The 461,373-nt window shown below is 59.3% G+C and carries 406 protein-coding genes, 2 tRNA genes, 11 pseudogenes and 2 riboswitches (1 of these 421 only partly in view); of the genes and pseudogenes, 224 read left to right on the forward strand and 195 right to left on the reverse strand.

Going from position 1 to position 461,373, the window contains the following annotated elements; translation table 11 throughout:
• Positions 1-2,802: DUF5801 repeats-in-toxin domain-containing protein (locus AC1DQM_RS04470; RefSeq protein ID WP_477745885.1), on the forward strand; the 2,802-nt coding region annotated here is incomplete at its 5' end.
• 284 nt (positions 2,803-3,086) lie between these two features.
• Complete coding sequence (locus AC1DQM_RS04475; RefSeq protein ID WP_230139030.1) at positions 3,087-9,152, forward strand: DUF5801 repeats-in-toxin domain-containing protein; 6,066 nt, start codon at positions 3,087-3,089, stop codon at positions 9,150-9,152.
• 119 nt (positions 9,153-9,271) lie between these two features.
• On the opposite strand, the gene AC1DQM_RS04480 is transcribed toward AC1DQM_RS04475, so the two are convergent.
• From AC1DQM_RS04480 to AC1DQM_RS04495, 4 genes are all read right to left on the reverse strand, one after another.
• Positions 9,272-9,988: a response regulator transcription factor gene (locus AC1DQM_RS04480; RefSeq protein ID WP_230139029.1), complete on the reverse strand. Its 717-nt coding sequence runs from the start codon at positions 9,986-9,988 to the stop codon at positions 9,272-9,274.
• Between the two features lie 623 nt (positions 9,989-10,611).
• A complete protein-coding gene (locus AC1DQM_RS04485; RefSeq protein ID WP_018927964.1) occupies positions 10,612-11,991 on the reverse strand; it encodes a TolC family outer membrane protein in 1,380 nt (459 codons plus the stop codon).
• A gap of 2 nt (positions 11,992-11,993) precedes the next feature.
• On the reverse strand, positions 11,994-13,307 hold the full coding sequence (locus AC1DQM_RS04490; RefSeq protein WP_018927963.1) for an HlyD family type I secretion periplasmic adaptor subunit: 1,314 nt from the start codon (positions 13,305-13,307) through the stop codon (positions 11,994-11,996).
• On the reverse strand, positions 13,285-15,063 hold the full coding sequence (locus tag AC1DQM_RS04495; protein WP_230139028.1) for a type I secretion system permease/ATPase: 1,779 nt from the start codon (positions 15,061-15,063) through the stop codon (positions 13,285-13,287). The genes AC1DQM_RS04490 and AC1DQM_RS04495 overlap by 23 nt, the downstream gene beginning before the upstream one ends.
• Before the next feature lie 209 nt (positions 15,064-15,272).
• On the opposite strand from AC1DQM_RS04495, the gene AC1DQM_RS04500 reads away from it, so the two are divergent.
• From AC1DQM_RS04500 to AC1DQM_RS04510, 3 genes are all read left to right on the forward strand, one after another.
• Positions 15,273-15,986 (forward strand): class I SAM-dependent methyltransferase, encoded by a 714-nt coding sequence (locus AC1DQM_RS04500; RefSeq protein ID WP_230139027.1) that lies wholly within the window; start codon positions 15,273-15,275, stop codon positions 15,984-15,986.
• 32 nt (positions 15,987-16,018) lie between these two features.
• Positions 16,019-17,407 carry an FAD-binding oxidoreductase gene (locus AC1DQM_RS04505; RefSeq protein WP_230139026.1) on the forward strand — a complete coding sequence of 463 codons (1,389 nt, stop codon included), beginning with the start codon at positions 16,019-16,021 and terminating at the stop codon, positions 17,405-17,407.
• A gap of 314 nt (positions 17,408-17,721) precedes the next feature.
• Positions 17,722-18,762: an ABC transporter substrate-binding protein gene (locus tag AC1DQM_RS04510; protein ID WP_064617450.1), complete on the forward strand. Its 1,041-nt coding sequence runs from the start codon at positions 17,722-17,724 to the stop codon at positions 18,760-18,762.
• Between the two features lie 182 nt (positions 18,763-18,944).
• Here the strand turns inward: AC1DQM_RS04510 and AC1DQM_RS04515 are convergent, their stop codons facing one another.
• Entirely contained in the window at positions 18,945-19,817 is an 873-nt protein-coding gene (locus tag AC1DQM_RS04515) for a DNA/RNA non-specific endonuclease (RefSeq protein WP_230139025.1), read from the reverse strand.
• 254 nt (positions 19,818-20,071) lie between these two features.
• Entirely contained in the window at positions 20,072-21,145 is a 1,074-nt protein-coding gene (locus tag AC1DQM_RS04520) for a GlxA family transcriptional regulator (RefSeq protein WP_230139024.1), read from the reverse strand.
• A gap of 75 nt (positions 21,146-21,220) precedes the next feature.
• Here AC1DQM_RS04520 and AC1DQM_RS04525 point away from each other — a divergent pair, with 75 nt between their 5' ends.
• From AC1DQM_RS04525 to AC1DQM_RS04535, 3 genes are all read left to right on the forward strand, one after another.
• Positions 21,221-21,862, forward strand: a complete 642-nt coding sequence (locus AC1DQM_RS04525; protein ID WP_230139023.1) for an HD domain-containing protein — start codon at positions 21,221-21,223, stop codon at positions 21,860-21,862.
• Positions 21,863-21,959: 97 nt separating this feature from the next.
• On the forward strand, positions 21,960-22,841 hold the full coding sequence (locus AC1DQM_RS04530) for an NmrA family NAD(P)-binding protein (protein WP_230139022.1): 882 nt from the start codon (positions 21,960-21,962) through the stop codon (positions 22,839-22,841).
• 97 nt (positions 22,842-22,938) lie between these two features.
• Positions 22,939-23,559: a glutathione S-transferase family protein gene (locus AC1DQM_RS04535; RefSeq protein WP_230139021.1), complete on the forward strand. Its 621-nt coding sequence runs from the start codon at positions 22,939-22,941 to the stop codon at positions 23,557-23,559.
• A 117-nt stretch (positions 23,560-23,676) separates the two neighbouring features.
• On the opposite strand, the gene AC1DQM_RS04540 is transcribed toward AC1DQM_RS04535, so the two are convergent.
• Entirely contained in the window at positions 23,677-24,273 is a 597-nt protein-coding gene (locus tag AC1DQM_RS04540; protein WP_230139020.1) for a TetR/AcrR family transcriptional regulator, read from the reverse strand.
• A gap of 532 nt (positions 24,274-24,805) precedes the next feature.
• On the opposite strand from AC1DQM_RS04540, the gene AC1DQM_RS04545 reads away from it, so the two are divergent.
• The 8 genes from AC1DQM_RS04545 to AC1DQM_RS04580 all read left to right on the forward strand — a co-directional run bounded on the left by AC1DQM_RS04545 (position 24,806) and on the right by AC1DQM_RS04580 (position 35,805).
• The gene (locus AC1DQM_RS04545; RefSeq protein ID WP_111454949.1) at positions 24,806-25,819 is read left to right on the forward strand and encodes an SDR family oxidoreductase; all 1,014 of its coding nucleotides are present in this window, start codon (positions 24,806-24,808) and stop codon (positions 25,817-25,819) included.
• An 80-nt stretch (positions 25,820-25,899) separates the two neighbouring features.
• Positions 25,900-27,420 carry a class I adenylate-forming enzyme family protein gene (locus AC1DQM_RS04550; protein WP_064617441.1) on the forward strand — a complete coding sequence of 507 codons (1,521 nt, stop codon included), beginning with the start codon at positions 25,900-25,902 and terminating at the stop codon, positions 27,418-27,420.
• The gene (locus AC1DQM_RS04555) at positions 27,410-28,021 is read left to right on the forward strand and encodes an HAD-IB family hydrolase (RefSeq protein WP_018927948.1); all 612 of its coding nucleotides are present in this window, start codon (positions 27,410-27,412) and stop codon (positions 28,019-28,021) included. The genes AC1DQM_RS04550 and AC1DQM_RS04555 overlap by 11 nt, the downstream gene beginning before the upstream one ends.
• 3 nt (positions 28,022-28,024) lie before the next feature.
• Positions 28,025-29,788, forward strand: a complete 1,764-nt coding sequence (locus tag AC1DQM_RS04560) for an FAD-dependent monooxygenase (protein WP_111454948.1) — start codon at positions 28,025-28,027, stop codon at positions 29,786-29,788.
• 118 nt (positions 29,789-29,906) lie between these two features.
• Positions 29,907-30,992 carry an acyl carrier protein gene (locus AC1DQM_RS04565; protein WP_018927946.1) on the forward strand — a complete coding sequence of 362 codons (1,086 nt, stop codon included), beginning with the start codon at positions 29,907-29,909 and terminating at the stop codon, positions 30,990-30,992.
• Positions 30,993-31,075: 83 nt separating this feature from the next.
• Positions 31,076-34,486 carry a polyketide synthase family protein gene (locus AC1DQM_RS04570; RefSeq protein ID WP_111454947.1) on the forward strand — a complete coding sequence of 1,137 codons (3,411 nt, stop codon included), beginning with the start codon at positions 31,076-31,078 and terminating at the stop codon, positions 34,484-34,486.
• Positions 34,487-34,545: 59 nt separating this feature from the next.
• On the forward strand, positions 34,546-35,022 hold the full coding sequence (locus AC1DQM_RS04575) for an SRPBCC family protein (protein WP_019578642.1): 477 nt from the start codon (positions 34,546-34,548) through the stop codon (positions 35,020-35,022).
• 84 nt (positions 35,023-35,106) lie between these two features.
• Entirely contained in the window at positions 35,107-35,805 is a 699-nt protein-coding gene (locus AC1DQM_RS04580; protein WP_111454946.1) for an outer membrane protein, read from the forward strand.
• A 197-nt stretch (positions 35,806-36,002) separates the two neighbouring features.
• Here AC1DQM_RS04580 and AC1DQM_RS04585 read toward each other — a convergent pair whose 3' ends face one another.
• On the reverse strand, positions 36,003-36,779 hold the full coding sequence (locus tag AC1DQM_RS04585) for an alpha/beta fold hydrolase (RefSeq protein WP_138867391.1): 777 nt from the start codon (positions 36,777-36,779) through the stop codon (positions 36,003-36,005).
• Between the two features lie 611 nt (positions 36,780-37,390).
• Here AC1DQM_RS04585 and bcsQ point away from each other — a divergent pair.
• The 10 genes from bcsQ to AC1DQM_RS04635 all read left to right on the forward strand — a co-directional run bounded on the left by bcsQ (position 37,391) and on the right by AC1DQM_RS04635 (position 54,696).
• Positions 37,391-38,476, forward strand: a complete 1,086-nt coding sequence (gene bcsQ / locus AC1DQM_RS04590; RefSeq protein WP_138867390.1) for a cellulose biosynthesis protein BcsQ — start codon at positions 37,391-37,393, stop codon at positions 38,474-38,476.
• Positions 38,473-40,704, forward strand: a complete 2,232-nt coding sequence (gene bcsA / locus AC1DQM_RS04595) for a UDP-forming cellulose synthase catalytic subunit (RefSeq protein ID WP_138867389.1) — start codon at positions 38,473-38,475, stop codon at positions 40,702-40,704. The genes bcsQ and bcsA overlap by 4 nt, the downstream gene beginning before the upstream one ends.
• Entirely contained in the window at positions 40,701-43,004 is a 2,304-nt protein-coding gene (bcsB, locus tag AC1DQM_RS04600; RefSeq protein ID WP_225602733.1) for a cellulose biosynthesis cyclic di-GMP-binding regulatory protein BcsB, read from the forward strand. Before bcsA ends, bcsB begins: the two co-directional genes overlap by 4 nt.
• A 7-nt stretch (positions 43,005-43,011) precedes the next feature.
• Positions 43,012-44,253 (forward strand): cellulose synthase complex periplasmic endoglucanase BcsZ, encoded by a 1,242-nt coding sequence (gene bcsZ, locus AC1DQM_RS04605; RefSeq protein ID WP_138867387.1) that lies wholly within the window; start codon positions 43,012-43,014, stop codon positions 44,251-44,253.
• A complete protein-coding gene (locus AC1DQM_RS04610; RefSeq protein ID WP_138867386.1) occupies positions 44,229-48,089 on the forward strand; it encodes a cellulose biosynthesis protein BcsC in 3,861 nt (1,286 codons plus the stop codon). The genes bcsZ and AC1DQM_RS04610 overlap by 25 nt, the downstream gene beginning before the upstream one ends.
• A 17-nt stretch (positions 48,090-48,106) precedes the next feature.
• Positions 48,107-48,775 carry an SGNH/GDSL hydrolase family protein gene (locus AC1DQM_RS04615; protein ID WP_138867385.1) on the forward strand — a complete coding sequence of 223 codons (669 nt, stop codon included), beginning with the start codon at positions 48,107-48,109 and terminating at the stop codon, positions 48,773-48,775.
• Positions 48,772-49,446, forward strand: a complete 675-nt coding sequence (locus tag AC1DQM_RS04620; RefSeq protein WP_018927935.1) for an alginate O-acetyltransferase AlgF — start codon at positions 48,772-48,774, stop codon at positions 49,444-49,446. Before AC1DQM_RS04615 ends, AC1DQM_RS04620 begins: the two co-directional genes overlap by 4 nt.
• An 18-nt stretch (positions 49,447-49,464) precedes the next feature.
• Positions 49,465-50,874, forward strand: a complete 1,410-nt coding sequence (locus tag AC1DQM_RS04625) for an MBOAT family O-acyltransferase (RefSeq protein WP_028940804.1) — start codon at positions 49,465-49,467, stop codon at positions 50,872-50,874.
• Positions 50,874-52,028 (forward strand): alginate O-acetyltransferase AlgX-related protein, encoded by a 1,155-nt coding sequence (locus AC1DQM_RS04630; RefSeq protein WP_168206164.1) that lies wholly within the window; start codon positions 50,874-50,876, stop codon positions 52,026-52,028. The genes AC1DQM_RS04625 and AC1DQM_RS04630 overlap by 1 nt, the downstream gene beginning before the upstream one ends.
• A 244-nt stretch (positions 52,029-52,272) precedes the next feature.
• Positions 52,273-54,696, forward strand: a complete 2,424-nt coding sequence (locus AC1DQM_RS04635; RefSeq protein WP_138867383.1) for a glucose/quinate/shikimate family membrane-bound PQQ-dependent dehydrogenase — start codon at positions 52,273-52,275, stop codon at positions 54,694-54,696.
• A 104-nt stretch (positions 54,697-54,800) separates the two neighbouring features.
• On the opposite strand, the gene pcaG is transcribed toward AC1DQM_RS04635, so the two are convergent.
• The 4 genes from pcaG to hpaR (AC1DQM_RS04655) form a co-directional block, all read right to left on the reverse strand.
• Positions 54,801-55,406: a protocatechuate 3,4-dioxygenase subunit alpha gene (gene pcaG, locus AC1DQM_RS04640; protein ID WP_018927931.1), complete on the reverse strand. Its 606-nt coding sequence runs from the start codon at positions 55,404-55,406 to the stop codon at positions 54,801-54,803.
• 11 nt (positions 55,407-55,417) lie between these two features.
• On the reverse strand, positions 55,418-56,137 hold the full coding sequence (gene pcaH, locus AC1DQM_RS04645) for a protocatechuate 3,4-dioxygenase subunit beta (RefSeq protein ID WP_138867382.1): 720 nt from the start codon (positions 56,135-56,137) through the stop codon (positions 55,418-55,420).
• A gap of 103 nt (positions 56,138-56,240) precedes the next feature.
• A complete protein-coding gene (gene pcaQ / locus AC1DQM_RS04650) occupies positions 56,241-57,170 on the reverse strand; it encodes a pca operon transcription factor PcaQ (RefSeq protein ID WP_018927929.1) in 930 nt (309 codons plus the stop codon).
• Positions 57,171-57,315: 145 nt separating this feature from the next.
• Positions 57,316-57,738 carry a homoprotocatechuate degradation operon regulator HpaR gene (hpaR, locus tag AC1DQM_RS04655; protein ID WP_026286558.1) on the reverse strand — a complete coding sequence of 141 codons (423 nt, stop codon included), beginning with the start codon at positions 57,736-57,738 and terminating at the stop codon, positions 57,316-57,318.
• A 254-nt stretch (positions 57,739-57,992) separates the two neighbouring features.
• On the opposite strand from hpaR (AC1DQM_RS04655), the gene AC1DQM_RS04660 reads away from it, so the two are divergent.
• Positions 57,993-59,249 carry an OprD family porin gene (locus AC1DQM_RS04660; RefSeq protein WP_018927926.1) on the forward strand — a complete coding sequence of 419 codons (1,257 nt, stop codon included), beginning with the start codon at positions 57,993-57,995 and terminating at the stop codon, positions 59,247-59,249.
• A gap of 115 nt (positions 59,250-59,364) precedes the next feature.
• Here AC1DQM_RS04660 and hpaA read toward each other — a convergent pair whose 3' ends face one another.
• Entirely contained in the window at positions 59,365-60,267 is a 903-nt protein-coding gene (hpaA, locus tag AC1DQM_RS04665) for a 4-hydroxyphenylacetate catabolism regulatory protein HpaA (RefSeq protein WP_138867381.1), read from the reverse strand.
• Between the two features lie 189 nt (positions 60,268-60,456).
• Between hpaA and AC1DQM_RS04670 the strand changes: the two genes are divergently transcribed.
• From AC1DQM_RS04670 to AC1DQM_RS04710, 9 genes are all read left to right on the forward strand, one after another.
• Positions 60,457-61,113 (forward strand): fumarylacetoacetate hydrolase family protein, encoded by a 657-nt coding sequence (locus AC1DQM_RS04670; protein ID WP_028940811.1) that lies wholly within the window; start codon positions 60,457-60,459, stop codon positions 61,111-61,113.
• 11 nt (positions 61,114-61,124) lie between these two features.
• Positions 61,125-61,895: a fumarylacetoacetate hydrolase family protein gene (locus tag AC1DQM_RS04675; RefSeq protein WP_018927923.1), complete on the forward strand. Its 771-nt coding sequence runs from the start codon at positions 61,125-61,127 to the stop codon at positions 61,893-61,895.
• A 5-nt stretch (positions 61,896-61,900) separates the two neighbouring features.
• Positions 61,901-63,361 (forward strand): 5-carboxymethyl-2-hydroxymuconate semialdehyde dehydrogenase, encoded by a 1,461-nt coding sequence (gene hpaE / locus AC1DQM_RS04680; RefSeq protein WP_064617391.1) that lies wholly within the window; start codon positions 61,901-61,903, stop codon positions 63,359-63,361.
• Positions 63,362-63,469: 108 nt separating this feature from the next.
• The gene (hpaD, locus tag AC1DQM_RS04685; protein WP_138867380.1) at positions 63,470-64,327 is read left to right on the forward strand and encodes a 3,4-dihydroxyphenylacetate 2,3-dioxygenase; all 858 of its coding nucleotides are present in this window, start codon (positions 63,470-63,472) and stop codon (positions 64,325-64,327) included.
• Between the two features lie 201 nt (positions 64,328-64,528).
• On the forward strand, positions 64,529-64,921 hold the full coding sequence (locus AC1DQM_RS04690) for a tautomerase family protein (RefSeq protein WP_018927920.1): 393 nt from the start codon (positions 64,529-64,531) through the stop codon (positions 64,919-64,921).
• Between the two features lie 49 nt (positions 64,922-64,970).
• Positions 64,971-66,275: an MFS transporter gene (locus tag AC1DQM_RS04695; RefSeq protein ID WP_018927919.1), complete on the forward strand. Its 1,305-nt coding sequence runs from the start codon at positions 64,971-64,973 to the stop codon at positions 66,273-66,275.
• A gap of 12 nt (positions 66,276-66,287) precedes the next feature.
• On the forward strand, positions 66,288-67,091 hold the full coding sequence (hpaH, locus tag AC1DQM_RS04700) for a 2-oxo-hept-4-ene-1,7-dioate hydratase (protein WP_028940813.1): 804 nt from the start codon (positions 66,288-66,290) through the stop codon (positions 67,089-67,091).
• Positions 67,092-67,109: 18 nt separating this feature from the next.
• Complete coding sequence (hpaI, locus tag AC1DQM_RS04705; RefSeq protein ID WP_018927917.1) at positions 67,110-67,910, forward strand: 4-hydroxy-2-oxoheptanedioate aldolase; 801 nt, start codon at positions 67,110-67,112, stop codon at positions 67,908-67,910.
• A 16-nt stretch (positions 67,911-67,926) separates the two neighbouring features.
• Positions 67,927-69,381 (forward strand): NAD-dependent succinate-semialdehyde dehydrogenase, encoded by a 1,455-nt coding sequence (locus AC1DQM_RS04710; RefSeq protein WP_138867379.1) that lies wholly within the window; start codon positions 67,927-67,929, stop codon positions 69,379-69,381.
• A gap of 63 nt (positions 69,382-69,444) precedes the next feature.
• Here the strand turns inward: AC1DQM_RS04710 and hpaR (AC1DQM_RS04715) are convergent, their stop codons facing one another.
• On the reverse strand, positions 69,445-69,867 hold the full coding sequence (hpaR, locus tag AC1DQM_RS04715) for a homoprotocatechuate degradation operon regulator HpaR (RefSeq protein ID WP_064621252.1): 423 nt from the start codon (positions 69,865-69,867) through the stop codon (positions 69,445-69,447).
• A gap of 232 nt (positions 69,868-70,099) precedes the next feature.
• On the opposite strand from hpaR (AC1DQM_RS04715), the gene AC1DQM_RS04720 reads away from it, so the two are divergent.
• The 6 genes from AC1DQM_RS04720 (at position 70,100) to AC1DQM_RS04745 (ending at position 75,003) form a co-directional block, all read left to right on the forward strand.
• Positions 70,100-71,398 carry an NAD(P)/FAD-dependent oxidoreductase gene (locus AC1DQM_RS04720; protein WP_018927914.1) on the forward strand — a complete coding sequence of 433 codons (1,299 nt, stop codon included), beginning with the start codon at positions 70,100-70,102 and terminating at the stop codon, positions 71,396-71,398.
• 53 nt (positions 71,399-71,451) lie between these two features.
• Positions 71,452-71,817 carry a cupin domain-containing protein gene (locus AC1DQM_RS04725; protein WP_018927913.1) on the forward strand — a complete coding sequence of 122 codons (366 nt, stop codon included), beginning with the start codon at positions 71,452-71,454 and terminating at the stop codon, positions 71,815-71,817.
• A 52-nt stretch (positions 71,818-71,869) separates the two neighbouring features.
• Positions 71,870-72,535 carry a helix-turn-helix transcriptional regulator gene (locus AC1DQM_RS04730; RefSeq protein ID WP_018927912.1) on the forward strand — a complete coding sequence of 222 codons (666 nt, stop codon included), beginning with the start codon at positions 71,870-71,872 and terminating at the stop codon, positions 72,533-72,535.
• Positions 72,536-72,628: 93 nt separating this feature from the next.
• Positions 72,629-73,450 carry a molybdenum cofactor biosynthesis F family protein gene (locus tag AC1DQM_RS04735; protein ID WP_138867378.1) on the forward strand — a complete coding sequence of 274 codons (822 nt, stop codon included), beginning with the start codon at positions 72,629-72,631 and terminating at the stop codon, positions 73,448-73,450.
• Positions 73,443-74,243 (forward strand): SDR family NAD(P)-dependent oxidoreductase, encoded by an 801-nt coding sequence (locus AC1DQM_RS04740; RefSeq protein ID WP_138867377.1) that lies wholly within the window; start codon positions 73,443-73,445, stop codon positions 74,241-74,243. Before AC1DQM_RS04735 ends, AC1DQM_RS04740 begins: the two co-directional genes overlap by 8 nt.
• Positions 74,236-75,003, forward strand: coding sequence for an SDR family oxidoreductase (locus AC1DQM_RS04745; RefSeq protein WP_111454930.1), 768 nt, complete (start codon positions 74,236-74,238; stop codon positions 75,001-75,003). Before AC1DQM_RS04740 ends, AC1DQM_RS04745 begins: the two co-directional genes overlap by 8 nt.
• A gap of 59 nt (positions 75,004-75,062) precedes the next feature.
• Here the strand turns inward: AC1DQM_RS04745 and feaR are convergent, their stop codons facing one another.
• The 3 genes from feaR to AC1DQM_RS04760 form a co-directional block, all read right to left on the reverse strand.
• Positions 75,063-76,025 carry a transcriptional regulator FeaR gene (gene feaR / locus AC1DQM_RS04750; protein ID WP_086945690.1) on the reverse strand — a complete coding sequence of 321 codons (963 nt, stop codon included), beginning with the start codon at positions 76,023-76,025 and terminating at the stop codon, positions 75,063-75,065.
• Positions 76,026-76,143: 118 nt separating this feature from the next.
• Positions 76,144-76,728 carry a DUF3156 family protein gene (locus AC1DQM_RS04755; protein ID WP_028940818.1) on the reverse strand — a complete coding sequence of 195 codons (585 nt, stop codon included), beginning with the start codon at positions 76,726-76,728 and terminating at the stop codon, positions 76,144-76,146.
• Positions 76,709-78,208, reverse strand: coding sequence for an APC family permease (locus AC1DQM_RS04760; RefSeq protein ID WP_064617366.1), 1,500 nt, complete (start codon positions 78,206-78,208; stop codon positions 76,709-76,711). The genes AC1DQM_RS04755 and AC1DQM_RS04760 overlap by 20 nt, the downstream gene beginning before the upstream one ends.
• A 305-nt stretch (positions 78,209-78,513) precedes the next feature.
• Between AC1DQM_RS04760 and AC1DQM_RS04765 the strand changes: the two genes are divergently transcribed.
• Positions 78,514-79,842: an alginate export family protein gene (locus AC1DQM_RS04765; RefSeq protein ID WP_086945692.1), complete on the forward strand. Its 1,329-nt coding sequence runs from the start codon at positions 78,514-78,516 to the stop codon at positions 79,840-79,842.
• 39 nt (positions 79,843-79,881) lie between these two features.
• Here AC1DQM_RS04765 and AC1DQM_RS04770 read toward each other — a convergent pair whose 3' ends face one another.
• Entirely contained in the window at positions 79,882-80,787 is a 906-nt protein-coding gene (locus AC1DQM_RS04770) for a methyl-accepting chemotaxis protein (RefSeq protein WP_138867376.1), read from the reverse strand.
• 266 nt (positions 80,788-81,053) lie between these two features.
• Here AC1DQM_RS04770 and AC1DQM_RS04775 point away from each other — a divergent pair, with 266 nt between their 5' ends.
• The 4 genes from AC1DQM_RS04775 to AC1DQM_RS04790 all read left to right on the forward strand — a co-directional run bounded on the left by AC1DQM_RS04775 (position 81,054) and on the right by AC1DQM_RS04790 (position 85,369).
• Positions 81,054-82,031: a helix-turn-helix transcriptional regulator gene (locus AC1DQM_RS04775; protein ID WP_018927903.1), complete on the forward strand. Its 978-nt coding sequence runs from the start codon at positions 81,054-81,056 to the stop codon at positions 82,029-82,031.
• Positions 82,032-82,159: 128 nt separating this feature from the next.
• Positions 82,160-83,041: a transporter gene (locus tag AC1DQM_RS04780; protein WP_178114252.1), complete on the forward strand. Its 882-nt coding sequence runs from the start codon at positions 82,160-82,162 to the stop codon at positions 83,039-83,041.
• A gap of 22 nt (positions 83,042-83,063) precedes the next feature.
• Positions 83,064-84,227 carry an MFS transporter gene (locus tag AC1DQM_RS04785; RefSeq protein ID WP_138867375.1) on the forward strand — a complete coding sequence of 388 codons (1,164 nt, stop codon included), beginning with the start codon at positions 83,064-83,066 and terminating at the stop codon, positions 84,225-84,227.
• A 35-nt stretch (positions 84,228-84,262) separates the two neighbouring features.
• Positions 84,263-85,369 carry a class II histone deacetylase gene (locus AC1DQM_RS04790; protein ID WP_018927900.1) on the forward strand — a complete coding sequence of 369 codons (1,107 nt, stop codon included), beginning with the start codon at positions 84,263-84,265 and terminating at the stop codon, positions 85,367-85,369.
• A 108-nt stretch (positions 85,370-85,477) separates the two neighbouring features.
• Here AC1DQM_RS04790 and AC1DQM_RS04795 read toward each other — a convergent pair whose 3' ends face one another.
• Together AC1DQM_RS04795 and AC1DQM_RS04800 are read right to left on the reverse strand one after the other, a co-directional pair.
• Positions 85,478-86,434, reverse strand: a complete 957-nt coding sequence (locus AC1DQM_RS04795; protein ID WP_018927899.1) for a p-hydroxyphenylacetate 3-hydroxylase reductase component — start codon at positions 86,432-86,434, stop codon at positions 85,478-85,480.
• A gap of 68 nt (positions 86,435-86,502) precedes the next feature.
• A complete protein-coding gene (locus AC1DQM_RS04800; RefSeq protein ID WP_138867374.1) occupies positions 86,503-87,672 on the reverse strand; it encodes a p-hydroxyphenylacetate 3-hydroxylase oxygenase component in 1,170 nt (389 codons plus the stop codon).
• Between the two features lie 274 nt (positions 87,673-87,946).
• Between AC1DQM_RS04800 and AC1DQM_RS04805 the strand changes: the two genes are divergently transcribed.
• From AC1DQM_RS04805 to AC1DQM_RS04815, 3 genes are all read left to right on the forward strand, one after another.
• Positions 87,947-89,434, forward strand: a complete 1,488-nt coding sequence (locus AC1DQM_RS04805; RefSeq protein WP_018927897.1) for an aldehyde dehydrogenase family protein — start codon at positions 87,947-87,949, stop codon at positions 89,432-89,434.
• Between the two features lie 128 nt (positions 89,435-89,562).
• Complete coding sequence (locus tag AC1DQM_RS04810) at positions 89,563-90,609, forward strand: aromatic ring-hydroxylating oxygenase subunit alpha (protein ID WP_138867373.1); 1,047 nt, start codon at positions 89,563-89,565, stop codon at positions 90,607-90,609.
• The gene (locus AC1DQM_RS04815) at positions 90,606-91,556 is read left to right on the forward strand and encodes a PDR/VanB family oxidoreductase (protein WP_138867372.1); all 951 of its coding nucleotides are present in this window, start codon (positions 90,606-90,608) and stop codon (positions 91,554-91,556) included. Before AC1DQM_RS04810 ends, AC1DQM_RS04815 begins: the two co-directional genes overlap by 4 nt.
• 10 nt (positions 91,557-91,566) lie before the next feature.
• Here AC1DQM_RS04815 and AC1DQM_RS04820 read toward each other — a convergent pair whose 3' ends face one another.
• From AC1DQM_RS04820 to AC1DQM_RS04840, 5 genes are all read right to left on the reverse strand, one after another.
• Complete coding sequence (locus tag AC1DQM_RS04820) at positions 91,567-92,280, reverse strand: GntR family transcriptional regulator (protein WP_018927894.1); 714 nt, start codon at positions 92,278-92,280, stop codon at positions 91,567-91,569.
• 77 nt (positions 92,281-92,357) lie between these two features.
• Positions 92,358-93,599, reverse strand: a complete 1,242-nt coding sequence (locus tag AC1DQM_RS04825) for a thiolase family protein (protein WP_138867371.1) — start codon at positions 93,597-93,599, stop codon at positions 92,358-92,360.
• Complete coding sequence (locus tag AC1DQM_RS04830) at positions 93,596-95,479, reverse strand: feruloyl-CoA synthase (protein ID WP_138867370.1); 1,884 nt, start codon at positions 95,477-95,479, stop codon at positions 93,596-93,598. The genes AC1DQM_RS04825 and AC1DQM_RS04830 overlap by 4 nt, the downstream gene beginning before the upstream one ends.
• 143 nt (positions 95,480-95,622) lie before the next feature.
• Complete coding sequence (locus AC1DQM_RS04835; RefSeq protein WP_138867369.1) at positions 95,623-97,071, reverse strand: aldehyde dehydrogenase; 1,449 nt, start codon at positions 97,069-97,071, stop codon at positions 95,623-95,625.
• Positions 97,072-97,198: 127 nt separating this feature from the next.
• Positions 97,199-98,029 (reverse strand): p-hydroxycinnamoyl CoA hydratase/lyase, encoded by an 831-nt coding sequence (locus AC1DQM_RS04840; protein ID WP_007895816.1) that lies wholly within the window; start codon positions 98,027-98,029, stop codon positions 97,199-97,201.
• 212 nt (positions 98,030-98,241) lie between these two features.
• On the opposite strand from AC1DQM_RS04840, the gene AC1DQM_RS04845 reads away from it, so the two are divergent.
• Complete coding sequence (locus AC1DQM_RS04845) at positions 98,242-98,730, forward strand: MarR family winged helix-turn-helix transcriptional regulator (protein WP_018927890.1); 489 nt, start codon at positions 98,242-98,244, stop codon at positions 98,728-98,730.
• A gap of 6 nt (positions 98,731-98,736) precedes the next feature.
• Here the strand turns inward: AC1DQM_RS04845 and AC1DQM_RS04850 are convergent, their stop codons facing one another.
• Complete coding sequence (locus AC1DQM_RS04850; RefSeq protein ID WP_019649001.1) at positions 98,737-100,047, reverse strand: OprD family porin; 1,311 nt, start codon at positions 100,045-100,047, stop codon at positions 98,737-98,739.
• Positions 100,048-100,379: 332 nt separating this feature from the next.
• On the opposite strand from AC1DQM_RS04850, the gene mhpT reads away from it, so the two are divergent.
• Positions 100,380-101,606 carry a 3-(3-hydroxy-phenyl)propionate transporter MhpT gene (gene mhpT, locus AC1DQM_RS04855; RefSeq protein ID WP_138867368.1) on the forward strand — a complete coding sequence of 409 codons (1,227 nt, stop codon included), beginning with the start codon at positions 100,380-100,382 and terminating at the stop codon, positions 101,604-101,606.
• Between the two features lie 58 nt (positions 101,607-101,664).
• Here the strand turns inward: mhpT and AC1DQM_RS04860 are convergent, their stop codons facing one another.
• From AC1DQM_RS04860 to AC1DQM_RS04905, 10 genes are all read right to left on the reverse strand, one after another.
• Positions 101,665-103,125 (reverse strand): amidase, encoded by a 1,461-nt coding sequence (locus tag AC1DQM_RS04860; RefSeq protein ID WP_138867367.1) that lies wholly within the window; start codon positions 103,123-103,125, stop codon positions 101,665-101,667.
• 16 nt (positions 103,126-103,141) lie between these two features.
• Positions 103,142-104,389 (reverse strand): MFS transporter, encoded by a 1,248-nt coding sequence (locus tag AC1DQM_RS04865; RefSeq protein WP_138867366.1) that lies wholly within the window; start codon positions 104,387-104,389, stop codon positions 103,142-103,144.
• 10 nt (positions 104,390-104,399) lie between these two features.
• Positions 104,400-105,335: a SphA family protein gene (locus AC1DQM_RS04870; protein ID WP_138867365.1), complete on the reverse strand. Its 936-nt coding sequence runs from the start codon at positions 105,333-105,335 to the stop codon at positions 104,400-104,402.
• A 78-nt stretch (positions 105,336-105,413) separates the two neighbouring features.
• On the reverse strand, positions 105,414-106,397 hold the full coding sequence (locus tag AC1DQM_RS04875) for a helix-turn-helix domain-containing protein (protein WP_138867364.1): 984 nt from the start codon (positions 106,395-106,397) through the stop codon (positions 105,414-105,416).
• A gap of 144 nt (positions 106,398-106,541) precedes the next feature.
• Entirely contained in the window at positions 106,542-108,965 is a 2,424-nt protein-coding gene (locus tag AC1DQM_RS04880; RefSeq protein WP_138867363.1) for an efflux RND transporter permease subunit, read from the reverse strand.
• A 52-nt stretch (positions 108,966-109,017) separates the two neighbouring features.
• Complete coding sequence (locus tag AC1DQM_RS04885; RefSeq protein WP_138867362.1) at positions 109,018-110,118, reverse strand: WD40/YVTN/BNR-like repeat-containing protein; 1,101 nt, start codon at positions 110,116-110,118, stop codon at positions 109,018-109,020.
• Positions 110,119-110,188: 70 nt separating this feature from the next.
• Positions 110,189-111,550 carry a DUF1329 domain-containing protein gene (locus tag AC1DQM_RS04890; RefSeq protein WP_018927881.1) on the reverse strand — a complete coding sequence of 454 codons (1,362 nt, stop codon included), beginning with the start codon at positions 111,548-111,550 and terminating at the stop codon, positions 110,189-110,191.
• 15 nt (positions 111,551-111,565) lie between these two features.
• A complete protein-coding gene (locus AC1DQM_RS04895; RefSeq protein ID WP_138867361.1) occupies positions 111,566-113,215 on the reverse strand; it encodes a DUF1302 domain-containing protein in 1,650 nt (549 codons plus the stop codon).
• A 79-nt stretch (positions 113,216-113,294) separates the two neighbouring features.
• On the reverse strand, positions 113,295-114,062 hold the full coding sequence (locus AC1DQM_RS04900; RefSeq protein ID WP_138867360.1) for a coniferyl-alcohol dehydrogenase: 768 nt from the start codon (positions 114,060-114,062) through the stop codon (positions 113,295-113,297).
• 71 nt (positions 114,063-114,133) lie between these two features.
• On the reverse strand, positions 114,134-115,609 hold the full coding sequence (locus AC1DQM_RS04905) for a benzaldehyde dehydrogenase (protein WP_111454916.1): 1,476 nt from the start codon (positions 115,607-115,609) through the stop codon (positions 114,134-114,136).
• A 293-nt stretch (positions 115,610-115,902) separates the two neighbouring features.
• Here AC1DQM_RS04905 and AC1DQM_RS04910 point away from each other — a divergent pair, with 293 nt between their 5' ends.
• Both AC1DQM_RS04910 and AC1DQM_RS04915 read left to right on the forward strand, forming a co-directional pair.
• Positions 115,903-117,678: a sigma-54-dependent Fis family transcriptional regulator gene (locus tag AC1DQM_RS04910; protein ID WP_138867359.1), complete on the forward strand. Its 1,776-nt coding sequence runs from the start codon at positions 115,903-115,905 to the stop codon at positions 117,676-117,678.
• Between the two features lie 217 nt (positions 117,679-117,895).
• Positions 117,896-118,507 (forward strand): TetR/AcrR family transcriptional regulator, encoded by a 612-nt coding sequence (locus tag AC1DQM_RS04915; protein ID WP_018927876.1) that lies wholly within the window; start codon positions 117,896-117,898, stop codon positions 118,505-118,507.
• A gap of 78 nt (positions 118,508-118,585) precedes the next feature.
• Here the strand turns inward: AC1DQM_RS04915 and AC1DQM_RS04920 are convergent, their stop codons facing one another.
• From AC1DQM_RS04920 to AC1DQM_RS04930, 3 genes are all read right to left on the reverse strand, one after another.
• Positions 118,586-119,689 carry a polyamine ABC transporter substrate-binding protein gene (locus AC1DQM_RS04920; protein WP_064617327.1) on the reverse strand — a complete coding sequence of 368 codons (1,104 nt, stop codon included), beginning with the start codon at positions 119,687-119,689 and terminating at the stop codon, positions 118,586-118,588.
• A 39-nt stretch (positions 119,690-119,728) separates the two neighbouring features.
• Entirely contained in the window at positions 119,729-121,066 is a 1,338-nt protein-coding gene (locus AC1DQM_RS04925; protein WP_111454914.1) for an alginate export family protein, read from the reverse strand.
• Positions 121,067-121,183: 117 nt separating this feature from the next.
• The gene (locus AC1DQM_RS04930) at positions 121,184-122,446 is read right to left on the reverse strand and encodes a serine hydrolase domain-containing protein (protein ID WP_138867358.1); all 1,263 of its coding nucleotides are present in this window, start codon (positions 122,444-122,446) and stop codon (positions 121,184-121,186) included.
• A gap of 389 nt (positions 122,447-122,835) precedes the next feature.
• Here AC1DQM_RS04930 and fdhA point away from each other — a divergent pair, with 389 nt between their 5' ends.
• Positions 122,836-124,035, forward strand: coding sequence for a formaldehyde dehydrogenase, glutathione-independent (fdhA, locus tag AC1DQM_RS04935; protein ID WP_019578605.1), 1,200 nt, complete (start codon positions 122,836-122,838; stop codon positions 124,033-124,035).
• A 50-nt stretch (positions 124,036-124,085) separates the two neighbouring features.
• Here fdhA and AC1DQM_RS04940 read toward each other — a convergent pair whose 3' ends face one another.
• From AC1DQM_RS04940 to AC1DQM_RS04955, 4 genes are all read right to left on the reverse strand, one after another.
• Positions 124,086-126,455, reverse strand: coding sequence for a hypothetical protein (locus AC1DQM_RS04940; protein ID WP_138867357.1), 2,370 nt, complete (start codon positions 126,453-126,455; stop codon positions 124,086-124,088).
• Between the two features lie 61 nt (positions 126,456-126,516).
• Entirely contained in the window at positions 126,517-127,266 is a 750-nt protein-coding gene (locus tag AC1DQM_RS04945; RefSeq protein WP_138867356.1) for an ABC transporter permease, read from the reverse strand.
• A 7-nt stretch (positions 127,267-127,273) separates the two neighbouring features.
• Positions 127,274-128,275 carry an ABC transporter substrate-binding protein gene (locus AC1DQM_RS04950; RefSeq protein WP_138867355.1) on the reverse strand — a complete coding sequence of 334 codons (1,002 nt, stop codon included), beginning with the start codon at positions 128,273-128,275 and terminating at the stop codon, positions 127,274-127,276.
• Entirely contained in the window at positions 128,272-129,111 is an 840-nt protein-coding gene (locus AC1DQM_RS04955) for an ABC transporter ATP-binding protein (RefSeq protein WP_138867354.1), read from the reverse strand. Before AC1DQM_RS04955 ends, AC1DQM_RS04950 begins: the two co-directional genes overlap by 4 nt.
• Before the next feature lie 135 nt (positions 129,112-129,246).
• Between AC1DQM_RS04955 and AC1DQM_RS04960 the strand changes: the two genes are divergently transcribed.
• A complete protein-coding gene (locus AC1DQM_RS04960) occupies positions 129,247-129,990 on the forward strand; it encodes a GntR family transcriptional regulator (protein WP_019578600.1) in 744 nt (247 codons plus the stop codon).
• Here the strand turns inward: AC1DQM_RS04960 and AC1DQM_RS04965 are convergent.
• The 5 genes and pseudogenes from AC1DQM_RS04965 to AC1DQM_RS04985 all read right to left on the reverse strand — a co-directional run.
• Positions 129,978-130,085, reverse strand: a pseudogene (locus AC1DQM_RS04965) (aldehyde dehydrogenase family protein); the annotation flags it as partial. The gene AC1DQM_RS04960 and the pseudogene AC1DQM_RS04965 overlap by 13 nt on opposite strands.
• A gap of 10 nt (positions 130,086-130,095) precedes the next feature.
• Positions 130,096-130,944 (reverse strand): alpha/beta fold hydrolase, encoded by an 849-nt coding sequence (locus AC1DQM_RS04970; protein ID WP_138867353.1) that lies wholly within the window; start codon positions 130,942-130,944, stop codon positions 130,096-130,098.
• Between the two features lie 34 nt (positions 130,945-130,978).
• On the reverse strand, positions 130,979-132,271 hold the full coding sequence (locus AC1DQM_RS04975) for an NAD(P)/FAD-dependent oxidoreductase (protein WP_138867352.1): 1,293 nt from the start codon (positions 132,269-132,271) through the stop codon (positions 130,979-130,981).
• A gap of 57 nt (positions 132,272-132,328) precedes the next feature.
• On the reverse strand, positions 132,329-132,751 hold the full coding sequence (locus tag AC1DQM_RS04980) for a RidA family protein (protein ID WP_033062030.1): 423 nt from the start codon (positions 132,749-132,751) through the stop codon (positions 132,329-132,331).
• 34 nt (positions 132,752-132,785) lie between these two features.
• Positions 132,786-133,925, reverse strand: a complete 1,140-nt coding sequence (locus tag AC1DQM_RS04985; protein WP_018927864.1) for an ornithine cyclodeaminase family protein — start codon at positions 133,923-133,925, stop codon at positions 132,786-132,788.
• A 185-nt stretch (positions 133,926-134,110) separates the two neighbouring features.
• On the opposite strand from AC1DQM_RS04985, the gene AC1DQM_RS04990 reads away from it, so the two are divergent.
• On the forward strand, positions 134,111-134,938 hold the full coding sequence (locus tag AC1DQM_RS04990) for an AraC family transcriptional regulator (RefSeq protein WP_019649022.1): 828 nt from the start codon (positions 134,111-134,113) through the stop codon (positions 134,936-134,938).
• Positions 134,939-135,130: 192 nt separating this feature from the next.
• On the opposite strand, the gene AC1DQM_RS04995 is transcribed toward AC1DQM_RS04990, so the two are convergent.
• The 9 genes from AC1DQM_RS04995 to AC1DQM_RS05035 form a co-directional block, all read right to left on the reverse strand.
• Positions 135,131-136,072 carry a helix-turn-helix domain-containing protein gene (locus AC1DQM_RS04995; RefSeq protein WP_019649023.1) on the reverse strand — a complete coding sequence of 314 codons (942 nt, stop codon included), beginning with the start codon at positions 136,070-136,072 and terminating at the stop codon, positions 135,131-135,133.
• A 75-nt stretch (positions 136,073-136,147) separates the two neighbouring features.
• A complete protein-coding gene (locus tag AC1DQM_RS05000) occupies positions 136,148-136,927 on the reverse strand; it encodes a 2-keto-4-pentenoate hydratase (RefSeq protein ID WP_138867351.1) in 780 nt (259 codons plus the stop codon).
• The gene (locus AC1DQM_RS05005; RefSeq protein WP_018927860.1) at positions 136,924-138,531 is read right to left on the reverse strand and encodes a bifunctional 3-(3-hydroxy-phenyl)propionate/3-hydroxycinnamic acid hydroxylase; all 1,608 of its coding nucleotides are present in this window, start codon (positions 138,529-138,531) and stop codon (positions 136,924-136,926) included. The genes AC1DQM_RS05000 and AC1DQM_RS05005 overlap by 4 nt, the downstream gene beginning before the upstream one ends.
• 62 nt (positions 138,532-138,593) lie before the next feature.
• Positions 138,594-139,196, reverse strand: coding sequence for an amino acid synthesis family protein (locus AC1DQM_RS05010; protein ID WP_018927859.1), 603 nt, complete (start codon positions 139,194-139,196; stop codon positions 138,594-138,596).
• A gap of 10 nt (positions 139,197-139,206) precedes the next feature.
• Positions 139,207-139,674 (reverse strand): VOC family protein, encoded by a 468-nt coding sequence (locus tag AC1DQM_RS05015; RefSeq protein ID WP_064617305.1) that lies wholly within the window; start codon positions 139,672-139,674, stop codon positions 139,207-139,209.
• Positions 139,675-139,685: 11 nt separating this feature from the next.
• Positions 139,686-140,726: a VPS10 domain-containing protein gene (locus AC1DQM_RS05020; RefSeq protein WP_111454535.1), complete on the reverse strand. Its 1,041-nt coding sequence runs from the start codon at positions 140,724-140,726 to the stop codon at positions 139,686-139,688.
• Between the two features lie 12 nt (positions 140,727-140,738).
• A complete protein-coding gene (locus tag AC1DQM_RS05025) occupies positions 140,739-141,533 on the reverse strand; it encodes an SDR family NAD(P)-dependent oxidoreductase (RefSeq protein ID WP_019578593.1) in 795 nt (264 codons plus the stop codon).
• Between the two features lie 26 nt (positions 141,534-141,559).
• Positions 141,560-143,050, reverse strand: coding sequence for an aldehyde dehydrogenase family protein (locus AC1DQM_RS05030; RefSeq protein WP_192379042.1), 1,491 nt, complete (start codon positions 143,048-143,050; stop codon positions 141,560-141,562).
• An 11-nt stretch (positions 143,051-143,061) separates the two neighbouring features.
• Positions 143,062-144,603, reverse strand: a complete 1,542-nt coding sequence (locus AC1DQM_RS05035) for an acetolactate synthase large subunit (protein ID WP_111454537.1) — start codon at positions 144,601-144,603, stop codon at positions 143,062-143,064.
• Positions 144,604-144,851: 248 nt separating this feature from the next.
• Between AC1DQM_RS05035 and AC1DQM_RS05040 the strand changes: the two genes are divergently transcribed.
• On the forward strand, positions 144,852-145,610 hold the full coding sequence (locus AC1DQM_RS05040; RefSeq protein ID WP_018927853.1) for an IclR family transcriptional regulator: 759 nt from the start codon (positions 144,852-144,854) through the stop codon (positions 145,608-145,610).
• A gap of 49 nt (positions 145,611-145,659) precedes the next feature.
• Here the strand turns inward: AC1DQM_RS05040 and AC1DQM_RS05045 are convergent, their stop codons facing one another.
• The 3 genes from AC1DQM_RS05045 to AC1DQM_RS05055 form a co-directional block, all read right to left on the reverse strand.
• Positions 145,660-146,985: an alginate export family protein gene (locus AC1DQM_RS05045; protein WP_177431119.1), complete on the reverse strand. Its 1,326-nt coding sequence runs from the start codon at positions 146,983-146,985 to the stop codon at positions 145,660-145,662.
• Positions 146,986-146,988: 3 nt separating this feature from the next.
• Positions 146,989-148,422, reverse strand: coding sequence for an aldehyde dehydrogenase family protein (locus AC1DQM_RS05050; RefSeq protein WP_138867349.1), 1,434 nt, complete (start codon positions 148,420-148,422; stop codon positions 146,989-146,991).
• A gap of 89 nt (positions 148,423-148,511) precedes the next feature.
• Complete coding sequence (locus tag AC1DQM_RS05055; RefSeq protein ID WP_138867348.1) at positions 148,512-149,960, reverse strand: APC family permease; 1,449 nt, start codon at positions 149,958-149,960, stop codon at positions 148,512-148,514.
• A gap of 343 nt (positions 149,961-150,303) precedes the next feature.
• Here AC1DQM_RS05055 and AC1DQM_RS05060 point away from each other — a divergent pair.
• The 3 genes and pseudogenes from AC1DQM_RS05060 to AC1DQM_RS05070 all read left to right on the forward strand — a co-directional run.
• Positions 150,304-151,497, forward strand: a pseudogene (locus AC1DQM_RS05060) (PDC sensor domain-containing protein); the annotation flags it as partial.
• A 318-nt stretch (positions 151,498-151,815) separates the two neighbouring features.
• A pseudogene (locus AC1DQM_RS05065) lies at positions 151,816-152,355 on the forward strand (methyl-accepting chemotaxis protein); the annotation flags it as partial.
• A gap of 86 nt (positions 152,356-152,441) precedes the next feature.
• A complete protein-coding gene (locus AC1DQM_RS05070) occupies positions 152,442-153,950 on the forward strand; it encodes an MFS transporter (RefSeq protein WP_138867346.1) in 1,509 nt (502 codons plus the stop codon).
• A gap of 39 nt (positions 153,951-153,989) precedes the next feature.
• Here the strand turns inward: AC1DQM_RS05070 and AC1DQM_RS05075 are convergent, their stop codons facing one another.
• The 3 genes from AC1DQM_RS05075 to AC1DQM_RS05085 all read right to left on the reverse strand — a co-directional run bounded on the left by AC1DQM_RS05075 (position 153,990) and on the right by AC1DQM_RS05085 (position 157,403).
• Entirely contained in the window at positions 153,990-155,438 is a 1,449-nt protein-coding gene (locus AC1DQM_RS05075; protein ID WP_018927847.1) for an APC family permease, read from the reverse strand.
• A 189-nt stretch (positions 155,439-155,627) separates the two neighbouring features.
• Complete coding sequence (locus AC1DQM_RS05080; RefSeq protein ID WP_018927846.1) at positions 155,628-156,368, reverse strand: IclR family transcriptional regulator; 741 nt, start codon at positions 156,366-156,368, stop codon at positions 155,628-155,630.
• Between the two features lie 60 nt (positions 156,369-156,428).
• Positions 156,429-157,403, reverse strand: coding sequence for a helix-turn-helix domain-containing protein (locus tag AC1DQM_RS05085; RefSeq protein ID WP_064617295.1), 975 nt, complete (start codon positions 157,401-157,403; stop codon positions 156,429-156,431).
• 214 nt (positions 157,404-157,617) lie between these two features.
• Here AC1DQM_RS05085 and AC1DQM_RS05090 point away from each other — a divergent pair, with 214 nt between their 5' ends.
• The 5 genes from AC1DQM_RS05090 to AC1DQM_RS05110 all read left to right on the forward strand — a co-directional run bounded on the left by AC1DQM_RS05090 (position 157,618) and on the right by AC1DQM_RS05110 (position 162,023).
• On the forward strand, positions 157,618-158,994 hold the full coding sequence (locus tag AC1DQM_RS05090) for an aspartate aminotransferase family protein (RefSeq protein ID WP_018927844.1): 1,377 nt from the start codon (positions 157,618-157,620) through the stop codon (positions 158,992-158,994).
• Positions 158,995-159,027: 33 nt separating this feature from the next.
• Positions 159,028-160,482: an aldehyde dehydrogenase family protein gene (locus AC1DQM_RS05095; RefSeq protein WP_138867345.1), complete on the forward strand. Its 1,455-nt coding sequence runs from the start codon at positions 159,028-159,030 to the stop codon at positions 160,480-160,482.
• Positions 160,483-160,587: 105 nt separating this feature from the next.
• On the forward strand, positions 160,588-161,151 hold the full coding sequence (locus AC1DQM_RS05100; protein ID WP_018927842.1) for a cytochrome b: 564 nt from the start codon (positions 160,588-160,590) through the stop codon (positions 161,149-161,151).
• A gap of 154 nt (positions 161,152-161,305) precedes the next feature.
• The gene (crcB, locus tag AC1DQM_RS05105; RefSeq protein ID WP_064617293.1) at positions 161,306-161,689 is read left to right on the forward strand and encodes a fluoride efflux transporter CrcB; all 384 of its coding nucleotides are present in this window, start codon (positions 161,306-161,308) and stop codon (positions 161,687-161,689) included.
• A gap of 10 nt (positions 161,690-161,699) precedes the next feature.
• Positions 161,700-162,023 (forward strand): DUF190 domain-containing protein, encoded by a 324-nt coding sequence (locus tag AC1DQM_RS05110; protein WP_019578582.1) that lies wholly within the window; start codon positions 161,700-161,702, stop codon positions 162,021-162,023.
• Positions 162,024-162,144: 121 nt separating this feature from the next.
• Here the strand turns inward: AC1DQM_RS05110 and AC1DQM_RS05115 are convergent, their stop codons facing one another.
• Positions 162,145-163,482: an alginate export family protein gene (locus AC1DQM_RS05115; protein WP_064617291.1), complete on the reverse strand. Its 1,338-nt coding sequence runs from the start codon at positions 163,480-163,482 to the stop codon at positions 162,145-162,147.
• 237 nt (positions 163,483-163,719) lie between these two features.
• Here AC1DQM_RS05115 and AC1DQM_RS05120 point away from each other — a divergent pair, with 237 nt between their 5' ends.
• The 15 genes from AC1DQM_RS05120 to antC all read left to right on the forward strand — a co-directional run bounded on the left by AC1DQM_RS05120 (position 163,720) and on the right by antC (position 176,088).
• Complete coding sequence (locus AC1DQM_RS05120; protein WP_019578580.1) at positions 163,720-164,112, forward strand: DUF6152 family protein; 393 nt, start codon at positions 163,720-163,722, stop codon at positions 164,110-164,112.
• Positions 164,113-164,179: 67 nt separating this feature from the next.
• Entirely contained in the window at positions 164,180-164,962 is a 783-nt protein-coding gene (locus tag AC1DQM_RS05125) for a hypothetical protein (RefSeq protein ID WP_018927837.1), read from the forward strand.
• Between the two features lie 32 nt (positions 164,963-164,994).
• Positions 164,995-166,503 (forward strand): alpha/beta hydrolase domain-containing protein, encoded by a 1,509-nt coding sequence (locus AC1DQM_RS05130; protein WP_138867344.1) that lies wholly within the window; start codon positions 164,995-164,997, stop codon positions 166,501-166,503.
• 20 nt (positions 166,504-166,523) lie between these two features.
• Positions 166,524-167,012 carry a DUF6644 family protein gene (locus AC1DQM_RS05135; protein WP_105341342.1) on the forward strand — a complete coding sequence of 163 codons (489 nt, stop codon included), beginning with the start codon at positions 166,524-166,526 and terminating at the stop codon, positions 167,010-167,012.
• A 32-nt stretch (positions 167,013-167,044) separates the two neighbouring features.
• Positions 167,045-167,533, forward strand: a complete 489-nt coding sequence (locus AC1DQM_RS05140) for a DUF6644 family protein (RefSeq protein WP_138867343.1) — start codon at positions 167,045-167,047, stop codon at positions 167,531-167,533.
• Positions 167,534-167,571: 38 nt separating this feature from the next.
• Positions 167,572-168,294 carry a DUF6162 family protein gene (locus tag AC1DQM_RS05145; RefSeq protein ID WP_018927833.1) on the forward strand — a complete coding sequence of 241 codons (723 nt, stop codon included), beginning with the start codon at positions 167,572-167,574 and terminating at the stop codon, positions 168,292-168,294.
• Positions 168,291-169,223 (forward strand): metal ABC transporter solute-binding protein, Zn/Mn family, encoded by a 933-nt coding sequence (locus AC1DQM_RS05150; RefSeq protein WP_018927832.1) that lies wholly within the window; start codon positions 168,291-168,293, stop codon positions 169,221-169,223. The genes AC1DQM_RS05145 and AC1DQM_RS05150 overlap by 4 nt, the downstream gene beginning before the upstream one ends.
• Positions 169,220-169,927 (forward strand): metal ABC transporter ATP-binding protein, encoded by a 708-nt coding sequence (locus tag AC1DQM_RS05155; RefSeq protein ID WP_064617283.1) that lies wholly within the window; start codon positions 169,220-169,222, stop codon positions 169,925-169,927. Before AC1DQM_RS05150 ends, AC1DQM_RS05155 begins: the two co-directional genes overlap by 4 nt.
• Positions 169,924-170,829, forward strand: coding sequence for a metal ABC transporter permease (locus AC1DQM_RS05160; RefSeq protein ID WP_018927830.1), 906 nt, complete (start codon positions 169,924-169,926; stop codon positions 170,827-170,829). Before AC1DQM_RS05155 ends, AC1DQM_RS05160 begins: the two co-directional genes overlap by 4 nt.
• 35 nt (positions 170,830-170,864) lie before the next feature.
• Positions 170,865-171,821, forward strand: coding sequence for a metal ABC transporter solute-binding protein, Zn/Mn family (locus AC1DQM_RS05165; protein WP_138867342.1), 957 nt, complete (start codon positions 170,865-170,867; stop codon positions 171,819-171,821).
• A gap of 30 nt (positions 171,822-171,851) precedes the next feature.
• Positions 171,852-172,175 (forward strand): hypothetical protein, encoded by a 324-nt coding sequence (locus tag AC1DQM_RS05170; RefSeq protein ID WP_178114251.1) that lies wholly within the window; start codon positions 171,852-171,854, stop codon positions 172,173-172,175.
• A gap of 8 nt (positions 172,176-172,183) precedes the next feature.
• Complete coding sequence (locus tag AC1DQM_RS05175) at positions 172,184-173,008, forward strand: DUF4198 domain-containing protein (protein ID WP_028940857.1); 825 nt, start codon at positions 172,184-172,186, stop codon at positions 173,006-173,008.
• A gap of 154 nt (positions 173,009-173,162) precedes the next feature.
• Entirely contained in the window at positions 173,163-174,548 is a 1,386-nt protein-coding gene (antA, locus tag AC1DQM_RS05180; RefSeq protein WP_086945715.1) for an anthranilate 1,2-dioxygenase large subunit, read from the forward strand.
• Between the two features lies 1 nt (position 174,549).
• Complete coding sequence (gene antB, locus AC1DQM_RS05185) at positions 174,550-175,038, forward strand: anthranilate 1,2-dioxygenase small subunit (protein ID WP_018927825.1); 489 nt, start codon at positions 174,550-174,552, stop codon at positions 175,036-175,038.
• An 18-nt stretch (positions 175,039-175,056) separates the two neighbouring features.
• Positions 175,057-176,088, forward strand: coding sequence for an anthranilate 1,2-dioxygenase electron transfer component AntC (gene antC / locus AC1DQM_RS05190; protein WP_138867340.1), 1,032 nt, complete (start codon positions 175,057-175,059; stop codon positions 176,086-176,088).
• A gap of 111 nt (positions 176,089-176,199) precedes the next feature.
• Here antC and AC1DQM_RS05195 read toward each other — a convergent pair whose 3' ends face one another.
• Positions 176,200-176,412, reverse strand: coding sequence for a DUF3079 domain-containing protein (locus AC1DQM_RS05195; RefSeq protein WP_018927823.1), 213 nt, complete (start codon positions 176,410-176,412; stop codon positions 176,200-176,202).
• A gap of 224 nt (positions 176,413-176,636) precedes the next feature.
• Between AC1DQM_RS05195 and AC1DQM_RS05200 the strand changes: the two genes are divergently transcribed.
• From AC1DQM_RS05200 to AC1DQM_RS05215, 4 genes are read left to right on the forward strand one after another with little or no spacing between them, the layout of a single operon-like run.
• The gene (locus AC1DQM_RS05200; protein ID WP_138867339.1) at positions 176,637-177,161 is read left to right on the forward strand and encodes an iron transporter; all 525 of its coding nucleotides are present in this window, start codon (positions 176,637-176,639) and stop codon (positions 177,159-177,161) included.
• Positions 177,162-177,494, forward strand: a complete 333-nt coding sequence (locus AC1DQM_RS05205) for a cupredoxin domain-containing protein (RefSeq protein ID WP_477745886.1) — start codon at positions 177,162-177,164, stop codon at positions 177,492-177,494. It begins immediately after the preceding gene.
• Positions 177,495-177,516: 22 nt separating this feature from the next.
• Positions 177,517-178,371, forward strand: a complete 855-nt coding sequence (locus AC1DQM_RS05210) for an FTR1 family iron permease (protein WP_192379037.1) — start codon at positions 177,517-177,519, stop codon at positions 178,369-178,371.
• Complete coding sequence (locus tag AC1DQM_RS05215; protein WP_138867337.1) at positions 178,359-179,738, forward strand: 4Fe-4S binding protein; 1,380 nt, start codon at positions 178,359-178,361, stop codon at positions 179,736-179,738. The genes AC1DQM_RS05210 and AC1DQM_RS05215 overlap by 13 nt, the downstream gene beginning before the upstream one ends.
• A gap of 16 nt (positions 179,739-179,754) precedes the next feature.
• Here the strand turns inward: AC1DQM_RS05215 and AC1DQM_RS05220 are convergent, their stop codons facing one another.
• The 11 genes from AC1DQM_RS05220 to AC1DQM_RS05270 form a co-directional block, all read right to left on the reverse strand.
• Positions 179,755-180,450, reverse strand: a complete 696-nt coding sequence (locus AC1DQM_RS05220) for an anaerobic ribonucleoside-triphosphate reductase activating protein (RefSeq protein ID WP_178114250.1) — start codon at positions 180,448-180,450, stop codon at positions 179,755-179,757.
• Positions 180,447-180,614 carry an anaerobic ribonucleoside-triphosphate reductase gene (gene nrdD / locus AC1DQM_RS05225; protein ID WP_018927817.1) on the reverse strand — a complete coding sequence of 56 codons (168 nt, stop codon included), beginning with the start codon at positions 180,612-180,614 and terminating at the stop codon, positions 180,447-180,449. The genes AC1DQM_RS05220 and nrdD overlap by 4 nt, the downstream gene beginning before the upstream one ends.
• 32 nt (positions 180,615-180,646) lie before the next feature.
• Positions 180,647-182,662, reverse strand: a complete 2,016-nt coding sequence (locus AC1DQM_RS05230) for a ribonucleoside triphosphate reductase (RefSeq protein ID WP_138867336.1) — start codon at positions 182,660-182,662, stop codon at positions 180,647-180,649.
• A gap of 327 nt (positions 182,663-182,989) precedes the next feature.
• Positions 182,990-183,982, reverse strand: a complete 993-nt coding sequence (gene moaA / locus AC1DQM_RS05235; protein ID WP_138867335.1) for a GTP 3',8-cyclase MoaA — start codon at positions 183,980-183,982, stop codon at positions 182,990-182,992.
• A gap of 25 nt (positions 183,983-184,007) precedes the next feature.
• Positions 184,008-184,964: a peptidylprolyl isomerase gene (locus AC1DQM_RS05240; protein WP_138867334.1), complete on the reverse strand. Its 957-nt coding sequence runs from the start codon at positions 184,962-184,964 to the stop codon at positions 184,008-184,010.
• Between the two features lie 10 nt (positions 184,965-184,974).
• Positions 184,975-185,655, reverse strand: coding sequence for a respiratory nitrate reductase subunit gamma (gene narI, locus AC1DQM_RS05245; RefSeq protein WP_018927813.1), 681 nt, complete (start codon positions 185,653-185,655; stop codon positions 184,975-184,977).
• Positions 185,648-186,403, reverse strand: coding sequence for a nitrate reductase molybdenum cofactor assembly chaperone (gene narJ / locus AC1DQM_RS05250; protein WP_138867333.1), 756 nt, complete (start codon positions 186,401-186,403; stop codon positions 185,648-185,650). The genes narI and narJ overlap by 8 nt, the downstream gene beginning before the upstream one ends.
• A gap of 2 nt (positions 186,404-186,405) precedes the next feature.
• Positions 186,406-187,944: a nitrate reductase subunit beta gene (gene narH, locus AC1DQM_RS05255; protein ID WP_018927811.1), complete on the reverse strand. Its 1,539-nt coding sequence runs from the start codon at positions 187,942-187,944 to the stop codon at positions 186,406-186,408.
• A 1-nt stretch (position 187,945) separates the two neighbouring features.
• Positions 187,946-191,719 carry a nitrate reductase subunit alpha gene (locus AC1DQM_RS05260; protein WP_138867332.1) on the reverse strand — a complete coding sequence of 1,258 codons (3,774 nt, stop codon included), beginning with the start codon at positions 191,717-191,719 and terminating at the stop codon, positions 187,946-187,948.
• 68 nt (positions 191,720-191,787) lie between these two features.
• Entirely contained in the window at positions 191,788-193,185 is a 1,398-nt protein-coding gene (locus AC1DQM_RS05265; RefSeq protein ID WP_111454555.1) for a NarK family nitrate/nitrite MFS transporter, read from the reverse strand.
• Positions 193,163-194,467, reverse strand: coding sequence for an MFS transporter (locus AC1DQM_RS05270; protein ID WP_111454556.1), 1,305 nt, complete (start codon positions 194,465-194,467; stop codon positions 193,163-193,165). The genes AC1DQM_RS05265 and AC1DQM_RS05270 overlap by 23 nt, the downstream gene beginning before the upstream one ends.
• A 303-nt stretch (positions 194,468-194,770) precedes the next feature.
• Here AC1DQM_RS05270 and AC1DQM_RS05275 point away from each other — a divergent pair, with 303 nt between their 5' ends.
• The 4 genes from AC1DQM_RS05275 to AC1DQM_RS05290 all read left to right on the forward strand — a co-directional run bounded on the left by AC1DQM_RS05275 (position 194,771) and on the right by AC1DQM_RS05290 (position 198,439).
• A complete protein-coding gene (locus AC1DQM_RS05275; RefSeq protein WP_086945724.1) occupies positions 194,771-196,573 on the forward strand; it encodes a HAMP domain-containing protein in 1,803 nt (600 codons plus the stop codon).
• Positions 196,570-197,217 (forward strand): two-component system response regulator NarL, encoded by a 648-nt coding sequence (gene narL / locus AC1DQM_RS05280; protein ID WP_028940874.1) that lies wholly within the window; start codon positions 196,570-196,572, stop codon positions 197,215-197,217. The genes AC1DQM_RS05275 and narL overlap by 4 nt, the downstream gene beginning before the upstream one ends.
• An 86-nt stretch (positions 197,218-197,303) precedes the next feature.
• Positions 197,304-197,978, forward strand: a complete 675-nt coding sequence (locus AC1DQM_RS05285; RefSeq protein WP_019649064.1) for a Crp/Fnr family transcriptional regulator — start codon at positions 197,304-197,306, stop codon at positions 197,976-197,978.
• A 74-nt stretch (positions 197,979-198,052) separates the two neighbouring features.
• The gene (locus tag AC1DQM_RS05290) at positions 198,053-198,439 is read left to right on the forward strand and encodes a putative zinc-binding protein (protein ID WP_064617227.1); all 387 of its coding nucleotides are present in this window, start codon (positions 198,053-198,055) and stop codon (positions 198,437-198,439) included.
• 313 nt (positions 198,440-198,752) lie between these two features.
• On the opposite strand, the gene ubiT is transcribed toward AC1DQM_RS05290, so the two are convergent.
• The 7 genes from ubiT to norR form a co-directional block, all read right to left on the reverse strand.
• The gene (ubiT, locus tag AC1DQM_RS05295) at positions 198,753-199,223 is read right to left on the reverse strand and encodes a ubiquinone anaerobic biosynthesis accessory factor UbiT (protein WP_019649068.1); all 471 of its coding nucleotides are present in this window, start codon (positions 199,221-199,223) and stop codon (positions 198,753-198,755) included.
• Positions 199,217-200,107, reverse strand: a complete 891-nt coding sequence (locus AC1DQM_RS05300; RefSeq protein WP_018927802.1) for a U32 family peptidase — start codon at positions 200,105-200,107, stop codon at positions 199,217-199,219. The genes ubiT and AC1DQM_RS05300 overlap by 7 nt, the downstream gene beginning before the upstream one ends.
• Before the next feature lie 10 nt (positions 200,108-200,117).
• Complete coding sequence (gene ubiU, locus AC1DQM_RS05305; protein ID WP_064617223.1) at positions 200,118-201,113, reverse strand: ubiquinone anaerobic biosynthesis protein UbiU; 996 nt, start codon at positions 201,111-201,113, stop codon at positions 200,118-200,120.
• A 122-nt stretch (positions 201,114-201,235) separates the two neighbouring features.
• A complete protein-coding gene (locus tag AC1DQM_RS05310) occupies positions 201,236-202,471 on the reverse strand; it encodes a molybdopterin molybdotransferase MoeA (protein ID WP_138867331.1) in 1,236 nt (411 codons plus the stop codon).
• Complete coding sequence (moaB, locus tag AC1DQM_RS05315) at positions 202,468-203,022, reverse strand: molybdenum cofactor biosynthesis protein B (RefSeq protein WP_018927799.1); 555 nt, start codon at positions 203,020-203,022, stop codon at positions 202,468-202,470. The genes AC1DQM_RS05310 and moaB overlap by 4 nt, the downstream gene beginning before the upstream one ends.
• Positions 203,023-203,184: 162 nt before the next feature.
• Positions 203,185-203,832 carry a pyridoxamine 5'-phosphate oxidase gene (gene pdxH / locus AC1DQM_RS05320; protein ID WP_138867330.1) on the reverse strand — a complete coding sequence of 216 codons (648 nt, stop codon included), beginning with the start codon at positions 203,830-203,832 and terminating at the stop codon, positions 203,185-203,187.
• Between the two features lie 99 nt (positions 203,833-203,931).
• On the reverse strand, positions 203,932-205,461 hold the full coding sequence (gene norR, locus AC1DQM_RS05325) for a nitric oxide reductase transcriptional regulator NorR (protein ID WP_138867329.1): 1,530 nt from the start codon (positions 205,459-205,461) through the stop codon (positions 203,932-203,934).
• Positions 205,462-205,615: 154 nt separating this feature from the next.
• Here norR and ytfE point away from each other — a divergent pair, with 154 nt between their 5' ends.
• Complete coding sequence (ytfE, locus tag AC1DQM_RS05330; RefSeq protein ID WP_138867328.1) at positions 205,616-206,290, forward strand: iron-sulfur cluster repair protein YtfE; 675 nt, start codon at positions 205,616-205,618, stop codon at positions 206,288-206,290.
• A gap of 75 nt (positions 206,291-206,365) precedes the next feature.
• Here ytfE and AC1DQM_RS05335 read toward each other — a convergent pair whose 3' ends face one another.
• Entirely contained in the window at positions 206,366-206,803 is a 438-nt protein-coding gene (locus tag AC1DQM_RS05335) for a membrane protein (protein ID WP_018927795.1), read from the reverse strand.
• 28 nt (positions 206,804-206,831) lie between these two features.
• Positions 206,832-208,022: an NnrS family protein gene (locus tag AC1DQM_RS05340; protein ID WP_111454561.1), complete on the reverse strand. Its 1,191-nt coding sequence runs from the start codon at positions 208,020-208,022 to the stop codon at positions 206,832-206,834.
• Between the two features lie 583 nt (positions 208,023-208,605).
• On the opposite strand from AC1DQM_RS05340, the gene AC1DQM_RS05345 reads away from it, so the two are divergent.
• Entirely contained in the window at positions 208,606-209,289 is a 684-nt protein-coding gene (locus AC1DQM_RS05345) for a Crp/Fnr family transcriptional regulator (protein ID WP_018927791.1), read from the forward strand.
• Positions 209,286-209,480 carry a protein DnrP gene (locus AC1DQM_RS05350; RefSeq protein ID WP_178114249.1) on the forward strand — a complete coding sequence of 65 codons (195 nt, stop codon included), beginning with the start codon at positions 209,286-209,288 and terminating at the stop codon, positions 209,478-209,480. Before AC1DQM_RS05345 ends, AC1DQM_RS05350 begins: the two co-directional genes overlap by 4 nt.
• Positions 209,481-209,651: 171 nt before the next feature.
• Here AC1DQM_RS05350 and AC1DQM_RS05355 read toward each other — a convergent pair whose 3' ends face one another.
• The 6 genes from AC1DQM_RS05355 to AC1DQM_RS05380 all read right to left on the reverse strand — a co-directional run bounded on the left by AC1DQM_RS05355 (position 209,652) and on the right by AC1DQM_RS05380 (position 215,328).
• On the reverse strand, positions 209,652-211,493 hold the full coding sequence (locus AC1DQM_RS05355) for a nitric oxide reductase activation protein NorD (RefSeq protein ID WP_138867327.1): 1,842 nt from the start codon (positions 211,491-211,493) through the stop codon (positions 209,652-209,654).
• A 77-nt stretch (positions 211,494-211,570) separates the two neighbouring features.
• Complete coding sequence (locus AC1DQM_RS05360; RefSeq protein WP_018927788.1) at positions 211,571-212,998, reverse strand: cbb3-type cytochrome c oxidase subunit I; 1,428 nt, start codon at positions 212,996-212,998, stop codon at positions 211,571-211,573.
• Positions 212,999-213,001: 3 nt separating this feature from the next.
• Positions 213,002-213,442 carry a c-type cytochrome gene (locus tag AC1DQM_RS05365; RefSeq protein ID WP_018927787.1) on the reverse strand — a complete coding sequence of 147 codons (441 nt, stop codon included), beginning with the start codon at positions 213,440-213,442 and terminating at the stop codon, positions 213,002-213,004.
• A 263-nt stretch (positions 213,443-213,705) separates the two neighbouring features.
• Positions 213,706-213,963 (reverse strand): cytochrome C oxidase subunit IV family protein, encoded by a 258-nt coding sequence (locus AC1DQM_RS05370; protein ID WP_138867326.1) that lies wholly within the window; start codon positions 213,961-213,963, stop codon positions 213,706-213,708.
• 11 nt (positions 213,964-213,974) lie between these two features.
• Positions 213,975-214,562 carry a cytochrome c oxidase subunit 3 gene (locus tag AC1DQM_RS05375; protein ID WP_018927785.1) on the reverse strand — a complete coding sequence of 196 codons (588 nt, stop codon included), beginning with the start codon at positions 214,560-214,562 and terminating at the stop codon, positions 213,975-213,977.
• Positions 214,546-215,328, reverse strand: coding sequence for a CbbQ/NirQ/NorQ/GpvN family protein (locus AC1DQM_RS05380; RefSeq protein ID WP_372240862.1), 783 nt, complete (start codon positions 215,326-215,328; stop codon positions 214,546-214,548). The genes AC1DQM_RS05375 and AC1DQM_RS05380 overlap by 17 nt, the downstream gene beginning before the upstream one ends.
• 208 nt (positions 215,329-215,536) lie before the next feature.
• Between AC1DQM_RS05380 and AC1DQM_RS05385 the strand changes: the two genes are divergently transcribed.
• The 11 genes from AC1DQM_RS05385 to AC1DQM_RS05435 all read left to right on the forward strand — a co-directional run bounded on the left by AC1DQM_RS05385 (position 215,537) and on the right by AC1DQM_RS05435 (position 224,575).
• Positions 215,537-217,228: a nitrite reductase gene (locus tag AC1DQM_RS05385; RefSeq protein ID WP_138867324.1), complete on the forward strand. Its 1,692-nt coding sequence runs from the start codon at positions 215,537-215,539 to the stop codon at positions 217,226-217,228.
• 24 nt (positions 217,229-217,252) lie between these two features.
• Entirely contained in the window at positions 217,253-217,567 is a 315-nt protein-coding gene (locus AC1DQM_RS05390; protein WP_019649087.1) for a c-type cytochrome, read from the forward strand.
• 15 nt (positions 217,568-217,582) lie between these two features.
• On the forward strand, positions 217,583-217,909 hold the full coding sequence (locus tag AC1DQM_RS05395) for a c-type cytochrome (protein ID WP_018927781.1): 327 nt from the start codon (positions 217,583-217,585) through the stop codon (positions 217,907-217,909).
• The gene (locus AC1DQM_RS05400; RefSeq protein WP_442115180.1) at positions 217,906-219,084 is read left to right on the forward strand and encodes a cytochrome D1 domain-containing protein; all 1,179 of its coding nucleotides are present in this window, start codon (positions 217,906-217,908) and stop codon (positions 219,082-219,084) included. Before AC1DQM_RS05395 ends, AC1DQM_RS05400 begins: the two co-directional genes overlap by 4 nt.
• Before the next feature lies 1 nt (position 219,085).
• Positions 219,086-219,544 carry an Lrp/AsnC family transcriptional regulator gene (locus tag AC1DQM_RS05405; RefSeq protein WP_064617206.1) on the forward strand — a complete coding sequence of 153 codons (459 nt, stop codon included), beginning with the start codon at positions 219,086-219,088 and terminating at the stop codon, positions 219,542-219,544.
• Complete coding sequence (gene ahbB, locus AC1DQM_RS05410; RefSeq protein ID WP_138867322.1) at positions 219,541-220,056, forward strand: siroheme decarboxylase subunit beta; 516 nt, start codon at positions 219,541-219,543, stop codon at positions 220,054-220,056. Before AC1DQM_RS05405 ends, ahbB (AC1DQM_RS05410) begins: the two co-directional genes overlap by 4 nt.
• Positions 220,049-220,492 carry an Lrp/AsnC family transcriptional regulator gene (locus tag AC1DQM_RS05415; protein WP_086945734.1) on the forward strand — a complete coding sequence of 148 codons (444 nt, stop codon included), beginning with the start codon at positions 220,049-220,051 and terminating at the stop codon, positions 220,490-220,492. The genes ahbB (AC1DQM_RS05410) and AC1DQM_RS05415 overlap by 8 nt, the downstream gene beginning before the upstream one ends.
• Complete coding sequence (gene ahbB, locus AC1DQM_RS05420) at positions 220,467-220,970, forward strand: siroheme decarboxylase subunit beta (RefSeq protein WP_138867321.1); 504 nt, start codon at positions 220,467-220,469, stop codon at positions 220,968-220,970. The genes AC1DQM_RS05415 and ahbB (AC1DQM_RS05420) overlap by 26 nt, the downstream gene beginning before the upstream one ends.
• A 26-nt stretch (positions 220,971-220,996) precedes the next feature.
• On the forward strand, positions 220,997-222,175 hold the full coding sequence (gene nirJ / locus AC1DQM_RS05425; protein ID WP_138867320.1) for a heme d1 biosynthesis radical SAM protein NirJ: 1,179 nt from the start codon (positions 220,997-220,999) through the stop codon (positions 222,173-222,175).
• A gap of 70 nt (positions 222,176-222,245) precedes the next feature.
• The gene (gene cobA, locus AC1DQM_RS05430) at positions 222,246-223,085 is read left to right on the forward strand and encodes a uroporphyrinogen-III C-methyltransferase (RefSeq protein WP_138867319.1); all 840 of its coding nucleotides are present in this window, start codon (positions 222,246-222,248) and stop codon (positions 223,083-223,085) included.
• Positions 223,082-224,575: a nitrite reductase gene (locus AC1DQM_RS05435; protein ID WP_138867318.1), complete on the forward strand. Its 1,494-nt coding sequence runs from the start codon at positions 223,082-223,084 to the stop codon at positions 224,573-224,575. The genes cobA and AC1DQM_RS05435 overlap by 4 nt, the downstream gene beginning before the upstream one ends.
• A 186-nt stretch (positions 224,576-224,761) precedes the next feature.
• On the opposite strand, the gene AC1DQM_RS05440 is transcribed toward AC1DQM_RS05435, so the two are convergent.
• From AC1DQM_RS05440 to moaC, 7 genes are all read right to left on the reverse strand, one after another.
• Positions 224,762-225,505: an SDR family NAD(P)-dependent oxidoreductase gene (locus AC1DQM_RS05440; protein WP_018927772.1), complete on the reverse strand. Its 744-nt coding sequence runs from the start codon at positions 225,503-225,505 to the stop codon at positions 224,762-224,764.
• Between the two features lie 39 nt (positions 225,506-225,544).
• The gene (gene hemN / locus AC1DQM_RS05445) at positions 225,545-226,933 is read right to left on the reverse strand and encodes an oxygen-independent coproporphyrinogen III oxidase (RefSeq protein WP_138867317.1); all 1,389 of its coding nucleotides are present in this window, start codon (positions 226,931-226,933) and stop codon (positions 225,545-225,547) included.
• Complete coding sequence (locus AC1DQM_RS05450) at positions 226,917-228,302, reverse strand: oxygen-independent coproporphyrinogen III oxidase (protein WP_026286546.1); 1,386 nt, start codon at positions 228,300-228,302, stop codon at positions 226,917-226,919. Before AC1DQM_RS05450 ends, hemN begins: the two co-directional genes overlap by 17 nt.
• Before the next feature lie 119 nt (positions 228,303-228,421).
• Positions 228,422-228,865: a CopD family copper resistance protein gene (locus tag AC1DQM_RS05455; protein WP_018927767.1), complete on the reverse strand. Its 444-nt coding sequence runs from the start codon at positions 228,863-228,865 to the stop codon at positions 228,422-228,424.
• 54 nt (positions 228,866-228,919) lie between these two features.
• Entirely contained in the window at positions 228,920-229,366 is a 447-nt protein-coding gene (gene moaE, locus AC1DQM_RS05460; RefSeq protein WP_018927766.1) for a molybdopterin synthase catalytic subunit MoaE, read from the reverse strand.
• A 4-nt stretch (positions 229,367-229,370) separates the two neighbouring features.
• Complete coding sequence (locus AC1DQM_RS05465; protein WP_018927765.1) at positions 229,371-229,616, reverse strand: MoaD/ThiS family protein; 246 nt, start codon at positions 229,614-229,616, stop codon at positions 229,371-229,373.
• A complete protein-coding gene (moaC, locus tag AC1DQM_RS05470; RefSeq protein ID WP_138867683.1) occupies positions 229,613-230,086 on the reverse strand; it encodes a cyclic pyranopterin monophosphate synthase MoaC in 474 nt (157 codons plus the stop codon). The genes AC1DQM_RS05465 and moaC overlap by 4 nt, the downstream gene beginning before the upstream one ends.
• Positions 230,087-230,382: 296 nt before the next feature.
• Between moaC and AC1DQM_RS05475 the strand changes: the two are divergent.
• Together AC1DQM_RS05475 and AC1DQM_RS05480 are read left to right on the forward strand one after the other, a co-directional pair.
• Positions 230,383-230,655: pseudogene (locus AC1DQM_RS05475) on the forward strand (PAS domain-containing protein); the annotation flags it as partial.
• Between the two features lie 219 nt (positions 230,656-230,874).
• Complete coding sequence (locus tag AC1DQM_RS05480; protein WP_412548363.1) at positions 230,875-231,948, forward strand: methyl-accepting chemotaxis protein; 1,074 nt, start codon at positions 230,875-230,877, stop codon at positions 231,946-231,948.
• A 67-nt stretch (positions 231,949-232,015) separates the two neighbouring features.
• Here AC1DQM_RS05480 and AC1DQM_RS05485 read toward each other — a convergent pair whose 3' ends face one another.
• Genes AC1DQM_RS05485 through AC1DQM_RS05495 form a run of 3 tightly spaced genes read right to left on the reverse strand, consistent with a single transcriptional unit; the run spans position 232,016 to position 236,340 of the window.
• Positions 232,016-232,285: a hypothetical protein gene (locus AC1DQM_RS05485; RefSeq protein WP_168206163.1), complete on the reverse strand. Its 270-nt coding sequence runs from the start codon at positions 232,283-232,285 to the stop codon at positions 232,016-232,018.
• A gap of 27 nt (positions 232,286-232,312) precedes the next feature.
• On the reverse strand, positions 232,313-235,333 hold the full coding sequence (locus tag AC1DQM_RS05490) for an EAL domain-containing protein (RefSeq protein ID WP_138867315.1): 3,021 nt from the start codon (positions 235,331-235,333) through the stop codon (positions 232,313-232,315).
• On the reverse strand, positions 235,321-236,340 hold the full coding sequence (locus AC1DQM_RS05495; RefSeq protein WP_018927759.1) for a substrate-binding domain-containing protein: 1,020 nt from the start codon (positions 236,338-236,340) through the stop codon (positions 235,321-235,323). Before AC1DQM_RS05495 ends, AC1DQM_RS05490 begins: the two co-directional genes overlap by 13 nt.
• Positions 236,341-236,996: 656 nt before the next feature.
• Here AC1DQM_RS05495 and AC1DQM_RS05500 point away from each other — a divergent pair.
• The 10 genes and pseudogenes from AC1DQM_RS05500 to AC1DQM_RS05545 all read left to right on the forward strand — a co-directional run bounded on the left by AC1DQM_RS05500 (position 236,997) and on the right by AC1DQM_RS05545 (position 246,623).
• Complete coding sequence (locus AC1DQM_RS05500; protein WP_138867314.1) at positions 236,997-239,198, forward strand: type VI secretion system Vgr family protein; 2,202 nt, start codon at positions 236,997-236,999, stop codon at positions 239,196-239,198.
• A gap of 11 nt (positions 239,199-239,209) precedes the next feature.
• On the forward strand, positions 239,210-239,656 hold the full coding sequence (locus AC1DQM_RS05505; RefSeq protein ID WP_028940907.1) for a DUF6484 domain-containing protein: 447 nt from the start codon (positions 239,210-239,212) through the stop codon (positions 239,654-239,656).
• Between the two features lie 15 nt (positions 239,657-239,671).
• Entirely contained in the window at positions 239,672-240,784 is a 1,113-nt protein-coding gene (locus AC1DQM_RS05510; protein ID WP_138867313.1) for a DUF2169 family type VI secretion system accessory protein, read from the forward strand.
• Positions 240,784-241,821, forward strand: a complete 1,038-nt coding sequence (locus tag AC1DQM_RS05515; protein ID WP_138867312.1) for a hypothetical protein — start codon at positions 240,784-240,786, stop codon at positions 241,819-241,821. Before AC1DQM_RS05510 ends, AC1DQM_RS05515 begins: the two co-directional genes overlap by 1 nt.
• Positions 241,821-242,975 (forward strand): PAAR-like domain-containing protein, encoded by a 1,155-nt coding sequence (locus tag AC1DQM_RS05520; protein WP_138867311.1) that lies wholly within the window; start codon positions 241,821-241,823, stop codon positions 242,973-242,975. The genes AC1DQM_RS05515 and AC1DQM_RS05520 overlap by 1 nt, the downstream gene beginning before the upstream one ends.
• Positions 242,976-242,993: 18 nt before the next feature.
• Positions 242,994-243,923 (forward strand): beta propeller repeat protein, encoded by a 930-nt coding sequence (locus AC1DQM_RS05525; protein ID WP_064617155.1) that lies wholly within the window; start codon positions 242,994-242,996, stop codon positions 243,921-243,923.
• Positions 243,924-244,160: 237 nt separating this feature from the next.
• Positions 244,161-244,307: pseudogene (locus AC1DQM_RS05530) on the forward strand (IS5/IS1182 family transposase); the annotation flags it as partial.
• Positions 244,308-244,386: 79 nt separating this feature from the next.
• Complete coding sequence (locus AC1DQM_RS05535) at positions 244,387-245,649, forward strand: TIGR02270 family protein (protein WP_138867310.1); 1,263 nt, start codon at positions 244,387-244,389, stop codon at positions 245,647-245,649.
• Between the two features lie 61 nt (positions 245,650-245,710).
• Positions 245,711-245,961, forward strand: a pseudogene (locus tag AC1DQM_RS05540) (LysE family translocator); the annotation flags it as partial.
• A 161-nt stretch (positions 245,962-246,122) separates the two neighbouring features.
• A complete protein-coding gene (locus AC1DQM_RS05545; protein ID WP_018927751.1) occupies positions 246,123-246,623 on the forward strand; it encodes a helix-turn-helix transcriptional regulator in 501 nt (166 codons plus the stop codon).
• A gap of 57 nt (positions 246,624-246,680) precedes the next feature.
• Here AC1DQM_RS05545 and AC1DQM_RS05550 read toward each other — a convergent pair whose 3' ends face one another.
• Positions 246,681-251,735: a trifunctional serine/threonine-protein kinase/ATP-binding protein/sensor histidine kinase gene (locus AC1DQM_RS05550; RefSeq protein ID WP_138867682.1), complete on the reverse strand. Its 5,055-nt coding sequence runs from the start codon at positions 251,733-251,735 to the stop codon at positions 246,681-246,683.
• Positions 251,736-252,088: 353 nt separating this feature from the next.
• Between AC1DQM_RS05550 and AC1DQM_RS05555 the strand changes: the two genes are divergently transcribed.
• Complete coding sequence (locus AC1DQM_RS05555) at positions 252,089-253,081, forward strand: response regulator (RefSeq protein ID WP_018927749.1); 993 nt, start codon at positions 252,089-252,091, stop codon at positions 253,079-253,081.
• Between the two features lie 41 nt (positions 253,082-253,122).
• Positions 253,123-253,488: a response regulator transcription factor gene (locus AC1DQM_RS05560; RefSeq protein ID WP_019578533.1), complete on the forward strand. Its 366-nt coding sequence runs from the start codon at positions 253,123-253,125 to the stop codon at positions 253,486-253,488.
• A 4-nt stretch (positions 253,489-253,492) separates the two neighbouring features.
• Here the strand turns inward: AC1DQM_RS05560 and AC1DQM_RS05565 are convergent, their stop codons facing one another.
• The gene (locus tag AC1DQM_RS05565; RefSeq protein WP_026286543.1) at positions 253,493-254,425 is read right to left on the reverse strand and encodes a helix-turn-helix transcriptional regulator; all 933 of its coding nucleotides are present in this window, start codon (positions 254,423-254,425) and stop codon (positions 253,493-253,495) included.
• 584 nt (positions 254,426-255,009) lie between these two features.
• On the opposite strand from AC1DQM_RS05565, the gene AC1DQM_RS05570 reads away from it, so the two are divergent.
• The 4 genes from AC1DQM_RS05570 (at position 255,010) to AC1DQM_RS05585 (ending at position 258,942) form a co-directional block, all read left to right on the forward strand.
• Positions 255,010-256,359, forward strand: a complete 1,350-nt coding sequence (locus AC1DQM_RS05570; RefSeq protein ID WP_019649133.1) for an MFS transporter — start codon at positions 255,010-255,012, stop codon at positions 256,357-256,359.
• A 98-nt stretch (positions 256,360-256,457) separates the two neighbouring features.
• Positions 256,458-257,150: a fumarylacetoacetate hydrolase family protein gene (locus AC1DQM_RS05575; protein WP_138867309.1), complete on the forward strand. Its 693-nt coding sequence runs from the start codon at positions 256,458-256,460 to the stop codon at positions 257,148-257,150.
• A 43-nt stretch (positions 257,151-257,193) separates the two neighbouring features.
• Positions 257,194-257,952, forward strand: coding sequence for an SDR family oxidoreductase (locus AC1DQM_RS05580; RefSeq protein ID WP_138867308.1), 759 nt, complete (start codon positions 257,194-257,196; stop codon positions 257,950-257,952).
• A gap of 33 nt (positions 257,953-257,985) precedes the next feature.
• The gene (locus tag AC1DQM_RS05585; protein WP_138867307.1) at positions 257,986-258,942 is read left to right on the forward strand and encodes a 2-hydroxyacid dehydrogenase; all 957 of its coding nucleotides are present in this window, start codon (positions 257,986-257,988) and stop codon (positions 258,940-258,942) included.
• A gap of 98 nt (positions 258,943-259,040) precedes the next feature.
• Here AC1DQM_RS05585 and AC1DQM_RS05590 read toward each other — a convergent pair whose 3' ends face one another.
• A complete protein-coding gene (locus tag AC1DQM_RS05590) occupies positions 259,041-262,190 on the reverse strand; it encodes an efflux RND transporter permease subunit (protein ID WP_138867306.1) in 3,150 nt (1,049 codons plus the stop codon).
• The gene (locus AC1DQM_RS05595; protein ID WP_138867305.1) at positions 262,187-263,296 is read right to left on the reverse strand and encodes an efflux RND transporter periplasmic adaptor subunit; all 1,110 of its coding nucleotides are present in this window, start codon (positions 263,294-263,296) and stop codon (positions 262,187-262,189) included. The genes AC1DQM_RS05590 and AC1DQM_RS05595 overlap by 4 nt, the downstream gene beginning before the upstream one ends.
• A gap of 220 nt (positions 263,297-263,516) precedes the next feature.
• Between AC1DQM_RS05595 and AC1DQM_RS05600 the strand changes: the two genes are divergently transcribed.
• Both AC1DQM_RS05600 and AC1DQM_RS05605 read left to right on the forward strand, forming a co-directional pair.
• Entirely contained in the window at positions 263,517-264,977 is a 1,461-nt protein-coding gene (locus tag AC1DQM_RS05600) for an efflux transporter outer membrane subunit (RefSeq protein WP_138867304.1), read from the forward strand.
• Between the two features lie 138 nt (positions 264,978-265,115).
• Positions 265,116-265,901, forward strand: a complete 786-nt coding sequence (locus AC1DQM_RS05605; RefSeq protein ID WP_138867303.1) for an SDR family NAD(P)-dependent oxidoreductase — start codon at positions 265,116-265,118, stop codon at positions 265,899-265,901.
• A 111-nt stretch (positions 265,902-266,012) separates the two neighbouring features.
• Here AC1DQM_RS05605 and AC1DQM_RS05610 read toward each other — a convergent pair whose 3' ends face one another.
• The 3 genes from AC1DQM_RS05610 to AC1DQM_RS05620 all read right to left on the reverse strand — a co-directional run bounded on the left by AC1DQM_RS05610 (position 266,013) and on the right by AC1DQM_RS05620 (position 269,476).
• Positions 266,013-267,284, reverse strand: coding sequence for an OmpP1/FadL family transporter (locus tag AC1DQM_RS05610; protein WP_018927738.1), 1,272 nt, complete (start codon positions 267,282-267,284; stop codon positions 266,013-266,015).
• 198 nt (positions 267,285-267,482) lie between these two features.
• Positions 267,483-268,109 (reverse strand): TetR/AcrR family transcriptional regulator, encoded by a 627-nt coding sequence (locus AC1DQM_RS05615; RefSeq protein ID WP_138867302.1) that lies wholly within the window; start codon positions 268,107-268,109, stop codon positions 267,483-267,485.
• A gap of 440 nt (positions 268,110-268,549) precedes the next feature.
• Positions 268,550-269,476 (reverse strand): AraC family transcriptional regulator, encoded by a 927-nt coding sequence (locus AC1DQM_RS05620; RefSeq protein WP_138867301.1) that lies wholly within the window; start codon positions 269,474-269,476, stop codon positions 268,550-268,552.
• A gap of 165 nt (positions 269,477-269,641) precedes the next feature.
• Between AC1DQM_RS05620 and AC1DQM_RS05625 the strand changes: the two genes are divergently transcribed.
• The 3 genes from AC1DQM_RS05625 to AC1DQM_RS05635 all read left to right on the forward strand — a co-directional run bounded on the left by AC1DQM_RS05625 (position 269,642) and on the right by AC1DQM_RS05635 (position 273,056).
• Positions 269,642-270,691, forward strand: coding sequence for an NAD(P)-dependent alcohol dehydrogenase (locus tag AC1DQM_RS05625; protein WP_018927735.1), 1,050 nt, complete (start codon positions 269,642-269,644; stop codon positions 270,689-270,691).
• Between the two features lie 44 nt (positions 270,692-270,735).
• Positions 270,736-271,758, forward strand: a complete 1,023-nt coding sequence (locus AC1DQM_RS05630; protein ID WP_086945756.1) for an alpha/beta hydrolase — start codon at positions 270,736-270,738, stop codon at positions 271,756-271,758.
• Between the two features lie 89 nt (positions 271,759-271,847).
• Entirely contained in the window at positions 271,848-273,056 is a 1,209-nt protein-coding gene (locus tag AC1DQM_RS05635) for an MFS transporter (protein WP_168206162.1), read from the forward strand.
• A gap of 72 nt (positions 273,057-273,128) precedes the next feature.
• Here AC1DQM_RS05635 and AC1DQM_RS05640 read toward each other — a convergent pair whose 3' ends face one another.
• Together AC1DQM_RS05640 and AC1DQM_RS05645 are read right to left on the reverse strand one after the other, a co-directional pair.
• Positions 273,129-273,317 carry a short-chain dehydrogenase/reductase gene (locus AC1DQM_RS05640; protein WP_081791079.1) on the reverse strand — a complete coding sequence of 63 codons (189 nt, stop codon included), beginning with the start codon at positions 273,315-273,317 and terminating at the stop codon, positions 273,129-273,131.
• Between the two features lie 139 nt (positions 273,318-273,456).
• On the reverse strand, positions 273,457-273,888 hold the full coding sequence (locus AC1DQM_RS05645) for an Lrp/AsnC family transcriptional regulator (RefSeq protein ID WP_019578517.1): 432 nt from the start codon (positions 273,886-273,888) through the stop codon (positions 273,457-273,459).
• 200 nt (positions 273,889-274,088) lie between these two features.
• Between AC1DQM_RS05645 and AC1DQM_RS05650 the strand changes: the two genes are divergently transcribed.
• The 4 genes from AC1DQM_RS05650 to AC1DQM_RS05665 all read left to right on the forward strand — a co-directional run bounded on the left by AC1DQM_RS05650 (position 274,089) and on the right by AC1DQM_RS05665 (position 278,853).
• Entirely contained in the window at positions 274,089-274,808 is a 720-nt protein-coding gene (locus tag AC1DQM_RS05650; protein WP_018927730.1) for a YczE/YyaS/YitT family protein, read from the forward strand.
• 100 nt (positions 274,809-274,908) lie between these two features.
• Entirely contained in the window at positions 274,909-276,393 is a 1,485-nt protein-coding gene (gene amrS, locus AC1DQM_RS05655) for an AmmeMemoRadiSam system radical SAM enzyme (protein WP_018927729.1), read from the forward strand.
• On the forward strand, positions 276,390-277,535 hold the full coding sequence (locus AC1DQM_RS05660; RefSeq protein WP_018927728.1) for a trans-sulfuration enzyme family protein: 1,146 nt from the start codon (positions 276,390-276,392) through the stop codon (positions 277,533-277,535). The genes amrS and AC1DQM_RS05660 overlap by 4 nt, the downstream gene beginning before the upstream one ends.
• Before the next feature lie 61 nt (positions 277,536-277,596).
• Entirely contained in the window at positions 277,597-278,853 is a 1,257-nt protein-coding gene (locus AC1DQM_RS05665) for an aminotransferase-like domain-containing protein (RefSeq protein WP_138867300.1), read from the forward strand.
• An 84-nt stretch (positions 278,854-278,937) separates the two neighbouring features.
• Here the strand turns inward: AC1DQM_RS05665 and AC1DQM_RS05670 are convergent, their stop codons facing one another.
• Complete coding sequence (locus AC1DQM_RS05670; protein WP_018927726.1) at positions 278,938-279,570, reverse strand: LysE family translocator; 633 nt, start codon at positions 279,568-279,570, stop codon at positions 278,938-278,940.
• 370 nt (positions 279,571-279,940) lie between these two features.
• Here AC1DQM_RS05670 and AC1DQM_RS05675 point away from each other — a divergent pair, with 370 nt between their 5' ends.
• The 9 genes and pseudogenes from AC1DQM_RS05675 to AC1DQM_RS05715 all read left to right on the forward strand — a co-directional run bounded on the left by AC1DQM_RS05675 (position 279,941) and on the right by AC1DQM_RS05715 (position 285,945).
• The gene (locus tag AC1DQM_RS05675; protein WP_256663703.1) at positions 279,941-281,077 is read left to right on the forward strand and encodes an RHS repeat domain-containing protein; all 1,137 of its coding nucleotides are present in this window, start codon (positions 279,941-279,943) and stop codon (positions 281,075-281,077) included.
• Between the two features lie 70 nt (positions 281,078-281,147).
• The gene (locus AC1DQM_RS05680; protein ID WP_138867298.1) at positions 281,148-281,486 is read left to right on the forward strand and encodes a hypothetical protein; all 339 of its coding nucleotides are present in this window, start codon (positions 281,148-281,150) and stop codon (positions 281,484-281,486) included.
• A gap of 328 nt (positions 281,487-281,814) precedes the next feature.
• Complete coding sequence (locus AC1DQM_RS05685; protein WP_138867297.1) at positions 281,815-282,303, forward strand: hypothetical protein; 489 nt, start codon at positions 281,815-281,817, stop codon at positions 282,301-282,303.
• A 335-nt stretch (positions 282,304-282,638) separates the two neighbouring features.
• Complete coding sequence (locus AC1DQM_RS05690; protein ID WP_138867296.1) at positions 282,639-283,259, forward strand: RHS repeat-associated core domain-containing protein; 621 nt, start codon at positions 282,639-282,641, stop codon at positions 283,257-283,259.
• A gap of 1 nt (position 283,260) precedes the next feature.
• A complete protein-coding gene (locus tag AC1DQM_RS05695; RefSeq protein ID WP_138867295.1) occupies positions 283,261-283,833 on the forward strand; it encodes a hypothetical protein in 573 nt (190 codons plus the stop codon).
• A 280-nt stretch (positions 283,834-284,113) separates the two neighbouring features.
• Positions 284,114-284,167 (forward strand): annotated as a pseudogene (locus AC1DQM_RS05700) (hypothetical protein); the annotation flags it as partial.
• 6 nt (positions 284,168-284,173) lie between these two features.
• The gene (locus AC1DQM_RS05705) at positions 284,174-284,425 is read left to right on the forward strand and encodes an NlpC/P60 family protein (RefSeq protein WP_429556072.1); all 252 of its coding nucleotides are present in this window, start codon (positions 284,174-284,176) and stop codon (positions 284,423-284,425) included.
• Positions 284,426-284,528: 103 nt separating this feature from the next.
• Positions 284,529-284,945 (forward strand): hypothetical protein, encoded by a 417-nt coding sequence (locus AC1DQM_RS05710; protein WP_018927722.1) that lies wholly within the window; start codon positions 284,529-284,531, stop codon positions 284,943-284,945.
• A gap of 394 nt (positions 284,946-285,339) precedes the next feature.
• Complete coding sequence (locus AC1DQM_RS05715; RefSeq protein ID WP_111454590.1) at positions 285,340-285,945, forward strand: hypothetical protein; 606 nt, start codon at positions 285,340-285,342, stop codon at positions 285,943-285,945.
• A gap of 599 nt (positions 285,946-286,544) precedes the next feature.
• Here AC1DQM_RS05715 and AC1DQM_RS05720 read toward each other — a convergent pair.
• Complete coding sequence (locus AC1DQM_RS05720) at positions 286,545-287,006, reverse strand: hypothetical protein (protein ID WP_370694448.1); 462 nt, start codon at positions 287,004-287,006, stop codon at positions 286,545-286,547.
• 366 nt (positions 287,007-287,372) lie between these two features.
• On the opposite strand from AC1DQM_RS05720, the gene AC1DQM_RS05725 reads away from it, so the two are divergent.
• The 8 genes from AC1DQM_RS05725 (at position 287,373) to AC1DQM_RS05760 (ending at position 294,143) form a co-directional block, all read left to right on the forward strand.
• On the forward strand, positions 287,373-287,963 hold the full coding sequence (locus AC1DQM_RS05725; RefSeq protein ID WP_018927718.1) for an amino acid synthesis family protein: 591 nt from the start codon (positions 287,373-287,375) through the stop codon (positions 287,961-287,963).
• Positions 287,964-288,006: 43 nt separating this feature from the next.
• Complete coding sequence (locus AC1DQM_RS05730; RefSeq protein WP_064617118.1) at positions 288,007-288,840, forward strand: alpha/beta fold hydrolase; 834 nt, start codon at positions 288,007-288,009, stop codon at positions 288,838-288,840.
• Positions 288,837-290,318 carry an aldehyde dehydrogenase gene (locus AC1DQM_RS05735; RefSeq protein ID WP_138867294.1) on the forward strand — a complete coding sequence of 494 codons (1,482 nt, stop codon included), beginning with the start codon at positions 288,837-288,839 and terminating at the stop codon, positions 290,316-290,318. Before AC1DQM_RS05730 ends, AC1DQM_RS05735 begins: the two co-directional genes overlap by 4 nt.
• 12 nt (positions 290,319-290,330) lie before the next feature.
• Positions 290,331-290,816, forward strand: a complete 486-nt coding sequence (locus AC1DQM_RS05740; RefSeq protein WP_064617116.1) for a flavin reductase family protein — start codon at positions 290,331-290,333, stop codon at positions 290,814-290,816.
• Between the two features lie 60 nt (positions 290,817-290,876).
• Entirely contained in the window at positions 290,877-292,352 is a 1,476-nt protein-coding gene (locus tag AC1DQM_RS05745) for an NAD-dependent succinate-semialdehyde dehydrogenase (protein WP_138867293.1), read from the forward strand.
• On the forward strand, positions 292,349-292,738 hold the full coding sequence (locus tag AC1DQM_RS05750; protein ID WP_008059553.1) for a carboxymuconolactone decarboxylase family protein: 390 nt from the start codon (positions 292,349-292,351) through the stop codon (positions 292,736-292,738). Before AC1DQM_RS05745 ends, AC1DQM_RS05750 begins: the two co-directional genes overlap by 4 nt.
• Before the next feature lie 86 nt (positions 292,739-292,824).
• A complete protein-coding gene (locus tag AC1DQM_RS05755) occupies positions 292,825-293,577 on the forward strand; it encodes a GntR family transcriptional regulator (RefSeq protein WP_018927713.1) in 753 nt (250 codons plus the stop codon).
• 2 nt (positions 293,578-293,579) lie between these two features.
• Positions 293,580-294,143 carry an NUDIX hydrolase gene (locus tag AC1DQM_RS05760; protein ID WP_018927712.1) on the forward strand — a complete coding sequence of 188 codons (564 nt, stop codon included), beginning with the start codon at positions 293,580-293,582 and terminating at the stop codon, positions 294,141-294,143.
• Positions 294,144-294,149: 6 nt separating this feature from the next.
• On the opposite strand, the gene AC1DQM_RS05765 is transcribed toward AC1DQM_RS05760, so the two are convergent.
• Entirely contained in the window at positions 294,150-294,443 is a 294-nt protein-coding gene (locus AC1DQM_RS05765) for a DUF1330 domain-containing protein (RefSeq protein ID WP_138867292.1), read from the reverse strand.
• Between the two features lie 71 nt (positions 294,444-294,514).
• Here AC1DQM_RS05765 and ribBA point away from each other — a divergent pair, with 71 nt between their 5' ends.
• The 6 genes from ribBA (at position 294,515) to AC1DQM_RS05795 (ending at position 301,052) form a co-directional block, all read left to right on the forward strand.
• Entirely contained in the window at positions 294,515-295,624 is a 1,110-nt protein-coding gene (ribBA, locus tag AC1DQM_RS05770; RefSeq protein ID WP_018927710.1) for a bifunctional 3,4-dihydroxy-2-butanone-4-phosphate synthase/GTP cyclohydrolase II, read from the forward strand.
• A gap of 280 nt (positions 295,625-295,904) precedes the next feature.
• A complete protein-coding gene (locus AC1DQM_RS05775; RefSeq protein ID WP_018927709.1) occupies positions 295,905-296,930 on the forward strand; it encodes an ABC transporter substrate-binding protein in 1,026 nt (341 codons plus the stop codon).
• Positions 296,927-297,871, forward strand: a complete 945-nt coding sequence (locus AC1DQM_RS05780; protein ID WP_032833935.1) for an ABC transporter permease — start codon at positions 296,927-296,929, stop codon at positions 297,869-297,871. Before AC1DQM_RS05775 ends, AC1DQM_RS05780 begins: the two co-directional genes overlap by 4 nt.
• Positions 297,872-297,877: 6 nt before the next feature.
• Positions 297,878-298,687, forward strand: coding sequence for an ABC transporter permease (locus tag AC1DQM_RS05785; protein ID WP_026286542.1), 810 nt, complete (start codon positions 297,878-297,880; stop codon positions 298,685-298,687).
• 17 nt (positions 298,688-298,704) lie between these two features.
• Positions 298,705-299,859: an ABC transporter ATP-binding protein gene (locus tag AC1DQM_RS05790; protein ID WP_018927706.1), complete on the forward strand. Its 1,155-nt coding sequence runs from the start codon at positions 298,705-298,707 to the stop codon at positions 299,857-299,859.
• A gap of 221 nt (positions 299,860-300,080) precedes the next feature.
• On the forward strand, positions 300,081-301,052 hold the full coding sequence (locus AC1DQM_RS05795) for a TerC family protein (protein ID WP_111454597.1): 972 nt from the start codon (positions 300,081-300,083) through the stop codon (positions 301,050-301,052).
• A 49-nt stretch (positions 301,053-301,101) separates the two neighbouring features.
• On the opposite strand, the gene AC1DQM_RS05800 is transcribed toward AC1DQM_RS05795, so the two are convergent.
• On the reverse strand, positions 301,102-302,508 hold the full coding sequence (locus tag AC1DQM_RS05800) for a purine-cytosine permease family protein (protein ID WP_111454598.1): 1,407 nt from the start codon (positions 302,506-302,508) through the stop codon (positions 301,102-301,104).
• A gap of 324 nt (positions 302,509-302,832) precedes the next feature.
• Between AC1DQM_RS05800 and AC1DQM_RS05805 the strand changes: the two genes are divergently transcribed.
• Both AC1DQM_RS05805 and AC1DQM_RS05810 read left to right on the forward strand, forming a co-directional pair.
• Entirely contained in the window at positions 302,833-303,318 is a 486-nt protein-coding gene (locus tag AC1DQM_RS05805; protein WP_018927703.1) for a flavin reductase family protein, read from the forward strand.
• 35 nt (positions 303,319-303,353) lie between these two features.
• Complete coding sequence (locus AC1DQM_RS05810; protein ID WP_018927702.1) at positions 303,354-304,397, forward strand: LLM class flavin-dependent oxidoreductase; 1,044 nt, start codon at positions 303,354-303,356, stop codon at positions 304,395-304,397.
• An 81-nt stretch (positions 304,398-304,478) separates the two neighbouring features.
• Here the strand turns inward: AC1DQM_RS05810 and AC1DQM_RS05815 are convergent.
• From AC1DQM_RS05815 to glnT, 5 genes and pseudogenes are all read right to left on the reverse strand, one after another.
• Positions 304,479-305,803: pseudogene (locus AC1DQM_RS05815) on the reverse strand (ammonium transporter).
• 267 nt (positions 305,804-306,070) lie between these two features.
• Positions 306,071-307,411 (reverse strand): FMN-binding glutamate synthase family protein, encoded by a 1,341-nt coding sequence (locus tag AC1DQM_RS05820; protein WP_018927700.1) that lies wholly within the window; start codon positions 307,409-307,411, stop codon positions 306,071-306,073.
• A 20-nt stretch (positions 307,412-307,431) separates the two neighbouring features.
• Positions 307,432-308,115: a GltB/FmdC/FwdC-like GXGXG domain-containing protein gene (locus AC1DQM_RS05825; RefSeq protein ID WP_064617109.1), complete on the reverse strand. Its 684-nt coding sequence runs from the start codon at positions 308,113-308,115 to the stop codon at positions 307,432-307,434.
• Between the two features lie 11 nt (positions 308,116-308,126).
• Positions 308,127-309,032 carry a class II glutamine amidotransferase gene (locus AC1DQM_RS05830; protein WP_018927698.1) on the reverse strand — a complete coding sequence of 302 codons (906 nt, stop codon included), beginning with the start codon at positions 309,030-309,032 and terminating at the stop codon, positions 308,127-308,129.
• A gap of 72 nt (positions 309,033-309,104) precedes the next feature.
• Positions 309,105-310,439: a type III glutamate--ammonia ligase gene (glnT, locus tag AC1DQM_RS05835; RefSeq protein ID WP_018927697.1), complete on the reverse strand. Its 1,335-nt coding sequence runs from the start codon at positions 310,437-310,439 to the stop codon at positions 309,105-309,107.
• Positions 310,440-310,715: 276 nt separating this feature from the next.
• On the opposite strand from glnT, the gene AC1DQM_RS05840 reads away from it, so the two are divergent.
• The 7 genes from AC1DQM_RS05840 to AC1DQM_RS05870 all read left to right on the forward strand — a co-directional run bounded on the left by AC1DQM_RS05840 (position 310,716) and on the right by AC1DQM_RS05870 (position 318,364).
• Positions 310,716-311,321, forward strand: coding sequence for a helix-turn-helix domain-containing protein (locus tag AC1DQM_RS05840; RefSeq protein ID WP_105341121.1), 606 nt, complete (start codon positions 310,716-310,718; stop codon positions 311,319-311,321).
• 241 nt (positions 311,322-311,562) lie between these two features.
• Positions 311,563-312,429 (forward strand): formyltetrahydrofolate deformylase, encoded by an 867-nt coding sequence (purU, locus tag AC1DQM_RS05845; protein WP_111454602.1) that lies wholly within the window; start codon positions 311,563-311,565, stop codon positions 312,427-312,429.
• Entirely contained in the window at positions 312,426-313,331 is a 906-nt protein-coding gene (folD, locus tag AC1DQM_RS05850) for a bifunctional methylenetetrahydrofolate dehydrogenase/methenyltetrahydrofolate cyclohydrolase FolD (protein ID WP_138867291.1), read from the forward strand. The genes purU and folD overlap by 4 nt, the downstream gene beginning before the upstream one ends.
• Positions 313,313-314,554, forward strand: coding sequence for an FAD-dependent oxidoreductase (locus AC1DQM_RS05855; RefSeq protein WP_105341124.1), 1,242 nt, complete (start codon positions 313,313-313,315; stop codon positions 314,552-314,554). The genes folD and AC1DQM_RS05855 overlap by 19 nt, the downstream gene beginning before the upstream one ends.
• A 13-nt stretch (positions 314,555-314,567) precedes the next feature.
• Positions 314,568-314,870, forward strand: a complete 303-nt coding sequence (locus AC1DQM_RS05860) for a sarcosine oxidase subunit delta (RefSeq protein WP_138867290.1) — start codon at positions 314,568-314,570, stop codon at positions 314,868-314,870.
• A complete protein-coding gene (locus AC1DQM_RS05865; protein WP_138867289.1) occupies positions 314,867-317,764 on the forward strand; it encodes a 2Fe-2S iron-sulfur cluster-binding protein in 2,898 nt (965 codons plus the stop codon). The genes AC1DQM_RS05860 and AC1DQM_RS05865 overlap by 4 nt, the downstream gene beginning before the upstream one ends.
• Positions 317,765-317,767: 3 nt before the next feature.
• On the forward strand, positions 317,768-318,364 hold the full coding sequence (locus AC1DQM_RS05870; protein WP_111454605.1) for a sarcosine oxidase subunit gamma: 597 nt from the start codon (positions 317,768-317,770) through the stop codon (positions 318,362-318,364).
• A 367-nt stretch (positions 318,365-318,731) separates the two neighbouring features.
• Here AC1DQM_RS05870 and AC1DQM_RS05875 read toward each other — a convergent pair.
• The 6 genes from AC1DQM_RS05875 to AC1DQM_RS05900 form a co-directional block, all read right to left on the reverse strand.
• Positions 318,732-318,807, reverse strand: a tRNA-Gly gene (locus AC1DQM_RS05875).
• 63 nt (positions 318,808-318,870) lie between these two features.
• A complete protein-coding gene (pgsA, locus tag AC1DQM_RS05880; protein ID WP_007933765.1) occupies positions 318,871-319,431 on the reverse strand; it encodes a CDP-diacylglycerol--glycerol-3-phosphate 3-phosphatidyltransferase in 561 nt (186 codons plus the stop codon).
• A 33-nt stretch (positions 319,432-319,464) separates the two neighbouring features.
• A complete protein-coding gene (gene uvrC / locus AC1DQM_RS05885) occupies positions 319,465-321,288 on the reverse strand; it encodes an excinuclease ABC subunit UvrC (protein WP_007933764.1) in 1,824 nt (607 codons plus the stop codon).
• 2 nt (positions 321,289-321,290) lie between these two features.
• A complete protein-coding gene (gacA, locus tag AC1DQM_RS05890; protein ID WP_008015884.1) occupies positions 321,291-321,932 on the reverse strand; it encodes a response regulator transcription factor GacA in 642 nt (213 codons plus the stop codon).
• Between the two features lie 127 nt (positions 321,933-322,059).
• Positions 322,060-322,503 carry a GNAT family N-acetyltransferase gene (locus AC1DQM_RS05895; protein ID WP_138867287.1) on the reverse strand — a complete coding sequence of 148 codons (444 nt, stop codon included), beginning with the start codon at positions 322,501-322,503 and terminating at the stop codon, positions 322,060-322,062.
• Positions 322,504-323,262, reverse strand: coding sequence for a carbon-nitrogen hydrolase family protein (locus tag AC1DQM_RS05900; RefSeq protein ID WP_111454607.1), 759 nt, complete (start codon positions 323,260-323,262; stop codon positions 322,504-322,506).
• A gap of 645 nt (positions 323,263-323,907) precedes the next feature.
• Here AC1DQM_RS05900 and AC1DQM_RS05905 point away from each other — a divergent pair.
• The 11 genes from AC1DQM_RS05905 to AC1DQM_RS05955 all read left to right on the forward strand — a co-directional run bounded on the left by AC1DQM_RS05905 (position 323,908) and on the right by AC1DQM_RS05955 (position 338,256).
• Complete coding sequence (locus AC1DQM_RS05905; RefSeq protein ID WP_138867286.1) at positions 323,908-324,996, forward strand: 3-deoxy-7-phosphoheptulonate synthase; 1,089 nt, start codon at positions 323,908-323,910, stop codon at positions 324,994-324,996.
• A gap of 276 nt (positions 324,997-325,272) precedes the next feature.
• Entirely contained in the window at positions 325,273-326,154 is an 882-nt protein-coding gene (locus tag AC1DQM_RS05910; RefSeq protein ID WP_019649160.1) for an esterase/lipase family protein, read from the forward strand.
• Between the two features lie 95 nt (positions 326,155-326,249).
• Positions 326,250-326,531 carry a peptidylprolyl isomerase gene (locus AC1DQM_RS05915; RefSeq protein WP_007933754.1) on the forward strand — a complete coding sequence of 94 codons (282 nt, stop codon included), beginning with the start codon at positions 326,250-326,252 and terminating at the stop codon, positions 326,529-326,531.
• Positions 326,532-326,666: 135 nt separating this feature from the next.
• The gene (locus AC1DQM_RS05920) at positions 326,667-328,535 is read left to right on the forward strand and encodes an extracellular solute-binding protein (protein WP_138867285.1); all 1,869 of its coding nucleotides are present in this window, start codon (positions 326,667-326,669) and stop codon (positions 328,533-328,535) included.
• Positions 328,535-329,596: a microcin C ABC transporter permease YejB gene (locus AC1DQM_RS05925; protein ID WP_064617099.1), complete on the forward strand. Its 1,062-nt coding sequence runs from the start codon at positions 328,535-328,537 to the stop codon at positions 329,594-329,596. The genes AC1DQM_RS05920 and AC1DQM_RS05925 overlap by 1 nt, the downstream gene beginning before the upstream one ends.
• On the forward strand, positions 329,596-330,618 hold the full coding sequence (locus tag AC1DQM_RS05930) for an ABC transporter permease (protein ID WP_018927669.1): 1,023 nt from the start codon (positions 329,596-329,598) through the stop codon (positions 330,616-330,618). Before AC1DQM_RS05925 ends, AC1DQM_RS05930 begins: the two co-directional genes overlap by 1 nt.
• A 14-nt stretch (positions 330,619-330,632) precedes the next feature.
• Complete coding sequence (locus AC1DQM_RS05935; RefSeq protein WP_064617098.1) at positions 330,633-332,213, forward strand: ABC transporter ATP-binding protein; 1,581 nt, start codon at positions 330,633-330,635, stop codon at positions 332,211-332,213.
• A 44-nt stretch (positions 332,214-332,257) separates the two neighbouring features.
• Positions 332,258-333,673 carry a sigma-54 interaction domain-containing protein gene (locus AC1DQM_RS05940; RefSeq protein ID WP_064617097.1) on the forward strand — a complete coding sequence of 472 codons (1,416 nt, stop codon included), beginning with the start codon at positions 332,258-332,260 and terminating at the stop codon, positions 333,671-333,673.
• Between the two features lie 287 nt (positions 333,674-333,960).
• On the forward strand, positions 333,961-335,352 hold the full coding sequence (locus AC1DQM_RS05945) for a GntP family permease (RefSeq protein ID WP_138867283.1): 1,392 nt from the start codon (positions 333,961-333,963) through the stop codon (positions 335,350-335,352).
• Positions 335,353-335,359: 7 nt separating this feature from the next.
• The gene (gene hbdH, locus AC1DQM_RS05950) at positions 335,360-336,133 is read left to right on the forward strand and encodes a 3-hydroxybutyrate dehydrogenase (protein WP_138867282.1); all 774 of its coding nucleotides are present in this window, start codon (positions 335,360-335,362) and stop codon (positions 336,131-336,133) included.
• A 167-nt stretch (positions 336,134-336,300) separates the two neighbouring features.
• A complete protein-coding gene (locus tag AC1DQM_RS05955) occupies positions 336,301-338,256 on the forward strand; it encodes an acetoacetate--CoA ligase (RefSeq protein WP_138867281.1) in 1,956 nt (651 codons plus the stop codon).
• A 60-nt stretch (positions 338,257-338,316) separates the two neighbouring features.
• Here AC1DQM_RS05955 and AC1DQM_RS05960 read toward each other — a convergent pair whose 3' ends face one another.
• Entirely contained in the window at positions 338,317-339,426 is a 1,110-nt protein-coding gene (locus AC1DQM_RS05960; protein WP_111454631.1) for a PilT/PilU family type 4a pilus ATPase, read from the reverse strand.
• A 119-nt stretch (positions 339,427-339,545) separates the two neighbouring features.
• Here AC1DQM_RS05960 and AC1DQM_RS05965 point away from each other — a divergent pair, with 119 nt between their 5' ends.
• Positions 339,546-342,083: a PAS domain-containing hybrid sensor histidine kinase/response regulator gene (locus AC1DQM_RS05965; protein ID WP_138867280.1), complete on the forward strand. Its 2,538-nt coding sequence runs from the start codon at positions 339,546-339,548 to the stop codon at positions 342,081-342,083.
• A gap of 66 nt (positions 342,084-342,149) precedes the next feature.
• Positions 342,150-342,425 carry a peptidylprolyl isomerase gene (locus AC1DQM_RS05970; protein ID WP_007933743.1) on the forward strand — a complete coding sequence of 92 codons (276 nt, stop codon included), beginning with the start codon at positions 342,150-342,152 and terminating at the stop codon, positions 342,423-342,425.
• 65 nt (positions 342,426-342,490) lie between these two features.
• Here the strand turns inward: AC1DQM_RS05970 and AC1DQM_RS05975 are convergent, their stop codons facing one another.
• The 8 genes from AC1DQM_RS05975 to AC1DQM_RS06010 form a co-directional block, all read right to left on the reverse strand.
• Positions 342,491-343,426: a sugar kinase gene (locus tag AC1DQM_RS05975; RefSeq protein ID WP_138867279.1), complete on the reverse strand. Its 936-nt coding sequence runs from the start codon at positions 343,424-343,426 to the stop codon at positions 342,491-342,493.
• A 13-nt stretch (positions 343,427-343,439) separates the two neighbouring features.
• The gene (locus tag AC1DQM_RS05980) at positions 343,440-344,657 is read right to left on the reverse strand and encodes an amino acid deaminase (protein WP_138867278.1); all 1,218 of its coding nucleotides are present in this window, start codon (positions 344,655-344,657) and stop codon (positions 343,440-343,442) included.
• Between the two features lie 37 nt (positions 344,658-344,694).
• Complete coding sequence (locus AC1DQM_RS05985) at positions 344,695-345,459, reverse strand: IclR family transcriptional regulator (protein ID WP_138867277.1); 765 nt, start codon at positions 345,457-345,459, stop codon at positions 344,695-344,697.
• 124 nt (positions 345,460-345,583) lie between these two features.
• Positions 345,584-345,973 carry a RidA family protein gene (locus AC1DQM_RS05990; RefSeq protein ID WP_138867276.1) on the reverse strand — a complete coding sequence of 130 codons (390 nt, stop codon included), beginning with the start codon at positions 345,971-345,973 and terminating at the stop codon, positions 345,584-345,586.
• A 30-nt stretch (positions 345,974-346,003) separates the two neighbouring features.
• Positions 346,004-346,795, reverse strand: a complete 792-nt coding sequence (locus AC1DQM_RS05995) for an amino acid ABC transporter ATP-binding protein (RefSeq protein ID WP_018927657.1) — start codon at positions 346,793-346,795, stop codon at positions 346,004-346,006.
• A complete protein-coding gene (locus AC1DQM_RS06000) occupies positions 346,792-347,454 on the reverse strand; it encodes an amino acid ABC transporter permease (RefSeq protein ID WP_018927656.1) in 663 nt (220 codons plus the stop codon). The genes AC1DQM_RS05995 and AC1DQM_RS06000 overlap by 4 nt, the downstream gene beginning before the upstream one ends.
• Positions 347,455-347,462: 8 nt before the next feature.
• A complete protein-coding gene (locus tag AC1DQM_RS06005) occupies positions 347,463-348,125 on the reverse strand; it encodes an amino acid ABC transporter permease (protein ID WP_018927655.1) in 663 nt (220 codons plus the stop codon).
• Positions 348,126-348,177: 52 nt separating this feature from the next.
• On the reverse strand, positions 348,178-349,026 hold the full coding sequence (locus AC1DQM_RS06010) for a transporter substrate-binding domain-containing protein (protein WP_018927654.1): 849 nt from the start codon (positions 349,024-349,026) through the stop codon (positions 348,178-348,180).
• Positions 349,027-349,366: 340 nt separating this feature from the next.
• On the opposite strand from AC1DQM_RS06010, the gene AC1DQM_RS06015 reads away from it, so the two are divergent.
• The gene (locus AC1DQM_RS06015) at positions 349,367-349,822 is read left to right on the forward strand and encodes a thioredoxin family protein (RefSeq protein WP_086946285.1); all 456 of its coding nucleotides are present in this window, start codon (positions 349,367-349,369) and stop codon (positions 349,820-349,822) included.
• 63 nt (positions 349,823-349,885) lie between these two features.
• On the opposite strand, the gene AC1DQM_RS06020 is transcribed toward AC1DQM_RS06015, so the two are convergent.
• The 5 genes from AC1DQM_RS06020 to cobW all read right to left on the reverse strand — a co-directional run bounded on the left by AC1DQM_RS06020 (position 349,886) and on the right by cobW (position 358,310).
• Entirely contained in the window at positions 349,886-351,532 is a 1,647-nt protein-coding gene (locus AC1DQM_RS06020; RefSeq protein WP_138867275.1) for a phospholipase D-like domain-containing protein, read from the reverse strand.
• A 76-nt stretch (positions 351,533-351,608) separates the two neighbouring features.
• Entirely contained in the window at positions 351,609-352,154 is a 546-nt protein-coding gene (locus AC1DQM_RS06025; protein ID WP_138867274.1) for a vWA domain-containing protein, read from the reverse strand.
• A gap of 119 nt (positions 352,155-352,273) precedes the next feature.
• Positions 352,274-353,281 carry a magnesium chelatase ATPase subunit I gene (locus AC1DQM_RS06030; RefSeq protein WP_138867273.1) on the reverse strand — a complete coding sequence of 336 codons (1,008 nt, stop codon included), beginning with the start codon at positions 353,279-353,281 and terminating at the stop codon, positions 352,274-352,276.
• A 184-nt stretch (positions 353,282-353,465) separates the two neighbouring features.
• Positions 353,466-357,239: a cobaltochelatase subunit CobN gene (gene cobN, locus AC1DQM_RS06035; RefSeq protein WP_477745887.1), complete on the reverse strand. Its 3,774-nt coding sequence runs from the start codon at positions 357,237-357,239 to the stop codon at positions 353,466-353,468.
• A gap of 3 nt (positions 357,240-357,242) precedes the next feature.
• Positions 357,243-358,310 carry a cobalamin biosynthesis protein CobW gene (cobW, locus tag AC1DQM_RS06040; RefSeq protein ID WP_026286539.1) on the reverse strand — a complete coding sequence of 356 codons (1,068 nt, stop codon included), beginning with the start codon at positions 358,308-358,310 and terminating at the stop codon, positions 357,243-357,245.
• Between the two features lie 102 nt (positions 358,311-358,412).
• Positions 358,413-358,625: riboswitch (cobalamin riboswitch) on the reverse strand.
• A gap of 256 nt (positions 358,626-358,881) precedes the next feature.
• A riboswitch (cobalamin riboswitch) is annotated at positions 358,882-359,109 on the forward strand.
• 122 nt (positions 359,110-359,231) lie between these two features.
• Between cobW and AC1DQM_RS06045 the strand changes: the two genes are divergently transcribed.
• The 4 genes from AC1DQM_RS06045 (at position 359,232) to cobM (ending at position 361,390) form a co-directional block, all read left to right on the forward strand.
• Positions 359,232-359,435, forward strand: coding sequence for a CbtB domain-containing protein (locus AC1DQM_RS06045; protein WP_018927647.1), 204 nt, complete (start codon positions 359,232-359,234; stop codon positions 359,433-359,435).
• Between the two features lie 11 nt (positions 359,436-359,446).
• Entirely contained in the window at positions 359,447-360,151 is a 705-nt protein-coding gene (locus AC1DQM_RS06050) for a CbtA family protein (RefSeq protein ID WP_111454625.1), read from the forward strand.
• Positions 360,148-360,561, forward strand: a complete 414-nt coding sequence (locus AC1DQM_RS06055; protein ID WP_064617086.1) for a cobalamin biosynthesis protein — start codon at positions 360,148-360,150, stop codon at positions 360,559-360,561. The genes AC1DQM_RS06050 and AC1DQM_RS06055 overlap by 4 nt, the downstream gene beginning before the upstream one ends.
• Positions 360,562-360,643: 82 nt before the next feature.
• Positions 360,644-361,390, forward strand: coding sequence for a precorrin-4 C(11)-methyltransferase (gene cobM, locus AC1DQM_RS06060; protein WP_064617085.1), 747 nt, complete (start codon positions 360,644-360,646; stop codon positions 361,388-361,390).
• 204 nt (positions 361,391-361,594) lie between these two features.
• Here cobM and nfuA read toward each other — a convergent pair whose 3' ends face one another.
• Positions 361,595-362,179 (reverse strand): Fe-S biogenesis protein NfuA, encoded by a 585-nt coding sequence (gene nfuA / locus AC1DQM_RS06065; RefSeq protein ID WP_007946504.1) that lies wholly within the window; start codon positions 362,177-362,179, stop codon positions 361,595-361,597.
• A gap of 84 nt (positions 362,180-362,263) precedes the next feature.
• The gene (locus AC1DQM_RS06070; protein ID WP_138867270.1) at positions 362,264-364,549 is read right to left on the reverse strand and encodes a fatty acid cis/trans isomerase; all 2,286 of its coding nucleotides are present in this window, start codon (positions 364,547-364,549) and stop codon (positions 362,264-362,266) included.
• Positions 364,550-364,704: 155 nt separating this feature from the next.
• Between AC1DQM_RS06070 and metH the strand changes: the two genes are divergently transcribed.
• Entirely contained in the window at positions 364,705-368,415 is a 3,711-nt protein-coding gene (gene metH, locus AC1DQM_RS06075; RefSeq protein ID WP_018927643.1) for a methionine synthase, read from the forward strand.
• Between the two features lie 185 nt (positions 368,416-368,600).
• On the forward strand, positions 368,601-368,831 hold the full coding sequence (locus AC1DQM_RS06080; RefSeq protein ID WP_018927642.1) for a DUF2970 domain-containing protein: 231 nt from the start codon (positions 368,601-368,603) through the stop codon (positions 368,829-368,831).
• Positions 368,832-368,837: 6 nt separating this feature from the next.
• Here AC1DQM_RS06080 and AC1DQM_RS06085 read toward each other — a convergent pair whose 3' ends face one another.
• Positions 368,838-369,923 (reverse strand): ABC transporter substrate-binding protein, encoded by a 1,086-nt coding sequence (locus tag AC1DQM_RS06085; RefSeq protein ID WP_018927641.1) that lies wholly within the window; start codon positions 369,921-369,923, stop codon positions 368,838-368,840.
• A 522-nt stretch (positions 369,924-370,445) separates the two neighbouring features.
• On the opposite strand from AC1DQM_RS06085, the gene AC1DQM_RS06090 reads away from it, so the two are divergent.
• Entirely contained in the window at positions 370,446-372,104 is a 1,659-nt protein-coding gene (locus tag AC1DQM_RS06090; protein ID WP_138867269.1) for a nitrite/sulfite reductase, read from the forward strand.
• Positions 372,088-372,582 (forward strand): DUF934 domain-containing protein, encoded by a 495-nt coding sequence (locus AC1DQM_RS06095; RefSeq protein ID WP_018927639.1) that lies wholly within the window; start codon positions 372,088-372,090, stop codon positions 372,580-372,582. Before AC1DQM_RS06090 ends, AC1DQM_RS06095 begins: the two co-directional genes overlap by 17 nt.
• A gap of 42 nt (positions 372,583-372,624) precedes the next feature.
• Here the strand turns inward: AC1DQM_RS06095 and AC1DQM_RS06100 are convergent, their stop codons facing one another.
• Together AC1DQM_RS06100 and sohB are read right to left on the reverse strand one after the other, a co-directional pair.
• On the reverse strand, positions 372,625-376,455 hold the full coding sequence (locus AC1DQM_RS06100) for a leucine-rich repeat domain-containing protein (protein WP_477745888.1): 3,831 nt from the start codon (positions 376,453-376,455) through the stop codon (positions 372,625-372,627).
• Between the two features lie 189 nt (positions 376,456-376,644).
• Positions 376,645-377,667 carry a protease SohB gene (gene sohB / locus AC1DQM_RS06105; protein ID WP_018927637.1) on the reverse strand — a complete coding sequence of 341 codons (1,023 nt, stop codon included), beginning with the start codon at positions 377,665-377,667 and terminating at the stop codon, positions 376,645-376,647.
• A 330-nt stretch (positions 377,668-377,997) separates the two neighbouring features.
• On the opposite strand from sohB, the gene AC1DQM_RS06110 reads away from it, so the two are divergent.
• From AC1DQM_RS06110 to AC1DQM_RS06140, 7 genes are all read left to right on the forward strand, one after another.
• Positions 377,998-378,708: a histidine phosphatase family protein gene (locus AC1DQM_RS06110; RefSeq protein ID WP_138867267.1), complete on the forward strand. Its 711-nt coding sequence runs from the start codon at positions 377,998-378,000 to the stop codon at positions 378,706-378,708.
• A gap of 64 nt (positions 378,709-378,772) precedes the next feature.
• Positions 378,773-379,087: an SCP2 sterol-binding domain-containing protein gene (locus AC1DQM_RS06115; protein ID WP_007941766.1), complete on the forward strand. Its 315-nt coding sequence runs from the start codon at positions 378,773-378,775 to the stop codon at positions 379,085-379,087.
• 305 nt (positions 379,088-379,392) lie between these two features.
• Positions 379,393-381,240, forward strand: coding sequence for an amidohydrolase (locus tag AC1DQM_RS06120; protein WP_064621239.1), 1,848 nt, complete (start codon positions 379,393-379,395; stop codon positions 381,238-381,240).
• A gap of 198 nt (positions 381,241-381,438) precedes the next feature.
• Positions 381,439-383,157 (forward strand): hydrogenase maturation protein, encoded by a 1,719-nt coding sequence (locus AC1DQM_RS06125; RefSeq protein ID WP_138867266.1) that lies wholly within the window; start codon positions 381,439-381,441, stop codon positions 383,155-383,157.
• 157 nt (positions 383,158-383,314) lie between these two features.
• On the forward strand, positions 383,315-384,178 hold the full coding sequence (locus tag AC1DQM_RS06130) for a LysR family transcriptional regulator (protein WP_007941771.1): 864 nt from the start codon (positions 383,315-383,317) through the stop codon (positions 384,176-384,178).
• Between the two features lie 114 nt (positions 384,179-384,292).
• Entirely contained in the window at positions 384,293-385,438 is a 1,146-nt protein-coding gene (locus tag AC1DQM_RS06135) for an SRPBCC family protein (protein WP_138867265.1), read from the forward strand.
• Positions 385,435-386,523, forward strand: a complete 1,089-nt coding sequence (locus AC1DQM_RS06140) for an SMP-30/gluconolactonase/LRE family protein (RefSeq protein ID WP_018927631.1) — start codon at positions 385,435-385,437, stop codon at positions 386,521-386,523. Before AC1DQM_RS06135 ends, AC1DQM_RS06140 begins: the two co-directional genes overlap by 4 nt.
• Positions 386,524-386,659: 136 nt before the next feature.
• Here the strand turns inward: AC1DQM_RS06140 and AC1DQM_RS06145 are convergent, their stop codons facing one another.
• The 7 genes from AC1DQM_RS06145 to AC1DQM_RS06175 form a co-directional block, all read right to left on the reverse strand.
• Positions 386,660-386,902, reverse strand: a complete 243-nt coding sequence (locus AC1DQM_RS06145; protein ID WP_138867264.1) for a DUF465 domain-containing protein — start codon at positions 386,900-386,902, stop codon at positions 386,660-386,662.
• Positions 386,903-387,077: 175 nt separating this feature from the next.
• On the reverse strand, positions 387,078-389,189 hold the full coding sequence (locus tag AC1DQM_RS06150; RefSeq protein ID WP_138867263.1) for a hybrid sensor histidine kinase/response regulator: 2,112 nt from the start codon (positions 389,187-389,189) through the stop codon (positions 387,078-387,080).
• 180 nt (positions 389,190-389,369) lie between these two features.
• Entirely contained in the window at positions 389,370-392,468 is a 3,099-nt protein-coding gene (locus AC1DQM_RS06155; RefSeq protein WP_218573883.1) for an error-prone DNA polymerase, read from the reverse strand.
• Complete coding sequence (locus AC1DQM_RS06160; protein WP_018927626.1) at positions 392,444-393,859, reverse strand: Y-family DNA polymerase; 1,416 nt, start codon at positions 393,857-393,859, stop codon at positions 392,444-392,446. The genes AC1DQM_RS06155 and AC1DQM_RS06160 overlap by 25 nt, the downstream gene beginning before the upstream one ends.
• 7 nt (positions 393,860-393,866) lie before the next feature.
• On the reverse strand, positions 393,867-394,484 hold the full coding sequence (gene imuA, locus AC1DQM_RS06165) for a translesion DNA synthesis-associated protein ImuA (RefSeq protein WP_019578465.1): 618 nt from the start codon (positions 394,482-394,484) through the stop codon (positions 393,867-393,869).
• On the reverse strand, positions 394,484-395,101 hold the full coding sequence (gene lexA, locus AC1DQM_RS06170) for a transcriptional repressor LexA (protein WP_138867261.1): 618 nt from the start codon (positions 395,099-395,101) through the stop codon (positions 394,484-394,486). Before lexA ends, imuA begins: the two co-directional genes overlap by 1 nt.
• 38 nt (positions 395,102-395,139) lie before the next feature.
• Complete coding sequence (locus AC1DQM_RS06175) at positions 395,140-396,057, reverse strand: LysR family transcriptional regulator (RefSeq protein ID WP_138867260.1); 918 nt, start codon at positions 396,055-396,057, stop codon at positions 395,140-395,142.
• Positions 396,058-396,160: 103 nt separating this feature from the next.
• On the opposite strand from AC1DQM_RS06175, the gene AC1DQM_RS06180 reads away from it, so the two are divergent.
• Both AC1DQM_RS06180 and AC1DQM_RS06185 read left to right on the forward strand, forming a co-directional pair.
• Positions 396,161-397,903: an amidohydrolase gene (locus AC1DQM_RS06180; RefSeq protein ID WP_138867259.1), complete on the forward strand. Its 1,743-nt coding sequence runs from the start codon at positions 396,161-396,163 to the stop codon at positions 397,901-397,903.
• Positions 397,904-398,007: 104 nt separating this feature from the next.
• Entirely contained in the window at positions 398,008-398,745 is a 738-nt protein-coding gene (locus tag AC1DQM_RS06185; protein WP_138867258.1) for a TorF family putative porin, read from the forward strand.
• Between the two features lie 100 nt (positions 398,746-398,845).
• On the opposite strand, the gene AC1DQM_RS06190 is transcribed toward AC1DQM_RS06185, so the two are convergent.
• Entirely contained in the window at positions 398,846-399,733 is an 888-nt protein-coding gene (locus tag AC1DQM_RS06190; protein WP_064617076.1) for a Dyp-type peroxidase, read from the reverse strand.
• Positions 399,734-399,949: 216 nt separating this feature from the next.
• On the opposite strand from AC1DQM_RS06190, the gene AC1DQM_RS06195 reads away from it, so the two are divergent.
• Positions 399,950-401,575, forward strand: coding sequence for an NADP-dependent glyceraldehyde-3-phosphate dehydrogenase (locus AC1DQM_RS06195; protein WP_086946267.1), 1,626 nt, complete (start codon positions 399,950-399,952; stop codon positions 401,573-401,575).
• An 87-nt stretch (positions 401,576-401,662) separates the two neighbouring features.
• Positions 401,663-402,682, forward strand: coding sequence for an FUSC family protein (locus tag AC1DQM_RS06200; RefSeq protein ID WP_138867679.1), 1,020 nt, complete (start codon positions 401,663-401,665; stop codon positions 402,680-402,682).
• Positions 402,683-402,690: 8 nt separating this feature from the next.
• On the opposite strand, the gene AC1DQM_RS06205 is transcribed toward AC1DQM_RS06200, so the two are convergent.
• Positions 402,691-403,584 carry a DMT family transporter gene (locus tag AC1DQM_RS06205; protein WP_019649207.1) on the reverse strand — a complete coding sequence of 298 codons (894 nt, stop codon included), beginning with the start codon at positions 403,582-403,584 and terminating at the stop codon, positions 402,691-402,693.
• A 135-nt stretch (positions 403,585-403,719) separates the two neighbouring features.
• Here AC1DQM_RS06205 and AC1DQM_RS06210 point away from each other — a divergent pair, with 135 nt between their 5' ends.
• Entirely contained in the window at positions 403,720-404,157 is a 438-nt protein-coding gene (locus AC1DQM_RS06210) for an Lrp/AsnC family transcriptional regulator (RefSeq protein ID WP_007941786.1), read from the forward strand.
• A gap of 88 nt (positions 404,158-404,245) precedes the next feature.
• On the opposite strand, the gene AC1DQM_RS06215 is transcribed toward AC1DQM_RS06210, so the two are convergent.
• On the reverse strand, positions 404,246-404,917 hold the full coding sequence (locus AC1DQM_RS06215; RefSeq protein ID WP_018927616.1) for a Bax inhibitor-1/YccA family protein: 672 nt from the start codon (positions 404,915-404,917) through the stop codon (positions 404,246-404,248).
• Between the two features lie 123 nt (positions 404,918-405,040).
• On the opposite strand from AC1DQM_RS06215, the gene AC1DQM_RS06220 reads away from it, so the two are divergent.
• The 4 genes and pseudogenes from AC1DQM_RS06220 to AC1DQM_RS06235 all read left to right on the forward strand — a co-directional run.
• Positions 405,041-405,128: transfer RNA gene (locus AC1DQM_RS06220), tRNA-Ser, on the forward strand.
• Between the two features lie 205 nt (positions 405,129-405,333).
• Positions 405,334-405,542, forward strand: a pseudogene (locus AC1DQM_RS06225) (hypothetical protein).
• Between the two features lie 419 nt (positions 405,543-405,961).
• Positions 405,962-406,357 carry a winged helix-turn-helix domain-containing protein gene (locus AC1DQM_RS06230; protein WP_225602748.1) on the forward strand — a complete coding sequence of 132 codons (396 nt, stop codon included), beginning with the start codon at positions 405,962-405,964 and terminating at the stop codon, positions 406,355-406,357.
• Between the two features lie 22 nt (positions 406,358-406,379).
• Positions 406,380-406,568 (forward strand): annotated as a pseudogene (locus AC1DQM_RS06235) (integrase); the annotation flags it as partial.
• 1,098 nt (positions 406,569-407,666) lie between these two features.
• Here AC1DQM_RS06235 and AC1DQM_RS06240 read toward each other — a convergent pair.
• The 3 genes from AC1DQM_RS06240 to AC1DQM_RS06250 form a co-directional block, all read right to left on the reverse strand.
• On the reverse strand, positions 407,667-408,137 hold the full coding sequence (locus AC1DQM_RS06240) for a hypothetical protein (protein ID WP_138867256.1): 471 nt from the start codon (positions 408,135-408,137) through the stop codon (positions 407,667-407,669).
• Positions 408,138-408,398: 261 nt separating this feature from the next.
• The gene (locus AC1DQM_RS06245) at positions 408,399-408,935 is read right to left on the reverse strand and encodes a dihydrofolate reductase family protein (RefSeq protein ID WP_018927610.1); all 537 of its coding nucleotides are present in this window, start codon (positions 408,933-408,935) and stop codon (positions 408,399-408,401) included.
• A gap of 168 nt (positions 408,936-409,103) precedes the next feature.
• Entirely contained in the window at positions 409,104-409,703 is a 600-nt protein-coding gene (locus AC1DQM_RS06250) for a TetR/AcrR family transcriptional regulator (RefSeq protein ID WP_026331592.1), read from the reverse strand.
• A gap of 149 nt (positions 409,704-409,852) precedes the next feature.
• On the opposite strand from AC1DQM_RS06250, the gene AC1DQM_RS06255 reads away from it, so the two are divergent.
• From AC1DQM_RS06255 to AC1DQM_RS06275, 5 genes are all read left to right on the forward strand, one after another.
• The gene (locus tag AC1DQM_RS06255) at positions 409,853-410,953 is read left to right on the forward strand and encodes an alkene reductase (RefSeq protein ID WP_138867255.1); all 1,101 of its coding nucleotides are present in this window, start codon (positions 409,853-409,855) and stop codon (positions 410,951-410,953) included.
• Between the two features lie 52 nt (positions 410,954-411,005).
• The gene (locus tag AC1DQM_RS06260) at positions 411,006-411,794 is read left to right on the forward strand and encodes an SDR family NAD(P)-dependent oxidoreductase (protein ID WP_138867254.1); all 789 of its coding nucleotides are present in this window, start codon (positions 411,006-411,008) and stop codon (positions 411,792-411,794) included.
• An 81-nt stretch (positions 411,795-411,875) separates the two neighbouring features.
• On the forward strand, positions 411,876-412,745 hold the full coding sequence (locus tag AC1DQM_RS06265; protein WP_138867253.1) for an alpha/beta fold hydrolase: 870 nt from the start codon (positions 411,876-411,878) through the stop codon (positions 412,743-412,745).
• 67 nt (positions 412,746-412,812) lie between these two features.
• Positions 412,813-413,811: an NADP-dependent oxidoreductase gene (locus AC1DQM_RS06270; protein WP_138867252.1), complete on the forward strand. Its 999-nt coding sequence runs from the start codon at positions 412,813-412,815 to the stop codon at positions 413,809-413,811.
• A gap of 349 nt (positions 413,812-414,160) precedes the next feature.
• Complete coding sequence (locus tag AC1DQM_RS06275) at positions 414,161-414,322, forward strand: hypothetical protein (protein WP_018927603.1); 162 nt, start codon at positions 414,161-414,163, stop codon at positions 414,320-414,322.
• 270 nt (positions 414,323-414,592) lie between these two features.
• Here the strand turns inward: AC1DQM_RS06275 and AC1DQM_RS06280 are convergent, their stop codons facing one another.
• From AC1DQM_RS06280 to AC1DQM_RS06290, 3 genes are all read right to left on the reverse strand, one after another.
• Positions 414,593-415,162, reverse strand: a complete 570-nt coding sequence (locus tag AC1DQM_RS06280) for a DJ-1/PfpI family protein (protein ID WP_111453858.1) — start codon at positions 415,160-415,162, stop codon at positions 414,593-414,595.
• 153 nt (positions 415,163-415,315) lie between these two features.
• Positions 415,316-415,972: an HAD hydrolase-like protein gene (locus AC1DQM_RS06285; RefSeq protein ID WP_018930324.1), complete on the reverse strand. Its 657-nt coding sequence runs from the start codon at positions 415,970-415,972 to the stop codon at positions 415,316-415,318.
• A gap of 130 nt (positions 415,973-416,102) precedes the next feature.
• Positions 416,103-416,258 (reverse strand): hypothetical protein, encoded by a 156-nt coding sequence (locus AC1DQM_RS06290; RefSeq protein WP_155944828.1) that lies wholly within the window; start codon positions 416,256-416,258, stop codon positions 416,103-416,105.
• Positions 416,259-416,337: 79 nt separating this feature from the next.
• Here AC1DQM_RS06290 and AC1DQM_RS06295 point away from each other — a divergent pair.
• Positions 416,338-416,499: pseudogene (locus tag AC1DQM_RS06295) on the forward strand (DMT family transporter); the annotation flags it as partial.
• A 259-nt stretch (positions 416,500-416,758) separates the two neighbouring features.
• Here AC1DQM_RS06295 and AC1DQM_RS06300 read toward each other — a convergent pair.
• The 6 genes from AC1DQM_RS06300 to AC1DQM_RS06325 all read right to left on the reverse strand — a co-directional run bounded on the left by AC1DQM_RS06300 (position 416,759) and on the right by AC1DQM_RS06325 (position 423,810).
• Positions 416,759-418,369 carry a gamma-glutamyltransferase family protein gene (locus tag AC1DQM_RS06300; protein ID WP_138867250.1) on the reverse strand — a complete coding sequence of 537 codons (1,611 nt, stop codon included), beginning with the start codon at positions 418,367-418,369 and terminating at the stop codon, positions 416,759-416,761.
• 81 nt (positions 418,370-418,450) lie between these two features.
• Positions 418,451-419,230: an amino acid ABC transporter ATP-binding protein gene (locus tag AC1DQM_RS06305; RefSeq protein ID WP_018930320.1), complete on the reverse strand. Its 780-nt coding sequence runs from the start codon at positions 419,228-419,230 to the stop codon at positions 418,451-418,453.
• A 2-nt stretch (positions 419,231-419,232) separates the two neighbouring features.
• Positions 419,233-420,006, reverse strand: coding sequence for an amino acid ABC transporter permease (locus AC1DQM_RS06310; protein ID WP_086946256.1), 774 nt, complete (start codon positions 420,004-420,006; stop codon positions 419,233-419,235).
• Between the two features lie 12 nt (positions 420,007-420,018).
• The gene (locus AC1DQM_RS06315) at positions 420,019-420,825 is read right to left on the reverse strand and encodes an ABC transporter substrate-binding protein (RefSeq protein WP_007941906.1); all 807 of its coding nucleotides are present in this window, start codon (positions 420,823-420,825) and stop codon (positions 420,019-420,021) included.
• A gap of 72 nt (positions 420,826-420,897) precedes the next feature.
• Positions 420,898-421,566, reverse strand: a complete 669-nt coding sequence (locus tag AC1DQM_RS06320) for a GntR family transcriptional regulator (protein ID WP_018930317.1) — start codon at positions 421,564-421,566, stop codon at positions 420,898-420,900.
• Positions 421,567-423,354: 1,788 nt separating this feature from the next.
• Positions 423,355-423,810: a tautomerase family protein gene (locus AC1DQM_RS06325; RefSeq protein WP_138867248.1), complete on the reverse strand. Its 456-nt coding sequence runs from the start codon at positions 423,808-423,810 to the stop codon at positions 423,355-423,357.
• A 96-nt stretch (positions 423,811-423,906) separates the two neighbouring features.
• Between AC1DQM_RS06325 and AC1DQM_RS06330 the strand changes: the two genes are divergently transcribed.
• Positions 423,907-424,866, forward strand: coding sequence for a GlxA family transcriptional regulator (locus AC1DQM_RS06330; protein WP_064617065.1), 960 nt, complete (start codon positions 423,907-423,909; stop codon positions 424,864-424,866).
• Positions 424,867-425,022: 156 nt separating this feature from the next.
• Here AC1DQM_RS06330 and AC1DQM_RS06335 read toward each other — a convergent pair whose 3' ends face one another.
• Positions 425,023-425,199, reverse strand: a complete 177-nt coding sequence (locus AC1DQM_RS06335; protein ID WP_173861154.1) for a hypothetical protein — start codon at positions 425,197-425,199, stop codon at positions 425,023-425,025.
• Between the two features lie 425 nt (positions 425,200-425,624).
• Positions 425,625-426,998, reverse strand: a complete 1,374-nt coding sequence (locus AC1DQM_RS06340; protein ID WP_138867247.1) for a transposase — start codon at positions 426,996-426,998, stop codon at positions 425,625-425,627.
• Between the two features lie 379 nt (positions 426,999-427,377).
• On the opposite strand from AC1DQM_RS06340, the gene AC1DQM_RS06345 reads away from it, so the two are divergent.
• On the forward strand, positions 427,378-430,230 hold the full coding sequence (locus AC1DQM_RS06345) for an AAA family ATPase (protein ID WP_018930311.1): 2,853 nt from the start codon (positions 427,378-427,380) through the stop codon (positions 430,228-430,230).
• A gap of 113 nt (positions 430,231-430,343) precedes the next feature.
• Here the strand turns inward: AC1DQM_RS06345 and AC1DQM_RS06350 are convergent, their stop codons facing one another.
• The 4 genes from AC1DQM_RS06350 to AC1DQM_RS06365 all read right to left on the reverse strand — a co-directional run bounded on the left by AC1DQM_RS06350 (position 430,344) and on the right by AC1DQM_RS06365 (position 432,749).
• Positions 430,344-430,964 carry a tyrosine-type recombinase/integrase gene (locus AC1DQM_RS06350; protein ID WP_018930310.1) on the reverse strand — a complete coding sequence of 207 codons (621 nt, stop codon included), beginning with the start codon at positions 430,962-430,964 and terminating at the stop codon, positions 430,344-430,346.
• 152 nt (positions 430,965-431,116) lie between these two features.
• Positions 431,117-431,545, reverse strand: coding sequence for an SPOR domain-containing protein (locus AC1DQM_RS06355; RefSeq protein ID WP_111453447.1), 429 nt, complete (start codon positions 431,543-431,545; stop codon positions 431,117-431,119).
• A gap of 249 nt (positions 431,546-431,794) precedes the next feature.
• A complete protein-coding gene (locus AC1DQM_RS06360) occupies positions 431,795-432,196 on the reverse strand; it encodes a hypothetical protein (RefSeq protein ID WP_225602808.1) in 402 nt (133 codons plus the stop codon).
• A gap of 97 nt (positions 432,197-432,293) precedes the next feature.
• Positions 432,294-432,749 (reverse strand): hypothetical protein, encoded by a 456-nt coding sequence (locus AC1DQM_RS06365; RefSeq protein WP_111453445.1) that lies wholly within the window; start codon positions 432,747-432,749, stop codon positions 432,294-432,296.
• A gap of 243 nt (positions 432,750-432,992) precedes the next feature.
• Here AC1DQM_RS06365 and AC1DQM_RS06370 point away from each other — a divergent pair, with 243 nt between their 5' ends.
• Both AC1DQM_RS06370 and AC1DQM_RS06375 read left to right on the forward strand, forming a co-directional pair.
• Positions 432,993-433,289, forward strand: coding sequence for a DUF3144 domain-containing protein (locus tag AC1DQM_RS06370; RefSeq protein ID WP_111453444.1), 297 nt, complete (start codon positions 432,993-432,995; stop codon positions 433,287-433,289).
• Between the two features lie 119 nt (positions 433,290-433,408).
• Complete coding sequence (locus AC1DQM_RS06375; RefSeq protein WP_138867245.1) at positions 433,409-433,726, forward strand: hypothetical protein; 318 nt, start codon at positions 433,409-433,411, stop codon at positions 433,724-433,726.
• Between the two features lie 203 nt (positions 433,727-433,929).
• Here AC1DQM_RS06375 and AC1DQM_RS06380 read toward each other — a convergent pair whose 3' ends face one another.
• On the reverse strand, positions 433,930-434,307 hold the full coding sequence (locus tag AC1DQM_RS06380) for a c-type cytochrome (protein WP_081626537.1): 378 nt from the start codon (positions 434,305-434,307) through the stop codon (positions 433,930-433,932).
• 348 nt (positions 434,308-434,655) lie between these two features.
• Between AC1DQM_RS06380 and AC1DQM_RS06385 the strand changes: the two genes are divergently transcribed.
• The 3 genes from AC1DQM_RS06385 (at position 434,656) to AC1DQM_RS06395 (ending at position 437,067) form a co-directional block, all read left to right on the forward strand.
• A complete protein-coding gene (locus AC1DQM_RS06385; protein WP_032834034.1) occupies positions 434,656-435,189 on the forward strand; it encodes an HD domain-containing protein in 534 nt (177 codons plus the stop codon).
• Positions 435,190-435,373: 184 nt separating this feature from the next.
• Complete coding sequence (locus AC1DQM_RS06390) at positions 435,374-436,102, forward strand: XRE family transcriptional regulator (protein ID WP_064617062.1); 729 nt, start codon at positions 435,374-435,376, stop codon at positions 436,100-436,102.
• Between the two features lie 326 nt (positions 436,103-436,428).
• Positions 436,429-437,067: a polysaccharide lyase family 7 protein gene (locus AC1DQM_RS06395; RefSeq protein ID WP_442115185.1), complete on the forward strand. Its 639-nt coding sequence runs from the start codon at positions 436,429-436,431 to the stop codon at positions 437,065-437,067.
• 357 nt (positions 437,068-437,424) lie between these two features.
• On the opposite strand, the gene AC1DQM_RS06400 is transcribed toward AC1DQM_RS06395, so the two are convergent.
• The gene (locus AC1DQM_RS06400) at positions 437,425-438,441 is read right to left on the reverse strand and encodes an AraC family transcriptional regulator (RefSeq protein ID WP_018927971.1); all 1,017 of its coding nucleotides are present in this window, start codon (positions 438,439-438,441) and stop codon (positions 437,425-437,427) included.
• 132 nt (positions 438,442-438,573) lie between these two features.
• Between AC1DQM_RS06400 and AC1DQM_RS06405 the strand changes: the two genes are divergently transcribed.
• Genes AC1DQM_RS06405 through AC1DQM_RS06415 form a run of 3 tightly spaced genes read left to right on the forward strand, consistent with a single transcriptional unit; the run spans position 438,574 to position 441,257 of the window.
• Positions 438,574-439,758 carry an acetyl-CoA C-acyltransferase family protein gene (locus AC1DQM_RS06405; RefSeq protein ID WP_138867243.1) on the forward strand — a complete coding sequence of 395 codons (1,185 nt, stop codon included), beginning with the start codon at positions 438,574-438,576 and terminating at the stop codon, positions 439,756-439,758.
• 16 nt (positions 439,759-439,774) lie between these two features.
• Positions 439,775-440,626, forward strand: a complete 852-nt coding sequence (locus AC1DQM_RS06410) for a 3-hydroxybutyryl-CoA dehydrogenase (protein ID WP_028940995.1) — start codon at positions 439,775-439,777, stop codon at positions 440,624-440,626.
• A complete protein-coding gene (locus AC1DQM_RS06415; RefSeq protein WP_138867242.1) occupies positions 440,613-441,257 on the forward strand; it encodes a TetR/AcrR family transcriptional regulator in 645 nt (214 codons plus the stop codon). Before AC1DQM_RS06410 ends, AC1DQM_RS06415 begins: the two co-directional genes overlap by 14 nt.
• A gap of 154 nt (positions 441,258-441,411) precedes the next feature.
• On the opposite strand, the gene AC1DQM_RS06420 is transcribed toward AC1DQM_RS06415, so the two are convergent.
• On the reverse strand, positions 441,412-441,720 hold the full coding sequence (locus AC1DQM_RS06420) for a cupredoxin domain-containing protein (protein WP_007941931.1): 309 nt from the start codon (positions 441,718-441,720) through the stop codon (positions 441,412-441,414).
• Between the two features lie 14 nt (positions 441,721-441,734).
• Entirely contained in the window at positions 441,735-442,703 is a 969-nt protein-coding gene (locus AC1DQM_RS06425) for a metallophosphoesterase family protein (protein ID WP_018927975.1), read from the reverse strand.
• A 153-nt stretch (positions 442,704-442,856) separates the two neighbouring features.
• Here AC1DQM_RS06425 and AC1DQM_RS06430 point away from each other — a divergent pair, with 153 nt between their 5' ends.
• Together AC1DQM_RS06430 and AC1DQM_RS06435 are read left to right on the forward strand one after the other, a co-directional pair.
• Entirely contained in the window at positions 442,857-443,369 is a 513-nt protein-coding gene (locus AC1DQM_RS06430; RefSeq protein WP_007941935.1) for a sigma-70 family RNA polymerase sigma factor, read from the forward strand.
• Positions 443,362-444,105: an anti-sigma factor family protein gene (locus AC1DQM_RS06435; RefSeq protein ID WP_138867241.1), complete on the forward strand. Its 744-nt coding sequence runs from the start codon at positions 443,362-443,364 to the stop codon at positions 444,103-444,105. Before AC1DQM_RS06430 ends, AC1DQM_RS06435 begins: the two co-directional genes overlap by 8 nt.
• Before the next feature lie 317 nt (positions 444,106-444,422).
• Here the strand turns inward: AC1DQM_RS06435 and AC1DQM_RS06440 are convergent, their stop codons facing one another.
• The gene (locus AC1DQM_RS06440) at positions 444,423-444,896 is read right to left on the reverse strand and encodes a hypothetical protein (protein WP_230139449.1); all 474 of its coding nucleotides are present in this window, start codon (positions 444,894-444,896) and stop codon (positions 444,423-444,425) included.
• Between the two features lie 425 nt (positions 444,897-445,321).
• Between AC1DQM_RS06440 and AC1DQM_RS06445 the strand changes: the two genes are divergently transcribed.
• Entirely contained in the window at positions 445,322-445,735 is a 414-nt protein-coding gene (locus tag AC1DQM_RS06445) for a CBS domain-containing protein (protein ID WP_018927979.1), read from the forward strand.
• A 187-nt stretch (positions 445,736-445,922) separates the two neighbouring features.
• Here AC1DQM_RS06445 and AC1DQM_RS06450 read toward each other — a convergent pair whose 3' ends face one another.
• From AC1DQM_RS06450 to AC1DQM_RS06460, 3 genes are all read right to left on the reverse strand, one after another.
• Positions 445,923-446,177: a hypothetical protein gene (locus tag AC1DQM_RS06450; RefSeq protein ID WP_018927980.1), complete on the reverse strand. Its 255-nt coding sequence runs from the start codon at positions 446,175-446,177 to the stop codon at positions 445,923-445,925.
• Between the two features lie 265 nt (positions 446,178-446,442).
• Complete coding sequence (locus AC1DQM_RS06455; RefSeq protein ID WP_169342478.1) at positions 446,443-446,628, reverse strand: hypothetical protein; 186 nt, start codon at positions 446,626-446,628, stop codon at positions 446,443-446,445.
• 289 nt (positions 446,629-446,917) lie between these two features.
• Positions 446,918-447,112: a hypothetical protein gene (locus AC1DQM_RS06460; RefSeq protein ID WP_018927982.1), complete on the reverse strand. Its 195-nt coding sequence runs from the start codon at positions 447,110-447,112 to the stop codon at positions 446,918-446,920.
• A 178-nt stretch (positions 447,113-447,290) separates the two neighbouring features.
• Between AC1DQM_RS06460 and AC1DQM_RS06465 the strand changes: the two genes are divergently transcribed.
• Positions 447,291-447,485 carry a hypothetical protein gene (locus AC1DQM_RS06465; RefSeq protein ID WP_081625797.1) on the forward strand — a complete coding sequence of 65 codons (195 nt, stop codon included), beginning with the start codon at positions 447,291-447,293 and terminating at the stop codon, positions 447,483-447,485.
• A gap of 282 nt (positions 447,486-447,767) precedes the next feature.
• Here AC1DQM_RS06465 and AC1DQM_RS06470 read toward each other — a convergent pair whose 3' ends face one another.
• The 3 genes from AC1DQM_RS06470 to AC1DQM_RS06480 all read right to left on the reverse strand — a co-directional run bounded on the left by AC1DQM_RS06470 (position 447,768) and on the right by AC1DQM_RS06480 (position 449,772).
• Positions 447,768-448,103 (reverse strand): hypothetical protein, encoded by a 336-nt coding sequence (locus AC1DQM_RS06470; RefSeq protein WP_064617054.1) that lies wholly within the window; start codon positions 448,101-448,103, stop codon positions 447,768-447,770.
• A 106-nt stretch (positions 448,104-448,209) separates the two neighbouring features.
• Positions 448,210-448,446: a hypothetical protein gene (locus tag AC1DQM_RS06475; protein ID WP_111453845.1), complete on the reverse strand. Its 237-nt coding sequence runs from the start codon at positions 448,444-448,446 to the stop codon at positions 448,210-448,212.
• Between the two features lie 99 nt (positions 448,447-448,545).
• On the reverse strand, positions 448,546-449,772 hold the full coding sequence (locus AC1DQM_RS06480; protein ID WP_138867240.1) for an RtcB family protein: 1,227 nt from the start codon (positions 449,770-449,772) through the stop codon (positions 448,546-448,548).
• Positions 449,773-449,863: 91 nt separating this feature from the next.
• Between AC1DQM_RS06480 and AC1DQM_RS06485 the strand changes: the two genes are divergently transcribed.
• Together AC1DQM_RS06485 and osmE are read left to right on the forward strand one after the other, a co-directional pair.
• Entirely contained in the window at positions 449,864-450,103 is a 240-nt protein-coding gene (locus tag AC1DQM_RS06485; protein ID WP_018927986.1) for a hypothetical protein, read from the forward strand.
• Between the two features lie 11 nt (positions 450,104-450,114).
• On the forward strand, positions 450,115-450,474 hold the full coding sequence (gene osmE / locus AC1DQM_RS06490; protein WP_018927987.1) for an osmotically-inducible lipoprotein OsmE: 360 nt from the start codon (positions 450,115-450,117) through the stop codon (positions 450,472-450,474).
• A gap of 51 nt (positions 450,475-450,525) precedes the next feature.
• Here osmE and AC1DQM_RS06495 read toward each other — a convergent pair whose 3' ends face one another.
• Positions 450,526-450,729: a hypothetical protein gene (locus tag AC1DQM_RS06495; RefSeq protein WP_007941550.1), complete on the reverse strand. Its 204-nt coding sequence runs from the start codon at positions 450,727-450,729 to the stop codon at positions 450,526-450,528.
• Positions 450,730-450,951: 222 nt separating this feature from the next.
• Between AC1DQM_RS06495 and AC1DQM_RS06500 the strand changes: the two genes are divergently transcribed.
• Complete coding sequence (locus AC1DQM_RS06500) at positions 450,952-451,314, forward strand: NUDIX hydrolase (protein WP_138867239.1); 363 nt, start codon at positions 450,952-450,954, stop codon at positions 451,312-451,314.
• 28 nt (positions 451,315-451,342) lie between these two features.
• On the opposite strand, the gene AC1DQM_RS06505 is transcribed toward AC1DQM_RS06500, so the two are convergent.
• The 8 genes from AC1DQM_RS06505 to AC1DQM_RS06540 all read right to left on the reverse strand — a co-directional run bounded on the left by AC1DQM_RS06505 (position 451,343) and on the right by AC1DQM_RS06540 (position 458,669).
• On the reverse strand, positions 451,343-452,116 hold the full coding sequence (locus AC1DQM_RS06505; protein ID WP_064617053.1) for a 1,6-dihydroxycyclohexa-2,4-diene-1-carboxylate dehydrogenase: 774 nt from the start codon (positions 452,114-452,116) through the stop codon (positions 451,343-451,345).
• Positions 452,117-452,140: 24 nt separating this feature from the next.
• On the reverse strand, positions 452,141-453,154 hold the full coding sequence (gene benC, locus AC1DQM_RS06510; RefSeq protein ID WP_138867238.1) for a benzoate 1,2-dioxygenase electron transfer component BenC: 1,014 nt from the start codon (positions 453,152-453,154) through the stop codon (positions 452,141-452,143).
• Between the two features lie 10 nt (positions 453,155-453,164).
• On the reverse strand, positions 453,165-453,653 hold the full coding sequence (gene benB, locus AC1DQM_RS06515; protein WP_018927991.1) for a benzoate 1,2-dioxygenase small subunit: 489 nt from the start codon (positions 453,651-453,653) through the stop codon (positions 453,165-453,167).
• The gene (gene benA, locus AC1DQM_RS06520) at positions 453,650-455,014 is read right to left on the reverse strand and encodes a benzoate 1,2-dioxygenase large subunit (RefSeq protein WP_019649241.1); all 1,365 of its coding nucleotides are present in this window, start codon (positions 455,012-455,014) and stop codon (positions 453,650-453,652) included. The genes benB and benA overlap by 4 nt, the downstream gene beginning before the upstream one ends.
• A gap of 144 nt (positions 455,015-455,158) precedes the next feature.
• A complete protein-coding gene (locus tag AC1DQM_RS06525; protein ID WP_064617050.1) occupies positions 455,159-456,118 on the reverse strand; it encodes an AraC family transcriptional regulator in 960 nt (319 codons plus the stop codon).
• Positions 456,119-456,238: 120 nt separating this feature from the next.
• Positions 456,239-457,168 (reverse strand): catechol 1,2-dioxygenase, encoded by a 930-nt coding sequence (catA, locus tag AC1DQM_RS06530; protein ID WP_018927994.1) that lies wholly within the window; start codon positions 457,166-457,168, stop codon positions 456,239-456,241.
• A gap of 51 nt (positions 457,169-457,219) precedes the next feature.
• A complete protein-coding gene (gene catC, locus AC1DQM_RS06535) occupies positions 457,220-457,510 on the reverse strand; it encodes a muconolactone Delta-isomerase (RefSeq protein WP_007936026.1) in 291 nt (96 codons plus the stop codon).
• 10 nt (positions 457,511-457,520) lie between these two features.
• Complete coding sequence (locus AC1DQM_RS06540; RefSeq protein ID WP_111453842.1) at positions 457,521-458,669, reverse strand: muconate cycloisomerase family protein; 1,149 nt, start codon at positions 458,667-458,669, stop codon at positions 457,521-457,523.
• A gap of 129 nt (positions 458,670-458,798) precedes the next feature.
• On the opposite strand from AC1DQM_RS06540, the gene AC1DQM_RS06545 reads away from it, so the two are divergent.
• Complete coding sequence (locus AC1DQM_RS06545; RefSeq protein ID WP_111453841.1) at positions 458,799-459,686, forward strand: LysR family transcriptional regulator; 888 nt, start codon at positions 458,799-458,801, stop codon at positions 459,684-459,686.
• 158 nt (positions 459,687-459,844) lie between these two features.
• Here AC1DQM_RS06545 and AC1DQM_RS06550 read toward each other — a convergent pair whose 3' ends face one another.
• The 3 genes from AC1DQM_RS06550 to AC1DQM_RS06560 form a co-directional block, all read right to left on the reverse strand.
• A complete protein-coding gene (locus AC1DQM_RS06550; protein WP_018927997.1) occupies positions 459,845-460,096 on the reverse strand; it encodes a DUF1652 domain-containing protein in 252 nt (83 codons plus the stop codon).
• A 77-nt stretch (positions 460,097-460,173) separates the two neighbouring features.
• Positions 460,174-461,073 carry a polysaccharide deacetylase family protein gene (locus AC1DQM_RS06555; RefSeq protein WP_018927998.1) on the reverse strand — a complete coding sequence of 300 codons (900 nt, stop codon included), beginning with the start codon at positions 461,071-461,073 and terminating at the stop codon, positions 460,174-460,176.
• Between the two features lie 219 nt (positions 461,074-461,292).
• Positions 461,293-461,373, reverse strand: partial view of a hypothetical protein gene (locus AC1DQM_RS06560; RefSeq protein ID WP_018927999.1) — the 3' portion only. The gene runs 78 nt beyond the window's last position; 81 of the gene's 159 nt are visible here — the last part of the coding sequence; its start codon lies off the right edge, out of view — the gene reads right to left on this strand; it ends in the stop codon at positions 461,293-461,295.

The following is a 461,373-nucleotide window of genomic DNA, read 5'->3' on the forward strand; positions in this document are numbered from 1 at the left end:
GGCGACAGCGCCCATGCCACGCTGAATATTGGACAGAACCTGGTGTTCAAGGATGACGGACCGAGCATCAGCACCACCGGCACGGAGCCAGTCCTGACGGTCGATGAAACGGTGCTGGCCACCAACGACACCCAGAGCTTTACCGCCAACTTCAGCTCGGCGTTTGGCGCTGACGGTGCGGGTACGTTGACCTATGCACTGGGCGTGGTCGCGGGCGGTTCCGGGCTGACCGATACCGCTACCGGCCAAGCGGTGAATTTGTCGCTTAACGGTACAGTCGTGGAAGGCCGCACGGCGATTAGCAACGATCTGGTATTCACCGTCAGCGTCGCCGCCAATGGTGACGTTACCCTCGATCAGATCCGCGCCGTGGTACATCCCGACCCAACCAATCCGGATGATTCGAAGACGTTGACCTCGGACAATCTGGTAACCCTGACCGCCACCATCACCGACAAGGACGGCGACAGCGCCCATGCCACSCTSAATATYGGRCARAACCTGGTGTTCAAGGATGACGGACCGAGCATCAGCACCACCGGCACGGAGCCAGTCCTGACGGTCGATGAAACGGTGCTGGCCACCAACGACACCCAGAGCTTTACCGCCAACTTCAGCTCGGCATTTGGCGCCGATGGGGCCGGCACGCTGACCTATGCACTGGGCGTGGTCGCGGGCGGCTCCGGACTGACCGATACGGCCACCGGTGAAGCCGTCAACCTGTCGCTCAACGGCACCGTGGTCGAAGGCCGCACCGCCATCACCAACCTGCTGGTGTTCACCGTCAGTGTCGCCGCCAACGGTGACGTCACTCTCGACCAGCAACGGGCCATAGTGCATCCAGACCCAACCAATCCGAATGATTCGAAGACGCTGACCTCGGACAATCTGGTGACCCTGACCGCCACCATCACCGACAAAGATGGCGACAGTGCCCATGCCACGCTGAACATCGGCCAAAACCTGGTGTTCAAGGACGATGGGCCAAGCATCAGCACCACCGGCACGGAACCGACGCTGACGGTGGACGAAACGGTACTGGCAACCAACGACACCCAGAACTTCGCGGCGAACTTCGCCTCGGCGTTTGGCGCCGACGGTGCCGGTACGCTGACCTATGCGCTGGGCGTGGTAGCGGGCGGCTCCGGACTGACCGATACGGCCACCGGTGAGGCGGTCAACCTGTCGCTCAACGGCAGCGTGGTCGAAGGCCGCACGGCCATCACCAACCTGCTGGTGTTCACCGTCAGTGTCGCCGCCAACGGTGACGTCACTCTAGACCAGCAACGGGCCATAGTGCATCCAGACCCAACCAATCCGGATGATTCGAAGACGCTGACCTCGGACAATCTGGTGACCCTGACCGCCACCATCACTGACAAAGATGGCGACAGTGCCCATGCCTCGCTGAACATCGGCCAGAACCTGGTGTTCAAGGACGACGGTCCATCACTCGCGTTTGGCAACCTGATCGGGACCGGTAGCATCCTCCCACAACAGGGATACTGGGATCATTCAACCGGAGCCGACGGACTGGGGGCAACAGGTCTGGATATTTCGTTGGTGAATAACCAATTCACCCTCGTCAGGCCAGACAACACGACCACCACCGGGACCGGCACGCTCACCGAGCAATCGCCCTCGCCGGATGTCAATGGCGCGTTCCACTTCGCAGGGACGTTGACCGGTGATTTCGACAACAACGCCGCCACCGCGAATACCAGCGTTGACTACACGCTGACCGCCTTTGCCAATGGCACCTATGCACTGGACCTGGTGCAAGGTTTCAGTTCCGAGATCGTGCTCAGCAGCGCCGACGGTTCGCTCAGTGCCGGCGGCCCGGATCCGGTGCGCACATTGCTGATCCCGCCGCAGAATCCGCCGACTATTCCTTCGCCATCTGAGGAGATTGTGTTCTTTTCCGCGAAAGCAACGGCCTCGACTGCGGACATCCTGACCGGTATCGGGCTTGGAGCCCCCGACCCCACCGAAGCCCAGCTACAGACCACCCCCCTGCCGTCGTACATCGACCCTGCGGCCATGAACGTCAGCACGTCCGGCATCGGCATCGCCAATAACCTGTTCCAGGGAGACAACCTGGCGGCCATCAGCAATGCCGATGAAAGCTTCGTGATCAACCCGGAAAGCCTGCTGACGAGCATGAAGGTCTTCATCGACAACTCCGTGGGGGGTTACGACACGGCGACCGAGGACCTGTACTACAGGGCCTTCTACGAGGATGGCACGTTCTCGAACCTGATCGAGGTGAACACCGTGACACCGGAGGCCGGTGGACAGGTGTCCTTCCTCATTCAGCAGCAGGGCACGAAGTTGATCGACGCGGTTCAGCTCACGATGGGCCGAGGCGAGATCAAGATCCCGACGATCGAGTTCACTCATGAGACCGAGAGCCTGGCCAGCGATGTCAAGCTGGCGTTCAACGCGACGCTGACGGACAAGGATGGGGACTCGGCGACGAGTACGTTCGACGCCAACCTGTTCGCCAACGACTTGGGCACCACCTTTGACTTCACGCTGGTGGGCACAAGCGGTGCGCGGGATGCCTTCAACATCGACTTGTCACTTCCCCAAAACAAGTACCAGATCACCGGCTTCGATGCGAACGCAGGGCTGAGAGACACGCTGGTACTCAACGGCGACCAGAACGCCGTGGTGCAGTCGATCGACAACAGCGGCGCCAACAGCGTCGTGACAGTTGCCGAAACGGGCGGACAAATCACGACCATCACCTTGGTCGGGGTCGATCTGCTGAATACCGACATAGTCCATGGCAGCGCCTGAGGCGGCGCATGCGTGAAAGGATGCGAGGGTGGTGGAAACCACCCTCGCATTTTTTTGCAGTGCCAATATCAGATCCGCACGGATCGCATTCGTTGTGAGCGCTCTAGCACCACAAGCCTTGAACACTGGCCCCCTGCGGCCAGGCCTGCGACGAGGACGACTAGTCTGAAACTCCCAGCCCGCGTGGGAGTTTCGGCTGATGCGCAATCCCCGGCGCTTCTCCATAGTTGCGACCAAAGGTCAACGGTCAGGCCTCGATGACCGCAATTGCTCTGGAGAAAATCATGGCTGCTATTGGCGAGCAAAATTCATCGCTAACGAGCGATCCTGCCCTCCTGTACATTCCGACCCTCGACTCAGTAGTGACAACATCGGTTACCACCAATGCCATGAGCGTCGTGGCCAGCGGCGCGAGCGTCACGCTGGACGAAACGGCCGGGTTGCAGAACGGCACTGCCACGCCAAGCCCCGCGGGAGACGCTGATGACAACGACATTCTGCTGGCCTCCCTACCCTCGACTTTCTCTACCCGTTTGACCGCACTGGGGGCAGGTACCGCAACGGGTGCGGCCTTGAGTGGCTATACCGGTGCCGCAGGCAATACCGGCAGCAATGCGTTCAGCGTCAGCGCTGACCCCGGAGCAACCATTACCAATATCAGCTTCGTCGACAGCACTGGCGCACTGCTCAATGGCGTGGACAGCGGACTGGATACCCTCAATGGCACCAGCATCCTTCTCTATACGGATACGAGCAACGACAACATCCTGGTGGGCCGAGCCGGAAGCGCAAGCGGCGCGATCGTGTTCGCGGCCTATATCGAAGAAACCGGGTCGCCGCTGTCGGGCGGCAAGATCTGGACCGTGGAGTACCAACCGCTCAAGCATCCAGATGCGACGAACCCCGACGATGCAGTCAATCTGCTGAACAAGGTGTTCATCGGCGCCGGTCAGGACGCGGAATTCAGTCTGGCCAATGCGCCGTCGGGCCAGCAGTTGTTCCTGATGTTCACAACCATGGGCGCGACGGCCGATGCGAACGGTCGGATTCCCGGCGTCTCGATCGTCGTCACCGGCAGGGATCCGCTGGATCAGTCGGCAAGCAGTGCTGCCATCACCAGCGCCGATACGGTCAACAGCAGCCAGGGCGGCGGCAGCACAACCCTGGGCACCAACAACCAGGCGATCACCGAACAGGAAGGCCTGCGCTTCAGCTTCGTCAGCGGTGCCAAGGCAGACTTCACAATCCCCAACCTGAGCCCGGGCGAAGCGGGTGTCGAACAGAACATCGACTTCACCCAGTACTTCGGCGCCCGTTCCGCGACCTTCAAGATCGTGCAGGAGACGGGCGGCACGACTGCGAAGCTCTTGCTCACCGCCGTCAAGAACGCCGACAACGTCAGCGGGTCGCAGAGCGGCGTCAACTTCGTCAACAGCTACGCCAACGACAGCACCGAAAAGGTCGCGATCATCAACGGCAGTGTCACCGTCAAGACGTTCGCGGGCGCCACCGTCAGCACCGCCGTCATCACCTACAACGCCGACGGCACGGTGCTGATCACCGGCGTTCCGACCGATTCGCAGATCACCTACAGCACGGCGACCGACCACAACCGCGTGATGATCGAGAACGCCGGGTTGCTGACCGACAAGAGCGGCGACAAGACGCACGCTGACTTCGACATTGGCGGCTTCAAGGTGCTGCAGTCCAGCACCTCAACCGCCGAAATCGGCTCCAAGATGATCTTCGAGGATGATGGGCCGAGCATCAGCACCACCGGCACCGAATCGACGCTGACAGTCGATGAAACGGTACTGGCGACCAACGATACCAAGAGCTTTGCCGCCAACTTCACGTCGGCGTTTGGCGCTGACGGTGCGGGCACGCTGACCTATGCCCTGGGCGTGGTCGCGGGTGGCTCCGGGCTGACCGACACGGCCACCGGTGAGGCAGTCAACCTGTCGCTCAACGGCACCGTGGTCGAAGGCCGCACCGCCACCAGCAACCTGCTGGTGTTCACCGTCAGCGTCGCCGCCAATGGCGACGTCACCCTCGACCAGATCCGCGCCGTGGTGCATCCCGACGCGACCAATTCCGATGATTCGAAGACCCTGACCTCGGACAGCCTGGTGACGTTGACGGCAACCAAGACCGATGGGGACGGCGACAGTGTCCATGCCACCCTCAACATCGGCCAGAACCTGGTGTTCAAGGACGACGGACCGAGCATCAGCACCACCGGCACGGAACCGACCCTGACGGTCGACGAAACGGTGCTGGCGACCAACGACACCCAGAACTTTGCCGCGAACTTCACCTCGGCGTATGGCGCTGACGGGGCCGGCACCCTGACCTATGCGCTGGGCGTGGTGGTGGGAGCCTCAGGGCTGGTGGACACAGCCACGGGCGAGGCGGTGAACCTGTCGCTCAATGGCGGCGTGGTGGAAGGCCACACGGCCACCACCAACCTGCTGGTATTCACGGTCAGCGTCGCCGCCAACGGTGACGTCACCCTCGACCAGATCCGGGCCGTGGTGCATCCCGACACGACCAATCCCGATGATTCGAAAACGCTGACCGCGGACAATCTGGTGACCCTGACGGCAACCAAAACCGACAAGGACGGCGACAGCGCCCAGGCCACCCTCAACATCGGCCAGAACCTGGTGTTCAAGGACGACGGGCCGAGCATCAGCACCACCGGCACCGAGCCGATACTGACGGTCGATGAGACGGTGCTGGCGATCAACGATACCAAGAGCTTTGCCGCCAACTTCACCTCGGCGTTTGGCGCTGACGGTGCGGGTACGCTGACCTATGCCCTGGGCGTGGTGGCGGGAGGCTCCGGGCTGACCGACACCGCCACCGGCCAAGTGGTGAATTTGTCGCTTAACGGCGGCGTGGTGGAAGGCCGTACGGCCGCGAGCAACGACCTGGTGTTCACGGTCAGCGTCGCCGCCAATGGTGACGTCACCCTCGACCAACTCCGCGCCGTGGTGCATCCCAACACGACCAATCCCGATGATTCGAAAACGCTGACGTCGGACAGCCTGGTAACCCTGACGGCGACCAAGACCGACAAGGACGGCGACAGCGCCCAGGCTACCCTGAACATCGGGCAGAACCTGGTGTTCAAGGACGACGGGCCAAGTATCAGCACCACCGGTACGGAACCGACGCTGACGGTCGACGAAACGGTGTTGGCGACCAACGATACCAAGAGCTTTGCCGCCAACTTCACCTCGGCGTTTGGCGCCGATGGTGCGGGCACCCTGACCTATGCGCTGGGCGTGGTCGCGGGCGGCTCCGGGCTGACGGATACGGCCACGGGCCAGGCCGTCAACCTGTCGCTCAACGGCGGCGTGGTGGAAGGCCACACGGCGATTAGCAACGACCTGGTGTTCACGGTCAGCGTCGCCGCCAATGGTGATGTCACCCTCGACCAACTCCGGGCCGTGGTGCATCCCAACACGACCAATCCCGATGACTCGAAGACCCTGACGGCGGACAACCTGGTAACCCTGACGGCAACCAAAACCGACAAGGACGGCGACAGCGCCCAGGCCACCCTCAACATCGGGCAGAACCTGGTGTTCAAGGATGACGGGCCAAGCATCAGCACCACCGGCACCGAGCCAACGCTGACAGTCGACGAAACGGTACTGGCGACCAACGATACCAAGAGCTTTGCCGCCAACTTCAGCTCGGCGTTTGGCGCYGACGGTGCGGGCACGCTGACCTATGCCCTGGGCGTGGTCGCGGGTGGCTCAGGGCTGACCGACACGGCCACCGGTGAGGCAGTCAACCTGTCGCTCAACGGCACCGTGGTCGAAGGTCGCACGGCCACCAGCAACCTGCTGGTGTTCACGGTCAGCGTCGCCGCCAATGGCGACGTCACCCTCGACCAGATCCGCGCCGTGGTGCATCCCGACGCGACCAATCCGGATGATTCGAAGACGCTGACCTCGGACAGCCTGGTGACGCTGACGGCGACCAAGACCGATGGGGACGGCGACAACGCCCAGGCAACGCTCAATATCGGCCAGAACCTGGTGTTCAAGGATGACGCCCCCAGCATCAGCACCACCGGCACCGAGCCAACGCTGACAGTCGACGAAACGGTACTGGCGACCAACGATACCAAGAGCTTCGCGGCTAACTTCACCTCGGCGTTTGGCGCTGACGGTGCCGGTACCCTGACCTATACGCTGGGCGTGGTCGCGGGCGGCTCCGGGCTGGTGGACACGGCCACGGGCCAGGCGGTCAACTTGTCGCTCAACGGTGGCGTGGTCGAAGGCCACACGGCGATTAGCAACGATCTGGTATTCACGGTCAGCGTGGCCGCCAACGGCGACGTCACCCTCGACCAACTCCGGGCCGTGGTGCATCCCGTCACGACCAATCCCGATGATTCGAAGACCCTGACCGCGGACAACCTGGTAACCCTGACGGCGACCAAGACCGATAAGGACGGCGACAGCGCCCAGGCGAGCCTGAACATCGGACAAAACCTGGTGTTCAAGGACGACGGACCGAGCATCAGCACCACCGGCACGGAGCCGACACTGACGGTCGACGAGACGGTGCTGGCGACCAACGATACCAAGAGTTTTGCGTCTAACTTCAGTTCGGCGTTTGGCGCCGACGGTGCGGGCACGYTGACCTATGCMCTGGGCGTGGTGGTGGGGGCCTCCGGGCTGACCGACACGGCCAGCGGCCAGGCGGTGAACCTGTCGCTCAACGGCGGCGTGGTCGAAGGCCGCACGGCCACCAGCAACTTGCTGGTGTTCACGGCCAGCGTCGCCGCCAATGGTGAGGTCACCCTCGACCAACTCCGCGCGGTGGTGCATCCCAACGCCAGCAATCCCGATGATTCGACGACGCTGTCGGCGGACAACCTGGTGACGCTGATAGCGACCAAGACCGATGGAGACGGCGACAGCGCCCAGGCGACCCTGAACATAGGGCAGAACCTGGTGTTCAAGGATGACGGCCCTACACTTGCCTTCGGCAACCTGATCGGGACCGGTAGTATCCTTCCACAAACAGGGTACTGGGATCACTCGAACGGAGCCGACGGACTGGGGGCGACCGGGCTGGATATTTCGTTGGTGAATAACCAATTCACCCTCGTCCGGCCAGACAACACGACTACCACCGGCACCGGCACGCTCACCGAGCAGTCACCCTCACCGGATGCCAATGGCGCCTACCACTTCGCAGGCACGTTGACCGGCGATTTCGACAACAACGCCTCCACGGCAAATACCAGCGTCGACTACACGCTGACCGCCTACACCAATGGCAGCTACACACTGGACCTGGTGCAAGGTTTCAGTTCGACGATCGTGCTCAGCAGTGCCGACGGCTCGCTCAGTGCCGGCGGCCCGGATCCGGTGCGCACGTTGCTGATCCCGGCGCAGAATCCGCCGACTATTCCTTCACCCTCCGAGGAGATTGTGTTCTTTTCCGCCAAGGCAACGGCGTCGCCTTCGGACATCCTTCCCGGTATCGGGGTCGGTAAACCCGACCCCACCGAAGCCCAGCTACAGACCACCCCGCTGCCGTCGTACATCGATCCGGCGGCCATGAACGTCAGCACGTCCGGCATCGGCGTCGGCAATAACATTCTCCAGGGAGACAGCCTGGCGGCCATCAGCGCCGCCGATGAAAGTTTCGTGATCAATCCGGAAAGCCTGCTGACGGGGATGAAGATTTTCATCGACAACTCCGTGGGGGGGTACAACACGGCGACCGAGGACCTGTACTACCGGATCTACTACGAGAATGGCACGTTTTCGGCCCTCACCGAGGTGAACACTCTGACGCCAGAAGCCGGCGGACAAGTGTCCTTCCTCGTTCAAAAGGAAGGCTCGCTGCTGATTGACGCGGTTCAGCTCACGATGGGCCGAGGCGATGTCAAGATCCCGGTGATCCAGTTCATTCAGCAGACCGAGAACATGGCCAGTGATATCAAGCTGGCGTTCAACGCGACGCTGACGGACAAGGATGGGGACTCGGCGACGAGTGGTTTCAACGCCAACCTGTTCGCCAACGACTTGGGCACCACCTTCGACTTCACGCTGGCTGGCACGGCCGGTGTGCGGGATGCCTTCAACGTCGATTTGTCATTCACCCAAAACAAGTACCAAGTCACCGGCTTCGATGCGAGCGCAGGGCTGCGAGACACGCTGGTGCTCAACGGCGACCAGGGCGCCGTTGTCCAGTCGATCGACAACAGCGGCGCCAACAGCATCGTGACGATTGCCGAAACGGGCGGACAAATCACGACCATCACCTTGGTCGGAGTTGATGTTCTGAATACCGACATTGTCCATGGCAGCGCCTGAGGCAGCGCGCGCGTAAAAGAATGCGAGGGTGGTGGAGAAACCACCCTCGCATGCCTTACAGGTCTGATATGGGATTCACGGACGGCGACACAGTAACGGCCTGGGCACCCCAAAGAAATTCAATGCAGCTCCACCCAAGTGGATTCGGGCGGTTCTTCGTTGCTAGTGAGCCCGTGCTTCTGTGCATATATCAGCAAGTCGATACGGTTAACGAGATTAAGCTTTTGATAAATGTTACTGAGGTGATTGTGCACGGTGTGCTCGCTGATACCCAGGCGCCCGGCGATGCACATGTATTTGGCAGACGGATCCCCCACGATGGCGCGAATCAGTTCCTTTTCACGCAGCGTCAGCCGCGCCTGTTTCGCCTGCTCCGAATTGCATTTCAAAGGTATATGCCCGGTCGCGGCATAGTCGGAAAGCCCACCGACCCAGGCTCTATCCAGCCCGATGTCGCGATGGTGGACCTGGATGATGGCTCGGATGATCGATTCTGTCGGGTCTTCCGCCAGCACGACGCCGCGTGCGCCCGCCTCTATCGCCTGGGCAACAGGGACAGTTTCGTACAGGCTCTTGAGCACCAGTACTTTCATTTCGGCGCTACGGGCGAGCCCCGCGACGACCGCCAATGGGTTCAGGGCATCCGGAAAGAAACTGAAAAAAATGACATCGGGACGCAACTGATCGGCAAGATCCAGCGCTTTGGTATAGGTGGTGGCCTGGCCGCTCACCTCCATCTGAGGTTTGCGGGCGTTGATCAAGTCTTGAAGGCCCATAAGAACAAGAGGACGACAGTCGATCAGCATCACGCTTATTGGTTTTATTTGGGTCGTCATTACCGTCCTGACTCCCTTGAAAAATGAACGATGGCCTCCACCCGCTGGCCTTCCTGGATCAGCAGCTCATTCACCTGTCCCTCACGATTGATGGACATATACGAGCGCCGTCAGGCCTTGACAGTGCCCGCCCGGGTATTAGCCCTGAGGGACACTTCCACCCGTTGCACCGGCAGGGATTGCGGACGTTCCCAGAAGCCGGGCAAAAGCCATCGAAACAACAAAAATAGGAATAATCATCAATAGTTTGCGCTTGATGATGTGCTCCCGCGAACCGCTCAACTGAGTCTAGGCCAGCCCGGCGCGCTGCCGGCCCAGCCATCCGCCAGTCGTCGACTCAGCCTCATGCGGATAGCCCGGCTGATGTTCCCAGCGGTGCCATCCCCCCTAAAAAATCAAGGTCTTAGGCTCGCCACCGGCGACCTGCGGCTGAAGTCTGCCCCGATCAAAATCGTCAATTAACCGACGAGTGGCGTGCAGCAAAGTATGACAATAAAACCAGCGTCAATTTGTCGGCAAAACCCACCGCATCGAGCCACCCACAAGCCGGCCCCAGGCCCGCGGGCAGGCACTGAAAAAACAGCCTGGCTGGAGGGTCTACAACGGCGGTATTGCTGGCAGGTTCAGGGGGATGTGAGTTTTTGGCTGGAGCTGCGGGGGCTCAACCAGGCATTGACGTTTTCGACACTCTCGACAGGCGGCTTGCCCGCCCAGCGATTGAGCGTGAAGACATTGGTGACGAAGTCGTATTGCGTCTTGAGCAGATCACGACGAGCCCGGAATTCGTTGCGTACGCTGGTCAGTACATCGACGGCATTGACCATTCCGTAACTGAGTCCTTTTTCTGCCGCCACTCTGGACAGCTGTGCCGAGGCCAGGGCATGCCGGCTCGCACTGATCTTCTCTGCACTCGAGTTGGCGGTCAGGTAAGCAGTGGTGATCTCCTTGACCACCTGGCGCTGGACTGCTTCCAGTTGCTGCTCCGCCACAATCTGATCCTGGTAGAGCCCCCGCACCCGCGCCGAGGTTGAACCACCGCTGTATATCGGCACTTGCACGCCAATACCGGCGACATAACTGTCGGTACGCGGCGCCAGGGAGTTGTTGTAGCCCTCGTTGGTCTGTTGCGCGCTCAGAGACAGGCTCACGGTCGGATAGTGCCCGCCCTTGCCGCCGCGCAACGCAGCGCCTGCGGCCTCGACACCACTTTCGTTGGCCTTGAGCGCCGGGTTTTGCGCTATACCCTCGCGGACCCACGTTTCAAGACTCTGCGTCGACACCTGTAGTTGTACGTCATCGCGAATCCGGTTGAGCTTCTCCTTGACCGGCCGACCGACGATTTCCGCCAATGCCTCGCGGGTGATACTGGCCTGGTTCTGGGCATCCAGCTCCTGCGCCGCCAGCAAATCGACCCGGGCCTTGAGGTCGAGTTGATCGGTAATCATTGCCAGCTGCTTTTCGTACAACGCATTGACCCTGTCCAGGCTCTTTTGCGTGGTTTGACGCTCCGCCTTTACCAACTCCAGTTCATCCTCGGCCGCCAATGCGGCGAAGTAACGCTGGGCTAAATCCACTGTGGCCTCGGCCTGGGCCTCCTGCGCTTCTGATTCGGTTTGCTTGGCCAGGCTTTTGAATCTTTGGTAGTTCTCCCACGCGGCCTTGTTGTAAAGGTATTGACGCAGCACCAGGCTGTAGATTTCGCTATCGTAACTGCGCTGCACCAGGTCGCTCTCCTGATGAATCCGGTTCTGCCCGGCGTTGAGCGATACCTGTGGTAACAGCGAGCCCAGGGCCTCGCGTTGATGTTCCTCGCCCGCCTTCGCTCGCGCATACGAGGCCAACACTCGCGGATCTTCCAGCCGGGCCTCGCGATACAACTGCATGAGGTCAGTGGAGTACGTCGAGGCACTGACCCCGGTCGGCTTTGCTTCAGTGGTTTGCGCCAGAACGGCACCCGCGGCAAACATGAACGCCCCGCCCAGCAGAACTGTCGACGCTCGCATGATCACTCCTCGATCAACGCTTGAGAGATGACATTGCGGGCCGGCTGCAGAAGGTATTGCAACAGCGTGCGTTGCCCCGTGATGATCAACACGTCCGCAGGCATCCCCGGCAGTAATTTGCGATCACCCAAGGCGCGCACGCCGGCTTCGGTGACCCGGACCCGCGCCAGGTAATAGGGAGTCCCGGTCTTTTCGTTGACCAGCCGGTCCGCCGAGACACTGATGACCTCGCCCTGGATCACCGGCGTGGTCGCACTGTTGAACGCGCCGAAACGGATATCGGCACGCTTGCCGATGGCGATGCGATCGATATCGACCGGCGCCACCTGGGCCTCTATGACCAGTTCAGAAACCGAGGGAACGATGTCCAGCAAAGGCGTCGCCGAGCGCACGACGCCGCCAATCGTATGCACAGTCATGCCTATCACCATGCCCGATTCGGGTGCGCGGATGATGATATGGCTGAGCCGGTCTTCCAGGGCGGAAGCCTTCTCTTGCAGGTCGTAGATTTTGGTCTGGACATCGGCCAATTGTTTGGCGACATCGGCATTGAAGTCTTTATCGACTTGTAGAATCTGCAGCTGTGTTTCATTGATCTGCAGGCGCGTCCTGGTGATGGTCGAACGATGGTCGGCCAATTCGGACTTGACCATTTCAAGCTTGCGCTGCTGCTCAAGCAGGCGTTGTTTGTCGACGAACCCTTGTGACAACATGTCTGTCAATTCAACGATTTCACCGCTGTAGGATTTATTCAGTTGGCTCTTGACCCCGATCATCGCCTCCAGCCCCTTGATCTGTTGATTCAACTGACCAATGCGCTCTTGCAGCACCGATATCTGGCCCAACCGTGAGCCCCGTCGTGCGTTGAATACCTGGGTCTCGCCCTGGCGCGCCTCGGCACCTCGCAGACTGTCGGCATCGGTCATGACGTCAAAGCCAATGACTGGCAGATTGTCCCGCTCAGCCTTGAGTCTTGCCTCCATGGCTCTGGCGGCAATGAGCTGGCTTCGGGTCATCTCGTATTCGGATCGCAGCTGGGCATCATCGAGAATAATCAGCGGGTCATCCTGCTTGACGATGTCACCGTCATGGGCCAACACCTCTTTGACGATGCCACCTTCGAGGTGTTGTACCGTTTTCCGATAAGCCTGCACGGTGACCACACCAGGCGCGTAAGCCGCGCCATCGATCGGTGCGACCGCCGCCCAGGTGCCGAACACCCCGAAGGTCATCAATAAAATGCCAAAACCCAGGCGACGGATCTTTCGATCAGATACCGCCAGGTCGGCGAAGTTATCTGTTTGACGACTGAGCATCGTACTGTTCATCGGCATCACCCTTGCGAGTAGCCACCGAAGCCACGCTTGCGCCTGCTTGCGAGGCGTGCTTTTGTGCCCGCTGCGCGAGTTCGGCCAGCACTTGTTCGCGTGGTCCATAGAGACTGATGGCGCCATCACTCATCACCATCAGCCGGTCAAGTTGGGACACAATGTTGGTTCGGTGGGTAATCACAAAAACGGTTGCGCCTGTCAGCTTGAGCTGCTGGATGGCCACCGCCAGGGCACGATCACCGACTTCGTCGAGATTGGAATTGGGCTCGTCAAGGATAATCAGCCGCGGGTTGCCATACAGGGCACGGGCCAGGCCTATGCGTTGGCGCTGCCCTCCCGACAGCATGACGCCATCGCTGCCAATGACGGTGTCATAGCCATCGGGCAACAGCAGAATCATTTCGTGAACGCCGGCAGACTTGGCCGCCAGAACGACTTTCTCGGAGTCGACCTCGGCGAAGCGGGCAATGTTCTCGCTGACGCTGCCTTCGAATAACTCAATGTCCTGGGGCAAGTAACCTATGTACGGCCCGAGTTCATGTTTGTCCCACGCGCTGATGTCCGCGCCATCGAGCCGGACCACCCCATGCTGCGGCGCCCATACCCCCATCAGTGCCCTGGCCAGGGTGGACTTGCCCGCGGCACTTGGACCGATGATTCCGACAATGCAGCCGGCAGGTACGCTGAAACTTATGTTTTTGATGATCGGGGTTTTCGAGCCAGGTGCCGCGACGATCAGATTCTCCACCTGCACATGACCCTGAGGCGCAGGCAATGACATACGCTCGGGCTGAGCCTGTTGTTTGTCGAGGATGTCGTTGAGACGGCGGTACTGCGAACGGGCCGCAATAAAGCCCTTCCAGCTGCCGATAATCAGATCGATGGGGGCCAAGGCGCGCCCTAGCAGCACGGACCCGGCAAACACCATGCCTGGCCCCACCTGGTGATCCACGGTCAGGTACGCCCCCAGCCCCAGGATCAGCGATTGCACCAGGATCCGGAAGGACCTGGAAAGCGTGCTGATGATGCCACCTCTATCGCTCGCCCCGGACTGCAGCATCAGGACATGCCTTTGGCGACGCCCCCAACGGTCCATCAGGGTTTCAAGCATGCCCATGGACTCGATGACTTCAGCGTTGCGCAGATTTTTCGTGGTATGGAGCGTCGCGCTGATATGTTCCTTGTTAGCCTGGGCAAGTGCCGGCCCCGTCAACCTCTCATTGAGAAACGCGAGAAATAACAACAACAACGCACTGCCCACCGCTACCCAGCCATACCAGGGATGGAACATGAACATCACAGCGACATAGATAGGCAACCAGGGCGCATCAAAAAAGGCGAACAATCCATTACCGGAGAGAAACTGTCTCAAGCCCGTCAAGTCGTTGAGTGACTGGGCCGAGGCATCCATGCCGCCACTTTCCAGCGCCCGTTTGAAACTGGCCTTATAGACCTGGCGACTCAGCAACACATCCAGCCGGGTACTGACCCGAACCATGATGCGTGAACGCACCCATTCCAGAGAACCGAGTGTTACCACCAACCCGGTCATGATCAGCGTCAGCATCGCCAGGGTCGTCAGACTTCCGCTGGTGACCACTCGTCCATACACCTGAAGCATATAGAAGGTAGGAACGAGCATCAGCGCGTTGATGAAAAAGCTGAAAAAGCCAACAGAAACAAAGCTGTCTCTACAGGCTTTCAACGCTATTTTCAGACTGTTTTCAGGTGTGTTTCGCATGGAAACCCCTGCTCGAAAAGCCATACCTTGAGGAGCTTAGATCATGCCGAACGACTGTGCGCAGCCGTTGGCCAGATCGCCCCGGGCAACGGGTTTTACCCCGGGCTGGCGGTCTTTTCGACTGGATGCAAGTAAAGCGTCACCGACAAGATCCGTTCCGCCAGTACTTGTCCTATCCTTCCCTCCAACCCATCACTGCGGACATCGAAATGCCCAGCCCCGAATCTACCCTCCTCCAGAGCTGGCACCACAACGCCAAGCCCTGGATCGAGGCTATCCGCACCGGCACCATCGAAAGCCGACTCAAGGTCACCGACCAGGCAATCCTGCTGGCGATACTGGGCCGCCAACCCGAGCGCGTGCTCGACCTGGGCTGCGGCGAGGGCTGGCTGTTGCGTGCGCTGGCTGAACGGGCCATCGAGGCGGTCGGTGTGGATGGCGATGCGACACTGGTCGAAGCAGCACGGGCGGCGGGCTCTTCGCGGGTGCATTTGGCGAGCTATGAAGAGTTGGTAGAGGCCAAGGTGGACATCGGCAGCGACTACGACCTGATCTGCGCCAACTTCGCCCTGTTGCACCAGGACATCATCCCCCTGCTCGCCGCCATGAACGCCCTGCTCGCCCCCGGTGGCGCGCTGGTGATCCAGACGCTGCATCCGTGGACCGCGGCGGCGGGCGACTATCAGGACGGTTGGCGGGAAGAGACCTTCGCCGGGTTCAAGGGGCAGTGGCAACCCATGCCGTGGTACTCGCGCACCTTGTCCAGTTGGCTCAACGCCCTGGACATGGCCGGTTTTCGGCTGGCCACCCTGCAGGAGCCGCAGCACCCGCAAAGCCCGGTGCCGCAATCGTTGTTGTTGGTGGCTGAGCGATGGGATGTCTCGGGAATAGAGCAGCCTCAGGCGAGGCGTGGGGCACAGTGAAGTTCACACGGCGCAAACTACTCGAGGCTGGCATGACCTGCATAGCAGTCAATGCACTGTCGCCTTGGCGGTTATGGGCTGCGTCTTCAGGCGTCCTGGTTAACGACGTCACGCTTCTCAACCCGATTTGGGTTAACCGTCTCCTCACCCCGCATACGACAGATGATATTCGGCAGGCGCTCGCCGCAGGGTCTGGCCCGGTCTGCATTGGTGGTGGCCGCTATAGCATGGGCGGACAGATTGCCACCGAGGACAGCCTGCACATCGACATGCGTCAGTTCAATCACGTGATCCATTACTCGCCCGAGAGCAGGGTCATACGCGTGCAAGCGGGATTGCGGTGGCGTGACCTGCAGTCGGTTATCGACCCACACGATCTATCGGTAAAAATCATGCAGAGTTATGCCAACTTTACCGTCGGCGGGGCGCTGTCGGTCAATGCGCATGGGCGTTATGTCGGCGCCGGCCCGGTGATCAACTCGGTGCGTGCCCTCCAGTTGGTGCTCGCCGACGGTTCGGTAGTAGAAGCATCCCGCAGCGCAAATGCCGACTTGTTCCACGCAGCCATCGGTGGCTATGGCGCGCTGGGGGTCATCACTGAGGTCGAATTGGACCTTGCGTCCAATGTCACGATGGAACGTCAGGTACACCGACTGTCAGTTGCCGATTACCCGACATTTTTCAACGAACAGATCCGCGGGAACGAACAGGCAATCCTGCACAACGCCGATTTGGCTCCCCCCTACTTTGACCAGGCTACTTGCGTCACCTGGCGCACCACGGACAAAGAGCTGACAGTCGCAGACAGGCTGATCGCACCGGGGCAATCGTACAAATTCGACCAGATCGCCATGTGGAGTGTGGCCAAACTTCCCGGCGGCCCGTTGATTCGCAAGGATGTGATCGATCCACTGCGCTATCTCAGCCACCCGGTTGTACGGCGCAACTATGAGGCCAGTGCGGACGTCGCCTCGCTCGGGCCTATCGCAACCCGAAACAGCACCTACGCGTTGCAGGAGTATTTTGTACCGGTCGCCCGGTTCTACGCGTTCGTACAGCAATTGACCACCATCCTGCAGGCGCACCAGGTTGAAGCGGTCAACGTCTCTATCCGGCACTCGCCGGGCGCCCCCGACTCGTGTCTGTCTTGGGCACGCGAAGAAGTGTTTTCATTCGTACTCTATTACTGGCAGCACGTCAGCGTGGCTGACCGTGAGGAAGTCGGCGCGTGGACACGCGAACTTATCGACGCCGCGTTGTCGCTTGGGGGGACTTATTATCTGCCCTACCAGCTGCATGCAACTCGAGAACAGTTCACACGCGCCTACCCCAACGCGCGACGCCTGTTCGCACTCAAGGCGCAATACGATCCGGGCAAGCGATTCCGCAACAAGCTCTGGGACAAGTACTACATGGGGTAGCGCGAGGCCCGAGGCTTGCTAGTACGTCCACATGCCAGTGTTCGGGCCAGGCCGACGCTCCGCTGTACGAATCAGCAGTGCCCACTGCTGAAGAGCTTTTTTATAGCTCCCAAGCATATTTTTAATAATTTTCCTCTTCCGATTGATGCCGCACTATCAAACCGCACTGAGCACCTCTGGTCCGGCTTTCCCGGATGAAAGCTTTTTTCATAACGATGCCGGCCCCAAGAGCCCGGCACGGTGGAACCTTATCGGCCTCTGGCCAGCACTGCCCGGCTTTACACCATTCTAAAAACCAGCTGTGGGAGCGTTCCATGTCTTTATCCTTACGTACCTGTGTTCCTTTTTCCCTGGCCCTGTTGTGCACCGGCGTGCTCGCCGAGCCCCAGGCCCTGACTGTCATTTCGTTCGGTGGCGCCACCAAGCAGGCCCAGGACAAGGCCTATTTCCAACCCTTCAATGCAAGCGGTGCAGGACGCATCGTCGCCGGCGAATACAATGGCGAACTGTCGAAGATCAAGGCCATGGTCGATGTGGGCCATGCCACCTGGGATGTGGTCGAGGTGGAGAGTCCGGAACTGTTGCGTGGCTGTGATGCCGGCTTGTTCGAGCGACTGGACAAGGCCAGTTTTGGCGACCAGGCCCAGTTCGTACCGGGGACCTTGACCGAGTGTGGTGTGGCCACCTACGTCTGGTCGATGGTCATGGCCTTCAACAAGGACAAGCTGGCCAAGACCCCGACTTCCTGGGCGGACTTCTGGAACGTAACCGACTTTCCGGGCAAGCGCGGCCTGCGCAAAGGCGCCAAGTACACCCTGGAAATCGCTCTGCTGGCCGATGGCGTCAAGCCTGACCAGCTCTACAAAGTGCTGGGCACCCCCGAGGGCGTGAACCGAGCCTTCGCCAAGCTCGACAAGATCAAGTCGAGCATCCAGTGGTGGGAGGCCGGAGCCCAACCAGCGCAGTGGTTGATCGCCGGTGACGTGGTGATGAGTGCCGCCTACAACGGTCGTATCGCCTCGGCGCAAAAAGAAGGTATGAACCTGAGCATCGTCTGGCCCCAGAGCCTGTACGACCCGGAATACTGGGCCGTGGTCAAAGGGTCGCCGAACAAGGCGCTGGCCGAGCGTTTCATCGCGTTTGCCAGCCAGCCGCAGGCCCAAAAGGTTTTCTCGGAAAACATCCCTTACGGCCCCGTCCACCGCCAGGCCCTGGCACTGCTGCCGGAGCCAGTACGCCAGCAATTGCCGACGGCCGAAGCCAACTTGGCCAAGGCTCAGTCGGTAGATGCGGAGTTCTGGGTGGACCACGGCGAGGAGTTGGAAGAACACTTCAATGCCTGGGCGGCGCGTTAGCCGCGACACACTCTCTGTAGCAGCTGCCGAACCTGCGAGGCTGCGTTCGGCTGCGAAGCAGTCGTGAATCCGGCTGACGCGGTCTGCCTGATGCACCGTAAGTTCTGGTTTTACGACTGCTGCGCAGCCGAACGCAGCCTCGCCCCGGCTCGACAGCTGCTACGGATTAATCAATCAAGCCATCAAGAGCGCCCCACGGAACCTGTGACCGGTAGATTTCCCAGCAAGTTGAGCCCGGTACTCTTCACGAAAGCGTCATAGTCCATCGGTTTCTCGATGCGGGTTTCAGCGTTGGGCAGTACGTAAGCCCAGGCACGCTTGGACGATGCGTCGTAAACCAGTTTGAACAGGCGGGTCGGCACCCAGACCTTGTTGTCGCCGACGGTGCCGTGGCCTGAATCAAAGAGCGGGCCGGTAAAGACAAAGACATTGCCATCGGCTCGTTTGGCAAACTTTCTGACATCGGACTCGACCTTACTCCAGATCTTCCGGTTGTTGGTTGGGTCTTGCGGCACCATGTTCGACAGCGCAAAGGATTGGGCCATTGCATTGGGGTTCGGTGCATCGGCTGCCGGGGATTGATGGCCACGGTCTACGGCCGGATGTTGGCTACGGTAGTCGCTCAACTCTGCCCGCCCACTCTTGGGAATGCGTGGGTCCGGATAGAACTGGTTGGTACGCTCCTCCCCTTTGGCATCCTGCAGCTGGGCGGCATTAAGGCGTTCGACCACTACCAGCGGCGTCTTGCTGGTTTGTGAGTACAGCACCGCGAAGTTATCGGAACACAGGGCCAAGGGTTTCATTGTGGCAGGCACAGTGGCCATGTTGATCGGTTTCGCGGCCGGGAACAGATCCGCGCAGCCGTCAAACGATGCCTGCTTCTGTTTGTTTGAATAGAGTTCCAGCGCCGCGCTCTGGCTGATCGAGCCCGAGTGGGACGCCTGTTCCTGATGGTGGCTGGGGGGCTTGATGAGATCCAGCAGACTGCGGGCTTGTGCCCCGGTCGAGAGCAAAACAAGGGCCGACAGCCCAACTGCAATTTTGCGTAGGTGCATGCTTTAAATCTTCGAATTGGATTGAGGGGTAAACGTACGAGGAGTCCCGATTTACGAAACCAGGTAGAAGCGGTTGCGGATTATATTGCGGTGAGCATGCTTTCACTGTCCTTGATCAAATTGCCGATGCGGTCCGGTCGGCGCCAGGCAGTACGACCGCTGACGGTCGCGCGGGGTGTATTGACCATCACAAGTCACATTAGTGCTGAGCAGCGTACACATTCTACTTGGCCATGCTCGCCAAATGGGCATACCTAAACGGACTCGTTAACTGGCGCGAAACGTTGTGCGTACTCCTTTGGACTCACGCCCATACGTCGCACGAAGGCTTTTCTGAGCACGTCGACGCTGTGGTAACCGCATCGGCGCGCAACCTCTTCCATCGAGCGCCTTCCCAGCTCTATTTGCCGACAAGCCGCTTCGACCCGGACGTCCTCGACGTACTTCGCAGGCGTTGTCTTGAATTCCCGCTGAAACATGCGAATCAAGGTCCTCACACTGGTGGCGAGCCTGTCTGCCAGTATCTCGACCGTCAGCTCAGAATGCAGATGCTCACTGATCCACACGCATAACTCATCGAGGTTCGAACCAGTCGCATGCTGCGACTGGAGTGCGACGCTGAACTGTGCCTGACCGCCTGGACGTCGCAGAAACAGAACCAGATTTTTCGCGACCTCCAAAGCGACGTCGTCACCCAGGTCTTCGCTGACCAGTGCGAGCGCAAGATCGATTCCCGCCGATATGCCCGCCGAGGTGTAAACGTTGCCGTCCTTGACCCAAATCGGGTTGGGGTCAACCTGCACACTGGGATAGCGATCGGCCAGGCTGCGTGCCATCCGCCAGTGGGTTGTTGCCTTTCGGCCATCCAGAACCCCTGTTTCGGCCAAAGCGAAGGCCCCGACACAGATCGAGCACACACGCCTGACATCTTTGCCTCGCGTGCGGATCCACTCGATGGCCGTCTGATCCAGATGATCCATGGCTTTCCAGCCCGACGTCACGATCAAGGTGTCGATGGGCTTGTTATCAAGACGCTCCTGTTCAAGCGTCTTGTGCGCCATAAGCGCGATGCCGGTGCTGCTCTCCAAGTGTTCATTGGCACCCGCACAAACGAGTTCGAGTGCGTAGGGAGCAGTGTCACCGCGGTGCAGATTGTTCGCATAGGCAAACACCTCTGCCGGGCCGATCACATCAAGCGAATCCACGGGAGGCAACCCCAGAATCACCACTCGCTTTTGCGCCACGCCAACAAAGGAATGGATCGACTTCTTTGTTTTTCTCACAGCGATCTCCCGCATTGAGTTGCTACGCATATTGGCACAAATCATCTGTAAATAGTCAATTTTGCCAATAGCGACTACTTAGAATGAACTGCGAGCCAACCTAATCCCCTGGGAGCAATCATGGGTACACCTATCATCATCGGCGGCTTCAGCGCTCCAGACTCTGAACTCGCTCGCAAGGCCTCCTTCCTCGTCGAGCGTGTTCACTCGACAGTGCTCCTGCACCATGTGCATCGCACCTGGTGGTTCGCTGAATTCCTCGGCCAGCAGCGAGGTCTGAAATACGACCGCGAGGCGGTCTATCTCGCCGCACTGCTGCACGACCTTGGGCTGACGTACGAATTTGCGGCCGACCAACGTTTTGAGGTCGACGGCGCCGACGCTGCCAGCCGCTTCCTGTTGGAAAACGGTTACCCGGAATCGAAAGCCGAGCTGGTTTGGGATGCGATCGCCCTTCACTCCAGCGCCGGCATCGCCGACCGCAAACAGCCAGAGATCGCCTTGATCTACATGGGCGCTCATGTCGACGTGATGGGATTACGGCTGGAGGAAATCACGCCGTCGCTGGTCGACGATACGCTGGCCCTCTACCCCCGCATTGGCATGAAAGCCGCGTTTACCCAGGCGGTCGCTGAAGTGGCCAGAAAGAAACCTCACACCGCGATTGGCACCGGGCTCGCTGACGTCGGACGTCGTCACGTGCACGGGTTCGATTGCCCGAATGTGTGCGACCTGATTGATCACGCTCCTTTCGATAGCTGACGGCGGTGCGCTACTGCGAAACCTTCTGGAATTGGTAACGCCTGATACGTGATATCGGCGCGAGCAATGTGTGTTCCTTTACTTTGGAGTATTCACCATGCAGCAACGTAAATACCTCGTCACCGGCGCTACGGGAAAAACGGGCGTCTACACCATTCGCCACCTTCTCAACGGAGGTCATGCAGTTCGGGCTTTTGTGCATCAGGAGGACGAACGCAGCGCAGCGCTCCAGAGCGAGGGCGCCGAAATATTCGTTGGCGACCTCCTTGAACATGACGACATCATTCGTGCGATGGAGGGGGTCACAGGCGCCTACCTGTGCTATCCCGTGCGCCCTGGCTACATTCAAGCGACCGCCTACTTCGCGGATGCCGCCCGGCGAGCCGGTGTCGAAGTCGTGGTGGAAATGTCACAGATTTCCGCTCGGGAAGATTCATTGAGTCACGCCGCGCGCGACCACTGGATCGCGGAGCGCGTACTCGACTGGTCTGGAGTGCCCACAGTCCATATCCGCCCGACGTTCTTTTCCGAGTGGCTGATCTTTCCGTGGGTGCTTGATCAGATCGTGAAGGAGAACAAGATCACGCTGCCATACGGCACCGGCCGACATGCCCCCATCGCCGCTGAAGACCAGGCGCGACTGATCGCCACCGTTCTCACGCAACCGTCTGGCCATATCGGGAAAACCTACCCGTTGTACGGTCCTGTCGAGTTGAACCATCAAGAGATCGCCGACGTAATCAGCGGCATCGTAGGTCGCACCATCACCTACAGCCCTTCGACCCTGGAAGAGTATCGCCAGCATCTGGAGACCTACGATTTGCCGGAGTTTGTGATCCAGCACTTCCTTGCAGTCGCGGTCGATTACCAGAATGGGATCTTTAGCGGTGAGGACGGGGTTATCAGCGAAATCACCGGACAAGCGCCTCAAACGGTGGGTGACTTCGTGCGCGCAAACCGGCAAGCGTTCGAGGGGTGATCATGATGGGCGTATGCGCCTGGTCTTGTAGACAGGCGCGTATGCCGCTTTTCACTTAGCATCCAATAATCATCCATTCATTTTCAGGGAGTGTCTGATGAGCCCGAAAATAGAGCTGTATGGCGCGCCTACCGGCAACAGTCTGAGGGCTGCAATAGCCTTGGAGGAAGCAGGTATCCCCTACACCGCACGAAGACTGAACTTGCAGGCGAATGAGCAACGCGACTTGTCGTACCTGGCGCTTAATCCGGCAGGAAAAGTCCCAACCCTGGTCGACCATTCATCGACACCCCCGCTGGTCATTAACCAATCGAACGCAATCATTCAGTTCGCTGATGCAAAAGCTCCGGGTCGGCTCGCACCAGCGCATCGTGGACCAAAACGCGACCGGGTGTTTGATCGTTATTTTTTTTTCGTAACGGACGTCATCGGGCCCAGTCATGCTGCATTTTCCCTGCGCCAGGCAGGATTTAATGATGCGGCCACAGTTATCGATCAACGCGTCATTGAACAACTCGTCTACGCAGAACGGTTTCTTACCGACGACTTTATGGCCGGAGATCAGTTCTCCATGGCGGACATCTCCGCTTTCACCATTGCGGCATCATTTCGTGATCGGCTGGATTGGGCAGTGCTTTCACGCTTATCACGCTGGTTCGACGCAATCGAAGCCAGGCCCGCCGTACAGCGAGGATTGAAAGTGTTCCAGAATCACTGAGCGCTACTGCGCAGACCTTATTGTGTGCGCTAAAGATGGGCATGGCTGCTCGCATCCTGCCCGAGGTCTGAGCCCCGGACATGCGAATATCGTATGTATCACAAGAATGGCAGCGTTCTATAAGGGCTCTGCTGTCTGGATAAGCGAGTTCAACACCAGTTTTATTTCAGAGGCTGGATCTTTATGCCCTTGCAGTATCAAACCTTCCGACAAAGCGGTGAAGGTCCTTGCAAGAGCGGCATTCGCCAAAGGAGGCTTCTTGCCTGCATGATTAAATATGATGGTAATCAACTTACCCAAGGCTTCACTATTTTCCTGATGCAGATCGTAGTAATGCGTTGAGAACTCTTCATCACGCAAGGCGATCAGTTGCAACTCGGCATCAAGAATTGCGCAACTGGTATTATTTTTAAGCGTGTCAATATAGGCATTCAATCCATGGGTCAGCTCTTCCGATGAATACCCTGAAGTCAGGGTAACACTCAATCGATCGATTTCAACTCTCTTGAATCTCTGAGCCAACTGCAGAAGCAAGTCCGACTTACTTGTGAAGTTTGAAAAGAAAGCCCCCTTCGAAAAACCGGCTTCCTCGGAAATAGCGTTGACACTGGTGGCGTGAAAACCTTTTCTCACCATAAGGTCAGTGGCGGTATCGAATAACTTATCCCTTGTTATTTGCTGACTTTCTTCTCGACCTAATCTCTTTTTAATCACGCCTTCGGCTCCTTTGGCCAAACAAATCTATTTGTAACTGGATGCAACGGATCTGCCACTCACTGCGCAAACCTGTTTTAACTATCATATCTTATACTAAGCCCTCTTAATCACTTTGCATTTAAACTTTTAAGGAGTGCCATGTAAATGCCATGTATTGGGCCCCGCACGTTCAGGCGCCTTGGTATCCAGCCTGACGCGCGCGCCCTGATGAATCGAGTCAGCGAGGGTGTCTTTTGACTCCCCCCAGAAGGCAGGCGACGGACGGCAAAAATGTCTAGCGATGACCTCAATCCGCCCGATCCCGGTGAATGCCTGCTGTCGACAACGCTCTAAACCACAGGATTTTCGTGTTTCAGGTCGGGTTCAAGGACGTCGACCTTGTGGCGACTGTTAAATACCGCTTGATTTCCAGATACCGAATGGTTTTTACTTGCCGCCGTTGACGCCCCCTGCCTGGTCAAAGCATCGAGCGCGGTGACATCAATCTCAATGCAGTAGCAGGTTACCACCCCACAGGAGCTGGATTTTAATGGAATATGCCTTTGTTACAGGCGCTACAGGCCTGCTCGGCAATAATGTGGTTCATGCGCTTTTAAAGCGAAACATCAAAGTAAAAGCACTGGTCCGCTCCGTCGAAAAAGCCAAGAAGCAGTTCGGCAATCTGCCTGTCGAATTTATCGAAGGCGACATGCTCAATGTCGACGCCTTCAGTCATGCCTTGCAAGGCTGTGATGCCTTGTTTCATACGGCCGCCTATTTCCGCGATAGTTACAAAGGTGGAAAGCACTGGCAGAAACTGTATGACACTAACGTGACCGGTACCGAGCGCCTGTTGCAGGCCGCTTATGCCGCAGGCATTCGTCGTGCAGTCCATACCTCCTCCATTGCCGTCTTGAAGGGCGATAAAGATCAGGTGATCGATGAAACAATGTCTCGCAGTGAATCGGAGGCTGACGATTACTACCTGAGTAAAATATTGTCTGAACAGAAAGTTCAGGAATTCCTGGCGCGGCATCCGGACATGTTCGTCGCCATGGTATTGCCTGGCTGGATGTTTGGCCCTGGGGACATCGGCCCGACCTCATCAGGACAGTTCCTGCTCGACTTTGTCGGACAGAAATTGCCCGGCGTACTGCCTGGAAGTTTTTCCGTTGTCGATGCCAGGGATGTAGCAGAGCATCAACTCGCGGCGATCACACGCGGCCGATCCGGAGAACGCTACCTGGCAGCCGGCAATCACATGGACATGAAAAGCATTTTCCAGGCGCTCTCCAGTGTCAGCGGCGTAAAAGCGCCGGAGCGCAAAGTGCCACTGTTCATGCTGCGTATAATTGCCTTGATCTATGAAGGTTATTACCGAATCACGAAAAAACCGGTGCTCATCAGCACTTCCACTGTCAAACTCATGGAACAAGAGCAAGGGCGCACCCATTTCAGCCACAACAAAAGCCTGAAAGAATTGCAGTGCAAGTTCCGCCCCGTGACGGAAACATTGACCGATACCCTGGATTGGTATCGGAAAAATAACTACATTGATGCTTAATTGAAACAATTTATATATAGCCTGCCTCTGTAGTACTTTTTTGTCTGACCATAAATTCAAGGATTGAGAGAGGTTGGTAAATGAAAAGCCTTTCATCTAAAGAAGGTTTTCTGCATCGGTTCGTCGGTTTTTCAGAGTCGTTCCCCGAGCACATTGCTATCAGGAACCTGGACGCGGAAGAAGATACCGTCACTTACCGTGAGTTGCGTATAAAGGCTGAAGAGTGCAATGGCGCACTCTCAGCATTAAATGTATTGCCTGGCGACAAAGTAGCGCTCGTTCTACCCAATGGGGTGGAGTTCATCGCTTACTATTTGGCGATCATCGGTCGCGGTGCGGTTCCGGTCATTCTCAACTACAAACTGACGCCATTCGAAATGAACAGCGTCATCAGCATCGCCAGACCGACGCTGGTAGTGACCACCGAAACGCTGTTCGAGCAGCATAGCGAGACATTTCAGCCTGACTACGGCGTTAAGCACTCCTTGGTGTTGAACGCCGCAAGCGAGCCGTCATCGCCCCTGCCCGACAACGCAACAGCGGACTCTCGGCTTCCCCGACAGACCGAGCCCTTGTTACTGCCCGAAGGCAATCCGATTGTCTCGGTACAGTTCACCTACCGGGGCATCGGTAAACCGCTGGCCGTTTCTCACCGCTACCTTGATTTGACGCAATCGAGTGATGGCCTGCATGAGCAGTTTCATCTTCAAGGTGTCGGCTCCGTTCATCTGGTGACGCTGCCGCTGTATGCCATCTTCGGCCTGTCGGTGATGATGGTTTTCCCCTTGAGCGTGGGCGCCACACTGTTAATGACTAACACCCTGCTCAACAGGGATCTGGCAGAAGTCTTGTCCCAGCATAAGGTCACCTTTGCCTGCCTGGTGCCCGACGTCATTCGCTACTTCAATACACGACTGGCCAAACGCAAGGGCGCGTTGTTGCCGTTGCACCCTCACCTGATGATTTATTCGGGTGGCAGTCATTTACCCGCAGACGAAGCCGAGAAGCTGGGAAGGCTGCTGGGGTGCAATCCGGTGCTGCAAGGCTATGGATTGACCGAGAGCATGCCGGTGATTGTCCAGAGCTCGATTGGCAAGGTCCATCGCGGCGCCATGGGACAACCGATCAGAGGCGTAGAACTACGGGTCGTCGATGCCGAAGGGCGGGATGTCGCACCTGGACGCATTGGCGAACTGCTGATTCGCGGTTCGATGGTGATTGACGGCTATAACGATGCAGAGGACGCCAATGCCCGGTTCTTCCGTGATGGTTGGCTACACACGGGTGATCTGGTCTGGCGGGACGACGACGGGCATGTGTTCTTCTATTGCCAACGCCTGCGAATCTCGAAGATCAAAGCGCAAATGGTCGACCTGACTGAAATCGAATCCATTGCCCTGAAGCACCCGGATGTGGTGCGCGCGAAAGCTTACATCGTCCCGGACAACAAGGAGGTCAACGTACTGCACCTGTGCGTTGAAGGGAGCGGCGACCTGACCCAGAGCGCTGTCTCTACCCTGCTCTCGCGCTACCTCTCGGGCTTCAAGTTGCCCAAAACCATCGAGATCATCTCTCTCAAGGAAGAGATTCATGCAAGCTAATGGCACACAACCGGTACTGGCCGTGTTTGACTTTGACGGCACATTGACCGACAGACATACGTTCTGGCGCTACATGCGTTATATCGTGGGAACCCGATCGTTCTGGCTCAGGATCATTCCCCTGCTACCCAAAATGCTCAGTGTAATCGTTGGCATCACGCCATTGATGCAAGCCCGACTGGCATTCATTGCCTGTTATCTGGGCGGTCTGTCCGTTGAGCAAGAGCGCGAGCATGCCAAGTATTTCATCAGCGAGCTGCTACCGCTCTGGCTCAGGCCCGAGGCCCTGCGCCGGCTGCAATGGCATCAGTCCATGGGGCATGTCACTGCGCTGGTCAGCAACTCGCCGGAAAACTACCTGATTCCCTGGGGTCAGGCAGCGGGTTTTGACTATGTCTGCGGCACTCGCCTGGCGACGGCGAAGAACAAACTGACCGGAGGAATATCAGGTACCAACTGTGTTGAGAGAGAGAAAGTCACACGGCTCAAGGGCTGCCTGAGCAACCTTGATGACTTTTACATTTATGCCTACGGGGATTCATCCGGTGACGATGCCCTGCTCGGCATTGCCAACTCTCCCTTCTACAGAAACTGGTACTAACCGATGAACACTCTGAGCACTTTGGCCCCCAAGCACTTCAGCCAACCCGGTCATACCCCGACAGTCATGATCGTAGGCGCCGGCCCGATTGGCCTGTCCCTGGCAATCATGCTGAAGAAGTGGGGCGTCTCTTTTCGCATCATTGAAAAGAATGCCGGTCCCTCGACCGCAACCAAAGCGATGGCCATCCATTCCAGAACCCTGGAAATTTTCCGAGATCTGGGAGTTGCCGATCAGGCCATCAGCGACGGATTCACTATCAACCAGTTTTCGGTGCAATCGAACGCCAAACGGGTGCTGAACTACAACTTCTCCTACCTGGACGCCACCTACCCCCTGCTCCTCAGCCTGCCACAACCGCAGACAGAGAAGATTCTGCTTGAGCGACTGAACAAGTTGGGAGCAGATGTTGAATGGAATACCGAGCTGGTCGATATAGAAAACCAGCCGGGCTCGGTGCAGATGACGCTTCAGCATGCGGACGGCAGCGCCGAGTCCTTTTCCAGCCGCTGGGTGGTCGCGTGCGACGGTGCTCGCAGCAACATCAGAAAACGTCTTGATATGACCTTCGAAGGATCGTCCTACGACCGCTTCTTCATGCTCGCCGATGCCGATATCGAGTGGTCTGGAAGCAAGGACGAAGGCGCTTTCTTCCTGGGTGCACAGGACGGTTATGTCGCGGTCGCGCCGATCAGCGCTCAATCCCGTTATCGACTTTTCATCGAGATGCCCTACAACCTGCCACCAGAAGGTGAGCGCCCTTCCTTGAGCCTGGAGAACTTTCAGCGGTTGTGCGAAGGACGCGGGCAAAAGATGACGTTGTCCAATATTTCATCGACCACCATCGCCTCTTTCCAACATCGCCGCGTGCAGTCGTTGCAGCAAGGCTCTGTGTTTCTGGTAGGCGACTCGGCTCATATCGGCAGCCCGATCGGTGGCCAATGGATGAACCTGGGGGTTTCCGAGGCCTATAACCTGGCGTGGAAAATGGCCTATGTCGATCAGGGCCTGGCTGATCCATCGTTGCTGGAAAGCTACAACGAAGAGCGTTACCCGGTGGCCCTGGAAGTCGAGAACACGGCACATCGACTGACCGGACTGATTACCGTCAAGCATCGCGCCCTCGTTTGGCTGCGCGACAATGTTCTGCCACTGATAAGCAACAGGCGCAAGGTTCAGCGCAAACTGCCGTCGATGATTTCCGGTCATCAGTACCACTACGGCAAGAGTGATTACATCCAGGAATCGCTGACGAAAAAGCAGCGCATGAATTGGGATAAAAAAGGCAAGAAACCTGAATTCCAGACGTCGGTGCCTCGCGCCGGGCAACTGGCACCCGATGTCGAGTTGTGGCAACTGCAAGGTATGCCGCCAAAGCGCTTGATCGACTTGTTCCACGGAACGTTCACGCTGTTGATTTTCAGCGCAGCCGATCAGTTTTCCCCGTTGTTGCCGGGCTATTACTCGCTGGCCGAGTCGGTGGAGAAGGACTACCCGGGCATCAAGGCTTATTGCGTTATTGATGCCCTGAGCAGCGCCGAACTGCCTTCCTGGCACTCGACGTTGCTGGACCCCGATTGGCGGCTGCACAAGCGTTACCATGCCAAAGCGGGCACGTTGATGTTGATTCGTCCTGACGGCTACATCGCTTTCCAGGGAGCCGATGCAATAACGCTCTTCACTTATCTGAACGTAAGATCCGGGCTGCTCAAAGGAGCCAGAAAAACAACATCTTCCGAGATCGACGCAGTGGAACTCCAACTTTAAGTCGCTATATGGCTACTGCCAACCTGGTTCATTGATTCACACAAGGCCCACCCCTGGGCCAAGACTTTTTATTTCTTGTTTGTAGAAAACATATACCGACTTTGGTTAGGAGAACCTCATGCGCTTCCAACTCAACGATGTTGTGCAGGAATTCATCGTGTCCAATGGAAAAATAGCCAACAGCTATTTTTCTCTTTCAGAAAAAATCATTGATTCACTGTGCGAGTCCAATATTGCAAAAGAATCAATATTGATGCGTTTGCTGGAGCAGGCCGAATCCGTCACTGCGCATTACTTCAATGCTCACCAACAAGTCCTCGAGGGTGTTTATGCCAATGGGATTGAAGCCCCCGTCAATAAAAACCTTGCGGTGCTGGAGCCCGTACACTCGAACCCGGTAATACTGGAATCGACACCTGTTGCGGAACAAACACCCGCACTCAACTACGGGCAATGGCTGCGCGCCGAAATAAGTACAGTCACAGGATTCAAAAAAGAACAAATCGACTTCGATCAAAGTTTCGAAAGCCTGGGTATCGACTCTCTCGGCATGGTCGATATTTTCGAATCCCTGGCCCAGCACTTCCCGGAAAAGAAAGAGCTCACCTCGCAGCTCTTTGATGCCCCCACTCCTACCGCTTTGCTGGCGCGGCTTGAAGCCGATCCGCAGGCACCTGCCGTGGATGTCGAAGCATGGGTACTGGAACAACTGGCGAATATCACCGGTTTTACGGTTGACCAGATCGACCAAAAACAAAGCTATGAAAGCCTGGGCCTGGACTCCCTCGTGCAGCTGGACTTCCTGGAGTCGGTCGTCGCATTGTGGCCGCAACTCAAGGCCAACAGCACTGAGCTGGCCAACGCCAAGTATCCGCAGGCAACAATCGCCCTGATTAAAGCCGCCCTGGCCGCCCCCGAGTCGACATCAACACCCGCTACCGAAGTGCAAGCACCTGCCACAACGGACGACCAAGGGCAGGCAAGCAACCTGCTTTTCAACTCCCTGTCACCCCTGATCCCGGACGCGCCACAGTCGATCGACATTGAGACGCCCTTTGCACAGTTAGGGCTCAACGGTTTTGCCCGAGAAGCACTCTGCCAATCAATGGCGCAACAGTGCTCTGCCAGCGAGTTTGCCGGTGAAGCACTGATGTCGCGTCGTACGCCGCAGGACGCCTTGTCGCTTCTGGCACGACTGAGCTGAAGCACTGAGCCGCTGTAAAAAATGGCATGGAATCCGGGTGATCGGACAGATCACCCAGCATTTTGGCAATCAGGAGACAGGGTATGAATGGCGCGGTAACAACAGAGGGCGACTTTTGCTTCAGCGCGATGGCCGGCGAGTTTCCCGGGGCACCGTCAACGGATGCGCTTTGGCATTTGCTGACGCAAGGACAGATAGCACCTATCAATTCGATGCTGACACGCTGGGAACTGGATAAGGCGTCAATCTATTCAGCAAAGGCAGGTGAAAAGGATCGCGTTTACCTGGACAGCGCTTTTTGCCTGACCGATGACGCATCAACCCCTTCACGGCATGAAGGACGGCAAGTCGCCATCGGTAAGAAAGTACTGCAGACACTCCTCGCCCAGCTTGCCGGACAAGGCTCGACTCTGATCAAAGAACGCACCGCATTGGTGGTCGCAACATCCTGGAGTGACGAGAGTTATTTCGTCACCGGCATGTCCGGAAAAACCGAAGCACCACAGGGCTACACGCCGGGTGAACAAGTGGCTGAACTGGCGGCGGCTTTTGCCTTCGGTGGCCCGGCGTTATCGGTCGACACCGCCTGTAGTTCGTTCCCCTATGCAATCGACATGGCTCAGGCCCTGGTCAATAGCGGACAGGCGGATAACGCGATTGTCATGGCACTGAACACCGTGCTGCCACCGGCGCTGTTTCTGGGCTTCTCGCAGTTGACCGCCTTTTCCGCCCGGGCCCAAATGCAGGCGTTCGGCCAGGACGCTGACGGCATTGTGCCGGGCGAATGTGCAGTCGCCTTTTTGGTCGAACCTGTATCGCAGGCCCTGATTGCGCAGCGCCGTCCCCTGGGTGTTTTACGGGCATTGGGAATGTCCGCCGATGGCGCCGAAGGTTCAGTGTTTGCACCTGGCAAACAGGCCCAGTACACGGCTTACCAGCGTGCCTATATCGGTCTTGATCCCAATGACGTGGACTACATCGAAACCCATGGCACCGGTACTCCGCTGGGTGATGCGACAGAGCTGGACTCGCTGAACAGCTTCTTCGCCCCCCACTGCACAGACGGCAAAAAAATCACCATCGGTTCAATCAAGTCTGTCATTGGCCACCCACTGGCCGCTGCTGGAGGCGCTTCGCTCGCCAAGGCGCTGATGATCTTGCGCCACAAAGGGATTCCACCTCAGCCCGACTACCGTACCAGCGCAAAAGTCGACGAGACCAGCCTGCGACTGGCCACAAAGCAGATACAGCCCCTCGCGGACCGGCAGTCGGCGATCCGCATAGGCATATCCAGCTTCGGTTTTGGCGGCGCCAATGCGCATCTGGTAGTGGATGAATATATTCCCGACAACCGCCCTGTCGCCCCTCACGCCAACCCCGGCGTGTTAATGCTGGACCTTGCGATTGTCGAGGCTGAAGCAGCGATCGGCAGTCACGGCTCGTTGCAGTCATTCAAGCAACAGCTCGATCGGCCGGCAGCGCCATCAGTCAGTTTCCCTTATGGGCGTTTCGTTGATTACTCCCCTGCCCCAGGTCAGCCGTTACTGGGCCAATTCCTGGCGCAGGATCGCGTCATTGATATCGACGGTTTCGGCATGGGTCCCAAACCTCTGGCCCATGTCGATCCGTTCAAGCTGTTGATCACCGATCGCGTCAATCATTTGCTGCGACGCCTGCCGGGTGTGGCCGGCTCACCCGGCACGGCGATGGTCATGTGCTGCAACATGGGCGGGGAACGCTTCAGCAATGCGTACAGCAGCGCTCACAGCTTCTACTCCCAAGCTCAAGGCACGCCACCGGGCGTGGAGGTAGCGGACGTGGCAACCATGTTGCCGAACATGTTGTCCGGCTACCCGACGCAAATTTTTGACTTCAAGGGTTTCCATCAAACACTGGTCGGCACCCCGGGTCTGTTCTGGCAAACCTTGCTGGCATCGCAGCAATGGTTCAAGAACGGCATAACCACGCTGTTGCTCGGTGCAGGGCGCTTTATCAGCGGTGAAATCGAGATCGAGCGCGCCCGACATTCAGCGACGGTGCAAGGCGAAGGACTGGGGCTGATTGCGCTGCGTCCGTATCAACCAGACGCCAGCGACAAACCTGTACTGGTGATCCGCGCGGCGGTTCTCGCCCATGCCGCGAACTCGCTGGAAGAGGCTTGCCAACTGCTGGGCAAAGAGCGGAGTCAATACCAGAACATTGAAGTCTGCGAGCTGCAACCTGACGCGACTCATGCCAGTGGATCTCTGCAAGAGATTACCGGTTTCCTGGCTGAAGCCAGTGGCATCGAAACCCTGTTGGCGGTGATGTTGAGTGCATCGGCTCACACGGTGATCGAGGTTCGCGAAGCCGGCAAGGCAGTGATGTGGTTGTTTACTGAAAAGCTTCGGGAATGGAGCACGGCGGCCGAACCCGCTCCTGCCATCAAGCATCCCTTTACCCTGCGTTTTGCTCACTCGGCCCACCATGAACTGCAGCCGGTGATCCCGCCTGCCCGTCCTGTCAGCCTTGTCCGCGAACCACAAAACGACGGCGTCGATGTGTTGCAACTCAGCGACATGCTGACCAACACCCTGCTCTCAGGGTTGCGTGTCCGGGTTCGCGCCATGGAGAGTCTTTTCGCCCTGCACCGTGGCACTGAAGCCCAGCGCCCGGCGCACTGGCAACGTTGCCCGGAAAACGTCGTAATCACCAACGTCCAGCGCGGCCCCCAGTCACTGCGTGCCCAGCTCGTGGTGAATGAAGCGCACCCTTATTTCTTCGATCACCCTCTTGATCACATCCCCGGCATTTTATTGCTTGAGGGCGTGTTGCAATTGATTGAACTTGCCATGCCGCCACTGAGTGGACGGGTCGCCTATGTCAAAACCCTGAATATCAAGTTCCAGCAATACGTACAAAAGCAGGGTGTGATCGATCTGCATCTGGAACAGGGTAAAGACCCGCATGTGTTCAATGCCAAGGTGATGCAAGCCGGAAAGCTGATGTGCACCTGCGTCCTTGGGATGGCCTACAGCTCGGCGTTCGAGAAATCGCCCGCCGGCGAGTTCACGGCCACTCGCTGCCGCGACAAGGCCTTGCTGCACAAGGCCAGGGAAGAAAACGTCATCGTCAGTGACATGAGCGGCATCGCTCAGGGCTTGAGCGTGGACACGCTCAAACTGCCGGATGAGCACTTCTTCCAGGAGGGCGACCCCGAGCACCATTCGATGGTGTATTTCCTCGAAGTTGCCCGCCAGTGCTACATGCAGATTGCCCACAGCCATCTGCGGATTCCACTCAACACCCCGATGAACCTGCTGGCCTTGAGTTTCACCCTGGATCGGCCAATCCCCAGGAACAGTCCGCTGTCATTGGCACCGCAAGCCGGTTTTGACGCACAGCAGCCGTTCAAAACCAACCGCATCTATATCGACCTGTTCAACCGGGGCGAAAAAATCGGTCAAGCCAGCATTACAGCTCAAGTGCTGAGTCAATCCGCACCCGCGGCCTGAGGCACTCAATTGATCCCACTCTCCCGCATGACCGTGCCCCCAACAATCAAGGTGTCGCCGTGAACGATGTCAAAGTGCAAGTCATAGTCAAATCGCCGCGTGCTGAAATCTGGAATATCTGGAGCAATTTTTCAGAAGCGCCGCTATGGGATACCGACGTTCGCCAGTGTGAGCTCAATGGCCCGTTTCAACCTGGAACACGAGGCAAATGCGTCCTCAAAAATGGCCTGAATATGCCGCTGAAACTGGAAGCAGTGAAGCTGCATGAAAGCTATCGGAACACGGCAAGACTGCTTTGGATCGACCTTGAGTTCGATCACCAGATGCGCAGACTTTCCCCGAATGAAACCCAGGTCATCCATAGCGCGAAGATCTCTGGCCCCTTGAGTTTTTTATACCGCGGGCTGCTACGCAAAATGCTGACCGCGGCAATGACCACGGCACTGCGCAACCTGTGCACGCTGGCTGAACAACGAGCGAACGCCATCAGTACCCCAGGGCTCGAAAAACCTGGAAAGCATTTGCACCGTGTATGAAATATCCCGGGAGGGAGCGTGTTGAACGCTCGCTCCCTAACACCCCCCGCTTACTTATCGATAACGGCACACTTCGGACCGAGCATGAACCTATTTAAAAAACCTCAGTATCTCGTGATGGGCGTCATTGGCATGGGCCTTATTGCCCCTGAGTCCAGTTCCGCCGACACGCTCGGCCCCTATGTCAGTGTCATGGGTGGTCTGAACTGGGTGGCTCCGCAGGACCTTAACCAGAACAACCTCGACTTTGTCGAAATGGAATTCAACCAACCGTTACACTCCGGCTACGCCACCGGACTGGCACTGGGCTGGCGATTCCCCATCGGGCTCAGACCTGAAGTGGAACTCAGCTACCGCAAAAACACCCTGACCCAATTCAATAACCGGGTCTATGAAGGCGGCGGGAGCATCGACGGTAAAGGCGAAGAGGAAGCCACCAGCGTCATGGCCAACCTCTGGTATGACGTCTTGAACCTGCCAGCACCCTTCAGTCGGTTCACCCCTTACATCGGCGGCGGCCTGGGTTACACCACGCTGTCGGTCAGTGGCCTGGAAGCCGGCGGCGTCCAGTTCGGCGGCACTCATCGCGACACTGTATCGGCCTATCAACTCGGCGCCGGGGTAGGTTACGAACTCACCGAACAATGGTCCATGTCCCTGGATTATCGATACCTCAAGACTCGCGATGCGCACTTCGGTGACATTCAGGGCCTGCCCCAAGGCGATGTGCGTACTGACTACAGCGCCCAGTCATTAATGCTCGGCCTGCATTATTGGTTCTAAGGGGTTAAACAGATCGGCGCCTTGCGAGGCGTCGCTACGGCAAGCCGGTGAAATGCTTCGGCGCAGAGGCTCACCGGCTGATCAACTTACTGACGACCACCCGTTCAAAAATCGATCAAGGCACAAGTGAGTTCCTCACTTGATGCCTTGATTCGATACTTGACCCTCTGCCTACCTACACTTCACAAGCGCAGGAATCACATCGCCGCAGCCGCTTTTTCAATCAGCCGGGCTACCGGCTCCGGGTTTGAAACCATCACGACATGGGAAGCCCCTTTAACGACTTTCACCACCTTGGCCTCGGCTCGCTTGGCCATGAATTCCATGGCCTGCGGTGGAATGTTCTTGTCCTTGTCGCCATAGATGTACCAGGACGGAATGTGCTTCCAGGCGGGTGTACCTGACTGTTCGTTCAGCGCCGCTTCGGTGACCGGGCGCTGAGTCGCCGCCATCAATGCCGCCTGCGCGGCGGGGACGTCAGCGGCGAACTGATCGTGAAACTTGTCCTGTTGGATGTACAAATCCTTGCCGCCATCAGCCAGTGCGACAGGCGCTGCGAGGGTTGGGCCGAGGGTACTCCCCGGGAATTTTCCGGCTAGCCCGGCGACCGTTTCGCCCGCCTCGGGCGCGAAGGCGGCGACGTAAACAAGTGCCTTTACATTGGCATGGTCGTTGGCCGCTTCGCTGATGACGTTGCCACCGTAGGAGTGGCCGACCAGCACAACAGGCGACTTGATGCCATCGAGCAACGCAGAAACAGCAGCGCCATCGCTCTTCACACTGCGCAATGGATTGGCGGCGGCCACAACGGGGTAGCCATCTTTTTCGAGGATCTTCACCACACCATTCCAACTCGAAGCATCGGCAAAGGCGCCGTGTACGAGGACGACAGTAGGCTTTTCAGTTTGCGCCGACGCGTTGGCGCCGATGATCAGGCTAACGGTGCAGGCCAGAGCGGCCATTACTTTTTTCATTGGAAACTCCTTGGGTGGTTGAACTATTGAACGATGTCTCGATGGAGTTCATTTGACGCCGATCAGGTATCCCGGATGTGTCACCAACCGCCCATAAAAGAAACACTCCGTATCGGCATGCGGTCTGGATACACAGAGATACATTTGTGCTAGCAGTGGTGAAACTTGGCAACCATAAAAAAGAGACCGATGTTGCTCTTTTCAATTTTCACAAGCTTCAACGAAAGCCAATAGAACAATAACTTTAGCGAAAAACGCGACTCACACTCGGCCCCATTGAAATCGAAGAGATTTCTTTTATCCCTAAAACAAGAATATTCGGAAATTATTTCTTCCGATAAATGCACTTATTACCTGTTACCGCACCACACCTCACTGGACAGTTATTATTTTGGCGCACTTTAACACTCACACTTTCTACAAATATCACAACACACAAATAATACTTGGACAAACACCAACATGACTCGCTGACTTTTTATAACAATTATTGACACACCTACATGGAAACCCTAAATTAATGGCACTCTGCCAACGCCTAGACGACGCATCAACTTTGTTAAGTTAATGGAATGCTGAGTTTCTAAGTTATTTCATTCCTGGTACAACGCATGAAATATGTAGATGACATTACGAAACTCTTTACACGTTTTGGCGCAAACGCAGAGACTTACCAGGAAATACAACCAAACTATAAAGATTTCAAAGACGACCCGGTCATACCTGCGGTGGCTGAGCCAGAACCGCCGGTCGAACCGGTGAAAAATACTGTCCCCTCGCCACCATCGCCCAAGCCCCCTCCCCTGACCGAACCACTTGCGAGTTCTGCTACGGGTGACCGTCAGCGTTTGAGCGACCTGTTGCGAGAACTCAACCAGGTTCGCCGAGACGGTCTGCCAGAAACGATTCACAAGCGGACGAAGGCGAAGGTCATTGCCATCGTTTCAGCGAATGGTGGGGTGGGTAAAAGTACCGTCGCCGCTGGCCTCGCGAAAACCCTTCGGCACCCTGGCGGGCGAGTCATCGCGATTGATCTGGACCCTCAGAACGCGCTGTCCAGCCACTTGGGTATCACCAGGCCGGCTCCCGGGCTGATCCAGCTCAAAGAGCAGGACGCCGACTGGGGCGTTCATCGCCTGCCGGGCTTTAGTGACAGTGAGTGCCTGCCCTTCGGCACTGGCGAGCTGAACGAACGCCGATTGCTCAGGCAGATGCTGCTTGAAGATGCTGACTGGTTGAGCCAGCACCTGGCGTCAATGAACCTCAGCGAAAACGATACCGTGATCCTGGATACGCCTTCGGGCGCGACCGTCTATTCGCAACAGGCACTCGACGCTGCCGATCTGGTGCTGGTGATGACGGTGGCCGACGCGGCCTCCTACCTGGCACTGGACACCATGACCCAGTGGCTGGAAACCAGCCCGCGACGCGCACAGCGGCAGCGGTATGTGCTCAACCAACGGGATGACTCTCGTGCGTTCAGCAGGGACATGGGCGTGCTGTTTCAGCGACGGCTCGGCGCTGACCTGATCGGGACGATTCGCCTCGATCACCAGTTCAACGAGTCGCTGGCCTATGGTCGGGACCTGTTGCAGTACGCACCTGAGAGCATTGGCTGTCAGGACATTCTGTCGCTATCAGGCGCGGTCCATGCCCTGCTTTTCGCGGATGCTTCCAGCCAGCAGGGCACGCTATGACCGTCCAGCTGAATCAGCTACCTGCAAAGACCTGGTGGTTGCAGAAGCTACTGGATAGCTTCCAGGATCGCTTCAGTCAATGGCCCCTGCGTTGGCGCCTGGGCCTGAAAATTTCAGGCGGGCTGATTGCGGCATTGTTGGTGCTGGGTATCCTCACTGCACCGCAGAATCTGTATTCCCAAGCCGTGTTTGCCTCCGTCTGTTTTGCCGCCAGCCTGATCATCCGCAAGCAAACCGGGCGTCTGGCGATCCTGACCCTGATCACCCTCTCGCTGATCGCTTCGTTGCGTTACATGTACTGGCGCCTGTCCGACACCCTGGACTTCGACAACTGGCAGGATGCCGTATTTGGCTACGGGCTGGTGCTGGCAGAACTGTATGCCTTGCTCGTCCTGGTCTTCGGCTATATACAGACCGCCTGGCCGTTGCAACGTAAGCCGCAGTTTCTGCAACAGCCACCCGCTGAATGGCCGACGGTGGATGTGTTCATTCCCACCTATAACGAAGCATTGGGTATCGTCAAACTGGTGGTACTCGCGGCTCAGGCCATTGATTGGCCCGAGGGCAAACTGCGGGTGCACGTGCTCGATGACGGACGCCGGGAGGAATTCAAGGCTTTCTGTCAGCAGATTGGTGTCAACTACATCACCCGCGACAACAATCAACATGCCAAGGCCGGCAACCTCAACGAGGCACTCAAAGTCACCGATGGCGAGTTCATTGCCGTATTCGACGCCGACCACGTACCCACCCGCTCCTTCCTGCAAATCACCATGGGCTGGTTTTTAAAGGACCCGAACCTGGCGTTGCTGCAAACGCCGCACTTTTTCTACTCACCCGATCCGTTCGAAAAAAACCTCGATACCTTTCGCTCGGTACCCAATGAAGGTGAGCTGTTCTACGGCCTGGTGCAGGACGGCAACGACTTGTGGAACGCGGCATTCTTCTGTGGCTCCTGCGCGGTCATCCGGCGGACTCACTTGCTGGAAGTCGGCGGCATCGCCACCGAGACCGTGACCGAAGATGCGCACACGGCACTCAAGCTCAATCGCCGTGGTTTCAACACCGCTTACCTCGCCATTCCACAAGCGGCGGGACTGGCCACCGAAAGCCTTTCCCGACACATCAGCCAGCGCATACGCTGGGCGCGGGGCATGGTGCAGATTTTTCGGACCGACAATCCCTTGTTTGGCAAAGGACTGAACCTGGGGCAGCGCATCTGCTACCTCAACGCCATGATGCATTTTTTCTACAGCCTGCCCCGTCTGGTGTTCTTGACCGCACCATTGGCCTACCTTTTTTTCGACGCGCAGATTTTCCATGCCTCGGCGTTGATGGTCACGGTCTATGTGCTGCCGCATATTTTCCACTCCAGCCTGACCAACTCCAGCATCCAGGGGCGCTTCCGCCATTCCTTCTGGAACGAAGTGTATGAGTCGGTGTTGGCCTGGCACATCATGCGACCGGTACTGCTGGCCCTGATCAGCCCTTCGCTGGGCAAATTCAACGTAACCGACAAGGGCGGCACCGTCGAAAAGGACTATTTCAACTGGAAGCTCGCGCGGCCTTACATCGTCCTGCTGACCTTGAACATGATCGGTCTGGCGATCGGCGTGGTGAAACTGGTCGGGAGTGATTCGGCCGAGGTCACTACCCTGCTGATCAACCTGGTCTGGACCGTGTACAACATCATCATCGTCAGCACCGCCGTGGCGGTGGCCACTGAGTCCTCTCAAGTGCGCAACGAGCCCAGGGTGCCCGCGGATCTGCCCGTGCGCGTCTATCGCGAAGACGGCACATCGTTCGATTGCATAACCCGGGATTTCTCACAAAACGGCGTGGGTCTGGTACTGCCACCGCAGGTTCAGCTCAGCGCCAAAGAGAAGCTGCGGCTGTGCATTCTGCGCACCCCTCCCTCAAGCCTCTTTCCCGCAACAACGATCTTCAGCAACGACAACGTGGCAGGCGTGAAATTCGAGGGTTTGACCCTGCGCCAGCAAAGTGAGCTGGTGCGACTGACCTTTTCACGGGCCGACACCTGGGCCAACACGTGGGGCAACGGGCGCCTCGACGCGCCAATGTCAGCGTTGCGCGAGGTCAGCAGCATTGGCTTGCGCGCCATCCTGCGCTTGTTCGTTGCCACCCTAAAGGACAGCCAGGCGCTGCTGCGCAAACGCCCGGCCACTCCATCACCCATCGACCCCACCGCGGACACGCAACGATCTTGAAGCCTTCCACTCGCCGGACCTTTCCTCCTCGTCGCTCACTCATGCTGCTCGCCTGCTCACTAGTGGGCTGGAGCGACTGGGCGTTGAGTGCTACCACCCCCATCAGTGCCACAGAGCCGGCGGTGATGCCAGTCGCATCGCTGCCCGGGACCGATGCCCCGAGCAACAGCTATACCCGCACCCTCAAGGAGCTGGGCAAAAGCTATTCGATGAACCTTAAAGGCGTGGAGGCTACCGACAGTGTGAACTTCAATGTGCGCGCGGATGAAGTCGTCACGGCTGCGCAGGTCACGCTGCAGTACAGCTATTCACCGGCGCTGCTGGCCGACCTTTCGCAAATCAACGTGCTGATCAACGATCAAGTGGCCGCCAGCCTGCCCCTCCCGAAGGAAGAGGCCGGTAAATTGCAGACCCGGACCGTGCAGATTCCGCCGCAGACCATCACCGAATTCAACCGGCTCAGCCTGCAGTTCATCGGTCACTACACGATGCAATGTGAAGACCCTCTGCACTCCAGCCTGTGGGCCAAGATCGGCAACGATAGCCAGCTGAGCCTCCAGGTGTCCTCGATTAAACAGCCCAACGACCTGTCCGCTCTGCCTCTGCCCTTGTTCGATCGTCGAGACGCTTCGCCCCTGAAGCTGCCCTTCGTGTTCACTGCGCGCCCGGGCGGCCCTGAGCTTGAGGCCGCCGGTATCCTGTCGTCCTGGTTTGGCGCCCTGGCCAGCTACCGCGGCGCAACCTTCCCCGCCAGCCTCACCAGCCTGCCGGCCAAAGGCAACGCCGTGGTGTTTGTCAGCAGTGGCGAATCGACGGCCTTGAGTGGCTTGCCGATCAAAGCGGCCACGGGGCCGACATTGACACTCGTGAGCAACCCGAATGATGCTCAGGGCAAACTGTTGATCGTCTCCGGGCGCGATGGCGCCGATCTCAAGGTCGCCGCGACCGCGCTGGCCCTCGGTGGCTCGGCCTTTTCCGGGCAGAGCGTGGTGATCGACCGGATCGACTCGCTCAAGCCACGCCGACCGTACGACGCGCCTAACTGGCTGCCCTCCGACCGCCCGGTTCGCCTGGGTGAGCTGGCGAAGCCCGCAGAACTCAATGTGTCGGGTTACAACCCGGGACAAATGACGGTTGCGCTGCGCTTGCCACCCGACCTGTTCAACTGGCGTGAGCCTGGCGCGCAACTTGACCTGAAGTACCGCTATACGCCGCAACCGGTCTCCACCAATTCCTCGTTGCTGGTCCACTTCAACGATACCTTCATCAAGTCGATCGATCTGCCTTCGATCGAGAAACTCGGCAGCAGCGACAGCCTGCTGGCGATGCTCAAAACCGACGACAGCCTGGCCCGCACGTCGCGCATGCTGTTGCCGCTCAATTCCGTAGCGCTGCAATCACGCCTGCAATTTCGCTTTATGTATGACTACATCAAACAGGGCGACTGCCGCGACATCATCATCGACAACATGCGCGGTGTGATCGACCCGGACTCGACCCTGGACCTCAGCCAATACGAACACTTCATGGCCATGCCCAACCTCGGGGTGTTCAAGGACAGCGGCTTCCCGTTCACCCGCATGGCCGACCTTTCTGAAACATCGGTGATCCTGCCCAATGAGCCAGGCCCGGCCGATCTGAGCGCCTATCTGACCGTGCTGGGCCGCTTCGGTGACTCCACCGGTTATCCGGCCACCGGCGTAAAGGTGGTCCACGCCGACCAGGTGGCCGAGCAAAGCGACCGGGATCTGCTGGTGCTCGCCTCGGGCAACAATCAGCCGCTGCTGGAGCAATGGCAAAGCCTGCTGCCGGCCAAGGACGAAGCTGCTGCGCAGTACTTTGAACTGTCTGACCTGCCCTTGCGTCTGCGCAACTGGATCAGCCCGGATACGAAAACCAATCTGCGTGAAGCGCGCAGCAGCTTCAGGTTCAGCGCTGACGACGGCAGTGCTTATCTGACTGGATTCGAATCGCCGCTCAAGAGTGGGCGCAGTGTTGTGTTTATCGCCAGCGCAAGGCCCAACGGCTTGGCCGACGTGACCAACGCCCTGCTCAGCAACGAAGAAAACGCCCACGAGTTGCAGGGCAGTCTGGTGGTGGTCAAGGGCAAGCATGTCAAATCGCTGGTCGCCGAACAGGACTACTACGTCGGGAGCCTGGGGCCATTGCGCTATCTGCAGTGGTACCTCTCGCAAAACATAATGGCGCTCATGCTGTTCACGCTCCTCGGGGTCCTGCTGCTTGCTTCGATGACTTACCTGGCCCTGCGCTTACGGGCCAAACGTCGTCTTGGCCAATGAGCTGCGCATGCCTGTGTCGTCCATGAGCAGCCGGGCGGTTTCACTTCGCCAGTGCCTGCGCGGTAACGTGCGCAGGTTGAGCGTTGTGCTTGCGCTCGCCCTGCCGGTGCCTGCGATAGCCGCCACAACTCCCTGTGAGTTGCCGGCCTGGCCACTGTGGCAAACCTACGCAACGCGCTTCGTCCAGGCCGACGGCCGGGTTCTGGAATCGAGCCTGGAGAACAATCACAGCACTTCTGAAGGGCAATCCTACGGCATGCTCTTCGCACTAATCGGCAACGATCAGGCACGCTTTGACAAACTCTGGCGCTGGACATCAGCCAACCTCGCAGGCTCCACCACCGCCACTCGCCTGCCAGGCTGGTTATGGGGGCAAGGCACGGACGGTCAGTGGCGCCTGCAAGACGCCAACTCGGCTGCCGACGCCGACCTGTGGATCGCCTACGCCCTCCTCGAAGCCGCACGCCTGTGGCATCGGCCGGACTATCGCCAGGATGCCCTGCACCTGATGGCGACGATTGAAGCGCAATTGGTCGTCACGCTGCCCGGGCTGGGTCCGATGGTATTGCCTGGACCACAGGGCTTCGTCCTGCCGGATGCTCTCTGGCGCCTGAACCCCAGCTACCTGCCACTGCCACTGTTACGGCGGCTGGCCAAGGAAGCTCCCAACGGCCCCTGGCAAGCGATTGCCAACAACACCGCGACGATGATTGCCCAATCAAGCCACCACGGTTTTGTCGCTGACTGGGTCGGTTATCAAGGCACTTCAGCGCAATCGGGTGTCTTCGTCAGCGACCCGATCAACGGCGACACGGGCAGCTACGATGCCATTCGCGCGTACCTCTGGCTGGGCATGAGTGACGCCTCCGAACCGCTGGCAGCGCTCCTGCTCAAACGGCTGGACGGCATGGCTCGCAGCACTGTCGCGACGGGCTCCCCCCCGGAAACAGTCCGGACTCTCCACGGCAGTGTTCAGGGTCAGAGCCCGTTCGGATTCTGGGCTGCACTGATTCCCTACCTTGAGGCCAAGGGGCATCCCCGGTTGGCCGATCAACAACGCCAGCGCGTGGAGCTCGCCTTGCAAGAGGCGCTGGCCAGGCCTGATGCCGACGCCAGTCCGCCGCGTTACTACAACTTCATGCTTAGCCTGTTCGCGCTCGGCTGGGCAGATAAACATTACCGATTCCGGGAAGACGGAACGCTGAAACTCTCCTGGGAGACCGCATGCACGCGCACCACCGCACGCTAGCCATCGCCGTCATGAGCGCATGGACGGCTGCTGCACACGCTCAAAGTCCGACGCCACAGACGTTACTCGTCGAGCAAGGGCATTACTGGCAGTCGCACAACAACCCTCAACGCGCTACGGAAGTCTGGCAGAAAGTCCTGCTGCTGGACCCGGTCCAGGTTGACGCACTCTATGGCCTGGGCTTGATCGGCGTGCAACAGGGCAAGCCACAACAGGCGCAGCAATACCTCGCCCGCTTGCAAGCCATCCAGCCAACGCCTCGACAGGCCCTGCAATTGGCGCAGGACATCGGCGTGGCCCAACCGCAGAACCAGCAGCGCCTGGAGGAGGCTCGGCGCCTCGTCGATGCCGGTGAGCGTGACAAGGCGACCGCCGTGTTTCGCTCGCTGTTCGATGGCCGCCCACCTCAAGGTACGATCGGCCGCGAGTATTACAACAACCTTGCCTTCAATCAGGCTGACTGGGCTGAAGCACGCAGCGGATTCCAGCGCCTGCAACGTGAGATGCCCAACGACTCGATCGTCGCGCTGTTTTACGCCAAGCATCTGGTCCGTCGTGAAGACAGCCGTGCCGAGGGCATTCGTGCACTGGCCGCGCTGACCCAGCGTACCGACATTGCCGGTGATGCCGACGAAAGCTGGCGCCTGGCACTGACCTGGATCGGTCCGCCCAATCCGGCACAAGTACCGTTGTTCGAGGCGTACCTCAAGACGCATCCGGATGACGTGGAAATCCGCGCGCAGATGAACAAGGGCAAGCAACAGCCGGCAACGACGACCACCAAGGAATGGCAACCGCCCGCCGAAGTCGCGCGCGGCCTGAAGGCGCTCAAAGCAGGCGACCAGGCCACCGCCGAACAGGCGTTTCAAGCACGCTTGAAAACCCAGCCCGATGACGCTGACGCGCTGGGCGGCCTTGGAGTTATTCGCCAGCAGCAACAGCGACTGGCCGAAGCGGAAAAGCTCCTGGGGCAGGCCACGCGACAACACAACGGCAGCCGCTGGCAAGTGGCGCTGAACGAAGTGCGCTACTGGTCTGCGTTGCAGCAGGCCCGCGATGCCCAGGCCAAAGGCCAGACAGCCCAGGCACAGGCCTTGGTGAACCAGGCGCTGCGGCAGAATCCAAACGGGGCGGATGCTCTCCTCGCCCTGGCGGATATTCAGGCCAGCGCGGGCCAGTTCGATGAGGCTCAGCGCAACTATCGGCAAATTTTGAATCTGCGCCGCGACGACCCTCGAGCACAGGAAGGGTTGGTCAATGTGCTGCTCAAGAGCGGCAAGAACGATGAAGCCCTGCAACTGATCAACAGCCTGCCAGCCACCGGACAGGCAAAGACCGGCCAGTCCGCACGCCTGCAAGCCTTGCGCGCGACACAACTGGCCGCCCTCGCCGAACAACGCAACGACCTGCCCGCTGCGCGCAACGCCTTGCAAGACGCGCTGCGCTACGAACCGGACAACGTCTGGACACGTTTCGCCCTGGCCCGCCTGAACCTGGCGATGGGCGAACCGCAAAAGGCTCGGGACCTGATCAACACCATGCTCCAGGCCCACCCCGACAATGCCGATGCGCTTTACGTCAGCGCCTTGCTGTCGGTCCAGATGGGTGAGTGGAAAGCCGCCCAGGCAACCTTGGGACGCTTGCGCCCCGACCAGCGCACCCCGGACATGGAAGCACTGGCCGCTGATGTCAGCCTCAACCTGCAACTCAGCCAGGCGATCGGGTTGGGCAAGCGCGGACAGCGCCAGGAAGCCCTGACCTTGCTCGATCGTACTCAGCCGATGGCCAACAACAGTCCAGATCGCACGGCGAGCCTGGCCTCGGCCTATGTCGAGATCGGCGAGCCGACCCGAGCGCTGGCCCTCATGCGCGGCCAGTTGCAACACACCGCTGCGCCCTCGGCGGACTTCATCCTGCAATACGCCTCGGTCCTGCTTGAGTCCGGGGAAGACGCCCAGGTCAACGAGATTCTGCGCGACCTTCAGAACAAGCCCTTGAACGCACCGACTCGCAAGCGTTTCGACGACCTGCTCCATCTCTATCGCATCCGCCAGGCTGACCATCTACGCGAACAAGGCAATCTGGCCAGCGCGTATGACACGCTGGCGCCCGCGCTGGCGCAACGTCCCGGTGACAGCGCCGCCGTCGCGGCGCTGGCACGAATGTATTCGGCCAACGGCGACACGGCAAAAGCCCTCGAACTCTACAAGCCGCTGTTACAACGTCAGCCAAACGACCCACAACTGCTGTTGGGTGCCGCCGACGCGGCGGTGTTGGCACATGACACAGGCTTTGCCGAACAGGTACTGCAACAGCTGCTCAAGACCGAATCCGGTAACCCTCAAACGCTGACCGAGGCCGCCCGCCTTTACCAGAACATGGGCAAGACCGGCACGGCGACCGATCTGCTGCGCAAGGCAGTGGCCATCGAACAGAGCGAGAAACGCAGAAGCCAGAGCGGCCAACTGGCCGGTTCGACGGTGGCACCCAACCCTTTTGCGGGGGTGTCGGGGCCACGTAGCGAGGTCAGTCGCGACACCTTGCTGGCAGCGATCCCGCCACCGGCTCAGGAAATGCCGGGCAGCGTGAGGTCTACCTCCCCTTTTGGCATCGACGCCCTGCCAAGGCCCCAGCAGGCGAGCAATCCATTCGAGTCGCAGCTGCCGCGCGCAGCGCTGGTGAGTGAAGACATCAGCCCCGCACAACTGGCGCTGAATAAAATCCTTCAGGAGCGCAGTGCCTACGTCACCCAGGGCGTGAGCATTCGCAGCAACAACAGTGAGTCGGGGTTGAGCAAACTGACCGATATTGAAACGCCGCTGGAAATCAATATCCCGCTGGATGAAAGCCGCGTCGCCCTGCGCGTGACACCGGTCTCGCTGAACGCCGGCAGTGCCAGCGGCGAAGCACTGCAGCGCTTCGGTAGCGGTGCGCAGAGCGAAGGCGCCGGCTCGCAAAAAGCCGAGGGTGTCGGTCTTTCCGTCGCTATCCAACGGCCCGCGGAAGGGCTCAAGGCCGATCTCGGCACCACCCCGCTCGGCTTCAAATACTCCACCGCCACGGGCGGCATCAGCGTTGATCGCCCCATAAGCGACTCCTCTAATGTCCGCTACGGGGTGAGCGTTTCCCGGCGTCCGGTGACTGACAGCGTCACCTCGTTTGCCGGCACCACGGACAAACGCAGCGGGCAGTCCTGGGGCGGTGTGACCGCCAACGGCGGGCGCGGCCAGTTGAGCTATGACGACAGTGAAGTCGGCGCCTATGGCTACGCCTCCTGGCACCAGCTATTGGGCAACCATGTCGAATCCAACAGCCGCAGTGAACTGGGCAGCGGCATCTACTGGTACCTGCAAAATGCAACGGACAGCAAGCTGACCGTCGGCCTGAGCATGACCGGCATCAGCTACGCGAACAATCAGGACTATTTCACCTATGGCCACGGCGGCTATTTCAGTCCGCAGACGTTCTTCGCCCTGGGCGTACCGGTGACCTGGGCACAACGCACCGGGCGCTTGACGTATCAAGTCAAGGGCTCGGTCGGCGTGCAGCATTTCGAGCAAGACAGTGTCGACTATTTCCCGACCGACAAAGCCCTGCAGGCGGCCTCGGGCCTGCGTTACGCCGGGCAAAACAAAACCGGGATCGGCTACAGCGTCGCCGCAGCGGCTGAATACAAGGTCGCTTCGAACTTCCTGCTGGGCGCCAATCTGGGCCTGGACAACGCCCACGACTACCAACAATTCAGCGGCGCCCTGTCTTTGCGTTACCTGTTCGAGGACATCAGCGGCCCCATGAGCTTGCCGGTCAGTCCGTACGCCTCACCTTATTCCAACTGATCATTCTGGAGTTTCCGATGCCCACTTCTGCCCTTGCCGGCCTGACGCTCCTTGTTCTTGGGGAGAGCCATATGAGCCTCGCGGACCATTTGCTGGAGCCGCTGCACGACAACCTGACTCGCCAAGGCGCCCTGGTTCACTCCATCGGTGCCTGTGGCGCCAGCGCCGGCGACTGGCTGATCAGTAAAAAGGTCGACTGCGGTGCCGAGCGCAAAGGCAACGACAAGATGGTGATCAAGGGTCGTGACGCCACCACCACACCGATCCAGGACCTGATCGCCGCCGACAAGCCCGACCTGGTGGTACTGATCATCGGCGACACCATGGCGTCCTACGACAAGCCCGTGTTTCCGAAGGCCTGGGCATGGCAAAGCGTCACCGGCCTGGCCAAGGCCATCGCGGCCACCGGGACCCGTTGCGCCTGGGTGGGCCCGGCCTGGGGCAAAGCCGGTGGCATGTACCAGAAGAATGATGCCCGCACCCAGTTGATGTCGCAGTTTTTAGCCGCGAACGTGGCGCCTTGCACCTACATCGATTCGCTGACGTTCTCCAAACCCGGGCAGTGGATCACCACCGATGGGCAGCACTTTACCGTTGCCGGTTATCAAGCCTGGGGCACTGCGATTGGTGGTGCGTTGGCCAAGTTGCCCGCCGACACCGTCAGCAGCACAGGAGCCGGCAAATGACTCGATCCGCATGTGGCTGGGCGCTGTTCGCGCCCTTGATGCTGAGCCTGCACGCCCAGGCCGCCGACATTGCCCTGTACCCGACGGGCCCGGATCAGGACTCGGCCTTCTTGCGCTTTATCAACGCCGCCGACCGCCCCTTGCAGCTGCTGGCCGAAGGCTCGCGGGCCAGCCTCAGGCTCGAGGGTTCGAATGCCGTGTCCGACTACCTGCCCGTGCCCGCCAACCAACCGATCAAGGGCACCCTGGAACGCAACGGCAAAAGCCAGCCGCTGGACATCCAGGTGGCAGCAGGCGAATTCGCCAGTGTGATCGCTTTGCCAGATAGCGCTCAAGGTATCCGTCAGGTCGTCATCCGTGAGCAACCCGACGATTTCAATAGCCTGAGAGCCTCGCTGGCGTTTATCAGCGCCGATCCAGCGTGCACCCAGGCCGGTTTGCGTGCTGCGGGGAAAAATACCGACCTGTTCAAGGAGGTGGCCGACGGCAGCGTGCAACGCCGAGCGATCAACCCGGTCACCCTATCGGTTCAATTGGTCTGCGCCCAAACCAATGTCGGTGCGCCACTCGACCTCGGCCAGCTCAAGGCCGGCGAGCGCTACAGCGTTGTGCTGCTGCCTGGTGCAAATGGCCCGCACCTGTTGCTCGCGACTGACGTCCTGGCCCACTGATCGGATCGCGCCACCACCATGGTTTTTGCCTCTCTCGAGTTTCTGACGTTGTTCCTGCCGCTGTTCTTGTGCAGCTATGCAGTGTGCCCAGCCGCCTGGCGCAATGTCACGTTACTGATCGGCAGCTGGCTGTTCTATGGCTGGTTGAGCCCTCGGTTCCTCGCAGTGCATGTGGTGCTGACGATCACGGCGTGGGCCGGCGGCTTGCTGATTGACGCCTTGCGGGAAAAAGACAAGGGTCGCGTGCGGCTACTCGTGACATTGATCGTGCTCAACACGGCGGTGCTGTGCTGGTACAAGTACGCCAACATCGTCGCCGGTACGTTGATCGATGCCCTTGCCTGGTCTGGCGCCATGCCGCTGGACTGGCAGCGAGTCATCATGCCGGCCGGGCTATCGTTTATCGTCTTGCAGGCGATTTCCTATCTGGTGGATGTACACCGCCGCACCGTGCCGGCCGAACGCAGCTTCATTAATTACGCCACCTATATTTCGATGTTCGGCCATTCGGTCGCCGGTCCCATCATTCGCTATGACTGGGTTCGGCGTGAGCTGAATCAGCGTCACTTCAACTGGCAGAATTTCTCGCTGGGCGCACGCCGGTTCATGGTCGGGATGAGCATGAAGGTCCTGGTGGCCGACACCCTGTCGCCGGTGGTCGATGTGGCGTTCAATGTGCAGAACCCAAGTTTCTCTGACGCCTGGATCGGCTGCCTTGCCTACTCCTTGCAACTGTTCTTCGACTTCGCCGGCTACAGCGCCATGGCCATTGGTCTTGGATTGATGCTGGGCTTCCACTTTCCCGAGAACTTCAACCGTCCCTATCTGGCCAACAGCATCCAGGACTTCTGGCGCCGCTGGCATTTGTCGCTGTCCAGCTGGCTGCGTGACTATCTGTATATTTCGCTGGGTGGTAATCGCAACGGCACCTGGAAAACCTATCGCAACCTGTTCCTGATCATGGCCATCGCCGGCCTCTGGCACGGTGGCGATAGCTGGAATTATCTGCTGTGGGGCAGCGCCCATGGTATTGCGTTGTGTGTGAATCGTGTCTGGAACAGCTCTACCCTGCCCCCGTTACAGCCAGTGTTTTCCCATGGGCTGACCCTGCTGTTCGTCTGCCTGGCCTGGACACTGTTCCGCGCCCCCGACTTTCATAGCGCGCTGAGCCTGTATGCCGGACAGTTCGGCTTGCAGGGCATTGCCCTCGGTGACGAACTGTCCGCGACCCTACGCCCGGTACACGGCCTTGCGGGTTTGCTGGGGGTGTTCGGTGTCGTTGCACCGTTGTTGCACCCTTACTGTGAGAAACGACTGGGCGGCCTATTGCTCCACACCACCGCCCTTTGGCCCATCGCCGGTTTCATGCTGTCGTTCGCACTGATCGCCAGTCGCGAAACCGTACCCTTCCTGTACTTCCAATTCTGATGACAACCCTAAAGCCTCCCCCGCTCCCTACTCAGCCAGATGATTTGGCGATTCGCAGCAGTCGGTTGGCAGGCGTGGCGCTGCTGATATTCCTGTTCGTCGGACTGCTGTCCTCTGGCCATCTGATCGTTTCAGGGCAGATCTCACTGTTACCCGGTGAAGTGCAGACCTCGCAGATTCTTGACGGCGATATCACTCATCGACTCGCCAAGGAACTGTCGAACGCTCACCTCCCCACGACCTTCGCCAAGCTGGAGCGCGGAGTCAGTTGGCTGCTCCTCAGTGACACCGGGCCGAGGGTTCACTCAGGTTGTCCTGGCTGGTTGTTTTTGGCCGATGAGCTCAAGGTTAATCATCAAGCGCAGCGCAATGCCGATGCCAAAGCCCAGGCCGTGATTGACCTGAAGCAGCAGCTCTCCCAGCGTGGTATCAGCCTGCTGGTGGTCATCGTTCCAGACAAGAGCCGCATCGCTTCCGAGCAGCGTTGCACACTGCACCGCCCAGCTGCTCTCGAAGGACGCATCCAGGCCTGGACCTCAAAGCTGGATGCGGGCGGCGTGTCGAATCTGGACCTCACCGCTGCGCTGACGCCACTGGGGGCCAGTGCCTGGTTGCGCACCGATACGCACTGGAGCGAATCCGGCGCGAAAACGGCGGCCGATGCCATCACACAGCGCCTGAAGACCCTGGGCATCAGCGCCACGCCAAGCAGGTCGTTCAATGAACGTCATGCCCCGCTCGCGGTTCGACCTGGCGATCTGGTCCATCTGGCGGGAATCGACTGGCTGCCGCTCAAATGGCAACCCGCACCCGACATGGTCGCCCAAACCAGCACCCACGAACTTCCCGTTACGTCGGCCGCCAACCCTGACACTGAGGCAGACCTTTTTGGCGATGCCGACCTCCCCAACACCGCGCTCATCGGCACTTCATTCTCACGCAACTCCAACTTCGCAGGGTTTCTGCAGCAGGCACTGGGCGCCCCCGTGGGTAACTTCGCCAAAGACGGTGGAGCGTTCTCTGGCGCTGCAAACAGCTACCTCAACAACCCGGCTTCCAAAGAAACGCCGCCAAAGCAAATCATCTGGGAAATCCCGGAGCGGGACCTGCAATCGGCGTACGTCGACCCCATTGCCTATCGCTCTTTGCGGTAGGCAATCACACCTGGCTGAAGGCAATCTTCGCCAGCTCGCCCCGTGTGTTCAGGGGCATTTCTCTCGATTGTTACCGTATTCGCAACAGTGTTTCTCCTTTCCGGCAAATGACAATTTGTCGCAGGGCTCGCTTTTTTTGATATCTTTGCGCAATTAACCAAATAGTTAACAACTATTTTCAGACTTGCCTTCACTGCTCTTAACCCTCCCCACAAACGTTCATGCGTCAGTAGGATCATGCAACATGACTAAGTCTCGACCTTCGGCATCCGTCAGCCGCTGGCCCATCTGGGTCGTCGCCTTCGGTGTGCTGGTATTTGGATTATTCTTCGCAACCGGTGGTGGCTACCTCGCCACGCTGGGTGGCAGCTGGTACTTCCTGCTCGCCGGTTTCGGTTTGATCGTCTCTGCGGTACTGCTCTTCAAGCAGCGTCTGCAGGGTGCCTGGCTGTTCGCGGCGGTGATGGTGCTGACCGTGATTTGGGCGCTGGCGGATGTCGGACTGAACTTCTGGCCACTGATCTCTCGCTTGTTCGCCCTGGGCGTGCTGAGCCTGTTGGTGGCATTGGTCTACCCCCATCTGCGCAAGGCCAATAGCCTGGCCAGCGGTCGCAGTGGCTACGCTCTGAGCGGTGTGCTGGCAGTCGCCATCGTTGCAGGTGGTGCCGGTATGTTCGTACCCCATGCCCCTGTTTCGCCGACCGGTGACGGCCCTGGCCTGACCACGGTCGACCCTGCCAAGGCCCAGAAAAACTGGGAACACTACGGTAACGACGAAGGCGGCGGCCGCTTCGCCGCTCTGGACCAGATCAACCGTAGCAACGTCTCGAAGCTGGTGCCGGCATGGACCTACAATACCGGGGACATCGCGATCAGCGACGGCAATGGCGCCGAAGATCAGATGACACCGTTGCAGGTTGGCGACAAGGTGTTCATCTGCACCCCGCACAACAACCTCATCGCACTGGATGCCGATACCGGTAAACAGCTGTGGAAGAACGAGATCAACGCCAAGACCCGTGTTTGGCAGCGTTGCCGCGGTATCGCCTACTTCGACGCTACCGCTGCGCTCGCCCAGCCTGCTGACGGCAGCACACCTGTCAAACCCGTGTCGATACCGGCCGGCGCCAACTGCCAGCGCCGTCTGCTGACCAACACCATCGATGCGCGCCTGATTGCAGTGGACGCCGATACAGGGGAGTTCTGCCAGGGCTTCGGTAACAACGGCCAGGTTGATCTGAAAGCAGGTCTTGGCGACGTCCCTGATTCCTATTACCAGCTGTCATCGGCACCGCTGATGGCCGGGACCACCGTGGTTGTCGGCGGCCGTGTCGCCGACAACGTCCAAACCGACATGCCAGGTGGCGTGATCCGTGGTTTCGACGTCGTCACCGGCGAGATGCGCTGGGCATTCGACCCGGGCAACCCCGAAGACAAGCAGGCTCCGGCGGCCGGCAGCACCTACGTGCGCAGCACGCCCAACAGCTGGGCACCGATGTCCTACGACCCGGCAATGAACACCGTGTTCTTGCCGATGGGCAGTTCGTCCACCGACATCTACGGTGTGGAACGTACGGCACTGAACCACAAGTACGGCGCTTCCGTTCTTGCACTGAACGCAACAACCGGCGAAGAAAAGTGGGTCTACCAAACCGTCCACAACGACCTGTGGGATTTCGACCTGCCCATGCAGCCAAGCCTGATCGACTTCACCAAAGCCGACGGCAGCAAGGTGCCCGCCGTAGTGATCGGCACCAAAGCCGGCCAGATCTTCGTGCTTGATCGCGCCACCGGCAAGCCGCTGACCAAGGTTGAAGAGGTTCCGGTCAAAACCTCGAACATCCCGAACGAGCCTTACTCGCTGACTCAGCCGAAATCGGTGGGCATGCCAGCGATCGGCGCGCAAACGCTGACCGAGTCGGACATGTGGGGGGCAACGCCGTTCGATCAACTGCTCTGCCGTATCTCGTTCAAGAAAATGCGTTACGACGGGCTGTACACCGCACCAGGCACCGATATCTCGCTGAGCTTCCCGGGCTCGCTGGGAGGGATGAACTGGGGTGGTATCTCGACTGACCCGGTACACGGTTTTATCTTCGTCAACGACATGCGTCTGGGCCTGTGGATCCAGATGATTGCGGCGCAGAAAGATGCCAAGACCTCTTCCGGTGGTGAAGCACTGAACACCGGCATGGGCGCAGTACCGCTCAAAGGCACCCCGTATGCAGTGAACAAGAACCGCTTCCTGTCGGTTGCCGGCATCCCTTGCCAGGCACCGCCTTTTGGCACACTGACCGCGATCGACATGAAAACCCAGAAAGTCGCGTGGCAAGTGCCGGTCGGCACCGTCCAGGACACTGGCCCATTGGGTATCAAGATGCATCTGCCGTTGCCGATCGGCATGCCGACGCTGGGTGGTACGCTCTCCACCCAGGGCGGCCTGGTGTTCATCGCCGGTACACAGGACTACTACCTGCGCGCCTTCAACTCCGCCAACGGACAAGAGGCCTGGAAAGCCCGGCTACCCGTGGGCAGCCAGGGTGGCCCGATGACGTATGTGTCGCCGAAAACAGGCAAGCAGTACGTTGTCATCACCGCGGGTGGTGCGCGTCAGTCGCCCGATCGCGGCGATTATGTGATCGCTTACGCGCTGCCTGATAGCAAGTAACCTGTAACAACAAAAAGCCGCTGCCGCCCTGTGAGGGTGGCAGCGGCTTTTTGTTGTCTGCACGCTTGGCCCGTTGAACTCGCTGGCTCGGCGCGAAGCGGGTTTTAAAAATCGAAGAACACCGTTTCACCCTCCCCCTGAATACGTATGTCGAAACGATAAGCCGCCTTGCCATCCACCTCGCAACGCTGCGCTATCAGCGTTTCTCGACGCTGCGGTTGCTCGATCAGATTAAGCACCGGGCACGTCGCGTTGGCTTGTGGCTCATCGGCAAAGTACAGCCGGGTTTGCAGGTGAATATTGATCCCGCGGGCAAACAGCGACACATTGATGTGCGGCGCCATCGGCACCCCGGCGGCATTGTTCACCACGCCCGGCTTGATGGTATTGAGTGTCCACTCCCCCGCATCGAAGGTGGTGGCGGTTCGGCCGAAGCTGTTGAAGGTTTTTTCCGAGTCAAAGACCGGGTCGTAAACCCCTTCATGATTGGCCTGCCAAAACTCCAGAAACGAGTCTCGTACCAGGTGACCGTTGCCGTCATAGACATGACCGATCAGCAGAATCTGTTCGCCCTCGGCACCCGGCTTGGCCATCTGATTCCAGATTTCTTCCGGCCGTGTCGGGTTGCCGGCAGCCTCTAGGGCCAGACCGATATGCACATAGGGGCCGGCCGTTTGCGAAGGGGTTTCGGGTAGCAGTTCGATAGGCATGGACGGACTCCTCAGCAGTTTTCGAAGTGGGTCTTGCGCTGGCCGCGCAGCACGATGTCGAAGCGATAGGCCAGGCAATCCATCGGATTGGCATTACCCATGTCGAGCCGGGCGATCAGGCTCTGTACCGCCTCTGGATTGGCGATCGACTTGACGATCGGGCACATCGGGATCAGTGGATCGCCTTCGAAATACAGCTGGGTGATCAGGCGCGTGGCGATCGATGGTCCGCTGATGGAAAAATGGATGTGCGCCGGGCGCCAGTCATTCGGACCGTTGCGCCAAGGATACGGACCGGGTTTCACGGTGCGGAAGCTGTAGTAGCCGTCACGGTCGGTCAGAGCCCGGCCGACACCACCGAAATTTGGGTCCAGTGGTGCCAGGTAGCGATCATTCTTGTGCCGGTAGCGACCACCGGCGTTGGCCTGCCACATCTCCACCAGGGTATGCGGGATGGGCTTGCCATATTGATCACAGACCCGGCCGGAAACGATGATCCTCTCGCCCACCGGCAGCCCACCATTATTGAAGTTGAGTAGCAGGTCGTTATCGAACCGCCCCATCTTCAGGAGAGAGAAATCCGGGCCGCTGGTTTCGCTGGCCGACTGGGGGATGCTCACCAAGGCTTGGCGTGGAGAACGGGCGACAGAGGTTTTGTAATCAGGGGTCAGGGCTTTGGGGTGCCAATTACGGTCACGAATAACGAAACGACTGCTGTCTGCATCAGACATGTCGATCTCCTGTTGTTTGATTTATGGAGCACTACCTGCGCAGTTTCAAACAACAGAAGGCTGGGGAATATTGAAAAGCCACCCTCAACACATAACCAAATGGTTATGGATAAGACCCTTCGCGATACGCCTGCCCTACCTCGCGCAGCACCTCGACGCACCACTGGGCCGCCAGTGACAACGGCAAGCTGGCGTTACTGGAAATCCCCACCGAACCACCCGGTTCGCGCTGCCCCAGGTTGATCTCAAGCAGTTCGCCGCTTGCCAGATCCAGGCGCACGGCATCCAGAGGCGCGATCCAGATCGCCTCGCTGGACAACACATAACGACGGCTCAGGGTCACGGACAAGGTTTCCAGGCGCTGCCGCGACTGGCTGATGCCGCATTGCACGAACAGGCTATCGGCATATTTGCGAATCGTCGTCCCTGCCAGCGGCAGCACCAGCGGGAAATCTTCCAGGGCGCTACGCTCCAGTGGCTCGGCCAGCAAGGGATGATCGGGACGCACCACCAGTGTCATGGACTCACTGTACAGATGCTCGAAGGTCAGCCCCTGAATCTCCGGGCTATCGGTCATACGGCCGACCACCAGGTCCACATCGCCCACTCGCAACTGCGACAACAAATAGGCGCTTGGCCCGGTCACCACACTCACCACCAGCGCCGAATGGCGCTCGTGCAAGCGCCGTACAACCTCAGGCACCAGCAAACTTTCCACTGTCGACAACACGCCGAGTCGAACCGTGCCTGCCGCATATTCGCCACCGCGCAAGGTATTCACCCCATCACGCAGCGCCTGCACCGAGGGCCCGGCATAACGCAAAAAGGCAACCCCGGCTTCGGTCAGGTTCACACCACTTTTACTGCGTATAAACAGACTTGCCGCCAGCAGTTCCTCCAGCTCCTTGAGCGTCTTCGACATCGCTGGCTGACTCACCGCCAACACATCCGCCGCCCGCGCCAGACTGCCCTGACGAGCCATTTCGAGAAAGCACACGAGGTGACGGAATTTGATGCGGGTGTCGATGTTCACTACGGAGCCCCGTGAGGTTGCCTCATTGGTATCGAAACGTTTGCAGGCAATCTTAGCGTGCGCTCAATTTCCTGGTGATCGGATGGTGGCAATGGACTTTTTTGACTTGCTCGGAGGGGATGTCAAATACAGGACATTGCGTCAATCAGGGCTTGATGTTCTTCAATTTATTGAGCAGTTCCAGCAACTGCTCAAGCGACTCCGCGCCGAACTGCTCCTGAATCTTCAAGTAGTTGCTTTCCATCCCCGCACTCATGTCGACGAAACACTGCTGCCCCTGCTCGGTCAGGGCGATGAATACCCGGCGCTGATCTTCGGACGACTTCCTGCGCCGGACGATACCGTCGCGCTCCAGCCGGGACAGCACGCCGGTCATGCTCGGTTTGAGGATGCATGCCAGATTGGCCAGTTGATGGCTTTCCAGTTCGCCGTGCTGACGCAAGATACGGATCACCCGCCATTGCTGTTCAGTCAGATCATGTTCGTTGAGCAACGGCCGGAAAAATGCCATGGCTGCTTCGCGGGCCTGCAACAAGGTGAGCGTAAGGGACGGTCTGGGGGTCGGCATGGTTCACGCGGAAAAAGAGGTCGAAGCGTCAAAGCTTAGAGTCGGCACAGAGTGCATGCAACATCCCCTCTGCAGCACATCATTAACTTATAAACAAATCAATGATCTCAGATAAAAAATAATCGCCACCACCCCTATTTCTTCTGAAAAAACTGAAAAAAACGCTACGCAAATAATAGATAAGATGTTAACTATATGACACCCCTTACCGAATAGGGGGTGATACCTACAAAAACAACAAAAGGACCCCCCTCATGCATTCGTGCCTCCTTCGCACGGCGGCAAGCGTTGCCCTGTGCGCCGCGTTTAGCCCGTTTAGCGCTCACGCTGATTTTGTCCAGGACAGTAAAGCCAGTTTGGACCTGCGCAATTTCTACATGAACCGAGACTTTCGTCAGAGCAACGCACCACAGAACAAGGCCGAAGAGTGGGCCCAGGGTTTTGTATTACGCCTGGAGTCGGGCTACACCGACGGCATGGTCGGTTTCGGGGTCGATGCCTTGGGCGAACTCGGGGTGAAACTTGACTCCAGTCGCGATCGTCGAGGCACCGGCTTGCTGCCCTTTGGCGCCAGCCAGCAACCAGAGGACAGCTACAGCGAATTGGGCCTGACCGCCAAGCTGCGAACATCGAAGACCGTGCTCAAACTCGGCACCCTACAGCCGCAACTGCCCGTGGCCGCCTATAACGACACCCGACTGCTGCCCTCAACCTACAGCGGTGAGCTGGTCACCTCCCAGGAAGTCGACGGCCTGACCCTGAATCTGGGCCGCCTGGAAAAGCAGAACCTACGAGACTCCTCCAGCAATGACGAGATGAGTTACGCCGGTGTGCAAAGCAGCCATCTCGATCTGGCCGGTGGCACCTACGCGATCAATCCACACCTGGCAGCGACCTATTATTACGCCCGGATGCAGGACATCTACAGCCAGCACTTCATCGGTCTGGTGCATGAATTGCCCTTGGCAGAAGGTGTGAATCTGCGCAGCGATTTGCGCTATTTCGATACTCGCGAACAAGGCAACCATGAATTGCGCAGTCCATCCAGGGTCGATGGCGGCAAGATCGACAACCGTTTTTTCAACGGCATGGTAAGCCTGTCGATGGGTGCCCATAAATTCGGCCTGGGGTACCAGAATCTCTCCGGAGACGGCGACTTCGCCTTTCCGGGCCTGGACCCATATTCAGTAAACCTGGTGACCATCAACGTCTTCACCAAGGCCGAGACCGACGCCTGGCAGGCGCGTTACGACTACAACTTCGCGGCCCTGGGCCTGCCTGGGCTGACCTTCATGACTCGCTATGTCGACGGCTCTCATGTGCAAACCTCCACCGTGCGTAACGGTCGGGAATGGGAGCGTGACACCGACCTGGTTTACACGGTGCAGAGTGGTCCGCTGAAGAACGTCAATGTGCGGCTACGCAACGCCACTCTTCGCTCAAGCAACGGCCTGACCAGCGATATAGACGAAAACCGGATCATCATCGGCTACAGCCTGGCCTTGTGGTGAGCCGCCCATGAAAAGTGCAATCGGTTCCCTGTAAAAGCCATTTTTCAGGGCACCGGCTGCGACCATGATTGCTCGACAGACACTCGGCGCCTATCGAGAAGCAAACATGGCTACCTCAGCGCAAACCCGACTGCCGCAGGCGGTACTCCCCAGGGGTCACCAGCGCATAACGCTGGAAAAACCGACTGAAATAGGCCGGGTCCTTGAAGCCCAGCTGGTAGCAGATTTCATTGGCCGAACTGCCAGTGAACAACAACAGACGCTTGGCCTCCTGCATCAGCCGTTCAAGGATCAAACGTTTGGACGGCAGGTCGGCAATGCGCCGGCAGACATCATTGAGCCGTGCCTCGGTAACACCAATGCCATCGGCATAGCGCGACAGCGGCCAGTGCTGCAGGTAATGGTCTTCGATCAATTCGTTGAAGCGGTGGAAGATCCGCAAGTCTTCATGGCGTGCCGGGCGGGCTTCCAGGGAATTGGCGCACAGCCTGAGCAGGCTGATCACGATCAATCGCGTCAGGCTCTCCAAGGCCGCCCCCCGCCCTGGCTTGTCGCCGTTGATCTCGTTGCACAGTTCCTCGAACAGAAACTCCAGTCTCCTGGCCTCGGGCTGGAACTGTGGTGCCAGCCCCGCCAATGCCACGCAAGCCGCTGGCAACTGCGAGCCCGGCGCCAGACTCGGATCGGCATCGATCAACTGCCAGACCAGTTGCTGGCGCACCGTCAACACATGCCCGTCGGCGTCCGCTTCGGTGACGAAGGAATGGGCCACCGTCGGTGGCGTGAGGAAAAACATCGGTCCCGACTCGAGGTATTGCTGGTCATCCAGATAGACCCGCACCGCACCGCTCTTCACGTAATGCACCTGGAAGAACCGGTCGTGTCGGTGCACGGGCATATTGCGGCCGAAGAACTCAGCCAGATTGCCGAGTTTGTCGTAGTGCACTTCGGCATCGCTGTAACGCTGGTCGTAGACCTGACCGATGTTGATATTGGGGATCGTCTGACGATCGATCATCGCTCGGTTCTCTTTCTTGTTTGCGTGTTGGCAGTGCAAGGACTTTCATCCTGCGCCGGTTTGCGGCGGCTAACCACTGCCAGCGCATTTTGCCACGCTTGACGATTGTTAACATATTAATTATAACGTTAACAGGTTAACGAATATTTCGCGAAGCAGTCACTGCTCCGCCACTGCCAGGAGAAAAGCATGAGCCGTGCCCTGCATGATGTTGCGAACGGCACCCTGTTCGGCGTTGCGCTGAACTATCAAGGGTTGCTGAACCAACGTATCGCCGAATTCGGGCAAGCGCCTTACCAGAAACCGCCGGTTAAACCGGTGCTGTTCATCAAGACGCCCAACACCCGCAATGGCCATGACCGCGCGGTGATTCATCCGCAAGGTGAACGCCTGCAACCGGGGCCTGCACTGGGTGTGGTGATCGGTAAAAGCGCCAGCCGGGTCAGCATCGAGAATGCGCTGGAACATGTGGCCGGCTACACCATCGTCAACGAGTTCAGCCTGCCGGAAGACAGCTACTACCGCCCGGCGGTGAAAGCCAAGTGTCGTGACGGCTTCTGCTCGCTGGGCCCGGAATTGGTGGGCCGTGACCAGCTCGCCGATCCGCATCAGTTGAGTCTGAAACTGTTCGTCAACGGTGAACTGCGCCAGGAAAACTCCACGGCCAACTTTGTCCGCAGCATTCCCCAGTTGATCGCCGAAATCAGCGAATTCATGACCCTCCACGAAGGCGATGTGCTGATCACCGGCACCCCTGAAGGCCGTGTCGATGTCCAGCCCGGTGACACCGTCGAAGTCGAAATCAGCGGCCTGGGCCGCCTCGTCAACCACATCGTGGCCGAGTAACAGGAGCTTCCATGAAACACGCCCGTATCCGCTTTGAAGGTGAAGTCCACCTCGTCCATGTCGAAGAGCACAACGCCGTGCGCCTGGCCGACGGCCGCCTGCTGGCCGAAGAACAAGTGCAATGGCTGCCACCGGCCACCGGCAGCATGTTCGCCCTGGGCCTGAACTACGCCGACCACGCCGCCGAGTTGGCCTTCAAGCCGCCCACCGAGCCCCTGGCGTTCATCAAGTCCCCGGGCACCTACACCGGCCATAACCAGGCTACATGGCGCCCGGACAACGTCGCCTATATGCACTACGAGTGCGAACTGGTCGCCGTCATCGGCAAGCCCGCGCGTAACGTCAAGCGTGAAGACGCCCTCCAGTACCTGGCCGGCTACACGGTGTGCAACGACTACGCGATCCGTGACTACCTGGAAAATTACTACCGGCCCAACCTGCGGGTGAAGAACCGCGATGCCACGACGCCGGTCGGTCCGTGGATCGTCGACGTCGCCGACGTGCCGGACCCGAGCAACCTGAAACTGCGCACCTGGATCAACGGTGAGTTACGTCAGGAAGGCTCGACCTCCGACATGATTTTCGACATCCCTTACCTGATCGAATACCTGTCCAGCTTCATGACCTTGCAGCCCGGCGACATGATCGCTACGGGCACGCCGGAAGGTCTGGCCGATGTGGTTCCCGGCGATGAAGTGATTGTGGAAGTGGAAGGCGTGGGTCGCCTGGTTAATCGAATTGTTAGCGAAGCGGAATTTTTCTCCGCCCGTAAAGAGGCTTGAGCAGCATGATCAAACACTGGATCAACGGCCGTGAGGTCGAAAGCAAAGACGTTTTCGTCAACTACAACCCGGCCACCGGCGAAGCCATCGGTGAAATCGCCAGCGGCGGCGCCGAAGAAGTCGCTCAGGCCGTAGCCGCGGCCAAGGAAGCCTTCCCCAAGTGGGCTAATACGCCAGCCAAGGAACGTGCCCGACTGATGCGCAAGCTCGGTGAGCTGATCGAGCAGAATGTCCCGCGTCTGGCCGAACTGGAAACGCTGGACACGGGCCTTCCGATCCATCAGACCAAAAATGTGTTGATCCCCCGCGCTTCGCACAACTTCGATTTCTTCGCCGAAGTCTGCACCCGCATGGACGGTCACTCTTACCCCGTCGACGACCAGATGCTCAACTACACCCTGTATCAGCCGGTGGGTGTTTGCGGTCTGGTGTCACCGTGGAACGTGCCGTTCATGACTGCCACCTGGAAAACCGCGCCGTGCCTGGCACTGGGCAATACTGCGGTGCTGAAGATGTCCGAGCTGTCCCCGCTGACAGCCAACGAACTCGGTCGTCTGGCTGTTGAGGCTGGCATTCCCAATGGCGTGCTCAACGTCATCCAGGGTTACGGCGCCACCGCCGGTGACGCACTGGTTCGGCACCCGGATGTGCGCGCAATTTCGTTCACCGGAGGTACCGCCACCGGCAAGAAAATCATGCAGACCGCCGGCCTCAAAAAATACTCCATGGAACTCGGCGGCAAGTCACCGGTGCTGATCTTTGAAGATGCGGACCTGGAGCGCGCCCTCGACGCCGCACTGTTCACCATCTTCTCGCTGAACGGCGAACGCTGCACCGCTGGTAGCCGGATCTTCATTCAGGAAAGCGTTTACCCTCAGTTCGTCGCCGAGTTTGCTGCCCGCGCCAAACGCTTGATCGTCGGCGATCCACAGGACCCGAAGACTCAGGTCGGCTCGATGATCACTCAGGCCCACTACGACAAGGTCACTGGCTACATCAAGATCGGCATCGAGGAAGGCGCCACCCTCCTCGCCGGTGGTCTGGAACGTCCGGCCAACTTGCCGGCGCACCTGAGTAAAGGCCAGTTCATTCAGCCGACGGTGTTCGCCGACGTGAACAACAAGATGCGTATCGCCCAGGAAGAGATCTTCGGTCCGGTGGTGTGCCTGATTCCGTTCAAGGACGAAGCCGAGGCCCTGCAACTGGCCAACGATACCGAGTATGGCCTGGCGTCTTACATCTGGACCCAGGACATCGGCAAGGCCCATCGCCTGGCCTACGGCATCGAAGCCGGCATGGTGTTCATCAACAGTCAGAACGTGCGGGACTTGCGTCAGCCGTTCGGTGGTGTGAAAGGTTCCGGTACCGGACGCGAAGGCGGCCAGTACAGCTTTGAGGTGTTCGCCGAAATCAAGAACATCTGCATTTCCATGGGCAGTCATCACATCCCGCGTTGGGGTCTCTGAACAGCCGATGGTCGCTGCTGAAGGCAGCGATGGGCCGCGCATCGGCTCATCGCAGCCTTCACTGGCCACCAGATTGAATCGAATAACAACAATTTCAGGAGAATCATCATGGGCGAAGTCGTCCTGGCCGCGAAAATCTGCCATGTACCCTCGATGTACCTGTCGGAACTGCCCGGCAAGCATCACGGTTGTCGCGAGGCGGCAATTGCCGGACACAAGGAAATCGGCCGTCGCGCCCGCGAGCTCGGTGCCGACACCGCCGTGGTGTTCGACGTGCACTGGTTGGTCAACAGCGGCTATCACGTCAACTGCGGCGAGCATTTCAAGGGCATCTACACCAGCAACGAACTGCCGCACTTCATCAAGAACATGGAGTACGAGTACCCGGGTTGCCCAGCGTTGGGCGAGCTGATCGCCACCGAGGCCAATCAGGCCGGAGTGCGCACCATGGCCCATAACATCCCGAGCCTGGAGTTGGAATACGGCACTCTGGTACCTATGCGCTACATGCACATGGGCGTCCCGGACGAGCAGAAGTTTGACGTGATCTCCATCGCCGCCTGGTGCGCCTGGCATCGCCTGGAAGACAGCTTCGCCTTCGGCGCCGCCGTGCGCCGGGCCATCGAGAAGAGCGACCGCAAGGTGCTGGTACTGGCCTCCGGCTCGCTGTCCCACCGTTTCTCCGACGACCGCGAAGCCGAAGCCAACATTCACAACTGGACCCGTGAATTCGACAAGCAGATGGACCTGCACGTGGTCGAGATGTGGAAGCAAGGTCGCTTCAAGGAGTTCTGCGCAATGCTCCCGGACTACGCCGAGCATTGCTTCGGCGAAGGCAAGATGCACGACACCGCGATGCTCCTTGGACTGCTGGGCGGGCCCGAGTACAACAAACCGGTGGAAGTACTGACCGAGCCCTTCGGCAGTTCAGGCACTGGCCAGATCAACGCCATTTTCCCTCTCTGAGGTACCAGACAGGAACTGGCGTAGCAGCTGTCGAGCGGAGCGAGGCGGCGTCCGAGGACGTAGTCCTCGTAAAACCGGTGCTCTCGATTTACCTGAAACACAGAGGTGTATGAGGTTACGACTGCTTCGCAGCCGGACGCTGCCTCGCTCCGCTCGACAGCTGCTACGCGATGCGAAACATCAACGTTACGGGAGACTCACATGCCTCATTTCATTGCTGAATACACCGACAACATCGAACAACAAGCCGACTTGCCCAGCCTGTTCGAAAAAGTCCACGCCTCCCTCGGCGACAGCGGCGTGTTCCCCCTGGGCGGCATCCGCAGTCGTGGAGTGCGCCTGGACACCTGGCGCATGGCGGATGGCAAGCACGATTACGCCTTCGTCCATATGACCCTCAAGGTCGGTCACGGACGAGATCTGCCGACCCGGCAGACAGTCGCACAAACACTGTTCAACGTAATCACCGAGCACTTCGCCGAGCTGCAGTCGCAACGCTTGCTGGCGCTGTCGTTCGAGATGATCGAGCTGCACCCCGAACTGAATTTCAAGCAGAACAACGTGCATGCCTTCTTGAAGAACCAGGCGGGCTGATTCACGCCCTCCTTCCGCCAACGGCCACTCAAACAAAAAGTACAACATCATGAGCACAGCCAATACCGCTGACAGCATCACCCTTGCCGAGCACGATCGAACCCACAGCACCGTTACCTGGCGCCTGATGCCATTGCTGTTGATCTGTTACCTGTTCGCCCATCTGGACCGGATCAACATCGGCTTCGCCAAGATGCAGATGAGTACCGACCTGCACTTCAGCGACACCGTCTACGGCTTCGGAGCCGGACTGTTCTTCATTGCCTACGCGCTGTTCGGGGTACCGAGCAACATGGCCCTTGACCGGGTCGGACCACGGCGTTGGATCGCCAGCCTGATGGTGGTCTGGGGCGTACTTTCTGCCAGCATGTTGTGGGTCGAAAGCTCCAGCGGTTTCTATGTCCTGCGCTTTTTGCTGGGCGTAGCCGAAGCCGGCTTCTTTCCCGGGATCCTGGTGTTCCTCAATCGCTGGTACCCGGCCCGGCGCCGGGCTCAAGTCACCGCGCTGTTTGCCATTGCCGTGCCGATGGCCGGAGTCATCGGCGGACCGCTGTCCGGGGCGATTCTGGAAAACCTCCATGACTTCGGTGGACTGCGCGGCTGGCAGTGGATGTTCCTGATCGAAGGGGCGCCGGTGGTCTTGCTGGGCCTGGTGGTGCTCAAGTGTTTGCCGGATAACTTCGAAGTCGTGAAGTGGCTGAACCCGGCGCAGAAACAGCAACTGCGCGCGCAACTGAGCAGCGAAGAACAGCGTAAATCCATCACCTCCTTCGGTGGGATTGTGCGCGACCCGCAGGTCTGGCTGCTGGTGGCGATCTATTTTGCGGTGATGCTGGCGGTCAACACCCTGGCCTTCTGGATGCCAACACTGATCCACGGCGCGGGAATTGGCAGCGACGGCAAGGTAGGCCTGCTCAGTGCAGTGCCCTATCTGGCCGGGTGTTTCTTCATGATCGGCTGCGGACGCTCGTCGGACCGTAACCGCGAACGCCGCTGGCACCTGTGTGTGCCGCTACTGATGGCCGCCGCCGGTATCGCAGTGGCGGGCCTGGCGCCGGGCAACCCGCTGTTGGTGATGGGCGGCTTGACCGTCGCAGGCATGGGTGCCAGCGCCGCGTTGCCGATGTTCTGGCAACTGCCTCCGGCCTTTCTCTCCAACTGCACACAAGCCGCCGGCATTGCCCTGATCAGCTCGTTCGGCAGCATCGCCTCGTTCCTCGCGCCTTACCTGATCGGCTGGATGCGCGACACCACTCAGAGCGCCAGCCTGGCCCTGTATGTCCTGGCGCTGTTAATCGCTCTCGGCGGCTTCCTGGTGCTGCGCACCAATGCGGCCATCGTCAATCCACAATAAGAGATCTTCGTCATGCTCGATCAACAGCAAATCCTTCACGCCGCCGCACAACTGGATCGGGCTGAACGCTCCAGGGAGCAGGTCCGGCAATTTTCCCTCGATCACCCGGCTATCACCATCGAAGACGCGTATGCCATCCAGCGCGCCTGGGTCGCCCAGAAAATCAAGGACGGGCGCAAACTGGTCGGGCACAAGATCGGTCTGACCTCGCGGGCCATGCAAGTGTCCTCGAACATCACCGAGCCGGACTTTGGTGCCTTGCTCGATGACATGTTCTTCGACGAGGGCACGGACATTCCGTTCGAGCGCTTCATCGTGCCGCGGGTGGAAGTGGAGCTGGCGTTCATCCTTGGCAAGCCGCTCAAAGGTCCGAACTGCACGATCTTCGACGTGCTCGACGCCACTGAATGGGTGATCCCGGCGCTGGAAATCATCGATGCGCGAATTCAGCAAATCGACCCGCAGACCAAGGCGACACGCAAGGTGTTCGACACCATTTCCGACAACGCCGCCAACGCTGGCGTGGTCATGGGCGGTCGTGCCGTGCGGCCGACCGAGATCGACCTGCGCAAGGTGCCTGCGGTGCTCTACCGCAACGGCGTGATCGAGGAGTCCGGGGTGTCGGCCGCCGTGCTCAATCATCCGGCCAAAGGCGTGGCCTGGCTGGCGAACAAACTGGCCGCCTACGACGTCACCCTGGAAGCGGGCCAAATCATTCTCGGCGGCTCCTTCACCCGCCCGGTGGCGGCCGACCCCGGTGATACCTTCCATGTCGATTACGACATGCTGGGTTCCATCTCCTGCCGCTTTGTTTGATCCCTGGAGGACTGTTCCATGGACATGCCCATCAACCGTTTCAAACAACGCCTCAAAAGCGGCGAAGCTCAGATAGGCCTCTGGCTCGGTCTGGCCGACGCCTACTGTGCCGAGCTGGCAGCCAATGCCGGTTTCGATTGGCTGCTGATCGACGGCGAACATGCACCCAATGATCTTCGCGGGTTGCTCGGCCAGCTTCAGGCAGTGGCGCCCTACCCCAGTCATCCGGTGATACGCCCGGTGATCGGCGATATCGCGCTGATCAAGCAGGTGTTGGATATCGGCGCCCAGACCCTGCTGGTGCCGATGGTTGAAAGTGCCGAACAGGCACGGGAACTGGTGCGTGCGATTCACTATCCGCCCCAGGGCATACGCGGTGTCGGCAGTGCGCTGGCCCGTGCGTCACGCTGGAACAGCATTCCCGGTTACCTCGACAAAGCGGATGAACAAATGTGCCTGCTGGTACAGATCGAGAACCGCGAAGGCCTGGTCAACCTGGATGCCATTGCGGCGGTCGAGGGCGTGGACGGGGTGTTTATCGGCCCGGCGGATTTGAGCGCGTCCATGGGCCATCGCGGCAATCCGGGGCATCCCGAGGTGCAGGCGGCCATCGAGGACGCCATCGTGCGGATTCAGAAGGCCGGCAAGGCCGCAGGCATTCTCAGCGCCGACGAGACACTCGCCCGGCGCTATATCGAGTTGGGCGCGGCATTCGTTGCCGTGGGTGTCGACACCACCGTGCTGATGCGTGGCCTGCAAACCCTCGCCGGCAAATTCAAAGATGCTCCGGTGCCCACCAGCTCCGGCGGCGTGTACTGATTTTTCGAGAAGCCCGATGAAACTTAACGATTTGAAACTGCTGCGCGAGCAGGCTTACATCAATGGCCAATGGGTCGACGCCGATGACGGTTCACGCTTCGCGGTGACCAACCCGGCGGATGGCGAAGTCATCGCCCAAATCAGCTCCCTCGGCCAAGCCGAAACCGCCCGCGCCATCGCCGCGGCCCAGGCCGCCCTGCCCGCCTGGCGCGGCAAAACCGCCAAGGATCGCAGCAAGGTATTGCGCACATGGTTCGAGCTGATCATGGCCCATCAGGAAGACCTGGCCCGCCTGCTCAGTTGGGAACAAGGCAAACCGCTGGCCGAGAGTCGTGGCGAAGTTGCCTATGGCGCGAGCTTTATCGAGTGGTTCGCCGAAGAGGCCAAGCGGGTCTACGGCGATGTGATTCCTCATGACAAGCAAGGTCGGCGGCTGGTGGTGATCAAGCAAGCCATCGGGGTGGTGGCGGCCATCACACCGTGGAATTTTCCCAATGCAATGATCACCCGCAAGGTTGGTCCAGCGCTGGCCGCCGGTTGCACCGTGGTGCTTAAACCGGCTTCAGAAACCCCATTGTCGGCTTTGGCCCTGGCTGAACTCGGCGAACGCGCCGGCATTCCGGCGGGTGTGCTGAACGTCGTCACCGGCACCCGCTCCCGGGAAATCGGTGCAGAGCTGACGGGTAACCCGGCAGTGCAAAAACTCTCGTTCACCGGCTCCACCGGCATCGGCAAATTGCTGATGGCCCAGTGTGCGCAAACCATCAAGAAAGTCAGCCTGGAACTGGGCGGTAACGCGCCGTTTATCATCTTCGAAGACGCCGACCTGGATGCCGCCGTGGAAGGTGCGATCGGCTCGAAATTCCGCAACAGCGGCCAGACCTGTGTCTGTACCAACCGCTTGCTGGTACAAAACAGTGTCTATGACGAGTTCGCCCGCCGCCTGGTGCTGGCGGTCAACACCCTCAAGGTCGCCCGGGCCGAAACCGAAGGCGCGCAACAAGGGCCGCTGATCAACGCCAAGGCGGTGGCCAAGGTCGAGGAACACATCAACGACGCACTGGCCCAGGGCGCGACGCTGCTGGCCGGCGGCAAACCCCACGCACTGGGTGGCAACTTCTTCGAGCCCACGGTCCTCGGCGACGTCACCCCGGCCATGCTGGTGGCCCGGGATGAGACCTTCGGCCCGCTGGCACCGCTGTTCCGTTTCGACACCGAAGCCGAGGCAATCGCCATGGCCAACGATACCGAGTTCGGTCTGGCGTCCTATGTCTACACCCGCGACCTGGGCCGGGCCTGGCGCGTCAGCGAGGCGCTGGAGTACGGCATGGTCGGAGTCAACGAAGGACTGATCTCCACCGAAGTGGCGCCGTTCGGCGGGATAAAGCAGTCAGGGTTGGGCCGCGAAGGTTCCAAGTATGGGATCGATGATTACATCGAGCAGAAGTACATGTGCCTGAGCATCAAATAATCTCTGTACAACGCGTCATTCGATTTCGCGAGCAAGCTCGCTCGCGAAATCGCTCCGATATTGTCAGCGCTTGATGGTCTTCAACTCGTTGAGCAGCCCGAGCAACGTCTGCAACTTCTCCTCTCCCAACTGTGCCTGCAACCGTTGGTAGTTCTCTTCCATGCACTGGCTCATGGACTCAAAGCACGCCTCGCCCTTTTCGGCCAGGGTCACCAGCACCCGTCGCTGGTCCTGCTCGGCCTTGCGCCGATGGACCATGCCGGCCGCCTCCATGCGCACCAGCACACCGGTCATGCTCGGTTTGAGGATGCACGCCAGTTCCGCCAGCCGGTAGATTTCCAGCTCCCCGTGCTGACTGAGAATGCGGATAACCCGCCACTGTTGTTCAGTCAACCCGTGCTGGTTGAGCGAGGGACGAAAAAAACTCATGGCTGCTTCACGTGCTTGCAGCAGGGTCAAGGTCAGGGATTGCCGGGGTTTGAGCATCGGAGTCAGGATCACGGTTGATTTAGTTAATAATTTAACGAAACTCTATCATCCTGTCCTCCCGAACGCGCCATAACTTCTTATCGCAAAGGCCTTCTGGCGCGCTGAATCAAAAATCCCGGCATAGAGAATCAAGACATCCACCGAGCCAAGGCTCTTAATAGGAGTCATCCGGTACAGAGCTAATCAAAGGCCCTGCGTTGAGTTTTTCTTCACTTTTTCAGGCTGCGCCATGATCAATATCGAAACGCCCACCTATTACACGGCCACCAAAAAATACAATCTCAGCTTCCCGACCCTGGAACAGGATGTGGAAGCCGACGTTGTGGTCATTGGCGGTGGTTTCTCCGGCATCAATACCGCGCTTGAGCTCGCCGAAAAAGGCATCACCAACATCGTTGTGCTGGAGGCGCGTTACCTGGGTTTCGGTGGCACCGGGCGCAATGGAGGGCAGATCATGGCCGGCATCGGTCACGACCTGGAGAAGATCAAGAAGGACGTGGGTGAGGACGGTCTGCGCCAGGTCTTCGAGATCAGCGACCTGGGCGCGGACATCATCAAGGACCGCATCGCCAAGTACAACATCGATGCCGACTTCTGCCACGGCTACGGCTACATGGGCTTCAACGCTCGCCAGGAAAAGACCCTGCGCGCCTGGGAAAAAGACTTCAAATCGATCAACAGCAAACACGAGATTCGCTTTCTCGGTGGTTCGGACGTCAAGCAAATCATCGGCTCCGATGCCTACAGCAGCGCATTGCTGCACATGGGCGGCGGTCACGTCCATTCGTTGAACCTGCTACTCGGTGAAGCCAAGGCACTGGTTGGGCACGGCGTGCGGATTTTCGAGAACAGTCCAGCGCTGGAAGTCAGCTATGGCGAGCGCATCACCGTGCGCACCGGCCGTGGTTCAGTAAAGGCCAGCAAGCTTCTGTGGGCCTGCGACAGTTTCCTCAACAAGCTGGAACCTGAGCTGCACCGCTCGACCATAAACACTTACGCTTTCCAGATGATGACCGAGCCACTGTCGGACGAGTTGATCAACCGCATCAGCCCGATTCGCGGCGCCTACAGCGACATTCGTCCGGTGATCGACTACTACCGCGTCACCAACGAAAACCGTCTGTTGTTCGGTGCGGCCACACCGCTGGTCGAGCACATTCCCCTGGACCTGAAAGCCTGGAACCGCAACCTGATGCTGAAGATTTTCCCGTACCTCAAGGACGTGAAAATCGATCTGGCCTGGGGCGGTCCGATGGCCTGCAGCCCGAATCTGTTCCCGCAGATCGGCACCCTGCCCGGTCGCAGCAACGCCTTCTTCGTTCAGGGCTATTCGGGCTTCGGCGTCACCCCCAGCCACATCATCTGCAAGGTGCTGGCCGAAGGCATGAGTGAAGGCTCGGCGCGCTATGACCTGGTCAGCTCGATCCACCGCCCTACCATCCTTGGCAAAGATGCGTTTCGCCCACTGTTGCTGACCGCCGGCAAGTCCTGGCACCAGCTGTCAGGTTATTGGAACGGGCGTCGGTAACTGCCAAGGCGCTCTTCCCTTTTCTGTTTTTTTACTCATCAGGAGCAACTGCCATGACCCTTACCACCCTCAAGAAAGACATCCAGCTGTCCGAACTGGACGCCTGGGGCTCCGTTGCCGACCTCGGCTCGGAAATCCTCGAAGGCGAAGTCAAAGCCTTCGGCAAAATGACTTTCGGCGCACCGACCGACCCGGTCAGCAGTGCCTATTTCGGCACCACCCAGGGCAAGTTCCGCATGGTCTATCCGTTCGCCGAACAAGCTACGGTGGTTACCGGCGAAGTGGTCCTGACCAACGAATCCACCGGCCAGAGTGCTCGCTACAAGGCCGGCGACAGCTGGTTCGTGACCAAAGGCACTCCCGTGCTGTGGGAAGTGGTCAGCGAAAGTTTCGTCAAACACTACTTCGCTGTCGCTTGACCGATTCGGGTTGCCGGCGAACAGCCGGTAGCCCCTTGGCGAGGTACCGAACATGAATGCCCTCCCCACCCAGGAAATCGCCGGCCATTGCCTGCAAGCTTTCACTCAACTCGTACCTGCCAGTCAGGCGGCGTTCTACTGTGTCGACCGGCAACTGCAAGCCCGTGACTTCCGGCTGCATTGCATGAGCGATGAGATGCATCGCGACTATCTGGACAACTACCGTCGGTTCGACCCTTTGCAACCGCGAAATTGCCTGTCCAGCGGGCGAGCCGTGGTGCCTCTGGGTTTTGCCATGGCCCGACAGCCGACACGGGACAGTCGGCGCTATCGGGACTTTCTGCAGCGCTATGGCATTGTCGATGTGGTGGAAATCCTCGCCCATCGCGCCGGCCAGCCTCAGGCCGCGATCTCGATGTTACGCACCGCCGAACAAGGCGCCTTCACCACCGACCAACTGGCCCAGCTCAATGCCTTGCAGTCCCTGCTGCAACTCGCCGTCGCGAACATACAGCCCTGCGAAGATCCGCTGACCGGCCTGACGCCCAAGGAGCGGCAGATCGCGTTGTTACTGCGCCAGGGCGCCAGCAACAAGCAACTGGCCCTGGAACTGAAAGTCGGTCTGCCGACCATCAAGACCCACCTGATCAACCTGTTTCGCAAGACCGGCGTCAGCAGCCGCACCGAGCTGGTCGGAACCCTGTTTCTCCAGCTCTGATTTTTTAGCCCGGCTCAACCATCCGGTTGATAGGCGAGCTTGTTTGCGAACCGCATGCTCCAGATTGTTATTTCACTCAACTGGAGCATTGCAATGACAACATCATCCGACTGGATCACCGTTGGCGCCCTGGCCGACGGCTTCGCCCCTGAAGCCTTCATCCTGCCGAACCTGGCCGACCTGAACGGCAAGGCCTTCACGCTGAACTTCGCCAATGGCTGGCAGATCGAACATCGTTTCGACACCGAAGCCCTATCCTGGACCGCTGCCGATGGGCACTCCACAGGCACTGCAAACTATCGAGCCACCTCAGTGCGTCCAGGTCTGTACCTGGTGGACTTCATCAAGCACGAAGGTGGTCAAGCCTGGTCGATCAGCCTGGTGCTCGACACCGTTAGCGCTGCATTCACCGCCGTGATCGGCCGCATGCCGACCCAGGAGCAAACCCGTGAAGGCCTCTACAGCCGTGCGCTGGCGGGCAAGCACCTGACCTCGGTCGAAGTCGAGTTTTTGCATGGCAGCCTTGATCGTCCGTGGCAGGAAGGCCAATGCCCTCACGCACCGACCAGCGAACTGAGCGGCCTGCGCAACCTGTATCGCTACAGCCCAAGTGAAGTCTACGAACACATCTACCTCAACGATCAGTTCTATTCCTGGCAGTGCCTCAAGGGCGTCGAGCAAGGCCTGTGCGACACCGACCGTTGTCACTACTACAAGATCGCCGATCAGCTGTACCTGTTCGTCTGGCGCGAAAAGATCATCCCGACCCTCGGCCTGGTGCTGATCGATCTGCAACAGCACCGCAGCGACGGCAAGATCTTCGGTTATGCCGGGTCGTCCTTCGATGAACTGTCGAACTTTCCGGTCAGCTCTTACTGCCAGGTTCTCAACCGGACGGAGTATCCCAATGCCTGAGCCACGTACCGTTGCAATCACCGGTGCCGGGACGGGCATCGGTGCTGCCTGTGCCCGGCTGTACGCAGCCGAAGGCGTCAATCTGGTGTTGATCGGCCGCCGCCGCGAGCCCCTGGAGCAAATTGCCCGGGAAACCGGCGGGCTGGTTTTGGTCGGCGATGCCGCCTGCCCGGACACCTGGGAAGGATTCGTGGCACAGATTCGTCAGCGCTACGGGCGCCTTGATGTACTGCTGGCCTGTGCCGGCGGCCTTGGCCTGGGCAGCGCCACCGACACCAGCCCGCAGACTTGGGAAGCAGCGTTGCGCAGCAACCTGGACAGCGCCTTCTACAGTGCCCGGGCCTGCCTGCCTCTGCTGCTGGAGAGTACCGGCAGCATCGTGCTGATCGGTTCCATCGCCTCGCTAGCGGCGGGGCCCGAAGTCTGCGGCTACACCACGGCCAAGCACGCGCTGCTCGGCCTCAACCGCTCGCTGGCCAGGGATTACGGCCCGCGCGGTGTACGAGTGAACGCCGTCTGCCCGGGCTGGGTGCGCACGCCCATGGCCGATCAGGAGATGCAGCCGCTGATGGACTTTTATGGCGAAACGCTGCAGCAAGCCTATGACCGGGTCTGCGCCGACGTGCCGTTGCGACGACCGGCCAGCGCCGAGGAAATTGCCAGGGTTTGCCGCTTCCTGGCCTCTAGCGAAGCGTCGATTATCACGGGCGCAACCGTGGTGGCCGACGGCGGCTCGAGCATCGTCGATGTGCCGACCCTGGCCTACACCCACATGGAGCCGTCTCATGCCTGATGACCTGGATTTCAGCGGTAAAACCGTACTGGTGACCGGCGGCGCCCAAGGCATTGGCCGGGCGATCGTCGAAGCCTTCGCCTGGCGCGGTGCGCGAGTGGTAATCGCCGACCTGCAACTGTCACAGGCTCAGGCACTGGCCAGCGAATTGTCCGGGCAGACGTGTCAGGTCGAAGCTGTGGGCGTCGATCTGGCCGATGCCACGGCAGTGTTCGACATGGTCCGGGCACTGGAGCAACGCTGGGGTCGGCTCGATATTCTGGTGCACAACGCCGGGTATTTTCCGCTGACACCGTTTGCCGACATCACGCCATCCATTCTCGAGCGCACCCTGGCGGTCAATCTCTCGGCATTGTTCTGGCTGACCCAGGCGGCCTTGCCGATGTTTCACCGTCAGGGCGGTGGTTGTGTGCTGGTCACTTCGTCAGTTACCGGCCCAAAAGTGGCTTATCCGGGGCTGAGTCATTACGCGGCATCAAAAGCCGGGGTCAACGGTTTCATCCGCAACGCGGCACTGGAACTGGCCGGACACAACGTGCGGGTCAATGGCGTCGAGCCGGGCATGATCGCGACGCCAGCCATGGGCAATCTGGGGGACGACCAACTGAACGAAAATATCGCCAGTCGAGTGCCCCTGGGACGGCTTGGCAAGGCGGCGGATATTGCCGGAGCCATGCTGTTTCTAGCATCGGATCTGGCAACTTACATCACCGGACAGACGCTGGTGGTCGATGGCGGCTCGACCTTGCCAGAGGTTTGATGTAGCGTTTTTTCATGCTGGAAGGGGGCTTTGAAAAGCCCCCTTTTTCATTCAGAGAGTCAAGCCGTCCCCACCGCCTGCTGCAAATGACTGGAACGAAAATCCTTGGGTGACAGCTCGAACTGCTTCTTGAACGAGCGGCTGAAATGCGCCGAGTCGGTGAAGCCCCACTTGTAAGCGATGGAGGTGATCGATTCGCTACGCAAGAACGGATTGGTCAGGTCATCGGCGCTGCGCTTGAGCCGCGCCCGTTGAATGTAGCGGCAGACGCTATCGTCCTGCTCTTCAAATAACCGATACAAGTGCCGCACTGAAATGTTCAATCGATTGGCCAGCCCGACGGGACTCAAGCCCGGCTGGGTCAGGGACTCGTCGATGACTTTCTGCACATAACTGCGCAGGTTGTTGCCCTGCAACGAAGTAACGTCATCCCCCGACACCTGATCCTGATCGAATGCCGAACCCAGCAACGATACAAAAGCCGATTGCAACGCCTCACCCTCACCGACTGCGCCCTCGCCCACCCACGCGTCCTTGCACAGCTGATCCACCAGCACATGCAGCATCCGCCCACAGGCCTTGCTCGAGGAAATCTTGCCGAACGTCCGGGACTGGCTGCCAAGCTGTTTGCACACTTCGTTGCGGGACAAGGAGACCGAGACATGCTCGATCAGCCCGAATGGGCTGATTTCAATGGAACCTGCCGAGTCCATCAGCAGCAGGTCCCCGGGTGCCAACTGGATGCTCTGTCCGTACTGGGTGATCTGGCAGTAACCGCTGCGCTGGCTGACCAGGAAACAATCCTGTTCGTTGTCGTGATCGGCGTTGGGCTTGTCGCGCTTGATAAGCCCTGCGTTGGTACGCAAGTTCGCCAAGGACAGACCGCCCCGGGAACACTCGGAAACCTCACCAATGAACAGCGAACGGTTGTAGGCCAATTCTGTGTCGAAATGACCACAGGCTGCTCGCAGATCCCGGGTCCAGGTTTCCAACCCGTCTTGCACAGACTGATGGATGCTCATGGGGCTCTCCACAATGGCTTTTTGTTTTTGTTGCGCAATAGTTAACATGTTATCTATATACGCGCAACAAGTACGTGTCTGCCAAAGTGGGTAGCACTAATGATGCCAAAATCGCGAATCAGAACGTGCGCAACAGGCGCTGCAATCCAGTCAACGTGTCAAGCAGCCAAGTGCGTTGATCACGGCTCAAAGCGATGTAGCGACGAAAGGCCGGCATGCGGTTGACCACCTCGCTGCCACCCATATGCTCCAGCCGTACGCACCACTGATGCCCTTGCAGATCAATGCGCAAGCGTTTGAAGTCCAACGGCATCAAGGCCTGGTGCAGCGCACTGTCCTCCTGCAACCTGGCCTGCAACCTGGCTAATAGCGCGGCGTCTCCAGCACGCTGCCGACAGCGGATCCCGGTCCGTCGAACAGCCCCGCTATGGTGCAGTTCGAAGCTCGCCGCGCCCTCAGTCGAGGCAGGCACCCGGATCACGAACTCGGTCATGACCAGGTGCATCAACAGCTGCGACTCGGTGCGCTCGACGATCTCCAATTGCAGGCTGCCATCGTCCAGCGAAGCCCGGGCCGCTGTCGGCTCTGTCTGCTCGAAACTGGCCAGACCGAGGTTGCGCCGCAGGTGCTCGAGCGTCACCCCAGGTCGATAACCGGCTGGGGCGCGTCTGGCGCTGAACAGCTCAGACAGTTTTTGCAGCATGGTCGATATACCCGTTGTCAGGGTGCCCCGGTTCATTGGAGAACTCCTTGGCCAGCACTTCTTCCACCGAAGCAGGCTTGAATGGATTGACCTTCTGCACGACTAACGTCCAGAACAGCGCGTACACCGCGGTGCCACCAAGCATCACCGCGAACGGGACATAGATATCCGCGGGGTTCATGCCGGGCGGCGTGATAAACCACATGCCCAGCAGGATGCCGACGCTGGAAAGGATCTGTGGCAACGGGAAGAAGGGCGAGCGATAGGCCCGTGGCAGATCGGGACGACGGATGCGCAGCATTACCACCGACAGCGTCACCAGCAGATAGGCAAAACTCCAGGCACAAACGGCGGCCAACACCAGATGCATGATGTTGTCAGTGTTACCGCCCAGATACAGCGCATGCAGGCAAGGAATCAGCATCGCCACCAGAATGCACAGCAGCGGCGTCTTGAAGCGTGGGTGCAAGTAGGTGAAGACCTTGGGCAACGCGCCGTCGACTGCCATGCCGTAAAGAATCCTCGGCACACCCGCCATCAGTGTATTGATGGTCGCCGCCCCGGCAAACAGAAAGCCGATCCCCAGCCACATCGGACCGATATTGCCCATCACCTGCTCGGCGAACTTTGGAATGGCCATCGGTGTATCGAGCAGATGCACGCCACCGGCGGCATCAAGCAACACGTTCTCCACTTGACGCTTCATTGCCGCGCCATAGATGAACATGCACGACGCAACGCTCAACAACCCCAGAATCATCGCCTTGGGCATGACCTTGGCCGATTGGCGCAAGTCCGGCGCCAGAGGGGTGACGAACTCACAACCGACGAACATGAACATGGCCATGCCCACCAGCGACAGGATGGTGATCAGGTCAGTACCCACAAGGGATACACCGAACCAGCCATCCAGTTGCACCGCTGGCGCCGCGATCAACCCCAACACGCCAAACACCATCAACGTGGTCCACATGCCGAAGGTCAGAATGATCTCTGCCCTGCCGAAGGCGCTGACGCCGAAGGCATTGAGAATCCCGAACACCACGACGAACCCAACCCCAAGCAACCAGGAACCACCGGCAGATTCTGCCAAGGTATTGAGGTGCTCGAAGTTCACCAGGGCCATGACCCCGGAAAGAATGGTCTCGGCAGTGCCTGCGAACACATGCACGATCAGGTAGGCCGACAACGTGCCAGTGATAGCAAAGAAGCGGCCCATGCCGCAATTGATGTAGTCGTAGACCGAACCGGTAGTCGGCAGGATCGATGCCGCTTCAGCGAAGGTGGTCGCCTGGGCCAACATCATCACCACGGCAATCAGCATGGCCACCGCGAAGGCGCTGCCGCCGATGCCAAAGCCCATGGTCGCGGTGAGAATCACCGGGCTGGCCATGATCAGACCAATGGTACTGGCGAGCGCAGTGGGAAAACCGACCGTGCCCCGGTTCAAATGCTCGGTGAGTCTGTCATTGATCGACATAGTGCAGATCCTCAAAAGCGGATTTTTATAGTGGATGTAACGAGCCGTTCAAGGAGCTGGCGACAAAGCCCTCCCCAGCCAGTCCCTGAGCGAAACGGCGCCGTGTGCAGAGTGACTGTGCTCCTCTGCCACCCAGATCGTCTTGCCCATGTCTGCCGCCGGTCTTGTTGCTCCCTGCCATGCTTCACCGCGTGGCTGACAGGATCAAATGCCTGGCACGCAGGTGAAAGACTTCCCCCACCTCCAGTCGCCCTAATGCGCACTCGACCTATCGAACTGTCCAACAAAAGCTGGGGAAAACAACAATGGAGCAAACACTGAAAGCACGAGCGCTGCCCAAGGCCGTTGGTCTGGGTATCGCGCTCTTGATCGCCGACTCGTCGGCCCAGGCGTACGAGCTGTATGCTGATAACGACACCAAGGTCACGGGCAACTTCCTCGCGGTCTATGGGATGTTCAACAGTCGCAAGAACTATGACGGCACCACAGGCGGGTCTAGTTGGCGCGAAGGATTTATCAAGTATGGCTTGAGTGTCGAGCAAACGCTCGGCGGCCTGGGCAGCGCCTACGGCACGGCCAATATGGTCAGTTCCGGCACCTGGGGCGATGGCGATGCCGCGGGCATCACCGACGGTACCGAACGAACCACAAAGTTTGATGAAGCCTTCGCCGGCTGGCGTTCCGGCGACCTGTTCCCGGTACTTGGCAAGGATGGCGTGGATGTGTCGTTTGGGCGCCAGGTCATTACTCTCGGTGACGGTTTCATCATCAACGACGACGGCCTGAACCTGGGTAAAGGTGTGGCGGATGGTGAGTTCAACCGAGGTGGTGCCTATTATCTCGCGGCGCGCCACGCATTCGACGAAACGGCCGTCCTGCGCCTGGGCGGCAAGGAAGGCGTGCACGGCAGCCTGATGTGGATCAAGTCGGACAACCGCGCCCAGGCCAAGACCGAGATGGCCGCCAGCACCCTGGAATACACCGCCGCGCCAGGTACCCTCGGGCTGACGTATATTCACGGCATTGACGTCGATGATCGTTATGCCAGCGACTTCCAGAAGCAACGTGAAGGCATGAACATCTATAGCCTGCGGGGCGCTGGCAATGCCGGAATAGAGAACGCTCACTTTTCCTTCGAATATGCCTGGCAGGACAAGGACGCCGGCCCGGAAAAAGCCTGGTACACCGAAGCCGGCTACACCTTTGCCGACCTGCCATGGTCGCCGGACCTGACGTACCGTTACAGCCGCTATTCCAAAGATTGGGATTCGATGTTCAACGGTGTCAACCGTGGCTACGGCACCTGGTTCCAGGGCGAAGTGGCCGGTAATTATTCGGGCCCGTTCAACAGCAACACCGCGATCCAGCATGTGGCGCTCAAAGTCAAACCACTGGAGCCAGTGACCGTTGGCGTGCTGTTTTTCGACTACAAGACCCTGCACAAGAACAATGCGCTGGACCTCGATGGTCGTGAACTGGACCTGTATGCCGAATGGGCGGTGAACGAGCACCTGATCGTCACCCCGTTGGTGGGCCTGTATAAGCCGGAAAAGGATGAAAGCAACGGCGGTAATCAGGTTGGTGGCAACGGCACTAATGTCTACAGCCAACTGACCGTGGCCGTGCCTTTCTAATCCATGTCAGGAGCTGCCTGGCGCAGCTCCTGACGCGGTTTACTGTTTGTGCTGATGCAACATCGTCTGAATCTGATGAGTCGCCTGGCGGGTATTTTCCGCCAGTTTGCGCACTTCATCGGCCACCACTGAAAACCCGCGCCCGACCTCCCCCGCCCTGGCCGCTTCGATGGCGGCGTTCAAGGCCAGCAAGTTGGTCTGGTCGGCGATGCCTTTAATGACTCCTACCACCGTCGCGATCTGGCCGTAGGTCGCCTGATTCTGCTCGAGCATTCGTTGATGGGTGGCCTCGGCTGAACGCTCATCGCTAATGTCGCGCACCGCGCCGATCACTCGGGTCAAGCGGCCCTGCTCATCACGGGCTGCGCGACCACGCTCGCGACACCAGATGTAACCTCGGGTCTTGTGGCGCATCCGGTATTCAAAGACGTATTCACCACTGCCGTGGGTTGCGAGGATTTCCCGGTCGAAGATCGACATGATTTTCGGCAGATCGTCAGCATGGGTGATGTTGACTTGAGCATCCCAACCGTCGGGCAGCTCGTGCGGGGCATACCCCATGAGGAGGCGGAACTGACTGGAAAACCGCATGCAACTGGCTGGATCCTGCACATCACCGTTGACCACGGTGATGTCCCAGCAACCCTCGGTCAGCGTTGACTGCAACAATTCCCAGATCTGCTCCTCCTGCCGGTGCTGGTGGGACAACTGCACGTGCAGGCTTAACTCGGCCTCCAGCGCCTGCTCGCGGAGCCGGGTCTGTTCCAGCTGTTGGCGAAGCGTTTCAAGCGCCTGCTCGCTGCGCTCCAATTGGCAGGCCTGGCCCTTGGACAGCTCCTCGGCGACCCGCAGACGTTGCACGATTTGGTTTTTTTCTTGTGTAAACCGTTCCAGTTGCAAGGCCTCGGTGAGCGCCTGCTGCTGTTTATGTTTCTTGAAGAACATCAGCCTGTCCTTTGTTCATCGAGTCGAGACACTGGATCTGATAGCAAACGGGAGATGATTGCTTGTACGTGGCTGCTGAGGCGTTTGCTCCTGTCTGCCACACACAAAAGGCCTTCCTGTAGCAGCCATCGTGCATCTGTAGGATAGCGATACTCTCTCAACCCGCCGATACTCGTCCTCAGGCCCTGCCCACGTCAAAACGACGTTTCGGTCCTTAATGACTTCGTGACGAAAACAATAAAAATGTCGCACAGAGGTACATACGAATGAGCCGTCATGATCATGGTCACGCCAGCCTCCTAGAGGCGTTCAGTGCAATGACACTAGAGCTTCAGCGCCTGGCTCAGGACAAAGACATCGAGCATTTCCACCACGCCGCGCTGGGCTGCATCAACCAGTTGTTACCCTTCGACAGTGCCTGGTGGGGGCGTGCGGCGCTGATTGAAGGGTTGCCTGAAGAACACAACTCCTATCTCTACAAATTGCCCCGCAGCTACCTGTCGGACTGGCAATCGATTCGCCACATCGACGTGACCGTCGGCAGGGTCCACGACATCCCCGGGCAAGCGGTCATCGTCGACATGCGCGACCCTTCCAACGGTTCCGGACTCAACTGGCTCGGCGAATCCTATGGTATTGGCGAATTGCTGTGCATTGTGTACGTCGACCCACAAACCCACCTCAGCGATCACCTCACGGTGTATCGCGCTCCCGAAGCACCGCGCTTTTCCGATCAGGATTGTCGGTTGCTGAACAACCTCATGCTTCATCTGGTTGCTGCGGTATCGGCCAACCAGATCCGCACCCTTGTGGCCATGCGCGAAACCCTCACCCGCCCGCGCAATCTGGCGCTCGCCGTATGCGACCAGCGCGGCACACTGCACTGCGCGGAACGTGGTTTCGTCGACTTGCTGCTGACCGAGTGGACGGACTGGACCGGCCCTTGCCTGCCGGTGGCAATGGACGCTAATGGGTATGAAGGCAAGTATCTGCAGATCGAGGCCTCGACGGTCGGTGATCTGTTCTTGCTGGCAGCCCGCAGCCGCACTGTGCTGATGCAATTGAGTCCACGAGAAAACGATGTGGCTCAAGGCTTCGGCGAAGGCAAGACCTACAAGGAAGTCGCCCGCGATCTGGGCATGTCACCCAATACCGTGCGCCACCACATCCGCGCCATCTACAGCAAACTCGGGGTCAAGGACAAAGCCCGAATTGCCCATCTGCTGCACGCCCCGCCTGACTGATCTACCCCGCTGACTCGCGCTGACTTTTTAGCTGCCTTTTTGACAGCCACGGGACACTTTTGCCCTTTTTTCCCTATGCCACGTAGGGGCGATCCGTTCGCCGCACAACAACTCAAAGAAGAGACGCAATGCCCATGACCAGTACCTTCAACCGCAACACTGCACTGGCTCTTATCAGTGGTCTGTCGAGCCTGCATGCTGGCGCCGCCGACCTCAACGCCCGGGATTTTTTCGGCGCCCCTTCGGGCACCACCCTGGGCGTGCTGTATTTGCCGGCAAGCCGCGCCAATGATTTCCACGGCCCCGCCGACAGCACGGGCAAGGCCGACCTTAAGGTCAACGCCGTGGCTTATCGCCAGGTCTTTTTCACCGACATCTGCGGCACCCTCTGCACCCCACAATTCATCGTGCCCTTCGCCGACATCAGCGCCCACCTGCCAGGTGCCAGTCAGCACACCGGAGAAAGCGGTTTCGGTGACCCTCAGGTCGGCGGCACCCTGTTCTTCATCAACGACCCCACCTCGCGCACCTACAGCGGGTTGCTGACCCTGATTACCCTGCCGGTGGGCGAGTACCACAGCACAAATCCCGATGTGTCACCCGGTGCCAATCGCTGGGGGGCAACCTTCGTTTACAACTACACCCAGGGCATCGGTGAAAAATGGGTGCTGGAAGCCAACCTCGAAGCCCAGCTCTATGGCAAGAACGACGACTACTTCAGCAATGACCTCAAACAGGACCCTCTGTATCGCTTGCAAGCTTTTGCCTCTTATGACTTCACGTCGAGCACCTATGGCGCGTTGCGACTGATCCACGCCGATGGCGGCGAGTTGCGGATCAATGAACAACGCATCGATGACACCCACAAGCGCTACACCCAGGTGGGTTTCGAAGTCGGTCACTGGCTCGATAAACAGAATCAGTTGATGTTCAGCCTCTCGCAGAACGTCGTCACCGACAACGGCTATCACGGTACCGACGCATTGCTGCGTCTGGTCCATGTGTTCTGAATTCATTCATCGGAGCTTGAACATGAACACCCAGACCAAACCGCTGACCAATCACCGCTCGCTCGCATCATCCCAACTGGCATTGCTGGCAGCCATTGTGTTGTTCGCCGCCATCACCCCGACCATCCTCATGACCGCACCGGCTGTGGCGGCGCAACTGGCAACTCAATGGCAGCTGAGCCCGTCACAGATAGGCAATCTGTTCTCCACCGAACTCGGTGCCATGAGCCTGGCCACCCTGCCCGCTCTCTGGTGGCTCAAACGTATCGACTGGCGCCGCGCCGCATTGCTGGCCGGGATACTGTTCATTGCAGCCAACCTGCTCTCGATGCTTGCCCACAATTATTCGCTACTCCTGGCATTGCGCTTTTGCAGCGCCCTGGCCGGCGGTTCACTGATGATCATCTGTCTGTCCAGCGCCGCCTCGACGTCCAACCCCGATCGCGTCTATGGCTTATGGGTGATGGGGCAACTGGTGGTCGGGGCGATTGGCTTGAGCATCCTGCCACGCCTGTTCGAACACTACGGGCTGTCAGCCTGCTACTTGATCCTTGCAGGGCTGATGACGGTCTTTTTGCCAATGGCCCGTTACTTTCCCCAAGGCAGCCCGCCGACTGAGAAAACCGCCGAGCGAGTAGCCCTCGCCTCGAAGTGGAAGGCGGCACTAGGCATTCTTGCCATCCTGAGTTTTTACATCAGCCTGAGCGGCGTCTGGACCTTTATCGGTTCCATCAGCACCCACGCCGGCCTCTCTGCCGAGTCCAGCGGCGAGATTCTTGCCGTTGCTACGGTGACAGGCATTGTCGGTGCGGGTTGTGCCTCGCTGATCGGCAATCGTCTGCCACGCCTGCTGTTGTTGCTGCTGGGTTACGGGCTGATGGCAGGCTCGGTGCTGCTGTTGCTGGGCCAACCTGAAATGCTGCGCTTTGCTATGGCTGCGCTGCTTTTCAAGTTCACCTGGACCTTCATTCTGCCGTTGATTCTGGCCTGCCTGGCCGACCTCGACCGTTCCGGAAAACTGATGAATGCCTCCAACCTTGTGATCGGTGGTGGCCTCGCCATCGGCCCGACAGTGGCTGGCCGGCTGATCGAAGCCAGCGGCGGTTTCCAATCGCTGCTTATCGGAGGGGCCTGCATCACTTTGCTGTCCCTGGTGTTGATTCTGAGCTGCCGCCCTAGCGCGTGAGTGGTCCTTTTACCCTAAAGAAAATGGAAAGAACGATGAGCCGAAAAAGTGCGTTTTTCTTCGACGAACTCAGCCTCTGGCACAGCGCCGGACTGCACGCCTTGACCTTGCCGGTGGGAGGTTGGGTGCAACCGCCTGCCGCTGCCGGCCACGCCGAATCGCCGGAAACCAAGCGCCGTCTGAAGAGCCTGCTGGACGTTTCCGGCCTGACCCGACACTTACAGGTACGAAGCGCCAATGCGGCAGCAGATGAGGATCTGCTACGGGTTCATACGCCTGACTACCTGCAACGCTTCAAGGCCATGAGTGATGCCGGCGGCGGCGAATTGGGGCCGAATGCTCCCATTGGGCCCGGCAGTTATGAAATAGCCAGGCTGTCCGCCGGACTGGCCATGGCAGCGGTCGATGCCGTACTATCCGGCGAGGTCGACAATGCCTACTCTCTGTCACGCCCACCGGGTCACCACTGCCTGGCCGACAGCGCCATGGGTTTCTGCTTCCTGGCCAATATCGCCATCGCCATTGAAGCCGCAAAAGCACACCGTGGCCTGGGCAAAGTCGCGGTGATCGACTGGGATGTGCACCACGGCAACGGTACTCAATCAATCTTTGAGGAACGCGGTGATGTGCTGACCATTTCGCTGCATCAAGACAGCTGTTTCCCCGCCGGTTACAGCGGTGAAGCCGATCGCGGCCGCGGCGCGGGATTGGGAGCGAATATCAATATTCCGTTGCCCCCAGGCTGCGGTCATGAGGCTTATCTCTATGCGATGGAGCGTATCGTGATTCCGGCGCTGGAGCGCTTCGAGCCCGAGTTGATCATCGTTGCCTGCGGTTACGACGCCAACGCCGTCGATCCCCTCGCCCGGATGCTGTTACACAGCGACTCGTACCGGCAGATGACTCGCTGCGTGCGCGAAGCCGCCGAACGGTTGTGTCAAGGCCGTCTCGTTCTGGTGCATGAAGGCGGGTACTCCGAAGCGTATGTGCCGTTTTGCGGGTTAGCGACCATTGAGGAATTGGCTGGCATCAGGACTGAAGTCACCGACCCCATGTTGGAGTTTGTGCAGCTGCAGCAACCGAAGGAAGCGTTTGCGGCATTTCAACGGCACTTGATCGATGAGTTGGCCGTAGCACGCTGAGCCTTGGCGCTGACAATGTTGCAGCGCAGTTCAACGGCCCGAGCGTGACGCAAAAAAAAATCCGATGCCATTACCGGCATCGGATTTTTCTACCCCAAGATCAAACGGTCAGCAGTTGCTGATCAGTCGTTTCAACACGGTTTTGAACGTTTCTATCTGCGTCTCGCTGAATTCGGCAAAGACTTTCTCTTGTTGCGCCTGAGCGATCGCCCAAAGGTCTTCGGTCTGCTCGATACCGGCAGCCGTCAGACGTACACCGTTGTCATCGTCGTTCACCAACCCCTTGCGTTTGAGGTTGGCGACGGCCTCATCGATTTCCCGAACAGGCATCGCCACCTCACGCAACAGATCGTTGGGGTTCAGCCTTGCGTCACTTTCCAGCACCATCAGCATGCGCGCCTCGCTGGTGCGCAGGCCGGTGGACAGTTGCCGTGGCTGGTAGCTGGACTGGTAGGCCCGCACCGCCTGGGTCATCAGGTAATACAGATTATGGCTGAGGCGCCCCTGAAAATGGCTGCTCGGTGGCTGGCTTTCATCGCGTTTAGTCATGCGGGTATGGGGCAAGACCATGGAATAGGCGCCCTGGTGATAGAGCAACGGCGAGCGACCGAAATCATCGAACGCCACCACCTTGCCGATCATGATCCAGTGATCGCCGCCATCCACCTGCTGGTACTTCTCGCAGTGAAAACGCGCCGAGCAATCGGCGAACACCGGTGCCCCGCCCTCGCCCGGTTCGAACTCGATCTCGGCGAAACGATCTTCCTTGGGCCGGGCGAAATTATTGGAAAGGTCAATCTGGTCCGCCGCCAACACGTTGACCGCGAAATGGCTGGCCTGCTCGAACACCTCGTGGCTGTTGGAGCGCTTGTCGATGCTCCACAGCACCAGCGGCGGATCGAGGGATACCGAGTTGAAGCTGTTGGCGGTCACCCCGACTTTGCGCCCGGATGCGCTGGCGGCAGTCACCACCGTCACGCCGGTGGCGAAATTGCCCAGCGCCCGGCGAAAGGCTCGTGGGTCGAAGGTCGTTTCAGTAGCTGCACAAACGCTGTTATCAGACATGCAAGACTCCCGGACTGCTTTCAGGAGCAGTCCTGATTGTTGTTATGGGGACGCGGTGACGATCTGGCTCAGATCATGCTCGGGTCGGGCTCCAGTCCCATCAGCTCGCGGCCGAGGATCTGCGCGCAGACGTCGTAGTCGGTGTAGGCATGGGCCCCGGTCATGTGCGAGTCGCGGAACAGGCGTTGCATCTCGTTATGCTCGAACCAGGCATTGCCGCCGGCGGCCTCGAACAACCGGTCCACTGCCTGAATGCACATCTTGGTGGCGTAGGCCTGGTTGGTGCGCCAGAACGCCAGGGTTTCGCGGCTTGGGTATTCATGTCGTTCGCTGTGCTCGGCATGCTCCTGCCAGGTCTTTTCGAGAAAGGCCCGGGCCGCTGCTACCTGATGGGTCGACTCGGCCAGGCGCATCAACGCCGGGGTCGTGGCACCGACCGCCGCACCGGTGTAGGCACGCACGCGGGTTTTGGTTTTTTCACGGAACACCTCCAGCATGCGCTCGGCGACACCCAGGCTCACCGTGGAGAAACCGCTGGCAAAGTAAGGACGGTATGGCGAGTAGAAGATCTTGCTGTCCGGGTACAGACCGAAACCCGCGGACTTGCCTTCCATCATGTCTTTGGCTTTCTGGATGCGATGTTCCGGTACCAGCACATTGTCGATGATCAAAGTCTTGGTGCCACTGCCTTTCATGCCAGCGGCGAACCAGTCGTCACGGATCTGGTAGTCGCTGCGCGGCAGCACCGCGAAGCAGTAGTCCTGGGTACCCTCGGCATTCTTGCGACGGAAACCGACAATCGCCCACTCGGCATGGTCGCAGCCGCTGCTCCAGCCCATTTCACCGCTGAACAGCACACCGCCTTCGGTCTCTTCGGTACGGCCGAAAGGCGCGATGCTGCTGCTGGCGGTGGCATCCGGGTTGGTGCCCCAGACTTCCTGCTGCAATTTGGCCGGGAACATCGCCAGTTGATGGCTGTGAGTACACAGCAGACTCATGGCCCATGCCGTGCTGGCACAAGCGCCGGCGAGCAAGGCAATGCAGTCGGCAAATTGCGGCAGCGATATTTCCATCCCGCCGAACTGCTTCGGCTGAAAGGCACGGTGCATGCCGATGCTTTTGAGCAGCGCAATGTTCTCGTCGGGGACCTTGCGGTCCTGCTCGGCCTCAAAGGCATTGGCAGCGATGGTCGGCAGAATGGATTTGAGGTCTTCGAGGAGCGGGTTTGGCTTTTTCATGGACGGCCCTGCTTATTATTGGATGTCCGGCCGGCGCCCCGAATCGAGGCACGGCAGCGGATACAGGGCCAGTATGGAACCCGCCATCGCGGTAGAAAATGCACCTTCCAGAGCCAAGATTGTACTTTTCAAAGGCAACGATCCAATCATTCTGCCCACACTTGAAGCCGTTCTGGCACCCACGGGCATGTAGCACGGCAGGCACAGTCAAGCCACGCATGCCCCCACGGATTAACCTCGGGTTTTTCTCTTGTTCGCGATCAGGAAAACCCCCATGAGCGATATTGCGCTGCTGCCTCAAGTTGAAGCCTTCCTCCGTCGAAGCCATGCATTGTTTATCGACGGCGGCTACGTCCAGAGCCGTTCCAGCCAGACACTGGAAGTGATCAACCCTGCCACTGGCAAGGTCATTGCCCAGGTCGCCAATGCCGATCCAGCCGATATCGACGCGGCGGTGGAATCGGCCAAACGTGGCTTCAAACAATGGTCCCAGGCCACACCGGCGACGCGGGGCAATGTGCTGCTGAAACTGGCGGACTTGCTGGAGCGCAACCGCGAAGAACTGGCACAGATCGAAACCTGCCAATCGGGCAAGATCATCCAGATTTCCAGGGCTTTCGAAGTCGATCAGGCCGCTCACTTTCTGCGTTACTACGCTGGCTGGGCGACCAAGATCAGCGGCCAGACCATCACCCCGTCATTGCCCTCCTTCGCCGGCGAACGCTATACCGCCTACACCTTGCGCCAACCCGTCGGGGTGGTGGTCGGCATCGTGCCGTGGAACTTCTCCACCATGATCGCTATCTGGAAACTCGCCTCGGCGCTGGTGACCGGTTGCAGCATCATCATCAAACCCAGTGAGTTCACCCCGCTGACCATCCTGCGGATCGCCGAACTGGCCATTGAAGCCGGTCTCCCGGCCGGCGCACTGAACGTACTGACAGGGGGCGGGCTGGTTGGCAAAGGGCTGATCGAACACCCGGGCACCGACAAGGTGTCGTTCACCGGCTCGGTGCCGACCGGCATTGCCGTCGGTCAGAGCGCCATGGGTGCCGGCCTGACCCGCGCCACCCTGGAACTGGGCGGCAAAAACTCGGCGGGGTTCCTGCGCGACGTCGATCTGGATAAAGCGGTCAACGGCATCATCGAAGCCGGCTTCCTGCATTCCGGGCAAATCTGTGCCGCTGCCGAACGGTTCTTCGCCCATCGCTCACAGATCGAGCCAATCATGGACAAACTGGCCCAACGTTTGAGCACGCTGAACATCGGCTCGCCCCTGGACGAGCGCACCGAATTCGGCCCGGTGACCAACCGCCAGCATCAACTCAAGCTCGGCGCGTTTTTCGACAAGGCCCGTGCTGAAAACAACACCATCATCTGCGGTGGCAACCTGATCGACCGCCCCGGCTGTTATGTCGAACCGACGGTGATCCTCGCCAACACCGTCAACGACTCCCTGCTCAACGAAGAAACCTTCGGCCCGGTCGCCACCTTCTACCCCTACGACACCGAAGACGAGCTGCTCGAACTGATGAACAACACACCGTACGGCCTGAGCGCGAGCCTGTGGACCAACGATTTGTCCAAAGCCATGCGCATGATCCCGAGCATCGAAGCCGGCACCGTCTGGGTGAACATGCACACCCTCCTCGACCCGGCAGTACCGTTCGGCGGCATCAAGTCTTCAGGCATCGGCCGTGAATTCGGCGGCGCGTTTATCGACGACTACACGGAGCTGAAATCCGTGATGATCCGCTATTGATTCGGAGGATTCCAAAGTCACCAGTGGATCCACCAAATCGTTAATAAACAGAATCAGTTTGACAAAACCTCAATAAATCACCATTAATGGATCCACTAAATAACAACAAACAACCTTGGAGAATCTCCATGTACCCCAAGAACACCTGGTACGTCGCCTGCACGCCCGATGAAATCGCTGGCAAGCCATTGGGCCGTCAGATCTGCGGTGAAAAGATGGTTTTTTACCGCGGCCACGAGGGTAAGGTGGCGGCTGTCGAGGACTTCTGCCCTCATCGCGGCGCGCCGCTGTCCTTGGGTTATGTGGAAAACGGCAATCTGGTGTGCGGCTATCACGGCCTGGTGATGGGGTGCGACGGCAGGACTGTGGAAATGCCCGGGCAGCGGGTTCGCGGCTTCCCGTGCAACAAGACCTTTGCCGTGGTCGAGCGCTACGGCTTTATTTGGGTCTGGCCCGGCGATCAGGCGTTGGCCGACCCGGCGCTGATCCATCACCTGGAATGGGCCGTCAGTGACGAGTGGGCCTATGGCGGCGGCCTGTTCCACATCCAGTGCGACTACCGCCTGATGATCGACAACCTGATGGACCTGACTCATGAAACCTACGTTCATGCGTCCAGCATCGGCCAAAAGGAAATCGACGAAGCGCCGCCGGTCACAACGGTCGAAGGCGATGAGGTGGTCACCGCCCGCCACATGGACAACATCATGGCCCCGCCCTTCTGGCGCATGGCCCTGCGCGGCAACAACCTGGCCGACGATGTGCCGGTGGACCGCTGGCAGATCTGCCGCTTCACCCCGCCCAGCCATGTGCTGATCGAAGTCGGCGTGGCCCATGCCGGCCATGGTGGTTATCAGGCTCCCCAGCAGTTCAAGGCGTCGAGCATCGTCGTCGACTTCATCACGCCGGAAACCGAGACCTCGATCTGGTACTTCTGGGGCATGGCGCGCAACTTCAATCCGCAGGATGAAGCCTTGACCGCGAGCATTCGCGAGGGACAGGGCAAGATTTTCAGCGAGGACCTGGAGATGCTCGAACGCCAGCAACAGAACCTGCTCAGCCATCCCGCGCGCAATTTGCTCAAGCTCAACATCGACGCTGGCGGCGTGCAGTCGCGTCGGGTTCTGGAGCGCCTGATCGCCAGGGAGCAAGCCCCGCAGGAGTCAATGGCATGATCGAAGTGCTGGTGGTATCGCGCAACAACGAAGCCCACGACATCTGCAGCTATGAACTGGCCAGTGTCGATGACCGACCGCTGCCGGCCTTCAGCGCCGGTGCGCATATCGATGTGCACCTGCCCGGCGGCTTGATCCGGCAATACTCCCTGTGCAACCACCCCGAAGAACGCCATCGCTACCTGATCGGCGTGCTCAAGGACCCGACCTCCCGCGGTGGTTCACTGGCCATGCACGAGCAGATCCACCCCGGCACCCGCCTGCCGATCAGTGAACCGCGCAACCTGTTCCCGTTGGTCCATGAGGCCAGGCGCAGCCTGCTGTTCGCTGGTGGTATCGGGATCACGCCGATCCTGTGCATGGCCGAACGCCTGGCACACAGTGGCGCGGATTTCGAGCTGCATTACTGTGCCCGATCACGGGACCGTGCAGCCTTTGTCGAACGCCTGCAGCACTCGCCTTTTGCCGACCGGGTGTTCCTGCATTTCGATCAGGAACCCGACACCGCGCTGGACGCGGCCAAGGTTCTGGCCACGCCGCTGAACGACGTTCATTTATATGTGTGTGGCCCCGGCGGCTTCATGCAGCACGTGTTGGACACGGCCAGGAAGCAGGGCTGGCAGGAACAATACCTGCACCGCGAGTACTTCGCCGCCGCGCCCGTCGACACTGGCGCCGATGGCAGTTTCTCGATCAAGCTCGCCAGTAGCGGTCAGGTCTTCGAGGTGCCGGCCGACAAGAGCGTGGTGCAGGTGTTGCAAAACCAAGGCATCGAGATCGCCATTTCCTGTGAACAAGGCATTTGTGGCACTTGCCTGACTCGGGTTCTGGAGGGGGTGCCGGAGCATCGCGACCTGTTCCTCACCGAGGATGAACAGGCCTGCAACGACCAGTTCACCCCTTGCTGCTCGCGCTCGAAAACGCCGCTGCTGGTACTGGATATCTGATAAACCGCGCTTATTCCGAGCGGAGAATGACCTTCATCCGCTCCTCGGCCGTCGCTGAGCCGAAGACCTCGGCGTAGCGCAACGTGGCGTTGGCGTGTTCGCGCATGATCGCTTCGGCACGCGCGCCCTGGCGGTTGACCAAGGCATCGAACACCGAATGGTGTTGCATGTGGGCATAGTTGAAGCGTCGGTATTCCCGGACCATGTCGTTGCGGTCCACGGCCAGGGCGGTCACCGAAGCGAAGGGCAAATGATCGTTGCGCGCCAGGGCATCGGCGATCGCCGGGTTGTGGCTTCCCTCGACGATCACCTGGTGAAAACGCATGTTGAGGTCGTGATAGACCTCCAGGTCTTCTATGGTCACGTACCCTTTATCGAACAGCTGATCACCCTGCATCAGGCACTGTTCGAGGGTCGCCCGGGCTTCGTCTGAGAGCCCGCGCTCGGCGGTCTGACGCGCCGCCAGGCCTTCGAGTACGCCCCGTACTTCGACCGCACCGGCAATGTCATCGGGGCTGACCGAACGCACCTGAAACCCGCGCCCGCCAAAACGCACCAGCAAGCCTTCCTGCTCCAGCGTGCGGAACGCCATGCGCACCGGCATCCGCGAAACACCGAACAGCTGCGCCGTGGGGATTTCCATCAACCGCTCGCCCGCCGCCAGCTCGCCCGAGGCGATCATCTTGCGCAATGCGACCAACACCGTTTGACCGGGCTTACTCATCCAGGCAACTTCCAGAAAGGTGGGCCTGCATAGTAACGCAAGAGAGAGACGCCAGGTTTGAGCAGAGGTCGCGGTGTTCAGCCTTGATAGGCCGGGTTCTCGATCAGCAGCGCCATACCCTGCCCGCCGCCAACACACGCGGCGGCAATGCCATAACGCAGATTGCCCTCGCGCAGTTGCCTGGCCAGGGTCAGCACCAGACGCAACCCGCTGGCGGCCAAGGGATGCCCCAGGGCGATGGAGCCGCCCCGCCGGTTGAGGCGGTCGCCGTCCAGTTCAAGCACCTGCGCCACGGCCAGCACCTGTGCCGCCTGGGCCTCGTTGATTTCCAGCAAGCCGATGTCGTCAATAGCCAGGCCGCTGCGTTGCAGCAGCAACTGGATCGCCGGCGCCGGGCCGATGCCCATGAACTCCGGTGCCACGCCCACCACGGCACTGGCCAGCAAATGGGCCAACACCGGACGCCGCGCCGCAGAAGCTCGCCCCACCAGCGCGGCCGCCGCACCATCGACCACCGCGCAACTGTTGCCGGCCGTTTGCACACCGCCGGCATGCACCGACCGCAACCGGCCCAAAGCGCTCAGGTCGGTAGGTCGCGGGTGGCTATCGTGCGTTACGCGGTCCACGCCCCGTGGCAACTGAATATTGCGTGGCTGATAGCCGGCCAACTCAAAACGCTCATTACCGATCGCTACCAGTTCCGGTTCGAACCAGCCGTCGGCTTGCGCCTGCAATGCCAGTTGATGACTGCACAGAGCGTATCGATCCACTTCGTCGCGGCTCAGGCCATGCCGCCGGGCCAGGTTGTCGGCGGTGGTGATCATGTCTACGCCCGGGGCCGGGTCGTAGAGGGCTTCCCAGAGAAAGTCCTTGAACGCCACCTCGGCGCCGAGCCGGAAACCGCTGCGGTGGGTGTAAGCGGCAATCGGGTTGCGTGACATCGATTCGGCTGCCACACACAGGGCCAGCTGCACGCCGTCATCCAGCTGCCTGGCGGCCTGCCGCAAGAGTTCGAAACCGGTGGCGCAGATGCGCTGCACCCCCAGCGCCGGAGTCTCTTGCGGCACACCACTGTAAAGGCCGATATGTCGAGGCAGCAGGTAAGCATCGAAACTGGCCTGAGCCACGGAGCCGGCGAGCACGCTGTCCACCGAGGAGGGATCGAGAGCGGCGCGGGCCAATACCTCGCGCCCGACCTTGATCCCCAGATCGATCGGCGAGACCTGAGCCAAGGCCCCGCCAAGGTCGACCCAAGGCGTGCGCAGGGCTTCGAAAATCGCCACATCGCTAAAGCTCGAATACTGCCCCGCACCGTTCACGGCAGAGGTCCGGCGCGCAGGATGGAAGGCTCTTCACCGCGATACAGCGCCTCGACCTTGTCGGCACGCCACTGCAACACCGCACGCTGATTGATCGAGCCCTTGTCGGTGATTTCACCACGGTCGATGGAAGCTGGTTCGTCGAGCAACGCGATCCATTCCAGGCGGCTGGCATTACCGGTGGCGTCGCGGTTGAGCCGTTGCAGCCAATCGCTGAACCACTGACGCACCGGCGCGCTGGCCAGAACCTCGGCATCGCTGGCGTGGGCACTCAAACCCGCCAGACGTCGGCATTCATACAACCGGGGAAAGACCAGCGCCCCCAGGCACTCGCGGTCCGGCGCGGCCACCACCAGGTCCTGAACATAGGGCGAACCTTCAAGCACCGCGCGATTGCGCAACGGGCCGACGCTGACAAACACGCCGGAGCTCAGCTTGAAGTCCTCGGCGATGCGTCCGTCGAACATCAGCCCGAGTTGCGGATCACGGGGGTCAGCCAGCTTTAACGCATCGCCAGAACAATAGAAACCCTGCTCGTCGAACACCTCGGCGGTCTGCTGCGGCGCGCGCCAGTAACCGGGCATGATGTGCGGCCCGCGAAAGCGCCCTTCCAGCTTGCCGTCCACCGGCACCAACCGCACTTCGCAACCGGGTGCCGGCAGGCCAATGTAGCCGGCCATGGACAGCGGCCCGGTGGTGAACGTGCAGGACGGCGACGCCTCGGTCATGCCAAGCCCGGCCATCATGCGAATACGTTCGCCACAATGCTGTTCGGCGACCCGGTCCAGGCGATCCCAAACCCGTTGCGACAAACCGGCGGCAGCGAAAAAGAACAGCTTCATGCGCGAGAAGAAACGCTCGCGCAACTCGCCATCCTGCTCCAGAGCGTTGACCAGCTCTTCCCAGCCCTTGGGCACGGTCAGGTAGGCGGTGGGCGATATTTCCTTGAGGTTGCGCAGTGTTTCAGCAAAACCCTGAACGGTCGGCTTGCCGTCGTCCAGGTAAAAAGTGCCGCCGTTGTACAGCACGATGCCGACGTTGTGGCTGCCACCGAAGGTGTGATTCCACGGCAGCCAGTCCACCAGCACCGGAGGTTCTTCGCCGAACACCGGGAAGGTTTGCAACAGCATCTGCTGGTTGGCGCAGAGCATGCGCTGGGTGGTGACCACCGCCTTGGGCAGTTTGGTGGAGCCTGAGGTAAACAGGAATTTGGCGATGCTGTTTGGCCCGGTAGCCGTGAAGGCGCAATCGGCCTCGGCACCGCCGGGCCGTTCCAGCAGGCTGGCAAAACTCGCCTGACGGCGGCCCGGTACTTGGCCATGCACGGTAACCAGCGGCGTATCGGCCGGCAGCACCGCCTCAATCGCCCGCTGATAGGTCGCGGCGTCGCTGACGAACACCAGCCCCGGTTGCAGCAGGTCGCAGACATGCCGCAGCTTGGCGAAATCCTGGGACAACAACGAATAGGCCGGGGAAATCGGACTATAGGGAATGCCGGCGTACATCGCGCCCAGGGCCATCTGCAAATGCTCGATGTCATTACCCGAGAGGATCGCCAGCGGTCGCTCGGCCGACAGACCATAAGTCAGCAGGCTCTGGGCAATGGCGCGGACGCTGGTCAGCATCTCGGCGTAACTCACCCGGCGCCAGTCGCCGCCGTCCTGGCGAGCGGCGACAAAGGTCTGTTGCGGGCGCACCCGGGCCCAATGCACCAGGCGATCGAGCAAGCGTACGGGCAACTCGGCCAAGGGTTCCAGGGAGCGCATATGCAATATGCCCTGCTCTTCGCTGACTTCGACCGCAGGACAGCCAATGGATACCTGGCGATAGCGCGGTGCACTGGCTTCGGCCTGGGGTGGCGATCTGAATTCGGAACTCACGTGCTTGTTCTCCATCAAGGCACGCCACCGGTCCGCTGCGAAGCAGTCAACTGGGGCATGGCAGCCTTGTTATTGTTATTTCTGGCCTGCACGCGGGCGACGAGCGCTCTCAAGCGTACGTCGCCCGACGCTGCGACAGCTGCTCAGATCGGGTAGTGCCGCGGGCCGTTCTGCAAGGTCACCCAGCGCAATTGGGTGAAGTGCTCGATGGACGCCTTGCCGCCAAAACTGCCATAGCCGCTGGACTTGACCCCGCCGAAAGGCATCTGTGCCTCGTCGTGCACGGTCGGGCCGTTGATGTGGCAGATGCCCGACTCGACCCGCTGGGCCAAGGCCAGAGCACGGCCGGTGTCACGACTGAAGATCGCCGCCGACAAGCCGAACTCGGAATCATTGGCCAGACGCAGCAGCTCTTCATCGCCCTCACCGCGCAGCACCACCGCCACCGGGCCAAAGGATTCTTCGCGGTACAGGCGCATGGCATCGGTGACGCTATCGAGCAAAGTCGGCTGCAGAATACTGCCCTCCAACCGGCCACCTGCGACCAGGGTTGCGCCCTTGTCGAGAGCATCGTCGATCATCAGTTTGATCCGTTCGCCGGCGTTGCTGTCCACCAGGGAACCAAGCACCGAACCTTCCGCATTGGGGTTGCCGGCGGGCAAGGTGGCGATCTTCGCCGCCAGTTTGGTGACAAAGGCATCGGCCACCTTGGCATCGACGATCAGGCGCTCGGTGGACATGCAGATCTGCCCCTGATTGAAAAAGGCACCGAAGGCCGCTGCCTCCACCGCCGCATCCAGGTCGGCATCTTCCAGCACCAGGAACGGCGCCTTGCCACCCAGTTCCAGCAACGCCGGCTTGAGATGACGCGCCGACAGCTCACCAACGATGCGCCCGACATGGGTCGAGCCGGTGAAGTTGACCCGACGCACCGCCGGGTTGGCGATCAACCGTTCGACAATCGCCGCGGCATCCTGGGGCGCGTTGCTGATGACGTTGACCACGCCGTCACCGAGGCCGGCGTCTTGCAACACTTGGCCAATCAGCCGGTGCACCGCCGGGCTCAACTCCGACGCTTTGAGCACCACAGTATTGCCGCAGGCCAGCGGCATGGCGATGGCGCGGGTGGCGAGGATGACTGGGGCGTTCCACGGCGCGATGCCGAGCACCACGCCACACGGTTGACGCAGGGCCATGGCGAAGCTGCCGGGCACATCCGAAGGAATGACTTCGCCGGTGATCTGGGTGGTCATCGATGCCGCTTCACGCAGCATGTTCGACGCCAGATGCACATTGAAGCCGTACCAGTTGGCCATGGCGCCGGTCTCGCCAGCGGCGGCGATGAATTCCGCGCTGCGGGCCTGCAACTGCTCGGCGGCGCGCAACAACCGGGTGCGTCGTTCATTGGGGGCCAGGGGCGCCCAGGTGGGGAATGCCGCTTTGGCCGCAGCCACGGCGGCGTCGGCATCTTCCAGGGTGGCGGCGGCAACCCGCGACACGATTTCGCCGGTCACCGGATTACGCCGTTCGAAGGTTCGACCGTCTCGGGCGGGGCACGACTGGCCGCCGATCAGCAGGGGCACGTCCAGCATGGTGATTCCTCTTTATTGTCTTTATCGGGAATACAGTCGAGGGGTTCACAGTAGCGCCTGGGCGCCGGGGCGAACAGCTGGCGGACGCTCGATCGCCCGGCCAGCTCGCCTGATGCAACGCCAGGCTTCAGCGTTTGTAAGCCTGCAAACCGGGCTTGATGCTCTTGTCGTCGAGGAACTGCTTCATGCCCTGCTCGCGGCCACCTTCGGTGTCCAACAGGCGCGACTGATCGAGCTTGGCGTACAGGTAATCTTCGTTCTGCTCCCAGGTCAGTTCGCGGCAACGCTTGAAGCCATGCTTGGCTGCGCGCAGCACCACCGGGTTTTTCTCCAGCAGGTTACGCGCCAGTTCGATCGTCACCTCACGCAGTTGCGCCAGCGGCACGCTCTCGTTGACCAGGCCCATCTCGGCGGCTTTCTGCCCGCCGAAGGTCTTGCCGGTCATGATGTAGTACAGCGACTGGCGATGGCCCACGGTGTCGGCCATGGCCTTGCTCACCAGGTTGCCCGGCGGAATGCCCCAGTTGATTTCCGACAGGCCGAAAGTCGCTTCATCGGCGCAGATCGCCAAATCGCAGGCCACCAGCGGGCTGAAACCGCCACCGAAGCACCAGCCGTTGACCATGGCGATGGTCGGCTTGGCGTACATACGCAGCAGTTTCCATTGCCATTGAGAGGCTTCGCGGCGGATTTTTTCCTGAAGGATTTCCGGGCCGGCGTCCACTTCGCGGAAGTATTCCTTGAGGTCCATGCCTGCAGTCCAGGCTTCGCCCGCCCCCGTCAGCACCAGGACACCGGCGTCCGGATCCTGCTCCAGGGTTTCCAGAACGTCGATCATCTCGCGGTTCAGGGTCGGGCTCATGGCGTTGCGTTTTTCCGGACGGTTGAGGATGACCCAAGCGATGCCTTCCTCGATTTCCACTTTGACCGTTGTCCAGCGACCTTCGTAATTGCTCATGGCGATGCTCTCTTGTTCTTGGCTTGACGATGGGTAAAAACTAAACCGCAAATATAGTTATGTCAATTAACTATTAATAAAATTAACCGAGTTGTTTTCGTGCCTGAAACGGGCGCAGCGCCTAGAAATCTGAAAGAGGTCGTGGCTATCCCCGGCCAATCTCGGCAAACTAGATAGCCTTCTTAACCGCCAGCCCGAGGATTCACCCTGCAATGGCCAAGTCTTCCAAGATTGCCGCCGCCCCCGAGGCGCCTGCCGACAGCCCCGAAACCCAGGCGTCGCTGGACGCAGCCCTCGACGACCTGATCGGTTACGCCATGCGCCGGGCGCAACTGAAACTGTTCCAGAACCTGATTGGCCGGCTCTCGGCCCACGACTTGCGCCCGGCGCAGTTCTCGGCCCTGGCGATCATCGACCAGAACCCCGGGCTGATGCAGGCCGACCTGGCCAAGGCACTGGCCATCGAGCCACCGCAAGTGGTGCCGCTGCTGAACAAACTGGAAAGCCGGGCGCTGGCGGTGCGAGTGCGCTGCAAACCGGACAAACGCTCCTACGGGATTTTTCTCAGCAAGACCGGCGAAACCCTGCTCAAGGAGCTGAAACTGATCGCTGCCGAGAGCGACATGGATGCCACGTCCGCCCTCGACAGTCAGGAACGCGAAGAACTGCTCAGGTTGCTGAAGAAGGTCTATCAGGCCTGAAACGACTTACCAGATCGGCACGGTGTAGAGCACCAGAAAGCGGGTCTGGTTTTCATCGCGAAACGCCGCGCCGGTGGGGAAGTCATTGCGATAGATCGACTTGCGCGCCATCAGCCCGACGTTCTTCAGCGGGCCACTCTGGATCACATACCCCAGCTCCATCTGGAACTCCCGCTCCTTGCGGTCGTCGGCGTTCAGCGCCGCCAGTTCGATATGGTCACCGCGCACATAACGCAGCCGGCTCTTCAGGCCGGGCACCCCGGCGGCGGCGAAGTCATAGTCGTAGATCGCCTGCCAGGTTCGCTCCTTGGCATTGAGAAAGTCTGAGCTCATGGTCAGCTCACTCATGCCCATCAACTCGGTGCCCGACACGTAAGGCGTCGCGGTGTCACCACTGGAGTGCATATAACCCAGGCTCAGGCGATGGCCGCCAAAGCGATAACCGAACAACGCCGAGAGGTTGCGGTTGTCCACCTTGCCGGCCTTGGCGCTGCCGTCCTCGTCGCTGAAAAAACTGCGCAAGTCAGTGGTCAACGTGCCCTCGCCTACCTGCAGCGTGTGCAGCAAGGCCAGGGTGTTCTGCTGATACAGATCCGCCACTTCGGCGTGATAGGCACGCAGGCTCAGATCCTTGTTCACCTGGTAATCGCCACCGACATAGGCCATGTGCGATGAGGTGGCCGCGCCGTTGAAACGCCGGTTCGGCGAGGCGATGCTCATCGGCTGGTAGTTGGTGGAATCGCGCTTGTTGATGCGATCGATGTAGCCAGTGTTGAAGGTCAGCCCGTCGATGTCCTTTGAACTGAGGGTGGTGCCACGAAACGTCTGTGGCAGCAGCCGTGACGGACTGGCGAAAGCGAACGGCAGGAAGATCGACACATCGCCGGTCTTCACCGTGGTCTGGGCAAAACGCATCTTGGCGGTCATGGCCAGGCGCGAATACTCGTCCGCCGCACGCTTGTCGCTGGCGGACACCGGCAACAACTCGGTGCCACTGCGGTCCGGCGACGAGTCCAACTTGACGCCCATCAGGCCGCGAGCGTCCAGGCCAAAACCAACAGTCCCCGGAGTAAAGCCCGACTCCATATTCATGATAAAACCCTGGGCCCATTCCCGGGCCGCGGTCTTCGCCCCGTCGTCCTTGTAGTCCCGATCCAGGTAGTAATTGCGCAGGGTCAAGGTGCCGTGACTGTCATCGATAAAGCCTTCGGCCAGCGCCGGAGTGGCAATCACACTCAAACCCAACAGGGCCAGATGACGTGCGCGAACAGGTAAGGTTGAGATCGCCACGAGGGCGTCCCGAGGGAGATTTGGCATGTTCGATGTCCACTTATTGTTGTTGTTTTTTTGAACGGGATCGTCGGGTTGCCCCAAGGATCTCCGGTCAGAGAATGGAAACGCCTGAGGGTGGCGTCAATCCACAATGACCGATAATCGAACATTAATATTATTATCTATTTTTTAAATACATCTTCAACCTTATGTCATCACATTGATTTAAATGAAATTAATGGCATTTTTCAGTAAAAAACCTTGGTCATTCATTTTTTAGTTATCTTTGTTAATCTTAATTTCAGCCTGCTATCGCCTACAGCAATCAGGCTCGCGTTCCCCCGTAAGCCCCAACAAAAACAATAATGAGGTTCGCCATGGACACCCCATCACGTCGCACGACGCTGACCATCGCCCTGTGTTTTATCGTTGCACTGATCGAAGGCTTCGACCTGCAAGCCGCTGGCACTGCCGCCGCAGGCCTGCGCCAGACCTTTGCCCTGGACCCGAAAATGATGGGTTGGGTATTCAGCGCCGGCATCATCGGTTTACTGCCGGGTGCCTTCTTCGGCGGCTGGATCGCCGATCGCATCGGCCGCAAGAAAATCCTCATCGGCGCCGTGCTGCTGTTCGGCGTGTTCTCCCTCAACACGGCCTATGTCAGCAGTTTTTCCGGCCTGCTGCTGGCGCGCTTCATGACGGGCCTGGGCCTGGGTGCCGCCCTGCCCAACCTGATCGCGCTGTGTGCCGAAGCCGTGGGTGAGCAACGTCGCGGCACCGCGATCAGCATCATGTATGCCGGCGTGCCGTTGGGCGGCGCGCTGGCGGCGGTGGTCGCCATGTTGTTTGCCGAGCATTGGCAGATGACCTTCATCATCGGTGGTCTCGTGCCCTTGCTGGTGGTGCCGTTGATGGTCCTGCTGCTGCCTGAGTCCAGCGCCTTTCGCCAGCAACAAGACAGCGTCAACGTGGCGCGCGCGTCAACCGGCCAGGCGCTGTTCGGCGAAGACCGGACCCGCGTCACCCTGGCGTTGTGGCTGAGCTACTTCTTCACCCTGACAGTGATGTACATGCTGCTCAACTGGCTGCCATCGCTGTTGCTGGAACAGGGTTTCAGCAAACCCCAGGCAGGCCTGGTGCAGATGCTGTTCAACATCGGCGGCGCCCTCGGTTCCCTGCTCGGCGGACTGCTGCTGGATCGCTGCAACGGCATCAAAGTGGTGCTGTTTGTCTACGCCGGGTTGCTGGCGGCGCTGGCTGGAGTCGGCCTGTCGGTGGGCATCGTCCCCATGGCCATCGCCGGTTTTTCTGCCGGGTTGTTTGTGATGGCCGCGCAGCTGGTGCTTTACGCCCTGGCACCGCCGTCGTACCCGACCTCGGTGCGCGCCACCGGCGTCGGCGCTGCGGTGGCGATCGGTCGCCTCGGATCAGTGGCCGGGCCCTTGGCCGCCGGGCAGATTCTGGCGGCCGGGGCTGGCACCACCGGAGTTTTGCTGGCGACCTCGCCCGGGCTGCTGATTGCAGCACTGGCGATCATCAGCGTGATTGCCCGCTCGGCCGAGCCGCCGTTGCGTACGGCGAACCCGATTGCGGATAAAACCTGACCGGGGCGCCCTCCTTGTAGCAGCTGCCGAGCCTGCGTGGCTGCTGCTACAGATCGTGTTACGGCGTGGTGCGCAGGCACGCATTCACCGGCGGTACGCGCTGCCGCCAGGGCTGAGCCTGCTCCAGTTGTGCGGCCAGGCTCAGCAAGGTCGCCTCTTCGCCGAAGCGGCCTGCGAAGTGCGCGCCCATGGGCAAGCCTTGCGGGCTCCAGTGAAGCGGTACCGACATTGCCGGTTGCCCACTGGCATTGAACAACGCGGTAAACGGCGAGTAACTGTGGAAGCGCTCGATCAATTCATCGAGACTCAAGCGGTCGTCCCGCAGGTCCAGCTCGCCGATCGGTACCGGTTCACGGGTCAGGGTCGGGCTGAGGATCAGGTCGTAATCCTGCATGAACAGCGCCAGTTGCCGGCCCAGGGCATGAATCCACTCCACCGCTGCCGCGTATTGCGCGCCACTGACCCCGCCCTTGTCGCGCAGAATGATCCGCGTACGGGCTTCCAGCTCCTCGGGCTGTACAGGCGCGCCACGCAATTGGCCCAACAGGTCGACGTAGTTTCGCGTGCTGGCACCGATGATAGTGAACACCTGGTCAAGAAACTCAGGCAGCACCACCGGTAACCGGGCGGGTTCTACCCGATGCCCCAGCGACTCACACAGGCTCGCAGCCTGACGCACCGCCTCCAGGCTTTGTGTGGAAGTCGGCCAAGACCCGATCTGCTCCACCAGGGCGATACGCATTGGCCGCGGAGTCTGTTGTACAGCAGTCACATACGGTTGCGCCGACAGCGGCGCAGCATAGGGCGCACCCAAATCGATTCCCGCCGTGGCGTCGAGCAAAGCCGCGCTGTCACGTACCGATAAGGTGATGCAGTGGTTGGTGCCCATGCCCGCCCAGCCCTCGCCTATCATTGGCCCGGAGGGCAGCAAACCACGGCTGGGTTTGAGGCCGAAGACTCCGCAGCAGGACGCCGGCACCCGCAGCGAACCGCCGCCGTCATTGCCGTGGGCAAAAGGTACTACCCGCGCCGCCACCAGGGCCGCCGCCCCGCCGCTGGAGCCGCCGGCGCTGTGCTCGGTGTTCCACGGATTGCGGGTGGCGCCGAAACGTGTCGACTCGGTGGAATAGGATGTGCCGAACTCTGGTGCCGTGCTGGTGCCGACGATCAGGCAACCGGCGCGGCGCAGGCGGATCACCACCTCGGATTCGAAATCGGCGCGGGCCCCGCCCAGCGCCAGCGAACCATTGGTCATTGCGGCACCCTGCACCGGCGCGAACAGGTCCTTGATCAAGGTCGGCACACCGGCAAACAGTCCGTCCCGAACCTGAGGTTCGAGCGCTGCCTCGCGGGCCTTGTCGTAGAGCCGCTCGGCCACTGCGTTGAGTTGCGGTTCAACCCGCTCCAGTCGCTCGATCACTGCGTCGACCAGCTCCACGGGCTGCACTTCACCACGCCTGACCCAAGCGGCCAGGCCGGTGGCGTCTTCCTTGTCCAACAACTGATGGATGTCTTGCATGTTTGATACTCCGGATCTATTTCAATGACGAATGGGTGGATGGCACGGAAGAGTTCGAGCGGCGGCGCGATAACCCGGCGATCGCCCAAAGCAACGCGGCAGCAAGACTGGCAAAGGCCAGCCATTCGATGGCGTGACGCAGGTCGCCGGCAAATGCGCCGAGCATCGCCACCACCAAGGGGCTGACGAACTGACCGAAATACAGGCACGCGGTGAAGCCTCCCAATCCCCGACCACGGGTTCTAGCACTCAAGGCCTCCATCATCGGCGCCATGACATTGGGCACCAGCAATCCCGCGCCCAGGCCATGGATCACCACAGCCAACACCACTTGGTTGTAGCTTTGCCCGCGCATCAGCAACCACAACCCGAGCGCCAACAACAGCAGCAACACCGCATTGGTGCCGGCGATCCCCAAGCGTCGACGCAGCAGCGGCCAGGCCAGGGAACCGCCCAGGGTGGCCAGCAGGCTCAAGCCGGCGGACAGGCCAATCAGGGTGCTGGATGTGACCCCGAGACCCACCAGCAAAATGGGCGTCTGTACCGGCACCACAAAGCTCAGCACCATGCCAACGAGAATCAGCAGATAACCCAACACCAGCGGCAGAATCGCCACCCGCTCCGGTCCCTGAACCTCAACGGACGGCTGCGTACGAGCCGGCTCCCAGAGCACCTTCACCATGGCCGGCACCAGCAGCAGCGGCAGCAAATAGAGGAGGAACGGCAAGCGCCAGGAGTGCTCGCCCAAAGCGCCACCAACGACGAAGAACAACGCACCGACCAAACCGATGGTGACCACCTGACGGTTGATGTAGCGCAAGCGTTCCTCGCCCTGCCAATAGTCACCGATCAGGGTCGCGCAACAGGTCATCACCGCCGCCTCGGCCACCCCGAACAGCAGGCGCACGGCGACGATGGACTGCAGATCTCCCAGCACCGCCGGCAACGCGCCGAGCAAGGCATAGAGCAAGGTGGCGATCACCAGCAACGCCTTGCGCCCGACTCGATCGGCGAGCCAACCGGCCAGAGGCGCGCACACCGCAATCGCCAGCGCCGGTCCGGTGACCGCCAGTGGCACCAGCAGGTCGGCCCGGGAAGTGAGCGGCCCGAACTCGGCACCGAGTTTGGGCAGGATCGGCGCGATCATCACCGAGCCCATGATGGTCAGGCTGCTGCCCAGCACCAGCACCAGCCCTTCGCGGCGTCCCGTGGCCTGACGCACGACAGGCGTCGCCAGGGTTGAAGCGCAATGCACAGAAGTCATGGTCCGGTCCTCAGAAACTTTGGGAAACGCGCAAGGCGACGGTGTAGCCCTCGGCGCGGTTGCTCGCGCCCTGCTCTTTGTAGAGGTGCAGCCAGACCGGCGGCAGGCCCGGTTTGACGTAGCTCACCGCCGGTCCCACGGCCAGCACCCTGGCGCGATTGCCACTCGTCAGGCCCGGGGCGTCGTCATCGGTGAACTGACGGTAGTAGTACCCGCCGATACCGGCGGTCCAGGGGCCGAAGTGCTGGCCCACGGCGAACTCATGCCGGTACTCCACGCCGTTCTTGTAGTCAGTGGCAGGGTTGCGCGTGTTGATGTCCACCTCGAAGCTCGATGACACCTCGAAGCCGGTGTCACTGATGTAAGTGGCATTGACGATGGGGGAAAAAGTCCAGTGATTGAGCCCGGGGGAAATCAGCCGGTTCTTGTCGTAGTCGCCGGTGGGGGCCTGGATCTGAAACTGGGTGTTGACGAACAGGTTGGGCGACAGGTTCCACTGCAGGATCAGCGGCAGAAACTGCACGTCTGCCAGGCGGAACGGATCGGCCTCAAGCTTCAACGGACCGCCCGGCGTCGGCACCTCCAGGGAAGCATCCATCTTGAAGAAAGGCACCACCGTGCCGAAACCGTATTGGGCACCGAGGACGCTGTAGTCCGTCATGCGCATATAGGCCAGGCCGATGGACAGCACGTCCAGGGAGAGATTGTTGTCCAGAGAACGACCGTGGCGGTCCTTCTGCACGTTGGCCGAATAGTAGGCCGTGCGCAGGCCCAGGGTGCCGAATGGCGTGGCCGGCGGCATCATCCCGGCGCCGAAGTCATAGACGCCTACCGCGGTGGTCGGCGCTCCGTTTTCAGTGGCCTGTGCTCCGGCGCACAGGCCGAACAGCCCCAGGGTAAACACAGTGACGCGGCTGATGCCTGAGTTGTTGTTCTTGTGATTCATCGAATGCCCCTCCCAACCAAATGGTGTGGGCCATCCTAGTAACGACTCCGGTAGGCGGGTTATCCGTTTTCAGCACAGTTAATGGCGACGCAAGGTCTGTGAGGGCGTCTCTCCGAACAGTGTGCGGTAATCGCTGGCAAAGCGACTCAGGTGCCAGAAGCCCCAACGCGCCGCCACCTCTTGCACCCCATGTTCATGGGGGCTGTCACGCAGTTCACGACGCACTGCATTGAGGCGCAACGCCCTTAAATACGCCACCGGATTGATACCCAGGGTTTCCTGGAAACAGTACTGGAGTTTGCGTCGGCTGGCGCCGATGTGATTGCACAGATCGAGGATCGACAATGGTTCATCCAGATGCCCCAACGCGTATTCCCTGGCACGATCAACCATGCGTTTGCGCGCCGTCGGGTTAAGGGGCGCGGCCTGATCCGGCGCGACCAGTTCCAGCAGTTGCACCATCACGGCATCGCGAATGCCATGACGGATCGCCTCATAGCCCAGCAGGCTGTCGTGGCCCTGATCGGCAGCGGCCAGCTCGTCGAACAGCGCCGCCAACTCAGCCTGCACCGAGGAAGCCCCCAGACGGTAACACTTGGGAAGATCGGTAATTTGAAACCGGGCGCCCTGGCGCTCCAGCACATGTTCAAGGGCCTGGACATCAACCGCCACCCCCAACAGATCCAGATGTTCGGGCGTGCGCAGATCGGGCAAGTGATCACCATGGGCCACCAACAGGCTCGCATCATGAATCGGATGCCCCGCACAAAACACCGCCCCCTGAGCGCTCAGCGGCACGCTGAAGGTGATGGCTCCCTTCCAGGCGCTGCCACTCTTGAGCATCGCCTGATTAGAGCGGTCGCGCGCCAGTTGCATCCATCCGGCGCGAAACTCGATCAACTCACCTTCGAAGCGACCGGGCGTCAGCTGGTCATAGCGTACCTGCCAGCCGTCCATGTTCTGTGCGTGCTGATCGATGTCGTTGGTGCGATAACGATGAATCGCCGCAGTCATGTCCGGCGTACCGGTGGCGCCTTCCACGCTAGGGTTATTGTTATTCATGGACCTTTCCTGTTGGGCACACAAGGCTTGCAGGCCGTTGGGGAGGCAAGTTCCATTCCGCCGTAACAGGCATTGGCGCAATTGTGCCGAAAACGGCTAGTCGGTCCTCACTGTCCCCGTCCTCGTGTAGCGCTTGCCGAGTCCTCAGCCCTCCTTGACCAACAGCCCATGCCGGCTCGCTTCAGGCTTTTTTGCGAAGACCTTCTGCGGCAGCAGCAGCCAGGCCAGGGCCGGCAGCAGGATCAGGGCGCCGAGCATGTTCACCAGGAACATGAACGCCAGCAGAATCCCCATGTCGGCCTGGAACTTGATCGGTGAGAACGCCCAGGTCGACACTGCGACCGCCAGGGTCATGCCGGTCAGCAACACCACTTTGCCGGTGAACAGCAGCGCCTGGTAATACGCCTGGGCCAGGGTGTCGCCGGCACGCATGCGAGCCAGGATTACACTCAAGACATACAGCGCGTAGTCGATGCCAATGCCCACGCCCAATGCGATTACCGGCAGTGTCGCGACTTTAACCCCCATGCCCAGCCCCACCATCAGCGCCTCGCACAGTATCGAGGTGAGCATCAGCGGCAGCATCGCGCAAAGGGTTGCGCGCCAGCTGCGGAAGGTCAGCAGGCACAACAGGCTGACCGCGCCGTAGACCCAGAACAGCATCTCGCGCATGGATTTTTTCACCACGATATTGGTCGCGGCTTCGATCCCGGCGCTGCCGGCGGCGAGCATGAATTTGACCTCTGTGATCTGATGCTCGCTGATGAATTTCTCGCTGGCCTCCACCACCCGATTCAGGGTATCGGCCTTGTGATCGGCCAGGTAAACGTACAGCGACAACATCGAGCAGCCCTGATTGAACAGCTCCCTCGGTGCACGGGTTTGCACGGCGCCCAGTGCACCATCATTGGGGATCAGCTCATACCATTTGAAGTTGCCTTCGTTGTAACCGGCAGTGGCGATTTTGCTCAGCGCCGCCATCGAGGTGGTCGACTCCACGCCGGGCAATTGCTCCAGCCGCCAGGCCAACGCATCCACTGCCGACAGGCTCGCGTAACGGGTGCACTGATCTTCCGGAGTCTTGATCATGACCACGAAAATATCCGAGCTGGCCGCATAGTTCTGGGTCATGAACAGCGCGTCGCGGTTGTAGCGCGAGTCAGCCCGCAACTCCGGGGCGCCGGGATCGAGATCGCCGATCTTCAGGTGCAGGCTCACGGCAAAACCGAACGCTGCCAGCAGCAGACCGCCCAGCATGGCGCCCATGGCCCAGCGCCGTTGGGTGAACAAATCGAGCACGCGCCATAACGGATGCTTGATCTGCGCCTGCAGTTCGGCGTTTTCCGAACTCAGGCTGCGTTGCGCCGCTGCCGGGCTGACACCGATATAGCTGAGCAGGATCGGCAACAGAATCAGGTTGGTGAAGATCAGCACCGCCACGCCGAGGCTGGCGGTGATCGCCAGATCCTGAATCACCCGGATATTGATCAGCAGCAGCACCGCGAAGCCCACCGCATCACAGAGCAACGCGGTCATGCCGGCCGCGAACAGTCGGCGGAAGGTATAACGCGCGGCCACCACCCGGTGGGTGCCGCGACCGACGTCCTGCATGATGCCGTTCATCTTCTGCGCGCCGTGGCTCATGCCAATGGCGAACACCAGAAACGGCACCAGCGCCGAGTACGGGTCCAATTCATAACCGAGGATGGCGAGCAGACCCAGCTGCCAGAGCACCGCCACCAGCGAACACGTCACCACCACCAGCGTGCTGCGCGCGCAGCGGGTATAGCCAAACAGCACCAACACCGTCACCAGTACCGCCACCACGAAGAACAGCAAAACCTGGGTCAGCCCCTCGATCAGGTCGCCGACGATTTTGGTGAAACCGGTGATGTGAATCCGCAGGTCATCGCTCTGGTACTTGTCCCGCAGGGCTTCCAGTTGCCGGGAAAACTCGCCGTAGTCCAGGGCCTTGCCGGTCTGCGGACTGATGTCCAGCAACGGCACGAAGATCACGCTGGACTTGAAGTTGCCGGCCACCAATTGACCGACCTCACCGGAACGCGCGACGTTGGTCCGCACCTGTTCGATACTGGCCGCCGAGCCATCGTAGTCGTCGGGGATCACGGTGCCGCCATCGAGCCCCTCCTCGGTCACGGCGGTCCAGCGCGTGGTCGGGGTCCATAACGATTTCATGTAGGGCCGGTCGACACCCGGCAGCAGATAGAGCTCGTCGTTGAGCCTGGCCAAGGTGTCGAGATAGTCCTTGGTGAAAATGCTGCCTTGTTTGACCTCCACGGCGATCCGCAGCGAGTTGCCCAGGCCACTCAACTCACTGCGATTCTCCAGAAAGTTGGCGACATAGGGATGCCCCGTGGGAATGGTTTTCTCATAACTGGCATTGATGCCGATGCGCGTGGCTTGCCAGCCGAGCACCAGCGTCACCAGCAGACACAGCAGGATCACCAGCGGTCGATGGTTGAAGATCGCCCGCTCGGCGAAGTTGCCCGACGCCTGGTCGAAGTCTGCCAGGCGGCCAATCACGGTTTGGGTTTTGTCGTCTTTCAAGTCTGACTCCTGTTGCACGGGCCGTGGCCCGATAGCGCTGCACCGTGAAGATTCAAGGTTTGCCAGAGGCTCGTGGATCCTGGTCAGCGGCCACACCGCTCAAACCAACGCTGGCCAGACTGCCATCGGCCGCCTGTTGCACGGCAGCGACAGTCCCGCCGCTGCGGCTCTGGCGTTTGTCGAAGCTACGACCCTGGTCATGGCTGAATAAAAGCTCGCCGCCCTGGCTGGCTAACAGCAGGCTGCCATCGCGCAGTTCGATGGCGCTCGACAGTGTTGATTCGATGCCGGTGTCGAGGCGTCGCCAACTGCCGCCACGGTCATCGGACCACCAGGCGTTACCGCGCAAACCATAGGCAATCAAGGCGCCGCCGCGAGTGCCGAGCAGGCCGAAAAAGCTGCCTTCATAAGGTGACTTCAAGGCCTGGAATGAATGCCCGGCATCGGTCGAACGCAACAGCAAACCGCGCTCCCCCACCAGCAGCAAATCGTTGCCCGAGACGCGAATGCCATACAGGTTCAGGCCCTGCGGATTGTCCACATGCTGCATCCACGGCTGCCAGCTTCGCCCACCGTCGTCGGTGCGGTAGATCTGGTTATAGGCGCCAACGACGTAGCCATGCAGGCGGTCACTGAAGTACAGGTCGAGGAACGGTTTGTCCGGTCCGTCGTCGAGCATCTGCCGGGCCTGCGCCAGGTTGCCGGCGCCGCCCGGCTGATCGGCATCGCGCTCAGCGGCCTGCACCGCCAGCGCGGCGGCGCGTTCACCGTCGAGTTGCTTGTGCCAGGTTTCACCGCCGTCCTCGGTGTGCAACACCACGCCCAGATGACCGACTGCCCAACCCTGCTCGGCATCGACGAACTGCACCGCCGTCAGGCTGACGCTGACCGGCACACTGGCCTGGCGCCAATTCACTCCAGCGTCATCCGAGAGCAGCACGATCCCGCGCTCGCCGACCGCCACCAGCCGCTCACCGGCCCGGGTCAGCCCGAGCAATGCTGCGCGCTGGGCCTTGGCGGTCGACAGTGCCGGCTGCTGCAGTACTGCAAACGTGCTCGCCTGGGCGTTGAACACACACGCCATCAAGCCCAATGCCAGGACGCAGGCGCCCCGGCGCAGGCCGAAGCCCGCATAGCGTTTTTGCACCATCATGTCGGTATCCCACTCGCAAAGTCACAAGCGACCGTAGCGCGCACCCTCACCCACCACGGCCCCCTCAGGTTCAACGCATGTTTTCGTTGGCCATGGCATCCGGCGTGAAATAGGACGCCGAAGGTTTCGCGACTTTCTGGTACTGGACCGCCAGATCGTTGCTCGAGGAGTTGAGGAAGTAAGCCCCGGTGTCGAGGTTGTAGCTACCCCACATGACCTGCGCGGTAAGGGCCGGCAGGTCCGGCGCCAGCAGCGTCAGCGAATACATCTGCCGTCCGAGCTTGCCCTGCGCGTCATACCCGTCGGCCATCAGGATCTGCCAGGAGTCTTCGTCGATGTAGTAGGTGCGACGCGGCACCACATGGCGCTTGCCGGATTTGAGCGTGGCCTCGACCACCCAGACCCGATGTTTCTCCCAACGCACCAAGTCAGGATTGAGGAAGTTCTGCTTGACCAGGTCGTCGCTCTTGGCCAGGCCGGCGCGGTTATTGTTGTAGGCGACAATCAGTTCTTTCTTGCCCATCAGCTTGAGGTCATAGCGATCGGTAGGCCCGAACAGCATGAACGCTTCGTCGAACAGACCGACCCCCGAGGTCACGAAGTCCGGGGTGTCGTAGGCAATGTTCGGCGCCCGACGCACCCGGCGCTGGCCGACCAGATACTGCCAGGCCGCGCGGTTGGCCGGGTCCAGGTCCCAATGGGTCATCAGGCCTTCACCGGCCTTGGACGATGGCAACTCGGTCAGCAGCTTGCCCACCAGGTACTTGCCGGAAAAGTTTTCCAGGCTGCCGTCTTCGACGTAGTAGGGAAACTGGTAGGTGTACTGGGCGCGGGTTGCCTGGACTTTCTTGCCGCCGGCGGTCATCAGCCAGGTATCGAAAGGCGAGCTGATGGTGTCGCCGCCCTGCCAGGACAATCGATAGTTCCACAGCACTTGCGTACCGTTTTCCGGGATCGGGAACGGAATGCCGCCATAGGCGCCGGTGACTTTCTCGCTCGCCACGTCCAGCGTGGCGCGGGTGGCATTCTTGCCGGTGTTGTCATACACCCATTGCGGGGCTGCCGCCGAGCGATGGGTCGGGTAGACGTCCAGGCGATAGTCCGGGTATTTCTTCAGCAGCAGTTTGGTGCCTTCGGCCAATACATTGGCGTACTGCTCCATGTTCGAGGCCTTGATCGAATACAGCGGTTTTTCACCGGCGAATGGATCGGGACGTTTGTCACCTGGCTTGTAGCCAGGCGCGACCTTGGTGTAACCGCCTTGCCAGGCCGGGATGCTGCCATCGGCGTTGCCGGCGCGCTCGCCACCAAGGGGTGTCAGTTCAGTCTTCAAACGTGCAGCCTGCTCAGGCGACACGGCCGCCTGCGCCAGGCTCATGCCGGCAAGGGCCAGGGTGAGGACGCAAGTGTTGAGAAATGCTTTGTTCTGCATGGCGAATCCACCTTATTAGAATGAGGTTTTCACGTAGAGCGAGACGAAGTCGCGGTCGGCCAACGACTGCCCGTAACTGAAATTGCCGTCCTCGCGCAGCCCGGCTTTTGGGGCACCGAAGAAGTTCACGTAGTTCAGGCCGACATCCCAGCGCTGCAGGTAGGTGGCCTTGAGCCCGACACTCCAGTCGCCGGAATGGGTATTGCCGAAGCCCGATTTGTTGACCGCCGAAGAGCGCCCATCGAGTACCACACCCATGCCGATCGGCACGGTCAGGTCGATCCCGTCGACAATCTGGAAGTACGCCGGCTCCACCAATACCCGCAGTGCCGTAGCATCGCGGGTGGTGTTGGCATCCAGCGCGGCGGCGTTCTCGGTCACGCTCAGGGTGCGGTTCCAGGCCAGCTCGGCCAGTGCCGAGCCGCCATCCCAAAATGCGGTGGGCGATAACAGGTAAATCGCCGACAGGTTGGCGTGAGCGGTTTTGCCCCTGGCAAACAGTGAGTTATCGTCGCCATCGGCCGCCACGCCAGGGGCCACCACTTGCAGATTGCTCACCAGCGGCGCGTTCCAGCGCACGGAAGTTTCACCGGCAAAGTTGAACGGCCCATAAGCGGTGGAGAAGCTGACGCCGGCAGTCTTGATGTCTTCGGCGTAGACCTGACGATAGGAACTCAGGATCGGCAACCCGGTGGCGGCCGCAGCCGCACCGTCGAGGTAGGCGTACAGGCCGGTCGGGGTTTTGTCGTGATACTGCGCAGCGTAGAAACCCAGCTCCAACTCGGTGCCGGTCGGCTTGAAGCGGATCTGCATACCGCCCTGCCCCGAATTTCGCGGTTTCAAATCGCCAACATTCACCGTGTCGTTGCCGAACACTTCGTGCAGTGAACCGCTGCCGTAACCGATGGCATCGATATCGCTCAGGTAGCTGCCGGCGCCGGGCACATTGGAGCGTTCCCACTCAAACTGGTAGTAAGCGCCCACCGACAACTGCGGGTTGATCTGCAACTGCCCGGAGATCTGATTGACCGGACGCAGGATCTCCTTGAACTGGGTCCCCGGCACGCTGAGCAACTTGACCACATCGGTCGGGCCCTGGGCATTGGCAATGCCGTTGCCACCGTAGAACAGGCTTTCGCCGTAGATCAGGCTGTGTCGGCCCAGACGCACCACGCCCTGGGAGTCTTCACCGAGGTCACCGCGCAGGAACACGAAGGCGTCGAGAATTTCCGCATCGCGACCGTGGAGCTTGCGGGTTTCGCTGAGGAAATGCGTTTGCTCGCTGCTGTCGGTGCCCTTGTTGTAGATATCGTCGTACCAGGCTGCGCCGCTCACGCGCAGGCCATAGTTTTGCCGGCTGAGGTCCATTTCGGAAAACAGGTCCAGACGATTGGAGACCAGGCCACTGCTGAAGTTTTTATCGCCCTGACTCTGGATCGAGGGATACAGGCCGTTGGCGGTCGGTGCGTTGACCAATCGGCTGTCCTGCCCCTGAAGACGCCAGGCCTGGCTGTACTTGATGGTGTTGTCCCAACGCAGTTTCCAGTCGGAATCACCAAGGTCCATTTGCATGGCCTCGACCCTTTCGACCATCACACCGGCGCTGCATAACGCCAGAAACAGGGCGCAATGCTTGAAACGAAAGCAACGTTTAACGTTGTCCATGGACGCTCCTCATTATTTTTATTTTTGGCATGGCTTCGCCACAGGTAGCGGCTTGCGCCGCCGTCTACAGGTGTGCATTTCAGATGTAGGTGGAGGCCAATCCGCCATCGACGGCCAGGTTGACGCCGTTGATCCAGCGCGACTCGTCGGCACACAGGAAAGCGATCACCGCCGCTACCTCATCGGCATAAGCGGGGCGTTTCATGCGATGGGCATCGGCCTGGGTTCGGGCCTCACCGAGCATGCTCACGAAGTCGCCGAGGATCGGCGTGAAAACCGGACCTGGCGCGACGCTGTTCATGCGCACCGAATGTTCGAGAAACCAGGGTTGGGCCTGCAGGTAATTCCAGACGATCAAGGCTTCCTTGAAATACTGGTAGCAGGTCTGGTCCGGTACCAGGTGCTCGGCCAGCCAGGCCTGCCCGGCGGCGAAACCTTCGATGCGCGCCAGCGCCTTGTGCTGTTCCAGACGTAACGGCCACTCGGCGCCGAGGATCGAGGCGATATTGACGATGCTGCCGCCAGCGTTCATGCGTGGCAGCAACGCGCTGCTCAAGTGGCGCAATCCCAGGTAGTTGACCCGCGCCAACAGTTGCGGGTTTGCAGTGCCCGGCACCCCGGCGATATTGCACAGGCTGTCGATCCGTGCCGGTAGCTGCGCCAGCAACCGGTCGATGTTCTCGGCACTGCTCAGATCGCCCTGAACAAAACCATCCAGGGTCATGTGCGGCGCCTTCAGGTCCACGCCAATCACGTGGGCGCCGTGGCTGCGCAGCAGGCTTGCCGTGGCCGCGCCGATACCCGAAGAGACGCCGGTCACCAGCACAATCTTGTTGTCGAGTTTCATGTTGAGTCCTCTTATTATTTTTGTGTACTCGGTGAGCCGACCTACCTTGTCGGCCCGACAAAACCGGCCCGTCAGAACGGGTAACGCGGCGCCTTATCCTTGACCGTCACCCATTGCCATTGGGTGTATTCATCCCAGTCGGCCGGGCCGCCTACGCTGCCGGCATTTCCTGAGCTGCCGCGTCCGCCGAAGGGGTTGATGCATTCGTCGGCCACTGTCTGGTCGTTGATGTGCAGCAGCCCGCAATTGAGTTGCTCGCCCATCGCCATCGCGTGCCCGACCGAAGGCGTAATGATCCCCGCGGACAAGCCATACTCGGTGCGGTTGGCCAGGTCGATGGCCTCATCGTCGCTGGCAAAACTCACCACCGTGGCCACCGGGCCGAAGATTTCCTCGTCGAACGCACGCATGCCCGGGCGCACACCGGAAAGCACCGTGGGTTGGTAGAAGAGCTGCTCATACTCGCCGCCGGCTTGCAGAGTTGCCCCGGCCGTCACACTCTCCGTGACGATTTCATGCACTCGCAACAGCTGGCGTTTGTTGATCAACGGCCCCAGCACCGCCTCACCGCGAGCGGCATTGCCGACCGTGATTGCCCGTGCCTTTTCTGCCAACCGGCGGACCAGTTCTTGTGCAATCGACTCATGGGCCAGGATGCGTCCGGTGGCCATGCAAATCTGCCCCTGATGCAGCCAGGCACCCCACGCGGCGTTGCTGGCCGCCAGTTCGAGATCGGCGTCTTCGAGCACGATCAACGAGTTCTTGCCGCCCAGCTCCAGGGCGACTTTTTTTAGATGACGCCCAGCCAGCTCCGCGACTTTGCGCCCCGCTGCGGTGGAGCCGGTGAACGCGATCATCCGCACATGCGGATCGCGGCACAGCGCTTCTCCGGCTGGCGCTGCACCCGGCAACACCTGCAGCAAGCCCTTGGGCAGACCGGCCGCCTCGAACAACCGGGCAATGATGAAACCGCCACTGACCGGGGTCTGCGGATCGGGCTTGAGCACCACGGCGTTGCCCGCCGCCAGCGCCGGCGCCACCGAACGCAGGGACAACACCAGGGGAAAGTTGAACGGCGAGATCACCCCGACCACGCCATGGGGCAATCGGCGTGCATAGGACAAACGCCCCGCTTCGCTCGGCAGAACCAGACCATGGGGTTGCGACAGCAGCCCGGCCGCCTGATGCAGCAACACGATCGCCTCACGGACCTCATGTTCACCCTTGAACAGGCTGCCGCCACTTTCCCGGGCGATGTACAACGCCAGTTCGGCAAAGTGTTGCTGGGCCAGTGCGGCAGCTTTACGAAAGATCTCTGCGCGTTCCCGTGGCCCCAATGCCGCCCAGGCCGGTTGAGCACGAGCGGCGTTCAGGCTGGCAAACGCGATGTCCGCTGCATCGGCCAAACCGGTGACGGTCAACACCTCGCCGGTGGCCGGTTCGATGACGCTATGGCTGCCGCCCAATGGACGTAGCCAGTCGCCATTGAAGATGCGTTCACGCCATGGCTCGTCCCGCAGAAAATCAGATGGTTCACTTACCGACATTTCGGTCTCCCGGCTCTTGTGTTTGTCATTGCCTGACGCGGCCTTGCTAAAACGATGCAAGGCGTCTGCGTGGTGAAAGCGCTAGAGCAAGGGCTGTGCCGACTTCCTGCGTCGCGCCGCATTTCAAGTGGCGAAGGCTCTGGCCTGCGGGCTATAGAGGGGTGTTTGCGAATAGGACAAGGTGCTTGGCGTACAGCCGGCAGCTCGCCACTTGTCCAAATGATAAAGTTATGTTTAATAACTGTTTTGCTAGTTGATCATTTCGATCAGTCGACTCGCTCAGGGGCATAACAATGAACAATCCCCATTCGCTGCTTCCTCATCTTGCCGTGCAGGAGGAGCATTTCTCGCCCCGAGGCGACAGTACCCAACTGGCCGAAGGCAACTCACCGACCCTGGCCGAGTTGACCGAATGCCTGTTCTTTTCCCCTGTTGACGGACGTATCTGGCTCAACGACCAGCGCATGCTGCTATTGCACAGCTCATCCTTCGGCGCGCTGCGACGGGAAATTATCGAGCGCCAGGGACTGGAACAGAGCCGCGGCCTGTTTACCCGCACCGGCTATCTCTCCGGCGCACGCGATGCGCGACTGATCCGCGAGCGCTGGCCGGACGCCGACGCCGCGGCGGTTTTCTCGGCCGGCACGCGTCTGCATACACTTGAAGGCATGACCAAGGTCGAACCCCTGCACTTCAAATTCGACGCCGACTCAGGCTTCTATGAAGGTGAATTCCTCTGGCACCATTCCTGTGAGGCCGACGAACATATCGCCGCCTACGGGATCGGCCAGGATCCGGTGTGCTGGACCGAACTGGGCTATGCCATCGGTTATGTCAGCGGGCTGTTCGGCCGTCTGGTGATCTTCCGCGAAACCGAATGCCGGGGCATGGGCCATGAGAGCTGCCGGGTGATCGGCAAGACCGCCGAGCAATGGGGCGATGTCGAGCAGGACCTGAGTTATCTCACTGCCTCACCCTCAAGCGCCGAGCCCAAACAGCCTCAAGCCCCGGCGCCCGCCCCCCAGGATGACGACAGCGAAAACCCCGGCGGGCCAAAACCGATTGGCGCCAGCGCGGCCTTCAATGCCGCTACCCTCGCCTTGCAGCGCGTGGCGCCGACGCCCGCCACGGTGTTGTTCAGCGGCGAGTCCGGGGTCGGCAAAGAGTTGTTCGCCCGTCAGTTGCACCAGTTCAGCCCACGCCATCAAGCACCTTTCGTGGCGCTCAACTGCGCCGCCATCCCGGACAATCTGATCGAGGCTGAGCTGTTTGGTGTCGAGCGTGGCGCCTACACCGGCGCGACCCATTCGCGCCCCGGACGCTTCGAGCGCGCCCAGGGCGGCACGCTGTTTCTCGACGAAATCGCCAGCCTCAGCCTGCCGGGTCAGGGCAAGTTGCTGCGTGCATTGCAGGAGCGAGAGATCGAGCGCATCGGCGGTGGCCAGCCCATCAAGGTCGACGTCCGGGTGGTGGCGGCCACCAATGTCGACTTGCGCAAAGCCGTGGCGGCCGGAGAATTTCGCGAAGACTTGTTCTACCGGCTGAATGTCTACCCCATCGTGCTGCCACCGCTGCGCGAACGTCGCGACGACATTCCGTTGCTGGTCAACGCGTTCCTGCGGCGCTTCTGTCAGGCCTACGCCCGCAAACCCGCCGGCCTGACCATGCGCGCACTCAAGGTGTTATTGCGCTATGACTTCCCCGGCAACGTACGGGAACTGCAGAACCTGGTGGAGCGCGGCCTGATCGCCAGCGAAGACGGCCAAGCCATCGATCTGATCCACCTGTTTCGCAACGAACCCATGCCGCAGGATGCGTACTCTCTGGACGACAATGGCAGTCTCGCCGCAACCGACCAGAGTCCCGCCGGCACACAGCCTCGCCCGGCCTTGCTGGAGACCCTGGCTCGCCTGGAACACGGCTTCTCCATTGAAGGGCTGGAGTCGCGCCTGATCGATGAAGCGCTGCAAAAAAGCCAAGGCAATCTGGCCGCTGCCGCGCGACTGCTGGGTTTGAGTCGTGCGCAGTTTGCCTATCGACTGAAAAAATACCGACAGGCATCGGCTTGATTCAGGCGGGTCAATGCATGGTGAACAGCGCTTAAAAGATTAATGAAATTAACTATTAAGCCTGAGGACGCTCGCCATCAGCCAACGAGACTTTTCGCTTCCGGGATAAACGCGCACTACAGAAATTAGCGCTTTAAAAGTTTTACCCGATTAAGTATTTTGCATGGATGATTGGGCGACATGCGCCCCCTTTATTCATAGCGACAAGGGATCAACCGTGAGCGGACTGCGTGAACGTCAGAAAGTCGAACGACGCCAAGCCATCAGCAAGGCAGCGATCGAACTGTTCGAGCGTCAAGGTTTCCAGAACACCACCATCGAACAGATCGCCAACCAGGCTGGGGTGTCGGCGCCCACCGTGTTCAAGTACTTCGGCAACAAGCAGGAAATCATCCTGGAAATCCTGCACGACGCCGACCAGCGCGCCCTCAAGGACACCCGCAACCAGATCCCTGAAATTGAGGATCCGGTCGACGCCCTGTGCTACCTGGAACGCCTGCTGACCGGTTACGCCCTGGAAGTCATGCATCCCAGTCTCTGGCGTGAACTGCTGCCGTTGATTCTATTTGGTGGTGATAACGGACTGCCCGAAGGTTATCGGGCCATGAACGATGCGCTCAGGGCCGAAATCAGCGGTTTACTCAGAGAACTGCAACAGGCCGGCAAGCTACGCGCCGACCTCAACGTCGACCTGGCCGCCTTCCTGTTGAACGACTACTCACACCTGCAGTTGTTCAGGCTGGTCAACCAGGAACAGCCGGACATCGAGTCACACTCCGCCCAGGTAAGGCGTATCACCGAGCTGCTCTTTTACGGAATGCGGGCCTGAGAACGCCAGCCTCCTCCCAGACTGGCTGCATGCCATAGCCGAGGCGCGTCATCGCTGGCGAGCCCGGCGTCACGATGATCAGCGGTTGGTCTTGATGGTGGTCCAGGTGCGGGTGCGGATCCGCTCCACGGCTGCCGGCATGGGCTGCAGAGCGAACAGTGTTTTGCGCGCTTCGTCCGGCACATACATGTTGGGGTTATTACGGATCTCGGCGTTCACCAGTGCGGTGGCGTCCTTGTTCGGATTGGGGTAACCGATCTTGTTGCTGATCCGGGCAATGACGTCAGGGCGCAGGATGTAGTTGATGAACTCATAAGCTTCTTTGGTATGGGGGGCGTTGGTCGGCACCATCATCACGTCCGACCACATCGGCGCGCCTTCCTTGGGTAACGCCATCTCCACCCTGACGCCCTTGCCGGCCGCATCGGCCAGTTGCTTGGCCAGCGCCACGCCACCCGACCAGCCGACGGCTACGCAAATGTCACCGTTGGCCAGGTCCATGCCGTAGCGTGAGGAGTTGAAGTAGGTGATGTGCGGGCGAATCTTCATCATCGCCGCCTGGGCCTGCGGGTAGTCTTCGCGCTTCTGGCTGTTGGGGTCGAGGCCCTTGTAGTGCAAGGCGATGGGCACGATTTCGTTGGCTGCGTCGAGGAAACCGACACCGCAACTGGCCAGCTTGGCGAGGTTCTCTTCCTTGAAGATCATGTCCCAGGTGTTCATCTGCACATTGGCGCCCAGGACTTGCTGAACCTTGTCGACGTTGTAGCCGATCAGCGTGGTGCCCCATAGGTACGGTGCTGCGTAGCGGTTGCCCGTATCACCGGCAGCTTCCAGGGTTTTCATGAACTCCGGGTCCAGGTGCCGCCAGTTCGGCAGCTGGTTGCGGTCCAGCGGCTGGACGGCACCGGCGGCGATCAGGTGACTCAGGTTGGCGCTGCCGGGGTACACCACGTCATACCCGGAATTGCCGGTCAGCAGCTTGGACTCCAGGGTTTCGACACTGTCAAAAACGTCGTAGATCGGACGGATGCCCGTTTCCTCCTGGAAGCTCTTGAGCACTTCAGGTGGCAGGTATTCGATCCAGTTGTAGATCCGCACCGTGCGCTCTTCAGCCAGGCACACACCGCTGGCCAGCAACGACACTACAGCGCCCAATAAGGTGTTACGCAAAAACGTGTTCATGGTGAAGCACTCCTGCGCGGCCGCGAAGGCTCGCGGCACTTAATAGCGGTAGGTGAAGTACAGTTCCAGCGCACTGAATTTCTGGTCATCGCCGAACACCTGCCTGGCGGCGGCCAGCGGCTTGACCCAGTTATAGGAGAGCGACGTATAGAACGACGGCGTCGGGGTCCAGTCGAGGAAAACCACACTCTCGTCCGCAAAGCGCCGATCGCTGACCTGCGCACCCATGTAGTTTTTCTCGTCCAGCCAGAACTGATAGTGGATCGCGCCGAGGGTCAGCGTTTCATTGAGGTGGGTCTTGAGCGAGAACTGCTGGACGTTTTCGTTGCTGTTGAACAGCAGGTAGTTGCCGACGACATCCCCCACCAGCCAGGTGCTCCAGTCGACGAAGCCCTTGCTCAGTGACTCCCAGGCTTTCTGCCGGTTGTCGGCGAGGTTGTCGTCGCCGGAAAAACTGGCGTAGCGATAGCCGATCACCGGGGTCAGCGGCAACGTGTTGAAGGCGTAATCCGCCTGACCGTACCAGGCGTTGGCATCGTAATCCACGCCTTCACCACTGCCCCGTTCCACGGCGTATTCGGCATTCAGGGTCAAGTCCGGCACGCCCGGTACTTTGGCCTTCAACGCACGCACGTTGTACACCTGCATCCCGTCCCGGCGTCGTGGCAGTGTACTGCCCTTGGGCCCCAGCGCGTTGACCTTCATCGCCATGGCCCCCAGTGTCACCTGGTCGTCGAGGTTGTAGTCCAGGTTAGCGCCGGTCATGCGGAAGTCACCCAGATCGTCATCGACCCGCAAGGTGAAGGCCTGGGTCTTCAATGCGCCATGATCCCAGGCCAGGATGGCCGAATCCTTGAAGGCGGTTCTGGGGCCAAGCCAGTAGGCGCCGTCCTTGAGTTGGTCGAGGTTACCGTCCATGACGATGAAGCCGGTCCCGATCATGTAGTTCTGGCGACCGGCTGTGAGCGTCCACTCCCCGGCCCGGAAACCACCGTAGAGTTCTTCGGTGGCTACATCACCATCAGAGCTGCGGGTGAAGCCGCCGGCATCGCCGTCGCCAAAGGTGGTCGCCGCCACCAGCGAGCCACCGGCCAACAGGCTGAAGTCTGGCTGCAGGGCGTATTCCAGCTTGACGCCGGGCTTGACGTAGAGCTCCTGCCAGTCGATTTTCGTACCGCCATTCTTGCCACTGCGCGCATCGACGCGGCCGCTGCCGAAGTTGACGTTACGGGTGGAAAGGGTCGCACCGCCGGCAGTGAAGTTGACCTCACCCTTGAGGTTGCCATCCTCGAAGGTGTAGCCCGCCAGTGCGACTTGGGCGGTCAGGGGTAAGCTGACCGCTAAGAGCGTTCGAGAGAAACGCGTCATGAGAACCATATGAAGCTCCTGTGTGATTATTGTTGTTACAGGGCAGTGAATGGCGGCGCAAAGCGCCGCCAACACCTGGTCGAGCCAGGCGAATAGGTCGCAAACTTCTTGTCGTTATGAGGCGTTTCAGTGAGTAAGGTGCGCGGCGATGGCACGCAGCATGCGCACGCTGTCAGCATCGAACGGGCTGACAGCCTCGGTCAGCGATGACTGCTTGACGATCACCACACCGGACGGCTTATCGACGAACAGGTACTGGCCGTGGATACCGCCGGCCATGATCGCCTGACTGTGGTCGTTGAAGACGTACCACTGGCTGCGGTAGGAGGCGTCAGGGGTCCATTGGGAGAACTCGGAGTTTTTGGCGTAGATCGCTGGATCGGAGCCGGCACAAATGCGTGCAACCGTCTCGGTCGACAGCAATTGCAGCCCATCACGGCGACCGTCGTTGGCCAGCAGCCGACCGAACCGCGCCATGTCTCGCAAGGTGGCGTTGAAACCGGCACCGGCAACGCTACGCCCCCAAGGATCGGCCATGAAGTAGCCGTCGCGCTCACACCCCAACTGGCTCCAGATGTCTTGCAGCAATTGATTGCAAGCCTTGCCCGAAGCGCGCTCCATGACCCAGGCCAGGGCTTCGGTGGTGGCGGTCACGTAATGGAAAAAGCCGCCGTGACTGCCGCGTTTTTTCAGCGACGGCAGGTACTGATACAGCGACTCGAACTGAGCGTACTGCGCAGGTGCCGGCTGGAAACCGCAGGCATAGCCGTACTGCGAGCTCTCGGAGTTGGGATCGTCATAGACTTCGCTGTAGTCGATGCCCACGGCCATGTCGAACAGCTGGCGCACCGTGGCATCGCCAAACGCGCTGCCCAACAGTTCGGGCACGTAAAACGCCGCCGGCAACTCCGGATTGAGGATGCCATCGCAGACCAGTTGCTCCCCCAGGGTGCCGATCAGCGACTTGGTCACCGAGAACATGACGTGCCGGTCCCGGGGACGCTGGCCGTTGAAGTAACGCTCGAACAACACGGTGTCGCCCTGCATCACCAAAAAGGCGTCGGTCTGACTGGCCACCAGATGATCGATGACACTGACGCTCAGGCCACATTCACTGTCGAAGTGCAGTTCATCCAGCGCTTGTGGCGCTTCCTTCAAGACGCTGACCGCTCCACCACCCGCCTCCACATCAATGGAGGGACGCAGGCGCGCCAGATTGCGGAACCCCCACTGATTGAACGGTGGACGCATCCAGTTGTTCCAGGTGACGCGGCGTTTCGGCTCGGCCGGAAAACCCTGCATAAACAAAGGCGCCAAGCGCCTGTGGAGTGACGATTCATTCGTCTCGATGTAAAGACTGGCCAGCAACGGCACGGTGTTCTGACTCATCGGGTTTCCCCTGCAAAATGACTCTGCGTGAAAGCAGATGCAGGGAAATAATTACCCGGTATTATTTTTTAGTCAATAAAACATTTATCAGATAAAAATATTTTTATCGCTGTGCTTTGATGGGGGGGCAAACACGGCGTTCAGCGCCCGTTACTCCTGCACCAGCCCTGCCAACCGGGGGGTAATTGGGTGCTAAATGCCCTCGCAGGGTGCTGATACCAGGCGTAGGATCAATACGATGACGGCTTATCACGCATCGTTGGAAGGTGACTTCCAACCCATCTGCATTCACGCGCAAACGCAAGACATTTACCGCCGCACTGTAAGGCCGCGCGACCCTTCGCAGTACAAGGGCCGTGTTCTCACAACAACAAAAGCGAGGTGAAATCATGTCTGGTAATCGTGGTGTCGTGTATCTCGGCGCAGGCAAGGTCGAGGTGCAAACCATCCCCTATCCGAAAATGGAAGACCCGCGCGGCAAGCGCATTGACCATGGCGTGATCCTGCGCGTGGTTTCGACCAATATCTGCGGCTCCGACCAGCATATGGTGCGTGGCCGGACCACGGCCCAGGTCGGGCTGGTGCTTGGCCATGAGATCACAGGCGAGGTCATCGAGAAGGGCCGTGACGTGGAAAACGTGCAGATCGGTGACCTGGTATCGGTGCCGTTCAACGTCGCCTGCGGCCGTTGTCGCAGTTGCAAGGAGCAGCACACCGGCGTCTGCCTGACGGTCAATCCGGCGCGCCCCGGCGGTGCCTATGGCTATGTGGACATGGGTGACTGGGTTGGCGGCCAGGCCGAATATGTGTTGGTGCCGTATGCCGACTTCAACCTGCTGAAGCTGCCCGACCGCGACAAGGCAATGGAGAAAATCCGCGACCTGACCTGCCTCTCCGATATCCTGCCGACCGGCTACCATGGCGCGGTGACCGCCGGTGTCGGCCCTGGCAGCACGGTGTATATCGCCGGCGCCGGTCCGGTCGGACTGGCTGCCGCCGCCTCCGCCCGTCTGCTGGGTGCGGCGGTGGTGATAGTCGGCGACGTCAATCCGCTGCGCCTGGCGCATGCCAAGGCCCAGGGCTTCGAGATCGCCGACCTGACCCTGGACACTCCGCTGCACGAGCAAATCGCCAACCTGCTCGGTGAGCCGGAAGTCGATTGTGCGGTCGATGCGGTCGGTTTCGAAGCCCGTGGCCACGGCCATGACGGCGCGCAGCACGAGGCCCCGGCCGATGTGCTCAACGCGCTGATGGGCGTGGTGCGCGTCGCCGGCAATATCGGTATCCCCGGTCTGTATGTCACCGAAGACCCGGGTGCGGTCAACAAAGCCGCCAAGCATGGCAGCCTGAACATCCGTTTCGGCCTCGGCTGGGCCAAGTCCCACAGTTTCCACACCGGCCAGACCCCGACGATGAAGTACAACCGTCAGCTGATGCAGGCGATCATGTGGGACCGGATCAAGATTGCCGAGGTCGTCGGCGTGCAGGTGATCAGCCTGGACGACGCGCCGCGTGGCTACCACGAGTTCGATGCCGGGGCGCCGAAGAAATTCGTCATGGATCCGCACAGGCTGTTTACCGCAGCCTAAGGAATGGGTTGGGACAAGGGCAGCTTTGAGCTGCCCTTTTTTATGGCCGTTTATAACGTTAGAAACAGCGCCGAGGTCCAGACTCGGGATTGATCGCGCTGCCGGGCGCAGATGAACAATGGATGTTCACGCCCCTGCTCCAGATTCAACCGGGCAAGCTCGATTTGCCCTTGCAGTTCACGAGGCAGCGGCGCAGCGGTTGTCCTTTCGAGGGACACCTTCAACTCCGCGCCCGGCAACTCTTCGGTCACTTGCGATTGCACCAGCAACTCATCGCCGGACAACTCCATCAGCACCGTCGGCGCATGCACGTAAGGTTGCGGTTCAGACGGGTCGCCGACCTTGATGTAGTTATCGATGCGGCTATGAACCTGCAGCGTGGCGCCGGCCAATTGCGACAAGTCGATTTCGATGCTGTCGGTGTCGCCGTTGGTGTCGGTGCGAAAGGCCAGAACCGTTGCATCCTTGCGCCATACAGTTTGTTCGGGGTGATCGAGACCCAAGGCGCGAAAGCCGTTGATGACCGCACCCGTCACGCGAATCTCGCCGGTCCAGTAGGCGCCGCGATAACGGTCCTTGATCCTTGCGCCGCCCAGGCGCAGACGAATACGTTGGCTGGAAAAACCCAATTCCTGATGCAGGTTGCGCGACCAGATCAGTTTGTCGCCATCGAACAGATCGACCTGCTCCCAGCCCGCCTCTCCGAGCAGTCGATAGTCCAGCGTGGCATTTGCATCGGCGGTGAACACTTCACCCATGAAATGCTGGCCCTGGCGCAGGCTGGCAAATGAACGCTCGCCGGTGGTGGCAAAAGTGCGACGGGCGCGAAGTGCCTTGCCAACACTGGCTCGATCGAAGGCCTCGGCCACCACGCCAGTCAGCCCGCCGCGAGAGCCGAACACCGCCGTGGCCGGAACACCACCGCCACAACGCCCCTGATGCTCATCGCTGTTCGCCGCGGCACCCACCCGATAGCCACGCTGAAGCGCTTCGGCGTAGACCCAATGGAACTGCCCCCAGGCCGAGCCGACCTCGATCAGGCGCTCCAGCTCCGGATGGTGCCAGTCGAGGTTGCAACGGCGTCCGCCGACGTGAGGCATCATCAAATGCCCTTCGGGGTCCTTGGCATAGGCGGCATACAACTCATCCACCGGCCAGGCACCCGGCTTGATAGTGCCGGCGGTGAACTCGTTCCACTCGAAAGAACGCACCAGCCGCCCTTGATTGTCGAAGGGAAACTCGGGTTTGCGGTCATGCAGGAACACCACATTACGGTCGCCGCCCGCGCAAGAGTTGCCGCACCATTCGGTGCCGGGATAGCAAACAAATCGTCCTGGTTCATTGAGTTCGTGAATCAGGTTGACCGCCTGATCCCAGCGCTGCTCAGTGATATTGAAATCATTGGCGGTGTAACCGAGGACATCGAGCCCGGCGACATCGCGACCGTAGCTGAGGTTGTACAAGGTGTCGTTGGTGCCCACCGTGTCATCGGAGTGCACATGCAGGTCGGCGTACAGCGGGCGCAATGCAGTGCCAGCCGGATCGACCGTGACAAACGCCCGAGCGGCACGCACAAAAGGTACCGCCACCTCGGCCGACAAGCGCCACTCCCCCACCGCACCAAGATCAAAACCTTCAAGCCGGGCAGTCGCCCAACCTTCAGCCGCCAGGGTGAACGGTTGTTGTCGCTCCCCCCCTTCGGGATCAACCAGAGTCAGGACACCTTGGAGCGGCAAGTTGCGGCAGGTGTTGCCCCAGGCATCATCCACCCTGAGCAGTACGTCGAACGCCTCACCCGCGCTGACCAGGCGAGGCACGATCAACTGCACGCTTTGCGCCGGTCCCGGCACGATGTTCAGCAGCGGGTCACCCGGCACCTCGGCAAATTTCGAGCTGCCCAGCGGGTCGATGAACAAACGGAAACGGAAGTCCTTCTCGACAAAACTCTGCACCCGCGTACCCGCGCCGCCCTGACGACGATCGCCCAGGCGAATGATTATTTTGTCTCCCGGATTCAGGTAACCGTCGATGATGTCGATGATGATCGCTTTCTGAAACGGCCGTTCATGCCCCTTCTGGTCGAAGCGCACTTTCAGATGCTGCACAGAGGCCTGGCTCTGGCCAGGGACCAGCTCGCCTGCCTGATATTCGGCGCTGACATAGTTGGGGCCAGTCGGATTCGAGGTCTGGAACAAGGCCCAGTCGGAGTAGAACTTGAAGGCCAGTTTCAGCCAGGCGCCGTCCGCAAGGCCGCTGCCGCCGACCTCGTAGACCAGGGTAATTTCATCCCATTGGCCGGCAATCAGCGTGTCACGATCACAGTGGATGCTGCCCAGAAACGGGCGTTGTTTGTTGCGTTCGTAGAGGCCTTGAGGGGCAATGTAATACCCGGCTTCGCGGGGATCGAAAACGTTACTCACATGACACCTCGTGCAGTGGTCCACTGAAGGTTTGAAGGGGGTTGAAGTCAAATGACGATGCTTACTGCACTCGCCATTTCTGGTAATGACGCTCGATACGCCTGAACACAAAACTCTCCATCAGCCAGGCAATCAGGCCGATCACCACAATGCCCAGCAGCACCTGGCTGCTGTTGCCGATCTGCCCACCCGTCGACACCATCCAGCCGATGCCCTGGGACGCACCGATCATTTCCGCCGCGACCAATGCCCTCCAGCCCTGGCTGAAGCCGATGCGCAACGCCGCCGTCACGAAGGGCAGCGAGGCCGGCAGGTAAACGTGGGCCAGCAGTTGCCAGCGGTTGGCGCCCAAGGTGCGTGCCGCACGGACTTCACCGCCGCGGATACTCTGCACGCCCTCCTGAATGGTCACGGCCATGGGGAACATCGCGGCGATGAAAATCACCAACACGATGGAGACATAGCCCAAGCCAAAAATGATCATGATTAGCGGTGCCCAGGCGATCGGCGGGATCGCCATGAACAGGCTGTTGAGCGGCGAGATGAAATCGCGAAAACGCGAGGACAGGCCACCGGCAGTACCCAGCAGAATCGCGACGACCACCGCCGCGCAAAAGCCGCCAACCTCTTCAAGGACGCTGGCCCGCAGGTGCTGCCACAACGAACTGTCGCCCAGCCAGCGCACAGCCTCGCGGGCAACATCCCATGGCTGCGGCAGGATGTAAGTGGGAAAGCGGCTGGCCAGGGCCATCCAGATCAACAGCAGGAATGGCAGTGACGCCCATCCCCAATTCGGTTTTGGCAAGGACATGACAGACTCAGTGCGAGGCTTTTTGCAGGTAGGAGGTATCCACGATCTGTTCGGTCTTTAGCGTGGTATCGATAAAACCCAGGTCGTGGGAGTAATTCATCAGGCGCTGGATGAATTGAATATCCGCAGGCTGCAAGTCCGCTGACCAGCCCAACCGGGTACGTGCCTGGGCGACGATGGCTTGCGGGGCGATGGTCTTGCCGTCTACGCCTTGCACCGCTTCAAGCTTGAACGCCTCGGCGATGATTCGATTCGACTCATCGGGGTGCTCGTTGAGAAAGGCGATGGCCTTGCGGTGCGCACGCAGCAGCTTCACCACATCTTCCGGTCGCTCCTGCAAGGTTTTGGGTAAGGCGATCACCACGTACCAAGGGTAATTCGGCAGCGCCTGATTGACGTCGAGCAGGATCCGGCTCGACCCGCGCAACAACGACTGGCTGACAAAGGGTTCCCAGGAAAACGCCGCATCGACAATGCCGCGCTCCAGCGCCGCGTTCATATTGCCGGGTGGCATGTCGATGATGTCCAGATCCTTGTCAGGATTGAGCCCGGCCTTTTCTTTCAGCACATAGCCGCGCAGCAGCACATCCATGCCACTGCCCTTCTTGACCCCGGCCAGTTTTTTCCCCTTGAGTTCATCCAGGGCGGTAACCGGACTCTTGGCGTCGACAATCACCGCGGCCTGACCGTAATTGACCTTGGCCAGAATCCGGCTTTGCAGCCCCCGGGAAAACCATTGATACACCGGCGGCGTACCGACATAGGCCACATCCAGCTCGCCAGCGGCCAGCGCCTGCTGGATTACCGGACCATCGCCCAAGGCCATGAGATCGACATTCAAGCCTTCCTCGCGGTAGTAGCCCTGTTTGTCGGCGATCAACGCCGGGGCGTTGGCCATCGCGAATACATAACCCACACGCAAGGGTTTCTCTTCGCCAGCCATGGCGAATACGCTGCTTGCCAAGGCGGCAACAGACAAGGAAAGGGCAAGCAGCGAATGTTTGATCATGCTGTCAACTCAGGTTGGCGGGTTGGGTAAGCGGAGGCTGCAGGCACTTCCATGACCTGGGAAATGCGCTCCATCAGCTCATTGCGGTAATCGAGAAAGGCCGGCAACCGGCGGGTTTCGAGGTTGGAGCGAGGACGCGGCAAATGAATATTCAGTTCGCTGTGGATACCGCCGGGGGCGATGTTGAGCACGATGACCCGATCCGCCAGAAACACCGCTTCGTCGATATCGTGGGTAATGAACAGCACCGTCTGACCCAATTCAGCCCAGATGCGCAAGGTCTCTTCGTTCAAGCTGTTGCGGCTGATGGCATCCAGTGCAGCGAATGGCTCATCCATCAGCAACACGCTGGGCTCCAATGCCAGGGTCCTGGCCAGGGAAACCCGCTGCTGCATGCCGCCAGACAACTGATGCGGCAACCGATGCGCGGCATTCTCCAGACCGACCAGACGCAGGTACTGCAAGGCTTGAGAACGCTGCTGCGATTCGTTGATCCGAGCCGCCATTCGCAGGCCGAAACGGACGTTTTCCAAGGCGCTCAACCAGGGAAACAACTGCGGCGCCTGAAACACATAACCCAACTCCGAACGCTCTGGACGCACCGCCGTCTGGTTGATACTGATCTGACCACTTTGCGGTTGCACAAAACCTGACAACAAGTTCAGCAAGGTGGTTTTCCCGCAACCGGATGGCCCCAGGATCGCAACGAACTCACCGGGCCTGGCGTTCAGGCTGAAAGAGGAAAACACGCGATGCCCATTGGGGTAGCTGAAGCTGATGTCATCGACCGTCAGCGCATCGGCTTGCTGCTGTGCGTAAGGGAGGGTTTTGAACATGGCAAGTGTCGTCAGGTCGTTTACAATGGGAATACCTGACATAATACGTATTAATACAAGTCGTCCCAATAACCTATTTTTATAACCTTAGAAGTGAAGGCGCACCGCCCTCCTCCAAGGCCATGGAAACCGACAGTGTCTACGTCCATTCTTCGCGACAGCACCACCTCACTCTACGAGCAGATTGCCCAGCAATTGCTGGAAGAGATTCAACGTGGCGACTTTGAGCCCAGCGGCAAGCTGCCGTCAGAAGCAGAGCTGGGTAAACGTTTTGCGGTGAGCCGCGTCACCGTTCGCCTGGCGGTGGGCAAACTCAGCGACGACGGCGTGGTAGAGCGCAAACAAGGCAAAGGCACCTTCGTGGCGGCCAAACAGGTGCGGCACGGCCTGGACGCGTTGCGTAGTTTTCATGAAGCCTTGTTGCTGCAAGGGCTCGAACCGAGCATGCGCGTCATCAGCCATACCCTGCAGCCGGTTCCAGAGGCATTGCGTGGTTTGTTTGAAGAAGCGGACGATTGCCTGCTTCTGGAACGACTGCATTTCGTCGATGACGAACCCATCGCACTGGGCCGCAGCCATTTACCGGCCGAATTGGCCAGCGTGGTCTGGACTGAAGTCGAGCATCAACCGATTTACTCCATTCTCGAGTCGATCACTGGCATGGCGGTCACCCGAGCCGATCTGGCGATCCGCGCGCAAGAAGCCGATAAACACCTGGCCAGTGCCTTGCACATCAAACGTGGCGCGGCACTGCTGGTCATGGAGCGCACCTCCTGGTTTGCCGACGGCCGCTGCTGCGACCGTACGACCTTCTACATCCGCCCGGAACGTTATGCCTTTGTCTTGAGTGGTGTCTTCAAATCCAGACCCGCCAGCTGAATCAGTGCACCCGCAGGAATGCCCGCCTCAATCGCCAATTCAACCCGACGCATGGCGGTCAATGGGGTTTCCATCGCCGGTTTGATTCTCACCGTGCCGTGGGTTTCATTGGCCCGGGAGCTCAAGGTTTTTGAGAAAGCCTGCGACCAGCGCGTTGAACGCCTCGCCTTGATCATCGTGTACATAGTGACTGGCGCCTGCGACCTCCACCGTCTGGACGTGCGGATTGCTGGCGCTCATCGCTTGCAGCATCGCGGGCGGCAGAAAGTCCGAGCGGCCGCCGCGAATGAACAGGGTCGGGCAATCCAGCGCGCGCACCGCCGGCCATAGGTCCGTCGGCTCGATACTCAGGCGCGCCTCGGCAATACCCTGCTGATCATGGCGCCAAGTGATCACGCCATCGATCTCTTTCATCGAATGAGTGAGCCTTGATGCCAGGCCCTGTTCCGACAACCCAGGGCGCGAAGCCTGCCAGAATGTGCGGGCCGCCTCCCAGCTATCGAACTGCAAAGGCGTCTGGCTCATTTCGCGGCGAATACGCGCGGCGCCATCGCCCCGGATTGAGGAGCCGGGGCCGATGTCCTCGATCATCAAGCCAACCAATCGCCCCGGGTTTTGCCGCGCATATTCAAGGGCGTTGGCGCCCCCTAATGAGTGCCCCAGCAATACAAAACGCGACAAGCCAACATGGGCGACCAAGTCCTCGAGGTCCTCGACATACGACTGCGTGTGGTAGCTGCCGGGCGCGGCCCAGTCACTCAGTCCTCGACCGCGCTGGTCCAGGGCATAGACGCAGTAGCCTGCACCCAGAGATTGCACCAGCGATTCCCAGGTTTGGGCGTAGGCCCGCAAGCCATGTAATAGCACCAGGGGCACGCCGGTGGATTCACCCCAGCGCAAAAAGTGCAGGCGCAAGCCAGAACGGTTGGTAAAGAAGCAGCTGTCAGAAGGCATCGTTTGGTTCCTTATATGCGTGGCTTCGACCGACCTAGAAACGATCGAACCGATAAGGGCTTGGATCAATGATCGGCGCATGACCGCTGACGAGATCCGCGGCGAGGTGACCTGCCGCCGGCGACGTGCCGAAGCCGTGCCCCGAGAAGCCGGTGGCCACGGTCAGCCCCGGAATCTGCGCGACCGGCCCAATGACAGGATTCGAATCGGGTGTGACATCAATAGTGCCTGCCCAGGCCAGGGCGATCCGCGCCTGTTCAAACACCGGCCAGGCCGCAATGAGGTTGTTCATCGCATCGTTATTGAGCTGCGGGTTGGCGGCCGGGTCCTGCACCCTGACGCGCTCGAACGGGCTGACACTGTCGGATTTCCAACGCCGGGCAAGCGCCAAGTCATTGAAAAAAGGCTTGCCCAACGACACGTTCAGAACGCTGCGTTGCGCACGGAACTGCGGCATGTATTGCTTGGCGAGCAACAGGTGGTCGAGGGTCAGGAAGGCATCCAGTTTGCCGCGCTGGGTAATGATGAAGCCGCCGTCCTTGTGCTTGCGAAACGAAAAGTCCGGTGCGCCGACAGCAATTTCCGTCGGCCCCTCCATTGGGTGAGTACGTAGCACCGAGCAGGTCAAGGGCAAGGTCGGCAACGACACACCGAGGTTGCCCAGAAAACGCCGTGACCACATCCCCCCAGCCAGCAGCACATGATCACAGCGAATCTCACCTTGCTCGGTGACCACGCCACTGACCGTGCCGGCGGACATTTGCAGCGTCCGTACCGCGCACTGCTCGATAATCACCACACCCAGGGCCATGGCGGCCTTGGCGATAGCGCTGCTTGCCAGCGTCGGTTCGGCACGCGCATCGGACGGCGTGAAGATGCCACCGGCCCACTCACCCACGCCGCCCGGAACCAGCGCGTCAATCTCGCGCTTGCTGAGCAGCCGTGAATCCAGCGACAAATGCTCCACCGACTTGAGCCATCCCTCGTGCATCGCCATCTGCGATGGGCTGCGGCCCACGAACATGATGCCTTCCTGGCGATACCCGACATCCGCCCCTACCCGCTCAGGCATCTTTGCCCACAGACGGTCAGCGGCGAGGGCCAGAGGGATATCGGCTGCGTGGCGGCTGGTCTTGCGTACCCAGCCCAGGTTGCGTGACGACTGCTCGCCGGCGATACGACCTTTTTCCAGCACCACCACCGCAATATTGCGTTCGGCCAATGTCAACGCTGCAGTCAGGCCGATAATCCCGCCGCCAATGATGACGACGGAGGTTGCGGAGGGAAACACGGTAGACGTTTTCACGGGCGCTATAGTGGGTGCCATGATCAAGACTCGGTAAACGAATGAGGTAGGCCACGCCTGCGCATGGCCGCGTGACAGTTACTGCGACAGTCGAATGACTTCAACTTGCGCCTTCGACGCGTTGCGATACGCCGTCACTTCCAGCTCCACCTTGTAGACCGTCGACCCCAAGGGCGGACAGGTGACGGTGCTGGCAGGGTCAACGCCGCGAAACTTTTCGCCGATCAGGGCCATCACGGCAGGTACGTCCTTGGGGTCTTGGATGAACACCCGCGAACACACCACGTCCGCCAGGCTCGCATCGACCGCCGCCAGGGCCGCCTCGATGTTGGCGAATACCTGATGGGTCTGTTCGAGGATATCTTCCGGGATCAGCTTGGTTTGTGGGTTGCGGCCTGCGGTGTTGGACACGTAGATCCAGTTGTCCACGACCACCAGGCGCGAATAGCTGGCCTGATCTTCAAACGGGGAACCGGTCTTGAGCTTGATGATGTTTGTCATGTGGAATGCCTCTTCAAAATAAGTGATGGATGGCTTAACGCAGAACCGGGGTTTCCCACAGGTTCAAGGTGACGCCGATGCCTTTTTCGATGGCGTTGCGGTAAACCACCGTGCCCCAGGCCACGTCTTCCACGGGCATCCCGCCCACCGACATGATGATGATTTCTTCATCGTTCTTACGGCCTTGCGCGGCCCCGGCGATGATCTTGCCAATGTCCTCGACGTCTTCGAGCCGCATCTTGCCTTCGGCAATCATGTCCATGAAGCGCACGCCAATCACCGGCACGCAGTGATGCGCAGGCTTGGGCAGTTCTTCAAACCAGGCTTGGTAGAGACCGGTGTTGTCCAGCACCTTGCGTACGTCGCGCTGTTCCATCCCGTCGTCAAGGGAGCAGGATGCAGGCATCGCGAGGAAGGCACCTGGCTTGACCCACTCGCGCTTCACAATTGGGTAGGTTGTGGGATCGCCCACCTCACCGGAGCTACAATAAGTAACAAGGTCGGAGTCACGAACCACCGCTTCAAGGGTGTCGACCACTTCGATCGTGGTGACCTGCGGGTAGGTTTCCTTGACCCAGGCAATAAAGTTATCAAGGCTCTTCTGGCCGCGACCCTTGATCTTCAGTGTGTCGATATGCGGGCATACCGCGATGAATGCCGCCAGTGTGGTCTTGCCCATCACACCCGGGCCGAGCAGGCCGACGACTTTCGAGTCCTTGCGTGCCAGGTGGCGCGCGCCCACGCCGGGAATCGCACCGGTGCGGTACGCGGACAGCAGGTTGGCCGACATATGGGCCAGCGGTGCGCCGGTGTCGGGGTCGTTCAAGGTAAACATCAGAATCGAGCGCGGCAGGCCTTTTTCGCGGTTGGCGATATTGGAGCCGTACCATTTCACGCCTGCGGTGCAAAAGCTGCCGCCCAGGTAGGCAGGCATGGCCATCATGCGTCGGTCAGCCGTGGGCTTGGGCATGTTCGGGAAGGGTGAATCCTGCGGGAAGATCACCATCGCGCCATGGGAGTCATTGTTCGGACCGGCCATGCGATAGTCACCGGCATAGAGCAGGCCGAACATCTCCTCCATGGTGTTCACGCACGCCAGCATGTCAGTCACGCCCGCGCGGATCATGTCCTGCTCGGAGAGGTAGATGAAGTCGATTTTTGTATTTGTAGACATAGTTATTCTCGGGCTGAAGGTGATATCGCTGCGGTAGGCGCAGCTCCACGCTGTCGACCTCGAGTATCAGGGCGCGTTTTTCGGCGGTATTGTAAATTTCGGACATGCCCGATTGACCGGCGCGCAACAGTTGGCGTGATTAATGCGTGAAAACTTCCGTATCGCTGCTCATCGAAGGTGCAACCATGATCAAACAGTGCGCGCCGCCTCCCAGGCACCACACTGCGAACGAACAGCCCTGGTTCGTGCTCAACTCTTCACGGTATTCGGTCATGCCCTCCGAACACCCGGCGATCTCGCATTTCTATGCCTTCGATGTGGCTCAATCAGCCAACCTGCTGGCCGTGCCGGACGGTTGCGTGGATATTGTTTTCGACTGTGATGCGACACGCCCTACCGCCCGGATCTGTGGCACGCCGCTGGCTGCCCAAGCGGTCGAGTTACACCAGAACCATCACTACTTCGGCGTGCGCTTTTCACCGGGCGTCATTCCCGGATTTATCAATGTGCTGGCCGAGGAATTGACCGAACGGGAACTCGACCTGCTGGAGGTCTCGGGGTTCGCCCAGCGCATCTTCGAAAATATCGTTCAAGCACCGCTGCTGGGCGATCAGATGCGGCTGTTCAACGACTACCTCGCCCCCCGCCTGATGGGGAGAACGTCAGCGCTCACGGCCATGGTCATTCAGCAGGCGCTGCGCCACCGCGGTGATATTCGTATTCAGCAACTGGAAGAACTCAGCGGGTACACCAGTCGCACGCTGCACCGACAGTTCAGCCAGGACACTGGTATGTCACCCAAGACCTTTTGCCGAATCATCCGCTGCCAGGCAGCTCTGGACACCCTCAATACCCAACACGATGTATCGTTTTCGGAGCTGGCCCTCGACCTGGGCTTTTCCGATCAATCGCACTTCCTGCGCGACTTCAAGAAACTGGTCAGTACAACGCCTTGCGACTATCAACGCCAAATGACCCAGAACGCCTACACCGACCGGATCAACTACGCCTGACCCTCCCTTTCAAAAACAAACGCGCGCCTTCATCCCCCCTGGGTAACTCCCTGTGTTTCGAATACGGCAAGGCATATCCAGCGAGCCGAGTTGCCAGCTTCGCGCAGCGAAACCAACAATTCACGAGCGCTTGAATATCAGCCTGGAAAAGGAAATCGGGTGGGAGGACAGCGTCAGCCGCACATGAGGTCTTTAGCGCATAGCCCTGAGCGTTTCAGACGGTGACTCGCCGAACAATTGCCGGTAATGCGCGGCAAAGTGGCTCAGATGAAAAAAGCCCATCGCCATCGCGATCTCACTGATGTTGTGAGTGCAGGCAGAGGTTGTGATCAAGCGGCGTCGCACCGCGTTGAGGCGTAGATTGCGCAGGTATTCGACCGGACGCATTCCGGTCACTGCCTGAAAACTGTTCTGCAGGGTCCGGCGACTCACCCGCAGGTGCTCGCACAGGTCGAGAATGCTCAGCGGTGTTTCACCACTGGCATCGATCAGCTCTTGGCAACGCTTCACCAGGTAAGCACTCACGGCGAAATTACCGCGACGACAACGTACCTCATCGGTGGCGTGGCTGAACAAATCGAGGAACGCGCCGAGCAGTTCTTCCTCCAGCATTTTCTCGGCGGTTGAGTTGATAGCGTCCGTCTGTTCCAAAAGGTGATGAAACAGCGGGTGGATACGCTGACGTATTCGCAACAGTAACGCGTCATCCACGCTGAGTTGGGACGTGGTCTTCAGGCGCTTGAGCTGATCGTCAGACAATTCGAAGGCCGCCAGTTTGGCGAAGCGTACCGCGTCGATATTGAGCGCAAAGAAGTGCATGCCTTCAGGGGCGTGCAACACAAACTCCTCGCCGTCACGCAACAGTACCACGCTGTGAGTGCCCACCTGTTGCCCCTGCACCACCGGCGCGCAGCCTAACGACATGGCTGCGCACAGCCGACCTTTGGGCGCATAGCCGCGCTGTACCACGCGTTTGTCCAGCACTTCCTGGAAGATTTGAAAGCGGTCAGAGGACAACTGCCGCAGCTCACTGGTCAGGCAGCCACGGCCGAGTTGGTCATACACTTGTCGCCAGCCCTGGATGGAGCCAGCGTGTTGTTGAGGGTCATTGAAGGTTCGAACTTCAGCAAGCATGGTCGTCGTTCCTCGGTGGCCCCGTTTGTTTATCGGCCTGAAAGGGACTCAGTCATCCGTGACGGCAGCTATCGTTCACACCGGGGCGGCGTCCGCCTTGAAAACCAAAGCCAGTTCCATGCCAAGCATGTGCAGGCAGTACGTGGCGGGCTGGATATTCATCGGCGGCAACAACGCCCCGGACAACACGACCTGCCCAGCCTCCACAGGTTGACCGTCGGCCAACAGACGCCGAATCAGCCAGCACAGATTGGCCAGCGGGCTGTCCTCCCGATCACGCGTATTACCGTTACCGCAGAGCGCGCCGTCGCACTCCAGGCGATACGCTACGTTGACGTGGTGTACAGGATCGAACGGGATACGCGGTCCGAGACAATAAAGCCCCGCCGCCGCGTTGTCGGCAAGAAAGGCGCCCACTCCGAAATCCCAGCCCTGCCAACGGCAGTCGGCGATCTCGAACGCGGGCGCTACGTCGCCGATGGCGGCCAGAATATCCTCGTCACGGTAATCCCCCGGCGCCAGGGTACGCCCCAGTACAAACGCCAATTCGATCTCCAGCTTGGGCTGGATCAATCGCGAGAACTCCACCGCCGTACCCGGCTCGACGATCATGCTATCCATCAGGCCGCCATACACCGGCTCGTCAAGGCCAAAGCGTTTTTGCGCGGCGCTGCCGGCGAAGGCGACCTTCCACCCGCTCAGTCGCTCGCCTGCGGCTTGGCGATGGTCCAGCGCCTGGCGTTGCAGCGCATAACCCGCAAGCCGATCTATCGCCTCGGGGGCCAGTGGCGCAATGGCTTGCACCGTGCGCGTTGCCTGATGTAGCCGGTTAAGTAGCGCGTTGCCGCTGTTCATGACAGTTGCTCCGCCAGTTTGCGCAGCACACCTTCAAGCCTCTCTGGTGTGGTAATGGCGGCGACAAACCGGTCCGGACGCACCACCACGATGCAGTCACGCACCCTGGAGAACCATTCACCCAGGCGATTATCCACGTCCTCCACGCTGATGGCGTCCGAGGCCGTCAACGGCTGGCCACGTCCGATGCCGCTGCGCGAACGATTGACCTGAATGAAACGCGTGTCCCAGCGCGCCCAATAAGCGGCCATTTCCTCGCTGAGTTGCTCGCGCGGGTTCACCCGATAACCCAGCACCGCATAGGAATTGCCAAGCACTTCGTCCAGGCGACGACGCTGCCCCTGGGCGTCTTCGATATGCGGCTGTACAAACAGCTGGCCGACCAGGTCGTCCTCGCGCAACTCGGCCCGCTCGTGATAGACCAACCCCTTGGTGATGGTGGCCTTGGGTTTGAATTTGAACTCCAGCAGGTGCGAGCGCAGGTTGTCGACACTGTTCACCGCCTGGAACAGCCAGTCGCGCACGCCGGCCATCAGCGGGTTGGTCATTCCCAGTACCGCGCCCATGTTGTCGGCCAGGGCTACCAGCTCGGTGGCATGCCCACGGCGCTCCTGGTCGTAGCTGGCGAGGATCGAGTGCGAGGCACGGCCCTGGATGATCGCCGCCAGTTTCCAGGCCACGTTGGCCACGTCCCTCAGCCCGGAATTGAGGCCCTGCCCGGCCCAGGGTGGAGAAATATGCGCGGCATCACCCACCAGCGCCACACGCCCTTCGACAAACCGCACCGCGACCCGGGAGTGGTGGGTATAGGCGCGGATGCGGATGATGTTCAACTGATCGACCGCGTTGCCGATATGCCCACGGATCAAGTCGCGAATAGTGCTTTCCTCACACATCCTCGCTTCATCTTCGCCCTCCAGGAGCATGAATTCCCAGCGGCGTTGCTGGTACGGCAGATAGATGCACACGAAGGGCCGCTCCGGGTCGGCATGCAGTGCGGTGTAGGGTGCATCTAGGGTGTCATTGGCCGTATCGACCACCACCCATTTGCGCGCATGTGTCAGCCCCGACAGCTCGATACCAAGCTTTTTACGCACAGTGGAGCGTCCGCCATCGGCGCCGATGACATAGTCAGCCCGCAGTTGATAAATCTCGCCTTGAGCATCGCGCACCTGCAATGTCACGCCCTGCCCGTCCTGCTCGAGTTCGAGCATTTCGTGGCCTTGGCGCAACACAACGCTGGCACGCTGTCCCAGGGTTTCGCGCAACGTGCCTTCCAGCAACTGCTGCATGAAAATATTACGCATTGGCCAGCCGTAATGTGCGGTACTCGGCTTGACCTCGGCGAAGCACACACCGCGTGCATTGTAATAGCGCAGCGGTACATCACAGATCATGTCGCGTACAGCGAGATCGGCGATGCCGATCCCCTGCAGCACGCGCAGTGCTTCATCATCCATGCCCACCGCGCGTGGGTAAGGCAGTACGCCGTCGGCAAGCTCAAGGACGACGCAGTCGATACCGTACATCCCCATATAGTGTGCGGCCGTGATCCCGTTAGGGCCGCCGCCGACAATGACAACTTGGGTCTTCTCCTGCTTCATCGCTATTCACCGCTTTCTTGTTGTGTTTTTAATCCGACGCCGCTAAAGCCATGCGCCTGAAATCAGTGCAGCCCATCAATACCTTTGACGTCTGCCGCCTGCAGACCGCCCAGCCGCGCATGCAAGCGCCCGCGCGTGGCGAAGGCCCAGATCACGATTACCTCATCCGGCGCGGGGCCGTCGCCAAACATCAGGGACATGCTGTCGTAATGGGAGCGTACATACAGTGCATCCTTGTGGGCCAACGGCACATCGATGGTTGAACCCGGGGCGCCCCGTTTGCCGGTGGACGGCACCCAGGATTTGCCCCCGCCCAGCGCCAGGCGCACCGGATCGGCAGCCGGGTTGGTCAGGAACGCATTGCCGTGTTCGTATTCGCCCTGGCTGCCCACCATGCAAGCTTTACCGTAGCTGACAATATCCCGCGAGCCGGCCAGCGCCTGAATGCGACGACCGAACTCTTCGCCCAGCAGCGGCGACGGTTCTACCAGCTCTGTCAGCGACTCGCTGTAGCGACCGGCATAGGGGTTGGCGATAACGGCGGCGACGGCATATTTGAACAGCGGCTCGCCATCGGCCAACTGGCCACTTTCGTTGGCCAGGGTTTCTTCGACAAAGCTGTACCACTTGCGGATGTGATACGAAGCAAAATTCGCGGTTTTCATCTGGGTGGCCTCAAAGCGGGTCTAGTGGGTCTAGTGGATCTAGATTGAAATGTCGGCTTGGCGCGCCAGCGGCCTTGAACCGGGCCTTGCCGCGCGCATCGTCGTGTTCAGTCTCAAGGAAAAATTCCATGCGATTACCGTCAGGGTCGTTGAAATACACACCATGGCCGATTTCGTGATCGGTGATCTTCACCACCTCGACGCCCTTGCCCAGCAACATGCCGTAGAGCTGGCGCAAGGTGGTCATGTCCCCGGCGATTTCCAATCCATAGTGTTGCAACCCCAACCCGCCCTGATGGGCGCCGGGCTCTGCACGAAGCAAGGCGATGTCGTGATGTTTGGTGCCAAACGCCATCATGACCCAGCTTTCGCCCCGGGCACTTTCATGCATGCCCAGGATGTCGGCGTACCAGCGTGCCGACACATCAGGATCACTTACCGAGAGCGATAAGTGAGTACGAAGGATTTCGACTTTCATCGCGTGATACCTCAGCTTTTTTTGACCACGGATTGATGCCCTGCCTTGATCTGCGCCACTGCGGGGGTCCAGAGCACGTCAGCGATCTCACTGAATTCGCGCCACTGTTTCTGCCAGCCATCACCGCCATTCCCGGAGGTGAACAAGTGCCCGTACTTGGTTCCCGCAACGATCTGTCGCGGATTTTCCGGGTTGAAGGCAATGGCCCAGACGCAGGAATTGGGTTGTTGCGGCAGGGGCAGCACTTCCCAGCTGAGCGCAGCATCACGGGACACCAGGATCTTGCTGGTGGTACCGGGCGTGCCATCGGAAATACTCAGGTACAGGTCGCTTTGCGTGCCCAACGGCGCGTTCATGGCGCGCATGTAGTACAGGCCGAACGCTTCTCGACCGATAATGCCAGTCCAGGTCAGCCCCTCATCCAGGCTGCGGTAGACGGCGTTGACGCAGACCACCACGATGACTTTCTGACCATGATTGGGCAGTACCAGAATGTTGTGGACATCCGAGTTGTAGTCCCACAGCAGCCGATCATCGACGCGCGTCCAGCTGTCGCCACCGTCACGGGAGTGGAATAACCCACCCTCTTCAAGGCCGAACCATAGCTGGTTGCGGTCGGTCGGGTCATAGGTGAAAGCCAGCAGCCGTGGGCGGCTGACTCCGTCGCAGAACTCCGGAATCTCCACCGGCGCACGGTCCCAACTGAGACCACCGTCCAGGGTCCGCCACAGTACGGCGCGCGAAGGTGCACCGGTGCCGACGAAGATCCGTTGCGCGTCCTGCGGATCGACGGCGACTTTCCAGACCGTCTGCCCGTTGAACGGCGAATCGACCCGCTGCCAATGGCCGCCGGTGTCGCGGCTGACACACAAACCTACGTCCGTGCCGGCGTAGATCACCTCAGGCTCGCCGGGGTGCACGCTCAAGGATCGAGTGATCGCGTCGAACTCCAGATCCTGGCCCAGGCCCAGGCGATGCCAGGTCCGACCCTCGTCGGCGCTGCGGATCACCGCCTGCCCTACCGTGGCCACTAACAGGGTTCCGTTACTCATCGCTGGTGCTCCTCAGATGTAGATACCGCGGGTCAAACCGCCGTCGATGCCGATGGATTCTCCGGTCACCGCGCCAGCCTTCGGCGACGCCAGGAAACCAATCAGCCAGCCCATTTCAATCGGTGCCAGGGTGCGGCGAATCGGCGTCGCGTCGATGTAGGCCTGCTCAACCTGTTCCGAGGTCTTGCCTTGCTTGACCGCTTCGCGCTCGTACAACTCCTGGATGTGCGGGGTATCCACCACGCCGGGATGGATCAGGTTGACCGTGATGCCCGAAGGGCCCAACTGGTCGGAGAGGGTTTTGGTCATGTGGGCGATCGCCAGGTTGCGCATCCCCGAGAGGACTTTGCTGCTACGCCCGGTGAGGCCGCCGATGTTGATGATGCGACCGAAACCGCCGGCCTTCATGTGCGGGGTCACTGCCTTGGCGCAACGGAAGTAGCCGATCACCTTGGTGTTGAGATCCGACAGCAACTCGTCGTCGCCGGCATGTTCGATGTCATTGCGCACCACGCCGGACGGCGCTGCGGCACCGTTGACCAGGATGTCGATGCGGCCGAAGTGTTTGTGCGCGGCTTCGACCATGTCAGACACGGCCGACATCTGATTGGTGTCGCAGTACAGCGGCAGCACTTCGTTGCCGGTCTGAGCCGTGATCTCTTCGGCAGCCTGTTGGAGAAACTCCATGCGGCGTGCGCAGATCACCACCTTGCAGCCCTCTTCGGACAGAAAACGTGCGACTTCCTTGCCGATACCCATACCGCCGCCGGTGACGATGGCCACGCGGCCTTTCAATTCCAGATCCATAGCATTTCCTCTTGTGATTATTCGGTTCAGGCGAGATCGACGAAGACGCTCTTGGTCTCGGTGTAGGCATCGATCACGTTTTTACCCATTTCCCGGCCCCAGCCAGATTGCTTGTACCCGCCGAACGGCGAAGCCGCGTCGACCACGTTCCAGCAGTTGATCCACACCGAGCCCGCCTTGAGCTGCGCCGCCACGCGGTGCGCCGAGCGCAGGTCGCGGGTCCACAGGCCTGCTGCGAGGCCATAAGGCGAATCGTTGGCGCGCAGCACCAGGTCGTCGATTTCGGTCCAGCTCATGACGGTCAACACCGGACCGAAGATCTCTTCGCGGGCGACACAGGCACGTTCGGCGCGATCAAGGAACACGCTGGGCGCAATGAAGTGGCCGCGCTCCAGGTGGGCGGGACGGCCGCCACCGCAGATCAGTTCGGCGCCCTCCTCCTGACCACGTTGCAGGTAGCCTTTGACCGTGCTCAATTGGCGGCCCGACACGAGTGGGCCCATGCTGGTGGCCGGGTCCAAACCATTACCGAGCACGTGGGCGGTGGCATGCCGCTCAAGTTCTTCGAGCACCTGATCGAGCACACTGGCGTGCACGTATAAACGTGAGGCAGCCGTGCACACCTGGCCCTGGTTGTAGAAGATGCCGTCGGCGGCACCTTTGGCGGCGCGCACGATATCGGCGTCCGGCAAGATGATGTTCGGCGACTTGCCGCCCAATTCCAGCGAGACCTTTTTCATGTTGCTGGTGGCCGCCTGAGCGATCAGCCGGCCGACGTGGGTCGAGCCGGTGAAGGCGATCTTGTCCACGTCGGGATGCTGCGCCAGCGGTCCGCCCGTTTCCGCGCCAAGACCGGTGATCAGGTTGACCACCCCCGGTGGAAACCCGGCGGCCTCGATCAACTGCACCAGTCGAATCGCAACCAGCGGCGTTTGCTCGGCGGGCTTGAGCACCGCGACACAACCTGTCGCCAGCGCTGGGCCAAGCTTCCACACGCACATGTTCAACGGGAAGTTCCACGGTACGATCAGCGCGCACACACCCACCGGTTCACGCAAGGTGTAGTTGAGCATCGGCGCACCGCTGGCCGGCGATACAGGCAACGTGCTGCCTTCGATCTTGGTCGGCCAGCCGGCGAAATAGCGAATGATGGTCGCCGCACTGGCCGCTTCACCTCGAGCGGCCGAGATGGGCTTGCCGTTCTCCAGCGTGATCAACTGCGCCAGCTCCTCGCGGTGCTGATCCAACAGGTCCGCCAGTCGAAACAGCAGCAGACCGCGCTGGGCGGGAGACTGCAGCGCCCAGGCGCCGTTGAACGCTGCGCGGGCTGCCGCAACGGCCGCATCTACGTCACTCGCGTCACCTTGGGCCACTTCCGTCAGGGTTTCTTCAGTTGCCGGGTTTTCCACGGCAAACCGTCGGCCAGCGGCGGCGTCCTGCCAACTGCCACCGATAAACAGGCGGCCAGGCTGGGACAGAAAATGTTGCACAGCAGGTAGCACTTCGAACTGTTTCATCATCGACTCCTTCACAGCGCCATTTCGATCAGGCAAGGACCACCGTCGGCATTGGCATTGGCCAGCGCCTGTTGCAGTTCGGCATTGGTGTGCACCGTGCAGGCCGGCACACCGTAGCCCTTGGCCAGCGCTTTCCAGTCAATCCGCGGGCTATCGAGCACCGTCAGGCGCAGGGCTTCGGGGCCCATTTCAGTCATGCCGAAGCGGCGCAGTTCGTTCTGCAAAATGGCGTAGCGATGGTTGGCGGCAATCAGGATCACCACCGGCACCTGCTCACGGGCGATGCTCCACAGGGTTTGGATGGTGTACTGGGCACTGCCGTCGGATTGCAGGCAGAACACGCGATTGCCCCGCTCCGCCAAGGCGGCGCCGAACCCCACCGGAATGCCCTGGCCGATCGCGCCACCGGTATTGGTCAACACCCGGTGCCGCGCGGCGCTAGCAGAGGCGGTGAAAAACGGATAGCCACAAGTGCCGCCTTCCACGGAGACAATGCTGTCGTCCGGCAGCGATGCGGCTAAAACCTGGCCGATGGACTGAGGTGTGAGCTCGGCATGGCCTGGCGGCAGTTCGATGCCCATCGGCGTCGGCACGTAGGCCGGTGCATTGAGGGCATCGGCCAGCGCCGTCAGCGCGCCGGCTACATCGTCACCGACATCGGCCAGCGTCAGCAGACGCTCACGCTCGGCGAGGCGCGACGGGATGCCTTCGTAGCCAAAATAACTGATGGGCTCCGGCACCCCGGCACACACGACCTGGTCGTACTGCTCAAGGATTTCAATGGCCACTTCCGGGAAGTACGGCAGGCGATCCAGATCCGGCAAACCACCACCACGGTAGCTGAGCCGTGGAAAGGTCTCGGCAAACAGGCGCACGCCAGGCAGTTGGGCCAGGCGCCCCGCTGCTTCCAGACCGGCAACCGACAACCCCTCATCCCCGACAATAAACACCAGGCGCTGCCCGTCACGCAGTGCCTGTGCCACCGTCTCGACCCGGTCACCGGCAAACCGGCGAATCGGCGCCCGCATCGGAGCGAACACGCCGTTGTGCGTCACTGCGCTGGCTTGCAGGTCCATGGGCAGAATCAGGCTGGCGATCTGCCCTTTGGCCTGCCAGGCCGACCGCACCGCTTCCTGCAAATCTTCGCCGATACCCGACGCCGTGCGCGAGGTGCGCACCCAACCGGAGACAGTCCCGGCCAAGGCCTGGATGTCACTGGCCAGCGGCGGATCGTAGTTGACATGCCATGACGCGTGATCACCGATCACGTTGACGATAGGGGTATTGGCACGACGTGCGTTGTGCAGGTTGGCGATGCCATTGGCAAACCCGGGGCCCAGGTGCGTCAGGGTCATCGCCGGCTTGCCGGCAATCCGGCCATACCCATCCGCCGCCCCCGTGCACACCCCTTCGAACAACGACAACACCGGCTTCAGTGCTGGTGCGCTGGCCATGGCCGCCACCAATGGAATTTCGGTGGTTCCGGGGTTGGCGAAGCAGTATTCGATACCGCTTGCCGCTGCCGCATTCACTATCAGTTGCGCACCATTCATTTTCAGCCCTCTTGCTTGAGCATTTGCAGTGATGAGATTTATCACACACAAATACTCAACCAACAAGCATTAAATTCGTATTTGTCTCGTTTTGTGAGATTTATGCGATTTTATTTGCACCAGAAAGACTGCCGAGATTGCGTTTTTCTCTCACTGAGGTAGTGTTGCGCCAGCGCTTGGCGCTTCTGCGGGATGTCTGGTCTACGCCGGAACGAAGCACGCGCCCTCCCCCCGTCTTTAGGAACGAAATGAGTAGCCTGAGCAAATTGCTGAGTGTCTTGGACCTGTTCGGTCCACAGACATTGAAAATCGACCCCGACACCATTGCCGAGCGCATGGGCCTGTCACGTGCGACCGTGTACCGCTACGTCAAGGATTTGTGCGACGCCGGCCTGCTGACCCGCGTGGACGCCGGCAGTTATGGCTTGGGACCGCGAGTCATCGAACTGGACTGGATGATGCGTCAGTACGACCCTATCCTCGTTGCCGGGCGCGAGTTGATGCACGAGCTGTCCGCGCAAACCGGCCTGGCCGTGTTTGCGAGCGTCTTTTATGACGGTCGCATCATCAACACCTACATCGCCGAACCCACCGACACCTACCACTTTGCGTTCGGGCGCGGGCAACCGCTGCCGTTCTTTCGCGGCGCGCAATCCAAGGTGTTGATCGCCTTTCAGAAAGGTCGCCGTTTGCAACGCTTGTTCGACGAGCATATGGCCAACGACCCGGACTGCCCTTATGACTGGTCAAGCTTCTCCAAGGCCGCGAAAAAGATTCGCAAGGACGGTTACTGCCTCACCCATGATGAACTCAACCTGGGCTTGACCGGCATCGCCGCGCCGATCATCCAGACGGACATCGACGAAGTGGTTGGCAGCCTGTCCGCCGTCGGCAGCACGCAGAGCTTCAAGCTGCTGCGCCAGGAAACCGTGATCGAAATGGTCATGGATACCACTCGGCGCATCGCCGAAAACATGCGTAATCAGTCGAACACCACCACGCCCTAGCCTATGGACAAGCCGCCGGTCTCTTACCGGGGACGCGGCGGATGTGCGGTCAGAACGGAACAGCCACCGTCAATTGGCTGTACAGGTTGGTGCCATTGCCGCCGACTTGATTGCCACCCGTGGTTGAGTCCTGATCGGGTTTGTAGAGGCCAATCAGCGGGGTAATGATCAAGTGCGGGTTGGCTGCCCATTCGGCGTAGATATCCAGCTCACGGGCATTGAGGTTCAGCGCGTTGTTTTTACGCACCGTATCGAAATCGAAATACAGCGCGCCCAAGGTCAGGTTTTCCAGCGGAGTGGCCTTCAGACCGACGTGCTGAATGCTGGTATTGCTGTTGAACGGCCCGGCGTAGTTTCCGGCGACTTCGCCCTGGAACCAGGTGCCGTAGCCCATGCTCAAGCCAGTGAACAGCGGATCCCATTTCTGTGAATAGCGGGTATAGCGATAGGTCACCTTGGGCGCCCAGGCGGTATCGGCGAAGGTGTAGCCCGCTTCGCCGTACCAGGCTTTCTCAGGCCCGGCGTCCTTGTCCTGCCAGGCGTATTCGAACGCCAGGCTGACGTTCTCGATGCCCGCATCGCCTTCACCGCGAACGCTGTAGACGTTCATGCCTTTGCGCTGGCGTTGAAAGTCGGTGGCCCATTGATCGCTCACGTCGATGCCGTGTACCCAGGTCAATCCGATCGTACCCGGCTGGGTGGTGTAATCCAGCGTGCCGGCGGCCAGTTCGGTTTCGGCCTGGACGCGGTTGTCGGATTTGAGCCACACCAGACTGCCGTGCAGGCCATCTTGCCCACCCAGGCGCAACAGCGCGGTTTGATCGAACGCATGCCGTGCAGCCAGGTAATAAGCGCCCCCACGGTTCATAGTGCCATTGGCCGGACCCTCGCCCGGGTTCAGTCCGTCATCGTTGATCAGGAACCCTCGGCCCAGCTTGACCACCTGGCGCCCGCCGGAAATATCAACCCCGTCCTTGCCTAACGCAGGGAACAGGTCGCCGGAGCGCCAGCCCAGGTAGGCGTCTTCGATCTTTGTTGTGCGCTCAGTTCCCAGGGAATTGCCGCCTGGGTCGCCGTCGCCCCAGGTGGCGGAACTGACCAGGGCGAATGCCCCATATGCAGTGCCATTGCCCGCCAGGGACTGGTCGCCACTCAAGCCGTATTTGATAAAGCCTTCGCGCCAGGTAGATCCACCGGGTGTGCCGTCGTAGTTCTTGCGACTGTTGAACTGGCCGAACACGGCGGTCATGTCTGCGTTGAGGTGACGGCCCTCATCACTGTACAACTCATAGGCCTGGGCCTGATTGATGGCGCATAGCACCAATGTGCACACAAGCGTGCTACCAAACACGGGATGGCGTGATGGATTGCGCATGGCTCAAGCTCCTTGTGGTGCGCTTTTAAAGGGGCGGACAAACAGCAGTTGCTGGCCAGTGAACTCCAGCAGCCCCTCAAGGCCGAACTCGACGCCAAACCCGGACATCTTGCTGCCGCCAAACGGCGTATTCGGCTGAATCTGCGCGTGGCAATTGACCCAGGCAACGCCGCTTTCCAGGCGGCTGGCCAGTGCCTGGGCCTGCTCGACATCCGGCCCCCAGACCGATCCGCCCAGCCCCATGTCGCCGGCATTGGCGCGCCGCAGTACATCCTCGACATCCCGGTACGCGATCAAAGGCAACACAGGACCGAACTGTTCCTCGTCGACCAGACGCTGGCCATCTGTCACGTCCGCGACCAGGGTCGGCGGATAAAAGAAACCGGGGCGATCCAGACGCGCGCCGCCGCACAGCACGCGTGCGCCTTGTGCCCGCGCGTCAGCGACCAGCGCGTCGACAAGCTCCAATTGCTCAAGGTTTTGCACCGGTCCAAAGGTGACGCCAGCTTCCAGGCCATCGCCCACCACTTGGCGCGTCGCAATCAGGGTCAGCGCATCAGCAAAGGCCTGGTACTGCGATTCGTGGATATACAGGCGCTTGAGGGCCGCGCAGGTCTGGCCCATGTTGAGAAACGCCGCCTGGAAAATCTCCTCGACCACCGCCTCAACCGACGTACCGGGCAGAACGATTGCCGCGTCGTTACCACCCAGCTCCAGCGTCAGGCGCTTGAGGTTGTTGGCGGCGCCGCGCATGACGCTTTGTCCGGTGGCGGTCGAGCCGGTGAACACAATCTTCTGAATGCCGGTGTGCGAAGTGATTGCGCTGCCGAAACCTTGCTCACCCGTCAGGCAATTGATCACGCCGTGAGGCACATGGCGGGCGATGATCTCCACCAGGCGCAAGGTGCTCAGCGGGGTCAGGCTCGACGGTTTGCTGATCACACAGTTACCGGCTCGCAGCGCCGGCATGATGTGCCAGACGGCGATCATGAATGGCCAGTTCCACGGCGTGATCGACGCCACCACACCCAAAGGCTTGCGATGCAACTCGATCCGCTGGGTGGGGGTTTCCTCCACCAGCTCCACGGCAATCTCCTGCCCGGCCGCATAGCGGGTCCAGGCGGCGGACCCCATGACTTCGGAAAACGCCAGTTCCAGTGGTTTACCTTGTTCCAGCACAATCAGTCGGGCCAGTGACTCTGCCTCCCGCTCGATATCCGCCGCAACCGCCAACAGGCGCTCGCAACGGTCTGCGTGGGTGCTGTGCCGCCAGCTTTTGAACGCCGCTTGTGCAGCGTCGACCGCCTGGTCGAGTTGCGCCAGCGAGCCGGCGGGGCATTGGGCGAATGCAGCACCGGTGGCCGGGTTGATCACATCAAACTGGCCCTGTTCACCGGCGACCTGAACGCCATTGATGAGCATCTTGTAGTTGTGCATTTGAAACCTTCCTTTCACACACTGACGAGCCATGCCGAGCAACGGCAGGCTGGAATTGTCTGGTTAGTCGAGCAGTAACGAGTGCGGCCTTAAAGCTTGTGGCTGCCCAAGGCGAGAAACCGTTGCGGGGAGATCTTTCGCAAGCGCGCGGCGAGCATGACGCCGATGATCAGGGCCGCGGGAATGATGGCGCAGAGTCCGTAGGACAACAGCTGGCTGGCCCCGGTCAACACGTCGAAATGCACCACCGCCAGTCCCAGCACGAGCACCAATGCCAGGGAGGAGAAAACAGGCAGGATGCGCCCACGCCATATCCCGACGTTAAGCTCGGGATGACGCTGAAAGTAGACGCAGACCGCTACCGACGTCAGCGCCATCAGTAAAATGACGCAGAGGGTGGCGAGGTTGGAGAACCAGGCGAACAGTTGCAGGATCGGGTCCGCATCCAATGCAGCGAAAATCAGTACCACCACAGCAGCAATCAGGCTCTGCAACACTGAGCCCATATGGGGGCTCTGATGCACGCGGTGAGTGGTGCCCAACAGACTGTGCAACAGGCCGTCACGGCCGATCGCGTAAAAATAACGCGCCGCGGCGTTATGAAAGGCCAGGAGGCCGGCATAGATACTCACCATGAACAGCACCCGGATAATCTGAGTCAGCCAGGGGCCGACAAAGTGATCGGACATGCCATAGATAAACGTCGTGGGATCCTGCAAGGCCTGCAGCATCGGCACGATCTTGTCCGCGCCCACGCCCACCACCATCGACCACACCGACAGCGCGTAGAACCCGCCGATCAGCAGCACCGAACTGTAGGTGGCAATCGGAATGGTACGTTTAGGGTTTATGGCTTCTTCACCGTAAATGGTGGTGGCCTCAAAGCCGATGAATGCCGCAAAGCAAAACAGCAGGCCGATGGACGGGGTACCGCCGAGCACATGGGCGCGGTCGAATGCATCAAGGTTGATGCCGCTGTCGCCGCCGGATTTGAGGATGGCAAAATCCAGGATCAGGATCGCCAGGTACTCGGCGATTACCACCACCGACAGCACCCGCGCAGAAAGGTCGATCTTGCGATAGCCCAGAATCGCAATGCTCGCCATCGCCATCAGCGAGTAGGACCACCACGGCAACACCAGCCCAAATACACTTTCCATGGTGCCACTGACGACCCCACCGAACATGCCATACAACCCGACCTGAAGAATGTTATAGGCAAACATCGCCAACACCCCGGCCGCGCCGCCTGCCAGGCCACCCAAACCACGTGAGGTGAACGCATAAAAACCGCCGGCATTGGTCAGGTGCCGGGACATGGTGGTGTAACCCACCGAGAACGCGAGCAGCACCAGCAACGCCAGGATCAGCAATGCCGGAGTACCGGCACCGTTACCCAGCATGATGCCAATCGGGAAGCCACCGGCGATCACACTTAAAGGACTCGCCGCCGACACCACGAAGAAGATGATGAACCCGACGCCCAGGGCGCCACGCTTGAGCTCCGTGGAGCTGTTGATCGAGATAGGTACACTCATGTTGTTGACCTTATTGTATGAGGCAGTCGCTGTTGGGGTGGCCCGATTGAATTCCATCGGCACCAATTAGCGTTTTGTTTTAGTTGCGCGCTGAACTCGATCCTATGCCCGCCCCTGAACCGCTCGCTATCCCAAATCGGTAGCATCCGAGGCGCCGCCCCAAAACAGGTCGATGCGGCACCCGCAATCCGGCAGTCCTTGCCGATTCGGGATAACCGGCTGGCCGTTCCCTCCCGCATGCTAGCGTCACCCGCTCTATACCCAGATGCCGGCACCGATAATAAAAGCGAGGGCCTGGTCCACAGCCCATCGCAGCCAAAGCCCTCTGCAGGAAGTCCCAGTCATGCGTTTAGCTCATCTCACTATCCAATGGCGGATCACACTCCTGAGCGGACTGTGCCTGTTGGCTGTCGTCGGCGCGCTGGTAGGCACCTCGGTGTACCAGAACCAACAAAGTGCAAAATTGCTGAAGGAGCAGAGCAGTCACCTGCTCGGGCAAGCCGCCGTGGAGCGCTTGCAAGCCCAGGCCGCTGCCCATGGCCAACAGGTCGAACGCTTTTTCAACGAAACGGCGCTGTATAGCGAAGGATTCGCGCAACAGGTTCTGCAACTGCGCGATCAAACGCTCAATGGACGCCTCACGGCTGGGCAATTGCGCGAAGCGCTGATCAGCGTGACCCGTCAGACATTGCTCAACCGCGAAAAAGTGCTCGGCCTGTACGTCATCCTTCTGCCTGACGCGTTGGCGGGCGCAGACGCTAATTTCGTCGGGCAACGTGCACTGGCGAGCAACGAAAAAGGTCGTTTTGCGCTGTATTGGTCACAGAGCCAGCCGGGACAATTGGTCCAGGATGTGCTCACCGAGGCGCAAATCTTCACCAACACAGCGCCCCCCGGCAGCGAACCGACAAACGTCTGGTACACCTGCCCTCAAGCTCAAAGGCGCACGTGCGTGGTGGAGCCCTACACCAGTGAGGTGGAAGGCCAGAAAGTCCTGATGAGCAGCATTTCTGTCCCTCTGATCGCCAACGGCAAGATCCTCGGCGTGGTCGGCATAGACATTGGCCTCGACACGCTGCAAAAGCTGGCTGCCGACCTCGGCCAGGACCTGTATCAAGGCAACAGCGAAGTGGCCATTGTGTCGGCCTCCGGCCAGGTGGCAGGACGCAGCGGCGAAGTCTCCGGGACCACCCTCGATATACGCCAGGCTCTGCAACCCGTGGCAGGCAATCCACTCTGGCAACTGGAGATCAAGGTTCCCCAAGCCCTGGTGCAGGCACCCGCCCGGCAAATGCAAAGCGAACTGGACGACAAAAGCCGCCAGGCCAACTGGCTCAACCTTTGCCTGGGGGTATTGGCCAGTTGCCTCGGCATGTTGCTGATCTGGCTGGCCGCCTACGGGGTGACACGCCCGCTGCTGAAGGTGGCAGGCCTGCTTGATGCCATCGTCGATGGCGATGGTGACCTCACCCAACGCCTGCCCGCCGGGCGACGCGACGAATTGGGCCAATTAGCCAATGGGTTCAACCGTTTTCTGGACAAGTTGCAGCCAATTATTCGCGACATTCAAACCGCCTCCCTGGATACCCGCAACAGCGCCAATACCTCGTCGGGGATTGCCCGGGAAGTCAGCGCAGGGATGCAACGCCAGTACCGCGAAGTGGAGCTGGCCGCGACCGCGCTGCACGAAATGAGTGCCAGTGCCCAGCAAGTGGCGCGCCATTCCCACGGTGCCGCCGACGCAGCGACAGCCGCCGAAAGCGCGAGCCGATCAGGTCAAGCGGTGTTCTCCATCGCCGAAAGCAGCATCGAAAGCCTCGATCAGCGTCTGGACACCACCCTTAAGCAAGTGCATGCCCTCGCCAATAGCAGCACCCAGATCGGCCAGGTGCTGGACGTCATCAGCACCATCGCGCAGCAGACCAACTTGCTGGCGTTGAATGCGGCCATCGAAGCGGCCAGAGCGGGCGAACAGGGGCGCGGCTTCGCGGTGGTAGCCGATGAAGTCAGGCACCTGGCCAGCAACACCCAGAGCTCGGTCGAACAGGTCCGCACGGTGATAGAAATGTTGCAGCAGTTGAGCCAGGAGGTGGTGCACAGTACCCAGCTGAGCCGCGAGCAAGCCGGCAACAGCGTGATCCAGGTGCAACAGACCCGTACGGCGCTGGAGAATATTTCCCAGGCCGTGGATGTGATCGAGCAGATGAATCAGCAGATCGCCAGCGCAGCCCTGGAGCAAAGCACGGTCGTGGAAGATATCAACCATCGGGTCAGTGGCATTCGCAGCATCAGCGAAACACTGACCAAACGGATGAGCGATGCCTCAACGGCCAGTGACTCACTCCATGAAATGGCCAACCATCAACAGCAGCTTGTCGGCCATTTTCGAGTGTAAAGGGGCACGGCAGGCTACCTGCCGGTGCTGACGTCTTGACTGAGTGACAGTTGCCGGCTTTCGACCATCGTTCATCGAGCCCCCCCATGATTCCCCCACGTCGTTGGCTGATCCTGGCCATTATTTCCAGCGCATTGCTGCTGATCGTCATTGATATGACGGTGTTGTACACCGCCCTGCCGACACTGACCCGTGAGCTCGATGCCTCGGCCTCGCAAAAGCTCTGGATCATCAACATCTATGCATTGATCGCTGCCGGGCTGCTGTTGGGCATGGGCACACTCGGTGACCGCCTCGGGCACAAACGCCTGTTTATCGGCGGGCTGAGTGTGTTTGGCCTGTTCTCGCTGATCGCGGCCTTCTCGCCATCGGCCAGCGTATTGATCGGTGCCCGCGGCTTCCTGGCTGTCGGCGCGGCGATGATGATGCCGGCTACGCTGGCCATCGTGCGGTTGACGTTCGCCGACCCGCGCGAGCAGGCGATGGCATTCGGCATCTGGGCATCGGTTGCCTCAGGGGGCGCCGCGTTCGGCCCGGTGGTGGGCGGCCTGCTGCTGGAGCACTTCTGGTGGGGCTCGGTATTTCTGATCAACGTGCCTATTGTGCTGGTGGCATTGGTCCTCGGCGCGGTGTTGATCCCGAATCACCCGGGGGATGCCAAAAAGCGATGGGACTGGCTGGGCTCGCTGCAGGTCATGATCGGGTTGATCAGCCTGGCGTATGCCGTCAAGGAACTCGGTAAACGGGCGCCCTCCTTCGACGGCATGCTGGTGGCGGTCGTGCTGGGTGCGCTATTTCTGACACTGTTCATTCGACGCCAACGCCGTGCCGCACAGCCGATGCTCGATCTGGCGCTGTTCACTGCACCGGGCTTCAGAAATGCCGTCATTTCAGCAGTCGTGTCGGCCGCTGCGTTGATCGGCATGGAACTGGTGTTCAGCCAGCGCCTGCAACTGGTACTCGGCATGTCGCCGCTGGAGGCGGCATTGTTCATCCTTCCCCTCCCACTGGGCTCCTTCGTCGCAGGGCCGCTTGCCGGTTACTACCTGCCGCGCCTGGGAAACCGGCGGATGCTGTGCTGGACGTTGCTGCTGTCGTCAGCCGCGATGCTGAGCTATCTCTTGCTGTACAACGCTGCGGTTTACCTGCAAGTCGCCAGCCTTGCCCTATTGGGCTTGACGATTGGCGCTGCACTGACCGTTTCGTCCAGCACCATCATGCTCAGCGTGCCCGCCGATAAAGCCGGCATGGCCGCCTCCATCGAGGAAGTGTCCTTTGAACTGGGCGGTGCTGTGGGTGTGACGCTGGCGGGCAGTCTGTCATCGGCGATTTATGCGTATTCGGCGGGCCTGATGATTCCGGCATGGCTGACCCTGAACCCCGCGACATTCGAGAGTCTCGACGACGCGTTGGTCGTCGCCGAGACGTTGTCACCCGAAGGCCGCGCGATGCTGAGCGCATTCGCCCGTGCGGCGTTCGATGCAGGCTTCGTTGCCGTGCTGGCAGCGTCGGCAGTCCTGCTGTTGATCGCCTCGCTGCTGGTCATGCTGAGCAGACAGGCGCAGCCGCGCGAGGTCGCAGACCTTCCTTGGTAAGCAACGCGCAGATTTGGTTGAAAAGTTCTGCGTGGGGCCTTAAAGCTTGTGGCTGCCCAATGCCTGGTACCGCTGCGGCGACGCCTTGCGAAGTCGAGCCGCCAGGAACACGCCACCCAGCAGGGCCGCGGGAATGATCGCGCAGAGACTGTATGACAAGGCCAGGCTGGCGCCCGTCAGTACATCGAAATGCACCACCGCGAGTACCAGGACCGCCAATAGGGCAATGCAAGAGAAACCGGGGAAAATCCGCCCACGCCAGATCCCCACCTTGAGTTCGGGGTGACGCCGGAAAAAGAAGATAACCGCTGCGGACGTGAGCGCCATCAACAAAATCACGCACAGCGTGGCCAAGTTGGACAGCCAGGCAAACAGCTGCAGGATCGGATCGGCATCCATGGCGGCGAAAATCAGTACCACCACCGCCGAAATAAGGCTCTGCAACGCCGACCCCATATGAGGACTCTGGTGCACGCGATGGGTAGTACCCAAGCGGTGCGGCAACAGGCCGTCACGCCCAATCGCGTAGAAGTAACGGGCCGCGGCGTTATGAAACGCCAGCAGGCCGGCATAGATACTGACCATGAACAGCACCCGGATAATCTGAGTCAGCCAGGGGCCGACAAAGTGGTCGGACATGCCGTAGATAAACGTCGTCGGGTCCTGCAAGGACTGCAGCATCGGCACGATTTTGTCCGCACCCACGCCCACCACCATCGACCATACCGACAGTGCGTAGAACCCACCGATCAGCAACACCGAGCAGTAGGTGGCAATCGGGATAGTACGCTGCGGGTTCTTGGCCTCTTCGCCGTAAATAGTCGTCGCCTCGAAGCCGATAAATGCCGCGAAGCAGAACAGCAAGCCGATTGACGGTGTGCCGCTGAACACATGACCGCGATCAAACGCATCAAGGTTGATGCCGCTGTCGCCGCCGGATTTGAGGATGGAAAAATCCAGGATCAGGATCGCCAGGTACTCGGCGATCACCATCACCGACAGCAGCCGCGCCGACAGGTCGATCTTGCGATACCCCAGAATCGCAATGCTCGCCATCGCCATCAGCGAGTAAGACCACCACGGCAGCACCAGTGCGAACATGCTTTCCATGGTGCCACTGACCACCCCGCCGAACATGCCATACAACCCGACCTGAAGAATGTTATAGGCAAACATCGCCAATACCCCGGCCGCTCCGCCTGCCAGGCCACCCAAACCACGTGAGGTGAACGCATAAAAACCGCCGGCATTGGTCAGGTGCCGGGACATGGTGGTGTAACCCACCGAGAACGCGAGCAGCACCAGCAACGCCAGGATCAGCAACGCTGGCGTGCCGGCGCCATTGCCCAGCATGATGCCAATCGGGAAGCCACCGGCGATGACACTTAACGGGCTCGCCGCCGACACCACGAAGAAGATGATGAAACCAACACCCAGGGCACCACGCTTCAACTCCGTCGAACTGTTGATCGGGATAGATACGCTCATGTTCTTGACCTTATTGTATGAGGCAGTCGCTGTAGGATCGGTGCAGCAAGCCGTTCACCATCACCGATAGAGCTTGTCGCTTTTATCGCACGCTGGATTCGATCCTATGCCTCACCGTGAACGCCCCGGTATCCCAAATCGGTAACCTGTTACTCCATCACCTGAACAGCGCCATCCGCCTGCCTGACCTCACTGCGAAGCGAGACGCGCCGTCAGTTCTGACGCCGCGCCGGTCACCAGGTCGCACAGATAGCCTTGCTGAAACGCACCGAACCGCTCACTGCGCCCCACCAGGGTCATGCTCCCTAGGACGCGCTGCTTTTCGTCGAAGATCGGCGCCGCGACGCCACTGCGTCCTGGGTGCAGCTCGCTTTCGCTGATGCAGTAGCCCTGCTTGCGGATGGCGAGCAGGCTCTTGATGAACGGCTTCCACTCCAGCCCCAGATGCTGCAATTCGGATGGGTTCACGTGCGCGTCGTAAACACGTCGGATTTGGCGCGGTAGCAGATAAGCCAGTACGACCCGGGAGGTCGCGCTGTGGAAAAGATCGATCGACCGCCCCCTGCCGCTACCGACCGGTCCAGCATCGGAGCCACGATGGATCAGCACGTTGACCACGGAGTCGCCATGCCACTCGCTGACCAGCGCGTCCAGGCCGGTGTCGACGACCAGGTTGTCGACCAGATCCCGGCTGCATGCCAACAACGGATCGTAGTTCGTCATCAGATGCTCCAGCGTGACGATTCGCGGGCCGAGCGCGTAACCGCGCGGCAATCGCTTCAAAAAGCCCGCGTCGCCCAGTTCGCGCAGATAACGATAGGCGGTGGCGGACGTGTAGCCGAGCTCCCGGCAAATGATGTCCACATCGATGACCGGTTGTTCCGGGCGAAACAGGTCGAAGACCATGAGCAGACGGCGCAGGCTATTCATCTTTCTCTACATCCTTGTGAAGCCAACGGTCACCCCACACTGCTTTCAGCGGGCGGGTGTTCAGGCATGAGCGCAACCGGTGATGGCTGCGCGGGGGGTATGGGACGGCAACTCTGCGAACAACTCCTGGTACTCCGCCGCAAAATGGCTGAGGTGAAAGAAGCCCCATTGGGCAGCGGCATCGCCGATCGAGAGATGCGACGCGCGGGTGGACATCAAGGTCCGGCGTACACCGTTGAGCCTCACAGAGCGCAAGTAATTCAGCGGCGTCGTCTCGGCAACCGAGCGAAAGCTGTTCTGCACGGTACGCCGACTGACCTGGAGTCGCTGGCACAACTCGATCACGCTGGGCACGTCGATCATCTCCGCGGTCGCCAGACGGTGGCATTTCTCGACAATGAAGCTGCGCGTGGAGCTTGCGGAGCGTTGTTGCTTGTCGCATGCCGGGTCGGTCATGAGTTGCAGCAACTCGCCGAGCATCGCCTGTTCCAGCGCCAGCTCCCGCTCCCGATCTCGCGTGCTGTCGAGTTCTTCGTACACCAGGGCCTGGGAGAACATCGCCAGCAATCGGCGACGAGCGTCTGCAAAGCGCGGCGTGGAAACCCTGATCACCGGCTGACGCAGCAACAGGCTGACCTCCTTCGCCGAAGCCGTTTGCGCCAACGCCTGCTCGAACAATTCACGTTCGAAGGTGATCGACAGCAGCTCCATGCCCATCGGCATATGGAACATGAACTCCTCGCCACCGTGAAGAAAGAACAGGCTGCTATCGTCCGCCTCCCGTCCCTGCATCCGAATCGAACCCGGGGTGGTGATCGGCACGGCAAAGCACATCTTGCCTCGGGGAGCCACGCCGTGCTGCACGACACGCTGGTTGATCTGCTCGAGAAAGACGTGGACACCCGCCGTCGACAACTGCATCAGCGAACTCTCAGTCGAGCCTGCCGTTAGCTGACTGTAGTCCTGGCTCCACTCCTGGACGGTGGCCGCATGGACATGGACGTCTCTGAAATGGCTGATAGTCTGATTTTTCATGATGTCGAAAGCCTCTGCCAATATTCTTGTTTTTAGATCGCCTTCCTATGCGATATTCGCACATAGTGAGAATTTTGCACAATTCTTTATGAGATTTTAAATTCACTGGACAGTGCGCTCAGGGCGGTCCACTCATATGCCAATTCGGGCTACCGGCCATACACACACCACGGAGATGATCAGCACACTTAAATCGACATCCAGAGTGAACGTCATGAGTGAAGCCAAACTTGAATCCCTCCATTTCGCGGATGCCCCGCGAATTACCTCCAGCACACTTCCCGGCCCCAAAACCAGCGAGGCCCTGGCGTTGTCGGCGCGTACCGAGTCGATGGCGCGCGGCGGCGGACGCATGCCGGTGGCCATGGACCGCGCCTTCGGCGCGACCTTCAAAGACCCCGATGGCAACACCTACATCGATTTGTCCGCCGGCGTGGGCGTCAGCAGCGTAGGCCGCTGCCATCCGAAGGTGGTGCAGGCGATCCGCGAACAGTCCGAAGTGCTGATGCATGCCCTGGAGGTCAACAGCACCCGGCGCACCGAGCTGGCGGCCAAGCTCTCCGAGATCGCGCCCGACGGCTTGCGTGGCGACTGCATCACCTTCTTCACGCAAAGCGGCAGCGATGCGCTTGAAGCAGCCATCAAGTTCGCCAAACGCATCACCGGGAGGCACCAGATCATCGCCTTTCATGGAGGCTACCACGGCGTGTGGAACGCCTCGGGTTCCCTGACGACAGGTACGGCCTACCGCAAGGGTTACGGAGCCCAAATGGGCGGGGTGATTCACGCCCCCTACCCTTATGCCTACCGTTTCCCTTTCGACACCACTCACAAAAGCGCCGAGCAGATCGCCGGCGAGTACGTGGACTACCTGTTGAACACCCCCTACACCGCCGCCGATGACGTGGCTGCCGTTATCGTGGAGCCGGTGCAGGGCGAAGGCGGCTACGTGCCTCCTTCACCAGAATTCCTGCAGCTGTTGCGCAAAGCATGCGACCGTAGCGGCACGCTGCTGATCGTCGACGAAGTGCAATCGGGCGCAGGGCGCACCGGCAAGATGTGGGCGGTCGAGCACTCGGGCGTGAAGCCGGACATGCTCACGTTCGGCAAAGGCATCGGCAGCGACCTGCCAATGGCGGGCCTGATCATGCGTTCGGACCTGGCGGCCGCGATTCCTGACGGATCGATGCCCAACACCTTTGCCGCCAACTCGTTGTCCGCGGCGGTGGCGCTGACCAACATCAGCATCCTGCAGGACCCGGAGCTCGATCTGCTCAACCGCGCGCACACCCTGGGGTTGGAGGCGCAGGAACGTATCCGTGGCTTCAACAGCCCGTTCGTCGCTGAAGTCCGCGGCCGCGGCCTGATGATCGGTATCGAACTGGTCGAAGACCCAGCCACCAAGGCTCCCCTGGCGCCCGAAAAAATCGGCCAGCTCATGGGCTACCTGCTGAACCACGGCGTGCTGATGATTCCCTGTGGTCGCTACAGCAACGTGATGCGAGTCATGCCGTCGCTGACGATCTCACGCTCGCTGTTCTTCAAGGCACTGGACATCTTCGGCGACGCCCTGGCTTCCCTTGAGGCATGACCCGACCACTGCACATCACTTATGGACCGCAAAATGACTGAGCACTTGAATCACTTCATCGAAGGCGCGTCCTTCGAAGCCTCCGACGGTCGTCGCATAAACCTCGTCAACCCCGTGACAGAACAGGTGTACGGCAGTTCCGCACAGGGCACGACTGAGGACGTGGACCGCGCAGTGGGGGCCGCACACCGCCAACTTGAGGGTGGCGCCTGGAGCCAGCTCGACGGCGCCCAGCGCGGTCGACTGCTATCGAAACTCTCTGACCTGGTTGAACGCGACAGCGAATTGCTGGCCGATCTGGACGCCAACGCCATCGGTCGCTCACCCATCGAACCGCGCCGGATGGACTTGCCCAACGCGATCGCCAACCTGCGTGCCGCTGCTGGCTGGGCCAACCAGCTGGAAGGTCGCACCATTCCCACCGGTGGCTACTTCGGCACCAAGACTCTTTCGTACACGGTACGCGAGCCCGTGGGTGTGGTCGGCGCCATCGTTCCCTGGAATTCGCCGTTGATGATCACCGTCTGGAAGCTCGCCGCGTTGCTGGCGGCAGGCTGCACCGTGGTCATCAAACCTTCGGAAGAGACGCCGCAGTCTGCCCTGCACCTGGCGGTGCTGGCTCAGGAAGCGGGCTTCCCTGACGGTGTGATCAACGTGGTCACCGGCTACGGCAATGAGGTGGGTCGCGCCTTGTGCGAACACCCGCTCGTTGCCAAGATCAGCTTCACCGGCAGCCCCGAGGCCGGACGCGAAATCCAGCGCACCGCCGGTGTGCTGTTCAAGCGCGTGGCATTGGAACTGGGCGGCAAAAGCCCCCAGATTGTCTTCGACGATGCTTCTTTCGAAGACGCGCTGCGCGGGTGTGCGCTCGGCCTGTTCGCCAACCAGGGCCAGGTCTGTGCGGCCGGCTCGCGCATCCTGGTGCACCGCAGCATCGCAGATCGCTTCGGCGCAGCGCTGGCCGATGCCGCAGAGGCAGTCAACGTGGGCGACCCTCGCCAGCCCGGTGTACAGATGGGACCGGTGGCCAAGAAAGCGCAATTCGATCGCGTTAACCGATACATCCAACTGGGAATAGACCAAGGCGCCTCGCTGCTGGCCGGTGGTGTATCGACGCCTGAACAGGGCTGGTTTGTCCGGCCGACGATCTTCACCAACGCGAACAACGCCATGGCGATCGCCCAAGACGAAATCTTCGGGCCCGTCGGCACGCTGATCACGTTCGACAGCGAAGAGGAAGCTATCGCACTGGCCAATGACTCCTCCTACGGCCTGGCGGCCACGGTCTGGACGACCGACCTGGTGCGAGCGCACCGCGTAGCCGCTGCGGTGAAGGCCGGTGCCGTGGGTATCAACTGCTGGAGTCCGCTGGACGCCAACCTGCCCTGGGGTGGCGTAAAGACCAGCGGTATCGGCCGTGAAGGCGGGTTTGCCGGCGCGGTGGCCTACACCGAGGAGAAAGTCATCACCGTGCTGCTACCTTCCTGAGCACGATCCCTGTCCTGACCGAATAACCCTCCGGCCCCTGTGCCGCGAGGGTTAGCGTTCAAAAGTGCATCCCTGATGCCGTTGATAATCAATGGAGAGACTGCGATGAACCCGATAGATCAACAAACAACCGATCGGTATCCGACGTCCCTGCGAATGTTGCACTGGGTGCGTGCCGCACTCATCGCAGGCCTCCTCTGGGCAGGCTGGCATATGACCGGTCTGAATGACGAAGTGGCGAGCAAGTACGAGCTCTATTACCCGTGGCACAAATCCTTTGGGCTGTTGGTGTTTCTGGTTGTCCTGACCCAGATCGCCCTGCGCTTTCGGACCCCCGTGCTTCCGCAGCCGCTGGAAACGCTGGCAAGTTATGAAAGGTTCCTGTCAAGGCTTACGCAGCGTGTCATGTATGCGCTCGTCGTGATCGTGCCGTTGATGGGTTACTCAATGTCGAGCACTTACACGATGAGCGACGGGGTGTTCTTTTTTGGGGTCAACCTGCCGGAGCTCCTTCCGAAAAATGACAATTGGTTCGTCGTCTTCCAATGGCTGCACAAAGTGCTCGCCTACACCCTGCTCGGACTGATCCTGTTGCATGTCGTAGGCGCCCTCAAACACCGGTTTTACGACCGGGACCCTCGAAACGACGTCCTGCGCCGCATGCTGTAACTTGATGAGGCGTGGGCGCAAGATGTCCACGCCTTCGTGGCTCTGACCTGAGGGGGCCCGGTACAGTCACTTGCGTACGGGGTTCTTGAAGTCTTCAGTTCTGTTGTGCTTACCTGCTATCAGTTTGGCCCAGGTCTGACGAGGTGAGCCCGCCATGCTGAAATCACTCGCTGTTATCGCCGTTGGTGCGTCACTTGGTGCCTGGTTGCGCTGGCTCCTGGGCATGAAGCTGAACGCCCTGTTCCCCACGATTCCCCCGGGCACGGTGGTCGCGAACATGGTCGGGGGCTACATCATTGGCCTGGCTATCGCGTTTTTGGCCGCCTCACCCACCTTGAGTCCTGAGTGGCGCCTGCTGATCATCACGGGTTTCTGCGGTGGGCTTACCACCTTTTCTACGTTTTCGGCCGAAACAGTTGCCCTGATCCAGGAAGGCAGACTGCTCTGGGCGCTCGGCTCAATTTCATTGCACGTCGTAGGCTCGTTGGTGATGACCGCTGCCGGGCTTTTGTCCTATCAAATCATTGGCATGCGATGAGGAGATGAAAATGAAAGGTTTTCTGGTGATTTTCTTCACTCAACAGAACCGCCGTTATCAGGGAAAGATGCTTGGCGAATGGATCGTCGATGTGGCCAAGGAGATGGGGCTGCGTGGTGCGACTCTCTCTACGGCTATCGAGGGTTTTGGACACACCGGTCGACTGCACTCTTCGCATTTTTTTGAACTCGCGGATCAGCCTACGGAGATTCGCATGGCTATCACCGAGGACGAATCCGAAAGGTTGCTCAAGAGGCTGGAGGCTGAGGAAATCTCTGTGTTCTACATAAAGACCCCAATCGAGATGGGCTTCGTCGGCAAAAAAACCACCTAGCCTGGCCCCTCCTCGATCGTCTGTTGCCTGGCGACCTCCCATCGGGAATGCGCCACCGCGGGTGGCGCCCCCGATCAAGATACCGGCAACAAACCTTCGTCGTTACGGCGTGAGCGGCGACTCAGAACGTCATCCACACGATGAACTGGAAGTAAGTGTTCGTTGATGCGCTCCCGCTCTGCAGACCACCGTCCCCGAGCCACTTTTCGGGCTTGTAGAAGCCGACCAGAGGCGAGAGTGTGACGTTATCCGTCACCATCCAATCCAGAAAAAGGTCGACCTCACGTGCAGCGAAGTCCTGCTCATGCGTACGGGAGAGCTGGTGGTAGTTGAAGGCCATTGCGTTAAGGGTCAATTTATCGGTCGGCTTGACTGAGAGGAGCACGTCGTTGATCGCCATGTTCGAGGTCACTGAACCTGCGTAATTGGCGGCGACTTCACCCTGGTATCGCTTGCGAAAACCTCCCTGGAACAGAAAGTCGTAACCTTCGGAATAGCGCGAATATCGATAGCTCACCGTCGGTTGCCATTGGGTGTCGGCAAAGGTGTAGCCCGCTTCGAAGAACATCGCCCGCTGTGAGCCCGAGCGTTTTTCCTGACGTGCGACCTCGAACGCAAAGTCGGCATTCTCGATCCCGGCATTGCCCTGCCCACGAATGCTGTAGACGTTCATGCCCTTGCGCTCAAGCCGATCACCAAAGGCATATCGCTCGTCAACATCCAGGCCGTGCACGTACGTCGAACCGATCGAGCCGACGGGCGTCGTGTAGTCGAGGGTGGCGGCAGCCACTTCGGTCTTCGACTGCCCGGGGTTATCGGATTTGAGCCATATCAGGCTACCGTGCAGGCCCTCCTGACCACCCAGTTTCAAGACTGCCGTATTCCCGAACGCCAACCGCGGGCCAAGGTAAAAGGCGCCACCGCGATTGAACCGGCCATCCCTTACGCCCTCGATAGGGCTGAAGGCCTTCCCGGGGGCGAACCCGTCGTCAGTGATCAGGAAGCCGTCCACCGTAACGAGCTGCCGGCCAAAAGAGAAATCAACGCCGTCCTTGCCCAGCGCAGGAATCAGGTCACCTGACTTCCAGCCCAGGTAGGCGTCTTCCACAGCCGTTCTTCTTTCATCCCCGACGGTGAGTCCTCCCGCGTCCCCATCGCCAAATGATCCCGTGCTGATCCAGCTGAGTCCGCCATAGACGGAACCGGCAGTGATCTTGTTTGTCGTGCCGTTGAGACCGTACTTGGCGAAGCCTTCTTGCCAGCGCATCCTGCCAGGCTCCCTCTCAGGGTCGCCAATGTAGTTTTTCTCGCTGCCGAACCAGCCAAACGCCGCCGACAGGTCGGCGTTCAGGACGGTTCCGCCATCGTCTTCGTTGTAGAGCTGGTAGGCGTGTACCTGCGGCTCAAATGTACAGAGTGCGACCAGCGAAAGTAATGGGGCATAACTGAGGGTGCGCATGACGTCTCTCCTGTTTTTATATTTATGAGGCGAGCCATGAGTGTTCCGGCTTGGGTCGCGCAAGCGGTAACCCAAATCAGCACTTTCAAGGGGCTGGCCGCCCATCCCCTCGCGCGATACCTCCCCCGCTGCAAAACATCCTCAGCGCCTCGAATGGTTGCCGTTTTGGGCTACGGCCTCTGAGCGCACTCCCCCTATGCTGGGCCCATAAGAACCATAAGAACCGAGGCACCTGTCATGACCCCTTTGTCACCCTCCCCGCTGTTACGTCAGGGGCTTTGTCTTCTGACCCTCTTCGCCTGCAGTGCCCTGGCACCTGTTGCCAGTGCTCACCATTCGTTCGCGCTTTTCGACCAGACCCAGACCGTCTCGATCAAGGGTGTCGTCGAGCGCTTTGCCTGGACCAATCCCCACATCACGATTTACGTCGATACACCCGGCCCGCCGGCCCAGCGATTCAAGATCGAAACGGGCAGTGTCAACGCGTTACAGCGCACGGGCTGGACCGCTGAGTCGATCAAGGCCGGCGAGACTGCCGAGGTGTCCTTCAAACCGTTGAAAAACGGTGAGCCAGGCGGGCTGCTCGTGGAAATCAAGAGCGGAGACGTCGTACTCACGGGCGGCGGATGAGAAGTCCCTCCCCGGCTTCCTGACGAACTCACCGACCAGACCAGACCAGCAGCGTGGAGACGTTTCAATGAAACCGACACGAACCTTGAACACGGCAATGATCGTCCTGGGCATCGCCCTCGTGACTGTCGCCGGGATGTGCAACGCCGCTACACCTTCCAAACCTCTAAGCGACAAACACAGCGTCAGCGCACGCCCCGACATCAGCGGCACCTGGGAACGAACCCCGGACGACTGGTTCGGTGAGAACCCCGACAACCCGGTGCACCCAGGCGGACCGATGGACCTGAAGGCGCCCTATGCCGACGAATACGTCGCGCTGAAGAAGAAACAAGCCGCTGCGAACGAGGCCGGAACGCCGTTGGCCACAACAAGTTCCAGATGCCTGCCCGAGGGAATGCCAACGTTGATGGCGGCGCTCTTCCCGATCCAGATCATTCACGACGACAAGCAAGTGATTGTCCTCGGTGAGTATCTCCAGCAGGTCCGCCGGATTCTCTTGAACGAAGCGATGCCTGCAAAAGAGACCCTGGACCCTAAATATCAAGGCCATTCACGCGGCCATTGGGAAGGCGACACGCTCGTCGTGGAAACACAACGGGTGCGAACGGACGTGAGTTTCTACGACGTTCCACACGGCAAGGACATGAAGATCATCGAACGCATCAGGCTGACGGCGCCGGATCACCTGGAGAACCAGGTCGTGATCGAAGACCCGCAGGTGCTCAAGACCCCGTATCGCTTCACGTTCGAGTACAAACGGTCCAACTACGCCATTCAAGAGTATGTCTGCGAGAACAATCAGATCGTGATCGATAAAGAGGGCAAGGCATCCCTCAGTCTCGAGTGAAGTCGCCATTAATCGCCATCGGAGCTGACCAAATGGAAAGACTGACAACCATCAGCATCCTGCGGCCGACGCTGCAAAGCGCCCTGCTGTTGCTGATCCTCACGTCGAACACATTCGCCGAGGTGCCCCGAATGCCCACGGCCATCGCGGTGCCGCCCTCCGGCAAGCCACCGCTCTCGTCGGCGAAACGCCCGGGCACCGAATACAGCGACCTCGACAAGTACGGCTACATCGAGGAGGAGTTTTACCTGCAAGGCGTTGCCCCGGCCATTACCGCCTCGGGCAAAACCCTGTTGGAGGCGCCTTACACCACACGCATTCTGGTGCGCAAACCGGCTGACCCCGCGCGCTTCAATGGCACGGTCGTGATCGAGCCGTTCAGCTGGTTCGGCGAACGCGCCGCGGGATGGATCCTGACCCGCGACTATTTGCTGCGTCGCGGCTACGCGTACGTCGGGTACACGCTGAATGTGAACAAGCCGCCAGTCGATCCCAAGTTCATCTCGGACACCCCGGCTGCCGAGGCCGAGCAGATCGCCCAGTACGGACGGATCGTGAACTTCGAGTTCATGCGCCGCTTCGACTTTGCACGCTACGCGCCGCTGGGCACCTATTACGACCCGGAACACTTCACCCGCGGTGAAGCTCCCGATCCGTTCGCTCCACAGTCCCAGGGCATCGGGGCGCAACTGGCGTTGCTGCTGAAAACCAATGCAGCGCAAAGCCCGTTGGCCGGTCTCGATGTTCAACGCATCTACGTCAATAGCTGGGCCGTGACTGCGCAAGTCTGGATGGACTACCTCGACCAGGGCCGGCACCAGCAATGGCGTATGCCCGACGCAAGGCCGCTGATCGATGCCTACATGACCGGCCGCATGGCCTACGGAGAAGTGGGCGGCGACGTCATCCGGGTGCCGCGCCATACGCCCGATGGCGTGCCGTTCGTGACCGTCTACAGCCAGTCCGAACTGATGCACGACGTGATCGAAGGCATCAACCTGCCGCCGGACACCGACAGCCCGCAGATTCGCTACTACGAAGTGACCGGCATGCCGCACCTGCGGCTGGCCGACCTCGGTACGGAGCATACCGAAAAGCTCGCTGCCGACATCGGCAAGGGCGACGACCCACGGTGCCGGACGCTGTACGACGAACCGGCGGAGCTGGTCGTCTCGGCGCTCCTGGATCGCATGGACCAATGGGTGCGCCAAGGCAAACCCATGCCGAATGCTCCGCGGGTCGCCCGCGATGGCAAGACCGCCGCGCGCGACCCTGTTACCGGCAACCTGCAAGGGGGCGTACGCCCACCGTGGGTCCAGGTGCCCAGTGCGACCTACCTCACGGATCAGGAGACCGGCTGCGGACTGATTTACGACACCAAGGTGCCTTACTCCAAGGACGTGCTTGACCAGCGTTATGGAAGCTTCAGCAACTACGAACAGAAATTCGAAGACGCCAAAGCCCTTTCGATAAAGGAAGGCTACCTACTGCCAGAAGATGCGGCGGGCCTGCGTTCGATCGCAACGCCTCAAGACTTCTAACCCATTGGGAAGAACAGCAAATGTCATCATCACTCATCATTGCCTGGATCTATGCGTCACCTTTGAGCACAGCCATCCGGGACATTCTCTGGGTCATACCCACCGTCCAGAGCATTCATATCCTCGCCATCACAGTGCTCTTCGGCTCTGCGGTCATCTCCGATCTTCGGCTGGCGGGTGTGTTCGCCACGGACGAGCCCTTGCGTGGCGTCGTTCGCCGGTACTACCCGTGGATGCGCAATGCGCTCCTCGTCCTGCTCTTCACGGGGTTGATCATGATCATCGCCGAGCCTGATCGCGTACTCGTCAACTCGACCTTCTGGCTGAAGATGGCGCTGGTCGTGAGTGCGTTCACGCTGACCTTGCTTCTGCGGCGCCCCCTTCTGCGCCCTGCCGACGATGCACAACGTGATGACAAGCCTCCTCTTGTCAAGGCGCTAGCCTGGCTGTCGATTGGCTTGTGGTGCGTCGTCATCATCTGTGGTCGCTGGATCGCCTACGCGATCTAAGCGTTTTCAACGAAAGCTCCCAGGTATTCGCCATGGACATTCAACCAACACTACAAGCCCTCCAGGACACCTCTGTCGCCACCTTCATCCGAGAGTCGGGCTCCGTCTTTCCAGCCCTTGAATCGGTACATGTGATCGGCATCGCCCTTGTGTTCGGGACCATCGCCGTCGTCGATTTGCGTCTGCTCGGCGTTGCCTCCCATCGCCGCAGCGCGCTACGGCTGATAAAAGATTTGCTGCCGTTCACCTGGGTCGCTTTCGTGGCTTGCGTGATCACCGGCCTGCTCATGTTCGCCGCCAATGCCACGACCTATGCCGAGAACACCGCGTTCTTGTGCAAGATGGGCGTGTTACTGCTGGCGGGGCTCAACATGGGGGTATTCCATTTGGGCGTCTTTCGCCGCATTGCCGAATGGGACACAACGCTAATGCCTCCCAGCCAGGCGCGTGTCGCAGGGTTCAGTTCGTTGGCATTGTGGGCGGGCGTGGTGTTCCTCGGCCGCTGGATCGCGTTTCTCTGATGGCTCGTCTATCGCCGCGTCGCGCATCCGGTGCAGATATGCCCAGCGATCACGCAAACAGCGCAATCAAGGTGGTGCGCCCGGTATCCGGCCGATGGGAATCGCTGGCACTGTTGCTTGCGGCCCTGGCAGTCATCGCCAGCGTGGCAGGCTATATAACGCTGCGCCCCCAGAAAGTCGGCCCACCGATAACCTTGAGCTGGCAGGTGCGTTCCTTCGATGGCCTGGGTGCGGTCGATCAGGCGATTCACAGCGCTCTGCTGCCGGCCGGTGAAGAAATCATCTGGTTCAACAACGATACCGGCGGCTGGATCACGCTGGAGCGTGCGCAGAAAATCTTGCTGCCGCCCTTCTACCGTGACGCCTTCTGGAAGACCAATGGCGAGGTGCAGTGGCAATTGATTCTGCCTGGCACTCACCTGCCGCATGCCGCTTCCGGCGACGTGCACGCCGATGCGCCTGTCACCCCGCCGGACCAGACCGCCAACAAGGTGTCGCAAGCCACCCAGGGCCAGGGCGCTACGGTCTATTACGGCTCGGGCGGCCGCGCGCCGGGCCAGAGCGCCTACCTGCTCGTCATCGGTCACGCGCATGCCGGTGTCATGTGGGCCAACCAGGCGACGATCTGGGTCCACCGCGACCCGAACGCGCCCTACCCTGGCATCGTCAAGCCCGAATCGCTGGTCGGCGACGGCTGGCGCCAGGTCATCCCTTACAACGGTGCCAGCGAAGTCGAACGCGTAAAAGGAACCCAGCCATGACCGTTTCTACGAAACACCGCGCACTGTGGCGCCGATGCATCGCGCTATTGCTGCTGATACCCGCCATCGCACTCGCCAGCCCGGCTCCCTCTTCGGGCAAGAAGCTCAAGATCGGCGTCACACTGCATCCCTACTACAGCTTCGTGGCAAATATCGTTGGAGATCGGGCGGAAGTCGTTGCGCTCATCCCGGCGGAAGCGAATCCGCACAACTACCAGCCGCAGCCCGATGACATCACCCGCGCGATGAATATCGATGTTCTGGTCGTCAACGGCATCGGACACGATGAATGGGCCTTCCAGATCATCAAGGCCGCTGGCCGCGGGGCGACCCTGCCGATCATCCAGGCCAATGCCTCGGTTGCGCTCATTCCAATCGGCGGCGGCCAGGACGGCGTCAAGGTGGTCAATCCGCATACCTTCGTATCCACCACGGCAGCGATACAACAGGTCTTCGAGATCACTCGCCGGTTGGGGGAACTGGACCCGGACAACGCTGCGGCGTATCGACAAAACGCCCTGGCGTATGCCGCGCGTATCCGGGCGCTAAGGGCCGGCTTCATGACCCGTTTCGCCGCGCTGGATTTGTCTTCCTTCCGGTGCGCGACAACGCACGCTGGCTACGACTACATGATGCAAGAGTTCGGCCTGTTCGTGAGTGCGGTGATCGAGCCGCGTCACGGCGTCGCGCCGACTGCGCGCCAGTTGGCCAACACCATCGACGCGATCAAGAAGGCCAATGTGCGTGTGCTTTTTGCCGAGAAGAATTTCTCCCTCGACCTGGCCAAGCCTATCGAGGCAGCCACCGGCGTGAAGGTGTTCGCGCTGTCTCACATCACCGGTAATACCTACAGCCCGGACGAATTCGAGGTGGCGATGCGTGAAAACCTCGAGACCTTGGCCGAAGCCGTTGAGTTTACGCAGCGATGAACGCGATGAAGGAGGAACAAGCGATGCGCGGCCCCGCCATAGTGTTCGATAACGTCTCCCTGCAATTGGGAGGTACGCAAGTGCTCGACAAAGTGAGCTTCCGGGTAGAAGCCGGTGCGCTGCACTGCCTGGTAGGCCCGAACGGCGGTGGCAAGACTTCACTGGTGCGTGCGCTGCTGGGCCAGATGCCGCATTCAGGGACGGTCCGGTTCGAAGGCGAGGTCACGACACCCATGGGGTATGTCCCGCAATTGCCGGACTTCGACCGCAACGTGCCGATGACGGTCAACGACATCATGGCCCTTCTCGGTCAACGCAGGCCGGCCTTCCTGGGCTCAAGCCGATCTGCCAAGGCGGCCAATGCCCAAGCACTGGAGCGCACCGGCGTGGCCGGAATGGGCGCAAAACCTTTTGGCAGCCTGTCCGGTGGCCAGCGTCAGCGAGTGCTGCTGGCCCAGGCGATCAGCCCGGCGCCCTGGCTACTGATCCTTGACGAACCGACCGCCGGCATCGACGAACCGGGTGTGCGACTGGTGGAGGCGCTGGTGGCCGAGCTGAACGGCCGCGGCGTCACCATCCTCTGGATCAACCATGACCTGGAACAAGTCAGGCGCATCGCGCAATCGGTGACCGTTATCAACCGGCGGGTGCTGTTCCATGGTTCGCCCGACCAGGTCGCCTACCCTCTGGAGGCTACCCAATGAGTGCCCTGTACGAATTGATTCGCAACCAGCTCCAGGCGCTTGCCGCGAGTGGCATCCTGCCGCAACCGTTCGAGTACGAGTTCGTGATCAATGCGCTGCTCTGTGCAGTGCTCATCGGACCGCTACTGGGCGTGCTGGGCTCGATGGTGATGATCAAGCGCATGGCGTTCTTCAGTCAGGCCGTCGGTAATGCGGCGATGACCGGCGTTGCCATTGGCGTGCTGATCGGCGAGTCCTACACCTCCCCCTACTTCTCAATGTTCGGCTTTTGCCTGCTGTTCGCCCTGACGCTGAAGTACACGCAGCACCGCACCACGCTGGCCAATGACACGCTGATCGGCGTGTTCTTGTCCATCTCGCTGGCGGTCGGGGCCTCGTTGCTGCTGTTCGTGTCGGCGAAGATCAACACGCACGTAATGGAAAGCGTGCTGTTCGGTTCCATCCTGGCGGTCGACTACACCGACATGAACGTGCTGCTTGTGGTAACGGCGACGTGTGCTCTGCTCGGACTGCCGATGTACAACGGCATGCTGTTGGCCAGCCTCAATCCGAGCCTGGCACATGCTCGCGGCGTGCGCGTGCGAAGCGTCGAGTACCTGTTTGTCGTACTGGTCACCCTGGTGACGGTAGCCTGCCTGAAAATCATCGGCGCAGTACTCGTCGAAGCCCTTCTGCTCATACCGGCCGCGGCAGCACGCAACATCAGCCATTCGCTCCCGGGGCTGGTCGTGCGCGCCATCCTGATCGCGACTTTTTCCTGCGTGGTCGGCATCCTGGCCCCCATGCAATTCCACATCCCCGTACCGACAGGCGGCGCAATCGTGATCGTCGCCGCCCTGGTATTCGTCGTCACCACCGTCATCCGCGCTACCGGGGCCCGGTTCAGAGGTGCCAGCGTATGAAATGGCTTTGCATGTCACGTCGACCCTGGCTAGCGATGCTGGTACTGCTGCTGGGCAATCCGCTTTCTGCCTTCGCGGATACCGGCAGGCAGCAGGTGCTTGTCGCACTGCCGGCGGTGTATGCGCTCACCTCGACGCTCAGCGACGGCACAACCCTCAAGGTCGTCCGCCTTCCGGCAGACTCTGCCGTGCCCATGGAAAGCCAGGCCAACGCGCTGTCGCGCCTGGAGCCCGCCGTGTTCCAGCAGGCCACCGCCGTAGTTACCCTGGGCAACCTCTGGCGCGCGGATCCGCTTTACACCACGGCACGTCGCCACAATCTGCGAATCGTCGAGATCGATGCCTCGCACTCATGGGACACCGTCAAGCCCGGAGTGGCCGTGGCCCGCGTGCCATCGAACGACGTTCCCTGGGCAACCGAACGCGACGTCGATGGCGGACTGTCGCCGTACGCCTGGCTCGGCCCCGTCAACGCCATGCGCATGTCGGCGATTATCGCTACCGACCTGGCACGCCTGTCTCCCCCCGATGCGCCTCGGATAGAGCGCAACCTCGCCGCACTCGAAGGCCGATTGCGCCAGCTCAAGGCCAACTACGGTGCCCGGCTGCTGGCAGTGCCGGATCTGCGCGTGCTGTCGCTGGCCGATGAGTTCACCTATTTGTTCGGCGAGTTCGGGATTTTTGTCGACGGCTGGTTCGTCCGACAGGACATCGACTGGAGCGACGCCGACTGCACCGCACTGACCCGATACCTGCGCGAGCGTGACATCCACGTGGTGGTCCACAAGTGGGCACCGGACGCCAGGATTGCCAAGGCCATCGAGGACGGCGGCGCACGGTTGTTGATACTGGACGCCGGCAACCCGGGAATGCTCGCCGACGCGGCCAACGGGTACGAAGCACTCCTGAGTTCGAACCTGGATTCCTTACTGACGGCCTTCGCGCCGCCTGGCCCGAATACGAGCGGCGATCACAAATCGCCGCTCCAATGATCAACCTCGACCGTGGAGATCGAAGACCTTATGAAACCCCCAGGTTCAGCACATCGGATACTGATCGCCGGCGCCCTGGTGTTCTGCCAGGCAGCCTTCCCTCATGGCCCCGTCTTCGACTGCTACATCGAGAGCGATGATCTGGTGAAGTGCGAGGCGGGTTACACCGACGGCAGCTCCGCCGCTGGCAGAAAAATCCATGTCCAGGACACCAGCAACAAGGTGTTGCTCGAAGGAAGCGTCGATAAAGACAACAGCTACACCTTCCAGCCCCCCGCCGGAAAATACTCCGTTGTGTTCATGGGCGGAGACAACCATCAAGCCACGATTCAGTCATCCGACATTTCCAGGTGAAATCGACAATGCCGATCAAACGACGACTGCTCCAAGCACTTGCCGCCGTAACATTAGGCTGCCTGACAGGCGCTGCACAGGCCCATTTCCAGATGCTCTACGTCGAGGAAACGGCGCTGCCACGTGCGGATAAACTGGAGTTCGCGCTGGTGTTCACGCATCCCTTCTCCGGCGGCCCCACCATGACCATGGATGAACCCCGCGCCTTTAGCCACATCAGCTCGCACGGCGGGGAAAAAATCGATCTTCGCCAATACTTGCGCCCTGTCCAGTGGCAGAGTCGCGATAACCAAACGACTGCCTATCGTGCGTCGATTCCGCGGGAGTTGGTTCGCTCACTGGGTGACCATATCTTCGTACTCGAGCCCGAGCCCTACCTGGAAACCGAGGAAGACGTCTACATCCAACAGTTCACCAAGCTGATCGTGAACGTGGGCGGAGTACCCGGCAACTGGGCAGAACCACAAGGGTTGCCGGTTGAGATCCAGCCACTGAACAAGCCTTATGCAAACTGGACAGGCGGAGTGTTCCGCGCCTTGGTGCTGGCCGATGGCAAGCCCGTTCCGTTCGCCGAAATCGAAATCGAATACATCAACCATTCCGTCGATATCGAGAAAAACGCCTTCGGCCAGCAAGACTATGTAACGGCACCTCAAGCTTCATTCAAGTCCCTGAGCACGTACACGGACGCCCAGGGTGTCGTGACCATCGGCCTGCCCCGGGCCGGCTGGTGGGGTATTGCAGCGCTCGACATCGGGACAACGAAAACCCACAAGGGCAAGCCCTTGTCGCAAGACGCGGTGCTGTGGGTGCAAGCCAGGGATATGAAATGAAAAGCGCATAAAGCAACCGCGCCTGATAGCCCTCACGGAAAGCGCCCCCCGCCCCCTCAGAAACGGATAGATATCGCCTCGAATCCGGATAGATGCACCGCACAGAAAGGCTTTCAATCAGGTCGTGCCTAAAACTACAAAAAGGGTGTACCTGATGAACAGCTCTAGAAGCATTGCGCAGTGGCAAGATTACATTCAGGGTTGCCTGGATTTTCGGCCGGCCGAAGGTATTTACCGCGTCGCCCGTGACATGTTCACAGAGCCGGAACTGTTCGACCTGGAGATGGAACTGATCTTCGAGAAGAACTGGATCTACGCCTGCCACGAGAGCGAAATCGCCAATCCCAATGATTTTCTGACGATGCGCGCGGGTCGTCAGCCGATGATCATCACCCGCGATGGGAGCAATCAGCTCCATGCGCTGATCAACGCTTGCCAGCACCGGGGCGCGACCCTGACTCGCGTCAGCAAAGGCAACCAATCTACCTTTACCTGTCCGTTCCACGCCTGGTGTTACAAAAGTGACGGCCGCCTGGTCAAGGTCAAGGCCCCAGGTGAATACCCGGAGGGTTTCGATAAAGCAACCCGCGGCCTGAAGAAGGCCCGGATCGAGAGCTACAAGGGCTTCGTCTTTATCAGCCTGGACGTCAATGGCAGCGACTCGCTGGAGGACTACCTCGGCGATGCCAAAGTGTTCTTCGACATGATGGTCGCGCAGTCTCCGACCGGCGAGCTGGAAGTACTGCCCGGCAAGTCGACCTATAGCTATGACGGCAACTGGAAACTGCAGCACGAAAACGGCCTGGATGGTTATCACGTCAGCACCGTGCACTACAACTACGTCTCCACGGTGCAGCATCGCCAGCAAGTCAACTCGGCCAAGGGCGGCGGCTCCGACACGCTGGACTACAGCAAGTTGGGCGCCGGAGATGCCGAAACCGACGACGGCTGGTTCTCGTTCAAGAATGGCCACAGCCTCTTGTTCAGCGACATGCCCAACCCGACTGTACGCGCCGGGTATGCCAGCGTCATGCCGCGTCTGGTGAAGGAATACGGCCAGCAACAAGCCGAGTGGATGATGCACCGTCTACGCAATCTCAACATCTACCCAAGCCTGTTCTTCATGGATCAGATCAGCTCACAGCTGCGTATCGTGCGCCCAGTGGCCTGGAACAAGACCGAGATCACCAGCCAGTGCATCGGCGTCAAGGGTGAGTCCGACGCAGATCGGGAAAACCGGATCCGCCAGTTCGAGGACTTCTTCAACGTTTCAGGCATGGGCACTCCCGACGACCTGGTGGAGTTTCGCGAAGCCCAACGCGGATTCCAGGCCCGCCTCGAGCGCTGGAACGAAGTGTCCCGCGGCAGTGAGAAATGGGTCGAAGGCCCCACCCCGAACAGCGAGGCTCTGGGCATCAACCCGGTACTGACCGGCACCGAGTTCACGCATGAGGGGCTCTACATCAATCAGCACGGATCCTGGCAGCGCTTCCTTCTGCAAGGTCTTGCACAAAAAGCCCTGAAGTTGAAGGAGGTGTGAAATGAGCGCACTACAACATTCCGTCGAACAATTCCTCTACCGCAAAGCCGAGCTGTGTGATCAACAGGATTGGGACGCCTACATCGCCCTGTTTGATGAACAGAGCGAATTCCACCTGCCGCAATGGGAGTCGGAGCATGTGTACACCACCGATCCCAAGCGCGGCATGTCGCTGATTTACTACTCGAACCGCTCCGGTTTGGAAGACCGGGTATTTCGTCTGCGCACAGGCAAGTCGGCGGCTTCAAACCCGATGCCGCGCACCTTGCATCAAATCAGCAATGTGCGAATCAAGGAGATCGATAACGGCTTGCTTGAAGTCAAGGCCGCCTGGGTCACGCTCTACACCCGGCAAGGGCTGTCCGAGCAGTTCTACGGCCATGTGACCTACCACCTCAAAGCGGACGCAGACAGCTGGAAGATCACTCGCAAGCACATCGTGCTGCTCAACGACACGATCAACTCAGTGCTTGATTTCTATCACCTGTGAACTGTGGGGCACGCTGTCATGAACCATAAAGTCGCTTTCAGCTTCGCAGATGGCAAGACCTCGTTCTTCGAGGTCAAGCCCAACGAACTGCTGCTCGACGCCGCGCTACGCAATGGCGTGAACATCCCGCTGGACTGTCGCGAAGGTGTCTGTGGCACTTGCCAGGGTCGCTGCGAATCAGGCCAATTCACTCAAGACTACGTCGATGAAGAGGCTCTTTCCGAGCAGGATCTGGCGCAACGCAAAATGCTCTCTTGCCAGACCCGCGTGCAATCGGATGCGTCGTTCTATTTCGACTTCGATTCGAGCTTGTGCAACGCTGGCGCAACCCGGTTACTGCAAACGGTGATCACCGGTGTAGAACAGGTGTCGGCCACCACGGCGATCCTTCATCTGGACGCTTGCGCCCACCAGCAGCAATTGGACTTTCTTCCGGGGCAATACGCTCGACTGCATGTACCGGGCACCAGTGAGTGGCGCTCCTACTCATTCGCCAACCGCCCCAACCCCACCAACCAATTGCAGTTTCTCATCAGGCTCTTGCCTGATGGCGTGATGAGCAACTTCATCCGTGAGCATTGCCGCCCCGGTCAAACACTCGAGCTCGAGGCCCCATTGGGAAGCTTTTATCTACGTCAGGTGACCAAACCTCTCGTACTGGTGGCAGGAGGAACCGGCCTGTCGGCCTTCCTCGGGATGCTTGATAACATTGCAGAAAAAGGTGGCTGCGGGCACCCGATCCAACTGTTCTATGGCGTCACGCAGGACAATGACCTGTGCGAAACTCAACGCCTGGCTGATTATCGCGACCGCATCGCCGACTTCGACTATCACCTTGTGGTTTCGAAACCCTCCGTGGATTGGCAAGGTAAAACCGGGTGGATTCCTGATCACTTCGACCGTCAGTCGTTCGACGCCAACCCATTCGACATCTACCTGTGCGGTCCTCCGCCCATGGTCGACGCGATTAAAACCTGGTTCAACGATCAGAAGATCGAGCAGTTCCAGATGTATTACGAGAAGTTTATCGATAGCAATTCCACACATTGAGCAACAGGGAAATATCCGGAGAGGCATCCAGATATTTCCCTGTTTTTTTATCTTCTGACTACGTCGCAGCCAATCTCACTTCCTCAAAGAATCTGCGAGGTTTGGCGCGCACTAGACACCATCATCCGCTGTCTTGTCTGTGACGATGAGGGGCTCGATGCCCCAGTCTCCAGACAAATACCAATCTTCTCCGAACATCTCGGCCGGATGCATCGTACGGTCGGAGCCATTGCCGCATGCCAGGGACTTGGCCGGACAATACCGGTCGCACCCCCAACAGATCCGCTCGGGGTGCTTGGGGTTGACGGGGAAGTTCTTGGCCATTTCGATCTCCGGTCATTGAGAGATGTTCTTGCAACCTACAGCCATTGTGCAAAACCATCCTTGATGGATATCAAGAATCGACATCTAGCGACTGCTCTCCCTATCGCGATCCTGGAGCTAAGCTTCTAACGGTTTAATTGATCAAAACTTGATAACAATCATTATTGTTCGCAGCAAAGCTTCCTAGACTCGGGTTCCTACTCGTCAGTGCTCAGGAAGACATTATGCGTACCCACCTCTCACTCGCCCTGCTCTTGCTCGTACCGCTGGCTCACGCAAAGGAATACCCGATCGGGGAACCACAGCTGTGTCAGGGACTGGAAGTCGGGGCGGTGTATCTGCAACCGATCGAGATGGCCCCGGCTGGCATGATGCGGGCTACTGTCGATTCTGATGTTCACCTGGAAGCCGACATTCGGGCCACCGCGGACAATCGACAGGGTTTTCAGGAAGGCAGTTTCGTGCCTTACCTCAATGTCTCGTTCAACTTGAGCAGAGCGGGTAACCCGGACGAAATCAAGGGTGACTTCCATCCCATGGTCGCCAATGACGGCCCGCACTATGGCGACAATGTGAAGCTGCTGGGGCCGGGCAAATATCGGCTGACGTTCACCGTGCTACCACCCACCGGTCACGGCTCCCTCGGGCGTCACACCGATAAGGAAACCGGTGTGGCGCCCTGGTTCGAACGCTGCGAACTGCACTACGAGTTCATCTACGCCGGCATCGGTAAAAAAGGCGGCTATTGAATGAAGCGCCTGCATTTTGCCTGGCTGATCGTGGCCGCAACAGTTGCGCCGTTGACGGCCCATGCCGAGTTGCCGAGCTTTGAGCTGACCCTGCGCGATGGCCACTTCTCCCCTGCCTTGCTTGAGGTCCCGGCCGGACAGCGCTTCAAGATCGTCCTGAAAAATAGCGGTCAGGGGCCGGCCGAGTTCGAGAGCACGCCGTTGCGGGTTGAAAAGGTACTGTCGCCGGGCGTGACAACCTTCGTCGTCATTCACCCGCTCAGGCCCGGCCACTATCCCTTTTTCGACGAGTTCAATCCGCAATTGCCCGAGGGCGGCATCCTCGCGAAATAACCTGTTAGCGCACGGAGCTTCCATGAATCAATCAATGTTCATCGTCTGGCGCGAAAGCGTCGAGGCGTTGCTGGTGATCGGCATTCTCCAGGCCTGGGCCAGCCAGCAAGGCCAACGTCATCGTTTGGTCAAATACCTGTGGGCGGGTGTGGTGCTGGGGTTGATGCTCTCGGGCCTGCTGGCGGTGTTGATTCTGTTTGCCGGTGAGGCCATGAGCGGGTCGGCCAGTGAATGGTTCCAGGCCGCACTCGCACTGTTTGCCAGCCTGTTAATGGTGCAAATGGTCGGCTGGATGCACCGTCACGGGCGCACCCTCAACCACGATTTGCGACGGCACGCCGATAGCCACCTGGCTCGACAAGGAGGCGCAGGTCTACTACTGCTGGCCATGCTCGCGATCAGCCGTGAAGGCAGCGAAACGGTGGTATTTCTCTATGGCGCCGGCGCCCGATTGCGGGGTCCGCAGCTCGGTTTGTTTGCCGTCGGCGGCGTGTTGGGGCTGGTGTTGTCCGCGCTGACCATTACGCTGCTGCACAGCAGTCGCCGCTTCATTTCATGGCAACGATTCTTTGCCATCAGCGAAGTCATCTTGCTCATGCTCGGCGCGGGGTTGCTGGTCAGCGGCACCGAGCGAATCGGCGGCCAACTGCTCGCCCTGGATGTGCCGGACGTGGTTTACAGCCTCGTAGGCGAATCGCTTTGGGACGGCAGCGCGTGGCTGAGCGATAGCCATGGATTGGGTGGTTTTCTGGCCAGTTTTGTCGGTTATCGCGCAACACCCAGCGGCATGACCTTACTGGTGTGGGTCGGTTACTGGCTGGTCGTCAGCGCCTGGCTCCGCCAACGGACTGCGGAGAAAGTCCCATGCCTGACCTGAGCCGGCACAATCGATGGCTCCAGCGCCTGGGTGACGGGATGCGTCGCCATGCGTCCGTCATCCGGGCGCTGCAGTGGGCTGTCGTAGTGTTTTACGCAGTGCTGTTGGTGACCCCGGCGCTGTTGCCGCTGCCGGACAGCCAGGCACGGATACTCGACAACCTGACCTTGCTCGCGCAGTTTTTATTCTGGGGAATCTGGTGGCCGTTCGTGTTGCTGTCGATGGTGTGCTTCGGTCGACTCTGGTGTGGCGTTCTGTGCCCGGAAGGTTCGCTCAGCGAATGGGCCAGTCATTACGGCAAAGGCCTGGGTGTGCCGCGTTGGTTGCGTTGGGGCGGTTGGCCCACATTGGCGTTCTGCCTGACGACCCTCTACGGCCAATTGATCAGCGTCTATGACTACGCCCAGGCCGCACTGTTGATTCTGGGTGGCTCGACCGTCGCAGCGGTCATCGTCGGGTTGTTGTTTGCCCGGGGCAAGCGGGTCTGGTGCCGTTACCTGTGCCCGGTCAGCGGGGTTTTCGCCCTGCTCGCAAGGCTGGCCCCCGTGCACTTTCAGGTCAATGAGCAACGCTGGATAGAGAATGCCGCGCCACGCCTGCCGCCCCCCAACTGCGCTCCCCTGCTCGATATCCGTCGCCTGCAAGGCGCCAGTGATTGCCACGCCTGCGGACGCTGCAGCGGGCAACGCGGCGCCGTGCAGCTGATCGCCCGCTCCAGCAATCAGGAGATTCTTCACGCAACCGCGCAGGCGCTGTCCCCTTGGGATACACGCTTGCTGCTGTTCGGCGTGATCGGCTTGGCCATGGGCGCGTTTCAGTGGACGGTCAGCCCATGGTTTATCGCCCTCAAACAAACCCTGGCCCAGTGGCTGGTGGAACACAACCAGCTCTGGGCCTTACGGGACAACGCCCCCTGGTGGTTGCTGACCCATTACCCGCAACTCAACGACAGCTTCAGCTGGCTCGACGGCTTCAGCATTGTCGCTTACTTGAGTGTGAGTTCGATCATGCTCGGCACGGCGTTGATGCTGCTCCTGCGCCTGACGGCCCGACTGGCGCGAGATCGCGCACTGTATTGGCCTCTGGCGCTGACACTCACGCCTGTGGGTGGTGCCGGACTGTTTCTCGGGCTGTCGGCCACCACCGTCAAATTACTGCGTTATGAAGGTCTGCTGCTGGAGTGGGTACAACCCGCCAGGGCCTGCCTGCTATTGGCCACCATGGGGTGGAGCCTGCTACTGGGTTGGAAACGGCTGAAACACGAAGGTATTCCCCTGGCTCGGCGCGTGTCGGGTGGAGTTTGCCTGTTCCTCGCCAACGCCCTGATCGGGTTTGGCTGGTGGTTGCAGTTCTGGGGCTGGGCTTGAGTTTCCCCAGCCCCCGTTACCCCCGCAGCACGAAGGCTGGGAACAACTCGCGCATGGCCTCCCACAACTCTGGCAACAAGGCTTGTGCCGAAATGCTTGGCAGTAGCGAATCGAACATCCGCTCAGTGCGGACCAGTTGCACGGCGAAGCGTTTGACGCCGAGCGCACTCAAGCGTTTTGCCAGGATCAGCAGACGCGCCGGCTCGAACAGACGCCAATGCACGGTGGTGCGACATTCGTAGTCCACACCACTGGCCAGCAGATGCTCAAGGCTGCGCCAGTTAGCCGTTCCACTGCCCTCGACCCGGGTAATGGCCAGGCAATCTTCGGGCAACGCCTTGACGTCGAAACCGACCCAATCCGCGCCCGTGAGTGCCTTGGCGAAGGCGGCAGGCTTGATGCCGGCGCTGTGCAAGCCGATGCGAAAGCCCATGTCCCGCACTTCATCCATGGCACCGAGCAAGCCGTCCTGCAAGGTTGGCTCACCGCCGCTGAACACCACGGCATCGAGCAGGTCCTGACGACGTTGCAGAAACGCCAACACCCGCCGCCAATCCACTTCCTCACTGCCACGAGGCGGAATCAGCTGCGGGTTATGACAGTAACGACAACGCCAGGCGCAACCCTGGCAAAACAGCACGCAAGCGAGCTGTCCCGGATAGTCGATAGTGGTCAGGGGCACCATGCCCCCGACCCGAAGCATTCGACTCATTGGCGCCCGGCCAGTGCCGCGCTTTCAGTGAAGTGCAGCCGCTCGCGGTGCTCCGACTGTTTGCCCGGATTGAACGCCGACACAGGACGGTGATAGCCCATCACCCGGGTCCAGACTTCGCAGCGTTGACGTTGAGCCTGGGGCAGTGGTTGCGATGCAGTCATGGTGAAGCTCCTTGCAGTTGAGTGGATCAAAATCAATGAACAGCGCCGGCCTTCTGTTCTTGTAGCAACAGGGCCTCGTCGCATTTGGGGCAGAACTCATGTTCGCCATCGAGGTAGCCGTGCACCGGGCAGATGGAGAACGTCGGGGTCACGGTCAGGTACGGCAGGCGGAAACGTCCAAGGGCCTTGCGCACCAGTTGCTTGCAGGCCTGCACCGAGGAAATCCGCTCGGCCATGTACAGGTGCAAGACCGTGCCGCCGGTGTATTTGCATTGCAGTTCGTCTTGAAGTTCAAGGGCCTCGAAGGGGTCTTCGGTGTAGCCCACGGGCAGTTGCGAGGAGTTGGTGTAATACGGCGCCTGCGTACTGCCCGCCTGGAGAATGTCCGGATAGCGCTTGAGGTCTTCCTTGGCGAAGCGGTAGGTGGTGCCCTCCGCCGGTGTCGCTTCCAGGTTGTAGAGATGACCGGTTTCCTCCTGGAAACGCAGCAAGGTGGCGCGCACATGGTCCAGCAGATTCAGGGCAAACTGTCGGCCATGTTCGGTGTGCATGCCCTCCTCGTCGCCAGTGAAATTGCGCAGCATTTCATGCAGGCCGTTGAGGCCGATGGTGGAAAAATGGTTACGCAAGGTGCCCAGGTAGCGCTTGGTGTAAGGGTACAAACCGGCATCCATGTGGTGCGCAATGACCTTGCGCTTGACCTCCAGGCTCTCCATCGCCAGCTCCATCAGCGTGTCCAGGCGTTGCAACAAGCCACTGGTGTTGCCCTTGAACACATAGCCCAGGCGTGCACAGTTGATGGTCACCACGCCGAGCGATCCGGTCTGTTCCGCCGAACCGAACAAGCCACCGCCGCGCTTGAGCAACTCGCGCACATCGAGCTGCAACCGGCAGCACATCGAACGCACCTGATTGGGCTGCATGTCCGAATTGAGGAAGTTCTGGAAATACGGCAAACCGTACCGCGCCGTCATCTCGAACAGACGGTCGGCGTTGTCACTGTCCCACGGAAAGTCATGGGTGATGTTGTAGGTCGGGATCGGAAAGGTGAACACTCGCCCTTTCGCGTCGCCAGCCTGCATCACCTCGATGTACGCGCGGTTGAGCAGGTCCATTTCGACTTGCAGGTCACCATAGGCAAACGGCATCTCCTCACCGTTGATGACGGGTATCTGCTCACGCAAATCCTGCGGGCAAACCCAGTCGAAGGTCAGGTTGGTGAACGGCGTCTGGGTGCCCCAGCGTGACGGCACATTGAGGTTGTAGATGAACTCCTGGATCGCCTGGCGCACCTCCTGGTAACTCAGCCGGTCCTTGCGCACGTAAGGCGCCAGGTAGGTGTCGAATGAACTGAACGCCTGGGCACCGGCCCATTCGTTCTGCAGGGTGCCGAGAAAATTCACCATTTGCCCCAGGGCACTGCTCAAGTGCTTTGGCGGGCCGGCTTCGACACGCCCCGGCACACCGTTGAGCCCCTCGTGCAACAGAGTACGCAGCGACCAACCGGCACAGTAACCGGCGAGCATATCCAGGTCGTGCACATGCAAATCCGCCTCGCGATGGGCCTGGCCGATGGCCTCGCTGTACACCTCGTCCAGCCAGTAGTTGGCGGTGACCTTGCCCGACACGTTCAACACCAGCCCGCCCAGGGAGTAGCCCTGATTGGCGTTGGCCTGGACCCGCCAGTCTTCACGGTCCAGGTACTCATTCATAGAAGTCGCCACCTCGACCATGGTCCGGCGGTCACGACGCAAACGCCCGTGCTGTTCGCGGTAGACGATGTAGGCGCGCATGGCGAAGAAGTAACCGGCATCCATCAATACCCGTTCGACCCGATCCTGAATCTGCTCGACGTGCAACCTTGGCAGCCCTTCCAGTCGGGCGAGTACCGCCTGAAGCAGGCCTTCAACCTCAACCTCGGTGTACTCCCCGGTTGCCTTGCCGGCGGCGATCAACGCCTGGCGGATCTTGTCGGCATCGAAGGCAACCAGACTGCCATCGCGTTTGTGCAAGCGGTTACATCCCACTGAGATCAGCGTGCTCTGCATTTGGCCTCCAGATACTACATATAGATGTTCAGACACAATCAAACACAACATGCAGTGAAGACTACGGACAAAGTGCTGTTCTGCAATTGATCGACATCAAGATTTGCCGGTGAAAAAAACCGCCCGAAGGCGGTGAAGGAAAAATCGGTGCGAACACTGTGGCGAGGGAGCTTGCTCCCGCTCGGCCGCGAAGCGGTCGCAATCCTGCAAGCTCGATTTGTCTGAATAATCGTGGTGCCTCATTTAGGGTTGCTTCGCAACCCAGCGGGAGCAAGCTCCCTCGCCACAAGTATTGTGTTTAGCAAACTCTTTCCTTAACAGAACAGCTCAACCGCCACTCATGTTCATGAACCGCACAATCTGCACCTCCCCTTCGGGGTTGAAGTCGTGGCGCAATGGCTTGCCGCGCAAAGCCTTTTGCACCGCATTGATCAGCGGCTGGTCGTCCAGCGGATAACGCCGCAACAATCCACGCAAATCCAGCGCGTCGTCCTGGCCCAGACAGAGCAACAGCTTCCCTTCAACGGTCATCCGCACCCGGTTGCAGGTGCCGCAGAAGTTATGGCTGTTGGGTGAAATGAAACCGATCCGGGTATCGGGATGGCGTTCCAGACGCACATAGCGCGCCGGTCCGCCGCTGTTTTCCGTACTGTCGAGCAACCGATGTTGAGCGGCGATCGATGCCCGCACTTCATCGCTGGAACAAAACGATTCACCCCGTGACCTGCCGACATCGCCCAACGGCATTTCTTCGATGAAACTGATATCGATGCGCTGATCGATGGCGTACTGCACCAACGCCGGGACTTCATCGAAGTTGCGCCCCTTCATCACCACGCAGTTGAGCTTGATCCGCTCAAACCCTGCGTCCCGCGCCGCCTCAATGCCGCCCAGCACCTGATCGAGATCGCCGTTGCGGGTGATCGCGCGAAACTTCTGCCCGTCCAGGCTATCGAGGCTGATGTTCATCCGCTTGACGCCTGCCTCCGCCAACGGCCGGGCCAGACGGCCCAGCTGCGAGCCGTTGCTGGTCATCACCAGTTCGCGCAAACCGGGCAATGCGGCGATGTTGCGGCACAGTTCGACAATGCCCGGACGAATCAGCGGCTCGCCGCCGGTGAGGCGGATTTTGCGGACGCCCAACCCGACGAACAGCGTTGCCAGGCGCTGCAACTCCTCCAGCGTCAGGACCTGCTGACGCGGCAGGAAGGTCATGTTTTTCGCCATGCAATACACACAACGAAAATCACAACGGTCCGTCACCGACATCCGCAGATAATCGATCTGCCGTCCAAAACCATCCTGCATGACAGCGTTCATCACATCTCCCGGTTTGTCTCGATGCTCACTGCACCAACGGTGAGTCGGCGCCCTGCAAGTGGATGCCACGAATATCCGCCGCTCCGATCAGGGTTTGCAGGTACTGCACCAGCGCTTTTTGCCAGACGCCCTGCTGCAACTGCGTGCGGATCGCCGTCGACACCACTTCATAAGGCAACGGCATGCCTTCAATCCGCTGATCGACACTCACCACATGCCAGCCGTAGCGACTTTCCAGCGGTTTACTGGCCAGGCCGGGCGCCAGCGTGAACAGCTGACGCTCCAGTTCCGGCACGGTCTGGCCCTTGCTGATCTGCCCCAGAGAACCGCCTTGAGCCTTCGACGGGCAGGCCGAATATTTCACCGCCAGCTCGGCGAAACTGCCGGGGAAATCCTCCAGACGTTGCAGCAATATCTCGGCCTGAGCATGCGCAAGGCTGCGAGCCTCGACATCATCCGGCGCGCACTCGAGCAGGATGTGTCGCACCGCCAGCAACGGCGCGCTGTGAAAGCGCCCGCGATTGTTTTCGTAGTAGCGCAGGCTGGTTTCCTCGTCGCACTGCGGCACGTGCACCTCGCGTTCGAGCAACAAACGCGTGGCCGCTTCTTCTTCGTTCTCACCAGCGCCGATCTCCAGAGCCAGGCCGAGTTCGGCAATGCGCTGCTGCAACAATTCGCGGATCACCAGTGCCCTGGCGGCCAGATAGACCGCCTCTTCACGGCTTTCGGCCGGGTGATATTGCAGCTCCTGGGCCATTGCCTCAGGCGTGATCGACACCCCGTTGACGCTGATGATCGGCCACTCCTGTTCGCTGCTGGCGATCAACTGCACCGGGGCGTCCTCGGCCGCCGCCGGCTCGACCGGCAGTGCTTCAAACTGCGCGATGTCGACAACTTCCGGTACCGAAGACTCTGCATTTTTAGAAGAACCGCAGCCACCGCTGCCGCCGTTACCGCCGCCACATCCACATCCACCTGACATGATGTTCTCCTCAGACTTTCTGCCGAACGATTTGATAACGACGCCCCAGGTACCAGATCGGTGCACTGACGATGTGTACGAGACGGGTGAAGGGGAACAACACGAACAGGGTCAAGCCTAGAAACACATGCAGCTTGTAGGTCAGCCCGACCGGCGCAATGGACGCCGCCGCTTCCATCGGCCGCAACAGCACGGTGTTCTGCGCCCAGTCGGCGAGCATCACCATCACCGAGCCGTCCATGTGCGCGGTGGACGCTGCAATCGTCAGCAAACCGAGCAGCAACTGCACCAGCAGCACCAGCAGAATCAAAATGTCCGAAGCGCTGGAGGCGGCACGTACCCGAGGATCGGTGAGCCGCCGATTGACCAGCATCAGCAAGCCGATCAGGCACAGCAGGCCGAAGAGCCCGCCGGAGACCATCGCCAGCAACTGCTTGTTCTCGGTGCTGATCACATGGTGATAAACCGATGCAGGCGTCAGCAGGCCGACGAAATGCCCGGCCAGTACAAACAGCACACCGATGTGGAAGAGGTTGCTCGCCACGCGCATGCCGCGCTGGTTGAGCATCTGGCTGGAGCCAGCCTTCCAGGTGTACTGCGACAGATCGAAACGGGCCCAACTGCCAATCAGGCAAATCGCCAAAGCGACATAGGGATAGATCCCGAACAACAACAGGTTCCATTTAGACATTGCCTACCTCCTTGGCTGGCACGGTGGCCAACCCTTCATGCTGAAAATCCACCCAGTGCAACGGCACGGCGCTTTCTTCCCGGGCCTTGCCCGGGGCGCCAGGCAACGAACTGCAACGGTCTTGCTGTTCGGCCTGGAGAAAGTCCACGGCCTCCTCTTCCCAGATCTTGTCGAGGGCTTCGAGGGAGTCGTCGCGCGGTTCCGACGCCACCTGCGCCCGCAGGTCGGCCACCGCCTGATGCGGCTCGGCCCCGGCGATTTGCAGCAACGCCCGGAAGCAACTGGCATAGGCGCTTTCGCGCTCTTCCAGACGCGCCGCGAGCAAGGCCAGCAAGTGCGAAACATCCGCCAGGCCCTCGCGGGCCTCGAGGTCTTCGCGGGTGGACAGGAACTCCAGGTACAGCGGGATATAGTCCGGCAGCTCCTTGACGCCGATGGCAAAACCGGCGGCTTCGTATTGCGCCATCATGTCGACCATGGCCTGGCCACGATCGCGGGATTCGCCGTGCACATGCTCGAACAACAGCAACGACAGCGAACGCCCCCGGCCGAACAGCGCGCCGTAGTGCTCCTGCCCGTCCATCAGGTCATTGGCGCAGATCAACTCCAGCAATTCGAACAACGCACCGCGCTGTTTAGGGCTGATTTCCCGTGACTGGATGATCGCCTGCTCCAGTTCGTCGCGCCCGCCAATCAGCGTCTCGGTCGGATAGTCGAGCAGCAGCGAAATCACTTTGAGAATTTGCATACTCACTCCTCCCACAACTGGACGGTTTTCAGGACGTCGCGGCGGTTGGCTTTCTTCGCACCGAACATGTTGGTGTCGGAGCTGCCGCTGCAACCGCTGCCGAAACTGAAGCCGCAACCGGAGCGCTCGGCAAAGGCGTCGCTCATGGCGTCTTCACGGTGGGCACTCGGTACCACAAAGCGGTCTTCATAGTTGGCAATCGCCAGGTAGCGATACATCTCTTCGACCTGGGCCACGCTCAAGCCGACGTCCTTCAACACTTGCAGGTCCTGAACGCCATCGACTTGCTCGGAACGTTTGTAGGCGCGCATCGCCAGCAAGCGTTTAAGTGCGCGCTTGACCGGTTTTTCATCGCCCGCTGTCAGCAGGTTCGCCAGGTACTTCAGTGGAATACGCAGGCTGTCGACATCCGGGATCACCCCGTTCATGCCCACGGTGCCGGCAGTGGCGGCGTTCTGGATCGGCGACAGCGGCGGCACGTACCAGACCATTGGCAAGGTGCGGTATTCCGGGTGCAGCGGCAGTGCGAGTTTCCAGTCCACGGCCATTTTGTAGACCGGCGAACGCTGGGCGGAATCAATCACCGACTGCGGTACGCCATCGGCCAGGGCCTGGCGAATCACTGCCGGGTCATTCGGATCGAGGAAGATCTCCAGTTGTTTCTCGTACAGGTCTTGCTCATTGGCGGTGCTCGCCACTTCGCTGATGCGGTCGGCGTCATACAGCAGCACACCGAGGTAACGGATACGCCCGACACAGGTTTCGGCGCAAACAGTCGGCATCCCGGCTTCGATACGCGGGTAGCAGAAGATGCACTTCTCGGACTTGCCGCTTTTCCAGTTGAAATAGATCTTCTTGTACGGGCAGCCGCTGATGCACATCCGCCAGCCACGGCATTTTTCCTGGTCGATCAGCACAATGCCGTCTTCTTCACGCTTGTAGATCGCCCCGCTCGGGCACGACGCTGCGCACGCCGGGTTGAGGCAGTGCTCGCACAGGCGCGGCAAATACATCATGAAGGTGTTTTCGTATTCGCCGTAAATGTCCGCCTGGATCTTGTCGAAGTTCTTGTCCTTGCGGCGCTTGGCGAATTCGGTGCCGAGGATTTCTTCCCAGTTCGGGCCCCATTCGATTTTCTCCATGCGCTTGCCAGAGATCAGCGAACGCGGGCGCGCAGTGGGCTGATGCTCGCCCAGCGGCGCGGTATGCAGGTGCTGGTAATCGAAGTCGAACGGTTCGTAGTAATCGTCGAGGCTCGGCAGGTCCGGGTTGGCGAAAATATTCGCCAAGACCCGGAATTTACCGCCGATGCGCGGGTTGATCGTGCCGTTGGCATTGCGGATCCAGCCGCCCTTCCACTTGTCCTGGTTTTCCCATTCTTTCGGGTAACCGATGCCGGGTTTCGATTCGACGTTGTTGAACCAGGCGTATTCCATGCCTTCGCGGCTGGTCCAGACGTTCTTGCAGGTAATCGAACAAGTGTGGCAACCGATGCACTTGTCCAGGTTCAGCACCATGCCGATCTGTGAGCGAATCTTCATCTCAGTTCTCCTCGATATCGGTCGGCAGAGGACGCGGCAGGTCATCGCCGTTTGAGCCATCGAGCCAGTCGACTTTGGCCATTTTGCGTACCACGACGAATTCATCGCGGTTGCAACCGACCGTGCCGTAATAGTTGAAACCGTAGGCCTGCTGCGCATAGCCACCGATCATGTGGGTCGGTTTGAGCACCACGCGGGTGACCGAGTTGTGGTGGCCGCCACGGGTCTTGGTGGTTTCCGAACCAGGCACGTTCACGATCCGTTCCTGGGCGTGGTACATCATCACCATGCCGTCCTTGACCCGCTGGCTGACCACCGCTCGTGCGGTCAGCGCGCCGTTGGCGTTGAAGCATTCGATCCAGTCGTTGTCTTCGATGCCGGCGCGTTTCGCGTCGTTCTCCGAGAGCCAGACAATCGGCCCGCCGCGGCTGAGGGTCAGCATCAGCAGGTTGTCGCTGTAAGTGCTGTGGATGCCCCATTTCTGGTGCGGAGTAATCCAGTTCAGGACGATTTCGGTCTCGCCGTTGCTGCGCTTGCCTTTCACCCCTGCAATGGTGCGGGTGTTGACCGGCGGGCGGTAACTCATCAGTTGCTCGCCGAATGCCTGCATCCACGGGTGATCCTGGTAGAACTGCTGGCGACCGGTGATGGTGCGCCATGGGATGGCTTCGTGAACGTTGGTGTAGCCGGCGTTGTAGCTGACGTGATCGTCTTCGAGACCCGACCAGGTAGGGCTGGAAATGATCTTGCGCGGCTGCGCCTGAATGTCGCGGAATCGGATCGCCTCGTGTTCCTTGGATAACGCCAGGTGGCTGTGATCGATGCCGGTAAATTCCGACAACGCAGCCCAGGCCTTGACGGCAACATGGCCGTTGGTTTCCGGCGCCAGGGACAGAATCACTTCAGCAGCATCGATCGCCGAGTCGATTTTCGGCCGGCCATGACTGATCCCGGCAGCCCCTTCGCGGTGATTGAGCGCACCGAGGAATTTCACTTCGGCGTCGGTGTTCCAGTTGATGCCCTTGCCACCGTTGCCGTGTTTTTCCAGCAATGGCCCCAGCGAGGAAAACTGCTTGTAAATGTTCGGGTAATCACGCTCCACCACATGCAGGTTCGGCGCGTTCTTGCCTGGCACGGGGGCCACGCCGGCGCTTTTCCAGTCGGTGCCGCCAAAAGGTTGAGCCAGTTCACCGACGCTGTCGTGCATCAGCGGGATGGTCACCAGGTCCTTCTCAACGCCCAGATGCCCTTCAGCCATGCTGGAAAAGGCCTTGGCGATGCCTTTGTAGATTTCCCAGTCGGAACGCGATTCCCACGCCGGGTCGATGGCGGCCGACAACGGGTGAATGAACGGGTGCATGTCCGAGGTGTTCATGTCGTCCTTTTCGTACCAGGTCGCGGTCGGCAAGACGATGTCGGAATAGACGCAGGTCGAGGACATGCGGAAATCCAGTGTGGTGACCAGATCGAGCTTGCCGATGGCGCCCTCGTCCACCCATTCGGCTTCTTCGGGTTTGCAATCCCCGACCTGGCCGATGTCTTCGTTCATCACCCCATTCTTGGTGCCGAGCAGGTACTTGAGCATGTACTCGTGGCCCTTGCCCGAGGAGCCCAGCAGATTGGAACGCCAGATAAACATGTTGCGCGGGAAGTTCACCGGGCTGTCCGGCTGTTCGCAGGAGAAGCGCAGCGAGCCGTCTTGCAGCGACTTGACCACGTAGTCTTTCGGGTCCATGCCGGCTGCCGCGGCATCGCGGCAAATGTGCAGCGGGTTGGTGTTGAGTTGCGGTGCGCTGGGCAACCAGCCGGCGCGTTCGGCACGGATGTTGTAGTCCAGGGCATGCTCGGGAAACTGTGATTTATCGGCCAGCGGCGAGAGCACGTCGTGCATGCTCATTTTCTCGTGGCGCCATTGCGAACTGTGGGCGTAGAAGAAGCTGGTGCCGTTCATCTGCCGTGGCGGACGGTTCCAGTCCAGGCCGAACGCCAGGGGCAGCCAGCCGCATTGCGGACGCAGTTTTTCCTGACCGACATAGTGCGCCCAACCGCCACCGGTCTGGCCGACACACCCGCAGAGCATGAGCATGTTGATCAGCCCGCGGTAGTTCATGTCCATGTGGTACCAGTGGTTCATCGCCGCGCCGACGATGATCATCGAGCGCCCCTTGGTCTTGTCGGCGTTATCGGCGAACTCGCGGGCGATCTGGATCGCTTTCTCGCGGCTGACGCCGGTGATCTGCTCCTGCCAGGCCGGGGTGCCGGGTACGCTTGCATCGTTGTAGTCCTTGGCGACGTTAGCGCCACCCAGGCCACGATCGATCGCCAGATTGGCGGCCGACAGGTCGAACACAGTGGCGACTTTGGCCACACTGCCATCGGCCAGTACCACGTTGTGCACCGGCACGCGGCGGTATTGCACGGCATCGCCAGCGACGTGCTGGAAGTGCTCGTGGGACTCGCCGGCAAAATACGGGAACGCCACTTCGGCGACGTCATCGCCGATCAGGCTCAGCTTCAGATCGATCTCACGCCCTTCACCGCCTTCACGAGGCAGGATGTTCCACTTGCCCTTCTCGCCCCAGCGATAACCGATGGAGCCCTGAGGAGAAACCAGTTCACCGCTGACATCCAGCGCGATGGTTTTCCATTCCGGGTTGTTTTCCTGGCCGAGGTTGTCGGTAAGGTCCGAGGCGCGCAAGAAACGGTCCGGCTGGTAACCGGCGCCCGGCGCCTTGTCGACCATTTGTTTGAGCAGCACCAGCACCGGCAAATCGGTGAAGCGCTTGGCGTAGTTGGTGAAATACGCGCTCGGTTTGTCCAGGTGAAACTCTTTGAAGATCACATGATTGAACGCCTGGGCCAGCGCCGCATCGGTACCCTGCTTGGGGTTGAGCCACAGGTCGGTGAGCTTGGCGACTTCCGAGTAGTCGGGGGTGATGGCGACGGTCTTGGTGCCCTTGTAACGGACTTCGGTAAAAAAGTGCGCATCGGGGGTACGGGTCTGCGGGACGTTGGAGCCCCAGGCAATGATGTAGTTGGAGTTGTACCAGTCGGCCGATTCCGGCACGTCGGTTTGCTCGCCCCAGACCATCGGCGAGGCCGGTGGCAAGTCGCAGTACCAGTCATAGAAACTCAGGCACGCACCGCCGATCAGCGACAGATAACGCGAACCCGCGGCATAGCTGACCATCGACATGGCCGGAATCGGCGAGAAACCGACGATCCTGTCCGGGCCGTATTGCTTGATGGTGTAGACGTTGGACGCGGCAATGATCTCGTTGACTTCCTCCCAGTTGGAGCGAATGAAGCCCCCCATGCCGCGCTTGCTTTTATAGGAGTCGGCCTTGGCCTTGTTCTCGACAATGCTGGCCCAGGCTTCCACCGGCGCCATGGTCTGCCGCGCCTCGCGCCAGAGCTTGAGCAACGGCTTGCGGATTTTCGGGTACTTGAGGCGGTTGGCGCTGTAGATGTACCAGCTGTAACTGGCGCCACGCGGGCAACCGCGGGGTTCGTGGTTAGGCAAATCGTTGCGGGTGCGCGGGTAATCGGTCTGCTGGGTTTCCCAGGTGATCAGGCCGTTCTTGACGTAGATTTTCCACGAGCACGAGCCGGTGCAGTTCACCCCATGGGTGGAACGCACGATCTTGTCGTACTGCCAGCGCGAACGGTAGACGTTCTCCCAGTCGCGAGACTCTTTGCGAGTCTCTCCATGACCATCGGAAAACTCGTTTTGCTTGCGATTGAAAAACCGCAGTTGATCCAGTAAATGACTCACGGTGTGTCCTCTCAGGCTTGCTGCGGGGTTCTGTGCCCCGCCCACGCAATGGTTGGATTCAGGTCGTCTCAGCAGGGTGTCGCGGCGCCTTTGCGCGCGTACCACCACCAGGTCACCACGATGCAGCTCAGGTAAAAAACGACGAACATGTAGAAGGCCATCTCAGGGCCGCCGGTCTGGGCCATCGAAGTGCCGAAGGATTTGGGAATGAAGAACGCACCGAAGGCGCCCATGGCCGAACTGAAGCCCAGGACGGCGGCCGATTCCTTGCCGGCATCCTTGAGCGCCTGTTCACGCACGGCTGGCGATTTCCCGGCCGAGGCTTTTTCGTGCTGCGTGCGGAAGATCACCGGGATCATCCGGAAGGTGGAGCCGTTGCCCACGCCAGTGGTGATGAACAGCAGCATGAACAAGCCGAGGAAGCCGTAGAAGCTGCCGCCCGCGCCGTTCTGCGGCAAGAAGTGCATCACGCCGAAGACCATCGCGATCATCGCCACGAAGTTCCACAGGGTCACTTTCGCGCCACCGAGCTTGTCCGCCAGCCAGCCACCCAATGGCCGCACCAGAGCGCCAACCAGTGGGCCGAGGAAGGCGAATTTCAAGGCAATGACATCCGGAAAGGAGGTTTTGATCAGCAGCGGAAACGCGGCGGAAAAGCCGATGAACGAACCGAAGGTCGCCAGGTACAACCAGCACATCAGCCAGTTGTGCTTGCGCTTGAAGATCACCGCCTGTTCGCTGAACGAGGCCCGGGCGCTGGACAGGTCATTCATGCCGAACCAGGCCAACACTGTCACCAGGACGATAAATGGCACCCAGATGAACCCGGCGTTCTGCAGCCACAACTGACCGCCGTCCGGCAACGCTTGCGGCGAGCCACCCATGAAGCCGAACACACCGAAGGTAATCACCAGCGGCACGCAGAACTGCATCACCGAGACGCCCAGGTTGCCCAGTCCGGCGTTGAGGCCCAGAGCTGTGCCCTGTTGGGACTTGGGATAGAAGAAGCTGATGTTGGACATGCTCGAGGCGAAGTTGCCGCCACCGAAACCGCAGAGCAAGGCAATCACTACGAACACGCTGTATGAGGTGCTCGGGTCCTGCACGGCGAAGCCCATCCAGATCGATGGCAACAGCAGCGACGCGGTGCTCAGGGCAGTCCAGCGCCGGCCGCCGAAGATCGGCACCATAAAGGAATAGAAGACCCGCAAGGTCGCACCGGACAGCCCCGGCAATGCCGCCAGCCAAAACAGTTGGTCGGTGGTGAAGCTGAAGCCGATGGCGTTCAAGCGCACAATCACCGTGCTCCAGACCATCCACACCGCAAAGGCCAACAACAGCGCAGGAATGGAAATCCACAAGTTGCGAGTGGCGGTCTGTTTGCCGCTACTTCCCCAGAACGCGGGGTCCTCGGGGCGCCAGTCATGAATGACCGGGCCTTTGTCAGGCGTTTGCAGAACGGACATGTTCTTCTCCTTGGGCAATGCTGGAAATCGGGGACGGGATCAGCAGCGGCTCTTTACCAAGCACCGGGCTTTTGCGTATTTCGCTGAAGTACATCCAGGTGAGGGAGACCCAGACCACGCCGTACATCAACATGAAGCAGGAAGAGCGCACGCCGGTGAGGTCCACCAGGGCGCCGAACAGGATCGGCAGCACGAAACCGCCCAGGCCACCCGCCAGGCCGACGATGCCGGACACCGCGCCCATGTTTTTCGGGTAGTCATTGGCGATGTACTTGAAGACCGAGGCCTTGCCGAATGCGAAGGCGATGCCCATGACGAACAGCAGCACGGTGAACAGCGCAGGGCTCAGGCCAATGTGGAAATCCAGCGGGCCGTCGATGGTCTGCACTTGCAGTTGGGTCTGGGGATACGAGAGCAGGAACAGGCAGATCCAGCTGACCCACAACACCCACCAGGTCACGCTTTGCGCCCCCCAGCGATCCGACATCCAGCCGCCGACGGCGCGCAGTACGCCGCCGGGCAGGGAGAAACAGGCCGCCAGCAGCGCCGCGCTTTGCAAGCTGAAACCGTATTCCTGCACGTAGTACTTGGTCATCCACAGTGCCAGGGCAACGTAGCCGCCGAAGACGATCGAGTAGTACTGGCAGTAGCGCCACACCGCAGGATCTTTCAGTGAGCGCAGTTGCTCACGCAAGCTGGCGCCCGTGGCACTACGATGGCCCTTGTTTTCTGAGGTCAGGAACCAGAACAGCAGCGCAGTGATAAACAAGATCGCACTGAAGACTTTCGGCACCAGCTGCCAGCTGCCGGCGGCGATCAGCGCCGGGGCCAGGAACTTGGTCACCGCCGACCCGGCGTTACCGGCACCGAAGATGCCCATGGCGAAGCCCTGGTTCTCCTTGTCGAACCATTTGGCGACGTAGGCAATCCCAACGGAAAACGAGCCACCGGCCAGGCCGACGAACAAACCCAGTACCAGGAACTGCCAGTAGGCGGTGGCGTGACTGATCAAGTACAGCGGCGTGACGCAAGTCAGCATCAGCAGGAAAAACACGCTGCGCCCGCCAAATCGGTCGGTCAGCAACCCCAGCGGCAAACGCACCAGCGAGCCGGTCAGCACCGGGGTCGCGGCCAGCAGGCCGAATTGGGTTTCGTTGAGCTGGAGCAATTCCTTGATCGGCACCCCGAGCACGGCAAACATCATCCAGACCATGAAGCACACAGTGAAGGCCAGCGTGCTCATGCCCAGCACCAAGCCTTGTCGTACACGCGGTTGGGTCACAATGCTCTCCCGTCAATTAGCCATGGCGGCAGACTAGAGAGGCAAACCCCGCAAAAACTTGACCCAGGTCAACGATGCCCATGAGGGCCTAAGCCTATGCTTAGCCCGCCTACCTCCAAGGAGGTAGTGCAAGAAAACCTTGAAAACCTTTATTTATCAGCTTGTTAAGGGTTTCAACCCACGCTTTTGCCGACAAGGAACTGTCGACAACTCTTTAGAGGTAGCTCGCCCAGGAACGGCGGCAAAACCCCACGCTGGAACGTGCATGCTCTGTTTTCTTATCGCTTTCCCGGACCTGCGCCGATGATCCGCTGGTTGCGCAGCTCCCTGCCCGCTCGCGCCGGGCTGGCGGTGATCCTGATCGCCGTGCTGGCGCTCGCCAGTTCATTGAGCGCCGGGCTGATCGCCTGGTTCAGCCAGGGCGATGCCGCTGCCATCAACACCGCAGGCTCGGTGCGCATGGAGACCTATCACCTGAGCTGGAAACTCGCCGCTGGCGTCGCCGACGAAGAAATCACCACCATCATCGACAGCCTGCAAAACCGCTTGGACAGCCACTCTCTCAAAGCGGTACTGGAAGATGGCCCGACCACCGCATTGCAACTCAGTTATGGGCAAATCCAGCAACACTGGAATGAGGATTTGCGTCCGGCACTGGAGCGCGGCGATGCGGCGGCCTTTCAGGCCCAGGCGCAGTCCTTCGTTGAGCAACTGAACCAGTTCGTCGATCTGTTGCAGCGCCAAAGCGAACAAAAGCAAGGTTGGCAACAGGCGATCCAGGGCCTGGCCCTGTTCACCACCATGATCGTCCTGCTGCTCGGGCTCTACGAACTGCAGTACGGCGTCGTTACCCCTTTGAAGGAGTTGGTGGATGCAACCCAGCGCTTTCGTCGCGGCGACTTCAAGGTGCGGGTCAACCATCAGTCCGAGGATGAGCTGGGCCAGTTGGCCATGAGTTTCAACACCATGGCCGAGACGATCGAAGAGTCGCATCGCACCCTGGAAAGTCAGGTCCGGCAAAAAACCCTGAACCTGCAACAAGCCAATGCCGCCCTGGAGCTTCTGTATCAAAGCAGCCGAAGCCTGGCCACACGCCTGGCCAATGCCGAGGGGCTGGACGAGTTGATTCGACGCTTCCAGCAACGCCTGCCCGGCTTGCGCCTGTCGCTGTGCCTGCAGGGACAAATGCAGGCACCGGCCCAGCAGTTGCTCGCCCTGCATGGCGCAAACATCCGGGAAGTCTGCGCCAGTAGCGACTGCGCCACGTGCCAGAGACACCCTAAAACCAACCCGCAAATCTTCAGCATCAGCAACCAGGGCAGTGAACTGGGGGAGCTCAAGGCGCACTTTGTCGACGGGCACCCCATGCAAGCCTGGGAAACCCAACTGATCCAGGCCCTGGCCAATCTGATCGGCACCTCGCTCTCGCTCAAGCGTCAACGGGAACAGGATCATCGCCTGCTGCTGCTCGAAGAACGCACGATCATCGCCCGCGAGCTGCACGATTCACTGGCCCAGGCCCTGTCCTACATGAAGCTGCAAGTCAGCCGCATGCAAACCCTGATGCGCCGGGGCGAACCGGTCCAGACCCTGGAAACCGTCACCAGCGAATTGCGCGAGGGACTGAACAATGCCTATCGCCAGTTGCGCGAGTTGCTGACCACGTTTCGCTTGCAGATTCACGACGCGGGACTGGTACAGGAACTCAAGGACACGGCCGAGGAGTTTTCCCGTCGCGGAGAATTCCAGGTGCACCTGCACGTCGACACGCTGGCCTTTCAACTATCGGCCAGCGAACAAATCCACATTTTGCAGATCACCCGCGAGGCGCTCTCCAACTGCCTGCGCCACGCCCATGCGCAAAACGCCTGGCTGCAACTGCGCCAGGATGGCGAGACCGTCAGGTTGTCGGTCGAAGACGACGGGCGTGGGTTCAGTGGCAACGTCGACCAGCGCGAACACCACGGCCTGAACATCATGGATGAGCGGGCTCGCAGCTTGCGCGGCCAACTGCAGATATTTTCCAGGGAGCCCCAAGGCACCCGTGTCCAACTGGAATTCCACCCGGAGTTTCTCGGGCAGCAAACAGAAGGTAGCGCCACATGACCCTGTCCCCACAACACAAAATCCTGCTGGTAGACGATCACCCGATGATGCGTCACGGCATTCGCCAGATGCTCGAACTCGAAGATGATTTCCTGATCGTCGGCGAAGCCAGCCAGGGTGAAGAAGCACTCAGTCTCATTGAGCCGCTTCAACCGGACCTGGTTTTGCTCGACAACAACATGCCGCAAATGAATGGCATCGAAACCCTGCGCCGACTACGAGCCATGCACTACACCGGCAAAGTGCTGCTGTTTACGGTATCGGACGCCGAAGACGATATTCGCGATGCACTGCGCCTGGATGCCGACGGCTATCTGCTCAAGGACATGGAGCCCGAACTGTTGATTCAGTACATCCGCGATGCCCTGAACGGCGCGTTGGTAATCAGCCCGGGACTGACCCAAGTCATGGCGCAAGCACTGCGTGCTCCTGCGCGTCAGGCCGTGGTGGAACTGACCGAGCGTGAGCGTCAGGTGCTGAAAACCATCGCCAGCGGCTTCAGCAACAAGGTCATCGGGCACAAACTGGGCATCACCGAAGGCACGGTCAAGGTTCACGTCAAAAACCTGTTGCACAAACTCGGCTTGCGCTCACGAGTAGAGGCGGCGGTGTGGGCCATGGAACATCTGCGCAACGCCGGCTGAAGGGTATTCCTCTTTGGAGGTAGGCCTGCAGAGGCATAGGTCATCAAGCCTGCGCTCTCTACTATGGCCGTCAGCGGAGGTACGCCATGCTGACTCACCCTTCCATCGTTTTAACGTTGCGCCGTCATCATCTGTTCAGCCAACTGCCGGAGAAAGTCTTCGAGGAAGTCTGCAGCCTGGCCATGCTCAAGCGCCTGAGTTGTCACAGTACGCTCATGCATCAAGGGGATCCGGCCAGGCGTTTTTTCCTGCTGGTCAGCGGCCAGGTCAAGTTGTACCGGCTCACCGGCGAAGGCCAGGAGAACCTGGTGGAGATCATTCAGCCCGGCCAGACTTTTGCCGAAGCCTTGCTGTTCAGCCAGGCTCGTCTGTATCCGGTGAGCGCCACCGCGCTGAAGGACAGCGTGCTGGTGAGCATCGACGGCAACCATTACCGCAATGCCCTGGAGGACCAGCCGAAAGTCTGCCTGGCCATCCTGGCGAGCATGAGCGTTCACCTGCACCTGCGTCTGCGCGATATCGATACCTTGACCATGGCCAGTGCGAGCCGTCGGGTGATCAATTTCCTGTTCCAGGAACGCCACCCGGTGACCGGCCAGATTGTCTTGCAGATGTCCAAACGCCTGGTGGCGTCGAAGCTGGGAATTCAGCCGGAAACCTTTTCGCGGATACTGCATCGCCTGGTGGAAAGCGGCCTGATTGCCATGGAGCGACGCCACATCAGCATCCTCGCTGAAGAGGAACTGGCCGCTTTCCAATAGCCGGAATTGACCGTCATCAAGGTACCCATCCACACCTCTTGCACACTGACAGAGCCCATCCACGGAGAGTGCAAATGCCCCGTTCAACCCTGCCTTTGGTTTACTCCTGCTCAGGCTGCTCCAACGTCGCCCAACTGGCCAACACCCTGGCCGTGCGCCTGGATCGCAGTGGTCTCGCTGAAATGTCCTGCATCGTTGGTGTCGGCGGGCATGTGGCAGCGCTGGTCAACAAAGCGCGCTCGGGGCGCCGGATCTTCGCGCTGGACGGCTGCCCGCTGCAATGCGTCGAGAACTGCCTCAAGCAACATGGCCTGCACGCGGACGTGCACCTGATCCTCAGCCACTACGGGCTGCGCAAACGCTATGGCGAGGACTGCACGCTGGCGCAGAGTGATGAGTTGTTTGAAGGGATCAGGCAGTTGATTGCCAGTGATGCCCGACAGCACGGAAGCCGCCAGTAAACGATTAATGCTGTTCACTTAAGCAATTTCAGCCGCGACGCATTCCTTGTAGCAGCTGCCGAAGGCTGCGTTCGGCGGCGAAGCCGTCGTCAAACCAGTGATTGCGGCGTGTCAGGCAGACCGCACTAGCCGGATTCACGACGGCTTCGCCGCCGAACGCAGCCTCGCAGGCTCGACAGCTGCTACAGATCGCATTACGGCTTAAGTGAACAGCATTACAGTAAACGATGGCCTGAGGGCCAACGAAAATCCAACTGTGGGAGCGGCGGTGCGACGATTCGACCTGCTCGCTCCCACATTTAATCTACGTTGGTCATCCCGCCGCCAAGCCCTTCCCCGCCCGCTCCAGATTGCGCCACAACCACACAGGCAGAACATCGGGGTCAAGGCTGTCGATCAGGTTCTTCAGCGCCAGCCCCAGTTCGGTATCGCCCTCGATGACCAGTCGCCGGCGAAAGAACAACGTGTCCGGATCTTCCTGACGGCTGGCCAGCAATAAAAATTCGCGCCAGTTACCGCTGATGGTCACGTTCGCCGTAGCGTGCTCGGCAATCCGCAAGCCCTGACGACTGAGTGTCAGGTACCAGGACAAACCCAGGTCCGGAATCCGCAAGCACAGCCAGCGCCCGCGCAGCACTTCGAACTCGCCCTCGCGCAATGGCTCGGCGAGGCAGCGATTCAGCGCCTGCTGCAACGCCAGGCGCTGCACGGCAAAAGGCACCCGGCGCACCAGTGGCAACAACCGGTCGGCGCCTTTCAACAGCCACTTCTTTCGATTCAGCACAGGCCAACCTCCTCGACGCGCAGCATGCCGGCCTGACCATGCCAATAGCCATTGCAACCTTCGACGAACAGCGGCGGTGTTTCGCCCAGACGAACCCGTTGATAGGCCGCGATCACTTCGTCCATGCCCTGAGCACGAGGGCTCAAGCGCAACAGATCGGCACCACAGGCCACCAGTCCGGCGTAATCGGCCAGCAGGTTGGTCACCTCGGCCGACATCGTTTGAATACCGTTAAGGGTAAACAGTGGTTGCCCCTCCTGGCTGGTCAGCGCCAGGCCATCGGGGTAGTTGATGCAGCAGAACCGGCAGTCGTCCTTGGGCCGGTTTTCTGCACGGGCAGTGAAGCAGCGGGCGGAATAGGCCAACGGCAGATGCCCATAGGCGAAGATTTCAACTTCCGGCACTGCACGGCCCAACTCGCGCACTTGCCCGATCACGTCGCTGATCAGCGTCGCCGAACACTCCACGGGCGGCACCCAGCGAGTCATTCCGCTGTCGAGTAATTGTGCCAATGAGTGGCCGTTGTACAGATTGAGCGCCGGGCCGCCCACGAAAGGTAACTTGCGCTCGGCCAGGAAATGCACCGCGCCCATGTCGTTGGCCTCCACCAACAACTCGCCGTTGTCGCACAGCCGGCGCAGGCTGGAGAGTTCGGAGGCAGCCTCGATCAGCGTCAGGCTGGAAAGCACCAACTGTGCCTGGCTGCATTCCTGTAACTCGCGCCCCAGCCCCAGCCATTGATCCAGGGAAAAGGCCCGGCGTTTGGAGCACACGGTTTCCCCCAGATAAATCACGTCCAGGGGCAAGGTCGACATGTCGGCGTAAAAGTTGCTGAGTTGCTCTTTGTCCCAATAAAACAGGACCGGTCCCAGGCTGAGCTTCATGTCGCGTCCCTCATTGCCATGATCGATGATAAGCGCCCAGGGTGGTCTGGCTGCCTTCGGACAAACCGGCCAGCACCTGACGCCATTCTTCCTTGACCCGAAAACTGCCGGGCGCGCCACGGTGAGCATCCAATGCCGCGCGCCAGACCCGGGTGACTTGTTCGACATACGCCGGGCTGCGTTGGCGGCCCTCGATTTTCACCGCTTCGACGCCAATGGCCGTCAATTCCGGGAGCAAGTCCAGGGTGTCGAGGCTGGTGGGCTCCTCCAGCGCATGAAAGCGTTTGCCATCGACCAGAAAACGGCCTTTGCACAAGGTCGGGTAACCGGCCGATTCGTCAGGGGTGTAGCGATCGATCAGCACTTCGCTGAGGCGCGCGCTCAAGCCTTCGGCGTCCTCGCTCCAACGCACGGCTTTGGCTGGCGAACAGACACCGCACAGGTTCGGCGACTCACCGGTAATGTAGGAAGACAGGTGGCAACGCCCTTCGGCCATGATGCACAAGCTGCCGAAGCCAAAGACTTCGATGGGCACCGGGCTGCTGGCGGCGACTTGACGTACCTGCGCCAACGACAACACCCGTGGCAATACCGCGCGACGAATGCCGTAGCGCTGCGCATAAAATTCCAGCGCCGCGGCATGGGTTGCCGACCCCTGAACCGACAGATGCAGGGCCAATTGCGGGTGACGCTGACTGGCATAGTCGAGCACCCCGGGGTCGGCGGCGATCAGCGCATCGACGCCGAAATCGGCGGCACGATCCACCGCCCGTTGCCAGCGCTCCCACCCCTTGGGTTGTGGGTACGTGTTGACCGCGACGTAGAGTTTGCGTTGATGTTGGCGGATGTGGGCGACGGCGGCGTCGAACTGTTTGTCGTCCATGTTCAACCCCGCGAAATGCCGGGCATTGGTGTCATCGCGAAAGCCGACATACACGGCATCGGCGCCTTGGCGCACCGCCGCTTTAAGCGCAGGCAGATTCCCTGCCGGGCAGACCAGTTGCATGGGTAATCCTCATGAAATTACGCGTCCGGGGCAGCGCCCGGCGTCTGTGGCGCACCCTTCGAAAAAGGCGCTGCCAGTCTAGCCAGACCGGCAGGCACAGCCTTGACGGCAATCAATTGCCATCACTGCATCAGGTCGGCGAAGGACAGGAACATCACGTTGTCGTGCTTGAGCACTTGCTGCTCACACTCGATCACCGCCAGCCCGTCGGCCCAGCACGCGGCGGTCAACATGGCCGAGCTTTGCTGAGGGTGCAGTTCCACACTCAACTGGCCATCGGCGCCGGGCGTCAACCTGGCCCGCAGGTATTGTCGACGCTTGTTACGCTGCAACCAGTCGAACCCGGCGGGTACAGCCAACGGCACTGGCATCACGTCAGTCACACCCTGAGCCCTGAGCAGGAACGGACGCACCACCACCAACGCGGTAATCAGCGCCCCTGACGGGTTTCCCGGCATACCGATCCACGGTTTACCGGCCACTTCGCCATAGGCCAATGGCTTACCCGGCTGGATGGCCAGCCGCCAGAAATCCACACTGCCCAGTTCCTCGATGGCCTGTTTGAGGTGATCTTCCTCGCCGACCGACACGCCACCGGAGCTCAACAGCAAGTCGCATTCCGAAGACGCCAGGCTCAAGGCATGCCGGCTGGCCACCAACTCATCGGCCATGACGTCATAGTCATGCACCTCGACGCCCCAGCCGCGCAACAACGCAGCAAGGCAATACCGGTTGCTGTTGTAGATCTGCCCCGGTGCCAAGGAATCGCCCGGCTCGCGCAGTTCATTACCGCTGCTGAGCAGGCACACTTGCAACGGCCTATAGACCTCGACCCGGGCAATCCCGGCACCGGCCAGCAATCCCAGTTCTTGTGCGCGCAGGCGTTTGCCAGCCTTGAGCAGCAGATGCCCGCGGCGAACTTCCTCCCCTTCCTTGCGCACGTGATCGCCAACGGCTACGGGCGGGAACCAGACTCGCTCGCCTTCGACCCGGCAGCGCTCTTGCGGCACGACGGTATCGGCACCCGGTGGCAATGGCGCGCCGGTAAAGATCTGCACCGTTTGCTGCGCAAGCAAGGGCGAGCACGCCTGATCCCCCGCCGCAATTCGGCCGCCAATCGTCAAACAGCCACCTTCCGCCGGCAGGTCGGCAGCCCTGAGGGCATAACCGTCCATGGCACTGTTGTCCCAGGCCGGCAGGTTCACCGGGCAATGAATGTCCACCGCCAGTACCCGCCCCATGGCTTGGTCCAGACGGACCATTTGCGCCAGGGGTGGTGGTGGCGCCTGGTCGAGCAGACGGCTGATGGCCTCGTCCACGGGCATCAGGTTGCCGAGGTCGCACACCCGGCCGCTCATGAGCGTGTCTCGCAGGCGTCGATGACCCGCTGTGCTTGCGCTTTCAAATGCGGGGCGAAGTTACACGGGCCGGTGCGACTGTCCAGTTGCTCGAGCAGAATCTTGTTCCAGGCAGTCCGGCAGGCACCCGGCGAGCCAGGAACGCAGCACACCAGTACACCGTTACTCATCCCGGCCAGTGCCCGGGACTGCAGACTGGACATGCCAATCTCCTCCAGCGACACCTGGCGGAACAATTCGCCGAAGCCTTCCACATGTTTGTCCAGCAGTGGCAGCACCGCTTGCGGTGTGTTGTCACGAGCGGTGAAACCGGTGCCGCCAGTCATCAATATGACTTGCACCCGGGGGTCGGCGATCCACTGGGAGACCGTTGCGCGGATCTGATAAATGTCGTCCTTGACCAGGCCACGATCGATCAGCACATGCCCGGCCGTTTGCAGCAAATCCGCCAGGGTCTGTCCTGAAGTGTCGGTGTCAAAGGTGCGCGTATCGCTGATGGTCAGCACGGCAATGTTCAGGGGTTCGAAACTGCGTTGCGTCAGATGGGCCATATCCAGGCTTTCCCGTAGATGAGGGTATGGCCCAAAGCCTGAACCGGAATAGCGAACGAGCCTATTCCTCCAAGGAGGTACCTCGTCGGGGTCTATGGATTAATGGGGGACTCAAGCCCGTAGCAGCTGCCGCAGGCTGCTACGGGGGAACTTACTCGTCGCTCAAGGCGCCAAGCGGCGCCGTTGCCATGCACCATCTCGCAACCGGTAATCGAGACGGTCATGCAAGCGGTCGGCACGGCCCTGCCAGAACTCCAGACGTTCAGGGTGCAGGCAATAACCGCCCCAATGTTCGGGGCGCGAGACGGTCTGGCCAACGAAGCGCTTGATGGTCTGCGCCAACATCGACTCCAGCGCGGCACGACTGGCCAACGGCCGGCTTTGCGGTGAAGCCCAGGCGCCCAGGCGACTGGCCATCGAGCGGGAATCGAAGTATGCATCCGAGAGTTGCGGGTCGAGCCTGGACACCCGGCCTTCGATGCGCACTTGACGCTCCAGCCCCGGCCAGAAAAACGTCATGGCGGCATAGGGATTGACCGCCAGCTGCTGCCCCTTGTCGCTCTGGTAATTACCGAAAAAAGTAAAACCTTCATCGCTCAAGCCTTTGAGCAACAGCACACGGCAGTGCGGCCGTCCTTCACCGTCGACCGTCGCCAGCACCATGCTATTGGCCTCGACAGGTGCGCACTCGGTGTCGCGGGCCTGTTGCAGCCATTGACGGAACATCGCCAGCGGATCGTCCAGCGCAGCCTCATCTTGCAGGCCATTAAGGGTGTAGTTACGGCGCATTTGGGCCAGGGACAGGGGCATGACGGTAATCTCCGGAAGGTTTTGCGCAGTGTGCGAGGCACTGCGCGATACCACCTTGACCGCCATCAACACCGAGGGTCGAAGCGACAACGCCCTGACCTACTTCAGACGCAGGCGCCGCGCCAGTTTGTGCAAATTGCTGGGGTCGACTTCCAGCATCCGCGCGGCGCTGGCCCAGTTGTCCCCGGACAGGCTCAGGGCCTCGAGGATCTTCCTGCGCTGGTAATCGTCGACGGCTTCGCCCAGGGGCTGGAACGGTAGATCAGCCGTAATGTCCCGGGATGGCTCGACCTCTGCCCCCGATGCTGCCATCGGGCTGTCGAGATCGAGAACCTCTGGCTCCAGCGTCATGATCGATGTGCGACTCGTCCCGCGACTGAGCTGCTTCAACGCCGCCCGACTGATGACGTGCTCCAGTTCGCGCACATTGCCCGGCCAGGTGTATGCCAGCAAGGCTCGCTCCGCCGCCGGCGACAAACGCAAACCTCGCAGGCCGAGCCGCGCCCGATTGAGCTCCAGAAAATGCCCGGCCAGCATCAACACATCGTGACCACGCTCGCGCAGCGCTGGAATCGGCACCGGGTACACCGAGAGGCGGTGATACAGATCGGCGCGAAACAAGCCATCGCGGATGCTGTCCGGCAGGTGCCGATTGGTGGCGGCGATGATGCGCACATCGACGTGCAACGGCTTGTCGGCGCCCAGGCGCTGGATCTCGCCGTTTTGCAGGGTGCGCAGCAATTTCGCTTGCACACTCAAGGGCAACTCCCCGACTTCATCGAGAAACAGCGTGCCACCGTTGGCGGCGTCGAAGCGTCCGGCACGGTCACTCGTAGCACCGGAAAAGGCGCCTTTGACATGCCCGAACAACTCACTCTCTGCCAGCGACTCCGGCAAGGCTGCGCAGTTAACCTGTATCAGCGGTTTGTGGTGGCGCCTTGAAAGACGATGCAAGCGCCGTGCGAACAGCTCTTTGCCGACGCCGGTCTCGCCCAGCAGCAATACCGGCAGATCGGAATCGGCCAGTACATCCAGCTCATTGAGCAACTGATGCAACACCTCACTTTGCCCAAGGATCTCGCCTTCTCCGACGGGCACGCGCAAGTCCTGAGGATCGCTGCGGGACAGGCGCAAGCTGCGGTTTTCCTGCTCCAGGCGGGTGACCCGCACGGCGGCTTCGATCTGCAAAGTGCAACGCTTGAGTTCTTCCCGCGCCCGGTTGTCAAAGGTCCCGGCGTGCAGCGCATCGAGGGTGATCGCGCCCCAGATCCGCCCCTCGACATAGAGGCTCACGCCCATGCAGTCATGCACCGGCAGCGGTTCGCCGACATGGTTGTCGAGCAAGCCGTCGTAGGGGTCCGGCAGGCGGCTGTCGGGCTCGAACCAGGTCGGCTCGCGCGACGCCATGATTGCCGCCAGCCGAGGATGCTGGGCAATGACGAACCGGCGCCCCAACGCTTCATGAACCAGCCCCACCGTTGCAACGGGCCTGAGGCTGTCGTCATCCAGACGCAGCAAGCCCACGGCGCCACTGTTGAAGTATTCGCGCAGGGTCTGGACCAGTCGTTGCAACCGCACGGCATTGGGCAACTCGACGATCAGGTCGGCCGCCAGGCTTTCTCGCAGCATGGTAGTCATCACCCTCTATGGTTGTATTTACCCTGAAGCATCAGGGTGAATATCACCACAACTAAAAATTAATCCATGTTTTTCAATACGTTAAAAATGGCATGCCGGGTGCAATGAGCCTGGGGAACCGTTGAAACCCAAACAAGGAACCCTGATGAGCCAGCCCCTATTGGAACAAAGCCTCGGCCAACTGGCCTGCGACATTCCCGGTGCCACCCGGATCTTTCACACCTTCAAACTGGACTTCTGTTGCGGCGGGCATAAAAGCCTGCGTGAAGCGGCCCTTGGCAAAAACCTCGATCCGGTCCTCATTGCCGACGCCCTGCAGATTCTGCAAGACGCCGGCGAAACCCAGCACGACTGGCGCAACGAACCGTCGGAACTGCTGATCGCCCACCTTCTGACGCGCTACCACGCCCGCCACCGCGAGCAACTGCCGGAGCTGATCCGACTGGCTCGCCGCGTCGAGCAGGTCCATGGCGCGCGCAGCAGTTGCCCCAACGGCCTGGCCGATCTGCTGACAGACATGCAGCAGGAACTCGAAGGCCACATGCTCAAGGAAGAACAAGTGCTCTTCCCGATGTTGCAACAAGGCGTTGGCCCTCAGGCCGCACCGCCGATCCAGGTGCTGCGTTTCGAACACGATCAACATGGTGAAGCGCTGGAGAAGATGCTCGCCCTGACCAATCACATCATCCCGCCCGCCGATGCCTGTAACACCTGGCGTGCGCTCTACCGTGGGCTGCTGGAGTTCAAAGACGACCTGATGCAACACATCCACCTGGAAAACAACGTGTTGTTCATTAATGCCCTGACCCCCCGCCATTGATCGATTACCGGCCACCCCCAACCCGCGCCATCCAACCGGATGACGCGGGTTTTGTTTATGAGGGACGTATTGCGATCAGCCGTGCCAATAGAACATGGCCTTGGCCAGGATCACGATCAACACCATGTGCCCGAGAATGCTGCGGCGAATCCAGCTTGCGCGGGTCGCGGTCAGGCGCCCGTGGGTCAGCCAATAGGCCAGCAGCAAGTAATGACCGATGATGCTCAAGGCCAACAGGATTTTCAGGCTCAGCAACGTACCAAAACTGCTGGCCAGCGGCTGACTCAATGCGCCACGGTACTGCCACGCCAAACCGATACCGGCGCCATACAACAGCAACACCACGCCGTGCAGAACCTTACGCGAACGCAGGGCAATCGCCTGATCCGCCGTCACTTGCGCAATCTCCGTCAACGGCTGGCGGGCGCGATGCCAGATGACCACCTCGAAAAACAGCGTGCCAATGAAGGCGATTGCCGCCAGCAAATGCGTGACCAGTAAAAAGGGATACATCAGCGGCTGCCTCCATTCATTCGCGTATTCATCCTGGATGACCGTCGACCCGGGCCCGCAACAGCATCGGCCCATAGCGCCAGGCATACAGTGCAAACGCCAGCGCCCAGCACAGGCCCGCCAACCACAATGCGGCCAAGGGGAAAAACAGGATCAACACCACCCGGCTCAGACACGCCAGGTTGAGCAGAATGAAGGCCAGGGTCATGCCCGATGGCGGTTCCAGGGGGCGACCGGTGTGGCCGAGGCTGACCCGCGCGATCATCGCCAGCACCAGGCCAGCCATGGCCCCGATGGTCAGGCAATGCACCGCCAGACTCGGGTTAACCGGCACACCGAAATGCCACAGCGCCATCCCGAGACACGCCACCGCCAGCCAGCCATAGGCCAGATGCAGCGACCACAACAACGGCACGCGCCAGAGTGCCCGGTCATGCCAGCGCACCAGGCGCACCAGATGCCCTGCCGCCAGCACCGCGAACAGCAGGCCCACCCAGACATTGGGGTTGAGCGCCGGTCCTGCGGCATACAACAACGCCACCAGCGGCGAACCGACCAACAGCAGGCGATCCAGCCAGGGCCAGGCGGCAACGCCTTCAACCCGACCAAGGCCGCGCTGGGTGAAGAACGGAATGACCCGCCCGCCGATCAACCCCATCATCGCCGCCACCAGCCAGAGGCCGCTCAGCACGCCCTGGCGTTGCCAGCCTTCATGCCCCTCGACCAAGCCATACAGGGACAACCCGTCGGCCCCGGCCAACAACAGCAGAACCACCACAATCGGGTAGTTACGTTTCTGCCGCACTTTCCACAAGGTGAAGCCCATGAGTACCGCCACCGCCAACGGGAACGCCAGTTCCAGCACGGCGAGCAACGGCCATGGCGCATTGGCCAGCCAGACCACCCGCGCCAACAACCACAGCAACGCCAGCGCGGCCAACGGTTTGCTGCTGAGGCCGGGGCGACCGGTCCAGGTCTGCACCGCCGTCAACAGAAAGCCCGCGATAATCGCCAACCCGAACCCGAACAGCAATTCATGCCGATGCCAGCCCAGCCAACCGCCCGCCGGCTGCCAGTTGGAAATCGAACCACTGAAGGCCGCCAGCCAGAGTGGAATGACCAGCACTGCCAAAAGGCAACCGGCGAGGAAAAATGGCCGAAAGGCCAGCCGAAACAGCGGCGTGATTGCCATCGCTTTACGGCGGTCAAGCACTTGCATAAAACCACTCCTCTACCTTGTTGCCGACCTGACACCAACCCGCAGGCGCCGAGGTAAATCCAGGGGCAATCATCGGGTATTACCGATCCATTGCCGTTGTCGCAGATCAAGTGTGCAAGGGGCGTGCCCTGATGCTTTCTCGTATTCCTGTGGCGAGGGAGCTTGCTCCCGCTCGGGTGCGCAGCAGCCGTAAAACCGGCGAATGCGTTCTATCAGACATACCGCGTAGATCGATGTTGGGAGTGCTTCGCACTCCAGCGGGAGCAAGCTCCCTCGCCACAGGGCATTCCGGATCAGGGTACTAATGACCATTAAAGGGTTATTTTCACCCTAATCCTCAGGGTCTTTTTTACCCTCACGCCTGAGAACCCCGCTAAATAAAGGCCTCCAAGCCTGGCCCATGTCTTGCTCAAGCTTGTGGAAATCAAACAAACCGATCCCAGGAGTCGTCATGAAAAAAGTCATCCAGCCACTGGCCTGGTTCGTGGTGTTGACCTCAATCCTGGCCGTAGCCAGCGGCGTTTCCCTGGGCCTCGTCTGACTTGATCGCCAGCCCCCTTCTCAATCTTCAGGATGAATTCTCATGGTGCTTCACCGCGTCCATCACCAGATTCTGCGCAGTCATCATCTGTTCGAGCCGTTGAACGAAGAACAGCTGGACGAATTGATGAGTACCAGCCAATTGCTGAGCATCGACAAAGGCGAGCCGTTGTTCCGTCAGGGCGAGCCGGCCGATGCGTTCTACTTCGTGATTGCCGGCGCGGTAAAAATCTACCGGCTGACACCGGATGGGCAGGAGAAAGTGTTCGAGGTCATCAGCGAGCGGCAAACCTTCGCCGAGGCGATGATGCTGATGGACACCCCAAACTATGTGGCCTCGGCCGAAGCGATCTGCCCCACCCAGCTCTATCGTTTATCCAACAGCACCTACATGCGCCTGCTGCAGAGCAATAGTCGGTTGACCTTCGCACTACTGGGCAAGCTCTGCGTTCGCTTACATCAACGGGTCAACGAAATCGAAACCCTGTCGCTGAAAAACGCCACCCACCGGGTCGTGCGTTATCTGCTGACGCAACTGGTGCGCCAGCAAACCGTTGACTGCCAATTCGAACTGCCGATGGCCAAGCAACTGATTGCCGGGCATCTGTCGATCCAGCCAGAAACCTTTTCGCGAATCATCCGCCGCTTGATCGATGAAAACATCATCACTCAGGACGGCCGTCAGATCGCCATTCTTGATCGTCTGCGCCTGGAACAGTTCGAGTGAGTGCCATGCCCGTCTGCCTGTATTGCCAACATGCCAACCCTTCACAAGAAACCGAGTGCCACCAATGCGGCATGCCCCTGCCAGCACTGGCCGAATACGCCGGGGAACGTCGGCAGCGCCGATTCATGTGGTTCTGCGTTGGCCTGACGGTCTTTTGCGTGGTGATGTTTTTCTGGTTGCCGCGCAGCTGAAGATCGCACATATCCCTGTAGCAGCTGGCGCAGCCTGCGTTCGGCTGCGCAGCAGTCGTAAATCCTGAGCCCACGGTACGACTGAAACACCGCGTTGTATGGTTTTGCGACTGCTGCGCAGCCGAACGCAGCCTTCGGCAGCTGCTACAGGAGCGCAGGTGGTCAAGGACATCACGGTTGGGTCAGCTGGCGGTACAACTGCGGCAAGCGCAGGGGCAGTTGTTCGGGCTGGCGGATCAAGGTGTAGCCATTGGCGCCGAACATGTACGGCAAGTAATCCCCGGCCTCGCGATCGATCGTGATACAGAACGGCGTCAGCCCCTGACGCCGTGCCTCAAGCACCGCCTCGCGAGTATCTTCAACACCGTAGCGCCCTTCATACAGATCCAGATCATTCGGTTTGCCATCCGTCAGCAGCAGCAACAGTTTGCTGCGCCGCTTGCTCGTGCCCAATAGTTGCGTGGCCTGGCGAATGGCAGCCCCCATGCGTGTGTAATACCCCGGTTTGAGACCTTGAATACGACCTCGGGTGGTGTCGTCATAACGCTGGATGAACGACTTGAGTTCCTGCATGCGCACTTGCTGACGACGCAACGAGGAAAACCCGTACAGGGCGAAATCATCACCCAGCACCGACAAGGTTTCGCCGAACAGCAGCAGGCTGTCGCGGATCACGTCGATGACACGATGCTGATCGTTCAGGTGGGCGTCAGTGGACATCGACACGTCGGCCAGCAACAGGCACGCCAGGTCGCGGCGAGTCTGCCGCTGCTCCATGAACAAACCGCGTTCGGCGCACTGGCCATGCTCGCGATCAACGTGAAAATCCAGCCAGGCCTGCATGTCCAGCTCTGATCCCTGAGGTTGTTGGCGTAACCATTGACGATCATTGCGCAGGTGCTCGAACTGACGCCGCAAACGGTGCGCCGAGGCCTTCAAGCGTAGCGGCAGCGGCTGCGCCTCACAGTCGCGGGGCACCAGCATCTGCAGGTTGACGAAGCTGTCCTGCATCCGTTGTTTGCGATAGTCCCACTCCGGCAACTTGATGCCCTCGCCGAGGGGAATATCGTCGACATCGGCCGGTGGTAAATCCAGATGCAGCTTGAGACCGCCCCCCTTGCGCAGGCGTGTGCGCGACAGCGTCAACTCATCCAGGTCGTCGGCGACTCGGGCAGCGTCCGGGTCTTCGCTGTCATCCGACCAGCGATCCAGGTCCACGTGCTCGGTCCAGCTGAACAGGTTCTCCAGACGCACCACCAGCAACCCGCCTTCACGGGTGCTTTCATCGATCCGCGTCGCGCGCTTACGCCCGCCTTTCTGCTCGCCGGGTGGCGTGGTCAAAGACTCTTCGGACTCATCGCCCAGATCGGCAGCCTGGGGACTAGCGAGATTTTGCGGCGGGTACAACCACAGCGGCAACGGCCACGCGGCCCGTTCGCTGCGAGGAAAATGCTCGACACTGCCGGGCTCGCGCAACGCCTGGCATAACGCCCGTTCCAGCGCCGCTTCGCTGCCGTTCAACGAGGCCGGATCGGGGCGCAATTGCAGATGGGCATCGACCAGTCGTTGGTAACGAGCACGCAGCGCGGGATAGCGTCGCAGCAGCTGTTGCGTCCAGCGTTGATTGTCCCTGTCCCAGTGGCGCATCTGCCCGGCCTGCGCCGCCAGCAACGCGAGCCAGCGATAGAGTTCCTCATTCAGTGCCACTTCGGGAAACACCGCCAGGCTCGATGGCAGCCGTAAATTACGCTCGTCACACCACGCCAGCGGCACTTGTTTGCAGGTGCCGGCGATTTGCTGCAACACGTTGCGTCGCAGCAGCAGATCGCGGTCGCTGGCCGCTTCCACACCGACGCCATTGGCACCGCCCATGGCGCGGAACAACAGCGCCAGCGGGCGTTGCTGGCTGGCCAGTTCAACCCGTGCTTCGGGGAAATCAGGGCTGGCGCGCCGGGTGATGAAACGATGCCAGACACTGCCTACCCACTCTTCCAGTTCGACGGTAAACGCCATGATGCTTGCCCTTGCTGGAACCAAAAAACGGCCCGCTGTATCAGCCGGGCCGACCTTTTCCTAGCCATTGCACCCGATCATGAAGGTACAACCGCCGCCGGAGCGCGCAAGGCTGCGCGGCCACGTTGCTTGAAGCTGAACAGGTAACAGAGCAGCCCGGCGAAGAAGCCGATACCAGCACCCAGACGCGCCCAGAACAGCACTTGCAGATGTTCGACCGTGGCCATGAATGGCAACGCGATCCCATCGGCCTGCCAGCGTTGCAGGTAAACCTGTACGACACCGGCCGCGGTGAGGAACAGCGTGATCATCACCATCGACAGGGTCATTAACCAGAAGCCCCAGACTTCGAGGGTCTGTGAACGCTCGTCACCCGCTTCACCCAGCCCGCGCAGGCGTGGCATGGCGTAGCTGATCAAGGTCATCACGATCATCGCGTAAGCACCGTAGAAAGCCAGGTGACCGTGCGCTGCCGTCAATTGCGAACCGTGGGTGTAGAAGTTGACCGGCGCCAGGGTATGCAGAAAGCCCCAGACACCCGCACCGAAGAACGCCGTGACCGTGGTGCCCTTGGCCCACAGCGTGGCGGCACGGTTCGGGTGTTGCCGCCGACGGTTCTTCACCATGCTGAAGGCAAAGATCACCATGGCCAGGAACGGCAGCGGTTCGAATGCGGAGAAGATCGAGCCGACCCACAGCCAGACCTCGGGCGCACCGATCCAGAAGAAGTGGTGACCGGTGCCGATGATCCCGGTAATCAGCGCCATGGCGATGATCACGTAGAGCCATTTCTCCACGACTTCCCGGTCGACACCGGTGATCTTGATCAGCACGAAGGCGAGCATCGAGCCCATGATCAGTTCCCACACGCCTTCCACCCAAAGATGCACCACCCACCACCAGTAGAACTTGTCGCGGGCCAGATTACCGGGGTTGTAGAAGGAGAACAGGAAGAACACCGCAAGGCCGATCAACCCGGTCATCATCACCATGCTGACGGTGGTCTTGCGACCTTTGAGCAAGGTCATGCCGATGTTGTAGAGAAAGCCCAGGCACACCACCACAATGCCCATCTTGGTGATGGTCGGCTGCTCCAGGAACTCCCGGCCCATGGTCGGCAGCAGCTCGTTATGCGTCAGTTTGGCCAGGCCCGCATAAGGCACCAGCAGATAGCCGAGAATCGTCAACACACCAGCAGCGGCGAATACCCAGAACAGAATGATCGCCAGCTTCGGGCTGTGCAGTTCGCGGTCGGCCTCTTCCGGAATCAGGTAATAGGCGGCGCCCATGAAGCCGAACAGCAACCAGACGATCAGCAGATTGGTGTGCACCATCCGCGCCACGTTGAAGGGAATGATCGGGAACAGAAAGTCTCCGATCACGTATTGCACCCCCATGATCAAACCGAACAGCACCTGACCGAGAAACAGCATCAGGGCAAACACGAAGTACGGTTTGGCCACGGCTTGCGAGGCGAATTTCAGATGCGGATTAGCGATGCTCATCTCTTAGCCCTCCTTGTTTGGCGGCCAGCCATTGGTGTTGATGTTCGAGCTCCATTTGAGGAACTCGGCGATGTCATCCACCTCTTGCTCGCTCAACTTGAACTGCGGCATCGCTCGTCGGCCCGGTACGCCCAGCGGCTGCATTTTCATCCAGGCATGTAGAAAAGGTTTAAAGCCCTCCTCCCCGCCGCGCCGCTGGAATACGTTGCCCAGCTCTGGCGCAAAGTAGGCGCCCTCGCCCAGCAACGTGTGGCAGCCGACGCAGTTGTTTTGCTCCCAGACCGTCTTGCCGCGAATCACTGATTCGGTTAACTGCGCTTCGTTGCTGCGCACTGGAAAGGTCTGTTCCGTGTGATAGGTCAAGGCCAGGAATATCAGGAAGAAAAAGACGCTTCCCCCGAAGTAGATATTCCTGGCCATGCCTTTGGTGAAGGTCTCTGACATGGTCGCTTCCTCTTTGCTTGGCGTGCTCATGATAGAAAGCGAGGGGGTAAAACCTGCTTGATGGCGATCAAGAAAGGCAGATGGTTTTGGTCGGGTAATACGCTTAAGTCGTACTCGGTCCATGTAGCAGCTGGCGCAGCCTGCGTTCGGCTGCGAAGCAGTCGTGAAATCAGCCACCGCGGTGTTTCAGATGGACCGAGGCGGTAGGATTTACGACTGCTGCGCAGCCGAACGCAGGCTTCGCCAGCTGCTACATGGATTGGTTAGCCGATCGACAGCAGCGTCAGCCCCACAACGACTGCCAACACCAGCGCCCAGCTCACCATCAACCGGCGCCACAATCGCGGCGCATGGCGCATCTCCATGAAGCCATCGGCGATCAGCCAGGCCTTGCCAACCGCCACCAGCAAAATGGCAATGGACAACAGCCACGTCGCGCCGACTTGTGACAACACAACGGTGCACACGCTTAATGTGGCCAACGCTGCCCAGCAGACGAGCAACAACCTGGAAGCCGACATCAGAACCTCCGTCAATTCAGCACGTACACCAGCGGAAACAGCACGACCCAGATCAGATCGACCATGTGCCAATACAGCACGCCCGATTCAAACCCGCTGCGGTTGACGGCGTTGTACAGGCCTCGACGGCAGCGCTCGGCCAGCCATCCGAGAATGACCATGCCGAGCAATACATGGAGAAAATGAAAACCGGTGAGGATCCAATAGAGGGTGAAAAACGTGTTGTGCTCCATGCCCAGCCCCGAGGCCAGCAAGTGCCGGTATTCGGTAAGTTTCAACACCACGTAGACGCTGCCGGCAAGCAACGCGGCCAGCAGAAGTACGGCGCCGTGGCGGGACCGGGAACGCCTGACCTGCTCCTGAGCCAGCGCGGCGAACAGCCCGGCGGTGAGCAGGCTCAGGGTCATCGCCAGGCCGGTAGAGGTGTTGAGCAATTGACGGCTTTCACCAAACAACTGCGGCTTGAGTGCCTGGGTCACGGCGAACGCCAGAATCAGGATGGCGAACACCGACAACTCGGCCAAAATGAAAAACCACATCGCCAGATCGCCCGGCAGGTGGCCACGCGCAACGCCCCTGGACTCAGCCGAAGTGGACATCAACCACGCCCATCAGCGCCGCAACCGTCAGCGGATCATCGCTCAGCGGCTCGGCCAGGCAAGCCATGCACGCTTCACGCGGGCTCATGCCGGAGCGGATCATTCGCGCAGTAAAAATCAGCAGCCGTGTCGAGGCGACTTCCTCAAGATCATGTTGATCCAGCCTTCGCAGGGCCTGCCCCAGCCTGACCACTTGCGCCGCCAGCGCGCTGTCCACCTGCGCTTCCCGGCTGACAATACGCTCTTCGTCGGCCACCGGCGGATAGCCGAAACGCATCGCCACGAAACGTTGTCGGGTGCTGGGTTTCATGCCTTTGAGCAGGTTCTGGTAGCCGGGGTTGTACGACACGACCAGCATGAATGAGGACGGCGCCTGCAACACTTCGCCGGTGCGCTCCAGGAACAACTCGCGACGATCATCGGCCAGTGGGTGCAGTACGACCACCGTGTCCTGCCGCGACTCGACCACTTCGTCCAGATAACAAATGCCGCCTTCACGCACCGCGCGGGTCAGCGGCCCGTCCTGCCACCAGGTGCCTTGGGCGCCAATCAGATGACGGCCAATCAGGTCGGCGGCACTCAGGTCGTCATGGCACGCCACGGTGTACAGCGGTAGCTTCAGCCGATGGGCCATGTGCTGGACGAAACGGGTCTTGCCGCACCCCGTCGGGCCTTTGATCAGCACCGGCATGCCGTGTCGCCAGGCTTGCTCGAACAGCGCCTCCTCATTATTGAGCGGTTGATAGAAGGGTTCGCAAGACTGGATTCGGTCCATGGGCTGTCTGTTCCAAAAGCGGATTCAAGCCACACGCTACGGGCGCCTGCGACAACCTGGCAAGTGACATGGCCGGCAAACTTGATCGCGGTCAAGCAAGCATTGGCCTGCTCGGGCATAGCCTTGCACGGCACTAAGAACCTGCGTTCTGCGCTGCCGTTCCAGCACATCGCAAAGGTCTTGCCTGAGGAGAAATGGAATGCTGATCAGCAATAGAAAAACGTTTGCTCTGACTGTCGCCACATTGTGGTCGGCGCTGGCCCTTGCGGTGACTCACGCAGCCAGAGCCGAGGAACCCGCCACTGCTGCGGCCAGCCCGCTGATGGTCAAAACCGCCGGAGCGCCCGACATGAGTCAGGCCGAGTTCGACGCGTCCAAGGAAATCTATTTCCAGCGCTGCGCCGGCTGCCACGGCGTGCTGCGCAAAGGCGCCACGGGTAAACCACTGACGCCGGACATCACCCAGTCTCGCGGCCAACTGTATCTGGAGGCGTTGATTACCTTCGGTTCACCAGCGGGCATGCCGAACTGGGGAACATCCAATGCGCTGACCAAGGATCAGATCACGGCCATGGCCAAGTTCATCCAGCACACACCGCCCACGCCACCGGAATGGGGCATGGCCGAGACGCTGAAAACCTGGAAAGTGCTGGTCAAGCCCGAGGATCGTCCGAAGAAGCAACTGAGCAAACTCAATCTGCCCAACCTGTTTTCGGTGACGTTGCGCGATGACGGCAAGATTGCCCTGATCGACGGTGACAGCAAGAAAATCGTCAAGCTGATCGAGACCGGTTACGCGGTGCACATCTCGCGCATTTCTGCCTCCGGTCGCTACCTGCTGGTGATTGGTCGAGACGCCCGGATCGACATGATCGACCTGTGGCCGGTGGAGCCGACCAAGGTCGCCGAAGTCAAAGTGGGCATCGAGGCGCGCTCGGTGGAGACTTCCAAGTTCAAGGGTTACGAAGACAAATACACGGTCGCCGGCTCCTATTGGCCACCACAATTCACCATCATGGATGGTGAAACCCTGGAGCCCAAACAGATCGTCTCGACCCGCGGCATGACTGTCGACAAGCAAGAATATCACCCGGAACCCCGGGTCGCGGCGATCATCGCCTCCCACGAATGGCCGGAGTTCATCGTTAACGTCAAGGAAACCGGCAAGGTCATGCTGGTCAATTACCAGGACATCAAAAACCTCACCATCACCTACATCGATGCCGCCCCTTTCCTGCATGACGGCGGTTGGGACAGCACCCATCGCTACTTCATGACCGCCGCCAACAACTCCAACAAAGTCGCCGTGATCGACTCCAAGGATCGCAAGTTGGCCGCCCTGGTGGACGTCGGCAAAACCCCTCACCCGGGTCGTGGCGCCAACTTTGATCATCCTGTCTACGGCCCGGTCTGGGCCACCAGCCACCTGGGAGACGACGGTATCTCGCTGATCGGTACCGACCCGGCCAAACACCCGCAATACGCCTGGAAACAGGTCGCCTCGCTCAAGGGCCAGGGCGGCGGTTCGTTGTTCATCAAAACCCACCCCAACTCGCGCCACCTGTATGTCGACACCACCCTCAACCCGGACGCCAAACTGAGTCAGTCGGTGGCGGTGTTCAACCTCGACAAACTCGACGCCGGCTACACCGTGCTGCCCATCGCCGAGTACGCCGGCATCAAGCAAGGCGCCATGCGGGTCGTGCAGCCGGAATACAACAAGGCCGGCGATGAGGTCTGGTTCTCCGTGTGGAGCGGTCAATCAGAGGAGTCGGCACTGGTGGTGATCGACGACAAAACGCTGAAGCTCAAATCGGTGATCAAGGACAAACGCCTGATTACCCCCACCGGGAAATTCAATGTCTACAACACCCAACACGACATTTATTGAGCTCCATCAATGCAAGGAACGACCATGAAAAATACTCTGCTTTCACTGTTCGCCCTGACCGCTGCGCTGAGCGTGCAGCCGGTTGTGGCCCAAGATGCGCAGGAACTGTTCAAGAGCAAACCCTGCGCCGCCTGCCATTCCATCGACACCAAGCTTGTCGGCCCGGCGCTCAAGGATGTCGCGGCCAAGAACGCTGGCGTACCCGAGGCCGTCGACACCCTGGCCAACCACATCAAGAACGGTACGCAAGGCAACTGGGGCCCGATACCAATGCCGGCCAACCCGGTGACGGATGACGAAGCGAAGACACTTGCAACTTGGGTCCTGAGTCTCAAATAGCCAACGGAGGGCGCCATGATGGTTCATCGACACGCAGTGGTTCTGGCGGCCCTCCTCCTTTTTTGCGCGACCTCGGTTGCGGCGCCGAACGCCAAGCGTCAGGCCCAACTCGAGCACCTGCTGGCCCAGGATTGCGGCGCCTGTCATGGACTGCACATGACCGGCGGGCTGGGTCCCGACCTGACACGTGCAACGCTGGCAGGCAAGTCCCGCGACAGCCTGATTGCCACCGTCACCCAAGGCCGCCCCGGCACCGCGATGCCCGGTTGGGCCCCGTTGCTCAGCCCGGACGACATCCGTTGGCTGGTCGATCTTCTTCTCCAGGGATATCCCGCACCATGATCCGTTCAACCCTGCTTTTAGCGGCGACCGGGCTGCTGTTGTCCGCGTGTGTTCAGCCTCCGTTGCGGGGCTCCGGCGATCTGGGCGTGGTGGTGGAGCGCGCCACCGGCAGCGTGCAAATCATCGAAAGCGACACCCGCACGGCACTGGCCCGACTCGAAGGCTTCGGCGATCTGTCCCATGCCTCGGTGGTGTTTTCCCGCGACCAGCGCTATTCCTATGTGTTCGGCCGCGACGGCGGGTTGAGCAAAATCGACTTGCTGACCCAACGCATCGACCATCGCGTCATCCAGGGCGGCAACAGCATCGGCGGCGCCATCAGTCAGGACGGCAAGTTGATCGCGGTCTCCAACTACGTGCCCGGCGGCGTGAAGGTGTTCGATGCCGTCACTCTGCAACAGGTGGCCGATATTCCCGCGACACCGCTCGCCGATGGCAGCAAACGCTCACGGGTGGTCGGCCTGGTCGACGCGCCCGGTCAGCGTTTTGTGTTCAGCCTGTTCGATACCGGCGAGATCTGGACCGCCGATTTCAGTCAGGGCAGCACGCCACGGATCAGCCGCTTCACCGGCATCGGCCAGCAACCCTACGACGCGCTGATTACCCCCGATGGTCGCTATTACATGGCTGGGCTGTTCGGCGAAGACGGCATGGCGCAACTCGACCTCTGGCACCCCGAGCGCGGGGTGCAGCGAGTGCTCGGTGATTACGGACGCGGCCAGGCGAAGTTGCCCGTCTACAAGATGCCGCATCTGGAGGGTTGGGCCGTTGCCGACAACCAGGCCTTCGTGCCCGCCGTCGGCCGTCATCAGGTGCTGGTGATGGATTCCCGCACGTGGCAGCAGACCGCTGCCATCCCGGTGGCCGGCCAACCGGTGTTCGTCACGTCGCGGCCGGACGGTCGGCAACTGTGGGTCAATTTCGCCTACCCGGACAACGATCGGGTCCAGGTCATCGACACCGAAACCCGTGCCGTAGTCGCCGATCTGCGACCGGGGCCGGCGGTGCTGCACATGGAATTCACCGCGCGCGGCGACCAGTTGTGGCTGTCGTTACGCGATGGCGATCAGGTTCAGGTCTGGGATCCGTACAGCCTGAAGCAGCTGAGCACCCTTCCCGCCACCGCGCCGAGCGGCATCTTCTTCAGCAGTCGCGCGCAGAAAATGGGCTATTGAAATGAACCTCGACCTGCTCAGCCGCCAACTTATCGACCGCTTCCAGCACGGCATGCCGTTGTGCCCGGAACCTTACAAGGAGATGGCCCGGATTCTCGGTTGCCGCGAGGCCCAGGTGATGGATTGTCTGGAAAAAATGGCTCAGGCCGGCCCCCTCTCACGCATCGGCCCGGTGTTCGAACACAGCCGCGCCGGGGCCAGCACCCTCGCCGCCTTCGCCGTGCCCGCCGAACGTCTGCAACAGGTCGCCGAGCGCGTCAGCCAGTATCCCGAGGTCAATCACAACTACGCACGGGAGCATTTCTACAACCTGTGGTTTGTGCTGACCGGGCCTGATCGCCCCCACATCGAACGTGTTCTCGAAGCACTTGAGAACGAAACCGGCCTTGTTCCGCTGGATCTGCCGATGTTGACCGCTTACCGCATCGACCTCGGTTTTGCCTTGGGAGAAGGCCCATGAAGACGGGATTGAGCCCCGAACAGACACAAGCCTTACGAAGGCACCTGGAAGACGGATTACCGCGTGTTTCGCGCCCCTATCAAACCCTCGCGGAACGGATAAACGCCGACGAAAACCAGGTGCTCGCGCAGATGCACCAGTGGCACGAACAGGGGCTGTTTCGCCGGGTCGGCCTGGTGCTCAACCATCGCGCCCTGGGCTTTACCGCCAACGCCATGCTGGTGCTGGATGTTCCGGACGCGCTGATCGACGAAGTCGGCCAGCGCCTGGGGCGAGCGTCCGGTATCACCCTCTGCTATCAACGGCCACGGCGCCTGCCGCAGTGGCGCTACAACCTGTTCTGCATGGTTCACGGACGCCAACGCGCGCAGGTCGAGGCGCAGATCCAGGCGTTGCTGGGAGAACACTTGCTGAGTGACCTGCCCCATCAACTGCTGTTCAGCACCCATGCCTTCAAACAATGCGGCGGACGCTTTGTCGCCTCCTCAACGGGAACCAAGCCCCATGGATGATCTTGACCGTCGGTTGATCAACCGCTTGCAACTGGGCCTGCCACTGGTGCGTAACCCCTGGCAGGCGCTGGCCAGCGAACTGGACAGCAGCAGCCCTGAATTGCTCCACCGCCTCCACGAACTGCTCTGTGAAGGAATACTCACGCGCTTCGGTCCGATGTTCGACATCGAACGCCTCGGTGGCGCCTTCACCCTCGCGGCGCTGGCAGTGCCGGAAGAACGGTTCGAAGAGGTCGCCGAGCAACTGCATGCCCTGCCTGAAGTGGCGCACAACTATCGACGCGAACACGCCTGGAACATGTGGTTCGTGCTCGCCTGCGCGACCGAACAAGACGTCACCGAAACCTTGCAATACATCGAAACCCTGACCGGTTTGCCGCTGCTCAACTTGCCTAAAGAGGAGACTTACCATGTCGGTCTGTACTTCCCGGTCTGAAGACACCCTGGCACACCGGCTGATTGAACTGACCCAGGCCGGCCTGCCGCTGCTGAATGACCCGTGGGCCTGGCTCGCCGAACAGCTGGACCTGAGCATCGAATCCACCCTGGATCTGCTCAAGCGCTTGCAGGCCGAGGGCGCGATCCGGCGCATTGCCGCCGTCCCCAACCACTATCGCCTCGGCTATCGCTACAACGGCATGACCGTTTGGGATGTGCGCGACACCGACATGCCGCGCCTCGGCGCGCTGATCGGCGCACAGCCTTTTGTCAGCCACTGTTATCGACGCCCGCGACGAACCGCGTGGCGCTACAACCTGTTCGCCATGGTGCACGGTCGCAGCCGCGAGGAAATCGACAGCTACCGCGAACACCTGCGCTACTTACTGGGCGACGCCTGTGTCGCCGACGAGATGCTGGTGAGCAGTCGCATCCTGAAAAAAACCGGTTTACGGCTACCGCCAGTGCCACGCTGAACACGCGCTGGTTCAAGGAGAGTTGCATGTTGAGGATCAGCCAATACCTGCGTGCCCTGACCGGCCAGGTGCCCGCCCCCAGAACCAGCCCACCGGGCAGCAACCGGCCGCCGGTGGTGATCTGGAACCTGCTCAGGCGCTGCAACCTGACCTGCAAGCACTGCTACGCCACGTCCGCCGACAGCGTCTTTCGCGACGAACTGGATACGCCCGCCGCACTGAACGTGATCGACGATCTGCACGATGCCGGCGTGAAGGTATTGATTCTTTCCGGCGGTGAACCCCTGCTGCGTGACGATCTGTTTGTGCTCAGCGCCTACGCCCGCGCCAAGGGTTTCTTCGTGGCGTTGTCCACCAACGGCACGTTGATCGATGAGCAGAACATCGCGCAGATCCGCGCAGCGAATTTCGACTATGTCGGGATCAGCATCGATGGCCTGGAAGCCACCCATGACGCCTTCCGCCAATTGAAGGGCAGCTTCGCCAGTTCCATGCGGGCGATCCGGCTCTGTCGCGAACAGGGCATTCGCGTCGGCCTGCGCACCACCCTGACCCAGGAGAATCATGCGCAGCTGCCGCAATTACTGGCACTGATGCGCGAATACGACGTGCAGAAGTTTTATCTGTCGCACCTCAACTACAGCGGTCGCGGCAAACGCAGCCGCCAGCTCGACGCCCGGCAGCAGATGAGCCGCGAGGCGATGACGCTGATCTTCGAACGGGCCTGGGAAGATATCCAGCACGGTCGCGACAGCGATTTTGTCAGCGGCAACAACGATGCCGACGCGATTCTCCTGCTGCAATGGGTAGGCCTGCATCTACCCGAGCATTACCGGCGCCTGGAACACATGCTCCGCGCCTGGGGCGGCAATGCCTCGGGCAGCGGCATCGCCAACATCGACAACACCGGCGAAGTTCACCCCGACACCTATTGGTGGCAGCACTCGGTGGGCAATGTCCGGCACACACCGTTTCGCACGCTGTGGCTGGACCGCCCGGACGCCTTGTTGCAGCAACTGCGCGCGCATCCTCGCGCCGTGGGTGGCCGTTGTGGCCAATGCCGCTGGCTCAGCATCTGCAACGGCAATACCCGCACCCGCGCCTGGGCCGAAGGTGATCTCTGGGGCCAGGACCCCGGATGCCACCTCAGCGATGAAGAAATCGGCATACCACCATTAACGACCATCCCTTGCGTCATGCACTGAAGCACCCGCCTGGCGAGCCATCTGACAAAGGATGGGGCCGGCCCACCTGATGAAGTACCAAGGACGTCCCATGCATCCATCGATTATTTTACCGGCTGCACTTGAGTCCCCGTTCAGACCGGGCGAAGTCGCCCTGGTCGGCGCTGGCCCCGGCGATCCACGCTTGCTGACCCTGCGCGCCTGGAGCCTGTTGATGCAAGCCGACGCCGTGGTTTACGACCGCCTGATCAGCCCCGAGCTGCTGGCATTGATCCCCCTCACCTGCGCCCGGCATTACGTCGGCAAGGCCAGCGGCTGCCACAGCCTGCCTCAGGATCAGATCAACGAACTACTCGCCGACCTCGCCGATCTGGGGCAGCGTGTGGTCCGGCTCAAGGGTGGCGACCCGTTCATCTTCGGCCGTGGCGCCGAGGAGCTGGAGTATCTGCTGCAACGCAACATTGACTGCCAGGTGGTCCCCGGCATTACTGCCGCCTCCGGGTGTAGCGCTTACGCTGGCATTCCGTTGACCCATCGGGATCTGGTCAACTCCTGTCGATTCATCACCGGGCACTTGCAACACGATGGTGAGTTGCAATTACCCTGGAGCAGCCTCGTCGACAGCAGTCAGACCCTGGTGTTTTACATGGGGTTGTCAAATCTCGGGATTATCGCCCAGCGCTTGATCGAAGCCGGAATGCCCGCCGAGACACCGGCGGCGCTGATCAGCAATGGCACGCGTCCCGACCAGCACGTTGCCCGAGGCAGGCTGCACCAATTGCCGACCCTGGCGCGGGAATGCCCACCTGGCATTCCGACGCTTGCGGTGATCGGCAAAGTGGTCGATCTGTTCGCTGCCCAACAGCAGCAATACCCGGCGCGTTTTTCCTCCGCCCCAGCGCTGCAACGCCAGCGCAAGGTGGCGATATGAGGCGCATGGTGCTTGCCCCATTGTTATGGATCGGCGCGGCTCATGCCGGTACAGCGGTTCCGCCCAACGACACGGCCGCCAATCTCTACCAACAGCATTGCCAGAGCTGCCATGGCGCCAATCGTCTCGGCGGTACGGGACCGGCCTTGCTGCCGGAAAGCCTGAGCCGGATCAAACCCGACGAAATCCGCAGCGTGATCCAGGACGGTCGTCCCGCGAGTCAGATGAGCGGGTATGCCAACGTGTTCAACGCCACGCAGATCGACGCGCTGGTGGACTACCTCCAGCAACCACCCGCCACCCCACCCACCTGGAGCAACGATGACATTCGCGGCAGTCATTCGGTTCTCGCCGATATCAACAAACTGCCCGACACGCCCCAGCATCGCGCCGATCCACTGAACCTGTTTGTGGTGGTGGAAGCCGGTGATCATCACATCGACATCCTCGACGGCGACCGCCTTGAAGTGCTTGCACGGTTCGCTTCGCACTTTGCAGTGCATGGCGGGCCGAAGTTTTCGCCGGACGGACGCTTCGTCTACGTGGCCTCTCGCGATGGCTGGATCAGCCTGTATGACTTGCATAACCTGAAACTGATCGCCGAGGTCCGCGCCGGGCTCAACACCCGCAACCTTGCGGTGAGTAAGGACGGCCGATGGGTGCTGGTGGGCAACTACTTGCCGGGCAACCTGGTGGTGCTCGATGCCCGTGATCTGTCATTGGTCAAAACCATTCCGGCGATCGGCCAGGACGGCACCGCGTCACGGGTCAGCGCGGTCTATACCGCACCGCCACGGGACAGCTTCATCGTGGCGCTCAAGGACGTGAAGGAAGTCTGGGAACTGCCCTGCACCGGCACACCGGATTTCGAACCGCGACGGATCCACGCCGAAGATATGCTGGACGACTTTTCCTTCTCACCGGACTACAAGCAACTGCTGGCCACGTCGCGCAAGGCCAAGGGCGGTCAGGTGATCGACCTCGACAGTGGCAAGGTGGTCACCGACATTCCACTGCCGGGCATGCCGCACCTGGGGTCCGGGACCTACTGGAAACGTAACGGTGAGTGGGTGTTCGCCACGCCGAACATCAGCAAGGGCCTGATCTCGGTCATCGACTTCAAGACCTGGAAACTGCTCAAGGAAATACCGACCCTGGGGCCGGGCTTCTTCATGCGCAGCCACGTCAACTCGCGGTATGCCTGGACCGACGTGTTCTTCGGCCCCGACAACGATGCGATCCACCTGATCGACAAACAGACCCTGGAAATCGCTCACACCCTGCGCCCGATGCCCGGAAAGACCGCCGCCCACGTCGAATTCACCCGCGACGGTCGCTACCTGCTGCTGAGTATCTGGGCCACTGACGGTGCGCTGATCGTCTACGACAGCAACACCCTCAAGGAGGTCAAACGCCTGCCGATGAACAAGCCGTCGGGTAAGTACAACGTGGGCAATAAAATCGAGTTTGCCGAGGGTACGTCGCACTAGATTTTGTGTCTGAACATCGAAATACACATCGCACTTGTGGCGAGGGAGCTTGCTCCCGCTGGGGCGCGAAGCGGCCCTAAAAGCAGTCACTGCGTACATTCAGATTAAACGCAGGTGCTGATTTTACGACTGCTACGCAGCCGAGCGGGAGCAAGCTCCCTCGCCACAGGGTTTGTGTTCACCTCTTCAGCTCAGGGTATAACCGTTATCGACTTTCCAGTCCTGACCATAAACACCCCGCGCGCCTTGAGACAGCTGAAAAACAATCACGTTGGCCACCGCAGACGCATCGAGGAAATGACCGGGCAGCAGACGTTTGCCGAGGGTGCCGGCAACGTCGTCGAGTTCCCCGTCGCTCAACCCCAGGTTGTCCCACATCGAGGTCGCGGTCGGCCCCGGGGAGACCAGATTGATGCGCACGTCATAACGCGCGAATTCCACCGCCAACGTGCGCGCCTGCGCCGCCAGCGCGGCCTTGCTGGCAATGCAGGCGGCCAGACCGGGAAAACTCGAGCCGGTCAGGAAGCTGCCGACAAACACCACCGAAGCCGGACTCGCCAACTCCCCGCGTAACGCTGCCAGGGTATTCAACGCCCCGGCGCCGTTGACCGCCCACTGACGCTGGAAGGCCGGCATGTCGAGGCTATCGGCCATTTCGGCGATACCCGCGTTGGGCACCAGATAATCCACCTGGCCCAGTGTCGATGCACGTTGGGCCAGCGCCTGCAGGTCATCCTGACAGGTCACGTCACCGGCACACCATTGCAAGCGCTCGCCATAGATCTGCTGCAAGGCCGGCAGTTCCCCGATTTTCCGTGACATCGCCAGCACCTTGACCCCGCGCGGCAACAGCGCCGCACACAGGGCCAGGCCTATCCCGGAACTGGCACCCGTGACCACCGCCAAACGATCCTGAAACTCGGTTCTCATCATTTCCTCCTGGCATCGCGGACGCCAGCACTGGGGACTTCAAACGGTACGTGAAAACCGGCCTTTTTGATCAGCGCCCAAATAGGCATCAAACGCCATCGCGGCGCTGCGCATCATCAAATGCCCGTGGGGCAACAACACCAACGCGTCTTTGTGAATCTGCAGCAAGCCATCGCGAACATGCTCGTCCAGTTGCATCAGCGCATCGGCAAAGTAATCGGTAAAGCAGATGTCATGACCCGCTTCAAACTTGCCGAAGTCGATCCGGCCGTGGCACATCAGATCGCTGATCACTTCACGGCGCAGACGATCATCGGCGCTCAACCGGTAACCCCGATGCACAGGCAACAAGCCTTGATCAATGCGGGCGTAGTACTGCGATAGCTCCTTGACGCTCTGGCTGTAGCTGTCGCCGACCTTGCCGATGGAGGACACCCCGAGACCGATCAAATCGCAGTCGGAATGGGTGGAATAACCCTGGAAATTGCGTTGCAACGTGCCATTGGCCCGGGCCAACGCCAACTCATCGTCCGGCAAGGCAAAATGGTCCATGCCGATATAGATATAACCGGCCTCAGTCAGACGACGGACAGTCAGTTCAAGCAATTCCAGTTTGCGCTCCGGTGGCGGCATGTCGGCCGAACGAATCAGCCGTTGTGCGCGCACCAGTTCCGGCAGATGGGCGTAGCTGTAGGCGGCAATCCGGTCCGGACGCAGCGCGATGATTTTGCCGAGGGTGACATCGAAACTCTGCACGGTTTGCAATGGCAGGCCGTAAATCAGATCGACACTGATCGATTTGAATCGCGCCTGGCGCGCCGCAGCGACCAGCGCATGGATTTGCTCTTCACTTTGCTGCCGATTGACCGCTGCCTGCACGTCGGGATCGAAGTCCTGTACGCCAAAGCTCAAACGATTGAACCCCAACTGACGCAACAACTGGATCTGTTGCGTACTGATGGTGCGAGGGTCGACCTCGATGGAAAACTCATGGTCATCGCTGTCGTCCATGTCGAATGCCTGGTGCAGGCAGTCCATAAGGTCAGCCAGTTGTTCGCCGGTCAAATAGGTCGGCGTGCCACCTCCCAGGTGCAGTTGCGTGAGTTTGCGGGTGCGGTCGAACAAGGCAGCCTGCATCACGATTTCGCGCTTGAGGTACGTCAGGTACTCGACGGCGCGGTGGGTTTTCTGGGTAATGATTTTGTTGCAGGCGCAGTAGTAACAAAGGCTCTTGCAGAACGGGATGTGGATGTACACCGACAGCGATTTTGGCGTTGTCGCCTGGTTGCTGTCCGAGGCCGCACGCTGATAGTCATCGACGGCGAACGCCTGATGAAACTGCGGCGCGGTCGGGTAAGAGGTATAGCGCGGCCCCGGGAGGTCATACTTTTCGACCAGGGCACGATTGAAATCAAATGAAGTTGTCATGATCAATCCATTCGTAATGGGGTTCATGCCCCGCACCGTCCGAATCCTTTTCAAACAGGTTGCAGACGGCATCCACGTGCGGCCGACCGGCCGGAAGAATGCTGATGAAACGGTCAGACAGTTCAATCAACCCGTCACGGCTCAATTGCTCAAGCACAGGCCAGGCGGTGAAAAAGTACTGGCGAAAAATGACTCCATGACGCCTCTCGATTGCCTGGATATCCAGCTCCAGATCACACGCCAGGCGTTCCATGACCATGTGCCTGACCTGATCCCCTTCCTCACAGCGCCAGCCACGACTCGTCGGCAGTTGGTCCATGTCCAGTTGCTGCTGGTACCGTTCCAGTTCGTCGGTGTTTTGCGCATACAAACCGTCGATCTGACTGATAGCGCCCAAACCGAACCCGATATGGTCGCAATGCCCGTGACGGGTAAACCCCTCACAATTGCGACGTAATCGGCCGCGCTCCTGAGCAATCGCCAAATCGTCATCGGGTCGGACAAACTGCCCCAGGCCAATGTAGTGATAACCGGCGCCGATCAACTGTTCAAAGCAGATCCGGCGCATGGCGCCTTTATCTTCCTCGCTGCAAAACGCCCCGATTGTGTCTGCAGTCTTTGGCCGATAGCGTTGGGGTGGCCGGGCATAGTCAAACACCAGCAGCCGGTCCGGCTCCAGTTCGATGATGGTCGCCAGTTTCAGCGCAAAACTTTCTGGCGTCTGCCAGGTATGGCCATAACCCAGATCGACATTGATGGATCGATAGCCGAAGGTCCGAGCGGCATCGATAAGCGAATGGATCGGTGCCGGATTCTGGTAGCAGGCCACCGACATCGCACGGTCGGCACCGATGTCCGGAACGCCGATGCTGACATGGTTGAACCCCAGGTCACGCAGCATGCCCATGGTCGACCAATCCGTATGGTGAAGGTCCACTTCTATGCTGTAGTCACCGCACTCATGTCCAAGAAAGTTGAATCGGCCACGAAGGTGATTCATCAGCCGTCTCAGTTGGGCGATGGCGGGTGTTCCGCCCCCCAGATGGAACTGCTCGACCCGCTGCCCGGCTCCCAGATGACAACCGACGAGGTCGATCTCATGTTGCAGACGCTGAAGATAGTGTTCGACACCACTGTGCTCGCATGAAGTTTCGCGAGGGGACCACAAGGCACGCTTGAGGTTAGAAGGCAGTTGCACGTTCAGCGACAGCGGACGGCACTTCTGACGGCTGACGCGCAATGCACGATGCAAATCCAGAGAGCCGATGCCGTCGTGAAATTTTTCAGTGTCGACATGGCCGTTGGGGTCGAGCACGCCTTGATCGCACCGGACGTTCAGCTCTCCAGGGCTGTGAAACGAATTGAGCATAACGGGTCTCCGAGACTGGCTGCGGACCGCCAGTGTCGGAGCCTGGCGACCCATGCTCCTTGATTTGCATCAAGCGCGAGCAAAGTGCTTGTCGCGCAACGGACACCAGGCATGCCCAGTCACCACGTCAGGTAAAACATCCACTTGGCCAACAGCACAATGACAACCATGTGGCAGAACAGGCTGCCATGGATGAAATGCAGGTATCGAGCACTCATCCGGCCACTTTTGAACAAAAACATGGCGACCAGGAAATGCAGCAGTACGCTGACGGCCACCACGATTTTCAACATCAGCAACGTGCCAAACGATGAGGCCATTGGTGTGGCAAGGACCGGTAAATAGCGCAGCCAGACCATCCCCAACCCGGCACCGAACAACACCAGCAAGACCCATGGAATCAAGGTGCGTGCACGTCGACCGACACCCTGCTCGACCAGTAACATGACCTTGACCGGCAGTTGTTTGCGGATACTTTCAAGGAACAGGACTTCGAAGAATACCGTGCCGATGAAAATCATCGCGGCAAACAGGTGCAATGTCAGAAACAGCGGATAGAGCATGGGATTCTCGCTCTCAATACAGCTGAACACGTTCCACTCACCGCGAGGGAAACGTCACTCCCATCGTTGCGCCGCCTCGCGATCACTGTGGCGAGCCTCGACCCAATGGGAACTCTCGGCCACCTGTTCTTTCTTCCAGAATGGCGCTCGGGTTTTCAGGTAATCCATTACAAACGCACAGGCATCAAAAGCCGCTTGACGATGACTGCTGCTGACGCCGACAAAGACAATGGGGTCTCCCGGTTGCAGCGCGCCGATTCGATGGATCAGCACCAGTCCGAGCAACGGCCAGCGCTGTCGGGCTTCGTCGGCGATCTTGCCCAGGACCTTTTCGGTCATACCGGGGTAATGCTCAAGAAACATCCCGGCGACTTCTTGTCCGACGTTGGTGTCACGTACATACCCGACAAAACTCACCACGGCACCGACATTCAGGCTCAAAGCCTGCAGGGCATTGATTTCGGTGCCGGGTTCGAAGCGCTCTGTCTGCACTCGAATCATCGAATCACCCTCCCGTTACGGTTGGGAAAAAACCCACTTCATCACCGTCTATCAACGGCTCATCGAGCCCACACATGTCCTGATTGCGGGCACACATGAGGTTCTGTTCGGCCAGCACCTGCCAGACGCCAGACCGATGTATCAGGTGCTGACGCAACTGATCGACAGAAGTGAAATCACCTTCAATCGTTTCATCGTCCAGGCCAAGCGTTTCGCGGTACCGCGAGAAATACAAAACATTCAGCTTCATTGTTGCGGCGCCTGATACCGGCCACTCTTACCACCCTGTTTCTCCAACAGCCGCACCGATTCGATACTCATGCCCCGGTCCACGGCCTTGCACATGTCATACAGGGTCAAGGCCGCCACACTGGCGGCGGTCAGTGCCTCCATCTCGACGCCGGTCTGTCCGGACAGCTTGCACCGAGAAACAATGCGTACGCGTTGGTCACCTTCAAAACTCAACTCAACGTTAACACTGCTCAGAAGCAGCGGATGACAGAGCGGAATCAACTCGCTCGTGCGTTTGGCCGCCTGAATGCCGGCGATCCGCGCTACCGCAAATACATCACCTTTAGGGTGAGCACCACTGGCAATCAGTTGTCGGGTCTCGGCAAGCATATGAACCCATGCCTCAGCCACGGCTTCTCGGGACGTCACGCATTTATCCGTAACATCGACCATTCGCACGCGTCCCAGTGAGTCGAGGTGAGTCAGCATCAATTCAGTCATGAGCAATAAGCCTTGCGCTACCAACAGTCGGTTTCAGCGCAGAATACAGCGCAGGCCGACACAGGCGGTTGACGTCAATCAAGTAATCCAGACAAGGCCATTCCTACAACCTTGCGTAAACCTGGATGTCGAGGACGGACCTGGAAAAAAATCTAAGCGGGACCCGATTTCCAACGAGCAAAATTTATGTAACTCATTGTTGTTAAATATAATTTTAAAAAAATCACTCACATTTTCCTGGCGTCTGCCGATGGCTTTTTTACCGGACCCAGGGAGCTGCAGGAATGAGGAACAACCAACCCGTTACGCAACGTGAGGTCGCGCTTGCACCTCAACAGAAACTCATCTCGACAACAGATGCTCGAGGAGTCATCACTTACTGCAATGACGCCTTCGTAGAAATCAGTGGCTTCGACAGAGCCGACCTGATTGGCGCACCGCAAAATATCGTCCGCCATCCCGATGTGCCTCCTGCTGTATTCGCCCATATGTGGGGCGCTCTTAAGCAAGGCAACCCGTGGATGGGCATTGTCAAAAACCGCTCCAGAAACGGTGACCATTACTGGGTCAATGCCTACGTCACACCGATTTTCGAAGGCAGCCAAGTGGTTGGCTATGAATCAGTCAGGGTCAAACCCACTGCCGAACAAGTTCACCGCGCCGAATCCCTCTACAAGCGCATCAGTCAGGGCAAGGCGGCCATCCCCGCGCGTGACAAGTGGCAACCGGCCCTGCTTGGCTGGTTGCCATTCCTGGTTATGGGCTTGGCGGGGGCTTTGAGTGGTGTCTTACTCAACACCTTCGTGGCCATTGCCATCACCGCAGCAGTCTCTGCACCGCTCGGACTGATCGTCACGCGCTGGCAAAAACAGGGGACATTGCGCTTGCTACAGATGGCTGAACCCTCCACCTCCGATCAACTGATCGCGAAAATGTACAGCGACGAGTGTGGCCCTCAGGCACGCCTTGAAACGGCCTTTGTGAGCCAGGCCGCGCGCCTGAAGACCTGTCTTACACGTCTGCAGGACACCGCGGAGCAACTCAGCGGACTAGCCGGGAGGTCCGATGTATTGGCCGCCGACAGCTCACGGGGTCTTGATCGCCAGCGTGTCGAGACCGAACAAGTGTCCGCAGCGGTCAATCAGATGGCGGCGACCACACAAGAAGTCGCCAGCCATGTCCAACGCACCGCTGACGCCTCCCAAGAAGCTAACTTGCTGACCGGACGCGGACGCGATGTGGCCCGAGATACCCGCGAAGCGATCCAGCGACTGTCCGCAGTGGTTGGCGAAACCGGGCAGACGGTCGCGCAGTTGGCCAAGGACAGCAATGAAATCGGAACCGTGGTCGATGTCATCAAAGGCATTGCCGATCAAACCAACCTACTGGCCTTGAATGCCGCGATCGAAGCTGCGCGCGCTGGTGATATGGGGCGAGGCTTCGCCGTGGTGGCGGACGAGGTGCGTCAGTTGGCGCAGCGCACCTCTGAATCCACGACGCAAATCCATGGCCTGATAACCAAGCTCCAGATGTCTTCCGATAACGCCGTGCAAACAATGGAAAGTGGTCGCCGTCAGGCCGAAGAAGGTGTGACGTGGGTGCTTGAAGCAGACAAAGCGTTGGTAGGTATCAGTGAAGCGGTCGCCAATATCACTGATATGACAACCCAAATTGCAGCAGCCACTGAAGAGCAAACCGCCGTTGCAGAGGAAATCAGCCGTAATATCACCACCATCGCGCACCTGGCAGATCAGACATCAGAGCAGGCCCATCATTCGGCAGAGTTAAGCAAGGAATTGACCCGGACGGCTAATACTCAGTATTCATTGGTCGAGCGCTTTAATCGATGACTAGAGGTGTTTGAGCTGACCGAAGAAGCTCGCAGTTGACCGGCGAAAATACGCGAGAGCACCGACCTCAAGTGGTTTGCGCCACAATCGGCATGGGGACGGCCTTCATAGGTCGTTCCCCTGCCACACTACCCGGCTCATCGAGATTGGCACCATGGTTCATGCCAGATGCAAGTTTTCTCTCTTGCTGAATGCCGAGCGTGCCATGCCACAGTCCATCAAAAATGCTGAAGCGAAATTCCGTCGTCCGGTGCTGGCCACTCTGGTGGTTTCTCTGGTCACCAGTTGGGTGAGCAGCAGAAAAATCGCCGATGCCTTTTTTGCCGCAGGTCGACACAGCAGCGTTTTACCGTACGCCAAGTCATTAATGCCCGGGCATTGGACTGCGTGGACGTTTTACATCGCGTTTTCGCCTTACCGCGTCAGGGCTGGTAATACAGCTCGATTGAGGCAATCGGGGCGTACGCAGTAATAGACTGATTTCCTCTGCGCTGACCGCTCTGCTGAAAAAGTGGCCCTGAATTTCATCGCAGCCGTTTTCACGCAGGAAGGTTTGCTGCTCTTCGGTTTCGACACCTTCGGCTATGACCTTGAGGTTCAGTTGGTGCCCCAACGAAATCACTGCGGTAGCGATGGCTTTGTCGTTCTCGTTGTCGGGCAGATCGTGCACGAAAGACTGGTCGATCTTGAGTCTTGCGATGGGGAAGCTTTTCAATGCCGCGAGGCTGGAGTAGCCGGTGCCGAAGTCGTCGATCGACAGACTGATCCCCATTGATTGCAATTCCTTCATTTTGCTGATGGCTTGCTGAAGGTCTTGCATGATCAGACTTTCGGTCAGCTCCAGCTCAAGGTACATCGGGTCCAGACCGGTCTCTTGCAAGGCATGCCTCACCCGGTCGATCAGGTCCCTTTCGATGAACTGGCGTGCTGAAATATTCACCGACATGGTGATCGGCGGCCAGCCCGCATCCTGCCAGTCCTTGTTCTGTCTACACGCGGTATGAATCACCCAATCGCCTATGGGCACGATCAACCCGGTCTCTTCGGCCTGCGGAATGAATTTGACTGGAGACACCATGCCGAGTTCGGGATGCTGCCAGCGGATCAGTGCTTCTACGCCGATAATCTGACCTGACTGCAAATCCACCTGTGGCTGGTACAGCAGCAGGAACTCGTCATGGTTGAGTGCGTTTCGTAGCCCGTCTTGCATGGCGAGCTTGCCCTGATCCTTGTTATTCATCTCGCTCGTATAGAACTGGTAACTGTTGCGACCCAGTTCCTTGGCCCGGTACATGGCGGCGTCCGCATTGCTGAGCAACGTGTCGGTATCGCTGCCGTCGGCTGGGTAGGTGGCCAACCCCATGCTGCAGGTGACGTGGAGTGTATGCCCGCTGAGCTGAATCGGCTGCAGGATGGCTTCCTGGATCTTGTGCAGGGCTGGAGTAACGCCGTCGAGGTCTGAGGGCTGGTCGAACAGGATGATCACAAACTCGTCGCCACCCAGTCGCACGACGGTGTCGGTGCGGCGCACACACTCCTGCATGCGCTGGGCGACGGTTTTCAGCAGTACGTCTCCAGCGCTGTGCCCAAGGCTGTCATTCACCAGTTTGAATTTGTCCAGATCGAGAAACACCACCGTCACCAGCCGGCTGTAGCGCTGGGCATAAAGTATTGCCTGCTTGAGACGGTCTTCGAGCAGTGTGCGATTCGGCAGCCCGGTCAGTGCGTCATGGTCGCCCATATAGCGAATGCGCTTTTCGGTCAGTTGGCGTTCTATCGCAATACCGGCAAGAGGTGTCGCCATGTCGATCAGTCGCGTCTCGGTCGAGCTAGGGCTGCGGACGGTGTTGGAATACAAGGCAAACGTACCCAATACCTTTCGCTCATGGGACAGAATCGGCGTCGACCAGCAGGCGCGAAATCCATAGGGCGCAGCGGCTGATCGGTACTCCTCCCACAGCGGGTCCAGCTCGATATCCGTGACGATGACCGGTTCTCGTCGATACACCGCGGTGCCGCAAGAGCCGACGTTTGGACCGATCGCAATCCCGTCAATGAGCTGGTTATAGGCTTTCGGCAAACTGGGGGCAGCCCCGTGCAGCAGGTGTTTGCCATCCTCATCCAGCACCAGGATGGACACCATCATCCCCTCCAGTTGGGACTCGACCAGGTGAGCCAGACTCTCGAGGACTTCTGCAAGCTCGGTGCTCCTGGCGATCAGCTCCAGGACATGACCTTGTCCGGCACGGATGATGGCTTCTTGCTCTAATCGGTTGTTTTGCAGGGCGAGCCGCTCTGTGGCGATACTCAATTGGACCGTCTTTTTTTCCAGCTGAAGACGGTCTTTGAGGAATTGATTCACCGCGCGAGCCATGTTGCCGATCTCGTCTTTCCCATGTTCCACCATCATCAAATGCGTTTTGTCAGTGCGTTCCTGACGCAATTGCCGGCTTATTTCATTCAGGCGCACAAGCACATGACGGCCCATGAAGACCCGGGTCACGAACCAGGCGAACACCAGGCTGGCGCCCAACATGATCAGCACCCATTGCTGGCTACGATTTGAGGCCTCGACCAGGCGCTGCACGGCTTCGCGATAGTCTTCGGTGTAAGCACTGGATTGCGCACGGGCCACCGCGACCAGAACCCCGGCCTCATTCTTCAACTCCTCATTGAAGCGCTGGATGACGCTGTGCTGATTGATGAGTCTCAGGCGCAGGGAGAAGAGATCGGGCGTTTCCCCATCAGCGTCGGGTAACTTGCCAGCGGCGCGTGACAGGCGCTCATATCGGATCCGCAGCCGTTGCACGGCATCACTGTCATTAGCCTGCGGCAGATCGAAAAGTAACACCGCCAGTTCCAGGCTGGACCGGGACTTGGTCGCGGTTAACCGGGCAGCGTGATCCTCCAGGGCTTGCTCGAAGGTGACCTCGGTCTGCAACAGGCTTTCTCGCAGTTGCGCAACGATGTTGGCGGTATTGCGGAACATCTGACTCGACTGATGCATGTCGAGTATCGCCTCGCCACTGTTCGCGGCAGTCAGCTCCTGCACCAGTTGATCAAGGGCTTCAAGCTGTTCGACGGTCGCCGCATAGCTTGAACGCAGGGCGTCGGGGGAACGGGTTGTCAGAAGCTGATCGGTCTGGCGTTCGATCAGCAAGGTCCGCTGCACCATGTCTTGCCCATTTTGCATGCGCACCAGTCGTTCATCCGTCAGCTGGCGGGTGGCGCTGTTTGACGTGCGCAACGCGTAGACCGCTGTGGCACCACCCGCCAGGATCAGCAGCGCCAGCGTCAGGAACGCCAGTGTGAACTGTGCGCGCAACGACTGCGGCAATAGCCGGCGTCCGAGCCGGGAAATAACGTCCAATGTCAGGGATTCCATTGGTGGCGATAAATGTCTCGATAACCATTGTCAGGGTCGTACTGGAATTTCTTCCCGCCGTCGAAAGCAATATTGTCGGCATTGACCAAGTGAATCGGTGCTACGAAGCCGCTCACCGGCTGCCCTGCAAACAACCGGTTCAATTCATCCATCACTTGCCAGCCATGCAGGTTGAGCGGCTCGGCCACGGTGACGGTCTGGTAGGTTTTTGCCTGTATGCGCAAGAAAGCCGAGGCGCTGCCATCACCGGCAGATAACAGACTGATGCCGTCACTGGGCATTGCGGCGTTGGTCAATGAGGCAATCGAGTAGTCGAAATAGATATCGTTGATGGCCAGCGTGTGGGTCCAGCGCTTGCCATAGCGCTGAAGCAGCTCCTTGGTGAGCGCCGGCATCTTCTCGCCACTTTCGGAGATCGCCACATCGCGCACTTCCAGCAACGTACATTCTCGACAGGCCCGAATGACGTTTTCCATGGCCTTGGCTTTCGCCATGGCGATGCTGTACTTGGAGTCGGTCAGGATGACCACGCCGGCGTGTCCGTTTGACTGTGCCACTGCCGCCATGGCCGTGAGGCGAGCCACTTCGAGCGGGTCGGTCGTGACGTTCATGGCCACCGGCGTGCCGTCAATCGGCCCGGGGCGTGCCCCGGCGTGCCAGCCAACCACCGGCACATCCCTGTTGGCGAAGAGGATCAGCGCCGCATTGTTCTCAAGGGCATCGGAACCGCACAGAATGAGGCCGTCGGGTTTCTCTGCCAGCGCATCGGAGAAGGCCTTTGCGCGCCCGGCCGATGATCCAGCGCCATCGAATATCTTCAGCGTCCAGCCCATCGCCTTGGCTGCCTCGCGAGCGCCCTGCGCGACACCGACGATGCCTCCGTTACGCAAATCCTCTGCGACAAGGGCGATGCTCTTGCCCCGCTGGGCTTTCGGGCCGGACTCAGGGCCGCTCCAGCGAACGGCTTCAAGGGTGGCCCTGGAAACGATTTCCTGCGCTTGAATCACCGTTACCGTGGCGTTTTCGATACCTGCCGCGGTTGGCAGGTTCTGGCCGTATCCGGGTGTTGCCGTGAAAAGACAGAAAACCGTAATTGAAGCCATCCGGAGTAGCCAGGGCCTGAGTAACCAGGGCCCGATCAGACAGGTTCGATCACCGTATGTAATGCCGGGTGTGGAGCCGATGGCGCGATCATAGTCTGGCATGGCGTCCCTTTTTGCCAAGAGTGCAGCGTTCACTATCCGAAAGGATAGTCGGTTCTGCTGTCATCAGGTCTTCGGTGGTTAAAAGTGCGCGAACTTTAGTTTTACAGTACTCATCCTTTACGCAACTTTGAAAGATGCTCTTCATAAGCACGATTGAATTCGCGCTGAATAAATTGCGCGGGTACTCACTTTTTAGAATAAAGCCTATAACCAAAGATACTAAATAATGACCTCCGATCACCGATCTTGAAACGCCTCGGTGTTCACCCCACTGGTCGGAGAGTTTCTTGACAAGAATTGAACAGCGCTAACACTTCCTTGAATTGTAAGGATTAGAGATAACGCCAAAGAGGCGTTGGGCAAAAGGTTAATCCGCTGGAAACGGATTCAGTCGTACGTTGCGTTATGTATTCGAGACGGCCGACTGACGCCCAAACACGAGGCAGAGGAAGCCGTGCATGGCAATCACGCAAAACAACCGTTTGGTGCAGGTCAACTGCCCCCTCGGCGGCGATGTCCTGCTGCTGCGGAGCATGGAAGGCAACGAAGAATTGGGGCGGTTGTTCCACTACGAATTGAACCTCACCTCCGAAGACCGGGCGATCACGTTCGACCATTTGCTGGGCAAGCCGATGGGCCTGACCCTGGAACTGCACGACGGCGGCAAACGCTACTTCCACGGCATTGCCTGCAGCTGTCGACAACTGACCGGCCATGGCCAGTTCGCCGGCTACCACGTCAGCCTGCGGCCCTGGTTCTGGCTGCTCACGCGCACCTCGGATTGCCGGATTTTCCAGAACAATACGGTGCCGGACATCATCAAGCAGGTGTTCCGCGACCTCGGTTTTTCCGATTTCGAAGACAGCCTGAGCGGCAGCTACCGCCAGTGGGAATATTGCGTGCAGTACCGCGAAACCAGCTTCGATTTCGTCAGCCGCTTGATGGAACAGGAAGGGATCTATTACTACTTCCGCCATGAGCAAGCGCGTCATGTACTGGTGTTGGCCGACGCCTATGGCGCCCACTCCACGGTGGCAGATTACGACTCAGTGCCGTTCTACCCACCCGATCGGCAAATGCGCGAGCGCGATCATTTCTACGATTGGCAACTGACGCGGGAAGTCCAACCCGGTTCGCTGGAGCTCAACGATTACGACTTCCAGCGCCCCCGCGCCAACCTTGAGGTGCGCTCCAGTGTGTCGCGCAGCCACAGCAACGGCGACTACCCGCTCTACGACTACCCCGGTGAATACGCACAGAGCAATGACGGCGAGCACTATGCGCGTACCCGCATCGAAGCCATCCACAGCCAGTTCGAGCGCGTACAACTGCGCGGCCGTGCCCGCGGACTGGGCTCCGGCCACCTGTTCTCGCTGACCGGCTATGAGCGCGAAGACCAGAACCGCGAATACCTGGTGGTCAGCGCGCGCTACCACATCCACCAGGAGCCCTATGAAAGTGGCACCCAGGATCTCTCCGAGCAGTTCGTGGGCGAACTCGCTTGCATGGATGCCAGCCAGGTTTTCCACCCCCTCCCCCTGACCCCCATGCCGATTGTCCGAGGGCCACAGACCGCGGTGGTGGTCGGCCCCAATGGCGAGGAGATTTGGACCGACCAGTATGGCCGGGTCAAAGTGCACTTCTACTGGGATCGCCACGACCAATCCAACGAGAACAGCTCCTGCTGGATGCGCGTCTCCCAGGCCTGGGCCGGCAAGAACTGGGGGGCGATGCAGATCCCGCGAATCGGTCAGGAAGTGATTGTCAGTTTTCTCGAAGGCGACCCGGATCGGCCGATCATCACCGGCCGCGTCTACAACGCCGAACAGACCGTGCCCTACACGCTGCCGGCCAATGCCACCCAGAGCGGCGTGAAGAGCCGTTCAAGCAAGGGCGGCTCACCGGCCAACTTCAATGAAATCCGCATGGAAGACAAGAAAGGCGCGGAGCAACTGTTTATCCACGCCGAGAAGAACCAGGACATCGAGGTCGAGAACGACGAGACCCACTGGGTCGGCCACGACCGCAGCAAGTGCATCGACAACGACGAAACCGTGCACGTCAAACACGACCGCACCGAAACCGTCGATAACAACGAGACCATCACCATTGGCGTCAACCGTACGGAACGCGTCGGCAGCAACGAGACCATCAACATTGGCAGCAACCGCACGATCAGCGTCGGCGCCAACGAAACCGCGACCGTGACCCTGCAGCGCACCCATGCGGTAGGTATCAACGAGACGATCGCCATCGGCGCAGCGCAGGAAGTTGTCATCGGTGCCTTTCAAACGGTGAATGTCGGGGCCTACCAAAACGTCAATGTGGGCCTCTACCAGTCGACCAATGTGGGCGCCAACCGCTCGGTGGACGTGGGTGCCAATCTTTCAACCACGGTAAAGGCAAACGAATCGCGCAAGGTCGGTGCAGGACGCACGACCGATATCGACAACAACGATGCGCTGACGGTGGGCAAGGACCTTGTCATCGATGCCGGTGACTCGGTGACCATCACCACCGGCAAAGCCAGCATCGTCATGAAGAAGGACGGCACCATCAGCATCCGCGGCAAGGACATCACCATAGACGGCTCTGGCGCGATCAACATCAAGGCCAACAAGAACGTGGTGATCAAAGGACGCAAGATCCTGCAAAACTAGGAGTCACGCGTATGACGGTTCAATACCCACTACCCACCCAGGCCCGCATCGATGGCGTGGTCATCGGCGTCCTGCTCGACCTGCCGCAAGCCAGTGCGCCCCTGGTGACCTACCCCGGTTGCCCCGAGGAACAGAGCATCGCCGCCCGCAGCACCACCCTGCTCGCCCCTGCAGACATCGGCACCCAGGTGGCGCTGATGTTCGAAGATGGCGACCCTTTCCGCCCGCTAGTGATCGGCCGCCTGCTTGGCCAGACCGCGGCGCCCGCACCGGTTGCCTGCGTGCAACTGGACGACCAGCGCCTGGAATTGAGTGCCGAACGCGAGATCGTGCTGCGTTGCGGCAAGGCCAGTATCACCCTGACCCGAGCGGGCAAAGTGATTATCCAGGGCGCCTACCTGTCCAGCCGCTCCAGCGGGGTCAACCGCATCAAGGGTGGTTCGGTGCAGATCAACTAGACAGGTATTCGGCCCATGGAACTGCTCAACGCCAGCAAACTGCTTGCTGCCTATACCCAGGGCATGGAGCCCGATGGCCGCGAATCCCTGGTGGTGGTGGCCAAAGGCACTTTCAATCTGCCGCTGGACGGCCGCGCGGCGACCCTCGCCGACAGCCAGCAACCGCTGCTGATGGCCGATACCTTCCTCGGCGAGCCTGGTCTCAGCGCCCCGCTGCAGGAAATGGACTTCGCCCCGATCAAGCCATTCTGCGATGTGCTGGTGCGAGGCAAGGCCTATGCCCCAGGCGGGCGGCCCGTGAGGCAACTGGCTGCGGGCATTCGCGTCGGTCAGATGAGCAAAGCCTTTTCCGTCCTCGGCCCCCGGCAGTGGCAACCGGGGCTATTGGGCGTTTCTCCCGGCTTGCCGCAGCCCTTCACCGAGCAGCACATCTCTTATGCCCAGGCCTTTGGCGGCAGTCATCCGATGGCCAAAGACTCCGAAATGCGTCACTGCTACCTGGACAATCCGACCGGTTGTGGCTGGTTCCCACGCCATATGGGTAGTGCTGATATCGGTGGCATGCCGATGCCGAACACCGAGGAATTGGGCAAGGCGATCGACAGTCCCTCTGGCGACTACCGCCCGATGGCCCTCGGCCCCATCGGCCGCAGCTGGCCGCAACGCGCCCGCTTCGCCGGTACTTACGACGATGCCTGGTTGGCCGACTGCTTTCCGTTTCTGCCGAGTGATTTCGACCGCCGCTACTTTCAGGCGGCCCCTGACGATCAGCAGATCCACTATCTGCGAGGCGGCGAGGACGTGCTGCTGCTCAACCTCACGCCCCAGGAGCGCGCGGGCTTTCGCATCCCCGAAATCGACGTGCCGGTGACCTTCTTCCTGAAAAAAGGCGGTCATGAGACTGTGCAGGCGGTGATCGACACCCTGCTGATCGACACCGACGCGCTCCAGGTGCAGCTGACCTGGCGTGTCGCCCGTCCGCTACGGCGCAACATGTTCGAGATCGCTCAGGTGCTGGTCGGCACGATGTCCACGGGCTGGTGGCGCGCCCGTGAACTGGGCAAGGATTACTACCCGTCGCTCTCCTCCCTGGTAAAAGACAAGCACACACCCGAGGAGACGGACTGATGACCGTGCTTTGCATCATCGGCTCCGGCATGGTCAGTGCTGTCGGCCTCAGCGCACCCGCGAGCTGCGCGGCGATCCGCTGCGCCATCGACAATTTCCAGGAAACCCGCTTTATCGACCAAGGCGGCGAATGGCTGATTGCCGCCAGCGTGCCTTTGGAACAGCCCTGGCGCGGCCGCACCAAGCTGATCAAGATGGCCGCCCGCGCCATCGCCGAGGCGCTGCAAAGCACCCCCAACGTCGACCCGGAAAAGACCCCGCTGCTGCTGGGGGTGGCGGAAGTCGAGCGCCCCGGCCGCCTCGATGGTCTCGATAAGGGGCTGCTGCACGCCATCGAAGCCGAACTGGGCCTGCGCTTTCATCCCGGTTCCAACGTCATTGCCCGTGGTCGGGTCAGCGCTGCCGTGGCCCTGCTGAATGCACGCACGCTGATCTACCAGGGCGGCCATCGCCATGTGCTGATTGCCGGCGTCGACTCCTTCCTCAACGGACCGACCTTGGCCGCTTTCGAAGCACGCGAACGCCTGCTCACCAGCCAGAACTCCAACGGATTTATCCCCGGCGAAGGCGCCGCCGCCGTGGTGCTGGCCGCCCCCGTTGCCAGCAAAGAGCCGCAATTGGCCTGCATCGGCCTGGGGTTCGGTATGGAGAAGGCCACGGTGGAGGCCGAAGACATTCCCCTTCGCGCCGACGGCCTGACTCAAGCCGTACGCGCCGCCCTGAGCGAAGTCGGCTGTGGTTTGGAGCAAATGGATTATCGGCTCACCGACATCTCCGGCGAGCAGTACTACTTCAAGGAAGCGTCCCTGGCCCTGAGCCGCACCCTGCGCGTGCGCAAGGAGTTCTTCCACCTCTGGCACCCCGCCGACTGCATCGGCGAAGTCGGCGCCGCCATCGGCCCGGCGATGCTCGCCGTGGCACTGGCCGCCAGCCGCAAGGGCTATGGCGAAGGCCCGAATATCTTCTGCCACTTGGGCAACGACGCCGGCGAACGCGCCGCCGCGATGCTCAGTTACCAGACTGTGAGGGCTGCGTGATGGCGAATGAGGTCTACGCCAACAATATGGAAGTTTCTTGCAAGGCGGCGGCTGGCAAGTCGATCGCCTGCTTTCCGGATGTCTGCTTCACCCCGCCCCAGGCTCCGCCCACCCCGCCCGGGGTGCCGATCCCCTACCCCAATACCGGCATGGCCAAGGACACGACCAAGGGAAGTCGGACGGTGAAGATCAGTGGTAAGGAAGTGATGCTCAAGAACAAGAGTTACTTCAAGACCAGCTATGGAGATGAAGCAGGCTGTGCGCCGAAGAAGGGTGTGATCACCGGTAAGATCAAAGGCAAGGTGTACTTCACCTCCTGGTCGATGGATGTGAAGTTCGAGGGGGAGAATGTGGTTCGGCATATGGATATGACGACCCATAACCACGCTTCCGATCCGGGTAATACTGTACCTTGGACATACTTGGACCGCATGGCGCTCGGCATGAAGACGGGCCAGTGCAACAACGAGATCGACGCTGCAAAGAAGGCCTGCGGGGACGATCTGAACCGGAAGGCGACCTGCCCGCCTGAGGGCCAGCAGGTGGCCGATGAGCGCAAGAAATTTGACAGGGAGCGCAGGGGTGGGGCGAACAAACAGACGCTGGATAATATCCGTAAAGACATTAGGCAATTAGAAAGGCGGCTGGGCGGCGCCTCGCAGAGACCCTGCCAGCGGGCAATGCGTTGCTTTCTCACCCCCTACGACAGCGGCCATTGCTGTCCCGGCCAGACGCCCGACCACCTCATCGAAGTGAAATGCATCGTCGAGGCCGGAGCGGACCGTCAGAGTGGTGGAAAAAGACCGGGCTGGGACAATTACGACTCCAACAAGGCACCCTGTCTGTGCGCCGAAGGCGAAGCGGCCACGGTTAGCACTCACGGGGTGCTCTCGGCAAGACGCAAGGTGGCGATGAAGGCCCGTGGATCTAGCGAGATGAGCCTAGATGAAGCCGCAACCATAGGTGCGAAATCAGCCTCCACCACTTTCAAGGGCTGCTCGGAAGCATGCCTCAAGGCACAACTCATGGACTACCATCAGGAGGCGCGGACCGACCCGAACGCGACCTTACGCCCTTCCTCTTACGGGATGGGGAAAACAGGCAGGGCGAAGAAAGGCGTGCTGGCGCGGTCCACCGCGTTAATGAACGGTTAGATAGGGAGATCGCCCCCCATGCCATTACAGATTCCAAGACAGATTCCTGGCATGACGCTTGTCGATGCACGGCTCGTCGCGCCCGGCAGTGGCGCCTTGATCGTCTCCGTCGATGAGCTGTTTCAACAGGACGAACCCAATGCAGTGCTCAGCTGGCTGGAGGCCGGCAAGCTAACCTCCATTCCTGTCGAGTGGAACGCCTGTTCGGTCGATATCCGCCAGATCCGTCCCTATCCACAAGCCATCTATCTGGGAGAGGCTGGGCAGCTCGTTCGGTTCGACGGCCAGAGCTTCCATGAGCTTCCGTCCATCGAGGGGGTGGAGCCGCAGGGCCCGCTACGCTCAATCAGGACCATAGGCGCGGATTTTACACTGGTGGTGGGTACGGTCCTACAGGTGTACTGCAGCCGCGACTGGACCCTCTGGGAAGCGGAAACGATTCCCTTACTACCAGGCGAACAAGCCTTGGATCTGGCCGTGGAAGCGGTGGCGGCCTTTTCCAGCGATGAGCTGTATGCCGTCGGCTGGCAAGGATTGCTCTGCCGACGAACAGCAGCCGGCTGGGAACGCCTGGACGCCCCGACCAACCTGGACCTTTTCGATCTAGTCTGCGCCGAGGATGGCTCGGTATATGCTGTGGGCGACGAGGGCGTCATTCTCAAGGGACGCGGTGATGTCTGGACCCTGATCGAGCAGGACGAAACGTGCGAGAAGCTGTGGGGTGTCGCCTCTTTCGCCGGGCGCGTGTTCGTATCCGATATGCGTCGGCTCTATGAAATCGTCGGCAATGAACTGATTCCCCTCGCGCCACCCGATGATGAGGTATTCCCCTCCTCCACTTACCGCCTGAGAACCACTGAAGAGGGGCTCTGGTCGGTCGGAGGCAAGGAATTGTTCGAGTTCGACGGCCAGCGCTGGAAACCACTGCTGAGCTTCTTCGACCAGTGAAGGAGACTTAGGGGGGAGGGACTCCCACGGTAGGCGCTCGGCAATTTTCCGCTCCTCTTCCTAAACACCTAGTGGAAATTGGAAAGGTCGTTGAAACCTAGCAACAAGGTGGTTTCAGGCAGTGGCAGTTGCCGAGGTGCACGAGAGAGTCGCTTCGCTTTGCTTTTCCGCCTGTGTTAGACCTGAAGAGATCACGTTTCTGGTGAAATACGCCGACTCCGCTATCCCAGTTTAGCCATGAAGCAGATGACCTTCGTCGGTGCTGAGTGCGCCGCCAAGCGCAAGCAGACCCGCAAGGAGTTGTTCCTGATCGAGCCGCACTACTCGACAGGTGAAGGCGGTCATCCGGGTTATCCGCTGATGGCAATGTTGCACATGCATCTTGGGCGCAGGTTATATATCCAGATAACATTTAAACGCTTTCAATTTTAAAATACGCCACTCCATAACTGAGAAGTCCCTATTGAAAATAGTCTCCTTGGTGATCGATCAACACGCCGACGAAGCCGGTTTTCTCGTCGATCTTCGTGACCATGCCGTGTGTGCCCCGCACTACAGCCTGAACGACCTGCACACCCTTGAACGGCGTATCGAGGCCCATCTCGATGGCCTAAGGGTCGCCGGTTCAGCCGGTCTGGAGACTCTGCTGCAGTTCCGGCCGAATACCCGCGCAGAAGTCTTTGCCGCCGTCGTGCTAGCCTTCGAGTCCGGCAATAGCGTCGCACTCTACAAGCTCAGTGTACATCTGCACGAATACCCCGAAGCCGAGCGCTTTTTCTCGGCCGCACTCGGTTGGCTGGAGTGGGAACTGATCTCGCCCTGGATCGACCGCATGCTCGCCTCCCCTGAACCCCTGTTCCACCGCCTCGGCCTGGCCGCCTGCGGCATGCACCGCTACGACCCTGGCCCTGCCCTGCTTACCGGACTTTCCCACGCCGACCCAAGCGTGCTGGCACGTGCCGCCCGCACTGCCGGCGAGCTGCGTCGTCGTGACCTGATGCCGACAATTCGTGCCCACCGTCTACACCCGGATCCAGCCACGCGCTTCTGGGCCAATTGGGCCACCGCACAGATGGGCGATGAGCACGCCCTGGAACCGCTGCGCCAGTTCGCCGAGCAACCGGGCGAGTTCCAGTACCGAGCGCTCTGCGTATTGCTGGCCTGGCAAAAGCGTGAAAACAGCATCGCCTGGATACGCCAATTGATAGAGAACCCTGAGCAGCAGCGCATCGGCATCCAGGTCATCGGGCTGCTGGGCGACCCGTTCAGTGTGCCCTGGTTGATCCAGCAGATGAGCGACCTGCCTCATGCCCGCGTCGCCGGCGAAGCCTTCAGTCTGATCACTGGCGCTGACCTGGCGCTGCTCGACCTGGAATTGCAGGACCTGCCGGATTTCGATGCCGGCCCGAACGACGATCCTGAGGACGCTAATGTCGCCATGGACCCCGATGAAAACCTGCCCTGGCCCGACCCACAGTTGATCGCCGCCTGGTGGCGAGCCCATGGAGGCGATTTCCAGGCGGGCATGGGCTATGTGCTGGGGCTACAGCAGAGCGAGAACAGTTACCGGCGCGTCCTTGTCCAGGGCCAGCAACGCCAGCGTATTGCGGCCGCCTTCGGCGTTGCTCGCTGGCGACCGAACGAAGTGCTGTTCCCCACCAGCGCACCCGCCTGGCGGCAAAGGATGTTGTTGGGGGAGCCGGCGCCGCCCGTTCGGCGCCTCTGAGGTTTTGCCAAAATAGAATGCAGCCCCTAAGCCAGACAGCTTGGAAATACTTAAATGGTTGGGCCTTTTCGTGCTGGCATTCATTCCGCAGTTTGTCGACCCGCACCGCGGCTCAGTGAGTATCCAGATGCAGGTGTACGGCGTGTGATTTGCTGTACTTACGGCAGCTGGATTCGCGCCCATGGGCGCTTTCGCCACTACACTTTCCGGTTTTCTACGCCAGCGGCCACGACTTGTGAATGGTCTGACGTGGGGGCAGGAATGACGTTTGTGGCATCGGGGGTATCGATCGCGGCGCTCAGCCAAAAATAGAGCAAGGGACTCGCCCCGCTGAGCACCCTACGCGCGCGCGCCTCGTATGGCTTTAATCACCCACGCCGATCGGTCGCGGCGTTTCATAATTCTTAAGGTTTGATTAAGGACTTTAAAGGTCGCCGGCGGACAGACTTTCCCTAACGATCAGGAGAGCCGCCATGAACCCGCAATCGGTGAATTCAGACCATCCATGTGAACTTGCGAGACCGCTGGGCGCCCTGTCCAGCTGGCAAGAGCGCCGCGCCAAGGAACTGATGCTGCGTGATATGGGCAGTTGCGTTCGCATCAGCGAGATTGCCGAACACTGCAACCTTTCGCGCAGCCATTTTTCCCGGGCGTTCAAAAAAAGTACCGGACACTCACCCCAAGGTTGGCTGGTGAGGATGAAAATCGAAAAAGCCAAAAGCCTGCTGATCACCTCGATGCCGATCACCGACGTCGTCTATGAATGCGGTTTCGCGGACCACTCGCATTTCACCCACACCTTTAGCCGGCTGGAAGGGATGACACCCAAGGCCTGGCGGCGGGCCGTTGATCACGTGATCACAAACCGACGTCCCAACACACCAATGATTGATCGAGACATATCCGACAGGAGAATCCCCGATAGCGTGGTCGACGGCTTGCGACAACTTCGCGCGCAGGCGCTGCACGCGTGAACTGATCGAGGCCAACAGAACGAACTCCTCCCCTTTGGCCGCTCATGCGGCCTTTTTTTATCCGACGCTGGCCGCCGCGATCGGCAGATTGAAACAGATCCTGGCGCCCTGCTCGCTGTCCTGGACCACCAGCGTCCCGCCGTGCGCACCGATCACTGACCTGCAGATGGCCAGCCCCATCCCCATGCCGCTGCCTTTGGTGGTGTAGAACGCATCGAAGATTTGCTCGCGCTGTGGTGCGTCAATTCCCGGCCCATTGTCCTGGAAGCAGACTTGAACATGATCATCCTTGACCGCTGAGCCGATGATGATGCGTCCATCTGGCAACCCGGCTCCGACGATGGCTTCCTGCGCATTGGTGATCAGGTTGAACACCACTTGCTGGATCTGCACCGCATCGACCCAAACCGGGCATTGCGCATCAAGCCGGGTTTGCAGTTGCACGTTGCGGTTCGCCAGATCGGTGGCGGTCAGGCGCACGACCTCACCAATCAACTCGTCGATCTGCACCGGTAGCCGTTGCAACGGCGCCTGTTTGGCGAGCGCGCGAAGTGCCTGGACAATATCGGCGGCGCGGGCGCTGTCTGAGCGAATGTCTTCCAGCCCCTGAATCGCCTCTTCCAGATCGGGCTGATCGCGCTTAAGCCAGCGCAGGCTCGCCGAGGCGTTAGACAAGATGCCCAGCAGCGGCTGGCTGATTTCATGGGCAATTGAAGCAGACAACTCGCCCATGACTTTAAGGTGCGAGCTACGCGCCAGTTCTGCCCGGGAACTGCGCAAGTCCGCTTCCATTTGCGCACGCAGTCGGGTGTCTTCGACCAGCTGTGCATACAGCCTGGCGGTATGCAGTGACACGGCGGCCTGAGAGGCGAGTATTTCCAGCATGGTCAGGCGCTCGGCGCTGAACAGCTTGGGGACCAGGCTGTTTTCGAGATAGACCAGACCGATCAATGTGCCTTGTCTGAGCAACGGCAGGCACAACATGGAACGCGTCTGGCGCTGTAGGAGGTCGGCGCTGTAGGCCTCGGGACAATCTGCCCGGGCATCGTCGAGCACCAGAGTGTTGCGGGTGCGCTTGCTGGCGTTGAGCACCGAGGCAGGCGCCATCTGTTCGAGCGGCTGCCCGGTGTCCAGCGCGACCCGCACGTTGCCGGCCTCGACAGAAGCGGTTGCCGCGAGTTGCAGCTCGGCGCCGCTGACAATCATCAGAACGCCATGATCGGCACCCGCCTGAATCATCAGGTGGTTCATCAGGGTTTCGACCAGTCGTTCCAGCAATACCTCTTGCGAAAGTGCGCGCGCCGCCTCGATTCCCACTTCAAGATCGAGGCGGACCTGGGTCACAGGCCGGACAGGTTCGAACGACGACTCTGCGCTCAGAAACGGGTGCAAGGCTTCCAGCTGGCGGGCCTTGCTGTTGGCCCCCCAGAGGTTGTAACAGTCGCGCGCGACGCGCAGGTGGTGATTGGCACCCGACACCAGCCCGTTAGGTAAGCAAATATCGGCTAGCTGTTCATGCGCCAGCGCCTGCTCGTGGATGAAACCGGCCGCTGCAGCAGCTATCTGGGACTGATCAAAACAGCGGATGGCAACCAGCTCCTGACCGCGTAAACGGGCGATGACCCCTTCGATCAGCAGCAATTTGTTGCGAAAGGTTGCCGGGTTGAGCTCGACCCATGACAGAAACCGCAGACGTTGCCGTTCGAGTTGTTCCAGTTTTTCGGCCACCTCCCCCGGTGCCTGCGCACTGCCCAGCGCCAGGCTGTAGAACAGGTAGTAATCGGCGAGATTGATGTGTGCCGGAATGGACCAGGTCAGCGCGGCCGCCTCTTCGAAACGCCGCAATGCGTAAGGGATATCGCCGTAGTAAAACGCGGACATGCCTGAATACAGCCACGTCCAGAACAGAGTCGGCTGTGACACGCTGGTGCGGTCGATGGGGCCGAAACGGTCATGTTCAGTGCCGTCCAGTTCGGTCAGCGGCCGGTGCTGACGCCCATCGCGCAGATCGCTGGCGTACGCCTGTTGCGCCAGCAGGATGCGTTCGATGTCGATATAGTGAAACTGACGCACCCAGGCCAGGCCATGCTCCAGTTCGCTCAACACTCGTTGTAAGGGTTCGCCCATGAACAACAGATCGGAGCCGATGTGGTTGCAGGCATAACAGGACATACCCAGGTCACCGCCGGCCTGACCGCACTCGAATGCTGCGAACGCCTTCTGTCGGGCGTACGCCATCGGTCGGGTCCACGGGCTGACTTGATCAAGCGCCACCAGCGTACCTGTGCGTCCGGCTTCGTAGCCGTGTTTGTCAGTGAGTTCAAGGGCCACTTCAGCGAAGGACTGCCCGTCCACATACTCGCCATAGCGCTCGGCAATCATCACGCCAAACCAGGCAAACCCATAACCGCTGCTCGGCGTGGTGCCATGCATCAACGTAAGTTCGACCATTTTCGCCAAATGCAGAAAACGAATGTCGTCGTTGACGAAGAACGAGGAAATCAACGTGCTGAGCAACTCCATGGCCACTTCGACAAGCGGGTCTTCGGCCTTGGGCAAATGCACCAGATCGGCGATGCGGCGCGCGCCCACGAGTGCGCGTACCTGGGCAAACACGAGGTTCAGCTGATCGTGCGAGGGCTTGCGCTGCAGGGGAATATCCAGCAGGGCCAACCCGGTCAACGCCTCGGTTATCGCACCCTCGTAATCGGAGTGCAACGTGCGCAAGGTGGCCCGTAACCGATAGGTTTTCGCGCGGTCGAGCGCTGTGGTGGCGTGATTCAGGCAGTCGTCGAGGCGGTGTTGGGCGCTGGCCAGATCGGCCAGCAGCATGTCACATTCGGCAGTCAGCCATTGGGTGGCAAACGCCTGAGTGTAAAGGCTCGACCAACCGGTCTGCCCGAGCAGACGCTCGGCCGTGCGCAGATAGCCCACGGCCTGCTCGACAGCCGCGGTGTCCCTGGCACGTTCGGCAGCTTCGACCAACAGCTCGACGAACGCGGCACGGCGATGCGCCTCCAGTTTATCCACGTCAATACGCTGAACCTGGCTGGCGACTTCAAATACACGCTCATGGATCTGCTCACCCCACTGATCAAGCATGGCGACGGCGATACGGGCATGCTCGGCGGCGCGTCCCGCTGGCGCAGCAAGCCGACAGGCTGCCTCAAGTACACGGTCGTGGGGAAACACCAGTTGCTCGCGCTCACGCAACAGAAAACCGGCATCGACCAGACTTTGCACTTCACGGTTGATCTGTTGCTGATCACACGGTAACAACCGGTGCAGCAGCGATTCATCACAGCGCCCGCCGACATATCCGGCCGTGCGCAACACTTCGCGTTCCATCGGTGCCAGCCGTTCGAATCGCTGCACCATCAAGTCCGCGACGTTATCGGCATAACGGTAACCATCCACCTCCTCCTGGTTCCAGACCCAGCGGCGACCGTGCACGTCGAAGCACACCAGACGTTCATCGATCAACGCGCGCAACACCTGGCTGATGAAAAGAGGGTTGCCGGCCGTCTTGTAGTGCACGACTGGTGCGAGCGACTCGATAGCCTCGGGGTCGGTGTCCAGTTCAGCGGCGATCAGTTCCGCGACTGCTGGCACCGATAGTGGACCCAGCATGACGCTTGTACAGGGTAACGATTGCCCATGCTCCAACACCTGCAGCAATCCACCCTCACGCTGGAGGGACTGCGATTCGGCCTCACGGTACGCCAGAATGAGCGCCAGATGCCGGGGCGGCCGGGCGATGAAGGCTTGCAAGAACGACAGCGTCGAGTCGTCGGCCCACTGCACATCATCTACGAATAGCACCAGGGGTCGTCCCGGCTGAGCGAAGACTTCCAAAACATCGAGCAGCGTTTGATTGGCGCGATCAAGCGCATGCCGGGCCGGCATGTTCGGCAGTTCAGGCGCGACACCGATGACCAGCTCGGCCTCGGGCGCCAGCTCCGCCAGGAGTTTACCCCGTCCCTTGAGGCGTTCGATCAGTTGCTCGCCCAGCGTCTCCAGTTCCAGAGCCGGCTTGCCCAGCAGTTGGGTCATCAGCGACTTGAGGATCTCTGCCAATGGCGCATAGGGAATTTCCTGCTGCAGCAGATTGCTCTTGCCGCTGGCCCAGTAGCCGGGCGCCAAGGGCCGGACACCCTGGTGGATCAGCGTCGACTTGCCGGCACCCGGCGCGCCACCGATCAGCAGGACCCGGGCGATGCCATCGCTGCGCACCTGACTTATCTGCTCGATCAACTGCATGCGTTCGGCCTCGCGGCCGAACAGAACATCACCGCGGGCCGCAGAAGGCAACGCATCGAAGGCGCCTAGCCGAAACCCATCGATGCGCTCGTGCTCCAGCCACTGCTGTTGGCACCAGGCCAGATCCGCGGCCATCGACTCTGCGCGCTGATAGCGGGCACCCGGTTCCTTCGCCAAGCCTTTGAGCAGCACTTGGCAGATGCCTTCCGGCAGATCGGCAACATGAATTGCCGGTGATTGCGGTTGCACGGCGGCGTGCACGTGCAGCCATTGCGAGGGGTCGCGGGCGGTGAGCGGCAGTCGGCCGGTCAGCGCTTGATAGAGGATTACGGTCAGGGCGTAGATATCGCTGCGCGCGTCAAAACTGGCGGCATCGCGCCGTACCTGTTCGGGCGCCAGGTACGGCCATTGTTCCAGACCGGGCAACTCAGCGGTGGGCGCCTCTGCGGCATGACTGTGAAAACCCAGGAGTCTGACCGAATCGGTGGTTTCCACCATCAAATGGTGGGGCAGCAGGCTGGCATGGCGCACACCCGCGTTCTGCGCGCTGGCCAGCGCGTTGGCCGCCGCCACGGCGATGGCCAACAAGCGCCCCAGCGGCAGCCCGGCGTCACCGATCAGATCCATCAGCGGCGTCCCCGATGCGGGATAGATCAACAAGGGCCCCTCGGCCGAGCGGATAAACGCGACAGGTGCAATCGCCCATGCCGGATCCAGGCGCAGATGAAAATCGCGCTCCAGCCGCTGGCACGTGGCGGGCAGCTGAATCGGTGCCCGGGCGGCAAGCCAGTGTGTGCCCGACGGCCGGTCCTGAAGCGTGAACCAGGTCAGGTCATTTTGCCTGCGCAGCATGGAGAAGGTGCAGCGTTCCAGCCAGGCTTCATCGTGGACGACCTCAAGACTGCGGGAACCGGATGATGAGAGAGGACGGCTGGACATGAACAATCACCGCTGAAGATTCGTTTCGGGCTGAGCCCTGGAGTATACGCAAGGCTCTGGCCCAACGGCTGCATGCCGGTAATCCTGTCCGTAATCGGCACCATGATGGCTGTCTTGCTGCCCCGTTGCCGATGGTTTTTGCGCACTGAAATCACGGTGTGTTATCCCTCGGGATAATTGCATTATGCGGGGCCGTCCCCTAGCGTGTACCTCTGATGAATCGATGCTCCGGCGTCACTCTCCATCCACGCAGTGCAGAGGAACGCATGATCCGACTCGGCCAAGCCACTATTTCCCTGGAGCGGCGCGAAGCCTTTCTTGATGGACGGCCGCTGCGTGTCGGGGGCCGGGCGTTCGAAATCCTCTCGGTGCTGATGCACGCCGATGGCCGGATTGTCAGCAAAGATGAATTGATCACACAGGTCTGGCCCGACACCGTCGTCGAGGAAAACAATCTGCAGGTGCAGATTTCCTCGCTGCGCAAGCTGCTCGGGGAAAAAGAACTTATCCAGACGGTCCCGCGCCGAGGTTACCGATTATTGAAAAAACGTGAACCGCCCCTGCCCCTGTTCCATCCGGTGGCACCGGGCCCTTTGGCGCCAGAGGATCAGGAGACGATCGATCCTGACAGCGTGCCGGTGTTCATCGTCGACGATGAAGCGAGCGTGCGTACAGCTCTCAGCCGACTGCTGCGGGCTGAAGGCATCGCGCACCGGATATTCGCCTCGGCCGAAGAATTGCTCAACGCTGACCTCGACACCGGCCCCGCTTGCCTGTTGCTTGACGTCAGTCTGCCCGAAACGACAGGCCTGGAACTTCAATCGGCGCTCGGACAGCGCGGGCATCCGTGGCCGGTCATTTTCATGACCGGTTTCGGCACCATCTCGATGTCGGTGCAGGCCATGAAAGCAGGTGCGGTCGAATTCCTGACCAAACCATTCAACGACGACCAGTTGTTGGACACCCTGCGCGCCACCCGTCAGCGTGCAGCGACGGCGTTCGAGCAATGGCAACGCATACAAAGCGCCCGTCAAAGGGCTGCCCTGTTGACCCCCCGTGAGCGCGAAGTGCTGCCGCTGATCGTCGCGGGTCTGTCCAACAAGCACATCGCCAACCAGCTGGGCACCAGTGAAGTCACCGCCAAGGTCCATCGCAAACACATCATGGAGAAAATGCAGACACGCTCGCTGGTCAATCTGGTCAAGCTGTATGGTTTGATCAGCACGGAGCCAGCGTTTGGCATGCAGGGTTCTTCATGACTACGGAGACTGGCTGCGCCCCCGAATCATCCCGTAGCGCCATGATCATCGTCTGCATCGTGGACGACGATGCGTCCGTACGCAAAAGCCTGGCCAATCTGCTCCGGTCGGCCGGATACCGTTCTCGGGTGTTCGCCTCGGGCGAGGAATTCCTGGCCCTCGAAAACTTCGATGACGTTGCCTGCCTGCTGTTGGATCTGAAAATGAACGGCCTGTCAGGGCTGGACGTCATGCGCGCGCTGACGCTCAAGGGCAGAAAGTTTCCAGTGATTTGCATGTCGGCACACTGGGATGAAGCCACACTGGCCGAATCCAGCCGCTATGAGCCCATCGAATGCTTGCGTAAACCCTTCAACGGCGATGCCTTGCTAAGCGCCGTCGAGTTTGCGCTGCAACGTGAGCGATGAACAATCACGTGTTGGACGGTGATTGCGGCGTATCAGGATTGAGTTGCTGACGCCTGAATTGCCCTGGAGGCTGGCCGTGGATCTGGCGGAAGCGTCGCGAAAAATAAGCCTCGTCAGCGAAACCGCACAACCTTGCCACCTCCCCCACTGGTCGTGTCCCATTGAGCAAATAATTGCGTGCCGCGTGCATCCTGCGCTCGAGCACCAGCTCAGTGAAGGTCTTGCCGATTTCCTTGCGCAACCAGTGCGTCAGGTATGTCGGTGACAGGTAAGTCGCAGCAGCCACCTTGATCAGGTTGAGGTCGGGATCGGCAATGTTCTTGCGCAAGTATTCGGACATCCTGCTCAGCGCATCGCGTCGGCTGACTTCGGCGGCATTCTCTTCGGCCAACCGTTTGAGCGGCTCGGCATACAAGGCACAAACGCTCCCCACCAGTTGCAGCAACAACCCCTTGAGCATCTCGCGAGTGCCGAACTGACGGTTTTCATCGAGCACGCGCATCTGTTCGATCAGGGCACAGACTTTGCTGAAATCTTCATCGGACAGAATGAAATCCAGATGCTCCTGAAAGCGGAACGGCGACAACTCGGGTGCCAGCAGAATCGAGACTTCCTCCAGGTCCATCGGGTCGCACTGCAAATGCGGCAACAGGAAGGTCTGGGAAAAGTTGATCACCATGAAATTGCTGTCGGCCGGATGCGGAATCACGTGCACGCGATGCGGCAGGATGAAGGCCAGCGTGTTGCGCGGAAACGGCCGCTCGACGTTGCCGATGTGCTGCACGGTATCGCCACCGAGGTTGACCTGGATCTGGAAATACTCATGGCGATGCGGGCTGGTTTCGGCGCGCCGGCCCTTTTTGTCGCGGATGTAAAAGTCCGTCAATTCGCTGCGTTGCTGCATGACGTAAGTGGGTACTCGACTCGGTGACGACATCGCCTGAGGATCCTCGACAGGTACATGGACAGGTTGTCGTCGCGCCGCGACGCAGGCGGCGACCGCAGTGATTGTGAAGGCAGACACCGCTGGCTTCAACATGTCATAGGATGACAATGAAACACAGAGAACTAATTGTATCCGTGTGTGATGTGTCGCCTGTCCAAAAAAATAAGAGCACACAAAAATATTTAATCCTTTAAAAACATCAACTTATTAAGTGAATAAAGCATAACGAAGGAAATGAGCCGATTTGATTTCTCTTGGACACCTGCATGAATAACCTTTTACAGGAGAAAAAACGATCTAACGCCTCCGTTGATTTTGAGAGGTTGTACGACCACTGTAACAACCAATGCAGCCCGACCCTTCCAAAAACAATCAAAAGGTGCGCTCGTGATGAACCTGCTTTTTTCCCTCGCCAACCCTCCCCCGACCGAGCCAGTCCGAAGGCGTATCTGAGCGCCTGACAGTAGCTGTCCGCGCCCTCATTCAAGTAGCGATTGCCCTGCCCCGGCACTGGGGGCATCGGCTTCGGCTGCGCGCGAACATCTCGATTCTCCTAACAATAAAAAGGTCTACTCATGTCGAATTCGCAAACCTCCCCGTCCACCGCGCCGTCGGTGAGCGCCGGCGCCCGGGACGCCCTGTTGCCTCAGCGACTACCGACGCGGCGGCGCTGGTTCATGCTGTCATTGCTGCTGATTGCGACCATCATCAACTACATCGACCGCGTAAATATCTCGATTGCCGCACCGTTCATGGCCAAGGACCTGGGCCTGGACAAGATCGAAATGGGCCTGATTTTTTCCGCGTTTGCCTGGACCTACGCACTCGCCCTGGTCCCCGCCGGGTTCATCGCCGATCGCTTCGGTTCCCGGTTCACCTACGGGGTGTCGCTGATCAGTTGGTCGACGGTCACCGTGTGCCAAGGCTTTGCCACTGGGTTCGCTTCGCTGTTCGGGCTGCGCCTGGCTGTCGGCGCCATGGAAGCTCCAGCGTTTCCGGCCAACAGCCGAGCGGTCACAGTGTGGTTCCCAGCCCGCGAACGGGGCCTGGCCAGCAGCATTTACGTGTGCGGCCAGTATCTGGGCACGGCATTGTTTACCGGCATGCTGTTATGGCTGGCCACGACCTATGACTGGCGCCATGTTTTCTACAGCACCGGGATACTCGGCATTGTGTTTGGTGTGATCTGGCTCTACGTGTACCGCGATCCGCTGAGCTGCAAGAACGTCAGCCAGGAAGAACTGAAGTACATCGAAGCCGGGGGCGGACTGGTCAAGAGCAGTCAGGAGCGCACCCGGTTCAACTGGCGGCAGATCGCCGAGCTGTTCAGCTATCGGCAGATCTGGGCGATTTGCATCGGCAAGTTCGCCAGCACCTCGGCGTTGTACTTCTTCCTGACCTGGTTCCCGACGTACCTGATCGAAGAACGCAAGCTGACCATGATCAAGGCCGGGGTCTTCGCCGTGCTGCCGTTCGTAGGTGCAACGGTCGGCATTCTGCTGGCCGGCATCGTCTCTGACTTGCTGATCCGTCGTGGTTACTCAATGTCCTTCGCTCGCAAGTTGCCATTGGTGGTCGGCTCAATGCTGGGGATGTCGATCGTGCTGGTGAATTTCACCGACTCGAACGTGATCTGCATTGCAGTGCTGACCATGGCCTTCTTCGCCCAGGGAATCGCTTCGTCGTCGTGGGCGGCCGTATCGGAAGTCGCGCCCAAGGAACTGATCGGCCTGACCGGCGGGGTCACCAGCCTGGCCGCCAACATCGGCGGGATCGTCACCCCGATCGTGATTGGCGGCATCGTCCACGCGACAGGCTCGTTTGCCTACGCCTTCTGGTTCATTGGCGGCGTGGCGCTGATGGGGACCTTGTCCTATTCGTTGCTGCTCGGTCGCTTGTATCGCATCGAACTCAAGGCGCGCTGAGCCAAGAAACCGTTTTTCTCCAACACGAGGCGGCTTTCGTCCAACTTTGCAAAAGATTGCCGCCGTACGCTGACGCTTCAAACAGGACGACAACAAAAATGACGATGACCGAGTACGTGTTTACCCCGGACCTGCCCGTGACCTTGCCGGTTGCCGCCAGCCAGCAACGCTTTCCCGTTGGCCGAGTATTTTGCGTCGGCCGCAACTACCCTTGGCCAGACACCCAAGGCCAGTCCCGCCAGCCGCCGGTGTTCTTCATGAAACCGGCGAGTAACGTGGTGGATGCGACGGGCGAAGTGACTTTCCCGCCATTGACCGAAGAGTTTGTCCACGAAATCGAATTGGTCGTGGCCATCGGCGAAGGCGGCGCCAATATTCCGGAGAGTCAGGCGCTGGCCTATGTCTGGGGCTATGCCGTCGGCCTTGACCTGACCCGCCGTGATGTCCAGCGTGCGGCCAAAAGCAATGGCTTGCCGTGGGAAGGTGCCAAGGTGTTCGACGGCGCCGCGCCGATGACCGCCATCGTGCCGGTGACTCGTGCCGGACACCCGGACGGTGATTTGTGGCTGAACGTCAACGGCGAAGAGCGCCAACGCGACAGCCTCGACAGCCAGATCTGGTCGGTCAGTGAAATCATCAGCCGCATCTCGCAATCGGTAGCGCTACGGGCCGGTGACTTGATCATGACCGGCAGCCCGGCGGGCGTCGATGTGCTGCAACCGGGCGACATCATCAATGCCGGGATCGACGGCATCGGCCAACTGGAAATGCGCGTCGGTCAGCGACCTTGAACCCGACGTACGCTCTCGTGAATTGAAAAAAGGAGATAACAACATGTCCAGTCCTTTGAAAGTGGCCCTGGTCACCGGCGCCGGCAGCGGAATCGGCCGCGCCGTGGCGCTGGCTCTGATGGCAGACGGATTCACCCTGGTGTTGGCCGGTCGCCGAGCGGAGCCTTTGCAGGCCTTGGTCGAATTGGCGCTCAGCGAAGGACACGAAGCGTTGGCGGTGCCCACTGATGTGCGCGACCCGGCCAGCGTCGATGCGCTGTTTGCCACCATCACCGAGGTATACGGACGCCTCGACGTGGTGTTCAACAACGCCGGGGTCAACGCCCCTGCAGTGCCGCTCGATGAGCTGACGTTCGAGCAGTGGCGAAACGTGATCGACACCAACCTCAACGGCGTTTTCCTCTGCGCCCGTGGTGCCTTCGCACTGATGCGCCGGCAACAGCCACAGGGCGGACGCATCATCAATAACGGCTCGATCTCGGCGCATACCCCACGCCCCTTCAGCAGCGCCTACACCGCCAGCAAACATGCGGTGCTGGGGCTGACCAAATCCCTGGCCCTGGACGGGCGCGAATTCAACATCGCCTGCAGCCAGATCGACATCGGCAACGCCTTGACCGAAATGTCGGTGCGCATGACCAAAGGCGTGCGCCAGGCCAACGGCACCATCGCCGTGGAGCCGATGGTGGACGTCAAACATGTGGCCGATGCCGTGCGCTACATCGCCGGCCTGCCGCTGGAAGCGAACGTCCTGAACATGACCGTCATGGCCACTGCCATGCCGTTTGCCGGTCGCGGTTGAACCGGTCTTTTTATTCCGCTACACGAGGTTTACATGAAGCCAGAAGTCTTGCAGCTCAGCCCGATCCTGATCCCTGAAATCAACGCGCGGCTCGATGAGCTGTTTACCGTCAGACCTTACTTCCAGCAGGCCGACAAGCAGGCTTATTTGCAGGAACACGGCGCGAACATTCGCGGGGTGATCACCGGCGGGCATACCGGAATCAGCCAGGCGCTGATGGCGCAACTACCGAAACTGGAAGTGGTGGCGGTCAACGGCGTGGGTACCGATGCGGTGGATCTGGCTTACGCCCGGGATCGCGGAATCCGCGTAACGGCAACCATCGGAGCGCTGACCGAAGATGTCGCCGACCTGGCCATCGGCTTGTTGATTGCCGTGTGCCGGGGTCTGTGCACCAGTGATCGTTATGTGCGTTCGGGCCAATGGCCCCATAGCCCGACGCCGTTGGCTCCGTTGCCGTTGGCACGTCAGGTGTCGGGCATGCGCATCGGCATCGTCGGCATGGGCCGGGTCGGCCGTGCCGTGGCGACCCGGGCCGCGGCGTTCGGCTGCCCGATCAGTTACACCGATCTGCAGCCGATGAGCGACGTGAACCACACGTTCATCGCCGATCTGAAGCAGCTGGCCAGCTACAGTGATGCACTGATTCTCGCGGCCGCTGCCGACAAGGCTGAAGCCATCATCAATGCCGAGGTGCTGCACGCACTGGGCAAGGACGGGTATCTGATCAACGTGGCGCGCGGCAAGTTGGTCAACGAGGTCGATCTGGTGACGGCACTGGCCGCTGGAGAGATCGCGGGTGCGGCAATGGATGTGTTTGTCGATGAGCCGAACGTACCCGAAGCACTGTTTGGTAACGAGAACGTGGTGCTGCAGCCCCATCGCGCCAGTGCGACGCTGCAGACTCGCACGCGAATGGGAGAGATGGTGGTGGCGAGCCTGGTGGACAGTTTCGCCGGGAGAATACCGCAGGGGTCTGTGACTGACTGAACGTTGGCCGCCGAGGAGACGTTGCGTCCCCTCGGCGGTTCGGTGTCAGGTAAACAGCCACGTCGACGCCCACTAAAGCAGCACGCTATGGCCTACGGCTAAAGCTCTGTGGTTTGGTGAACATCGAGAGGACGAGGTGGCGTCCTATCCACCAGGCTTGCTTGCTTATTGGCTGGTTCAGTTTTCCCCGCATGGTCGGGACGGATCTTGAACCAGATGGAGTACATCGCTGGCAGGAACACCAGCGTCATGATGGTTCCGACGAACGTGCCTCCGATCAGCGTGTAGGCCAGCGTCCCCCAGAAGACGGAGTGTGTCAGGGGAATGAATGCCAGGATCGCCGCCAGCGCTGTCAGCAGTACCGGGCGGGCACGTTGGACCGTGGCTTCGACCACCGCGTGAAACGGATCCAGCCCTTCTTGGGCGTTGTGATGGATTTGCCCAATCAGAATCAGCGTATTGCGCATCAAAATGCCTGAAAGGGCGATTAGACCTACCAGAGCGTTGATACCAAACGGCTGCTGGAAGATAAGCAGTGTCGGCACCACACCAATCAACCCCAGTGGCGAGGTGAGGAACACCATGACCATCGCCGAGATCGAACGTACCTGCAGAATAATGATCAGCAGCGTCATGGCAATCATGATCGGGAACAGCGGCAACATCGCTTTACCGGCTTTGCCCGACTCCTCGATTGCACCCGCCTGCTCGATCCGGTACCCGTCAGGCAGCTGGTCGATGACCGGCTGCAGCTCTTTCATGATCACGCTCGAGACGTCCGGTGGCTGCAGGCCTTCGGCAATGTCACCGCGCACGGTAATGGTCGGCGTGCGGTCACGACGTCGGAGGATCGGATCCTCCATACGAACATCGACCTCTCCCACCTGAGACAGCGGAATCCGCTGACCCGCCGTGCCCACCAGCGTAAAACCTTCTATCTTGGCGGGATCGAGCCGGATATCACCCGCAGCACGACCAACCACCTGCACCGAGCGAATGTCCTCACGAACTGCGGTGATCGGTACTCCGGCCAACAGGAATTGCAGTTGCTGCGCGACTGAGTTTGACGTCAACCCCACCGCCTCCAAGCGATCCTGATCCAGGGCGAAATGCAGCGTCGGCGTCAGTGGCCCCCAGTCAGTGTTGACGGTTCTCATCATCGGGCTCGACTGCATCACGTCCTGTACCTGGCTCGCGATCTCGCGCAATTTTGACGGATCAGGCCCCATCACCCGATAGGCAACAGGGAACGGCGAATACGGACCAAATACAAGCTGAGTCACCCTGACACGCGCTTCTGGGGCAAGTCCCTCAGCAGCGGCTTCGCGGAGACGGAACTTGAGGGCCTCGCGCTCCTCCTGGCTGTCCGTCAGCACCACAATCTTCGCGAACGATGGATCAGGGAGTTCCGGCGCCATCGCCAGATAGAAACGCGGCGCGCCTTGCCCGATATAGGCCGTGACGATTTTTGCCTCACCCTGCTTTTGCAGCCAGGCCTCTATCTTGGCGGTGGTGGCGCTGGTCTGCTCAATGGAGGTTCCATAAGGCATTTGCACTTCAATCAATACCTCTGGACGGTCCGAGGTAGGGAAGAACTGTTTCTTGACCAGGCTCATGCCGAGAATCGCCACGCCAAACATTGCGATAACAGTACCGGCTACCAGCCATTTGCGAGCGATGACACGCGTCAATACCTGGCGGAAGCGGTTGTAATTTCGGGTGTTGTAGATGGCCGCATGACCACCCTCCACCTTCTTGATGTTCGGCAACATCTTCACACCCAGGTACGGGGTAAAAGCTACCGCAACCACCCAAGAGGCAATCAGGGCAATGCCCACGATCCAGAACATGTTGCTGGTGTACTCGCCGGCTGTCGACTGCGCGAAACCGTTGGGCATAAAGCCGATAGCCGTCACCAGCGTACCGGAAAGCATCGGCGCGGCTGTATGACTCCAGGCGTACGCGGAAGCTTTGATGCGGTCGTAGCCCTCTTCCATTTTCACCACCATCATTTCGATAGCAATGATGGCGTCGTCCACCAACAGTCCGAGCGCCAGAATCAACGAGCCAAGGGTGATACGGTCAAAGTTCTTTCCAGTGGCCGCCATCACCACAAACACCACAGCCAACGTCAACGGCACAGCCGCAGCGACCACAACGCCTACACGCCAGCCCATGCTGAGAAAGCAGACGAGCATCACCACAAGCAGCGCGACGAAAAACTTGACCATGAACTCGCCGACGGCCGAACTGATATTTACAGATTGATCGGTGACCTTGGAGAGCGTCATGCCCAACGGCATGCCTTCATTGATCTTGACCGTCTCCGCGTCCAGCGCCTTGCCCAGGTCAAGACCGTTCCAACCCTCACGCATCACGATCCCCAGCAACAAGGCCTCTTCACCGTTATTACGCACGAGAAAGGTTGCCGGATCTTCATAACCACGTTCGATCGTCGCCACGTCCGAGAGCTTCAGCGTCCGCCCCTGAACCGCAATGGGTGTGTCACGAATCTTCTGCACCTTATCGAAGGCGCCATCCAGCCGAAGAAAAACCTGCGGCCCGTCGCTTTCGATCGAGCCGGCAGGCGTGAGCACGTTCTGATTATTCAGCGCGGCAAAGATGTCCTGAGGCGATACGCCCAAGGTGGCCAGCCGATCATGGGAAAAGGAAACAAAGATGCGCTCGGGTTGCTCCCCAATGATGTTGACCTTCTTCACGCCCGGCACATGCAACAGTTGTTGGCGCAACGACTCTGCATCACGCACCAACAGTCGCTGCGGTTCGCCTTTGGCTTTCAGGGCGAACAGTGCAAATGTCACGTCCGAAAACTCGTCGTTGACCATTGGCCCGATGACACCCGCCGGCAGCTTCCTGGCCTCATCGTCGAGCTTTTTACGCGCCTGATAGAACTCCTCCTGCACCTGCGCGGGCGGCGTGCTATCGCGCAGTGACACCATGGTGAAGGCGAGGCCAGGACGGGTGTAGGTTTCCGTGCGGTCGTACCATTTCAGTTCTTGCAGGCGCTTTTCAAGTGGCTCTGCTACCTGATCCTGCATCTCCTGCGCCGTGGCGCCCGGCCACGCGGTAATGACCGTCAACTGCTTGACCGTAAACGGAGGATCTTCCGCACGCCCCAGCTGGAAGAACGACAGGATGCCCGCAACGGCGATCAGGAAGATCAGAAACACCGTGATGGAGCGCTCGCGAACGGCGATCGCGGAGAGATTGAAGCGCCCCTCGCTCATGGATGACTCCCTGCGACCTTGACGCCATCCGGTTGAGCCAGCCTCACCTCCTCACCATCGCGCAGCAGATGCGCGCCTAACGCTACAATCTGCTCGCCGACCTTGAGATCGCCTGCGACTCGCGCTGCGTCGTCGCTCAAGCCCAAGACTTGAACAGGTCGCCAGGCCACCTTCGCAGGTGTACCGGCAATGACCCACACGCCAGTGCCTTGGCCTGGGTCATAAACGGCAGCGATCGGCACTTGTAGCCCCTGCCCTTGCGTGGCGCCTTCAGCGATCCGAAGCGTGACGGTCGAACCTAGCGGTGCATTGGCCAGCGCGCCCTCAAGCACATACCGCGCCTCGAAGGTGCGTGTCATTCGGTCGGCCGAGTCAGAAAGCAACCTCAGCTTCGCTGTAACAGCACCCGTGGTATTGCCATAAAGCGTCGCCTGCGCGGTGGATCCTGCTGCGGGGCGTAGCGTCTCGGGCAGATGCACGATGGCTTCACGTTGCCCCGCCCGCGCCAGTCGAACCACGGGCTGTCCCGGGCTGACGACTTGTCCGGGCTCGGCGAGCGTCTCCACCACTACGCCGTCGGAATCCGCAAACAGCACCGCATAACCAGAAGCATTGCGGGCTACATCAGCCTGCGCTTCAGCGGCGCTGAGCTGCGCCTTTGCGGTATCCGCTGCGGCTTTGATCTGGTCGTAAGCCGATGCGGAAATAGCGCCTGCGGCGACCAGGTCGCGATATCGCGCCTCGTCATCTGCAGTCTGCTTGGCTCGGGCCCGAGCGGCGATGACCGACTCTTGCTGTGCTCGCGCCTGCAACCCCAGGTCGATTGGGTCGAGACGCATGAGTGGCTGACCGCGCTTAACGGTCTGACCGGTGTCAACCAGACGCTCAAGCACCTTGCCTGATACCCGGAAGCCCAGGTCGCCCTGGACGCGGGCAGCCACGACGCCCGTGAAAGAACGTGAGACGTCGGACGAACCCTGAACCGCAGAGGACCTCACCAGAGGGGCATGCGTGCGTGGATCTTCAACGGTGGATGAGTCGCCACACGCCGTCAGGACGAGAGGCAACAAGCAAGCGGCAATGGGGACAGGTCGAAGCCGGCGCATAGGTTCCCTTACTTAAACAAATAGGACTGGCGCTTCATTCTCAGTCTAGTGACTATATCTGTCAATGGTCACGATTCATGAAGTACTGCCCCCCATGATCCCAGCACTAGCGTTGCCGAATACTGCTGGCCAACCTCGAGCTCAGTCCAAAGAGCGTCGATTGACAGATAGTGACCATAACGTAATATGGTCACAAACATCCTCAATTGAAGGTACCTCAATGCCTCCCCTCCGCCCCATTGCTCTCTTGGTGAGTGCCAGCTTGATGACAGGTTGCGCGGTCGGTCCGGACTATCACCGTCCGGACGCCCCACTGTCGGACCATTACTTGGGGCAGTCTTCTGTCGAACAGAGGCCTGGGGCGACGCCGGCCAGTCTTGTCGCCTGGTGGGAAGGCTTTGGTGATCCGCTGTTAGCCGACTTCGTCTCCAAGGCACTTGAGCAGAACCTGGATCTGGCGCAGGCGTCGGCGCGAGTCACGCAGGCACGGGCCGGACTGGGCGCCGCAAATGCCGCTTTACTGCCCTCGGGGAACATCAGCGGACAGGCCGCGCGCTCCTACCAGTCAATCGAGACTCCGCTCGGCCAGGTGTTGAACTCAACGCCTGGCTATGACCGGTACGGAAGTTCCTACGAGGCCAACCTCGATGCCAGCTGGGAGGTAGATGTCTTTGGCGGATTGCGCCGCGGACGCGAGGCTGCTCTGGCTGAGTACCAGGCTTCCCAGGCGGGCGTCGCTGCCACACGATTGGCCGTCGCTGCACAGACCGCCGATGTCTACATCACTATCCGCGGACTGCAGACCCGGCTGGACATTGCGAACCGACAAGTCAAAACACAGCGAGAGCTACTAGAGAAAGTCCAGTTGCTCTACAGCAAGGGGCTCGCCGCCAACTATCAGGTTCGCCAGGCCGAAGGGGCGCTATCGCAGGTCCAGGCGACAGTGCCGGTCCTGCAGACCGGTCTCGATGCTGCCATGAATGCGCTGGATGTCATGCTCGGCACGCCGCCAGGCACTCACCGCACACAACTGGCCAGTGCGGGGAGCATTCCTGTAGCGCCGCAGTTAAAGGCGATGGGAACGCCGGCCGATTTGCTGCGCCGCAGGCCAGACCTCATTGTGGCTGAGCGCCGTCTTGCGGCTTCAAACGCACGCATCGGGGAGGCGATTGCTGAGTACTACCCGAAATTCTCCCTCAGCGCATTGCTGGGTAGTGCTACGGCTGTATCCGCAGGCAATCTTTTCACCAGCGGCGCCAGCCAGTCGGCGGGCGTATTGGGACTGCGCTGGAGACTCTTCGACTTCGGTCGCATAAACGCCCAAATCGACCAAGCCAAGGGACAGGAAGCCGAAACCCTGGCCGCTTACCGTCAGTCCGTGCTGCGCGCCACCGAGGATGTGGAGAACGCGCTCTCCTCCCTGGTGAATCGGGAAGCTCAAGCAACCACCCTCACCGGGGGAGAGGCGTCTCTGACACAGGCTCGCCAATCGTCGTTCATTGCCTATGAGAAAGGCACGGCCAGCCTGATCGACGTCCTGCACGCCGACGAGACGATGCTGCAGGCTTCCGATGCCCGGGCACAAGCACGAACGGAATCAGCACGGGCGGCGGTCGCGGCATTCAAGGCCCTCGGTGGTGGCTGGCAGCCTCCTGAAGCCCAGCCTGTTGCGACACGATGATTTAACCAGGTGATGTAGCACTTGATGCACGCACCTCCCCCCTCTTTCAGCTACTACCCAATCCGAGAGTGGGTTCGCTCACCGACTGACGCGGTCAGCAGCCAATTGCTCAATAGAAACCAACCGGAGTAAAGCGAAATGAAGTCGAACGAAAATTCCTGGGTACTCATCACCGGCGCATCAAGCGGATTTGGCGAGGAGTTTGCCCGGCAATATGCAGCGCAGGGAAAATCGCTCGTTCTGGTAGCAAGAAGGCTGAGCAAGCTCGAAGCGCTATCGGCGCAGTTGCGCGAACGCTTCGGCGTTGATGTGATCGTCGAACAAGTAGACCTGTCCTCGATCCCGGCGATCATCGGACTGCATGAGCGACTCAGCGAACGCAATATAGTGATCGATGTGCTCATCAACAATGCGGGTCATGGATTGCAGGGGCCTTTCCTGGATCAACCTCTGGATGAGTCCCTGACCATGATTGATTTGGATATCGCCAGCCTGACAGCCCTGACACGCCTTTTCGCGGCCGACATGCGAGCCCGCAAACGTGGGCACATCCTGATGGTCGCCAGCTTGCTGTCCTTCCAGGGCGTGAAGAATTTCGCCGTTTACTCTGCCGCGAAAGCCTATGTTCTTCGCTTCTCTGATGCGCTTCATCGCGAACTGAAAAATGACGGCGTCGTCGTTACCGCACTGTGCCCAGGAATGTCGGATACCGGATTTGCAGAAAGCGCCAAGCAAAAGATCACGCCGGTCTTGAAAAGGGTGATGATGCAGCCCCAACCCGTCGTACGTGCAGGAATCCGTGCGCTGCAAGCCGGACGCATGAGCGTGGTGCCGGGTTTTGGCAACAAGGCCATTACTGTCTTGACTTGGGCCACGCCTCGTCGGTTTCATCAGGGCCTTATGGCGCAGGTGATGGGAGTCTGAGGGGGCGACAAAGAGGCCTTTTACCTCAGGGGAAAGGCCCGAGATGTGTTCCTAAAGGTCGGGAGGCAACGCGTGCTCCCGACAGGACATTCATCGTGTAACAGCACTCAATTAGAAGCGGTAACTCACAGACGTACCGAGCCCGTTCGCACTGTTCTTGAATTTGGCACTGTATGCACCTCTATTCGCAGAGGCGTCGTTGATCTGCACGCTCTCCTCCCATAGGTAGGAATAAGCAACATCGATCGTGACATTGTCCGCCGGAGTCCAGCCAGCACCGAAGCTGATAACCTTCCGGTCACCCGTAGGAATGCGCGGTCCACGGTTGGTGTTGTTGGTGGGAGACTGGTCGACCGAGAAGCCTGCGCGAAGTACCCATTGGCTGTTCAATTTGTACGCCGTGCCGATAGCGTGAGCCCACGTATCATGCCAGTTCTGTTCTTCGGTAATCGTGCCCAGCGAGCCGCTCAACAAAGGGGGTAAACCCGTGTTCTCGATGGTTAATTCTTTAAAGCGACTCCAGCGTGTCCAGGTACTCCCCAAATATAGAGTCCAGTCATTATTGAGCTGATGAGTCACCGAGAAATCCACTGACTCTGGGGTATCCACATCCAGCGAAGCGTCATAACTCCGGCCGCTGACCCCCAACACGCTAAAGATGCCGTCGGTGACCTTGGTCTTGGCGTCCAAGTGGTAACTGACCTTGGAATGGTAAGTCATGCCCAAGCGAGTTTGGTCTGTAGCCTGCACCAGGATACCGGCGTTGAAACCGAGGGCCGTGTCATCGCCCGTGCTTTTGAGTTTTCCGTCATTGCGACCTGGGCTAAGTGGATTGGGCACCATCCCGGACAGCTCACCGGTGATGCGGTTGATGGTCGGACCGAACCCGATCGAAACTTTGTCGTTGAAGGCATAGCTGATGGTGGGCTGGAACGTAAGGGTCGTGACCTCACTTTTGTTGGCGTAGTAACGCCCGGCAAAACCGCTGCCATAGTCAGTCATCAGACCGAAAGGTACATAAAAACCTACACCGAACGCCCAATGCTCATCGATGGGTTTGACGTAGTAACCCATAGGCACTGTGGTGGTTGGCACCATGTCGCCGTCTTCCTGACCTCCGAATGTACTGCGGGTTTGGCTTATGTCGGTCTTCGCGAATAGAGTCGCCGCGCCCACGCTGACCTGCTCTCTTTTCAATCGAGACATACCCGCCGGATTACCGAAGACCGTGCTCGCATCTTCAGCGGATGAGGAGCGCCCGGCAAACCCGGACCCCATCCCACTGACGCTTTGTTCATTGAGAGCGAAACCGCTTGCAAACACATTTGAAGATGCGAGCACGACAGCGAGGCCAAATGGGCTCTTGAGCAACATTTTTTTCATTGTTTGAACTCTATGGGATCACTGAGATGAAGCAGTAGAAGTAACGGCTCACCATATTTATTCATGTGACCAATTCAGTCAACGGTCACAATGCGAATAAATGAAATACCCTTCGACGACTGGAAGAAGGGCAAAGTGAAAAGCCGTTTTGGTGATGTGTCGCTTACACAGGCATGACGTAAAACCGTTAGCCGAAGGTCAAGGCATGAGGCTACGCAAAATGAGGTTGGCGGTGAGCGTGGGCGCCTCCTCGACATAATCGAGGTTGTACTGCAGGAGTAAAGGATTGACGAAAGGCCGCAAAGCCAGATGTATCGCTTCTACTGTTTCGTCCAGGGGAGTCTTGCGTTCAAATTCGCCGATCTCTCGCCCCTCCCGCACGATTTGCAACACGAAGCGTTTGATCTGTGCGTCATAAGCCTGCGTACTGGGCCAGCTTTCCGACGCCGCAAATGCTGCAATGTCATAGAGTTTTCGGTCGTTAAAGAACAGATTCACGCCTGTGGCGACCACAGTTTTGACCAATCGTCGAAAGCGTTCCGTCGGCGACAGGTCTTCTACATTGATCGCCTGCTTCACAGCCGCGACGATTTCTGCCAGACAATTTGCGCAGATGGCTTCACCGATCGCCTGCTTGGAATCAAAAAATTTGTAGATGTAGGCCTTGGAAAACCCAATGGCCCTAGCCAGGTCGGAAACCGTGGTTTTGCCGTAGCCGTACTGACTGAAGTGTTCGTTGGCCGCCGCAACAATCTGGTCTCGAATGTCGTGATCGGCTGGGCCACGGGGGCTGGGCGAAGCTGAAGATATTGATGGCTGATTCATGGGAACAGCTTACTCACCCAATCGCCGACTGACAACTTGTGACCGATAAGATATCTAGTCACGAATCGGCCATTTTGAACGACTTTTCCGAGCGCCCACAAACTTCATCACTTGAGCCGGTCGACAGTGGCTGCCTCGAAGAGTTGCTGCTGCGCGACACACGACTGATTTATTGGAGAACATTATCTGATAGTCCTTCAGTGGTGAGTGCGGCCGCCGAGACTGGTTCGGGGAACGGAACTGCGAACGAAGGTGTCATCTGTATTAGGCACCATGGTGTCGCAATCCTGTTGGGATAGAGAGGTGGTTTTCATGAACAATATTATCTACATCGTCGGGGCAGTTGTGATTGTCCTGGTTATTCTGTCGTTTGTCGGCCTTGTATAGCCTTAGCTGCCAGCTGAGAGCCATCCTGATGGCGCCTGCCTGACAGGGTGTATTTATGTTGCTACCCCCTGCCCTCGCAACATCGCAATATCCCGCTTGGGGGGTACGCCAAACAGACGGCTGTATTCGCGGCTGAACTGCGATGGGCTTTCATAGCCGACCTGGTAGGCTGCGCTTGATACTTCCTGATGCTCGTTGAGCATCAATCGCCTCGCCTCGTTCAATCGCAACCACTTCTGGTACTGCAACGGGCTCATCGAGGTGAGCTGGCGGAAGTGGTGATGAAAGGTGGGTGTGCTCATCTGCACTCGCGCCGCAAGTTCTTCGACGCGAAGCGCCGAGGCGTAATTCAACTTCAGCCAGTCGATGGCTTTTGCGATGCGATAACCCTGGCCATCGACCGAGGTAATCTGCCGCAACCTGGCGGCCTGATCACTCTTCAAGAGACGATAGTGAATCTCGCGCTGAATCAGGGGCGCAAGCACAGGGATGGCTTCGGGTTCATCGAGTAGCGCCAGCAAGCGCTCGAACGACGCCAACATGGCAGGCGTTACTGAACCAATCCCGACACCTTTCACCACTGATCGATCACGGGTTGGCGGCAAGTCACCCTGCACTATCAGCTCAGCCAGCATGCGCAGATCGAGCTTCAAAGTCAGCCCCAGGCATGGCTGCTCCGGGCTTGCCGCCAGCACCTCAGAATTGGCGGGCAAGTCCAATGAGGTGATCAGAAATCGCGACGTGTCATACGGGTAGCCCTCGCCACCTACCCACAACTGTTTCTCACCTTGGGCGACGAGGATGATGCTTGGCTCGACCATGCAGACGACGGGCGGCGACGGATGTTCGCGCCTGAAAAAGCCCAGGCCCGCAATGGGCGTTCCGTAGTCACCTGGTTTCGGGATCTGCTCGCCAATGATCCGCACGAGCGTTTCTTGTGGCGACAGGTGCTGAGCAGCAGTGTCGTGTTTGATCGTCATGTTCGCCTTGTACCTCTTCGCTGAACTCTAACTCGCCCGCTCGTGACCGTCCTGCAAAAAAACAGAGACTCATAGAATCAGGCAAGTAATCCAGCGCAATGCACTACAGGGAGTCTGGGCAGAGCCGGAAAATGTTCATCCGACAAAGCCATTGAGGACTCTCCCATGCTTGTACAAGCCTATGGTGCTCATGCGGGCGACAAGCCCCTTGAACCGTTGCAAATCATTCGCCGTACACCCGCCGCCCATGACGTTCAGATCGATATTGCCTTTTGCGGCATCTGCCATTCGGACTTGCACCAGGTGCGCGCCGAGTGGGCAGGCACGCAATTTCCCTGCGTACCGGGGCACGAAATTGTGGGTCGTGTATCGGCGGTCGGCGCGCATGTTGTGGATTTCAAAGTCGGCGATCTGGTCGGTGTCGGTTGCATCGTCGACAGCTGCAAACACTGTGAAGACTGTGCCACGGGGCTGGAAAACTATTGCGACGGCATGGTCGGCACCTACAACTTCCCGACCCCGGACGCACCTGGCTGGACGCTCGGCGGCTACTCACAAAACATCGTGGTGCATGAACGTTATGTTCTGCGTATCCGCCATCCCGAAGAACAACTGGCCGCCGTCGCACCACTGCTGTGTGCGGGCATCACCACCTATTCCCCACTCCGTCACTGGAACGCCGGGCCGGGCAAGAAAATCGGCGTGGTCGGCATTGGTGGCCTGGGCCACATGGGCATCAAGCTGGCCCACGCGATGGGCGCCCACGTCGTGGCGTTCACTACATCCGAATCCAAGCGCGAAGCGGCGAAGGAGTTGGGCGCTGACGAAGTGGTGGTATCGCGCAACGCTGAGGAGATGGCCGCGCATGCCAAGAGCTTCGACTTCATCCTCAACACCGTCGCAGCCCCCCACGATCTCGATGCCTTTCTGGTTCTACTCAAGCGCGATGGTGCGCTGACCCTGGTCGGTGCGCCCGCCTCGCCGCATCCATCGCCCAATGTGTTCAACCTGATCATGAAACGACGAACGATTGCCGGCTCGATGATCGGCGGTATCCCCGAGACGCAGGAGATGCTGGATTTCTGCGCCGAGCACGGCATCGTCGCCGACATCGAGTTGGTCCGGGTCGATCAGATCAACGAATCCTATGAGCGGATGCTCAAGGGCGACGTCAAGTATCGCTTCGTGATCGACAACGCCACATTGGCTGGCTAAGCGAAAGGCGCCAGCGAATAACCACTCATCAAAAGGACTATCCAGTGAAAGGCATTTTGCTTGCCCTAGGGCTGCTTGTTACCTCTTTTTCTTCAACGGGAGCCGATTTGTCGAACGGCGCGGACAACTTCTACAAAAGCGAAAAAGTGACGGTAGAAAAGGTCACCTTCAAGAATCAATACGGCATGAAGGTGGTGGGCAATCTGTTCATCCTGAAGAACCTCAATCCTCAATCGAAGAATGCCGCGATCATTGTCGGTCATCCAATGGGGGCAGTGAAGGAGCAGAGTGCAAACCTCTACGCCACAAAAATGGCCGAACAGGGATTTATCACACTGTCGCTGGACTTGTCCTTCTGGGGTGAAAGTGAGGGCACGCCTCGCCAGGCCGTTTCGCCTGATATCTACGCCGAAGACTTCAGTGCCGCCGTGGACTTTCTCGGCTCTCGCCCATTGGTCGATCGTGAACGTATCGGCGTCATCGGTATTTGCGGCAGTGGCAGCTTCGCCATCAGTGCGGCCAAGATCGATCCGCGCCTGAAGGCCATCGCCACCGTCAGCATGTACGACATGGGCGCCGCCAATCGTAATGGCCTCAAGCACAGTGTAACGATCGAACAACGCCAGCAAATCATTCGCGAAGCGGCGCAGCAGCGCAACGCCGAATTCTGGGGTGGCGAAGTCCGCTATACCAGCGGCTCACCACTGAAGCTGACCGGCAACGCCGTGGGTGACGAGTTCTACGATTTCTATCGCACACCGCGTGGTGAGGTCACCCCTGCCGGCGCATCGGCACAGACAACCACCATGCCGACGCTGACCAGCAACGTGAAATTCATGAACTTCTATCCGTTCAACGACATCGAGACGATCTCCCCTCGCCCACTGCTGTTCATTGCTGGCGCCCGGGCACACTCACTCGAGTTCAGCGAGGATGCCTACAAACGCGCGGCAGAACCTAAAGAACTGCTCATCATTCCAGATGCCGGCCATGTGGATCTTTACGACCGGGTCGACCTCATACCATTCGCCAAGTTGACCACGTTCTTCAAAAGCAACCTGAAGTAGCACTGAGCAGTGCCCTGGCCGGGCATCCGTTCTCACGCGCGGCCTCGTTCCCGGGGCCGCGACGCTTCGCGCATTACGGGATTCAATCAATGATCCAACACACGCTCTCAGCCCCGCGAAAACCTGAACAATCATGGGGTGCCGTATTCGCCATGTCGCTCGCCGCCTTCGTCCTGGTGGCATCGGAGTTCATGCCCGTCAGCCTGCTGACACCGATTGCCGCCGATCTGCATATCACCGAAGGGCAAGCGGGCCAGGGCATTTCAGTCTCTGGGCTGTTTGCGCTATTCGCCAGCCTCCTGACCGCTTCGGTGGCGGCGCGGGTCGACCGCAAGCCACTGCTGTTGTCCCTGACCCTGCTGATGATCGTTTCGGGAACCGTGGTCGCGTTCGCGCCGAACTACTGGGTGTTCATGGCCGGCCGCGCGCTGATCGGCGTAGCAATTGGTGGTTTCTGGTCATTGTCGGCGGCAACTGCCATACGCCTGGTGCCTGACGACCAGATCGCTCGCGCCATGGCAGTCGTCAATGGCGGCAACGCTCTGGCGACAGTGATTGCAGCACCTCTGGGCAGTTTTCTCGGAGCCTTCATCGGATGGCGCGGCGCATTTTTGTGCGTCATCCCGGTCGCGGTAATCGCCAGTCTCTGGCTTTGGGCGAGCCTTCCTGCGATGAAGTCGCAAAGCGGTTCAGGCACTGGAAATGTTTTCAGGCTGATGAAAAGCACACCGGTCGCGTTAGGCATGGCGGCGGTCAGTGTCTTTTTCATGGGCCAGTTCATGCTATTTACCTACCTGCGCCCGTTCCTTGAAACGGTCACGCACGTCAGTATTTCCATGCTGTCACTGATGTTGCTCGTCCTCGGCCTGGCAGGCCTCGCGGGAACCTTCCTGATTGAAGCATTCTTGAAAAATGGCCTGCATCGCACCCTCATCGTCATCCCGATATTGATGGCGGCGATCGCACTGGCACTCGTTTCGTTCGGCAGCTCTGCGACTACCACCACCGTCTTGTTGAGCCTCTGGGGGCTGGTTGCGACCGCGGCGCCGGTGGGATGGTGGACATGGCTGGCCAGAACATTGCCAGAGGATGCTGAAGCCGGAGGCGGCTTAATGGTGGCGATCATCCAACTGGCCATTGCATCCGGCGCAACCGTTGGCGGGCTGGTCTTTGACTCGAACGGCTATCAAGCGACTTTCGAGTTGAGCGCCACGCTGCTAGGCGTGGCGGCAGTTCTTGCCTTCCTGGCGGCACGCGCTGCCTCGCGAGAACCTGTTGCATCGGAGAGCATCGCTTGAAAAAACACAAGACATGCCAAGGCGAGTCTTGTGTTCCCTGTGGGGCAATCGGTTGCAGACTGGACGGTAAAATCAGCGTGCGCTGTCGATGATTTGGCCACCGTCAGGCGTCAGGCTATACCCCGTCAAAAATTGCCCATCCTTGCTGGCGAGAAACAGCACCACCGGTGCGATGTCCTCTTCGGGTGATCCATAACGGCCAAGTACGTTAGTGGGCGCAGGCACATCGGCCGCAGTACCCCAAGTGTCTGCGACCGGCATGACATTGTTCACCGTTCCTCAAAGAGCCGTGGACGTTAATTACCGATTCAGGGACAGATGAATCGCTGGTGGCGCCGTTCCGGGCAAACAAAATGATCACCCTTGAAATAGCTGACAGCTGACTGTTCTATGTACGGGCTCAAGGGACAAGCTTTCTTCTCTCGATGGGGACAGACAAGACAATGCTTGTACGTGTCTCACCGTACGCGTTGATCTTCGCAATGATATTTTCGATATCGGCCATTGACCTGGCATAGATCCTGATCAGGTAGGAGTCGTTACCCGTGACGTGCAGGCACTCAACGACTTCGGGTATGTCGTTGAGCGTCGCTATCAATTTGGATTTCGCAGGCTTGAGGGTGGTCATGCCGACGACAGCAGATATGCCGAACCCTAGTTTGGTTGGATCTAACTGAGCGCTATATCCCTTGATGACCCCAGAATCTTCGAGCTTTCGCAACCGATCAGTGGTGGCGGGAATAGAAAGACCTGCGTGCTTGGACAGCTCCGTGATGGAAATGCGACCAAAGTCCTGCACCTTCCCCAAGATTTTGATGTCTATACGGTCCATGTAAGCTCCCACAGCAAAAAGTATAAATTTTAATGAAAAGCACCCGGTTTTCATTAAAAAATAATGCACCAAAATAAAGCAGAGTGCTAGTCTATTTGCAGCCCGGTAAAGCCTAACAAGAACCCGGGTAATCAATAGCTCTGAATCCTTAGCGTTACGCACTGCATAATAAAATATTCTCCTCCAGGGATGGTGTTCGTATGGAAGATGAAAAAATAAAGTGTGAAAAAAAATCCTATCCATCATTCGCGAATTATATTGGAACGCAAGTCCTAAGTTTTCGTGATTTCAAGATGGATCAGATTTTTATGTATTTGGCTGGCGTCGCCCTTTTCTCGGTGGGGGCCAAGTTTTTCATAGTCAGTCAACTGGGGACTGACCCATTAGATGTCCTGATCATCTCGATAAATAAAATACTCATGCTCGGAATGGGCGTTTGTTCGGGTATCGTTTCTCTATTCTTTCTGCTGTGGTGGATGCTCTGGAACAAGAAATATCCTCCGATAAGCCCATTTGTTACAACCACACTTACAGGTCTGTTGATTGACCTCTGGTCCGTGCTGGGGCTTGGAGAGTATTTGATTGTCAGAGTGAATGAGTACACGATATTGGCGATGGGTCTGGTGCTGTGTGCTTATTCGTCTGCACTGATTATCATGAGCGGTATTGGTATCAGAATCATGGACCTTGTGGTGCTTACCATGGTGTCCAAATGGGCGTGGTCATTCACCAAAGCCAAAATGATAATTGAAATTGGCATCTTTTCAACCGGATGGCTTCTAGGCGGGCCCTTCGGTATGGGAACCATTGCATTCTTGTTGGTCATAGGCCCTCTTATACAGCCTTTCATGAATATAAACGCCAGGCGTTTTTCACTTAAGAATTATGGATTGACCAGCGTTTCTTCCGCCTATCAATAACTACTAGGGGATTGCTGCCACTGTGGCGGCGGGATTGTTTCGCCTCGACTATTTAAACCGATGATATTGACAGCAACTTCCGTAAAATGAGGAGTGAGAGATGGACACTACAAAAAATAAAAACTGGACCTTGGAAAGCACGCCTGCAAAGTTGGAAGAAATACTCCCGAACGGCGTTGTAAAGTGTCATCTTTCTCCCCGAAACTGTGTCATTCAGGAGGGTAAAGTAGGTTTTTGCAAGGTGCGCGGAAACAGAGGCGGCCGGTTAGTTACATTGAATTATGGCAAAGGCGTTCACAGCACCGAAGAGACCATCGAAACCGAGGCGGTATTCCACTTTGCTCCCGGAGAGCGAATCCTTTCCCTAGGCAATATCGGCTGCATGCTTAACTGCGGCTACTGCCACAATTGGAAGACCTCTCAGGCCAAGTATGTGACAGACAAAGATGTTTACTACTATACGCCTGAACAGGTTGTAGAAACCGCCTTAAAGCATGGTATACGCGTTATCTCCTGGACGTATAACGACCCTGTTGTCTGGCATGAATTCATCCTCGATACGGCAAAACTGGCAAAGGAAGCGGGCTTAATCAATTTATATAAATCAGCTTTTTTTATCAGTGAAGAAGCCATTGATGAACTATTGCCCGTCATCGACATATTCTCGATTTCGCTAAAATCCATCTCCCCCGAATACTATCGAAAAGTCACAACAGGCTGGGTAGAGCCCGTTCTGGCTGGCATCAAGAAAGTATACGATGCTGGTAAATATGTTGAAGTCAGCACCTTGATGGTTACCGATATCAGTGACGATGAGGATACCGCCAGGAAAATCAGCCAGTGGGTGCTGGATGAACTGGGCCCGAATGTACCGCTCCACTTTGTAAGGTTTCACCCTGATTATAAAATGAGTAATAGCATCAGGACGCCCGTGGATAGACTCCTGAAGGCCCGGGACATTGCCCGGAGCATGGGGGTTGAGCATGTTTATCTGGGTAACGTAAATGATGTCGAGGGCACCAATACCAACTGCAATAATTGTAACGCTCTACTCGTTACCCGCTACGGTTTGAATGCTGAACTGATCGGATTGGATAGCAACGGTTGCTGCACCCGTTGTGGGCACGACGCACACTTCAAGTTACTGGGCGAACACAAAGCGAACATGCCTGTTGAACTGCGAGAGGCTGCATTGACCTCTTACGAGAAGCGAAAGTTCGAGTGGCATGGGGATATCGTATCGCTGCACGCCCAAGTGCTGAATACTGAAGACTTTGAACAGACCGTCTACCTGCGGCGCAACTATACCGACGGGCTCAACAGTGATTGGAAATCACTGACATTGCGGCCGTATGAAAGCTATCGATTTATTATTGCCAAGGCACGAATTGATGAATCAGGCCCTGAAGTCTGGCTTCCCAAGGGGGTGAACTCAAATCTTCATGAAGTATTCGACAGGGCTCACTTCCCAACCGAGTCGATTGAAGAGATTGGTATTTCGCAAAACGACATCACGCCGACCATTGGGTATGAAGGCAAGCAGAACATGTATGAGCAGGTTATCAAACTGGTGAGCAAATCATGAGCGTGTCTACTGAAATACTCCACATCAGGGTCGATGACCGAGAGGCCCACCCATCCGTGACGCCTATTTATCAGTGCAGCGCTTTTAGCGCTGACTCGGCGTTCTTCTACTCGAGAAAAGCCAATCCCAATGTGACTGAGCTGGAACAGGTTGTCGCTGCACTGGAAGGAAGCGAATACGCCTTGGCCTACAGCACCGGAATGAGTGCCATCTACATGGTGCTGGAGCTGCTGAAACCTGGTGGGTCGCTGGTGATCAACAAATATATCTATGGCTGTTCTTATAAGCTGTTTCAGCGATATGCGGCACGTATCGGTGCGAAACTGACGATTCTGGATCTCACCACGGAAAGTGGATTGAAAGAGTTGCCGTCGGACGTGGACATGGTCATTTTCGAAACACCGACCAATCCCTTTCTGAAAGACATTGATATTCATGCGGTCAGCAAGGCGGTTAAGCAAAACAACCCACACGCTCTGGTGGTCGTTGACAACACGTGGGCCACTCCGATATTTCAAAAGCCTCTGAACTTCGGCGCGGATATTTCTCTGTACAGCGCAACGAAGTATTTCTCCGGGCATAGCGATGTCATGGGCGGCCTGGTACTCGTCAACAATGAAATGATTTATACGCGCCTCCTCGAAGGCCGCTTTTACTCAGGCTCAATATTAGCGCCTAATAGCGCATGGCTGCTCCGCAGAAGCATGCAGACATTTAACCTGCGCATGGAGAAACACAGCAACACAACCTCCAGCATGCTCAACTATCTACGGGAACTGCCCTTCATTGAGCATGTATATTATCCACGAGTCGATGGTAAACAATTGACCGGCTACGGTGGCATTGTGTTTGTTGATATTCGGCCCGATCTGGTCCCCTTTTACAAAACCTTCACCAGCTCCCTCAAATGGTTTGGAACGGGTACGGGAATGGCCTGTGTCACGTCAATGGTTGCGCAACCCTTTAGCGGAAGCCATGCCTCGATGACTGAGCAGGAAAAAGCGGATATGGGGATTGAAAAGGGGTTGGTACGATTGTGTTTTGGTTTAGAGGCCCTTGAGGATCTTAAAGAGGATCTGCTTCAGGCATTTGTGGCCATGGAAAATATGGCCAATCAAAAAAGTGCACTTAAACCTGCGTAACAGATGTTAATCATGAGCAACGAGCCTTCAACGGCTCGTTGCTTTTTATGGAGAAGCGAGATTGCCCAGCGTACTCGAAAAAACGATATTCGAAGACCCTACTCTGAACGTTATCCATCTTCTAAATTCCATTTCCAGTGAAAATCCAGAGGCAATCTCTCTGGCTTCCGGTCGACCTGACGACGAGCAATGCGACCTGTCCCTTATTGATAAAGGGCTGGCCAGCTATGCACGATACGCCGTCAATCCGGAACACTCGCTTGCGACACTACTTTGCCAATATGGAAAAACCACCGGAATTATCAACGGCATAATAGCCGAACACTTGCAGGTGGATGAAGGCATAAAGATTTTCAACCCTGAAAGTATTGTCGTGTGTATGGGGTTTCAGGAAGCTGCTACCTTGACACTGCTATCAATTTTTGAAGGAGGTGGTATTTTATTAGTGCCTGACCCTGTGTTTTCCGGAATAACGGGGATTGCGAAATTATTAAGAATAAAAATTGTACCCGTTCCCGAGGACACCTTCCTCGATCCATCTGCCCTGCGCAAGGTAGCTGAAGATCTTGAGTCCAGGGGGGAAAAGGTAAAAGCGCTGTACGCGATTTCAGATTTTAGTAACCCTACTGCTAACAGCCTTTCCTATGAAAACAGAAAGGCCATGCTCTCCTTGGCCAATGAAATGAATTTTTTTATCCTGGAGGATAATGCCTACAGCTACTTCAGGTACGAGGGAGATAAAATCCCCTTGATGAAGTCGATCGACAGTAGTCGAGTATTCCTTCTTGGTTCTTTTGCAAAGTCAATTTTTCCGGGATTGCGTATGGGCTATGTAGTCGCCCCGGAGAACGCTGGGGTGATTTCCTTTAGCGCCAGGTTATGTAAAGCCAAAAGCTTGATCACCGTCAATACACCTGCCCTGTGCCAGGCAATTGTCGGAGGTTTGCTGATAGAGAACAATTACTCTTTAAAACAGCTTAATCAACCAAGAGTGTTGTCTTACAGGCAAAAAAGAAACCATATGATTGAATGCCTTGAACGTGAATTCCCGGTCAAGGCTGGTTCTGAAAGAAGTGTCACCTGGAACCATCCAGAGGGAGGTTTTTTCATCAATGTACAGTTGCCCTTCACCTTTGAATATTTTGAAATGTGCGAGTGCGCCAGGAACTTCAAGGTTATTGTATTTCCCACTTCCTTGTTTTCGCTGACGAATCAGGCTGTCACTCAGGTCAGATTGTCGTTTAGCAATGCGACAGAATCAGAAATCAAACAAGCGATAGGTAGCCTCAGGGCGTACATTGAATCCAGAATTCAGTAAAGCATCCTCCCGTCAAACCGTAGGGGATTGATGCCAAGGCTTACTCATCAGCCAATAAGAAATAAGCCTTGCCTCATTTCCCTATTAAGCTGCTGTGGCGAGCATAACGCCAGTGGCTACTTGGTAGGCACCCAGAATGGTGATGGTTGACCCGGAAAAATAGTTGATCAACCTGAGCTTTGATTGGGAGATTCTGGTCTTGAATATGGAGGAGAATCCGCTCAATCCCAGCCACCAGACAGCCGAGCCTAGAAATATACCTGTCACCATAGGCAGCACTGAGTGCTGACCGCTTTGATCATTAGCCATGCCGTCGCTCATGGCAGCAAATATCGCAATAAACGACAGGATGGTCATTGGGTTCGACAGTGTCAAAAACAGTGTACTCAAGTAGGCTTTTAACAGGTTGGCTCGTTCACCCGCCAGGGCTGTTGAGCTCGCTTTCGATTTTATTGTTTGATAACCAATGTACGCGAGGAACATCCCCCCCAAAATACACAACCATGGCTTAAAGCTAATGAGTGTCGCTATGATGACTGTGATTCCCAGCGCACCGACAAATCCATAGATCGAATCGGCTGTGGCCGCCCCTAACCCTGTCGCGAAACCTGCTCTCCATCCAAGCGCAAGGCTCCTCTGTATGCACAACAACCCAATGGGTCCCACAGGGGCTGCAATACAAAGCCCAATGATCATCGACTTAATGAAAATCAACATAAATGCACCTCCGCAATTGATGCTTAAAGGTTAGGGGAAGTGCATTTTTTTATGAATTAATTATTTATTCCTATAGAGGCTTTTTCGATAATTTTGTAAGAAGTATTCTTATTTTTCCTTCATTATTAAGGTGCACTCTGTGATGAGCCTTACTAAACACGATCGGCATGCCATTCGCCTTCGACGATGACGCCGGCCAGGACGTTGCAGGCTTTTTCGTTTCTGCGTCGCTTTTGCATTTTTGTGCGATAGATCCCACTTCAGGGATCTCCCCTACCGCTCCTTCTGTCTCCGATGCCGTGGGACGAATAACCGGCTATACACACGACATCGCAGGCCGTGACTGACAGCTGACCCCACCTTCAACCAACTGACCAGTCACACCGATGGTCTGAGCCATACTACCAACTACAGCTACGACAGTTTGGGGCGTCTGACACAGATTACCGCCCCCTTGGGCAATACCGTGAAATTCACATCAGATAGCCAAGGGCGGGTGACGCAGATCACTGATCCCATCGGAGCGAATACCGCTCTCAACTATTCTCTTGGAGACCTCGCCAGCGTTAGTGACCCATTGGGGCGAACCACCAGCTACGTCACCGACAACGTGGGACGCGTCATGGCAATGACTGACACCGTGGGACGCCGCACCCTGATGGAGTACGACGTGTTGGATCGCAAAACCAGGATCACAGACCCGCCAAGAAGCGTGACCGGTTTTGCTTACGACACGAACAGTAATCTCCTGAGCGTCACTGACGCCAAGAACGGAGAGCATGCGTACACCTATGATGCTCGCGATCGTCGTATAACTTACACCGACCCATTGAACGCTACGCAAAGCTATGGTCTCGACGGCTTGGGTAATGTGACACAGTGGACCGCCCGCAATGGCGTCATCGCCACCTACACCTATGACGCCTTGAATCGCCGCACGCAATCAGCCTTCGGACAGACCTTGATTGGCAGTGGTCCCTCGTTGACAGCACCGGATGCCACCGTGGGCTACACCTTCGATGGTGGTAACCGTCTGACGCAGATTGTTGATACTCAAGGCGGCACGATCACCCGCAGCTATGACAATCTGGATCACCTGCTTAGCGAGACTACTTCCCTAGGCACCGTTTCCTACACCTACGATGCCGCTGATCGCCGCACCAGTATGACGGTGACGGGCCAGCCCGCTGTGAATTACACCTACGACGCTGGCAGTCGCCTGACCAATCTCAGTAACGGCAGCCAGAGCGCGGCGTTCACCTATGACGCGGACAACCGTCGTGCCACCTTGACCCTGCCCAACGGGGTGACCGTCAGTTACGGTTACGATAACGCCGGTCAACTGATCAACCTCAACACTTACACCTGGGATTCGCGCCAGCGCCTGAGCAAGACCGCAAAGTTCAAGAGGCCACCGATCAAATTAAAAAAAACCCCGGAAACTACCGAATTACAGGACCAAACTGCTCAACCACAGTGCATGACACATTTAGCGCCGGAGGAATAAACTCTATATATACAATATGGCCAAGACGACTGATGGAAAACTTAAAAGAAAATTACACCCCGGAGGCAAAATGAAACTCTCACGTCTTCTGATTTGGTCTGCAACTGCAGGAGCATTTACTCCTATCATTCTCCATATCATATGGCGCCTAGATAACAACATGCTTCTTCTTAGCAATAGTGCAAAAATAATATTACAAAAAATAACTTTAGCCTTATGGCCAAGTTCCTTTTTTATGCTAGCAGCAAGTGGCGATGAACCGTATTTATTATCCGTACTGGCAAATATTGCGCTTTATGGCATTCTGGGTATCGGCATATATTATGGGCTTACCAAACACTGGCTAATTCTAATATTCCCCATCCTGGGGACCTGCCTAATTTGGTGGGGTCTTTTCTCACTAAAATAAACAATGAGATTTTGTCATTACTCTGAGTATCATGGCAACGGCCCCAATCCGCATCCAGAGAGTGGTACCAATGGCCCATATGGTTTGCATAGGATTATCATCTTCAACGTTCCGGGGCGAACAGGAATGGGACTCCATTCAGGAAGAGCGAATAGCGGTGCACAAAACCATCCGACGCTGGTAGGCATCCGAACGACAGACGCTGCTATGGGATTCGTGCGTAATCTCATAACACCTGCCCCAGCAACATCCATGACTGCTATCATCAATAACGTCAATACTCCTCAGTTTGGTACCCAACAGTAGTGTGGTCGACAGGGTGATAATCATGATGCTCATCAGATTTTTATGCACTCGCTCCCTGACCTTCTTAGTCTTGTTGTTCGGACTTGGATTGGGATGTGTGTCACTCTCTCAGGTTTCGGCACACGGAAACTGCCCTCCCGAAATGAATAGCCAAGCAGGGTCTTTTTTAGTTGATGCGCGCGGAGATTGGCCCTCCCTTTTCAAGCATCAGAGAGTCTTCGCTTCTTGTGATGATGGTGAGCTTGGCGAGGGCTATTCTGAAGCAGTGGCGAACCTCTTCGCCCAAGAATGGGATCAGTTCGATACATTTGTTGCACTTGCAAAAACACACCCTGACTTTCAAAATTGGGCGATACGACATATCGATGCGACTGTCTCAGATGACGACCTAAATAGAATCATATTAAATTCCAACACATGCATTAATAATGCACCGGTGGAAAAACTTTGCAGGGTTATTCGACAGAGTGCTGAAAATGCCCTGATGGAATCTGCACGGATGCGACGATAAAATTTGGGGATAGGTTCTACGCCTATGTCAGCTGCATCCTTGCTGTATGACGCCAACGGCAATATGACCAGTGACGGCAGCAATACCTACACTTGGGATTCGCGCCAGCGCCTGAGCACACTCAAAGGCACCACGTCCGGGAGCTTCATTTATGAGGCGGCCAACAGACGCAGCCAGAAGACGATTGCCAGACAGACCACCGGGTATGTTTTCGATGGCCTCAACCTGGTGCAAGAGCTGACCGGTGCCGTCCCCCCGACGGTGCGAGCCAATCTCCTCACGGGCGGTCTCGATGAAATCTTCAGCCGCACCGAGGCGGCAGCACCTACAGCTACTTGGTTGATGCACTGGGTTCAACTCAGGTTCTCACCGACAGCAGCGGAGCGCTCACCACGCAATACACCTATGACCCCTACGGCAAGACCAGCAGCAGCGGCTCCACCAGTGCTAACAGCCAGCAGTATACCGGGCGGGAAAATGATGGCACGGGGGTCTATTATTATCGGGCACGGTATGACTCTCCTAGCTTTGGACGGTTTATCTCAGGAGATCCGATTGGCTTGGCTGGAGGGCTTAATATCTATGCATATGTTCGTTGGAATCCGTTGAGTGGAATTGATCCATTAGGTCTTTTCGATATCCTCGCTTATAGCCAATGGATGAATTATCACGCACATACAAGTTCTCAGCATCAATGCACGAAGTATGTTCGGCGAGGTCTCGAAGCTGGAGATGCAGATATTACTGGGCACCCTAGCGATGCGAGAAATTATGGGCTGACGTTGACAAACAATGGGTTTACGCCTATTCCTTCAGAAAATTACACTCCTCAAGCAGGTGATACCGTAGTATTTCAACCAAATCCTGGCGGAAATCCGTCTGGATATATTGAAATATTCATTAGTGATCAATGGGTGTCGAACTTCAACAAAAATCATTTCTCACCAGGCATCTAACATGAAAACTCGACATATCAAATATATCGAGCACCAAATCAATAATATAAAATCTATAACATTAGTCTACTTGCGAAACCTGGTATTCCTGCATATCGTTGGAGTGCCGCTTCTATTTGCACAACCTGCCTACCCACAAGATGCCGAATCGACAGACATTGTATATCAACTATATAAGAATTATGGTTGGGAGGCGCTATTCTCATCTCCAGATGATGCCAAGAAGAGCATTGGAGACCCTCTTCTAATGCAATCGAAGGAAGAACTCGAGAAGTATTTTGATGACAAACTTGTGCACCTCATTTTAAAGGAGGCAGACTGTATTGCAAAAAATCCCGGCGAGACTTGCAAGTTAGAGTTTAATCCAATATTTGCCTCACAAGATGCTTCCGCATCAGAATTAAGCATAAAGAGCATCAATCCAAGGCGCGTTGACGTGCAATTTGTTTATCCATCAAATCATGAAAAAATCAAGCTTTCGTATGTAATGATTGATTCTCCGAAAGGATGGAGAATTGCAGATATCAAATATATTGACAGTCATGCATCACTGAAGAATCTTCTGGAAAGATAAGGTAATGTAACCCCCACGGTACAGGCCAAATCTCCTCACGGGCGGCTTGGATGAAGTATTCAACCGCACCGAGGCCAGTGGCAGCACCTACAGCCACTTGGTTGATGCGCTGGGTTCAACCCCAAGCACTTGCCGACAGCACTGGCGCGCTCACCGCGCAATACACCTATGACCCTTATGGCCAGACCAGTAGCAGCGGCTCCGCCAGTGTTAACAGCAGCAGTACACCGATCGAAAAAATGATGGCACGGGTCTCTATTACTATCGGGCACGGTATTGCCAACCAGGTTTTGGGCGTTTTATCTCGGGAGATCCGATTGGTCTTGCGGGAGGGATAAATATATTTGTCTATGTATCGGGAAACCCGACAAATTTCATTGATCCATTTGGTTTAGAACTTGCCCCAGTGCAGCAGGCAGCTGTGGAGCTAGCAGCCCAAGACTGGTCAAGTTCCAACGCCCCATATGTCTGGGGCGGCGCTACGAAGACTGGGGCAGATTGTTCAGGATCCATTTCATTGATCTACAAACAAGCAGATATTGATATTGGACGAATGACAAGTGGCCAATTCTCTAGTAGCTTCCTCAAATAGAGATGTATGGAGCGCCTCACACACAGGAGGGCCAGTTTTTGGTCCCGCCAAAAGCTCCTGGTACGGCGCGCCGACTTTGTATCGTTACAAAGGAAATTAACCGATGAGCATTCCAAACATTAAGATCTTCATGATTGCAATTTCGTGCCTATTGCCGCCATTGACTGCATGGGCCAAATCACCCTGTGATGGTATTGACCGACGTTTAAACTTATCTGAAATACCGAAGCTACGCATAGAGGTGGGACATCAATTAAATGTCGACAACGTAGAGATTTTACAATCTTTTAAAAGCCTTAGCTGGACGATTTTGTATGCAGCCTCAGATGAGACTGACCCTGCATTTTTATTTTATTCAGACAACCCAATCAACCATCACTTTATAACTCTATGGAGTGGCGGAGCGAAGCCTGATGAGGAGCAAGCTATTAGTTCATGGCTTCAGAAAAACGCCAAAGGTATTCCTACCAATCTAGCGCAATGTTTTGTATGGCATGTGACGAAAGATCGAGACATGTAAACAAATCTCCGCTCGAAAAGCTAAAACATCTTTCCCCATGCTGGGGGGAAGATCGATAATTTAGGCCACATCAAACAAGGTCAAGCCCGACTCCCCACATTGCTTTACGGTGAGGGCGGCAGTTGTCAAATATACGCCCCCAAGCGACAATCAGTTGCAATGGCAGCTAATGCACCCGATTAGCCCCGGAACTCCGCATTCCACCGATCGCCTTGGTGACACAATAAACACCATGGATAGAACCAACAACATTATCAGCCCTGATGGAACTGAAAGAATTACAGCATCTGTTAGTCCATCGAATGACTTGTTTGACGACGAATGAGAACACCCTGCGTACGGGGGTAATTCTCCAGGAAAGATACTTCATTGATCTATTGAAAGGTGGTGCGCCATGATCATAAAAAAGTCGACACTTGAATTTTTGTTTACGCTACTCACACTTACAAGCTTAGGCATGCCAGCTTCGGGGAGTGATAGTTCACCCCATTGCCGAGAGGCAGTCATGATGTTTTTAACCACTCCAGAAAAGCGTACTCTTATTGCATTATCAGAAGCTAGCGAAACTGAATGCTGGTCGGTTATCGAGCAGTCGAACAGCAACCTCAACCAATTGATGCATTTGGTTGAACAAGGAAATGATTGGAGCGCTCAGTATTTAGTTGAGCACTTAAGAGTGCTAGATGGCGGAAATTTAGAAGACTCACTTATAGCGCTGGGGCTATTTTCTGACCACCATATGGAACGCTTATTGATTTTCGCGAAGAAAGGACAGCTCTCAAAGCAGGAACTCAGTGACACCTTAACCATGCTTCCACTTTCATTGAGTGATAATCCAGCGGGCCAATTGGATTATCTAAAGGCAAGAAGAAATCGAGTGATGCGCGTAACGAGAAAAAATCTATCTGAGCAAAAGACTCTAGCACTAAGCGCTATCGATAATTTTGAGTCCGAGATCAGGTCAAAAAACCCGCAACTCATTGAAAATCCTCAGCATTAGATTAGTGCTTTCATCACCCCCAAGCTCTACATCAAACTGGGCCGAGCCTCAATGTAACCACCTTGAAGGTTCGCCAGGCCAGAAAGACTGCTGTAAGAGAATTCTCGCCAGCAGCCAAGGCAGTGAGACGATCCTCTCTTCGAGCGGTTCGAGGATTAATCCCCTTTCGCATTTTCAGTCAAAGGCATATGTACATCTCCTCGTCTCGATCGATTGAGGAGAGATGTACGGGTTCCAGCAATGCGTCATCTATCTGAAAACCGGCATGCCCTGGGACCGGATTTCGACGTACGTTTTAATGTACAAAAAAGCGTGGCTGGGGGTGGTTCTCAGTAGAAATCACTGGAACGAAAAAAAGAGGCAAAAGCCTCTTTTTTCAATGCTGACAACAAAATACCGCGCAAAAAAAACGCCACTCAATGAGTGGCGTTTTTCTGTATTTGGAGCGGGAAACGAGACTCGCATCTAGCGTCCTACCCATTGAAATCTAAGGGTTTTCTTTTATTCCTGCTGCAGGAATGGACTTGATTCTGGACTTGTTTTCAGGGTGTATCAAGAGCAAAAAAGGAGTGAATCCACGCCACGCTATTGGAGCCTACCTATAGCCAACTGACGATTTTTGCGGCTACGAGGCCAGCTTTGAACTTGGTGTCATCGAACTTGTGCCGCCATGGATCAAGCTGCCAATAGGGAATGCGCTGACCGCGATTCCCCTGGCTCAGAAGCAGTAAGCGTCGAGCCTTGATATCGCGATTGATCTGATCGCGAGATTTACCTGCCAGCCTGGCGAAAACCAGCAGCGGCAAGTTACTCGAAACCTCAAACGTGGCCGACATTTCAGCTCGTTCACGCTGGATGTCAGACACGTGAGATTTGTGAGGTTTTTCTGTCCGTATCGGTGCAGGTACGGCAGGCGATCGGTTGCGCCCAAGGGGGGCTTTCTCGCTACTGACCAGCATCGTCGATGCGACGGTCGCCGGTACAAAGCTTCGGTAGCTGAGCCACAACTGCACTTGCCTTCGGATTTGAACGTCACCTAAATCGTCGAGCATCGAATTCAATAGCAGCTCGTCCTCACAGTCCAGAATCTTACGTGCAGGTTGACCGATTTCCAGATCAAGAGGTCAACAGCGACAGCGCGATCACGGCCTTCCAAGACGTGACTCCAAGCAGCAACAAATCCCGGTGCAATGAACATCCATGTTTTCACTCCAATAGTTCCCGTAGTCGTACACCTCACCGACCATCGACCGCTACAAGATCGATAGCACCAGTCCTGCTGCAGCGATGTACTCCGAGCAACGGGCAATACCTGCCCTCCCTTTTATCGCCTTCCGACCAGAAACCCATAGAGGGGACTTGCGCAACCAGTATTATGGTATACCATCATACGCACAGACACTCTTACCCTTACAACGGAGCAGCTCATGAGTTTCGAAATTCGCAAGATCGTCAGCTATGTCGAAGAAACCTTTATCGAAGGCGGCAAGGCTGCCGACAAGCCCGTGACCATGGTCGGGCTGGCCGTGGTGATGAAAAACCCTTGGCTGGGTCGCGGCTTCGTCGAAGACCTGAAGCCGGAGATCCGTGCCAATTGCTCCGACCTCGGCGCGCTGATGGTTGAACGCCTGGTGGGCATCATCGGCGGCGCCGAGAAGATCGAAGCTTACGGCAAGGCCGCGGTGGTTGGCGCCGATGGCGAAATCGAGCACGCCTCTGCCGTGATCCACACCCTGCGCTTCGGCAACCATTACCGCGAAGCGGTCAAGGCCAAGAGCTACCTGAGCTTCACCAACAAGCGCGGCGGCCCGGGCACTTCGATCCAGATTCCGATGATGCACAAGGACGACGAAGGCCTGCGTTCGCACTACATCACCCTGGAAATGCAGATCGAAGACGCGCCGCGCGCCGATGAAATCGTCGTGGTACTGGGTTGCGCCGATGGCGGCCGCCTGCACCCACGCATCGGCAACCGTTACATCGACCTGGAAGAACTGGCGGCCGAGAACGCCCAGTAATCCGATCAGTCACCACAACAAAAAAGGCATGCAGGAGCGCTCCATGATTCGGCTCACCGCTGAACGCACCCCGGCTGGCACCAGTTACCTGGCGACCGGCCAAGGCCAGCCCGTGGTTTTGATCCACGGCGTGGGCCTGAACAAAGAAATGTGGGGCGGCCAGGTCGTTGGCCTGGCCACAAAGTACCGTGTGATTGCCTACGACATGCTGGGCCATGGCGCCAGCCCGCGCCCGGAAAGCGGCACGCCCCTGCTGGGCTATGCCGACCAGTTACTGGAGTTGCTCGACCATCTGCAATTGCCTCAGGCAACAGTGATCGGTTTTTCCATGGGCGGGCTAGTGGCGCGGGCGTTTGCCTTGCATTACCCGCAACGCTTGCAAGGCCTGGTGGTGCTCAACAGCGTGTTCAACCGCAGCCCCGAACAGCGTGCCGGCGTCATCGCGCGCACCGCTCAAGCGGCCGAGCATGGCCCGGATGCCAACGCCGAAGCTGCGCTGTCGCGCTGGTTCAGCCGTGAATACCAGGCGGCCAACCCGGCGCAGATCGCCGCGCTGCGCCAGACCTTGGCGGGCAACGATCCGCAGGGCTATCTGACCACGTATGAGTTGTTCGCCACCCAGGACATGTACCGCGCGGAAGATCTGGGCAGCATTCAGGTGCCGACACTGGTCGCCACCGGCGAACTGGATCCCGGCTCGACACCGGAAATGGCCAAACAACTGGCCGAGCGAATTCCCGGCGCGACCGTTGCCGTGCTCGCCGAGCAGCGGCATATGATGCCCGTAGAATCGCCGCGCCTGGTCAACCAGCTGTTGCTGGAGTTTCTCGACACGGCAAACGCCCGACAAAACCAAATAAAGGGGATCGTTGCATGACACTCGCACGCTTCCAGATGTGCATCGGCGGTGAATGGGTCGATGCCCTCTCCGGCAAGACTTTTGAAAGCCTGAACCCTGCCCTGGCGCAAGCCTGGGCTGAATTACCCGATGCCGACGAAGCCGATGTCGAACGCGCCGTGCAGGCCGCGCAGACGGCTTTCGACAGCCCGGCCTGGCGCGGCTTGACCGCCACCGCTCGCGGCAAACTGCTGCGACGCCTCGGTGATCTGATCGCTGAGAACAAAGAACAACTGGCGCAGCTGGAAAGCCGCGACAATGGCAAGCTGATTCGCGAAACCCGCGGTCAGGTCAGCTACCTGCCGGAGTTTTTCCACTACACCGCGGGTCTGGCCGACAAACTCGAAGGCGGCACCCTGCCCCTCGATAAGCCCGATCTGTTTGCCTACACCGTGCATGAAGCCATGGGCGTAGTCGCGGCGATCATTCCCTGGAACAGCCCGCTGTACCTGACCGCGATCAAACTGGCGCCAGCTCTTGCGGCAGGCAACACCATCGTGATCAAACCGTCCGAGCACGCCTCGGCGACCATTCTGGAGCTGGCTCGCCTGGCGCTGGAAGCCGGGATTCCGCCGGGGGTAGTCAACGTCGTCACCGGTTACGGCCCAAGCACCGGCGCCGCCCTCACCCGCCATCCGCTGGTGCGCAAGATCGCCTTCACCGGTGGCGCCGCGACCGCACGGCATGTGGTGCGCAGCAGCGCGGAGAACTTCGCCAAGCTGTCGCTGGAGCTGGGCGGCAAATCGCCGAACATCATCTTTGCCGACGCCGACCTCGACAGCGCGATCAACGGTGCGATTGCCGGGATCTATGCGGCGTCCGGCCAGAGCTGCGTTTCCGGCTCGCGACTGCTGGTGCAGGACGACATCTACGACGAATTCGTCTCGCGTCTGGTTGAACGCGCCAAGCGCATCCGCATTGGCAACCCGCAGGAAGACAGCAGCGAAATGGGCCCCATGGCCACCGCGCAGCAATTGGCGGTGGTCGAAGGCCTGGTGGCCGATGCCATCGCCGAAGGTGCGCTCCTGCGCCTGGGCGGCAAGCGTCCAAAGAATCTGGGCGATGGCTGGTTCTATGAGCCGACCCTGTTCGAGTGCGACCGCAACTCGATGAAGATCATGCAGGAAGAAGTCTTCGGCCCGGTGGCCTCGGTCATCCGCTTCAAGGACGAAGCCGAAGCGCTGGCGATTGCCAACGACTCGCAGTTCGGCCTCGCCGCCGGCATCTGGACCCGCGACCTGGGCCGCGCCCATCGCCTGGCCCGGGACGTGCGCTCCGGGATCATCTGGGTCAACACTTACCGTGCGGTATCGGCCATGGCGCCAATCGGCGGCTTCAAGAACAGCGGCTATGGACGCGAAAGCGGCATCGATTCGGTGCTGGCCTACACCGAGCTGAAAACGGTGTGGATCAACCTGTCTCAGGCGCCAATGCCTGATCCCTTCGTGATGCGCTAGGAGACCGCCGACATGATCGAACCCGGCATTTATAAAGACGTCATGAGCTCGTTCCCTTCCGGAGTCACGGTGGTTACCACCCTGGACCCGGACGGCGGCATCGTCGGCATCACCGCCAGCGCCTTCAGTGCGCTGTCGATCGACCCGGCACTGGTGCTGTTCTGCCCCAATTATGCCTCCGACACCTACCCGATCCTGCGCGACAGCAAGCAGTTCGCGATTCATCTGCTGTCCGCCGACCAGACTGCCGAAGCCTATGCGTTTGCCGGTAAAGGCAAGGACAAGGCCAAAGGCATCGACTGGCACCTCAGCGAGCTGGGCAACCCGCTGCTGGGCAAAGCCACCGCGATTATCGAGTGCGAACTATGGCGTGAGTACGACGGCGGCGATCACGCGATCATCGTCGGCGCGGTGAAGAACCTGATTCTGCCCGAGCAACCGGTGACGCCGATGGTCTATCACAAAGGCAAGCTGGGCCCGCTGCCCGCGCTGGCCTGATATTTATCTTCAGGGGCGCAGGTCCATGTGGCAGCGCCCCCCACTTTCTTAGGAGCCGGCATGAGCCCAGCAGCCTTGCAACTGTTCCGCCAGCAGGCCTACATCGACGGCCAATGGCTGGATGCGCCCAACGGTGCCTGTCAGGACATCTTCAACCCGGCCAACGGCGAGCTGATCGGCCAAGTGCCCAACCTTGGCGCCGAACACGCGCGCCAGGCCATCGCCGCCGCCAATAATGCCTGGCCGGCCTGGCGCGCACTGACCGCCAAGGAACGCAGCGAGACGCTCAAGCGCTGGCATTCGCTGATGCTCGAAAACGCCGACGCCCTGGCGGAAATCCTCACCCTGGAACAAGGCAAACCCCTGGCCGAAGCCAAGGGTGAAATTCTCTACGCCGCAAGTTTCATCGAGTGGTTCGCCGAAGAAGCCAAGCGCATCTACGGCGACACCATTCCCAGCCACAAAGCCGATGCGCGCATTGTGGTCAGCAAAGAGCCGATCGGAGTCGTCGCGGCGATCACCCCGTGGAACTTCCCGTCGGCGATGATCACCCGTAAGGCCGGCCCGGCGCTGGCGGCCGGTTGCCCGTGCATCGTCAAACCGGCCCCGGAGACACCGTTCTCGGCGCTGGCCATGGCCGCGCTGGCGGAACAGGCCGGGATTCCACCGGGCATTTTCAACGTGATCACCGGCGACGCCGTGGCCATCGGTGGCGAACTGACTGCCAGCCCATTGGTGCGCAAACTGTCATTCACCGGCTCCACTGCAATCGGAAAGTTGTTGATGGCTCAGTGCGCGCCGACGCTGAAAAAAGTCTCGCTGGAACTGGGGGGCAACGCGCCCTTCATTGTGTTCGACGATGCCGACCTGGAGCGTGCCGTGGAAGGCGCGCTGATCGCCAAGTTCCGCAATGCCGGGCAGACCTGCGTCTGCGCCAATCGCTTCCTGGTGCAGAGTGGTATTCATGATGCTTTCGCCACGCGCCTGGCCGAACGCGTGGTGCAACTGAACGTGGGCGACGGTTTTGAGGCAGGCGTCACCCAAGGTCCGCTGATCAACGAACGCGCGGTGGCCAAAGTCGAAGACCACGTGCAGGACGCCCTCGCCCAGGGTGCACAACTGCTTTGCGGTGGCGACCGCCATGCGCTGGGCCACGGTTTCTTCCAGCCAACGGTGCTGGCCGGCGTAACCGGTGAGATGAAAGTCGCTCAGGAAGAAACCTTCGGCCCGCTGGCCGCGGTGTTCCGCTTCGACACCGAAGCCGAGGCCGTGCACCTGGCCAACGACACCGAGTTCGGCCTCGCCGCCTATTGCTACACCCGCGACCTGGGCCGGGCCTGGCGCATGAGCGAAGCGTTGGAGTACGGCATGGTCGGGATCAACGAAGGACTGATTTCCACCGAAGTCGCGCCGTTCGGTGGCATTAAGTCCTCGGGGCTGGGCCGCGAAGGTTCCAAGTACGGCATCGAGGATTATCTGGAACTCAAATACACCCTGATGGGCGGGCTCGACGACTTTGGGAGCACACAACGATGAGCAACGAAAAGTATGAAAAAGGCCTGAAAATCCGCACCCAGGTGCTGGGCGAAGCCTACGTGAACCGCTCCATCGAGAACGCCGACGACTTCACCCGGCCACTGCAGGAAATGGTCACCGAGTATTGCTGGGGCCACGTCTGGGGCCGTGAGGGTTTGTCGCTTAAAGAGCGCAGCATGATAAACTTGGCGATGATTTCGGCCCTCAACCGGCCGCACGAACTCAAGCTGCATGTACGCGGTGCCTTGCGTAACGGGCTGAGTCGTGAACAAATACGCGAAATTCTGCTTCAGGTCGGTATTTATTGCGGTGTCCCCGCTGCCGTAGACAGTTTCCGGCTCGCCCGTGAAGCCTTCGCCGAAGCCGATGCCGAGGCCTCCAGTTAACCCTTGGCTGCTGTGATGACCTGAGCACGATGATCCTCGATCGACGTGCTCTTTTTGCATGGACAGCCACACTCAGAGCGGACCCCATGAAACGCCTGCCACTCGACGACAGCTTCAAGGTCAATCGCAACCCCGTTACCCTGCGCGAAATCGTGCTGGATAAACTGCGTAGCGCCATCATGAACTTCCAGCTCCTGCCGGGAGACCGACTGGTCGAACGCGATCTGTGCGATCGCCTGGGCGTCAGCCGCACTTCCGTACGTGAAGCCTTGCGTCACCTGGAATCCGAAGGCCTGGTGGAGTTCGCCGACGCCAAGGGCCCACGGGTCGCGATCATCACCCTGGCCGATGCCGTCGATATCTATGAGCTGCGTTGCGTGCTCGAAGGCCTGATCGTTCAGCTGTTCACCCTGCGCGCCAAAGCCAAGGACATCAAGGCCCTGGAAAAAGCCCTGGAAGAAAACCGCAAGGCCCTCAAGGAAGGCGAACTGCAACAGGTCATCGATTCGGTGCAGGGTTTCTACGACGTGCTGCTCGAAGGTTCCGGCAACCATGTCGCCGCCACCCAGCTGCGCCAGTTGCAGGCCCGCATCAGCTACCTGCGGGCGACCTCGGTGTCCCAGGAAAACCGTCGCGGCAGCAGCAACCAGGAAATGGAACGCATGGTCGAGGCGATCAAGAGCGGCGATCCGCTAGCCGCTCACCAGGCTTGCGTCGACCACGTGCGCGCCGCCGCTGCTGTGGCTCTCGATTACCTGAAACGCAAACAGGAAGAAACCGGCGCGATCCCAGAGATCACGCTGCCCATCGCCCTTAAAGAACCGCGCATAGGTCGCTAATCATGTTCAGCCCGAGCTTTTGTCCGAAGTGTGGCGGCAGTGACCTGGGTCAGCAGCTACCGCCGGGCGATACGCACGAGCGCCTGATGTGCCGCGGTTGCGGCTACATCCATTACATCAATCCGAAAATCATCGCCGGTTGTATCATCGAACAGGACGGCAAGTACCTGCTCTGCCAGCGCGCGATCCCGCCGCGCCCTGGTACCTGGACGCTGCCGGCCGGCTTCATGGAAGCTGGCGAGACCACCGAGCAGGCAGCGCTGCGTGAAGTCTGGGAAGAAAGCGGTGTGCGCGCGGAAATCCTCTCGCCCTACTCGATCTTCAGCGTGCCGAAGATCAGCGAGGTGTACATCATCTTCCGCGCCATCGCGCTGGAGATCACCGGTCAGTATGGGCCGGAAACCCTGGACTACAAATTCTTCGCGCCCGAGGACATTCCCTGGGACAGCATCTATTATCCGGCGATCCGGCAGATCCTCGAACGCTATATCGAGGAACGCCAGGCCGGGGTCTACGGCATCTACATCGGCAACGACGACAGCGGCAAAATTCACTTCATCCGCTGATATCCCCTAGGGCGCCACGCCTTCGACAATGATCACTTCGGCCCGAGCCACGCCCTCGCGGTGCCGTTTCGCCTCTTGATATTGCTCGCTGTGGTAACAGGCGAGCGCCTGCTCGTAAGAATCGAATTCGATGACCACGCTGCGTTGCGGCGTGCGGCGACCTTCCATCGCTTCGCTGCGCCCGCCCCTGGCAAGCATCCGCCCGCCATATAACGCGAAGGCCGCCGGTGCCCGCTGGGTGTATTGGCTGTATTGATCGGGGTCGGAGACATCCACGTGAGCAATCCAGTACGCCTTCATAGTGACCTCTTGGTTTATTTTGTATTATGGTATACCAATAAATATACCCACCCAACACTGAGAGTTCCAGCATGGCCTTCAACAGCATCGAAGAAATCATCGAAGACTACCGGCAAGGCAAGATGGTGCTGCTGGTCGATGACGAGGACCGGGAAAACGAAGGCGATCTGCTCCTCGCCGCCGATCGCTGTACCGCCGAGGCTATCAGCTTCATGGCCCGCGAAGCACGGGGCCTGATCTGCCTGACCTTGACCGATGAACACTGTCAGCGCCTGGGGCTGGAGCAGATGGTGCCGAGCAATGGCAGCGTGTTCAGCACCGCGTTCACCGTGTCTATTGAAGCCGCCGTCGGTGTGACCACTGGCATCTCCGCCGCCGACCGTGCACGTACCGTCGCCGCGGCGGTTGCCGCCGATGCCGGGCCCGCCGACCTTGTGCAACCGGGTCATATCTTTCCGTTACGCGCCAAAGAAGGTGGCGTACTGACCCGCGCCGGCCACACAGAAGCCGGTTGTGACCTCGCCCGCCTGGCCGGTTTCACCCCGGCGTCGGTGATTGTCGAAGTGATGAACGACGATGGAACCATGGCCCGTCGCCCGGACCTAGAAGTGTTCGCCCGCAAACACGGGATCAAGATTGGCACCATCGCCGACCTGATCCATTACCGCCTGAGCACCGAACACACAGTGGTGCGCATCGGCGAGCGCGAATTGCCGACGGTGCATGGGACTTTCCGGCTGATCACCTTCGAAGACCGCATCGAAGGCGGCGTACACATGGCGATGGTAATGGGCGACATCCGCCGGGACGAGCCGACGCTGGTGCGGGTGCATGTGATTGATCCGCTGCGTGATCTGGTTGGCGCCGAATACAACGGCCCGTCCAACTGGACACTATGGGCGGCCCTGCAGCGAGTGGCTGAAGAAGGTCGCGGCGTAGTGGTCGTGCTGGCCAATCATGAGTCGTCGCAAGCGCTGTTGGAACGCGTGCCTCAACTCACCCAGCCGCCGCGACAGTTCAGCCGCTCGCAATCGCGCATCTATTCTGAAGTAGGGACCGGAGCGCAGATTCTCCAGGATCTCGGGGTGGGCAAGTTGCGTCATCTCGGCCCACCACTGAAATACGCAGGCTTGACCGGTTACGACCTGGAAGTGGTAGAGAGCATCCCTTTCACCGAATGAGTCCGGGGCTGGCCCCTTTACCCGCGCAGTTCACTATTGGGTGGCCTGACGGCAAAAAAACCGCTTTTGGCTGATAACCGGTAAGGCAAAATGCTTGCACAAAGCTTGGAATACCATAATATGATATTCCATAGACCGAACGCTTCAGCCAAAAGCCCCGGCAGGGAAAAGCACAAACAACAGCTCTTGGCACGGTCGCCTTTAAGGCCAGATGGACCTACTGCTCCCGATAGGCGGGCGACAAAAGCCCGCTTAAAAACACAACAATGAGGGCGTGAAAATGGTGTTGAAGAAAAGTGCAACCGCAATACTGTTCGCGGGCTTACTGGCCACGGTCAGCCATGTGGCAATGGCGGCCGAAAGCGTCAACTTCGTCAGCTGGGGCGGTACCACCCAGGATGCGCAGAAGCAGGCCTGGGCCGATCCGTTCAGCAAGGCCACCGGCATCACCGTGGTCCAGGATGGCCCTACCGACTATGGCAAACTCAAAGCCATGGTCGAAAGCGGTAACGTGCAGTGGGACGTGGTCGACGTCGAAGCTGACTTCGCCTTGCGCGCAGCCTCCGAAGGTTTGCTCGAACCCCTCGATTTCTCCGTGATCCAGCGCGACAAAATCGACCCGCGCTTCGTCTCCGATCATGGCGTCGGTTCGTTCTTCTTCTCGTTTGTGCTCGGTTACAACGAAGGCAAGCTCGGCGCCAACAAACCTCAGGACTGGTCCGCGCTGTTCGATACCAAGACCTACCCCGGCAAACGCGCCCTCTACAAATGGCCAAGCCCTGGCGTGCTCGAATTGGCACTTCTGGCCGATGGTGTAGCTGCCGACAAACTCTATCCGCTGGACCTGGATCGGGCCTTCAAGAAGCTCGACACCATCAAGAAAGACATCGTCTGGTGGGGCGGCGGCGCGCAATCGCAACAGCTGCTGGCGTCGGGTGAGGCGAGCATGGGCCAATTCTGGAACGGCCGGATTCATGCCCTCCAGGAAGATGGTGCACCGGTGGGTGTGAGCTGGAAACAGAACCTGGTCATGGCCGACATTCTGGTCATTCCAAAAGGCTCGAAAAACAAGGCCGCGGCCATGAAGTTCCTGGCCAATGCCAGCAGCGCCAAAGGACAAGCTGACTTCTCCAACCTGACCGCCTATGCGCCGGTCAACGTCGACAGCGTGGCACGCCTGGATTCAGTGCTGGCCCCTAACCTGCCGACGGCCTACGCCAAGGATCAGATCACTCTTGATTTCGCGTACTGGGCCAAGAACGGTCCGGCCATCGCGACACGGTGGAACGAATGGCTGGTCAAATGAAAATGACGGCAACAGCGTCCCGTCAACCTACACCGACCGGGAGCGCCGCTGGCGCTGCCGGGGCGGTTCCCGGCAAGGCGGCTGCGATGAACCAATCTCCTTCCCTGGCACAGCGCTGGCGCGGGTCGAGCAATCTGATCCCCGCCCTGCTGTTCCTCGGTCTGTTCTTTCTCGCGCCGTTGATCGGCCTGCTGCTGCGGGGGGTGCTGGAGCCGGTACCGGGCCTGGGCAACTATGAACAACTGTTCGCGAACTCGGCTTACGCCCGGGTCTTGATCAACACCTTCTCGGTAGCCGGACTGGTAACGCTGTTCAGCTTGCTGCTGGGTTTTCCGCTGGCCTGGGCAATCACGCTGGTGCCCCGTGGCTGGGGCCGCTGGATGCTCAACATCGTGCTGCTGTCGATGTGGACCAGTCTGCTGGCGCGGACCTATTCCTGGCTGGTGCTGTTGCAGGCCTCCGGGGTGATCAACAAAGCGCTGATGGCGATGGGCATCATCGATCAACCCCTGGAAATGGTGCACAACCTGACCGGCGTGGTGATCGGCATGAGCTACATCATGATCCCGTTCATCGTGCTGCCGTTGCAGGCGACCATGCAGGCCATCGACCCGATGATTCTGCAAGCCGGTTCGATTTGCGGTGCCAGCCCCTGGACCAACTTCTTCCGGGTGTTCCTGCCGCTGTGCCGGCCGGGGCTGTTCTCCGGTGGCCTGATGGTGTTCGTGATGTCTCTTGGTTACTACGTGACCCCGGCCCTGCTGGGCGGCGCGCAGAACATGATGCTGCCCGAATTCATCATCCAGCAGGTGCAGTCGTTCCTCAATTGGGGACTGGCCAGCGCCGGCGCAGCCTTGCTGATCGTGATCACGCTGGTGTTGTTCTACTTCTATCTGAAGCTCCAGCCGGAATCCCCGGTTGGCGCCAGCAACGCGAGGTAAGCCGTCATGCTCCTGACCCCCAATGCCATGAGCCGCCGGATGCGTTTCGGCCTGTACTTCACCACCGGGCTGATCGCGTTGTTCCTGCTGTTGCCGATTGTGTTCATCGTGCTGCTGTCCTTCGGCTCCTCCCAGTGGCTGGTGTTCCCGCCACCGGGCTGGACACTGAAATGGTACGGCCAGTTCTTCTCCAACGCCGACTGGATGAACGCCGCCATGGCCAGTCTCAAGGTGGCGGTGCTGACTACGATCTGCGCCGTAACCCTGGGCTTGCCGACCGCGTTTGCCTTGGTGCGCGGGCGCTTCCCTGGCCGGGAAATGCTCTATGGCCTGTTCACCCTGCCGATGATCGTGCCGCTGGTGATCATCGCGGTGGCGGTGTACGCGCTGTTCCTCAAGCTTGGTTACACCGGGACGATGTTCGCTTTCGTGGTTAGTCACGTGATTGTCGCGCTGCCGTTCACCATCATCTCGATCATCAATTCGCTGAAGCTGTTCGATCAGTCGATCGAGGATGCGGCGGTGATCTGCGGTGCCTCGCGCCTGCAAGCGGTGTTCAAGGTGACCTTTCCGGCGATTCGTCCGGGCATGGTCGCCGGTGCGCTGTTCGCGTTCCTGGTTTCCTGGGATGAAGTGGTGCTGAGCGTGATGATGGCCAGCCCGACCCTGCAAACCCTTCCGGTAAAAATGTGGACCACCCTGCGCCAGGACCTGACGCCCGTGATCGCCGTCGCCTCGACGCTGCTGATCGGCCTCTCGGTATTGGTCATGGTCATCGCCGCCGCCGTTCGCCGGCGTAATCAAATCAGCGCCTGAGCGCCCAGGAGAACGACATGAGTGCCGTCATCAAAGATTCCGCGCAGCAGCACGACAAACCACTGGTCAGCCTGCGCAACCTGAACAAGTACTACGGCGACTTCGCCGCCGTGGACAACATCTCGCTGGACATCAAGGACGGTGAATTCCTCACCTTCCTCGGCTCCAGCGGCTCCGGCAAAAGCACCACCTTGTCGATGCTCGCCGGCTTCGAAACCCCGAGCAGCGGCGAGATCCTGGTCAACGGTCAATCGCTGGTCAACGTGCCGCCGCACAAGCGCGACATCGGCATGGTGTTCCAGCGTTATTCGCTATTCCCACACCTGTCGGTGCGCGACAACATCGCGTTCCCGTTGTCGATCCGCAAACTGGCCCCCGCCGAACGCGAGCGCCGGGTCGATGCCATGCTCAAACTGGTACAGCTTGAGCAGTTTGCCCATCGCCGCCCTTCACAACTCTCCGGTGGTCAGCAACAACGGGTAGCGATCGCTCGCGCGCTGGTCTATGAGCCACGCATCTTGCTGATGGACGAACCCCTCGGCGCGCTGGATAAAAAGCTGCGCGAAGACTTGCAGGACGAACTGCGCCAACTGCATCGGCGACTCGGTATCACCATTATCTACGTGACCCACGATCAGGAAGAAGCCATGCGTTTGTCTCAGCGCATCGCGATCTTCAGCCATGGCAAGATCGTGGGCCTGGGCAGCGGTTATGACCTGTACCAGAATCCGCCGAATGCGTTTGTCGCTTCGTTCCTCGGCAACTCGAATTTCCTCAAACTCAAGGCTCAGGGCAATGCGGTGGCTTCGTTTGAAGGCCAGTCGTTGTCGATTCGCCTGACAGCCGGTTTGCAAACCGATCAGGATGTATTGCTGATGGTGCGTCCGGAAAAAGCCCTGGCCCTGAGTGTCGAACAAGCGAGTCAAGAACCATTGGCGGCGGGCTGGAATGAAGTCTCGGCCAAGGTGGTGGAAGTGCTGTTCCTTGGCGAAAGCCAGACCTGCAGCGTAGTGACCTCGGGCGGCACGTCGATGACCGTCAAGGCCCTCTCTGCGGCCGGCATGCCACTCAAGGCGGGCGACCCGGTGCGCGTGCGCTGGGCGACGGCAGACGCTTGCGTTTATACCGAATGGGCTGAAAGTGATCTGAACAAAGCCGCTGGCGCTCACTGATGCAAAGGCCCACCAAGGTGGGTCCGATTTTCGCGTATCACCCTCGGGTCACCACAGCGTCGGGCTGCGGTGACCCTTTTTTATGCCGAGGATTGGTGATCATCCGCGACACTTCGTAAATAACGAACTATCGATAAGGAATAATCGATTTTTCTTCCTCGCAATTCCCCCGCTAGCATGAACCTGTCGGCTCCAGAACACGTCCAGACAGGGAGAACGACATGCAGCCTATGAACATCGGCGAACCCTGGATGTGGGTCGCCTTCATCGCCTTCGTCCTGGCCATGCTGACTCTGGATCTGTTTGTCTTCGGCGGGCGCAAGGCACATCGGGTGTCGGTGCGTGAAGCATCGTGCTGGGTCATTGCCTGGTGCGCGCTGGCGCTGGCCTTCGCGGGATTGCTCCGGTGGTACTTGAATGGCGAGTTCGGACCCGAGATCGCCCAGCGCAAAATGCTGGAATTCCTCACGGGGTATCTGATCGAGCAGTCGCTATCGATCGACAACATGTTCATCTTCGTAATGATTTTCGGCTACTTCGCCGTGCCGCCGGAGCTGCAGCGCCGAGTGCTGCTGTACGGTGTGCTCGGGGCAATCGTGATGCGCGGGGCGATGATTCTCGCCGGCGTGTGGCTGGTGTCGCAGTTCGCGTGGGTGCTGTATGTGTTCGGTGTATTCCTGATCATCACCGGGATCAAAATGCTGGTATTCGCCGGTCACCGGCCTGACCTCGATAAAAACCCCTTATTGCGCTGGATACGCGGCCATCTGCGCGTTACCAACGGGCTTCATGGCGAGCATTTTTTTGTGGTGCAAGACGGTCGGCACTGGGCGACGCCGATGTTTCTGGTACTGGTGCTGATCGAAGCCAGCGACCTGGTGTTTGCGATCGACAGCATCCCGGCGATCTTCGCCGTCACCACCGATCCATTCATTGTGTTCACATCGAACATCTTCGCGATCATGGGTTTGCGGGCGTTGTATTTCCTGCTGGCCGACATGGCTGACCGCTTTCACTTGCTCAAATACGGTTTGGCGACCGTATTGGTGTTCATCGGCACCAAGATGACGCTGATGCCGTGGCTTCACATGCCAGTTGAATGGTCACTGGCCGTTGTCGGCGGGATCATCCTGACTTCGGTGCTGTTGAGCCTGATCATGAGTCGCAAGGAGGATCGAATGCGATCCCTGTAGAAGCTGATGCGGGCTGCGGCAGCTTCTACAGGCTTGATGCCCTACATTGTCAGTCGGCATAGCCCAGCTGCGCCGCCCTGCTCTGCCGGGTTTGCCCACGCGTCGCCAGGCAATAATAAAGCGGACACGTCACCACCAACCCCACCAGCCACGAAAGATCCGCCCCCTCGACCATATTGGCATACGGCCCGACATACAACGATGTATTGGCAAACGGCAGCTGCACGATGATCCCGATGAAATACGCAACGATCGCATGCAGATTGAAGCGTCCATAAATCCCGCCGTCAGCCCGGAAGATCGACGCGATGTCGTAGCGGCCGCGCTTGATCACATAGAAGTCGATCAGATTGATCGAAGCCCACGGCACCAGTACCAGCAACAGCGCCAGGATCAAACCGATGAACTGCGAGATGAAATCCGCCGAAGCGCCCAGCGCAATAACACAGCAACCGGCCAGCACCCCGCTCGACAACACCACCCGCAGCTTGATGCTCGGCGTCCACTGGCTGGCGAAGGTCTGGATCGAAGTGATGATCGACAGCACCGCGCCATACAGATTCAAGGCGTTGTGGCTGATGATGTTGAGCAAAAACAGCACCATCAGGATCGGTCCGAGCCAGCCGGTGGATTGCTTCACCGCGGCCATCGCTTCGGTACCTTCCGGGGTCGCCAGCACCGCCACCGCGCCGAAGCTAAACGACAGAATGGTGCCCAGGGTCGCACCCATGTAAGTGGCCCAGAACGGTTTGGCGATGCCGATATCCGCCGGCAGGTAACGGGAATAGTCCGATACATAAGGCGAGAAACTGATCTGCCAGATGATCCCCAGCGATACCGTGGCCAGCCAGCCGGAGAGGTTGAAGCTGCCGCGAGTCAGGAAATCCGATGGCAAATCATGGGCGAAGATGTAAATGAACCCGGCAAGCAATGCGCTGCCCATCACCCAAGTACCGATGCGGTTGAGGGTGTGGATGAAGTTGTACCCGATCACGCCGATCGCGGTGGCGCCAAGGGCACCGATCAGGATGCTCGCCGGCACCGGAACCGCAGGCGCGATGCCGACGATTGACTTGCCGGCCAACACGATGTTGGAAATAAAGAAGCCGATGTAGATCAGCGCGGCGAAAAACACAATCAACAACGCGCCATAACGGCCGAACTGGCCACGGCTCTGGACCATCTGCGGAATGCCCATACGCGGGCCCTGGGCTGATGCAAGGGCGATCACCAGTCCGCCGAGCATATGCCCGAGGGCAATCGCCAGCAGCCCCCAGAACAGGTCGAGGTGAAACACCTGAACCACCATCGCCCCCGTCACGATCGGCAACGGTGCGATGTTGGTGCTGAACCATAAAGTGAACAGGTCGCGGGCCTTCCCATGGCGTTCCGCGAGAGGGACGTAATCGACCGTGTGATTCTCGATCAACGGGTCTTGCCGGGACATCTGGGACATGTGCATGAACTCGAGTTTGTCTGATCTTATAGTTGTACGAAGCCAAACCGGGGGTGCGGCTTGGCAGCCCTCCAGATGCGAACCATATTATGGTATTCCAACCTTTTCACAAGGCTGATCCGATACTTTACCGGTAATCTGATCTGCACCTTCTGGGGTCTTCAGTACTCAAATTCGCGCCACAAACCCCGAAAACATTGGGTTATAAGCCCTCGAAATGCGTTTATCGGCAAAAATAAAAAGCCCTTGCAAACTATGTATTACGGTATACCATCAGACCTATAAATTCATAAAAACCACCTCACAGCACCCGAGGACCCTCCAATGATCGATGCCGCCATCTACAAACAAGTCATGGGCTCGTTCCCGTCCGGGGTGACGGTCATCACCACGCTGGATGACGATGGACAAATCGTCGGCCTCACCGCCAGCGCATTCAGCTCGCTGTCGATGGACCCGGCCCTGGTGCTGTTCTGCCCCAACTACAGTTCCGATTCCTATCCCGTATTGATCAAGAACAAACGCTTTGCCATCCACGTCCTTTCCGGCGGCCAGCAAAGCGAAGCCTATGCTTTCGCCCGCAAAGGCAAGGACAAGGCGCAAGGGATCGAATGGACGTTGAGCGAACTGGGCAATCCGATCCTGGCCAACGCCACGGCCGTCATCGAGTGCGAGTTGTGGCGCGAATATGAAGGCGGCGACCACGCGATCATGGTCGGCGCCGTGAAGAACCTGATAGTGCCGCAGCACACCGCCGGCCCACTGGTGTACTGCCACGGCAAGATGGGCGCCCTGCCCGTCCTCGCCTGAACCGACAGCCAATTACAAAGATTAGAGGTAGCGTCATGAAATTTTCCCTGTTCGTACACATGGAACGTTGGGACGAAAGCGTCAGCCACCGTCAGTTGTTCGAAGAACTGACCGAACTGACCCTGATGGCCGAGGCCGGTGGCTTCAGCACTGTGTGGATCGGCGAACACCACGCCATGGAATACACCATCTCGCCAAGCCCGATGCCGCTGCTGGCGTATCTGGCCGCCAAGACCACCACCATTCACCTGGGCGCCGGCACCATCATCGCGCCGTTCTGGCACCCTCTGCGGGTAGCGGGCGAATGTGCGCTGCTGGACGTGATCAGTAACGGTCGCATGGAAGTCGGCCTGGCCCGTGGCGCCTACCAGGTCGAATTCGACCGCATGGCCGGCGGCATGCCTGCCTCGTCCGGCGGTCAGGCGCTGCGGGAAATGGTCCCGGTGGTGCGCGCCCTGTGGCAAGGCGACTACGCCCACGACGGCGAGATCTGGAAATTCCCCACTTCCACCAGCGTGCCCAAGCCGATCCAGAAGCCCAACCCGCCAATGTGGATAGCGGCTCGCGACCCCGACTCGCACAACTTCGCCGTGGCCAACGGCTGCAACGTGATGGTCACGCCATTGATGAAGGGCGACGAAGAAGTTCTCGACCTGAAGAACAAGTTTCAGACCGCCCTGGACAACAACCCGGACGTACCGCGCCCGCAATTGATGGTGTTGCGCCACACCCACGTGCATGCCGCCGATGACCCTGAGGGCTGGAAAGTCGGGGCCAAGGCGATTTCCAAGTTCTACCGCACCTTCGATGCTTGGTTCGGTAACAAGACAACACCGGTCAACGGTTTCCTGGAACCGAGCCCGGAAGAGAAGTTCGCCGAGCGCCCGGAGTTCAAACTGGAAAGCCTGCACAAAACAGCGATGATCGGCACCGCGGAAGAAATCATCCCGCGCATCAAGTATTACCAGGAACTGGGCGTCGATGAGTTCAGCTTCTGGTGCGACAACAGTCTGCCCCACGCAGAGAAGAAAAAATCCCTGGAGCTGTTCATCAAGCAGGTGGTACCAGCGTTTCGCTGAGTCCACCTATCAGGCTTTGCGATAAAACCCAGGTAAGCCAAACGCCGGCTCATGCCGGCGTTTTGCTGTCCGCGCCAGACCTCAATGGTTGTAGGCACGCTCGTTGTGCTCGGCCAGATCCAGCCCCATCTCCTCCACCGATTCATCAGCCCGTAAGCCGACAAGGACATTGACGAGTTTGAGAATGACCCAGCTCACCACGAAGCAATAGACCGTGGTCAGCGCAACGCTTTTATCTGCGCCCAGACTTGTCCTCCCAGGGTCACGCCCTCCACCAGCCCGCCCAGAGATGGTATGCAGAATACTCCGGTCAGGATCGCGCCAATCATCCCGCCGATACCGTGCAAGCCGAACACGTCGAGACTGTCGTCATAACCGAAGCGACGTTTCAGCACGGTGACGCTCAAGTAGCAGAACACCCCGCACAGCAGACCAATAGCCAACGCACCTCCAACGCCGACATAGGCGCACGCCGGCGTGATGCCCACCAGACCGGCCAAAGCCCCACTGGCCAGGCCCAAAGCACTCGGTTTGCCGACCTTGAACCACTCGGTGAACATCCAGCCGAGAATCCCGGCGCAAGCGCCCAGCTGGGTGTTGAGCATGACGATGCCGGAGGTGCCATTCAGACCGCCGCCAGAGCCGATGTTGAAGCCGAACCAGCCGACCCAGAGCATGGCCGCACCGGCCATGGTCAGGCTCAAGTTATGCGCCGGCATTGGCTCGTTTTGGTAACCCTTGCGTTTGCCCAGGATCAGGCACGCCGCCAGCGCTGCAACACCCGCATTGATATGTACCGCGGTGCCACCGGCAAAGTCGAGGACGCCCCAGTTATGCATCAAGGCCCCCGAACCACCCCAGACCATGTGCGCTACCGGGGCGTACACGAGGGTGAACCACAGCGCCATGAACAGCAGCGCCGCCGAGAACTTCATGCGTTCGGCGAATGCCCCGGCGATCAGCGCCGGGGTGATGATGGCGAAGGTCATCTGGAAGGTCACGAACACCCCTTCCGGAATTTCACCGACAAGGCTTTCCGGTGTCATGCCCGCCAGAAAGGCCCGGCTCAATCCACCGACAAAACTGTTGAACGTCACCTGTCCCTCGACCATGCCGGTGCTGTCGACCACCATGCTGTAGCCATAAATCACCCACAGCACCCCCACCAGGCCGGCGATGCCGAAGCACTGGGTAAACAACGACAGCATGTTTTTTGCCCGCACCAGGCCGCCGTAAAACAACGCAAGGCCTGGCAGACACATGAACAACACCAGCACGGCGGCGGTGACCATCCAGGCCGTGCTGCCGGTGTTCAACGTGGGAGCATCGGCTGCCTGTGCCAGCGGCACGAGCGCGCCGGCAGCCAGTAGGCCGAAAAGGGACTTGCCGAGAAGACGATTGACCATGTTCAAAGCTCCTGCAAAAGAAATGGGAAGTGTCGGGCAGTGAGCAAAGTAAGTGCGTACGGGTCTCTTGGGAGACCTCTTGATCGTTGGGCGAGCCTGCAGGCCAACCGACGTTTGTGGCGAGGCGCAGAACCTGTAGGAGCCTGGCTTGCCCGCGAAGAATGCACCGCGTTTTTTCACGTATTACGCGTCATCGTTCTTCGCAGGCTAGCCACGTTCCTACTTTCATTGGGGCTTGCCCCCTCGCCACAGGTTATCTCACCGGTTTCAATAACCACCCGAGCCCGGAACCCAGTTGGTCCCCGCCAACGGCACCCGCGCCATGGCGGCCGACTCCACCGTCAATGCCACCAAATCCTCGGGATCGAGGTTATGCAAGTGCGACTTGCCACACGCCCGGGCCATGGTCTGCGCCTCCAGTACCAATACCCGCAGGTAGTTGGCCAAACGCCGACCGCCTTCCACTGGATCCAGACGTTTGGACAGCTCCGGATCCTGGGTAGTGATCCCCGCCGGGTCGCGGCCGTTCTGCCAGTCGTCGTAGAAACCGGCGGCCGAGCCGATTTTCTTCAGTTCCTCGTCCAGGCGTGGATGGTTATCACCCAAGGCAATCAGCGCCGCCGTGCCGATGGCCACCGCATCCGCGCCCAGCGCCATCGCCTTGGCCACATCGGCGCCGTTGCGAATACCACCCGACACGATCAACTGCACCTTGCGATGCATGCCCATCTCCTGCAAAGCCTGTACCGCTTGCGGGATGGCCGGCAGAATCGGAATCCCCACGTGTTCGATAAACACTTCCTGAGTCGCCGCGGTGCCGCCCTGCATGCCGTCAAGGACAATCACATCCGCGCCTGCCTTCACCGCCAATTTGACGTCGTAGTACGGCCGGCTCGCGCCGATTTTCACGTAGATCGGTTTTTCCCAATCCGTGATTTCACGGATCTCGGCAATTTTGATCGCCAGGTCATCCGGGCCGGTCCAGTCCGGGTGACGGCAGGCGCTGCGCTGATCGACACCGATCGGCAACGTGCGCATGCCGGCCACCCGCTCGGTGACTTTCATGCCCAGCAGCATGCCGCCGCCACCGGGTTTGGCGCCCTGGCCCAGGACGATTTCGATGGCGTCGGCTTTACGCAGGTCGTCCGGGTTCATGCCGTAGCGCGATGGCAAATACTGATAAACCAAATGCTGGGATTGACCGCGTTCTTCCGGGGTCATGCCACCGTCACCGGTAGTGGTGCTGGTGCCGGCGATGGTCGCGCCACGGCCCAGCGCCTCCTTGGCATTGGCCGACAACGCACCGAAACTCATGCCGGCAATGGTTACCGGAATCTTCAGGTGGATCGGCTTCTTGGCGAAGCGGTTGCCGAGGATCACATCGGTGCCGCACTTCTCCCGATAACCTTCCAGCGGGTAGCGTGAAACGCTGGCGCCCAGCAGCAACAAGTCATCGAAGTGCGGCAGCTTGCGCTTGGTGCCACCGCCGCGAATGTCATAGATGCCGGTTTCAGCGGCACGCTGTATTTCCTGAATGGTCAGGCGGTCGAAGGTCGCGGACTCACGCAACACTGGAGTGCCTGCTTTTTGGGTAGTAGGGTCGCTCATGTCTATTCTCCTCGCGCGGATCAGTACGCGGATGCGTTATCGACTTTGAAGTTGTACAACTGACGGGCCGAGCCATAGCGCTTGAAGTCAGTCGCCTTATGCTCGAAACCGGCACGGTTCAGCAGGACTTGCAGCTCCTCCAAGTGTTCGGCGCGCATCTCTTTTTCGACGCAGTCCGAACCCAGAGATGCGACGCTACCCTTCACGTAAATATGGGTCTCGTATAACGAATCACCCAGTGCATCGCCGGCATCGCCGCACACCACCAGGCGTCCCGCCTGGCCCATGAAACAACTCATATGGCCAATGCTGCCGCCGACCACGATGTCGATACCCTTCATGGAAATCCCGCAACGCGCACCAGCATCACCTTCAATCACCAGCAGCCCGCCATGGGCCGTGGCACCGGCCGCCTGAGAGGCGCTACCTTTGACCCGGACGTAGCCGGACATCATGTTCTCGGCGCAACCGACACCGACATTGCCGTGGACGGTGATCGAAGCCTTTTGATTCATGCCGGCGCAGTAGTAACCGGCGTGGCCCTGGATCTCGATGGACACGGCCTGGTTCACCCCGACCGCGAGGTTGTGCTTGCCGTTCGAATGAGTCACCACCCATTCGCGGTCTTCAACGTTGTTGACCTGGTCGTGCAGCGCCTGGTTGAGGTCGCGCACGGTGGCAATGGAAAGATCGATGGTTTTCATGTGTGCGCCCCTTAAGCTGACTCGCGTTCCCAGATGTACATAGTGGCCGGTGCCGGTTCCCAGACCCTCGCGTGTTCGATCCCCGGCAGGCTCGACAGCGCCTGGTATTCGGAAGCCATAGCGACGTAGTCCTCCGTCTCGGCGAGGATCGCCGGCTTGCAGGCGATCGGATCGCGGATCACCGCAAAACCGTTACGGGTACCGATGGCGAAGGTGAAGAAGCCGTCCAGATCCTCCAGCGAATGATCCAGTGCCTCCTTCAGCGAGTCGCCCTGTTGCAGGCGCCAGGTCAGGTAGCCGGCGGCGACTTCGGTGTCGTTGTCGGTCTCGAAGTGAATGCCTTCGCGCTTAAGTTCCTGACGCAGGCGGAAGTGGTTGGACAGCGAGCCGTTGTGCACCAGGCACAGGTCGGCGCCGGTGGAGAACGGGTGGCTGCCTTCCATGGTCACCGCGCTTTCGGTGGCCATCCGGGTGTGGCCGATGATGTGGCTGCCCTTCATGCCGGCCAGGCCAAAGCGTTGGGAAATCTCCTGGGGCAAGCCCATACCCTTAAGGATTTCGATGCTTTGTCCAGCGCTCATAATGCGTACGCTCGGCGCCAGCTCAGCGAGGGCCAAGCGTACCGGCGCCTCTTCGGCATTGACCTTGAGCACGGCGGCGTTGGCGTTCTGGAACCAGTCCAGCGAGCAGCCGAGGCGCCCTTCCAGCTCACCCATCAGGGTTGTCCAGTCGAAGCCTTCGGTGGTCGCCTGCAGGGTCAGCTTGACCCAGCCATCGGCGACTTCATCGCCGTAAATGGCGAAGCCGGCACTGTCCGGGCCACGATCGGTCATGGCCTGCAACATGGGTTCAAACAGCTGGCCGAGCTGAGATTCCAGCTGTGGATTTTTCAGATAAAGACCTACGATTCCACACATATCAAGTCTCCTTCGGAGGCAGTGAACACTCGACGCCATGCCGGGTGCCCGAATGGTTGTCACAACTCAGTGTTAGAAAAATTCGGTGTAGCGCTGGATTTCCCAGTCGGAGACGTGGCGGCTGTATTCCACCCACTCCATGCGCTTGAGCTTGATGAACTCGCCGACGATCTGCGGACCCAGCACCTCGGCGAACAACGGGTCGGCTTCCAGCGCATCGCAGGCTTCCTTGAGCGATTGCGGCAAAGTCTTGATGCCCCGTGCAGCGATCTGCTCCAGGCTCAGGCTGTAGAGGTTTTCATTGCAAACCTGGTCGATTTCCAGCTGACGGTCGACGCCATCCAGGCCGGCCGCAATGATCGCGGCGCTGACCAGATAGGGATTGCAACCGGCGTCCGGCAGGCGGAATTCGAGGCGGCCGTAAGGCACCCGCACCATCGCCGAACGGTTGTTTGCGCCGAAGGCAATAAAGGCCGGCGCCCAGGTCGCGCCGGACAACGAGTTGCCCACCACCAGACGCTTGTAGGAGTTGACCGTCGGCGCGGCGAAGGCACATAGCGCCGGGCCGTGGGCCAGCAGACCGGCGGCGAAGTGATAAGCCATTTTCGACAGGCCCATGCCGCTCGGGTCGCTGGCGTCATGGAACAGGTTCTTGTTCTCGGCGCTGCTGATCGACAGGTGAAAGTGCATGCCGTTGCCGGCACGTTTCGGGTCTGGTTTGGGCATGAACGAGCAGATCATGTCCAGGTCATTGGCAATCTCGCCGGCGGCCATGCGGAAGAAGGTGAAGCGGTCCGCCGAGGTCATGGCGTCGCTGTAGGTGTAGTTGATTTCGAACTGGCCGTTGGCGTCCTCATGGTCGATTTGATAGACCTCGAAATCCACCGCCTGCAAAGCTTCCGTCAGGCGTTCAAGAAACACCCGGGAGCGCGACAGGCCTTTGTAGTCGTAGCAAGGCTTGTCCAGGTTGTCGCTGAGGTCGACCAGTTGCAGCTTGCCCTGCTCGTCGCGGCGCATCAGGTTGAACTCGGGCTCCAGACCAGTGTTGAGGGTCCAACCCTTTTCTTCCAGGCGTTGCACTTGTTGCTGCAGCACATAACGGCTGTCATAGGGATGGGGCTTGCCGTCGACGTGGCCGATGCACACCACCCGCCCGTAACCCGGTTGCCAGGGCACTGCCGTCAGCGTCGACAGATCGCCACGGGCCATAAAGTCCGGGCCGTGAGGTTCCATGCCCATGCCGCTGATCGCGAACCCGGCAAACCCCGCTCCTTCCTCGGCAACAGCCTTGAGCCCACAGATGGGCACCGACTTGGTTTTGGCCGCCCCGTGTATATCCACAAACTGCGCAAGCACATACTTGATCCCGTGCTTGTCGATGATGCGCTGGGTTTCTGCTGGCAACATTGCTCGTCACTCCTCGCGAAAGGCAAAACATTGTGGATGGGCCTTGACTGACTTTTTATTCCTAAAAAGAAAGTTAGTTTCCCACTAGGAATGCAAGGCCCTTGCCAGATTCGCGAGTGAAGCGTTGATTCGCCGAGAAAAGCGCTTTTGTGCTGTATATATGGGAAAATTCTTTTCCCAGTGGGAATACCGCCCAATGGATGCGAGCTGAGCGCCGCGATTTGCACTTTCTCAGTGCGAAACTAATATTACCGAACGGAAAGTGTGCAGGATCTGATGACTATGCCGACCGAAACCGCCCCGCGCCTCAAGCTTGAGCAATACCTGGGTTTGCAGATCAAGCGCCAACGCCAGGCGCAGGATCTGAAACTGTCCGATGTAGCCAAGATCGCCGATATCAGCCAGGGCATGCTGAGCAAGATCGAAAACGCCCAGGTGTCCACCAGCCTCGATACCCTGAGCCGTCTGTGCGACGTGCTGGGCCTGCCGTTGTCGAAATTGTTCAGCGAATACGACCAGCAAGATGGCAGCGCGTTGTTGGTCAAGGCTGATCAGGGGATGGAAGTGGTTCGGCGAGGGACCGAGAAAGGTCACACCTACCATCTGCTCAATCACACCCGTGGGCCGAAGAAGAGTTTCGAGGCGTACATGGTGAGCATGGATGACGCGAGTGAAGAGTTTCCGACCTTCTCCCACCCGGGCACCGAATTCCTGCACTTGCTGGAAGGCGAACTGATTTATCGCCACGGCAATCAGCTGTACCGCATGGAAGCCGGCGACAGCCTGACCTTCGAAGGGGAAATTCCCCATGGCCCCGAGCAACTGGTGCAGGTGCCGATCCGTATGCTGTCGATCATGAATTACGGCAACGACAAAGAGTAACGCCCCCCTCTCCCTCGCTTTTCAGATGCCTTGGGGTCGGCTCATGCCGACCTCACGCTTTTTCCTGCCAGTTAAAAAACTTTCACAAAAGATCTGGACGCCACGCGGCCATTCCCCTATAAAGCCACCAACAGGAATATATTATTCCCCACAAGAAAATGCGCTCATGGATGAGCCTGCTGTCCGCTGATGATTTTTTTCGCTATGCGATGAGCTGCCGCCATCATCCCGAGGACGTGTCATGCAACACGAAAAAAACCATTTCATTATCAAGATCACCTGTCCCGCGGTGTCTGGCATTGTCGCTGCCGTCACCACCTACCTGGCGGACAACGGTTGCTACATCGGGGAGATGGCGCAATTCGACGACGACTTCAGCGGCCGTTTTTTCATGCGCGCGGTGTTCCGTTTCAACGACGGCCACCAGGGCGATATTCAGCAGATCAAGGATGGTTTCGCCGACGTCGCCCAAGCGTTCGACATGACCTGGGAATTGCACGATACCCGTGAACCGATGCGCGTACTGCTGATGGTCAGCAAGTTCGACCACTGCCTGACCGACCTGCTCTACCGCTACCACAAGGGCGAGATGGACATGACCATCACCGCCATCGTCTCCAACCACCTCGACCTGCGGCCCATGGCCGAACGCGAGGGCATTCGCTTCATCTACCTGCCAGTCACCAAAGACACTAAGGTGCAACAAGAAACCGAGTTGATGAAGATCGTCGACGACACTCGCACCGAACTGGTGGTGCTGGCGCGCTACATGCAAATCCTCTCCGACGATTTGTGCAAGCAACTCTCGGGCCGGGCGATCAACATCCACCATTCGTTCCTGCCCGGGTTCAAAGGCGCGAAGCCCTATCACCAGGCCTACCAGCGTGGTGTGAAACTGATCGGCGCCACGGCGCATTACGTCACCAGCGACCTCGACGAGGGGCCGATCATCGAGCAGGAAGTGCAGCGCGTCGATCACGTCTATCTGCCCGACGATTTGGTGGCTACCGGGCGTGACACCGAAACCGTGGCCCTGTCCAAAGCGGTCAAGTACCACCTGGAACACCGGGTTTTCCTCAACCAGGACAGAACGGTGATCTTCCGGTGAACGCGCCCCGACTGATTGACGGCAAAGCCGCCGCCGCCCGTGTGTTGGCACAGGTCCGCGAGGACGTGGACAGCCTGCGCGAGCAAGACATTCAACCGGCACTGGCCGTAATTCTGGTGGGCAGCGACCCGGCCAGCCAGGTCTACGTGCGCAACAAAATCCTGCGCACCGAAGAGGTCGGTATCCGCTCCGTGGAGCACCGGTTGTCTACGGACACCAGCACCGAACAGCTACTCAATTTGATTGCCTGCCTGAATGCCGACCACTCGATCAACGGCATTCTCTTGCAACTGCCGTTACCGGCGCATATCGACGAATTACGTGCACTGGAGGCCATCGACCCGGACAAGGACGTCGACGGTTTTCATAGCCAGAACGTCGGCGGACTCAGCCAGGGTCGCACCGTGCTTGCGCCCTGCACCCCCAGCGGCTGCCTGTATTTGCTGGAGCAAACCTGCGGCGACCTGCGCGGCAAGCATGCGGTGGTGGTTGGTCGCTCGAACATCGTCGGCAAGCCCATGGCCGCGCTGCTGCTCAAGGCTGACTGCTCGGTGACTGTGCTGCATTCGCGCAGTCGCGATGCGCAAGCCCTGTGCCGTCAGGCCGACATCGTCATTGCCGCCGTGGGTCGGCCGCGGCTGATCGATGCCGGCTGGCTCAAGCCCGGCGCGGTGGTGATCGACGTCGGCATCAATCGCATCGACGACGATGGTCGCAGCCGTCTGGTGGGCGACGTCGACTTCGACAGTGCTCTGCCCCACGTCGCGGCGATCACCCCGGTACCCGGTGGTGTCGGCCCGATGACCATCGCCTTTCTGATGAAAAACACCGTCAGCGCAGCCGTTGCGCAACACCAGGCCCTACGCAGCCAATCGGAGGCCCTATGCCATTCAATCTATTGAAGTACGGGCTGAGTTCGGAGTACCCGGTGGAAGTGGATTTGCCGCCACCGAAGGAACTCAAGCCGAGCTATGACGTGGTGATCATCGGTGCTGGCGGCCATGGCCTGGCCACCGCTTATTACCTGGCCAAGTACCACGGCATCACCAACATCGCGGTGCTGGAAAAGTCCTATCTGGGCGGCGGCAACACGGCTCGCAACACTGCAGTGATCCGCTCCAACTACCTGACCAGTGAGGGCGTACGCTTTTATGCCGAGTCGGTGCGAATGTTTCAGGGGCTGTCCAACGAGTTCGATTTCAACATCATGTACTCCGAGCGCGGCCAACTGACCCTGGCCCACACCGATGCCACGGTGCGTTCGTTCCGTCAGCGCGCCGAGGTCAACAAACACTTCGGCGGCCGTACCGAGATGATCGACCGCCAGCAGATCCGCGAGCTGGTGCCCAGTCTCAACCTCGATCCCGGCCACTTGCCGGTGCTCGCCGGGCTCTGGCACATCGACGGCGCCACCGCACGCCACGACGCCGTGGCCTGGGGGTACGCCAAACAGGCGGCCAAGCGCGGGGTGGAAATCCATCAGCTCACCGAAGTCCAGGACCTGATCATCGAGAACGGCGCGATCACCGCCGTCAAAACCAACCGCGGCACGATTAAATGTGGTTGCGCGGTGCAGGCGATTGCCGGGCACAGTTCCTTGCTGATGGCCAAGGCCGGGATTCGTTCGCCGATCCAGACCTTCCCGCTGCAAGCGATGGTCACGCAGCCGTTCAAGCCGTTTCTCGACCCGCTGGTGAGCTCCTCCGCCCTGCACTGCTACGTGCAGCAAACCAGTCGTGGCGAAGTGGTGTTCGGCGGCGGCTCCGATCCCTATCCATTGTTCAACACTCGGTCGACCCTGGACCTCAAGGAAAGCTTGCTGGCCCACGCCATCGAGATGTTCCCGTTCCTGGCCAACGCCAAGCTGATGCGCCAATGGGCCGGCATTACTGACATGACCCCGGATTACAGCCCGATCATGGGCCTGTCGCCGGTGAAGAACTACTACCTCGACGCTGGCTGGGGCACCTGGGGCTTCAAAGCTACGCCGATCTGCGGCAAGACCATGGCCGAGTTGGTCGCCAGCGGCGGCAAGGTGCCGGAGTTGATCAAGCCCTTTGGTCTCGAACGCTTTTCGACCTTCCAGCAAGTCAACGAAATGGGCGCCACGGCGGCCAGCCACTGACGGAGAGCAGACGATGAAAATCATGAATTGCCCGCTCAACGGGCCGCGCAACATCAGCGAGTTCACCTATGGCGGTGAGTTCAAGCCAATGCCCGACCCAGTTAATTGCAGCGATGCCGAATGGGCCGACTACGTGTTCAACACCGACAACCTCGCCGGCGTGGTGCGCGAATGGTGGATGCATACACCGTCCAGCTACTGGTTTCTGGCAGAACGTCACACCGTCAGCGATGAAATCCTGCACACCTTCGACCCTAAAGAACTGTTCAGCACCCGTGTCGAGTTCAGCGCAATTGCCAAGGAGATCGCAGGATGAACCGCCTACCCGCCCCCATGGGCCTGCTGATTAACCGCGATCAGCCGCTGGATTTCAGTTTCGACGGCGACCGTTATCAGGGCTTGCAAGGCGACAGCATCGCCAGCGCCTTGTTGGCCAACGGACGCTTCCTGATTTCCCGTTCGTTCAAATACCATCGCCCGCGTGGCCCGCTGACCATGGCCGGCCAAGACGCCAACAGTCTGGTGCAACTGCCCGAAGAACCTAACGTCCTGGCCGATGCACACGCTTTGTCCGCCGGCTTGCAAGTCACGGCGCAGAACGTCAATGGCTCGCTGGACAATGACCGCGATGCTTACCTGGGCAAGTTTTCCAAATTCATGCCAGTGGGGTTCTACTACCGCTCGTTCTACAAACCCAAAGGCATGTGGAAGGTCTGGGAACCGATCATTCGCAAAAAGGCTGGCCTCGGCGTGCTCGACCTGACCTTCCAGCCCGAGTATTACGACAAAGCATATCTGTTCACCGATCTGGCGGTGATCGGCGCAGGACCCGCCGGCCTGTACGCGGCCCTCACTGCAGCGAATGCCGGAGCCAAGGTTCTACTCATCGAGCAGCAGCCAATTCTCGGCGGCTCGCTGACCTATGCCCGCTTCGATATCGAAGGTAAAAGAGCAGAAAACCTACGCCGCGAATTGCTCGCTGCGGTGCAACAGCACGCCAACATCCAGATACTCACAGAAGCTACCTGCAACGCCTGGTTCACCGACAACTACCTGCCGGTGATTCAGGGCAAGCGCCTGTACAAGGTGCGTGCCCGCCAGTGCCTGGTGTGCAGCGGCTCTTTCGACCAACCGGTGATCTTTCGCAACAACGACCTGCCGGGCGTGATGCTGACCAGCGCCGCGCAACGGCTGATGAAGCTGTATGCGGTCAAACCCGGCAAACGCGCCGTGGTGCTGACGGGTAACGATGATGGTTATCTCGCCGCCCTCGATCTGCATGATCAAGGCGTGGAAGTGGCCGCTCTGGTGGACCTCCGTACAGGACCCGGCGACGCAGCCCTGTCCGAAGCGTTGGCCAAGCGCAAAATTCGTTGTTTGAGCAACAGTACGGTGTACGAAGCCCTGTACGAAAAAGGCATGCGCCATGTCACTGGCGTCGACGTGCGCAAGATCACCGCACAGGGTCAGGTCGCCGACAGTGGGCACCACCTGGATTGCGATTTGCTGTGCATGTCAGCCGGTTACATGCCGGTCTATCAACTGCTGTGCCAGGCCGGCGGCAAACTGGCCTATGACGACCAGCGTGCGGAGTTCACTCTCAATGGCCTGCCACAGAACCTCGCCGTTGCCGGTTCGGTCAATGGTCGCCACCAACTGGACAACGTGATCGCCGACGGCGTGAATGCCGGTACTGACGCCGCCCTCGCCCTCGGCCTGACAGTCGGCGCGCAACGCGCGCCGTTCAGCGGCGAAGCTCGGGTCAACTTCAACTGGCCGATTTTCCCTCATCCCAAGGGCAAGGATTTCGTCGACTTTGACGAGGATCTGCAAGTGGCCGACATCGTCAATGCAACGAAAATCGGCTACCGCGACGTGCAACTGGTCAAGCGCTACTCCACCGTAGGCATGGGCCCGTCCCAGGGACGACATTCGGCACTGCCGACTGCGCGTCTGGTGGCTTGGGCGACCCAGCGCAACATCAGCGAAACCGGGGTGACCACCGCTCGGCCGCCCTTTGTTGCCGAGAAACTGGCACATGTCGCCGGTCGCGCTTTTGATCCCTATCGGCAAACGCCGATGCATGCGCGCCATTTGCAAGCCGGGGCGAAGATGATGCCCGCCGGCATCTGGCAACGTCCGGCCTACTACGGCAGCGCCAAGGATCGCGAGGCGTGCATGCAGGCCGAAGCCCTGCACGTGCGCAACAAGGTTGGCCTCATTGACGTCTCGACCCTGGGCGGCCTCGATGTGCGCGGTCCGGACGCCGCCGAACTGCTCAACCGGATGTACACCTTTGCGTTCCTCAAGCAGCCAGTCGGCCGTTCCCGCTACGCGCTAATGACCAATGAGCACGGGGTGGTGATCGACGACGGCGTCTGCGCGCGGTTTGCCGAGAACCATTTCTACGTCACCGCCACCACCAGCGGTGTCGACCGAATCTATCAGCAGATGCTCAAGTGGAATGCGCAATGGCGCCTTGACGTGGACGTTGCCAACGTCACCGCGGCTATCTGCGCGGTCAACGTCGCCGGCCCCGACTCGCGCAAGGTACTGGAACAGGTCTGCAGCGACCTGGACCTGAGTGCCGAAGCGTTCCCTTATCTGGGAGTGCGCCAGGGCACGGTGGCAGGCATCAAGGCTCGGTTGCTGCGGGTCGGTTTTGTCGGCGAACTGGGCTATGAAATCCACGTCCCGGCGCGCCACGGACTCAAGCTCTGGGACGCGCTGATGGAGGCCGGCAAGGTGCATGACATCCGCCCGTTCGGCGTGGAAACCCAACGCCTGCTACGTCTGGAAAAAGGCCATGTGATCATCAGTCAGGACACTGACGGCATGACCCACCCCGCGGAAATCGACATGGGCTGGGCGGTCAGTCGCACCAAACCATTCTTCGTCGGTCGCCGCTCGGTGGACATCCTCGAAGCCCAGCCGCTGAAACGCAAACTGGTCGGTTTCACCTTGCCCAAGGGCAGCCCACAACCACTGGAAGGCCATCTGGTGCTCAACGGCCCGGACATCAGCGGCAACGTCACCTCCTGCGAATATTCCGCCTCTCTGGGCAAGATCATCGGCCTGGCCTACGCCGGCATCGACCAGAGCACGCCTGGGCAACGGATTCCGATCCGCGTCGAAGGCGGCATCGTGGTCCAGGCCGAAGTGGTGAAATTGCCTTTCTTCGATCCCGATAATCAACGCCAGGAACTTTGAGTCATGACCAGTCTGAGAGAACAACCTAGCGTCAGTCAGCAAGCCCTGGCGCCTTCGCCGGAGTACTGCCTGGTGGACCTGACCGACCTGCCTCGGGTCGGCTTTCGCGGCGCACACAGTGCCGAGTACTTGCGCAACCGAGGCTTCGTCCTGCCGGACGCGCCCAACCGCGCCGTGGCCCAGGCCGATGGCAGCCTAGTTGCGCGACTGTCGCAGACCGAGTACTTACTGCTGGGCAGTCCAGAAGATCAGGGCGAACGGATGGCCGATGAAGAAGCCCGCTGGGAACTCGATCATCAGGCCAATTACCTGCTGCCGCGTCAGGACAGTCATGCCTGGTTTCAGCTGACAGGGGAATGTCCGAGCGAGGTGATGGCCAAGCTCTGTGGCGCTGACTTGAGTCCCCAGACATTCGGTCCGGGGACGGTGGCACAGACGTCGGCGGCGCGCATCAACGTGATCGTGATCAACGCCGGTACCGCGCATCAGGCGAGTTTGCACATCCTTTGTGATCGGGCGTCGAAAGCGTATTTTCGGGGGGCGTTGGAGGATGCAATGCAGGAGTATTCAGGTCTGGCTACGGCTGTGACAACGCGCTGACTCTGCCGCCCTACTGGTCATGCATGCTGAGACAAAATTCCGTTCTAAGCATGTATGGGCAGATGCCAACAGTGATGACAATGCCGCTTGTACACGCTGCACCGGCGATTAACAACGCCCCAATAATTTAGCTTTTCAGTGTAGCGAATTCGCTTCTGTGAACGCACGATAAATGAGCAACGTAGTACTGACGCTTCAGCTAGGATTTCGATGTACGTTTTAACGTACAAAAAAAAGCGTGGCTGATAATGGTTTTCAGCAGAACTCGCTGGAACGAAAAAAGAGGCAAAAGCCTCTTTTTTCAATGCTGACAACAAAATAGCGCGCAAAAAAAAACGCCACTCAATGAGTGGCGTTTTTCTGTATTTGGAGCGGGAAACGAGACTCGAACTCGCGACCCCGACCTTGGCAAGGTCGTGCTCTACCAACTGAGCTATTCCCGCGTCTTGGTGAGGCGCATTCTATAGAATCCAGATGCCCCGTCAACCCCTTGATTCAAAAAAGTTTTATTTCTTTTCCACATCCGTCTTCAGATGCGGCCAGGCGGCCCGCAAGTACTGGACCATGGACCACAAGGTCAGGCCAGCGGACACCATCAGCAAAGCGTAGCCCATCAGGACCCAGAAGCTGAAGTCCGACGGATTGGCCAGCAGGATCACCAGCGCCAGCATTTGCGCGGCGGTTTTCCATTTGCCCAGGTTCGATACCGCCACATGGGCACGGGCGCCGAGTTCGGCCATCCACTCGCGCAGCGCCGATACGACGATCTCGCGACCGATGATGACGGCGGCCGGCAGTGTGAGCCACAGGTTGCCGTGTTCTTGCACCAGCAGCACCAGCGCAACGGCGACCATCAGCTTGTCCGCAACAGGATCGAGGAAAGCCCCGAACGGTGTGCTTTGTTCCAGACGTCGGGCCAGATACCCGTCCAGCCAGTCGGTCGCGGCGGCAAAGGCAAAAACCGAAGCCGACGCCAGATAGCTCCAGTGGTAAGGCAAGTAAAACAGCAAAATGAAGATCGGGATGAGCAGGACGCGTAGAACGGTAATCAGATTAGGGATATTCATCGACACAACTGGCTACGAGGTGAGTTGGGCATTCTACTCGCTGTGCAGATTTGCATAAATCAACTCTGCGAGCTTTTTACTGATCCCGGGTGCTTTGGCGATCTCTTCGATGCTGGCACGAGACAGCTCCTGCAATCCACCAAAATGTTTCAACAAATCCCGTCGACGTGTCGGTCCGACACCAGCAACCCCCTCGAGCGTCGAGGTGCGGCGGGTTTTACCGCGCCGTGCACGGTGCCCGGTGATGGCAAAACGGTGAGCTTCGTCGCGGATCTGCTGGATCAAATGCAGCGCGGGGGAATCACCGCGCAAGGTGAATTCATGGGCCGCATCGTTGAGGTACAAGGTTTCGAAACCGGCCTTGCGCGTCGCCCCCTTGGCCACGCCCAGCAGAATCAGGTCGGGCACGGCCAGCTCATTGAGCACGTCACGGGCCATCGACAGCTGACCTTTACCGCCGTCGACCAGCAGAATGTCCGGCAGTTTGCCCTCCCCGTCCTTCAACTTGCTGAAGCGTCGGGTCAGGGCCTGGTGCATCGCGGCATAGTCGTCGCCTGGCGTGACGCCTTCGATGTTGTAGCGGCGGTAGTCGGACTTGATCGGGCCTTCCGGGCCGAACACCACGCAGGACGCCACGGTGGCCTCGCCACTGGAATGACTGATGTCGTAGCACTCGAGACGTTGCGGCGGCTCGTCCAGGCTCAGTACTTCGGCCAGGGCATCAAAACGTGCCGCGACGTGTTGCCGGTTCGCCAGACGTGCACCCAGAGCCTGCTCGGCATTGGTGACCGCCAATTGCTGCCAGCGCGCGCGGGTGCCCCGTACACGATGACTGATGGTCAGTTCACGACCGCGCAGCTCTTCAATGGCCGCAATCAGGGTCGGAAAGTCTTCGTGAACCACGTTGACGATCAGCTCGCTCGGCAAGTCGCGTTCGGGGCTGCTGATGAAGTACTGACCGAGAAACGCCGCCATGACTTCGGAAACGTCTTCTTCAATACCCACCTGCGGGAAGAAGTTCTTGCTCCCCAACACCCGGCCGCCGCGTACGCTGATCAAGTGCACACAGGCGCCACCCGGATTGACGAACGCTGCGATCACATCGACATCGCCCGTCCCGCCTTCCATGCTCTGCTGGTCCTGGACCCGGCGCAGCAATGAAATCTGGTCGCGCAATTCGGCGGCACGTTCGAACTCCAGATTGACCGCCGCCTCCTCCATGGCCGCGGACAACTCGTCCGCCAACGCGTTGCTGCGCCCTTCAAGAAACATCACCGAGTGGCGAACATCTTCGGCATACACTTCGGGCTCGACCAGGCCGACACACGGCGCCTTGCAGCGCTTGATCTGGTATTGCAGGCAAGGTCGCGTGCGGTTCTTGTAATAGCTGTCTTCGCACTGACGTACAAAAAAAGCCTTTTGCAGCAGGCTCAGGCTTTCGCGGATCGCTCCTGCGCTGGGGTAAGGGCCGAAATACTTGCCCTTGGCCTTTTTCGCTCCGCGATGGATGCTCAAGCGCGGGAACTGGCCATCCGAGAGAAAGACATAAGGGTAGGACTTATCGTCGCGCAGCAGGATGTTGTACGGCGGGCGCCATTCCTTGATCAGCGTCTGCTCGAGTAGCAAGGCCTCTGTTTCGTTGGCCGTGATGGTGGTTTCGACCTGGGCGATACGGCCTACCAGCGCGGCGGTCTTGGGGGCCAGACCGGTTTTGCGGAAGTAGCTCGCCAAACGTTTCTTGAGATTCTTGGCTTTGCCGACATAAAGCAGACGGGCATCGCTGTCGAACATGCGATAGACACCCGGCCGCCCACTGACCGTCGACAGAAAAGCACTTGGATCGAAGGTTTCAGTCATTTTCAGAGGCTGGCATCAACCATGCCGTGACGAACCGCCAACAGCGTCAACTCGACATCGCTGCTGATCGAAAGCTTTTCGAAAATACGGTAACGGTAGGTATTCACTGTTTTTGGCGACAGGCACAGTTTGTCGGAGATGATCTGCACCTTCTGACAGCCGACAATCATCAACGCAATCTGGATTTCCCGCTCAGACAAGGCGTCGAACGGCGAATCGTTGGTTGGCTGGAACGATTTGATCGCCAGTTGCTGGGCAATTTGCGGGCTGATATAGCGTTGCCCGGCAAACACCAGGCGAATGGCCTGGACCATTTCCGGCAATCCGGCGCCCTTGGTCAGGTAGCCCGCGGCACCTGCCTGTAACAGGCGGGTTGGAAACGGATCTTCTTCGCACACGGTGACCGCGACGACTTTGATGTCGGGATGACTGCGCAATAATTTGCGCGTGGCTTCAAGACCGCCGATCCCGGGCATCTTGACGTCCATCAGCACCACATCGGGTTTCAACTCACGCGCTTTGAGCAGGGATTCCTCTCCCGACTCGGCCTGACCGACTACTTGCAGGCCATCGATGTCAGCCAGCATTCGTGTAATGCCTGTACGAACGAGATCATGGTCATCGACTACTAGCACCCTAATCAAGCAGACACCTCGCGATTTGGTCTTATTGGGTTGCCGGACACCTTAGCAAAAAGCGACTGGCAGACCTAGCGGAAAGCAGCATATAAAAAGTGTCAATTCTTCTGGCGAGGCTTGCTGGCAGTGTGTTTCAGCGATGCAGTCCATTGATATCACGCTGCATTCTCAGGAAACACTGGTCCTTGCCGACCACCTTCAGTCCTTTTCTCTCGTAAAGTATTTTTGCCGGATTATTTTCAAATACGGTCAGACGCAATGCCAGGCGCCGTTCCTTGCAGGCCATGGCGAATACCTGATCGATCACCCACGAACCGGCGCCCTGCCCCCGGCACGCTTCAAGTAAATGCAATTCGCGGATATACAAGGCGCTGGCGTCACGGCTCAGGCTGACATACCCCATCAGTGTGTCATCACGCACAATCAGCCAGTTTTCGCGTCCCTCCCAAGCAACATCGAAAGCCTCGTCCTGCCACAACAGTTCATGTTGAATGTAGTAGCGCAGCATATTTCGACAAGTCAGGTCACGCGCGAAGTCCAGGTCACGAGACGTTGCCGGGCGTAATTCGAACCCCATTCAAGCCTCCGCGACAGTCACGATTTGCCCCTTCCAGCCGTCAGCATTGCGACGAGCAACCACCATGAGATTCCCCGTCCCCGGTGCCGCCGCAACCAACGAGCCGTCCGCCGCCCAGATTGCACTACGCCCTGCCGACTCCCAGCCACCCGTTGCGCCACCATGGTTGGCCATCAGTACCGCCATCGAGTGGGTGCGGGCATAACCTTGCAACAGTGCGGTATCTGGAGCGTAGCCGCTTTCTGTAATCAACACGCCCGCGGCATAAAGATCAGCGCCCTGCCGTGCCGCGGCGGCTGCATGACTGGCGTGAGAAAAATCGGCGCATACCGCCAACGCGACGGTGTCGGTGCCGATCTTCAATGTCGAACCGCCTGTTCCCGGGGCAAATGCCACCTCCTCCCCTGGGTGCAAATGCTGTTTGCTGTAGATCTCGAGCAAACCATCGGCCCCCAACACCAGGGCACCGATCAACACCGGCGAATCGTCCGACAGACGAATCGGCATCCCGACGACACTGGTCACACCGACCTCCCGCGCGAAATCGCGCAGAGGTTGCAGCACTCTGGCGTCTGGCGCGATGGCCAGCTCCGCTGCCAGACCGCGCTCGTAGCCGGTCAGCGACAGTTCTGGAAACACCAGCAATTGCACGCCCTGCTCCGCGGCAACCTGCATGAAGCGCAGGTGCCGGGCAATATTGGCGGCAAGATCACCGGCGACAGAGATCGATTGTGCGGCGGCGATGGTCAGTGTCGTCATGGTTCGTCCTTGTGACGTTGATGGTTTGGACGCCGGTTACACGCCGCCCGCTGCGTAAAGTGTGTCACAACTCCCGACCTACCCAACCGATAGAAACGCCCCGTGATGCCCGATAGCATTTTCTGATTGAATCCGCGTACCGGCCTCTAGTAAGCTCGGCTCATTCATCGGAGACAGACCATGTTCAACGCCCTCTCACCGCTTCGTACCGCCAGCGCCTCGCGCTCGGATGCGGCTGCCCGGGTGAATGACGTTTGTGCTTCGGTCAGCTTTTATTTTGGGTATTGGTTTAGCCACTGGCGCGCCTGATACCCACACGGCGCCCACTTTAAACGGGTCGCCACCAGAGAATTCTCTACCCCCGGTCGGCCTCCCGACCGGGGGTTTTGTTTTTTCAGCCCTGAACATTTTTAGCGTCACACCAGACAACTTGAGGATTTACGACATGAATTACGCCACTTATTACCGTTACGACACTTTTACCGCCTGGCGATTTACCAGCTTCCGCTCGGGACAGCCTGCCGCCTCCGATCGGTCACCCACAGGTGGCAAGCACACACACGCAGCCAATCCGGCCAATTGTCGAACACCCCACTAGGGCCGAGCGCGCGGGACGAACCCGCCGCCAGCCCAGGAAGCCCGAATATGAACTCGTCCGTCTCTGCTCTGCCGCTGTCCACCTTGAGCCCTGCCAATGAAGCGCTGACCTTGCGTCTGCCCAGCTCATTGCAACTCAAACAGCAACTGCCACTCAGCAATGCCCTGACCCAACAAGTCGCCGCCCACCGCCAGGCCGTCCGCGCGATCCTCAACGGTGAAGACTCCCGTCTGCTGGTGATCGTCGGTCCCTGCTCGATTCACGACCCACGTTCTGCCCTCGAATACGCCGCCAACCTGGCCCGTCTGTCTGCACAAGTCGGCGACGAGATGCTGCTGGTGATGCGCGCCTACGTCGAAAAACCCCGCACCACGGTCGGCTGGAAAGGCCTGGCCTACGACCCGCACCTGGATGGCAGCGATGACATGGCGGGTGGTTTGACCCTGTCCCGCGAATTGATGCGCGAAATGCTCCAACTGGGCCTGCCCGTTGCCACCGAGCTGCTGCAACCGATGGCCGCCGGTTACTTTGACGACCTGCTGAGCTGGGTCGCGATCGGCGCCCGCACCACCGAATCGCAGATCCATCGGGAAATGGCCAGTGGCCTGAGCATGCCGGTAGGGTTCAAGAACGGCACCGATGGTGGTGTGGCTGTCGCCAGCGACGCCATGCGCTCGGCCGCTCATCCGCACCGCCATTTCGGTGTCGACAGCCAGGGCCATCCTGCGATTATCCAGACACCGGGCAACCCCGACACTCACCTGGTATTGCGCGGTGGCCATCGCGGGCCGAACTACGACCGCGACAGCATTGCCAAAGTGCACAGCGACTTGACCAGACTCAAGATTCCGGCGCGGATCATGGTCGACTGCAGCCACGCCAACAGCGGTAAAGATCCGTTGCGTCAGCCCGCCGTGTTCAACGACGTGCTTGAACAGCGCCTGCAAGGTGATCGCTCGCTGGTCGGCATGATGATTGAGAGTCATCTGTTCGAAGGCTGCCAACCGTTGAGCCCTTCGTTGCGGTACGGGGTGTCGGTAACGGACGGCTGCCTTGGCTGGACCGGGACGGAACAATTGTTGTTGCAGGGAGCCGAGCGACTTCGTGCACAACGAAGCGCTCAGCAGCCAAAGTAAGCCGTGTCGCCGAGAACCGCGATGCAGCGCGATCGGGTCGGTTTGCACGGAAAAATGACCTACCAGAGGTAGGTCATTGAAAGAAATATCTCGGCCATCGTTAAAAAGATGTCCGGATATTCCGACCAAGACCTCACGCTCATTCGAGTTTTCGTACCATTTCTATTCCGTTTTCATCAGGTTACAGCGGCTTTTTCATACATCGCCGAGCGGTGGGTGTGCTTTAGAGTGCCCCCTTGAGCACACACCTGACCTACTGCGAAAAAGGAAATGTACATGCTACGGAATGCAACCACTGACTATCCGATCCTGCTGGTCCACGGGCTCTTCGGCTTCGATCGCATCGGCAAACTCGAACTGTTCCATGACGTCAAACAGGCCTTGAGAAGCGCCGGTGCGAGGGTTTTCATCCCGCACCTGTCGGCGACCCACAGCAATGAAACCCGTGGCGAACAGTTGCTGGTGCAGATCGAACGGGTACTGCAAGGAACCGGTGCAAGCAAAGTCAATCTGATCGGTCACAGCCAGGGCGCACTGGCTGCACGATATGCGGGGGCGCTGGCGCCACAGGTGGTCGCTTCGGTGACATCGGTCAGCGGGCCGAACCACGGCTCGGAACTGGCCGACTTCCTGCGCAAGGCGCTGACGCCCGGGCGCCTGCCGGAACAGGTCGCCGGAGCGGTGGCCACCCTGTTCGCCGACTTCCTGTCGTTGCTCAGCGGCAACCGGCACCTGCCGCAGAACGCCATCGCCGCACTCAACGCGCTGACCACCGAAGGTGTCGGCGCATTCAACGACAAGTACCCTCAAGGGTTGCCGAAAACCTGGGGCGGCAAGGGTCGCGAACTGGTGAACGGCGTACGCTACTACTCCTGGAGCGGCACCCTGCAGGGAAACATCCTCGACGAAGGGCTCTATGCGCTCAACCCGCTGCACGGGTTCCTGCGGGCCTTCTCCCACTACTTCACCACCGAAGCCGAGCAGAATGACGGCATGGTCGGCCGGTTCAGCTCCCATCTGGGTAAAGTGATCCGTTCCGACTATCCGCTGGATCATCTGGACAGCCTCAGCCAGACCACAGGTCAAGTCCGCAAGGGCATCGACCCCATTGACCTGTATGTGCAACATGCCGAACGCTTAAGAAATGCCGGGCTTTAGACAATGCCTTAAGCTGGACGGCATTTTGAGAAGAAATAGCCCTCTGAATCCGGTAGGCTCCGCACTTTACTGAACATTGAATGGAGTATTTTCCCATGGCCAAAGCCACCGCCCGCCACATCCTGGTTTCCAGCGAAGCCAAGTGCAACGAACTCAAGGCCCAGATCGAAGCCGGCGCCGATTTCGCCGAAGTCGCCAAAGCCAACTCCAGCTGCCCATCAAGCCGCCAGGGCGGTGACCTGGGTTCGTTCGGTCCAGGCCAGATGGTCAAGGAATTCGACACCGTGGTTTTCAGCGCGCCAATCAACGTGGTGCAAGGCCCGGTCAAGACCCAGTTCGGTTACCACCTGCTGGAAGTAACCAGCCGTCAGGACTGATCAACCCCTGAGTTTTCTCCACAACGGCCCGCCTTTTGGTGGGCCGTTGTGTTTTCGTTACGTGATACGGCTGGCGAGGGACGCGCCGCTAGCGTACAAATTGTGCTTATCGATCACCCGGCTCTAAGGCTGACAATGCGACTGGCTTTCCCCACTTTACTGTTCACTGCCGTGGCCCTGCTGTTGGGCGCCGCCGGTGTGAGCGCTGCACCGCAACAGGCGTTGACCGTGTACGGTGAACCGGCGAAGTATCCCGCCGGTTTCAGTCATTTCGACTACACCAACCCGCAAGCGCCCAAGGGCGGCACGATGCGTCGCTCGGCGCTGGAAATCGGTCATTTCGACCACATCCTGCCGTACATCGACAAAGGGATTGGCGTCACACAAGTCGATGGCTTGATCTACTCGCCCCTGGCCGTGCGTTCACTGGACGAACCCTACACCGTGTACGGCCTGGTGGCGCAGCAGATGGAGCGTTCCGACGATGGACTGTCCCTGCGTTTCTACCTGAACCCGAAGGCCCGTTTCGCCGATGGCAAGCCGATCACCGCCGAAGACGTGCGCTACACTTTCGACCTGCTGATGACCCAGGGCAGCCTGCGCTATCGCACGCAATTTGCCGACGTCAAAGGCGTCGAAGTGGAATCGCCGCGAACCATTCGGTTCGATTTCAAGAGCAACGAGAACCGCACCCTGCCCCTCGACATCGCCACTTTGCCGGTGCTTCCCGAACACTGGTGGAAGACCCGCGACTTCGCCAACGGTGGCGGTTACGAGCCGCCGCTGGGCAGCGGGCCGTACCGCGTGAGCAAGGTCGACTCAGGGCGCAGCATTACCTTCGAGCGTAACGCCGACTGGTGGGCCAGGGATTTACCGGTCAGCCGCGGCCTCTACAACTTCGATCATTTCAGCATCGAGTACTTCGGCGACACCGACGTCGCCCGTCAGGTCCTGCGTGGCGGCGCCTATGACTACAACCGCGAGTTCTCCGCCACCGCCTACTCCATCGGCTACGAGAGTCCGGCCTTGCGCGACGGCCGCCTGCAAAAAGCCCACCTGGCGACACAGGCACCACAACCGTCCCAGGGTTTTGTATTTAACTTGCAAAACCCGATGTTCCAGGACCGCCGCGTGCGCCAAGCGCTGGCCATGCTCTGGGATTTCGAATGGAGCAACCGGCAGATGATGCGCGACCTGTACATCCGCCAGCAGAGTTTCTTTTCCAACACCGAGCTCGCCGCCCGACAACTGCCCGACGCGGGTGAGCGGGCGATTCTCGAACCGCTGCGCGGACAGATCCCCGACGAAGTCTTCACTCAGGTCTTCGAAGCACCGAAAACCGATGGCAGCGGCGTAATTCGCGACAAACAGTTGCAAGCACTGGATCTGCTCGAACAGGCCGGCTGGAAACCCGATGGCGATCAACTGGTCAACGCCGAAGGCCAACCGCTGAGCTTCACCTTCCTGATCAGCCAGAACGGCATGGACCGATTGCTGCTGCCTTACAAGCGCACCCTGAAACAAATCGGCATCGACCTGAACATTCGGCGCATCGACGCCTCCCAGTACGTCAACCGCCTGATGTCCCGGGACTACGACATGATCGTCACCGGCTACCCGGTCACCAACTCGCCGGGTAACGAGCTGTACAACTACTTTGGCTCGGCGGCGGCCAGCGATCCGGGCTCCAACAACTACATGGTGCTGAAGAACCCGGCGGTCGATACGTTGATCAACGGCCTGGTCCGCGCCAACACCCAGGCCGACATGCTGCGCTACGCCCATGCCCTGGACCGTGTCCTGCAATGGAACTTCTATTGGATTCCCAACTATTACCCGCCCGGCAGTTCGACCGTGTGGTGGAACCGCTTCGGCATTCCCTCTGTACAAGCAAGCAATGACGAAGCCATCGAGAGTTGGTGGGAAGTCAGCTCCACACCCCTGACCAACGAACAGATGACCGCCGAACTCATCAAGCGCGGCAAATCCGGAGGGTCGCACTGATGTGGGCTTACGTACTGCGGCGCTTGCTGCTGATCATCCCGACTTTAGTGATCATTCTTCTGGTCAACTTCGCCATCGTCCAGGCCGCGCCCGGTGGCCCGGTGGAACAGGCCATAGCGCACTTGCAAGGCATCGGTGGCGCGAGTATCGGCGGCGGTTCCAGTGAGACCATGCACGGCAGCTCTCGGGCCAGCCGTGGGCTCGATCCGCAGCTGATCAAGGAGATCGAAAAGCAATACGGCTTTGACAAGCCAGCGCCGGAACGCTTGTGGCTGATGCTCAAGAGCTATGCCCACCTCGACTTCGGCAAGAGCTTTTTTCGCGGTGCCACGGTCACCGACCTGATCCTGGATAAAATGCCGGTGACCATTTCCCTCGGGCTCTGGGCGACGTTGATCACTTATCTGGTGTCGATTCCGCTGGGCATCCGCAAGGCCGTGCACCACGGCAGCCATTTCGATATCTGGAGCAGCACCGCGATCATCATCGGTTACGCAATGCCGGCGTTCCTGTTCGCGATGTTCCTGATCGTGGTCTTCGCCGGCGGCACCTCGTTGAACTGGTTTCCGGTACGCGGCCTGGTCTCGGACAACTTCGATTCGCTGTCGACGGTGGGCAAGATCGCCGATTACTTCTGGCACCTGGTGCTGCCAGTAACGGCGCTAGTGGTCGGCGGCTTTGCGACCCTGACCATCCTCACCAAAAATTCCTTCCTCAATGAAATCACCCGCCAGTACGTGGTCACCGCCCGGGCCAAGGGCTTGAGCGAACGCCAGGTGCTTTACGGCCATGTGTTTCGCAACGCCATGCTGCTGGTGGTCTCGGGAATTCCCCAGGCCTTTATCAGCGTTTTCTTCGCCGGCTCGCTGCTGATCGAAGTGATTTTCTCCCTCGATGGCCTGGGTCGCATGAGTTACGAAGCGGCGGTATCGCGGGACTATCCGGTGGTATTCGGTTCGCTGTTCATCTTCACCTTGTTCGGCCTGCTGATAAAAATCATCGGTGACCTGTGCTACACCCTGGTCGATCCGCGTATCGACTTCGCCGCGAGGAACGCCTGATGTTCAAACTCTCGCCGCTGGGCCGTCGCCGTTTTGAACGCTTCAAGAAAAACCGCCGGGGCTGGTGGTCGTTGTGGTTGTTTGTCGGTTTGTTCCTGCTGACCCTGGGCGGCGAACTGATCGCCAATGACCAACCGCTGGTGCTCAGTTATCAGGGCTCGCTGTACTTCCCGGCGTTCAAACACCACACCGAGCAAGAATTCGGCGGCCAGTTGCCGTTTCAGGCCGATTTCCGCAGCGATTACGTGCAGAAGCTGATTCACAAGGGCGACGGCTGGATGCTGTTTGCGCCGATCCCGTTCAGCGACGACACGCCCAATTACGATCTCAATCAACCGGCGCCGAGTCCGCCGTCGAAGGTCAACTGGCTGGGCACCGACGATCAGGCCCGGGACGTGCTGGCGCGAGTGATTTTCGGGGCACGGGTGTCGATCCTGTTTGCGCTGATGCTGACGTTTATCAGCGCCTTGATCGGTATCGCCGCCGGTGCATTGCAGGGCTATTACGGCGGCTGGGTCGACCTGCTTGGTCAGCGCTTGCAGGAAGTCTGGTCGGGGCTGCCCGTGCTGTACCTGCTGATCATTCTGTCGGGTTTCGTCGAGCCGAATTTCTGGTGGCTGTTGGGGATCATGGCGTTGTTTTCCTGGCTGGCGCTGGTGGACGTAGTGCGCGCCGAGTTCCTGCGCGGGCGTAACCTGGAATACGTCAAAGCCGCCCGTGCGTTGGGCCTGACCGACCGCAAGGTGATCGTGCGACACATTCTGCCCAACGCAATGAACGCCACCCTGAGTTATCTGCCGTTCATCCTGACCGGGGCGATTTCCACCCTCACGGCGCTGGATTTCCTCGGTTTCGGCATGCCAGCCGGCAGTGCGTCCCTGGGCGAATTGATTGGCCAAGGCAAACAGAACCTGCAAGCGCCGTGGCTGGGGCTGACGGCGTTTTTCACCCTGGCGCTGATTCTTTCTTTGCTGGTATTCATTGGCGAGGCGTTGCGTGATGCCTTTGACCCTCGTTCTTGAAGCGGACTGGTGATATGACTGACAACCTGATCGAAATCCGTGACCTCAATGTAGCCTTCAGTGGCCAGACTGTGGTGCGCAACCTGTGCCTGGACATCCACCCCGGCGAATGCCTGGCGCTGGTCGGCGAGTCCGGATCCGGCAAGTCGGTGACCGCCCACTCGATCCTGCAACTGCTGCCAGAAAACGGTACGCAAACCACCGGCAGCATTCGCTATCGCGGCCAGGAATTGATCGGCGCCGACGCTAACGTCTTGCGCGAACTGCGCGGTAACCGGATCGCGATCATATTCCAGGAGCCGATGACCTCCCTCAATCCGCTGCACAGCATCGAGAAACAGATCGGCGAAACCCTGCTGCTGCACAAAGGGCTGGGTGGCAAAGCGGCGCAAGCGCGGATTCTCGAATTACTGCAACTGGTGGGCATCCAGAAGCCCGAAGAGCGGCTCAAGGCCTACCCTCATCAACTGTCCGGCGGCCAGCGACAACGGGTGATGATCGCCATGGCCCTGGCCTGCGAACCGGAATTGCTGATCGCCGACGAGCCGACCACCGCGCTGGATGTGACGGTGCAGCGCAAGATCCTGCGGCTGCTCAAATCCCTGCAACAGCAGCTTGGCATGTCGCTGCTGCTGATCAGCCACGACCTCAATCTGGTGCGCAGCATGGCCCAGCGGGTGTGCGTGATGCACGCTGGGGAAATCGTCGAGCAGGCACCTTGCGAAACGCTGTTCACCGAGCCGAAACACCCTTACAGCTGTGTGCTGCTGAACGCCGAGCCGGAAGGTGAAGCCCTGCCCCGGGACGAGCGTGAAAACGTGCTGGAAGTGGAGAATCTGCAAGTGCAGTTCACCCTCGGTGGCGGGCTGTTCCAGCGTAAGACGTACCTGCGTGCAGTGGACGGCATCAGCCTGAACGTTCAGCGCGGCAAGACCCTGGGCATCGTCGGTGAGTCCGGTTCAGGCAAGTCCACGCTCGGTCAGGCGATCCTGCGCTTGCTTGATTCCGAAGGCAGCATTCGCTTTCAGGGGCAGGCGCTGGATGGCCTGACGCAAAAGCAACTGCGACCATGGCGCAAGAAGATGCAGGTGGTGTTCCAGGACCCGTTCGGCAGCCTCAGCCCGCGAATGTCCGTGGCGCAGATCATCAGTGAAGGCCTTGAGGTCCATAGCCAGTCCACCCCTGCCCAATGCGAAGCCCAGGTCATCCGGGTGCTGGAAGAAGTCGGCCTCGATCCGCAAAGCCGTCATCGCTACCCGCACGAATTTTCCGGCGGGCAGCGCCAACGCATTGCCATTGCCCGCGCGCTGGTGCTCAAACCGGCGTTGATCCTGCTCGACGAACCGACCTCGGCCCTCGATCGCACGGTGCAAAAACAAGTGGTCGCCCTGCTCCGCCAGCTTCAGGAGAAATATGGCCTGACCTACCTGTTCATCAGCCACGACCTGGCGGTGGTGCGTGCCCTGGCCCACGACATGATCGTGATCAAGGACGGCAAAGTGGTGGAAAGCGGCGCTAGCCACACGGTGTTCGAATCACCGCAGCACCCATACACCAAAGAGCTGTTGGCGGCGGCGCATCCGGGGTTGGCATAATCCCTGCGATCTTTTGATCTTGATTTCCAAAAATGGACACTCCGATGAACACCACCGAAAGCCTCAAGGACTACCAGCGCGTTCGCACCCTGGCGATCCGCTCGCTGTTCGAGATCATCGAGCAATCGAGCGAAGGCACGGTGATTGTCGACCGCGATGCGAATATTGTCTGGATGAACGAGCGCTATGCCCGGCGATTCGGCCTGGAGTCGGCCGCAGGCGCCATCGGCAGGGCCTGTGAAAGCGTGATCCCCGGCAGCCTGTTGCGCGAGGTGGTGCGTACCGGACGGCCGATCCTGCTGGACATGCAAGACACCCCCAAAGAACCGCTGGTGGTGATGCGCCTGCCGATTCACGACGATGCCGGCGCGGTGATCGGCGCCATCGGTTTTGCCCTGTTCGACGAATTGCGCAGCCTGTCGCCGATGCTCAAGCGCTACCTGAGCATGCAGGAAGAACTGGCGTCCACCCGCTCGCTGCTGCGGGCGCGACAGACCAAGTACAACTTCGCGCACTTCATCGGCACCAGCGCCGCCAGCCTCGAAGTCAAACGCCGCGCCCGACGCAGCGCCAGTGCAGAGTCGCCGGTGTTGTTGCTCGGTGAAACCGGCACCGGCAAGGAACTGCTGGCCCAGGCGATCCACGGCGCATCGCCCCGGGCACATAAAGCCTTCGTCAGCATCAACAGCGCAGCGATTCCCGAGTCGCTGCTGGAAGCCGAGTTCTTCGGCACCGCGCCCGGTGCGTTCACCGGCGCCGATCGCAAGGGCCGCGCCGGCAAGCTGCAGATCGCCCAGGGCGGCACGCTGTTTCTCGACGAAATCGGCGACATGCCGCTGCCGCTGCAAAGCAAGTTGCTGCGGGTGTTGCAGGAGAAGGAATTCGAACCGGTGGGCTCCAACGAGGTGATTCAGAGTGATGTGCGAGTGATCGCCGCCACCTCCACCGATCTGGTGGCGGCGATCAAACGCGGCGAGTTTCGCGCCGACTTGTATTACCGCCTCAACGTGCTGCCGATCCAGGTCCCGCCCCTGCGTGATCGCCTCGACGACCTGCCGGCCCTCAGTGAAGCGATCCTTGAGGAACTGCGCAGCCAGCACGAATTGAACCGCGAAGCCCTGGATTTGTTGGGGCAACACGCCTGGCCGGGGAACATTCGTGAACTGCGCAACGTGCTGGAGCGGGCGGCGTTGCTCAGTGATGACTTGATGCTGAACGCGGCGGATATCCGCGCGGCGATTGGCAGCTTTACCCCGGTGGAGCGTGCGGCGCCTCTGCCCATTGAGCCGATTACCCATGAAACCTTCAGTGAGGCTCGCGAACGGTTTGATCGGCAGTTGATTGAATCGACCCTCGCGCAATGCGGTGGGAAGGTAATCGAAGCGGCGGCGCGGTTGGGGCTGGGGCGGTCGACGCTGTACAAGAAGATGGCGGCGCTGGGGATTGCTGAGTCTCTATAAAGAGACATTGATCTCCATGGGTAGACAGCGCCTCTTCGCGGGCAAGCCTCGCTCCTACAGGTCGTGCAATTTCGTAGATAACCACACTCCCGTAGGAGCGAGGCTTGCCCGCGAAAGCGTCAGCCCAATCGCCAAAAATCTCAATACAGAGACAAAAATCACCAAAATCACCTCACAAACAAATAATCTCCTTATATTTCAATAGCTTAGATATCTGGCACGAAACCCGCTATAGCCCTCCCACCAAGCTTCACCCTACAAAAATAACAATCCAGGAGAGACACACCATGAGTGTGATCATTGCCTTGGCAGCCCTCGCGCTGCTGATGGTGGCTGCTTACCGTGGCTACAGCGTTATCCTCTTTGCCCCGATCGCCGCCCTCGGCGCCGTCCTGTTCACCGACCCTTCCGCCGTAGCCCCCGTCTTCACCGGGGTGTTCATGGAAAAGATGGTCGGCTTCGTCAAACTGTATTTCCCGGTGTTCCTGCTCGGTGCGGTGTTCGGCAAGCTGATCGAGCTGTCGGGCTTCTCCCGCTCCATCGTTGCGGCGGCGATTCGCTTGCTCGGCACCCGTCAGGCGATGCTGGTGATCGTGCTGGTCTGCGCCCTGCTCACGTACGGCGGTGTGTCGCTGTTTGTGGTGGTGTTTGCGGTGTACCCGTTTGCCGCCGAGATGTTCCGCCAGAGCAATATTCCCAAACGCCTGATCCCGGCGACCATCGCCCTCGGCGCGTTCTCGTTCACCATGGACGCCCTGCCTGGCACGCCGCAGATCCAGAACATCATCCCCAGCACCTTCTTCAACACCACCGCCTGGGCGGCGCCATGGCTGGGTGTGATCGGCACGATTTTCGTGTTCTGTGCCGGCATGCTGTTTCTGCAGCGCCAGCGCAACAAGGCCCAGCGCACGGGTGAAGGTTACGGCTCAGAACTGCGCAACGAGCCGGAAACCGCACCGGACATCCAGCTGCCTAATCCGTGGATCGCGCTGTCGCCGCTGTTGCTGGTGGGCCTGATGAACCTGCTGTTCACCCGCTGGATTCCTGTGTGGTACGGCAAGACCCACAGCCTTTCGCTGCCGGGCATGGCCGCCCCGGTGACCACCGACATCGCCAAGCTGACGGCGATCTGGGCGGTCCAGGCGGCCTTGCTGGTCGGCATCGTCATGGTGCTGGTGTTCGGCTTTCAGGCGATTCGTGGCAAGTTGGCCGAAGGCAGTAAAAGTGCGGTCAGCGGCGCATTGCTGGCAGCGATGAACACTGCGTCGGAATACGGTTTCGGGGCGGTGATCGCCTCGTTGCCAGGTTTTCTGGTGCTGGCCGACTGGCTCAAGAGCATTCCCAACCCGTTGGTCAATGAAGCGATCACTGTGACCTTGCTGGCCGGCATCACCGGCTCGGCGTCAGGCGGGATGAGCATCGCTTTGGCGGCGATGTCCGAGAGTTTCATCAGCGCTGCCCACGCCGCCAATATTCCCCTGGAAGTGCTGCACCGGGTCGCCGCGATGGCCAGTGGCGGCATGGACACCCTGCCGCACAACGGCGCGGTGATTACCTTGCTGGCGGTCACCGGGTTGACCCACCGCGAGGCCTACAAAGACATTTTCTGTATTACGCTGATCAAGACACTCGCTGTTTTTGTGGTGATCGGTACTTTCTACGCCACTGGCATTGTGTGAGGTATTCATGACGACTCTTTCGGGCAAGACCGCACTGGTCACCGGTTCCACCAGCGGCATCGGTCTGGGGATCGCCCTGAGCCTGGCCAAGGCCGGCGCCAACCTGATCCTCAACGGTTTCGGCGATGCGTCCTCGGTGATCGCTGAGGTCGAACAATTCGGCGGCAAGGTCGGCCATCACCCGGCCGATGTCAGCGACCCTGCACAGATCGCCGACATGATCGAGTACGCCGAGCGTGAGTTCGGCGGCGTGGATATCCTGGTCAACAACGCCGGCATCCAGCACGTGGCGGCGGTGGAAGATTTTCCGGTGGAGCGCTGGGACTCGATTATTGCGATCAATCTGTCGTCGGTGTTCCACAGCACCCGCTTGAGCCTGCCGGGCATGCGTACCAAGGGCTGGGGACGCATCATCAACATCGCTTCGGTGCACGGCCAGGTCGGTTCGGTGGGTAAAGCGGCGTATGTCGCGGCCAAGCATGGCGTGATCGGCCTGACCAAAGTGGTCGGCCTGGAAACCGCCACCACCAACGTTACCTGCAACGCCATTTGCCCAGGCTGGGTGCTGACGCCGCTGGTGCAGAAGCAGATTGATGATCGCGCCGCGACCGGGATTGACCCGCAGCAGGCGCAACACGATTTGCTGTCCGAGAAACAGCCCTCCCTGGAATTCGTGACGCCGCCGCAGCTGGGTGAGTTGGTGCTGTTTTTATGCAGCGAAGCCGGTAGCCAGGTGCGTGGCGCAGCGTGGAATATAGATGGTGGGTGGTTGGCGCAGTAGCCTGCCGCCCGCCCCTGTGGCGAGGGAGTTCTGTGGCGAGGGGGCTTGCCCCCGTTCGGCTGCGAAGCAGCCGTAAATAGGTTTGGGACAGCTGCGCTATCCAGCGGGAGCAAGCGCCCTCGCCACAAAAGCCTGTGTGTTATGCATAAACAAGAAGAGGCCAAGCCATGTCCGACATCCTCTGGCAACCCGGCACCGAGCGCATCGGCAAGTCCCGCATGGAGGCCTTCCGGCGTTTCGTCAATCAGCGACACACCCTTGGAATCGCCGACTACCCTGCCCTGCACCAATGGAGCATCGACCAGCGGGAAGCCTTCTGGCAGGCCATCGTCGATTTCTTTGACATCCGTTTTCACGATCAGCCAGACGCGGTGCTGATCGAAGGCTCGCAAATGCCCAGCGCCCAGTGGTTCCCCGGCGCTACCTTGAACTTCGCCGAACACCTGCTGCGCCGTCGTGACGATGCCGTGGCCGTGGTCGCCATCGGTGAAAACGGCCAACGGGAACAGCTGACCTGGGCCGAACTGGCAAGCCACGTCGCCGGTTTTGAAAATAGCCTGAAAGCCGCCGGTGTCGGCCTCGGCGACCGCGTGGCAGCGTGCATGCCGAACACCTGGCAAACCCTGGTGGCCATGCTCGCCACCACCAGCCTGGGTGCAATCTGGTCCTGTTCTTCACCGGACTTCGGCACCCACGGGGTGATCGATCGCTTCGGCCAGATCGAACCGAAAGTGCTGATCACCTGCGCCGGTTACCGCTACGCCGGCAAAGAGATCGACCAGACCACCAAGGTCAATGAAATCCTCGGACAGTTGCCGTCCTTGCAGCAATTGATTGTTGTGCCTTATGCGCGTTCTCAAGCGCGCATCGAGGATTTCCGCTGCCAGGCCAACGTGACGCTGTGGGACGATTTTTACGACCCGGGCGGCGAGCCGCAATTCGTTCCCGTGCCTTTCGCCCATCCGCTGTACATCCTCTACTCCAGCGGCACCACCGGCGTACCGAAGTGCATTGTGCACGGCACCGGCGGCGTGCTGCTGCAACACGTCAAGGAACATGGCCTGCACACCGACCTCAGTGCCGGTGACCGTTTGTTCTACTACACCACCTGCGGCTGGATGATGTGGAATTGGCTGGTCTCGGCGCTGGCCGTCGGCAGCGCCGTGGTGCTGTACGACGGCTCGCCGTTTCATCCAGGGCCGGAGCGCCTGATCGACCTGATCGACGACGAACGCCTCAATGTCTTCGGCACCAGCCCGAAATTCCTCACAGCGCTGGAAAGCAATGGCTTGAAGCCGTGCGAAAGTCATGACCTGAGCAGCCTGAGAACCATCCTGTCTACCGGCTCGGCGCTGTCGCCGCAAAGCTTCGATTACGTCTACCGCACGTTCAAATCCGACCTGTGCCTGTCTTCGATGTCCGGTGGTACCGATATCGTTTCGTGCTTTGTGATTGGCAACCCGGTCCTGCCGGTGCGCCGTGGTGAGATGCAATGCAAGAGCCTGGGCATGGCGGTCGAAGTGTGGAACGACGATGGCAAGCCTGTGATCGGTGAAAAAGGCGAACTGGTGTGCACCCGGCATTTTCCGGCCATGCCCATCGGCTTGTGGAACGACCCGCAACAGGAAAAGCTGCGCGCTTCGTATTTCAGCCTGTTCCCCGGCGTCTGGGCCCAGGGCGATTACGCCGAGCAACTGCCCCACGGTGGCATGCTGATCCACGGCCGCTCCGACGCAGTGCTCAACCCCGGCGGCGTACGCATCGGCACGGCGGAAATCTACCGTCAGGTGGAGAAAGTCCCGCAGGTGCTGGACAGCGTCGCCATCGGTCAGCAATGGCAGGATGACGTGCGAGTGGTGCTGTTCGTGCGCTTGCGCGAAGGCGTCGAGCTGGACGAAACGCTGCAACAACAGATCCGCCAGGTCATCCGCGCCAACACCACGCCACGGCATGTGCCGGCGAAGATTGTCGCGGTGACGGACATTCCGCGGACCATCAGCGGCAAGGTGGTCGAACTGGCGGTGCGCAACGTGGTGCATGGCCAGAAGGTGAAGAACACCGATGCACTGGCCAACCCCGAAGCCCTGGAGCAATTTCGAAACCGCCCCGAACTGAACGACTGACGCCGTAGATCTACTGTGGGAGCAAGCCCGCTCCCACATTTTTGATCAGCGTCGGCCCCTTCAGTCCATCAACCCCCATTCGCCCGGCGGCGTATGGGGGCCAGGCGTGGCCTCGGCGTGCATTTTCAGGCGCAAGCGCAGATTGTTCACCGAATCAGCATGTTTCAACGCCTCTGCCTCATCGATTGCGCCCTCGGCAAACAGCGCGAACAGCGCCCCGTCAAACGTCTGCATCCCCACCTCTGAAGACTTCTCCATGATCCCCTTGAGTTCGCCAAACTCATTGCGCCGGATCAGGTCACCGATGGTTGGTGTGCCCAGCATCACCTCCACCGCCGCCCGGCGCTGCCCGTCGCGGGTACGCACCAGACGCTGGGACACAAACGCCTTGAGGTTGTTGCCCAGGTCGTTGAGCAACTGCCCCCGGCGCTCTTCAGGAAAGAAATTGATCACCCGATCCAGCGCCTGATTGGCGTTGTGCGCATGCAACGTGGAAATCACCAGATGACCGGTATCGGCAAACGCCAGCGCATGTTCCATAGTCTCGCGGTCACGGATTTCGCCGATCAACACAACGTCCGGTGCCTGGCGCAACGTGTTTTTCAGCGCAGCGTGGAAACTGCGGGTATCGACGCCGACCTCGCGCTGATTGACGATCGACTTCTTGTGCCGATGGATAAACTCGACCGGGTCTTCGATAGTGATGATATGACCGCTGCTGTGGCGGTTGCGGTAATCGATCAGCGCTGCCAGCGAGGTCGACTTGCCCGAGCCGGTCGAACCGACAAACAGCATCAGCCCTTGTTTGAGCATCACGGTTTCAAGCAGCACCGGTGGCAAGTTAAGGTCTTCGAAGCGTGGAATGTCGAGCTTGATGTTGCGCGCCACGATGGACACATCATTACGCTGCTTGAAGATATTGAGCCGGAAACGCCCGACCCCGGCCAGGGAAAGCGCCAGGTTCATTTCCAGGTCCCGATCGAACTCCAGGCGTTGTTCGGCGTCCATGATGGACGCGGCAATGGCCGCCACTTCTCCCGGCTTGAACGGTTGATCGGTCAGGGCTTTGAGCACACCGTCAAATTTCGCGCTGGGTGGCGCGCCCGTGGACAGGTAAAGATCGGAGCCATGGCGGCTGGCCAGAATCTGCAACAGTGCATCGATTTCCATGGCAAAAAGCACCCGCGAAGCATTCAATGAAAAAAATGACCCCATGCGGGTCATCCAGCGTCTACCGCCTTGCAAGGATAGTAGACGCCGCCACACTGACTCATGCGCAGGACATGTAGATGAACGCACCACCGACCGCCAGCGATGCCCAGGCCTTGATTGCCCGACTGGACTGGACAAACAACCCGCTGGGCGCCGCCGAAAACTGGCCGCAGAGCCTGCGCACCGCGGTGGACATCGTGATCCACTCGCCAATGCCGATGCTATTGCTGTGGGGCCCGCAGCTCACCCAGATCTACAACGACGGCTTCGCCTTCCTCGCCGGCAGCAAACACCCTCACGCTTTCGGACAACCGACGCACCAGATCTGGCCGGAACTCAAAGACTTTACCGACCCGATTTACAGCGCCGTCCTACAGGGCCAGGTGCGGACCTACAGCGAACAGCGCTTCACCTTGCAACGCGACGGTCGGGATTCTGACTTCTGGCTGGATTTGACCTACAGCCCCATTCGCAACGAAAGCGCCGAGGTTGCCGGGATTCTGGTCACGGCCATCGAAACCAACGAACGTCGCCGCATCGCCCTCGAACTGGAACAACGCTCTGCCGCCAGCCTCAAGGCCCAGCAAGAAACCGAGCAGCGCCTGCAACTGGCACTGGCCGCCACCGATGCCGTCGGCACCTGGGACTGGGACATTGGCGAAGACCGTTTCATTGCCGATGCGCACTTCGCGCAATTGCATGGCGTCGATCCGGCCATGGCCAACCAGTTGCCGATCAGCGAATACCTCCACGGCGTGCACCCGGAAGACCGCGCCATGATCGCCCGCAGCATCAAGCACTGCATCACCCATGGCAGCGAGTACGCCGAGGAATATCGCTTGCTGCAAGCCGATGGCCAGTTGCGCTGGGTGTTTGCCCGGGGTCGTTGCTACAAGGACCACCATGGCCGGCCGATCCGCTTTCTCGGCGCCGCGCTGGACCTGACCGAACGCAAACACATCGAACAGGCCTTGCGCCAAAGCCAGACCGAGCTGCAACTGATCATCAACGCGATGCCGATCCTGATCAGTTATGTGGACCGCGAAGAGCGCTTTCGCCTGAACAATGCCGCCTATCTGGAATGGTATGGCCTGACGCCCCAGGAGCTTTACGGCCGCACCATTCGTGAAGTGCTCGGCGATGAAGCCTATGCCCTGCGCGCCGAATACATCGCCGAGGCGCTGAAAGGCAAGACCTGTTGTTTCAGCATCAGCGCCGATCACCGCGATGGCAGCACCCGCCAGGCCCTGATGAACTACCTGCCACGCCACGGCGCAGACGGCGCGGTGAATGGTTTCTACATCTTCGTGATCGACGAGACCGAGCGCAAACAGACTGAAGAGGCGCTGCGCAACCTCAACGAAACCCTGGAAGAACGCGTGAGCGCTCGCACCCAACAACTGGCCGAAGCCAACCAGCGACTGCAGAACGAGATGTTCGAGCGTGAGCGTGCCGAAGACGCCTTGCGGCATGCGCAGAAAATGGAAGCGGTCGGCCAGCTCACCGGCGGCATCGCCCATGACTTCAACAACATGCTCACCGGGATCATCGGCAGCCTCGATTTGATGCAGCGCTACATCGCCGATGGGCGCGCGGCCGAGATCGGTCGCTTCACCGAAGCGGCGGTGTCCTCGGCCCATCGCGCCGCCGCCCTGACCCATCGGTTGCTGGCATTCTCAAGGCGTCAGTCACTGGATCGCAGGCCACTGGACGCCAACCAGCTGGTGCATTCCCTGGAAGACTTGCTCAGCCGGACCAAGGGCGATCACATCGAGCTCAAACTGAAGCTGGCCGATGAGGTCTGGCCGGTCAGTACCGATGTCAGCCAACTGGAAAACGCCTTGCTCAACCTCGTGATCAACGCCCGGGATGCGATGCCCGATGGCGGTGAGTTGTTGATCGAAACCGCCAATGTTCACCTCGACGGCAGCGACGTCACTCCGCTGGAGCCAGTCAGGGCCGGGGATTACCTGATGATTGCCGTCAGCGACAACGGTGCCGGCATGACCCCATCAGTACTGGCCAAGGCCTTCGATCCGTTCTTCACCACCAAACCCATCGGCCAGGGCACCGGCCTTGGGTTGTCGATGATCTATGGTTTCGCCCAGCAGTCGGGCGGGCACGTCAGCCTGCACAGCCGGCCGGGCCAGGGCACCAGCGTTCGCCTGTATTTGCCACGGTTGCACGTCGCCCTGCCGGAACACGCTCAGCTGCCGGCCACCGGCGAAGCACCGCCAGCGGTTGCCGGTGAAACCGTGGTGTTGGTGGAAGACGATCCGGCGGTGCGCATGCTGGTGCTCGACCTGCTCAAAGAGTTGGGTTACCACGCCCATGAAGCCGAAGATGCCAATAGCGCCCTGCCGTTGCTGGAGTCCGACCTGCGGGTCGATCTGCTGGTGACCGACGTCGGGCTGCCGGGCATGAACGGTCGGCAACTGGCGGAAATCGCACGTCAGCACCGCCCGGAACTCAAAGTGCTGTTTATTACCGGTTATGCCGAGAAAGCCGCCGAACGCCAGGGTTTCCTGGAGGCGGGCATGGACATGGTGGCCAAACCCTTTTCCATGGACCTGTTGGCCAACAAGATTCGCACGATGATCGGCCAAGCCGGCTGAGTTGAGGCATAATCGCGCGCCCCACGCTGGCACCAACATAGCCACCACCGTTGCAAGGTACTGCCCATGAAAGCCCAAGCCCGCCATATTCTGGTGAAAACCTCGGAAGAAGCCGAGCAGCTCAAACAACGCATCGCCAAGGGCGAAGCCTTCGATGTGCTGGCCAAGAAATACTCCACCTGCCCGTCCGGCAAACGCGGTGGCGATCTTGGCGAAGTGCGGCCCGGGCAAATGGTCGGGGCAATCGATGCGGTGATCTTCAAAAAACCGCTGCGAGTGGTGCATGGGCCGATCAAGAGCAAGTTCGGGTATCACCTGGTGCAGGTGTTTTACCGGGACTGATCGATTGGCTCGATGTACAGGGTGAGGCTTGCCAAAAAAATCACAGCATCCCCAAAGATTGCATTTCAATCTTTGGGGATCAGTGCCCCCGGCACTTGAATCACCCGACTCGCCAAGCGATGCCCCGCTTCAGCAGCCTCGACCGGGCTCCCACCCTTGAGGCGGCAAGCCAGATACGCCGCGCTGAACGAATCTCCCGCCGCCGTGGTGTCCACCACCCGTTCGACCACTTGCGCCGGCACTTCGAACGACTCGCCGTCACAGCGAATCAGACACGCCTCGGCACCGCGCTTGAGCACCACTTCGGGCGTGCCCATCTGCTCGTAAGCGGCAAACACCGCCGCGCAATCGGAAAACTGGAACAGCGCCTGCTCGTCATCAACCGTCAGCAACGCCAGGTCGACATAGGGCAACACTTCGCGATAAGCCGCTCGTGCGTCCTCGACCGAAGCCCATAGGCGTGGTCGATAATTGTTGTCGAACACGATCCGCGCATCCCGCTGTCGGGCTTCGATCAGGGTGTCCAGCAGTTTCTCCCGGCCCTGTTCACCGAGCACCGCCAGGGTGATGCCGCTGAAATACAGCACGTCGTAATCCGGCAGCGCTGCCAGGATCGGCGCGGCCGCCGGGGTGGTAAAGCAATCGCGCACGGCCGCTTCATTGCGCCAGTAGAGAAAACGCCGCTCGCCGGCCGCGTCGGTCTGGATGCAATACAGACCGGGCAAGCGACCGGGCAAACGCTGGACCATGCCCAGGCCGATGTGTTCGCTGGCCCAGCTCTGGCACATCGCATCACTGAAACTGTCGTCACCCAGGGCAGTGACGTAATCCACCATGCCGCCATCGCCCAGTTCACGGGCCAGATAGACCGCGGTGTTCAGGGTATCGCCGCCGAAGCTTTGTTGCAGGGAGCCGTCGGCGCGCTGCTGCAGTTCGATCATGCACTCGCCGATCAGGGCGATGCGCGGGATGTTGGGGCCCAGAGGGCTGATGTTGTTCATGTTGTGGGGGCTCTTAGAAACAGGTTTCCATGGTTTCGATGACATTCAGCTGCTCATCCACCAGACACCCGATACGCCACTTGTCGAACGTCAAACACGGGTGCGAAGTCCCGAACGAAATGATATCGCCCACCCGCAACTCAACTCCCGGCGCCACGGTCATGAATGCGTGCTGGTCCATCACCGCCGTCACCTTGCAGGCACTCACATCATCGCCGGTCGCCGGCACCACGCCGGCCTTGTAACGCAGCAACGGCACCGGCAAACCGGCGTCGTAGGCCACGTCGCGCTTGCCCAGGGCGATCACCGCAAAACCCGGTTCGGGCAACGACTGCACATGCGCCCAGACTTCCAGCGCCGGGCGCAAACCTTCGTGCAGGTCGCTGCGACGGTCGAGCACGCAACATTGCGCTTCTTTGTAGATGCCATGGTCGTGGGCCACGTAACTGCCGGGGCGCAGCACGCTGAGGAAACGCCCGCCGGCATTCTGCGCTTCGAACGACTCGGCGATCAGGTCGTACCAGGCCGACCCCGACGCAGTGATGATCGGCTTGACAATCGCGAACGCGCCGCTGTCCTGCAGTTGCACCGCCAGACGCACCAGGGAGGCGGCGAACTCGCGGATGCCGCTCACCGCATGATCACCGTGAATCACCCCTTCATAGCCCTCGATGCCGGTCAGCGCCAACGCCGGTTGAGCGTTGATAGCCTTGGCCAGTGCCAGCACTTCGGCTTCGGTGCGGCAACCGCAACGACCGCCGACCACTCCGTACTCGATCATCACGTTCAGGCGCACGCCCCGCGAGGCGAAAAACGCGCCGAGGTCGGCGACGTTATCCGGGTGATCGACCATGCAATAGAAATCGAAAGTCGGGTCAGCCAGCAGGTCGGCGATCAGTGCCATGTTCGGCGTGCCAACCAGTTGATTGGCCATCAGCACCCGGCGCACGCCATGGGCGTAAGCCGCGCGGGTTTGCGTGGCGCTGGCCAGGGTGATGCCCCAGGCACCGGCGTCCAGTTGGCGACGAAACAGCGCCGGGGTCATGCTGGTTTTACCGTGAGGTGCCAGTTCCGCGCCGCTGTGGCTGACGAAGTCCTGCATCCAGCGAATGTTGTGTTCCAGCGCGTCGCGGTGCAGCACCAGCGCCGGCAGACTGACGTCCCGCACCAGGTTGGCGCCGGTCTGGGCAGCGCCCTTTTCCACGGCGGCGGTATTGATGGCAGTAGACATGGTCGATCTCCTCACACACGGCCGCAGGCAGCCGCTGTTATTCGTTGATACGCCGGGCGAGGCTGTTGGCGCTGTCGATCAGCACCCGGCGATAGTCGTTGTAATTGTTCTTCGCATCGGCCCGTGGGGCGACGATGCACAGGGTCGCGATGGCCACGCCGCTCGGGTCTTTGACCGGGGCGGCGAAGCAATGGGTAAAGGTGTCGGCGACGCTGTCGAAGGAAAAGAATCCGTCGATGGCGGCCTGGCGGATTTCCTCAAGAAACTGCTCCAGTGGCAGGCGTTTGCCGTCGGGCAGGATGAAGTCGTCGGGGTCGATCAAATCGACAATTTGCTGATCGCTCAGGTGCGCCAGCAGCAGGCGCCCGGAAGCGGTCCAGGGGATCGGCGCGTTTTCGCCGATGTCCGAGGAAATGCGGAAATGCCGCTCCCCCTCTTTCATCAATGCCACGGTGTATTTGCGCCCGTTGAGCAGACACATCTGCGCGGTTTCGCGGGTCTGGCTGACGATTTCCTGCAAGGCGTGATCGGCCTCGCGGGACAGGTCGAAATGACGCAAATGCGCCTGCCCGAGGAAGTACAGCTGACGACCGAGGTAAACGTGACCTTCCTTGCCCACGGGTTCGAGGATGCGCCGCTCCAATAAGGACGCTACCAGTTCATAGATCGTGGATTTCGGGCTGCCGATGCCGCTGGCGATTTCGTTCGGGCGCAGGGGCTGGCCGATTTCCTTGAGGAAGTCGAGGATGTCGAACGCCCGGTCCAGACCGCGAGCCCGGCGCTTGATGGTGTCTTCGGTCATTTCAGTGGTCCCATTCAAAGTGCCGGGAGTTTACCCAGAAGGCCGCCTTCGCGGGCAAGCCTCGCTCCTACAGGATTTCGCCGTTTGTAGGAGCGAGGCTTGCCCGCGAAGAATTCACTGCGGTTCAGACCTTTTTCTTGTACGCGATGCAATCAATCTCGACCTTGCAATCGACCATCATGTTCGCCTGCACGCAGGCCCGGGCCGGGGCGTGTTCGCTTTTGAAGTACTCGGAAAACACCTTGTTGAAACTCCAGAAGTCCCGCGGGTCTTCCAGCCACACGCCCGTGCGCACCACGTCTTCAAGCCCGTAACCGGCCTCTTCCAGAATCGCGATCAGGTTTTTCATGGTTTGGTGAGTCTGCTCGACAATCCCGCCCACGATGATTTCACCATCCACCGCCGGCACTTGGCCGGACACGTGCAGCCAGCCATCGGCTTCGACGGCGCGGGCAAAAGGACGGGGCTGGCCGCCACCGGCGGTGCTGCCGGTGCCGTAACGAGTAATGCTCATGGGTGTTTCTCCTGATTAAAAAGTGAAGGCTTAAAAGCGGGTGCTCTTGAGAAATTCCGCCAGTCGCGGCGACTGCGGGCGCTCGAACAGTTCCTTGGGCGGCCCCTGCTCTTCGATCCGCCCCTGATTCATGAACACGATCTTGTCCGAGACCTCGAAGGCAAAACGCATTTCGTGGGTCACCAGCAACATGGTCATGCCATCCTCGGCCAGGCCCTTGATCACGTTCAGCACTTCGCCCACCAGTTCCGGATCGAGGGCCGAGGTGACTTCATCGAACAGCATCAAACTCGGGTTCATCGCAATCGCCCGGGCAATCGCCACGCGCTGTTGCTGACCACCGGACAACTGACCGGGGTAATGATCGCGGCGCTCCAGCAGGCCGACCCGCTCCAGCCATTTCTCCGCCAGCGCTACCGCCTCGTCCTTGTGCAACTTTTTTACCTTGAGCAAACCGAGGGTGACGTTCTGCAACGCAGTGAGGTGCGGGAACAGATTGAATTGCTGGAAGGCCATGCCGGTCATGGCGCGATGGCGGGCGATGACTTTTTCCGGGTGGCGCACGCGCTTGCCGTTGACCTCGTCATAGCCGATGGATTCACCGTCGAGCAGAATCTGCCCGCCCTGGAACTCTTCGAGCATGTTCACGCAGCGCAGCAGCGTGGTCTTGCCCGAGCCGCTGGAGCCGATCAACGTGACCACATTGCCGCGCTGCATAGTCAGGTCGACACCCTTGAGCACTTCGAGCGGGCCGTATTGTTTGTGCAGGCCGCGGATGTCCAGCAGCGCCTGATTCTGGGTCGAAACTTGAGCTTGTGTCATGGCAAGGCCACCCGCTTTTCAATGTGCCGGCCGAGTAATTCGATGGCGTAGTTGATGACGAAAAACAGCAATCCGGCGAACAGGTAAAACTCCAGGGTCATGAAGGTCCGGGCGATGATCTGTTGAGTACTGAGCAGCAGCTCGGCGACGCCGATCACCGACAACAAGGTCGACGCCTTGACGATCTCGGTGGACGAGTTGACCCAGGTCGGCAAGATCTGCCGCAACGCCTGGGGCAACAACACATAACCCAGCGCCTGGTAAAACGTCAGGCCGATGGCCTTGCTCGCTTCCATCTGACCGCTGGGCAGCGCTTGCAACGCACCGCGCACGATCTCGGCGACATGGGAACCGCAAAACAGCGTCAGGCCCAAAGTGCCTGCCCCGAAGGCGCTGATTTGCCAGCCCAGTGCCGGCGCCATGTAAAAGCAGGCCAGTACCAATACAAACACCGGCGTGCCGCGAATGATGTCGACGTAGAACCGGAACGGCGCGCGCATCCAGAACGTGCCGTAGGTGAGTACCAGGCCGGCGACGATGCCAACCAGCGTACCCAGCAAAATTGCCAGGCCCGAGCACTGCACACTTGTCAGGAAGCCCTGCCACAGGACATCCCGGGCCACCCATAACTCATGCAACCAACTGGGGGATTCGTACATGGGGCCTCCTAACGGCGAATCGCCAGACGCTGCTCGAGGTAACGCAGCATCATGGCAATGAGGTAACAGGCCGCAACATAGAGCGCTGTGGTCACCAGCCAGGTTTCGATCACCCGGTAGCTCTCGACATTGATCTTGCGCGCGTAATAGGTCAGCTCCGGCACGGCAATCGCCGCCGCCAGCGAGGTGTCCTTGAACAGCGAAATGAAGTTGTTCGACAGCGCCGGCAGCACATTGCGCAGCATCACCGGCACGGTGATGTACGCCTTGACCTGCCACTCGCCCAAGCCGATCGCCAACCCGGCTTCACGTAGCCCCTTGGGAATGCTCAACAGCCCGCCACGAAACACTTCAGTCAGGTACGCCCCGGCATACAGCGACAGGGTGATGATGAACGAGGGGATCTTGTCCAGACGAATGCCCAGACTCGGCAACGCGAAGTAGATCAACAGAATCAACACCAGAATCGGCGTATTACGGATCACCGTCACATACACCGACGCCAGCCCCCGCAATGCGCGGTGCTTCGACAGCAAAGCAAACGCCATCAGCAGGCCGATCACGCAGCCGATGGCGATCGACACCAGCGCCAGCTCAAGACCCAGACCGAGCCCCGCCAGCAAGGTGTCGAAGTCGCGCCACACGGCGGCAAAATTCAACTGATAGTTCATGGTCAGCAGTACCTTGAGCGGGGCGATGTATCACCGCCCCGCTCTCACGGGATCATTTGAATTCGACTGGGAAACCGATTGCAGGTGTAGGCAGGTCGACACCGAACCACTGCTTGAACGATGCCGCGTAAGTCGGGAATTCAACGCCGGTCATGCCTTCATGCAGCACGGTGTTGACGAAGTTCAGCCAATCCTGATCGCCGCGTTTGACCGCACAGGCGTAGGTCTGCGGGCTCCAGGCGTAGGTCGGGCTGCGATAACGGCCTGGGTTCTGCACCATCAGGTATTTCACCGACGACTGATCGGTGGCCGCCGCGTCGGCACGGCCGGAGTTCACCGCCTGATACATCAGATCCACGCTGTCGTACTGATCGACCTTGGCCTTGGGCAGCGCCTGATGCACCAGTTCTTCGGCGTACACGTTCTGCAGCACCGCCACGGTCACGCCGTCGGCGGCGGCCCTGAGGTCTTCGATTTCCTTGTACTTGCTGTTGGCCGGCAGCAACAGGCCAACACCTTCACGGTAGTACGGCAGCGTGAACGCGACCTGTTGGGCCCGGCTGGCGGTCACGGTGATGAACTGGCAACTCATATCGACCTTGTCGGTCAGCAGGTTCGGAATCCGCGCATCGGACGACTGCACCACGAACTCGACCTTGCTCGGGTCGTTGAACAACCCCTTGGCCACCATCCGCGCGATATCGATATCAAAACCCTGCAACTTGCCGTCGGCTCCCTGGAAGTGCCACGGCGCGTTGGTACTGCCCGTGCCCACGATCAATTTCCCACGGGCCAGCACGCTGTCGAGCTTGCTGTCTGCCGCTTGAGCGACACCCACGGCAGCGGCCGAAGCCGCGAGTACGAAAACACACGCTTTAAACAAGGAAAGTCGACGATGCATGGCAAGCACTCCAGGGCTGTGTTTATTCCGCTATACCGGAACTTGGTATGTAACAACGGAATAGACAGCAGAAAGTGTGCCACAGGATGTGGCCAGAATCTCGGAGGATTTGAAAAGTGTTTTGAATCAAATGGATGCGCACAGGCGCGAAGAAAGTGTTACGAAAAGACAGCTGGCTGAACGCTACCGTTGGCTACAGGCTGTGTGTGGTTGAGTCACATTGCGGTGCATTGCAGGTCAAAAAGAAGCAGAGCACACCTGTAATTTCTGACAGTAGACCCACCCGCTCGCCTCCTTTAACGTCAAAGGGCCTTCGATAGTCTTTGAAAAGGAGATTTCAATGAGTTCGATGTCCACCCAGTCATTGGATCCGGCCTACCGCAAAGCGCTCAACACTTGGCGCCCGGTGATTCTGTATTTCGGCAACGACCACTGTCCCGCCTGCGAATGGGCCGGACCGGTTTTCCGGGCCATTGCCGAGAAGTACAAAGATCATGCGTGCATCTATATGCTGGATACGAGCAAGTCCCCTCGGCATCCGGAAGTCAAAGGCACACCCACTTTGCTGTTCTACGAGGAGGGGAAGCTGCTGACGAAGCTCAAGGGCATAGGCACCCCGGAAACCCTGGAAGAACATTTCAAAAAGCACATCGGCAAGCTCAGGCCCAAACAGATTGCCCACAAACCCCGCCACGACTTGCCGTGGTTGCAGAGAACCCTCAGCACTTTATGCACTGCGCCTCGGGCACGGGAGCGGTTGAATGCACGTTTGATGAGTAATGCAATGGGCAAATAACTGACCTGTAGCAGCAGCCTTGCGCTGCTCGGCAGCTGCTACAAAAAGTGCCCGCCGGTGTGTTTATCGTCCGGAAAAACGCAGCCGCGACAACATCCGCAGGTCGCCCTCGCGGTAATAGTCATCGGTCCAGCTGTCATCCGCCGCCAACGGCCGGACCTGCTTGAGTTGCAGTTTCTTTGCGAAGTAGCGGAACCGGTAATGTTCGTAGAAGCGCAGCAGTTCCAGCCCGTAACGATCGGCCAGGTCGGTGTCGCCACGGATGATCAGGTAGTTTTCGTCATTGCCGTTGCTGGCCGCGTCACTGAGGTTGTGGCTGCCGCTGATGATGGTCGGTGAATCGCTGGTGAAGTCGACGACGATGGCTTTGGTGTGCACCAGCAGGTTGCCCTTCTGGCCTTTCATGTTTTCCTTGAGCCAGCCCTCCAGGCCGGTGTTGAGCAGCGCGGTGGCGGCGAATTCGGCGGTGCGGTCGGCATGGAAACCGGTGATGTTGCTGACCGTGTTTTGCAGGCCGTAACGCAAGATGTCGTCGTGGGGTTGGCCGAGCAGCGCGTTGAGTATTTTGTCCGGCAAGGTGAATGCGGTGACAAACAGCAGGTCTTTTTTGGCGGCGTTGATGATCTTGATGAACTCACTCAAGTCGCCCTCGCCCGAGCGCGGTGAAAAACCGGCGAACAGCGGCTGGTCAGGCTGCATCGGATTGTGTTCCGTGAGCCAGTCCCGCGTGGCGCCGACGTCCGTCGGTGTGGCCCAGACCTGCTCGAAGGTTTGCAGGTAAGTGGCGCCGATCCGAGCGTCGTCCAGCACATGCACGACGTTGGCCTGACGGTAGACGCCGTTGGCAGTGAAGTTGGTACTGCCGCAGAGTACCGCTTCGGGCTGATGCTGCCCCGCCGCATCGAGCCGGCTCAGGACCATGAACTTATCGTGAAAGATATTGTGGGTGACTCGCCCGCGTTTGTTCGCCGCCGGGATTTTTTCCAGGCTGGCTTCGTTCAGCGCCGTGGTGTCTTCGCCAGGTTGGGCGTGATACAGGACCCGAACCTTTACGCCACGCTCGAAGGCGGCGTTCACCGCATCGACGATCGCCTGCAGCTGGTATTCATAGATCGCGATGTCCAGCGCCCACTGGCCATCCACGGCACGTTCGATAAACCCGAGCAGGCGTGCGAGCAGACCATTTTCCAGCCATTGCCGCGGCGCATCGGGCCATTCTTCGATGGGCAGTGTCTTGTTGACGCTGAGCAGCGCATCGAGGTCGGCGAATTTGCGCTGGAACGCCTGACTGGCAGCCACTGCTCGGTTGAATATCACGTTCTGCCCCTTGGGCAGGCCATTGTCCGTGGTGACCGTCACTTCCAGGCTTTCACCCAACTGTGGCGTATCGGCAGTGCCATAGGCCAGGTGAACCCGATAATGGATCGTCACACCCGGATTGACCGCGTAATCGGCCCAGCGAAATTTCTGCAAAGGCGCGGCATCGCTGGGGGTGGCGTGAAACTGAGGGAATGTATGATCCTTGCCGGGGAAGGTCAGGCTGTTGAACAGAAACAACCAGGGTTTGTCACCTTGCTGTTTTTCGATGGCAAACCCCAACAGGCCTTTGCGGCGGGGTTCGGCCAGGTCGATGGCCAGCAGCACACCGTTGGTGCCAGCGTAGGCTTTGACGCGGAAATCGTCCTGATCGTTGCGGGCTAGAACGCGCATGGGTCACTCCTGTGATGGGTTTGCTTACAGAGCATAGGGCAGCGATGCGATGGGGCCAGCACTGTCAGCACAAAACTCAACCTGAAATCAGCTCATCGATATGTCGATAATCAACCTGTAACTGCGCTGCCAACACCTTTGCCCGCCCGAGCCGAATCGGCCCGCGCTCGATGTCGATCAGCAACCCCGGACAATCCAGCTCCGGCAATGTCGACCATTCCTTCAACCGTCCATCCGTCACTAGCAACAGCCGCTGCTGTTCGGCCTGAAAACGCTTTTGCCGTGCCACCAGCCAGTGCCCCGCCTCGCCCAGCGCCGCCAGCATCGGCGTCCCGCCGCCGGCGCCCAATCCCTCGAGCCAATCGCGTAAGCCCGCAGAAGCTTTCAACCCCTGCACCTGCCACTTCGGCAAGTGACCGCTGGCGGTCAGCAAAGCCAGGCGTGCGCGCTGGCGATAGGCATCGTCGAACAGTTGCGCCAGCAAGCCCTTGGCATCGCTCAACGCCTGATGGCGCCGGGTCGAAGCCGAGGCATCGACGATCACCAGCCACAGTTCATGCGGGGTGCGGGTCCGCAGATGGAACAATAGGTCATCGCGTTGACGCGGTCGGCCATTGAGCAAGGTGCCGGGCCAGTTGACCGATCCGCTACGGGCGGCGTGACGCTTGCCCTGTTTACCGTGATCCAGCCGGCCTGCGCGGGGTCTGGCATTCGCCCCCGCGTCTGATCGAGGGCGAATGCCTAGGGCTTTTTTGGCCAGCTCGGCACTTCACGTCGAGCACCGACCGGCAGCGCCTGGGCGGGCATTTCGCCCCACTGGCCCTGACCTTCGTTCGGGTTGGGGGTTTGCGCAGGGGATTGCTGTGGCGCTTGGGAGTTTTGCGGCGCAGAGGTCGAATGCTCCCGACGACGATGACGCAAGGCAAATTCGGCGACCGCGTCGATATCCTCTTCGGCAATGGCGTTCGCACCGCGCCAGGCCGCATGTGCCCGCGCCGCGCGCAGCCAGACCAGATCGGCCCGCAAGCCATCGACGCCGGCAGCAAAGCAGCGCTCGGTGATCTGCGCCAGTGCAGCATCGTCGAGCGGGATACTCGCCAAGGCCGCACGCGCCTTCTGGCAACGCTCGCGCAGGGCGTGTTGCTGACTTTCCCACTCGGCGCAGAACCCTTGCGGATCGCTGTCGAAATCCAGTCGACGACGGATGATCTGGCCGCGCTCGGCGGGTGCGGTATGGCCACTGAGGGCGACGTTCAGGCCAAAGCGGTCGAGCAGTTGTGGGCGCAGTTCGCCCTCTTCCGGGTTCATGGTGCCGATCAGCACAAACTTCGCCGAATGCCGATGGGAAATCCCGTCGCGCTCGATCAGGTTGGTGCCGCTGGCGGCCACGTCGAGCAGCAGGTCCACGAGGTGATCGGGCAGCAAGTTCACTTCATCGACGTAGAGCACGCCGCCGTCGGCCTTGGCCAATACACCCGGAGAAAACTGTGCGCGCCCTTCGCTCAAGGCCGCGTCGAGATCGAGGGTGCCGACCAGCCGTTCTTCAGTGGCGCCCAGGGGCAAGGTAACGAATTGACCGCTGGCCAGCAGGTCCGCCAGGCCTCGGGCCAGGGTCGACTTGGCCATGCCGCGCGGGCCTTCGATCAGCACACCACCGATTTTCGGGTCGATGGCGGTCAGGTACAGGGCGAGCTTCAAGTCATCGGCGCCGACCACGGCGGAGAGCGGGAAATGGGCGGTGTCGGTCATGTTCAAATCTCGGTCATGGTCGGTGATTACTCTGTGGCGAGGGAGCTTGCTCCCGTTGGGCTGCGTAGCAGTCGTAAAACCTGAAAATGCGGTGTGCCTGACAGAGCCTGGTTTTTTGTTTTGGGGCTGCTGCGCAGCCCAACGGGAGCAAGCTCCCTCGCCACAAATTTCCTTTGCTCACCGGCTAACTGTCTTCTTCTATGTCCAGCAACAAATTCTCCAGCGCCTCGCGGTATTCACCCGGCTCCTGCCACATCCCCCGTTGCTGCGCTTCGAGCAGGCGCTCGGTCATGTCGCGCAAGGCGTGGGGATTGTGTTCGCGAACAAACTCCCGGGTCGCCGGATCAAGCAAATAGGCGTCCGCCAGCAACGCATACTGGTGATCGTCGATCAACTGCGTGGTGGCGTCGAACGCAAACAGGTTATCGACCGTCGCCGCCAGTTCGAACGCGCCTTTATAGCCATGACGCTTGATCCCGTCGATCCATTTCGGATTGGCCGCCCGGGAACGGATCACCCGGTTCAGCTCTTCCTTCAATGTGCGGATCTTCGGCAAGTCCGGCTGACTGTGGTCGCCGTGATAACTCGCCGCCGCTGCGCCGCCGAGGCTTTCGACGGCCGCCAACATGCCGCCCTGGAACTGGTAATAGTCGTTGGAATCGAGCAAGTCGTGCTCGCGGTTGTCCTGATTTTGCAGCACGGCCTGCACCTGGCTCAGACGCTGGGCGAACTGCTCGCGTGCGGCGGTGCCTTCATCGGAGCCGCCGTAAGCGTAGCCGCCCCAGTTCAGGTAAACCTCGGCCAGGTCTTCGCGGCTCTGCCACAAACGACCGTCGATGGCACCTTGCACGCCGGCACCGTAAGCACCCGGTTTGGCCCCGAAGATCCGCCAGCCGGCCTGTCGCCTGGCCGCTTCTTCATCCAGACCGGACGTCAGCAGCGCTTCGCGCTCGGCACGAACCTTGGCTGCCAACGGGTTGAGATCGTCCGGTTCATCCAGCGCGGCGACCGCTTGCACGGCGGCGTCGAACAGCCTGATCAGGTTGGCAAAGGCATCGCGGAAGAATCCGGAGACGCGCAAGGTCACGTCCACCCGCGGCCGGTCCAGCAGGCTCAACGGCAGAATCTCGAAGTCGTCGACCCGCTGACTGCCCGTCGCCCACACCGGCCGCACACCCATCAAGGCCATGGCCTGGGCAATGTCGTCGCCGCCGGTGCGCATGGTCGCGGTGCCCCAGACCGACAGGCCGAGCTGACGCAAGTGATCGCCGTGATCCTGCAAGTGCCGTTCAAGAATCAGGTTCGCGGATTGAAAACCGATGCGCCACGCCGTGGTGGTCGGCAGGTTGCGCACGTCCACCGAATAGAAATTGCGCCCGGTGGGCAACACGTCCAGCCGTCCACGGCTGGGCGCACCACTCGGCCCGGCCGGGACGAATCGCCCGCTGAGGGCGTCCAGCAGGCCGCGCATTTCCGCCGGGCCGCAGGCGTCCAGGCGCGGGGCGACGACCTCGCGCAAACTGTCGATGATCGCGCTCACGTCGGACCAGCCTCGCTGGTTCAACGGAGCAATTTCAGCGCTCAAGGCTTGCTCGATCAACTGCTCGGCGAACAGTTCCAGACGCTCACGGGTGTCCCCCGCCGTGCGCCACAGCTCATCACTGACCGCCTGCAAGGCATCCGGCCGAGGACCGTTCCAGGGCTCGGCCAACACGCAATCCAGTGGATCGAAGCCCAATTCGAACGCCTTGGCCAGCGCCCGCAGCACGCTCGATTGCGCGCCACGACCGTCACCGCGAGGAATGCGCAGCAAGGCCAATAAAGTGTCGATGCGCAATCGCCCGGTCGGCGACTCGCCAAACACGTGCAGGCCATCGCGGATCTGCGATTCCTTCAAGTCACACAGGTAAGTGTCCAGGCGCGGCAACCAGATCGCCGCGTCGGCATCGCTGTCGAGCTTCTCGTCCAGCTGCAGTTCGCGATCAATGTGCGTGTCGCGCACCAGTTGCAGAATGTCGCGTTGCAGTTCCCGGGCGCGGCGCGGATCGAGCAACTGCGCTTCGTAATATTCGTCAGCCAACAACTCAAGGTTGCGCAGCGGGCCGTAGGTTTCGGCGCGGGTCAGCGGTGGCATCAGGTGATCGATGATCACCGCTTGCGTACGGCGCTTGGCCTGGGCACCCTCGCCCGGGTCGTTGACGATGAACGGATAGATGTTCGGCAGCGGTCCGAGCAGCGCGTCGGGCCAGCAGTTTTCAGATAACCCGACGCCCTTGCCCGGCAGCCATTCGAGGTTACCGTGCTTGCCGACATGGATCACGCCGTGGGCGCCGTAGGTGTTGCGCAACCAGAAGTAGAACGCCAGATAACCGTGGGGCGGCACCAGGTCCGGGTCGTGATAGACCGCGCTCGGGTCAACCTGATACCCCCGGGCCGGTTGAATGCCGACGAAAGTCAGGCCGAAGCGCAACCCGGCAATCATCATTCGCCCGCCACGGAACATCGGATCGCTTTCGGGCGTGCCCCAACGTTGCAGCACCGCCTCGCGATTGGCTTCGGGCAGTGCGTTGAACATCAAAAAGTAATGATCCAGCGCCAGGCTTTGCTGGCACGGACGTTGATCGATAGTGTCCAGATCATTGCTGACACCACCAAGCAGTTGCTGGATCAGCGCGGTGCCGCTGTCCGGCAACTCGGCCGGCAACGGATAACCTTCGGCGTACAGGGCACGCAGGATGTTCAGCGCAGCGGCCGGGGTGTCGAGACCGACGCCATTACCGATGCGTCCATCGCGAGTCGGGTAGTTGGCGAGGATCAGGGCGATGCGTTTTTCGCTGTTGGGCAGCCGCGCCAGATCGATCCAGCACCGCGCCAGTTCAGCGACAAAATCCATGCGTTCCGGTTGTGGTCGATAGCAAACCACATCGGACTGACTGCGCTCGCTGCGCCACGCCAGATCCTTGAAGCTGATCGGCCGACTGATGATTCGCCCGTCCAGCTCCGGCAGCGCGATGTGCATCGCCAAGTCACGGGGACCGAGGCCTTGCTCGCTGGCACGCCAACCGGGCTCGTTGTCCTGGGCGCAGATCGCCTGAATCACCGGGATGTTGCGACGAAACGGCCGCAGATGCGGCGCTTCAGGGCTGGACTGGGCGAAACCGGTGGTGTTCAGAATCACCCCCGCCTCAACTTCATCCAGCCAGTCCTCGACCACCGCCAGGCAGCCTGGCTCTTTCAGACTGGCCAGCGCAATCGGCAACGGGTTGAGCCCTGCCGCCTGCAAACGCTGGCAGAAAATATCGATGAAACCGGTGTTCGCCGCCTGCAAGTGCGAGCGGTAAAACAGCACCGCCGCCACCGGCTGATCGGCCTGCCAATCGGCTTGCCAATCCTGAAGGTGCGCGGGGCTTTTTTGCGGGTGGTAGATCGCGGTGCGTGGCAGGGTTTGCGGCTCGGACCATGGATAATCACGACCCAGCCAACGACTGGCAAGGCAGCGAAACAGGTCGAGCGCATTGGCCATGCCGCCCTGACGCAGGAAGTGCCAGAGCCGGTCGCGGTCTTCGGGGGCCACGGTGCTCAGATCGCTGAGTTCCGGGTCCGGGCGATCGTCACCCGGCACCAGAATCAACTGCACACCGCGCTGGGACAATTCCACCAGACGCTCGATGCCGTAACGCCAATAGGCGATGCCGCCGTGCAGCGAGATCAGAATCACCTTGGCGTGGCGCAGCACTTCGTCGACATAAAGATCGACCGAGGCGTGATTCTGCACCTGCATCGGGTTGGCCAGGCGCAGGCTCGGGTAATCGTCGGGCAGCTGCTGCGCCGCCTCGGCGAGCAACGCCAGACTGGAATCGCCGCTGCACAGGATCACCAGCTCGGCGGGGGTTTGTCCAAGGTCGGCAATGTTGTCATCCGACACGAAACCGCCGGGCTGGGTCCTGAGCAGGTGCATGGGTTAAACGCTGAGCGCAGCGCGCAATTGCGCTTCGAGTTGAACGGCGTCCAGCGCCTGACCGATCAACACCAGACGGGTGGTGCGCGCTTCCTCGGCGCCCCACTGACGGTCGAAGTGCTTGTCGAAACGCGTGCCCACGCCCTGAATCAGCAGGCGCATCGGCTTGTTCGGCACCGCCGCGAAACCCTTGACCCGCAGAATACCGTGCTGCACCACCAGTTGCGTCAGCGCGTCCATCAGCAGGCTTTCGTCGGCTTGTGGCAGCTCGATCGAGATGGAGTCGAACGCGTCATGGTCGTGATCGTGGTCGTCTTCACCTTCATGGTGATGATCGTGATGGCTGTGGCGGCTGTCGATGTGTTCTTCGGAACCGGCGCCGAGGCCGATCAGCACGTCCAGCGGCAAGCGACCGCTGCTGGCTTCGATGACTTTCACCGCCGGTGGCAGCTCTTCGGCGACTTCCAGGCGCACGCGGGCAAGGTCTGCGGCGCTGATCAGGTCGGCCTTGTTGAGAATCACCAGGTCGGCGCTGGCCAGTTGGTCGGCGAACAGTTCGTGCAGCGGCGATTCGTGGTCCAGGTTCGGGTCGAGTTTGCGCTGGGCGTCCACTTGATCCGGGAATGCAGCGAAAGTGCCGGCAGCGACGGCCGGGCTGTCGACCACGGTGATCACCGCGTCAACGGTGCAGGCGCTGCGGATTTCCGGCCACTGGAAGGCTTGAACCAAAGGCTTTGGCAGGGCCAGGCCCGAGGTTTCGATGAGGATGTGGTCGAGGTCGCCGCGGCGAGCAACCAACTCGCGCATCACCGGGAAGAATTCCTCCTGAACGGTGCAGCACAGGCAGCCGTTGGCCAACTCGTAGACGCGGCCGCTGGCCTCTTCTTCGGTGCAGCCGATTGAGCACTGCTTGAGGATCTCGCCGTCGATGCCCAGCTCGCCGAACTCGTTGACGATCACCGCGATGCGACGGCCCTGGGCGTTGTCGAGCATGTGCCGCAGCAAGGTGGTTTTGCCCGAACCGAGGAAGCCGGTAACGATGGTGACGGGGAGTTTGGCCAGTGTTTTCATCGGATGCCCTTTGGCAAGGTGGCGGGCATACGGGACGACAACCGGCAACGCGGGCACGCGTGCCTGAAGAGTTCGCCACCGGATCACCCCGCCCGGTTGAAAGTGAGAATCTGTGTCGAGGCAGGTCTCCTGGCTGACGGTGCGCCGGGCGTTGGCCCGGCATTCGCTGCGCCTTCCCGCGAACCCGTTGCACAGGGTTTGCAGTGGCGTGGCAGCGAACATCACCGTTCACAGTTGCGGGGGCAGCCGCGGCATCGACCGCGTTCCCTTCTTAGCTTCGACAGACGCCGAAGAACCTCGAAAGCGCAAGGCTACGCATCGTGTGGGGGCGGGTCAATGTCTTGTCGGCGAATACGATCACCTGTGGCGAGGGGGCTTGCCTGTGGCGAGGGAGCTTGCTCCCGTTCGGCTGCGAAGCAGCCGTGAAACCATGCACTGCAAATCTTACAGACAGACCGCATGAATCCGATGCGACCGCTACGCGCTCGAGCGGGAGCAAGCTCCCTCGCCACAGGTATTGGGTGTTAGTGAGACCCCCTGCCAATTGACTCCCCGCCCTCGCCCATGCTCTCCTACACGCCTTGTTACGGGTGCCCTTCACAGGGTGAAACGGGAAACCGGTGAATCATGTGCTTTACTCTAAAGCCATGTCAGTCCGGTGCTGCCCCCGCAACGGTAAGCGAGTGAAGCGTCAGATCCACTGTGCCGGTCATATGGCATGGGAAGGTGATGCTTGCAGGTCCAGGCGCAAGCCCAGCCCCTCGCGAGCCCGGAGACCGGCCCGCAACACAAAGTGACTTTTACGTTCACTGAATAACAAACCCGCGGTGGGCGGGCGCTGTTCGAAATCTCTGCGAGCCCTTGGCGTGCGGAGATTTTCATGCGCTCTATTCACCCGCTGACAGACCAGAGGGAAGCGCCATGACGATCATCAGCAGCACCGCCAGCAATACCGACAAGAGCATCGCCAGCACCACCACGACCCTGACTCAACGCCTGACCGCCGCCGTGTGTGCGTCGATCCTTGGCGCCAGCCTTGTGTATTTCGCCGGTTTCTCGCACATCGAAGCGGTGCACAACGCCGCGCACGATACCCGTCACAGCTCCGCCTTTCCGTGCCATTGAGACCTGCTGAGATGATCAAGCGTATTGCGCAAACCGCAGGTTTCACCGGGCTGCTGGCCGCCCTGCTATTGACCCTGCTGCAAAGCTTCTGGGTCTCCCCGCTGATTTTGCAGGCCGAGACCTACGAAAAATCCGAGCCGGCTGCTGTTGAAATCCACGAGCACGCCGCGGGCGCAGTCGCTCATACCCACGATGCCGAAGCCTGGGAACCGGAAGACGGCTGGCAGCGCGTGCTGTCCACTACCGGCGGCAACCTGGTGGTAGCCGTCGGTTTCGCCCTGATGCTCGCCGGTCTTTACACCCTGCGCGCACCGACCAAAACCTCTCAGGGCCTGCTCTGGGGCCTGGCCGGTTATGCGACGTTCGTACTGGCTCCGACTCTCGGCCTGCCGCCTGAGCTGCCGGGCACTGCCGCGGCTGATCTGGCGCAACGGCAAATCTGGTGGATCGGCACTGCCGCGTCCACGGCCGTCGGCATCGCGTTGATCGTGTTCAGCCGTCACTGGCTGATGAAAGTTCTCGGCGTGGCGATCCTGGCCGTGCCGCATGTGATTGGCGCACCACAACCGGAAGTCCATTCGATGCTGGCGCCGGAAGCCCTGGAAGCACAATTCAAAATCGCTTCGCAGTTGACCAACGTGGCGTTCTGGCTGGCCCTGGGCCTGATCAGCGCCTGGTTGTTCCGCCGCAAAAGCGATGGCCATTACAGCGCATGACTGAAAACGGCACAGTGCCGACCCTGGTGGTCGGCCTGGGCTGCCAGCGCGGCTGCCCCGTCAGCACGCTGCGGGCGCTGCTCGATCAGGCGTTACAGGCCCATCAAATCGAGCTTCGTGAGATCAAGGCCCTGGCCAGCATCGACCTCAAGCGCGATGAACCTGGCCTGATCGAACTGGCCGAACAACTGGCATTGCCGCTGATGTACTTCAGCAGCGAACAATTGGCGACCTATCAAGCACAACTGAGCCACCACTCGGACATCGCGTTTGAACGCACCGGTTGCTACGGCGTGGCGGAAAGCGCTGCGTTGGCCCTGGCCGAACAATTGGCCCAGGCACCGGCAAAGTTGCTGATTCCACGACAAAAATACGCCCAGGCCACCCTGGCATTGGCCAGCGCCGCGTAAAATCCCCGATAATCCTCGCCTTCGATCATGAGCATTCTTCATCTGAAGCATGCCCAGGCCCTATTTCTGACAGGAAACGACGATGACCGTCTACTTCATTGGCGCCGGCCCCGGCGACCCGGAACTGATCACCGTCAAAGGCCAGCGGCTGATTCGTAGCTGCCCGGTCATCATATATGCCGGCTCCCTGGTCCCCGCCGCCGTGCTGGAAGGCCACCGGGCCGAACAGGTGGTCAACAGCGCCGAACTGCATCTGGAACAGATCGTCGAGCTGATCAAGACCGCCCACGCCAACGGCCAGGACGTGGCCCGGGTGCATTCCGGCGACCCGAGTCTGTACGGCGCGATCGGCGAGCAGATTCGCTACTTGCGTGAACTCGACATCCCTTTCGAAATCATTCCCGGCGTCACCGCCACCGCCGCCTGCGCGGCCCTTTTGGGGGCCGAACTGACCCTGCCGGACGTGTCACAGAGCGTGATTCTGACCCGTTACGCCGACAAGACCGCCATGCCCGCTGGCGAAGAACTGGGCAGCCTGGCGCAACACGGGGCGACCATGGCGATCCATCTGGGGGTCAATCATCTAGAGAAGATCCTTGCCCAATTGCTGCCGCACTACGGCGCCGACTGCCCGATCGCGGTGATTCACCGGGCGACCTGGCCGGATCAGGATTGGGTGGTGGGAACGCTTGCGGACATTGCGCAGAAGGTACAAGCCAAGGGTTTTCGCCGAACGGCGCTGATTCTGGTGGGTCGAGTGCTGGGCAGCGATCACTTCAGTGAATCGTCGCTGTATCGCGCGGGGCATGCTCACCTCTACAGACCCTGAAGCACTTGTGGCGAGGGAGCTTGCTCCCGCTGGACCGCGCAGCGGTCCCAAAATCAGCCAACGCATTCATCACGGGAAAATGCATCGGCTGGATTGCGACTGCTTCGCAGTCGAGCGGGAGCAAGCTCCCTCGCCACAGGTTATCGATCATCCATAAAAAAACGGTGCTCACGGGCACCGTTTTTTTATGTCGCAGCGAACACCTTAGTAGTAGGCGTTTTCTTTCTGCGTGTGGTCAGTCACGTCACGTACACCCTTGAGCTCGGGAATACGCTCGAGCAAGGTGCGCTCGATGCCTTCCTTCAGGGTGACGTCTGCCTGGCCGCAGCCCTGGCAACCGCCGCCGAACTTCAGCACGGCGATGCCGTCTTCGACCACATCGATCAGGCTGACCTGACCGCCGTGGCTGGCCAGCCCCGGGTTGATCTCGGTTTGCAGGTAGTAGTTGATGCGCTCGTTGACCGGGCTGTCGGCGTTGACCATCGGTACTTTGGCGTTTGGCGCCTTGATGGTCAGTTGGCCGCCCATGCGGTCGGTGGCGTAGTCGACTACCGCATCGTCCAGAAACGCTTCGCTGAACGAGTCGATATAGGCGGTGAAGCTTTTGAGCCCCAGCGCGGTATCTTCAGGTTTTTCTTCGCCCGGCTTGCAGTAGGCAATGCAGGTTTCGGCGTACTGGGTGCCAGGCTGGGTGATAAAGACGCGGATGCCGATACCCGGGGTGTTCTGCTTGGAGAGCAGATCGGCCAGGTAATCATGGGCGGCGTCGGTAATGGTAATAGCGGTCATGGAAACTCCTCGCAGGCTTGGACGCAGTTTACGCCAATCGACGCGCCGCACAAAGTCCTAGTATTTTTGTCGGGAAAGCGGTCATCACAGATTCTCGTAGCGATTCATGTCCAGCACGCCCTCTTCCACCGGGTCGGTGTCGTGGATGTACCGGCTCAGATCATGGAAATACTGCCAGAATTGCGGATGACTGCGACGAATGCCCCAGCGTTCGACGATTTTTTCGAAACTCGCGGCGTCTTTGGCATTTTCCATCTCGTCGACAAACGCCGGCACCTGCCCGGCCGGAATGTTGAACATGAAGTTCGGGTAGCTGCTCAGAACACCCGGATAGATCGTCAACGTGTCGAGCCCCGGCTGATAACGCAGCGACTCCCCGAGCAGGAACGCCACGTTGCTGTGGGCGCGGTTACGCAGCAGGCTGTAGACCTCACGCTTGCCGCTTGAGGTCTCGATGCGCAACATCGTGGCCTCCGGCAACTGATCGATGACTTTCAAACCGGCGGCCGGGCGCGACGTCAGGCGGCTCAAGGCTTGCTCGGCGTTCTGCAACGCCGGATCAATGTTCGGCCGCGAGCAGTAAGCGCCGTCGCAGCGGTTGATCGGATCGGGCCTGGCATTAAGTTCGCCGTAACGGGACAGCAGCTGCAAGGCGAAATCGCGTTTCGGGTCGTTTTCGTCCAGCGTCAGCGCCGTCGGCTTGTCGTTGTCGATGTCCTCGTAATCCAGCCACATCTTGAACTTGCCGCTGTTCTGGTACCAATCGTCGAGATAGCCGTCCCGTGAGCTGGCCGGCATCAGGCGCAGGAAGTTCTGCTCGGCGCCGTTGCGGATCAGGTCGAAGTACAGCCGGGTCTGGGCCTGATGGGACACGTTACCGAACACATCGAAGTTGACCGCCAACTGGTAATACGTGCGTTCCAGCAACGGGTAATCGAACAGCCACATCGTCTGCGGCACATCGCCGATCAGGCCCTTGGTCACCGAGGCGCTGTCGAAATGCCGGAAGATACTCAGCAACGCATTGTCATTACCGGCCCACAGGGTCGACCAGCTCGGCGCTGGCAAGTCGGCATAGCTGTCCCGGCGCAGGGCCTCATATTCGTTGCGTTTGTTGCGGTAGTCGTGCCACAGGCTCAGGACACTGCCGACGTCATCGTTCTGCCCCGGCATCGCCAGCAACGGCGTAGCCTTGCCGCGATATTTCGGGTCGGTGATGTAAAGGTCATGTTCCGGGGCCTGGAACAGTGCCCAGAAGTTGTCGCGAATCACGTCGGTGGCGATCTGGCCCCGGCAGACCGGGCCGCGAATAAAGGTACGCACGAAGTATTCGGCGTTATCGAGCATGAACTGGTAACGCGCCTGGGCCGGGATCGCTTCGAACGTGGCAAACGGATTGGCCCGCCGCTCCGGCCCGTAGCCCGGTAACGCGTTGACCTGCCAGTTACCGTTGTAAAACAGGCTCTTGATCCGCGCCATCTTCGCCGCGCTCAGCGGGTAGGTGATGTGGGTCTTGTGCACGATCACGCCTTGCACCGGCCACAGACGGTAATAGACCTGAGTGCCCGGATCATCATTCGGACGGCGGGTGTTGATCAGGTCGATGGGCTGCCCCGTCGGCGTGCGCGAACGTACCCACTGAAAGAAATGCCCCGGTTCGCCGTCCTTGAAATAGATATGGGCCAAGAACCAGTGCTCGAACAGCCAGCGCCCGACCAGGCTCTCCCGGGCGCCCGGCGCATTGAGCAGGTTTTCCCACTGCACCACTTCCAAGGCTTCCCTGGCGCTGGGCACCAGGCCCTGCTGATCGATCGGCGCGCCGGAGGCCAGCCAGCGCTGCAGCGTCTGGTATTGCTGATCGGTCAGACCGGTGACCGCTAGCGGCATGCCCTCTTTCGGATGAGAGTTGGCGTAATCGCTGAACTCTGCCGGCATGGCGCACTGGTTTTCCCGGTTCAGGCCCAGGACGATGTCTTCCGGCAGTTTGGCGTTGGGTTGCAACGGGGTTTTGTGCCCCAGCTCAAGCATCCGCGCCATCAGCGCCGCCTGACTGCCTTGGGCGTCGAGCACCGAATAGAAGCCCTTTTGCTGCCAGGCACGCTTGCCGAAGGCGTCATAAAACAACCGGGTCGGCGCGGCGGCCTTGCTACGTTCGCCGTCATAGACCGGCGCCTTCGTCGCACCTCGGGACGCCCCTTCGCCACTGCCCAGGTTGAGCTGACAGGCGGAGTCGTAGCAGGCATGGCAGGCCACGCACTTTTCGGTGAAGATCGGTTGAATGTCGCGAACGTAGGAAATGTCCGGACCTTGCGCAGCGGCGCCCCCGCTTAAAAACAGCATCAATAGGCTGGTGACGACGCGATACGACATATCCCTGGTCCTGATCATGAGAAAACGCCGCGATTCTACCGGTCCGACCCGCGCACCAACATGAACGATATTCATGCAAAACCGGCATATGCTCCAAAAGCACACAGGTTTGTTATTATCCCGGCCCTTCGTCATGGCCTTACCGAGTAGTCCAAATGTCCGATCGCAGCGTTCGCCTTCAAGCTCTCAAGCACGCCCTCAAAGAGCGCATCCTGATTCTCGACGGCGGCATGGGGACAATGATCCAGAGCTACAAGCTCGAGGAACAGGATTACCGTGGCAAACGCTTCGCCGACTGGCCGAGCGATGTCAAAGGTAACAACGACCTGTTGGTGCTGACCCGCCCGGATGTGATTGGCTCTATTGAAAAAGCCTACCTGGATGCCGGCGCCGACATTCTGGAAACCAACACCTTCAACGCCACTCAGGTGTCCCAAGCCGACTACGGCATGCAAGGCCTGGCGTACGAACTCAACGTAGAAGGCGCACGCCTGGCGCGCAAGGTGGCGGACGCCAAGACCCTGGAAACCCCGGACAAGCCGCGTTTCGTCGCCGGCGTGCTCGGTCCTACAAGTCGTACCTGCTCGCTGTCGCCCGACGTGAACAACCCCGGCTACCGCAACGTGACCTTCGATGAACTGGTGGAGAACTACACCGAGGCCACCAAAGGCCTGATCGAAGGCGGCGCCGACCTGATCCTGATCGAAACCATTTTCGACACCCTCAACGCCAAAGCGGCGATCTTCGCCGTGCAAGGGGTTTACGAAGAGCTGGGCGTCGAGCTGCCGATCATGATTTCCGGCACCATCACCGATGCCTCTGGCCGCACCCTCTCCGGCCAGACCACCGAAGCGTTCTGGAACTCCGTGGCCCACGCCAAGCCGATTTCCGTCGGCCTGAACTGCGCCCTCGGCGCCCGTGAATTGCGTCCGTACCTTGAAGAGCTGTCGAACAAGGCCAGCACCCACGTGTCGGCGCACCCGAACGCCGGCCTGCCGAACGAGTTCGGCGAGTACGACGAACTGCCGGCCCAAACCGCCAAGGTCATCGAAGAGTTCGCCCAAAGTGGCTTCCTCAACATCGTCGGCGGCTGCTGCGGCACCACACCGGGCCACATCGAAGCCATCGCCAAAGCGGTCGCCGGTTACGCCCCGCGTGAAATTCCGGACATCCCCAAGGCCTGCCGCTTGTCGGGCCTGGAACCGTTCACCATCGATCGCAGCTCGTTGTTCGTCAACGTCGGCGAACGGACCAACATCACCGGTTCCGCCAAGTTCGCCCGCCTGATCCGTGAAGACAACTACACCGAGGCCCTGGAAGTCGCCCTGCAGCAGGTCGAAGCCGGCGCCCAAGTGATCGACATCAACATGGATGAAGGGATGCTCGATTCGAAGAAGGCCATGGTGACCTTCCTCAATCTGATTGCCGGCGAACCGGACATCTCCCGCGTCCCGATCATGATCGACTCCTCCAAGTGGGAAGTGATCGAAGCCGGCCTCAAGTGCATTCAGGGCAAGGGCATCGTCAACTCCATCAGCATGAAGGAAGGTGTCGAGCAGTTCATTCATCACGCCAAACTGTGCAAACGCTACGGCGCCGCGGTGGTGGTGATGGCCTTCGATGAAGCCGGCCAGGCCGACACCGAAGCGCGCAAGAAAGAAATCTGCAAACGCTCCTACGACATTCTGGTCAACGAAGTCGGCTTCCCGCCGGAAGACATCATCTTCGACCCGAACATCTTCGCCGTGGCCACCGGTATCGAAGAACACAACAACTACGCTGTGGACTTCATCAACGCCTGTGCCTACATCCGTGACGAACTGCCCTACGCCCTGAGCTCCGGCGGCGTGTCCAACGTGTCGTTCTCGTTCCGTGGCAACAATCCGGTGCGCGAGGCGATTCACTCGGTGTTCCTGCTGTATGCAATCCGCAACGGCCTGACCATGGGCATCGTCAACGCCGGCCAACTGGAGATCTACGACCAGATCCCGGTGGAGTTGCGCGACGCCGTTGAAGACGTGATCCTCAACCGTACTCCGGAAGGCACCGACGCCCTCCTCGCCATCGCCGACAAGTACAAGGGCGACGGCAGCGTCAAGGAAGCCGAGACCGAAGAGTGGCGCAACTGGGACGTCAACAAGCGTCTGGAGCATGCGCTGGTCAAGGGCATCACCACGCACATTGTTGAAGATACTGAAGAATCGCGGTTGTCGTTCGCGCGCCCGATCGAAGTCATCGAAGGCCCGTTGATGGCCGGCATGAACATCGTCGGCGACCTGTTCGGCGCCGGCAAAATGTTCCTGCCGCAAGTGGTGAAGTCCGCCCGCGTGATGAAGCAGGCCGTGGCCCACCTGATCCCGTTCATCGAACTGGAAAAAGGCGACAAGCCGGAAGCCAAGGGCAAGATCCTCATGGCCACGGTCAAGGGCGACGTGCACGACATCGGCAAGAACATTGTCGGCGTGGTGCTGGGCTGTAATGGCTACGACATCGTTGACCTCGGCGTGATGGTGCCGGCGGAGAAGATCCTGCAGGTCGCCAAAGACGAGAAATGCGACATCATCGGTCTGTCCGGCCTGATCACGCCTTCGCTGGACGAAATGGTTCACGTGGCCCGCGAAATGCAGCGTCAGGACTTCTATCTGCCGCTGATGATCGGTGGCGCGACCACTTCCAAAGCGCACACGGCGGTGAAGATCGAGCCCAAGTACAGCAACGACGCGGTGATCTACGTCACCGACGCCTCCCGCGCCGTGGGCGTGGCGACGCAGTTGCTGTCCAAGGAATTGAAGGCCGGCTTCGTCGAGAAGACCCGCCTGGAATACATCGACGTTCGCGAGCGCACCGCCAACCGCAGCGCCCGCACCGAGCGCCTGAGCTACCCGGCGGCCATTGCCAAGAAACCGCAGTTCGACTGGGCCAACTATGAGCCGGTCAAACCGACGTTCACCGGCGCCAAGGTGCTGGACAACATCGACCTGAAGGTTTTGGCCGAATACATCGACTGGACACCGTTCTTCATCTCCTGGGACCTGGCCGGCAAGTTCCCGCGCATCCTGCAGGATGAAGTGGTCGGTGAAGCCGCTACCGCGCTGTACGCCGATGCCCAGGAAATGCTTGCCAAGTTGATCGACGAGAAACTGATCAGCGCCCGTGCCGTGTTCGGTTTCTGGCCGGCCAACCAGGTGCGCGACGATGACATCGAAGTCTATGGCGACGACGGCAAGCCATTGGCCAAGCTGCATCACTTGCGCCAGCAGATCATCAAGACCGACGGAAAGCCGAACTTCTCCCTGGCCGACTTCGTCGCGCCGAAGGACAGCGGCGTGACCGACTACGTGGGTGGTTTCATCACCACCGCCGGGATTGGCGCCGAAGAAGTGGCCAAGGCCTATCAGGAAGCGGGCGACGACTACAACTCGATCATGGTCAAGGCGTTGGCCGACCGTCTGGCCGAGGCGTGCGCCGAGTGGCTGCACCAGCAAGTGCGTAAAGACTACTGGGGCTACGCCAAGGACGAGACGCTGGACAACGAGGCGCTGATCAAAGAGCAATACACCGGCATCCGCCCTGCTCCGGGCTACCCGGCGTGCCCGGATCACACCGAGAAAGCCACGCTGTTCAAGCTGCTGGACCCGGAAGCGGAAGAGCTCAAGGCCGGCCGCAGCGGCGTATTCCTCACCGAGCACTACGCGATGTTCCCGGCGGCGGCGGTCAGCGGCTGGTACTTCGCTCACCCACAGGCGCAGTATTTCGCCGTGGGCAAGATCGACAAGGATCAGGTGCAGAGCTACACCTCGCGCAAAGGCCAGGAGTTGAGCGTGACCGAGCGCTGGCTGGCGCCTAACCTGGGTTACGACAACTAACCCCTTCCCCTGTGGGAGCGAGCCTTTGTGGCGAGGGAGCTTGCTCCCGTTGGACTGCGTAGCAGTCCCATTTTTTGGGGCCGCTTCGCGACCCAACGGGAGCAAGCTCCCTCGCCACAACGGCTCCCACAGAGTTCGAGTCTGTTGTCTATGCTTGCCTCATACACATTCGTGACGGGGGATTTATGGACGATCCAGTCGACAACAATAACCACAACAAACCGCCGACCTTCTGGCAGATGCTGCACAGCGTCATGGCAGCGGCGTTCGGGGTGCAAAGCGGGAAAAACCGGGCCCGGGACTTCACCCATGGCAAGCCCAGTCATTTTGTGATTCTGGGGATTCTGTTCACGGTGGTGTTCGCCCTGACGCTGTTCGGCATCGTCAAACTGGTGTTGCACCTGGCCGGGATCTGAGCCGGCTCAATGCATCAAGGTTTGCAGGTTGAACGGGTAGCGGTACGACGTCGGCCGCCCCTTGGCCGAGAGCTTTTGAAAATCCACGTCGTAATCCTGAGTGGTACTCAAGCCCAGCAGTCGCCGGGCTTGCGCGTGGTCGATCAACTGCAATAAGGGGATCTGTCGGTCGCGCCCGCCGTACTGGCTGACATCCACCCCCTGATCGTAGTCATGCAACTGCACAAGAGCCCAGCCGCCCAGAGTGAAGTGCCCGCCCAACAACACGCTTAGCCGCCCTTCCAACAGCGCCTGCAACGCGGCCGGTGAATTGTTGATGGCACTGAACAGCACACCCTTGCCCGGCTGGCCTCCCGTTTCGGCGTATGCCTGCATGGCACCGAACGCCATTTCATCGTTGGCCGACCAGACCAGCGATGTTTGCGGGTAACGCTTGAACAATAACCTGGCCTGTTCATAGGCGCGCTCGCGGGTCCAGCCGCCGTACACCAACTGGCGCAACCGCACTTCGGGGTGTTCGGCCAATGCCCGCATCATGCCCTGCTCACGCTCTTGCGCGGCCGGCGTGATTTTCAGGCCGGAAAAGGCCACCAGTTCAATGACCTCACCGGGTGCTACCGGGCCATGCAGGCGAATCAGTTCCTTGAGCATCAGGTAGCCGCCCTCCTCATTGTTGGGCACCAGGCTACCCAACCAGTCGGGATACTTGTCCGGCTGGGCGCCGAGCAGACGCATCTGGTCGGCGGTCAGGCCGTTGTTGACCAAAAACAGCTTCACACCGCTGCCTTGAGCCAGGCGCAGGATTTCGGGGGCGACATACAGTTCGTTGGAGAACACCAGATAGTCCGGCCGACTCGGCCCTTGCAGCGCTTCGCGGGCCTGTTTGAGTGTGGTCTCGGCGTTTCGCTCGGCATACTGGATTTGCAAATCCATGCCCAGGTTCTTGGCCGCGGTCTGCATGAACTGCGAGTAACTGACCCAGAACGTCTCTTGGCTGGTCCCGGGATTGAGAAACAATACGGACGCCGCCTGGGCACACGGCCCCAGGACCGCGCCAAGCGCCAGCACTACACCATAGAAGAACTTCAACATTGATCGTCCGAGCCCCCGAAAATCCGCCGCGCATTATAGCCAGCGAAGTCCCTGGAAACGGCGCATATTCCGGCTTTTTGTCCGACAATCGTCGGCGCCGGGCCCGGACGGGGTTGTTTATTGATGGCTGACCCAGAATACCGCCGTACCCACGACCAGGATGATCAGGAACAGAATCGCCCAGGCATCGACCGTGCTATCGCTTTTCCTTGCTTTGGTTGGGTTGCTCATTGCATCGCCTCTTGTCGGTTTTATCGGTGATTGCATAAAGACTCGAGCACAGTTAAGACGATGATTGCCCGCACGACAAATGAGGGTTTTATCACAACGACTTTCATTAGTCGTTTTGGTTCTTTGCATATACTCAAACATCACTTTTGCGCATAACTGCAAACTGGTATCTTGCGTCGGCTCCGTTGGGAGTGCGCGGCCGTGCGCGCAGAATTGCCGAGGCAGAATCGGATGAAAGCTTGCGAAAACGCAGCTGTATCCGACCGGCCCAAGCCTGAGAACAGGACTTATATGTACGTATACGACGAGTACGATCAGCGGATCATCGAGGACCGCGTCAAGCAGTTCCGTGATCAGACCCGACGCTATCTGGCAGGCGAGCTGAGCGAAGAAGAATTCCGCCCCCTGCGCCTGCAAAATGGCCTTTATATCCAGCGCTTTGCCCCGATGCTGCGGGTGGCGGTGCCTTACGGCCAACTCACTTCGCGCCAGACGCGAATGATGGCCAAGATTGCCCGCGACTATGACAAGGGCTACGCCCACATCAGTACCCGGCAGAACGTGCAGTTCAACTGGCCGGCCGTGGAAGACATCCCGGACATCCTGGCTGAGCTGGCGACCGTGCAGATGCACGCGATCCAGACCAGCGGCAACTGCCTGCGCAACGTCACCACCGACCAGTTCGCCGGTGTCGCCGCCGACGAGTTGATCGACCCGCGGCCATGGTGCGAAATCGTCCGTCAGTGGACCACGTTCCACCCGGAATTCGCTTACCTGCCGCGTAAATTCAAAATTGCCATCAACGGTTCGACGTCCGACCGTGCGGCCATCGAAGTCCATGACATCGGCCTCGAGCCGGTGCACAACGCCGCGGGCGAACTGGGCTTCCGTGTGCTGGTCGGTGGCGGCCTGGGCCGTACTCCGGTGGTGGGCGCGTTCATCAACGAATTCCTGCCGTGGCAGGACCTGTTGAGCTACCTCGACGCCATTCTGCGGGTCTACAACCGCTACGGCCGTCGCGACAACAAGTACAAGGCGCGGATCAAGATTCTGGTCAAGGCCCTGACGCCTGAAGTGTTCGCGCAGAAAGTCGATGCGGAAATGGAACACCTTCGCGGTGGCCAGACCACGCTGACCGAGGCCGAAGTGCATCGCGTGGCCAAGCACTTTGTCGATCCGGACTACAAGGCTCTGGAAAACCAGACGGCCGAACTGGCCGACCTCGACAAGCAACACCCGGGTTTCGCCCGCTGGCGTGCCCGCAACACCCTGGCCCACAAAAAGCCGGGTTACGTCGCCGTGACGCTGTCCCTGAAACCGACCGGCGTTGCACCGGGCGACATCACCGACAAGCAGCTCGATGCCGTTGCCGACCTCGCCGACCGTTACAGCTTCGGTCAGCTGCGCACCTCCCACGAGCAGAACATCATTCTGGCCGATGTCGAGCAGAGCCAGTTGTTCGCCATGTGGGGCGAGTTGCGCGAGCAAGGTTTCGCCACGCCGAACATCGGCTTGCTGACCGACATCATCTGCTGCCCTGGCGGCGACTTCTGTTCCCTGGCCAACGCCAAGTCGATCCCGATCGCCGAATCGATCCAGCGCCGTTTCGACGACCTGGACTACCTGTTCGACATTGGCGAGCTGGACCTGAACATCTCCGGCTGCATGAACGCCTGTGGTCACCACCACGTCGGCCACATCGGTATTCTCGGAGTGGACAAGAAAGGCGAAGAGTTCTATCAGGTGTCCCTGGGTGGCAGCGCCAGCCGCGATGCGAGCCTGGGCAAGATCCTCGGCCCGTCCTTCGCCCAGGAAGCCATGCCTGATGTGATCGAGAAGCTGATCAACGTGTACATCGAACAACGTACCGAAGACGAGCGCTTCATCGACACTTATCAGCGTATCGGCATCGACCTCTTCAAGGAGCGCGTCTATGCAGCGAATAATTAAGAACAACGAAGTCGTCGACGAAACCTGGCACTTGCTGCCGAAAGATTTCAACATCGATGAAATCAGCAACTGCGACGACCTGATCGTCCCGTTGCACATGTGGCGCGAACACAGCCGCATGCTCATGGCCCGCGATGGCGGCCTGGGTGTATGGCTGGATGCCGATGAAGAAGCTGAGGAAATCGGTGATGACGTGGCGAACTTCCAGGTCATCGCCCTGAACTTCCCGGCCTTCACCGATGGTCGCAATTACTCCAACGCCCGTCTGCTGCGTGACCGCTATGGTTTCAAAGGCGAATTGCGGGCAATTGGCGATGTGTTGCGCGACCAGCTGTTCTACATGCACCGCTGCGGTTTCGATGCGTTTGCCATTCGCGCCGATAAAGACCCCTACGAAGCCCTTGAAGGCCTCAAGGACTTCTCGGTGACCTATCAGGCCGCCACCGACGAACCGCTGCCGCTGTTCCGTCGCCGTTGATCGTCACACCTTGAACCCCTTGCGGGGTTCAAGGTTTTTCCCTTACTGCGTGCCTATCGGAAACGGTCGCCCCATGGCCTCCCAGTTCCGATAAAACCGGGCACGGTCCTCAAGTGCCGTGAACAGCGCAAACGGGTTTTCAGGATCGACCTCGGCCGATTCAATATCCTGGACCAGTCTTTCCCAAAGCGCTTGCGAAGCATCGGCTTCACCGAGCAGTCGCCACACCCTCGCCTGAAGCGGCAGATAATCGACCCGGAAGTCCGCCGTCAGGCTCAGTCCATCCATTACCCTCAAGAACCGGGCGCCAAGGGGCCTGGCTGCCAGCCTCTGCCAGATCAATCGTCGCGTCGCTTGCAACTCCCCATCGCCCTCGCGCAACCACTCGATGACATTCCCGTAATTAACCCCGGGATCACTTAACCACAGGTTGATACCCGTTCGCCGCCGATGATCGACAATGCGCAACAAGGTGTCCTCATCCGTCAATGGATTGCCCTGCAGCAGCACACGGTCCCTCGAGATAGCCTGGTTCAGTACTGCTGGCGGCACTCGGGTTATCTGGTTATTACGCAGGTCCAATGACGTCAGATAGGGCTGCTCCATGATTCCGACTGGGCAACCAGTGATCCCGGTGTTGCTCAGGTTCAGCCAGCGCAAGTCGTTCATTCCGAGCACCAAAGGCGGGACGCCCAGCGGGTTGTTGCTCAGGTCCAGCGTCTGCAAGTGTGTCAACCCGGTCAATTGAGAGGCGGCGCGCTCATTGAACGTCAGATTCGTCGACCTCAGATTCAGCGAAGAGAGACGCGCCATCTGGTTGATCGAAGGAGGCAGTGCACACTCCGCAAGGCCGCCATGGTTGAAGTGACTCAGGTCGACATTTTCCAGGTTCAGCACTTCAAGATTTGGAAAACACTCGAGAAATCCGTTCAGACTTTCTTCTTCAGTCAGGTGAAAGCCGCGCATCGATAACTCGAGAATATTATTGAACCGGACATTCAACGTGGGTAACCGGTGATAATTCTCGAAGTCGAGATCCAGCCTGACGCCGCGTATCTGATCAGCAGGCAATAACGGATCCTGCAGCGCCCTGCGTCGTTGCCAGATGGAGACCAGCTCCTCGGCCAACTCATTTCGAATCGCTCGCTCCTGTTGCATTTCGGTCTGCACCAACTGAACGTTATAGGCCTCGATTTGTGCAGCGCTCAATCCCGCTGCTTCGGGATCATTCGGGGCCAGGAAATCGATAGCCATGTCATGAATGTCATCCGCCACCTGATCTACCCAGGCGGTCAGGTCGATGTCGAGTTGCTGCAGCTGTTGCTTCAACCACTCAATGTGCGCCTGCGCGTTTACACCTTCGCGTTGAAGAACCGCATCTGCCTGGGCATCGGTGAAGTCTGGATAGACCTCTTTGAGTTGCAGCCTCATCATCTGGTGCGTCAGCGCCTCGGCCTGGGGCGTTCCCGGAAAACCGCCGCCGCTGAGCCCGTGGGCATCGAACGGCAACCCACTGTCCATTCTTCGCAGCCCGAGTATCACCTGTGATCGGGGCAACGCCTGGTCGCTGATGGCGAGTCGTAGTTCGTCGACTGAACCAGGCGACGTCAGGAGCAGCGCTGAACGGTCGTCGTCCGTCAACACACCGAGAAGCGCCGTATAAAAGTCTGTTGGCGAGGCCTGATGCAGATAGTGCTGTCCGACTCTGACCAAGCGCCGGACCTCCGTGGCATCCTGCGCGCCGATGCGGTCCAGCACTCGCCCCGCGACGGATTGATCAAGGACATCGATCCGCAGGTTCCGCGGCCAGCCCGGCAGGTTTTGCAGCGAGTGCAAGGCCAGGATGTCCGAGTCCGGGCTCGCCACCGAATGCAGATAAAGACCTTCATAAGCGCGATTGAGCCGCACATGCTGCTGGTACTGCCGCGCCTTGCTGTCCAGACGCGTGAACACTTGCCTGACCTCGGTCACATCGGGGGCTTGCTGGATATCCACGCCATAGCGGTCGAGCATTTGTTCGATGGCACCTTTGGGCAGCGCCGGGTATTGCTGCTGAAACAGCCGCACCCATTCATGTTCCGACTGTTGAAGTGCGGCGTAACGCCTGTTGAATTGCTCAGGCGTGCCGGCCGCCCCCAGATCCTGATCGATCTTGAAGCGACTGATCGTATCCGTCAGTAAAGGCGTAGGTGGACGCCCCGTTTGCATCAGTCGCAGCATGTCATCGTCAATCACACTGACCTTGCCGATCTGTGCCAGGACTTCATCGCTGAAAGACGCCACAGTCGGGCCGATTCCGCGGATCAGCTCCACGCGGGAGGACAGCACGGAAACCGGTGGCTCGGGCGTCGGGGCAACGGTGATTTGCGAAGACGGACGTACTGACTCGACGGCCGCTTCATCCTTCAGCACCGCCTGTGCGCCGATCGGCAGCGCATTAAGCAAACCGAACACGGTGCGCGACACGCCCTCCGACCGTTCACGTGGTGTTTCACCGTTTACTGCCTGATCAAGACCGTAACCGGCGTCAATAAGCCCGGCCAGCGCCAATATGCCTTCGCCTCCCGGGACGAACAACGCCAATGGCCCGAACCGGTTGATCCATTGCACCACCGGTTCGACCACCGCACTTAAATTGTCACGATTGACCTGTGCATCGGTACGAATGCTTTCGATACTGGCGTGGGCGGCCTGCTTCATCGTCAGCACCAGTTGCGCAAACGGATCGGTCGCCGATGGCGGATTGTCGTAGCCAATGTAATCGGCGGGGTCCCAATAGCCGTCGTTATTGAAAAAACCGGCATTGTTGGTCAGCCGATGCATCGCGGGGTACTGCGCCATGCCGTCCAATGCCGTCAGCACCCCCGCATGAAACGTACCGTCCTCTCGATCATCTTCGGCAAAATGGGCGGCCAATGCCTGTTTTGTCTCGCTGAGCTTGCCCTGCGCGACGACCCATTGGTGCAGTTGAGTGGCATCGGTGAATTCGTGCAGCGGAGAAGAGTTGCCAGGGATGTACAGCAGCACTCGGGTACTGGCAGTGTCACGGAACGCCCAGATATCTGTTGCGGTGTAACGGTATAGCTTCAAACGGCCGGCCCTGACGGACAAAGGGGGGCGCGTCGCCGCTTGCAGTTGTTCGATGGTCAGCGTTTCCCATGCCTGACCGGGCGGCAAGCCAGCCGCCTCCATCGCGAGCTCAAGTCCTTTTTGCGACAGGCAGCGCTCCTTGAACTGCAACCAGGCCGTCATCACAAACGCTGCCTTGACCGATGTCCTCAAGGCGTACGGGCCGGACGCAGCGAGCACCTCGTCAGCGGGCCAGACCTTTTCAAGATAGGTCTCGTACACGTGCTTGAAGTCCAGCTCCCAGACCCATTTCTTGAAATCGGCCGGCCTCAGCTTCAGTTGTGAGGCGGGACCGTAAGTCTGCGGCGTCGTTTGCCGATAGATGCCTTCATAGGTGTCGTGATTGCCGCTGCCGTAATCAGCGAACTCATCGACATGCTCGACAATCCGCACCCTCGGGCCGACGTCCGGCGGTGTGTACAGACCAAAGGCGGTTTCAGCAAAACGGCCGTCCCCAACCGTCTGGTAATTTGAAAGCAGCGCTTGCAACAGCGACCGCGAGTTCGCCACCTGGCCCTGCTGGAAACCGTTCTCTTCAGGGTGGCCCTTGTAGTGGTAATCGAGGGTGACCATCAAGGTCGTCTGCGGGTCGATGTCCTGCCCCCATTTTTCCTTGATCAGGTGTGCGCCCAACTGGCCGGGGGTTTGGGGGAGAGCGATGTCCAGTGCAGCTTTCAGTTCGTCGCGCATTCGCAACGATGGGGGTGGATGAGGTGCGGCAACGTGGTGAAGGAGCTCATTCATGGTGCAATCCATTGCAGTCAATTCAGGCCAGTCACCCTACCCCACCTGACTCCACACGAAAGCGCGACCGATCGACAAAGGCATTAGGAAAATTCGTTATTTCTTGAGGGTGAGTGGACACTTTCTGAAGGTCAAAAAAAAACCGTGGGCAATCCACGGTTTTTTTACTGACGGTGATGCCTGGTACGGTTACCAGAAGCGTTGCTGGGTCAACCGGCTCCACCAGCTCAGCAATACGCGATCGATCGAACCGCTGGCCGCCATGCCGATGCGCTCCTGCAGGGTTTTACGTTCGGCGTAATGCAAATGATAGAGCTCGGACTGTTTAGCGCGCTCAGCGAGGTATTCGTCGCTGGTCTTGAGCTCGTCCACCAGTTGCTTGTCGAGTGCCGAAACACCGAGCCAGATTTCACCGGTGGCCACTTCGTCGATAGCCAGTTGCGGGCGATAGCGGGAAACGAAGTTCTTGAACAGCTGATGGGTGATGTCCAGCTCTTCCTGGAATTTCTCCCGGCCCTTCTCGGTGTTTTCGCCAAACACTGTCAGGGTGCGCTTGTACTCACCAGCCGTGAGCACTTCGAAGTCGATGTCATGCTTTTTCAGCAGGCGATTGACGTTGGGCAACTGCGCCACCACGCCGATCGAGCCTAGAATCGCGAACGGTGCGCTGATAATTTTCTCGCCGATGCACGCCATCATGTAGCCGCCGCTGGCCGCGACCTTGTCGATGCACACGGTCAACGGCACGCCGGCTTCGCGAATGCGCGCCAGTTGCGAAGATGCCAGGCCATAGCTGTGAACCATGCCGCCGCCGCTTTCCAGGCGCAGCACCACTTCATCCTTTGGCGTGGCGAGGGTCAGCAGCGCGGTGATTTCGTGGCGCAGGCTTTCAGTGGCCGACGCCTTGATGTCACCGTCGAAATCCAGCACGAACACCCGCGGCTTGGCCTCGGGCTTCTTCTTTTGCTTTTTCTCGGTTTTAGCCTGGGATTTGCGCAAAGCCTTGAGCTGGTCCTTGTCGAGCAAGGTCTGCTCCAGCCGCTCGCGCAGTCCTTTGTAGAAATCATTGAGTTTGCTGACTTGCAGTTGGCCGGTCGACTTGCGCCGACCTTTGCTGCGCAACGCCGCAAAACTGGCCAGGACCACCAGAATGGCGATCACCAGTGTCACGGTTTTAGCCAGGAAACTGGCGTACTCGGACAAAAACTCCACAGAGACTCCTTCAACACGATGCGCGGCATGAACACGCGCGGGATACCTTCAGCATACCCATGAGCCGGCCCGGCGACCAGTCGTGAAACCTCGAGTGTCCTGTCTCACAAATACTGTTCCCTTTTTACGGCGTCCGTTGCCGTCATGCTGCGTTGCCGCTCCTCGCCTGACGACAACAGCCACTCGTCAAAAGAGAAACGTATTTGTGAGACAGGACACTAGCAACAGGCCTGTAACGGGCATTTCAAACAAGCGTATGTTTTTTCATTGACAGCTCACCGTCATCCTCATAACCTCGCCAAACCTTCAACGTACCGGGATGACGCGGACGTGGGCAGCATCTATTTGATTCGACATGGCCAGGCCTCCTTTGGTGCAGACGACTATGACGTTCTGTCGCCGACCGGTATTCGCCAGGCAGAAGTCCTTGGCCGGCACCTGGCCGAACTCGGTGTCAGCTTCGATCGCTGTCTGTCGGGTGACCTGCGCCGTCAGCAACATACGGCCACCAGCGCTCTGGAACAGTACGCTGCCGTGGGCTTGCCGGTGCCGCCCCTGGAAATCGATTCGGCCTTCAACGAGTTCGACGCCGACGCGGTGATCCGCGCCCTGCTGCCCGCCATGCTGGAAGACGAACCCGAGGCGCTGGAGATCCTGCGCAACGCCGCGCAAAACCGTGCCGAGTTCCAGCGTATCTTCGCCCTGATCATCGAGCGCTGGCTCGCCGGTACCTATGACACACCGGGCCTGGAAAGCTGGCTGGGCTTCGTCGATCGTGTGCAGGCTGGCCTGCAGCGGCTGCTCGAAAATGCCGACAACACCCAGAAAATCGCCGTGTTCACCTCCGGCGGCACCATCACTGCCCTGCTCCACCTTATTACGCAAATGCCTGCCCGGCAGGCCTTTGAGCTGAACTGGCAAATCGTCAACACCTCGCTCAACCTGCTCAAGTTTCGTGGTCGCGAGGTGGCCCTGGCTTCCTTCAACAGTCATACGCACCTGCAACTGCTGAAGGCCCCGGAACTCATCACGTTTCGCTGATTCCGGACTATTGTGACCCTGGCTGTATCCACCCAGCTCTTATTACCCAAGAAAGGATCGAACCATGACCTCCGTAGCTGATGCCGTACAAGCAATGAAAGCCAAGTTCAACCCAGCCGCTGCTGCCGGTCTGGACCTGGTATTCGGTTTCCGCATCGACGACACCAAGAACTTCTCGTTGATCGTCAAAGACGGCACCTGCGAGCTGCAAGAAGGCGAAAACCCGGACGCCCAGGTGACTCTGGTGATGGACGGCGAAACCCTGGAAGGCATCGTCGACGGTTCGACCGACGGCATGCAAGCGTTCATGGGCGGCAAGCTGCGCGCTGAAGGCGACATGATGCTGGCCATGAAACTGTCCGAGCTGTTCCCAGGCTAAGACGACGGCTCCCGCTCTCGGGAGCCTCTCTGGCTGCATGCGAATCCCGCCCCTCGTGGCGGGATTCGTCGTTTTTCACCCTCGGAAAACGGCTATCTGTGGATATGCCGTCTATATTCCTTCTGGCCGCATGCGTCAGACATCGGCTGTTTGCCCTCGCTTCTTTTATGAAGAACTGTGTGGAGAGCACTGCCATGAGCCCACCTGACGAGCACAATGACTTCAGTCGCCGCCGTGTACTGCAAGGTCTTTCGGCAGGCGCCATCGGTGCCTGGATCAGTCCGCTAACCGCAGGGAGTAAAACCATGCCCGACACCCCCGCCGACCTGATTCTGTACAACGGACGCCTGCACACCGTCGACCGCAAGAAACCCCAGGCCAGCGCCGTCGCGATCAAGGACGGGCACTTTGTGGTGGTCGGCAGCGATGCCCAGGCCATGGCCCTGCAAGGCCCCGGCACGCAAATCGTTGACCTGCATGGGCGCACGGTGATTCCCGGCCTCAACGACTCCCACTTGCACCTGATTCGTGGCGGCCTCAATTACAACCTCGAACTGCGCTGGGAAGGCGTGCCGTCCCTGGCTGATGCGTTGCGCATGCTCAAGGATCAGGCCGACCGCACCCCTACCCCGCAATGGGTGCGGGTGGTCGGTGGCTGGAATGAATTCCAGTTTGCCGAAAAACGCATGCCGACCCTTGAAGATCTGAACAAAGCCGCGCCGGACACTCCGGTATTCGTCCTGCACCTCTACGACCGCGCCCTGCTCAACCGTGCCGCACTGAAAGTGGTCGGCTACACCCGTGACACGCCGAACCCGCCGGGCGGCGAGATCCAGCGCGATGCCAATGGCGACCCCACCGGCATGCTGATCGCCCGCCCGAATGCGATGATCCTCTACTCAACCCTGGCCAAAGGGCCGAAGCTGCCGCTGGAGTATCAGGTCAACTCGACCCGCCAGTTCATGCGCGAACTCAATCGACTGGGCATCACCAGCGCCATCGATGCCGGCGGCGGTTATCAGAATTACCCGGACGACTATCAAGTCATCCAGCAACTGGCCAAAGATCAACAGCTCACGGTGCGCATTGCCTACAACCTGTTCACCCAGAAACCCAAGGAAGAACTGACCGATTTCAAGAACTGGACCAGCACTTCCCATTACGGCCAGGGCGATGACTTCCTGCGGCACAACGGCGCCGGCGAGATGCTGGTGTTCTCGGCAGCGGATTTCGAAGACTTCCTCGAACCACGCCCGGACCTGCCGCAAACTATGGAGCAGGAACTGGAACCGGTGGTGCGCCATCTGGTGGAGCAGCGCTGGCCCTTCCGTTTGCACGCCACCTACAACGAATCCATCAGCCGCATGCTCGACGTGTTCGAGAAGGTCAACCGGGATATTCCATTCAACGGTTTGCCGTGGTTCTTCGATCACGCCGAAACCATCACCCCCCGTAACATCGAACGGGTCAAGGCCCTGGGCGGTGGTATCGCCATCCAGGACCGCATGGCGTTCCAGGGTGAATACTTCGTCGACCGTTACGGCGCCAAGGCGGCCGAAGCCACGCCACCGATCGCACGCATGCTCGCCGAGGGCGTTCCAGTGGGCGCCGGCACCGATGCCACGCGCGTCTCCAGCTACAACCCCTGGACCTCGCTGTACTGGCTGGTCAGCGGCCGCACCGTCGGCGGATTAGCCCTGTACCCACAAGGCTTGAGCCGCGATACGGCGCTGGAACTGTTCACCCACGGCAGCGCCTGGTTCTCCTCCGAACAGGGCAAGAAAGGTCAGATCAAAGTCGGGCAACTGGCGGACCTGATTGCGCTGTCGGCAGATTACTTTCACATCGAAGACGAAGCCATAAAGTGGATCGAGTCGGTGCTGACCATTGTCGACGGCAAGATCGTCCACGGTAGCGTCGAGTTCGAAAAACTGGGGCCACCGCCAATCCCGGTGGTGCCTGAGTGGTCGCCCGTGGTGAATGTGCCGGGGCACTGGAAACCCCTGGCGCCAATGACCGCGCAAGTGCACCAGTGTGTGGGCGCTTGCGCGGTGCATGCCCATAGCCATGAACGAGCGCGATTGTCGTCGGCGCCGGTCAGTGACTTCCAAGGGTTCTGGGGGGCGTTTGGCTGTTCGTGTTTTGCGTTTTAAAAAGCGAAAAAATCGTCCGAAGGCTCGGGCCGCGTTCGGACGATCTTTTAATTTTAAGCCTCTGCAACACCCCCTCACACAAGCTTGATCTCGATCAGTTGTTCTCTCCCCCACACTCTCTACTATCGCTCTTCCATCGAAGGCCAAGGACGGCTCATCGGGAGCCTGCGGCCGATCACTCTCAAGGAAGAGTCAATCATGCGGTCATTGAAAATCATTCTGCTGGCATCGGCGTTCAACGGCCTGACCCAGCGGGCCTGGCTGGACTTGCGTCAGGCCGGCCACTCGCCCAGCGTGGTGCTGTTCACCGATGAAGAGGCAGTGTGCGAGCAGATCGAGCATTCCGGCGCCGATCTGGTGATCTGCCCGTTCCTCAAGGATCGGGTGCCACAACAACTGTGGAGCAATCTCCAGCGTCCTGTGGTGATCATTCATCCGGGTATCGTCGGCGACCGTGGCGCCAGTGCGCTGGACTGGGCGATCACCCGTGAACTCAGCCGTTGGGGCGTGACCGCGTTGCAAGCGGTGGAGGAAATGGACGCCGGGCCGGTCTGGGCCACTTGTGAATTCAACCTGCCCCAGGGTCTGCGCAAATCCGAGTTGTACAACGGGCGCGTCAGCGACGCGGCAATCACCTGTATCCGCGAAGTCGTGGAAAAGTTTATCGACGGTTTCGAGCCAGTGCCTTTGGACTACAGCCAACGCCATGTGATTGGCCGCTTGCAGCCGAACATGAAGCAAGCTGACCGGATCTTCAGCTGGCACGACAGCGCACACTTCATCAAACGCAGCATCGACGCCGCCGACGGTCAGCCCGGCGTATTGGCCAGCCTGGCCGGCGGTCAGTATTACCTGTATGACGCTCATCTGGACTCGCGCAGCGGCACGCCGGGAGAGATTCTCGCGGTGCACGACGATGCGGTGCTGGTCGCGACCGGTGATCACAGCCTGTGGATCGGTTCGCTGCGACGCAAACCCCGGCCCGGCGAAGAAACCTTCAAGCGTCCGGCCCGGCATGTACTCGCCGAACAGCTTGCGCACGTCCCGACCCTTGATTGGTCGATCGCCTCTCAGCCGTTTAACAACGAAAGCTATCAACCGATCCGCTATCGCGAGTCGGGGCATGTCGGCGAGTTGACCTTCGAGTTTTACAACGGCGCCATGAGCACCGAACAGTGCCAACGACTGGTGGAGGCCCTGCGCTGGGCCAAGTCCCGGGACACCCAAGTGCTGCTGATCAAGGGTGGACGCGGCAGTTTCTCCAACGGCGTGCACCTCAACGCGATCCAGGCCGCAGCGGTTCCGGGGCTGGAAGCCTGGGCCAATATTCAGGCGATCGACGACGTCTGCCAGGAACTGCTCAGCGCCCGGCAACTGGTGGTCAGCGGCCTGACCGGCAATGCCGGGGCCGGTGGCGTGATGCTGGCGCTGGCTGCCGATATTGTTTTCGCCCGCTCCGACATCGTGCTCAACCCCCATTACAAAACCATGGGCCTGTACGGCTCCGAATACTGGACCTACAGCCTGCCCCGCGCCGTCGGCCCGGCGATGGCGGAAAAACTCACCGAAGACTGTCTGCCGATCAGCGCCGTCCAGGCCTTGCAGCTAGGCATGGTCCAGGAAATCGGTCCGCGCTGCCCGGATGAGTTTGGCCTGTGGCTGTTGCAGCGCGCCAATGGAGCGTTGAGTGATCCGGCATATCTGGCGGTGCGTGAGCGTAAAAACCGGTTCGATACTCAATTGATGCAGCACTGCCGCAATGCCGAGCTGGAAGAAATGCACCAGGACATGGTGCAAAACCGTAAACAGTTCGCCGAGAAGTGCCGTAATTTTGTGCTTAAGCGCAAGGCGTGTGGCACGCCGCAGCGGTTGGTGGCCGATTGGGCGGTGGTGAGGGCGGTTGAGTTGGCGGACTGATTGTTTGGCACGGGTGATCAGGCCGGACAGTGAACTCTGTGGCGAGGGAGCTTGGGGCCGCTTCGCGCCCCAGCGGGAGCAAGCTCCCTCGCCACAGACGGTATCGGAAGACCATGGCTGCTCTTACAATGCCCGCACCTCCCTCATCGGCCTGCCCATGGACATCGACCTCGCACGCACCTTTCTGGAAATTGTCCGCCACGGCAGCCTGGCCGCGGCGGCTGAAAAGCTGCACGTCACCCAGACCGCGATCACTGCCCGGGTGCAGAAGCTCGAAAGTCAGCTGGGCAGCACGCTGTTCGTGCGCAATCGCGCCGGTGCGCGCCTGACGCCGAACGGCGAGGCCTTTGTGGTTTACGCCAATCAACTGGTGCAGACCTGGGAAGCCGCACGCCGGGACTTGCCGCTGCCCGAGGGCTACCGCGACGTGCTGCACATCGGTGGCGAGGTCAGCCTGTGCAACCCGTTGATGCTCAGTTGGGCCGGGGAACTGCGCGAGAAGATTCCCAGCCACGCCCTGCGCATGGAAATCCGCGATGGCGAAAACCTGCTGCGCCAACTGGAGTTGGGGGTGTTGGATGCGGCGCTGGTCTATCAGCCCGAATACTGGCCACGCCTGCAAGTCGAGCAGGTGCTGGAAGAAAAACTGATCCTGGTACGCCTGGCCGGAAAGCCCGATCCTTACGTGTATATCGACTGGGGTCCGGATTTCCGTCGCCAGCACGATGCGGCGCTGCCGGAAAAAGCCAAGGCAGCCCTGAGCTTCAACCTCGGCCCGCTGGCCTTGCAATACATCCTGGAAAACGGCGGCAGCGGCTATTTCCGCACCCGCGTGGTCCAGAGTTACCTGGAAAACGGCTTGCTGGAACAAGTGCCCAAAGCTCCGGAGTTCAGCTACCCGACCTATCTGGTTTACTCCCGGGACCGCGACTCGGCGACCCTGCAACGGGCGTTCGACTTGCTGCGTGAAGTGATCAAGACGGACGACGACTGGTCCCAGCGCTGGAACCCGCTGACCTGACACCATACGGGCGTCTTGCACCGGAGCATGGCGCTTGTGTCCTCAAGGTTCGGCCTGCCTGTGCGGAGGGATCGGCTAATCTGCTGGTTATAACAATAACCACAGGTGAACCCAGTGAGGCAGACCACCGAAGCGTTCCGCGCGCGCTACCGTGCCGATATTCATCCGCTCTACAACCCTTGGTTGCACGGCGCTTTTGTGTTGCTGTTCGGGTTGCTGGTCATCGGTGGGTTCTGGAGCACGGTGCATCAGGTGCAACCGCTGGAATGGCTGGCGGTGCCGCTGACCCTGTTGTTTTTCAACTTCGGCGTGTACGTCGTGCATCGGCATCTGGGGCACCACAAAAAGAGCCTGGCGCGGATGTTCTACGCCCGTCACGCCGGTGACCATCACAGCTTTTTCACCCCCGGCCACATGACCTACGACAGCGCCCGGGACTGGCGGGTGATTCTGTTTCCAGCCTGGCTGATCGTGTTGCACACCCTCGTCATCACGGCGCCTGGCTGGTGGCTGCTGGCTCAGTTCAATAGCAACGTCGCGGGGCTGTTTGGCGGCTGCATGGTGCTCGGTTACCTGACCTACGAGGTGTTCCATGCCTGCGAACATCTACCGCCCGGCAACCCAGTGACGCGTTTGCCGTGGATCCGCCAGATGCGCCGTCTGCATGAGCTGCATCACCGTCGTGAGCTGATGCAGGAACGCAATTTCAATATCGTGTTGCCCCTGATGGACTACCTGTTCGGCACCCTCTACTGGGAACCGGAGCAAGCGCCCCCGCACCTGACGAGCACGTCCATGACCCGTATGCAGCATGTGATCGACATCGCTGGAAACCCAGTGGCTGTGCTCGCCTACGCCAGCACAGCGACCCATTGGCCGCAGTGGCATCCGTCCTCCCTCAAGGTCGACGGCCAGAGCGGCCCGCTGTATGCCGGGGAGCGATTCGAGGAAGACATTCGGGCCGGCGGGCGTGAGGGGCATTTGAGCTGGGAAGTCGACGAATACCTGCCCGGACGCCGCTGGAGGGCTCGGGCCCGGGGCGATCATGGTCTGTCGTTGGTGGTGACTTACGAGTGTGAGGTTGAGGGCGATGACACGCGGTTTGTCCGCACTCTGGAATACAGCTTCAGCGGCCTGGCAATGCGCATTGCCAATCGTCTGGTGCTCAAGCGGCGCATCGAGCGCGAATCGGCGGAGTCGATGCTGGCGTTACGCGAGATGGCGCAAAAACATCTGGCCCTGGCAGGAGTCAGCGCATGAAAAGACCCCTCAAGTTTCGGCATTGGTTGCTGCTGCTGATCATCGTGATCAGTGCCTTGCTGTTTCTATTGCCGACCAAGGTTCAACCGGTAGCCTGGACACCGCCAACGGCGCCCTCCCTCGTCGAGGGCATCTACGCCGACAACCAGCGACTCAAAGGCGTGAAGCGGGTCGGTGCTGCTGACATCGACGGCCCTGAGGCGTTGCTGCTGGAGAAAGACGCCCTTATCACCGGCCTGCATGACGGCCGATTGATTCGCACCAGCCTCGACGGCAAAACCACCCAGGTGCTGGCTGATACCGGTGGCCGGCCGCTGGGCCTGGCGCGGCACCCCAATGGTTTGTTGGTGATCGCCGACGGGGTCAAAGGCTTGCTGTCGCTCGACGCTCAGGGCCGGTTGATTCCATTGACCACCACGGCCAACAACCTGCCCTTCGGTTTTACCAATGACGTGGCCATCGACAAGCCCGGGCATTACGCTTATTTCAGCGACTCCTCCAGCCGTTGGGGCTACGGCAAGGACGGCGAGGCGATCATCGAGCACGGTGGCGACGGCCGTTTGCTGCGCTATAACTTCCAGACCGGCAATACGGCGGTCCTGCTGGACAAACTGGAGTTCGCCAACGGCGTGACACTGGGGCCTGACGACGCGTTTGTGCTGGTCAATGAAACTGGCGCCTATCGCATCAGCCGCTATTGGCTGACCGGGCCGAAAGCCGGCACTCACGACCTGTTCATCGACAATTTGCCGGGGCTGCCGGACAACCTGGCATTCAATGGTCGCGACCGTTTCTGGGTGGCGCTGTATGCACCGCGCAATGCACTGCTCGACACCACGGCGCCCTACCCTCTGGTACGCAAAATGATCGTGCGAGCGATGACTATTCTGCCCAAGCCCCTGGAGAAACGTGCCTTCGTCCTGGGACTGGACCTCGACGGCAAAGTGATTGCCAATCTGCAGGACGCCAGCAGCGGCAACTACTCACCCATCACCACCGTGCGCGAATATGGGGACTGGTTGTATCTGGGGTCGCTGAAAGCCCGGCACATGGCGCGGTTGCCGTTGAGTGCAGCATTGAAATAGAGGGTGTAGCCAAAAGATCGCCCGAAGGTTCGGACCGCGTTCGGACGATCTTTTGATTTTGAATCAACGCAGATCTCGTATTGATCCCCGTTCCAATTGTTCAGTCACCGGTCGTCGGTGATTCTGCACAGCGTCCTCAGGACGGCGTCTTAAGTCGCTCAGCGATCTTGTCCTTGACCTGCACACGCTTCTCCTTGAGCTTCTTCAGTACCTCATCGCTAGGCGCATCCGATTGTGCGGACTCGGCCTTCACCACCTCTGCGTCCGCCTGGGTGTACTTGTTGAGCAGTGAATCCAGTAACTTATCCTTGGTGCGTTTTTGCTGGAGCTCTTCCTTCGTACAGCGCAAGTCCTGATAAAGGTCATGGGTCACCGGCATGGAACACCTCCGTTTGTTAATCGGTGGCAAACGTGATCGATGGCGTTCGCCAATTATCAGAATGGCCTTGCTTACCCGGTTCTGTCGACCGTCTATCAGACCAGCGGCGTCCGTTCGTCGTCCTGTCGCAAACGTGATACCCCCTTGCCCGAGCGCCTGGAAAGCCCCCCTTGAATCAACCACCGAGTACCGTACGAACCATTCGTGTCAGCGCCTCGGGACCATAAGGTTTGCTCAGCAGATAAGTGTCAGAGCTGAGTTGGTGATCGCGCGAAATGATGTCGCGGGTGTGTCCGGAGGTAAACAACACCGCCACCGGAGGGTTTTGCACCTTGGCCCAGGCGGCCAGGTCCGAGCTTTTGATCAAGCCGGGCATGACCACGTCGGTAAAGATCAGGTCCACTGTCGCGCCGTCGAGCAACATCTGCATCGCCAGGTCACCGTTGGCCGCGGTCAGGACCTGATAGCCCTCTTCGCACAACAAGTCCACGGCCGAACTGCGCACCGCTTCGTTGTCCTCGACCACCAGAATGGTTTCATGCCCGCCCCGGTGCTGCGGAGCATGGCGCATTGTTTCGTCAGGCAACGGGCGCAAGCTGCGAGGGAAATACAGCTGCACCCGAGTGCCCCGCCCGACGACGCTGGAAATCTCGATATGCCCGCCGCTCTGTTTGACGAACCCGAACACCATACTCAAACCCAGGCCGGTGCCTTGACCATCAGCCTTGGTGGTGAAAAACGGCTCGAAGGCCTGTGCAAGCACTTGCGGCGGCATGCCGACGCCCGAGTCAGCCACCGTCAGGCAGACATAATCGCCAGCGACGATGCCCTTGCCGGCGCAAAACTTGCGGTCGAGGACGATGTTCTCTGCGCTAAGGGCAATGGTCCCCTCGCCGTTCATGGCATCTCGGGCGTTGATCGCAAGGTTGAGAATGGCGTTTTCCAGTTGATTGCAGTCCACGTAGAAGTGCCATGGATCGTCAGGTGCGGACACCTTGATCTGGATCGTCTCTCCCAGCGCGCGCTGCAATAATTCCCCGAGGTCTTCGAAGATCTGCCGTGGGTCGCATACGGCCGGTGACAACGGCTGACGTCGGGCAAAGGCGAGTAATTGCGAAGACAATTTGGCCCCGCGCTCGACTGCGGCAATTGAGGCGCCGACCCGGCGCTGCACGTTGGCGTTATCCGGCTCATGACGCGCCAGCAAGTGCAGGTTGCCGGCGATCACCTGCAACAGGTTGTTGAAGTCATGGGCCACCCCGCCGGTGAGACCACCAATGGCTTCGAGCTTCTGTGATTGACGCAGTTGCTCTTCGGCCGCCAGCCGCGCCTCGACTTCTTCAGCGACTCGTTGCTCCAGGTTGCGGGTGAACTTGAGCAAGGACTCTTCGGCAATCTTGCGTTCGTGGATGTCGATCAACACCCCTGGAAAGCGCAACGCTTCACCTTGCTCATTGAACTCGCAACACCCGCTGGCGAGCACCCACAGGTAACTGCCATCGGGACGCAGGACCCGATATTCGGCGTTATAGGGCACGCCGGTTTCCACCGACTGATTCATCCGCTCCCGGGCCCAGCTGCGATCATCGGGATGGATCTGCATTTGGGCGATGGCCGGTGGCAGGTTGGCCAGGTCCTGGCCTGGCGGATAGGAAAACGTGCGGGCGAATCGCTCGTCGCCCGATAGCACATCAGCCTTGATGTCCCAGACAAACGAGCCGAGCAAAGCCCCGGCATTGAGGGCCAGGCGAACCCTTTCATTATCGGCACGATAGGCGTTTTCGGCTTCTTGGCGTCGGCGTTCGGAAATCACATGGTCAGTGGTTTCGACCACCATTGCCATGACCCCGGCGGGACACCCTTCATCATTGGAGACAGGGCTGTAGTAAAGGTCCATCCAGACGTCTTCGGGAACGCCGTCGCGCAGCAATACCAGGGCTTTGTTGTGATAGGACAAGGTGCCGCCCGCAAGGCAGGTGTCCACCACTTGCCGATTGAATTCGGCGACCTCCGGCCAGCCCAACTCCACCGGGGAGCCCAGCAGGTAAGGATGGCGGCCACCGGCAAATCTTGAGTAGGCGTCGTTATAGATCATGTAACCGGGGCGGCCCCACAGCATCACCATCGGCAGCGGTGAAGCGAGCAGTAACTGCACCGCGCTGCACAGACTTCCGGGCCAGGTGTCGATGCGTCCGAGTTCGGTCAGGCTCCAGTCGAACGCGCGAATGCGTTCGGCCATTTCGCCGCTCCAGCCGGTACAACCGTGGCTATTGTCTAGAAACTGCATCGACTGGCCTATGTCTTGTGAATGACATGTTTTCAGGCAGTGCAACAGCATGAGGAGACGGTGCCTGCCCGTTTGTTTCGAGCACTGCCGACGCCAATGGTTTCATTGAGGTATAGCTGATTCTCGACCGGCCCCTGCGACAAGCTGCTCCTGCACAGGTGACATATCCACCACCAAGGCTCAGTGGAAATCCCGACTGCGCACATGGATACCGTCGAGCAATGAACTCAGGTCGCTCAAGCGTCCGGCAATCAGGTGCCGCACCTCGCCCACCTGTTCCCAGCGCCCGTCGACCTTGAGCAATTGCGAGCCGACCAATACCTGCCGTTGCCGTTCGGCCAGGTCGCGCCAGACCACCACGTTGACGTTGCCGAATTCGTCTTCAAGCGTCACGAAGGTCACACCGCTGGCGGTTCCCGGACGCTGCCGACCGGTGACCAGCCCGGCGACGCTGACCGGACGCCCATGCTCGACCATCAGCAGTTCCCTGGAGCTGCGACAGCGTCGGGCCTTGAGCTCCCCCCGCAGCAACGCCAGCGGATGCGGGCCGAGGGTGGTGCCGACACTGGCGTAATCGGCTTGCAGGTCCTCGCCCACGGTGGGTTTAGGCAGCTCCACCGCCGGCTCTTCCTGACTCGGCAGACCGGCAAACAAACCGAGCTGCTTCTGCACCCCCGCCACCTCCCAGCGCGCCCGATGCCGGTCACCGGCCAGCCCGCGCAGCGCACCGGCATCGGCCAGTTGCTCCTGGGCGCGAGCATCGAGTCGTGCCCGCTCGCCGAGGTCGGCGATGTCGGCAAACGCCCCTTTCGACCTTGCTATCTCGATGCGCCGGGCATCGTCTTCGCGAAAGCCCTTGATCATCCGCAGCCCCATGCGTATCGCCGGCTGCGCACCGGTGATCGGTTCCAGGCTGCAATCCCAGTCACTGGCCCGCACGTCCACCGGGCGAATCTGCAAATGATGGCGGCGGGCGTCCTGGAGAATCTGGTCCGGGCTGTAGAACCCCATCGGCCAGCTGTTGATCAGCGCACAGGCGAAAGCCGCCGGCTCGTGGCATTTCAACCAGCAACTGGCGTAGGTCAGCAAGGCGAAACTGGCGGCGTGGGATTCGGGAAAACCGTAATCGCCGAAGCCTTTGATCTGCTCGAAGATCTGCGCGGCGAACTCCGCCGTGTAGCCGTTTTTCTTCATTCCGTCCGCCAGGCGTTCCTTGTGCGGTTCCAGTCCGCCGTGGCGTTTCCAGGCCGCCATGGAGCGGCGTAACTGATCAGCCTCGCCGGGGCTGTAGTCGGCGGCGACAATCGCGATCTGCATCACCTGCTCCTGAAACAGCGGCACGCCCAGCGTACGTTTCAGCACCGCTTCAAGTTCTTTCGACGGGTATTTCACCTCTTCTTCGCCCTTACGCCGCCGCAGGTAGGGATGCACCATCCCGCCCTGAATCGGCCCCGGACGAACGATCGCCACCTCGATCACCAGATCGTAGAAGTTCTTGGGCTTGAGCCTGGGCAGCATCGACATCTGCGCCCGGGACTCGATCTGGAACACCCCGATGGTGTCCGCATGGCCAATCATCTCGTAGGTTTGCGGGTCTTCGGCCGGCACCGTCGCCAGGCTCAGGTCGCGGCCCCGGTGCCGACGCAGCAGATCGAAACAACGGCGAATCGCGCTGAGCATGCCCAGCGCCAGAATATCGACCTTGAGCAGCCCGACCGCATCCAGATCGTCCTTATCCCACTGGATGATGGTGCGCTCGGCCATGGCGGCGTTTTCCACCGGCACCAGGCTGTCCAGAGGCTGCTCGGAAATCACGAAACCGCCGGGGTGCTGGGACAGGTGCCGGGGAAAACCGATCAGTTGCTGGGTCAGGCTCAGCACTCGACGCAACACCGGGCTATCGGGGTCGAAACCACCTTCACGCAGGCGCTCGACGGGCGGCGCCTGATTACTCCAGTGGCCGCAACAGTCGGCCAGGGCGTTGACCTGATCCGGCGGCAAACCCAACGCCTTGGCCACGTCGCGGATTGCGCCGGCACCGTGGTAAGTGCTGACCACCGCCGTCAGCGCCGCACGGGCCCGGCCATAACGCTGAAACACATACTGCAGGACTTCTTCGCGCCGCTCGTGCTCGAAATCCACGTCGATGTCCGGCGGTTCGTTGCGTTCCCTGGAGAGAAAACGCTCGAACAGCAGCGTGCTGCGTTCCGGGTCGATCTCCGTGATCCCCAGCACGAAGCACACCGCCGAGTTGGCGGCAGAACCGCGGCCCTGGCAAAGGATGTGTTGCTGGCGGGCGAAATTCACAATGTCGTGAACCGTGAGGAAATAACTCTCGTACCCCAGCTCGGCAATCAGCTCCAGTTCCTTGTCGATCTGCGCCAACACCTCGGCCTTGGGGCTTTTTTCCCAGCGCCAGCGAATCCCCTTTTCTGCCAGCACCCGCAGCCAGGACGTGGCCGTGTGCCCCTCGGGCACCAGTTCCCGGGGATATTGATAACGCAACTGACCGAGGTCGAAAGTACAGCGCCGGGCGATGTTCAGCGTCTCGTCGAGCAGCGCTTGCGGGTAGAGATCGCGCAAGTCGTCGAGGCTGCGCAAATGCCGTTCGCCATTGGGGTGCAGACGCAACCCGGCCTCGGCCACGGGAACGTGATGGCGGATTGCGGTCATGGTGTCCTGCAAGGCGCGCCGGCCGCGGGCGTGCATATGCACATCGCCGCTGGCCACCGCCGGGATCCGCAGTTCCCGCGCCAGGGTCAGCAGTGCTGCCAGTCGCCGGGTGTCGTCCTGCCCGCGATGTAACTGAACGCTCAGCCACAGGCGCTCGGCGAAGCTCTGCTTCAGCCAATGGCCCTGCGCAAAATCATCGACGGCGTCCGGCGCCCACAACGCCAACAGCCCCGGCAACGGCTCGCTGAAATCCTCCCGCAGCACCTGATACTGGCCTTTCTGCGTGCGGCGTCTGGCGCGGGTAATCAGTCGGCACAGGGCTTGATAACCTTCGAGGCTTTCCACCAGCAGCACCAGTTTCGGGCCATTTTCGATACGTATTTCGCTGCCGATGATCAGCGGCAGCTCCACGGTCTTGGCCGCCTGCCAGGCACGGACGATACCCGCCAGCGTGCATTCGTCGGTGATTGCCAGCGCTTGATAGCCCTGCTTTTTCGCCCGTTGAAAAAGCTCAAGCGCACTGGAGGCACCGCGCTGGAAACTGAAGTTCGACAGGCAGTGCAGCTCGGCATAGTCGACGCTCATGCGAACCAGCCTTGCAGCCACAACGGACCGTCTTCGCCCACCGCCCGATAGGCCCAGCCCTGCTGACCGGAACGGGTTTCGATCAGGTAGTAATCGCGGCGCACGTCGTCGCCGTCCCACCAGCCGGACTCGATGCGCTCCGGCCCCATGAGGATGCGCGTCGAGCTTTCGTGTACCGCCTGCGGTTCAGTCAGCAACCAGCCTGGACGTTGCACGGCAGGCAGCCCCTCGCAGGCCTGGCTGTCGACAGTGGTCTGCCACGCGCATTCCGGCCGGTGATCGGCCTGGAAGCGCAAGCCCTGCACCGCGTCATCCCCCAGCCGTGCGCGCAAGCGTTCACGCAGTTGCTCCCAGGGCAAGGACTGCTGCGGACGGTCGTCGAACAGCTCCTGACGCTGGGGCACGAAGGCCGGCAGATCTTCGGCGCGCAGACGAAAACCGCGCACCGGGGCTTCGACCTGAACCTGTTCCAGCCGCCCTCGGGCCAGTTCGAACAGCATCGCCGGATCGCGCTCGGCGCTGAGCAGGCCGACCTTGATCACGGTGTCCGGCAAGCCGGCGTGTTCCAGGTGCAAGTCGAAACGTTGCACGCCGCTGTCCCGGCCGCAGAGGAACGCCGACAGATCGCCGGTCAATCGTCTTAAAGGAAACAACAATGCCTGATGGGATTGCACATCGAAATTGAGTTCGATGCGCACATCGAAACGGTCCGGCGGCAGGTAAAACGCCAGTGCCAGCCGCCGCTCACCGAACAGGCTGTCCAGATGCTTGAGCACCTGGGCCTCGAAACGCCGGGCCAGACTATGCCGGGGCAGCGCCTGCACCTGACTCAAGGTGCGCAGCCCCATGCGCGATAACGCCGTAGCAACGCTGGGCTCCAGGGCAATGCGATCGACGGGCAGTTGCCCGAGGTGATGCTGCAAGGCTTGATTGTCCGGCACCACCAGACCGTCATAAACGTTGGCCAGCACCCGCGCCGCCACCGGATTTGGCGCGGCGACAATCCGATGGCGAAACCCCAGCTCAGCGAGCTCGGCGCGCAGCCGCGCCTCGAACTGCGGCCAGGGCCCGAACAAGCCCAGGCTGGATTCGATTTCAAACACCACGGCACGCGGGTAATGCACGCTGACCTGGGAGCTGAACCGATAGGCCCAGGCGGCCAGGAACTGCTGCCAATGTTCGATTTCGGCGGCATCGTATTCGGCGGTGACGAACCCTTTGCTCAGGGCCTGTGCGGCCGTCATCGACTGACCGGGTCGCAAACCCAGCGCCCGTGCCGCACCGTTGACTGCCTGCAGCACCCGCCGCTGGGCCGGGCCGGTCAGCAGCGCCAACGGCTCATCGGGGTCGGGGCGCTGACGCAGTACCGCGTCCAGCGCCAATTGCGGGAAGACAATGCACACCCAGCGCATGGCAACCTCAATGCCCCACGGCAAAGGCAATCGGCGCCGAACGGGCCAGCCCGCCCCGGCACTTGAGCACCCGCAACTGAGCAGGCTTGGCGTCGATGGCGATGCGCAGGGCCGCTGGCGACGGGTTGATGGCTTCACTGAGCGAGCGATAGGCGAACGCCAGGGTCTGCCCGGTTTCGGCCGCCACCTGCAAACGTCGCAACGCCCGGTCATCGGCCTTGTGCGGCCAGCACAACACCGCCCCGCAACTGCCCGAACGCAGGCATTGTTCCGCCGCCCACAGCGCATCGCGCTCGCTGGCCTGGATGATCGACAACTGGCGCAGATCGACCCCGGCGTTCTGCCAGGCCTGGGGATACGGCACGTAGGGCGGCGCCACCAGCACGATGCGCTCGCCCGCCGCCGACAGCCGTGCCAGCGTCGGCCACACCAGTTGCAACTCACCCACGCCCTGCCCGGCCAGGAGGATTTCGCTCAGCGCCGCTTCCGGCCAGCCACCGCTCGGCAACGCCGCATCCAGCGCCGCATGCCCCGTGGGTTGCGGGCTGACGGCCGGTGGCGCAGGTCGGCCCTTCCAGACCTGGCCGCCATTGAACAGCGTATCCAGCGCAACGACGGCGCCCATCACCCTTGCCTCACCAGACCACAGAACACGCCTTCGATGGCCAGCTCCTGATCGGCTCGAACAATGATCGGCTGGTAAGCCGGATTGCGCGGCAACAGGCGAACGGTATCGCCGACCCGCTCGAAACGCTTGATGGTGACTTCGCCGTCGAGCCGCGCCACCACGATCTGGCCGTTGACCGCCTCGGGATTGCGCCGCACGCCCACCAGATCGCCATCGAGAATGCCGTCCTCGATCATCGAATCACCCTGGACCCGCAGCAGGTAATCCGGCACCCGCGAGAAGATCGACGGATCGAGCAGCAAGCGGCTGTGGACCTCGGCATCGGCACCGATCGGTGCGCCGGCCGCCACTCGACCGAGTACCGGAACGTCCAGCAGCTCGGGCCGCAGCGGCTGGTTCAACAGGCGGATGCCGCGCGCCTGATGCGGATTGACCTCGATGAAACCGGCTTCGGTCAGCGCCAGCACGTGCTTGCGCGCCACGCTACGGGAGGCGAAGCCAAAGGCCTCGCTGATCTCAGCGAGGCTCGGGGGCTGACCGTGTTCGGCGATGCGATCGCGGATGAAGGTCAGGATGGCGGTACGGCGGGGAGTTAAAGTCGTCATGGAGTACATTTGTACTCTTTCGGCTTTTTCCTGGCAAGGACCGCCAGTCAGCTCAGCCCGCGAGAGGCCAGAAACCCGGCGATGTAATCGATAAAAGCCACGACTTTGGCGGTCGCTCGCCGATGGCTCGGGTACACCGCCAGAATGTGCGGGCCAAAGCTGTCGGGATCGATGTCGTAGTCCGCCATCACCCGCACCAGTCGACCGTCGGCCAGATACGGCGCAGCGCTCCATAGCGGCGTGTGCAACAACCCGCGTCCGGCCAGCGCATTGGCCAGCAGCAAGTCGTAATTGTCGCTGCGCAGCCGTGGCGCCTGGGGTTGCGACAGGCTCAAGCGCTGCCCATCGCGCTCGGCCCACCAGAATTCGCGGCTGAGCAAGGGATGGCGATACAGCAACCATTCGTGCTCATCGAGGGTTTGCGCGGTGACCGGCAACGCCTTGCGCGCCAGATAGGCCGGGCTGCCACACAACGCCAGACGATTGCTGCCAACGACGCGGGCGATCAGCCCCGGCAGGTCGTCATGGCCTTCGCGCAGGGCCAGGTCGTAGCCGCTTTCCAGCAGATTGACGAACTCATCGCACAGGTCCACTTGCAGATTGATCTGCGGATACTGCTCCAGAAAACCGCCACACACCTGATCGAGAAAGGCATGCCCATAGGCCAGTGGCGCGGTGATTTTCAGATTGCCGCGCAGGCCATGCTGCAACTGCTCGATTTCCTCACCGGCCTCGTCCAGCCGCTGCAACACCTGACGCGCGGTTTCCAGGTAGAGCCGCCCCACTTCCGTCAGCAGAATCCGCCGGGTGCTGCGCTCGAATAGCCGGGCACCGAGCTCGGCCTCCAGGTGATTGACCGCTTTGGTCAGGGCCGACGGGGTCTTGCCCAGTTGCTCGGCGGCGCGGCTGAAACTGCCCAGTTGCGCCGTGACCACGAACATTTTCAACGCACCCAACTTGTCCATTCTTTTTCCATTCCGGCAAAAACGTTTTTCGTGAGTGAGGCGTTCTGTTGAGCATAAGCAGCCACTAATCTGGCCATCAGACGCAATAACAAGGAAACATTCAATGAAAAGATTCCTCCCGAATCTATTGATGGCCGCTGTGGCTTTTGCCTCGATGGAAGCCATGGCAGCGACCGATCTGGTGCTGCTCAACGGCAAGATATTCACCGCCGACCGCAACCAGCCCAAGGTGCAGGCCCTGGCGGTGCAGGACGGCAAAGTGCTGCAAGTTGGCAGCGATGCACAGATAAAAGCCTTGATTGAATCGCAAACGAAAGTGATCGACCTCGGCGGCAAGACGTTGATGCCCGGCCTGATCGACAGCCATTCCCACGCGATTTTCGGCGGCCTGGAAATGGCCTCGGCCAATATGGAAGATGAGGTGGTCGACCTCAATGAGCTGGAAAAACGCCTGCGCGGATGGCGTGATGACGGCAAGGCGAAACACGGCGATGTGCTAAGCGTGGCCGGCATGAGTTCGGCGTATTGGGCCCAGGCCGAGGCCCTCGGCAAAAAATTCAACAGCGGCGAATGGGCCAAGGTGCCTGTGGTGTTCACCGGCAGCGACCACCACACCGCCTGGGCCAACAACGTCATGCTCGAACGCGCGGGCATCGACGCCGCCCTGCTGCAAAACCTGCCGGCCGCCGAACTCGACACCATTGGCAAGCTTGTCGACGGTAGCCCCAACGGTTTTCTGGTGGACGCCGGTTGGGATCGGGTTGCGTTAAAAATGCCCGCGCCCAGTGCCGCCGACATGCTGCGCGCCGCGCAAACCGCCGTGCGCTACAACAACAGCCTGGGCATTACGGCCTGGATGGACCCCGCTGCCAACGCCGCCCCCGGCGAGCCGGTGTTTGCCCTTAAACCCACAGAGAAAACCGTCGGCGTACTGCCGGTGTACAAAGCGCTGTCGCAAAGTGGTGGCATGACCGCCCACGTCGCGGCCCTGCTGGTGGCCAATCCGAAAAGCGTACCGGCCGATCTCGACACGCTGGACAAGGTCCGCCAGCAATTCCAGGGCATCCCCAACCTGACCCTGCCCGGTATCAAGATTTTTGCCGACGGCGTGATCGAATACCCGGCCCAGAGCGCGGCGATGATCGATCCTTACACCAACTCGCAAAAACAGGGCGAGTTGCTGATCGATCCGAAGCACTTCGGCGAACTGGTCAGTGCCATCGATCAACGCGGCTGGCGGGTGCACATCCACGCCATCGGCGACCGCGCGGTACGAGAATCCCTGAACGGCATCGCCCAGGCGCGCAAGGATCGCCAGAGCGGCGTGACTCACTCGATCACCCACTTGCAAATGGTCAACCCGAAAGAGTTTGCGCGGTTCAAACCGCTCAACGTCATCGCCTCCATGCAGTTGCTCTGGGCCTCCGCCGACGATTACACCCTGGACATGATCAAGCCTTACGTCAGCGCCCTCGCCTTCCGCTATCAGTACCCGGCGCACTCGCTGCTCAAACAGGGCGCGACGATCGCCGGAGCCAGCGACTGGCCGGTGTCTTCACCCAATCCATGGAACGCCATCGCCCAGGCGATCACCCGAAACGGCCCGTTGGGTGTGTTGAACGCCGACGAACGCATCGACCGGGAAACGATGTTCTACACCTACACCCTCAACGCCGCCCGCACTATCGGTCTAGAGAAGCAAATCGGCTCGTTGAGCCCCGGCAAGCAAGCCGATTTCATCGTGCTGGACCGCGACGTGTTCAGCGTCGATGAGAAAGCCCTGCACGACACCCAAGTGCTGCAAACCTGGTTCGCCGGTCGCGAAGTCTACGCCCCGACACTCTGAGAAAAATCGCCTGTACACGCAGCCCAACTCCGCGTTCATCGCTGGGGTCTGGAGCAGCGTTGTCTCAAATCTGCCCATAACAATCACAACAAAGGCACTGCACCATGAAAGCGTTCACCCTGTTCGCCCTCGCATCCTTCAGCCTGTTGCCCCTGGGCAGCCAGGCCCTGCCCTTGAATGACGACTTCACCGTGCTGGTCGACCTGACCCTGGCCAGCGACTATCGCACTCGCGGCATCTCGCAAACCCAGAACGACCCCGCCGTGCAAGCCGGTGTGACCCTGGCCCACAGCAGCGGCCTGTACCTGGGCGCCTGGAGTTCGAACGTCGATTTCGGCGGTGGCCTGAAAACCCGCCAGGAAGTCGACTACTACGGTGGTTGGCTGTGGCAGGCGACCGACGCCATCAGCCTGGATGTCGGCTATCTCAAATACGCGTATCCAAAAGAGAGCCAGTTCAATCAGAGCGAGGTCTACGGGATTCTCGACGTCTATGGCGTGAAACTCGCGGCCTATTACTCTGCCGATGCACCGGGCATCGACAGCAAACAGAGCACGTTGTACCGCTACGTTGGCTACGAAACCGAGTTGCCCTATGGGCTGGGGCTGAAACTGCGCTACGGCGAAATGGACTTCAAAGACCCGCGCCTGTATTCGGCCTCGGGGCATGGCGAGGAGGCTTACCACGAGTGGGAGGCGAAGCTGACCCGCGAAGTGGCCGGGGTGCTGCTAGGGTTGAGTTACATCGATACCGATTTGTCGAAAAGCCAATGCATCAGTAACTGGGGGTTCGACGATGTGTGCAGCGCGACCCTGGTGGCGAGTGTCAGCAAATCCTTTTGATGGTTTTTTGTAGGAGCGAGGCTTGCCCGCGAAAGCGTTTTACCTGACACACCGCCTTCGCGGGCAAGCCTCGCTCCTACAGGTGTACGCGATCCGCTATTTAGCCGACACGCAATGCGCGCAGGTCGAGGCGACCGTCCTTGAGCGGCGGGCACCAGTAGTAGCCGCCAGTGATCGGTCGGCTGATGCGGTACAAACCGTCGGTGATGCCGTCCTCCAGACCGCTCATGCGTCGCAGTTGGGCTTCGAATGCATCGAGGGAAAAACCGAATGCCAGGAACATCAGGCCGGCGCGATCGCCTTCGATCCACGGCATCGAGCGACGGACCACGAAGGCTTCCGGTGCGAAGCTTTCCTGGGCGGTGCGTTTGACGTGGGCAGAGATCGGCGCGTCGTCGAGTTCTTCGTTGTCGCTCAGGCGCCGGCCCATGATGTTGTCCTTCTCGTGGGACGGCATCGCGTGGAAGCCTTTCAAGTCATGCTGCCATTGCTGGATCGCGGCGAAGCTGCCACCGACCAGCCCCTCAGCGCCCTTGCCCAGCAGCGCGGCGGCGACAGCGGCTTCGTCGTGAGGGTTTTCGGTGCCGTCTTCGTAACCGGTCAGGTCATGGCCAGTCATGTGGCGGAAGGTTTCGTTCATCTGCACCAGACGCAGGGCCGGTGCCAGCGCGGCTTCGATCGCGTGGCTGCGATTGAGCAGTTCGCCACGGTCAACACCGTGCAACCAGCACCAGAGCGCGTGTTGGGTCGACGGGTTGTCGACGCCGACACCGACCAGCGCAGGAAAGGCGCGCAAGCCGTCGATCTGCGCGTGCAGCGCCTTGACCAGGGACTCGCCGAAACCGACCACCGCCGATTTTCCGTCCACCAGGCGCGTCAGGTTATCCAGCGCTGCCGGCAGTGCCTCGGCGGATTCGAGGGCGAAGAACATATGACGAGCTTGAGGCGGAACTGGGGTGGCGAGGATGCCCGGCTGGTAGTAACTCATATGAACTCCTTTGAGAAAGAGCGCGAAGTTTAACCGGGGGATCGTTACTTGTGTGTTCTCAAGGGGAAAAGATCGGCTTTCATGAGCGGATGAGCCGACAGATTCGCGATCCACAACGCCGAGCCCAAAAAACCCTAAGATGAATCATGACAAGCCAGGCCGAGGTCTGCTAAAACGATTCATCAGTGCATCACCCAATCCAGACGGGGTAGCGACATGACCACAGCATCGATCCTTGGCAACCTGTTTCCCACCGCCGACGGCATCCCGGAAAAGTATCGCCTCAACGGCCAGACCGAACAGCGCGAATACCTGGTCGACGGTGAACTGAAAACCTGGTCCGGCCCCCTCGCCCAGGTGCGCAGCCCGGTGTACCTGAGCGGCGCGAATGGCGACGAACAAGTGATCCTCGGCAGCACGCCGCTCCTCGATGCCGACACCGCCCTGACCGCGCTCGACGCGGCTGTCCGTGCCTATGACCGGGGCCAGGGTTTGTGGCCGACCATGCGCGTGGCCGAGCGTATCCAGCATGTCGAGACCTTCCTCGGTCGCATGCGCGAACAGCGCGAGGCGGTGGTCAAGTTGCTGATGTGGGAGATCGGCAAGAACCTCAAGGATTCGGAGAAAGAGTTCGACCGCACCTGCGACTACATCGTCGACACCATCAACGCCCTCAAGGAACTCGACCGCCGCTCCAGCCGCTTCGAACTGGAACAGGACACCCTCGGCCAGATCCGACGCGTTCCGCTGGGCGTGGCGTTGTGCATGGGGCCTTACAACTATCCGCTGAACGAGACCTTCACCACGCTGATTCCGGCGCTGATCATGGGCAACACCGTGGTGTTCAAGCCGGCCAAGCTTGGGGTGCTGTTGATTCGTCCGCTGCTGGAAGCCTTTCGCGACAGCTTCCCGGCCGGGGTGATCAACGTCATTTACGGCAGTGGCCGCGAGACCGTCAGCGCACTGATGGCCAGCGGCAAGATCGATATCTTTGCGTTTATCGGCACCAACAAGGCCGCCAGCGACCTGAAAAAACTCCACCCAAGGCCTCACCGCTTGCGTGCGGCACTGGGCCTGGATGCGAAGAACCCCGGCATCGTGTTGCCTGAGGTGGATCTGGACAACGCGGTCAGCGAAGCCGTTACCGGCTCCCTGTCATTCAACGGTCAGCGCTGCACCGCGCTGAAAATCCTCTTCGTCCATGAAGACGTGGTCGAGGCGTTCATTGAGAAATTCAACGCCAGGCTCGCCTCACTGAAACCCGGTATGCCGTGGGACAGCGGCGTGGCCCTGACACCGCTGCCGGAGGCGAGCAAAGTCGATTATCTGCATTCGCTGGTGGCGGACTCGGTCAGCAAAGGCGCCGCCGTGGTCAACCCCAATGGTGGTGAGTCCCGGGCATCGTTCTTCTACCCGGCCGTGTTGTACCCGGTGACACCGCAGATGCGCGTCTATCAGGAAGAACAGTTTGGCCCGGTCGTGCCGATCGTGCCTTACCGTCATCTGGACACCGTGATCGATTACGTCCTGGAATCCGACTTCGGCCAGCAACTGAGCATCTTCGGCACCAACCCGGTGGCGGTCGGCAGGCTGGTGGACACCTTCGCCAACCAGGTCGGCCGGATCAACCTCAACGCCCAGTGCCAACGCGGCCCGGACACCTACCCGTTCAACGGCCGCAAGAACTCCGCCGAGGGCACGTTGTCGGTGCATGATGCGCTGCGGGTATTTTCGATCCGGACCCTGGTGGCGACCAAGTTCCAGGAAAGCAGCAAAGAGCTTCTCAGCGAGATCATCAGCGGCCGGAACTCGAGCTTCCTGACCACCGACTATATTTTCTGAGGACACCAAAATTTTCTGAGGACACCAGACCTGAGCATCATCAAAGGCCTTCGACTGCCACCGCTGTTGCGCCGAATACTGCGTCCATTGCTGGACCCGTACCGGCGCTACCGCCACGCCAAACTGATCCATGCGGTGCGGGTTTCGTTGGGGTTGCTGGCGACGATTCTGCTGACCACCGGCATCCATCTGCCCCATGGCGAATGGGCGTCGGTGACCATGCTGGTGGTGATCGGCGGTTTGCAGCACCACGGTAACATCGGCAAAAAAGCCGCCGAGCGAGCCATCGGCACCTTGATCGGGGCCGGTGTCGGCTTGTTGCTGGTGGCGCAACAGGCCTGGCTCGGGATGCCGTGGCTGACCTATTTCGCAATGTCGGTGGTGTGCGGGTTTTTCTCGTACCACGCCATCGGCAAGGGTGGTTATACGGCGCTGCTGTCGGCGATCACCGTGTTTATCGTTGCCGGGCACGGTGACAACCCGGTCACCGATGGCCTGTGGCGCGGGGTGGATATTCTGATCGGCATCGCCCTGGCACTGGCTTTCTCCTTTGCCCTGCCGCTGTACGCGGTGTACTCCTGGCGCTACAACTTGGCCGATGCGTTGCGCGACTGCGCGGCAATCTATGGCCGTATCATCAACGGCGAGTCCGTCGCCGCTGACGAGCACTTGAAGCTCATGAATCGCTTGAACGCAGTCATGGTGCAACTGCGCTCACTGATGCCCTCTGTGTCCAAGGAGGTGCGGGTTTCCATGACCGAACTCGATGCGATTCAGCGCAACCTGCGGATGTGCGTCAGCATCCTGGAAATCCTCGGCAATAGCCGGCCGAATGCCGATGACTCTGAGGCAATGGCCCACCTGCAATCGTCATTGAAAACCGAGCACCGACAGATCCGGGTGCAACTGATCGGTATGGCCCGGGCATTGAAATCGGGCGCTTCACAACGGCTCAGCCGGCCAGCCGAACCGCCATTGGACTCTACGCTTGATATGCCGGTCTACAGTCCACTGGATGGCTACCGATTGCTGACCCGACAATTGGCCGCGAACATCGGCGAGATGCGCCAGCGTCTGGCGAAAACCGCACCGCGCTGGAACATCTGAGAGGCCGTTTATTGTGTAGCCACCCGCCGAAGCTTCAGGCCCCAACCCTGTTGCATCCCGGCGGCGGCCAGCAGAATCGCGGCGACACCGATCCATTGCAGCGGCTCCAGGCGATGACCGAAGGCAAACCAGTCCACGAAAATCGCCGCAATCGGATAGATGAACGACAACGCGCCGGTCAGGGCGGTCGGTAGCTTTTGAATTGCTCCGTAGAGCAGCACATACATCAAGCCGGTATGCACGATACCCAGGGTCACCAGGCTGGCCCAGGCACTGGGCGCTTGCGGCATCGCCGAGAAGTGCGCAAAGGGCGCGAGCAACAGCACGCCGGTGCAGACCTGGATCAACGCGATCAGATGCGGTGGCGTGCCGGTCAGGCGTTTGATGATCAATGCGGCAATCGCGTACAGGAAGGCAGCACCCAGCGCCAGAGCGATCCCCATCAGGTAATCGTTGCCACCCTCGCCTTGCTCGCCATGTGCGCTGACAATCGCCAGCATCCCGAGAAACGAAATGCCCAGCCAGAACAGTTTTTGCAGGGTGATTTTCTCCCCGAGAAACAGCGCGGCCAGCCCCACCAACATGAACGGCTGGACGTTATAAACCGCCGTGCCGATGGCAATCGAGGCGCGAGAATAGGACGCGAACAACAGCACCCAGTTACCGACAATCGCCACGCCACTCAGTACGGCCAACACGAAAGTGGTGGACGTCAAAATGCCCGGGCGCAGAAAGCCGAACGCCGCGCAAATCAGCAACAAGGTGGCGGCACCGAACACACAGCGCCAGAACACCACGTCCAGCACCGGTTGCCCGGACACCAGCACGAACCAGCCAATGGTTCCGGAAATCAGCATGGCGGCGGTCATCTCGAATGAGCCGCGACGTAGTGTTCTGTCCATCATCAACCTCCTGTGTTTGAGGCCAAAGTATGCCAATCCGCCGAGGGGCTTCTCCAGCGCAAAAAGCAGGCTAAACTCGGTATCTGCCTTTTTTATCAAGGCTTATCCAGCCGATTGCCTAACAGGGGATTCGCCATGACCGACGACATCGACCAAGTGCTGATCAGCGCATTGATGGAAGACTCCCGCCGCTCACTCAAGGCCCTGGCACAGATCAGCGGCCTGTCCTCGCCCAGCGTTGCCGAGCGCCTGCGCCGCCTCGAAGAACGCGGCGTACTCAAGGGCTATACCGTCGAAATCGACCCTAAATGCTTCGGCTATCAACTCCAGGCCATCGTCCGCATCCGCCCGTTACCGGGCCAGTTGCAGGAAGTGGAACGGCAGATTCAGGCGATCCCCGAATTCACCGAGTGCGACAAAGTCACCGGCGACGACTGCTTCATCGCCCGCCTGCATGTGCGCTCGATGGAACAACTGGACACCCTCCTCGACCGCCTCAACACCCACGCCGAAACCAACACCGCCATCGTCAAGAAAACCCCGATCAAACGCCGGCTGCCACCGATGGCGTGAGTGCTGTTTGGTTCGCAAAGACGTGGATACCCCGATTCCCAGACGATAAAAAACCCGCCGAAGCGGGTTTTTTACTCAAGGCTGGCGATCAATCATCGCGGCCCATGATGCCGAACAGCTGCAGCAAGCTGATGAACAGGTTGTAGATCGATACATACAGGCTGATGGTCGCCATGATGTAGTTGCGCTCGCCGCCGTGAATGATGGCGCTGGTCTGGAACAGAATGCAGACCGAGGAGAACAGCACGAAACCTGCGCTGATCGCCAGTTGCAGACCACTGATCTTGAAGAAGAAGCTCGCCAGCGTCGCACCCAGCAACACGAAGAAACCGGCCGTGATGAAACCACCCAGGAAGCTCATGTCCTTACGGGTGATCAGCACATAAGCCGACAGGCCGCCGAACACCAGCGCGGTCATCGCGAAGGCCGAGCTGACCACTTCCGCGCCGCCCTGCATGCCCAGGTAACGGTTGAGGATCGGGCCGAGCAGGAAACCCATGAAACCGGTCAGCGCGAACGCAGAAACCAGGCCCCACGCCGAGTCACGGAGTTTGTTGGTGAGGAAGAAAAGGCCGTAGAAGCCGATCAGCACCACGAAGACGTTCGGGTAACCGACACGCATCTGCTGTGCGACAAACGCCATCACGCCGCTGAATGCGAGGGTGAGGGCGAGTAGGCCGTAAGTGTTGCGCAGGACGCGGCTAACCTCTAGCTGCTCAGCCTGCACGCTGTTATTAACTGCGTAATCCTGTTCGCGCATGGCGACACTCCTGTTGGTTTGAAACGTTCAGTCGCAAAGATCATAACAGACGCTCTGTAACAAGCCATGCAGAGAGTTTGACAGTGTGTTTCATTCAGGTATTATGGCGCCCGCAACGCAAACGGAGGTGTGGCCGAGTGGTTTAAGGCAACGGTCTTGAAAACCGTCGACTGTAACAGGTCCATGAGTTCGAATCCCATCGCCTCCGCCATCTTTATACGACAAAGCCCTGATTTTTCAGGGCTTTGTCGTTTCTGGGGTTTGGTGAAAATCTCGGCTCTCGGCATGTGTTCCATAACTATTATGGACGTGTTCCAGAACTCAGCGGCTGAACCCCCTCCTCCGGCGTCCTGCTGATCGTTAAAAATCCTTCACGTAAGGTGGTGCTACGCTGTCCTCAAAACCGAGGATTTGCGATGCCACATTCGGACCGTCCCCCTCCCTGCTGTACAAGATCAACGAAAACCAACTCGCGCTCGAAGCCGCCATCATGGAGCTTTCCAACTGGGTCGAAGCCCGCGGCTCAGCCGACGTCGCCGACAACGTGCGCGGCGCCTTGGACACCATCGACAAGAACGAAGAGTTCATCAAGATGACGCTCGCGGTACTGATGACGCTGGAGTGAATTAGCACTGCATCTTATCGCTACCCCGCTACCACCTCGCCTCAAATACTGAGGCGAAACCGTGGATCCGTACGAAATCGAAGACACCCGCAACTGGCTGGAATGTCCTTAATCCTCCCTATCAAAACCAACGTACGTTCGATCTTTTTTAAAGATTTTACGATTGCTGAAACGTATCATCACCGAAATTAGCCGGTTTTAACCGAAATACACTCTGCATTGCACTGCGCCATCTCCGCTGACCTAGGAATTTCTCTATTTCGAGCCAGCTAGCGGAAGAGCAATACATCCAAAGAAACATCCTCACTTAGATGAATATCGATACGCCCCCCTCCAGACGACCCTCCGCTTTCGAGGCGCACGCCCCCGTTGAAAAGAGTATGTTCAACGCAATACGCGCACAAAGTTCAAATGCATGGATGCTAGTCGAGCCTCTGCGATTACTTACTAACAATGAAAAAACTATCAATCTAACCAAGATGGAGTACGCAGTACTCGACTTGTTAATAAGCAGCACAGAACGGATAGTAAGTAATGATGCCATTGCCAAAAAACTAAACAAAAACCTTGACCACTATAAGGGACTGGTGATGTGCCTCAGCAGGCTACAAGCGAAGTTCAAGAGGTCCGCTAGAGGAGATAACCTTTTCCGCTCGGTGAGAAATCGCGGCTACTGCATCGTCCAAACAATACACATTGAGAAGGACTTATCTAACAGGCATACCGCATGCGATGAAAAAACCTGGAAGCGCTGCTCGCCCCCCCCCCCGCCACAGCATCTACTTGCTAGCCGATGCATCTGCCTATTGGGTTGACGTATGTAGCGGCTCTGGCACGGAGGAGGTGCCGAGCTTCCATGAAGTGCGGGCGCTGTCGCTGCACCTGTGGAAGAACGCCGGAAACGATGGACAGAAGATCGCAGGGCACGCGAGCGAGGGCATGACCAAAAACTACCAGCGGGACCACGAGAAAATCGTCCGGCCTGAGGCGATACCGGATCTGAATATCAGCGAAATCACTGGGTAGTTTTGCGTAGACCTGAAACGAGAAAGGGGACCAAGCCACTAAGCGCTTGATCTCCTCACGAAATATGGTCGGGACGGAGTGACTCGAACACTCGACCCCTAGCACCTCATGCCGGGGACTGTAACGACCTAAGCTATTGTTTTAGAACGAATATGACCCCCTTTAAGAGTGGCAAAACATTCGATTTTTTGTGCTTATGCAAACGGAAACACGCGGCCTCCAGAGGAGGTTTTGCGCAAGCCACCGCAGGAGAATGACGAGGTGACATTGCGAAACTTTCTGCATCCGCTAGAACTTCGAGATGGCGCAGAATTGTCTGCCCGTCACCTCGAGGAAGGGACATGGCTGTAATCACGAAGAGTGACTTGGTGTACAAGTACACTTGGTCGGCAGATCAAGGCGACAACCCGCATTACACTGGGTTGCTGGATCGCGACAAGGTAGACCGGGACGAGGGACACCAGGTTGTACATTTTCCGACAGTAGTGCCCTCCCTTCCAGGCGTTCTGCCGACCTGAACCCCAAGCCCCTAGTTTGCCCCTGCCCTTACGCACCAGCCAAAAAACCGAGTAATCAGCGTGTTTTTTCCTCCTAAAGACCAAGCGCCGGATATGTATTAACCCTGATACATGAAAGGTTATTATTTGACGCTTTTCTAACAGAGGCACATTGCTATGATCCCGGCAAACTCCACTGCTAGAGGCTCTGAAGTGAAATTAACACCTGCCGAAAAGACCAAGTCTCGGGGTTGGGAATGGGCCTATAAAAAAATCCGGAGTTTTGGTTGCTCTCGAAGAACGGCCATCTACAGGGCAAGCCTCTATGCTCTTCGAGGTGACTCGGGAGGTTTCTCAAGCGAGCGGAGCTTGCAAAGATTCCGACTACGGCGTTAACCAAGCTGGTCATCACCGGTACGCCATGGCTCGACCCGATCCCCCTTCGGGCTGCAGGGCTGCGGCCACAAAGACAACCCTGACTACAAGACCGGCGCCTGCAAGATCTCCATCAACTGCTAAGACAAGCGTTGGAACTCCTTCTCGGGGCGGCATGGGGCCGCGTACGGTGGCCGAGTAGGTCCCTTGATCTCCCCCGACGGCCTCACGCTGGCGTCACACATTCCGCCGCCGACGATGACACCCCGCCCGAACCAATGACATGCATGACCGACTCGACCTGCCAAAGTCTGTTCGCGCTGGCGCGATGGTTGTGCACATCGATCCGCCCCTCGGCGACCATTCCAGGCGTCAGCGGCCGAGTGATGGACATGGTCGACTTGCCGCGTTGCAGCTTCTTCAGTTGCGCCGTTGCAGCTTCCTGGGCGCTCTTCTGATCCGTATGTGTCTTGCGGATGATGTAGCGCGGACCCGCCTGACTGTCGGCGTCCTCGTTGGCCTCACCGGCATTGTCCGGGGCATTGCCGTACACCGACACCGCCCCGGCGACTATGCCCGTGACTACCGGCACCTTGCGCTGCTCGGCTTCGTTGAACCAATACGCGACCACCAACTGATAGTCGTTGCGCTCTTGGATCGTGACCCGGCCGCTACTGTTTTCCGGATCACAAATCACGACGGTCGGCAGCGCCGCGCCGGTGACGGTCTGAGCCCCCCCCTAGGCACCACTACCAGGCGACCGTCGACCGGCTTCGCCACGGCGCCCAGTTCACGTGCCAAACGCGTCAGTAGGTTCATATCGGATTCGGCGCGCTGGTCGATATGGCTGAAAACATGCTTTGCCAGCTCCGGCGCTACGGCCGCAATGTAGCATGCTCCTTGGCCATCTTGGCGACCAGAGCGCCCAGCGTTTTGGATCGGACCTCCCTCCGGAAAATCAAGGAACCAACTGATAGGTTGACTGCACTAGACCGGAAGGAAAACACCGGCTATTTACTAGCTTCAATTCAATGTCCTGCGTAAGGGCCCCGAACAATGGTCTTCCCGACCCAATCAGCACGGGAACAGTGGTGATCACCATATCGGCGACTAACCCGTCACGCAGGAATGACTGCACCAATTGCCCGCCATCGACATAGACTCGATGCACACCTTGCCTCGCCAGTTCCGCCAGTAGGTCTGAAGGAGTGAGGTTGGAAAAACGCACTTTCCCCTCTAGCGCATTAGGCACCTGTGAATCGGCCAACTGTTGAGACAACACGATTACTGGCAGGTCGTAGAACCAAGTGTCGAAGGTCAGCACTTTCTCATAGCTCCCCCTCCCCATCACGATAGCATCCTTATCGGCGATGAAGCCCAGGTAGCCGTGATCCTCACTCTGATCATCGCGCTGCAATAGCCAGTCAATGTCACCGTCGGACCTGGCGATATAGCCATCTAGACTGATGGCGATGAAAACATGTGCAGTAGTCATAGAAGTTTCCTTATTCAGACGACGCATGACTGACCGCAAAGAGGATAGCAAAACTAATATATAGCTAAATTTCTTAGCTGGTTTTCTACAAATCCCGCTCAAATCAAATGGGTCAAAAAAACCGTGTAGCGTATTTTGATCGCGCGAATAGGCCGTTCACGCTTTGAATTAATCTTCCTTCAACACCGGTTCAACTTCATCGACCGGCAACGAAGCCAACATTTCAGCGCGACAAACCTCAAGGATCTCATCCGCGAGTGCAGAATCATCCGGACAGGCACGCGACAAAATAATCGCGCCGACAGCGCGAGACAGCAGGTCGATCATTTTCTTTCTCCCCTCTCCCGCCTCGGCATCCGGTCCCGTCGGATATTTCTCTCCCAGCGTTTGCAGGGTGTGTTCAATGCCTTCGGCAAATGTCGTTTTCACATCATCCGATTGACGCGCCGCGTCGCTGCACAACGCGGCCATGGTGCAACCGCTGCCACGTCCGTCCCGATGTTCTCGGGTCACATAGACGTTGATGAAGCCCGGAACATCGAGCGCTTGGGCGCCTGTCAGCGATTTGGCAAGACTGCAGGCCGAGGCTTCGGCCATCAGGTCGGCCTTCGACCCGAAGTGCTTGTAGAAGCCTCCATGGGTGAAACCGGCAGCCGCCATGAGATCCGCCACACCGACGCCATCAAAGCCGCGCTCACGGAACAGCTCTGAGGCCGTTTCAACGATGTGCTCTCGATTGGCCTGCGCCTGGGCCTTGGTCACTCTCACGTGCAATACCTCGTGTTTACCGGAAAATCATGCGTCCAATCATACATAGATGCTGGTCATAATCAAAACCGTTGACAGTTTAGATTTCGATCATCATCCTAATTGCACGCAACACCGATCTCCATCAACGGGCACGGAAGAAATACCAGATGACCAATCAGAATCTGTTCACCCCTTACACCCTTGGCAGCCTAACGCTGTCGAACCGGGTAGTCCTTGCGCCGCTGACACGTAACCGCGCAGGCCAGGGCTTCGTCCCCAGCGAGTTCGCGGCCACCTATTACAGCCAACGCGCCAGCGCCGGCCTGCTGATCAGCGAAGCCACGCAGATTTCCCGACAGGGCCAGGGCTATCAGGACACCCCCGGGATCTACACGCAGAAGCAGATAGACGGCTGGCGCACCGTGACCGATGCCGTCCATGCCAAGGGCGGAAAAATCTTTCTGCAACTGTGGCATGTCGGCCGCGTGTCGCATGTTGATCTGCAAGAAAACGGCGCCGCTCCTGTGGCCCCTTCTGCACTGCGCGCCGCCACCAAAGTGTTCGTCAACAACTGTTTTGAAGACGTCTCCGAGCCGCGCGCACTGGACATCAGCGAACTGCCGGGGATCGTCTCCGATTTCCGCCAGGCCGCGGCAAACGCGGTCGCCGCCGGGTTCGATGGTGTGGAGATTCACGGTGCAAACGGCTATTTGCTGGATCAATTCCTCAAGGACAGCGCCAATCTGCGTACCGACGCTTACGGCGGTTCGATTGAGAATCGTGCGCGCCTGTTGCTCGAAGTGACGGCGGCGGTCGTTAATGAAATCGGCGCGGATCGCACCGGTGTGCGCCTGTCTCCGGTTTCGCCGGCCAATGGCGTATCCAGCAGCGATCCGCAGGCGCAATTCGATTACGTCGTTGAACAACTCGACGCCCTCGACGTGGTTTATCTGCACGTGGTCGAAGGCGCGACCGGTGGCCCGCGCGACGTGGCGCCCTTCGATTTCGGCGCCCTGCGCCAGCGCTTCAAAAACACCTACATCGCCAACAACGGCTATGACCTGGACCTGGCGACTTCGAAACTCGCTGAAGACCAGGCTGACCTGATCGCCTTCGGTCGCCCGTTCATTGGCAATCCGGATCTGGTGGAGCGCCTCAAACGTGGCGCGCCGTTGTCCGCGTTCAATCCCGCCACCCTCTATGGCGGCGGTGCGGCTGGCTACATCGACTACCCGACGCTGGCTGAATCGAGCGCTATCGCAAGCTGAGCCATCAGTGATCGCGCTTTCTGTTTCTCACATCCTGAAAGAGAGATAACCCATGAGCACTCGCCCTACTGTTCTCATCACTGGCGCCTCCACCGGCATTGGCGCGGTCTACGCCGAGCGCTTCGCGCAACGCGGCCACGATCTGGTACTGGTCGCCCGCGATCAGGCGCGCCTGGATGCACTTGCAGCGCGCTTGCGCAGCGAACACGACGTCGCCGTCGATGTCATTGCGGCGGACCTGACCCAACTCAGCGATCTGACAACCGTTGAAAGCCGCCTGCGCGACGACGCCCGCATCGGCATCCTCGTCAATAACGCCGGCGCCGCGCTGTCCGGTAACTTCATCGACCAGAGCACCGACAGCGTTGCGCAACTGGTCGCCCTCAACACCACGGCGCTGGTGCGGCTCGCCAGCGCCATCGCCCCACGCCTGGCCAAGGCAGGCGACGGCGCGATCATCAACATCGGTTCGGTGGTAGGTCTCGCGCCGGAGTTCGGCATGACAGTCTACGGTGCGACCAAGGCATTTGTGCTGTTCCTTTCCCAGGGCCTGAGCCTGGAACTTTCGCCTCAGGGCGTCTACGTGCAGGCCGTGCTGCCCGCCGCCACCCGCACGGAGATCTGGGATCGCTCCGGCGTCGACATCAACACCTTGAGCGAAATCATGGAAGTGGGCGATCTGGTGGATGCCGCCCTAGTCGGTTTTGATCGTCGTGAACCGGTGACCATCCCGCCGCTGCACGAAGCGGAACGCTGGGATGAGCTGCAGAGAGCACGTCAGGGCCTGCTGGGGCAAATCCGCCAGTCTGCAGTCGCCCAGCGCTACCAGACCCAACCGTGATCTTTTGGTAGCGAGTATCCGCGCCGGATTCGATGCAGGCGCAAGGCACTGCATCGAACCCGGCCACTGTCCGGAGTAGCAATGAATTCAACGCAGACAAGTACGCCCTCGGGTTCACAGACGTCGTTCATCAACGCGACGAACCAGTCGATCACGGTCAACGGCATTCCCTTTGCCTATCGCGATACCGGCCAAGCAACCGGTGTGCCCCTCGTACTGTTCAACCATTGGGGCGCGGTGCTGGACAACTTCGACCCCGCGATCATCGATGGCCTTGCACAAACCAGACGCGTCATTACCACCGACTATCGCGGCATCGGCGGCTCTGGCGGAAGCGCACCACTGACCGTCGGCGAAATGGCTGACGATGCCATCCAGCTGATTCATGCGCTGGGGTTGGAAACCGTTGATGTGCTCGGTTTCTCCCTCGGCGGCTTCGTCGCTCAGGACATCGCCCTGAAGGCGCCTGATTTGGTGCGGCGTTTGATTCTGACCGGCACCGGACCAGCCGGCGGCAGCGGTATCGACAAGGTCGGCTCGGTGACATGGCCATTGATGCTCAAAGGCTTGCTGACCTGGCGCGATCCGAAGTTCTACCTGTTCTTTACTTCGACGCCCAATGGTCGTCGATCCGCCTCGCAGTATTTACAACGCCTGAAAGCACGCAAAAAAAATCGCGACAAAGGCCCGACGCCCAGCGCTTTCCTGCGGCAGTTGAAAGCCATCACTGCGTGGGGCAAACAGGCGCCACAAGACCTCAGACGCTTGCGGACGCCGACGCTGATCGTCAACGGCGACAACGACATCATGGTGCCCAGCGTTAACTCGAGTGCACTGGCAAAGCGTATCCCCAACGCACAACTGGTGATTTATGAGGATGCCGGGCACGGCGGTATTTTCCAACACCACGTTGACTTTGTGGCCAAGGCGCAGGCGTTCCTCGATGCCTGACAACACGGCGCAGCAACGCCGCAACACACCGGCTACCCTCCTTACAACCGAAAAGAGCTGCACCACGATGAAAGCATTTCTAATTGATCGCTATGGCAAGAACCCCGGGCGGATTGGCGAAGCGCCCGCCCCCGCAGTGGGTGCCCACGACGCCTTGATCGAGGTACACGCCAGCAGTGTCAACGTGCTGGATTCGAAGATCAGCAAAGGCGAATTCAAGCTGATCCTGCCCTACTCATTTCCGTTGATCCTGGGTAACGATCTGGCAGGCGTCGTGATTGAGGTGGGCTCGAAGGTGACACGCTTCAAACCGGGAGACGAAGTGTACGCTCGCCCACCGGAAGCGCGGATCGGCACGTTCGCCGAATTGATCGCCGTGAACGAGAACGCGATCGCCCTGAAACCTGCCAATACCAGCATGGCACAAGCCGCGTCCCTCCCCTTGGTTGCACTGACCGCCTGGCAAGTGCTGGTCGAAACCGCCCAACTGAAAAAGGGTCAGAAAGTGCTGATTCACGCCGGCTCCGGCGGCGTCGGCACCCTCGCCATCCAGCTCGCCAAACACCTCGGTGCGTTTGTCGCTACAACCACCAGCACTGCGAATGTCGAATGGGTGAAGGCATTGGGGGCCGATTTGGTGATCGACTACAAACAGCAGAACTTCGAAAGTGTCTTGCACGACTACGACGTAGTGTTGAACAGTCTCGGCGCCGATGTCCTGGAGAAGTCACTCAAGGTGCTCAAGCCAGGTGGCCAGCTCATTTCCATCTCTGGGCCACCCACTGCGCAGTTCGCACAGGAGCAAGATTTGTCCTGGCCATTGAAGCAAATCATGCGCCTGCTGAGCCTCGGTATTCGGCGCAAGGCCCGCAAGCAAGACGTCAGCTACAGGTTTGTATTCATGCGGGCCAACGGCGCCCAACTGCAACAAATAACCGCGCTCATCGAGGCCCGCATCATCAAACCGGTGATTGACCGCGCCTTCCCCTTTGAATCAACGGCAGAGGCGTTGAAGTATGTCGAGCAGGGACGAGCCAAAGGCAAGGTCGTTGTTTCGATCAAATGACTAAGCCGCCTATCGATGAGTCGACCGAAGAGCCCGACAAACTTTTAGCACGCCAGCATTCTTCATCCGGGCTGAGCGAGTTGACGACACTAGAGTTGCCGAAACCGGAAGCGCAGCAAACGGACGTCGTGCCTGTAGCACCAACTGTGATCCTATGGCGCAGTTTGATGCTTAAGCAGTAGATCTCGGCCTCGCCACAGCCACCGTACAAAGCACATTCATAATCAGTTTGGCGACTCTCTCCGTAGCACAATTGACGAACCCGAGGATGAATATACGTTCATCAAAAACATTGTTCTATGCGTCTAGCCTGTGGGTTCCGACATAGTGAATACAGGAGTAACCCACCATGTTCTCGCACGAAAGCATCCCGCTGATCATCATTTTCATCATCCTGCTGCTTGGCGTGCTTACCGCCGTCCTCCATCCGGTACATGCGTTCTATAGCTGGCTTCAGAGGCGCAGGGAAAAATCATCCGTCGAGATCGCGAAAGAGGTGGATTCGCGCTGAATTTTTTTTAACGAGCCCGGCTAAGTCCGGGCATTTTTTTGAAGCTTTCGGGCCGATTCTGTTGAAAAAGTCGGCCTTGGTTTGCGCATCAGAAAAGTACGCGTCCGAGATTGAAATCCGAGTCCTGAACCTTCTGCCCAAAACACAGATTTAAATCTCAGGCACGTACTTTTCTGCCGTGGAAACCGAAGCCGACTTTTTCAACAGAATCGGCCAAGAGCGGACACTCGAGCACATCACCTGGTTGGCTGTTTTTTCAGGACGAAGCGGTCACCCGTGTTCTGCTGCCAACATTGACCTGAACTGAGAAATGATCTCTGAAGATAACCCGGCAGCTTCGAACACTGCGCAGGTAAAGCTAACGGGAGCAGGACCTGGCGCAGTTATGATGCGGTCAGCAACCACAGCTACTGGACTGCGTCGATAAAGCGAGGACCCTTCATAACCTGCGGCATTCTGTTGTAAAAAGTCAGCGCTGTTCGAGGTATGAGAAACCGTGTCGAGAAGCCCGGCTCTCGCAAGTGCCAGCGTTCCCCCACAGATACCGGCAATTGTCGCGCCACTTGAACGACTAGTATGAAGAAAGTCCCGAATATCCGGTGCATCTGCACGTTCCCAGATCATTCCACCGATGACGACAACAACGTCCGGTTTCCAGTCCAGGCATTGTTGCAAGCTGCAATTCACAGTTACTGCCAATCCACCCTGCGAGCGGAACTGTCCCGTAGTAGAGGCGAAAAACCTAACGTCGATCCCGTAGAACGGGGATGCAGTTCCTGCAATGAAAGCATATTCCCAGTCCGCAAAACCGGGTGTCAGTATCAATCCCACGCGTGCCATCAGTCAGAATCCTCCATGAAAACGAATAACATAAAGCGACAACACATAGGTCTCAACGGCTGCCTTGGGTCGAAAGTTTCCCCTCACCACTGACAGCTTTCGGCCAGAGGCTGATTGTTGAAATCGACTGAAATCGCCACTCAATGGTCAAGCCTATAAACTTGCGGATGACTCAAGGTGCGTATCACTTCCTGCCAGTCGCCGTAATTCGCTCACATCGGCGAACCACTCATGGGACTGAAGACTGTGGAATGCATCATATGCTCCATACCCCCAGGCGACCGCACCAAAGGCGATACCGGCAGTCGCAGCTGCTTCACCATCCGTAGGTTGGTCGCCGATGTAGATAACTTCCTCTTGCGCCACGTCGAATTTGCGCATGACCCGGCGCAAGCGAGACGCCTTGCCGAAAATGGAGGCGCCGCACTCGAAGGCCCGGATATGTTGACAGCTGGAGCCCAAAATTTGCTTGATATTTTCTTGGGAGTTAGAAGATACCACCGCCAGAATCAGTCCTCTCTCGTCAAGATGGGCGAGGGTATTTGCAATGTTATTGAACAGTGGGATCGAGCTTCGATGTTTCTTCATCAAGCTCATGAAGGTTCGCGCCACCAGAGGCAACTTCCAGCGAGGCATTCCGATATGAGCCATGATCTCCCGAGCCCCCTGCTTGCGCAAACCGTCCAACTCTTGCGGGTGAATTCGACTGAATGCGTGCCTGTCAGCGACCTGGTTGAACACTGAAACAAAGAACGGAAAGGAATCAGCGAGCGTGCCGTCAAAGTCGAAAATGGCAAGCCGGTATGACATGTAAAAGCTCCTTCCTGTAGTGGTGGCAGCCGAGTCCAGGCGGCTGCTTGTGCTGGGCGATTGATTCACCCGATTGGTGGGAAAGGCGCATTATCCCTGCTCCGGAATCTGCCCGGAAGGAGTAAGTGGCTTAACGCTGTTGCCGTATCTGACTACCTTCAAGGCCTTGACTTGATTTATCGAGCTCGCCGAGCATATTCCGATGATTGCCAAGGCCAAAGTCGTTTTTCTCGCCACCCGCAATCACCTCAACCATCCGCTTCAGCACTCCTTCACGGCGATGCATGGGAGTAAACGTCCCATCGATATGGGGCGGCATTCTATCGAACGACAAATCAGCGACAGGGATCGTCATCAATGCAATGCTGACCGAGCCGTTGTTCGCCGCGCTGCTGGCGTTTGTGGTGCTCAATGAAGTACCGCGCGAAAGCCTGTACGCAGGAGCGGTACTGATCATCGTCGGCCTGTGTTTTTCCAATGAGCTGATCCGCTTGGGCAGCAAAGCATCCGTCCCTTCGACCGAGTGAGCTACTTTCGGATCCTGATTGCTTTAGCAATCAGTGGTTTTGAAGTGTTTTCAGGGCTTTGTCGTTTCTGGGGATGCGAGCGAGCAGCCCCTCTAAGCCCCAGCAATCTCCACTGAACCTACCGCGCCCCAACCACGTCCAGTCGAAGAAGGCTAGAGAACACGCGAGGCCACGCTGTGCATCAGTTCCGCGCACGGATGCACAGCGTATTTCTCACGCAGAAGAGACCGAGTCGTCTTCGTTTGTTTTCAGCTACCCGTTACCACACAGCAATATGGGAATCGGCCCGCGGCTCGGTGCCGCCGCACAACACACCGGTGTCCGGGTCGCGGATGATGATCTGCCCTCGGCCATAGTTGATCAGGTCGCAATCGACCTGAACCTTATGTCCGCGCCGGGCCAGCGAAGCGGCCAAGTCCCTCGACGCCCCCTGCTCGATGCCGACTTTCATGCCTCCCAGCCATTGCCATCGCGGTGCATCCAGCGCAGCTTGAGGATTGAGACCAAAATCCACCAGGTTCATGACCATCTGCACATGGCCTTGGGGCTGCATGTAGCCACCCATGACGCCGAACGGTCCCACCGGCGCGTCACCTTTACTGATGAAGCCAGGAATGATGGTGTGGAAGGTCTTTTTGCCCGGTGCCAGGCAGTTGGCGTGGTCAGGGTCGAGACTGAATTCCTGCCCACGGTTCTGCAAGGCGATGCCGCTGTCTGGCAGCACCACGCCAGAACCGAAGCCGTGGTAGTTACTCTGGATGAAGGACACCATATTGCCCTGCGCATCTGCCGTGGCCAGGTACACCGTACCGCTGGCGTGAGGATCGCCGGGATCAGGTTGCTGAGCCTGATCAACGATCTGTTCACGGCGTTGGCTGCTATAGGTGTCGCTGAGAAGATCAGCCACCGCCACACGCATGTGCAGCGGATCGGTGATGTAATGCAGGCCATCGCTGTAGGCCAGCTTCATGGCTTCCAATTGACGATGCCAGGTCTGCTGGCTGTCTCGGTGATCGAAGTCGAAACCCTGAAGGATTTTCAGGGTCATCAGGGCCACCAATCCTTGCCCGCTTGGAGGGATTTCCCACACATCGTAGCCGCGGTAATTGATGCTGATCGGGTCCACCCATTGGGCGCGATAGTCCTGCAGGTCGCTGGCTCGCAGGTAGCCGCCGGTGGCGCGGGAATGGGCATCCAGCCGCTGAGCCAGAGCGCCGCGATAGAGGCTTTCGCAAGCGCTGTCCGCCAGTTCTTCCAGCGTTCGGGCTTGCGCCGGGTTGCGGAATAATTCACCGGCCTTTGGCGCACGGCCATCAATCAGGAACGTGTCGAACCAGGCGTCTAGCACCGGGTCTCGATGGGGGCTGAATTCATCCACAGCAGTCTGCCATTGTCGGGCGACCACCGGCGACACTGGGAAGCCCTCCCGGGCCAGACTGATCGCGGGCTGCAGCAACTCGGCAAAGGGCAGCTTGCCGAACCGTCTGGACAACTCCGCCCAGGCCGAAGGACAACCGGGCACCGTGACCGGCGTCCAGCCATAAAGCGGCATCCGCTCGTGACCACACGCCTTGACTGCATCGATCGTCAGTGCCGCCGGCGCTTGGCCGTTGCCGTTCAGTCCGTGCAATTGGCCTTTGCTCCAGACCAGAGCAAAGGCGTCGCCGCCCAAGCCGCAGCCGGTGGGTTCAACTACCGTTAGCGCCGCCGCTGTAGCGATCGCGGCATCAATGGCATTGCCGCCGTTGCGCATGATTTCGATGCCGGCCTCGGCGGCCAGTGGCTGTGAAGCCGCGACCATGCCACGGCGGGCAAACACACTCTGACGTTGCGACGGATAGGGATATTCGTGGGCAGAAAATTTCAACATGGCAAAAGCTCTTCCAAACAAAGATTCAATGGCCGCAGGTATCCGGTTCCATTGCCGGGTAAAAAACCCTGACTGAGAAGGTCACAGCACGCGACTGAGAAAGGCCCGAGTTCGCGGGTGTGTCGGTCGACTGAAGATCTGCTCCGGCGGACCCTGCTCAATCAGTTCGCCCTGATCGAGAACCACCACGCGATCAGCGACTTCCCGGGCAAAACCCATTTCATGGGTGACCACTACCATGGTCATGCCGTCATCGGCCAACTGCTTCATCACCTGCAGGACCTCGCCGACGGTTTCCGGATCCAGGGCGCTGGTGGGCTCGTCGAACAGCATGGCTTGAGGTTTCATCGCCAACGCCCGGGCGATTGCCACGCGCTGCTGCTGTCCACCGGACAACATCGACGGGTAATGCATGGCCTTGTCCGCCAGGCCGACCCGGGCGAGCAAGGCCCGGGCCTGTTCCAACGCTTCGGCGCGTGGCACGCCGAGCACCTGGATCGGTGCCTCAATGATGTTTTCCAGCGCGGTCATGTGGGGGAACAGATTGAAACGTTGAAAGACCATGCCGATGTCCCGACGCTGGCGAGCGATGTTGCGCTCGGAGTCGCGCACCAGGCTGCCGTCGGCGCGCTCGCGATACCCCATGGAGCGACCGTTGACGCGTATGCGCCCGCCTTGAATGTCCTCCAGCAGATTAATGCAGCGAATGAAGGTGGTCTTGCCTGAACCCGATGCACCGATCAACACCACCACTTCACCGCGCCGCACCTGCAAGGAAATCCCCTTGAGAATCTCCAGGTCGCCAAAAGACTTATGAATGTCCAGGGCCTCGATAATCAGTTCTTCACTTTTGTGCGCCATGCTTAACGCCCTCTCAGCAATTTGAGCGTGCCGCGGCCAAACATGCGACTGCCGGCCGCTGGCGGTGCGGGTCGATCGGACTGTCCGAAACGCGCTTCCAGCCAACGCTGGAAGAAACCCCAGAGGGTGGTCAGCAGCAGGAAATAAATCGCCACCACCAGGTACAGTTCAAATACCCGGAATGTCGCCGACGTGACCATTTGCGTACTCAGCAGCAACTCCTGCACGCCAATCACGCTGACCAGCGTCGTATTCTTGAGCATCACGTTGAATTCGTTGCCCAACGGCGGAACGATGACCCGGAACGCCTGAGGCAAAACGATACGCCGCATCAGTTTGGCGAAGGTCATGCCCAGCGAACGCCCAGCCTCATACTGTCCCTTGTCGACAGCGCCGATCCCGGCACGAATGATCTCGGCCATGTAGGCACCTTCGTTCAGGCCCAGGGCGATGATCGCTGCCTGAATATTGCCCGGCACCACCAAACCAAACAGTTCCACGTCCTCGAAACGGAAGATGCCGCCGGCCGCCAATGCGGTATAGAGAAAAACGATTTGCACCAACAGCGGAGTGCCGCGCATCAGCCACACATAGAACCGTACCGGCAGGTTGAGCAACGGGTTGCGCGACAGACGCATCAGCGCCGCTGCCAGCCCAAGCACGCAGCCCAACACCATTGCCAGCACACTGATCAGGCAGGTCAACCAGAGCCCAGTGAGGTACACCCCGCTGGGCTGCAAAAGGTATTGCCAGAACACATCCCAATTGAAATTCATCGAGCGCTCGCCTCAGTCGAGTGTGTCGCTGGAAACATGCCATTTGCTCAACAACTGCACATAACTGCCGTCACTGCGCATGTCACTGATGATCTGCTGTACTGCGGTGGTGAGCTGGGAATCATCCTTGCGGGTCCCTAAACCCGTGAGAATCCGGCTGAAGGCTGGCACCCCCTCCTCGAATAAATCAGGCGCCATTGCGGCGTAGTAACCTGCTGTTTCTACGGTGGTGCCGTAAGCGTCCACCTGACTGATACGCAGCGCCTGGAAGGCGTCAGTGTCACTGTTGTAAACCACCAGTTTCATCGGTGTCTTGCCGGCCTTGGTGAGCTTTTCGTTCTCGGCGTCCAACAAGGTTTTGATCGTGGAGCCATTGAGCACTGCCACCTTGTGCCCAGACAGTCCATCCAGGGTTTTGATGCCCTTGGGATTGCCTTTGGGAACGACCACTGACTGGCTGGAATACATGTAGTTGACGATGTCGATCACTTCCCGGCGTTCGGGCTTGTCGAACAGCTGATCAACGATCATGTCGCACTGCTGGGCGAGCAATGCCGGCAGCAACCCGGAGAATGGAATGACCCGCCATTGCACCGGTTTGTCTCCGAGCCGTTTGGCGATTTCCAGCCCCAGATCGACAGTCAGGCCCCTGGGTTTTTGCGCCTCATCGAAAGACACCAAGGGTGGCGAGTCCATGCCAGAGCAATACGTGAGTTTTTCGGCCTTTTGCAGTCGTTCCGGCACTTGGGGTGTGGCGAACGCCCACTGTGCGCAGAGTCCCAGGGATACAGCAGCAAGCAACACACGGCGTTTATGCATGACCAGACACTCCAGTTGTTTAGTAACGGGGCAGTACTCAAAGTCAACACACGGTCGGGCTCGAGCCCGATTCTATTTTTCCGATTGCAGGAACTGAATCAGCGCCGGCACTGTGCCCTCGATGTGCTGACGCACCACCGACTCGGCCTGGTCGGCATCGCCTGAGCGAATGGCATCAAGGATCACCGCGTGTTCCTGGCGGGCACTCAAGGGCTTTTCACCGTGTTGCAGCCACAGGCGCATGGGCGCCTCGATCAACGAGTACAGGGCCGAGATTTGCTTCATCAAACGCGGACGGCCGCTGAGGCTGCACAGGTATTCATGGAAAGCCCGATGACGGCTGACCCATTCCGCGCTTTCGTCGCGGTAGTCATCCATCTCGTCCAGCATGCGTTCCAGAGCCGCCAGCTGACGCTCACCGATCTTGGCCACGGCGACGCGGATGGCCAGGCCCTCGAGGGCACTGCGCATCTCGAAGACTTCGTGCAGTTCGTCGATGTTCAGGCCGCTGACTATCGCCCCGCGGTTAGGCCGCAAGGTCACCAGGCCTTGAGCATCGAGGCGTCGGAAGGCTTCGCGCACCGGCATGCGGCTCATGCCGATCTCAGTGGCGATGTCCTCGGCGATCAACCGGTCGCCTTTGCGGTAACGACCGCCACAGATCGCTTCCAGCAGAAAGTTGTAAGCCTCCTCCTCGGCGGTCAGGGGCTGACGCTCAATGTAAGCGGGAGCGAATTGCATAAAGTCACCTTTTGCAGTTTTGTATCCAATTATCCACGGATTCAAAAATGCAGAAACCGTGCCAGGCTGCGTAGCACTGCTTCAAGCGCTTAATTGGAAAGGATTTTCGACTCAAGAGACGCTGATCTATAGATCAGCGTGGTACTCACCGTGCGCTACGAAATGGCCCAGTGCGCCCCAAATGGGTGAAAAATGGTACCCAGGTAACAAATCATTTCGCCGAATGCCCCCAAAGCCCTTGGCGCGTTCTCTGAGTAATTGCACAGACTTGCCCACCCATTTACATTCGGCCTGACCAGTCATTTGCAACGGATTTGACCAGCACGTTTCGCGGACATGACCGGCAGAGAATGGCCCAAAGCTGACCCCTCAGGATTTCGTACTCTCAGACCCCGCCCGCGAATTTGCACACCACTGACGACATATTGGTACGTCTGGAGAGGGGCATGACCACCACGCAAAAACTGACTCAAACAATGCTATGTGCATTGTAAGATCAACCAAAGGTTATGGTTTGTCATGAAATGAAAAAGCGCTGTCGCCAAATGAAAGGCTGGCGCGCGCCCCGTCTATAAACTCCTCCTCAAGCCTGCGCAGCAAGCCCAGGGCTCTCACGGGTGCGAAACACCTATGGAGAAATCCACGCATTTCCCACGAATGGAGAAGAGACAATGAGTGACCGGTCGATCAAGCCACGGCTGATCGATACATCCTACGATTACCTGCTTCAACGTTGAATCTGGATAATTAAGAGTTTTAAAAAACCAATTCTATTAGTAAGCGCTTAATGCCCAGCCTACAAATATATTACTGAAAGCCCACGACCTACCGTGCACTCACCTTAATAGAACTCACACTTAAAAATACGCCCCCTAGAACTACATTGCGGAAGACAAAAATAAGTAATGTTTTTGCGATTTGTTTTTTGTTGCATTCATGAATTTTATAATCAGAAACCATGACAAAACTTGCAGAGACATCACTTCAACACCCTCAATGCTGGAAGCTCGATATAAATAATCGAATCTTATTCGACGACGCCATTCAAATACACTTAACAAATATTGAGGGCATCATTGTAAAAAACATGCTCCTCAAGGAGGAACGCGTAATCAGTAGAGCAGAGCTAATTAGCAGTATTGGGAGAGATCCTGAGCTCTATCGCGGCCTGGAGATGAGTTTGAGTAGACTGCAAATAAAATTCAAGAAAAACGCAGGAGGACGGCATCTCTTTCGCGCAGTCAGAAATCGCGGCTACTGCCTCACTCAAGCCATACATATTAATGGGGAGCCGTCTCGGGAATTTACGTGAGGTAAGCGGCAATACACCCCTCGCATGGTCATATGGCTGATGATGACTAACGAACGTATGAATTTAGGGGTGGCCGTGGGCGCAGCGTTCAAGATGAGTGAGTTCACTTTTTACGATTGACCTTGCGCTTTGATACTGGTGTAGCGGCGTTAAAAAACTGTCGCATAACTTCTAAGTTATGCGACGACTCACTCGGGCTTGACAGTAAAGGCTTTGTGACATCACGTGAGTCTGTCGCAGGTTCTCAATTATCTGCGACATGAAATGTGATAGATGTGACATTGAGAATGTTGGAATGTTAATCCGATATGCTCGTCCCCCACTCCAGGCAAAAATCTGGAGCCGCAGCAAGGCCTGCTGGCGTATCTGTCACGGTTGACCGGAAATGGCCGTTTTCAGCCGGCCGCGACCGACTGAAAACGCCCTATAGCAACCACTCGCAGTGGTGCGACAAATGTCCTGCGAGCTGTAATACCTTACTGCTCCGCCTGCCCTTGCAGATGTCGGTACCCAGCCGCCTGAATGAAATCGGCCAAATGCCAAATCGCTCCGTTGGCTGCCCAGAAGCCATCTCTGACTTCATCAAGGATGATCGAAGTCATGATGATCCGCAGGTCGTCCGCTGCTTGCGACCGGGTTACTGCTTGATGCAAACGCTGCACATAGTCGCTTCGCATGGCCTCATTCAGCACACCGCCGGGAACCTTAACCTGCACAATGCAGGGGATGGCTTGAGCGCTGATATCCACTGCGCCGCATGTCCAGGAGCCAGAAGCCACTTCGTCAATGAGAGTCCAGCACAGGCCCCGTTGACGTGGATCGTCGCCGATTTGCTCGACCGCGATGGCCACTTTCGTAATCTCTTCGCACAGCAGTGCCCGTTGTTCGCAAGTAAAAGAACCTTGAGGCACCTTGATCAGGATATTTGGCATACAGGTTAACGCTCGATGAAATGGAAGCGTTATTAAGTCAGCCCTCGACCACTGCAACCAGCGACCGATTCGACATCTTTCGTGCATAATCAGCCAATGAATGACTTCACGATTCTGGTAGTTCCTGGCGCCTTTGCCTCCAGTGTCGCACTGACTCTGGATATCCTTTCAACGGCGGCCGTACTCGCCCAGCGACTGGGCTCCGCTGTACCTCGCTGGCAAGTCTGTGGGGTGAACACGGATTGCGTGACGCTCGGCCACGGTATGCAGATTGCGGTTCAGCCCTTGGCTATCAACCCTGATGACCGCTCTTGCTGGATCATCCCCGGCATCGGAGTGGCTGACGCCCCCATGATCGAGCACCGATTACAACAGGCGGATATCGCTCTGCTGGTTCCGGCATTACGCGCGCATGTGCAGGCCGGGGGTAACGTAGCCGCATCATGTTCTGCGGTATTCGTGCTACAGGCTGCAAACCTGCTCGCTGGGCGCTGTGTAACCACTTCTTGGTGGATGGCACCCTTACTCCAGCAGTGGGCGCCGGAGTGCCAGGTAGATGCCGAGCGCATGGTAATCCTCGATCCGCCGTTGATTACTGCGGGTGCAGCGCTAGGTCATAGCGATCTGATGTTGCATCTTCTGCGAAGCCATTTCTCCCCAGCTTTGGCAGATGGCGTTGCTCGGGCGCTACTGATCGATGGTCGGCAACTGCAATCGCCTTTTATGGTTCCGGCAATGATGGCTCAGGGGAACGAATTGATCGCACAATTGACAGCTCATATTGAAGCCTCGCTACCGGCGATTATCAGCGTCAGCACACTCGCATCCGACTTTGGTCTGTCAGAGCGGACCTTGTCTCGACACATCCACAAGGCCACCGGATATAGCCCGTTGCGGCTGATCCAGCGTGTCCAGGCCAATAAAGCCCGGGAACTGCTGGCAAACAGTAAATACTCAATCGACACCATTGCCGAACAAGTTGGATACAGAGATCCCACATCCCTGCGGCGACTGATGAAAAAAATGCTGAACGCAACACCACGGCAACTGCGTTAACTGCAGCGACGATTTTTTCAATTCAATTATCCGATTTGGCGTGCGACTCAGGCAGTTCAATATTGGCCGATTTCTGCCTTTGCCAAGGACTACAATCGACCCTTAGGCGTCATCCAGTTGCGGACTGACGAACATTAGCCAGATGTCTTGGGATGACTAGTGCTTCGACGCCTGAATGGCTTCTTCGAGCAAAGGCCCCGTAATTCGTCGACCGTTGTAATCATCGACAAAGTAATTGATTCGGTTAGCCAGGTGCTGAATGGACAGCCAGCCCAAGCCCTGGTAGTCACGCAATTCCTCGTCGTTGAGCTTGATCAGGCATTCGTAACTCACAAAAGACGCTTCACACTCGACGAGAATATAAATTGAGCCATCCTCTGCGTTGAGAAGGTGCCAGTAGCTGTCCGTTGTGTGGTATGCCGCAGGTACGAGCCGAACCAAATCCATGTTTGATTTCCATGCGTTACTTTTCGGTTTCTGACCATAACATGGCTGCGAGCGCACGATTCTCGAATGTCTGCTTCTGGCTGTCGATTCAACCGGTCAGGCGCGGCAGCTAACAGCCAATTTCTGCCTCTTGCGAAGGTCTGCAATCCCCCGATTCTGTTGAAAAAGTCGGATTTTCAGCTGGCCTGAACTCAGGCACGACCAGCACTGGAGAACCTACTCACCACATTGAGTGGTTTTTCGGCCCTTCGTTGAGCTTTGCCGCTCGGTTATTGGGTTGGTTTTAGGGTTTTTGTTTCGTGCAGACGCACCTATCCCGTGACCGGTGGCCCTTGAGAGGTAAATTTGGCCAGACGTCGCAGGTTCTGCACCGCAGCGGCCAGCGTGAATTCATCAGTCGCGCCACTCATGCCACGTAGGCGCAGGCGATCCAATTTCAGGATGCGCTTGAGGTGGGCAAACAACATTTCGACCTTTTTACGTTCGTGGCGAGAGCGCACATACGCAGGTGTCGTTGCGATTTGCCGAGCCACATCACGCGCGGCTTCATGGACGCTGCGAGCGATCTTACGGAACGCAGTGTTCGGGCAGCATTGGGCTTTCATCGGACATTCAACGCAGTCGGCCTGCCGGGATCGGAAGATGATGGTGTTGGCCTTGGTGACGTGTGAACGCTCATTCTTGAAGGCTCGCCATTCGCTGCGCAATGCGTTGCCGGCCGGACAGCGGTATTCCTCAGTCTCTTCATTCCAGTGGAAATCGCTGTTCGAGAAACTGTCGTTCTTGCGCTCGGTTTTGTCCCACACCGGCACATGCGGCTCGATGTCTTTTTCCTCCACCATCCAGGCCAACATCGGCGCAGTGCCGTACGCGGTATCGCCGATGAGGCGTTCCGGCTTGATGTCGAATTGCGCTTCGACTCGTTCGATCATCGTCTTGGTGCTCTCAACCTCCGCCGTTCGATGAGCCGGTGTGGGTTCCACATCCATGATCACGCCGTGCTCGGTATCGATCAGATAATTCGTGGAGTAAGCGTAGAACGCTGGCCCACCTGGAGCTGCGGTCCAGCGGGCTTGAGGATCCGTCAGCGACAGGCGCTTCGGTAGCGTTTCGGCCAGAGCCTCTTCATCGAGAGCTTCAAGGTACTCACGCACGGCGCGGGTACTCAGGGCCGGATCGCTCCAGTTGACCGGTTCATCACCTGGTACACCGCGCTGCCGACTCGCATCCGCTTTGATGATGCTGGCATCCACGGCAAATCCTTCACCCTTGACCAGACCTGCGTCCATGCAGCGACGCAGCACTTCATTGAACAACCAGCGAAACAGATCACTGTCCCGAAAGCGGCCATGTCGATTTTTGGAAAAGGTCGAGTGATTAGGGACTTCATCTTCAAGGCTCAACCGGCAGAACCAACGATACGCCAGGTTCAAGTGAGCCTCTTCGCACAGCCGTCTCTCGGAGCGAATACCGTAGCAATAACCCACGATCAGCATGCGAATCATCAGTTCGGGATCAATCGACGGACGCCCAATCGGGCTGTAGAAATCGGCGAGGTAATGGCGCAGGTCGCTTAGATCGAGACACTGATCAATGCTGCGCAAAAGGTGATTGGCTGGGATGTGATCTTCAAGGTTGAACGAGTAAAACAGTCGCTCCTGCCCACTCGATAACTGTCCCATCATGCTGCGTGCTTCCCTGCTGGCCAATGCAGCAATTTTGCCGCAGGCCAAATAGGGGAGCTACTTTTTCAACAGAATCCCCCCATAGCGGACAATCGCCTGTGTAAGCTCAGACGCCAAGTCTTTATGGCTCCCCGGCATAGTTCATCACAGATTCCGTCCCGCTCCCCCTAGCAGGTCGCGTCTATTGGTCGTCCCCTTGGTTTTGATGGGACGTGGCCGGAACGAGCAACATTATGAAGAAGCAGAGCTGAATCCTATGAGGTACCAGGCCCAGATCGGCAGAGCTCAACAATAGCAAAGGGCCTCGACACTTGGCTTGGCGATAATGGCTTTCTGATTTCAGTCCGGCTACGCTCATGCGTATCAGGGAGGAGGCGCGATGAGCCAGTACCTTTTGAGTTTTGCCAGGCAGAATCTTGAAGGACGCAGTGACGCTTACCTCGTGCTGCTCTGGTGCATGTACCAGGCGAACCAAGGCAAGGGCCGCTATTCCGACCACATCAAAACGCACATCACAGCGGCAGCTGACCAGTTGCTGGGTCGCAACTATCAGCGCATCGCCGCACGCTTCAAAAAGGTGCTCGACAGCAAGCCAGAACTGGATCGAATACCGCCGTTCGGACTCGGCACGTTGGACTACCTTCGCGTAAAAAACTTCCGAGGCTTTGGAGAATTTGGCCCTGACGACACAGGCACCTTCATTCGCTTCAGCAAGCTGAAGAACATCTTCTACGCACCCAATGGCGGCGGCAAATCATCGTTGTGCGAGGCGTTGGAAATCGGCACCACTGGCGATATCAAAGAAGCGGCCAGGCGCAAGACTAAGATCAATCAGTACATCGCCCGGGGAGAGGTGAAGCCCAAGCTCATGCTGATGGGAACAGACAAGTTACCAGTCAAGCGAAGCATCAGCTGGTCGGGCTGTTTCATTGATCGGAACCGTCTTCAAGAATTTTCGTTGCTGGGCTCCAAGGATACTGGCAGTGCCGAGAGCGATGTCCTGGCCACCTTGTTTGGTTTGGAAGAACTCCAGGAGGTCATTTCTCGGTTCGTCCGGCCTGAAAGCTTCTCGCTCAAAGCCTTCATGCGTGCTGATCAAGCCGAGGCACTGGACACCCTGGAACGTGCCCGGGTAAGCCTGGGCCAGCTGCGGCGTAATCACAGGGCAGACCTTCATGCATCGATTTCCGAGAGTTGTAGGCTGCTGGGGTTGAGGGCCGACCAAGACTTCGATGTGCGCCGAAAGGTCTTGCGGCTGCGCGACACGGTCGAAATGCATATTCGTGGCGCTGAGCGCCTGCGAGCCGCCAAGGCCCCGTTCGCTATACCGCTAAAGCAGGTCAGGCGTATCTGTGCCATCGCTCAGCGCTTGCTCCACCGCAGAGCCGATATCGAGAAGGTGTTTCTGCAGAGGGCCAGCGAGGTCAATTATCGCGCCGTATATGAGGCATTGGTGACCATCGAACAGTTGCAGGTCGGGGAAACTTGTCCCGCATGCCTGACGCCCCTCGACCAGGTGGTGATGAACCCGTTCGAGAGGGCGCGAGAGCAGATCAAGGCGTTGGGTGCACTGGAGTCCCTCAAGCAATCCAGGCAGAGAAATGACGCCCGGATCGCGCTCTGGGCTTCACGAGTCGCGACCGGAATCGGCGCGGTGAAAGGCAATGAGCACGCCGATGTTCCCTGCCCACTGAACATGGACGAATTGGAGGTGGAGCTTGCAAAGTTCCATGCCGCTACCGATCGCTCGGAAGTGGCGCCGTCCGTTCTCGACTCGTTTCTGAAGCTCTGCGCGCGGAGTGCAGATCAGATCGAGGACTACTTGCGCGCCTGTGAGCGCAAGCTTGGGGAGGTTGGCCAGGCAGACGCGCAGGCAGCCCGCCTCGAAGAACGGGTGACGCAGCTGAAAGAAATTGACGAATTGCTGAAGCTGCAGTTCGACAGAAAAAAACTGGCGATAAGCGAGTTCAAGGTCGCCAACGACCAGATGGCAGACCTGATAAAGCAAAAAGCGGCATTGCTCAACGATGCAGTCGACAATAGCCACTTCAACCAGTTGCTCAAGGATCTGGAAGCTGAGTACCGAACACTGTACCGCGACCTGCTGGATTACAAGCTTGAGCTGGAGAAAGCGCGAATCACCGGGATCGAAGCCAAGGCTGCTGAGTACTACCGCGCGATCAACAACCACGACGATGACCATGAGCAGATCGCGTCGTTGACCTTCGACCGCCAGGCGGATAGCTATCGGATCAAGATCACCAGCGTGGACGGATCATTCCTTGATGCGTTTGCGGTGCTCAGCGAAGGGCATCTGCGAGCGCTGGGTTTGTCCATCCTCTTGGCGATGGCTGAGAAGAACAACTTCCCGCTCATCGTATTCGATGACGTCGTCAATGCGATCGACACCGATCACCGATCGAACATCATCGACCTGTTCTTCAGCGATGCTTACCTGCGCCGGATCCAAATGGTCGTCACCACCCATGACCGTCTTTTCTGGGAGCGTTTCTGTATTATTGCCCAGCGTCATGCTCAGCAGGTTCAGTACACCAGTAATGTTCTCAGCTATACGAACAAAGGCATTCTAGTCATTGATCACGTGGGCAGCTTCCAGGAGAAAATTCTTGCCGCGCTTTCGGTATTCGATGTGCGTCAAGCGCTGCTCTATTGTCGTATCTGGTTCGAATCCATGGTGCTTGAGTTCTGCATAGAAAATGAAGTCAAAGTAACCGCGCACTTTAATAAATCACAGCTCAAGAAGAGCATGTACCTGCAGGTCAGCCTGGAACACACCTTTTCGCTGGTGGAACCGTTCATTGACTATGACCTGTCATATTTCAATTTCATCAAGAATGACCTGGTCAACTGGGGTGGGCAGAACCAGGAGCACCATGCCTTCAACGAGGGCAGCCTGAACTTCGTGCACTCAAAAACTAGCAGTGAGGTCTTTAAAATCTACGACGCCATCCGCTATTTGGAGTGCCAGCTATTTACAGCTAAGAAGAGAGAATCAGGCGTCAAATGTCTTGCCGACCTGAACGGTGATATCGCGTGGAGGCAGCGCAAGCTTGCCAGACTCGCCAAGGCGCCAGAAGAGGTGCAGCAGGAGCACCAGGCGGCGTTGAAAGCTCTGGAAAAGCGCGCGGTCGAGCTCGACCAGGAGCTTCAGTTCATCGAACAGTGTCTCGCCAGCGTCGCTCAGCGCGAGCAAGCTAAAGAACTGCCATGACCTCTGTTCCGCTTGGAGCAGATCTGGCTGCTTTAGGCTCATATTCTGCGAGGACTCAACGGCCGCTTTGGGTCGGATAGCGACGGTCTGGCCTAGACCGTCGCAGTGGATGGTCAGACTTCTGTCTGCTCTGCCATTTCCAGAGCATCGTCGACCTCGATGCCCAGGTACCTGACAGTGCTTTCGAGCTTCGTATGACCAAGCAAGAGTTGGACTGCTCTCAAGTTCTTTGTCCTGCGATAGATCAACGATGCCTTGGTTCGCCGTAGCGTGTGAGTACCGTACATGGTCGGGTCAAGGCCAATGGCTGTTACCCATGCTTTGACTATTCGAGCGTATTGCCTGGTGGAGAGATGATCTGAGCCATGCAACCTGGTCGGGAACAGGAAGTCCTCACTGCAAAGATGGGCCTGATGCATCCAAGCCTCCAGAACCGTTCGTGTTTGCTCAGTAATTTCAAACTGCACTGGATGCTGAGTTTTCTGCTGCATCACGATGGCCCGTGATGACACATGCTCCCCATGCGCTATGTCTCGTACTCGCAGCTTGGTTAAGTCACAGGCACGCAGCTTGCTGTCGATGGCCAAGTTGAAGAGAGCCAGATCCCGTGTCTTCTCCGCGAGCTGGAGTCTGACCCGGATGGCCCAGATATCTCTGACTCGGAGCGGGGCTTTCTGCCCTACAAGCTTTCCCTTGTTCCAAGGCTGATGGCGATATTTAGCAATAGTGTTCATGGCATGTCCTCCAGGTTGAGGGAGGACAAGGGTGGATCAGTCACAGTGCGTGGTGGTCGCTAACCGACCCATAGCGGACGCTGACCAACGAGTAAGCTAAGGGGCGGCGGCGCGCCGTCCCAGCGAATGAAATGAGCGATTTCAGCGCCTTGTTAGGCGTAACTGATATACGGCTCACCGAATACATCCTTGAATCTGAAAATATCTTTACCCACTATAAATATCCGAAATCTTGGGTCATTTTGTGCTTGATATGCAGGTATGTCATTGCGCACAAATCGGATTCCAAGGTTAGAAAGCTTAGATTCCATGGCTTCTGCCAAGTTGTTGTCTTTGTAAAAGCCTACGATGTGCCAATGCTCCATTTTCATAATGTGGTCATAGAAGAATTTACAGGCTGCTTCTTCGGATATCGAACTGAATATTGGAGGGTGATCTATCCCGCGCTCCGTATAAAAAACTGACCAAAAACCATTTGTATTGCATAGGCAATACATGTCACTTCCAATGCTGTTGATTGCGAAGTTTTGAGTGCTGCAGCCTTCGGCAATTAACTTTTCATGCGTTTCGAAGGTATTCATGGCTATGCCTGACTATAAGTAGACGACACAAGTGGCATAATATTTTCCGCTGTTTGTGTCTGATAACGTTCCTTGTCCATGTGTAACCCTTGTTCGGCTTGAGTGTCGCGCCAGAAACGCAACATGAGGTGAGGATGTAAAGCGACATGACTTGGGCACACATTACTGGCGTATTAGCAGCGTGTCCATGGTCTGCTTTTGGCCGAGTGCAGCCAATTTCAACTGTAGCTTTCGGCCAATCACGCGCGCTCAATTTCGATTTTCAGACTCTCCTGATGCCACTGCCAGGATCGCCCCAAATGCGCCTTCCTCAGGGACATAGGAAACAAATCTGTCACTGGCATCCTTTTGCACCCAAAGGCGTCCACAGTTCTGGCATTCGTAGACAGTCGACATTCGATGGATGTAGATGCTGGATATCCGGCCTTGCAGTTCGTCAGTAGCGCTGATCCAGGGTGCGAACTCGCCAAATGCCTCAGCTATCGCAGCCTTGTCTCCGGACTCCGCAGCCTCTATCAGAGGTTTGAGCTCACGGTGCACTTCATTCCAGAATTCATTTTCTACCTCGTCGCGAAGCAGGCTAGCCTTAAAGGGCGAGCTGTCGGTCTGATCGGTAATCACATGGCCACACTTGCAACCCAGTTTGCTCATTTGCGGTTCATCACCCTGGCGTTCGATCATTTCGTTAAATGGCGGACAACTCTTTGGCAAAACTTTCGACTTGGGCAGGAGTAATTCACTCAGCCCCTCAGGCTTTCATCAGCCTGTAAAAGTCCTCCAGCGCCTCGCGAAAGTCCGCCAGGGAAAAACTGATCGGGCGATTCTCGACGTCCCATCGAGTGGTAATACCGACTTCCAGGCCGCTGGACACGCTCAACCCAAAACGGCGCCAGTGCAGAGTATCTCCGTCAATCACCTGTTCGGTCATCAGCACAAAGCAATCGAAGTCCATGTCATCGCCGCAGACCAGCAGCGGAACCGGCGTCGATGTGCCGTCTTCTGCAGGCGCGAAACGCCGTTGGGCGAGCGCGTCTTCTTCCTCGTCCAACAACCACATCAATGAAAGACCATTCAGGTCTAGATCGGGGTATTCGAGGTGACTGTATAGCCACTCCTCGATAGGTACATCGTCGATAAACAGCCAGGCACAGCGGCTACGGCTAAACTTCGCTTGATGGTAAGCGGCATGGATGCGGTGATGCATAGGAAGTCCATTCAACGATAGAGGGCTAGGGGATCACTCGGTGGGAAAACGCCCGAGTCCGCGTGAGTCGCCGAACAGGTTATCGCCAGGTTCAACGCTTGCTGAAGGGCAACCGCGCGATAAACGGCTCGTGCCAATAGCGGACGTCAAACCTTGGTATTTATCGTTTACGTGTCGTAGCTAGCCGATGCGGGAAGTGTTCCAATTACGGAATTTCCGAAAATGATTGAAAGGTAATCAGCAATGCCAGATGCGACCGATGAAGCATTCTATGATCGTGCAGACGCGCATATAAACCTGTCGAACAAGCAGCTTAGAGAGTTCAGAGACCTTGGCAAGGTAAGCGCGTCGATGATGTTTGGCACCACTCGATTCAATGCTTGGGTGAGCGCTCGCAACTTCAAATCAGGCGAGGAAATGGCGCAGGCTCGCGAAGCGATGTTGAAGTATTTTTGTGAGCAGTACCGGATGATGCTCGAGGATAATCTCGACGACCATATCAACAACTTCAGCAAGTACATGACTGCGAAAGACGCCTGATTGATCTTGGTTGCTCTCGGTGATTGACTGTTTTTGGTCGTTGGCAGTCGATCTTGATGCGCCGCTATCGACCAGAAGCACGCCGACCGCAAGTTATCTTAATCGAAGGAGTGTTTTTAGTGAGCGGCCATAACCACGACTTGAGAAACGACTTCATAGAGGCGCTCAAGGAAATCACCGCGCTGATGTCCATTGCATACGAACAAACCGGCCCAGTACCGGATGACCATGCGTTAGCTCAGGCAGGTTTAGAGAATGGTGGTGAAATCGTTCTGGATTATGTCGATCACAACGAGGCTGGAATAGCGTTCGAACACCTGCTTTACATGATTAATGAGCCACCACTCATTGTTTCTGAAAAATGCACAAAGATATTGGCCCGAATCGCAAAGACTCTGGAGATGCCGTTTACAGGGGACGAACGCAGCCGCCTATGAAGGGCAGCTTCTGGCCGTTACTTGCCTGTCACGACCGCAGCCGACTGCTGCTTGATGCGAAGAGCCACCCGAGCTTGTATTAATCGGAGATTGTTCATTAGCGATGTGCCCGCGCGAGGTCGACTGACTCACCGGCATCGCCCCACAAGCCCTCAAATCTGAAATGGCATTTAATTTTCTGTGCCTGCCTCTCATCTCTAAAATCATCGATTCTTTGAAATCACACCACCCATGTATTCATTTAAATCGCGCAGATCTTTAATCCTCCAAGCGTACGGCGATAGCTTTACACCATTCTCTCGCAACGTTCTTGGAATCAAGTCTCCATTTGGACGAAGTATTATCGATGATACAATTACGCCCGGATAATCATTTAATCGCTTTTTGAAAGCGGATGTTGTTAGATCAGGCGTAGGAGGATTGCTTTTATTAGCCAATGGTCCTGTTGCTTTAAGATCTACTCCGTGGCACATGCTGCATCGCTGTAAATAGAGATTTTTTCCATTAACATTATCCGCGAAGGATAGTGATGCTTGAATTAGCGATGCAATTCCTAGCGAAGCGATGAATAACACTTTCATTGTTTCTATCTTCCTTGATGGGATCAGCGCCGACTGGAGGCAATTTGGTGCGCAGGAAAGATATCAGCCATCGTGTCCGCACGCACCGTCATTTCTGATGCCCATTGAATCAACTCGTTTTCCAGGCGCATCCCGCCGACCGCTTCTGGCCGTTCTCTGCCGTACATGGTTGCAAAGTATGCTGCTCGAATCCGATGCAATCGGTAGTCAGAACGAATGCAAATGACTGGTCAGGTCGATGCAAACGGGTGTTCCAGTGGAGTGCAATTTCGCATTCTCCACTGGGCGCCTTTATGCAAGGCATCCAAGCCTATAAAGTAGCCCCCTCCAAACAAGGAGGATGGAACAGTGCTCACCAAAATTGAGCTGCTGGACGAACTGCTTCAGCGCTATGCCGGAAACCTCGGCAATGACTTCACCGGATACCGAAATCATGTGTACCGAGTCATCAACTTTTGTTGCTCGCTCAGTACGCTGGACGCTGTGAATCTAGAAAAGATAGTTTTGGCCGGGGTATTTCATGATCTTGGTATATGGACGGCCAAGACGTTTGATTATTTGCCCCCCTCAGAGCAATTGGCAGAAGACTTCCTTCAGGAAATCGACAAGCTGGATTGGGCGCAAGAAATTATCTTGATCATTCGCAACCACCATAAAATAACTCGGTCCCATCGCGATCCACAGAACCTTGCAGAGGTCTTTCGCAAAGCCGATTGGGTCGACGTCTCCCGTGGTGCGGTTACTTTTGGACTCTCACGACAGAAGCGACGTGAGATATTCTCGGCCTTTCCTGATGCAGGATTTCACATTCGCTTAGTTCAGCTTTCGCTCAAACGATTGCTAACGAACCCACTGAGCCCACTGCCAATGATGCGGCTCTGAATTTAGTGAGCCCACCCAGGCTGTGGTGATCACAACGCTACCGGACTTGTGGTCGTTGCACGGCGCGCATTGCTTCCAGACATTGAGCGCTTTGGGGGGGACCGCCCATACGGGAACACCCATACCACATGATTATAGGAATACCGATTTGCAAGAGTATGGGAGCGCCCGTAATACTTCGCGGATGGAATTTAAAGAAAGACTCAAAATCGCCCGTCGCCATGCCGGTCTAAACCAGACCGAGCTTGCCGAGCGCGCCGGCCTCACGCAGACATCAATTTCCGACCTTGAGCGCGGCAAATCGAAGGCGACAGCCTTTGCTGCTCAGATTGCTTCGGTCTGTGGTGTCTCCCCTATGTGGCTCGCTGAAGGCAGTGGCGACATGCTCAAAGGTGTTGCAGTAACTGCTGAGCGCACTCAACCAAACGTGGCAATGTCAGACATTGAGACATGGGATGACGAAACCCCGCTCGATGACGACGAGGTTTACGTGCCATTTCTCCAGGAAGTGGAGTTAGCAGCGGGCTCCGGCCGATTCGCGATTGCCGAAAGCGCCAGCGCCAGGCTGCGCTTCTTCAAGAAAGACCTTCGCCACAACAACGTTCAGTTCAGCAACGCGAAGTGCGTCGCGGTGAGCGGCAACAGCATGCTGCCGGTGCTGCGCGACGGCGCCACGGTTGGCGTGAACGTTGGCAAGAACACATTGAGCGATATCGTCGACGGCGAGATGTACGCGATCAACCACCACGGCCAGCTAAGGGTCAAACAGGTGTACCGCACGCCCACCGGAATTCGCCTGCGAAGCTTCAACCGAGACGAACATCCGGACGAGGACTACACGTTCCAGCAAATCCAGGAGCAGCAGATTTCAATTCTGGGGCATGTGTTCTGGTGGGCGATGTATTCGCGTTGAAGGGCTGAGTTGGCTCCAACGGTTGCAGCCTTGGCAGAACACACGCTCTGCTGGACGCCACTCCTCAATGCCTGGACGAGCTTGAGGCGTTCGTCGTACTGCGCGTGGCTGCACTCCCAAGAAGAATTTCAGCGCATCCAATCTCACCAAATACAGACCCCCTCTCCATAGGAATGTGGGAGCGGCTGAATTATGGGAATGCCCATTGACATAAATTACGGGAATACCTATATTTCAATTCAAGCCAACGCATCACTGGCCCAGCAGCACCAAACGTAAGGCTCAACTGAGCAAAGGGTGACATCAAATGAAATAGGGAAATGACCATGACCGTAGACATCAGCAACTACACAATCGCGCTTGAATTGATCGGTTGGCGGGCACTGCTTGAATGCCCGGAAGTTGTTTCGATGCTTCCAGATGGCTCGCTGCAAATGACGGCGCCGACGCTCGGTGCTTCGAGCAAGAGCACCCTGCGGACGCGCTGCGAGTGGAAAGAGCCGGGCTATTGGTTGTTCGCCAGCGCTGCTGACCACTGGAACCGACAAGAAATGCGAGTCACGAAGGTCAACTCGCTGCAGAAGGTTGTGATCAGCCAGATTCATGTTCAGGGTTCGGAAAGGCCACCTGTAAAAGTGTTTTGGAACAAAGGCCGAATCACGATGGGATTTCGGTCGAGCTATCTCCAGGAAGACCCGGTGAACACGACGATTCTGGAAGACGTGCCACTCGGTGCACTTTTCAAAATCAACATTCACGCCAATTCGAGCGGCGCTGTATCCGTCTCGGCGAGCTGTAATGGCGTCAAATCCACCTCTGCAATCATGCGCCTCGACAACACCTGGGACACGAAAACTCTCGCCTTCCACGGCGGTGTGTACAACCAGATCGATTACTCCGACACCACTGACCCGCAAGACGGTTCGGTCTGCATCATCAGCGACCTTTCCATCACCCACCTCTGAAATCGCGCATTTCGTGCGAGCAAGACAACCAGCGTCACGTCAGCCTGACGATAACTGCCCGCCCCTCTCAATGAGAGCGCATCGGAGTGTGATCTGTAGCAAAGCAGGCACCTGACCGGTAATCAGGCCAGCCACTGAGTACGCCGGGCAGAGACCGGCGCAGGCAGAGCCAGAGGTGACGACCTCGCGCAGATCACCCCCGATGCGCACGGCACGGATGAGCGCAGCCGAGTGGCTTGGGATCAATTCACGACCTGAATGCACCACAAAAAGCGATTATCGGTTGAGGCAGATATCCGAGCGCAATGCTCAACACGTCTCGAACTAAACAGACCACAAGAAGACTTCCCGGATGGGTCAATCATCCCGACCTTGAAACCGCAAACGGTATTGCCCCGGGCTCTCCCCCGTCCATTTTTTGAAGGCGCGGTGAAACGCACTCGGCTCCTGAAACCCCAACTGTTCGGCAATATCACTGATGTTCGCCTTACTCTGGCGCAACCGTTCAAACGCCACCCCGCGCCGCACTTCATCCTTGATTTCCTGATACGAACAGCCCTCACGTCCCAGTTTCCGGCGAAAGGTACTGGGGCTCAGGTGCTGTTCCAGGGCGAAGTCCTGCAAGGTCGGCCATTCGCTGTAATGGCTATGGCGCAGGCGCTGATGAACCTGCGATGCCAGCCCATGCTGGTTGCGGAAGCGGATCACCAGCCATTGCGGTGCGGTGCGCAAAAACACTTTCAGCGAGGCAAGGTCCTGAACCACCGGCAGCCGCAAGTAGTGACTGGCGAACTCGATTTCGGTGTGTTCGGTGCCAAAGGTCAGGTTGGGCCCCCAGAGCAAGGCATCATCACGCAGCGACAAACGCTGATGACGAAAGTCCGCACGATCGATGGGAATTCGCCGCCCGCCCAGCCAACACAGCAGACTGATCATCAACACCAGAAACGTTTCTTCGCCCAGCCGGCTGACCTCGCTGTTCTGCGAGCGGGTCTGCAAGCTGATGACCGCACGCTTGCCACGCACACTCAACGTGCCGCGAAAATCACGCAGGAACAAGGCGAAATTGGCCAGGCACTGACGCATGGCTTTTTCCAGCGTCGGCTCCTGAATCAATGCCCGACAGATCAAGGCAAAACTGCCCGGCGGCATACCATGGGAGTCCAACTGGAAAAACTCATCGTTCAACTCACGAATCTGTGCCAGCCACAACGCGGCGAAAGCCGTGGCCGGCACCCGTGCTGTCGGCTGATCCATCAGTGCCGGATCAATTCCCACCTGTTCAAGGAGTGACCGCAGACGCTGCGGCTTCTCACGCAACGCATGGATCATGGGATACATGAAGTAAACCGCCACCGAATCCGTTTCCCGCATTTGAATGCCTCTCTCGTTACATCTGAACATGGCAAAAAACGCCATCACCCTTGAACAGTTTTGGCATAGGCCAGCGGCGCTGCTGATTCTAGACTCGTGCTCAACAAAAAAGACCTGTTCAAGAGAGCCAACATGAACCATTCCGATATTTTTGTAGTGAGCGCCGTCCGCTCTGCCATCGGCAGCTTTGGCGGTTCACTCAAGGATGTACCGCCTATTCAGTTGGCAACCGATGTTTGCCGCGCCGCTATCGAACGATCTGGCCTGGCGCCCGAGCATATCGGCCACGCGGTGATGGGACATGTGATCCCGACCGAGGCACGCGATGCCTACATCTCCCGGGTCGTAGCGATGAATGCCGGCCTGACGAAAGAGACTCCCGCCTTCAACGTCAACCGTCTTTGCGGTTCGGGTTTGCAGGCGATTGTCAGTGCCGCGCAAAGTTTGATGCTGGGGGATGCGGGCGCTGCGCTGGCAGGTGGCGTCGAGTCCATGAGCCGAGGCGCGTACCTGTTGCCGCAGGCGCGCTGGGGCGCACGAATGGGCGACATGCAGGCCGTCGACTACATGCTTGGCGCACTGCAAGACCCGTTTGCCGGTTTCCATATGGGGATCACCGCTGAAAATATCGCCGAGCACTATGGCATCACGCGTCAGGCCCAGGATGAGTTGGCGCTTCTCAGCCAACAGCGTGCTGCCCGGGCGATTGCCGAGGGGCGTTTTTCCGGGCAGATCGTGCCGATCGAAGTCGCGACCCGCAAAGGGACGGTTTCGTTTGCGACGGATGAGCATGTACGGGCTGAGGTCAACGTCGAGCAATTGAGCCGCATGAAACCGGCGTTCAAAAAGGACGGCACCGTCACCGCCGGCAACGCGTCTGGTCTCAATGATGGTGCCGGCGCACTGATCATGGCCACCGGTCAAACTGTTCAGGAACAGGGTCTCAAGCCCATGGCTCGACTGGTGGGTTATGCCCACGCAGGCGTTGAGCCCTCAATGATGGGGCTGGGACCGATTCCCGCCACCCGTTTGGTGCTCAAGCGCGCCGGCCTGACCGTTGCCGATCTTGACGTGATCGAGTCCAACGAAGCCTTCGCCGCCCAGGCCTGTGCCGTAGCGCAAGAGCTGGGCTTCGATCCGCAGAAGGTCAACCTCAACGGTTCGGGCATCTCGCTGGGCCATCCGGTGGGCGCCACTGGCGCGATCATCGCCACCAAAGCCATTCATGAACTGCATCGCTGTCAGGGCCGTTATGCCCTGGCGACCATGTGCATCGGTGGCGGCCAAGGCATCGCCGTGTTGTTCGAACGGGTTTGATCACAAGGACATACGCATGAACCTACAGAACATTGGCGTTATCGGCGCCGGCACCATGGGCAATGGCATCGCGCAAGTCTGCGCCCTGGCCGGCTTCAACGTGACCTTGATCGACATTTCCGAGAGTGCTCTGCAAAAGGCAATCGCGACCGTCGATAAAAATCTCGATCGCCAGATCGCCAAAGACACGCTCACGCTTGAGCAAAAGCTCGCTGCCCTCGACAAGATTCGCACCAGCACTGATTACGGCAGCCTGCTGAACGCGCAACTGGTGATCGAAGCCGCCACCGAAAACCTCGATCTGAAACTGCGCGTGTTGCAACAGATCGCCGCGCAGGTCAGCGCCGAGTGCGTGATCGCTTCCAACACGTCGTCGCTGTCCATTACCCAACTGGCAGCCAGCGTGAGCCAGCCTGAGCGTTTCATCGGCCTGCACTTTTTCAACCCGGTGCCGGTGATGGGCCTGATCGAAGTGATTCGTGGCCTGCAAACCAGCGATGCCACCCACGCCCTGGCGCTGGACATGGCAAAAACCCTCGGCAAGACCGCGATCACCGCGGGCAACCGTCCGGGCTTCGTGGTCAACCGGATTCTGGTGCCGATGATCAACGAAGCGATCCTGGTGTTTCAGGAAGGCCTGGCCAGCGCCGAAGACATCGACGCCGGCATGCGCCTGGGTTGCAACCAGCCGATCGGGCCACTGGCTCTGGCGGATCTGATCGGTCTGGACACGGTGCTGGCCATTCTCGAAGCGTTTTACGACGGCTTCAATGACAGCAAATATCGCCCTGCACCGCTGCTCAAGGAAATGGTCGCCGCCGGTTACCTGGGGCGTAAAACGGGACGTGGCTTCCATGCCTATGCCTGAGCGTTGCTCACGGTTTGCCGAGTACCGGGGCAAGGTGCTGGAGCTGTTTGCCAGCAAGGGTTTCGGTCAGGTCGGCATGCGTGAGCTGGCGACAAGCCTGGGGCTCACTCCAGGCTCGTTGTATCACCATTACCCCAGCAAACAGCACTTGCTGCTCGACTTGATCGAGGAGTTCTACGAAGAGCTGTTGGCAACCTTGGGGCGCCTTGAACAACAGGCGCCGGCAAAACGCGACAGGCTCAACAGCCTGATCCGCGCCCACCTGAATCTGCACCAGGAAATGCCCTGGCATTTTCGACTGGCGGAGCGCGATAGTGGCTGCCTGAACGAGGAGCAGCAGGAACAGGTTCGCCACTTGCGTGAGCAATACGAACGCAAATTGCTGCTGATGCTCGGAGCCAAACCCCGCGTGAGCGAACCGGCGCAACGGGCCGCGGGTCGAGCCATTGCAGCCTTGCTCAATAGCGCGCCCAGTTGGCTGATGCAACATTCGCTGGAGGAACAAGAGCGCGATAATTTGATGGAAAACATGGTGAGTGGCGCCATCGAGCGATTATTGGCGCCAAAGACGCGTAATTGGGTGACGACTGCCAACGCGGGCGACAGTACGGAGCCGCCAACTACGAAATAAGCGGCTCTTCCTTGAACTGTACCGCCAGCCGATTCCGTACGACAAAGCCCCGATTATTCGGGGCTTTGTCATTTCTGGGGATACCTGCTGGTTGAGCCGGCAGACGTCGGAACAGTCGAAGGCTGCGGTCTTTTGACCTTCCAGCGCCCTTTGTTTACTGGGTGACCACAATCTTCCCGATCATCTGCGGGTGCAGCGCACAAAAATACTCGAACTCTCCCGGTGTATTGAACACCCAGGAAAAACTGTCATTCGTATCCAGCGCCCCCGAGCGAAACACCTTGTGGGTTTCTGCCACCGTGTGCGGAATCTGGTCGTCATTCACCCACGTCACTTTGGTGCCCACGGCCACGGTCAAATCCTTGGGTGCAAACATGAACTCCTTGATATCGATCTTCACCTCCTGAGCCCACGCCGGCATCGACAGCATCAGGCACACCACCGCCAACAGTCGCGTTTTCATCTGACCGCCCTCCCCTAGACCAGTGTCGAATCAATCAGCGCCAGCGGATGATCGCCCTGTGTCGCTCGCACATCGGTGATCCCCAGGTAATTGCGCAATTGATCGGCGGCCACCGTCATCGGCCCCGGTGCCGGCGCCGCACCCGGTGCAGGTTGTGGGTAAGCCGTGCCACGGGCGGTGTGGAAGGTGATGTTGCCTTCGACCTTCTGGATGACTTGATGGATGTGGCCGTTCAATACCGTCACTGAACCGTACTTGCGCAGCATCGCAATCGCTTGATCACCATCCTCGGTGCCCCAGCCCCACGGCTGATAAATCGTCCACAGCGGAATGTGGGTAAACACGACGATGGGTGTACTGGTCGTCACCGCCCGCAAATCATCGGCCAGCCAGGCCAGTTGATCGGCGCCAAGGGTGGCTTCGTGACCGGCCTGGAAGTTGAAGACGTTTACCAGTGCGATGAAATGCACGCCGTGGTCATCGAAGCTGTACCAGCCATTGCCTTTGGTGCCCTTGCCGTATCGCTCCAGGTAAAGCTTGCCGCCGCCCTCATCGAGGGTGTCGTGTTCACCCGGCACGTAATGCACGGTGGACGGCAGCCCCTTGAGCAACTGTGCCGCAGTGTCGAACTCCTCAGGCTTGGACAGGTGCGTGATGTCGCCGGTATGCAGAATCAGCGACGGTGGTTTTGGCAGCTTGATGACCTTGTCGATCGCCACCTGCAATGTCTTTGCCGGCTCCGGGTTGGCTTCCTTGTTGAAGCCGATGTGCGAGTCGCTGATCTGCACGAAGTGAAACGTGCTGGCCAGTGCCTTGGGGTCGGCGACGTTGCCTGCCTCATCCAGCGCAAAGGCCCGGGGAATGCCGCCGCTCAGGGCCCAGATAACCCCTGCCCCGGCCCACGCCGAGCACTTGAGCAGCGTTCGGCGGTCAGGGTTCAGCAAGTCGTCGGTGCGCAATGGGTGTTTTGATTGAATGTCCATCGGTATGTCCTCGCTGGCGGACTACAGTGATGTAGCTGACACGAGGTAAACCTTGCGGGATGAGTGTTTATTCCGTGCTGGAAAACAAATTCTTTTCAGGGAATAAAAGACCACGCACCACGGTTATAGGGGTGTGACAGTGCGGAAGCCACTATGAAGCGATTTGAGGACCTGATTGCGCCCCATCTGGACGCCGCTTACAACCTCGCGCGCTGGCTCACTGGCAACGACGCCGCCGCACGCGATGTCGTGCAGGAAAGTGCCCTGCGCGCCTTCAGGTTTTTGCAGCGTTTCGCCGATGGCAACGCCAAGGCCTGGTTTCTGACCATCGTGCGCAATGAAAGCTACACCTGGCTCAAAGCCTCGGCCGGGCGCCATTGGGTTGCTTTCGATGACGACATTGGCGATGACGAAGGCGCACTGAGCCACAGCCAGACCCCGGAATTGCTGGCTATTCACACGGAAAACGCAGCGCTGATCCAGCAAGCGCTGTGCGCCCTGCCGCCAGTGTTTCGTGAGGTGATTGTGCTGAAAGAACTCGAAGACATGCCTTACAAGGACATCGCTTTGGTGGTCGATATCCCCATCGGCACCGTCATGTCGAGACTGGCCCGGGGGCGCGCGATGCTCAAGCTCGAACTACTGAAGTTGCACGATCATGAATGAACTCGACTGCACGGTTTGCCAGACACGGCTGCATGGTTATCTGGATCACGAACTCGATCCTGCGACGGCTGCGGATGTAGCTGCGCATCTGGCCGCATGCCCCGAGTGCGCGCGGCTGCATGATGAAGTGAAACTGCTGAAGGTCAGTGTGAAGCGCCAGGCGCCGTATTACCCGGCGCCGGCATCGTTAGCGGCCAGCGTGTTTGCCGCGGGTGCTCCCGCGACTCGCGCCGTCGAACGCTGGCAGAAATGGTTCGCACCGACGTTTTCCGCGGCGGCGCTGGCCTTGGCGGCAGTGCTTTATGTGATGACGCCGGGCAGCGAGCAACCTCTGATGGACGAGGCTGTTTCCAGCCATGTCCGCTCGTTGATGGGCGAGCATCTGAACGATGTGGTGTCCTCCGACCGCCACACCGTGAAGCCCTGGTTCACCGGCAAACTCGACTTCTCGCCGCCGGTGTTCGATTACTCGGCGCAGGGATTTCCATTACTGGGCGGACGGCTGGATTATCTGCAACACCAGACCACGGCAGCGCTGAGTTATGGGAGGGCCAAACACATCATCAATGTGTTTATCCTGCCCGTGCCGGAGGCAGACAAGCCGCGGCAGACCCAGACGATTCGTGGCTTTAACGTGGTGTCCTGGCAAGCCAACCACATGCGCTTCGTGCTGGTTTCCGATGTGGAAAAAAGTGAACTGGAGGCGTTCAGCCAGTTGCTCAGGGACGGTGCCTGAAGGGAGCACGGTTTCGCGTGCGCCGTCATTCTCTCTGTCGAGAACAATCAAAAATGGGTGCTCGCCCAACCAAGGCCTAGCACTCCGTGCCTGGTAAAGAGCCGAAGCTGGGTGAGCGGTGAGAACTCTATCCAGAGTTGCGCCCAGTGTCCCGAACACAATTCTGAATAAACCTGAACAGCCCGCCGGTGAACGGCGGGCCAGGAATCTTCATGTTCGAAGAACTCTGAACTGCCTAACAGGTCGGCATTTCTGTTACGAATGCACGCGCCCCTACGCGCAATGGTTCGTCGTTCAGCGTCCGGCGTAATCAGGTTTTACTCACTGCCAGTGCGCGACCACTCATCATCCATGGCACCCGCTGTGCTGGCAACTATCCACTCCACTGCACAAGCCACTAACGAGAACACGGCAAAAGCCCCCATCACCTGCAAGTAAGGCAGCACGTGATTCCACGCTCGAGCCACCCCCAGGAATGCGGCAAATAACCAGCCACTCATAGAGAGAGCGCCCAACAGGGCAAGGCGAGTCCGGGCGCAGCTGTTTAACAAAACAAAGGGAGCTTTCTGCAGCAGCGGAAAACCGATTCGATGCAACAAAGCGCCGTTGAGGCTAAGCAGCGCGACAACACTCACCTTGGCCCAGAGCTTTTGATTGAGCAGATACGTGGTCCCCTCATAGAGGTAACCCTGGAGCACCAGCAGCAAGCCACTTCCCCAAAGAGCCAATAGCGCGAGCATGACGATTTTTTGAGTCTCGTCGAGATACTCACGTTGCACTTGGCTCAACACCTCCTTGCGTCAGCTCCATAGCTTTTGATCTGCCTGCAGCACCCTCCCCTGAGCAATACAGGTGGCAATCAGATGACCGTACACGAGTAGCATTTTGAGCATTACCTGAACCTTATTTTTATGTGGGCAATGCACTCCCTCGCACCCTTGATTTGAAACTAAATGATACGGATTATTATTTGTATCGAGCAAGTTACAAACTCAACCATCCATCCGAAGCCGCCCTCCCGCACGTTTGCGGTGTTGCGCTGTTCCTTGAGCAACGCCCGAATACGAAAACGCCGCTAAGTGAGCGGCGCTGGAGAATCCCGGTTCACCACGATGACGAGCGGAGACAAAACATTCTGAACCCTGTACATCCCCTCCAAGTCGAAAAATATACAGTCAGTAATCACTGAAGCATCCCTTTAAAAGGAGTCTTTTTCATGAAGATCTCGGAAGTTATGACGAAAGATGTTTTAACAGCCAAACCAAGCCAGACGATCCAGGAGGCTGCAAGCATGATGGCCAGGATCGATAGCGGCGCCATTATGGTTGAAGAGCAAGAGCGCCTGATTGGCATGATCACGGACCGGGACATCGCCATCAGAGCAGTCGCCGAAGGACTCACCGGAACAACCCCTATCAGTAAAATAATGAGTGGCGGCATCCGCTATTGCTATGAGGATGAAGACATCGAGCATGTCGCTAGAAACATGGCGGACGTCCACCTCCGTCGCCTGCCCGTGCTTAACCGAGACAAGCGTCTGGTTGGCGTCGTATCGCTGGGAAACATTGCCAGCACACGATCTCAGTCCGCCGCCGCGACTGTTTTGTGCGGCGTGGCACAGGCTCATTAACCGATTGGATAATGAGCCGTTCAAGTGTTTATCAGGATTAAAGCCCCATGGATCCGACACGCTCGCCTGACCTGGAATCCGTTGGAAATTCGGCTTCAAGGCCAGGCGAGTCCTTCTGTAAATAGTCGCTGCCCCTTCCCCCACGCAACGCACCCTTCGCTGAACTGCATTCGCTTTGCGCGACACATTAGCCCGGCTCGATGAGTAGGTCTTTGTCTTCCGGGCCTAGCGCCGGCTCTTGATCCTCCAATTTGCCGGTTTCACGCTTCTTCTTCAGGCGGGTTCGAGCGCGCTCGGTGTCATAAGACTTTCCTTCAGCCAAGGCATGCAGGGTCGATGAAATTCGATAGAAACCACCACACGGTTCGCAATGAATGCGCAATCCGCCCCCGAACGAAAGATCTTCCAGCGCATTGGTATTGCCACACAGCGGACAGTTCATAGCCACCTCCTGAACATTCAGCTATAGCCGCTTTCAGCCCGCCATAAACGCTGGCAACCTGGACAGGTGTGATGACGAATAGCGCGGATATGTTTATATCGACACGGGCGATCCAAGGAGGTTGCTTGTTTTTACATGACAGTCGAACGTTAGGCGTCGCTCGGCAGCTGCTGCATCTCTTGGATCGTTCAGAAGCCGCTGAAGATCAAAAGATCGCAGCCTTGGGCAGCGCCTACCGAGGGTGGCGTTACAGCCGGGGCGGAATCTAATCCGAAGTCAGCGGCTGCCTGGAGCGACTCGGCGCGATGGCCGACTTCTCCCCGGTGTCGCGATGCAACAAGGCAACGTTGTAGTCATAGCGGGATATCAACGGCACCGGCTCGTCATTGCGGGACATCTTGAGCCATTGTCTTGTGCGCTCGATGTCAAAGGATTCGTTCCTGCCCTTCATGCTTTTAATCAGGTTGGCCGAGACCCTGAAGCGTCCACATCCAGCCGAGCATGCAACTTCTGACCAGTCTTCAGCCACATGAACAGTGTTAGAGACAGCGTGACAAATTAAGCACTTCATGTTCGATCTCCGTATCCATGAATTACCAACTGTAGACGATCCACGAACAAAGAACTCAGCGCCCAAAAAAACCGGGGCAGTCCATCGCGCCACCCAGTGACAGCCTGGCCAGGTGACCTGTCAAAGGGGCGATAAGTGAAGAGCCCGGCCGCAATGGCCGGGCTCCGTTTTATCTTCTGTTTTCAAGCATCTTGTCGGCGAGCGCTTTGGCTCTTTGGATCAGCATGTTTTGCCTGTCTTCGTGGGTGGTTTCTCCTACCACCGGTGCCGTCAGATGGCTTTCGGCAATCAGCGCAGCACAGAAATATTGGTCCCAAACAGTGCTTTGCTCCGACGCCTGTCTAATCGTTTGGTCGGCGATCATATGCGGCTCCTTTTGATGAGGTAGCCTTTTCAGTTTACGCCCGAATCACCAACAACCTACGTTGTGCAGGACAGTCGGCACTGCCAATCGCTGGCGACAAATCGTTTCCTCGACTAGGATCTTTATCGCACAGGACTTCGCCCACTGTGTTGTCGGGCGACTCACAAGGGAGAGATAGATGACGCCTACTCGTATTACCGAGCAAACCTATCGTGGCTGGTCCAGCCCCATCTTGCTTGAACTCAAGGAGAGAGAACATCAACTGGATCCTTCGGCACGCCAGGCCCTGCGAAATGTCCTGGTCGAGAGAAGGCTTATAAACACTGGCAATCCTTCTGGCAGTGATCGGCGCAAGGCTGATCCGGCCGGGTAACAACAGGTTTTAGCAATAGCGCTTACCCACCTCATCACCGACGCTGCTGGCGCTTTGCCGGCAGCGTGCTTGTACGTCACCCCCAAATTCCAGGCAAAAAAAAGCCCAGGCAGCTGATGGACGCCTGGGCTTTAAAAATGCATAAACCGTGGTGGTGAACGCGGGGCAATATTACCCAATCAATTGATCTGTAACAAGATATTTTTACTCACCATCCAGTTACTAAATCTCGCAACCCATTAAATATCCACACTATTTTTGAGTCATCTACTGAAGAAACCGTTACAAACAATCCCGGACAGCCTTGCGCAGCGTTCCTGACTTGGCCCATGGCGGCCCTTGGTAAAGCGATACCCGGCTGCCATCCTTGGACTTCACGATATCCAGAATTTCGTCAGCTGTGATGACGCTCGGTGCAGTAATCCGATAGCCATTGGAAATCGCAGTTTGCGTCGTTCCAGCAATCTCCTGGCGCCACAATGGCAATACACACCCGGCATATTCCTTGGGCGCCTTATCGCTGTATTTGCTGACATTAGGCTCACCGGGCACCAGGGATGCGGGCAATGAACAGCCCGCCAACGCAGCCAACGCTACTCCCGCTATCAACATCCGCATGATGCTTCTCTATCCTGAAAAACGGGAAATGTAGCCTGTACTTGCGCAGACATCCAGCAAACGCTGGGGCTACGCCGCTATAAAGCAGCTTTTTATACAAAGGCTTCTATACAGAGGCTTCGCCCTGCCCCGGATCGACCCCCGAGCCGGAATCGGTATACGAACTCGCATTCAGATACTTCATCCACCGCTCGTACGCTTCATGCTGCCATTTCGTGACCCGTTCCCATTCCGGCCCAGTGAGCTGATGAGCTGAAATCAACTTCATCATTTCCGTTGTGGCCGCATCCAGGTCCGCGATCAGATCATGCGCATGGTGTCTGAAATCATCAGTCGCCGTCATTTGAGATACCTCGCCCCAGCGAATAGATCACTACCTCCATACGACAGCAGAGCTGTCCACTCCCGTTGATTTTCCCGACCAGCGGAATACCTCCCATCCCTACCCCTTCACGCACACCACCTGTCGCAACGTATGCAGCACTTCCACCAGATCACGCTGGGCGTGCATGACTTTGTCGATGTCCTTGTAGGCCATCGGGATCTCATCGATGACCGCCGCATCCTTGCGGCATTCCACATGGGCGGTCGCGCGGATCTGGTCGGCGACGGTGAAGGTGTTCTTGGCTTTGGTGCGGCTCATGGTGCGACCGGCGCCGTGGCTGCAGGAACAGAACGATTGCTCGTTGCCGAGGCCGCGAACGATGAAGCTTTTGGCCCCCATGGAACCGGGAATGATCCCCAGCTCGTCCTTCTTCGCCGACACCGCGCCTTTGCGGGTGACCAGGATGTCCTCGCCAAAATGCCGCTCTTTCTGCACGTAATTGTGATGGCAGTTCACGGCCTCCAGCGCAACCTCGAAGGGCTTGCGGATCACCTGCCGCGCCGCATGAATCACCGCTTGCATCATCAAGGCACGGTTCTGCCGGGCGAAGTCCTGAGCCCAGCCCACCGCTTCGACGTAGTCATCGAAGTGCCGGCTGCCCTCCTTGAAGTAGGCCAGGTCACGGTCCGGCAGGTTGGCGATGTGCTGGCGCATGTCCGCCTGGGCCAATTGAATGAACAGAGTACCGATGGCATTGCCCACGCCGCGAGAGCCGCTGTGCAGCATGAACCACACGCGATTGGCCTCGTCCAGACAGACCTCGATGAAGTGATTACCGGTGCCGAGGGTCCCCAGGTGCTGGCGGTTGTTGGTGCTGGCGAGTTTCGGGTACTTGTCGGTGATCGCCTTGAACCGAGGGTTCAGCGCCGCCCAGGCCTGATCGGCCTGCTGTGGAACGCGTTCCCAGGCGCCTTCGTCACGGCGGCCATGGCTCAAGGTGCGGCCATGGGGCACGGCCTTTTCAATGGCAGTGCGCAGACCATGCAAGTTATCCGGCAAGTCGGCAGCGGTCAGCGAGGTGCGCGCGGCGATCATGCCGCAGCCGATGTCCACGCCCACGGCCGCCGGAATGATCGCGCCCACGGTGGGGATCACGCTGCCGATAGTGGAACCTTTGCCCAGGTGCACGTCCGGCATCACCGCCAGGTGCTTGAAGATGAACGGCATCTTCGCGGTATTGATCAGTTGCTGCCGGGCTTCGCTTTCAACCGGCACGCCTTCGGTCCAGAGTTTGATCGGCTTGCCGTTGGCGACTTCCAGCAGTTGGTAGGCAGGTTGTTGCATGATTTCGACTCTCTTTGGATCAGACGAACATAACGCTCCATCGAGGTAAATGGGATTACTATTTCGTAGCGGGGAACTGCAGGAGGTCATCATGTGGCTTAACGAATATGAACAGCAACTACGGCGCGACCTGCAAGGTGTGGCGTCGGATCTGAGGTGGTCGGCGGTAGAGCTTTTGCGCATCGCAGAGCAGTTGCGCCTGGCCGGCAATGATGTGGACGCAGAGGCGACGCTCAGGCTGTGCTCCTTGTTCCAGGGCGATGAAGAGCGGCTGGCGGGCTATGCTGAAGAAGTGAAAGCAAAAACCATCACGCGAACGAAAGTTCACTAGAGAGCATTGCCATGAACAAGCCTCTATGCGCGCTAATCGCCGTGCTGGCGGCGACAGGTGGCTGTAACACGGAATCGCATATCTACCGGGACCAACCGCTGGTCGCCAAGGTCGAAGCCGGCATGACCAAGGATCAGGTCGAGCAGATTGGCGGCAAGCCGCTATCGATCACCGATCGCACGGTGGAGCCAGGCGCTTGCTTTGATTACAAGTTGACCCAGGCCGGCAATCAGCAGCCGTACAGTGTCAGTTTTGATGGCAGGGGCCAGGTCGACCATAAAGCCTTCATGACCTGCGCCGAGTGGAGTCGCGTCCAACAAAAAGCCAGAGCGTATTCCCCGTCCACGGGCGGGATGGGTGGTGGTTACTGAGCCCACGACTTTAATAACGAGAAGCCCCGGCGTACCGGGGCTTCAGGCACACTATTTGTCTGATTTGTGGCTACGCGATGATCTGCCCGACCGGGCTCTGTAGGCGGGAAGCGCAGCCGCATAGGCCAGTGCTTCTTCTCGGCTGCCAAAGGATCCAAGCCGGTCACCTTTGGTGCACACCCGCCACGGGCCACTGTTCACGCTGAGTACGTCATAGCCGTTCATGTGCATTTTGGTCAGCATCGGAACGCTCATTAGTCACCTCCATTTCGGCAGTGATAGTCCAGGGTCCACTTAGCTACCTTACACCCGACCTTCACTGAAGTGCCGACCAGACGTCGCGTCAGGATTCCGGCATTCCATTGCACTTTCAACCGCCCTGTCGACTCTAACCCTTGAAGCAGACACGTCTGCGGATTGCGGTCTGAATATTGCATTTTTATGACTGTTTTATGACAACCGGCAGTCAGGTAATCCATGAAAGTACGCGCAACCGTCATTTGCGAGCAGGACCGGCACATTCTCCTGGTGCGCAAACCCAGGGGGCGCTGGACCCTGCCGGGTGGAAAAATCGAGCCTGGCGAAACCATCGCGGGCGCGGCCACAAGAGAGCTTTATGAAGAAACCGGGCTTGGGGTCGACAGCCTGCTGTACTTGATGGAGTTGGACACGACCAGCACCAGGCATCATGTCTACGAGGCATCGGTCATAAACGTGGCCGAGGCGCGGCCCCAGAATGAAATCGTCGACTGCATCTGGTACCCGCTGGACGCCGTCCAGAACCTGAACACAAGCGACGCCACACTCAGAATCGTCAGAGCATTTCAGCGTCGCTTGTAGCTCAACACAGCCGACGCCCTCCTGAAGGTCAGCCCAGATCGCCGCCACCGACCGGCATGACCATGCCGGTGATGTAGGAGGCTTCGTCGCTGGCCAGAAACAGGATAGCGCTGGCCTGTTCATCCAGTGTGCCATAGCGCTTCATCAAACTGCTGTCGAGGGTCTGGTCGACGATCTGCTGATACCACAGCTTTTCCTGAGCGCTTTGTTCCGCGGTGTTGCGCGGGATCAGCCGCGGCGGCGCTTCGGTGCCACCGGGAGCGGTCGCGTTGACCCGTACCCCACGGCCGGCGGTTTCGAACGCCAGGCACGCGGTCAACGCGTTGACCCCACCCTTCGCCGCACCGTAAGGCACGCGATTGACGCTGCGGGTGGCGATGGATGAAACGTTGACGATGGCGCCGTTGCCTTGCTCAAGCATGAACGGCAGCGCGGCATGGCAACACCACAGCGTCGGGAACAATGAACGTCGGACTTCGGCCTCGATCTGCGACTCTTCATAGTGCTCGAAAGGCTTGGCCCAGATCGTGCCGCCGACATTGTTGACCAACACATCGAGGCGCCCGAAGCGCTCGACGGCGGTGCGCATCACCCGGCTGCATTCGCTGTATTGCTCAAGGTCGGCGGTCAGGGCGAGCACCTGGCTGTCCCGCCCCAGTTCTTTCTGCAACTCGAACACCAGATCGGAGCGGTCGACCAGAATCAACCGCGCACCTTCAGCGGCCATGCGTTCCGCCACACGCCGGCCGATGCCTTGGGCGGCACCGGTAATCAGCGCGATTTTTTCGTGGAATCTATTCATGTATCTCTCCCACAACAGCGCGGCTCAGGCCGCGCTGGCGGCAAATTTCTCGTAGTAGAAGTTCGCAGGCGCGATGCCTTGCTCGCGAATGAACTGGCTGACCGCTTCGACCATCGGCGGCGGGCCGCACAGATAGACATCGACGTCGCCATCGTTCAGATGCCGTGGCTCGATGTGCTGGGTCACGTAGCCCTTGAGCGGGTGCCGACTGTCGGGGTTGGCCACGCAGGCGCTGAAGCTGAAGTTCGGGATTCGTGCGGTAAAGGCTTCCAGTCGATCGATTTCCACCAGGTCGAAATCGTTGGTCACGCCGTAGATCAAATGCAGCGGATGCTCGCTGCCCTGCTCGGCGATTTTTTCCAGCATCGCGGTAAACGGCGCCAGACCGGTGCCACCGGCCAGCAGCAACAACGGCCGGCGGATATCGCGCAGATAGAAACTGCCCAACGGTCCGGCCAGGCTCATGCTGTCGCCGGCCTTGGCCATGCCGGTCAGGAAACTGCTCATCAAGCCGCCGGGCACGTTGCGAATCAGGAAACTGACTTCGCCGTCACGCTGCAACGAGCTGAACGAATACGCGCGGGTCTGCTCGCTGCCCGGAACCCCGAGGTTCACATACTGCCCCGGCAAAAACGCCAGTTTGCTCAGGGCTTCGCCCTTGATCGACAGTGCGATGGTGCTGTCGGACAGCTGACGCACGGCGCTGATGGTCGCGTCGTAACTGGCCTGACGAGTACGGCAGACATCCGATGAAACCGGCACCCGCACCACGCAATCGCTCTGCGCACGCATCTGGCAAGTCAGGACAAAACCCTGCTGCGCTTCGTCAGCGCTGAGGGCGTCTTCGATGTAGTCCTCGCCCAGGTCGTAGCGCCCGGCTTCGGCGAAACACTTGCAGGTGCCGCAAGCGCCGTCGCGGCAGTCCAGCGGAATATTGATGCCCTGGCGGTACGCAGCATCGGCCACGGTTTCGCCGGCGTTGGCGTCGATGAACCGGGTGACGCCGTCTTCGAAATTGAACGCAATGGAATGAGTCATGACGGCCGCCTCAGAGGTGGTAAACATCAATGACCTGGCGAACGTAGTCGTTCTTCAGGATCACTTTCTTGGCCAAGATCAGCGGGTTCTCACCGCGCACATCCAGGGTGTAGAAACTGCTGCCGAAATAGCTGTCGACGGTCTTGTAGCGAAAGCTCAGGGTGTGCCAGTTGAAACGCACCTTGCACAGGCCGTCGGCCTGTTCGATCAGCTCGATGTTGCTGAGGTTGTGCGAGGTGCGGGTGTCCGGCACGCTGGCACTGGAACGCTCGGTCTTGATACGGAAGATGCGGTCTTCCAGGCCCGTGCGGTTGCCGTACCAGATCAGCGAGATTTCCCGCTGCGGATCGATGGTCAGCTCGTCGTTGTCATCCCAGGACGGCATCCAGAACGTTGCGTCCGGCGCGTACAACTCCAGCCAGTCATCCCATTGCTTGTCGTCGAGGTAGCGCGCTTCGCGGTAGAGAAAATCGCGCACCGCGTCATAGGTCATGGTCATTGCACGGCCTCCACTGCAATCAGTTCGGACTGTTCGGCGGCCAGGGCCTTGAGCATGGTCTGCTGCCAATATTTGTGTTGCAGCACGAACAGGCCTTCGTCTTCGGTACGCACCCCGCTGAGCAATGGGTGCAGGTCAATTTCCTTGGCCGCGTCATCGGCGCCTTCAATCCAGTGTTCGGCACCACGGGACATGTCATTCCAGGTGGTGACGCTGCCCTGGTAACCGGTCTGGCAGGAGCGAAACTCTTCCAGATCGTCTGGAGTGGCCATGCCACTGACGTTGAAAAAGTCCTCGTACTGCCGAATGCGGCTCGAACGGGCGTGGTCGCTTTCACCTTTGGGGGCGATGCAGTAAATGGTGATTTCGGTGCGGTTGACCGAGATCGGCCGGGCGATGCGAATCTGCGAGCTGAACTGGTCCATCAGGTACACGTTCGGGTACAGGCACAGGTTGCGCGAGTTCTCGATCATCCAGTCGGCGCGAGCCTGGCCGAAGTCCCGGGCCAACTCGTCGCGACGCTCGTACAGCGGACGGTCCTCGGGGTTGGACCAACGGGTCCAGAGCAGCATGTGGCCCTTGTCGAAGGAATAGAAACCACCGCCCTGCTTGGCCCAGGTGCCGGCGCTCATGGTGCGGATGTCTTCGCCCGCTTCGCGCTGTTTGCGCTGATTCTGGGTGGCGGCGTAGTTCCAGTGCACGGAGCTGACGTGATAGCCGTCGGCACCGTTTTCGGCGGTGAGTTTCCAGTTGCCTTCGTAGATGTAACTGGAGGAACCGCGCAGCACTTCCAGGCCATCGGCGGACTGGTCGACGATCATGTCGATGATCTTCGCCGACTCGCCCAGGTGCTCCACCAACGGCACCACGTCGGCCTTGAGACTGCCGAACAGGAAGCCGCGATAGGACTCGAAACGCGCGACTTTGGTCAGGTCGTGGGAGCCTTCGCAATTGAAGCTCGCCGGGTAGCCGGCCGCCGCCGGGTCCTTGACCTTGAGCAGCTTGCCGGAGTTGTTGAAGGTCCAGCCGTGGAACGGGCAGGTGTAGGAGCTCTTGTTGCCGGTCTTGTGCCGGCAGAGCATCGCCCCGCGGTGGCTGCATGCGTTGATAAAGGCATTCAGCACGCCATCCTTGTTGCGCGCGATGAAGATCGACTGGCGCCCCATGGTGGTGGTGTAGAAATCGTTGTTGTTGGGGATCTGGCTTTCGTGCGCCAGGTACAGCCAGTTGCCTTCGAAGATGTGTTCCATCTCAAGGTCGAACAGCCGCGGGTCAGTGAACATCTCGCGCTTACAGCGATAGATACCCTGTTCAGGGTTTTCTTCAAGCAGGGAGTGAAGGTATTCGGGTCGCAGGGACATGGCCGCCGCCTCCATTGTTTTTATTCAGGCAGGGCCATGCTAGGGCGTGGGGATGGGGCGGACTATCCGCCGGGTGCAGACCTGTATCCGTTTTGTGCAAAGGGCGGTCGGTGGTTGATGATTGCCACAGGTTGCTCATTGATCTCAGTGACGGCGCTTGAGGGTGTCGGAAGGCAATTCGCCGAACTGTTTGCGGTAGCTGTCGGAGAACCGGCCCAGGTGCAGGAAGCCGTAATCCATGGCCACCTCCGTGACGTTGCGCACGTTGCAGGTCGGGTCGCTCAGGTTGGCGTGAATGCGCTCGAGCTTCTTCTGCCGGATGTAGTTTTTCGGCGTGTCCCCCGCATTGCGTTCGAACAGCCCATACAGCGAACGCAGGCTCATCCGCGCCTGGCGCGCCAGTTCTTCGCTGTCGATGTCTTGCTTGAGGTTGCAGGCGATGTAATCGACCAGCGCCTCGAACGTGGCCGAGGCTGAGCCGGGATCGGTGCGCATGACGTTGGTTTTCATCAGGCCGAGCATCTTGCTGACCACGATTTGCGCATAGTGCTCCTGCACGCGAGGAATCGGCTCGGATGCCTCGGCTTCCTGGCAAATCATCGCCAGCAGGCCGACGAAACCTTCCAGTTGATTGAGCTGATAACGGTTTTCCAGAAACCGCACGCCCTGCCCCGGATACCGCCAGCGCTGCTCCTCGCACACCGACTCCAACAGCCGGGTGGGGACTTTCAGGATGAATTTTTCGCAATCACTGGAATAGGTCAGATCCACCGGATCGTCCGGGTTGATCAGCAGCAACTCCCCGGGCGCGAAGTAATGTTCCTGACCGTGGCCACGCCACAGACAATTGCCGCGCAACAACACTTGCAAGTGATAGATGCTGTCGAGCGCGCCAGAGGTAACCCGCACGCTGGCGCCATAACTGATGCGGCACAGGTCGAGGCTGGCGAACGTGCGATGATCGAGGCTGGCCAGCGGTCGGCCGGCCCTGGGCATCTGCAGGCAATGGTTGCCGACATGCTGATTGACGTAGCCCGACACTGCATACGGGTCGGCATGGTCGAAGATTCTGCTGCGATGACTCAACAATTGCGCTTGCATCATCGGTTCACTCTCATTGTTGTTATCAGTGGCGCCGCCATTCTAGTGTCCTGCCCGAAACACAGAAGGCCACGAGATAAACGGTCGGTTATCTCGTGGCCCGGTTCGGCTGCTCGAGAGGTATCAGTCCTCGAGTGCGCGGACCCGTTCGTGGCGTTGCTGCTCCTCAGGCTGGGCGGACGACTGCAGGGTGAAGTCGAAATCGATTTCGGCAAAACGACCACTCACGCCATGAGCCGCCGCACGCTGCGGATCGTCGCTGAAGGTGATTTTGGCGATCAGTTCGTCACGGGTGGCGTAGGCGAAATCGTCATGCAGGTACTGATCGCCATCGAGGTTGATCTGGGTGGTCAGGTGACGATGATCCGGTGCCGAAATGAAGAAGTGAATGTGCGCCGGCCGCTGGCCATGACGTCCCAGTTGATTGAGCAGTTGCTGGGTCGGACCATCCGGCGGGCAGCCGTAGCCCGACGGCACGATGCTACGGAAGCGATAACGGCCCTCGGCATCGGTGACGATCCGGCGACGCAGGTTGAACTCGGACTGGGTGGTGTCGAAGTACGAATAGGTGCCGCCGGTGTTGGCGTGCCAGACATCCACCACCGCCCCGGCCAGCGGTTCGCCGGCGGTGTTGAACACCCGGCCCTGCATGAACAGAGTCACACCCGGATCGACGCCGTCATCGAGACGCGCTTCGCCTTGCGACAGCGGCGCACCCGCCACATACAGCGGCCCCTCGATGGTTCGCGGGGTGCCGCCGGATTTGCCGGCCTGCTCGTCTTCGGCATCCATCAACAGGTCGAGGTAATGCTCAAGACCGAGCCCGGCAACCAACAGACCGGCCTCCTGCCGCGCGCCCAGCACGTTGAGGTAATTGACGGCTTTCCAGAATTCTTCCGGGGTCACGGCCAGGTCTTCGATGATGTTCACCGAATCACGCAGGATGCGGTAAACCAGCGCTTTGACCCGCGGATCGCCGGCTTCATTGAGCAGGCCGCTGGCTTCTTCGAGAAACTTCTGGACACTGGCGGTGTGGGAAATCTTGACGTTCATGGTGGATCCTCATCTTGTAATTATTAGCGTAGCGAACTGAACAGGCTGGATTCAGCGGTCATCCTCGCGAATGGAAGAAGGATGCCGGCACAGCGCGTTGACCTCGATCGCCATGTACGGGTACAGCGGCAATTGCATCAGTAGGTCGTGCAGTTCCTGAACGCTGTCGACATCGAACACGCTGTAATTGGCATAGAGCCCGGCAATGCGCCACAGATGACGCCACTTGCCTTGCTCTTGCAGGCGCTGGGCCAGGGCTTTCTCGTCGGCCTTGAGCTGAGCGGCGCGCTCCGGGTTCATGTCGACCGGTAAATTCACGGTCATTTTTACGTGAAACAGCATGATGCCCTCCTCAGGCTTGATGAACGACAGTGGAACTTTTGTCCCGACGGAAAAACGCCAGGCGTTCTTCATCCAGAACCAGGCCCAGCCCCGGTGTTGACGGGACGTGCAGTTGAAAATCGCGGTAGACCAATGGCTCGCTGAGGATGTCTTCGGTCAGCAGCAGCGGGCCGAACAATTCGGTATCCCAGCTCAAGGTATTCAGTGTGACAAAGGCATGGGCCGAGGCCAGCGTGCCGATTCCGCCTTCGAGCATGGTGCCGCCGTACAGGCCGATACCGGCCGCCTCGGCAATCGCGGCGGTTCGCAGCACGGCGCGCGGGCCACCGTTCTTGGCGATTTTCAGAGCGAACACCGAAGCGGCGCCTTCCCGTGCCAGGTTAAAGGCATCTTCCACGCATTCGATGGATTCATCGGCCATGATCGGCGCCGGGCTCATGGCATTCAGGCGCACCATCCCGGCGCGGTTATTGCGCGAGATCGGTTGTTCGATCAGGTCGATGCCGTTGGTGCCGAGGATCCGGCAGGCCCGCAGAGCGACTGCTTCGTCCCAGGCCTGATTGACATCGACCCGCACGCTGGCGCGATCGCCCAGGGCCTTTTTGATCGCAATGACGTGAGCCAGGTCGCGGTTGACCTCGCCGGCGCCGATTTTCAGTTTGAAGATCCGGTGGCGGCGCAGGTCGAGCATTTTTTCCGCTTCGGCAATGTCCTTGGCGGTGTCGCCGCTGGCCAGGGTCCAGGCCACCGGCAATGCATCGCGAACCCGTCCACCCAACAGTTCGCTGACCGGCAGGCCAAGGCGCTTGCCCTGGGCGTCGAGCAAGGCGCTTTCGATACCCGATTTGGCGAAGGTGTTGCCACGAATGCTGCGCTCCAGGCGCAACATCGCGGCATTCACATTGCCGCAGTCCTGGCCGATCAGCAGTGGCGCGAAGTGTTTGTCGATGTTGGTCTTGATACTGTCCGGGCTTTCGTTGCCGTAGGCCAGGCCGCCAATGGTGGTCGACTCACCGATACCTTCAATGCCATCGGCACAGCGCACCCGAATGATCACCAGAGTCTGGTTCTGCATGGTGTGCATCGCCAGCTTGTGTGGGCGAATGGTCGGCAGATCGACGATGATCGTCTCGATCGATTCAATGGCTGTTGCAAGCATGTCGCGATACCCGTCAGGTTCTTAAAGTTCTGGAACCGATTCTGGTACGGCTTTTTTCGGGAAGCCAATATAGAATTGGTCTGACTCGATACCTTAAAGGTATTTAACAGATCGACGTCCGGAGGCCCCATGGAACTGCGTCACCTGCGATATTTTCAGGTGCTGGCTCAAACCCTCAACTTCACCCGCGCCGCCGAACTGCTGCACATCGCCCAACCGCCGCTGAGCCGGCAGATCCAGCAGCTGGAAGACGAACTCGGGGTACTGCTGCTGGAGCGCGGCCGACCGTTGAAGTTGACCGACGCCGGGCGTTTTTTCCATGAACACTCCACCGCCCTGCTCGAACAACTGGGCAAGGTCTGCGACAACACGCGGCGGATCGGCCTGGGCGAAAAGACCTGGCTGGGCATCGGCTTTGCGCCCTCGACCCTCTATGGCGTGCTGCCGGAACTGATTCGCCGGTTGCGCAGCGGCGAGCCTCTGGCGCTGGAATTGGGGCTCTCGGAAATGACCACGTTGCAACAGGTGCAGGCGCTCAAGGCCGGGCGTATCGATATCGGCTTCGGGCGCATCCGCATCGACGACCCGGCCATTCTGCAGACCGTGCTCACCGAAGACCGACTGGTGGCCGCCCTCCCCGCCGGCCACCCGCTCCTCGCCAGGCCCATCAGCCTTCGGGAACTGGCCAAGGAACCCTTTGTGCTCTATCCCGGCAACCCGCGCCCGAGTTACGCCGACCACGTGATCGCATTGTTCGAAGCCAGTGGCGTGCACATCAAGGTGGCGCAATGGACCAACGAGCTGCAAACGGCGATTGGTCTGGTGGGGGCGGGAATCGGGGTGACGCTGGTACCGGCCTCGGTGCAGTTGCTGCACCGCGACGACATTGGCTTCACTCCAGTGCTGGAAGACAACGCGATCTCGCCGATTATTCTCAGCAGGCGCGTGGGCGATGTGTCGCCGGGGTTGAATCATTGCTTACAGATGATTGATGAACTGCTGCCGCGCGACAGTTGAGCCGTAAATGCAATCCGTAGCAGCTGTCGAGCCCCAGCGAGGCTGCGTAGCGGTCGTGAATCCGGCTAATGCGGTCTGCCTGATGTATCGCGATCTCCGATTTTACGACTGCTACGCAGCCGAACGCAGCCTTCGGCAGCTGCTACAAGAAGTCGCGGTTAGGCCACGACACCGGCGAACGCTCGGCGACCGGCACGCATTTCTGTACGAAGTTCGCCAATCAGGTTGGAAATATCGCGAACACTGATCAGTTTGTCGGGGGATACGCCGGTGATCAACAACTCAATCCGCCCGGTGCTCTGATCGAAAACCTTGATCCGCAAGGTTTCATCATGGTTCACGGTGCATTCGCAGGAGAGCGGCTTGAAACCGGACTCGACAATCTGGCAAAGCTGCTCAATTGAAACCATGACAGACGCCCCTCCATGGACGGTTTTCCGATTGGATCCACTGAGATTAGTCCAGCTTGCGCAATGCGCCAGCGGGTTCAGTGAGCATCCCCATCCCATATCCAATTCCAGATCCCCGGCAAACGAACAGGCTCGGAACTCTGCTTGACGGTGCGCGCCATGGCCGCCCGCTGTAGCGCTGCCGTGTCGTCGTAAAACGGCTTCTGCGCCGTGGCCAGACCGGTGGCGTTGGCACTGTCGAGGAGGATTTGCAGGTATTCGCGGGCATGCCGGGCGGTGTAGCGGTTGAGGTCGTGAAAGGTCACCACCACCGGAATCACCCCATCCACCGTCGGCAACTCGCCAAGGGCTATGCGCTCGCGGACTTCGGACAGCTGCCGCAGCATATTGGCCCGCCGCCGAGGGCTGGCGTTGAAGCCCCAGATCTTGCCGTCATTGGCGCTCAGGTCGGTCAGCAGTACATGCATGCCGTGCTGCTGATAGGCCGCGAAAGTGCGCTTGTCATAATTCCAGAACGGCGGACGCACCAGGATCGGCGAGGCGCCAGTGATCGCGGCGATGTCTGCGCTGCCGTTGGTCAGCGATTGCTCCAGTTGCTCCGGCTCCAGGGAGCGATGGTTGGTGTGGTGGGGAGTGGCCGTGTGGAAGCCCAGTAGATGCCCTTCGGCCTGTTCGCGCCGCATGAGTTGGCGCCCCACGTCACTGCCGCCGGCGCCCGAGGCTCGGGTCTGCACGAAGAACACGGCTTTGATGTCCGGTTGCAGCGGATTGTGCGCCAGGCTGTCGAGTACAGTGGCGGTCGGGTTGTAAAAACCGGACGCGCTGGGCCCGTCGTCGAAGGTCAGCAGAAAGCGGATCGGCGCCTGCGCTTGCAGACGCTGTTGCGTCTGCGGCGTCATTTCAATGGGCGCGGCGATGCAGCCAAACAGGCCGACAGCGATGGCGAATACGGATAGAACCTTGATCAACTGCTTCATGTTTTGCCTTGGGCCAGACCTTGCGACCGTCACGTTTAATGGCAAAAACCCCTCGCCCATTCATCCTTCGACCGGCCCGCCAATCGCTGCGAGCCGAGGTTGGATAAGGGTACACAGTGTTTGGTTCCAGCGCCTGCTCCCCAGGTGATTGCATTACAAACTACAAAAACTAAAAAGCCCCGCCATCTATTGGCGGGGCTTTGGGGATGTGCAAACCGATCAGGGCTTCAGCGGGTGTTCCTGGTCGCGGTCCGACAGCTCTTTGCCGTCGTCGGGGTGCTTCCAGTCCGGCGTCGAACG

The sequence above is a fragment of the Pseudomonas sp. 01L34 genome (assembly GCF_056400265.1).

Coding starts and splice junctions, on each gene's coding strand:
- AC1DQM_RS06315 (WP_007941906.1), bottom strand. CDS start 420,825: ATGCATAAACGCCGTGTGTTGCTTGCTGCTGTATCCCTGGGACTCTGC.
- AC1DQM_RS04675 (WP_018927923.1), top strand. CDS start 61,125: ATGAAACACGCCCGTATCCGCTTTGAAGGTGAAGTCCACCTCGTCCAT.
- AC1DQM_RS05510 (WP_138867313.1), top strand. CDS start 239,672: ATGGAACTGCTCAACGCCAGCAAACTGCTTGCTGCCTATACCCAGGGC.
- AC1DQM_RS04975 (WP_138867352.1), bottom strand. CDS start 132,271: ATGGCACCCACTATAGCGCCCGTGAAAACGTCTACCGTGTTTCCCTCC.
- AC1DQM_RS06465 (WP_081625797.1), top strand. CDS start 447,291: ATGACGCCTACTCGTATTACCGAGCAAACCTATCGTGGCTGGTCCAGC.
- AC1DQM_RS06320 (WP_018930317.1), bottom strand. CDS start 421,566: ATGCAATTCGCTCCCGCTTACATTGAGCGTCAGCCCCTGACCGCCGAG.
- AC1DQM_RS05965 (WP_138867280.1), top strand. CDS start 339,546: ATGAACGCACCACCGACCGCCAGCGATGCCCAGGCCTTGATTGCCCGA.
- hpaR (WP_026286558.1), bottom strand. CDS start 57,738: ATGCCGACCCCCAGACCGTCCCTTACGCTCACCTTGTTGCAGGCCCGC.
- AC1DQM_RS04525 (WP_230139023.1), top strand. CDS start 21,221: ATGGGTACACCTATCATCATCGGCGGCTTCAGCGCTCCAGACTCTGAA.
- AC1DQM_RS05215 (WP_138867337.1), top strand. CDS start 178,359: ATGCCTGACCTGAGCCGGCACAATCGATGGCTCCAGCGCCTGGGTGAC.
- AC1DQM_RS05390 (WP_019649087.1), top strand. CDS start 217,253: ATGAAAAATACTCTGCTTTCACTGTTCGCCCTGACCGCTGCGCTGAGC.
- AC1DQM_RS05265 (WP_111454555.1), bottom strand. CDS start 193,185: ATGTCCGTTCTGCAAACGCCTGACAAAGGCCCGGTCATTCATGACTGG.
- AC1DQM_RS05800 (WP_111454598.1), bottom strand. CDS start 302,508: ATGTCCCAGATGTCCCGGCAAGACCCGTTGATCGAGAATCACACGGTC.
- hpaI (WP_018927917.1), top strand. CDS start 67,110: ATGGACATGCCCATCAACCGTTTCAAACAACGCCTCAAAAGCGGCGAA.
- AC1DQM_RS04710 (WP_138867379.1), top strand. CDS start 67,927: ATGAAACTTAACGATTTGAAACTGCTGCGCGAGCAGGCTTACATCAAT.
- AC1DQM_RS05050 (WP_138867349.1), bottom strand. CDS start 148,422: ATGCACAACTACAAGATGCTCATCAATGGCGTTCAGGTCGCCGGTGAA.
- AC1DQM_RS04755 (WP_028940818.1), bottom strand. CDS start 76,728: ATGCTGCAAAAACTGTCTGAGCTGTTCAGCGCCAGACGCGCCCCAGCC.
- AC1DQM_RS05615 (WP_138867302.1), bottom strand. CDS start 268,109: ATGAATCAGCCATCAATATCTTCAGCTTCGCCCAGCCCCCGTGGCCCA.
- AC1DQM_RS05385 (WP_138867324.1), top strand. CDS start 215,537: ATGCTGATCAGCAATAGAAAAACGTTTGCTCTGACTGTCGCCACATTG.
- AC1DQM_RS05130 (WP_138867344.1), top strand. CDS start 164,995: ATGGAAAGACTGACAACCATCAGCATCCTGCGGCCGACGCTGCAAAGC.
- cobN (WP_477745887.1), bottom strand. CDS start 357,239: ATGCACCTGCTCAGGACCCAGCCCGGCGGTTTCGTGTCGGATGACAAC.
- AC1DQM_RS05500 (WP_138867314.1), top strand. CDS start 236,997: ATGGCAATCACGCAAAACAACCGTTTGGTGCAGGTCAACTGCCCCCTC.
- AC1DQM_RS05030 (WP_192379042.1), bottom strand. CDS start 143,050: ATGAAACAGTTCGAAGTGCTACCTGCTGTGCAACATTTTCTGTCCCAG.
- AC1DQM_RS05115 (WP_064617291.1), bottom strand. CDS start 163,482: ATGCGCACCCTCAGTTATGCCCCATTACTTTCGCTGGTCGCACTCTGT.
- AC1DQM_RS06365 (WP_111453445.1), bottom strand. CDS start 432,749: ATGCATCACCGCATCCATGCCGCTTACCATCAAGCGAAGTTTAGCCGT.
- AC1DQM_RS04530 (WP_230139022.1), top strand. CDS start 21,960: ATGCAGCAACGTAAATACCTCGTCACCGGCGCTACGGGAAAAACGGGC.
- AC1DQM_RS06245 (WP_018927610.1), bottom strand. CDS start 408,935: ATGACTACTGCACATGTTTTCATCGCCATCAGTCTAGATGGCTATATC.
- AC1DQM_RS04865 (WP_138867366.1), bottom strand. CDS start 104,389: ATGACTTCTGTGCATTGCGCTTCAACCCTGGCGACGCCTGTCGTGCGT.
- AC1DQM_RS04505 (WP_230139026.1), top strand. CDS start 16,019: ATGACCTGCATAGCAGTCAATGCACTGTCGCCTTGGCGGTTATGGGCT.
- AC1DQM_RS05400 (WP_442115180.1), top strand. CDS start 217,906: ATGATCCGTTCAACCCTGCTTTTAGCGGCGACCGGGCTGCTGTTGTCC.
- AC1DQM_RS04840 (WP_007895816.1), bottom strand. CDS start 98,029: ATGAGCAATTACGAAGGTCGCTGGACAACGGTCAAAGTGGAAATCGAG.
- AC1DQM_RS05750 (WP_008059553.1), top strand. CDS start 292,349: ATGAGCAACGAAAAGTATGAAAAAGGCCTGAAAATCCGCACCCAGGTG.
- AC1DQM_RS04805 (WP_018927897.1), top strand. CDS start 87,947: ATGAGCGATATTGCGCTGCTGCCTCAAGTTGAAGCCTTCCTCCGTCGA.
- AC1DQM_RS06475 (WP_111453845.1), bottom strand. CDS start 448,446: ATGACGGCGACTGATGATTTCAGACACCATGCGCATGATCTGATCGCG.
- AC1DQM_RS04670 (WP_028940811.1), top strand. CDS start 60,457: ATGAGCCGTGCCCTGCATGATGTTGCGAACGGCACCCTGTTCGGCGTT.
- AC1DQM_RS04545 (WP_111454949.1), top strand. CDS start 24,806: ATGGAATATGCCTTTGTTACAGGCGCTACAGGCCTGCTCGGCAATAAT.
- AC1DQM_RS06300 (WP_138867250.1), bottom strand. CDS start 418,369: ATGTTGAAATTTTCTGCCCACGAATATCCCTATCCGTCGCAACGTCAG.
- AC1DQM_RS06330 (WP_064617065.1), top strand. CDS start 423,907: ATGAATGACTTCACGATTCTGGTAGTTCCTGGCGCCTTTGCCTCCAGT.
- AC1DQM_RS04905 (WP_111454916.1), bottom strand. CDS start 115,609: ATGTCGGTAAGTGAACCATCTGATTTTCTGCGGGACGAGCCATGGCGT.
- AC1DQM_RS05625 (WP_018927735.1), top strand. CDS start 269,642: ATGCTTGTACAAGCCTATGGTGCTCATGCGGGCGACAAGCCCCTTGAA.
- AC1DQM_RS06050 (WP_111454625.1), top strand. CDS start 359,447: ATGATCAAGCGTATTGCGCAAACCGCAGGTTTCACCGGGCTGCTGGCC.
- AC1DQM_RS04800 (WP_138867374.1), bottom strand. CDS start 87,672: ATGAAAAAGCCAAACCCGCTCCTCGAAGACCTCAAATCCATTCTGCCG.
- AC1DQM_RS04790 (WP_018927900.1), top strand. CDS start 84,263: ATGAGCCGAAAAAGTGCGTTTTTCTTCGACGAACTCAGCCTCTGGCAC.
- AC1DQM_RS06370 (WP_111453444.1), top strand. CDS start 432,993: ATGCCAGATGCGACCGATGAAGCATTCTATGATCGTGCAGACGCGCAT.
- AC1DQM_RS05605 (WP_138867303.1), top strand. CDS start 265,116: ATGAAGTCGAACGAAAATTCCTGGGTACTCATCACCGGCGCATCAAGC.
- AC1DQM_RS05290 (WP_064617227.1), top strand. CDS start 198,053: ATGCCCCGTTCAACCCTGCCTTTGGTTTACTCCTGCTCAGGCTGCTCC.
- feaR (WP_086945690.1), bottom strand. CDS start 76,025: ATGAGCATCCATCAGTCTGTGCAAGACGGGTTGGAAACCTGGACCCGG.
- AC1DQM_RS05575 (WP_138867309.1), top strand. CDS start 256,458: ATGACGATGACCGAGTACGTGTTTACCCCGGACCTGCCCGTGACCTTG.
- AC1DQM_RS05790 (WP_018927706.1), top strand. CDS start 298,705: ATGAGTGCCGTCATCAAAGATTCCGCGCAGCAGCACGACAAACCACTG.
- AC1DQM_RS04615 (WP_138867385.1), top strand. CDS start 48,107: ATGCCCACTTCTGCCCTTGCCGGCCTGACGCTCCTTGTTCTTGGGGAG.
- hpaH (WP_028940813.1), top strand. CDS start 66,288: ATGCTCGATCAACAGCAAATCCTTCACGCCGCCGCACAACTGGATCGG.
- AC1DQM_RS06180 (WP_138867259.1), top strand. CDS start 396,161: ATGAAAAGATTCCTCCCGAATCTATTGATGGCCGCTGTGGCTTTTGCC.
- AC1DQM_RS04770 (WP_138867376.1), bottom strand. CDS start 80,787: ATGTTCTTCAAGAAACATAAACAGCAGCAGGCGCTCACCGAGGCCTTG.
- AC1DQM_RS04630 (WP_168206164.1), top strand. CDS start 50,874: ATGACAACCCTAAAGCCTCCCCCGCTCCCTACTCAGCCAGATGATTTG.
- AC1DQM_RS06080 (WP_018927642.1), top strand. CDS start 368,601: ATGGACGATCCAGTCGACAACAATAACCACAACAAACCGCCGACCTTC.
- AC1DQM_RS04810 (WP_138867373.1), top strand. CDS start 89,563: ATGTACCCCAAGAACACCTGGTACGTCGCCTGCACGCCCGATGAAATC.
- AC1DQM_RS05045 (WP_177431119.1), bottom strand. CDS start 146,985: ATGCGCAATCCATCACGCCATCCCGTGTTTGGTAGCACGCTTGTGTGC.
- AC1DQM_RS06545 (WP_111453841.1), top strand. CDS start 458,799: ATGGAACTGCGTCACCTGCGATATTTTCAGGTGCTGGCTCAAACCCTC.
- AC1DQM_RS05310 (WP_138867331.1), bottom strand. CDS start 202,471: ATGAGCGGCCGGGTGTGCGACCTCGGCAACCTGATGCCCGTGGACGAG.
- AC1DQM_RS06485 (WP_018927986.1), top strand. CDS start 449,864: ATGTGGCTTAACGAATATGAACAGCAACTACGGCGCGACCTGCAAGGT.
- ubiU (WP_064617223.1), bottom strand. CDS start 201,113: ATGCAACTGGTCTGCCCGGCAGGGAATCTGCCTGCGCTTAAAGCGGCG.
- amrS (WP_018927729.1), top strand. CDS start 274,909: ATGGACACTACAAAAAATAAAAACTGGACCTTGGAAAGCACGCCTGCA.
- AC1DQM_RS05040 (WP_018927853.1), top strand. CDS start 144,852: ATGAGTAGCCTGAGCAAATTGCTGAGTGTCTTGGACCTGTTCGGTCCA.
- AC1DQM_RS05685 (WP_138867297.1), top strand. CDS start 281,815: ATGATGCTCATCAGATTTTTATGCACTCGCTCCCTGACCTTCTTAGTC.
- AC1DQM_RS06270 (WP_138867252.1), top strand. CDS start 412,813: ATGAAAGCATTTCTAATTGATCGCTATGGCAAGAACCCCGGGCGGATT.
- AC1DQM_RS04980 (WP_033062030.1), bottom strand. CDS start 132,751: ATGACAAACATCATCAAGCTCAAGACCGGTTCCCCGTTTGAAGATCAG.
- AC1DQM_RS05810 (WP_018927702.1), top strand. CDS start 303,354: ATGAAATTTTCCCTGTTCGTACACATGGAACGTTGGGACGAAAGCGTC.
- bcsA (WP_138867389.1), top strand. CDS start 38,473: ATGACCGTCCAGCTGAATCAGCTACCTGCAAAGACCTGGTGGTTGCAG.
- AC1DQM_RS05120 (WP_019578580.1), top strand. CDS start 163,720: ATGACCCCTTTGTCACCCTCCCCGCTGTTACGTCAGGGGCTTTGTCTT.
- AC1DQM_RS05650 (WP_018927730.1), top strand. CDS start 274,089: ATGGAAGATGAAAAAATAAAGTGTGAAAAAAAATCCTATCCATCATTC.
- AC1DQM_RS05795 (WP_111454597.1), top strand. CDS start 300,081: ATGCAGCCTATGAACATCGGCGAACCCTGGATGTGGGTCGCCTTCATC.
- AC1DQM_RS05150 (WP_018927832.1), top strand. CDS start 168,291: ATGACCGTTTCTACGAAACACCGCGCACTGTGGCGCCGATGCATCGCG.
- AC1DQM_RS06030 (WP_138867273.1), bottom strand. CDS start 353,281: ATGACCGACACCGCCCATTTCCCGCTCTCCGCCGTGGTCGGCGCCGAT.
- AC1DQM_RS06125 (WP_138867266.1), top strand. CDS start 381,439: ATGCGGTCATTGAAAATCATTCTGCTGGCATCGGCGTTCAACGGCCTG.
- AC1DQM_RS05465 (WP_018927765.1), bottom strand. CDS start 229,616: ATGAAGCTGAATGTTTTGTATTTCTCGCGGTACCGCGAAACGCTTGGC.
- AC1DQM_RS06120 (WP_064621239.1), top strand. CDS start 379,393: ATGCCCGACACCCCCGCCGACCTGATTCTGTACAACGGACGCCTGCAC.
- AC1DQM_RS05960 (WP_111454631.1), bottom strand. CDS start 339,426: ATGGAAATCGATGCACTGTTGCAGATTCTGGCCAGCCGCCATGGCTCC.
- AC1DQM_RS06290 (WP_155944828.1), bottom strand. CDS start 416,258: ATGCATCGCCGTGAAGGAGTGCTGAAGCGGATGGTTGAGGTGATTGCG.
- AC1DQM_RS06010 (WP_018927654.1), bottom strand. CDS start 349,026: ATGCATCGTCGACTTTCCTTGTTTAAAGCGTGTGTTTTCGTACTCGCG.
- AC1DQM_RS05870 (WP_111454605.1), top strand. CDS start 317,768: ATGACCAGTCTGAGAGAACAACCTAGCGTCAGTCAGCAAGCCCTGGCG.
- AC1DQM_RS06055 (WP_064617086.1), top strand. CDS start 360,148: ATGACTGAAAACGGCACAGTGCCGACCCTGGTGGTCGGCCTGGGCTGC.
- AC1DQM_RS05780 (WP_032833935.1), top strand. CDS start 296,927: ATGAAAATGACGGCAACAGCGTCCCGTCAACCTACACCGACCGGGAGC.
- AC1DQM_RS04900 (WP_138867360.1), bottom strand. CDS start 114,062: ATGAAACTCGACAACAAGATTGTGCTGGTGACCGGCGTCTCTTCGGGT.
- AC1DQM_RS06470 (WP_064617054.1), bottom strand. CDS start 448,103: ATGCGGATGTTGATAGCGGGAGTAGCGTTGGCTGCGTTGGCGGGCTGT.
- benA (WP_019649241.1), bottom strand. CDS start 455,014: ATGTCCCTGCGACCCGAATACCTTCACTCCCTGCTTGAAGAAAACCCT.
- hpaE (WP_064617391.1), top strand. CDS start 61,901: ATGATCAAACACTGGATCAACGGCCGTGAGGTCGAAAGCAAAGACGTT.
- AC1DQM_RS06115 (WP_007941766.1), top strand. CDS start 378,773: ATGACCTCCGTAGCTGATGCCGTACAAGCAATGAAAGCCAAGTTCAAC.
- AC1DQM_RS05905 (WP_138867286.1), top strand. CDS start 323,908: ATGAACTCGTCCGTCTCTGCTCTGCCGCTGTCCACCTTGAGCCCTGCC.
- bcsZ (WP_138867387.1), top strand. CDS start 43,012: ATGCCTGTGTCGTCCATGAGCAGCCGGGCGGTTTCACTTCGCCAGTGC.
- AC1DQM_RS06325 (WP_138867248.1), bottom strand. CDS start 423,810: ATGCCAAATATCCTGATCAAGGTGCCTCAAGGTTCTTTTACTTGCGAA.
- AC1DQM_RS05095 (WP_138867345.1), top strand. CDS start 159,028: ATGACTGAGCACTTGAATCACTTCATCGAAGGCGCGTCCTTCGAAGCC.
- AC1DQM_RS06070 (WP_138867270.1), bottom strand. CDS start 364,549: ATGTCGTATCGCGTCGTCACCAGCCTATTGATGCTGTTTTTAAGCGGG.
- AC1DQM_RS04695 (WP_018927919.1), top strand. CDS start 64,971: ATGAGCACAGCCAATACCGCTGACAGCATCACCCTTGCCGAGCACGAT.
- AC1DQM_RS05375 (WP_018927785.1), bottom strand. CDS start 214,562: ATGTCCACTTCGGCTGAGTCCAGGGGCGTTGCGCGTGGCCACCTGCCG.
- AC1DQM_RS06425 (WP_018927975.1), bottom strand. CDS start 442,703: ATGGACATTCAATCAAAACACCCATTGCGCACCGACGACTTGCTGAAC.
- bcsQ (WP_138867390.1), top strand. CDS start 37,391: ATGAAATATGTAGATGACATTACGAAACTCTTTACACGTTTTGGCGCA.
- AC1DQM_RS06350 (WP_018930310.1), bottom strand. CDS start 430,964: ATGAACACTATTGCTAAATATCGCCATCAGCCTTGGAACAAGGGAAAG.
- AC1DQM_RS05740 (WP_064617116.1), top strand. CDS start 290,331: ATGATCGAACCCGGCATTTATAAAGACGTCATGAGCTCGTTCCCTTCC.
- AC1DQM_RS04920 (WP_064617327.1), bottom strand. CDS start 119,689: ATGAACACGTTTTTGCGTAACACCTTATTGGGCGCTGTAGTGTCGTTG.
- metH (WP_018927643.1), top strand. CDS start 364,705: ATGTCCGATCGCAGCGTTCGCCTTCAAGCTCTCAAGCACGCCCTCAAA.
- AC1DQM_RS06410 (WP_028940995.1), top strand. CDS start 439,775: ATGAACCTACAGAACATTGGCGTTATCGGCGCCGGCACCATGGGCAAT.
- antC (WP_138867340.1), top strand. CDS start 175,057: ATGAACCATAAAGTCGCTTTCAGCTTCGCAGATGGCAAGACCTCGTTC.
- AC1DQM_RS04930 (WP_138867358.1), bottom strand. CDS start 122,446: ATGAGTCAGAACACCGTGCCGTTGCTGGCCAGTCTTTACATCGAGACG.
- AC1DQM_RS06185 (WP_138867258.1), top strand. CDS start 398,008: ATGAAAGCGTTCACCCTGTTCGCCCTCGCATCCTTCAGCCTGTTGCCC.
- AC1DQM_RS06540 (WP_111453842.1), bottom strand. CDS start 458,669: ATGCTTGCAACAGCCATTGAATCGATCGAGACGATCATCGTCGATCTG.
- AC1DQM_RS05025 (WP_019578593.1), bottom strand. CDS start 141,533: ATGGATCTGGAATTGAAAGGCCGCGTGGCCATCGTCACCGGCGGCGGT.
- AC1DQM_RS05175 (WP_028940857.1), top strand. CDS start 172,184: ATGCCGATCAAACGACGACTGCTCCAAGCACTTGCCGCCGTAACATTA.
- pdxH (WP_138867330.1), bottom strand. CDS start 203,832: ATGCCCCTGTCCCTGGCCCAAATGCGCCGTAACTACACCCTTAATGGC.
- AC1DQM_RS06205 (WP_019649207.1), bottom strand. CDS start 403,584: ATGGACAGAACACTACGTCGCGGCTCATTCGAGATGACCGCCGCCATG.
- AC1DQM_RS05550 (WP_138867682.1), bottom strand. CDS start 251,735: ATGCTGCGCAGGCAAAATGACCTGACCTGGTTCACGCTTCAGGACCGG.
- AC1DQM_RS04890 (WP_018927881.1), bottom strand. CDS start 111,550: ATGCAGAACAAAGCATTTCTCAACACTTGCGTCCTCACCCTGGCCCTT.
- AC1DQM_RS05710 (WP_018927722.1), top strand. CDS start 284,529: ATGAGCATTCCAAACATTAAGATCTTCATGATTGCAATTTCGTGCCTA.
- AC1DQM_RS05935 (WP_064617098.1), top strand. CDS start 330,633: ATGACTGACAACCTGATCGAAATCCGTGACCTCAATGTAGCCTTCAGT.
- benB (WP_018927991.1), bottom strand. CDS start 453,653: ATGACCATGACCTATGACGCGGTGCGCGATTTTCTCTACCGCGAAGCG.
- AC1DQM_RS04565 (WP_018927946.1), top strand. CDS start 29,907: ATGCGCTTCCAACTCAACGATGTTGTGCAGGAATTCATCGTGTCCAAT.
- AC1DQM_RS05735 (WP_138867294.1), top strand. CDS start 288,837: ATGACACTCGCACGCTTCCAGATGTGCATCGGCGGTGAATGGGTCGAT.
- hpaR (WP_064621252.1), bottom strand. CDS start 69,867: ATGCTCAAACCCCGGCAATCCCTGACCTTGACCCTGCTGCAAGCACGT.
- AC1DQM_RS04620 (WP_018927935.1), top strand. CDS start 48,772: ATGACTCGATCCGCATGTGGCTGGGCGCTGTTCGCGCCCTTGATGCTG.
- AC1DQM_RS06525 (WP_064617050.1), bottom strand. CDS start 456,118: ATGATGCAAGCGCAATTGTTGAGTCATCGCAGCAGAATCTTCGACCAT.
- pcaG (WP_018927931.1), bottom strand. CDS start 55,406: ATGCCTATCGAACTGCTACCCGAAACCCCTTCGCAAACGGCCGGCCCC.
- AC1DQM_RS06285 (WP_018930324.1), bottom strand. CDS start 415,972: ATGTCATACCGGCTTGCCATTTTCGACTTTGACGGCACGCTCGCTGAT.
- antA (WP_086945715.1), top strand. CDS start 173,163: ATGAACAGCTCTAGAAGCATTGCGCAGTGGCAAGATTACATTCAGGGT.
- AC1DQM_RS06305 (WP_018930320.1), bottom strand. CDS start 419,230: ATGGCGCACAAAAGTGAAGAACTGATTATCGAGGCCCTGGACATTCAT.
- AC1DQM_RS05365 (WP_018927787.1), bottom strand. CDS start 213,442: ATGTCAGAGACCTTCACCAAAGGCATGGCCAGGAATATCTACTTCGGG.
- AC1DQM_RS05080 (WP_018927846.1), bottom strand. CDS start 156,368: ATGAATAGCCTGCGCCGTCTGCTCATGGTCTTCGACCTGTTTCGCCCG.
- AC1DQM_RS05580 (WP_138867308.1), top strand. CDS start 257,194: ATGTCCAGTCCTTTGAAAGTGGCCCTGGTCACCGGCGCCGGCAGCGGA.
- AC1DQM_RS05055 (WP_138867348.1), bottom strand. CDS start 149,960: ATGAGTGTACCTATCTCGATCAACAGCTCCACGGAGCTCAAGCGTGGC.
- AC1DQM_RS05125 (WP_018927837.1), top strand. CDS start 164,180: ATGAAACCGACACGAACCTTGAACACGGCAATGATCGTCCTGGGCATC.
- AC1DQM_RS06130 (WP_007941771.1), top strand. CDS start 383,315: ATGGACATCGACCTCGCACGCACCTTTCTGGAAATTGTCCGCCACGGC.
- AC1DQM_RS04485 (WP_018927964.1), bottom strand. CDS start 11,991: ATGCGAGCGTCGACAGTTCTGCTGGGCGGGGCGTTCATGTTTGCCGCG.
- AC1DQM_RS05555 (WP_018927749.1), top strand. CDS start 252,089: ATGATCCGACTCGGCCAAGCCACTATTTCCCTGGAGCGGCGCGAAGCC.
- AC1DQM_RS06555 (WP_018927998.1), bottom strand. CDS start 461,073: ATGAAGCAGTTGATCAAGGTTCTATCCGTATTCGCCATCGCTGTCGGC.
- AC1DQM_RS05100 (WP_018927842.1), top strand. CDS start 160,588: ATGAACCCGATAGATCAACAAACAACCGATCGGTATCCGACGTCCCTG.
- AC1DQM_RS05160 (WP_018927830.1), top strand. CDS start 169,924: ATGAGTGCCCTGTACGAATTGATTCGCAACCAGCTCCAGGCGCTTGCC.
- AC1DQM_RS05940 (WP_064617097.1), top strand. CDS start 332,258: ATGAACACCACCGAAAGCCTCAAGGACTACCAGCGCGTTCGCACCCTG.
- AC1DQM_RS05785 (WP_026286542.1), top strand. CDS start 297,878: ATGCTCCTGACCCCCAATGCCATGAGCCGCCGGATGCGTTTCGGCCTG.
- AC1DQM_RS06435 (WP_138867241.1), top strand. CDS start 443,362: ATGAATGAACTCGACTGCACGGTTTGCCAGACACGGCTGCATGGTTAT.
- AC1DQM_RS05620 (WP_138867301.1), bottom strand. CDS start 269,476: ATGACGATCAAACACGACACTGCTGCTCAGCACCTGTCGCCACAAGAA.
- AC1DQM_RS06495 (WP_007941550.1), bottom strand. CDS start 450,729: ATGAGCGTTCCGATGCTGACCAAAATGCACATGAACGGCTATGACGTA.
- AC1DQM_RS05545 (WP_018927751.1), top strand. CDS start 246,123: ATGAACCCGCAATCGGTGAATTCAGACCATCCATGTGAACTTGCGAGA.
- fdhA (WP_019578605.1), top strand. CDS start 122,836: ATGTCTGGTAATCGTGGTGTCGTGTATCTCGGCGCAGGCAAGGTCGAG.
- AC1DQM_RS05000 (WP_138867351.1), bottom strand. CDS start 136,927: ATGAACAGCGGCAACGCGCTACTTAACCGGCTACATCAGGCAACGCGC.
- AC1DQM_RS06090 (WP_138867269.1), top strand. CDS start 370,446: ATGTACGTATACGACGAGTACGATCAGCGGATCATCGAGGACCGCGTC.
- AC1DQM_RS05520 (WP_138867311.1), top strand. CDS start 241,821: ATGGCGAATGAGGTCTACGCCAACAATATGGAAGTTTCTTGCAAGGCG.
- AC1DQM_RS05140 (WP_138867343.1), top strand. CDS start 167,045: ATGGACATTCAACCAACACTACAAGCCCTCCAGGACACCTCTGTCGCC.
- AC1DQM_RS04950 (WP_138867355.1), bottom strand. CDS start 128,275: ATGATCAAACATTCGCTGCTTGCCCTTTCCTTGTCTGTTGCCGCCTTG.
- AC1DQM_RS06005 (WP_018927655.1), bottom strand. CDS start 348,125: ATGAACTATCAGTTGAATTTTGCCGCCGTGTGGCGCGACTTCGACACC.
- AC1DQM_RS04560 (WP_111454948.1), top strand. CDS start 28,025: ATGAACACTCTGAGCACTTTGGCCCCCAAGCACTTCAGCCAACCCGGT.
- ahbB (WP_138867321.1), top strand. CDS start 220,467: ATGTCGGTCTGTACTTCCCGGTCTGAAGACACCCTGGCACACCGGCTG.
- AC1DQM_RS06415 (WP_138867242.1), top strand. CDS start 440,613: ATGCCTATGCCTGAGCGTTGCTCACGGTTTGCCGAGTACCGGGGCAAG.
- AC1DQM_RS04495 (WP_230139028.1), bottom strand. CDS start 15,063: ATGCGAAACACACCTGAAAACAGTCTGAAAATAGCGTTGAAAGCCTGT.
- AC1DQM_RS04795 (WP_018927899.1), bottom strand. CDS start 86,434: ATGTCTGATAACAGCGTTTGTGCAGCTACTGAAACGACCTTCGACCCA.
- AC1DQM_RS06190 (WP_064617076.1), bottom strand. CDS start 399,733: ATGAGTTACTACCAGCCGGGCATCCTCGCCACCCCAGTTCCGCCTCAA.
- AC1DQM_RS04860 (WP_138867367.1), bottom strand. CDS start 103,125: ATGCAAGACATCCATCAGTTGTTGGACAAGGAAGACGCCACCGGCCTG.
- AC1DQM_RS04635 (WP_138867383.1), top strand. CDS start 52,273: ATGACTAAGTCTCGACCTTCGGCATCCGTCAGCCGCTGGCCCATCTGG.
- AC1DQM_RS04835 (WP_138867369.1), bottom strand. CDS start 97,071: ATGCTGGACGTGCCCCTGCTGATCGGCGGCCAGTCGTGCCCCGCCCGA.
- AC1DQM_RS04625 (WP_028940804.1), top strand. CDS start 49,465: ATGGTTTTTGCCTCTCTCGAGTTTCTGACGTTGTTCCTGCCGCTGTTC.
- AC1DQM_RS05775 (WP_018927709.1), top strand. CDS start 295,905: ATGGTGTTGAAGAAAAGTGCAACCGCAATACTGTTCGCGGGCTTACTG.
- narI (WP_018927813.1), bottom strand. CDS start 185,655: ATGTCTAAATGGAACCTGTTGTTGTTCGGGATCTATCCCTATGTCGCT.
- hpaA (WP_138867381.1), bottom strand. CDS start 60,267: ATGATCGATCGTCAGACGATCCCCAATATCAACATCGGTCAGGTCTAC.
- AC1DQM_RS05345 (WP_018927791.1), top strand. CDS start 208,606: ATGGTGCTTCACCGCGTCCATCACCAGATTCTGCGCAGTCATCATCTG.
- AC1DQM_RS05925 (WP_064617099.1), top strand. CDS start 328,535: ATGTGGGCTTACGTACTGCGGCGCTTGCTGCTGATCATCCCGACTTTA.
- ribBA (WP_018927710.1), top strand. CDS start 294,515: ATGGCCTTCAACAGCATCGAAGAAATCATCGAAGACTACCGGCAAGGC.
- AC1DQM_RS05455 (WP_018927767.1), bottom strand. CDS start 228,865: ATGCTCTATCCGCTGTTTCTGACATTGCACCTGTTTGCCGCGATGATT.
- cobW (WP_026286539.1), bottom strand. CDS start 358,310: ATGAAAACACTGGCCAAACTCCCCGTCACCATCGTTACCGGCTTCCTC.
- narJ (WP_138867333.1), bottom strand. CDS start 186,403: ATGCAAATTCTCAAAGTGATTTCGCTGCTGCTCGACTATCCGACCGAG.
- AC1DQM_RS06345 (WP_018930311.1), top strand. CDS start 427,378: ATGAGCCAGTACCTTTTGAGTTTTGCCAGGCAGAATCTTGAAGGACGC.
- AC1DQM_RS05165 (WP_138867342.1), top strand. CDS start 170,865: ATGCTGGTACTGCTGCTGGGCAATCCGCTTTCTGCCTTCGCGGATACC.
- AC1DQM_RS04925 (WP_111454914.1), bottom strand. CDS start 121,066: ATGGTTCTCATGACGCGTTTCTCTCGAACGCTCTTAGCGGTCAGCTTA.
- uvrC (WP_007933764.1), bottom strand. CDS start 321,288: ATGACTGAAACCTTCGATCCAAGTGCTTTTCTGTCGACGGTCAGTGGG.
- AC1DQM_RS05895 (WP_138867287.1), bottom strand. CDS start 322,503: ATGGGGTTCGAATTACGCCCGGCAACGTCTCGTGACCTGGACTTCGCG.
- ytfE (WP_138867328.1), top strand. CDS start 205,616: ATGAGCCAGCCCCTATTGGAACAAAGCCTCGGCCAACTGGCCTGCGAC.
- AC1DQM_RS05765 (WP_138867292.1), bottom strand. CDS start 294,443: ATGAAGGCGTACTGGATTGCTCACGTGGATGTCTCCGACCCCGATCAA.
- AC1DQM_RS04520 (WP_230139024.1), bottom strand. CDS start 21,145: ATGATTTGTGCCAATATGCGTAGCAACTCAATGCGGGAGATCGCTGTG.
- AC1DQM_RS06000 (WP_018927656.1), bottom strand. CDS start 347,454: ATGTACGAATCCCCCAGTTGGTTGCATGAGTTATGGGTGGCCCGGGAT.
- AC1DQM_RS05980 (WP_138867278.1), bottom strand. CDS start 344,657: ATGTCTACTGCCATCAATACCGCCGCCGTGGAAAAGGGCGCTGCCCAG.
- AC1DQM_RS06015 (WP_086946285.1), top strand. CDS start 349,367: ATGAGTTCGATGTCCACCCAGTCATTGGATCCGGCCTACCGCAAAGCG.
- AC1DQM_RS06390 (WP_064617062.1), top strand. CDS start 435,374: ATGGAATTTAAAGAAAGACTCAAAATCGCCCGTCGCCATGCCGGTCTA.
- AC1DQM_RS06380 (WP_081626537.1), bottom strand. CDS start 434,307: ATGAAAGTGTTATTCATCGCTTCGCTAGGAATTGCATCGCTAATTCAA.
- AC1DQM_RS05275 (WP_086945724.1), top strand. CDS start 194,771: ATGATCCGCTGGTTGCGCAGCTCCCTGCCCGCTCGCGCCGGGCTGGCG.
- AC1DQM_RS05505 (WP_028940907.1), top strand. CDS start 239,210: ATGACGGTTCAATACCCACTACCCACCCAGGCCCGCATCGATGGCGTG.
- AC1DQM_RS05155 (WP_064617283.1), top strand. CDS start 169,220: ATGAACGCGATGAAGGAGGAACAAGCGATGCGCGGCCCCGCCATAGTG.
- AC1DQM_RS05825 (WP_064617109.1), bottom strand. CDS start 308,115: ATGAAAACCATCGATCTTTCCATTGCCACCGTGCGCGACCTCAACCAG.
- nrdD (WP_018927817.1), bottom strand. CDS start 180,614: ATGACTGCATCGCAACCACTGCCCCAGGCTCAACGTCAACGCTGCGAA.
- AC1DQM_RS04660 (WP_018927926.1), top strand. CDS start 57,993: ATGCATTCGTGCCTCCTTCGCACGGCGGCAAGCGTTGCCCTGTGCGCC.
- AC1DQM_RS04745 (WP_111454930.1), top strand. CDS start 74,236: ATGCCTGATGACCTGGATTTCAGCGGTAAAACCGTACTGGTGACCGGC.
- AC1DQM_RS05395 (WP_018927781.1), top strand. CDS start 217,583: ATGATGGTTCATCGACACGCAGTGGTTCTGGCGGCCCTCCTCCTTTTT.
- AC1DQM_RS05670 (WP_018927726.1), bottom strand. CDS start 279,570: ATGTTGATTTTCATTAAGTCGATGATCATTGGGCTTTGTATTGCAGCC.
- AC1DQM_RS06085 (WP_018927641.1), bottom strand. CDS start 369,923: ATGTTGAAGTTCTTCTATGGTGTAGTGCTGGCGCTTGGCGCGGTCCTG.
- AC1DQM_RS06400 (WP_018927971.1), bottom strand. CDS start 438,441: ATGCGGGAAACGGATTCGGTGGCGGTTTACTTCATGTATCCCATGATC.
- AC1DQM_RS05920 (WP_138867285.1), top strand. CDS start 326,667: ATGCGACTGGCTTTCCCCACTTTACTGTTCACTGCCGTGGCCCTGCTG.
- AC1DQM_RS05660 (WP_018927728.1), top strand. CDS start 276,390: ATGAGCGTGTCTACTGAAATACTCCACATCAGGGTCGATGACCGAGAG.
- AC1DQM_RS05725 (WP_018927718.1), top strand. CDS start 287,373: ATGAGTTTCGAAATTCGCAAGATCGTCAGCTATGTCGAAGAAACCTTT.
- AC1DQM_RS06405 (WP_138867243.1), top strand. CDS start 438,574: ATGAACCATTCCGATATTTTTGTAGTGAGCGCCGTCCGCTCTGCCATC.
- AC1DQM_RS04490 (WP_018927963.1), bottom strand. CDS start 13,307: ATGCTCAGTCGTCAAACAGATAACTTCGCCGACCTGGCGGTATCTGAT.
- AC1DQM_RS05715 (WP_111454590.1), top strand. CDS start 285,340: ATGATCATAAAAAAGTCGACACTTGAATTTTTGTTTACGCTACTCACA.
- AC1DQM_RS06230 (WP_225602748.1), top strand. CDS start 405,962: ATGCTAGTCGAGCCTCTGCGATTACTTACTAACAATGAAAAAACTATC.
- AC1DQM_RS05355 (WP_138867327.1), bottom strand. CDS start 211,493: ATGGCGTTTACCGTCGAACTGGAAGAGTGGGTAGGCAGTGTCTGGCAT.
- AC1DQM_RS04765 (WP_086945692.1), top strand. CDS start 78,514: ATGGAGCAAACACTGAAAGCACGAGCGCTGCCCAAGGCCGTTGGTCTG.
- AC1DQM_RS05570 (WP_019649133.1), top strand. CDS start 255,010: ATGTCGAATTCGCAAACCTCCCCGTCCACCGCGCCGTCGGTGAGCGCC.
- hbdH (WP_138867282.1), top strand. CDS start 335,360: ATGACGACTCTTTCGGGCAAGACCGCACTGGTCACCGGTTCCACCAGC.
- AC1DQM_RS04820 (WP_018927894.1), bottom strand. CDS start 92,280: ATGAGTAAGCCCGGTCAAACGGTGTTGGTCGCATTGCGCAAGATGATC.
- AC1DQM_RS05840 (WP_105341121.1), top strand. CDS start 310,716: ATGACTATGCCGACCGAAACCGCCCCGCGCCTCAAGCTTGAGCAATAC.
- AC1DQM_RS05990 (WP_138867276.1), bottom strand. CDS start 345,973: ATGAGCATTACTCGTTACGGCACCGGCAGCACCGCCGGTGGCGGCCAG.
- AC1DQM_RS05145 (WP_018927833.1), top strand. CDS start 167,572: ATGCCCAGCGATCACGCAAACAGCGCAATCAAGGTGGTGCGCCCGGTA.
- AC1DQM_RS05090 (WP_018927844.1), top strand. CDS start 157,618: ATGAGTGAAGCCAAACTTGAATCCCTCCATTTCGCGGATGCCCCGCGA.
- moaA (WP_138867335.1), bottom strand. CDS start 183,982: ATGAACGCTGTCATGCAGGATGGTTTTGGACGGCAGATCGATTATCTG.
- AC1DQM_RS05515 (WP_138867312.1), top strand. CDS start 240,784: ATGACCGTGCTTTGCATCATCGGCTCCGGCATGGTCAGTGCTGTCGGC.
- AC1DQM_RS05590 (WP_138867306.1), bottom strand. CDS start 262,190: ATGAGCGAGGGGCGCTTCAATCTCTCCGCGATCGCCGTTCGCGAGCGC.
- AC1DQM_RS05955 (WP_138867281.1), top strand. CDS start 336,301: ATGTCCGACATCCTCTGGCAACCCGGCACCGAGCGCATCGGCAAGTCC.
- AC1DQM_RS05085 (WP_064617295.1), bottom strand. CDS start 157,403: ATGAAAAATCAGACTATCAGCCATTTCAGAGACGTCCATGTCCATGCG.
- AC1DQM_RS04610 (WP_138867386.1), top strand. CDS start 44,229: ATGCACGCGCACCACCGCACGCTAGCCATCGCCGTCATGAGCGCATGG.
- AC1DQM_RS05360 (WP_018927788.1), bottom strand. CDS start 212,998: ATGAGCATCGCTAATCCGCATCTGAAATTCGCCTCGCAAGCCGTGGCC.
- AC1DQM_RS05110 (WP_019578582.1), top strand. CDS start 161,700: ATGAAAGGTTTTCTGGTGATTTTCTTCACTCAACAGAACCGCCGTTAT.
- AC1DQM_RS05865 (WP_138867289.1), top strand. CDS start 314,867: ATGAACCGCCTACCCGCCCCCATGGGCCTGCTGATTAACCGCGATCAG.
- AC1DQM_RS05015 (WP_064617305.1), bottom strand. CDS start 139,674: ATGAAAGTCGAAATCCTTCGTACTCACTTATCGCTCTCGGTAAGTGAT.
- AC1DQM_RS04725 (WP_018927913.1), top strand. CDS start 71,452: ATGACCCTTACCACCCTCAAGAAAGACATCCAGCTGTCCGAACTGGAC.
- AC1DQM_RS06505 (WP_064617053.1), bottom strand. CDS start 452,116: ATGAATAGATTCCACGAAAAAATCGCGCTGATTACCGGTGCCGCCCAA.
- AC1DQM_RS04735 (WP_138867378.1), top strand. CDS start 72,629: ATGACAACATCATCCGACTGGATCACCGTTGGCGCCCTGGCCGACGGC.
- AC1DQM_RS06310 (WP_086946256.1), bottom strand. CDS start 420,006: ATGAATTTCAATTGGGATGTGTTCTGGCAATACCTTTTGCAGCCCAGC.
- AC1DQM_RS06145 (WP_138867264.1), bottom strand. CDS start 386,902: ATGCCGGTGACCCATGACCTTTATCAGGACTTGCGCTGTACGAAGGAA.
- AC1DQM_RS05910 (WP_019649160.1), top strand. CDS start 325,273: ATGCTACGGAATGCAACCACTGACTATCCGATCCTGCTGGTCCACGGG.
- AC1DQM_RS05730 (WP_064617118.1), top strand. CDS start 288,007: ATGATTCGGCTCACCGCTGAACGCACCCCGGCTGGCACCAGTTACCTG.
- glnT (WP_018927697.1), bottom strand. CDS start 310,439: ATGTTGCCAGCAGAAACCCAGCGCATCATCGACAAGCACGGGATCAAG.
- AC1DQM_RS04785 (WP_138867375.1), top strand. CDS start 83,064: ATGAACACCCAGACCAAACCGCTGACCAATCACCGCTCGCTCGCATCA.
- AC1DQM_RS05855 (WP_105341124.1), top strand. CDS start 313,313: ATGCCATTCAATCTATTGAAGTACGGGCTGAGTTCGGAGTACCCGGTG.
- pcaH (WP_138867382.1), bottom strand. CDS start 56,137: ATGTCTGATGCAGACAGCAGTCGTTTCGTTATTCGTGACCGTAATTGG.
- AC1DQM_RS04580 (WP_111454946.1), top strand. CDS start 35,107: ATGAACCTATTTAAAAAACCTCAGTATCTCGTGATGGGCGTCATTGGC.
- AC1DQM_RS05645 (WP_019578517.1), bottom strand. CDS start 273,888: ATGGACCGTATAGACATCAAAATCTTGGGGAAGGTGCAGGACTTTGGT.
- AC1DQM_RS04815 (WP_138867372.1), top strand. CDS start 90,606: ATGATCGAAGTGCTGGTGGTATCGCGCAACAACGAAGCCCACGACATC.
- AC1DQM_RS05600 (WP_138867304.1), top strand. CDS start 263,517: ATGCCTCCCCTCCGCCCCATTGCTCTCTTGGTGAGTGCCAGCTTGATG.
- narL (WP_028940874.1), top strand. CDS start 196,570: ATGACCCTGTCCCCACAACACAAAATCCTGCTGGTAGACGATCACCCG.
- AC1DQM_RS06150 (WP_138867263.1), bottom strand. CDS start 389,189: ATGCAGTTTCTAGACAATAGCCACGGTTGTACCGGCTGGAGCGGCGAA.
- catC (WP_007936026.1), bottom strand. CDS start 457,510: ATGCTGTTTCACGTAAAAATGACCGTGAATTTACCGGTCGACATGAAC.
- AC1DQM_RS05755 (WP_018927713.1), top strand. CDS start 292,825: ATGAAACGCCTGCCACTCGACGACAGCTTCAAGGTCAATCGCAACCCC.
- AC1DQM_RS05450 (WP_026286546.1), bottom strand. CDS start 228,302: ATGCTCAATTCGTTTCACAGCCCTGGAGAGCTGAACGTCCGGTGCGAT.
- AC1DQM_RS04500 (WP_230139027.1), top strand. CDS start 15,273: ATGCCCAGCCCCGAATCTACCCTCCTCCAGAGCTGGCACCACAACGCC.
- AC1DQM_RS04690 (WP_018927920.1), top strand. CDS start 64,529: ATGCCTCATTTCATTGCTGAATACACCGACAACATCGAACAACAAGCC.
- hpaD (WP_138867380.1), top strand. CDS start 63,470: ATGGGCGAAGTCGTCCTGGCCGCGAAAATCTGCCATGTACCCTCGATG.
- AC1DQM_RS06340 (WP_138867247.1), bottom strand. CDS start 426,998: ATGATGGGACAGTTATCGAGTGGGCAGGAGCGACTGTTTTACTCGTTC.
- AC1DQM_RS04740 (WP_138867377.1), top strand. CDS start 73,443: ATGCCTGAGCCACGTACCGTTGCAATCACCGGTGCCGGGACGGGCATC.
- AC1DQM_RS05005 (WP_018927860.1), bottom strand. CDS start 138,531: ATGAAGCAGGAGAAGACCCAAGTTGTCATTGTCGGCGGCGGCCCTAAC.
- AC1DQM_RS06360 (WP_225602808.1), bottom strand. CDS start 432,196: ATGAGCAAACTGGGTTGCAAGTGTGGCCATGTGATTACCGATCAGACC.
- AC1DQM_RS06430 (WP_007941935.1), top strand. CDS start 442,857: ATGAAGCGATTTGAGGACCTGATTGCGCCCCATCTGGACGCCGCTTAC.
- AC1DQM_RS05205 (WP_477745886.1), top strand. CDS start 177,162: ATGAAGCGCCTGCATTTTGCCTGGCTGATCGTGGCCGCAACAGTTGCG.
- osmE (WP_018927987.1), top strand. CDS start 450,115: ATGAACAAGCCTCTATGCGCGCTAATCGCCGTGCTGGCGGCGACAGGT.
- AC1DQM_RS06215 (WP_018927616.1), bottom strand. CDS start 404,917: ATGCGCGAACAGGATTACGCAGTTAATAACAGCGTGCAGGCTGAGCAG.
- AC1DQM_RS06195 (WP_086946267.1), top strand. CDS start 399,950: ATGACCACAGCATCGATCCTTGGCAACCTGTTTCCCACCGCCGACGGC.
- AC1DQM_RS05680 (WP_138867298.1), top strand. CDS start 281,148: ATGAAACTCTCACGTCTTCTGATTTGGTCTGCAACTGCAGGAGCATTT.
- AC1DQM_RS04555 (WP_018927948.1), top strand. CDS start 27,410: ATGCAAGCTAATGGCACACAACCGGTACTGGCCGTGTTTGACTTTGAC.
- nfuA (WP_007946504.1), bottom strand. CDS start 362,179: ATGACCGCTATTACCATTACCGACGCCGCCCATGATTACCTGGCCGAT.
- AC1DQM_RS05820 (WP_018927700.1), bottom strand. CDS start 307,411: ATGAGCGACCCTACTACCCAAAAAGCAGGCACTCCAGTGTTGCGTGAG.
- AC1DQM_RS05170 (WP_178114251.1), top strand. CDS start 171,852: ATGAAACCCCCAGGTTCAGCACATCGGATACTGATCGCCGGCGCCCTG.
- AC1DQM_RS05930 (WP_018927669.1), top strand. CDS start 329,596: ATGTTCAAACTCTCGCCGCTGGGCCGTCGCCGTTTTGAACGCTTCAAG.
- ahbB (WP_138867322.1), top strand. CDS start 219,541: ATGAAGACGGGATTGAGCCCCGAACAGACACAAGCCTTACGAAGGCAC.
- AC1DQM_RS05585 (WP_138867307.1), top strand. CDS start 257,986: ATGAAGCCAGAAGTCTTGCAGCTCAGCCCGATCCTGATCCCTGAAATC.
- AC1DQM_RS05220 (WP_178114250.1), bottom strand. CDS start 180,450: ATGAGTCGAATGCTTCGGGTCGGGGGCATGGTGCCCCTGACCACTATC.
- AC1DQM_RS06175 (WP_138867260.1), bottom strand. CDS start 396,057: ATGGACAAGTTGGGTGCGTTGAAAATGTTCGTGGTCACGGCGCAACTG.
- AC1DQM_RS05335 (WP_018927795.1), bottom strand. CDS start 206,803: ATGTATCCCTTTTTACTGGTCACGCATTTGCTGGCGGCAATCGCCTTC.
- AC1DQM_RS06265 (WP_138867253.1), top strand. CDS start 411,876: ATGAATTCAACGCAGACAAGTACGCCCTCGGGTTCACAGACGTCGTTC.
- AC1DQM_RS05370 (WP_138867326.1), bottom strand. CDS start 213,963: ATGTCGGCTTCCAGGTTGTTGCTCGTCTGCTGGGCAGCGTTGGCCACA.
- AC1DQM_RS04730 (WP_018927912.1), top strand. CDS start 71,870: ATGAATGCCCTCCCCACCCAGGAAATCGCCGGCCATTGCCTGCAAGCT.
- AC1DQM_RS05340 (WP_111454561.1), bottom strand. CDS start 208,022: ATGCAAGTGCTTGACCGCCGTAAAGCGATGGCAATCACGCCGCTGTTT.
- narH (WP_018927811.1), bottom strand. CDS start 187,944: ATGAAGATTCGCTCACAGATCGGCATGGTGCTGAACCTGGACAAGTGC.
- AC1DQM_RS06100 (WP_477745888.1), bottom strand. CDS start 376,455: ATGAATGAGCTCCTTCACCACGTTGCCGCACCTCATCCACCCCCATCG.
- lexA (WP_138867261.1), bottom strand. CDS start 395,101: ATGTACTCCATGACGACTTTAACTCCCCGCCGTACCGCCATCCTGACC.
- AC1DQM_RS04760 (WP_064617366.1), bottom strand. CDS start 78,208: ATGTCGATCAATGACAGACTCACCGAGCATTTGAACCGGGGCACGGTC.
- nirJ (WP_138867320.1), top strand. CDS start 220,997: ATGTTGAGGATCAGCCAATACCTGCGTGCCCTGACCGGCCAGGTGCCC.
- moaB (WP_018927799.1), bottom strand. CDS start 203,022: ATGGCCCATCTGACGCAACGCAGTTTCGAACCCCTGAACATTGCCGTG.
- AC1DQM_RS05300 (WP_018927802.1), bottom strand. CDS start 200,107: ATGAAGCTCAGCCTGGGACCGGTCCTGTTTTATTGGGACAAAGAGCAA.
- AC1DQM_RS05010 (WP_018927859.1), bottom strand. CDS start 139,196: ATGAAAACCGCGAATTTTGCTTCGTATCACATCCGCAAGTGGTACAGC.
- AC1DQM_RS05415 (WP_086945734.1), top strand. CDS start 220,049: ATGGATGATCTTGACCGTCGGTTGATCAACCGCTTGCAACTGGGCCTG.
- AC1DQM_RS05970 (WP_007933743.1), top strand. CDS start 342,150: ATGAAAGCCCAAGCCCGCCATATTCTGGTGAAAACCTCGGAAGAAGCC.
- AC1DQM_RS04945 (WP_138867356.1), bottom strand. CDS start 127,266: ATGTCCTTGCCAAAACCGAATTGGGGATGGGCGTCACTGCCATTCCTG.
- AC1DQM_RS04910 (WP_138867359.1), top strand. CDS start 115,903: ATGAACAATCCCCATTCGCTGCTTCCTCATCTTGCCGTGCAGGAGGAG.
- catA (WP_018927994.1), bottom strand. CDS start 457,168: ATGAACGTCAAGATTTCCCACACCGCCAGTGTCCAGAAGTTTCTCGAA.
- AC1DQM_RS04510 (WP_064617450.1), top strand. CDS start 17,722: ATGTCTTTATCCTTACGTACCTGTGTTCCTTTTTCCCTGGCCCTGTTG.
- AC1DQM_RS04515 (WP_230139025.1), bottom strand. CDS start 19,817: ATGCACCTACGCAAAATTGCAGTTGGGCTGTCGGCCCTTGTTTTGCTC.
- AC1DQM_RS05200 (WP_138867339.1), top strand. CDS start 176,637: ATGCGTACCCACCTCTCACTCGCCCTGCTCTTGCTCGTACCGCTGGCT.
- AC1DQM_RS04550 (WP_064617441.1), top strand. CDS start 25,900: ATGAAAAGCCTTTCATCTAAAGAAGGTTTTCTGCATCGGTTCGTCGGT.
- AC1DQM_RS04535 (WP_230139021.1), top strand. CDS start 22,939: ATGAGCCCGAAAATAGAGCTGTATGGCGCGCCTACCGGCAACAGTCTG.
- AC1DQM_RS06460 (WP_018927982.1), bottom strand. CDS start 447,112: ATGATCGCCGACCAAACGATTAGACAGGCGTCGGAGCAAAGCACTGTT.
- AC1DQM_RS05640 (WP_081791079.1), bottom strand. CDS start 273,317: ATGCCGGTCGCAGACACTTGGGGTACTGCGGCCGATGTGCCTGCGCCC.
- AC1DQM_RS06280 (WP_111453858.1), bottom strand. CDS start 415,162: ATGGCACGCGTGGGATTGATACTGACACCCGGTTTTGCGGACTGGGAA.
- mhpT (WP_138867368.1), top strand. CDS start 100,380: ATGGACACCCCATCACGTCGCACGACGCTGACCATCGCCCTGTGTTTT.
- AC1DQM_RS05230 (WP_138867336.1), bottom strand. CDS start 182,662: ATGCAGAGCACGCTGATCTCAGTGGGATGTAACCGCTTGCACAAACGC.
- AC1DQM_RS04585 (WP_138867391.1), bottom strand. CDS start 36,779: ATGAAAAAAGTAATGGCCGCTCTGGCCTGCACCGTTAGCCTGATCATC.
- benC (WP_138867238.1), bottom strand. CDS start 453,154: ATGACTCATTCCATTGCGTTCAATTTCGAAGACGGCGTCACCCGGTTC.
- AC1DQM_RS05595 (WP_138867305.1), bottom strand. CDS start 263,296: ATGCGCCGGCTTCGACCTGTCCCCATTGCCGCTTGCTTGTTGCCTCTC.
- cobM (WP_064617085.1), top strand. CDS start 360,644: ATGACCGTCTACTTCATTGGCGCCGGCCCCGGCGACCCGGAACTGATC.
- AC1DQM_RS04870 (WP_138867365.1), bottom strand. CDS start 105,335: ATGAATCACAAGAACAACAACTCAGGCATCAGCCGCGTCACTGTGTTT.
- AC1DQM_RS05830 (WP_018927698.1), bottom strand. CDS start 309,032: ATGTGTGGAATCGTAGGTCTTTATCTGAAAAATCCACAGCTGGAATCT.
- AC1DQM_RS05860 (WP_138867290.1), top strand. CDS start 314,568: ATGAAAATCATGAATTGCCCGCTCAACGGGCCGCGCAACATCAGCGAG.
- AC1DQM_RS06550 (WP_018927997.1), bottom strand. CDS start 460,096: ATGGTTTCAATTGAGCAGCTTTGCCAGATTGTCGAGTCCGGTTTCAAG.
- AC1DQM_RS05805 (WP_018927703.1), top strand. CDS start 302,833: ATGATCGATGCCGCCATCTACAAACAAGTCATGGGCTCGTTCCCGTCC.
- AC1DQM_RS04955 (WP_138867354.1), bottom strand. CDS start 129,111: ATGTTCAAAACCCTCCCTTACGCACAGCAGCAAGCCGATGCGCTGACG.
- pgsA (WP_007933765.1), bottom strand. CDS start 319,431: ATGAATATCCCTAATCTGATTACCGTTCTACGCGTCCTGCTCATCCCG.
- AC1DQM_RS05490 (WP_138867315.1), bottom strand. CDS start 235,333: ATGGAATCCCTGACATTGGACGTTATTTCCCGGCTCGGACGCCGGCTA.
- AC1DQM_RS04970 (WP_138867353.1), bottom strand. CDS start 130,944: ATGCCTTCTGACAGCTGCTTCTTTACCAACCGTTCTGGCTTGCGCCTG.
- AC1DQM_RS05070 (WP_138867346.1), top strand. CDS start 152,442: ATGATTCCCCCACGTCGTTGGCTGATCCTGGCCATTATTTCCAGCGCA.
- norR (WP_138867329.1), bottom strand. CDS start 205,461: ATGCTGCGAGAAAGCCTGGCGGCCGACCTGATCGTCGAGTTGCCCAAT.
- AC1DQM_RS06395 (WP_442115185.1), top strand. CDS start 436,429: ATGACCGTAGACATCAGCAACTACACAATCGCGCTTGAATTGATCGGT.
- AC1DQM_RS05525 (WP_064617155.1), top strand. CDS start 242,994: ATGCCATTACAGATTCCAAGACAGATTCCTGGCATGACGCTTGTCGAT.
- AC1DQM_RS05020 (WP_111454535.1), bottom strand. CDS start 140,726: ATGAGTAACGGAACCCTGTTAGTGGCCACGGTAGGGCAGGCGGTGATC.
- AC1DQM_RS05760 (WP_018927712.1), top strand. CDS start 293,580: ATGTTCAGCCCGAGCTTTTGTCCGAAGTGTGGCGGCAGTGACCTGGGT.
- AC1DQM_RS05075 (WP_018927847.1), bottom strand. CDS start 155,438: ATGAGCGTATCTATCCCGATCAACAGTTCGACGGAGTTGAAGCGTGGT.
- hemN (WP_138867317.1), bottom strand. CDS start 226,933: ATGACAACTTCATTTGATTTCAATCGTGCCCTGGTCGAAAAGTATGAC.
- AC1DQM_RS04780 (WP_178114252.1), top strand. CDS start 82,160: ATGCCCATGACCAGTACCTTCAACCGCAACACTGCACTGGCTCTTATC.
- AC1DQM_RS04480 (WP_230139029.1), bottom strand. CDS start 9,988: ATGACGACCCAAATAAAACCAATAAGCGTGATGCTGATCGACTGTCGT.
- AC1DQM_RS05240 (WP_138867334.1), bottom strand. CDS start 184,964: ATGTCAGGTGGATGTGGATGTGGCGGCGGTAACGGCGGCAGCGGTGGC.
- moaE (WP_018927766.1), bottom strand. CDS start 229,366: ATGATTCGAGTGCAGACAGAGCGCTTCGAACCCGGCACCGAAATCAAT.
- AC1DQM_RS05610 (WP_018927738.1), bottom strand. CDS start 267,284: ATGAAAAAAATGTTGCTCAAGAGCCCATTTGGCCTCGCTGTCGTGCTC.
- AC1DQM_RS04875 (WP_138867364.1), bottom strand. CDS start 106,397: ATGAATAACAATAACCCTAGCGTGGAAGGCGCCACCGGTACGCCGGAC.
- AC1DQM_RS04995 (WP_019649023.1), bottom strand. CDS start 136,072: ATGCTTGCTGAAGTTCGAACCTTCAATGACCCTCAACAACACGCTGGC.
- AC1DQM_RS06260 (WP_138867254.1), top strand. CDS start 411,006: ATGAGCACTCGCCCTACTGTTCTCATCACTGGCGCCTCCACCGGCATT.
- AC1DQM_RS06140 (WP_018927631.1), top strand. CDS start 385,435: ATGAAAAGACCCCTCAAGTTTCGGCATTGGTTGCTGCTGCTGATCATC.
- antB (WP_018927825.1), top strand. CDS start 174,550: ATGAGCGCACTACAACATTCCGTCGAACAATTCCTCTACCGCAAAGCC.
- AC1DQM_RS06500 (WP_138867239.1), top strand. CDS start 450,952: ATGAAAGTACGCGCAACCGTCATTTGCGAGCAGGACCGGCACATTCTC.
- AC1DQM_RS05975 (WP_138867279.1), bottom strand. CDS start 343,426: ATGAACAACATCAGCCCTCTGGGCCCCAACATCCCGCGCATCGCCCTG.
- AC1DQM_RS05035 (WP_111454537.1), bottom strand. CDS start 144,603: ATGAATGGTGCGCAACTGATAGTGAATGCGGCAGCGGCAAGCGGTATC.
- crcB (WP_064617293.1), top strand. CDS start 161,306: ATGCTGAAATCACTCGCTGTTATCGCCGTTGGTGCGTCACTTGGTGCC.
- imuA (WP_019578465.1), bottom strand. CDS start 394,484: ATGGGCGCCGTCGTTGCGCTGGATACGCTGTTCAATGGCGGCCAGGTC.
- AC1DQM_RS04845 (WP_018927890.1), top strand. CDS start 98,242: ATGGCCAAGTCTTCCAAGATTGCCGCCGCCCCCGAGGCGCCTGCCGAC.
- AC1DQM_RS06095 (WP_018927639.1), top strand. CDS start 372,088: ATGCAGCGAATAATTAAGAACAACGAAGTCGTCGACGAAACCTGGCAC.
- AC1DQM_RS04895 (WP_138867361.1), bottom strand. CDS start 113,215: ATGGACAACGTTAAACGTTGCTTTCGTTTCAAGCATTGCGCCCTGTTT.
- AC1DQM_RS05285 (WP_019649064.1), top strand. CDS start 197,304: ATGCTGACTCACCCTTCCATCGTTTTAACGTTGCGCCGTCATCATCTG.
- AC1DQM_RS06210 (WP_007941786.1), top strand. CDS start 403,720: ATGACCGACGACATCGACCAAGTGCTGATCAGCGCATTGATGGAAGAC.
- AC1DQM_RS06420 (WP_007941931.1), bottom strand. CDS start 441,720: ATGAAAACGCGACTGTTGGCGGTGGTGTGCCTGATGCTGTCGATGCCG.
- AC1DQM_RS06355 (WP_111453447.1), bottom strand. CDS start 431,545: ATGAATACCTTCGAAACGCATGAAAAGTTAATTGCCGAAGGCTGCAGC.
- AC1DQM_RS04720 (WP_018927914.1), top strand. CDS start 70,100: ATGATCAATATCGAAACGCCCACCTATTACACGGCCACCAAAAAATAC.
- AC1DQM_RS06045 (WP_018927647.1), top strand. CDS start 359,232: ATGACGATCATCAGCAGCACCGCCAGCAATACCGACAAGAGCATCGCC.
- AC1DQM_RS05565 (WP_026286543.1), bottom strand. CDS start 254,425: ATGTCGTCACCGAGTCGAGTACCCACTTACGTCATGCAGCAACGCAGC.
- AC1DQM_RS05405 (WP_064617206.1), top strand. CDS start 219,086: ATGAACCTCGACCTGCTCAGCCGCCAACTTATCGACCGCTTCCAGCAC.
- AC1DQM_RS04775 (WP_018927903.1), top strand. CDS start 81,054: ATGAGCCGTCATGATCATGGTCACGCCAGCCTCCTAGAGGCGTTCAGT.
- AC1DQM_RS05135 (WP_105341342.1), top strand. CDS start 166,524: ATGTCATCATCACTCATCATTGCCTGGATCTATGCGTCACCTTTGAGC.
- AC1DQM_RS04570 (WP_111454947.1), top strand. CDS start 31,076: ATGAATGGCGCGGTAACAACAGAGGGCGACTTTTGCTTCAGCGCGATG.
- AC1DQM_RS06480 (WP_138867240.1), bottom strand. CDS start 449,772: ATGCAACAACCTGCCTACCAACTGCTGGAAGTCGCCAACGGCAAGCCG.
- AC1DQM_RS05945 (WP_138867283.1), top strand. CDS start 333,961: ATGAGTGTGATCATTGCCTTGGCAGCCCTCGCGCTGCTGATGGTGGCT.
- AC1DQM_RS06455 (WP_169342478.1), bottom strand. CDS start 446,628: ATGAAGGGCAGGAACGAATCCTTTGACATCGAGCGCACAAGACAATGG.
- AC1DQM_RS06450 (WP_018927980.1), bottom strand. CDS start 446,177: ATGAACTGTCCGCTGTGTGGCAATACCAATGCGCTGGAAGATCTTTCG.
- AC1DQM_RS05985 (WP_138867277.1), bottom strand. CDS start 345,459: ATGACCGAAGACACCATCAAGCGCCGGGCTCGCGGTCTGGACCGGGCG.
- purU (WP_111454602.1), top strand. CDS start 311,563: ATGCAACACGAAAAAAACCATTTCATTATCAAGATCACCTGTCCCGCG.
- AC1DQM_RS05695 (WP_138867295.1), top strand. CDS start 283,261: ATGAAAACTCGACATATCAAATATATCGAGCACCAAATCAATAATATA.
- AC1DQM_RS05560 (WP_019578533.1), top strand. CDS start 253,123: ATGATCATCGTCTGCATCGTGGACGACGATGCGTCCGTACGCAAAAGC.
- AC1DQM_RS04985 (WP_018927864.1), bottom strand. CDS start 133,925: ATGTCTACAAATACAAAAATCGACTTCATCTACCTCTCCGAGCAGGAC.
- AC1DQM_RS05635 (WP_168206162.1), top strand. CDS start 271,848: ATGATCCAACACACGCTCTCAGCCCCGCGAAAACCTGAACAATCATGG.
- AC1DQM_RS05995 (WP_018927657.1), bottom strand. CDS start 346,795: ATGACACAAGCTCAAGTTTCGACCCAGAATCAGGCGCTGCTGGACATC.
- AC1DQM_RS05210 (WP_192379037.1), top strand. CDS start 177,517: ATGAATCAATCAATGTTCATCGTCTGGCGCGAAAGCGTCGAGGCGTTG.
- AC1DQM_RS04885 (WP_138867362.1), bottom strand. CDS start 110,118: ATGATGGTGCAAAAACGCTATGCGGGCTTCGGCCTGCGCCGGGGCGCC.
- AC1DQM_RS06275 (WP_018927603.1), top strand. CDS start 414,161: ATGTTCTCGCACGAAAGCATCCCGCTGATCATCATTTTCATCATCCTG.
- AC1DQM_RS05435 (WP_138867318.1), top strand. CDS start 223,082: ATGAGGCGCATGGTGCTTGCCCCATTGTTATGGATCGGCGCGGCTCAT.
- cobA (WP_138867319.1), top strand. CDS start 222,246: ATGCATCCATCGATTATTTTACCGGCTGCACTTGAGTCCCCGTTCAGA.
- AC1DQM_RS06020 (WP_138867275.1), bottom strand. CDS start 351,532: ATGCGCGTTCTAGCCCGCAACGATCAGGACGATTTCCGCGTCAAAGCC.
- AC1DQM_RS04990 (WP_019649022.1), top strand. CDS start 134,111: ATGATCAAACAGTGCGCGCCGCCTCCCAGGCACCACACTGCGAACGAA.
- AC1DQM_RS06255 (WP_138867255.1), top strand. CDS start 409,853: ATGACCAATCAGAATCTGTTCACCCCTTACACCCTTGGCAGCCTAACG.
- AC1DQM_RS05745 (WP_138867293.1), top strand. CDS start 290,877: ATGAGCCCAGCAGCCTTGCAACTGTTCCGCCAGCAGGCCTACATCGAC.
- AC1DQM_RS05900 (WP_111454607.1), bottom strand. CDS start 323,262: ATGACGACACTGACCATCGCCGCCGCACAATCGATCTCTGTCGCCGGT.
- AC1DQM_RS05440 (WP_018927772.1), bottom strand. CDS start 225,505: ATGAGAACCGAGTTTCAGGATCGTTTGGCGGTGGTCACGGGTGCCAGT.
- AC1DQM_RS05195 (WP_018927823.1), bottom strand. CDS start 176,412: ATGGCCAAGAACTTCCCCGTCAACCCCAAGCACCCCGAGCGGATCTGT.
- AC1DQM_RS06445 (WP_018927979.1), top strand. CDS start 445,322: ATGAAGATCTCGGAAGTTATGACGAAAGATGTTTTAACAGCCAAACCA.
- AC1DQM_RS04850 (WP_019649001.1), bottom strand. CDS start 100,047: ATGCCAAATCTCCCTCGGGACGCCCTCGTGGCGATCTCAACCTTACCT.
- moaC (WP_138867683.1), bottom strand. CDS start 230,086: ATGCTGACTCACCTCGACTCACTGGGACGCGTGCGAATGGTCGATGTT.
- AC1DQM_RS05915 (WP_007933754.1), top strand. CDS start 326,250: ATGGCCAAAGCCACCGCCCGCCACATCCTGGTTTCCAGCGAAGCCAAG.
- AC1DQM_RS06160 (WP_018927626.1), bottom strand. CDS start 393,859: ATGCGCTGGGTGTGCATTGTCTTCCCGCAATTGGCGCTGGACGCGGTA.